Here is a 421475-nt window from a genome sequence, read left to right on the forward strand (position 1 = left end):
TCAATTCCTTGACACGTTCCGATGGAGGGCGGCGCTGGGATGTCACTGCCCCGAGTCGTCGCGGACCTGATCTGTCGTCTGTCGGGAGGACGCATGACCGTCGAGCCTGACGCCGATCTGCCGCGAATGTTGCGGATCGCCGACACGCTCGACTGGCCGACAGCGGACGGCAACGTCATCCCGCTGAGAATCTCCGCAGCAGTTGAGAACCGGAAACGCGACATCGACCAAGCCAGTCGCCTGAAGGCGCGAAGGCTGACCCTCGCCACCCTCGTCCTTCGCGACGGCCTTACCGCTGACGAGGCCGCGGACAAGCTCGGACGCAGCCGTGATGACGTGGTGACCGACGTCCGATCGTGGCTTAAAGATCACCAGCCAGTGAACGTGCCGACAAGGGGAGCGCGCAGCGCGTTGGTCGACTGTCCGATTCCCGAACCCAAGCGCGTCATTTGGGCAGCGTTGACCGGTACTGCGGAGTCCGGCACAAGCGACGAGTATCGGCAGCTCGTCATGGCCCGCTATCTCGCTGACGACATCATCCACGCCAACAGTTGGGTGCGCCGAAATCTGTCTTTCGATCGTCAGGCCCTGGCGGTCATCGCCACCCTCATCGGCCAGGGTATCGATGCCGAGCAGGGTATTCGGGCCGATGACATCGCCAACCGTCTTGGCTGCACGTCGCAGGACATCCTGTACCTGTGCACCGGTCCGAGTGAGAGATATCGAGGCGTCCTCGAGCGAACCTCGACCTCCAGCCGTCGCGTAAGGCCGCGTCGCTGCGAGCGAGGACATTGGCTGCTGCACATCCTGCCCACGATCGAGACCGAGCAGTCCAATGGCCTGCTGTGCGGCACCTGCCGTGCAACGCCGGATGGCGTCGCTCTGCCGGCTCCCTACTTCGACCTGTGGGATGGCCCGGAGGCTCGCCAGCACGACCTTCGGGACGCTCCTGGCACGGTCCTTGCCCAGGCGCCTGTCGCCGTTGCTCCCGGTGCTCGACCTCGCATCATGCTGAACATCGGGGAAGCCGCCGCGTACCTCGGGGTCAGCACCTCAGCTCTTCGTACGTGGAGCAACAACGGTCAGGTGGCCTGCGAGCAGCGGCCGCGGCGGTATGACCAGCGGGTCCTGGACAATCCCGAGACTCAGGCGCTGGCAGCCCGGTTCCACGCGACTTACGGTCAGCGCAGCGCTGCTGATGGCCGGTTGACCCTACGGCAGGTGAGCGAACGCCTCGAGGTGCCGGAGCACTACATCCGAGACTTCTTGATCACGCCCGGGAAACTGGCGTACGTGCGAGGTGGTTCGAAGGGCAACCAGTTGCTCTTCGACCCGGTCGACGTCGATGCTGTCCCGCAGGAATGGCGTGAGCGGCACGCTGCAAATCTTCTCGGCATCGGCGAGGTGGCCGAGCGGTTGCGGCTCTCTACCGGACAGGTGCGCTCAGCAGCAGCCGATGGACGCATTCCGTCCGTGGTGACAGACGGCAACACGCGGAGGTTCCGACCTGGAGTCATCGAAGCGTGCAACCCGAGCGCCGCATGAACTGCGCCGCCCCGGAAGGTCACTGACCTTCTGGGGCGGCGGTGGGCGGGGCCGGCTTGAGCTCGTGCCCGCAGGCGGAGTCGGCCAGAGTGCCCAACGGCACCGACACCGCGTGGGCGATGGCGTGCAGAGTCTTGACCGTGCACGACTTTCGGCCCTGCTCGATATCGACGATCATCCGCCGCGATATTCCGGAACGCTGCGCCAGCCCATCGAGAGTCAAGCCAGCTGCTTGCCTCGCGGCGGCGACCCCCTGCCCGAGGCCGGTCGCGTTGTAGGGGAACGACTCACTCACCGGCGTTTCGTCCAGCTCATGCAAGACACAGCTCCATACGACCGGGTGCACGGTGAAGTCTGCCCGCCATCGTACGGGGTTCTTGAACGACGTCGCCTAACCTGCGGTTGGCCCGCTCTCGCCGTTGTCCTTCTGCGCGCTATCGCGCTGCGCAGCGGCCCGTCGACGTTCGAGGTTGACCGATCTTTCGAAGGTGTAGCCGATCCAAGTCTCGGTGGACACGAACTCGGATTCCGCCCTCCTACGTGCCAGGTCGTAGATCTCGTCGCTCAGATCCAGGGTGACGATCACTCGACTCACCTTCCCGCTCCTTGGCCTCAAGACTCTCGAAGGTGCCAGCGATGCATCTGGCACCAGTGATGCACTTTAGTGCACTGTGGGTTCGTGCCGCTGTCAGATGAACAAGTCGAGCCTGCCGGCGAACCGGCGCCGTTCGAGCTCACTCTGCTCGGGCGAGCCGTCGCCTCGGCGCGTGGAGCCGCTCGCCTGACAATCCGAGACCTGGCCGCACGAAGTGGTGTAGAGCCCTCCGTTCTCCGCGATATCGAGCAGGCCCGCGTGGATTGCGACCTCAAGGATCTCCACGCCATCGCTCATGCGCTAGGAATCCGGTTCAGCCAGCTCATCGCCTCGGGGGAAACCGGATCGGCGGGTGGCTCGGGCCGGGCGTGAACCCGACCCGAGCCACCCGCCTCACTTGCCTGTGCGGCGACCGGGAAGCCTGCGCATCGTCGCTCTCAGGTGCTCGTCATCGTCGCTGGACTTGTGTACGTAGGTGTCGAGCGTGGTGCTCAGCTGTCCGTGTCCGAGCCACTTCTGTACCCGTGCCGGTGCGATTTCGTAGCCGCCCTCCGCCGCCGGCGCGAGACTTCAGGACGCGTAGCCGTGTCTCAACCAGTGGAAGGTCCAGATCCAATCGCACTCTTTCCGTGCGGCGCCGGCGAGCTTGCCGGCCTGATCCGCCCACTTCGTGCGAGAGCGATGCCGCGGAAAGAGCCATCCCCGCTCCGGTCCCTTCCGGCTGCGGGAGTCCTCGATCAGAGTCTCGGCGACCTCGGCGTAGCAGGACCACAGTCGGGTAATGCGGGTCTTACCGCCCTTCGGGAGGGCGAGGTCCGGCCATGACCCGTAGCGATCGAGCTGCCAATCCACCTGGATGTCCAGCGTCTTGAGATCGATCGAGTCGTCTCGCAGCGCAAGCGCCTCGCAGATCCTCAGCCCCGATCCGAAGGTTAGCCAGGTCAAGCGTTTCCCGTAGCCCGGGTATTGGGTCTCCAGTGCCGCCGCGTACTCGTCGACATCTGCCACTTCCGGACACAGGTCCAGCGTGATCTTCTCTCCCTTACCTTTGACTGCCGCACGGGTGCGGTACGCCTTCACGACGCCTCGACGCTGCTCATAGGTCCCGAACGGGTTTCCTTTGAAGTAGCTGTTGTTAACTCCGAACTGAATGAAGTGCCCAACCGTGCGCGCGACGTTTTTGACGACCTGTTCAGAGGCTTTGGCAGCAATCAATCCGCTGAAGATGTCCGTGAAGTGGTACATCTCGGTGTCCCGACACCGTACGGCGCCCACCTCTGGCGGGACGTGGACATTCCAGTCGGACTTGTACTGCCGGATCGTTCCCTCGGGAGCCCTCTCCTTCCGCAGTTTGTCGAGGGCGGCTTGCGCCAACTCGTCCAGAGTCACCTCCGTCCGGGGCGCGACTCCCTTGAGCCCTTCCCGGAGGCGTGCGCGTAGCTCCTCAGCCCGTTCTTCAGCGTTCTCCCGGCTGCCGCAGCGCTCCTGCTTGCGATCTCCTTCACCCGGCCTGCCGCCGGTCCAGTAGCTGACGCGCCCGTCGGCGTAGACCCGGACCGGATCGTTGTCCCGACGGCGGGTCACCTTTCGCTTAGCGGACACGTTCGACCCCCCGCTTCCGCGGCTTCGGCTCCGACTTCGCCGGCGCTGCGGGCTCGGCGGCCGCCAGCCAGTCTTCGACCGTCTTGGGATGCCAGCGAGGAAGACTCCCCAGCATGCGGGGAGTCGGAAAGGTTGGATCTTCGGTGCGGATGTCGCCCAGGTGACGCGTACTGATCTTGAGGTACGCGGCGACGTCTTCGGTGTCCCATGCTGTGCCGATGGAAGAGCGTTGCTCCTCGGGTGCTGATGTCATGACTCGGTCCGTCCGGCCCGAGCCGAGTTGCGCATTGACCTCCCGCGCAAAGTTGCGCAGCGGCGCGTACTCCAGCACCCCTTGTGTGACACCTGTGTGACGCCAGCTTGCAAAGTCCCTGTTCAGGGGCTTGATGATCTCCTTTCTCGAAGACCACCCAGATCTACGAGGGCACCAACCAGGTCCAGCGCATCGTCATGGCCCGCCAGATGCTCAAGGGCTGACAGCGGGTTCTTGCAGATCAGAGCGGAGTCGACCTGTCCTGCCCGATCCACCGATAGCTACGCTTCGGGCTCCGAACGGGTCCGACGACCTCGATTTTTTGCTGTTCGGCCAGAGCCCGCAGATGGTTCAGGACGGTATTCCTGGATAGCCCGGTCATTTCAGCAAGATCACTGGCTGTCGCTTCTCCGCGTGTCTTGAGCGCTTCTTCTACGTCAGGCGGGGATTGTTGAGAAAGCGCCGAGAAGAGGTCAGGAGTCTCCGGTCGGCCGGAGACCTCGGGGTCCAGGACATACCGTGCGTAGCGTCTGCCGCCTTCCTTGACGGCGAGTCCCTGGTCTACAAGGTCTCGCAGTACCTGGCCGGCGGTGACGCGGTCCACGCCCCATTGCCGGAGCATCTCGTTTGTCAGGTAGTCGTCGCGCAGCATGGCGAGGGCGAGCTGATGTGCCTGTGTAGGGAGGCGGGCTCCGAGGTGTGCGATCCAGGCGCGCGTTTCGGGGCTGAGAAGCTCAGAGCGTGCCATGGTGACGATGAAGCTGGCTATGGAGCTCCGGAAGCTCGGCCGAGGCAGTCCTCGGCGTCGGGCGACGGCCAACATCGCGGGAATTCCCGAAGACCGGTTCTCGGCCACGAGTTCGTTCGACGATGGGAGGTAGGTGTCCGCGAGGAGGCTGGCCATTACCGCATTCCGAGAGGATGAGATGCCTTCCTCGCCGAGTTCGTCAACGATGACTCCGCCGTAGAGTCCACCGGGGCTGCGAACGACGAGACGGTCGGGGAAGAGTTCGACCTGCACTTGAGTGCCCCTGGTGACCGGGCTGTAGTCCCGGTGCATCAGTGCGTTGACGACCGCTTCGCGTACTGCTTCGAGGGGGTACTCGACCTCGTCCACGCGTGAACCACGATCAGTGATGACTGCTCGAACTGCAAGGTTGCGACGAATCATGGACAGCGTCGTCTCGATCATCTCAGGGATGGAACCGCGAACCGTCTGGTTGTCCAGGAACCTGGTCCCCGAGCTCGAGTCGGGGCTGTGCACCACGACCGAGACCATCAGCTGGGGAAAGAACTGCTGCGGAAACTGGCCGTAGGCCAACAGCCCCGCCAACGTCAAAGGGGAATTTGCGGCTCTTTCGGCGGTGATGCCGAGGCGAAAGAGGACCGTTGCGTCGTCGGACTGTGCGAGCTTGGGAAATCCGGACCGGATTCGTCGCAGAGTGCGCCGTAGCGCCTCATCGTCCAAGTCCTCTATTGAGGTCCCATCGACGAGCTCCCGGTCGTACACGGGTTGAGTCCGGGCGGCTATGACGAGGGCTATCTCGGCCTCGGTCATGTGGCGGTCGCCATCTCCTCCGCGTAGATAGGAACCGCCGGAGACTCCTTGTGTGGTGACGTAGACGGGGCGCCGATCCGCTGACATCGGCGGAACTTCGGCCACGACCAGCCGATGGCCCTCAACTTCGACGATCTCGGTGCTGATCTGAAGCGGAGGAGTGATGTCGTCCCGCGACATCTGCACCAATGCATCGCGGAGCGCGCTCGGATCCTTGAGCTCGGCCAGACCGAAGCCGGTCGCCTCATCCACGCCAAGGAGGATCATCCCGCCATCCGTGTTCGAGAAGGCCGACAGCGTCTCCCGGACAGCTTTGGGCAGCCCTCCGGCGGCGCGCTTCGCCTCAATCCGTGTCGGCTCGCCGCCTATCCGGCGCAACGTAGCGAGGGCTTCTCTGACGCTTTGAGCGCTCATGAGCACCATCTCATCACCCAGCTTCACAGCGAGCAAGCAATATGTGAAGAGGGTGTGAAGCTATGTGAAGTCCTGTGAAGTCATTGTCTGCGGGCGACGCGGGAATGTCCACGCTCGGCGATTTACCCGACCGGTGCTACGGCGCGTCGTATTTTGGCAGTCGCTGCGTGATTCCGTCGAAAAGTGACCCGAGTTGGGCGCCGACGTCGCGGCCGAAATCGGTCAGACCGTAGGTGACCTGGGGTGGGGTTGTGGGCTCGACCTTTCGCCAGATCAGGCCGTCCTGGAGCAGGGTGCGCAACGTCTGGGTGAGCATCTTCTCGCTCATGCCGCTGATGCTTTCGCGCAGCTCGTAGAACCGCAGGTCGCCGTGGCGCAGGGAGATCAGCACCCAGATCCCCCACCGGCTGGTCACGTGGTCGACCACGTCGCGCGCCGGGCAGTCGGTGTTGAGCACCTCATAGCGGGTGCCCTCGACGGCCGGTTTGAACTGCCAGCCTCCCGCCATGGCAGGAGCTTACCCCGAGGTATGTACTTACCGATGGTGAGCAGCGCTCCCTAACGTCGTGATCAGCAAGCGACGCGAAGGAGCTGAACATGATCGTGGTGACCGGAGCTACCGGGAACATCGGCCGGCCGTTGACGCGGGCCCTCATCGACGCCGGCGAGCAGGTGACGACGCTGTCACGGCACGCGGTGCAGGAATCTGACGGCGTACGTCACGTGGTGGCTGATCTTGCCGATCCCGCCGGCCTCGAGCCCGTACTGGCCGGAGCGAAGGCGATGTTCCTGCTGCTCTCCGGCGCTCTGCACGGCGCCGAAGCCCGTCCCGTCGAGGTGATCGCCCGGGCAGCGGCCAGCGGTGTCCGTAAGGTCGTCCTGCTTTCCACGCTCGGCGTCGTGACCAGGCCGTTCGGGACGACGCGGATCAAGATGCGCGAACTGGAAGACACTCTGCGTACGTCCGGTATGGACTGGACCGTGCTCCGGCCGGGCGGTTTCGACTCCAACGCGCTGTGGTGGGCCGGGACCGTACGCGAGCAGCAAACCGTTTCGGCGCCCTTCGGCGACGTCGGGGTGCCGATCGTCGACCCGGCCGACATCGCCGAGGTTGCGGCGGCCTGCCTGACCGACGACCGGCACAGCGGCGGCGTCTACGAGCTGACCGGCCCGGCCGTCATCACGCCGCGCCAGCAGACCGGGGCGATCGCCGCCGCCCTCGGTCTGCCGGTACGGTTCCACGAGCTCACCCGGGCCGAGGCCCTGGCCGCGATGTCCCAAGCGATGCCGGCCGAACTGGCCAACGACACCCTGGACATCCTCGGCTCACCCACCCCGGCCGAGCTGCGCGTCAGCCCGGACATCCAACGCATCCTCGGGCGGGCACCGCGTACGTTCGCCGACTGGACCGCCCGCAACATCGCCGCGTTCCGACCCTGATCGCCCGGCGATCTGCAGCTCGTCCTCAGCAGAGGAATCAGACGACAGTCGCGCAGATCGCGAACGCCGTCACCGTTCCCAGGCCGGAGTTGGACGCGGTCCAGGCGGTCTGGGACGAGGGGTAACTCGCACTGAGCTGGCCGCCGCCGGCCACGCTGCCGCCGCCGCCCAGGACCTTCTTGCCCGCCGGGCAGGAGGCAACGGAGCTGCTGTTGCTGGCGGTCCCCGTCACCAGCGAGTAGCCGCTCACCCCATCGGCGCCGGCGGGACCCCGGGCGCCCGTCGCGCCGGTGTCACCCTGGGGGCCCGCCGCGCCGGTATCACCTTTGGCGCCGGTTGTGCCCTGCGGTCCTGTGGCGCCGGTCGATCCGGCCGGGCCCTGAGGCCCCGCTACGCCGGTGGTGCCGGTCGCGCCTTGGGGGCCGGTGGCACCGGTTGTCCCGGTCGCGCCTTGGGGGCCGGTGGCACCGGTTGTCCCGGTCGCGCCTTGGGGGCCGGTGGCACCGGTTGTCCCGGTCGCGCCTTGAGGGCCGGTTGCTCCGGTCGTTCCGGTTGCGCCTTGGGCGCCGGTCGGACCTTGCGGGCCTGTCGCGCCGACGTCACCCGCGAGGCCGGTCGCACCCTGGGGGCCTGTTGTCCCGGTCGCGCCGGTCGCACCCTGGGGACCTGTCGCTCCCTCCGGTCCGATCACGCCCTGCGGACCCGTCGCGCCGGTGTCACCCTTAGCGCCGGTGTCTCCGGGCAAGCCCTGTTGGCCCTGCGGCCCCATCGGACCCTGCGGGCCGATCGCGCCCTGCGCACCGACCAGGCTTGCGAGGAACTCGGTCACGGTGCCACTGGCATTGCCGTTCAACGACCGCCACGTATCAAAGGCCGAGTCGCCGGTTGCGCCCTGCGCGCCCGTTGCTCCCTGCGCGCCGATGAGTGATGTCAGGAAGTCGTCGAGAGTGCCGGTGTTGGTGTCACTCCACAGGTCGTACGCGGACCTGCCGTCGAAACCCCGCGGACCGACCAACGAGTCGAGGAACTCGTCCACGGTGCCGGCGTGCCCGTTCGCCAGCCATAGTTGGTAGGCCGAGAATCCTTGAGCTCCCTGTGCGCCGATCAGGGAGGTGAGGAAATCGCCGACCGTGCCGCTGTTGCCCTCCTGCAGCCACAACGCGAACGCCGACAGCCCATCGGCCCCGGTCGCCCCGGCCACTCCGGCCACTCCGGTCGCACCCTGAGCCCCGGTCGCCCCGTCAGCTCCCGCAGCGCCTATTGCGCCGTCAGCTCCCGCAGCGCCGGTCGAGCCTGTTGCGCCGACCGCTCCTGGTGCGCCGACCGCGCCGGTCGCACCGGCTGCGCCCGTTGCGCCAACCGCGCCTGTCGCGCCAACCGCGCCAACCGCGCCAACCGCGCCCGTCGCCCCGACTGCACCTGTTGCACCGGTCGCACCCGTTGAGCCAACTCCGCCAGTTGCGCCAGTTGCGCCCGTCAAACCGGTAGCTCCGGTAGCACCCTTGACTCCGGCCGGCCCGATCGGACCGATGAATCCCTGCGCACCGGTCAGTCCGGTCAAGCCCCTGGCCCCTGGCAGCCCCGGAGTACCCGGCAGACCGACAAGCCCCTGCGGACCGAGGGGCCCGACCGCGCCCCTGGGCCCTGCCGGACCTACCGGACCCATCGGCCCGGTGGCGCCTCGCGGACCCATCGGCCCAGCCGGCCCAGTGGTACCGAGGAGGCCTTGAATGCCGGCGACGCCCCGCAGCCCGCGCGCGACGTCGCCATCGTTCGGATCGGATTGCGTCTGCGGGCTGATCCGATACCAGGAGATCAGCGTCCCGTCCGTGCATCGGCGCCCATGGGCGTAGTCGATGACGCTCACGACGCCGGTCGACTTTTTGGCGCACGCATAGATCACCGTCGTCGCCGCGGAGGTTGTCCCGGCCTCGGCGGAGCCGGGCGAACTGAGCACCAGCGCCGCAGCCGTGGCGGCGCCGAACCCGGTGCGCATTATGGAGATGTTCATCGAGATCCAGCCTTTGATCGGGGGGTAGGCTAGGGATAGTTATTTCAAGTTATTTGCCCCGACTTGCGACCTGGTCATCCTTCGGTAGTCATCAGGTTGCCGAGCGTGAATCCATCAGGCGCGCCGCACTGGGTCCGGTCGCCCTTGAGCGGCCGGCGGGCCACGACGATTCGCTGGGCCCACCGACAGCGACAACCGGCGGCGGGGGCGCGCAGCTCGGCGTGACCGTCCTCGACCCGGCGTCAAGAAGAGCGTGTAGTGCAAAGAACGATCAAGGCCCCACGAAGAGCTGGGCCTGGACGTCCCGGGGGACCCGCACGCCGCGCGACCGTACGTTGGGATGAGCCGGGCGGCGAGTGGGTCGGAGCAGGCGGGCGTTACCGCGACCAACTGCCTGGTCCGTCGGGGTGAGAAGGAGCGGGCGGCGCCGGGGAAGCCCGCGCTGACCGCGCTGACCGGGGTGACGGCGATGTCGAGGTCGGCCGCGGCGAGCTGTGCGCCGCGCTGATCCTCTATCTGGGTGTGGCCGCGTGGGGCTTCGTGTTCGGCGTCGTCTCCATCGCGTGGACCGCCGTCGTGATCATGTTCCCCGCAGCGATCGCGACCATCGCCGGCAAGCGGCACGCATTTCCGCAGTGGCCCGCAACTCCCCTTCGCAAGAGTTCGACGAACCCGACGCCCAGCGGCCGAGTCGAAAGCTCAAGACTAGATATCTTCACGTTTGCCCCTAATTGTGGGCCTCGCTCCGCGACGATGCAGAGGTCTAATCGTCTTGAGGGGTCCGGGGGCAGACGTGCGTGGCGTTCGTTTTCTGCTGAGCGGTGGTATCGCCGGAGCGGTTCTGGCGGCTTCTTTCCTCGTCCCGGGGGCGGCCGCGGCCGAACCCAAGGGGCCGCCGAGTGACACGCCACCGCCGGCGGTGACCCTGAATGACCCCGCTCAGCAGTTCGCGGCGCGGACGCCGCTGAAGAGTCTGGCATCGATCGCGAGCGTCTCGGCCGAAGCCGGCCTAGCGTCTCTGGGTGTCACCTCGTCGGGCAGCGTCTCGGCCCTCGCGCCGGGCTTCTCGCCGGCCAACCACTACTACCAGGCCATCACCGACAGCCCCGCGCTCACGGTGACCCCGGTCGCCGCGGACCTGGGGGCCACGGTGGAAGTGCGGCTCGAGGGCGCGCTGCAGACACCGGCCAACAACGGCTCGGTGGCGCTGTCGCTGAGCCGCGGCCGGAACGAGGTGACGATCAAGGTCACGGCTTCGAACAGCAGCACCACCGACACCTATCACCTCGCGGCCTGGTTCAACGTCGCCCCGCAGGCCAAGATCGTCGGCATCACCGGCACCACCACCACGGTGTACGGCGGAACCCGCTCCACCGTCACGTTGCGGGACGGCACCTTCCCCGGCTACCCGTGGTGTTACCGGGTGGGGGCGGAGGTGGCCAGCGGGTCGGCGAGTGTCATCGGCAGCACGCTCGACCCGGACACCGGGCTGACGCAGGTCGTGCTCGAACTACCCGAGGCGGTCGACCACAAGCCGGGGATATCGGACCTCAAGCTCAGCACGTACTGCAGCATCGGCAACTTCTACGGCATGGAGAGCCGGACGACGCTCTCCAACGCGTACACCTTCACCGATGACTTTCAGATCACCAGCGCGGACATCCCGGACCCGGTCACCTCGGGGTCGGTGATCGTTCTGCGCGGGCACGGCGTGGTCAGCCCGGCCGATGTCGTGTACTGGATCAAGGACGCGCAGGGCCGGATCCTCGACGACGTCTACTGGTGGGGCTGGACCGGGGACGACAACGCGACCATCTACGTCGAATACCCCGACGGTGAGGCGTTCGGGGGCAGCGGCCCGCGCACCTTGTACGCGGGTGCCTGCCCGACCCGGTCGTACCGCTACAACAGTGACTGCGTGCCGATCTGGTCCCGGAGCATCAACTGGCGGGCCCCGGCCCCGCTGGATCTGTCGTTCACCCCGTCGGCGGGCCCGGTCGCCGGTGGTACCAAGATCCGTCTGAAGGGCCGTTTCCTGGTCTCGGGCGAGGACGAGGCCACCATCAAGGTCGGCGGCGTCGACGTCCCGGACTACGACGTGGTGCACGAGGGGTGGGACGGCGACACCTTCGAGCAGTACACCCAGGATTACGACACCATCGAGTTCCCCGCGCCGCCCGCCGCCGCAGCCGGGCCAGTCAAGATCACTGCGACCAATCCTTACGGTTCTGCGACCACGGCGGCCAGTTTCACGTACGCCGCCCGGCCCGGAATCACGTCGATCAGCCCCACCACGGTGGCCACGTCGGGTGGCTCGGTCATCACGGTGCAGGGTACGGACTTCGGCACGACCGGCCGCCCCACGGTCATCATCGGCGGGATCAAGTCGCCGCTGGTCACCCGCGTGAGCAACACGAAGCTGACCGCTGTCGTGCCCGCGGCCCAGACGCCCGGCCCGGTCGCGGTGCAGGTTTCCTCGGCTCAGGGCGGCGGGATCTCCGAATCCGCGTCGCTGACCCTGGCAGCGCCCGGTGCCGCGCCGGTCATCTCGCAGGTGAGCCCCGCAAGCGCGAAGGCCGGTGACGAGGTCACGGTCACCGGCACCGGCTTCGGGGCCACCGGAACGGCCGGCGTCAGCGTCGACGGCGTGTGGGCGCGGGTGACCGCGTCCAGCGCCACGTCGCTGACCTTCGAGGTGCCCGCGGTTGACACCGTCGGCGCAAAGGACCTGGTGGTTGGGGCCGTCACCGGTGCCGTGACCCGGGCCGGGGGCATCACCGTCCTGCCCGAGAACGGGATCAGCTCCGTTTCGCCGGCTGTCCTGCCGTCGTACAACACGGGCAGTGCCGCGAAGATCACCATCACCGGCGCGGGGTTCGGCACCGCGGGCACCGTCAAGGTCGGCACGGCGGCGGCCGTCTCCTACACCGCGACCAGCGGTGGCACGGTGATCAGCGGGGTCTCCGTGCCGACGGGTGCGGCGGGTTCGCTGCCGGTTGTCGTGACCCCCAGCGGCAGTTCGACCGCGCTCCGCAGCTCGGTCCGGGTCACCGGCCCGGCCATCACCTATGTCGGACCGGAACCGTACAACGCCTTCTTCCTGCCACCGAGCCAGGATGAGTACGACAGCGGCCTGGTCCTGCAGGGCCCCACCACCGGCGGCATGAAGGTCAGGATCCAGGGCAGCGGCTTCGGCCCGGCCGGGACCCTGCGCGTCGGCTCCACGACGGTCACGGCGCTGTCCTGGTCGGACACCGCGATCACGTTCCTCGCCCCGGCCATGCCGGTCGGATCGGCCTCCGTCACCGTCGCCCCCACGGGCAGTTCGCTGTCCGCGACGCAGGCGGTGGCCCTGCTCTACACGGCGAGCCTGGGACTGCCGACGATCGACCGCATCTCCTCGACCACCGATCTCAGCCATTCCTTCCGCAACGAGTTCGACCCGGTCGGCGATCTCAACGACGCGTTCACCCTGACCGGGACCAACCTGACCGGTACGGCGGCGGCGAGCACCCGCGTCATCGTCGAGGATCAGGGCGGCGGTAACGACGTGACGCTCGCCCCGTCCGCCGTCACCGAGACGTCGCTGACGTTCCCGGCGCCGCGAGGGTTCTCGAACGGTGGCTGGAAGCGGGTCACGGTGGTCACCGATGTCGGCCGGGCGTACACGACGACCGGTGTCCTTTATCTGAACGCCGGTGTCACCCTGACGCGGACGCCGGACTTCGGCAGCTGCCTTCGGACCGCGCAACCGGCCACGGGCAACGTCACCCAGTCACCCGCGGTCGTGACGATCACCAATTCTGGCGGTCTCTTCGGGTCGGCCGGCACTGTGACGATCGACGGTGTGACCATCGTCCCGACCAGCTACGCGGACGGGCAGATCGTCGTCGACCTGGCCGCGCTGCCCACCGATCTCAGCAACCCCTGGGGCGCCAAGACCTTCGTCATCACACCGTCGGACAGCGGCAAGGCGGTCCAGCGGGTCGGTTTCGTCTGCGGGCTCGCATCGTCGGTGACGACCACCGCGAACGGGTCGGCGAACCAGCTGACGATCCCCGCGGGACAGTCGTACACGCTCGGCAACACCACGTCGGGCTTCATCGGCGCCAACCCGTTCGTCGTGACAGCCCCGTCCGGGTACGAGTACGTGACCGCCGCGACGTACGGTCTGCACGGTTTCACCACCGGGGCCACCGCCGGTGCCCCGGTAGCCGCGGGTGACTACTACGTGCGGGTGGCGCGCAACCGGGCGACCTATGCCGCGGAACGCTACGTGTGGCTCAACGACCCGGCTCCGGTCCAGGTGACCATCACGGGTACGCCCATCACGCTCACGCCGATGTCCGCCACCGGTGCCTCGTTCACCTACCGCGGTCAGCTCAATGACGGCACCGACTTCACCGTCACACCCAGCTCCACCACCGACCCGATCACCAAGGTCGTCTGGGAGTACCGCAACTCGACGTGTGACCAGAGGCCCCTGACCGACGGCTGGACCGAGGGCCTGCCCGGCAACGTGGCACTCGCCGACCCGAACTGTGGCGGCGACGGGGTCTCGACGGCGGCGTGGGACGTCCGGGTCAAGTCGTTCGAGATGAAGACGTCCGGGACCGACCGCGGCATCTACTACGTCGCCGACAAGCCGGTCACCCGGATCACCATCACCCCGCGCGACCTGACCATCGGCGCGGTCCGCGCGGACAAGGTCTACGACGGCACCGAGGCGGTGACGCTGGGCGAGCTGACGTTCACCGGCGCGGTGGACGGCGACTCGATCTCCCTCGTGGGCAACTCTGGCTCGGGGACGTTCGCGGACGCCACCCCGGGGGTCAACAAGCCGGTCACCCTGGCGGACGACGTGGCGCTCGCCGGGTCGGCGAAGACGAATTACGTCCTCACCAACCCCCGGCCGACCGTCACCGGCACCATCGCCAAGGCTGACGCGGTCCTCGCCCTGTCGGTCAGCCCCAAGTCGGTGCTGCTGACCGAGAACACCCCGGTGGAGGTCACCGCGACCGTCACGGACAAGCGCACGAACGCCGCGCCGAACCCCGGCGCCGCTCTCGCCCAGGTGGTCCTGACCTCGCAGACCCCGGCCATCTGCACGATCGCGGGTACGACTGTCACCGCCAGCAGCGCCGGCACCTGCGTGATCACGGGCCGGCAGGCATCGTCGGTGAACTACAACGTCGCGACCGCGGCCTCCGACCCGGCCGAGACGGTGGAGACGATCGAGGTCAGCGTGTTCGGCGCACCGCAGACGATCGCGGTCGTCGCCGACGACCTCACCGTCCCGGTGGGCGACGACATCGCACCGACCGCGCAGATCACCGGCCTGTTCGACGGTGACGAGGTCTCCGGTGTCGACTACGACTACTACCAGGGCAACCAGGTGCTCAACGGCGCGCCCACCGATCCCGGCACCTACAAGATCGTGCCGCGCGGTGGTTCCCTGAACGCCGCCAACGACTCGGCGTACAGCAACCCGACCAGCTTCCAGTACGTCGCGGGCTCGCTGGTCATCACGCCCGTACCGCCGGAGATCACCCGCATCTCCCCGGCGATCGGCGTCGTCTCCGGTGGCACCACGGTCACCATCACCGGCAACCGCCTCGACACCGTGCGCTCCGTCCGGATCGGTGACACCGTGCTGCGGATCCCGGACTTCCAGGTGAACGGCGACGGCACGAGCCTGACGTTCCGGACCCCGGCGGTGTCGGCGCCGGACGTCGTCACGGTCACCCTCGTCGCGGGAACGGCGGAGGCGAGCGCGACCTACAGCTACATCGCCGACCCGACGCCGATCCCCGACCCGCCCGCGCCGCCGGTCACGCCCACGCCCGCGCCGCCGTCGGCGCTGACCGCGGCACCGGTGGCCAGGGCCGGAACGTCGTCCATCAGCGTTTCGTGGCAGGCCGTCACGGGACAGGTGACCGGCTACACGGCGTACGCGTCACCCGGGCAGGCCACCTGCACGACAACGGCCCCGGCCACCTCGTGTGTCATCGGAGGCGTCGCGGGAACGAGCTACACCGTGACCGTCGTGGCATCCGGCCCGGGTGGTGCTTCGGGACCGTCGCTCGCGTCGAACGCTGTCGTGCCGACCGAGCCCGAGACGCCGGCGACCGTACCGACCGATGTGCCGCTGACCCTGACGACCGACAAGGGCAAGCTGTCCCTCGCGGTGCCGTCCCAGCAGATCATCGTCATCGGCACCGGTTTCGCGCCGTTCTCGACGGCCACCGTGACGATCTACTCGACCCCGATCGAGCTCGGCCAGGTGACCACCGACAGCAACGGTGACTTCGCGGCACCGGTGACGGTGCCGGCAGGGCTCGCCGCCGGTGAGCACACGTTCCTGGCCGTCGGTGTCGACCCGGCGGGTGCTCCACGCAAGATGGCCCTGCCGGTCACCGTGGCACCGACCAGCCCCGGCAGCAGTGGCACGGGCGACACTACGCAGAAGACCGTGCTGCCGGTGCCCTCCGGTGGTGGCATCACGCTCCTGGACGCGTCCGGAAACCCGGCCACCACCGTCACCGTCGCCGGGCAGGGAACCTACGCACTGGACGCCACCACCGGAACGATCTCGTTCGTGCCGGTCAAGGGCTTCAGTGGCAAGGCCGACCCGGTCAGCTATCGCATCACCGATGCGATCGGCACGATGATCACGGGTACGTACACCGCGGTGGTCACCAAGAGCAGCACCGACAACCCGGGCCCGGGGCCGTCGACGGGCACGGTGAAGGTGAACGTCGCCAAACTGACCGTCACCCGGGGTCAACCGGCCAAGGCGACGTTCCCGGTCGTCGTCTCGTTCTCGACCGCGGTCAAGGGTCGCAACAGCGTCGTGCTGTGGAGCACGGTCTCCGGCAAACGGGTCGTCGTCGGCGCCGGCCGGAGCACCATGGCCAAGGCGACCCGGCGGGCGGCTGTGCCGATCACGCTGAACGCGCTCGGGCGGGCCCTGGCGGCCAGGCTCGGTGGCTACCCCGTCGCCGTTGCGGTGACGACGACGCCCACCACGGGCCGTACGTTGCGGGCCAGCAGCCGTACCAATCTGGTCCTCAACGCATTCACCGCGGCCCGGCCGGTGTACTTCACCACGTCGTCCTCGGTGGTCAGCGCCGCCCAGCGCCGCTACCTCACGGGTCTGCGGGCCAAACTGACCGGCGTCGCCTCGATCACCTGCGTCGGGCACACCGACGACCGGGGCAACGCCAAGGCCAGCCGGAAACTCGGCGAGCGCCGTGCCGCCGAGGTCTGCCGCCTCCTCACCGCCCGACTGAAGATCAAGACCTCAGTCATCACCCGGGGTGAGGCCAACCCGTCGGCCAGTAACAAGACCCCGGCCGGTATGGCCCGCAACCGCCGGGCCGACATCACCATCCGCTACTAGAACCGGGCGTCCGGCGGGCCGTCACCCCACGGGTGGCGGCCCGCCGCTTTTCCTCAGGATTCAGGACAGCGGCGTACGCGGCCCGCACCGACCACGGCTGGCGCGAGGTCTGCGACGTTTCTCGGGAATTCATCAAACGCTGAAGCTGACTTACGCGGGCAGCTTCCAGCGGGCATTCGCGCCCGTGGTGCAGGGCAGAACGGCGAGGGCCGGGCCACCGTCGTCGTCGGGGCGGATCGTGAGGCAGCGGTCGTTGAGAGGGCTGTAGAGCGTACCGTCCGATTTGTGGGTGTAGATCTGCGCTCCGCCGAGATTGCAGTCCCAGAGCTGGATCTGGTAGTTGATGTCGGCCCCGCCGTTGCCGCCGAAGTCGAGACACTTGCCGGACGCCTCGTTCTTGAAAACGTTCTGCGTGACAATCCACTTCTGTCCGGCCGAGCCGTCACACTTCGCGGCCGAAACCTTCGCCCCGTTGATCGTCGACGAAGGCAACTGGATGCAACGCCCGTCAGCCGAGGTCGGCGTCTTGGTAGCCGCCACGGTCTTCGTCGGCGACGGGGTCGCCTTGGGCGTAGGCGACTTCGTGGTGTGCTTCGGTTTTGGCGATTTTGTCTTCGCATGTTTCGAGGGCGACGGGCTGGGAGTCGCCGCCGAACCACTGACAAAGACGGTGATGGTCGAAGCCGGAACGGGCGCCGTGGACGCATCCGCCGCAAGCGCGACAGTGGTCGTCGCTTTGTCGCCAGGTTTGTTCACCAGCATCACCACGGTCGCAACGACAAGTATCAAACCAAGCGTGACCAGGCCCGCCGCAACGGCAAACCACTGGTTCTTCTTCAATGACACCGGGGACCTTCACTTCGCACATCGACGGTCAGAGAATCGGCGACAGGCCGGTGGAACGCCGACACCTTACGCCATGGTCACCCACCCCCGATCATCGCCGAATATGTAAACAATCCTTTGAGGACTGTCCGTATTTGTTACGCGACGGTAGTGGCCCAATGGGTGAGGGTGGGGTGGGTCAGGGAGGGGAAGATCGTGTCGGCGGCGAGGGTTACGCCGGGTAGGGAGGGGACTCCGACCACGTGCATGGCGGCGGCGCGGGCGGCGGCGACGCCGGTGGGGGAGTCCTCGAAGGCGATGCTCCGGGTGGGGTCGGCGTTCAGGGCTGCGCAGGCGGTGAGGTGCAGGTCGGGGGCGGGTTTGGGGTTGGTGACGTCCTCGGCGGCGTACATGTGGGTGAAGAAGTTGTCTAGGCCGGCTGAGACCAGGGCCGTGGTGACGAAGGCGCGGGGGTTGTTGCTGGCCACCGCGATCGGCACCCGGCCGTGCAGACTCCGGGCCAGGTCACGCGCGCCGAGGAGCGCCTGCGCGCCCGCGTTCAGCCGAAGCTGTGCCCGTTCTCGGCGAAGATCACGGTCTCCGCGCGGGTCCAGCAGGTCTCGGTATCAACGAGCAGACCGTCGCAGTCGAAGACCGCGGCATCAACCTCGAGCGGCAGCGACATGCACCCGATCTTCGCAGGTGGCCGCTCAGGGAGCGGCCCGACGGATCAGGGAGGCGTAGTCGTCCAGGACGTCCAGGATGCCGGTGTGTTGCCAGACCCGGTTTCTCTTCAGTCCGGTGCATTCGACCAGGACACCCCGTTCGACCAGAATTTCGAGGGCGCGCATTGCGGTGACGTCGTTCATTGCCAGCTCGGCGGTCAGGTATTTGGAGTTGACCACCGGTTGTCCTATCAATCTGGGCAGCACCGCCCATGCGGTGGCGTGGGTCCGGACTCCGGCGAGTTTGTCGCGGGCATCCGCCAACTGTGCGGCGAGGTTGTCCACCAGGGTTCGGCCTGAGGCGGCGGCGAAGCGTGCAGCATCGGCGAAACGATGCACGATCGGCCCGGCGTCACCTTCCCGGAAGGCATTGAGGGCATCGAAGTACGTATCGGTGTTGGTCAGCAGGCCCGCAGAGATCGGCACGGTGACATGTGTGACGAGCCCTTTGCTTCTCAGCATGGCCTGGGCGAGAGCGCGCCCGGTGCGGCCGTTGCCGTCGACGAAAGGGTGGATCGTCTCGAACTGGGCATGCGCGGTCGCTACCTGAACCAGCACCGGTAGGTCGTCGCGATCCGCGAAGTCGACGATGTCCTGGATGGCTTCGGGGATCCGCTCATACCGGGGAGCGACGAAGTCGGCACCGATCGGTCCGGCGTTGTCCTTCCCGATCCAGACGGCTTCTTGCCGGAATCGCCCGGCATGATGCTCGAAGCCGCGCTGGTGCCGCAGCAGCTCGAGATGCATGGTCAAGATGGATTCGGACTCGATGTGATCGGAGAGCCTCAGGGCAGCTTCCATGGCCCGGACGTTGCCGATGACCGTCTGGGCGTTTGCTTTTTCGGTCTGGCCGATTTCCGCGAGCGCCAATTGACGAGCACTGGTGGTGAGATTCTCGATCTGAGAACTGGACGTGCTCTCGGTGCGCAACAGAATCGCGGACATCGGGACCAGGGCGGGGCTCTCTGCGCCCAGGACCTGCAGAGCATGCCGATCGAAGTCGGCCAGCGCACGGGTGCCGTCTTCAACGTCGGCGGTGACGCCATTCGTCAAGTTCGGTTGCCATCCGGCCAGCGGTGCCGTGACGATGGAGTGGTAGGTCCCACGTTGGCGGCGCAGCTCCGCCCGGGAGTAATAGCCCTGGTCAGCAGGTATCCATGTCTGGGCTTCGTAGGTGGCTGCCGGCACCGGGACGGAGTCGGGTGCTGTCGGCTCATGTGTAACCACGATGCCAGCTTACTTACACTTTACTGAGAAAGTGTAAGTAAGGCGCGTTCTTACTAACACTTTCGCGCTAGATCAGGGTGAGGGCTTCGGCGTAGTGGCAGGCGGTCTGGTGGCCCTGGCCGCGGTCGGTGAGGGTGGGGGTTTCCTCGGCGCATCGGCGGCGTTCCGGGTCGGTCAGCTGGGTGGCGTACTTGGGGCAGCGGGTGCGGAAACGGCAGCCCGTCGGTGGGGTGATGGGGCTGGGGACGTCGCCGCTCAGGATGATTCGCCGGCGGGTTCGTTCCTTGCGGGGGTCGGGGACGGGGATGGCGGAGATCAGGGCCTGGGTGTAGGGGTGGGCGGCCTCGCGGAAGAGTTGGTCGGCCGGGGCGGTTTCGACGATGCGGCCGAGGTACATGACGGCGACTCGGTCGGCGATGTGGCGTACGACGGACAGGTCGTGGGAGATGAAGAGGTAGGAGAGGCCGAGTTCGTCCTGGAGGTCTTCGAGGAGGTTGACCACGCCGGCCTGGACGGAGACGTCGAGGGCTGACAGGGGTTCGTCGAGGACCAGGACCTTGGGGCGCAGGGCCAGCGCGCGGGCCACTCCGATGCGCTGGCGTTGGCCGCCGGAGAATTCGTGGGCGTACCTGTTGCCGTGTTCGGCGTCGAGGCCGACGGTCCGGAGCAGGTCGTGGATCTGGGTTCGATCGTGGAACGTGCCGTGGATGCGCAGGGGTTCGGCGATGAGTTCGGTGACGGTCATTCTCGGGTCGAGGGAGGCGTACGGATCCTGGAAGACGATCTGCAGTTCCTTGCGCAGCGGGCGCATCTGGGCGCGGGATAGCGGGACCAGGTCGCGGCCCCGGTAGTGGACCGAGCCCGCGGTTGCCGGTTCGAGGTTGAGCAGGACGCGACCGGTGGTGGTCTTGCCGCAGCCGGATTCGCCGACCAGGCCCAGGGTTTCGTGGGCGAAGATGTCGAAGGAGACGTCGCAGACCGCGTGCACGTCGCCGGTGCGGCGCCGCAGGACGCCCCGCGAGCGGACCGGGAAGTGCTTGACCAGGTTCCGTACCGAGACGATGGGTTCGGTCATCAGAACACGTCCTCCGCTTTCGCCTCGGCGAGCTCGGTGTGGAAGTGGCAGGCCGCGCGGTGGTCAGGGCCGGTCGTTGCGGTGAGTACGGGCTCCACGTCGTCGCACCGGTCGCGGGTCATCGGGCAGCGCGGCGAGAACGGGCAGCCCGGTGGCAGGTTCAGCAGTGACGGTGGTGCACCGGTGATCGGGGTGAGCCGCTGCCGGCCCGACTCGTCGATGCGCGGGAGGCTGCCCAGCAGGCCGAGGGTGTAGGGCATCCGCGGGCCGTAGAAGATCTCGTCAACGGTGCCGGTCTCGACGAGTTTGCCGGCGTACATCACGCAGACCCGGTCGGTGTGGCCCGCGATGACGCCGAGGTCGTGCGTGATGAGGACCAGCGCCGCGCCGGTCTCCGCGCGGGCGGCTTCGAGTGCTTCGAGCACCTGGGCCTGCACGGTCACGTCGAGGGCGGTGGTCGGCTCGTCCGCGATGATCAGGTCGGGGTTGTTCGCCATGGCGATCGCGATGACGATCCGTTGCCGCATGCCGCCGGACATCTCGTGCGGATAGTTGCGGGCGCGCAGCTTCGGGTTGGGGATGCCGACGATGTCGAGCAGGTCCGTCGCCCGGCGCAACGCGTCGTGCTTCGACACGCCGTGGTGCGCGCGGACCGCCTCGGCGATCTGGTCACCGACGGTGTAGACGGGGTTCAGCGAGGTGAGCGGGTCCTGGAAGATCATCGCTATCCTGCGGCCGCGGATCTGCGAGAGGTCTTTGTCGGTACGCCCGACAAGCTCCTCCCCGAGCAGCTTCACCGACCCCGTGACCTGCGCGTTGCGGGGCAGCAGCCCCATGATCGCGAGCGACGTCACGGATTTGCCCGAGCCGGATTCGCCCACGATCCCGACGGACTCGCCGCGATTCACCTCGTACGAGACCCCGCGTACCGCCCGCAACTGACCGTCCTCGGTGGGAAAGCCGACGGTGAGGTTCTCTACGGACAGCAACGTCATCGGCGCACTCTCGTCTGCTTGGGGTCGAACGCGTCACGCAGGCCGTCGCCGATGAAGTTGATGGTCAGCGCGATGGCGATGATGAACAGGCCGGGGAAGTAGAACAGCCACGGCCGGGTGTTGACCGCGTCCTTGTTGATCGACACGAGCAACCCCAGCGACGTGTCCGGGGCCTGGACGCCGACCCCGAGGAAGGACAGGGCCGCTTCGCCGAGAATGCCGGTGGCGATGGCGAGCGTGGCCGACACGATGATCGCGCCGAGCGCGTTGGGGAGCAGGTGCCGCAGGATTATCCGTACGTTGCCCGCGCCGAGCGCCCGTGCCGCCTCGATGAACTCCTGCTCGCGCAGGGAGAGCACGACGCTGCGGACCACACGGGAGACGTACGGCCAGGTGAGCGCACCCAGCACGACGGCGATGGCCCACCACTGGCTCTGACCCACGCCCTGGGCGGCGACGGCCGCGGCGACGGCGATCAACGGCAGGGTGAGCACGATGTCGACGAGCCGCATCATGAGGAAGTCGAGCTTGCCCCGGTAGAGGCCCGCGATCGCGCCCCAGAGCGTGCCGAAGACCGTACCGATCAGCGCGATGGCCAGGGCGATCTTGATCGACTGCTGGGTGCCCCGCATGACCTGGGCGAACGTGTCGTGTCCGATCAGGTCGGTGCCGAACGGGTGCCCCGGCGACGGGGGCAGGGACAGATCGTCGGTGATGTCGGTGTAGCTGTACTGCCACAGCAGCGGGCCGGCGAACGCGAACAGCGTCACCATCACGAGCAGGATCAGGCTGGTCACCGCCGCCCGGTGCCGGAAGAACCGGCGCAGCACCAACTGGGTCTGCGTCCGTTCCGTGTCACTCATGGCGGATCCTCGGGTCCAGGACGGCGTAGAGGGCGTCGGCGATGACCGAGAACGCGACGACGATGAGCCCGGCGAGCAGCAGCCAGCTGGCCACCGCGTCGGTGTCACCGCGGGCGACGCCGGTCAGCAGCATCCGGCCCAGGCCGTTCCAGTTGAAGACGGTCTCGGTGATCACCGCACCGCCCAGGATCCCGGCGACGTCCAGGGCGGTGACGGTGACCAGCGGGATGAGAGCCGTACGCAACACGTGCCGGACCAGGACCTTGCGCCACGACAGGCCCTTGGCGCGGGCGAGGCGTACGTAGTCGGAGTTCAGCACTTCGAGCACGGCGGCGCGCTGGTAGCGGCTCCATGCGGCGTACGAGATGAGGGCCAACGCGATCGTCGGTAGCACCAGATGCCCCGCGAGATCCGCCACCTTCGCGCCGGCGGAGAGCTCGTCGTAGCCCTGCGACTTCTCGCCGATCGTGTAGAACACCGTCGTACCCGTCGCCTTGTTGTAACGGACGGCCAGGTCCTTGAGCACGATCGCGACCCAGAACAACGGCATGGCGAGGAAGACGAAGCCCGTGAACGTCAGCACGTAGTCCGACTTCGAATACTGCCGGACCGCGCCGAGCACCCCGGTGAACACGGCCAGGACCAGGGCGAGCAGCATCGCGACCAGGACGAGCCGCAGCGTGACCGCGGTCGAACGGGTCAGGTTGGCGCCGATGTCGTACGTGCTCTGCACCGATTCGCCGAAGTCGCCGTGCAGCACGCCCCAGAGCCAGTGCCCGTACCGGACGACGATGGAGTCGTCCAGACCGAGCCGCGCTGTCTCCAGGTCGATGGTCCGCTGCGGCGCGGGTGGGTTCCGCAACTTCAGCGGTTCGAGCGGGTCACCCGATAGAGCCACCAGCGCATAGGACAAAAAGGACGCGATGATGAGTACGGGCACAGCGGCGAGCAGGCGTCTGATGAGGTACGCGAACATGTGCTCTCCCCGTACTTAATTCGCGGTTGCCTTCAGTCCCCACTCCTCGGAGTTGAACACTGGTCCGGTGGACGTGGCGTTCGGCCGGATGTTCACGTAGCTCGACTGGGCCGCCAGGAAGTTCGCCCGCTGGAAGAGCGGCAGGACGTAGTAGTCCTTGGCCATCAACGCGTCGGCCTGGTTGAGCAGCGCGGCACCCTTGGCCTCGTCGAGACCCTCCTGGATGCCCTGCTTGAGCAGCGTGTCCGCCTGGTCGTTGACCCAGTGGCCGTAGTTCGACTCGGCGCCCTTGGCCCAGAGGCTCTGCGCGGTCGTGAAGAAGAACGGCGTGCTGACCCAGGCGTACACGATGATGTCGAAGTCGCCCGAGGTCAGCGTGTCGGACAGGTTGTTCGTGGGCTGGATGGTCACCGGGATGCCCAGCTGCTTGAGCGTCGCCTGGGTGAGCTCGCCGGTGGCGGCCCGGTTGACGTTGCCCTCGGTGTGCCGGAACCGCAGCGTGACCGGCTCGCCGCCCGGCGTCTTGAGCTGCGTGCCGACACCCGTGTAGCCGGCGTCGGTCAGCGTCTTCTTCGCCGCTTCGAGGTCGCCCGCGCCCGCACCGCTCGCGGTCACCACGTCCTGGTAGTACGGGCTCTCCGGGATGAAGTTGTGGTTCTTGAGCGGCTTGGCGTCCTTCCAGAACGTGCCCACCGTACGGTTGATGATGCTCTGCACATCGATGGCCTGGAAGACGGCCTGTCGCAGGGCCTTGTCCTTCAGGAACTTGTTCTGCAGGTTGAGGTCGATGTGCTCCCAGGAGAGCCCGCCACTGATCCGGTAGTTGACGTCCTGCAGGTTCTGCACCTGGGTCACCATGTCCAGGTTGGGCTGCGGGTCACCGGCGTTGATCTCGCCGTTCTGCAGCGCCGGCACGAACGACGACTGGTCCGTCACGATCTTGAAGATCAGCTTGTCCAGGGCCGGCTTCGTGCCCCACCACTTCGGGTTCGGCACCTCGACCAGCTGCTGACCCTCGGCATAGCTCTCGATCAGGTACGGGCCGCCGGACCAGGTCGGCTGCGTCTTCTTGAACCACTCCCAGGACTTGGCCAGACCGGCGGGCGTTCCGTCATCGCCGTTCTGCTTCGCCAGATGCGCCGGATAGATGTCGTTGAACAGCGACTTCCAATCCGGGAAAGCCTTGCCGTCCTGGAACGTCGCGGTCACCGTCTTGCCGTTGTCCGTGCCGACCACGCTCGCCAGCAGGTCGAATCCGGCGCTGCTCGACGTCGCGCACGCGGGGCAGTCGCGGGTGTTACGAGCCCGGAACTGGTAGGCGAAGTCGTCGGCGGTGATCGGCGTACCGTCGCTCCACACCGCCTCCGGCTTGATCTTGTAGACCACCTGCTGCGGGTCGGTCCCGACGAGCTTGGGTTCCTCGGCCATCAGGTTGCCGTTCAGCGCGGCCTTGTAGTCCGGCGCCCCGTAATAGACGAACGGCAACAGCTGCCGCATCATCATCGACGTGACGTAGTGCGCGCCGTCCTCGCTGACCGTGTTCCAGGTGGTGCGGTCCTGCTCCTCGTAGTACACCATCGTGCCGCCGGCTTTCGTCTTGCCGGTGTTGCAGGTCAGCGGTGTTTTCGCGCAGGAATCGAAGCCGAGTTCGCCCTGCGTCGAGTCGGAGTCACCACCACTGCATGCGGTGAGCGCGAGCAGGGCGGCGATCGCGATCGCCGCCGGCCCGCGGGCCACCTGGAAACGGACAGTCATCTCTTTGCCTCCGGGCGCTACCGAGACGGAGTTGCAGCCTGAACACATACGACTGCATAGAGTCCCGGCGCGCCTAGATCATGGCATCGACTTGTGACTATCTCGTTACTGGATTGCCATTGATCAACATCAATCAACCGCGCCGATCGCCCCGGCCGCAGCACCTTGCGTCTCGGGCTCGGCTTCGTCGGGCTTCGCCTCTTCTTCTGCTGCCGCCTCTGCCGCGGGGCCTACCGCGGAGGCCATCAACGCCGAGTTCGGGATGTTCAGCGGGCCGTCGTCGGTCTCCAGCATCGTGTAGAGCAGCCCTGCGGAGATCACGGTGCCGGTGAGCGGGCCGTTCAGCGCACCGGACATCACCCGCACCCGCTCGCCCGTCACATACGGCCGGGAGAACAACAGGACCAGGCCGGCGAAGAGGTTGCTCAGCACCGGCTGCGCCGCCAGCCCCAGGATCACACCGGTGACCGCGCTGCCGACCAGCAGATGCTGCAGCCCCACCCCGATCAGATCGAACACCGAGAACGCGACGATCAGATAACCACCCAGCTGCACCAGCAACCGCAACATGGCCGCAGCCGCGGTGCCCGCACGCGCAGCCGCCACGCGATGCACCTCACTCGCCGCGGTCCGGCTCGCCACCACCCCGAAAACAGCGGTCAACAACGCACACCCGTACGCGATGAGCCCCCGCCGCAGCCCGTCTCGAACCTCGCCCAGCTCAGACCCGACAATCAGCGCAGCGAGCGCCAAAATCCCAAAGGTCACCGCCTTACGAAAATCCGGCCGAATACGCTGCTCCAACAACCGCAACGAATCCAACGGCATCGCCCGCCCCCTTCCCCGAAGATCACCTGCGGGCGACCCTATCGGCTGCGGTTTTAAGCGTTCGTGTCACGCCGGGTGCGAGGCGGCGGCGCGCGGGGTGCGCATGGCGTTGCCGCTCAGGGCGACGAAGACGGCAAGCAGAACCGGGATCCACAATGCGGTCGGCAGGCCGACGACGCTGGCTGCGGTGCCGATCAGGATGGGCCCCAGGAGGAAGCCGAGATAGCCGATGCTGACCACCATCGAAAGGGCTCGGCCGGAGCGTTGGGGGTCGAGGTTGCCGGCGGCGGAGAAGACCTGGGGTGCGATTCCGGACAGGCCTATGCCGAGCAGGCCGAAACCGATGACGCCGGCGATCGGGTGGTTGATGACGAGGGCCGCGCCGAGGCCGGCGGCGGCGATGAGGCCGCCGAGGCGGACCAATCCGACCGGGCCGAGGATGCGGACCAGGCGGTCGCCGAAGATGCGGCCGACCGTCATCATGATGGAGAAAGCGGCATATCCGTACGCGGCGAAGCCCGGTTCACTGTCCAGATTGTCCCGGAGGTAGACGGCGCTCCAGTCGGCCGCCGCGCCCTCGCCCACCAGGGTGCAGAGGACGAGGATGCCGAAGAAGACCAGGAGCGAGCTTCCGGCCGTACGTGTATCGCCTGGCTCGGGTCTTTCGGCCGGAACGCCGGGCACGGGCAGCACCCAGACGGCGGCCCACCCGGCGAGCACGAGAACGACGGCGCCGACGGCCAGGAGCGTCGGGCCGACCCCCACGCCGTGGTGCGCGAACACGCTTCCGGCGATGGCGCCCAGGAAACCGCCGATGCTGTAGATCGCGTGGAACGACGACATGATCGGGCTGCCCCAGGCGCGCTGCACCTCGACGGCGTTCGCGTTCATGGCGATGTTCAGCGTTCCGTGCACGGCGCCGAAGCAGAACACTGCGATCGAGAGCGTCACCAGGCTCGTGCTGTAGCCGGGCGGGACGAGGAGCAGCCCTTCCAGCAACGCCGTGACTACGAGGACCCGGGAACTTCCGAAGCGATCGGTCAGCCGGCCGAGCAGGGCCATGCCGAGGATGCAGCCCGCGGCGAAGGCCAGCAGGGCGAGGCTCAGCCGCCCGTCGCTCAGCTCGAGTCTCTCCTTGACCGCGGGGATCCGGGCGGTCCAGACCCCGAGCGACGTGCCGAAGAGCAGGAAGGCCAAGGAGGTAGCGATGCGGGCGCGGAGCACGCGACCCCTTACCCGGTGGAGCCGTGAGGCGCGGGCGGGCGTGTGGGCTCCGGCAGCGTACGGATGCGGGCCCTGAGCAGGACGGCCAGCAGGTGGTAGTCCGGGACGTCCTCGTCGTCGACGATGTCGGACGACGGCTCGGGATCGCCGTCCTCCAGGTCGTGCACCTCGCGGGCGTCGAGAGCACGCTCGACCTGCCAGCGGAGCTCGGCCGGATCCAGCACCTCCGAGGTCACGGTCAGCCCGGCATGCCGGGCATCGGACTGGATCTCCTCGAGAACCTCGTCCAGAACCTCGGTCGGGAAGAGCGCGATCTCCGCCGCCGCGTCGCAGTCGGTGTGATCGGCGTGCACGACGAACCCGTGCCCGCGCCCGGCCCGCTCGAACGTGCAGACCAGCATCGACGCCTCACCGTCGGAATCAGCGAACCGCAACGACTGACCGAGCCGAACCGGCTCCCGCAACTCGCCCGCCCACGACGGCAACGCCAGCCCCGCACCCTCGAGACTCAGGGCAGCACCGCCGGCCACCGGCCCGGCCCCGACCGCGTCGAGCGCGAGCAGCACGGCCAGCGCTTCGGGGCTCTCATGCCGGGCAACGGCCGGCAGAATGTCCTCCTGCAGCGCCTCGTCGAAGGTCTCCCCGGCCATCGCCCCGATTGCCAGGAACCCCGCGGCGAAGAACTCCGCATCCAGCGGATCCTCGACCTTGAGCAACTCCCCGGCCCCGCCGACGAGCGTATTGGCGAGATCCTCGAGATCCAGCTCCACACCCGAACAATTAGGGCAGTCGCACGGCTCTTCCGGCGCTGCCGGCTGCACGGTGCGCAGAACCCGCTGACCGCTCTGACTGGGCTTGGCACCCTTACGGCGCCGGCTCACTGGACTCACCGCCCCATGGTGCCCGAAACCCGCCGATCCCTCCACCCTGGTGTACTTCGTGGGTGGGATCAGAGCGGCCTATGACTGGTCCGTGGGTGGGCGACGGTTCGTGCGCGGGCGTTCGTGCGCGGGCGTTCGTGCGCGGGCGTTCGTGCGCGGGCTGGGAGCGCCGAGGCCCTGACCGTTGTTCGGGCGGCGAGTCGGGTGGCGGGAGTTTGATCACCGTGGGTGGTGGCAGCATGCTGGGGTGATGGTGGCTACGGCGAGGGCGCGGCGGGGTGAGGCGCGGTTGCCCTCCGCGCTTGTGGTTGTGGTGGCGATTGCGCTTTATGCGTTGTTGCCCGAGCAGCTGGTCATCGGGCCTCGGCTGGTTATTCCGGGGCTCGAGGTCGCGCTTCTCGTGGCCCTCGTCTGTGTCAATCCGTATCGGATGACGCGGGATACGCCGTGGTCGCGGATTGCGGCGTTGACGCTCGTGTGTCTCATTGCTGTGGCTAATGCGGTGGCTCTGGTGCTGTTGCTGCGGCAGTTGGTCACCACCGGCAGTGACGAGGCTGTGGAGCTGCTGATCGCCGCGGGTCAGGTCTGGCTCACCAATGTCATCGTGTACGGCATCGCGTACTGGGAATTGGATCGGGGTGGACCGGTCGCGCGCACGCACCTGCCCCGCGTTCGGCTGCCGCCGGCGGATTTCCGGTTTCCGCAGGACGAGGACGCCGATGCCATTGTCGAAGTGCGGATCAGGTCGAGCAGGGCCAGCGACTGGGTGCCGACCGTGGTCGACTATCTCTACATGTCGCTGACCAATTCGTCGGCGTTCAGCCCGACCGACACGATGCCGCTGTCCACCCGCGCGAAGGTCCTGATGGGCATCGAATCCACGTCTGCGCTGTTCATCTCGGTCCTGGTGATCGCGAAGGGCGTCGGGAGCCTGGGGCAGTAACCCGCGCGTCACGCCCTTCGAGGAGATGGACCGCGTCGGGTACCGGATCTGATCGTCAGATCCGCTGGGTGGCATCCGACGCGTGCGGCGTCGCCGGGTTGATGACCTGGGTGCGCAGGGCCTGCGTCCTGTCGGCGTCGACGACCGACATCGGGATCGCGACGGTTCCGTCAGCGCCCGGCCTTGGGATCGCGATGGTCGCGTCGGCGGCCGGCCTTGGGATCGTGATGGTCGCGTCGGCGGCTGGCCTCGGGTGGGGCGGGAGGGCCGTCGTGAGCTCCGATGCGATGGGCGGGCCGTAGGGGCGGGCGGCGCCCCGGGCCCGGCCGATGGTGCCGAGGAAGACGATCTGCGGCGGTTCGTAGGCTGCCCAGCGGCGGGAGCTCAGTGCCGTGCAGATCAGGGGGACGGCGAGCAGCATGACCAGGCCGTAACCGGGTGTGCTCAGGTTGAAGCCGTCCTTGGCGATGTCCGCCGGCCACAGACCTGCGTACGCGTCGGGGGCGCTGCGGGCCCAGAAGCCGACGCCGAGAAACGCCAGACCCGCCAGCAGTGGTCCGGCGGGGGAGATCGGCGCGAGCAGCAGGATCGCGTACGCCGCGCCGGCCAGCAACAGCAGCAGCGGGCCACCCACCGACTCCGGGCCTCCGCCGTTGTCGAGCGCCCGGCCGGTGAGATCGTGGTCGAAGCCGACGCCGCACAGGATCCAGGCGGCGGGGGCGAGCACGAGTGCGTACAGAACTGATCGGAGATGCCTCACGGCGGGAACCGTAGCCGGGGTGTTCAACCCGGGGATCGCTACCGTGAGGGGCATGAGCGACCAGCCCCAGGGGCGGCCCACCTCGCGTTCGCGCGTCACCTTGAGCCGGATCATGACCGCGATCGATGTCAACCTGTACGGCACGGTGCACGGCGGGGTGCTGATGAAATTCGTCGATGACGTCGCAGGGGCGGCGGCCGCGCGGCACAGCGGGGGCACGGCCGTCACCGCCGCGATCGACGAGATCGTTTTCGTCGAGCCGGTGCGGGTGGGGGACCTCGTCCACGCGTACGCGCAGGTGAACTGGGCCGGCAGCACCTCGATGGAGGTTGGCGTGCGGGTGACCGCGGAGCGGTGGGACACTGCCGATGGGGAGCCGCTCACCGTGGCCACCGCCTACCTGGTCTTTGTCGGGGTGGACGTTTCCGGTCAACCGCGGCCGGTGCCGCCCGTGTTGCCGGAGTCGCCGGACGACGAGCGCCGGTTCCGGGAGGCGCTCATCCGGCGCGAGCACAGGCTCGCCCGCCGCAAAGCCATTCAGGATGCCCGGGCCACCCCCGCTGAATGACCGTTAAGGTGGCGGTATGACGACGGGCACAGTGTTGTGGACGCCACCGGCCGACGTTCTCGAGACCTCCCGAATGGGGCAATTCCTCTCCTGGGTACGCGATGAGCGCGGCGTCGACGTGCACGACTACGCCGGTTTGTGGGAGTGGTCCGTCACCGATCTCGCCGGATTCTGGCGGGCGATCTGGGACCACTTCGGGGTGGTCGCACACGCGCAGCCGACCGCCACGCTCGGCGACACCACGATGCCCGGTGCCGAATGGTTTCCGGGGGCGACGCTGAACTACGCCGAGAACGTGTTGCGGATGCCGGGGCTGGGTGACGACGATGCTGTTGTCTTCGCGTACTCACAGGCTCGGGAAGCTGTCACGCTCACGGCCCGGCAGCTGCGCGATGAGGTCCGCCGGGTCGCAGCCGGGCTTCGTGGTCTGGGTGTCGGGGAGGGTGACCGGGTCGCGGCCTATGCGCCGAACATTCCGGAGACATTCGTGCTGCTGCTCGCGACCGCGAGTCTCGGGGCGGTCTTTTCCTCGTGCGCGCCGGAGTTCGGTTCCCGCAGCGTCATCGACCGCTGGTCACAGATCGAGCCGAAGGTCCTGGTCGCGGTCGACGGATATCGCTACGGAGACAAGGATATCGACCGGCGTGACGAGGTCGCCGCCATTCGCGCCGCCCTGCCGAGCGTCGAAAAGCTGATCACGATCCCCTATCTCGGCACCGACGGGGACTGGGCCACGCTCGACGGTCCCGAGCCGCTGACCTTCGCGGCCGTGCCGTTCGCCCACCCGCTCTACGTGCTCTACTCCTCGGGCACCACCGGGCTGCCGAAACCGATCGTGCACGGTCACGGCGGCATCCTGCTCGAGCATCTCAAAATGCTCGCCCTGCACCACGATCTCGGCCCCGGCGACCGTTTCCTGTGGTTCACCACGACCGGCTGGATGATGTGGAATTTCCTGGTCTCCGGCCCGGCGGTCGGCGCCGCGATCGTCCTTTTCGACGGCAACCCCGGACACCCCGATCTGGGTACGCTCTGGCAGCTCGCCGCCGACGCCGGAGTCACCTATTTCGGGACGTCCGCGCCGTTCATTCTCGCCTGCCGTAAGGCCGGGGTGCAGCCACCGCCGAACGTCATCCGCGGCGTCGGGTCGACCGGCGCGCCACTTCCGCCGGAGGGCTTCCGCTGGATCTATGCGGCGCTCGGCCCCGATCCGCAACTGCAGTCGTTGTCCGGCGGCACCGATGTCTGCACCGGATTCGTCGGCGGCGCACCCCTGCTGCCCGTGACCGAGGGGGTCATTTCCTGCCGGGCGCTCGGGGCGAAGGTCGAGGCCTACGACCCGGAAGGCAAACCGCTGATCGGCCGGCTCGGCGAATTGGTCGTCACGGCGCCGATGCCGAGCATGCCGGTCGGATTCTGGAACGATTCCGACGGGCGACGCTATTTCGAGGCGTATTTCGATGTCTTCCCCGGGGTGTGGCGGCACGGGGACTGGATCACCATCGGCGAGGACGGCACCTGCGTGATCACCGGCCGCTCCGACGCGACCCTCAACCGTGGCGGCGTACGGCTGGGCACCGCCGAGTTCTACTCCGTCGTCGAGGGGCTCCCCGAGGTCGCCGACTCGCTCGTCATCCATCTCGACGAGAGCGACCGGCTCCTGCTCTTCGTGGTGCTCGCCGACGGCGTCGACCTCGACGACAGGGTCCGCGGCCGGATCAGGACGGAGCTGCGTGCGGCGCTCTCACCCAGGCACGTCCCGGATGAGATCCATCGGGTACGCGCGGTGCCGCGCACCTTGTCCGGCAAGAAGCTCGAGGTGCCGGTGAAGCGGATCCTGACTGGCACACCCGCTGACCGAGCTGCGGCGATGGGCGCCCTGGCGAACCCCGAGTCGCTGGCCGCGTTCGAAAGTGTCGTACCCGGTTCCTAGAGTCCGGGGGCGTGACAGTCGTTCAGGCGTACCGATATCTCGGGTCTTCCGGGCTTGGTGAGGCCGGCCTCGCGCTGCAGACCAGCGGTGGCCCGGCAGCCAACCCGCGCTTCTTCACGGGTTTCCTGACCACCCCGCAGGCGGCCGCGGCCGGGCTGCTCGCGGTGGCCGAGGTCGCCCGCACGCGATATTTCCAGCCGGTGCGCGCGGCGAGCCTCGACCCGGTGGTCACGGCGGGCTCCGACCGCCTGCGCTTCGAGTCCTTCTCCGGCTGCTGCGGGGTGTATGCCCGGCTGGACGCGCTGCCCGACGGCCTGGACGGCGAGATCGTGGCACACGGCACCACCAACGTCGATGTCAACGATCCGCTGCGCGCGTCGCTGGCGCGGATCTCCGGGCTCGACCCGCTGCGCCTGTCGGTCGGGCCCGACGACCTGACCGTGTCCACGATGGACGCCACGATCGTCGAGAAGAAGGTGCCGCTGCCACCGCGCTGGCTCCGCGGCTTCGCCGAGGTGCAGGTGCTGTCCGCCGGCTTCGAGCAGCGTGGCGTGGCAACCGCCGACTTCCTGCGCCGCCTGCCCAAGGGTGTGCTCTGGGCGATCCCCGCGGGCCGCGGGCTGCGGCTGACCTCCCGCCCGGTGCCGGGCGCGATCTGCGTCCCCGACGGCTCCCGGCTGGCCGCCCTGCGGGGAATGCTGCGTTTCGCCCGCTCCCTGAAGGTGTACGGGCCGCCGGTCACCACCGGCTCGGGACCCCTGCCGAGCACCTGGGAGCTGGACACCGGAGTGCTGCGGCTGTCGCTGACCCTCAGCCCCGAGCCCTACCGCGGGTTCTCGGGCGAGGGCGCCGCGCTCACCGCGCTGTCCGGAGACGAGGTCGTCGACGACGCCGAGCTGATCTCGGCCCTGCTCTCCTGGGATCCGGCGATCGACGTCGCCGGTCTCGCCGCCTCCGCGGGGCTCACTGCCGAGCGCGTCCTCGGCGCGCTGGCCCAGCTCGGCACGGCCGGGCGGGTCGGCTACGACGTCCACGAAGGCGCGTATTTCCACCGCGTCATGCCCTACGACGCAGGCCGGGCCGAGCGTGACAACCCCCGCCTGATCGGTGCCCGCGCGCTCGTCTCGTCCGGCCTGGTCAAACTCGACGAGGACGGCCGCGCGGCGACGGTCGGTGACCATCGGGTCCGCGTCGCCGAGTCCTCCTGCTCCTGCCCCTGGTACGCCAAGCACCGCGGCCAACGCGGCCCGTGCAAACACGTCCTCGCCGTCCAACTGGAGCTCCGCCCATGAGCCATCCTCAGACTGCCGGGCCTTCGGCCGTCACCCGTGCTCAGGCCTCCGAGCCTTCGGCCGTGACCCGTGCTCAGGCTTCTGGGCCTTCGGCCGTGACCCGTGCTCAGGCTGTTCGGCCCTCGGCCGTGAACTTTCTCAAGTTGATCGACGGTGGGCAGACCGATGCGGTGGTCGAGGCCGTGCTCGCCGCGTCGCCGACGCTGACCCGTGAGCAGTTCGACCGCTGGTGGAACTCTGGCGAGGCGCCCCTGGCCGTCCTGGCAGCGGTCGGGTTGCTGCCCACCGCCGCGAAGACCGCCCAGGTCCTGCGCCGCCGAGACATCGCACTCGACGCCGCAGCGGTCGGCCCGGTGGTCACCGTCGCACGTGCGCGCGGCATTCCCTGGCTAACCGACCTGGCCCACCGCCTCGGCGACTCGGCGGAACGCTGGGACTTCGTCGCGGGCCTGCTCCACGCCGAGAACGCCGCGCCACCCACGAGCGAGGCCTTCGTCCAGGGCTGGCTGTGGGAGCTCGACTTCCCGCACATCCCCCGGCAGCGCAGCGTCCCACTGGTCGACCGGCTACGCACCGACCCGTTCCTGCCCGCGCTGCTGCCCAGGATCTTCGAGATCGACGGGCTCGGCACCCGCCTGCTCTTCGAGTCGCGCCGCTCCGGCATCAAACACGTCCTCCTCGACGCCCTCGCCCAGCTCTGCGCGGACGGCACGCTCGACCGGGCAACCGTCCTGGACGGCACTCTTGATCGCCTGGTCCGGGGCGACCGGCCGGGGGCGTTACGCGCGTTCGTGGTCCTGCACGACCACCTCGCCCCGACCCGTGAGGAAGTCACTGCTCGCGCCGGTGACTATCTGCGCCTGCTCACCGACGCTCCGGGAAACGTCGCGGCTATGGCGCAGAAAGCGTTGCTCGGCGCCGATGTCGAGGAGTTCGCGCTGCTCGACGCGTCCCGGGTGGTGCTGACCCGCCCCGAGAAGACCCTGGTCAAGAAACAGCTCACCTGGCTGGGAAAACTCGCCCGATCACCGGAGGTCGCCGAGGTGATCGCCGTCGCCGCGGATCACCCCGCGCCCGAGATCCGCGACCGGGCCCGCGCCCTCACCGGGGCCCTGCCTGCCCCGGCGGTCGCGGTGGTGACGGCGCGCGGTGACGACCTGCCTGCGCCCACCCGGCCGGCAGACGCCCCGCCGCCCATCTCCGATGTGGACGAGCTGCGCGAGGAGGTGGCGCTGCTGCTCCGCGATCTCAGCGCCGGCCCGCTCGAACGAGTCCTCGACGGCATCGTCCGCTTGTCCGCCACGACCTCCGTCCCGGGCGCGGCACGGTCGACCTCCGTCCCGAGCGCGGCACAGTCGACCTCCGTCCCGGGCGCGGCACGGTCGACCTCTGTCCCGAGCGCGGCACAGTCGACCTCTCTCGCGGGCGCGGTTCAGCCGACGTTTCTTGCCGGCGTGCTGCTGCCGATGTTGGAGACCGGCAACTTCGGGCGGGACGGTTGGGACGCGCTGTGTCTGTGTCCGGCGATCGGGGGAGTCCTGTGGGCCGCGGCCGCTCCGTCCGCCGGTGCCCGCGCCACCTGGCTCGGCAAGCTCGGGGAAATCCTCCGCGCCCATGAGCATCCGCTGCAGGGCCGTGGCAGCGTTCCGCCCCTGCACCGGCTCCTCGCGTTACGGCTCGCTGAGATTTCTGCCCTGCTCACCTATGGCGGATCCCGGCCTCTCGACAGAGCCGGCCTGACCCTGCCCGCGGGGGGAGGCCCGGTCGGCTATCACGGCCTCCTCGCCACCCCGACCTCGTCGACGGGCGCGATCGACGCGACCGCCCTCTACGAACGCGTTGCCGCGCTCGGTGATCGGGCGCCGTGGCGGTGGGACCTGTTCCAGGCGTTCCTGCGGATCGCGCCGGGCATTGACGAACCGCTAGCCACCCGCGCGGCGGCCCTCGGCACACCGGCGGGTGACGCGCTTGCAGCCCGGCTGCGGGCCGGTGGTCTGCCGCAGCCGGTGCAGGAGGAAGTCCTCGTCGAACGCCGTCCGAACAAGACCGGTCGCTTCTGGCAGGACGAAGCTTGGGAGAGGCTGCCACCTTGGCGGTTGCTGACCCGCACAACCGCGCCGCCCGGCACCGATCCCGACAGTGAGGTCCTGCTCACGGGCATCGTCGGCACCGTGGAGACCAGCTACCACCGGAGCTGGACGAGCTACTGGCCGGCGTTGCTGCCCCACCATCGCGGCCTGATCGCCGCGGCGGCCCTCCCACAGGTGGCCTCGGCAGCGGACAGCGACCTCCGCGACGGCGCCGCGATCCTGCCGCTCCTGGCCGAATGCGCCGGGGACGGCGGGGTCGCGCTGCCGACGGCTGTCGCGTATGGCCTCGCCGCCCGTCATCCCCAGGACCGGGTCGCGGCACTCGATGCGTTCCTCACCCTCGCCGCGGCCGGCACCCTCGACCCGGCCGCCGTCGGCTCCAGCCTCGGCCGCCTCGCCGCCCGCGACGCACTGAAACCGAGCCGCTTCCTCGAACCCCTCCGCGACGCCGCCGCTGCCGGAGCCCCACTCTCGGTCTGGCGCGTACTGGCTGCGGCCCTGCCCTCGATGCTCCAGGCCCCCAAACCACCCCGCGGCACCCCCGACCTGCTCACCCTGGCAACCGAGACGGCCACAACCACCGGCGTACGCCTGGACGTCGACGGCCTTGCCGCAGCCGCCGCCCGTCCCGGTGGCGGCCGTCTCGTGACCGAGGCCCGCCGACTGGCCGGGGCGAACACATGAGTCTCCGGATCGCGATCGAGGGGGGCGACGTGGCCTCGGTGGTCACAGCCGTCCGCAGCCTCGACGAGCCGGGTCGCCGCAAGGCCCGCACGGCACTCGCGGCGATGACACGCGACCGTGAGGTCTGGTGGGACGGCACCCGGGGCGCCGCACTGAGCGTCGCCGTCGTCGGATGCCAGCCCACCGCCGCGAAGGCCGCGCAGATCCTCGGCCGGCCATCGGTGGGCCTTGCGGAAGAGGCCGTCGCGCCGGTGCTCGAAGTGGCCCGTGCGCTCGGCGTTCCCTGGCTTGTTGAACTCGCCAACAGACTGGCCACCGTCCCCGAGCCGGACTGGCGGTTCGTCGCCGGGCTCATCCGCGCGGAAGGAGCCCCACCGCCCACGGGGGATCGCTTCGTCGAGGGCTGGGCGACCGACCTGGGGATGCGCGAGCTCGACCGGCCTCTCGCCGAACGGTTACGGGACGACCCGTTCCTGCGGGTCCTGCTGCCGAGGCTCTTCGAGGTCGATGCCGTCGGTCTGCGACTGCACTTCCCCGACCTGTGTACCGGCCGGGAGAACGGGTTCGCCGATGCAGTCGCCCAGTTGAGCAGGGAAGGGGTGCTCGATCGTGCGTACCTGATCGGTGCGACGCTCGACCGGCTGCTGCGGGGGGACCGGCCGAAGGCGCTGCGGGCGTTCATCGTGCTGCACGAGACGCTTGCGCCGACCGCCGCCGAAGTCGTCGCACGATCCGGGGACTATCTGCGGCTGCTGACCGACGGGCCGGTGAGCGTCGCGTCCATGGCTCAGCGGGTTCTGTGTACGGTCGACCTGCCTGATCGGGATGCCTTGCTGGACGCGTCGCGGGTGGTGCTCGCGCGCCCCGAGAAGGCGTTGGTGAAGGCGCAGGTCGCCTGGCTCGGCGTCGCGGGACCGGCTGCCCCGGTGGTGTTTTCGTCGCCTCGAGGTGATGATCTGCCTGCGCTTGCGTTGCCGCAACCCGCGCCTCCTCCCATAACCGACGTTGACACCCTGGTCGAGGAAGTCGCGCTCCTTCTGCGGCGCAGGATTCCCGACGGGCCGGTGGAGCGGGTGCTCGACGGCCTCGTCCGGCTCGCCGCGGTGGATGGCGGACGGCTGGCGGGCGCACTGCGACCCCTCCTGCGGGATGCGCGCGGGTGGGTCTTCCGGAGACATCGCAACGAGCCGCACTGCCTCTGCGAATCGATGGGTGACCTGCTCCGGGCTGCGGCGGGTCTGGAACGCGAACGGGAGCCGGAGGACTGGTCCAGCGAGAACGAGCCGGATCCGGCACGGGCCGCACCCGCGGTCCTGGTGCGTCGTCGTCTCGAGGAAGCCGCCGCCCGGCTCGGCAGCACCCCGAGTCTGCTCTGCGCGCCGACCTCGATGACGGGTTCGCTGGACGGTTCGGTGTTGCTCGAACGCATCGCCGCGCTCGGGGACCGCGAACCGTGGCCCGTGGACCTGACGCAGGCGCTGCTCCGGCTGCCGCTGGCCCCTGACAGCGGGTTGGCAGCCCGGGCGGACGCACTGGGGAGCAGAGCTGGGAAGGCGCTTGCTGCGCGGCTCCGCTCTGGCGGGCTGCCGCAGCCGGGCCAGTACACGGTGTCGGTCGAGTTCAGCCGGAAGCTCGACGACGCGGACGTTCGGGAGTCCTTCGGCCTGTGGCCCCGGCGTCTTCTGGTCGAGACGGCACCGCCCGCCGGCCTCGAATTCGAGCTGGTGGAGCTGCTCGACGTGACCGCCGGCGAGTACTACTCGACGCGTGCCGAGGAGGACTGGTCGCGGCACTGGGCGCTGGCCATGCCGCACCATCGGGGCGTTGTCGCCGCGGCGGCGCTGCCACTCCTGGCCGCGGCTGCGGATCGGGACATCGACGACGGCAGCACCGCCGTCCTGCCTCTGCTGGCCGACTGCGACGGGGACGGGGGAGTGGCGCTCGACCTGGGACTGGCATACGCGGTGAGCGCCCGGCGGCCTGCCGATCGGATCGCCGCGCTGGACGCCTTCCTGACGATGGCCGCCACCGGAACGCTCAACCCGGAGGGCGTCGGCGAGCTGATCGGCATCCTTTCGACGTCAGGGCCGCTCAAGCCGACCCGCATCGTCGAGGTCCTTCGCGATGCCGCGTCCGCCGGTGCACCGCTCTCGGTCTGGCGCCTGCTGGCGGCGGCGCTGCCCCACCTGCTGCGTGGCGCTCCGCCCGAGACACCACCGCCCGGAATTACCCTGCCCCGGTCGTTGGGAGTCGCGCCGAAGGTGCCGCGGGGCACGCCCGAGCTGCTTGCCCTCGCGATGGAGACGGTGGTGGCGACGGGGGTTCGGCTGCCGGTCCACGGTTTGGACGCGGTGGCTGCCCGGTCCGGGTCCAGCCGCGTCGTGGTGGAAGCGCGGCGGCTCGCCGAAGCGTTGTGTTCAGCGGGGGCCACGGGTGGAAGCGAGGCGGTTCGCTGAGGCGTTGTGTTCAGTGAGGCCACGGGGGATGGCCGGCATTGATCCCGCCTATGGAGGCGGCCGACAGCCGGTGGGATAACCGAAATTCGGGGCCGACCTCATCACGTTGACGGGTGGCGGGGAGGTGCGGAGGCTGGGCGGGTGGGAACCCATCGTCGCTCGTCTGCGGGGCTTGTCTGGACCGCAGGCGGGGCTGCTGTCGCTGTTGCTGCTGTGATCGGTTTTGTCGTGCTGCGGGGTGGCGGTGACGGGGTGGCCGACCCGGTGGCCGTGGCGGGGAGTCCCACGGGGTCGGTGGCGGCCGGTGCGGCTCCGTCAGCGGGCGCGGCGCCCGGCGGCGCGCAGCCGTCAGGAGGCGCGGCATCCAGCAGCGCATGGCCGTCAGCGGGCGCGGCATCGGGGAGCGCGCAGCCATCGGCGAGCGTAGCGGGATCCGGCAGCGCACGGCCCACGGTGAGCAAAAAGGCGGCCGGCAGCGGGGCCTTCTGGGATGCGAGCGGGATTCCGAAGGCCAGGAATGTGCTCACCGTGAAGGTGCTGAACCGGACCAACGGGAAGTTCCCCGACAGCAAGGTCTACTGGAGTTTCAACGGGCAGACCCATTCGATCGCGGAGCAGCCGTTCCTGGACATGCCCGCGAATTCGGCCGGGCGGATGTATTTCCACCTGGGCTCGCCGGATGCCGCGCTGAACGACTTCGTGGAGTTCACGGTGGGGGCCGATCAGTTCAACGGGAACACCACGCGGGTTGATGCGTTTGTGCTCAAGCTGGCGATGCGGTTGCACTCCAGCAGTGGTGCGGACCTCACAGTCGGGGAGGACCAGGCGACGTTCGCGGAGTCGCGGGCGGCTACGTTCCGGCGCTTCAGGGACGCTGTGCCCGCGGAGTTCGATCACCTGGCTGAGGGGACCACGCGGATTCTTTCGCCCGGTGGCGATCCGCAATTCCGGGCCGGGGGCAAATACGCCGGCTATTTTCCGGGTGACATTGCGACCTCGGACATTTTCGGCTGCGCCGGGTCGCTCTCCGGCAAGCCCGATAAGTGTGCGCAGCTCAACCGGAACTCTACGAGCACGAGCCCGAGCGCGTTCTACCAGAAATCACCGGCCAACTACTACGCCAAGTTCTGGCATGACAACGCTATCGGACACAAGGCTTACGGCTTCGCGTACGACGACGTAGCGGCCCAATCGACCTACATCTCGCACACCGACCCGGAGTACCTGCTGGTCGCCGTCGGCTATTGAAGAATCAGCGTGACGTTCTCGGAGGCTGCGCGCTTGTCCACGACAGCCGGGTCGAGGTTGGCGCAGAGGACGATGCTGGCGCCGGCGAAGAGCGGGGCGAGGAGCCAGTCGAGTGGGTCAGGGTGGGCCGTGGCGTCGATCAGGACCCGGGCGCCGGGCGTGATGGCGAGGGACGACGCGCGCGCTGATGCCGTACCTGAGAGGGAAGCGTGGGTGATGTCGCCCAGAGCCTGGTCCGACGGGGTTACCGGCTGGGAGGCGACGAAGCGGTCGCCGAAGCCTCGTACCTCGATCGTGTAGTCCACGTAGCCGTCAGGGAGCGGGCGCAGCGGCATCGCGAGCGGCAGGAGGCCCGTCGCGTAGCGGTCGCCGGCCGACCAGGCGGCGGCTGAGGCCAGCTCGGCGGGGCTGGTGAAGAGCACGTCCGCCGGGCCGGGTTGGGCGGTCGGGGCGGCGGTGAGGCCCGCTGACCAGGCGCCCAGCAGGATCGCGGCGGTCTGCCAGTGCGGGGGCAGGAGCACGGCCGCCGTGTCGCCCTGGCCCAGGCCGGCGCCGTCGGCGAGGAGGTTGGCCGTCTTGGAGACCCAGTTGTCCATGGTTGCGCCGGACAGTTCCGTGCGGTCGCCGGAGGCGTCGTCGTACCAGGTCAGCAGGGGGACCGTCGGGTCGCGGCGGACTGCTTGCGCGAATGCGGCGGGGATGGTCTCGTTCATCACGAAAGACGATAGTCGCATCACGGAGAGTGCATGTGGGCGGCGCGCACCGGAAGTACACGTAACGGCAAGATGACGTGGGGCGTCGCAGTTCACACGGGATGCATCGAGCGGCGTACCCTTGGCCGTGGTCTGGCCCACAGCTTTGAGGAGTTGCAAGTGACCGCCGGTCGTCCGCCCCGAGTCCTCGTCGACGCCACTAGCGTCCCCGCCGACCGAGGCGGTGTCGGCAGATACGTCGACGGGCTGCTCGGCGCGCTGGGAAGCATCGATCCCGACCGCCTGGACCTCGCCGTGGTGGCGCAGCGTTCAGATGCGGAGCGTTACTCCCGGATGCTCACCAACGCCGAGGTCATCGCCGGCCCGTCCGCGGTGGCCCATCGTCCCGCCCGGCTCGCCTGGGAGCAGACCGGTCTGCCGCTGCTCGCCCAGCAGGTCGGCGCCAAGGTGCTGCATTCGCCGTTCTACACGTGCCCGTTGCGCGCGGGTTGCCCGGTCACGGTCACCGTGCACGACGCGACCTTCTTCACCGAGCCGGAGCATTACGACAACACCAAGCGCACGTTCTTCCGCAGCGCCATCAAGACCTCGCTGCGCCGGGCCGCCCGCGTCATCGTGCCGAGCAAGGCCACCCGCGACGAGCTGATCAGGCTCCTCGACGCCGACCCGACGCGCATCGACGTGGCCTACCACGGGGTCGACCAGACGGCGTTCCACGCGCCCAGCGACGAGGAGAAGGCGCGGGTCCGGGCCCGGCTCGGCCTGGGTTCCTCGGGCTACGTCGCGTTCCTCGGCGCCAAGGAGCCCCGCAAGAACGTGCCCAACCTGATCCGGGGCTGGGCCCGCGCGGTCGCCGACTGGCCGCACCCGCCCGCACTGGTCGTCGCCGGTGGCCAGGGCCACGACGACGAGATCGACCGTGCGGTGGCCGAGGTCCCGTCGCACCTGCGGCTGCTGCGTCCCGGCTATCTTCGGTACGCCGACCTGCCCGGTTTCCTCGGCGGCGCCCTCGTGGCCTGCTACCCGTCCTTCGGTGAGGGTTTCGGGCTCCCGATCCTGGAGGCGATGGCCTGCGCCACGCCGGTCCTCACCACCCCGCGCCTGTCACTTCCCGAGGTCGGCGGGGACGCCGTCGCCTACACCACGGAAGACCCGGACCGGATCGCCGAGGACCTCGCCGACCTCCTGCACGACGAGCCCCGGCGGCTCACTCTGGCCAAGGCAGGCTTCGATCGGGCCAAGGAGTTCACGTGGGCGACAAGCGCGGAGGTTCATGTAACGACATGGAACCGCGTGGCGTCGTAATTATTCGCTACACTCCGTGCGCATGAGTGACAACCAGGGTGGGCTCTACGCCGTCATCCCAGCAGGTGGCAGTGGCACTCGTCTATGGCCCTTGTCCAGGGCGGGTCACCCGAAGTTCCTGCACCCCTTGACCGGAACGGACGCGTCGCTGCTGCAGGCGACCGTCGATCGGCTGCTGCCCATGACAGAAACCGACCATATTTTCGTCGTGACAGGCGTGGCGCACGCCGCCGCCGTGGCACGCCAGCTCACTGCCGTGCCGGAAGAGAACATCCTCGTCGAGCCCTCGCCGCGCGACTCCTGCGCGGCGATCGCCCTCGCCGCGGCGGTCATCGCCCGGCGCGAGCCCGAGGCGATCATGGGTGCGTTCGCCGCCGACCACCTCATCGCCAACGGCGAGCACTTCATCGACGTCATCAGGCAGGCGATGAACGGCGCCGAGCAGGGTCTGCTGATGACCCTCGGTATCACGCCGACACGCCCCGAGACCGGCTACGGCTACGTCCAGTGCGGCAACCCGGTCGGCGACGGCCCGGTGCTCGCGGTGGAGGAGTTCAAGGAGAAACCCTCCTACGAAGTCGCCGAGAGCTACGTCAAGTCCGGCAACTACCTGTGGAACGCCGGCATGTTCGTGTGGCGGGTGGACGTCTTCCTCAACGAACTCGCTCGCCAGCAACCCCAGCTGCACGCCGGCATCGCCCGGATCGCGCAGGCCTGGGATTCCCCGACCCGCGAGGACGTCCTCGGCGAGGTCTGGCCCACGCTGCCCCGCATCTCGGTCGACTACGCCGTCATGGAAGGCGCAGCCGCCGTCGGCAGGGTCGGCACGGTGCCCGGCGACTTCGGCTGGAACGACGTCGGCGACTTCCACACCCTCGGCGAGGTCCTCGCCGCCGACCAGTCCGGCAACGTCGTCGTCGGCCAGGACCCCTCAGCCGGCGTCGGCGTCATGCTGCGAGAGTCGGAAAACCTCGTCGTCGTCCCGACCTCGGGCCGCCTCGTCGCCGCACTCGGCGTCCGCGACCTCATCATCGTCGACACCCCCGACGCCGTGCTGGTCTGCCCGCGAGACCGCGCCCAGGAGGTCAAATCCATCGTGGACGAGCTCAAGGAAACCGGCCGCCTCAGCTACATCTAGGCCGGCCCGGCATCAAACGGTGCAAACTACACCCAGCCCCCGGCTTTGGCCGGGGGCTGGTGTTTGTCCCGGCCCCCGCCGGATGCCGGAAGGCCCAGCGATCCGACCAGCACCCGGGCCGGGGGTCCCACGGTTCGGTCGGCGTCCGGGCCGGATCAGTTGTTCGGAAGGGGCAGCCGTGACGGGATTCGACACAGCAGCGGAGTTGAGGGCGTGGCTCGGTGACGCGGCGGGAGCGTGGGAATTTCTGCGTCGGTTCGCACGAGCCTGGGAGCTGGGGGAAAGTGGCAACCCGGCTCGGTTTGCGGCTCGACTCGATGGGGCGCTGCCGGTGGCGTTGCGGGAGGCGTATGCGGTCGGCGGCGTCCTGGACCCCGGAGCGCTGGAGTTGCAGGACAACGTCCTGGTCTTCCACTACGCCGACCCGATGATCACAGAGACGATGTGGGGTATCCCGCTCGATGTCGCCGGTCGGCCGGACCCGCCAGTGGTGATCAACACGGGTGATGGCAACTGGCAGCCGTACCTTGAGCAGGTGTCGCTGGCCTGTGTCGATCTGGCCCTGACCGCGGTGATTCAGGACCACGACGAACGGTTGTGCAACGCGTGTGAACTGCCGGCGGCAATGGTCGGACCAGCCATGGCCGCTTTCGATCGCGTGCCGCTGCCGGACCTGCCCATGTGGATCGACGTTGAAGAGTCGCCGGTGCGCTGGTGGTCGGGGCCGGGACAGTTGCTTCGCACCAACGGCGACGGCGACGGCGGCGTGTGGCTGTGGGTCAGCGCCCAGACCCAAGACGATCTGAACGCGGTGTACGCCGCCGTCCCCTACGCGGAATGGAATACCTGACCTTGGCGAGCGCAGCCGCTCAGCGGTCCATGCGGGCGAAAGCGGGTGCCAGTTGCTGGACCACGCCGTTGGCCAGGGGTGACGGGAGGGCGTCGGCGGGGAACCAGGCCAGATCGGCTGACTCGTCGCTGATCTGCTCGATGGCGCCGGCTGGGCAGATTGCCAGGTAGCGGACGTCGTAGTGCCAGGATTCGGCGGCCGGTTGGCCGTCGGCGGGGGCGCAGCGGACGGCGTGGATGTCGATGTCGATCGGGGTGGGGTCGAGGCGCAGGGTGGTGATGCCGGATTCTTCGGTGGCCTCGCGCAGGGCGGCTGCGGCGAGCGTCTCGTCGGTGGGTTCGCAGTGGCCTCCGAGCTGCATCCACAGGCCAAGGCGACCGTGGAGGCAGAGCAGGACGCGGCTGTTCTCGTCGACGATCAGGGTGCTGGCCGTGACATGGCCCGGGCGGTGGGCGCGGGTTGTCGTGGCCGGCCCTGCGGTCAGGAGCTCCAGCGTGCGCTTGCGGCCCAGCTCCGCGGCGTCGGAGGTGGCGTTCCAGCCGTTGAGGGTGCTGACGGCGTCGTCGTAGAGGGTCACGCGGCGGCTCCGGAGACGGCGATGGTCGCGCCCGACTCGTCGTAGGCGATCGTCGACGCCAGGCCCTCGGAGGCCAGCGCCGCACGCAGCCGGTGCACGTCGGCGCCGAAGCGCATGAGAGCTGAGGGCGACGACGAGGGCGCGGTGCAGCGCAGGGTTTGCGGGGATTGGACGTCCACGGCGTCGGACATTCCCGCGACCTCGATCGCCCGCTGGACGGACTCCTCGGACGCGGGACGGTCGGTGGCGGTGTCGGTGAGTGCTGCCGCGTCGCGCAATCCCGCGGCACGGGCCTCCGCGGTGCCGAGGGAGAACATGTCGCTGGCTGCGTCGCGGAGCAGGACAGCGGCGCCGGGGCCGGGGTCGTCCCGGGTGCCCGCGCCGGGGTAGCCGCGCACGACCGCGACCGGCACCTGGTCGCACTTGCCCTTGACGAGCTCGCCTGCGGCGGCCAGCTCGTCGATGACGGCGATCTGGGTGAGCTGGAGCTCGTTGCCGTATGGGTCGATCTCGCCGCGGTGGTCGCGGATGGGGTCGATGCCCGCCGCGCCGAGCGCCACGTCGGTCAGGCCGTTGCGCCAGGCCCGGCCCATGGTGTCGGAGACGATCACGCCGACGTGCAGGCCACGGGTCGCGAGGTCGGCTCGCAGGCGGCGGGCCGAGTCGTCGGGGGCGGCCGGCAGGAGGACGAGGTGGGTCTTGTCGACGTTGGAGGCGTCGATGCCCGCGGCGGCCATCACGAAGCCGTGGTGGGTCTGCACGATCGAGGTCGGGCCGCGGCGGGCGACCACGCGGCGGGTCTCGGAGTCGAGCACGCGGACCCGGGCGGCCTCGCGCTCCGGTCCGTCGGCGGGGACCTCGACCAGGCGGCCCTCCGCCTTGGAGACGATCTTGCTGGTCACGACGAGCACGTCGCCGTCACGCAGCCAGGGGGCGTTGCGGGTGATCAGCTCGGCGAGGTCGTCACCGGCCGTCACGTCGCCGATGCCCCGCACCGGCAGAACCTCGAGCCCCTCCATCAGGCAACCCCCGCAAGATCCAGAGCGGCGGCGACCATCGAGGCCGTCGCCTCCTCACTCTTCATCCACAACGGAACTGCTTTTACACGTACGCCGGGAACGTCGGTCCCGTCATCCGTGGTGTCGACCAGCCAGCCGTCCAGCAGGCCCTCACCGGACCGGGCGCCGTAGAGCCCGCCCACGCCGGCCGCGCTGACCTCGACGCCCAGGGTGTCGAGGCACCGATCGGCCATGCCGCGCACGGGCGAGCCACCGATGATCGGCGAAACCCCGACAACGGGTGCCGGACCGTTCTTCACGGCGTCCCTGAGCTCCTGCACGGCGAGAATCGGCGCGACGGAAACCACAGGATTGCTGGGCGCCACGAGCACCACGTCGGCGGCGGCGATGGCCTCCAGCACCCCGGCGGCGGGCTTCGCGGCGTCCGCGCCCACGAAGACGAACCGGTGTGTCGGCACGTTCCCGCGGTAACGCACCCACCACTCCTGGAAGTGGATCGCCTTGCGCTCGTCCTCGACGTCGACGACCACGTGGGTCTCGAGCCGGTCGTCGGTCGCCGGGATCATCGTGATCCCCGGCTGCCACCGCTCGCAGAGGGCGGCGGTGACCTGCGACAGGGGATAGCCGGCGCTGAGCATCGTGGTGCGTACGAGATGAGTGGCCGTGTCCTTGTCGCCGAGGCCGAACCACGTCGGCTCGGCACCGTATTTCGCGAGCTCCTCCTTGACCACCCAGGTCTCACCGACGCGGCCCCAGCCGCGCTCGGGGTCCGCCGCGCCGCCCAGCGTGTACATCACACTGTCGAGGTCCGGACATATTTGCAGGCCGTGCATGCGAACGTCGTCACCGACGTTCACCACCGCCGTGACTTCGGCACCGATGCTCCGCGCATAAGCGCGCACGCCCACCAGGAAACGGGCGCCACCGATGCCCCCGGTCAGGACCACGATCCGCATTCGTCCATCCTTGCGCACCGGAGCCCGGTTCGTGGCCCGTGGGTGGCGGGTGTGATGTGGCTATCGGGACTACGCTGAGTGCCCCTGCCCCGAATCCCCCATCCAGGAGAGCAGCTGTGACCAGTACGCCACAGCCCGGTTCGGCCCAGCCCGGCTCCGGCCCGGCCCAGCCCAGCCCGGGTCCGGAACAGCCCGGCTCGCCGCCCGCGCCGTCGGGTGCGGGCGCCCGGCCCGGCCGCCCGGTCAGCGAGCTGCTCCGCCCCCTGCGCGACCTCGCCGTGTACGCGCTGGTCGGCGCGCCCGCGGTCTGGCTCTTCGTAGCGATCATCCGGCTCATCCCCTCGGACGTGGGGCTGACCTTCCTCACCCGGGCGCAGAACAGCTTCTACAGCTTCGTCAACATCGAGCTGATCGTGATGCCGCTCGCAGCTGTCCTGCTCGCGCACCTGTTCCAGCCCCGGCACCCGCAGGCCCGGCTGGTGACGATCGTCGCCCTCGTCGAGTACGCCGTCGCCGGCTTCTTCGCCGTGGTCTTCGGCTTCCTGATCGCCATCGTGTCGATCGCGGGCAGCGCCATCCGGATCGCCTTCGAGGAGTTCCTGGTCCGGGCTGCGTGGCTCGCGGTGTTCGCGCTCGCGGCCTACGCGGTCTTCCTGATCTGGCGCAGTTTCTACTACGCGCCGCGCCCCAAGCCGGTCACCGGTCCGGGTCAGTACGGCAACCCGCAGCAGGCGTGGGGTCTCCCGCCGCAGGGCCAGTCGCCGCAGGGCCAGCCGCCCTACGGCCCGCATGGTCAGCAGGGCTTCCCGTCCGGCCAGCCGGGCTACCCGCCCGCTCAGCCGGGTCAGCCCGGCTTCCCCCCGGACCCGCAGGGCTACCCAGGTCAGCAGGGCCACCCAGGTCAGCAGGGCCCGCAGGGTCACCCAGGTCAGCAGGGCCAGCCGGGCTACCCGGGTCAGCAGGGCCAGGCACCGTACGGTCAGGCACCCTACGGGCAGGCGCCTTATGGCCAAGCGCCCTACGGCCAGCCGGCCGCGTCCCCGCCGGACACGTGGGGTCAGCCGCAGCAGCCCGCCTGGGGTGGCCCGACCGGCCAGCAGCCCGTCGTCGCCCAGCCCCCGACATCAGGCCCGCCGGCCCAGCAGCATTCCGCGCCGCCGGCCCCTCCCGGCCCGTTCGCACCTCACCCGGGCCAGCCCCAGTCGGGTCAGCCCCAGTCGGGCCAGCCCCAGTCGGGCCAGGCCCAGTCGGGTCAGGCTCAGCAGGGCCAGCCGCAGCCGGGCGCTTTCTCTGAGCCGACCGAGGCATTCCGTACCCGCGCGCCCGAGCAGGACGAGCGCACCCAGATCGTCGGCGACGAGCCCCCGCGAAGCTGAACGATGACCGCGGGCGCCGGGCTCACTCCCCGGCGTCCGCGGTGTCGGCCCTGAGGCGCAGCTCCTCGGCGTCCAGCACCGACTCGATCCTGCGCAGCACGATGTCGTCGATCCTGCGTTCGTCGCGCAGGAGCACCACGACCCGGCGTTTTTCGCTGATCAGGGCGAGCCGGAGCGCGCGGTACTGCCCGCGGCGGTTGAGGCCGTCCGGCGCCGGGCCCGCCTCGGTCAGTTCGGTGCGGCGCTCCTCGACCTCGGAGCGGACGAGCGCGGTGATCTCCGGGTCGACGTCGAGCCGCTCGGCTTCGCCCGGGAGCAGTTGGAGTGCGGCTTCGACGGCGCGGCTTTCGGCGTACGCCATCTCGGTCTCGGAATTGTCTGTCGGTAGGTGTGCCCAGCGCAGCACAGCGGGCAACGTCAGGCCCTGCACGACGAGGGTGACCAGGATGACGCCGAACGTGACCACGATGATCAGGTCGCGCCCCGGAAACCGGCCCAGGCGTTCGGCTGACGGCCCCGGAAACCGATCCGGCGGGCCCGTTGCTGCGGGCGGCGGTCCAGCGCCCTGATCAGGCACGGCGTGGTGTTGAGCCAGACCAGCCGGGTGCCGATCACCGCGGCGGCGACGAGCAGGGCATCAACAACGGCAGTCCCCAACGGGTACGAGGTCAGGTCGTTGACGGCGCTGCGCAGCTCGAGCCCCACGAGGACGAACAGGGTGCCGTCGAGCAGGAACGTCGCGAGCTGCCAGAAAGCGCGTACCCGGATCCGCTCCTGCGCGGCGATCAGCAGCGTGCCGGCCTGGCTGATGTAGAGCCCGGCGACGACCACCGCGAGACCACAACCTGTAGCGCCGACGTCTCCATAGCGTCAGTTGACCTTATTTCGGCCTAGGCTGCACGGGTGGTAGCCGTGGAAACAACGCCGACCGAAGCAAGCATCCGCCGAGCGCTCAAGCGTGCCGCCGAGGGTAAGGCGATCGATCCCGAGGAGGCGGGTGCGCTGCTCGCGGCGCAGGGAGCCCAGTTCGACGAGCTGCTGACGATCGCCGGGGGCATCCGGGACGCGGGTCTGCGGGAGGCGGGACGGCCGGGCGTTGTCACGTACTCCAAGAAGGTCTTCATTCCGCTGACGCGGCTCTGCCGTGACCGATGCCACTACTGCACGTTCGCGACGGTCCCGCACAAGCTGCCCGCCGCTTTCCTGGAGCGCGACGAGGTGCTCGCCATCGCCCGCGAGGGTGCCGCGCAGGGCTGCAAGGAAGCGCTGTTCACGCTTGGTGACCGCCCCGAGGACCGCTGGCCCGCCGCGCGGCAGTGGCTCGACGAGCGCGGCTACGACTCCACCCTCGACTACGTGCGTGCCTGCGCCATCGCGGTGCTGGAGGAGACCGGCCTGCTGCCGCACCTCAACCCCGGCGTGCTGAGCTGGGACGATCTGCAACGGCTCAAGCCGGTCGCGCCGAGCATGGGCATGATGCTGGAGACCACCGCGACGCGGCTGTGGTCCGAGCCGGGTCAGCCGCACTACGCCTCGCCCGACAAGGAGCCCGCAGTCCGGCTCCGGGTCCTCGCCGACGCCGGCCGGGTCGGCGTCCCGTTCACCACCGGCATCCTGATCGGCATCGGGGAGAACAGGGCCGAGCGGGCCGACGCCATCTTCGCGATGCGTCGCGCCGCCCGCGAATACGGCCACATCCAGGAAGTCATCATCCAGAATTTCCGCGCCAAGCCGGACACGGCGATGCGTGGCATGCCCGACGCCGAGCTGCGCGAGCTCGCGGCGACCGTGGCGGTCTCCCGGATCATCATGGGCCCCCGCGCCCGGGTCCAGGCGCCGCCGAACCTCATCGACTCCGAGTACGACCTGCTGCTGCGCGCCGGCATCGACGACTGGGGCGGCGTCTCACCGGTGACCCCCGACCACGTCAACCCCGAGCGCCCCTGGCCGCAGATCGAGCAGCTCCGCGAGATGTCCGCCCGCTCGGGCTTCGAGCTCCGGGAACGCCTCACGATCTATCCCGAGTACGTTCGCCGCGGCGCCGAGGGCTGGCTCGATCCCCGCCTCGCCGCGCACGTGGCCGCGCTCGCCGACCCGTCCGGCCTGGCCCGCGAGGACGCCGTCCCGGTGGGTCTGCCCTGGCAGGAGCCCGACGACGCGTACGCGACGGGCCGCACCGACCTCTTCGCCACGATCGACACCACGGGCCGCACCGAGGACCGCCGCGGCGACTTCGACTCGGTCTACGGCGACTGGTCGTCAGTGGCGTCCCACGTCAGCGTGGACACCGCCGGCCCCTCGCTTCCGACGGATGTCCTGGCCGGCCTGCGACTCGCCGCGTCGAACCCGGCGCAACTGCTGCTGCCGGAGCACGAGGACAAGGCGATGGCCCTGTTCAATGCGGACGGCTCCGCCCTCGACGAGATCGCCCGCATCGCCGACGACCTGCGCCGGGACGTGAACGGCGACGACATCACGTACGTCGTCAACCGCAACATCAACTTCTCGAACGTCTGCTACGTCGGCTGCCGCTTCTGCGCCTTCGCCCAGCGCGAGAAGGATGCGGACGCCTACCGCCTGTCGGTCTCGCAGGTCGCCGACCGGGCCCAGGAGGCCTGGCGGGACGGCGCCACCGAGGTCTGCATGCAGGGCGGGATCGACCCCAAACTGCCCATCACCGCGTACGCCGACCTGGTCCGCGCCGTGAAGGAGCGGGTGCCGGGGATGCACGTCCACGCGTACTCCCCGATGGAGATCGTCACGGGCGCCTCCAAGGCGGGTGTCTCCGTCCGCGACTGGCTCACCGAGCTGCGCGAGGCCGGCCTCGACACCATCCCCGGCACCGCCGCCGAGATCCTCGACGACGACGTCCGCTGGGTCCTCACCAAGGGCAAGCTCCCGGCGTCGACCTGGATCGACGTCGTCACGACGGCCCACCAGGTAGGAATCCGGTCGAGTTCCACCATGATGTACGGCCACGTCGACCACCCTCGCCAATGGCTGAACCACTTCCGCGTCCTCGCCGGGATCCAGGACGTGACCGGCGGCTTCACCGAGTTCGTGGCTCTGCCGTTCATCCACACCAACGCCCCGATCTACCTGGCGGGGATCGCGCGCCCGGGTCCCACCTGGCGCGAGAACAGGGTGGTCCACGCGATGGCCCGGATCCTGCTCCACGGCCGCATCGACAACATCCAGTGCTCGTGGGTGAAACTCGGCGACGAGGGCACCATCGCGATGCTGAACTCCGGCTGCAACGACCTGGGCGGCACCCTGATGGAGGAGACGATCTCCCGGATGGCCGGATCCGAGAACGGCTCGGCCCGGACGGTCGCGGAGCTGAAGGAGCTCGCTGCCCGGGCCGGTCGTCCCTCGGCGGAACGGACCACTGTCTACAGCCGTCGCTGAGCCGTGGTGCGCGCCGCTCCCGGGTCTGCTCGATCCCGGTGATCCACAAATCCCTGCCGTGATTCGGCGTGTCGGCAGGGTGGTCCGCGGGGGAGCGGACGCGAGTGGGTGTCGGATTTTGGCGCGGCTGCGGGTGTGCCTTACCACGGGTGGTCTCGGGAGGAGTGGTGGGTACATTACAAATTGGGGTAATTTGGACTAGACGCGCCGACTGAGCGTTACCTCGCGACCGCCCGGAGAGATAGGGCAGGAACGGGACCGTGAGGTGATGGCGGCGCCTCGTGGAAACGGGCCTATTTATCAGGTTCGGCTTGACGACGCACGTCTTACACGCGTGTAATTTCGGTGGGGTTGCAGGAAAGGGGCGTCGCGAACCGCTCATTTCCTGCAAGAAACACGCCGCGTGCGTGGGGGGTCAGCGCTGGCATCGCTGCCGGCGCGGAAAAGGAGGCACGCCGATGGAAGCGCAGGTAGAAGGGGTAGACCTGCTCGGGGACGCGCCCGAGTGGCAGGAGCGGGCGCTGTGTTCGCAGACGGATCCGGAAGCTTTCTTCCCGGAAAAAGGCGGCTCGACCCGCGAGGCGAAGCGAATCTGCGGCCGCTGTGACGTCAAGGCCGAATGCCTTGAGTATGCACTCGGTCACGATGAGCGATTTGGAATCTGGGGCGGCCTCTCCGAACGGGAACGCCGCAAGCTCAAGCGCCGGGTTGCCTGACCGATCTGGAAAACTCTCGTCCTGACGCTGGGGGGCCCATCGACGAGAGGCCGACAAGGCGAAAACAGCGCTGCTGCCGCGATCCGGCAGGGCAATCAGTACGTTTTTCCCACGATCGCCAGCTAGGCACGGCCGGAATCAGAAAGTCGCGAGCCCACGAGGTGGGGGCCTCATGGGCCGGGCCGCGCGGTGCGGGCGACCTCAGGTAACAGCACGCCCGCCCCGAAATGCCGCTCTCCACTCGCGGCCCGGCGCGAAACCGAGTTCGCGCGGAATCGCCCGGGCCTCGCGAGTCACCCCGCCATGCCACCCCGTCATGTCACCCAGCCATGCCACCCAGCCATGTCATGGCGCCGCGGTCCTCACCGAGCCGAGTGGCCCGCGGGATCAGGACAGTGGCCCGCGGGATCAGGACAGTGGCCCGCGGGATCAGGACAGTGGCCCGCTGGATCAGGACAGCTCGTCGGGATCCATGCCGAGCAGGTTGGCGACCTGCTCGATGATCACGTCGTGGACGAGGTCGGCCAGGTCTTCGCGGTCCATGGCCCGGAATTCGAGGGGCCGGCGGTAGAGGACGATCCGTGGCGGCAGCTCTTGGCGGCCGGGACGGCCGGGGAGCAGGCGGGCGAGGGGGACCTCGCCGTCCTCCAGGACATCCGAGTCGTAGACGTTGAGGTCCGGTGGGACGTCCTCGACGGCGAACTCGACGCCGGCCAGCTCCTTCGCGTAGCGGCGTTCGAGGCTTTCGACCGTGTCGAGGACGAGGTCGTCGAAGATCTCTGCCTTGGTGCGGGCGAGCGGGACGGTGGCCGGGACGAGCCGCCCACGCAGCCCGCGCCCGTGCCTGTCACGGCGGGCGGGACGGCCCGGTCCGGCTGCGCGCGCCGTGCGCCCCGGCTCGGAGCCGGACCGTTGGCGGTCGGGACTGGTAGTCACGCCGCCAGCCTAGCCCGCAAACGCCGCCGCCCGTGGTCAGGCTGTGTCGAGCGCGTTTCGAGTGCGGTAATTCGTCCCATTGGGGCGGCGTGTCGGGGCATCATGTCAAAATCGTGATGCATCGTTGGTCGGCGTGTCGCGGCTGCATCGGGCCCCGTGCGAGCGTGCTTAGAGATAACGTGCCGCCGTGAGGTCCCCACGGCGCTGCTCCCGTAACGGCTGTCCCCGACAGGCGGTCGCCACCCTGACCTACGTCTACAACGATTCGACGGCCGTGGTCGGCCCGCTGGCCGCTTTCGCGGAGCCGCACACGTACGACCTCTGCGAACCCCACGCCCGCAGCCTCACCGCCCCCCGAGGCTGGGATCTGGTCCGCCACGACGGTGACTTCGCCCCGCCGCCGCCCACCACGGACGACCTCGTGGCCCTCGCCGACGCCGTCCGCGAGGCAGCCCGCCCGGCCCCGCCGCCCCGCCCGGAGGAGCACGACAACCTCCCGGGCCACCAGACCGGCCGCCGCGGCCACCTCCGCGTCATTCCGCCTTCCCACTGAAACGGGTCGGCCCCGGCCGTCATGGCCGGGGCGACGAACCCGATGTGGGTCAGAGAGCGTTGTCGACGGGCAGCGCGATCAGCGTGAAGCGGGTCTTCAACCAGGGGATCAGCGTCCGGTAGGCCTTGATGGTGTCCGGCTGGCCGTAGTCGTGGGACAGGATGATCGCGCCCTTGGTGGTGTGCTTCTTCACCGTGCTGATCACCCGGGCCGTGTGGGTGGCGTCCGTCTCGCCGGCCGGGTGGTCCCAGTCGCGGGGGTCGAGGTCCCAGTAGATCGAGGTCATGCCCAGGTCCGAGGCCGCCTTGACGAGGGCCGGCGTGAAGTTGCCGCCCGGGGCCCGCATGTACTTGATCTCGGCGTCGGGGACCGCGGCGTGGATGGCGTCGTTGGTCTTCTGCAGGTCCTTGCGGATCGCTGCCGGGCTGCCCTTGCCGAGGGTCAGGCTGTGGTTCCAGCTGTGGTTGCAGAGCGTGTGACCCTCCTCGACGATCCGGCGCACCAGGTCGGGGTGCGCTGCCGCCTGCTGGCCGACCAGGCAGAACGTCGCCTTGATGCCCTGCTCGCCGAGCAGGTCCAGCAGCGCCGGCGTCTGCACGGGGTCCGGGCCGTCGTCGAAGGTCAGCGCCACATCCTTCGTACCCGTCTTCATCAGGCTGTTCGCCGGCCCGCCGTGATGCGCTGCGGCAGGCGACGATGACGGAGCCTCAGAGGAAGGAGTGGGCGCCTCGGAGGAAGGAGCGGCGGGCGCCTCGGAGGAAGGAGCGGCGGGCGCCTCGGGCGAAGGCGCTTCGGAGGAGGGCGAGGCGGGAACGGAGGTCTCGGCGGAGGTCGCGGCGGACGTCGCGGTGGGGGAGGACGAGGGCGCGACCCACGACGCGGACGGCGAGGCAGCCGCGTAGGCCGTGCCGCAGCCGGCCAGTCCGGCCAGCGCGAGGCCGGTCACCATCAGCTTGAGGTTGCGCATTTCTCTATCTCCGTCCGCGGAAGCAGCACTAAGGACGAAGAGAAATATGCTCGGGTACGTTGCCTGATGGCGCCGGCCCGCACAGGCCTGGCACAGATGGGGGAGATGATCTCTAGAGATCGACTCCGGTGAGGACCATGACGCGCGGCTCGGTGTAGTCCTCCATGGCGCTGGCGACGCCCTCGCGACCCACGCCGCTGCCCTTCACGCCGCCGTAGGGCATCTGATCCGCGCGGTAACTGGGGACGTCGCCGACGATGACGCCGCCCACCTCGAGGGTGCGGTGGGCTGTGAACGCCGTCTGGAGGTTGTGGGTGAAGACGCCGGCCTGCAGCCCGTACGCCGAGTTGTTGATCGCGGCGAAGCCGGCCTCGTCGCTGGGGACCTCCGAGACGACCAGGACCGGGCCGAAGATCTCCTCGGCGACGACCTTGGCATCGGCGGGGACGCCGGTGAGGATCGTCGGGGCGTAGGTCGCGCCGTCGCGTTTGCCGCCGGTCACCACGGAAGCACCCGCCGCCACGGCTTCATCGACCCAGGACTCGACCCGCTTGGCCGCGTCCTCGCTGATCATCGGGCCGACGTCGACCTTCGGGTCGGACGGGTCGCCGGTGACCAGGGCGTTGACCGCGGCGGTCAGACGCGGGAGCAGGTCATGGCCGGCGTGCACAAAGACCCGCTGGACGGCGATACAGCTCTGACCCGCCTGGTACGTCCCGAACGTCGCGATGCGGGAGGCGGCCCAGTCGAGGTCGGCGTAGTCGGAGCAGACCAGCACCGCGGCGTTCCCGCCCAGCTCCAGCGTCACGTGCTTGTCGGGGGCGGCCCGCCGGATCGACGCGCCGACCGGGCCCGAGCCGGTGAACGAGACGATCGGCAGACGGGGGTCGGTGACGAGAGCCGAAGCGCGGTCGTTCGGGATCGGCAGCACGGAGAACATGCCCGCCGGCAGGTCGGTCTCGGCCAGGATCGAGCCGAGCAGCAGCGCCGTCAGCGGGGTGGCCGGAGCGGGTTTGAGCACGATCGGCGCGCCCACGGCGATGGCCGGTGCGATCTTGTGGGCGACCAGGTTGAGCGGGAAGTTGAACGGCGAGATGCCCAGGACCGGGCCGCGCGGCACGCGTTTGACCACCGCGATGCGCCCGGTACCACCGGGGTCGGTGTCGAGGCGTTGCAGGCTTCCGGAGAACCGGCGGGCCTCCTCGGCGGCCCAGCGGAACACCGAGACGGCCCGGTCGGCCTCCAGCAGCGCCCACTTGAGCGGCTTGCCGTTCTCCGCCGTGATCAGCTCGCCGATCTCCTGACGGCGTTCGGCGATTCGCCGGGAGACGTGGTCCAGCGCGGTTGCGCGGACGTGCGCGGGCAGGGCCGCGGCCTCGGCGGCGACCGCTGCGGCTGCGGCGACCGCGGCTTCGACCTGGTCATCTTTTGCCCAGGTCGTACGCCCGACAGCGCGCCCGTCGTACGGATGAGTGACCGCTACCTCGTCGTCGCCATGAGCCGCAGAACCCGCCACATAGAAGTCCACCTCCCAAACATATGCTCTGCCGCTACCCAAGCCTGGACCATCAGTCGGCGGAGTTGGGTCCTGACCCGAGCCGGGGGCTATCAAACGCAGACGTCACAGTTGTTGTCGTGGGACGTGACGTGGGTCACGATGGGGGTCTGGAGGTACCGCATGCCCAATCCCTGGCTCGCCCTCGACCTTGGCGCTGACCCCGCCGAACGCATGAGTCAGGTGGGCCGCGCCCATGAGCGGTTCCTCACCGGGGGGACCGCGGAGGTGCGATCGGTGGTCGCCGACTCGTGGCGGCGCTCGGCGGGTGCGCGGGTCAGCCCCGATGGCACAGCACCTATCGACCTCACCGATGGCGACCTGGACGCGTACCGTGCCGCCCATCCGCTCGCCCGGGTCCTGCCGATCTTCCGGGACCTGCTCGGCGGGCTGGCGGAGGACGGCGCGCACCTGATGGCGATCTGCGACGCGCACGGCCGGATGCTGTGGGTCGAGGGCCACCCGTCGGTGCTGCGCGGTGCGGAGTCGATGAACTTCGTGCCGGGGGCACGCTGGGACGAGGCGCACGCGGGGACGAACGCCCCGGGTACGGCGCTCGCGCTCGACCACTCGGTGCAGATCTTCGCCACCGAGCATTTCACCCGGGGTGTGCAGCGCTGGACCTGCGCGGCGGCACCGATCCACGACCCGGCGACCGGGCTGCTGCTCGGGGCGGTCGACGTGACCGGCGGCGATCATCTCGCTCATCCGCACAGCCTCGCCCTGGTGCGCGCGACCGCCCTGGCAGCGGAGGCGTACCTGCGATCGCAGGGTCCCGAGGCCGCCACCGTTTGCGTGCTGGGGCGCGAGGATGCCGTCCTCTCGGTCAGGGGAAAGCGGATCCGGCTCGGGCGCCGGCACTCGGAGCTGCTGTGCCTGCTGCTGTTGCACCCGTCCGGGCGTACAGGTGACCAATTGGGTTTTGATCTCTATGCGGATGACCTGAGCCCGGTGACGGTCCGGGCCGAGCTCTCGCGGCTGCGTCGGATCCTGGGCCCCGAGCTGCTGGACTCGCGTCCCTACCGGCTGCGCACCGAGGTGGTCGCGGATTTTGTGACCGTGACCCGGCTGCTGGAGCGCGGGCTGGTCGCGGAGGCGCTGGAGTCCTATGCCGGGCCGCTGCTGCCGTCGTCGGACGCGCCCGGTGTGGTCGCCCTGCGGCATCAGATCCATTCCCGGCTGCGATCCGCCGTGCTGGCTTCCGCCGACTCCGCACTGTTGTCCACCTGGGTGAATGCGGCCTGGGGCGCGGATGATCTCCAGATGTGGGAGGCGCTCCCCGGGTCCGGGGAACAAATCGCCCGCCTGCGCGCGGAGTACGGGCTTGCAACGTCTGTGCAACGTTCCCGTAACTAACGTCCGCGGGCATGACCGTTTACGCCCCGCCCGGGACCGAGGGCTCGATCGTCAAATACGAGACCCGCTACGACCACTGGATCGGCGGCGAGTACGTACCGCCCGCCAAGGGCCAGTACTTCGACAACCCGTCCCCGGTCACGGGGCAGACCTTCTGCGAGATCGCCCGCGGCACCGCCGACGACGTCGAACGGGCGCTGGACGCGGCCCACGGCGCGGCACCCGGCTGGGCCCGCACCTCGGTCGCCGAGCGCGCGAACATCCTGAACCGCATCGCCGACCGGATGGAGGCGAACCTCGAAAAGCTCGCGGTCGCCGAGAGCTGGGAGAACGGCAAGCCGGTCCGGGAGACGCTCGCCGCCGACCTGCCGCTCGCGGTCGACCATTTCCGCTACTTCGCCGGCGCCCTGCGCGCCCAGGAGGGCAGCCTCGGGGAGATCGACGACGACACCGTCGCGTACCACTTCCATGAGCCGCTGGGTGTGGTCGCCCAGATCATCCCGTGGAACTTCCCCATCCTGATGGCCGTGTGGAAGCTCGCCCCCGCGCTGGCCGCCGGCAACGCCGTGGTGCTCAAGCCCGCCGAGCAGACCCCGGCCTCGATCCACTACCTGATCTCGCTGGTCGGCGATCTGCTGCCGCCGGGCGTACTGAACATCGTCAACGGTTTCGGCGTGGAGGCGGGCAAGCCGCTCGCGTCGTCGAAACGGGTCGCCAAGGTGGCTTTCACCGGCGAGACCACCACCGGGCGCCTGATCATGCAGTACGCCTCCGAGAACATCATCCCGGTGACGCTCGAGCTCGGTGGCAAGAGCCCGAACCTGTTCTTCGACGACGTGAGCCGCGCCGACGACGACTTCATGGACAAGGCCCTCGAGGGCTTCGCGATGTTCGCGCTGAACCAGGGCGAGGTCTGCACCTGCCCGTCGCGCGCGCTGATCCAGCGGGGCCACTACTCGGACTTCCTGGCCGCGGGCGTCAAGCGCGTGGAGAACATGAAGCAGGGCAACCCGCTCGACACCGACACCCAGGTCGGCGCGCAGGCCTCCAACGACCAGCTCGAGAAGATCCTGTCCTACTTCGACATCGGCAAGCAGGAGGGCGCCAAGATCCTCATCGGCGGTTCTCGCAGCGAGCTCGGTGGCGACCTCGCCGGTGGCTACTACGTGCAGCCGACGGTCTTCGAGGGCTCGAACTCGATGCGGATCTTCCAGGAGGAGATCTTCGGCCCGGTGGTCTCGGTGACCTCGTTCACCGACTACGCGGACGCCATCAAGATCGCGAACGACACCCTCTACGGGCTCGGGGCCGGCGTCTGGACCCGGGACATCAACCAGGCCTACCGCGCGGGTCGCGAGATCCAGGCCGGACGGGTGTGGACCAACTGCTACCACCAGTACCCCGCGCACGCCGCGTTCGGCGGGTACAAGCAGTCGGGCATCGGCCGCGAGAACCACAAGATGATGCTCGACCACTACCAGCAGACCAAGAACCTGCTGGTCAGTTACTCACCCAAGGCCATGGGCTTCTTCTGATGGGTACGGGTACGCGTGTCGAGGTCACTCCCGCGGCGGCCGATGTTCTCCGGTCGCTGCGGGGGCGGCACGGTCCGCTGATGTTCCACCAGTCCGGCGGATGCTGCGACGGCAGCGCCCCCATGTGCTACCTCGAAGGGGAGTTCCGGACCGGCGCCAGCGACATCCTGCTGGAGGAGCTGCACATCGACGGCTTCGACGAGCCGGTCTCCTTCTGGATGAGCACCGCACAGTACGAAACGTGGAAGCACACGCATCTGACCGTCGACGTCGTCCCGGGCCGGGGCAGCGGGTTCAGCCTCGAAGCCCCGGACGGCGTCCGCTTCCTCATCCGCAGCCGCCTGCTCACGCCATCCGACGGCCAACCGCAAAACGGAAGTGATTGACCAGCAGGTAACCCCCACCATCATTTCGGTACGCCCGCGCGGCCCCGATCACCTCGGGGGTGAGTCCGGGGTCCTCGCCGAGGAGAATGCCGCGGACCAGGGTGGCCTCATCGGGCACCCGCCACGGCACCTCGGCGAGCCCGGCGGCGATCACGGTGAGCCCGCCGTCCTCGAGCAGCTCCTCGAGGCCGCCGGGCACCCGCAGGTCGCCGTCCGGGGCCGGCGGGCCGTCCGCGAGCGCCTGCTCCACCGCGTCGAGGTCGTTGAGCGCGCGTTCGGCCCAGTTGGCGACCGCCACGTGCCCGCCCGGCGCGGTCACCCGGATCAGCTCGGCGAGCCCGTCGTCGGTGTCCTCGGCGAACTGCAGCGAGTTGAACGCCGTCACCAGGTCGAAACTCGCGTCGGGCCAGGGGAGATCCTCGGCGCCGGCCTCACGCAGGTCGGCCACCCGGGCCGCGGCGAGTGCGAGCATGCCGGGTGCGGGATCGGCACCGGCCGTCGACAGTCCGCGGCTCTGGGCGTACGCGAGGAATTCGCCCCCGCCGCACCCCACGTCGAGCACCCGAGCCCCAGGCCCCGCGCCACTCGCGTCGAGGACGGCGCGCCACGCGGGCTCGGCCGTCGCGCCCCACACCTCGCTCCAGATGCCGGCGATCCCGGACCAGTGATCTTCGCTCACGGGACCACTTTTCACCCTGAGCAATTTTCACGTTGAAGAGGGGTCATTTCGACATCCATTGAGCCAGATGGGCTTTTCGGGTAATGTACGTCGGCCATTTGGGGCAATCGATGAATTTCTCGAACGATGCTCCGCCCGGCTCCGTGCTGCTCGTTGGACACCCGAGTCTCAATAAGGAGCACCACCATGCGGACCCACCTCCGTACCGCGATCCTCGGCGGCGCTGCAGTCGCAGTCGTCGGCGCGCTCACCGCCGTGACCTTCAACGCCTCCGCCGCCGAGACGACGGCCCGGCCGCGTCCGGTCATCACCTCCGCCGCTCCCTCGGCCTCCGCCTCCACCGCTCCCGTGGGCATCAACCCGCCGGCCGGCCTGCGGAAGATCGGCACCTACAAGGTCGTCAAGGGCACCCAGACCTACACCTGCGCCGCGGGCTCCTTCGCGGGCGCTTCGGTCCCCGAGGCCCAGCTGGTCGGCACCGGCGGCTGGATCCACCACTTCAAGGGCCCGAGCTGGCAGTCCGCGCGTGACTCGTCGCTCGTCACCGCCACGAAGGTCGCCGAGAAGCCGAAGACCGGCACCATCGCCGAGCTGCTGCTCCAGGTGAACAGCCACACCGGCACCGGCATCCTCTCCAGGGCCGCCTACATCCAGCGCCTCAACACCTCCGGTGGCGCTGCCCCGGCCGGTGAGTGCACCGACGGTTCCACCACTGCTGTCGCTTACAACGCCACGTACGTCTTCTGGGGCTGATCTTCGGATTTTGTTCAGGGCGGCCCGGAGTATTCCGGGCCGCCTTCCTTTTTGTCCGCTGAGAAAGCTCGTTGTAACAACACCGACCCGGTGGTGGCACGCAGTTGCCACCTTGTCGCTATCAGTGCTCCGTTAGTCTCTGCGGGACAGTAAATCGCCCAAGGAGTGTGCGTTGACTGACCTGTCCCAGCTCGTGAAGGCTTACGACGTCCGTGGCGTCGTGCCCGAGCAGCTCAACGAGACCGTAGCCCGTGCACTGGGCACCGCGTTCGTCGAGATGCTGCGGGAGTCCGGTGACGATGCCGAGAAGATCGTCATCGCCCATGACATGCGTGAGACCGGCCCGGCCCTGGCCGCCGCCTTCGCCGCGGGAGCCAATTCCGCCGGTGCGGCGGTCGTGCACATCGGCCTGGGCTCCACCGATGAGCTCTACTACGCGTCCGGCGTGCTCGGCCTGCCCGGGGCGATGTTCACCGCGAGCCACAACCCCGCGCAGTACAACGGGATCAAGCTCTGCCGCGCCGGCGCCAAGCCGGTCGGGCAGGACAGCGGCCTGGTGATCGTGCGTCAGCGCGCCGAGCAGCTGCTCAGCGATCTCGACTCGGTCGGCGAGATGCCGGACGCGATCGAGCACCGCGACCTGCTCTCCGGATATGCCGAGCACCTGCGCAAGCTGGTCGACCTCAGCGGCATCCGCCCGCTCAAGGTCGTGGTCGACGCGGGCAACGGCATGGGCGGCTACACCGTCCCCGCGGTGCTCGGCGACCAGATCCTCCCGGGCCTGCCCCTGGAGATCGTGCCGATGTACTTCGAGCTCGACGGCTCGTTCCCCAATCACGAGGCCAACCCGCTCGACCCGAAGAACCTGGTAGACCTGCAGGCCGGCGTGGTCGAGCACGGCGCCGACCTCGGGCTCGCGTTCGACGGCGACGCCGACCGCTGTTTCGTCATCGACGAGAAGGGCAACCCGGTCTCGCCGTCCGCGGTCACCGCGCTGGTCGCGAAGCGTGAGCTGGCGAAGTCCCCGGGCGCCACGGTCATCCACAACCTGATCACCTCGGCCGCCGTGCCGGAGATCATCAAGGAGAACGGCGGCACCCCGGTGCGCAGCCGGGTCGGCCACTCCTTCATCAAGGCCGAGATGGCCCGCACCAACGCCATCTTCGGCGGCGAGCACTCCGCGCACTACTACTTCCGCGACTTCTGGTTCGCCGACACCGGCATGCTGGCCGCCATGCACGTGCTCGCCGCGCTCGGTGGCCAGGACGAGCCGCTCTCGGCCTTCGCCGCCGAGTTCGAGCGCTACAGCGCCTCCGGTGAGATCAACTCCACGGTCGCCGACGCCAAGGCCACGACTGAGAAGGTGCGGGCCGCCTTCCCGGACGCCGAGATCGACACCCTCGACGGTCTGACGTTCCAGCTCAAGGACGGCTCGTGGTTCAACCTGCGCGCCTCCAACACCGAGCCGCTGCTGCGCCTGAACGTCGAGGCGCCGAAGCCGGACCGGATGGCAGCCCTGCGGGACGAAGTGCTCAGCATCGTGCGCGGTTAGGATCACCTGGTCCTAGTAGGGGGAAACTGCCCCTAGTCCCGCGTCACGAAGGAGCCGTTCGGTGGCCCTCGACCCGCAGTTGCTGGAGATTCTGGCCTGCCCGGACACGCACCACGCACCGCTGGAGTTCGACGCCGCCGCGTCGACCCTGACCTGCACCGAGTGCGGGCGGGTCTTCCCGGTGCGCGACGACATCCCGGTGCTGCTGCTGGACGAAGCGCTACCCGGCTCCGGCCCGCACAGTGAGGTGGCCTGACCATGGCGAGTCCCAGGGAGAACGGCGTCGGTCTGACCGGCAGCCGGATCGCCGACGAGTCGCGGCTCGAGGACGAGAAGGCGATGCTGGCCCAGGATCCGGGCGGCATGCTCCGGGCCACCGCCTCGGCGGGCGCGCAGGTCCGCGAGTCGGCCGCGCTGGCCGCCGAGGCCAACCTGCAGGTCCTGGCCGACGAGGGCCGCCCCCGGGCGGTCGTCGTCGCCGGCATCGGCACGGCCGGCCTGACCGGCAGCATCCTGGCCACGGTCGCCGGCCCGCGCTGCCCGGTCCCGGTGATCGGGCACCGCAGCGCGGGCGTGCCGGGCTGGGTCGGCGCGGCTGACGTGGTCATCGCCGTGTCCGCCTCCGGGCGCAGCCCCGAGGCGCTCGCCGCTGCCGACGCCGCGGCCCGCCGTGGCGCGCGCCTGGTGGCGATCGGCAACCCCGACTCCGAACTGCAGGCCATGGCCGAGCGGGCCCGGGCGCCGTTCATCCCGGTGCCCCGCCGCGCGCCCGCCCGGGCCAGCCTGTGGGGCCTCGCCGTGCCGGTGCTGCTCGCGGCCCGCGCGCTCGGCCTGGTCAAGGTCAACGAGGCCGACCTGGCCGAGACCGCCGCCCGGCTCGACGCGGACGCCGAGCGCTGCCGCCCCGGCGCCGAGGCCTTCGTCAACCCGGCCAAGTCGCTCGCGCTCGGCCTCGCCGGCTCGGTGCCGATCGTCTGGGGCTCGTCCCCGCTCGCCACGGTCGCCGCCCGCCGTTTCGCCGACACGCTCGCCGCGAACGCCCGCTACCCGGTCATGGCCGGTGCGCTGGGCGAGGCCGGCCGGGGCCGGGTCGGTCTGCTCGACGGACCGTTCGGCGGGCTCGCCGAGTCGGGCCGCGACATCTTCGCCGACCCGGGCGACGAGGTGGAGAGCACCAGGTTGCGCCTGGTCGTGCTCCGCGACGGTGGCCTCAACCCCGAGGACGACGCGGACGAGCCGGTCGCCGTCGAGGAGCGTCGCGCGGAAGCCGTCCAGGTCCTCGCCGAGCGCCGTGGCGTACGCTGCGACGTCCTCACGGCGGAGGGCGGCTCCGCGCTGGAGCGGCTGGCGTCGCTCACCGCGGTGCCCGACTTCGCCTCGATCTACCTTGCCCTGGCGCACGGCCTCGACCCCATGGCCGTGCCCGCCATCAACGAGATGAAGGAACTGTCGAACCCCATGCCCGAGGCACTTCAGTGAGCGCAGGCGGCGGAACGAAGGCGATTCTCGCCGCGCTGGGGGCCAACCTCGGCATCGCGGTCACCAAGTTCATCGCCTGGCTGCTCACCGGGTCGTCGTCGATGCTGGCCGAGGCCATCCACTCGGTGGCCGACTCCGGCAACCAGGCCCTGCTCCTGCTCGGCGGCAAGCGCTCCACCCGCAAAGCCACCCCCGAACACCCCTTCGGGTACGGCCGGGAGCGCTACATCTACGCGTTCATCGTCTCCATCGTGCTGTTCAGCGTCGGTGGCCTCTTCGCGGTCTACGAGGGCTACCACAAGGTCCGGCACCCCGAAGCGATCGACGCGTGGCAGTGGGTGCCGCTCGCGGTCCTGGTCATCGCGATCTGCCTCGAGGGATATTCCTTCCGGACGGCGATCAAGGAGTCCAACCACACCCGCGGCAAGCAGACCTGGGTCAACTTCGTGCGCCGCGCCAAGGCCCCCGAGCTGCCCGTGGTCCTGCTCGAGGACGCCGGCGCGCTGGTCGGCCTCGTGCTCGCGCTGATCGGCGTGGGCCTGACCCTGATCACCGGCAACGGCGTCTGGGACGGCCTCGGCACGCTCGCCATCGGCCTGCTGCTGGTGACCATCGCGATCGTCCTGGCGATCGAGACCAAGAGCCTGCTGCTGGGCGAGGGCGCCAACCCCGAGGACGTCAAGAAGCTGGAACAGGCCATCGTCGCCGGCCCCGGCGTCGAGCGCATCATCCACATGAAGACGCTCTACCTCGGCCCGGAAGAGCTCCTGGTGGCGGCGAAGATCGCGGTCCCGCCGACCGAGAGCGCCGAGGAGGTGGCCCGGCACATCAACGAGACCGAGATCCGCATCCGCGAGGCGCTGCCCGTCGCCCGGGTGATCTACCTCGAGCCGGACATCTACAGCCCCAAGAAGGCTCCGAACCCGACGGCCTCCGACGCGGCCGTCGCCAACTGACGAAACGGGGGCGGCCACGGTGGCTGCGGTATTTCCCTTGACCGGAGTCATCCGGCCCTACGCCTGGGGATCGCGCACAGCGCTCGCCGAGCTGCAGGGCCGGCCGTCGCCGAGCGACACCCCGGAGGCGGAGCTCTGGCTCGGTGCCCACCCGGGAGACCCGTCCACGATTGACGGTGTCTCGCTGGCGACCCTCATCGAGAACGATCCGAAGGGCCAGCTGGGTACGGAGGTCGCCGACGAATTCGGCGTACGCCTGCCGTATCTCATGAAGGTCCTGGCCGCCGCCGCCCCGCTGTCCCTGCAGGCCCACCCGGACGCCGACTACGCGAAGATCGCGTGGGCGGCTCAGGAAGCCGACCCGGACGCCCCGAAGAACTACACCGACGCGTTCCACAAGCCGGAGATGCTGGTCGCGCTCACGCCGTTCGAGGCGCTCTGCGGCTTCCGTGACCCGGTCGAGTCGGCTGCTGTGCTGGAATCCTTCGGCATCGAACGGCTAGGCCCGGTCGTGGCCGCCCTGCGCACGGGCGTCACCGGGTTGTCCACGGCGGTCAGGACGCTGCTGACCTGGCCCGCCGATGATCGCGCCGCACTGGTCGAGGAGGTCGTCGCTGCCGGCACCTCACCGCTGGCGACCAGCATCGCGGGCTTCTACCCGGGAGACCCGGGCGTTCTGGTCGCGCTTCTCCTCAACCACGTACGCCTGGAGCCCGGCGAAGCAATCTGGATGCCCGCCGGCAACCTCCACGCCTACCTCTCAGGGCTGGGCGTCGAGATCATGGCGGCCAGCGACAACGTGCTCCGGGGCGGTTTGACGCCCAAGCGCGTGGACGTCGACGAGCTGCTGCGGGTCCTGCGTTTCGAGGTTCTCGAGGATCCGATCCTGCCGGCAACCCCGGTCAGCCCCGCTGTGGTCACCTGGAAGGTGCCGGTGCGGGAGTTCGCCCTCTTCAAGTACGAGCTGGGAACATCCACGCCGCCGCTGAGCCTGCCGCCGACCGGGCCACGGATCGTGCTGGGCACGGCAGGGGACGTGTATGTCGCCGAGGCCGTGGACGGCACGCCGGTCGAGGTCACGCCGGGCATGGCGGCCTACATCCCGGCCGAGACCGGAGCTGCCACCGCAGCCGGTCTCGGGGAGATCTTCGTGGCGGCCGTCGCTTCCTGACGGCGCAACTCGGCTGGCTCGCTCCGCCGGCGCAAATCGGCCGGTCGGCAGGGTCGGGGTCGGCCGGGTCGGGTCGGGTGGGTCGGCTAGGGCGGGTCGGTCGGGCGGGTCGGCTCGGGCGGACGGGTTTGGGGCTTTGAAGGGCGCGTAACCCCCTGCGGGTGCGCGTCCTTTGGCTTTCTTGGGGTTACGTAAGACGAAATTTCCGGATTTGCTTGACATGAGGGTTGCGGAGTGTGAATCTATAAACACGCAGCGTCAATGGTGATCGGGGGGTCCCACGACGCGCGCGGTACCAAACCGGGGGGATGAACGGGGCGGCGGGTCTTTGACCCGTCGTCCCGTTCGCTATTTGGCCGGCGTCGTTACGGTGACGCCCGTGGCTGTTGAATCTTCGGGGTCGTTGCCCGAGCCGATCACCCTCGCCGAGATCGTGGATGCGGGCCGGGATGCGCTGCGCGATCTGCTCGGCGTCGACTGCGTGCCCACGCTGGATGTCCTGCACCGGAGCCGGGGCAGCGACGGACGGCTGGCCGAGGGCGGCGAGCGCCGGCTCGGGCGTGGTGAGCTCGAGGCGGTCCGGCTCGGGGGGCCCGGGGTTCTGGCGGGCGAGGACGAGCATTACGAGGCCGCAGTCGACGGGTTCGAGTGTCGGATCTGGCTGTGGATCTTCCGCGCCGACGAGGATTACGCCGATGACCTGACCGAGCTCGAGGGGCGGCACATCGCGTGGCTCGAGTGCGTTCCGGCGCGTACCCCGGTAATGGTCGTGACCTCGATCGGTCTCGCGCTGGGGGCGGCGCGCAGCCGGGGCGGCTACTTCGACACGCAGCTCCGGCTCGCTCCGGAGCTGGGCGTCGGGGTCGCGGTTCCGGCGGAGCGGGCGCTGGCGTTGACCCGGCTCGAGGAAGTGCGCGGTGAAACGTACGAGCAAGCATGTGAACGGTTCTTGGATGTGTATTCCGCCGCTCGGCCCGGTGGGGCCCGCTGAGCTGGGCCTGCTGAGCTGGGGCCTGTGGGGTTGGGGAACATGGAAAAGCGAACCGGTGGTTGCCGCCGCCGGTTCGCTTTCCGGTTCTGCGCGCCGCCCCCGCAGGCGATGCGCAGGGTGCAGAGCCTCCCGCCTGGCGACCTGCACCTGTAGCTCCCGGCAGCCCCCGTGAGGGCTGGGGCGCTTGTCCAGCTCATCCCATTAGCACATGCTCCGCGCCGATCTGCAAGTGCAGATAGTGGTCTGCAAGTTGCATGTCGTGGCCGGTACGGTGAGTGGTATGGCGGGATCGACGTCGATGGCTGCCCGTCGTGAGCTGGCCGACGAGTTGCGCCGGCTGCGCGGCGGGCGGCGAGGTGCTGTTGTGGCCGCGGATCTGGGCTGGTCGGAGTCCAAGCTGAGCAGGATCGAGACCGCGCGGACCGGGATCAGCGACGCCGATCTGGAGCGGCTGCTCGACGCGCTCGCGGCGCCGGTGGGGGAGCGGATCCGGCTGCGTGATCTTGCCGATCGGGGGCGGGCGCGCGTGTGGTGGGCGCCCTACCGGTCGTCGGTGGCCGACCCCTACGACGAATATGTCGCCTTCGAGGCCGAGGCAGTGCTCATGTGCGAGTGGGAGGCGCAGCTCGTGCCCGGCCTGTTGCAGACCGATGAGTACGCGCACGCCATCATCCAGACCGGCGCCGATGTGCACGACCCCGAGACGGTGCAGCGGCGGACCGCCCTGCGGATGGCGCGTCAGAGCGTGCTTACCCGAGATCCTGCACCGCGGCTCTGCGTCGTGCTGGACGAGGCGGTGCTCAGGCGGGAGGTCGGCGGGCGGGAGGTGCTCCGGCGGCAGTTGCAGCGGCTTTTCGACGCCAGCCGGCGTCCCGGGGTCGAGCTGCAGGTCATGCCGTTCGCCACAGGGGCACACGCGGCGCTCGGGGAGGCGTTCGTCATCTTCGAGTTCGAGGACCGGCCCGCGGTGGTGCACAGCGAGGCGCTGACCGGTGGGCAGTTACGGACTAAGGACACCGAGGTGCTGGTGTATCGCAAGGCCTTCGCGGACCTGCGGCGACGGTCGCTTTCGGTGGATGAGACGCGAGAAGTCATCGCTCGAACGGGCGAACGGCTTGACTGAGTGTCGCCGCTGTCCGTTATGTCAGCGGGTATCCATTCGCTGAAGGGTATGACATTGCAGAAGAACGCGTTGACCTGGCGAAAGAGCACGCGTAGCGGGGCAGCCGGGCACTGTGTCGAAGTGGCGTCCGCCGCGGCGGCGGTTTTTGTCCGCGACTCCAAGAACGTCGAGGGGCCGGTGCTCGAATTCGGTCAAGCAGGCTGGGCCGAGTTCGTCGCCGGGGTGCGTGCGGGCGAGTTCGACCGCTGAAGAATGCCGCACGGGCGGCCTCTCAAGTCGCCCGTGTTCCAAGTAATGCCTGCTTGACTCGGTAGGCAGGGCCGTGCCTAAGGTATGCCGAACCTAAGTTAGGGAACCCTTAGCAACGGAGTGCCATGCTCGCCACGTACCTCATCGGACTCCGTGAGGGGCTGGAAGCCACGCTCGTGGTCAGCATCCTGATCGCGTTCCTGGTGAAGTCGCAGCGCAAGGACCGGCTGGTGCAGGTCTGGGCCGGTGTCGCCCTGGCCGTGGCGCTCTCCGTCTTCTTCGGCTGGCTGCTCAGCTACACCGAGACCACGCTGCTGCAGAAATACGAGCAGCGCGAGCTCTTCGAGGCGGTCACCTCGGTCCTCGCCGTCGGCTTCGTCACCTGGATGATCTTCTGGATGCGCCGGGCCGCCCGGTCCATCGCCGGTGAGCTGCGCACCAAGCTGCACGACGCGCTCGCCGTCGGCTCGGTCGCGGTCGGCGTGATGGCGTTTCTCGCGGTGGTCCGCGAGGGCCTCGAAACGTCGCTGATCTTCTACTCCGCGGTCCAGGGCGCATCGTCGAACACCAAGCCGCTGCTGGCGCTGATCGCCGGAATCCTGTCGGCCGTCGTCATTGGCTGGCTGATGTATGCGACAGCCATCCGGATCAACCTCGCCGTGTTCTTCTCCTGGACCGGGGCGCTGCTCATCCTGGTCGCCGCCGGGATCTTCAAGTACGCGGTGCACGACTTCCAGGAGTCCAACGTGCTCCCGGGGCTCAACAACCTGGCGTACGACATCAGCGGTGCGCTCGACCCCGGCGCCTGGTACACCGCGCTGCTCACCGGGATGTTCAACGTCACCCCGACGGCGTCCGTGCTGGAGACCATCGCGTGGGCGGCGTACGGAATCCCGGTCCTTGTCATTTTTCTCTGGCCCACCCCCCAACCGGCGCCCGCGCCTCAGCCGTAGGAGAGACATGCGTACCACCCAATTTGTTGCTTTGGCCGCGGTCGGCCTCCTCGGAGGCTCGCTCGCTGCGTGCGGCGGCGATGACTCCTCCTCCTCGGACAGCGCCTCGGGTGGCCCGATCGTGGTCAAGGCCAACGACACCGCCTGCGAGGTGGCGGCGACCTCGGCCAACGCGGGCACCAGCGTTTTCACCATCACCAACGGCGGAAACAAGATCACCGAGTTCTACGTGTACGCAGCCGGCGACCGCATCATGGGTGAGGTCGAGAACATCGCCCCCGGGCTCTCGCGTGACCTGCACGTCGAGCTGCCCGCAGGCTCCTACGAGACGGCCTGCAAGCCGGGCATGATCGGCAAGGGCCTCCGCGCGGCGTTCACCGTCTCCGGTTCGGCTGCCCCGCTCACGGACGACGCCAAGCTCGCCGACGCGACCGCCAGCTACTCGCGCTACGTCAAGAGTCAGACCGAGGCGCTGCTGCCGAAGACCGAGGAGTTCGTCACCGCGGTCAAGGGCGGCGACGTGGAGAAGGCCAAGGCGCTCTTCCCGGTCGCGCGTACGTACTGGGAGCGCATCGAGCCCGTGGCCGAGATCTTCGGCGACCTCGACCCGAAGATCGACGGGCGCGAGGAGGTCACCGAGGAGGGCATGGCGTTCACCGGCTTCCACCGCATCGAGAAGGACCTCTGGGCGGCCACGCCGGACATCAGCAAGGACGGCCCGATCGCCGACGAGCTGCTGACCAACGTCAAGGAGATCGTCGCCAAGGCCAACGCCGAGAAGCTCTCCCCGCTACAGCTCGCCAACGGCGCCAAGGGCCTGCTCGACGAGGTCGCCACCGGCAAGATCACCGGCGAGGAGGACCGCTACTCGCACACCGACCTGTGGGACTTCAACGCCAACGTCGAGGGCTCCAAGGCCGCGATCGCCTCGCTGCGCCCGGTCCTCGAGGAGCGGGACGCCGCCCTGGTCAAGACGCTGGACACCGAGTTCGCCAACGTCGACACCACGCTCGCCAAATACCGCGACGGCGACGGCTGGAAGCTGCACAACCAGCTCACCCAGGCCGACCTGAAGAGCCTCTCGGACGCGATCAACGCGCTCGCCGAGCCGATCTCCAAGGTCGCCGCGGTGGTCTCGCAGAAATAGGTTCTGATGTCCTTCTCCTGGAATGTGTCGCGCCGGCGGGCCATCGGGCTCGCCGGTATCGGCGTTGTCGGAGCCGCCTCCGTCGGTGCCGGTGTGGTGCAGGCGTTCGCGTCCGAAACGGATAACTCGGTCGCGTTCGCGGGCGAGCATCAGGCGGGGATCGTCACCCCGGCGCAGGACCGGCTGCACTTCGTGGCGTTCGACGTCATCACCAAGGACCGGGCGCGGTTGATCTCCCTGCTCAGGGACTGGGCGGCGGCCGCCGCTCGGATGACCGCAGGGCGGGACGCGGGGGAGATCGGGGCGGTCAACGGCGTACCCGAGGCACCCCCGGACGACACCGGCGAGGCGCTCGGGCTGCCCCCGGCCAACCTGACCATCACCGTCGGGTTCGGCAGGACGCTGTTCCGCGACGCCGACGGGAAGGACCGGTTCGGGATCGCCGCGCAGCTTCCGCCGGCCCTCGACGAGCTGCCGCACTTCCCGGGTGACGTGCTCGACGCCGCGCTGTCCGGGGGCGATCTGTGCGTGCAGGCCTGCGCGGACGATCCGCAGGTGGCCGTGCACGCGATCCGGAACCTCGCGCGGATCGGCATGGGTGTCGTCAGCGTGCGGTGGTCGCAGCTGGGATTCGGGCGTACGTCCTCCACGTCCACGGCGCAGGCGACACCGCGCAACCTCTTCGGGTTCAAGGACGGCACCGCCAACCTGAAGCTCGAGGAGACCAGCCTGCTCAAGGAGCATCTCTGGGTGCAGCCGCAGGACGGTCCGGCGTGGATGACGGGCGGGGCGTACCTGGTCACCCGGAAGATCCGCATGATCATCGAGACCTGGGACCGGTCGTCGCTGGCGGAGCAGGAATCCATCGTCGGACGGCACAAGGGGACGGGCGCGCCACTCGGGCGTACCGCGGAATTCGACGAACCCGACCCTGCCGCGCTGCCTGAGGGCTCGCATGTACGGCTGGCCCATCCCTCGCTCAACGGCGGCGCGCGGTTGTTGCGGCGGGGATACAACTTCGTCGACGGGTCCGACGGGTTGGGGCGGTTGGACGCCGGGCTGTTCTTCATGGCGTACCAGCGGGATCCGCGTAAGCAGTTTGTCCCGATTCAGCGCAACCTTGCCCGGCACGACGAGATGAACGAATACCTCAAAGCGGTATCACTCGGTCTCTTCGCCTGTCCGCCGGGAGTCTCGGATGCTGGGGACTTCTGGGGGAGCGCATTACTTGCCTGAGGCGGTATTTTTGTTCCGGCCCGGACCATGATCGACGGGCGGTCACACCGGCCGGAAGGGGACAGTGCAATATTGGATCGCATGAGAGCCCGCGTACTCGTCGTCGATGACGACCCCGCGCTGGCGGAGATGCTCGGCATCGTCCTGCGCAGCGAGGGCTTCCTGCCTTCCTTCGTGGCCGACGGTGAACGTGCCCTCGCCGCGTTCCGGGAGAACAGGCCCGACATCGTCCTGCTCGACCTCATGCTGCCCGGCATGAGTGGCATCGACGTCGCGCGGGCCATCCGCACGGAGTCGGGCATCCCGATCGTCATGCTCACCGCCAAGAGCGACACCGTCGACGTCGTGCTGGGCCTCGAGTCCGGCGCCGACGACTACGTGGTCAAGCCGTTCAAGCCCAAGGAGCTCGTGGCGCGCATGCGTGCCCGGCTGCGCAGGGGCGAGGACGCCGCGCCGGAGATGCTCACCATCGGGCCGCCCGGTAACCAGATCACCATCGACGTGCCGGCGCACACCGTCTCCCGCGACAGCGAGGAGGTGAAGCTGACACCGCTCGAGTTCGACCTGCTGGTCGCGCTCGCCCGCAAGCCGCGCCAGGTCTTCACCCGCGAGGTGCTGCTGGAGCAGGTCTGGGGCTACCGCCACGCGGCCGACACGCGGCTGGTCAACGTGCACGTCCAGCGGCTGCGCGCCAAGATCGAGCCCGACCCGGAGCGGCCGGAGATCATCCTTACGGTGCGTGGTGTCGGCTACAAGGCCGGGACCGGCTGATCCTCGGACTGATCTGTCGGGTTTCGTCCACAGGCGGGGCGGGCGCCGGGGTTGAGAAGGGCTAACCTTGGCCCCGATGCGCGCTCCTGCCTGGCTTCCGATGCCCATCCGCCGCACCCTGAGGGTGGTGCGGCGGCAGTGGCGCATAGTCGTGCGCCGGGCCCGCAAGGTGTCCGCACCCGCCCGCCGGGCCTGGCGCCGCTCGCTGCACCTGCGCGTCGTCACCCTCACGCTCGTCGCGTCCAGCCTGCTGGTCGGCGGCTTCGGCTGGTTCATCGCCGACCGCAGCACCCAGATCCTGCTCGACCGGGCCCGCGACGAGGTGAGCTCGCAGATGTCCGGCAAGGTCGACTACGCCGTCTCGCAGCTCACCGTGCACCGCACCGAGCGTGACCCCAAGCTCCCGACGACGATCAGCAACACGGTGACCCGGCTCAGCGACGGCGACCCGACCGAGAGCGGCGGCGCGCTCCTCGAGCTGCGCGCCGACAACTACCCCGATCTCAAACCGGTGATCTCCGACGAGCGGATCGACGCCAGCGCGCTGCTCACGCGGGAGATGCGCCACTCGGTCGCCAACGAGAGCCAGGTCGCCCGTCAGATCCGCACCATCGACGTGCGCGGCGAGCCGGTCAAATACCTGGTCTGGGGCTCGCCGGTGCCGACCAGCTTCGGTCACGTCGAGCTCTACTACATGGTCCCGCTGACCACCGAGGACAAGGCCGCCAACGAGATCCGTGCCACGGTGGCCGTCACCGGCCTGGCCCTGGTCCTGCTCCTGGGACTGCTGGCCGGCCTGGTCACCCGCATGGTGGTGACACCGGTCCGGGTCGCCGCCCGCACCGCCCAGCGGCTCTCCGCGGGCCTGCTCGACCAGCGGATGAAGGTCGACGGCGAGGACGACCTGGCCCTGCTGGCGGCCTCCTTCAACCAGATGGCGGCCAACCTGCAGCGCCAGATCGTGCGCCTGGAGGAGATGTCCCGCCTGCAACGGCGATTCACCTCGGACGTCTCCCACGAGCTGCGCACCCCGCTGACCACCGTGCGGATGGCCGCCGACCTCATCTTCTCCGAGCGTGACGAGTTCGAGCCGGCGGTGGCCCGCAGCGCGGAGCTGCTCCAGGCCGAGCTGGACCGCTTCGAGAGCCTGCTCACCGACCTGCTCGAGATCAGCCGCTTCGACGCGGGCTTCGCGGCCCTCGACGCCGAGCACTCCGATCTCGTCCCGATCATCGAGCGCGTCGCCGAGCGCCTCGCCGGCCTCGCCGAACGGGTCGGTGTGACGATCGAGCTGCGCCTGCCCGACACCCCGGTCATCGCCGAGGTCGACCCCCGCCGCGTCGAGCGCATCCTGCGCAACCTCGTCGGCAACGCGGTCGAGCACGGCGAGCGCAGACCGGTCGAGGTCACCCTCGCCACCGACGACGCGGCCGTCGCAGTCACGGTCCGCGACCACGGCGTGGGCCTGAAACCGGGCGAGGAGCGCCTGGTCTTCAACCGCTTCTGGCGCGCCGACCCGTCCCGCGCCCGCCAGACCGGCGGCACCGGCCTCGGCCTCTCCATCTCCGTCGAGGACGCCCGCCTGCACGGCGGCTGGCTCGAAGCCTGGGGCGAGCCGGGCGGCGGCGCCCAGTTCCGTCTCACCGTCCCGGTCCGCTCGGGCGATCGACTGGTCGCAGCGCCCCTCCCGCTGATCCCCCGCGACCGCGACAGAGCCATCGAGGCTGCTCCGGCCGTGGACTCCTCAGCGCCGCAGACTTCCCCCGCTGCCCCCTCGGCACTGGGCGACGAGCCCGCGGAGGTGCTGTGATGAAACGCGGACTGCTCGCCACCGTGCTGGCCGGTGCCATGCTGCTCGCCGGCTGCGGCATCCCGGAGAACACCGAGGTCTCCAAGGTCAGCGACGGCCCGCGCACCGGCGCCTCGTTCGGCCAGGACGACCCGCCGGACAAATCCACCCGCGAGGAAGCCGGCGACGACACCGCCCTGCTGGTGAAGTTCTATTTGCAGGCAGCCGCGGCGAGCGACCCCGACACCTCCCTCAAGCAGGTGCAGTCCTTCCTGTCCCCGTCGTTCGCCGCCACCACCCTCAAGGCGCCGACCGACGTCAAGGTCATCCACCTCATCGGCACACCCCTGGTCAACCCGGGCAGCGACGAGGTCAAGGTCACCGCGCTCACGGTCGGCGTGCTCTCCCACAACGGAGTCCTGGAAGCCTCGGAGGACAAGGGCGTCCAGACGTATTCGATGACGGTCTCGAGCATCACCGGCAAGGACGGCCTGTTCGTCACCAAGGCGCCCCCGGTCCTGCTCCTGACCGACGAGGGCCTCGAGGACTACTACCACCAGCACACGATCTACTTCTGGAACCGTGACCACACCGCGCTGGTCCCCGACGTGCGCTACCTCTCCGCCGACGTCCCCTCCGAGCAGGTCCCGCAGGAGATCGTCAAGTGGATGATCGAGGGCCCCGCCTCCTGGCTCGCCGGCGCCGCCGAACCTTTGCCGGACGGCACAGCGCTGATCGGTAACGTGCCCGCGGTCACCAACAACAAGCTCCAGATCAACCTGAGCGGTGGGTCCGCCCAGCAGCCGGACGCCCAGGCCGCCCTCGACCGGCTGCGCCGCCAACTGATGTGGTCGCTGCGCCAGTTCCTGCCCCGGGTGCTCGAGCTCAAGGTCGGCAACGGCCCCCAGACCGACTACGAGAGCAACGACTACTACACGAGCAACGCTTCGTACCGGCTCGCGGCCACCCCCGAACGCTTCGTGATCTACAACGAGCAGATCCGGCGCGTGTCGCAGTCGGCGGCCTCGACCGACCCCATCCCGGTGATCCGCCCCGAGAACAACCGCAAGGTCCGCGCGGCCGCCCTGGCCCGCAGCTTCAGCGATCGAGGTTACGCCGCCCTGGTGACCAGCGACGCCGGCAAACAGTCGCTCCAGGTCGGCTCGGCCCCGCGAGGCGAGCAGGCAAAACTGCACGCGGTGCCGCTGCCCGGCGGCTCGACCGGCCAGCCGGTGTGGGCGATCACCTCCGACGACGCCCAGACCGGAGCCATCGGCCTCATCACGGTCGGCGGCCGCCTCTACAGCTTCTCGCCCGACGACTCCACCCTGAAACGCGTCAACTGGCCCGGCCCGTCCGGCCTGATCTCAGCGGTCTCCGTCGCCCCCGACGGCCGTCGCCTGGCCCTGGTCGTCAACGGCGAGCTCTACGTCGCCGCCATGACCGCCGACGGCTCCGGCCCCGCCCTCTCCACCCCCCGCCGCGTCGAGATCTACCGCCTCGCCGACGTCACCGCAGCCGACTGGGGCACCGAAAGCTCCCTCATCGTCGCCGGCACCCGAAGCGACGGCGACCGGGTCGCCATCATCGAAACCGAACTGGACGGCGCCCGCTCCTCCGAAGTCCTCGCCGACATCGGCAACGAACACGTCAGCTACCTCGCCGCCTACCCCGTCAACCCCATCACCCAGAAATCCCTCCCCGACGTCATGGAATACATGGCCAACGGAGCCACCTTCGACATCCAAACCCAACCCTTCCGCATCAACGTCACCGACCTCGCCGACCCCGTCACCAACCCCCCACCCGGCGTCATCCCCGTCTCCCCCTTCTTCCTGCGCTGACCCCCATGCCCACCGGCCACTCCGACCCCCCAACGCCCAGCGGCGTTCACCCGCTCGGATCGGGCAGGTCGCCTTGGCCGGGCGGCTCGCTTGAGCCGGGCGGCTCGCTTGGGGCGGGCGGTCCGCTTGAGCTGGGCGGTTCGCGTTCGGCTGGGCTGGGCGGTTCGCGTTCGGCTGGCCCTGGCGGTTCGCTTGAGGCGGGCGGTTCGCTTGGGCGGAGCGGCTCGCGGTCGGCTGGGCTGGGTGGCTCGCTTGGGGCGGGCGGCTCGCGTTCGGCTGGGTCGGCTGATTCGCTCCTTCATGGGCCGGGCGGTCCGCTTGAGCGGGGCAGTTCGCGTTCGGCTGGGTCGAGCGGCTCGCTTGGGGCGGGAAATTTGCCTCATGTTGGGTCGGGCAGATCGCTCGGACCCGACAGCTCGGCTTCGCCCGGACCGGTTAGGTCGCATTCGGACAGGTCGGGCGGCTCGCTTGGGCAGGGCACTCCGCTTCCGCGTGGGTCGGGTCGTTCCGTTCCGGCTGCGTCGGGCAGATCGCCTTCGGCAGGGCAGGGGCGTTCGCTTCCGGCTGGCTCCGGCGGTTCGCCATTGGCTGGGGTGGGTCATTCGCCTTCGCCTGCGCGCGGCGGGCAATATCCGCGGCCACCAGGCCACTCGCGTTCGCCTGCTCCGGGCAGCTTTCCTCTGCCCACGCCCAGCCGCTTGAGCAAGCCGGCCGGCTCTGCCCGAAACCGTCCGGGCGTTCTGCCGCGTGCTGAAGCCCCAGCTCCAGCTCTCGCCCCTACGCCGGCCTCAGCCCGGGCCTCAGCTCCAGGCCGGGCCTCAGCTCCAGCTCCAGGCCGGGCCTCAGCTCCAGCTCCAGGCCGGGCCTCAGCTCCAGCTGCAGGCCGGGCCTCAGCTCCAGCTGCAGGCCGGGCCTCAGCTCCAGCTCCAGGCCGGGCCTCAGCTCCAGCTGCAGGCCGGGCCTCAGCTCCAGCTCCAGGCCGGGCCTCAGCTCCAGCTCCAGGCCGGGCCTCAGCTCCAGCCCCAGCCCCAGACCGGGCCCCAGCCCTGGCGCTTGCCCCAGCTCCGCTACCGGCCCAAGCCCCGGTCCCAGCTCCAGCTCCAGCTCCAGCTGTCGGGTTGGTTGGGCGGGTTGTTGCGGAGGCGCGGGGATGGGTGGGTGGGGTTGGTGGGGATTTGGCTGATCTGGTTCTGCCTGGGGTTTGTGCTGGGTGTGGGGCTGAGCGGGTTCCGTTGCGGTGTGCGGTCTGTTGGGAGTGCGCTGCTGAGTGGGAGGTGCTGCGGCCCTATGCCACGAGGCCGACGCCGGCGCCTCGGGGGATGCCGGTGTGTTTTGCGGCGGGGGTTTACGCGGGGGCGTTGCGGGGGGCTCTGCTGGCGTACAAGGAACGGGGGCGGTATCGGTTGAAGCGGCCTCTGGGGGTGTTGCTCGGGGCGGCGGTGGCTGAGGCTGCTGTGCGTGGGGGCGGGGGTCCGGGCGTACCCCTGAGGGTGGTTCCTGTGCCTTCGACCGCGGGGGCGGTGCGGGCTCGGAACGGTGACCATATGGGGCGGTTGGCCGGGGAAGCGGTCCGGTGGTTGCGGACGGCCGGGTGGGACGTTGAGGTTGCGCACATGTTGCGGGCGTTACCTCGGGCTGACTCCGTGTTGCTGGATGTGAACGGGCGTTTGGCTGCGGCTGAGAGTTCGCTGCGAATCAAGGGGGTTCGGATCCGCATTCCGCGGCGGCGGCCGACGATCAGAGGCACCCTGATAGTGGTTGACGACATCGTCACGACGGGGGCCACGCTGGCAGCGGTGACGGGTCGGCTCCGGGAGGTGGATATGCAGGTCACGGGGGCTGCGGTGGTGGCGGCGACGCGGCTGCGCAGGGGCCGGGCCGAGCGGGGTGCCGGCGGTGGTCCGCCGGGTGTGCCAGGGTCGGAAGTCCCGCTAACGGGTTCCCGAACGAGGGGTGACGAGCAGGCCTCGGCAGGTTAGCGTTCTGGTGACGAGGGTAAGCGCGTCTGTCTTACCCGCCACCGGAGCGAAGTCGATCATCAGACCCGCCGCACCGGAAAGGAGCGTCCTCGTAAGCCGATTCGGTCACGTGCGTGGGATTGCTCAGCTGTAGGGGTTCCCGCCGTCGCCGACACCCGCACACCGCGATCAAGTGCAACGTTGGGGGAGGTCACGAGTGGACATTGTCGTCAAGGGCCGCAACGTAGAGGTTCCCGCGCACTATCGGGAACACGTCGCCGAAAAACTGGCAAAAGTCGAGCGGTACGACCAGAAGCTGATCAGAGTCGACGTGGAGTTGTTCCACGAGCGCAACCCGCGGCAGTCGGACAACTGCCAGCGTGTGGAGATCACCGTCGTTACCAGAGGCCCCGTGGTACGGGCCGAGGCATGTGCCAAAGATTTCTACGCAGCGCTGGACGCCGCGTTCAACAAACTCGACGGGCGCCTCCGCCGCGCCGCCGACCGCCGCCGCGTCCATCGCGGCCGCCACGCGCCGGTCTCCGTGGCCGCCGCGACCGCAGGGCTCCCGACCGACCTGCCGAGCCTGTCACCGCCCGACGGTGGCTCATCGGTCGGCACGGACCTGCTGGAGCACGACGAGGACCAGCCTTGGCGCATCGTGCGCGAGAAGGAACACCCCGCGGATCCGATGACCGTTGACGACGCTCTCTTCCAGATGGAGCTCGTCGGTCACGACTTCTACCTCTTCCAGGACAAGGAGAGCGGCCGCCCGAGCGTCGTCTATCGGCGCCGCGGCTACGACTACGGCATCCTCAGCCTGGAAACAACGGGCTGACCGCCGCACGCCCACGGCTCGGCGGGCACAACCCGCCGAGCCGACAGAGGGCTCAGCTGTCGACGCTGACCAGACCGTCCAGCATGTCCTCCGCGAGCAGGGCGTACTGAACATCGTCGGTGCGGCGCCCGTCCGCGCCGGGCAGGCGGGAGCGCAGATAGGCCTCCCGTTTGAAGCCCGCCTTCTCGAGCACCCGCTGTGAGCCCAGGTTTGTGGGCAGGGCACCCGCGATGAGCCGGGCGATCCCCGTCTCGGCGAAGACCCACAGCGCGAGGAGCTGGGCCGCACGCGTCGGGAAACCCCGTCCCCGCCAGGCCGGCATCATGCTGTAACCGATCATGGCCTGGGCGGTGCGGGGTTCCTGGTAGTAGAGGCCGATCTCGCCGGCGGGCGTTCCGGTCTCGGCGTCGACGATGATCAGGTCGGCGCGGTCGCCGGCCAGCCAGTGCGATTGGGTACGGTCGCAGCGCCGTTCCATCTCGGTGCGGCTCGGCGGGATCGGCGGGACACTGGTCGCCACGACATCCGGCAGTGTGTGCAGCTCGGCGTAGAAGTCGAGGTCGTCCGGGGTCAGCGGGCGAAGTGTCACGACGCCGTCGCTCAGTTCTCCGCCGGGCAGGTCGGGCAGGAGACGTTCGATCGGGTCGGGCGGGTCACCGACCAGCTTCGCGTACGCGATCAGGTCGTCCCGTCCGCCGTCACGGTCGGGCAGCGCTCCCCGGCGTACCCCCTCCCGGGTGAAACCGGCGGCAAGGGCAACCCGCTGGCTCGCGGCGTTCTCCCAGTGCGTGAGCAGCTCGATCCGGGCCAGCCCGCTCTCAAAGGCATGCTCGGTCAGCGCCCGCACCGAGGCAGTCGCCACGCCGCGTCCCCGTGCACCCGGTGCCGTCCAGTAGCCGATTTCCGCCTGCCCGCGTTCGAGCGTGACCCGGTCGATGCCGATGCCGCCGAGCAGCGCGTCGGTCTGCGGGTCGGCGATCGCCCAGAACCCGCCGCCGACCTCGAACATCCGGGGCACGACGTCGTGCAGGTACTCCTCGGCGAGCGTGCGGGTGAACGGGATCGGCAGGGCGGGCAGGAACCGCCGCAGCTCCCAGTCGTTGTAGGCGACCAGGAGGTCGTCCAGGTCACCCCGGGCGAGCGCGCGCAGCCGTACGCCCTCGCCAGTGATCGTGGGCACCCTCACACAGCCTCTTCTCTCAAGCGCGACGCCACCCAGCAGTCCCGCCGTGTTCCGTTGATCTTCAAAGCTTGCCGCAGCGACCCCTCGGTCGTGAAGCCCGCCCCGGCCGCGACCTTGCCGGACAGTTCGTTGCCGGCCTCCCAGCGCAGCTCGATGCGCTGCAGACCGAGCTCCTCGAAACCCCACCGGCTGATCGCCCTGGTCGCCGCGACCGCATAGCCACGCCCGCGCGCCCAGGGCGCCACGAAATAACCCACCTCGCCCACCGCCGGGTCGTTGTCGCTCACTCTCAGATCAATCGATCCCGTGTACGCGTCCAAGTGGTCAACGATCGCGAAAACCGCTTCCGCGCCGCTGTCCCACCACTCGTTCACCCTGACAGTGACATAACGGCGTCCGTGTGACTCGTGATAGGGCTGGGGCGGCGCGAACCAGCGGACAACCTCCGGATCGTTGAACGCTTGAGTGACGCTGAGGATGTCTTTCTCCTCCGGCTTACGGAGGGTGACAGGGCCTGCCTCGAGAACCGGGTGGCCGGCGTAGAAGGCGCGCGCTGTCCTGCGTACCGACGAAGCGACGTCCGTGCCCGGAGGCGTGAGGCCCGTCTCCGTGAGCGCGCCCACCCACTGGGCCGGGCATTTCTTGTCGCCGGGCCGGGTCCCGATGATCGTGAATCCCAGTCGCAGCGCGGTCAGGCGCGAGGCGTGATTTCCGATCCGGGCCTTCCAGTCAATCCTGGCCAAACCCTCCTCGAACGCCCAGCGAAGCAACGCCCGCCCGGCGCGCTCGGTGACTCTGCGTCCGCGCGCCCATGGTGCCGACCAGTAACCGATCTCCGCGGTACCGGCGTCCTCGTTGATCGAGTGCAGCGCGACGCTGCCCACCAGATCGTGTTCGTCGAAGACGGCGAGGTGCAGCCCGTCGTGCTCGCGGATGAACCCCTCGGCATGCTCCCTGCCGTAGGGCCAGGGCAATTCTGGCGACCAGCGGTGCCGCACCGGGTCCTGACACGCCCGGACCATCGCATCGGCGTCATCGAGGTGCCAGGGGCGGATGCGGAGCTCGTCCACACGAAGATCGGGCGTCTGCACGCGGCCATCCTGCCCCGGGGACGCACGGGGGCGCCAACGGGTTGCGCGCTCCGCTCTCAGCGAACTAACTGCCGGGTTTTATGCCCTTTGCGAGGTTAACCCGAGGCTCGGCTCACCGGTGCGCAGAGAAGACGCCTACGATGGTTCGGCAGACCGTCTAGGGGAGCGTTGACCCGTGTCGATTTTCGAAAAAGTCCTCCGCGCAGGCGAAGGCCGCATGGTACGCCGCCTCAAGGCGATCGCCGAAGCGGTCAACTCGGTTGAGGACGAATACACCGACCTCACCGACGACGAGTTGCGGGAGTGGACCGAACAGTTCAAGCAGCGTTACGCCGACGGTGAGAAACTCGACGACATGCTCGTCGAGGCGTTCGCCGTGGCTCGTGAGGGTGCCCGCCGGGTGCTCGGACAGCGGGCGTACGACGTCCAGCTGATGGGCGGCGCCGCGCTGCACTTCGGCAACATCCCGGAGATGAAGACCGGTGAGGGCAAGACCCTGACCGGCGTGTTCCCCGCCTATCTCAACGCGCTCAGCGGTGAAGGCGTACACATCATCACGGTCAACGACTACCTCGCCCAGCGCGACGCCGAGTGGGTGGGCCGGGTGCACTCGTTCCTCGGCCTGACCGTGGGCGTGATCCTGCCCAACCGGCCCGCGGCCGAGCACCGCGCCGCGTACGCGTGCGACATCACCTACGGCACCAACAACGAGTTCGGCTTCGACTTCCTGCGCGACAACATGGCGTGGTCGGCGTCCGAGCTGGTCCAGCGGGGCCACAACTTCTGCATCGTCGACGAGGTCGACTCGATCCTCATCGACGAGGCCCGCACCCCGCTGATCATCTCCGGCCCGGGCGAGCACTCCCAGCGGTGGTACGGCGAGTTCGCCGCCATCGTGAACCGCCTGCAGAAGGGCAAGGAGGGTGAGCTCGACTACGAGGTCGACGAGGCCAAGCGCACCGTCGCCATCACCGAGCGCGGCGTGTCCCGCGTCGAGGACCGGCTCGGCATCGACAACCTCTACGAGTCGGTCAACACGCCGCTGGTGGGCTACCTGAACAACGCCATCAAGGCGAAGGAGCTCTACAAGCGCGACAAGGACTACATCGTCGACGACAACGGCGAGGTCCTGATCGTCGACGAGTTCACCGGCCGCATCCTGCACGGGCGCCGCTACAACGAGGGCATGCACCAGGCCATCGAGGCGAAGGAGGGCGTGGAGGTCAAGCAGGAGAACCAGACCCTGGCGACCATCACGCTGCAGAACTACTTCCGCCTCTACAGCAAGCTCGGCGGCATGACCGGTACGGCGCAGACCGAGGCCGGCGAGTTCAACCAGGTCTACAAGGTCGGTGTCGTGAGCATCCCGACGCACCGCCCGATGATCCGCCTCGACCACCCGGACGTCATCTACAAGACCGAGAAGGCCAAGTTCAACGCGGTCATCGAGGACATCGCCGAGCGGCACGCCACCGGCCAGCCGGTGCTCGTCGGCACGGTCTCGGTCGAGAATTCCGAGATCCTCTCGACCCTGCTGCGCCGCCGCGGCATCCCGCACAGTGTGCTGAACGCCAAGTTCCACGCGCAGGAGGCGACGATCATCGCCCAGGCCGGCCGCAAGGGCGGCGTCACGGTCGCCACCAACATGGCCGGCCGTGGCACGGACATCCTGCTCGGCGGCAACCCCGAGTTCCTGGCCGCGGCCGAGCTGCACCAGCGTGGCCTCGACCCCGTCGAGAGCCCCGAGGAATACGCCAAGGCCCTCGAAGAGGTCATGCCCTCGGTCAAGGAGGCCTGCGAGACCGAGGCCGCCGAGGTCATCGGCGCCGGCGGTCTCTACGTCCTGGGCACCGAGCGCCACGACTCCCGCCGCATCGACAACCAGCTCCGCGGCCGCTCCGGCCGTCAGGGCGACCCGGGCGAGTCCCGGTTCTACCTGTCGCTGCAGGACGACCTGATGAAGCGGTTCCGCGCCGGTGCTGTCGAGGCGGTCATGGACCGCTTCAACATCCCGGAGGACGTCCCCATCGAGTCGAAGATGGTGACCCGCCAGATCCGCAGCGCCCAGACCCAGATCGAGGCCCAGAACGCCGAGATCCGCAAGAACGTCCTGAAGTACGACGAGGTCCTCAACAAGCAGCGCCAGGTCATCTATGCCGAGCGCAAGCGCGTCCTCGACGGCGAGGACATGCACGACCAGGCCCAGCACATGATCGATGACACGGCCGCCGAGTACGTCCGCGCCGCCACCTCCGACGGCTACGCGGAGGACTGGGACCTCGACCAGCTCTGGACCAACCTCAAGCGCCTCTTCCCGCTGAGCCTCACCATCGAGGACGTCGTCGAGCAGTCCGGCGGCGAACGTTCCGCCATCGACCAGGAATGGCTCATCGAGCGCATCAAGGAAGAAGCCCAAGCGGCCTACCAGGCCCGCGAGGACGAACTCGGCGAGGAAGCCGTCCGCGAGCTCGAACGCCAGGTCCTCCTCGCGGTCATCGACCGCAAGTGGCGCGAACACCTCTACGAGATGGACTACCTGCAGGAAGGCATCAGCCTGCGGGCCTACGCCCAGCGCGACCCGGTCGTCGAGTACCAGCGCGAGGGCTTCGACATGTTCAACCAGATGATGGAGGGCATCAAGGAAGAAGCGGTCGGTTTCCTCTTCAACCTCGAAGTCCAGGTCGAAGAATCCCCCACGGTCACCCTCGACCCGAGCCAGGCAGTCGCCATGCCCCGAGCCAACGAGCCGGAGCAGCACGTCGAGGTCCGAGCCAAGGGCCTGGGCGGCCCCGCCCGCCGCCCCCAGCAACTCCAGTACACAGCCCCCACCATCGACGGCGAAGCCGGCGCCGGCGCCCCCCAGATCCAGCAGGAGCCCGAACAACAGGCCCCAGCCCTGGGCATCGGCACAGCCCCGGTCATCCCGGCCAGCCCCGCCCACACCGGCGCCCACCGCCAAACCCAGAACCGCACCTCAGGCCAGGCAGAGGCCGGCAACGGCCCCTCCCGCAACGCCCCCTGCTACTGCGGCTCCGGCAAAAAGTACAAGCGCTGCCACGGAGCCCCGAGCTAACCCTCAGCCAGCTCCCCGACCGGCCCTCACGCCCGCTCTACGCGGCGCGTGGGGGCCGTTTCGCGTAATTGGGGTCGGGCTTCTGTCTCGCGTGGATAGGGCGCTGTGGGCCTGGCTTTGTGGTCGGGCTCTTGGGCCGGGCTCTATGGGTAGGGCTTCGTTCCGTGGATGACCAGCGTCGGGATTTTGATTTCCTCGTCCGGGGCCATCCATAGGTCACTGCCGTCGGCGTCCGGCTGGGCTTTGCGGGAGCCCGGGCTGCGTCGGTTGGGCTTCCGGTGCCGGGCCCTGGACCGTGGGCCGGGTGCCGCGGGTTGGGGCCGTTTAGTTCGGGGGTCGGTGGGCCGCGGCCGTCGGGGTTCGAGGGGCTGGGTTCCCCGGGCTGGGTTCGCTGGGCGGGGGCTTTCTGGGCTGGGGGTTCCCTGGCTGGGGTCCGGGGGCTTTGTAGGCGGGTTCCGTGGGCTTGGGATCCTTCGGCTGAGGGCTGAGGGCTGAGGGCTGAGGGCTGAGGGCTGAGGGCTGAGGGCTGAGGGCTGAGGGCTGAGGCCGTGGGTTGGGTCTTGTGGGGCGGGCTCCGTGGGCCGGGTTTCCTGGACCGGGTTTCCTGGGTTGGGTCTCTCTGGTGATGGCCTAGCCTTCGGGCTGTGGTGCGCGGAGTGGTCTTCTTTGATGTCGATGGGACGCTGGTGCCGCATACCAGCAGTGGGCAGCATCTGGCCGAGTCGTTCGGTCACGCCGGCGTTGTGCGGGAGGCCGAGGCCCGTTATGCGGCCGGGAGCCTGAGCAACCAGGAGGTCTCCGTCCTGGACGCCCGCGGTTGGGCGACGCGAACTCCGGCCGAGGTGCGCGCCATCCTGGATTCACTGCCGCTCGTCGACGGCATCGCGGAGACCGTCGACTGGTGCCGGCAGCACGACTTTGCTCCGGTGTTGGCCACGTTGGCGTGGGATGCCGTGGGTGCCTATCTGTGTAGGCGTTTCGGCTTCGACCGTGCGAGCGGTCCGCGGCTGGAGGTCATCGGTGGCCGCTACACCGGTGAGGTAGCCGAGCACTTCGATGAGCTGGACAAGCGTGACTTCGCGATGAGTGCCGCCGCCGAACTGAGCGTGAAGCCGGCGCAGTGTGCTGCCATCGGTGACAGCCGTTCGGACCTGCCTCTCTTCGCCGAGGTGGGAATGGCGATCGCCTTCAACGCAAGTCCAACAGCACGCGCCGCCGCCCACGCGGCAACGGACGGCACCGACCTCCGAGCCGTGTTGCCCCTCCTAACCACCTGGCTGACCACTTTTCAACCCCCTCGCTGACCTTGCCCATGCCCGGGTGGGGCTGAGCACGCCCAGACCCCGGGTGGGGTTGAGCACGCCCAGACCCGCGTGGAGCTGAACGCGCCACGCCCACGCGGGTATGGATGTGCCACGCCCCGCGCGGGGATGGACGCGCCACGCCCACGCGGGTATGGATGTGCCACGCCCCGCGCGGGGATGGACGCACCGCGCCCATGTAGGGCTGGGTGTGCACACGCCCGCGCGGGTTGGTCGGGCATACGGGGTGAGGCCCAGGACGGCCGCCGCCTGTGGTGCTCAGCGGACGCCCCGGGGGATGACGGCGTTGGGTCGTCAGACGAGGCGCATGGTGGTTGCCAGCCAGCGGTTGGAGATGTGTTCGAGGCGGAAGGCCAGGGCCCAGGTTCGTTCGGGGGAGACCAGGACCACTGCTGCTTCTATGGCTGACGGGTGGGGTTCGCAGGTGGTCATGTGGACCAGTGCGACCGGGGACGGGGGCCGGCGGCGTGGGGACTGGTGGGCGTCCTGGCGGTCTGCTGCCACTCGCTGGGCTGCGATCAGGGCCTGGGCTATCACCGTCGGGGCTTCTCGGGGCTGGGCGAGCTTCTGCAGGTGCGCCGCGGGGCGGTAGCCGTTGACCACTTCGACGCAGGAATTCGCGAAGTGGTGGACCGCTGCTTCGGCTTCTGTCGGGGTGGAGGGGAGGGGCAGCCGCCGTGCCGGGACCGTTGTGGAGGGTTGCTGGCGGGTGGCGAGGGTGAGCGGGGCGGCACCGAGGCGCGTCGGGGCGGGCTCCAGCGCGGGCGGATCGAAGTCAGCCTCGAGCTCAGCAGCACCGAGGCCGCGAGAGAAGCCAGACCTGAGACCGGAAGTGAGCCGCGGGCTGAGGCCGGAAGTGCGCGGGCTGGGGCCGGAGGTGCGCGGGCTGGGGCCGGAGGTGCGCGGGCTGGGGCCGGAGGTGCGCGGGCTGAGGCCAGGAGAAAAACCAGGGCTGACGCCAGGAGAAGGATCAGGGCGAAGGTCCGCAGGAGAAAAATTGGGCCTGGGCTCCTCAAGGGAAAGATCAGGCGCAAGTTCCCCCGGAAAGGGGTCACGCCGGTCATCTCCGGAAGCAAGGCCACGGCTGCGGTCCCCAGAAGGAAGCCCACGGCTGGAATCCCCAGGAGTGCCGGCCGGAAAGTGGTCGAAGGGCGGGTCGACGACGTAAGCCCGGCGCAGGTTGATTCCCGGCTTTGGTCCTGTTTGTGCCAGCTCAGCGATCGACACGTTGCACCCCGATCCTTCGGTTTGCCTTCGTTTGCCTACGACTACGAGTGTCGAGGTGCGCGCGGCGACCGGTCAATGCCACTTCCAGAACCTGTGGATAACCCCGTGGATAACTTCGCGCGGAGGCGGCAGGGCGGGGGTGTGAGCTCAGTCGGTGAGCGGGTTGTCCTGCACCCACTCGGCCGTCTCGGCGTACTTCTGCTCGATGTATTCCTCGAGCTTGGCGCGTTCCACGCGCCACTGACCGCGGCCACCGACCTTGATCGCGGGGAGTTCACCGCTGCGGACCATGTGGTAGACCTGCGAGTCCGAGACGTTCAGCTCGGTGGCGACGTCCGAGAGCAGCAGGAACCTCGGCTCCGTACGCTTCTCCTCGGGCCCTTCGCTCATGAGCATTAGTTTGCCACCGTTTGACTCAGGTGAGGTCCCCTGAGGAAAGGGCGCGTCCCGGCAGCGGGCTGGAGTAGACGACGCTCGTCGTCACGGCGCCGAGGCCCGCGATCCGGCCTGTGACCTCTTCGAGGTGGCGCATCGAGCGGGTAAGGACCTTCAGGATGAAACAGTCGTCGCCCGTCACGTGGTGGGCCTCGACGATCTCGGGTGTGGTGTCCAGCAGGGCGTGGAACGGCTTGTAGTTGCCGGTCGGGTAGCGCAGCCGGACGAAGGCCATCACGTCGAAGCCGATCCGCGAAGGGTCCAGCGAAGCCCGGTAGCCGGCGATCACTCCGGTCTCCTCGAGGCGGCGGACCCGTTCGGCTACGGCGCTGGGTGACATCGCCACGGCGCGGGCGAGTTCCGCAAACGTGGCTCGGCCGTCGCGTTGCAGTTCGGCGAGCAGGCGCCAGTCCGTACGGTCAAGTGCGGTTTCAACGGTCACTCGCGGAAACTACCGTGGATGCGGGTGCAAAAGCAGCTCAGCGCCGTGGAGTCGGGATGTTGATCACACGGCGGCGAAAATAGCGTTGTGGGCATGAGAACAGCAGCGGAGATCTTCGCCGAACGCCTTGCCACGCAGACCGACGTGGCCGATGTCCGCAACGCCGAGCCGGGCAGCTTCGTGCTGGTCGACTCACGCTCGAAGCAGGCCTGGGACCAGGGGCATCTGCCCGGTGCGGTGCACATGCCGACCGCGGAGATCGCAGGCCGGGCACATGAGATCGAAGGGGCGGTCGTCACGTACTGCTGGGGGCCGGGGTGCAACGGTGCCACCCGGGCCGCGCTGGAGTTCGCCAAGCTCGGCTATGAGGTCCGCGAGATGCTCGGTGGTGTCGAGTACTGGATCCGGGAGGGCTTTGCGCTGCGTACGCCCACCGGCGACGTCACCCGAATTCCGGACCCGCTGACAGCCCCTGCCACGGACGCCTGCGGTTGCTGATGAGATAAAGGGGAGCAACCACGACGTCGGGGAGACAAAAGTGCCGATCACCGAGCAGGTCCGGGTCTACGTGCCGGCCACTGTGCCCCTGCTGGCCATGCTCAAGGAGTCCGGCCAGCTGCCCGTCACGGAGGGCCACACGGTCACCCCGGGGCTGCGCGAGTGGTACGCGGAGGGCGACGAGGAAGAGCTCGAGTACGTCGCGTTCACCCGCGCCGCCCAGGCCGCCCTGCAGCTGTTGCGCCACGACCCGAAGGCTCCGAGCCGGCGGGTCGTGGTCTCCGCCGACGTCCCGGCGAGCGCCCTCGTGCGGGAGGACAACGAGCTGGGGTCGAGCATGGTGACGCTGCCGCAGCCGCTCTCCATCAAGTCCGTTGCCGCGATCCACGTGGACAGTGCCGACGCCGCCGAACAGGTCGCCGCCGCGGCTGAGGTGGTGCTGGAGGCGCTGGCCGGTGACCCCGACGCCCAGTTCACAGTCGACGGCGCCGAGGATCACGAGCTCGAGTGGTACGCCGTGACGGAGCTCGACGAGCTCCTCTGATGCACTACTCCGCGCGGGCGGCTTCCTCGATCTGGTCAGCGTCAGTGGTCGAGGAGGCGGGCGCCGTGACGGGAGCGGCCCGCCGGGACGGCTTGGGGGCAGGCTCGACGTCGGCGGGGGAGCTGAGGGTGCGCCCGACGGCCACGATGGCCGTGAACGCGCCGACGAAGAGCACCATCAGAGCGTTGTTGAGCCGGGTCCCGCTCAGCATGGTCTGGATCGTCGAGTCCAGCACGCTCACCCGTCCAGCGAGATCGAACACCCGCGCACCTGCCGTGCGTACGAGAATCTCTCCCAGAACCAGGAGCAGGCCCGGCCCGGCGCCCGCCAGACCGAAGAGCGGCCACCGCAGGCCTTTGTCCTTGCGCAGCAGGCGGTAGGTGATGAGGCCGGCGGCCAGGCCACCGAGAATGCCCTGCGCGTAACCCCAGTAGCTGGCCGCGTTGGCCTGTGACGCCGAGCTGCTGCCCGCGCCGAACACCGGCAGCAGGTCGTCCTGCAGGAACGCGAGCACCATGCCGACCAGGAAGACCGCGATCGCTGCCCAGCTGACCGCCGCGGTGATCCGCTGGCGGGGGAGTCCGGCCAGCGCGCCACCGATGGTCGCTGCCGCTGCGATCGTGCCGCCGGTGACCGCGTAGATCCAGCCCTCGGTGTTGATCGTGATGATGGCGAGCGCGCCGAGGCCGCCGATGATCACGCCGCTGCCGGTGGAGATCACGAAGCGCACGGTGGTGCCGACCTCACGGCCGCGGCGCGAGACCAGGGCCAGGACGGCCAGGCCGACCGCCGCGCCGGCGACGAGCATCGCGGAGACCGTGCCGGGCATCGCGTACGCCGTGGAGGTGACCTCGATTTCGGCGTCTGTCTGACCGGTGATCGAGACCCGGGCCGACCAGAGCATCCCGGCCGCCCACAGCAACCCCGTGAACGCCAGAGAGAGCGCGGAGAGGATGCCCCGCGAAGGAGAAGGCATGGCCAAAGGGTACGCGGGCCGCCGCCGCGAGCTCGGTGGAGGCGGCGGCGAGTCCTAGATGGGCTGATTGTCCCGAAAGTCGTTTCTTCAGAAATTTCGCGTCACATCGGACCCGGCGATCCGCCAGTTTTGAAGCGGTTCCGGACTTCGAGCGCCGTCTGACCGATTTCGCGCTCCATTTTACCCCCCGAGACTCGTTCACAACGGCAAAACGCCCGGTCACGACCCTCGTGGTCGGACTGTCTGTGCGGGACAGTCGTATGTGGAGACGCAAATTGGACGGATCGGGCGAAATCCTGGACGCCGCAGCGACAAAGTGGCAGCTTAGAAGGCATGCCCGACTCTCAAATCAACCCTACGGCTGCCGCTCTGCTCGGTCTGCTCCACGACGGGCCGATGACCGGCGGACAGCTCATGGCGGCTGCCGAACGCCGCCTCGGGCCTTACTGGTCGATGACGCGGAGCCAGGTCTACCGCGAATTGCCGGTCCTGGCCGAGATGGGATACGTCCGCCTCGGCAAGCCAGGACCGCGGTCCAGCCAGCCCTATGCCATCACCGCCCCCGGCAAACGTGCTTTCAGCCGGTGGCTCGCCGAATCTCCCGGCCGTGACGCGATCCGTAACCCGGTCGCGTTGCGCGTCGCATTCGGTCAGCAGCACGCGGGCGGCCAGCTGAAGACGCTCTACACCGGTGCCAACGAGTATCACTCCGAGGCCCTGGCGATGGCGCGCGAGCAGGCCAAGGAGGCCAAAAAGGCCGGCGATCAGTACGGTGCCGCGGCGCTCGAGTTCGCGGTCGCGTACCACAAGGCGGCTCTGACCTGGCTCAAGGCCGCACCTGCGGAGTGATGACGGAATTACGCAGCATGGGCCGCCCGGCCGCAACAGCGGCCGGGCGGCGTATTCTTAACAGTCGTGAGTGCAGCCGACTTTCCTGACCAGCTCAAGGCGCTCGACGCCACCCTCCGCAATATCGAGAACGTGCTCGACCTCGACAGGCTGCGGCGGGAGCGTGCTGAGCTCGAGGAGCAGGCCTCCGCCCCCGACCTGTGGGACGACCAGGCCCGTGCCCAGGAGGTCAACTCCAAGCTTTCGTACGCCGCCAGCGAGATCTCGAAGATGGAATCGCTGCGCAGTCGTCTCGACGACGCCGCCCTGCTGCTCGAGATGGCCCAGGCCGAGGGCGACGAGGGTTCCGTCAACGAGGTCGGCACCGAGATCCTGAGCCTGCAGAAGGCCATCGACGCGCAGGAGGTCCGCACCCTGCTGTCCGGGGAGTACGACTCCCGCGAGGCAGTGGTCGCCATCCGCGCCGGTGCCGGCGGTGTCGACGCAGCCGACTTCGCCGAGATGCTCCTGCGGATGTATCTGCGGTGGGCTGAGCGCCACGGTTACCCCACCGAGGTCTACGACACCTCCTACGCCGAGGAGGCGGGCCTCAAGTCCGCCACCTTCGCGGTCAAGGTGCCCTACGCGTTCGGCACGCTCAGCGTCGAATCCGGCACCCACCGCCTGGTCCGGATCAGCCCGTTCGACAATCAGGGCCGCCGCCAGACGAGCTTCGCCGGTGTCGAGGTGATGCCTGTTGTGGCACAGACCGACCACATCGACATTCCGGAGAACGAAATCCGGACCGACGTCTACCGTTCGTCGGGGCCTGGTGGACAGAGCGTTAACACCACGGACTCCGCCGTGCGTCTCACGCACATTCCGACGGGCATCGTCGTGACGTGTCAGAACGAGAAGTCGCAGCTTCAGAACAAGGCTTCGGCGATGCGGGTCCTGCAGGCCCGGCTGCTCGAGCGCAAGCGCCAGGAGGAGGAGGCCAAGATGGCCGGCCTCAAGCAGGACACCACCGGATCGTGGGGTGACCAGATGCGTTCGTACGTCCTGCACCCCTACCAGATGGTCAAGGATCTGCGCACTGAGCAGGAGACCGGCAACCCGCCGTCGGTTTTTGACGGCCACATCGACGAATTCATCGAGGCGGGCATCCGGTGGCGTAAGCAGACCCAGATCGCCGGCTGAGCGCGTCAGTGCCCGGTCGTCCGATAGGGGCGACACGCCGTCTAAACGAAGAGTCAGACGGCGCTCACGCCGCGTGCGGATCTTGCCGGTAGATGTGCAAAAGATGGTGACCGCTGGGCTTGGAGTTTTCGTTACACCGCGTAGACTCTCGACCCGTGATTCAGCTCGAGAACGTGACGAAGACGTATCCAAAGGCGTCGCGGCCGTCGTTGGACGACGTCAGCGTCGGTATCGACAAGGGTGAGTTCGTCTTCTTCATCGGTCCCTCCGGGTCCGGGAAGTCGACGATCATCAAGCTGCTGCTGCACGAGGTGGCTCCCACCAGGGGCAAGGTCGTGGTGAACGCCAAGGACGTCACCACGCTGCGGTCGTGGAAGGTCCCGCACTTCCGTCGCTCGATCGGCTGCGTGTTCCAGGACTTCCGGCTCCTGCCGAACCGCACCGCGTACGAGAATGTCGCTTTCGCCCTGGAAGTGATCGGTAAGACCAAGGCTGTCGCCCGGCGGGTCGTTCCCGAGGTGCTCGAGCTCGTCGGTCTCGGCGGCAAGGAGCACCGCTACCCGCACGAGCTCTCCGGCGGTGAGCAGCAGCGTGTCGCCGTGGCCCGGGCCTTCGTGAACCGGCCGCTGATCCTGTTGGCGGACGAGCCCACGGGCAACCTGGACCCCGACACGTCCATCGAGATCATGCGGCTGCTGGACCGGATCAACCGGACCGGCACGACGGTCGTGATGGTCACCCACGACTCCAACATCGTCAACCAGATGCGCCGGCGGGTCATCGAGATCGAGAGTGGTCGCATCGTCCGCGACCAGGCCCGCGGCGTCTACGGCTGAGTCCGGGCCCCGCGCCCTACCCTGCACACCTGATCGAAGAACGCGGAGTCCCGGAAGGAACCCCCGATGCAGCGCGCCAAATACATCCTCAACGAGGTGCTGGTCGGCCTCTGGCGAAACGTCACCATGACGGTTGCCATGATCATCACTCTCTCGGTGTCGCTCACGATGCTCGGCGCCAGCGTGCTGATGTACATGCAGGTCGACCAGATGAAGAGCTTCTACTACGGCGAGATCGAGGTCTCGATCTTCCTCCGTGACGACGTCACCGAGGCGCAGCGCGCGGCGATCGACCAGTCGATCGACAGCAACCCGCTCGTGCAGTCGAAGACCTACGAGAGCCGTGAAGACGCCCTGGCCAAGTTCAAGGTCCTCTGGCGCGACTCGCCCGACTTCGTGAAGTCGGTCGGCCCGGACAGCCTCCCCGAGTCGTTCCGGGTGAAGCTCAAGGACCCCGAGCAGTACTCCACGTTCGCCGACCAGATCAAGGGTCAGCAGGGCATCCAGGACATCGTCGACCAGCGTGAGCTGCTGGAGAAGGTCTTCAAGATCTTCAACGCGATCCAGGTGATGGCGTTGATCGTGGCCGGCTTCATGGCGCTGGCGGCGTTGCTCCTGGTGGGTAACACCATCCAGGTCGCGGCGTACAGCAAGCGCCGGGAAGTCGCGGTCATGAAACTCGTCGGCGCGTCCAACTGGTTCATCCAGGCGCCGTTCGTGCTCGAGGCGGTGGTCGCCGGTCTGATCGGCGCGATCCTGGGCTTCGTGTTCATCTTCGTCGGCAAGGTCACGCTCCTCGACGGCCGATTGCAGGCCCTGACGAACGTGCTCACCCCGATCCCCGACGGCAACGTGTGGCTGATGCTGCCGCTGCTCGCGGGCGTCGGAGCCCTGGTCAGCGCGATCACAGCGTGGGTCACCCTGCGCTTCTACCTCAAGGTCTAAGGCTCCCAGGGCCGAATCACAGTCAAGATCGCCGCGCATTCCGTACGCAGGATGCGCGGCGATTACTGTTTGGGCGGTTTTGACTGATAGTTACGAAGAGTCGTAGTACGGTGACTTTTCGTGGGGTCCAAACAGCGACATAGCCGGCTGCGTGCCACGCTGGTTCTCTGTCTCAGCGTGCTCTGCCTCGCCGCACCGGCCGTGGCCGCACCCGGCGCCGCGTGGGCCGACCCGTCGGACGACGCGAAACGAGCGTCGAAGGCCGTGGACCGGGCGGAGGCCATCCTCGAGGACGCCACCGTGACCGCCCGCAACGCCGCCCGCCGCCTCGAGGCCGCCACAGCAGCGCTGCCCGCAGCCCAGGAGAAGGTGGCCACCTCCCGAGGGGTTGTGGTCGCCGCCTCCGTGCAGGCCGCTACAGCCCGGCGCAAGGCGGACGCTGCCCAGGCGGCGTTCGAGATCACCGCCGCGAGCTTCCAGGCCGCGCAGGATCAGGTCGACCAGGCCCGCGAACGCGTCGACGAGATCGCCTCGGCCACGTACATGGGTGGCAACTTCGCCGCCATCAACGTCCTCGTCGACGCCACCGGACCCCGGGACGCCATGGACCGGCTCGACCTCGTCGGTCAGGTCATGCAGAAACAGCAGGAAGGCGTCGACCAGTTCATGGCGGCGCGGCGCTCCGCGCGTATCGAACAGGACAAGGCCGGACTCGCCAAGCGCACCGCCGAGGACGCCGAGCGTGAGGCAACCGCGAAGCTGAACGCCGCACGGGCCGCCCAGAAGGCTGCGGAGCAGGCCCGGGCCGCAGTGATCCACCTGACCCAGAGCCGCAAGGACGCCCTGCACGTCGCACGCTCACAGCGCTCCGCGGTCCTCGCGAAATACGAACAGGCCAAGGCCGAGGAAGCCCGGATCCAGAACGCGCTCCGTGGCTGGGACGACCGCAACGGCGGCGGCGCGGCCTACTCCGGTGGCGCCCTGCTCATGCCCGTGCACGGCTGGAAGACCAGCGACTTCGGCTCCCGCTACGACCCGTACTACCACGTCTACCAGTTACACGCGGGCACGGACATAGCGGCGCCAGGCGGCACACCCATCCACGCGGCAGCGAGCGGAACAGTCATCCGGGCCGGCTGGAACGGCGGCTACGGCAACTACACGTGCCTCAGCCACGGCAAGGGCTTCTCCACCTGTTACGGCCACCAATCCAAAATCATGGTCTACCCCGGAGAGTACGTCCGCCGCGGCGAGGTCATCGGCAAGGTGGGCACCACAGGGGCGTCCACGGGGTACCACCTGCACTTCGAGACGCGCTTCTACGGCGTACCGAAGAATCCGCTCAAATATCTGCCGAGCTGTTTCTGTTAGCGCAACGGTAAGATTGCGGGGCCTGGCCGGACGGTCAGGCCCTTTTCTTGTATTGGGAGTGACACCATGCCGCGCGAACAGGGGCGCAAGGTCGTGGCCTCGAACCGTAAGGCGCGGCACGACTACTCGATCCTCGACACCTACGAGGCGGGTATGCAGCTGACCGGCACCGAGGTCAAGTCGCTGCGCGCTGGCCGCGCGTCGCTCGTCGACGCGTTCGGCCACGAGAACAACGGCGAGATCTTCCTGCACGGGATGCACATCCCCGAGTACACGCAGGGCACCTGGACCAACCACGAGCCACGCCGCGTCCGCAAACTCCTCCTGCACCGCGAGGAGATAGCCAAGATGATGGGCAAGCTCCGCGACGACGGCGTCACCCTCGTCCCGCTCCAGGTCTACTTCGACAATGGGTACGCCAAAGTCGAACTCGGCCTCGCCAAGGGCAAGAAGTCCTACGACAAGCGCCAGGACCTCGCCAGCCGAGACGCCCAGAAAGAGATCAACAAGGCCATGGGCCGCCGTAGCAAAGGCATGGACTGACAGGTAACCTCCCCGCGGCATCGATCAACCGCGCGAAGGGACCGCCGTTGCCCGGCAAGCACCAAGTCCGAGTTCTTCGCCTCCCCCGCTACTCCCTGACCACAGCCGCCGCACTCCTGCTGGTGCTGCTGGTCGGGTGGGTAGCGGTCCGGGCGGCAGGCCCCACCCACCACAGCGGCCCCCGCCTCGTGGTGCCCTCCACCTCGGTCGTCCCCGCAGCGTTGGTGGTGCCGTCGCCCTCACCTTCCGCTTCCCCCTCTCCCTCCGCTTCGCCCTCCAGGTCGTCCTCACCATCCGCTTCCTCCTCCCCGTCGACGTCTCCGTCGCCGTCACCTTCCCGATCCCGGTCTGCGGCGGTCTCGTCATCGCCCACGCCGGCCGTGACCACAACCACCACCCCGCCGCCAGCCGTTGTGCTGAGCGCCCGTTACCAGACCTCCGCGAGCTGGGACACAGGCTTCATCGCCTACCTCCAGGTCACCAACAACGGTGCCGCCTCCACCGACTGGAGTGTCAATGTGACATACGCCGCAACCGCCGGCGTCCACATCACCAACGCCTGGAACGCCCAGCTCACCGGCACCACCTTCACCGGCGGATCCCTCGCCCCCGGCGCCACAGCCACCTTCGGCTTCTCGGCAAACAAGCAGGTCAAGGACAAGATCACCCCCACCAGCTGCACCGCCCGAGGGACATCCTGCAAGATCGGCTGAATACCGGAATGAAGTCCTGGGCGGGACGCGTTAGTCTTGTGTGGCTGCCGCTGTTCGCGGTGGCCCTACAAGGGGGTGACTGGTTTCGACTTCGTACGTGGAGACAGGGGAAGCGAGCCGAGGAAGCCGACGTCGTCTCGAGAATCGGTCGTCGGAAAACAACAAGCGCCAATTCAAAGCGCACCGAGTTCGCCCTCGCCGCCTGAGCGAGTGCTAACTCTGTCGGACTGAGCACACCTCCGGCTCAGAACTCCGGCATCAGCTAGGAGGTTGGCCAACAGGTCCCGGTCGCGGGGACCTTGCGGCGAGATTAATCAGCGACTGGGCCCGTCACACCAACTTGCTCACGTGAGCGGTGGGGCCGAGTAGAGGCATAGTGAGCTGCGCTCGGAGAAGCCCTGACAAAACAACGAAGGACCCGGGTTCGATTCCCGGCACCTCCACTGCAAGATCACCGAAGGCGTCACCTCTCACAGGTGGCGCCTTCGGCCGTATCGGGCCGTGCCCGATCACGCACCACCGTCCCGCCCGGTGTGCCAACTGTCATGGTGTGCCGCCAGGCGGAATCGGTGGGGGATCGCCGAGGTTTCCGATGACATGACGACGATCGGACTCATCGGCAGTGGCAACATCGGCAGCACAGTGGCGCGGCTGGCGGTCGCCGCTGGCCACGACGTGGTGCTGAGCAACTCACGGGGTCCGCAGACCCTTGGGGACCTGGTGTCCGAGCTGGGGCCGAAGGCGCGCGCCGCTACCCCTGCGGAGGCGGCCGCGGCTGGCGACGTGGTGGTGGTGACCGTGCCGCTGCGGGCGTACCGGGACGTTCCGGTGGAACCCTTGGCGGGCAAGGTGGTCATCGACACCAACAACTACTACCCGGAGCGCGACGGTGTCTTCGACGAGTTGGAGGACGGCTCCAGCACTACCGGTGAGCTGCTGCAGAAGCACCTCCCGGAAAGCCGCGTGGTGAAGGGATTCAACAACATCTGGTTCGGGCATCTGGGGTCCCTGGCGCGGCCGGCAGATAGTGCGGACCGGTCGGCACTGCCGATTGCCGGTGACGACGCCGCCGCCAAGCAGGCGGTCAGCGAACTCCTCGACAGCCTCGGCTTCGACACCGTGGACGCCGGCCCGCTCGCCGAGAACTGGCGCGCCCAGCGGGACACCCCGGTCTACGTGACTCCCTACGGTGCCTACGGAGAGCTTCCCGGTACGCCGGCGAGCACGCAGGTCGTCCGCGAGGCGCTGGCTGCGGCGAAGCGCACCGCCGCCTGACGCCTTCCTCCAGCTCAGGGACCGTGCTTCGAGACACCTCCACGAGTCGTCCTAGCGGCCCCCTACTCGCAGAAAGCGCGAGTGGGGGGTCGTCTCGTTATGTCTGCTACCGGGGGCCGAGCCCTGGACGCCTCGCAGTGCGGGGGTCGGGTGAGTGGGACGGGTGCGCTTGGGGTGGGGCCGCGCGTCGGCGCTGGCGCGGAGGTCGGCGTTTTATCAGTGAAGCCTCGCCGCAGCCTTGGACCCCTTGATGGAGGCTGGCCATCCGGAATGTGCCCATCCTGTCGACCACCCGCTTGCAGAAGCGCGAGGGCGTGCGTCTTGGGCTCTGAGCCGGGTGGTGGCAGAGCCCGCACGTGATAAAAGTTCAGCGTGCAGCCATTGCTGAATCGGTTCGTCGGCTCCGGCGCGGGTACGAGCATCTCTTAGAAAGAAACACGCCGTGACGCTGCCCTTTGCTCGTGGGTGAGCGTGGCCGCTGTTAGCTGGTCAGTAGTTGTTGTGGGCCTGGAAGTAGGACCAGGCGCCGCAGGGGGTGCTGTAGCGGCCCTTGACGTAGCCCAGGCCCCACTTGATCTGGGTGGCCGGGCTTGTTTTCCAGTCGGAGCCGGCGGAGGCCATCTTGCTGCCCGGCAACGCCTGGGGGATGCCGTAGGCGCCCGACGGGTTGGCGGCCTTGTAGTTCCAGCCGCTTTCCTTGGTCCAGAGCTTTTCGAGGCAGGGGAACTGGTCCAGGCCGAAGCCGGCCGACAACGTCAGGGTGCAGCCGATGGCGCGGCTGCCGCTGTATTCGGAGCAGGAGGAGGGGATGGGGCCGTCGTAGGGGACGGGGCCGCCGTTTTCGATGGCTTTCTTGCGGGCTTCGTCGGCCTTCTTGGCGGCGATGACCTGGGTTTCGATTTTCTTGGCCTTGCTGGCGGCGGCTTTTGCCTCGGTGGCGGCTCTGGTGGCGGCCTGGCCTTCTGCCTGGCGCTGCCAGGAGCGGGCGGCGGCGTGTTCGTTCTGGCGTTGTTTGAGCAGCTGCATGTCGGCTGCGTAGGACTCGGCCATGTCCAGGTTGGTGATCGAGGCGGCTTGGCTCAGTTCTTCCTGGTCCTGGCGGTTCTGCCCGACGTAGACGCCGGTGATCGTGCCTGCTACCAGCAGGGCGACCGAGGCGGCTCGGATCCCGTAACGGCTCATCTGCCGAGTCACGAGGGTGCCTTTCGTCGGGGGAGTGGCGCAAGGACGTCCGGACACCTTAAACGGCGGGCGGCGGATTGTCTCTCAAGGGGTTGGGTGGACGAGGGCGGCGTTGTAGGCGGCGATCACCAGTTGGGCGCGGTCTCGGGCGTACGTTTTGGATAGAAGGTGTGTGATATGTGCTTTGACCGTCTTGACCGCGATGTTGAGTTGATCAGCGATTTCCTGGTTGGAGTGGCCTCGGCCGATCAGGGTCAGAACCTCGGTCTCGCGACTGGTCAGGCCGCGCACGGAGACAGGTTGCGGCAGGCGTGGCGCTGTTACGTAGTGGGCGATCAGGCGGGTGAGAATTGAGGGGGCGAAAAGGGATTCGCCCTGGTGGGTGCGGTGGATCGCGTCGATGAGGTCCTGGGGGCGGGTGTCTTTCAGCAGGAAGCCCGAGGCGCCGGCGAGCAGGGCCTGATAGACGTAGTCGTCGAGCTCGAACATGCTGAGGACGAGGACCCGGGTCGGCGCTAGTAACGGTTCGGCGCAGATGTCGCGGGTGGCGGCGAGGCCGTCCCGGTGGGGCATCCGGATGTCCATGAGAATGACGTCGGGGCGGATTGTGCGGGCAATTGTCACCGCGTCCAGGCCGTTGTCGGTTTCGGCCACCACTTCGAGGCCGGGTGCGTCGTTGATGATCATTGCCAGGCTGCGGCGCAGCAGTGGCTGATCATCGACCAGCATGACGCGTACGCCCGGAGCAGTCACCTGACCACCTCATCCGGTATACGCGCGACCACCCGGAAACCGTGTCCCGCGGGTCCCGTGGTGAAACTGCCACCGAGTCCGGTGATGCGTTCCCGTAGGGCGGCGAGTCCGTGACCCGCGCCCGGTGCCGGTTTCCAGGCATCGCCGGGGCCGTGGTCCTGAATGGTCACGAGAACCGCGCCCGCGTCCTGTGCGATCCGGATGTCGACGGATGTCGGCCCGGCGTGCCGCGCCGCGTTGTTCAATGCCTCCCGGACGGTTTTACAGACCGCTACCTGCACGCCGGGTGAGACCGTCCCGGCCGTTTCCATCTCCAATTGGGTACGCAGACCCGCGACCTCCGCACCGGCGACCATTTCCGGCAAGCGGGCCAGCGTCTCCAGAGGCAGCAACGGACCCAGGTCGTCCGGTGCGCGGAGCACGGCCAGCATTCGCCGTAACTCCGCGGTCGCCTGCCTGCCTGCGTCCTCGATGTCCGCGAGGGCCGCTCGCATCTCGGCGTCGTCGCCGGGGCCGCCGCGCGCGAGGTGCCGGGTCGCGGCCGCCCGTACGGTGATCAGCCCGAGCCCGTGCGACACGATGTCGTGCAGGTCGTGGGCGATGCGTAACCGTTCCGCGAGGGTGGCCTCCGTGGCGGCCCAAGCGGCCAGCCGGTCCTGGTAGTTCAGCCGGTTGCGGCGCACGTGCAGGACCGACCACGACGCCATGGCTGTGGTCAGGACGGCGACCGACGCGAGCATCAGCACTGCGAACGGGCCGCTGCCCCCGACCGCGCACGTGGAGCCTGCCAGCACCATCGTGGCCAGGCCCGCGAGTGGCATGAACTCGAGTGGTGAAACGGGTCGCGGAGTCGCGCTCATCACCAGGAGCGTAGACGTAAGACCAGGGTCTTACGGGCCGTGGTCCGATGTGCGGCAAGGCCTGATCCGGTTGCATTGCGGTGTGATCGAGATCGAGAACGTCAGTAAGCGGCGGGGCCGGGTGACCGTCCTCGATGGCGTCAGCTTCGTGGCGCGGCCCGGGCGGGTGACGGGATTCATCGGCCCCAACGGCGCAGGCAAGTCCTCTACCTTGCGTATCCTGCTCGGCCTGGATCACGCGCAGGAGGGTCGCGCGCTCGTCGATGGCAGCCCGTTCACCGCGCTGCGCAGACCGCTGACATGTGTCGGTGCGGTGCTCGACGGGAGCGGCGCGCACCGGTCACGCACCGGGCGCGCCCATCTGCGGTGGGTTGCCGCGAGCAACGGGTTGTCGCGGCGGCGGGTCGAAGAGGTGATCGAGCTGGCCGGTCTGGAGTCCGCGGCGGGTAAACATGTACGGGGGTATTCGCTGGGCATGGGTCGTCGGCTCGGGCTCGCCGCGGCGCTGCTCGGGGATCCCGGTGTGCTGGTGCTCGACGAGCCGTTCAACGGGCTGGACGCGGGTGGTGTCCGCTGGGTGCGCGACCTGGTTCGGACGCGGGCGCGCGCAGGCGGGACGGTGTTGTTGTCGAGCCACTTGATGAGTGAGCTGGCCGAGATCGTGGACGACGTCGTGGTGATCAGTGGTGGGCGGATCGCCGCTCGCGGGACGCTGGACGACGTCACCGGCGGGCACGGCTCGCTTGAGGACGCGTACTTCGCGTTGACGTCGTCATGAGGCTCGTGTGGGTGGAGCTGTGCAAGCTTCTGCGGCTCCCGTCGGCGCGGGCCGGGGTGGCGCTCGGGCTTCTCTGCGCTCCGGCGATCGCGGCGGTGAGTGCGCCGAGCGAGCGCAGTGCTGCCGTCGACGTGGCGTTCCTCGAGCTCATGTTCGGGGTCATCGGTGCGATCCTGCTCGGCGTGGTGGCGGTGAGCAGCGAGTATCGCGACGACGGCGAGGAGGCGGCGTCGACCCGGCAGATCGTGGCGAGCTTGACCGCCGTGCCGTCCCGGATGCGGTTCCTGGCGGCGAAGGCCGTGGCGTTGGCGCTGACCGTGGGCACGACGGCTCTGCTCGCGACCGCGATCATGTTGACGCTGCTGGCCGGCACGGGAGAGAACCTCGGGCCCGGGGTGGTCGGGCGGGGCGTCGGGTTGATCGTCTACTGGGTGCTGACGGCGCTGATCGCTTACGGGATGACGTTGCTGACTCGAAACGGCATCGTGCCGCTGGTGGTGCTGCTGCTCAACTCATCGGTCGTCTCTTTCACCTATCTGCTCTCGCGTGTGGTGCCCGCCGCCAACTACTTCCCCGACCTGGCCGGACCGCACATGTTCCTGCGCGACTCACCGTCGGGAGTGGAGATCGGCCCGGTGACCGGCGGTCTGGTCATGCTCGGTTGGACCATTGCATTCCTCGCGGTGGGTGCGTACCGATTCCAGCGGAGCGACGCGTGACGCTGCGTGCCGAGATCCTCAAGATGGGTACGCTGCCCGCGGCTTGGCTGAGCCTCCTGAGCCTCGCCGCGCTGATCGCCGTGGCCAGGGGCGACGTGCAGTACTCGCAGGCCGGGTTCTTGGTGCTGGCAGTTGTCACGGTCGCGTCGGAGTATGCGGGTGGTCAGATGCGGACCAGCCTTGTCGCTGTGCCGCGCCGAGGGAAGGTCCTGGCCGCAAAGGTGACGGTGCTGGGTGTGATGGGCGGTGTCGCCGGTGTCGTGGCCGGGCACGCCTGGTATCTAACCCTCGTCACGCTGCTGGCGGCAGCGGTGGCGTTGCTGATGCGTGGTGGCGTTCCTGCCCTGACGGTTCTGCTCGGATGGTTCTTCGTGGCGGCGCCATTGCTGCGCGGGGGTGCTCGGTGGGTGACCTATGTGCCGGATGCCGGTCGGGCTGCTGAGGGCGTACGAGGAATAGTCGTGACAGGGCTCTGGACCTTGATCCTGCTCGCCGCTGCGACCGTCACATTTTTCCGTCGCGATGCATAAGGCGGGCCGGTGGGTGGGCTGGTCGGTGCCATCGGACTGGGCGGTGCCGTCAGGGTGGGCGGTGCCATCAGGGTGGGCGGTGCCATCGGGGTGGTGCCGGTTGCGGCCGGGGTGATGGCGGATGCGGTTCGCGGCTCGGCCCTGGTGGGCGGCGTGGGGCCATAACGGCGTTGCGGCGTTTTCCATAGCATCGGCGCGAAAGGGGTGGGCGGCTGCGTACAAATAGGATTGACCGGGCGTACAAAGGCGCACAATGGCGCGGTCATTTTAGGCGTTGACTGCTCTTCCGTTACCTGAGTGAGAAAGGAACGTCATCCAATGTGTTTACGATCCGGCGGATACCAGTCCTCGGAGGAAAAATCTCTATGCGTCGATATATGCGCAAAGCGGGTGCCGCTGCGGTAGCCACCGCGCTGGGCCTCAGCTTCACCGGTTCCCCCGCGCGCGCTGCGGAAGCCGGGACCACGCCGTTCATCAGTGAGATCCACTACGACAACGCGGGCACCGACAGTGGCGAGTCGATCGAGGTCGAGGCGCCCGTGGGCTTCGATCTGACCGGCTGGCAGATCGTGCTGTACAACGGCAACGGTGGAGCGGCCTACGACACCAAGGCGCTGAGCGGGGTCGTTCCCGCCGCGGGTGTGAAGGTCCAGACCTACGGCGTGGACGGGATTCAGAACGGCGCGCCCGACGGTGTGGCCCTGGTCGCCGCCGACGGGACGGTCGCGGAATTCCTCACCTACGAGGGCACGTTCACCGCGGTCGGGGGGCCGGCTGCGGGCAAGACCGGCGTCGACATCGGGGTGAGCGAGACCAGTGCCCCGGTCGGCCAGTCGCTGCAGAAGATCAACGGCGTGTGGCAGGGCCCGCTGACCAGCACGTTCGGTGCGCTCAACACGGCGGGGACACCCGGCGATCCCGATCCCGAGGAGCCGGCCGACTGCACCGTGACGCCGGATCACACGATCGCTGAGGTGCAGGGCACCGGTGCGGACACCCCGCTCGCCGGGACCCGCGTCACCGTCGAGGGCGTCGTGACCGCTGACCACCGCACCGGTGGCTACAACGGCTTCTACATCCAGACCGCGGGCTCCGGTGGGAACCGGCCGGTTGCCGCGGGCACCGCCTCCGACGGTCTCTTCGTGTACGCGGTCGCGGCGAACCTGCCGGCCGTGGCGATCGGTGACGTCGTCCGGGTCAGCGGTACGCCGAGTGAGTACAACGCCTTCACGGAGCTGACCCTCGCCGCGAAGACCGACACCCAGGTCTGCTCGCACGACGCGACGCTGCCGACGCCCGTCGCGCTGAAGCTCCCGCTCGACGACGCGGCGCGCGAGTCCGCCGAGTCGATGCTGGTGGCGCCGTCCGGGGCGTACGCCGTCTCCGATGTCTACAACACCAACCGTTACGGCGAGATCGTGCTCGCCGGTGGCGACAAGCCGGCGAAGGTTCCGACCGACGTGGCGCGGCCCGGCACCGACGCCGCGGCGAAGGTGAAGGCCGACAACAAGCTCGACCGGATCCTGCTCGACGACGGCAAGACCACGAACCTCTCGACCGCCGGTCTCGCCCCGCCGTACCTGGCGAAGGACGACCCGCTGCGCGTCGGTGACACGGTCGCCGCGTTCGGTCCGGTCGTTCTGTCGTACGGGTTCGCCGAGTGGCGTCTGCAGCCGGCCACCCCGGTCGACGCGACCACCCCGGCGGCCCAGCGGACGACGTTCGCGGACACCAACGCTCGCACGGCCAACCCGGTCGACGTCGGCGGTGACATCCGCCTCGCGAGCTTCAACGTCCTGAACTACTTCGTCCACTTCGGTGGCGAGGCCCGGGGCGCGACCGACGCGGCCGCGCTCGCGAAGCAGCAGGCGAAGATCGTCTCGGCGATCTCCGCGCTGGATGCCGACGTCGTCGCGCTGATGGAGATCGAGAATTCCGTCCGGTTCGAGGCGAACGACCCGCAGCTGGCGCTCAAGACCCTGGTCGGTGCGCTGAACGCGAAGGACGGCGCGGGCACCTGGGACTACGTGCGCTCACCGGCCGAGCTGCCGGGCGCCGCGCAGCAGGACTACATCACCACCGCGATCATCTTCAAGCCGGCGAAGGTCACCCCGAAGGGTGCCTCGCGTTCGGTCAACGACGAGACCGTGTGGGCGAACGCGCGCGAGCCGATCGCGCAGACGTTCACCTCCGGGACGATCGACTTCACGGTCGTCGCCAACCACCTCAAGTCGAAGAGCGCCTCGGTCGCCCCGACCGGCGACAACGTCGACACCGGTGACGGGCAGGGCCCGTACAACGGCGACCGCAAGCGTCAGGCCGCCGCGCTCGCGACGTTCGTGGACGGCGTGAAGGCCGACAGCAAGACCGACAAGGTGCTGCTGCTGGGTGATTTCAACGCCTACACGCAGGAGGACCCGGTACAGGTCCTGTACGACAAGGGCTACACCGATCTGCACAGTACGTTCGCGCCGGGCAAGAACTCGTACGTCTTCGGCGGCGAGTCCGGCTCGCTCGACCACGCGTTCGCCACGCCGTCGCTCGCCGACCGGGTCACCGGCGTCGACATCTGGAACATCAACTCCGTCGAGTCGTTCGCGTACGAGTACGACGGCTACGCACCGTTCTACGAGGACGGCCCGTACCGCGCCAGCGACCACGACCCGGTCGTCATCGGCCTGAACACCAAGGCGGCCGGCCCGGTCGACCTGCAGCTGCTGAGCATCAACGACTTCCACGGCCGGCTCGAGTCGCCGACCGCCGGGGTCGGCGGTGCCGCCCAGCTCGTGGGTGCGGTCAACCAGCTGCGTGCGCAGAACCCGAACACCGCGTGGGTCTCGGCCGGCGACAACATCGGCGCGTCCACGTTCATCTCGGCGATCGACGGTGACAACCCGACGATCGACGCGCTCAACTCCGGTGGCCTGGCCGTCTCCGCCGTCGGTAACCACGAGTTCGACAAGGGCCTCGCCGACCTGACCGGCCGGGTCTCGGACCGCGCGGACTTCCCGTACCTCGCGGCCAACGTCTACAAGGACGGCCAGCGCGTTCTGCCCGGCTACTCGGTGCAGACGCTCGGCGGCGTACGGGTGGGCTACATCGGCGTCGTCACCGAGCAGACCGGTTCGCTGGTCAGCCCGGACGGCATCAAGGGCGTGGAGTTCCGCGACCCGGTGGCCGAGGCGAACAAGCTCGCGACGGAGCTCTCCGACGGCAACGAGGCGAACGGCGAGGCCGACGTGCTCGTGCTGCTCGCCCACGAGGGCGCGGCGACCGAGAACATCAGCACCGCGGAAGCCCTGCAGGCCGACCCAGTCTTCGGGGACTTCACCCGGGTCAGCGCCGACATCGACGCGATTCTGAGCGGGCACACGCACCAGCCGTACGCGTTCGAGGTCCCGGTCCCCGGTACCGACCGTAAGCGCCCGGTCATCCAGGCCGAGGACTACGGCGTCCGGCTCGGCAAGGCGGTCCTCACGTACGACCCGGCCACCAAGTCGGTGACCGCGTCCACCGCCGAGCTGCTCAACGTCACGGGCTACACGCCGGACCCGGCCGTCGCGGACATCGTGGCGAAGGCGAAGGCGACCGCGACCGAGCTCGGTAAGCAGCCGCTCGGCAAGATCACGGCCGACATCAACCGGGCGTACACCGCTGCCGGTGCCGAGGACCGTGGCGCCGAATCGGTGATGGGCAACTTCATCGCCGACGTCCAGCTCGACCAGACCAGCGCCGCGGGTCGCGGTGGTGCGCAGATCGCCCTCATGAACCCGGGCGGCCTGCGGGCGGACCTCAAGTACGGCACCGACGGCACCGTCACGTATTCCGACGCGTTCGCCGTGCAGCCGTTCGCCAACGACGTGGTGACCCAGACGCTCACCGGTGCCCAGATCAAGCAGGTACTGGAAGAGCAGTGGCAGCCGGACGGGGCCTCCCGGCCGGTGCTTCACCTGGGCTCGTCGAAGGGGCTCACCTACTCCTACGACGTCGCCAAGGCACGCGGTGAGCGCATCATCGCGTCGTCGCTGAAGCTCAACGGCGTGACGCTGAACCCGGCCGGCACCTACCGGGTCACGTCGAACTCGTTCCTCGCCGCGGGTGGCGACAACTTCCTCACCCTCGGCAAGGGCACCGATCGGATCACGACCGGCGACAACGACCTCACCATGCTGGTGAACTACTTCGCCGCGCACACCCCGATCACCGCCGACCCGGCACCGCGCTCCGCCGCCGGGGTTCTCGACATCACCGCCCCGACCGGCACGTACACGCTGAGCGCCGCGGCGCTCTGGGCCGGCCAGACGGTGAAGCTCACGCAGGTCAAGGTCGCCGACGACACCACCGCGGCGGCGAACATCAAGCGGGTCATCACGTGGGGCGACGGCAGCGCGCCGCAGACGCTTGCGGTGGGTGCCACGAGCGCGACCCACGCGTACACCAAGGCCGGCAGTTTTGCGGTCTCGGTCGCGCTGACCGACGAGGCCGGCAACACGGGCGTCGTCAAGGCCGCCACGGTCAAGGTGACGGCCCAGCCGGGTCAGTTCAAGCTGAGCACCACCTCGATCTGGGCCACCCAGTCGGTCTCCGTCGGGATCAAGGGCGTGACCGGCGCCAGCAAGATCGTGGTTGCCTGGGGCGACGGCGCGACGTCGACGTTCTCGCCGAACACCTCCGCGGTGGCGCACAAGTACGTCAAGGCCGGCACGTTCAAGGTGACGGCTACGCCGTACAACGCCGTCGGAGCCGGTAAGGCAGTCGCCGTCGGCTCGGTGAAGGTCACCAAGGACACCTACAAGCCGACCGTGAGCGTCAAGGCGCCCGCCAAGGCGAGCCACGTGTCGTCGTGGAAGAAGGTCACCGGCACGACGGCGGACAAGGGCCTGGGCGTCGCCAAGGTTCAGGTCAAGCTCGTCGAGCAGCGCTCGGGCAAGTGGTACTACTACACCGGTTCGAAGTGGGTGAAGACGACGTCGTACAGCAAGGCGCTCGCCAAGGCCAAGCTGATCAGCGTCACCCCGAACACCAAGGGTGCGTGGAGCACGGGCCTGAAGGGTGTCGCGAAGGGCACCCTGAAGATCTCCTACCGCGCTCAGGACAAGGCCGGTAACACCTCGGCCTACAAGGTCTACACGGTGAAAATCACCAAGTAGTCCCGTCATGAACGAAGGCCCTCACCGATGCGGTGGGGGCCTTCTTCGTGCGGTCAGAGCCAGCCGAGCTGAACGGCGCGGACGCCGGCCTGGAAACGGCTCTCGGCCTCCAGTCGGGTCATCAGGTCGGCGACGATGCGGGCCACGGTGCGCAGGGAAACTCCCAGGCTGCGGGCTATCTTCTCGTCCTTGACGCCGGAGGCCAGCATGCGCAGGACGGCCTGCTCCTCCACGGACATGTCGACGCTGAGCTGGCTCTTCGAGATCTCGTCGAAACTGGAAGAACTGTCCCAGAAATAATTGAAGATGCGCACCAGGGAACGTACGAAAAGGGTTCCTGAAATGAGAATCCCACCGGCCCGGCCATTTTCGGGATCCACCGGGATGATGGCCTGGCGGCCGTCGGAGATGATGAGCCGGACCGGCAGCAGCGAGGCGATACGGATCTCGTACTTGAGGTCAGCCAGCTGGCGCAGATTGTCGAGGACGTAGCTCGCCGAGATGAGCCGTTGCAGATAGATGCTGCGCATGCGCAGGCCCCGCTCGGCGAGCATCTGGCTGCGGGGCAGCGCGTCCTCGACCATGGCCTTCGACGGCAGCGGCCCGGGGTGCATGGAGAGGATCTCGCGCTGGGTGTGCTCGGTGAAGTCGTCCAGGATGACGGCCAGCCGGTGCGGATCGGTGATCACCTGGATGGTGGTGTCGCTGGGGTCCTGGACTGACAGTGGCATGAAGTCGTCGACCAGACGCCGCACCAGCGCGAAGTTGTCACTCAGCTGACTCTGCAGCTCGCCGTAGACGGTCTCGCTCTCGTGGGCCACCCGCAGCAGGGCCGCCTCGGGGCGGACGAGGACGAGCTCGCCGGTCTGCTGGCGCTCGGTGAGCAGGCTCAACTGTTTGAGGACGGTAACCGCGTCGGACTCCTCGCCCTCGGTGAGGTCCAAGGAGGAGAGAACCGCCGCGACACCCTCGTCCTCGCGCAGGCGCAGCGTGCGGTAGATGTCCAGGGTCTGCTGCGGGACGGATTCGGATGCCCTCTTTGCGTCCACTGATGCCCTTTCTAGCGGAGCGTCACCCCCCGGTGGGACCTGTCGTATCTTAACCGCTGATGGGGCTTGTGGTCTGACCCCGCATTCGGTAAAGGTCTAGGTAGGACCAGCCGTTCCGTCCATTGACTTTCCGGGGTTGCGTTTTACCGCACCCCGTGCGTGGCGATGATTGGTCCGTTTCCTCCTGGCTCGGGCACCCGGCCGGCTGCACATGTGTGACAGGGACGTGTCATGGCGTGTCCGTGCAAGGCCTAAACCCTTCCGGCATGCCATTGCGGGGACCAGTATTGGTTCCAGAAGCGAGACGCCGAAACGGAAAACGGGAACTCGCAGCATTCACGGGGGTAATTCAGATGTCGAAGGTAGCTCTGTCGCGCTCAAAAACGGTCGCCATCGTCTCCGCGCTGATCGCGGCACTGGTCTTCTCCGGTGCTCAGGCGCCGGTTAACCCGCAGGTCAAGCCGGTTGTCTCGGCCACGGGGGAGGGCGAGGTCTGGTGCTGCTGACGACATCACAAAGATCCGCGAACGGCATCGGAAAGGAGGAATGACATGGATCTCAGATATGAATCTTATGCAGTATCCGATAAGCGCTTCTATGAGCCTCTGGCCCGCTGCAACGACCATTCGACGCGGCTGCCGGCGGTAACCCGGGCCGTGCCGGACGGGTGGCGGCGCGAGCAGCAGGGCGTCTGGACGGTGATGCTGCCCAGTGACGGGGTACCGGTGCCCGACCAGGGCTGGAAGGTGCACCTGAGCGCCACCCCGGACGGGGCGGGTGAGCTGGTCGACGCCGTCTGGGCGATCTGTCAGCGCCTCTCGGTGCCGTGGAAGTTCCTCCGGAGCCGGTTCGTGGTGACGGTGACCAACAGCAAGTACGCGCCGCGGGCTTCGAGCGGCAAGGTCGTCACCGTCTATCCCCGCACCGCCGCGGAACTGCACGACGTTGTCGCGGCGCTCGACACCGAGCTCGGTGGCACGCCGGGCCCGTACGTCCTCTCGGATCTGCGGTTCCGGGAAGGCCCGGTCTATCTGCGGTACGGCGCCTTCGTACCGATGTGGTGCGAGCAACCGGACGGCTCGAAGGTCGCGGCGCTCCGCGATGCCGCCGGCACGCTCGTCCCCGACCGGCGGACCCCCGGGTTCACCCTGCCCGACGGTGTGACGCTGCCCGAGTTCTGGCCACCGCTGGACGAGACGCCGGCCGAGGCGCGGGTGGGTGACTACGTGGTCACCAAGGCCCTGCACTTCTCCAACGCCGGGGGTGTCTACCTGGCCGAGGGGCCGGACGGGCGCACCGTCGTCCTGAAGGAGGCCCGGCCGCACGCCGGGCTCGACGCCCGGGGCCGCGACGCGGTGCACCGGCTGCGCAACGAGCACCGGACCCTCGAACGGCTCGGGCATCTCGACTTCGTTCCCGAGGTGTACGGCTACTTCACCGCCTGGGAACACGAATACCTGGTCATCGAGTACATCGAGGGGCGTACGGTCGCCGCCTGGCTCGGAGCTGAACTGCCGCTGCTGCGGCACCGGCCCGGCCCGGAAGCCCTGCGCACCCATGCCGCCAGGGTGACCACCATCTTCGACGAGGTCGAGCGATGTCTGCTGGAACTGCACGCCACCGGTGTCGCCTACGGTGACCTGCACAGTCAGAACATCGTCCTGCGACCGGACGGCAGGGTGGTGCTGCTCGACTTCGAGCTCGCCGCCGACATCGACGGACCCCATCACGGCGCGCTCGGTGCGCCGGGATTCAGCCATCCATCTCTCACCAGTGCCCGCGACGCCGACCTGTTCGCGCTGGCCTGCTGCCGGCTCACCTCGTACGGTCACATGACCGCGCTGATGGCCCAGCAGCCTGCGATCGCCGGCTCGCTGCTGACACTGGCGGCCCGGACGTACGGGTTGAGCGCGGGCACCGTCCAGCAGATGACGGACGGGTTGCGCCGCGCCCCGGCACTACAGGACACCGCTGCAGTCGGCGGCCCGCCGGATCCACCGGCGGCGGCCGACCTGATCGAGGGCATCCGCGCCGCGGCCACCCTCGGCCGGCCGGACCGGCTGTATCCGGGTGACATCGGACTGGACCGGCCCGGTGGTGCGGTAGGACTGGCCTACGGGGCGTCGGGTGTGCTGCTCGCGCTGCAGGCGGCCCAGGTACGCGTACCCGACAATCATCTCGACTGGCTGGCGGAAGCCTGCCGCAGAGCCGGACCCGACACACCGTCCGGGCTCTACGACGGCCTCGCCGGCGGCGCCCTGGTGCTGCACCGGCTCGGGGCGACCTACGAGGCCGGGGCGCTCATCGACCGGATCCTGGACCGCCCGCCACCGCGATCCGCCAGCCTCTACGACGGCCGCACCGGCCTCGCCCAGCTGCTGCTGGACGTCGGCCGGGAGAGCGACGGGCTACGCCTGGCGCAGACCGTCGCGGACCAGGCCGGCGATCCGGACGCACTGCGCCGACCGGGGCTGATGCGAGGCTGGTCGGGACCGGCGGTGCTGTTCGCCCGCTGCGCGCTGCTCACCGGTGATCCTCGGTGGACGGAGCTCGCGGAGCAGGCGCTGCTGACCGACCTGAGACATGGCCGGCGAGCCGAGGGCACGCTGCAGCTGCTGACGGACGGCAAGCTGCTTCCGTACCTCAATGAGGGTTCGGCAGGAGTGGCACTGGCCGCTCTCGCCCTCCCACCCGAGACCCGCGTGCCGGTGACGGAAATCGTCCTGGCCGCTGCCCGGGCCGGCGCCGTCGAGGCGATGGCGCAAGGCGGGCTCTTCAACGGACGTGCCGGAATCGTCTACCTGCTCGCCCACGTGGCGACGCGGTGGCCGGACTGGCACGAGGCTCTGGCGGACCAACGCCGGCTGCTGTCCCTGCACGCCGCCCCGGTCGGTAACGGCCGAGTGTTGCACGGAGACCAGCTGATCCGGCTCTCCACCGATCTGGCCACCGGCTCGGCCGGCGCCCTGTTGGCGCTGACCGTAGCTGACGAGCCCGACAGGGCCGCCCTTCCCGGTGCGCTCGCCCCCGTGGCGCACCACCCGGTCGAGCCGGTGGCCTGACCGGCCGGCACCACCCCATGACACCGAGAGGAGGTGAAACACATGACCAGCATCCTCAAGCTGCAGGAGACCCCGGACGACACCCGCCCGGAGGACGCCCCGTGGAGCTCGATCAGCCTCTTCAACTGCTCGTGAGCCCACCGGCCCACATCGCTTCGAGACACCGGAGGAGGTGACACAGATGACCAGCATCCTGAAGCTGCAGGAGACCCCGGACGACACCCGTCCCGAGGACGCCCCGTGGAGCTCGATCAGCCTCTTCAACTGCTCCTAGGCCGGCCGGCCCGAGCCGCGTCGAGATCCGCGAGGAGGTGAAACACATGACCAGCATTCTCAAGCTGCAGGAGACCAACGAGGACACCCGTCCCGAGGACGCTCCGTGGAGCTCGCTCTCCATCTTCAACTGCTCCTGATCACCCGTTCACCCAACGATTCGCTCTCTACCTGGAGGTACTGACATGACCGCGATCCTGAAGCTGCAGGAGACCCCCGAGGACACCCGTCCCGAGGACGCCCCGTGGAGCTCGCTCTCCGTCTTCAACTGCCACTGAGCAACCCCTTCACCCACCGTTCCACTTTCTACCTGGAGGTACTGACATGACCGCGATCCTGAAGCTGCAGGAGACCCCCGAGGACACCCGTCCCGAGGACGCCCCGTGGAGCTCGCTCTCCGTCTTCAACTGCCACTGATCCGACAGAGCCGTGACGGATTTATCCGGCAAGGGGGGTGAAAGATGAACGCCGTCCTGTCGCTGCAGGAGACCACGGAGGACACCCGTCCCGAGGACGCTCCGTGGAGCTCATTCAGCTTCTTCAACTGCTCCTGATCATCTGAACAGCCGGTGTGTTTATCCCCGGGGGTGCGGACTTTCGAGCCCGCACCCCCGGGGAAACGCGCGAAAAGACCAAGAAAACCCGGGAGAGGAAACATGTCTCAGACCCTCGTCGAAGCCCCACCCGCGCTGCGGTTGCGGGATGTCACCAAACGGTACGGACGCGCGGCGGACGCCACCGCTGTCCTCAGTGGTGTGTCGGCGGCCTTCCCGGCCGGCACCTTCACCGCCCTCATGGGACCGTCGGGCTCCGGCAAGACGACCATGCTGATGTGCGCGGCCGGTCTCACCCGGCCCACCACCGGCACCGTCGAAGTCGCCGGTCAGCGCATCGACAACCTCTCCGACAAGCAGCTGACCCGATTGCGCCGAGACCGCGTCGGGTTCGTCTTCCAGCACTTCAACCTCATCGACTCGCTGACCGCGGTGGAGAACGTCTACCTGCCCGCGCGTCTCGCCGGCCGGCCCGCGTTGCGGGGGCGTGCCGTCGAGCTGCTCAACCTCGTCGGCCTCGGCGAGCGACTCAAGCACCGCCCGGCCCAGCTTTCCGGCGGCCAGCGCCAGCGGGTCGCCATCGCCCGCGCGCTGCTCACCGAGCCCGTCGTGCTCTTCGCCGACGAGCCGACCGGTGCGCTCGACCAGGAGGCCGGTCGCGAGGTTCTGGACCTGCTGCGCCGCCTCGCCACCGAGCAGGGCACCACGATCGTCATGGTGACCCACGACGCCGCCGCGGCGGCCGCTGCCGACCGGGTCCTGCTGCTGTTCGACGGGGTCCTGAGCGCGGAACTGCACGGCGCCTCCGCCGAGGAGATCGCGCACCGGGTGGTGTCGCACCGATGAGCGCACGCCTCCGGCTCTTCGTCAGCGACGCCCGGCACAGTCCCGGGCGCGTCCTCGGCGTCGCGATCACCTGTCTCGTCACGGCAGTCGTGGTCGGGGTGGCCGCACTGCTCTTCACCACGCTCGCGGGCTGGGAGCAGCCCGAGCGGGCCGGCCTCGGCTCGGTCTCCGCGGTTGTCGTCGCCACCACACCGGACGATCAGGTGGCGGGAGCGCTGCCCGCGGATGCCCTCGCGCGGGTCAGGGCCGTCTCCGGCGCACAGCAGGCGGTCGAATACCGCGACCGTACGGTGTCGATCGTGCGCGGTGACGCGCTGCTGCCCGACGTCGACGGGCGTACCACCCGGGCCTGGAATTTCTCCGCCGCCGTGGCTGACGGCTATCAGCTCGACCGGGGTGCCGCCCCGGCCGGCAACGAACTGGTCGTGGACGGGGCGACCGCCGCCGAGGCCGGGATCGACGTCGGGGCGAGCGTGCCGACCGTGAGCGCGGCAGGCGTCGTCAGCCGCCGGGTCTCCGGCATCCTGCGCGCATCCGAAGGTACGGCAGCGGGCGGCCCGGTGCTGCTGCTCGCCGACCCGGAGCTCGCCACGATGGCCGGCAGCACGCTGCCCCACGCGATCCTCGTCCCCGGTGCCGCCGGGCAGGACGCGGCCGAGTTGCGGGCCGCACTCGGCGCCGGGCTCCCGGGCCTGCGGGTTCTCGCCCCCGAGGACTACAGGACCGGCGACACCGGCGTCACCGAGAACAAGATCGGTGGCGGCATCAACCTGCTGTCGTTGCTGCTGTTCGCGCTGATCACGTCGGCGGCGACGGTGCTCGGAACGACGATGTCGCTCTGGACCAGCCAGCGGACGCCGCAGCTGACCGTGCTGCGCGCGCTGGGCGTGTCCAGCGGGCGGCTGCGCCGGATGGTACTGGGCGACGCGGCGCTGATCGCGGTGCCCGTGGCCCTGCTCGGCGCGTTGCTGGGAGCACTCCCGGGGGCGAAACTGGCCCGCGCGGCACTCGTCGACGCGGACATCCTGCCCACCGACACCCCGGCGGTGTCGCTCGGCGGTGCCGCGGTGGGCGCGCTCGCCCTCGCGGTGCTGCTGACCGTGTCGCTGACCCTGGTGGCGAGCCTCAGCGGTGCCCGGCAGGCCGGCCGGCTCGACGCGGCAGCCGCGCTCAACAGCGGCTCCGGCGCGGTGAAGCTGCGGCGGCGGTTCTCGCGGCTGCTCATCGGCCTGATCCTGCTCGCTCTCGGCGCCGCACCGATGCTGGTCAACGGTGGCGGTGGTGCCCTCGTCATGGGCGCTGCGGCGACCGTGTCCGTCCTGATCCTGGTTCCCGCGCTGACGGTGCTGAGCCCGTGGCTGACTCCGCTGCTCACGCCGCTGGCCGGGCTCGTCGCCCGCCTCGACCGGGGCGTCGGGCACCTGATCGCGTCCAACCTGCGAATGTCCACGCTGCGGACGGCCGGTCTGGCCGGTCCGGCACTGCTCGCCGTCGGGCTCAGCACCGCGCTGCTCAGCGCGCCGCGGACGCTGGACGCCGGTGTGGTCGAGCAGACCACCCAGCGCGTACAGGCCGGTCATCTCGTCGTGCCCGCCGGGTCGGCCGGCCTGCCGCTCGCCCTTCCCGCCGGATACACCGGCACGGCGGCCCGGCTCCTGGACACCACGATTCAGCCGGCAGCCGAGACGTCGCAGGGCGGTCCGACCGGCATCGCCGCGGCCGGGGCGGACGGCGCAGCGCTGGCCGGGCTGCTGGATCTCGGGTCTGCTGCCGGTGGGCTCACCGCGCTGACCGGCGACACGTTCGCGGCCAGCAAGGACATCGCCAAGCAGCACAAGTGGGACATCGGTGAGCAGGTTCCGCTGCTGCTCGACGACGGCACCCGGCACGACCTCCGGCTCGTCACGACGTACGGAAACGATCTCGGGTTTGCCGGGGTTCTGCTGCCGATGGAGCTGGCGGTTGCCCACAGCCCCGACCCGATGCTCGCCATGATCCTGCTCGGTGGTGATCCGGCCGCCTGGCCGGCCACGCCCGGAGCGGCGGTCATCGATCGTGACACCTATCTGGACGCCCTGGATCCCCGGGAGAGCGCCGACAGCCTCGCCCCGCTGATCATCGCGCTCGTGCTCGCCGGCTACGCCGTGCTCTCGCTGGCCAACAGCGCCGGTCTCGCTCAGGCGGACAGAGGACCGGAGAACCGTACGTTGCGCCTGCTCGGCGGTCGCAAGGACCAACTCCTGCGCCTGGTGGCCGGTGAAGCGCTCGCCGCGGCGGCCATCGGCATCGTGCTGGGGCTGCTCGTCGGCATCGGCGGCCTGCTGCCCCTGGCCCGGGCCACGGGACGCGCACTGCCGGTACTCGACGTCATGGGCGTCGTGATCATCCCACTGATCTGCGGTCTTGCCGCGGTGATTCCCGCCGTCCTGGCCGCCCGCCCCCTCCGTCCCGTGACGGAGCGAGCCGAAGGAGGAACGCCGTGAACGACCGAACTGGAGGAACACCATGACCGACGCACGACTCGACCGCAGATTCTGGCTGCTGTTCGGCGGGGAGACCGCGTCCGCCATCGGCACCGCCGCCTCGGTGGTCGCCATGCCCGTCCTCGCCTTCCAACTCAGTGGCAACCTGTCCCACACCGGGATCGTGGGCTTCGCCATGGCCGCCGCGGCGGTCGCCACCCGGCTGCCGGGCGGCGTGCTCGTCGACCGGGTCGACCGGCGCAAGCTGATGGTGATCGCCAACCTCATCGCGGGTACGGCCGTCGCGCTGCTCGCCGTCGCGCTGGCAGCCGGTGCGGCCAGCCTGCTCGTCCTCGTCCTCGCCTCCGTGGTGGTCGGCGCGGTCGGCAGCTGCCTCGCGCCGGCCGAGAGCGCGGCGGTTCGCGGCGTCGTCCCCGAACCGCTGCTGCCCAAGGCGCTCGCGTTCATCCAGAGCCGGGCGGCGGTCGCGATGGTGGCGGGCCCGGTGCTCGGCGGCGCGCTGGTGGCCTTCGACGCCACCACGGTGTTCGTGATCGACGCGTTCACTTACCTGTTCGCGGCGGTGTGCATGGCGGCGCTCCGTCTCGCCCTGCCCGCCGACAGCGAACCGCAGCCGGTGCTGAAAGCCGCGGGTGAGGGACTGCGGTTCGTGTTGAAGTCCCCGTTCCTGCGCTATGTGGCCATCAACGCCACCCTGCTCAACCTCGTGTTCAACTCGCTGCTCGTCATCCTCGTCGCCGCCGCGCACAACAACGGCAAGGGCGGCCTGGCCGTCGGCGTGCAGATGGCCGCGATCGGGGTCGGCGCCCTTGCCGGCGCCATCGCCGCGGCACCGATCGCGAGCCGGTTCACGCCGGCCATCGGCGTCGCGGGTGGCACCGCCCTGGTCGCCGTCGGACTGCTGCTGCTCCTGGTCGTCCCCACCGGATGGCCCTCCGCCGTCGTGCTGGGGCTCGCCGCCGCGGCCGGCCCGGTGGTCAACGTGGTGGTCAGCACCGAACAGATCCGGCTCACCCCGGCCGGTCTGCAGGGGCGGGTGAACAGCTCGATCGGGCTGCTCGCCATGGCAGCGGGCCCGCTGGGGCCGATCATCGCCGGGTTCACCGTCGCCGCCTGGGGCGTCGCGCCGACGATGTTCGGTGCCGCTGCGATCGTCCTCATCCTCGCTCTCGTCGGTGCCGCCGTGATCCTCCGGGCGACCTCGCAGACGTCCCCGGCCGAACTGCCGGAACAGATCCCCGAGCTCGCCGTGGCGGTGTCCCGTGACTGACGACCCGTTCCGGTGGCTCGAGGACCCCGACCACCCCCGGACGCAGGAATGGCTGGCCGACCAGCAGAACGAGCTGTGGAAGGAGATGACCGGGACCGACCGGGACGGCTGGGCCGATGCTCTGGGGGAGACCCAGCGGCGCACCGCGGGCCTCCCGGTCCGGCCCCCGGTCGAACGCGGACCCCGGACCTTCCGGCAGGAACGTACGCAACACACCGACCACGTGATCACGGTTGAGCTCGCCGGCGTCCGCAAGGTGCTCGTCGACCCGACCCGGGCCGGCGCCCGCGGCAAGCTCGCGGGGTGGAACGTCGACCCCACGGGCATCCTGGTCGCCGTCCAGATCCACGAGGCCGGGCGGGAGGGCGGCGGGCTCTGGCTGTACGACTCGATCACCGGCGATCCCGTGCGGTTCCTGCCCGACGCGGCGCCGTACGCAGCGGTCACGTGGCTGGGGGACTGGCTGGCGTACACCGGCGGCACCCGCGCCGACCACCGCCTGCGGGCCCTGCGGGTTCCCGACGGCGACATCACTGAACTGCGGCTGCCGATCCCCGGCCCGGTGCGTGCCGGGCTGTCCGCCACCCCGGACGGTACGCGCCTGCTGCTGCAGGTCCGTGCCGCCGCGGGACGGCCGGCCGCGTACTGGCTGGCCCGGTGGCGCGACGGCGCCCAGCTCGACTGGATCGCCGTACCGGTGCCCCTGACCGGGATCGCCGACACCGGCATGGACAACGGGCGGCTCTACCTGGCGGGAACGGACGTCATCGGCATCGAGCTCGCCGCCCTGGAAGCCGGCCGCCCGGTACTGCCCGAGCAGGTGCTCGGCCCGCAGGACGGCAGCACGATCGGACTCGTACGGCTGCTGCGCGGCCCCGACGGCCGCACCGCCCTGCTGCTCCTGCGCAGGGAGAGCACCAGCCGGGTCGTCCAGCTCTGGGACCCCGGACCGCCGCCCCGGCTCACCGGCTCGTTCCGGTGGCCGGCCGCCGTACAGCTCGGTGACGTCGCCCCCAGTCCCGGCCGGCTCGGTGACGCCGCGTGGATGCTCGCCGAGGACCCCCGATACGGTGCGTGGCTGCACCGCATCACCGCCGGTGACCCGCTCACCATGCCCGGTGTCGAACACTCGACGCTGCGTGAATTCGTGTCGGTCAGCGCCGACGGCACCCAGGTGCCGATCACCGTCGCCGAACCCGACGCCGGTGCGATCAGGACCAGACCCACCCTCATGACCGTGTACGGCGGCTTCGGCATCAGCCTCGAACCCGGCTTCGACCTGATGCTCGCCACCTGGCTGGACGCCGGCGGACGGGTCGCCTGGGTGCACGCCCGGGGCGGCAGCGAACGCGGCGAACCGTGGGCCGCGGCCGGCCGGGGCGCGGGCAAGCACAACACCGTCGCCGACTTCCGTGCGGCCGCCCGGCACCTCGCCGACCAGGGTTACGTCCGGGCCGGTCAGCTCACCGCCATGGGAGTCAGCAACGGCGGCCTGGTGGTGGCGTCCGCGATGACCAGCGAACCGGAGCTGTTCTCCGCCGTCGTAGGCGTGGCACCGCTGGCCGACATGCTCCGCTACCACCTCGGCGGCCTGGGCGGCACCTGGCTGCGCGAATACGGCGACCCCGACGACCCGGCCGCGGCCGGCTGGCTCGTCACCTACTCACCGCTGCACCAGGTACGCCCGAACCGGCGATACCCGTCCGTCCTGCTCGCCACCGGCGCCAACGACGACCGGGTGCCGCCGTGGCACGCCTGGAAACTGTCGATGGCGTTGCAGCAGGCCAACACGGCCGACACCAAAGTGCTGCTCGACCACGACCTGACCAGTGGACACCGCGGGCGCGACGGACTACCGGGTCACCTGCTCGCCGTACACGTCCTCACCCTGCTGAGCCGCGCCACCGGCCTGCACGCACCCGCCCTGCCGGCATCCGTGGACGCTCTGTCATGGCCGTGACACGGTGCCACCCGCTCCGGGCGCCGCCGCCGGCGATACCCCGATGGCGTCGATCTCCACCCCCGGAGCCGCTCGTTCACCCGCAGCCCTTATCGCTGGCCGGACTGCAAGCTAATGTCCAAGCATGGCGCGAAGGCGAGGCTGTTGTGTTCAGTGAAGAGCAGCGCATCGGAGGTCGGTCAGTGGAGTCGATGACCGGTCAGCTCCTGGTCGCGACTCCCACACTGAAAGACCCCAACTTCGACCGTACGGTCGTGCTGCTCGTGGCCCACGAAACGGGCGGTGCCCTCGGCGTCGTGCTCAACCGGGCCACCGAGGTCCCGGTCTCCGACGTCCTCGGCGGCTGGGGCGAACTCGCCGGCGACCCCGCGGTCCTCTTCGAAGGCGGCCCCGTCCAGCCCGAATCCGCGATCTGCCTCGCCCGCACCCGCCCCGAGGTCAAAAAACGCATCTCCGGCTTCCACCAGGTCGCCGGCGCCCTCGGCACGGTCGACCTCTCCGCCGACCCCGACCGCATCCGCGACAGCATCGCCGGCATCCGGGTCTTCGCCGGCTACTCCGGCTGGTCCCCCGGCCAGCTCGAAGAAGAAGTCGCCTCCGGCTCCTGGTTCGTCTTCGACGCCCTCCCCGGCGACCCCTTCGTCCACCGCCCCGACGACCTCTGGGCCATGGTCCTCCGCCGCCAGGGCGACATCCTCGCCGCGGTCGCCCACTTCCCGCCCGACGTCTCCCTGAACTGAGCGGGGGCCGGTACTCCGGGTTTGGTTGGTGGGGGTGGTGGCTACCGGAGGGACCCCCTGCGGCGGGCCCTCCGGGGGTGTGTACTATTTCTTCCTGTGCCCGGGTGAACCGGAAACACAAGGCAAGGGGCTGTGGCGCAGCTGGTAGCGCACCACACTGGCAGTGTGGGGGTCAGGGGTTCGAGTCCCCTCAGCTCCACCCGAAATTGGGTGATCCCCGTCCGCGGATAGCGTGGACGGGGATTTTTTGTTATGTCGGCTTCCGGGGGCCGAGCCTCCCGGACCCCCACGGTGCGGTGGTTGCGCTTCGAGTGGCGGTGGGTGCGCCTGGGGGCGTGGGCGGTGTTTCAGGCGTTGTGGTGCGGCAGGTGGTTTTGTTCACGGGGCCGGGCGCCAGATGTTCGCGACTTTCAGCACGACCGAGATCTCACCTATTTCGATGTTCGCGAGTTTTGGGCCCCACCTCGACCAAGAACCCGCTCAGGGGTCGTCAGTCAGCCCCATCGTTCACGCACGGTGACGAGTTACTGAGACAGGGCACGCCTTGCCTGCGGCGGGCCTCGTGAATAAGACGCGTAGGATTTCCTCCGTTCCGCAGGAATTCCTGCTTGCGTCCGGCTAGTACGCGTAAAGCCGTCACTTCGCCCACGTCGCTCCCATTCCTGCCGGACTCGCCGCCGGTCGTGGACTTTGAGTTTCCTGCTTTCAAGTGCGCGCGTTGATTGTCGTGTCAAGGCCCGGGTTTGACGCAGAGTCCGGTGTTCGTGGGTCAGTAGTCGGCGGCGTACTTCACCAGCCAGCGGTGGGTGAACCGGGCCCAGTCGAACAGGTCACCGGCGGCACGCCTGCGGTCGCGCTCAAACTCGGCGACGGCCTGCGCCCGGTAGGAGTTCGCCTCACGGAACAGTGCTCGTGCGGCTTCGATCCATATCAGCTTGCCGTCCGGTGTCCGGGCTTCGGGAGAGTCGCGCCGTAGCCGGGTGGTGTGGCCGAGAGCTTTTCCAAAAGCCCGCCGAACCTTGTGCTCACGCCGGAACTCTTCGGTTGCCGCAGCGTAGTTCCGGCGTCGTGCCGGGTCACGCATCCACGCCAGTTCAACGGTCGTGAAAATCTCCAGCTGAACGTATTTCATTCCTTGATTCTTCTCAGGGACTCCCATGATCGGAAGGGCGGGTGTGCCATTGTCGGGTTGAGCGGGATCACACAAATGCGAATAGCAGATAGTGAGTATTCGGATAGCCGTAAGTGGTGGCGAATGGATCCCGGGAGGGTGATCCTCGTGCTCACCGACCATGAGCTTGTTGGCCATCTTGTTGTCATCGGCAGATCCGTGCATCCGCGCCCCAAGTAGCTTCATGATCGCCTCTGCGAGGCCCGGTTGGATTGGGGCTGGCGGCTGTTTGGGGGCGGGAGGGGTCCTGGGAAGCTGGGGGTATGACCCCCGAAGAGCATGCCGGGCAGGCTGAAGAGTTGTTGGCCGCCGCGACCAAGCAGCTGCGCATCTGGAGCGGGGCGGTGATTCCTTCCGATATTTCGCCCGAGCAGGTGGCCAGGGCGCATGCGCTTGCCGCGCTGGCTCAGGTGCATGCCACGTTGGCGCTGGTGCAGGGGGATTCGGGGATCGTGAGCGGGGCGGGGTCGGCGCCTGGGAGTTGAGGGGCGGTTTTTCGACGTGCTGGCGTCCAACGCCATGGCGCGGGCGTTGGCCGGCATGGTCGCCGGGTTCCGGGTTCCGGGCTTCGGTGGGTACGGCGATCGATGACCCCAGGTGCGTACAACTCGTCGGTGAAAGGTCCGTGAGGGTGGTCCGCAGGTGTTCCATCACCCGGAAGTGGGTGATCTGACCCTGCGCCGGGAGAAGCTCGAGATCGGCGGCAGCGACGGGCAGCTTCTGGTGCTCTATCACGCCGAGGCAGGGTCCGAGAGCGCTGTTTCGCTCGGGTCGCTCGCCGCTACCAGGTAGGTCGCTCGCCGCTACGCGGACGGGCGTTCGTCAGGAGCGGAAACAGGAGCGGAAAGCGGTACGCGGGACAGCGGGGCGGGGCGCTGGTCCGGAGAATCGGGGAATGGCTGAGTTCTCGGTTCAGGCGGATCCGGAAGATGCTGCGGGCTGGCTCGGCACCGCGCGCCGGGCCGAAGGGGCGGGATTTTCGGCGTTGCTGGTCGCGGATCATCCGGGGTCTTGTGCGTCGCCGTTCGTGGCGCTTGCCGCGGCGGCCGCCGTGACGTCGACGATCAGGCTCGGGTCGTACGTGGTGAATGCCGGGGTGCGGGAGCCGATTCTGCTCGCGGCTGATGTTGCCACCCTGGATGTGGTTTCGGGTGGGCGGGCCGTGCTCGGGTTGGGGGCCGGGCACACGCCCGCGGAGTGGGATGCGGTCGGGCAGGTGCGGCCGGATGTGCGGGGTCGGGTTGATCGGGCGATCGCGGTGGCTGAGGCGACCGTGCGGTTGCTTGCCGGGGAGAAGGTCACCGTGGCGACGCCTGAGCTGACCATGCTGGGTGCCGAGCTGAGCGAGCCGCGGCCGGTGCAGGAGCGGATTCCGCTGCTGGTCGGCACCGCGAATTCGCGGCTGCTGCGCTGGGCGAGCGGGCACGCCGACATCATCGGGCTGACCGGGCTGGGGCGGACCAGGGCCGACGGGCATCAGCACGAGGCGCGGTGGCGGCTCGATGACATCGATGCGCAGGTGGCCCTGGCCCGCGCGGACGGTGAGCCGGTGCTGGAAGCGCTGGTGCAACAGGTCGAGATCACCGACGATCCCGCAGCCGCGCTGGCGGAGACCGCCGACCGGCTCGGGATGGGTGTGCGCGACCTGCGGGAGGTGCCGTTTCTCCTCGTCGGCACCCCGGACGAGATCGTCGGGGCGGTGCGCCGGAATCGCGAGCGGTGGGGGATCACGCGCTATGCCGTACGCGGAAATGCCCTTGATCTGCTCGCGCCCCTGCTGCCGGAGCTGGCAACGGCCTGATTCATTCGTCGAAGAGGTGGCTCTCCGCCTTGGCCCGGTATTCGGTGTAGATCTGTTTGTAGCGGGTCGTCGCACCGGTCCTGTCGCCGCGTTCGAGCAGCTCCAGGATCTCCTGGTGGCCGTCGATCCAGACCTGCCAGATGTCGCTCTCCGGGGTCATCAGCAGGATCCGGTTGGTGCGGGCGACCACCAGGTCGACCATGGACTGCAGTTCGCGGTTGCCGCTGGCGAGGATGACGATGGTGCTGAAATCGGCGCCGGCGGCGGCTGCGCCCAGGACGTTGCCGGTGCGCAGGCCCTCGACGAATTCCTTCTGGCGCTGGTGCATCAGGTCGAGGTGGGTGTCGGTCAGGTTCTCGACGCCCCATTCGAAGCCGGCGCACGCGAGCACGCTCATGACGTCGATCAACTCGAGGGCGTTCTTCTGGGTCATCTTGGTGACGTGGCGCGTGCGGTTCGGCGCGATGTCGATCAGGCCCTCGACGGAGAGCTGGGCGATCGCCTCGCGGACCGGCGTGATGCTGACACCGAGGCGGGCAGCGAGCTCCGCGTCCTTGATGAGCGTGCCGGGCGGGAGCTCCCCGGTGACGATCTCGTTGCGGAGCTGACGCACCACGGCAGCCGTGCGGGTCGGCGGGACCGTGTAGGACATACCGGCAGCCTACCCACAGTCACCACGCGGTGGTTAGGCGTACCCATGGACGCCCGGAGCGGGCATGCTTGCAAGCGTGCCGGACACCGTGCCGTTGATCGATCTCGATGCACCGCCGCCGCCCGAGCCGCCGGTGGCGCGATTCCCGCGCCCGCGTCTGCGACCGGTGCTGGTGGGTGGGTTCCTGGCTGCCGCCCTGCTCAGCCTGACCGCGTCGGCGCCACAGCGAGGAGAGCTGCGCGAGGTGCTCGCCGCCGGCACCGACGCTGCCGCGGCCTACAAACTGTCGTCGGACGCGCTCTTCACCGCCACATTCGGCCGCAACCCCTCCGTCGAAGCGGGCATCCATCGGTACGCCCTGAGCGATGGGAGTCAGGGCGCCGGCACGGAACTCTGGGCCACCACGGTTCCCCAGCTCGTGCAGGTGCTGACCCTGGACGACACCGGCACTCTGCTGCTCGCGCGGTCCGCCTCGGACCCCCGGATAACCCTCCTGGACGCCGCCACCGGCACGATCCTCTGGCGCGTGACCGGTGCGAACACCTCGGTGGTCACGACGGCCGCCGGCAAGGTGCTGCTGCGGACCGAGCTCACCCAGACCACTGCGGAGCTCAGGCTCGCCGACGGCCGCACCGGCACGACCATCTGGCGGCGCTCCATCGACGCTCTCTCGGACCCGCACGACTTCAGAGCCGCCGGCCGGATCGTGGTGCTGGGTCTCGACGGGCACGTCACCACCCTGCGGTTCGCTGACGGGTCCGTGCTGGGAGAGGGAGATCTGGGCGTACGCCGTAAGCCCGACACGACCGACGTCATCGTCGACGCCGCCGGGGAGCGGGTGTACGTGACGGAGACGGGGGCGCTCACGGCGTACCGGCTGCCCGGTCTGGTCCTGGAATGGCAGGCGCGCAAGATCCCCTACGGAGCCGTCACCACCTGCGGCCCGATGCTCTGCGTTGCCGGCAACAACGAGGTCAGCGGCCTGGACCCGGCGGACGGCTCGGTGCGCTGGACGGCCCCGGGCTGGTCCGGCGTGTCCCCACTGGCGGATGGCACGGTCGTTCTGAACCGCCCTACGCCGGTGATCAACGCGGGGGTCGGCTCCGGAATAGACGATCACGAACGCCGAGTGGTGCGGCCACCCGAATACGCCGCGATCGACGCGCGGACCGGCAGGGTGTTGCGGCTGCTGGCTGAGGTCGACTGGACGGCGCAGGGGTTGCAGCTTCGCGCTGACCTGCGGATCGCGGGCAAAACGTGGGTGCAGTTGCTGGATTCGGACGGAGTGCCGCACACGGTGGGATCGCTGGATACCGCGCGGTCCTATGGGTGCCAGGTCGCGCTGCCCTATCTCGCCTGTCCCACTGTGACCGGGCCCACCACGGTTTGGCACTTGCCCCTCCCGTAAGGGGAGGTCGTACGGTCGATTCATGGGAGCTGAAGAGCCCACCTGGAGCGTGGGCGAGCTGGCCGCCGCGACGGGTTTGACCGTGCGTGCGCTGCACCATTACGACGAGATCGGGCTGGTGCGGCCTTCGCGGAGGAATGCTGCCGGGCATCGGCGATATACGGCCGGCGATGTTCGGCTGCTGCATCGGGTGGTCGCGCTGCGGGGTTTCGGCTTTCCGCTGGCGGAGATCGCCGGCCTGCTCACCGGCGACGGTGGGGGCGGCGACGGTGGGGGCGGCGACGGTGGGGGCGGCGACGGTGGGGGCGGCAACGGTGGGCTGGAGGCGCGGGAGTTGTTGTTGCGGCAGCTCGATCAGGTGGTTGATCGGATCACCCGGGCGAGTGAGTTGCGGGGGCGGCTCGAGGTGGTGCTGGCCCAGTTCGATGCTGCGGGCGATCCGTCCGCGGCGGTGTTGGTGCGGTTGATCGAAGGGATGACGGCGGTGGAGCACACGTATACGCCTGAGGAGCTGGAGCGGATGGCCGCGCACCGGCGGGAGTTGAGCGAGCGGTTGTCGCCTGAGGAGCTTGCGGCGATGTCCGCGCGCAGACAGACGGCCTGGGACGGCATGACCGAGGAGCAGCGAGCCGAGCTGGTGCTCAGCCGGCCGGCCCTCCCGCGTTAGGTGGCGCCGGCGCTCTCGCGGTGGTGGCGCTCTCGCGATGGTGGCGTTCGTGCGGTGGTGGCGTTCGTGCGGTGGTGGCGTTCGTGCGGTGGGTGCACCTTGCGGAGCAGAGTCGTCTGATGGGGACGGGCTCTGCTCCGCGAGAGGGGGCCGGGTGCGCTACTTCTCCTGGGTGTTGGTGACGGCCAGGGGCTGGTTGAAGTTGGCCGGGGCGTTCCACTTCTGGAGTTCGGAGCTGGTGCAGGGGGCGACCTTGACCTTGGCGGTGCCGTCGGAGTGGGTGTCCGGGTTGGCGACGGTGAGGTCGGTGGGGGTGAGGCAGTAGCCGTTGGCGTCGACGATGCGGTAGCTCGTGGCGTAGTTGCCGGTGTCGCCGTAGACCTTCCAGCCGAGGTTGGGGTCGGTGAGGACGCCGGTGAGGGTGCAGGCGGCCATGGTGACGTAGCCGGCTGTCGTGGTGGGGGTTTTGAGGCAGTAGCCGGCGGGGGTGCGGATGCGGCCGGTTACGGCGGTGGCGAGGTCGAGGGAGATGGCGGGGAGGACCCATTGCTGGTTGATCGGGACGTTGCCGTCGGGGGCCTGCTTGCAGTACCAGACGATCTCGTAGCCGACGTTCTTGTTGGTGTAGTCGAAGTTGGTGACGTCGAGGCAGCGGCTGAACTGCTTGTAGTTGACCAGCTGCTTGGTGGTCGCCGAGGCCATGCCGGCGCCGACGCCTGCCTGGGAGCGGAAGACGTTCTTGTTCGTGGTGCCGCTGCAGCTGCCCAGGACGATCGGGCCGGCGCTGCCGGCGGTCTTCGCGTTGAGGCAGAAGCTGTCGAGGCTGACGCCGTTGCCGGTGCCCCGGAAGTTCGAGTTGTCGTCGAGGCTCCATTGTTGCTTCGCTACCCGGCCGGCGCAGGGCTGGAAGGTGACGGCGCCGTCGGTGGCGTGCGGGACCGGGGCTTCCAGGCACATGCCGGTCGGTGCGGCGCTGGTTTCCGAGCCGATGAGCTTGATCGCGAGGTCCGTGGTGTAGGCGAAGCGCTGGTCGCTGCTGCCGCCGGTCTTGCAGAGCGCGACGGTGGCCGGGGCGCCTGCGGCGGGGGAGGCGGTGGGGCCGGCGTCCATGCACAGCGGGTTCGTGGTGGGGGCGGCGAGCTGGATGGCACCGCCGGTGATGTTCTCGTTGTTGACCTTGAAGGTGTAGGTCGCCTGGATGGTGCGGGTGTTGGTGCTGCCCTGGTCGAGCGAGCCGGTGGGGGAGCTCGAGCCCGTCGAGGTGAGGACGGCGGTCGAGGGCACGGTGGTCAGCGGGAGCAGTGCCGTGGGGCAGCTGAGGAGCGTGGGGGTCTCGTCCGTGGCGGCGTCAGGGACGCCGTAGTAGGCGATTTTGACGTTGTAGCGCAGGACGGCGACGCTGGAGGTGATGCCCGCGATCGGGTCCGCGGTGCCGGAGACCAGGCACGGCGGCAGGCTCAGGAGGCTGCCGACGAGCTTGGTGGTGCCGTCGGTGAGGGTGGTCAGCGAGGTGGAACCGCGCAGCTGGCCGACGGCGGCGTCGATGCCGGCCTGGGCCGCGTCGAGCGAAACCGTGCGGGCGTCGACGGAACGGGTGGTGTTGAGCTGGTTCAGCACCAGCGGGACGAGACCGGCCGTCAAGGTCATGGCGACGAGGGTGACCATCATGGCCATCGCCATCGAGCCCTCGTCGGAGTCGGTGCGCTGATCGAAGCGCCGGCGCAAGCCCTTACCGAAGCGTCGGGTGATGATCATGTGGTGGGTCTCCCCTCGCTGCATCCGTTCGTGGCCAGCGTCTGGTTCGAGGTGTTCAGGGCGGTGAACGTCGTGTCGATCTGGGCGTCGCCCGCGGCGACCTTGGTGGTCAGCTGGACCCGCAGGCGCTGGAAGACGCTGGTGAAGTCGCCGCCGACGATGGCGCCGCCAGGGCTGGCGCTGGCCGATGCGTACGGCTTCGCGCCGTAACCCTGCTTGGTGAACGGGGCGACGCCGGTGGTCAGGTCGATCTGGGACGCGATTGTCTGCCCGGTGGCGGAGGCCGCCGGTGGGGTGCCCAGCGTCCAGGTGACCATCTGCAGCACGCCCAGGCCGTCCGTGCCCGGCTTCAGGCGCAGCTGGTAGCACGTGGTGGGGACCGGGCCGGCGAACTCCACGTACTGCCGGTTGCCGACGGTGCCCGGGTCGCCGATCCATGAGGCGTAACGCAGCTCGCGATCGAAGCGCTGGAACGCGTTCGAGAGCTCCCGCTGGGCTTCGCTGAGCGCGTCAGCCGCCGACGTCGTCTTGAACACCTGCAGGATCGCGCCGGTGAACAACACCATCAGGACACTCATGATCCCGAGGGTCGTCATGATCTCGATCATGGAAACCCCGGCGTCACCGGGAGTATCGGCGTCATCGTGCGGAGCTGTCGGCGAGGCCGGAGCTGTCGGAGCAGCCGGGCCAGCCGACCGTAGTGAGCGGGTCATCACGCCACCGTCCAGACGAACATCAGGTTGCTCTGGGTAGTACCGGCGCTCTTGACCGTGAGCAGGACGGTGTAGGTGCCCTTGGTGGTCGGCTTGCCGCTGATCAGTCCGGAAGAGCTGATCGTCAGGCCGGCGGGCAGACCCGTCGCGGTCCACACGTATGAGGCGGGTGTCGCACCCGACGCCGCTGCCTGCAGCGAAACCGCGGCGAGGGCGGTGGTCGACTGGTTCGGTGAGGCCGGCGCCGGTGCGGTCACCCGCAGGTCGGTGGCGGCGGGGTTGGGGTTCACCACGACGGGGACGACCATCGAGGCGGATCCGCCGGCGGCGTCGGTGACCGTGACGGTTGTCAGGTACCGCGTGCCGTGGGTGATCGTGCCGGTGATGGCGCCGCTCGACGTGTTCAGGACGAGGCCGTCGGGCAGGTTTGTGGTCGCCCAGCTGTACGGGGTGAGCCCGCCCGAGGCGAGCGCCGTGAACGAGCCGATGTTGGTGCCGTTGTTGACCGTCTGCGTGCCCGGGTTGATCAACGCCACGGGGGTGAGGATCCGCCACGAGAACGTGGCGGTCACCGTCTTCGGGATCGTGCCCGAGTCCGTCGCGGTCAGGACGACGGCGGTCGTCTGCGTGATCGTCGACGTCGTCCCGGTGATCAGGCCGGTCGTCGCGTTGATGCTGAGGCCGGTCGGCAGGCCGGTGGCGGTCCACTTGAGCGGGGCGCTGCCCCCGGTCACGACCGGCTGGAAGCTCACCGCCGTGCTGGTCCGGGTGACCTGGGCGCCGGGGTTGGTGATCGCCGGGGCGGCCGCGACAGTCCAGGCGAACGTCGAGTCGTCGGTGCGGTTCTGCGCGTCGGTCACCGTGACGGTCACCGAGTACGAGCCGGCCGTGGTGGGCGTACCGCTGATCAGGGCAGCGCTCGTCATCGTCAGGCCCGGCGGGAGCCCGGTCGCCGTCCAGGTCAGCGGCAGCTTTCCGCCGCTGGACAGGACCTGCAGGCCGGCCAGTTCGCCGACGTACGACTTCTGCGCGGCCGGGTCGGTGACCGTGGGCGCCGCCGTCTTGGTGTCGAAGACCGGGTCGTTGCCGATGCTGACGAGCGTGGTGGCGACGTAGACGCAGGTGCCGCCGGTGCAGAACTTGTCCGGCCAGGTCACTGAGACCACGACCTTGAAGAAGGGCAGACCGACGGAGAGCAGCCCCGCGGACTTGCAGGAGCTGACGATCGGTAGCGCGATGGTCGCCTGGCTCTGGTTGCATTTACCGACGTACCACTGCTGCTGGAACGTCGTGCCGTTCGAGATGATCGGGACGGCCTCGGTGGGCAGCGGTGCGGTGATGCCGGCCGTCGAGATGCTCGGCAGCATCGGGTCCGCCGCGAGGTCCATGGTGTTCAGGTAGGCGAGCACCTTGGCGGGGGCTGCGGCCTTCTGCGCGGCGATCGCGGTGGCGCTGCGGCCGGTCGACAGCGACGACGGGTCGAGGGCGCGGACCCGTTCGAGCGCGTCGTTCGCTACCTGGACCGCGATCTGCGTGACCCGCTGCTGGTTGACGACGGCGAGCGATTTTGTCAGGAACGGCGCGGCGCCGGCCATGACCGTGCCGATGACGGCCATGGCGACCAGCACCTCGACGAGGGTGAACCCGTCTTCCCCCGACGGGGGTCTGCGGCGGAACGGCATCGGGCCCCACTCCTCGTGCGGTCGGCGGTCGTTACCACACCATCGATCGCTGCGTGCCGAATCTGAGGACTACTGCTCAACTTCGATCAAGAGGTGCCGGTCGACGCCGGCTTCGTCGAGGACGCGTTCGACGCCGGCGATGGAGAGGCGGTCGTAGACCTCGTCGCCGTGCACGATGCGGTACCAGCGGGTGCGGCGGCGTACGACCGCTTCGACCCGCCACTGCCCGTCGCGTGTCTGCATCGCGCCCTCGACGCCGTCCACGGCTCAGTCGGTGGTGACGGTGGGGGCGTCGGCGCCGACCGGCGGGGCCACGAATGCCTTGAGCTGCAGGTCGACGCTCTGCTGCGGTGCCGACTCGGTGCCGTCAGTCGAATCCTCGCTCTGGGTGGAACTCCAGGTCGCGGTCGTGATCAGGACCGCCCGCTTCTGGCCGCCGCCCTGGAGCTGGTCGAGGAAGCTGTTCAGCTCGGCCGCCGTACCCGTGACGGTGAGCTGGATCGGCAGTTCCTTGACGCCGCTGGTGGCGGTGGAGTCGGCGGGCGCGCCCACCGTGATGCCGCTGACGGAGACGCCGATGTCGACGCCGGCCGCCTGCAACTGACGCAGGAACGCCGGTACGCCCGAATCCGACGGCAGCGCGTCCTGGTAAGTGGACAGCGTCGCCTTGAGCTTCGCCAGGTTCGCCTTGTCCTTCTGCAGTGCGACGATCCGTTTGCGGAGCTGGCTCGCCTGCGACCGGGCCGTGTCGGTCTGCGAGCGCAGGTCGCCCGCCTCCGCGTACTGCGGGCTGATCAGCAGGAACCAGGCGACGACGGCCATCACCACGATGACGACCGCGCCGGCGATCATCCAGAGCCGGTCCGCGTGTCGGGCGCCCATTACTTACTCCCGCACTTCGTGCCGAAACGACCGCAGAGCGCCGCCGCGACGAAGTCAACACTGGCGTTGAAGGTCACCGTGCCGTCCTTGTCGGTGTTGACCGCGGTGACATACGGGTTGGCGAGCACCGACTGCTTCGTGAGCGCGTCGATGTAGGCGGCCACGGCCTCCTTGTCCGGTCCGCTGCCCGTGACCGTCAGGGTGCCGACGACGGCGGAGGTGCTCGTGCTCGGCAGTGCGTCGGTGGTGGTCCCGGAGCCGGCCGCGTTGAGGGCGCCGTTGACGCTGTCGAGGCTCAGACCCGAAGCCGCGGCGGTCTCGCTGAGGGTGGTGTAGAGCGCGGCCCAGTCGAGATCGTCCTTCATCACGGCCTTGAGCTGCTTGGAGAGGGTGTCCGTGGAGTTCTGCACGTCGACCACCTCCTTGTACGCGCGCTGGCTGCGCTGCAGGTCGGTCACCTCGGTGGTGGCCGTGGACAGTTCGTCGTCGGCGGCCCGGGTCTCCTGGTTGGCGACGAAGAACCAGCCGCCGAGCAGGCAGGCGACGATGATCACGGCGACGATCGCCCAGCCGCGGGTACGCCGGGCCCGGCGGGCGCTGATGATCTCCTCGGGCAGCAGACTCGCCGAGATGTGGAGCACTCGGGTCGCCCGTTGCGGGGACATCGCCGGGTCGACCGGCATCAGGGTCGTGGCCATCAGGCTGCCGCTCCCAGGGTCAGGCCGATCGACACCGCTGCCGACGGGACGAAACTGTCGAAGCCGCGGGTACGCGCTTTGCGAGTGTCGCGCAGGCGGGCGGCGCTGTCGGCGTACATGACAGCCACGCCGAGCTGTTGCTGCACGTGCTCGGCGAGGCCGGGCATCAGCGCGCCGCCGCCGCAGAGCGCCACCCGGGTGACCTGCTTCTGCCGCTCACCCGAGGCGAGGTAGGTGAAGGAGCTGCGCAGCTCGTTGACGAGCGGGCGGATCGCGTCCGCGGCGGCCGAGTCGGTGTCCGGCTGGCCGTCGCCGTGCAGCCCGAAGCGGCACTTCAGGGCCTCGGCCTCGGCCGGCGTGATGCCCAGCCGGGTGGCGATGCTCTCGGTGATCTCGACACCCCCGCGCGGCACCGTACGCACGATCAGCGGCTCGCCGTCGGCATGCACGACGACGCTGGTGACCTCGGCGCCGATGTCCACGATCGCCTCGACCTGGGCGTCCAGCCGGGAGGCGGCGCGCAGCAGGGCGAACGAGGCCAGGTCGACGTCGACGACGTGCAGCCCGGCCTTCTCGACGGCTTGGACGAGCTCGGTCACCGCGTCCTTGGGCATGGCGATCAGCAGCCCGCGCACGGTCGGGTTGGTGCCCGGTTCCTCGAGGGGCCGGAAGTCGAGCAGCGAGCGTTCCACGGCGAGCGGCAGCATGTCGCGTACCTGGAACGGCAGCGACCGATGCATCTCCTTGGGCGGCAGGTTGGAGACCGACATCTCGCGGACCACCAGCTGCGGGTTGGTCACGCCGAGCATGACCTGTTTGGTGTTGAACTTGCACGCCGCCCAGAGCTGCTTGAGCGCCGATGTCACCGCTACCGGGTCGGAGAGGATGCCGCCCTGTACGGTGCCGTGCGGCAGCGGGACCTGCCCGAAGTTGGTCAGGGTGTACTCGTCCTTCACGCGCTTCACCTCTACCGCGCGGATGGACGACGAGCCGATGTCCAGCCCGATCGGGTTGACGCCCGCCATCTGTTCTCCTCTTCTTCAGACCACGAGCAGGGACGAGTACCAGCCGGCGATCGGGGCCGCGGCGAAGACCGCCACGAACGCGCCGGTGAGCATGTAGGGGCCGAACGGGATGCGGCTCTTGCGCTTGACCACGCGCAGGGCCAGCAGCAGGGAGCCGGCGACCCCGCCGAGCAGGAACGCCGCGAACAGTCCGACCGCGACCCAGCTCCAGCCGAGCCAGCCGAGGTAGAGCCCGAGCAGCGGCGCGAGTTTGATGTCGCCTCCGCCCATGCCGAAGAAGCCGATGACCCGGAACAGCAGCCACATCACGCCCGCCGCGATCAGTGCCCGGGTCGCGGCGTCCCAGCCGTCACCGGCGATCATCGCGGGGACGAGCAGCAGCAGCGCGACGCTGTAGGACGGGAGCACGATCTGGTCGGGCAGGCGGTAGACGTCCAGGTCGATGGCGGCCAGGGCGATGGAGATCGCGGCGAGATACAGGTACGCCGGGAGCTCCCACGACCAGCCGAACTTGGCCGCCACGGCTACGAACAGCGCCGCGGTACCCGCCTCGACGAGGGGGTACCGGGCGCTGATGTGGGTCTTGCAGTCGGCACATCTTCCGCGCAGCATCAGCCAGCCGAAGACGGGGATGTTGTGCCGGTTGCGGACCTCGTTGCCGCAGTTCGGGCAGTGGGAGCCCGGCCGGACGAGGGACTCGCCGCGGGGCACCCGGTAGATCACCACGTTCAGGAACGAGCCGACCGCGAGACCGAGCAGGCCGGCGACGCCGAGCAGCAGAGGCTCTGGCATCTCCGGACCTCCTCGGTCTCGCGGTATCGGCGGCGAACGGCGCCGGCGGGGAGCCGGCGCCGCCCGATGACGGATCAGGAGCAGGCGGTCATGAATGAGGTCGAGGCGCTGGTGACGCCCTTGACGGAGCCGCCGACCGAGCTGTCGTAGACGTAGTACTTGTTGGTCGAGCCGCCGGTGTTCTTGGCGCAGATCATGTACGTGGTCGCGGTGGCGCTGGCCAGGTACAGGGTCAGGACCGTCTTGTCCGACAGCGTGATCTTCTGGTTTCCGATGACGATCGGGGAGGCGCTCTGGCTGACCAGCCCGGCACCCGGTGCCGGGTAGCTGTTGCCGTTGTCGGTGTAGTACTGCTCCACCGCGCTGATGGCGCCGCGGACGTCGGACTGGGCCGACTTGTCAGCGGCACCCTGGCGGTAGTTCAGGTAGACCGGGACGGCGATGGCGACCAGGACGCCGATGATGACCACGACCACGAGGAGCTCGATGAGGGTGAAGCCCTCGTCGTCCTTCTTGGCGCGCATCCGGGTGATGATGTCCTGCATTGGGGGTGCCTCCGTAGGGCGTCAGGGGTGAAGCGGGGATGGGGTTGTCCGGGCTCGGGTGCCCGACGTCGACCGGAGACCGGTCGCATACTGCTCCAGGGCTTTAGTTGCTCTGGATGTTCTGGTAGATGGTGAACATCGGTAGGTACAGACAGATCACCATTCCGCCGACCACGGTGCCCATGACGAGGACCATGATCGGTTCGATCGAGGCGGTCAGTGACTCGGCGGCGGAGTCGACTTCCCTGTCATAGAAATCGGCAACCTTGTCGAGCATCTGACTGATCTGACCGCTTTCTTCGCCCACTTCGATCATCTGTGTGACCATCTCGGGGAAGACCTTGTGCAGCCGCATGGCCGAGGACATGGGCTGGCCGTCGCGCACGGCGGACTGCACGTCCTTCATGGCCGCGTTGATGACCTCGTTGCCGGTGGTCTCGCCGACGACGGCGAGCGCCTGCATCACGGGCACGCCGACGTTGAGCAGCAGGCCGAGGTTGCGGGAGAAGCGGCTGATCGCGAGCTTCTGCAGCAGGGAGCCGAAGACCGGCAGGCGCAACTTGATCTTGTCGACCTTGAGCCGGAAGTCGGCGCTGGCGCGCTGTTGTCGCTTGTAGGCGATCGTGCCGCCGATCGTGACACCGAGGAACGTCGGCCCGATCCAGTACATGTTGTGACTGGTGTCGACCAGGAACTGGGTGATGGCCGGCAGCTGGCCGCCCAGGTTCTTGAACATGTTCTCGAAGATCGGCACGATGAACTTCAGCACCGCCGCGATCATCACGAACGTGAAGCTCAGCACGATGGCGGGATAGGTGAGCGCGCCTTTGATCTTTCCGCGCAGCGCGGTGTCCTTCTCCAGGCTGTCCGCGATCTGTTCCAGCGCCTTGTCGATCATACCGCCGGCCTCACCGGCGCGGACCATGGCGACCATCAGCCGGGGGAAGATCTTGTCGTGCTTCACCATGGAGCCGGAGAGCGAGAGACCGCCGGACACGTCGCCGCGTACCTCGCTGATCGCCTTTTTCAGCGACAGCGCGGTCGTCTGCTCCTCCAGGATGGCCAGTGAGCGCAGCAGCGACATGCCCGACGCGGTCATCGTGGCGAACTGGCGGGCGAAGACGGCCAGATCCTTGAGCTTGGTACGCCCGCCCAGCCCCGGAATCTTGATGTCCATCTGCAGGCCCTGGCCCGCGGCGACCATCTCGAGCGGCACCTCGCCGCGCTGACGCAGCATGTGCGTCGCCGCGGTCTCGTTCGCCGCCTCGACCGTGCCCTTGGTCTTGCGCCCGGTCGCGTCGATGCTGTTGTAGTGGAACGTTTTGGTCGCCGGCATGTCAGACCCGTCCGATCAGGCGCTTGAGCTCGTCGCTGGAGTGGCAGATCTCGAGGGCGGCCTGCATGTTGATGACGCCTTCGCGGACGCGGTCGGCCAGGTGCTGGTCGAACGAGAGCATGCCGTCGTTACCGCCGGCCTGCATGAAGGACGGGATCTGGTGCGACTTGCCCTCGCGGATCAGGCTTCGGATGGCCGGGGTGGCGGTGAGGATCTCGCAGATCACCGCGCGGCCCTTGCCGTCGGCACGCGGCGCGAGGGCCTGCGTGACGACGCCCTGCAGACTCGCCGCCAGCTGCGCGCGGATCTGCAGCTGCTGGTGCGGCGGGAAGATGTCGATGACCCGGTCGATGGTCTGGGTGGCGCTCTGGGTGTGCAGGGTCGCCAGCACCAGGTGACCGGTCTCCGCGGCGGTCAGCGCCGTCGCGGTGGTCTCCAGGTCACGCAGCTCGCCGACCAGGATGACGTCCGGGTCCTGGCGCAGCGCGTGCTTGAGGGCCTGCGCGAACGTCTCGGTGTCCGAGCCGACCTCGCGCTGGTTCACCACGCTGCGCTTGTGCGGGTGCAGGAACTCGATCGGGTCCTCGATGGTGATGATGTGGCTGGCCCGCGAGCGGTTGCAGAGGTCCAGCACCGAGGCGAGCGTGGTGGTCTTGCCGGAACCGGTCGGACCGGTCACCAGGACCAGGCCGCGGGGCAGGTGGGCGAAGCGGGCCACCGAGTCGGGCATGCCGAGCTCGTCCAGCGGCTTGATCTTGTGGGGGATTGCCCGGAAGACCGCGCCGCACGAGTTGCGCTGGATGTAGAGGTTGCCGCGGAAGCGGGAGACGCCGACGATGCTGTGCGCGAAGTCCAGCTCCTGCACCTGCTGAAAGGTCGTCCACTGGGCACCGGAGACAGCCGCGCGGGCCAGCATGGCGGTGTCTGCGGAGTTGAGCTTGCCGTAGCCGGGAAGGGCGCGCAGCCCGCCGTCGACGCGGATCATCGGCGGGGAGCCGACGGTCAGGTGCAGGTCCGAGCCTCGGGCCTCGACGAGCGAGACCAGCATCTGGTCGAGCACGGCCAGGTCGCCGGCACCCGGCTCGGCGGGGCCCGCCTGGTGCGGCACTTCCTGTTCGACGGCATACATCCGTGGCACCGACAATCTCGTGGACTTCTCTGACGCCTCCCTCATTCGGCACGGTCCCGGGTGGCTTTAGGACCTCTTCCGCCGGAAATGCGCGTACGGGTTGCGAAACGGGTACGCTGCCCGGCCCTCGATCAGATCGCGACCCGGGACACCTCGCGTACGGACGTCAGCCCCCCGGAAGCCTTGGCCAGGCCGTCGGCGCGCAGGTCGTACATGCCCTGGTCGATGGCCACCTCGCGAATCTCGTTGGAGGAGGCGCGCCGGATCGTCAGCGACTCGATCTCCGGGGAGACGGGCATGACCTCGTGCAGCGCGATCCGGCCGCGATAACCGGTATTGGCGCAGTTGCGGCATCCGATCGGCTGGTACAGGACCTCGGGGATCTTCAGGTCCTGGTGCGGCCATTTCGCCCCTTCCAGCTCCTCCTCGCTCGGCGCGTACGCCTCCTTGCACCAGTCGCAGAGCCGGCGCGCGAGCCGCTGGGCGAGCACGCAGTCCAGCGACGAGCCCACGAGGAACGGCTCGATGCCCATCTCGGTGAGCCGGGTGACCGCACCGGGCGCGTCGTTGGTGTGCAGCGTGGAGAGCACGAGGTGACCGGTGAGCGACGCCTCGACGGCGATCTGGGCGGTGCTGCTGTCCCGGATCTCGCCGATCAGCACGACGTCCGGGTCGGAGCGCAGGATCGCCGGCAGCACGGCCGCGAACGTCAGCCCGGCCTTCGCGTTGACCTGCACCTGGTTGACGCCTCTGAGCCGGTACTCGACGGGGTCCTCGACGGTGATCACGTTGATCTCGGGCTTGCTGATCCGGCCCAGGGTCGCGTACAGCGTGGTGGATTTGCCGGAACCGGTGGGGCCGGTGACCAGAACCATCCCGTGCGGCTTGGTGAACGACTCCGCGAAGCGGTCGAGATTGTGCTGGGTGAAGCCCAGCTTGGTCATCTCCAGGTCGATGCCGCCGGTGTCCAGCACCCGCAGGACGATCTTCTCGCCCCACACCGTGGGCAGCGTGGCGGTACGCAGGTCGACCGTCCGGTCCCGGATGAGCGCGGTGATGCGCCCGTTCTGCGGGATCCGTTTCTCGGTGATGTCGACGCCCGACATGATCTTCAGGCGGGAGGTGAGCGCCGCCATGACGCCGCGGGGCACGGTGTCCAGCTCGTGCAGCACGCCGTCGATGCGGTAGCGCACCCGCATGTCGTCCTCGGTCGGCTCGAGGTGCAGGTCGGAGGCGCGGTTCTGGACGGCCTGCTCGATCAGGTTGTTGACGTACCGCACGATCGGGGCGTCGTCGGCGCCGTTGACCTGGGTGGCCATCGCCGAGTCCTCGAGCGAGGTGTCGACCAGGTCGCCGAGGTCGCTGTCCTCGCGCTGGAGGCGCTCGATGATCCGGCGTACCTCGCTGCGGGCCACCACGACGGGCCGCACGGTCATGCCGGTGGAGGCCCGGACATCGTCGAGGGCCACGACGTCGCCCGGGTCGGTCACGCCGACGACGAGCTCGCCGTCGTTGATCGCCAGGCCGAGCACACGGTGGCGGAGTACGACGGCCATCGGGATGCGCTTGAGCGCGGCCGGGTCGGGGCTGTACCCGACCAGGTCGAGGGTGTTGATGCCGAACGCCGCCGCGGCCGCCGAGGTCAGCTGCTCCTCGGTGACGACCTGGTCGTTGATCAGGACCGCGCGGACCGACCGGCCGCTGCGCTGCGCCTCGTCCGCCGCCGCGTCCACCGCCACGGCGTCGACGCCGATCTGTTTCAGGGCGTCGAGCAGTGGGCGGAAGGTCTGATCCATGTCATCCTCAGGAAACGGTACGTTCGGGGTACGCCTGTCCCATCGGCCACTTCTGCCCGTATCTGAGGCTGTTGTTACAACCCCTAAAGGCCGCGGAACGTACGCCGGTACGCGCTGGGGGCCACGCCGACCGTCTGCTGGAAGTGCTGGCGCAGAGCTGTGGCACTGCCCAGGCCGGAGCGGCGGGCGACCAGGTCCACGCTGAGGTCGGTCTGTTCGAGCAGGAGGCGGGCGTGGGCGACGCGCTGCTGGAGGAGCCATTTCTGCGGGCTCAGGCCGGTCTCGTCGCGGAACCGGCGGGTGAAGGTGCGGATGCTCATCCGGGCGTGGGTTGCCATCTCGTCGAGGCTGACCGGGTCGGCGAGCCGGTCCAAGGCCCACGACTGGGTGGCCTTCGTGCCGCCGATGCCGCCCTGTGGGACCGGTCGTTCGATGTACTGGGCCTGGCCGCCCTCGCGGAACGGCGGGACCACGCAGCGCCGGGCCGCCTGGTTGGCGACCAGGCTGCCGTGGTCGCTGCGGACCACGTGCAGGCACAGGTCGATGCCGGCACCCACGCCGGCCGAGGTCAGGACGTCGCCGTCGTCGACGAACAGCACGTCGAAGTCCCACTCCACGGCGGGCCAGAAGCGGCGCAGGCGCCCGGCCCAGTCCCAGTGGCTGGCGGCCCGGCGGCCGTCGAGCAGGCCCACGGCGGCCAGCACCGAGGCACCCGTGCAGGTGGAGATGATCCGGGCGCCACGGTCGTGGGCGGCCCGCAGCGCCTCGGCGACGACCGGTTCGACGGTGCCGCTCCTGAGTGCGGCGTATGTGCCGGGCACCAGCACGGTGTCCGCGGTGGCCAGCGGCTCGAGGTCATGGTCGGGCAGGATCTGGAAGCCGCCCCGGGACGCGCGGATCGGCAGGCCGCCGACGCCGCAGGTGAAGGTCTCGTAGAACGGCGTCTCGTCGGGCGCTCGGGCGGCGCCGAACACCTGGGCAGGGGCGCTCAGGTCAAAGCCGACCACCTCGTTCAGGCCGAGCAGCGCGATGCGATGGGCCATGGCCTGATTCTTGCGCATGATGGCCGCCCGGCCACTCGTCCGGACGGCCGGTGTCTGGCGAGACTGTTCACGTGACAACTCGACGTCTTCATCCGGCCTGGCTCGTCGCCGCCGTGGCGTTCATCGCGCTGATCGGTGCCGCCGGCTTCCGTGCCACCCCGTCGGTGTTCCTGCAGCCGCTGCATGCCGAGTTCGGCTGGTCGCTCGGCACCATCTCCGCGGCGGTCTCGGTCAACCTGCTGCTCTACGGCCTGACCGCGCCGTTCGCCGCGGCGCTCATGGAGAAGTTCGGGATGCGCCGGGTGGTGGCCGCGGCGCTGGTGCTGGTCTCGCTCGGTAGCGGTCTGACCGTGTTCATGCGGGCCAGCTGGCAGCTCATCCTCTGCTGGGGCGTGCTGGTCGGGCTGGGTACAGGGTCGATGGCGCTGGGCTTCGTGGCGATCGTGGCCAACCGCTGGTTCGTGCGCCGGCGGGGCCTGGTGACCGGGGTGCTCACCGCGGGCGGCGCGACCGGGCAGCTGATCTTCCTGCCGCTGCTGGCGCGGCTGACCGGGGAGCACGGCTGGCGCACTGCGGCGCTGGTCGTCGCGTCCGCGGCGCTCGCCGTGGTGCCGCTCGTGTGGTGGCGGCTGCGGGACCGGCCGTCCGATCTGCGCGTGACGGCCTACGGCGCCGGGCCTGACGATGTCGCGTCGCTGCCCGTGGTCAATCCCGGGAACGCGGTGCGGACGGCGTTGGGGGCGTTGCGGCAGGCGGCCAGGACCAGGGCGTTCTGGCTGCTGGCGTGTGGGTTCGCTATCTGCGGTGCAACGACCAACGGTCTGGTCGGTACGCATTTCATCCCGGCCGCCCACGATCACGGCATGGCGGAGACCACGGCGGCGAGCCTGCTCGCGCTCGTCGGGCTCTTCGACATCGCCGGGACGATCGCGTCGGGCTGGCTCACCGACCGCGTCGACAGCCGGGTGCTGCTCGGCGGCTACTACGCGCTGCGTGGGCTGTCGCTGCTGTTCCTGCCGTCGCTGTTCGCCGCGACCGCGCACCCCAGCATGGTGATCTTCATTCTCTTCTACGGGCTGGACTGGGTGGCGACCGTGCCGCCGACGGTCGCGCTGTGCCGCGAGTACTTCGGGACGAGCGGCGCTGTCGTCTTCGGCTGGGTGTTCGCCTCGCACCAGTTCGGGGCGGCCATCGCGGCGAGCGCGGCCGGTCTGGTCCGTGACCGGCTCGGCGACTACGACTGGGCCTGGTACGGCGCCGGCGCGCTCGCGTTGCTCGCCTCGCTCATGTCGCTGATGCTGATCGCCGGACGCCGCCTGGGCCGCGAGGGCCCGGCCGGACCGGGCATCGGCCTCGCCTTCCCCGCCTCGACCCCGGCGTCGGCGTCCGCCGAGACCGCGCTGGCCGAGACCGCGCTGGTCGAGACTGCGCTGGCCGAGAGCGGGCCGGCCGCTACGGCGTCGGCTGGGACGACATCGCCGGCCACCGGACCGATCGGAGGGGCAGCGGCGGACGCGCCGGTATCACGTAGCTGATATGTATAGATAGAGTTCAATGAGTGACACGGTGGTGGGACCTACTAAGGGAGGTCCCACCATGGTGCTCAGGAGATTCGCCGCGGCGCTGGTAGCGGTGCTGGCGCTGGCCGGGGTGCAGGTCGTCGGTGCCGAACCGGCGGCTGCGGCGGCGCGCATTCTCTATTACGACGCGAGTCAGGCGCAGGAGTTCGTCGCGGTGGTCAATCAGGGTGCGCAGATCTGGAACAGCCGGGTGACCAACGTCCAGCTCCTGCCGGTTCCGGCCGGGCGGACCCCCAACATCCGGGTGTACGCGGACAATGGCTGGCCCCGCACCTATACGTCCTCGCTCGGCAACGGCTACTGGTACATGGGCCGCGAAGCCGTCAACGACGGTTACTACCCGCCGCGTATCGCCGCCCACGAGTTCGGTCACATTCTCGGGCTGCCGGACCGTCGCACCGGATTGTGCGCCGATCTGATGTCGGGCAGCAGCGCCCCGGTCTCCTGCACGAACCCCAACCCGAACGCCACCGAGATCGCCTCGGTCAACCGCCTCTTCGCGACGTCGGCAGCGGTACCGGCCCGGGAGTTCGTGTTCTCGGGGTTCTGAACCGGGCTCTTGAAAAGGGTGACCACTCACGCAGAATGAAGGGCTCGGCCGGTTGTCCTGACGCGTCAGCGTCTTGACCGGTCGAGCCCGGCCTCGACGGGAGTTGCGGTCAGCACCATGCACCCAGGCACGACATCTGCCTTCTATTCTTTGACCTCGACTATCTCGACCACCTCGAGCAATCCGCTCAGGACGAGAATCTGGTGTACGCCACGGCTCGGATGGGCGAGCTGGAAGCCGATCCCCTCGTCGCGGGCGCGCTGAAATCCGAAAATAATCGCGCCGAGCCCGGTCGAGTCGATGAAGGACAGATCGGCGAGGTCGACCACGACCGAGCGGGGCCGGGTCTCCAGGGCCTCCACCAGCGCAACTCGCACCTGGTCCACGTTCAGCACGTCGACCTCGCCGTGCAGTGCGACCGTTGCCACGTCGGCTTGACGGTCCAGACTCGTCACTGGTTCCTCGGTCACCGGGCGCCTTCCGTTGGGACAAACTTCCGCAGTGGCGATGGTTCCACGTACGGTAATCGCGAACATGACAGTAACCGGGCCGGTCACTATCCGGCGGAGCAGTCACGATCAGGGGAGAGCGGCGTGCCGATCCGGGGTGGCCTGCCGCCGCGTAATCCGCGGTTCGTGGGGCGAGAGGAATTGCTCGCCCATATGCGCGGACTGCTCGGCAACGGACCGGTGGTGTTGCTGCCTTCCGCCGATCACCAGCTCGGTGGTACGGGACGTACCCAGTTGGCCGTGGAATACGCCTACCGTTACGCGGACACCTATGACCTGGTGTGGTGGATTCCCGCCGAGCAGACCGCGGGGATGCGGGCCGCGCTGGTCGGGCTCGCGCAGGAATTGAAGCTGCCCGAGGCGCGTGACATCAACCGCACGCTGGGCGCGGTGCGTGACGCGCTGAGCCGGGGTGAGCCGTTCCGCAACTGGCTGGTCGTTTTCGAGAATGCCAACCGGCCCGAGGACATCAAGCCCTATCTGCCGAGCGGCGCCGGGCACGTGCTGGTCACTTCGCGCAATCCGCGGTGGACCTCGGAGGTCGCCCAGGCGATGCCGGTCCCCGTTTTCGACCGTACGGACAGCGTGGACTTTCTGCGCCGCCGGGCCCCCGAGCTGGTGGCGACCGATGCCGAGCGGCTCGCCGTGCACCTCGACGACGTGCCGATGGCGCTCGACCAGGCCGCCGCTGTCCGGGCCGCCGCCGGGTGGAGCATCGACGAATATCTGCGCCGCTACGACGAGCGCGCCGCCGAGCTGGCGTTCCCCACCCCGATCCGGGTGGCGTGGGGGCTGGCCGCGGATGCGCTCGCCGAGGCGTCCCCGGCCGCCTTCGAGTTGTTGCAGCTCAGTGCGTTCCTGGCCAGCGCACCCGTGTCGTGGGAGCTGCTCTGGGCGGCCCGTGGGCTGGCCTCGCCGGAGCTGGCCCGGACGTTGCGCATCGAGCGGCGGCTCAAGGCCGCGATCCGGCTCATCGGCCGTTACGGGCTGGCCGACCTCGATCCGCCCGGCGCCGGGCTGATCGTGCATCCGCTGGTCCGGGGCATGCTCGGCCAGCAGCTCACGTCGGAGCGGCATGCCGCGATGCTGCGCACCGTCCGCGCCATGCTCGCTGCCGCCGACCCCGGCGACCCGGACAACCCCGCGCACTGGCCGAGATATGCGGCCATCGTCCCGCACCTGGTCCACTCCGATGCGCTCGGCGGCGACTCGGAGGAGATCCGTCAGCTGGTCATCAACTGCGTGCGCTTTCTCTACGCCCGCGGCGACTACGACTCCAGCCGCGACCTGGCCGCGCAGGCGGCGGCCCGCTGGACGGACAGCCTCGGCGAGACCGACGAGCAGACCATGCTGGTGTCGTTCCACCTCGCGAACGCGCTGCGCGCCGTGGGCCGCACGGCGGACGCCCGCGCGCTGAACGCCCAGACCCTGCGCTCCCAGCGTGACGTGCTCGGCGGTGACGACGAGACCACGCTCGCCACCGCGAACAGCGTCGGCGCCGACCTGCGGATGCAGGGTCATTTCAACCAGGCCCGGCAGCTCGACGCGGACAACCTCGTGCGTTACCGGCGGCTGTTCGGCGAGAGTTTCCCGACGGCGCTGCGCTGCGCCAACAACCTCGCCGCCGACCTGCGCCTGCTCGGCGACTTCCGGGGTGCCCGGGCACTGGACGAGCAGGTGCTGCGGCAGCGGCAGATGATTTTTGTCGAGGGGCATCCGGAGACGCTGTCGTCGCGTGCCGGGCTCGCGTTCGACCTGTTCGGGCTGGGCGACTATGCGGGTGCGTCAGCGCTGCTCGCCGGTTCCGGGCACTTCGACGCGCTCGGCGCCGACCATCCGATGGCGTTGTGGGCAGGGCGGTTCGCGGCGATGGCGGCCCGCCGTGCCGGGAAGGCCGACGCGCGGGAACGGGCGGCGGTCAATGTGGAGCTCTACCGGCAGAAGTTCGGCGACCTGAGCGTGGACACGCTGGCCGCGGTGGTGTCGCTGGCCAACTGTGCCCGCGATGCCGGCGACTACGACGAGGCGCACCGGCTGCTGGAACGGGCCGTCGCGCGCTATCACGCCGTGCTCGGCGACGAGCATCCGTTCACGCTGGCCGCGGCGTGCGACCTGGCCGGGGTCGTGCGTGCCACCGGCCGGTTCGTGGAGGCCCGGACGATCGACGACGAGGCGCTGCGCGGGCTGCGGCGCAGCGTGGGCCGGGACCATCCGTTCACGCTCAGCTGTGCCAACGGGTTCGCCGCCGACCTCATCGCGGTGGGGGAGGCGCAGCCGGCCCGGGAGATCGCGCTGGACACGCTGAACCGGTCACGGAGCCTTCGCGGCGCCGACCACCCGGACACGCTCGCCTGCGCGTTCAATGTGGCGCTGGACGACGGCGACGAGTCGTCGATGCGGGCTGCGATCGAAGAGCTGGCGAAGGTGTACGGCGATGGGCATCCGGTGCCGGAGCGTGCCCTGGCCGGACGGCGACTGGAGACAGAGATCGAGCTGCCGCCGCTGTAAAAGCCCTCCGAAAAGTCCGATTTGACTGGAACCTGACACTTGACGGGGATTTCACCCGACGGTCCCTACTCTCGGTGAACGTCAGCGCCACTTTCCGTGGCGAACGACGACAACGGGGGAACGGTCATGAACAGCACGTCAAGCAAGTTCCTGCAGGTGGTCGCGGCAGTGGTGGTAGCTGCGGGCGGAGTCGCGGTGGCCGGCTCGCCGGCTGCGGCGTACACACCGGGTTACAGCTTCGCCGGGGTCGCGGACTGGGACGCCGACGGTCATCAGGACGTCATCGCCCGGGACAGCAGCGGCCGGCTGTGGTTGTACCCGGGTGAGTCCCGGCGGGGTTACAGCTCGCAGTCCCGGGTCCAGATCGGCAACGGCTGGAACGGATTCACCCTGGCCGGGATCGCCGACTGGGACCACGACGGTCATCAGGACATCGTCACCCGGGACAGCTCGGGGAGGTTGTGGCTCTACCTCGGCGAGTCGAAGCGGGGTTACAGCGGTGCCGGGCGGGTGCAGATCGGCAACGGCTGGACCGACTACACGGTGGCCGGGGTCGAGGACTGGGACACCGACGGCAACCAGGACATCGTCGCCCGGGACAAGGCCGGCAGGTTGTGGCTCTACCCGGGGCAGTCGCACCGTGGCTACAGCAGCATCCCGCGCGCGCAGATCGGCAACGGCTGGAGCTCGTACACGTTCGCGGACGTCGCCGACTGGGACGGCGACCACCATCCCGACATCGTCACGCGCGACAAGGCCGGACGGCTGTGGCTCTACCCGGGCGAGTCGAAGCGCGGTTACAGCAGCGCCGCGCGCGTCCAGATCGGCAACGGGTGGAACGCCTACACGTTCGCGGACATCGCCGACTGGGACGCCGACCACCACCAGGACATTCTGACCCGCGACAACACCGGACGGCTGTGGGTCTACCTCGGTGAGTCGAAGCGCGGCTACAGCGCGGCCGGCCGGGCACAGATCGGCAACGGCTGGTGAGACCCCCTGCGGTGGGTCGCCGGGCCTGGTGAACCGGCGACCCGCCGCAGGACCTGCCTGCTCGGCGGGTTCTCAGTTGGACAGCGCGGACTGGCGGTGCAGCAGGGCCGTGAGGTCGCCGGCCGGCATCGGCTTGGCGAAGTGGTAGCCCTGGGCCTGGGCGCAGTTCAGCTCGCGCAGCCGGGATGCCTGCTCCGCGTCCTCGACGCCCTCGGCGACCGGGGCCAGGTTGAACGTACGCGCGATCTGCAGCACGGCCTCGGCCACCGACGCGCCGTTGCTCTCCTGCATGGCCTGGACGAACGACTTGTCGATCTTCACGACGTCGACCGGGAGCGCGCCGAGGTGGCTCAGCGACGAGAAGCCGGTGCCGAAGTCGTCGAGCGCGATCCGCACCCCGAGGCTCTTCAGGGCGCCCAGGACCCGCGCCGACTCGATCAGGTCGACCAGCGCGACCGACTCGGTCAGCTCCAGGACCAGCAGCGACGGCGGCAGACCGGTGCGGTCCAGGATGTCGCGGACCTCGTCGATCAGGTCCGGGTTGCCGAGCTGGCTGGCCGACAGGTTGACGTTGAGCTCGAAGCCGGGCTCCTGCGCCTGCCAGACCGCCGCCTGCCGGCACGCTTGTTCGAGGACCCAGCCGCCGAGCCGGGGCAGCAGACCCAGCGCCTCCGCCAGATCCAGGAACGCCGCCGGCGGCAGGAGACCCCGTTCGGGGTGGTTCCAGCGCACGAGGGCCTCGACGCCGACCGTACGCTCGCCGTTGAGGTGCACGATGGGCTGGTAGTGGACCTCGAACTCGCCCGCGTCCAGCGCGCGGCGCAGGTCGTTCTCCTCGCGCCGGCGAGCCTCCGCCTCGGCGAACTGGGCCGGGTCGAAGCGCCGCGCCACCCCCTTGCCGTCGGCCTTCGCCTGGTAGAGAGCCAGGTCCGCCTCGCGCATGAGGTCGTCGAGGTGCATGCCGCTGCCACGGGTGATCGCGATGCCGCCGCTGGCCGGGATGGTCAGCACGGTCTCGCCGATCACGAGGGGCTGGGCCAGGTCGCGCAGGATCCGGTTCGCCACGGTGTCCGCGATCGTGTCGTCGGTCAGCCGGGGGAGCAGCACGATGAACTCGTCGCCGCCGAGGCGGGAGACGGTGTCGTTGCCGCGGACGTTCGCGTTGAGCCGCTCGGCCGCCGTGCGCAGCATCTCGTCGCCGGTGGCGTGCCCGTAGGTGTCGTTGACCTCTTTGAACCCGTCCAGGTCGAACAGGAGAACGGCGGTCATCGTGTCGTCGGCGTCCGCGAGGGCGTCGGTCGCGTGGTCCATGAAGAGCTTGCGGTTGCCGAGCTCGGTGAGCGGGTCCCGGAACGCCTGCCGCGCGAGCTGGGCCCGCTGCCGGGTGAGATCCCGGACCAGACCGTCGTTCGTGCGCTGGCCGAGGAACTGCCGGATCAGGATGACCGCGGCGACGGCGATGGTGAGCCAGGTCAGCGCGGGGCTGATCGAACCGTGCCGCCCGAACCAGAAGCCCGCCATGATCACGGCGGACGCGGCGGGTGCGTAGCCGAGCATCGGCCAGCGCCTCGCGAGGACGATCACGCCGATGCCGAGCACCACCACGGTGGCCACGCCGATGATCAGACCTCGCGCCCCCGATGTCCCGGCGACCACGTCCTCGAAGATCGCAGGCCACGACAGCAGCAGCAGCGAAGTGAAGATCATGGTCACGTCGACACAGCGACGTACCTGATCCATGGCACCGCTCCGGCTCATGCCTCACCTCCAACGGGTGCCAACATCGACCCGCCGGCGCCGGACCTTAGGAAAGCCACCCGAGGATCGCGAGCCTGTCGGGCTCGTCACTGAGGACCGCCGCGAGCTCCGGGGCGACATCAAAACCCCCGGCCAGGATCAACCCCACCCAATCATCCGGGTACGCCCGGAGCGCCGCAGCCGCGTCCCCCCGCACGTAGGCCACATCGCCGTCCGACCCGGTCAGTGGCTCGCCCCTCGGCCCGGTCAGCGGGTCGCCGCGCAGGAATCGGTGGGTCAGGTCGAGGCGGGCGCTCGCCTCCAGGGCCCGTTTCGGTGCCGGCCGCAGCTCGGAGGTGACGTTCGGCCTCGCCTCTCCCGCGTGCCATGCCCGCCGCAGCTCCCGCGCGCCGGCCGGGTCGACGTGGCGGTTGCGCAGCCGCCAGCGCAGGTAGTGGTCCCTGTTCGCGCTCCCGGCCAGCCGCAGCACCCCGGGATCCACCGGTTCGTCGAGCCAGGGACGCACCTCGGCGGTCAGCGCGGCGACGAACCGCGCGCCGGCCGGGGTCAGGTCCCGCAGCCCGCCCGCCGCGTCGCTGACCGCCGCCCGCCACCGCGCGAACTCGAACTGGGCCAGCGGGTCGGTGCTGCGCGTACGCCAGAACCTGGTGACGGTGAGATACGCGTACGCACCGTGCAGGATTCCGGAGGCCGGTCGCGGATCGTCACGCCAGGGGGAGTAACCGAGCGTCGCCGGCTTGTCGAGCAGGTCGAAGAGGTACTGGACCGCGTTCAGGATGCTGTGCTGGGTCTCGTGCAGCAGCCCCACGGCGAGCGCTGTGGCGTCGGCCGGTTCGGAGATCGCCACCGCCCCGAACGCGTCGGCTGACGTGGCGCTGATGCCGCGCGCCGCGGGGTCGGGCAGCACCGGGACGACGCAGTCGAGCACGGTGGCGAGGACCTCGGCGTCGGCGGGGACGCTGGTCACCAGGAGTCGCCAGGCTTCGGTGAAGGTGCGCTGCCAGCGGGCCAGTTGCTCGGCGTCGAGGGGCGGGGCGGGGGGCAGGCCGAGCTTCTCGCGGAGGGGGTTGCTGTCGTCTACGCGTACGGTGATGGAATGGCCGTTGTGGTTTGCTCTGAGGCTTTTGTCGGGTTGTTGACGCGGGATTCGAGCTGCGCGTGCGATGTCTGTCAGGTGCGATACATCCGGATTTCTGCCTGCTTGTAGGTCTCGAAGGCAGCTGGCGGCCCACACGCCGAACAGGGGGCGGGCGATGAGTTCACGGACCCGGGCGGGGTTGGCGCGTTCGGCCTCGGCCAGGTCGGTCAGCGGTCCCGGGCCGACCACCGCGGCGATCTCGTGCAGCAGCAGAAGATTGCGGCTGAGCTGGGATTTCTTCAGCTCGGCGATCGTCGACCGGTCCGGGCGGCCCGCGCCGAGCGAGGCCAGGGCCGCATCGCTGAGCCGGTGCGGACGGGCGTCGGCGAGTGCGGCGGTGCTCATGGGCTCAGAGGGCCGAGTTGAAGCCGGCGATCGGCTCGCCCGGGTTCGCCAGGTCGTCGGCCAGCCGGCGCAGGCAGTGCGCCAGGGCGTTACCGTTCGTGGCCCCGTCGGTGTCATCGGCTGCGTCACCACCGGGAACGGAGGTAACCTTCGAGGTCAGGTCGCCGATCGACAGCCCGGAGACGTCGATCATCGCGGAGCGCCATTCCGGCGTCGCACCCGTGGTGTTCACGGCCCCGTCCACGCCCGCCCTACCTTCTTCGGTGTCCTCGTCGCTCGCAGGCACTGTCGCACTGCCCTGCTTCTCGACTTCTCGCACAGTCCTATTTGCCTGCCAGCAACGATCAATGTATTGCCGCCACATTACGGCGGTCGCCGGGTCGGGTGATGTCCGGGCGTGTCCCAGGGTGGGGTCGCCGTCACCGTCGCGCCGTGATCTCATAGGACGCCAATACCAAAAAGTCGGCAACGGAGGACAAACTGTGCTGGGCCGAGACGGGAAGACCGGAGAGCAGGTGCGCCATTCCCCCGAGGTTGAGGGAGACGAGCCTGCCGACGACCCCACCGCCACCCCGGTGATGCCCGCGCCGCCGTTCCCCGCGTTCCAGAGCGTGCCGACGCTGCCTCAGCAGGCGCCGGGTGTGGGGTTCGAGAGCGGGCGCGACAGCCGTGCCCGCTGAGGACCCCCGGCCGCGGCTGCCCCGGCGCGGGCCGGCCCCGGCCGTCGACCAGATGGACAACGCCGAGCTGGCGCGCATGATCGAGGCGGAGCACCCCTACCGGGGCAAGGCTTTGTTCGAGCTCTCCGACCGGATCGCCCACGACGACGACGCGGCGACCAAGGTGGCCATGCTCAGCCGGCTGACGTCGCTGCGCCACGCCCGGCTCTTCGACCGGGTCTCACTGGCCTGGTCGGCGATCATCGCACTGCTGGCGGCGGAGACGCCGCACGCCCGTTCCTGCGCCTACGAGGCGTTCGGGGCGCTGGACGACGCGGAGCGCAAGGACATGCTCGACTATCTCGAGGTGGACGCCATCGAGGACGCGCACCCGCGCATCGGCTAGCCGGCGCGGGCTGAGAAGGACCCGCGCCGGGCTCTGTCGGTGGATCAGGCTTCTACTTTGACGTCTTTCCAGAAGGCGACCCGGTCGATGACGGCCTTCGCGTCCGGCTTCGGCTCCGGGTAGTACCAGACGGCGTCCTCGCTGACGTGTCCGTTGGCTTCGAGGGTGTAGTAGGAGGCCTTGCCCTTCCATACGCAGACGGAATGCGTATCCGACGGGCGCAGCACGTCCTCGCGCAGGGACGACCGAGGGAAGTAGATGTTCCCCTCGATAACCACGGTGTCGTCGCTCTCGGCGATGATCTCGTCGTTCCAGATGGCCTTCGGCATACCCCGAACGTAGCGCGCCCGGCAGCGTCAGTCCGATATGCGGGGGTTTTTCGCCTCCCGTGGGTGAAACGTGGTGCGTCATCCCGCCATTGCCACGTCGTTGTAAGAGGATCTAAGGTCGATCCGCCAACGAGACCCCCCATTGGAAGCCGCTGCCGATGAGCACTCTTCGTACCCTGCCGGGCACCCGCGAGCAGGCACACCACGCTCTTGTACTGCTGGGCGCCCCGGCGACCACCCGGCTCGTCGTGGAGGTCCACCGCGCGCTGTTCGACGGGGATCTCGCGGTTGCCGATCTCGCCGCCGATCTGCGGGACGAGGAGCGTAACTACGATCCCGACGTGTGCACGGCGTACCGGATCGTCCCCGCTCTGCATCACGACCTGTCGGCGGCCCGCGGCCTGATCACGCTCTCCGGCTGGTCGGTGGCCCGCCGGCTGGTGTCGCCCCGGCAGGCGCGCGCCGACGCCCTGGCTGCGGTGGCCCGGATCGCCGAGTTCGTGATCATCCGGGCGAGTGCCGGCATCGCCGCCATGGCACTGCTGCGCCGGCTCGCCGAGAACGTGCCGGGCGGTGCAGAGGCGTTCCTCGTGCACGACCCCCGGGCGCTCGCCGACGCCGCCCGCGCCGCGCTGGCCGAGCTCACCCCCTCGCCCGCCCCCGACGCGCTCGTCTCCCGCTGGGAACTGCTCCCCGAGCGGCAGCGGCTCTTCGGCATCCACAGCCTGCCCCATCAGCGGGGCGGCGCGTGACTGCTGGCTCTTCCACCGCCGGCTTCTCCACTGCTGGCTTGGACCGGCTGCGGGGCGATTCTCCCGCCAAGCGGCACAACGCCCGGACGATCGCCGCGCTGACCGGAAACCCCGGCTGTTCGCGGCGGGCCGTGCTCGACGCGGCCGGGGTGGACAAGCCCCGGCTGGCCCAGCACATCGGGTTCCCGATGGGGTTCGGGCAGTCACGCTTCGCGCTGGCCCGCGGTAACGGGTTCGAGGCGATGCTCAAGGCCGACAACTGTGCGCTGTTGCTGTCGGTGCTACGCGACGTGCTCGGCCTGGATACGCCCTCGGTCAGTTACGACGACCTCGGTGACGATGACGATGCGACGCTGGGTGCGCGCCATGGGCGTACGCGTAAATTGCTCGCGGCCGCAGCCAATGCCGCCCTGGTCGACCACCCGCTGCTGACCCTCGACGTCGCCGGACGGCAGGTCTTCCTGGAACCCGACCTGATCGCGTTCCAGGTCGAGGGCAAACTCCACGTCGTGGAGATCAAGTCCTTCGCGATCGTCGACGGCCAGGCCGACAGCGCCAAGGTCTCGGCGGCTGCGGTGCAGGCGGCGGTGTACGTGCTGGCGCTGCGCCGGCTGCTCGCCGAACTCGGCCACGACCCGGCCCTGGTCAGCCATGACGTCGTGCTGGTCTGCCCGAAGGACTTCTCGCTGACGCCCGCGGCCGAGGTGATCGACGTCCGCAAACAGCTCGCCACGCTGACCCGCCAGCTCACCCGGCTCGCGTCCGTCTCCGACCTGGCCGCCGCGCTGCCGCCGGGGGTCAGCTTTGACATGGCGATGCCGCCCGCCGACCTTGTCGCGTCGCTGCACGCCGTCGAGGCCCGTTACGCGCCGGAATGCCTCTCGACCTGCGAGCTCGCGGTCTTCTGCCGGCACGAGTCGGCCGGGCACACCGCGGCGCTGGGCCGGCCGGTCCGCGACGCGCTCGGCGGCGTCGAAACCATCGCGGAAGTGCTCGAGCTGGCAGCCGGCACCCGCACACCCACCGAGGAGCAGGTCGAGGCCGCGGCGTTGCTCCAGGCAGCTGCCCGCCTGCGCGCCGAGATCCTATGAGTACGCTCACCGCGCTCGCCCGCGCGCAGGCGTTCGCCGAGGCCCGCGCCCAGCCCCTGGCCACCGTGCGCCACCTGCACCTGCACGAGCGCCCACTGATCCTCATCCCGTACGCCATGGCCGGCGAGGCGAACGCCCCGCTCGCCGCGATGGTCGGCACCGACCGCGACAACCCCCGGCTGCTCGTCGTCGCCCAGCCCCGCAACCGCGACGACCGGTTCGCCTTCGCCGCCGAGCTCGCCGCGATCCTGATCGGCTATGTGGACTCGTTCACCGGCCAGACCGAGGCCGTCGCGGTCGACCGCGGGCGCGACGTGCGATACCGGTTCACGGACGCGCCGCAGCTCTGGGTGCCGAACCCGGGCGGCGTCGACTTCCTGAAACTCTTCGGTCGTTCCACGCGGTTCCGCACCACCGAAGGCGAGTACGCCGTCCCCGCCTCGGTGCCGCTGCTCGGGCGGTGGCTCACGTTCTTCGCCTCGTCGGCGGAGATGGCGGGGTCGTCGTTGCTGCTCAACGGCGTACAGGCGCTGTCGTCACACTGGGCGACCGGGCAGAGCGGTGCCGAGGACGCCCAGCTCGCGGCCCTGATGGGGTGGCTCGCACCCCCGCCGGGGATGACCGTTTTCGAGGCCGCAGCCGCGGCGGAGGATCCGTCGCTCACCCCGCCCGCGGGCCCGGCGACCGACCCGTCGTTCGACAACCACATCCTCGCGCCGTTGCTGTCCTCCGCGTCGCCTGCCGTCTCTGAGCTTTCCGCCGCGCTTCGCGGCCAGCTCCTGCCGACGTGGGATCTGCTGTGGCGGGCGCTCGATCTGCTGCGGACACTCCCGGTCGCCGGTCGGGTCGCCGGGCGATGGGACAGCGACCGCGATGCCTACTCGGCCTTCGTGCAGCACCTCGAGGAGGGCGGTCCGCCGCAGCCTCGGCGGGACGGCGCGGTCGCTGCCGCGGCCCGGCTTTCCCGGCTCGAAAACGCAGCCACCAGGTACGCCGTCCAGCGCGCGTTCGACGATCCCCTCGTCATGGCCGAATACCGGCTGTCGGGAGCGGCGTTCGCGGGCGAGGTCACGCTCGCCAAGGCCGACCGGATCGACGACACGGGAAAACGACCGGTCCTACGCCCCCGGATCATGGTGGTCACCACGGAGCCGGTCGGCGTCGCCGCTGGGGCCGTCCTGACCTCCCCGTCCCGGCCCAGCCAGAAAGCCAAGGTCATCTCGGTCACGCGGCTTGACGCCTCCGCCGCCTCGAAGTCGGAAGTCCTGCTGGAGCTGTCCGGCGGGATGGGCCGGAAAATGGTCGCCGAGCCCGGCAGCGTGCCCGAGGTGGGGGAGCGGCTGCTGCTTACCACCTTGAGCGAGGCTTACCGGCCCGGCGGCGCCTTCCCCGAACCCGACCAGACCCCGTGGACGCACGGCGGTCCGCCCGTTCCCTTCTCGGTTTCAGACCTGCCGGACGCTTCCTTGCCGGACCCTTCCCTGCCGGGTCCTTCCCTGCCGGACCCTTCCCCGCCGGGCGCTTTCTTACAGGACCCGGATCAGTAGCAGGGCGGTGTCGTCGGCGCGGCGGGCGGCCGCTCCGATCAGGAGATTGCAGAGCTCCTCGCCGGGCAGGTCGGCGTTGTCCCGCAGGCACTGCTCGATACGCTCGATGCCGTCGTCGAGAATCCTCGCGGGATCCTCGATCAGCCCGTCGGTGTAGAGCACCAGCGTCGAACCGGCCGGAACCGTGCGCCGGTGTGTGCTGCGATTACCGAGCGGCGCGAGCCCGAGCAGCGGTTCCGGTTTCTCCCACCACACGTCGACGGTGCCGTCCGGGCGCAGAAGCAGCGGCGGCGGATGGCCCGCGTTCGCGAACTCCACCTCGTAGCCTCTGACCCGGGCCAGAATCGCGGTGGCCGCCGTGCGGACGTTCAGCCCCCGCATCGCCCGGTCCAGTTGGGACAGCAGATGACCAGGGCTGTCCTCCCGGCCGTACGCGTCACCGCGCACCAGGTTGCGAAGCTGCCCCATCCCTGCTGCGGCCTCGATGTCATGCCCGGAGACATCGCCCACGGCGAGCATCACGGTCCCATCGGGCTGGGCGAACGCGTCGTACCAGTCACCACCGACCGCGGCGCCGTCCTGCGCCGGCAGGTAACGGGCGTGCAGCTCCATCCCCGCAATCGTCGGCAGCTCGGTCAGCAGGCTGTGCTGCAGAACCTCGGCCACATGCCGCTGCTGCCGGTAGAGCCGGTTGTTGTCGATCGAAAGCCCGGCCCGCCGCGCGATGTCGAGCGCCGTCCGCTCCTCGGCCTCGGTGAATTCCGGCCGCCCCGGCCCGTTCACGAACGTGATGGACCCGAGCATCTCGCCACTGACCGGAGCGGTCACGGGAACAACGACGAAGGACGCATACCCGAGCCGCTCGGCGATCGTGGCCATCGCCGGATCGTTGGCCCGGGAGAGCAACGCTTCGGAGGTCTCGGCACTGCGGCGGATGGACATCCCGGACCGCTGCACGGTGAGCACCGCCGACCCCGGCAGTAGCTGGGACACCATGAGCTCGGCGAACCGATCTATGTCAGCCTGCGCCTCCGCGTCCCGATGCGCCCCGGCCACATGCCGAACGCCACCGTCAGGACTCACCAGAGCGACCAGGCACCAATCGGCAAGCCGTGGCACAACCCCCTCAGCGAGCTGCCGCATCCCCTCATCGATGTCCAGCGTCCGCGCAAAAGCCTCGGTCAGCTCCGCCTGCATCGCCAACTGAGCATGAGCGGTCTCCGCATGACGCCGCGCCTCGTCGGCCACCTCCCGGGCGATCCGCAACCGCAGCTCGGAAGCGCAGGCCTCAGCGAGGTCGGTCAGAATCGACAACTCAGCCTTGGTCCACGCCCGAGGCTTGGTATCAATGGCACACAGCGACCCGAGCGTGCGACCCTCGGCATCGTTCAGCGGAATCCCCGCATACGCCACAACCCCGAGATCCGGGATCGCCAGATTGTCCCGCACCTGCGCATAGATCCGAGCATCCGGAAAAACCTTCGCCACGCCCTCGGTCACCACATGCTGGCAGAACGAATGGCTGAGCGGAGTCTCCCGCTTCCCCGCCCAAGGCTCCGGCAACCCGACCTGCCCCGGGAAGAACTGGCGAAGGTCATCCACCAGCGACACCAGAGCTACCGGCACCCCCAGCATCCGCTGCACCAAAGACGCGAACCGGTCAAAAGCAGCGTCAGGCTCAGGCCCCGCAGAAACCTGCCGAAGCGACCGAAGCCTCGCAGGGTCAGAAAGCCCCCCAACCCCCCGCACCCCACCGTCGCCGACCTCGGCCATGCTCCCTCCCCAAGTCGCCCCCCGGCGCCCATCCGATCAACCAGGCTACCCGCCCACCCCATACCCCACGCCCGCCACGATGACACGAATCAGCCACGCCACCGCAGGTCCCCGCCCTGCCCCCACCGCAACAAGCGCCCCGCCAGTCTGTCACCCACCCAGCCTCCCCGCCCCTGCTGACCTCACTGATCCTCTTCCGCCCAGACCGCGCCGGACCCTCCGCGGCCGGACCCTCCGCGGTCTCACATTTCGCCGGCTCACCCCCAGCGGCCTCTCCGTTTTGTCGCCTACCCGGCTGCTCCCGGGGCGCACCTTCTCTACCGGGCCGCATGCAGGCCGCAGGCCGCGGCGCTGCGATTGCGCCGACGACGACCGCGCACCCTCTGTGGCCTGCTCGACCCCCACCAGGCCGTACGCCCCCACCAGGCCGTACGCCCCCACAGGCCGCACGCCCTTCCGATGCCTCATGTCCCCATCGAGCCGGACGCCTCGATGGGGCCGCACGTCTCCATCGAGCCGCACGTCTCCATCGGGCCGGACACCGCGGCGTGCGTCAGCGTTAACCCGCTCGGCTCTGCTGCCCGCTCGGCTCTGCGGTGCGCTCGGCTCTGCGGTGCGCTCGGCTCTTCCAGGCCGCACACCGCGGCGATTCGCCGACGTCGACCCGCTCACCTTCTGTGGCGACGCCTATCTGTGGCGACGCCCTCTGCGGCCTCGCCCTCCTCATCCTCTGCCCCACATCGGCCCGGGCCAGGGATTCGGCCGTCGACCGGTCCCGTGTCGGTCCGGGGTGGGCGGTGATGGGCGGTGTTCCGGGTACCGGCCGGTGTTTCGGGTAGCGGCCGGTGTTTCGGTACTGGTCAGGGGGCGGGGGTGTCCGCGGTGGTGACCTGGGCGTTGCGGGCCAGGGGTGTCCAGCGCTCGGCCCAGCGTTTGCGGGTCAGCTCGAAGGCGGCGTCGTCCAGGCCGTAGGTGGAGATTGTTATCTCCATCCGCCCGGCGCCACGGCTGGTACGCGGCTCCCGGCCGCTGATCACCACGAGGTGACCGTCCGCGTCGGTCAGAGTTGTCAACCGGCTGCCCTGGTTTGCGGGTTGTCCGCCGGCTGTGGCCAGCACCTGACGCCAGGTGCTCGCGCCGGTCAGGTAGATGGTTCGCCGCGCCCCCTTCGGTCGTTCGATCAGTAGGTATCGCAACTGCTGCAGGAAGGCTCGCCATCCCTCCTCAACCGCGTCGTACCGCTCGGGCTCGGCGGAAGACCCCTCCCGCACTGCCCGCACCAGGGTGTTGTCGTCGTCGCCGATCACCTCCAGATAGGAACCGTCGGCCCAGCCCATGCGCTCGGGGGCCCGGAGCGTCGCCTCGTTCACAAAGATGTGCTGGATCTCGGCGTCCAACTCGTCGTAGTCCCACCCGAACCATTGCCGCAGCACGCCGGGCTGCGTAACGGCGTCCCAGACCTCGTCGCGTCCGACGGGCAGGCTCATCTCCACGTGGTAAGACTTCGGCGTCTCTCGATCGGTCACGTCCCTATCCTGGCGGTAACGCACGAACTACGCCACGCGATCCTGCCCGCTTTCTGAGTGCTTTCCCCACCTTTCCCGGGAGGCCCTGCGGAGTTGTTGTCCGTGCGGGCCGGGTCGTTCCTGCGATGGCTGGGTGAGCCGGCCATCGGCGCGTATCTGCGGTGGCCGGGTGTGCTGGCCGTCGGCAATGGCGGGTGCGACAACGGGAGCCCGATCGGCTAGAGGTGTGCGGCGGCCCGCGGTCAGTCCGGAGCGGATCGTCCGGATGGTCTCCGCTCGTCCCAGGCCCGACCATGCCGCTGCCGCGGTCAGATCTCGCACGACCGTGGCGGCGTCGAGCAGGCCGGCACCGACCAGGCGCCCCAGCGCGAACGCCGCCCGGTTCAGGGTGTCGTTCCTCGTGCCCACCGGTGCTCGGGCGACCCGATCGGTCTCGGCTGCGACGGCGACCGCCGCATATCTGTCGGGGTGCGCAATCGTCAACCGGCCGGCTGCCTCGTCGATGCCTGGCCGGTGCTCTCGATCGCGTCTGCCGTCACGGCGGGCAGCGGTGTCGGTGTCGTGATCCCCCTTCCAATTGTCGCGGCCCACATCTGTCCCGCGCTCGGCCACCTTTGCTGAGTCGCCCTGCGCTGGAGGCCGGTGGTGGATGAGTGGGCCTCGGGATGGGGGCTCGGGGCCCGCGATCAGCTTCTCCAGCGCTGTCGGCGTGGCGGGCAGCTCGACATTCGGGCGCACCACCCAGTGGTAGGTGGCGCCCGACGCGTGGCGAGAAGGTGGAGCCACCACATAGCCTCCGGCGCCGCGCCAGTCGACTCCGGGGAGAAGGCGGACGCGGTTACCGTGCCCAAGGGGTGGGAACCAGAAGTGCCAGCCGCCCCCCGTGCGGACCTGCGGTCCCGGGGGCATCGCGCCGCCGAGGAGGTGGCGCAGGCCGTGCCAGCCGAGCGCGGAGTCGACGTCGGCGACGTCCATCGCGAATCCCGTGCGGAGGCCGACATTCGCATCGGGCCAGCGCAGCCACCACATCTCTATCCGGTGGGGGTCGATGCTGGCGTCGATCAGGCCGTGCCGCAGGCGGGGATGCTTGCCGGGGCGGTCGCACTCCGGCCGCTCGCAGGAGCAGGTGCCGCCCGGGCCGGGCGAGTGCACCGGCAGGACGGGGATGCCGTGCCGGGCGTAGGCGAGAGCGGCGCTGAGGGCGGGTGCGTAATTGACCTTCATTCGAACAAGTGTACGAGTGTTTGAAGGTTTCTGCGGAAGTTATCCACAGGCTGGCACGCCGGTTCGCGTTGTCCACAGGCGGGTCGCGAAGGTTTCTCAATCCCGCTTATGCTGCCCTCTCATCAGCCGCTGAAGCCGCTGAAGCCGCTGAAGCTGCCGCACCCGCACCCCGCCACCCCGCACCGACCGAGGAGGACAGTCGCCGTGACGAAGAAGCCGCACGACGTTGCCACGCCCCGGGATGCCCAGCCCCGGAATGCCCATCCCAGGGACGCCCAGCCCAGGGATGTCCAGCCCAAGGGTGCCCAGCCCGGCGTTGCCCACCCGGTGGTCGACCAACTCCGGGACGCCCAGCCTGGGGATGCCTCGTCGGGGGAGGGCACCGAGTCCGTCCAGCCGCTCGACGACACGCAGCCGGCGCGGGCCGACGGTGCCGCGGAAGCCGCGGATGAGGCCAGGAACGAGGCAGCGGCAGCCGACCCCTGGGCCGGGGCTGAAGTCGCAACATCCGGCGAGCGGTCCGATGTGGGCCGCGCCGATGCCGAGCGCCCCGACCCGGCCCTGGGCAACCCTGCTGATCTGCAGCTCGACGATTCGGCGGCGCCCGCTCCCGCGCCGTCGTTCCCCAGGGCCGCGGTGACGGATTGGCTGACGCCGCGCCTGGACCCGGGCCAGGGCGGGCCCGGCGAGTTGACGACGGCTCCGGTCCCAGCGGTAGCGAACAAGCCCGTCCGGATCGGCCGCGGACCGCGCAAGCTGGGAAAGGGTTGGGTCACGGCGTACTTCGCCGGCGGAATTGTGCTGCTTCTGCTCGGGGTCGCGGCGGTTGTCGTGCTCAGCGTCCGGACCTACGGGCAGGACGTGTCCGAGGACGCCACGGTCGCCATCTCCCGCGGCAACGGCCCTACGGTGTCGCGGTCGCAGCCTCCCAAGACGCCGTCCGCGTCTCCAGATCCGGCCCGGGCGCGGTTCGGGCCGCAGCGGCTCGCGAACGGACAGGGCTTCGTGATGACGGGTGAGGACAACTCGAAGTTCGAGATCACGGTCAAGGCCGGGAAGTTCCGCAAGACCGCCTGCGACGCGTATTCGCCCAAGCCCGAGCGCGGTGGGTTCCTGATGGTCCAGCTGAAACTCAAGGTGCTCGAGGGCGAGCCGGACGTCAGCGAGTTCGCTTTCCGGTTCCAGGAGCCGGATGGTTCCTGGCTGCCTTCGGCCTACGGCGGGTCCTGCATACCCCCCGACGAATACAGCGCGTTCTTCCGGCGGCTCTCGGCCGGGCGCACGTACACGTCGTCCATCCTGTTCGACGTGCCGAGCAAGAAGGGAGACATCGTCTTCGTCTACCCGCTCAAGGACGCGGCCGCTTCCTGGAAGATGGGCTGACTCAGGCGAGGCCCCGCAGGACGTGAGCGATGTGGTGGGACGTTCCCCATGCCACCCAGCTGGCCGAGCTGCCGGCGCCCCGTGCGCTTCTGGCCTGGCGCGCTATCTGGGCGTCACCCCACGAGAAGTGCGAGCCTGTCGCGGGCCAGTGCGGCGAGTCGACCAGCGTCCGGCACAGGTCGTAGCAGCGGTCGTCGCTCCGGCTGCCGCGGCGTGCCCAGCGATAGATCCACCAGTCCCGGTCCGCCGTGTAGCGCAGAGTCGGCAGTTGGCGATGGTGAGAGCCGTTTCGGCGTACGGGGGAGGTCACGCCGTAGTCCGAATAGCCGACGCCCGGCTCGCAGAGCCGGGCCCACACCTGGGCGTCCAGACGACCGACCGTGACCGCCTCGTCGGTCGGCAGGTCGTCGAGATTGGCCGGCATCGCCCCCGCAGCGACCGTGACCGAACGCCATGGCTGGTCACGCGCCCACCGCAGCACGTGGCGGGCGCGCTCCTCGAAGCGGTCCGCATGCGCGGCACAGGCCGTTTCGGCGAGGTCGATCACCAGGTCGACATGTTCGGGGTCGAGCCCGGAACCGGTGAGCAGGCGGTCGGTCGTGCTGGTGGCTCCGGCCGGGTTGCGGGCGTCCACATGCGGCTGAAGCCGCAGGACCGCACGCTTGAGGTGCATGCGCGCGGCCAGGCCGTGTTCCACCAGGCGGCGAGGACTGTCGTACGCCCGGAGCACCGGCAGCATCGCCACCCCGAGCCCGGCCAGTTCCTCGGCGAGGTCGAGCGGCGGCGACGTGAGCGGGTCGGCGGGGTCCGGGATCGCGCCCAGGTCCACGCCGATCGCCCCGGTCCGGGGCGGCACCTGCTTGATGAGCTGCGGCAGCCGGTCACCGCTGCCGAGTTCGATGATCGGCATGACCCGGCGCGCGTCGGCGGCGTCGAGGTGGTGCAGGGCGGTGAGCTCGCCCCGGCGGGAACGGAGGATGGGCCGGTAGACACCGTCGTCCGAAGCCTCGGTCGCCGTGAATACGGTCATTCACTCAAAGTAGCCGGGCGCTGCCGATCATGGACGATGCGCGCGCGTTGTCTCACTCCAGGTGAACCAAAAAATGTCAGAGGACACGGATACGGTGGTCCCGTGACGCAGACGATGGAGAGCCCCGGCACCGAGGCGACGCGGATCGTCGACGCCGTGCTCGATGATCTGGCGACATCGGGGCATCGGGGCATCGTGGTCGACTCGCCGCCGGGTGCGGGCAAGAGCACCCTGGTCGTGCGTGCGGCCGGCGTGCTCGCCGCCACCGGCACGCCGCTGATGATCGTGGCGCAGACCAACGAGCAGGTCGACGATCTCATCGAACGGCTCGGCGACAAGCATCCCGGGCTCGGCGTCGGCCGGCTCTCCGCGGTCGACTACGCCGCGACCGAGCGGGTCCGGGCCCACCCGTCCTGCAGGGTCGGCGCCAAGGTGCCCGACCTGGGCGGCGCCCCCGTGACGATCGGCACAGCCGCGAAATGGGCGACGGTCACCGACGGCACCTGGCCCTGGGCGATCGTCGACGAGGCATACCAGATGCGTTCCGACGCCCTGCTCCGCGTGGCACCCCGCTTCGAGCGGGCGTTGTTCGTCGGCGATCCGGGTCAGCTCGACCCGTTCTCGACCGTCGAGGTCGACCGCTGGACAGGCCTGTCCTGGGACCCCATGCAGAGCGCCGTCGCCGTCCTGCTGCGCCACAATCCCGAGCTCCCGGTCCACCGCCTCCCGGTCTCCTGGCGCCTCCCGGCCTCCGCGGCCCCGGTGGTGGCCAAGGCCTTCTACCCTTTCACCGGCTTCCGGTCCGGCACCGGTCCGTCCGACAGATCTCTCTCTTTCAGTACGGTCGCAGCGTCCGCGATCGACGAAGTGCTCGACACCGCAGCCGCCTCGGGCTGGGGCCTGCACGAACTCCCCGCCCGCTTCACCGTGCGCACCGACGCCGAAGCCGCCGCGGCCTGCGCCCTGATCGCCACCCGGGCCCTCGCCCGCGACGGCGTCTCGCACTCCGAAGCGGGCACCCGCCCCCTGACCGCCGACCGCATCGCCATCGGCGCCGCCCACCGCGACCAGGTCGCCGCCATCCGGGCCTTTCTACCCCCGCAAGCCCAGGACATCACCGTCGACACGGCCAACCGCCTCCAAGGCCGCGAGTACGACCTGACCGTCGTCCTGCATCCCCTGTCCGGCCGCCGCGACGCCACCGCGTTCCACCTCGAGTCGGGCCGCCTCTGTGTCCTGACCTCCCGCCACCGCCACGCCTGCGTGGTGGTGGCCCGCGAAGGAATCGCCGACCTCCTCGACGCCCACCCGTCAACGGAACCGGTCCATCTGGGAGTCCCGGTGAAGTTCCCGGACGGCTGGGAAGCCAACCAGGCAATGCTCGCCCACCTGGCCGCCCTCCCCAGGTCAGGGTAGGTCGCTGTCGCCGCCCAGGTTGTCGATCATGCGGCGGAGCACGTTCAGCGCCGCGGCATATTCGGCGGTAGTGACGCCCCGATGGGTCTGCGCATGCACGCGAGCGCTGCGTTCCCGCGCGCGTGCCAGCCCGGCCATGCCGTCCTCGGTCAGGGTGAGAGTGCCATCCACGTCGACCATCCAGCCGCGACCCGCGAGGTCGTCGAACATGTCGTCGAAGCTGACGCCGAGGTCGTCGAAACGCCGCAACCGTTCGGCGAGCGCCGCTCGCCCCCACTGACCGGGCGCACCGGACACGTGGTTCAACGTCCACCAGTGCGGCTGGGTGAGCTGCTCTTCCGCCAAGGCGGCCCGGATCTGCCCGACAACGACGCGATACGCCTCGCCGCTCCAGTATCCGATGGGCTGACGGGCGAGTTCGGCCTCGGAGTAATCCTTCATCACGCCGACACCGTAGAAAGTGAACAGCGGTTGAGGTCAATGCGCCGCCGCAGTTGTCATGGGTGAGATCCGCGGCCGGATCGCTCAGTCACGCGGACACGGCATGGCATCTCTCGGGTGTGAGCGTCCAGGTGAATCCGCATGCCCGGACACCGCAACGCCGTACGCGCGTGAGGTCCGACTTGTGCCCTCCTGCGGGATCGGCACTTTTCGACGTTTCGGCGGTGCGTGGTGGGGGCGCGGTAGTTCTGGCAGGTCAGGGTCCTGGGTGGACAGAGCGGTTGCGCGAGCGGCCGGAGACCGGGTTGGTGGTTTGTGCGGTTGTGGGCCAGTTCGGGCGTACCTATAAAAGATCTTGTGTCCGGGAAAGTGTCGTACCGGGGGGTTAGCGTGGCGGGGTGGTCGATGAGGGAGGCCTTGATGCGGTCGAGGGGCGGATTGACGGGTGGCAGGCAGGGTTTGAGCAGCGGGCGGCCCAGGCGCGGGAGTTGGGTGCGCGGCTGGCCGGGCTGACGGTGACCGCCGAGAGCGACGACGGGCTCGTGGCGGTCACGGTGGGGCAGGGCGGGCGGCTGACGGGAGTTCGGCTGGAGGAGGGCATCCGGGGCAGGCCGGCTGGCGAGACCGCGCGGGAGATTCTGGCCGCGCTCGAGGTGGCGCAGGCAGCGTTCGCCGACAGGGCCGCTTCCGCAACGGCCGAGACGATCGGCGCCGACTCCGCGACAGGCCAGGCCGTCATCGCCTCGTTCTTCCGGCCACCGACATGACAGGCCCTTATCCGGTACGCCAAGACGGCGCGACCGGCGACTCCTCGCTGAGCGTGACCGGCGACTCTTCGCTGAGCGCGACCGGCGACTCTTCGCTGAGCGCGGCTGGCCACTTTTCGGTGCGCGCTGACGACGTGGCCGCCCACGCCGTGCATGTCGAGGCGCTGGCAGGGAGCGTCGCGTCGGCGGCCGATGCTGCAGCAAGCGTCCAAGCCGGAGCCGACGCGTACGGCGAACTGTGCGCGATGATCCCGGCAGCCCTCGGCGACCTGCACGCGACCCTGACCGGCACCCTGCGCACCGCATCCACGACCCTGCACGACATCGCGACCCACCTGCACGCGACCGCCGACGACTACGACGCCACCGACCGTGCCCGTGAGCAGGTGTTCCGCACCATCAGGAACCTCCTGTGACCACCGATCCCCTGATCGCTACCGCCGACGAGAGCGTGACCCCGTGGGCCGGCATCTGGATCGCCGATGACATCGAACAGATCGCCCACGCAGTCGAAAGCGGCAGCTGGATCGACGGCACCCTCGGCGCGGTCGGCATAGGCCTCGACGGCCTGGCCCTGATCTCCGACCCGCTCGGCGGCCTCCTCCAGTACGGCATCGCCTGGCTGATCGAACACGTCAAGCCTCTCTCCGAAACCCTCGACTGGCTCGCCGGCAACCCCGCCCAGATCACAGCCAACGCCACCACCTGGCGAAACACAGCCGCATCCCTCCACCAGGACGCCGCCACCCTGCGCGCCTCCCTCGAGGCAGACCTCCCCGACTGGTCCGGCCCCGCAGCAACCGCCTACGCGACCAAAGCCACCCACCAGGCAAACCTCCTGGAAACCGTCGCCACCGCAGCCACCACCACAGCCTCCATCACCGAAGTCGCAGGAGCCCTGGTCGGCGCAGTCCGCCTGATGATCCGCGACGCGGTGGCAACGGTGGTCTCACGCTTGATCGCCTACGCGGCAGAACTGGCCGCAACCCTGGGCGTCGCCACCCCGCTGGTAGTCGAACAGGTCACCACGCTGTGCGCCTCCTGGGCAGCCAAGATCGCCGGCTGGCTCAAAAGCCTGATCACCAGCCTCCGCCGCCTCCTGAAATCCTCTGCCCGCCTCACCCACAACGTCGACGACCTGAACGGCATGCAGCGAACTGGGGGCGGAGACGGACCGTCGCGGTCACCCGATGAGGGAGGCACTCCAGGTCCGGACGGGCCACCGCCTGAGCCGGAACCGCCGGATTTTTCGACGGCAGAGCCGGATCCACGGAAGATCACCGACTATGCGATGAATCCTGATCACCCGGTTGGCAAGAACAAATACCGCGTCATACATTCGGCCACCGGTCTCGACGTGGGCGACGCGGGTTCGATTGAGCAGCAGATTCGCGAAGGCGTGCGATCGGGGACGCCTATTCTCGGCAAACTGGACCAACATGGACAACGGTGGTCCGTGGACGTTCCTCTGTCCGGCCCGACCGGCACGATAACCGTCCGGACGGCGTGGATAGTCGATGCGGGGGCGACCGAGCCACGGATGGTCACCATCTCATTCCCGAAGTAGGAGACCATGGAGTTCGATGAACTGGATGTTGTCGCCCTCGCGGCCGACCTGCCCGCGGAAGGGCTGAAAGCCGGCGCCGTGGGCACGATTGTGGACATTTTTCGTGACCCGGAACTCGCCTACGAGGTGGAGTTCACCGATGACGACGGCGCGACGCTCTCCCTGACAACCTTGACTCCGGAGCAGGTCAGGCCCGCGTAACGCGACTGGCTCGTCGCCATTGCCACCGCAGAGCCGGCGCGCCCTCCACAAGCGCGCCGGCCTGATGCGCTACCTCTCGGTCCACCGGTTCTCGTGGAGGGCCTTGGAGAGGGGGCGGCGGGTTCGCCAGCCGTGCCTTTCCAGGTCGGGGGTCTCTTCGAGGTGGGTGACCGGGCCTAGGCAGAGCCAGGCGACCGGTCTGATGCCGGTGGGGATGTTCAGCAACTGGGTGAGGAAGTCTTCGCGGTAGAAGGAGACCCAGCCGATGCCGAGGTTTTCGGCGGTGGCGGCCAGCCAGAGGTTTTGGATGGCGAGGCAGACGGAGTAGAGGCCGGCGTCGGCTATGGCGTGGCGGCCCAGGACTGCGGGGCTTCCTCGGGTGGGGTCGTAGGTGACGGCGAGGGAGAGGGTTGATTCGAGGATGCCGTCGATTTTGATGGTGGCGAAGCGGTTGGCGGTGGGGGCGTCGAGGGTGGATTCGAAGGTTTTTCTTTCCTGCTGGACGTGGGTGTGGAAGGCGTTCTTGACTCCTTCATCGTTGATGAGGATGAAGTCCCAGGGTTGGGTGAGGCCGACGCTGGGGGCGGCGTGGGCGGCCGTGAGGATTCTGGTGAGGGTTTCTGCCGGGATGGGGGCTCCGGTGAATTGGCCTCGGACGTCGCGGCGGCGGTGGATGGTTTCGTAGAGGTCCATGGGCAGGCTCCCGCTGCGCTGATGGCCCCGGCGTGCGGCCGGGGCGTGCGTCTGCGAGGCCGGTCTTCGGACTTCCGGATCGTCACCTCACCGCCCGCCTTCCCAGCTGTGGGGCCAGTGGCTGCGCGTGTGCGCGTGGGCGGCAGCTTCCCGGTTACCGCGGCGGGCCCGTGCCGGAATTGCGCCGGCTTCCCGATTCTCCCCGCTGTGGAGCGGGGCACCTCGCAACAAAGTTGTGCCGTGGCAAACCCTAATGCAGCGCGGACCCTCAACGCAGCGGGAGCCTCAACGCAGCACCGAGCCTCAACGCAGCACCGAATCTCAACGCAGCCCGAACCTCAACGCAGCCCGAACCTCAATGCAGCCCGAACCTCAATGCAGGGCGAGCCAGGAGCGGATTTTCGGGGCGCAGGTGGATTGGATGTCGGGCCAGGGGGCGCCCAGGGTTGGCGGGGCAGCCTCCGTCGGGGTGCGGCCTTCGCGGACCACGGTGGCGAAGAAGGCCAGGAGTTTTCTGTCGCCGTAGGTGGCGCCGAGGCAGCGAAATGCCAGGTAGGCCATCGCGTAGAAACCCACGCGGTCGGTGGGGTCCGTGGACCAGTCGAGGTCGAGGCGGCCCTTCCAGCCCGTACGCGTGATGTGGTTGCGGGCTGCCGACGTCAGGCGGTAGGCGGTCATCGGGGTTTGTTCCCAGGCGATGTATTCCGCCATGCCTTCGATCGCCCAGTCGGCGTGGCCGCCCAGGGTGCCGAGCAGGGTGGCGACGTGGCCCAACTCGTGGCGCAGGAGGCGTTCGTCGGGGGGTTCGGCGGCGTCGACGACGGTGAACGCGGTTTCTTTGCTGGTGCGGTCGACGAAGGCTTCGGCTTCGCGGTCGTCGCCGATGGCTGTCGCCCATTCGCCGGACGCGGCGAGGTAGATCAGGTACTTGCCGGGGCGGGGGGAGGAGAGTGCGTAACGGTCGGCTGCCTGGGCTGCGCGGTCCGCTGCTGCCAGCCAGGTTGACGGTCGCACCGAGTCGTCCGAGGCGGCGACGATCACGCGGGTGCCTGTGGCGAAGGTGAGGGCCGCTGATTTCCAGGGGACGGCGGCCGGCATCGCCGGGGTGAATTGCTGGGCGAACGCGGTCAGGGTCGCGTGGCCGGCGGTGATGCGCCAGGTGGTCGACGCGGTGAGCACGTCGCCGAGGGGAACGTACGAGTCGGGGTCGCGGCGGCAATGTGCGCCCGCGAAACAGACGCGGGCCTGCACCGACGCGTGCCACACGGATCCGTTGCCGGACACACTGGTGGTACGCGGGATCCAGCTGGACAACTCAAAACCGCGCAGGTTGGCGTACAGACGGATCATTTCCGGCCAGAGTGAGGCGTCCACCTCGCGCAACCAACCGCTGCGGTCGCCGCGCAGCAGGGCAGACCCCTGATTGTCCAGGGCCGTGCGGATTGTGTCTTCGGCATCGCGTACGCGTAGGGCGCTTGCCCGCACGATCAGCACCCCGCCGCACACGAGCGCCGCGAGGGCGAGTGCGACCGGCAAGAGGCGCCGGAACCGTGTCACGCCGGGACCTTATCAACAAGGGCTGTGCCGACCGGCGGGTCCGGATCAGTCGATCACTGTCCGTTGATGTTTGCAGGTCGGTCACCATCTCGAAATATGGATACGGTTCACTGTCAAATAGAGGACTGATTCGTGAGCCGGCGTGCAACTTGCGGGAGCGGTTCGCCCTGCAAGTTGCACGTTTCGCGAGTCACGGACCTGCTGCTCCAACGTCGCCGCAACGGTTTGCCCGTCCTGCCGGTTTTCATTCATGGACGTTTTTGAGATCTCGCCAGAAGACCCTTCCTGTCGATCTCCGATGGTGGAACTCTTCTAGCCAGACGTAGCGCCAGCGACACGGACGGTGGTGGTGGAATGCGTCCCGACGTTCTGGTCGGTCCTAGCGACTGGGTTGTCGAGCAGTTCGGCGACAAGGTCGCCGCCGAGATCTGGACCCGGGTTCCCGAGGCGTTGAGCACGGCGATCGAGCGTGAGGTCAACGCCCATCCTTCGATGACCCAAACCACGGAGCGAGTGCTGGCCAACCCCCGGTGGCCGCTCCCGTACGAGGAGCTCGTGCTCTTCCTGGGCACGCTGCCCGGAGCCGAGATCATCAGCATCCCGCGGTCGGTCTACCAGCTCGTGGTCATCAACGGCCACGTGGTGGTGCCGTGGTGCTACGGCCAGTCCGCCCGCGACTCCATGCGCGACGCCGCGGTGGACCGCTCGTTCGGCCGGCTCGCCCGCGAGCTGCTCCGCCGTTTCGGCCCGCCCTGGCGGCGGTCGCAGGCGGAGATGCCGCTGCCGCTGGACGCCGTCGACGAACGGGAGGTAGCCAAGATCTGTGCCGCGATCGCCGGCATCGATCCGGCACCGGAGGTGGTGATCGCCGGATATGCGGGGGCGCCGCACCTGGGTCTGCTCCGCGCCTGCCTCGGCGAGATCAAGTCCACGGACAACGGCGCGCTCAACTGGAGCCATCTGGACGACCTGCCGCTGCCGCCCCCGGTCATCCCGAGGCCGAGGCGGCTGCAGTTTCCGTGAGCAGCTTTCGTGAGCAGCGAGTAACACGGCGATAACGCGACGGGAATATCGTCGGACATGGGTTCTTCCTTGGGAGGGTTCATGCCCAACCCGCGCGTTCGATCCGTGTTGCTGTCCCGGCTGAGTGTCCGGCCGGAGGGCTCCTCGCAGACCGAGATCCTCAACGAGCTGCGCCGCTGCATCCTCGACGGTGAGGTGCCTCCGGGTTCCCCCATCCCCGTGGACGGCGTCGCGGCTTCGTTCGGGGTGAGCCGCATACCCGTACGGGAAGCCCTGATGACGTTGATCGGGGAAGGTCTGGTCGACCATCGCGCGCACACCGGGTATCGGGTCGCCATGATGACGCCGGGCGAGTTCGGCGAGATCTACCTGGTCCGTGAGGCGCTGGAAACCGCGGCGATGCGTGTTGCGGTCGGGCTGGCGGGTGCGCGCGACGACGATGCCGCCCGGGCAGCGCATGCCGCGCTGAGCGAGGCGGTCGTCGCCGGCGACGGTCGCGCGCATCACCGGGAGAGCCGGCGTTTTCACCTGGCGCTGATCCAACCGTGCGCGATGCACCGGCTGCTGCACATGCTGAGCACCGCCTGGAACATGACCGAGCCGCTGCAACCCATGTCGCACCTCGATGCCGCCGAACGCGCATTGCTGCACGGCGACCACGACGTGATGCTCGCGGCCTTCATCTCCCGGGACGCCGATGCGCTCATCGAGGTGTGCGGCGCGCACCACCGGCGGCTGCAGTCCTACATCTCCCGTCTGCCCCAGGACACCGGCCTGTTCCACCGAATCTCGTAGATATATATCTCCGCTCATCGAATCGAAACAGGCCATTCCTAGGTTGAGCGGCAACTCAGCCGCTCGACCCCAGGAGTGGGCATGACCAACAACGATCTCGTCGAGGCCGCCGGAATGCCGGTCGGCGCCGGCCTCATCAAGCCCGGATACGACCCACGGTTGACCAACGAGGATCTCGCGCCGCTGAAGAAGCAGACGTGGGGCTCGTACAACATCTTCGCGTTCTGGATGTCCGATGTGCACAGCGTCGGCGGGTACGTGACCGCGGGCTCGCTGTTCGCGCTCGGGCTGTCGAGCTGGCAGGTGCTGGTCTCGCTGCTCGTCGGCATCACCATCGTCTACTTCTTCTGCAACCTGGTCGCGAAGCCGAGCCAGCAGGCCGGGGTGCCCTATCCGGTCATCTGCCGCACGGTCTTCGGGGTGCTCGGCGCCAACGTGCCGGCCATCATCCGCGGCGCGATCGCCGTCGCCTGGTACGGCATCCAGACCTACCTTGCCAGCGCCGCACTCGACGTCGTGGTGCTGAAGCTGATCCCGGACCTGGCGCCGTACGCGGACGTCAACCAGTACGGCTTCCTCGGGCTTCCGCTGCTCGGCTGGTGTTCCTACGCGGTGCTCTGGGTCCTGCAGGCCGCGGTCTTCTGGACCGGCATGGAGACGATCCGCCGGTTCATCGACTTCTGCGGGCCGGCCGTCTACGTCGTGATGATCGCGCTCGCCGGATACCTCATCTACAAGGCCGGGTGGGGGCACATCAACCTCAACCTCGGCGAGGTGAAGTACAAGGGCGTCGACGCCATCCCGATCATGCTCGGCGCGATCGCGCTGGTCGTGTCGTACTTCTCCGGCCCGATGCTGAACTTTGGGGACTTCTCCCGATACGGTAAGTCGTTCAAGGCGGTGAAGACCGGCAACGTGCTCGGCCTGCCGGTGAACTTCCTGGCGTTCTCGCTCCTGGTGGTCATCACGTCCTCGCTGACCATCCCGGTCTTCGGCGAGCTCATCACCGACCCGGTCGCCACGGTGGCCCGCATCGACAGCACGTTCGCGATCGTCCTCGGTGCGCTCACCTTCAGCATCGCCACGATCGGCATCAACATCGTCGCGAACTTCATCTCGCCCGCGTTCGACTTCTCGAACGTCAGCCCGCAGAAAATCAGCTGGCGCGCCGGCGGCATGATCGCGGCGGTCGGATCGGTGCTGATCACCCCGTGGAACCTCTACAACAACCCGGACGTCATCCACTACACGCTGGAGACGCTCGGCGCGTTCATCGGGCCGCTGTTCGGGGTGCTGATCGCCGACTACTACCTGGTCAAGAAGCAGCAGGTGGTGGTGGACGACCTGTTCACCATGGCGCCCGAGGGCCGCTACTGGTACCGCAAGGGCTACAACCCGCCGGCCATCATCGCCACGGCGATCGGCGCGGTCGTCGCTATGGTGCCGGTGCTCTGGAGCGGCGGGCCGGGCATGCACACCACCGCCCAGTACAGCTGGTTCATCGGTATGGGCCTCGGCTTTGTCAGCTACCTGCTGATGACCGCGAACCAGTGGCGGACCTCGACCCCGGCTGAGCCGGCCGCCGACACGGTCGCTGTTTGATGTTTCTCCGGGTCATCAACCCCAACACCACGGCGGCGATGACCGCGAAGATCGAGGAGAGTGCCCGGGCCGTCGCCGGTCCGGGCACCCGCCTCGACGCGGTCAACCCGAGCATGGGACCGGCCTCCATCGAGAGTCACTACGACGAGGCGCTCAGCGTTCCCGGCATCCTCACCGAGATCGCCCGCGGCGAGACCGAGGGGGTCGACGCGTACGTGATCGCCTGCTTCGGCGACCCCGGCCTGGATGCGGCCCGCGAGCTTGCGCGTGGTCCGGTCGTCGGCATCGCAGAAGCGGCGATGCACGCCGCGGCGTTGCTCGGTCGCGGTTTCAGCGTGGTCACCACTCTTGACCGTACGCGCGGACGAGCGCACGAACTCGCCACGCGCTACGGCTCCCCGTGCCGTGGCGTCCACGCCTGCGACATTCCGGTGCTCGAGCTGGACAAGGACCCCGATGTGCTGGACCGGGTCGTCGCCCTCGGCCGCACCGCCCTGCACGACGACGACTCCGACGTGCTCGTGCTCGGCTGCGCGGGCATGGCGGACCTCGCGGAGAAGGTGTCGGCGGCGCTCGGCGTCCCGGTCGTCGACGGCGTCGCCGCCGCGACCCTCTTCGCGCAGTCGCTTGTCACACTGGGCCTGCGCACCTCCGCACGTTCCGAGTACGCGCAGCCGCCGCCCAAGGCGTACACGGGCATCCTGCGTAGATTCACGGTATGAGCTGGTATGTCGTCACAGGTGGCGGGCGTGGGATCGGGCGGGCAATCGTGGAACGGCTCGTGGCGGGCGGCGGTCATGTCGCGGTCATCGAGTTCGACGCGTCGGCGCTGGAATGGGCATCCGGTCAGGACCGGATCGTTCCCGTGATCGGCGACGCGTCGGATCCCGCGGTCGCCGCCCGGGCTGCCGCGGTGGGCGAGCCGTTGACCGGGTGGGTCAACAACGCGGCCATCTTCGAGGACGCGTGGCTGCATGAGGACCCGCTGCGCGTCGCCTCGCTGATCGGGCGCAACCTCAACCCGGTCATCGTGGGCAGCGCGGCGGCGATCGGGGCGGGGTGCCCGGCGATCGTCAACGTCTCCTCGCACCAGGGGCAGCGGCCGGTGCGCGGAGCGCTTGCTTACGCAACCGCGAAGGCGGCTGTGGAAGGGCTCACACGGGCGCTTGCGGTTGATTACGGACCTCGTGGCGTACGCGTAAATGCGGTTGCTCTGGGTTCCATCGCCACGTCGCGGTCCGACGCGCACGGTGAGGAATTCGCCCGGGAGATCGCGTTGCTGCAGCCGCTCGGACGGCTCGGGCGGGCGACCGAGGTTGCGGACGCGGTGGCGTTTTTGCTTTCCGACGCGGCGAGCTTCATCAACGGCGCGGTCATCCCCGTCGACGGCGGCAGGTCCGCTCAGGGCCGTGACCCCGAAGAACGCTGACCAGGCAGCTCGGCGGGCGCGCAGGTCGGCGTATGTGGTGAGCAGGAGCGGGGTCAGGACGATGCCGGCCGCGAACCAGAAGATGCCCTGCATGATGGCCGCGGTCATCGCGTAGCCGGTGCTGGTCATGCCGGAGAAGACTGATGTGGCGAGCTCGGTGGCCAGGACCACGGCGATCGAGAAGAGCGAGCCGATGAGGTAGAGCAGGCAGGTGACCGGGATCAGGGCGAAGACCGCGCCGAAACCGGAAAGGTACGGCTGGAGGTCGATGTCCGCGCCGGGCTAGCGGTTTCCAGGTCGCGGGCAGAAGGGCGAACTGCGCCGCCACCAGTCGCCGAAGTCGGTGCTGACCAGCGGATCGTTCGGGTCGGCGTACATTTTTCCCCCGTCGGACAGACGGGTGGGGCAGACATTAACGCTCGCGGTGTGTGCGGCGCTGCCCCGGACGAGACGGCAAGGGATAACCTGCGAAGAATGCCCGAGCCGCAGCTGGAGTCACCCACCGTCATCCGGGACAGGGCTGTCTCCGTCGCTGACTACCTGCTCGCCGTGCGCGCCCACATGGAGCGCCCTGCCCGCACGGTGCCCGGCGATGCGCACTGGCTGGACAAACTACCCGCGCACCCGGAGTGCGAGGTCGGTCCGGCCGCCGACGGCACGACCTGGCTGCGGGTCGGATTGCCCGATCTGCCGGGCTCGCCTCCGGTCCCCGCCGAGCTCCGCCGCCGTCTCAACGAACTCCCTCCCGTTGACAAACCCAATCGGCCAAATGGAACCGATATAGCCGATGGGCCCGATGAGGAAAATAGGAGTTGGGACACCGAGCAGGGCCAGTCGGGGCCGGCCCAGGCGGGCCAGGCTCAGGGCGGCCAGGCTCAGGGCGGCCAGGCTCAGGCGGGGGAGCAGGGCGACGGGTTCGAGGTGTGGCGGGAGGAGGTGTGGCGGCCGTGGGTGGGGCTGAGCCGGGCAGCGGAGCAGACGCGGACCGTGCATCGGCAGCTGTTCGATCGGATGCATCAGGTCGACATGGCCGCGGCGACCACCGAGCTGGTCTGGGGGCACGGCATCCTGGAGACCGTCATCGACGGGGAACGGGTGCGGTATCCGCTGGTCGCGACGCCGGTGCTGATCGAGTACGAGCCGGACCGCTCGCTGATCACCGTGTCGCCGCAGGGGCCGTCGCGGTTGCAGACCGATGCGCTGGCGGGGCTCGACGAACGGTATCTCGGTCAACTGCTCGCGCTGGCCGGCCCCGCCGGGACCGTGGAGGTCGACCTGTGGAGCGACCTCGACCGGCGTGAGTTCTTCGAGCGCGCGCTGGGCCGGCTCGGCTACGACAAGCTGATCGTGGACCCGGGCGAGAGCAGCACGAGGCCGCACATCGTCGACACGAGTGTGCTGTTCGCCCGGCCGAAGCAGCGGCTGCTGCGCGGTTTCCTCGAGAGCCTCCGCGATCGGCTGCTGGCCGGGGACACGGCGAGCATCGGGGCGCTGTCCGCGATCGTGGCGCACGAGCCGAGCAAGTTGCGGATGCCGGACGATCGGCCCGGGGACTGGGAGCGGGTCGGGGAGCGGCTGCTCATGCCTTTGCCCACGAACGAGGCGCAGGAGTCGATCGCGCGGCGGCTGGCGCAGCATCGCAATGTTGCGGTGCAGGGGCCGCCCGGGACGGGGAAGACGCACACGATCCGCAACCTGATCTGTCATCTGATGGCGAACGGGAAGCGCGTGCTGGTCGTCGCGCAGAAAGAGGACCCGTTGCGGGTGCTCCGCGACGGGCTGCCGGAGGAGGTGCGGGCGTTGTGTCTTGCCGTGCTCGGGCGTACGACGGATCAGCTTGTGCAGTTGCAGCTCGCCGCGCGGGAGCTTTCCGACCGGGCTGCCACTCTCGACAAGGCCGCGGAGGCCCGCAGGGTCGAGCGGTTGACGCATCGCCTGGAGGAAGCCGAGGGCGATCTGGCTCAGGCGCTCGGCGGTCTGCGTGCGATCGCCGAGAACGAGTCGGCGACCTACCGCATCGACGACGCGGCCCTGTCACCCGCGGAGGCCGGGGCCTGGCTCCGCGAACATGCGGCGACCAACGGCGGGATCCCGGACGCGGTCGGTCAGGGTGTTCCGCCGCTGGCCGAGGCGGAGTTCGGCGAGTTGCTCGAGCTCGCGGGCCGGCTCACTCCCGCGGATCGTGCGGCGTCGGTGCGGCACCTGCCGGACGTCTCGGCGCTGCCCGATGCGGCGCGGGCAAAACAGGACCGAGCCGATCGGGCGGCGGCCTCGCAGCGGGTGTCGCGCCTGGCGTCGGCGGGCGTTGACCCTGATTCGGTACGCACCCTGGGCCCCGAATCCCTGACCGCTCTCCTCGACGGACTCCGGGACGCGGTCGCCTGGCTGAACCGTCGCGCGGGCACCTGGACCGACCGGCTCGGACGCCTGCTCGCCGATCCGCACTGGGCGACGGTCTGGACCGATCACGTGACCGCCACCGAGTCGCTGCAGCAGTCGCTCGCTGACCTGACGCGCACACTCGCGGGTCACCGCGTCGTCGTCCCGAGGCAGCTCGCCGCCGAACCCAAACGGCTGATGACCGGTCTCGGTGAGCTGCGATCCCGGTTCGCCGCCGGCAAGGGCGTCAACCGTCTGCTCCAGGCCGCACTCTTCAAGCTCGCCGAGGACGTACGCGTCGACGACGAGCCGCTGCGAACCGTGGCCGACGTCGACGTTGCCCTCGCGTGGGTGCGGCGGCAGCAGGCTCAACGCCGGCTGGGCGAGCACTGGGCGGAATGGGTGCAGCGGCTCGGCATCCCGCCGCGCGAGGGCGATCCGGAGGTGTGGGCCGGTGGCCTGCTCGCCGAGGCGGCTCAGTCGCTCGGATGGGATGCGCGGGAATGGCCTGAGCTGTCCGGTCGCTTGGCTTCGCTCGTACCCCAGGAAGAACTTGATCTCGATCCTGCCCGGCTCGCGGAGATCGAAGCCCTGCTGGACGACGCGCCGGTGGTCTTCGAGCTCGACCGGCTGGACGACGCCGACCGTGCGGTGGCCGACGGCCTCGCGCCGTGGCCACAGCTCGCCGCGGCCTGGCGCACCCTCGACGGCTGGGACGAAGCGCTGGCCGAAACCCGGCGGCTGCTCGCCCTGCGGGCTGAGGTGAACCGGTATCTGGCTTTGCATGCCCGGCTTGCTGAAATGGCGCCAATGTGGGCCGGGCAGGTGGACGCCGGACTGGTACCGGCCGTCTCCGGTGCCGCGTGCCTGCGGGCCTGGCGGTGGCGGCAGGTGCAGACATGGTTCGACCAGGTGGTCGGCGCGGTCGATCCGGCCGTCCTGAACCGCCGCGTCGAACAGGGGCGCGACAAGATCCGCAGGCTCACCGGCGACCTGGTGGTGGCATCGGCGTGGCTGGAGGTCGCGCGGGCGCTCGACGATCGGCGCCGGGCCGCGCTCGCCGACTGGACCACCGCGCTGCGCAAGATCGGCAAGGGGACCGGGCGCAGCGCCGCGGCCTGGCAGGTGCACGCGCAACGGGCGATGGAGTCCGCGGTCGAAGCCGTACCCGTCTGGGTCATGTCCGTGGACCGGGCGATCGAACAGTTCGCGGGCGGCGCGCACTTCGACGTGGTGATCGTGGACGAGGCGTCGCAGGCGGACCTCTTCTCGCTGCCCGTGCTGTCGCTCGCCGAACGGGCCGTCGTGGTCGGCGACGACCAGCAGATCGGCCCGCAACTCGGCTTTGTCGGCGCGGTCACCGGCCTGATCCACAGCCACCTGCGCGACGTCCCGTCGGCCGAGCACTTCGACCCGGAGTCGTCGCTCTACGACCACGCGGTGCGGCGCTCGCCGGAACGCATCCTGCTCACCGAACACTTCCGCTGCGTCCCGCAGATCATCAGCTTCTCCTCACGCCACTACTACGATGGGAAGATCCAGCCGCTGCGTGCGGACCGTCCAGCCCTTGATCCCGTACGCACGCAGTTCATCCCGGACGGCGTACGCCAACCGCTTCCTCCCTTCGGCGACGTCAACGTGCCCGAGGCGGACGCGCTGGCCGATCGGATCTCGCGCATCGTCGCGGACCCTGCCTACGCCGGTCGCACGCTCGGCGTGATCAGCCTGCTCAGCACGAGCGGCCAGGCGAACTACCTGCTCGCCAAGCTCCGCGAGACCATCGGCGAGGACGAGATGGAGGCCCGCCGCCTGCGCGTGGGCGACGCGTACACGTTCCAGGGCGACGAACGCGACGTGGTCCTCGTGTCCATGGTGGTCTCCGACAACGACGGCCGGCTCGCGGCCTTCACCAAGCGCGAATACCACCGCCGCGTCAACGTCGCCGCCTCCCGCGCCCGCGACCAACTATGGATCTTCCACTCGGTACGCGCCGCCTCCCTGAACGCCGACGACGCCCGCGCACTGCTGCTCAACTACGCGCAGAACCTCGGCACATCGTCATCGCCGGCCGGAAAACCCGAGAACGACTTCGAAGCCGAGGTGCTGCGCCGCCTGGCCCAACGAGGCTTCGACCCGATCGTCCAGTACGCCATCGGCGGCTACCGGATCGACTTCGTCCTCAACTCCCCGGACGGCCGGCGTCTGGCGATCGAATGCGACGGGGACGCGTACCAGGGCCCGGAGCAGTGGGAACGCGACATGCGCAGGCAGGCCGTCCTGGAGCGGGTGGGCAACTGCGTCTTCGTCAGAATCCGCGGCAGCATCTTCAACCGCGAACCCGAAGCCGCCCTACGCCCCCTCTGGCAACGTATCGAGGAACTGGCCATCACACCGGTCCCACACTGACCTGCTCGGCGACGGCGATGACCTGGTCCAGGGTCAGCTGAGCCGGCGCCTGCAGGCGGAACCCCCGGCCGTCCACGAGCTCCACCTGCAGGATCCAGCCGTCGGGAGTCCGGACGATCTCACCGCGGCGACCGCCGACGGTGACCTGTTGCGGGCCGGACAGGTAGGCGAGGTGGGGCACGAGACTGACGCTGAGCGTGGCGGCGGATGCCGGGTCGGCGAGGGTGAGGATCGTGTTGTCCTTGAAGGCCCGCAGGCGCCAACCTGCCGGGGCGAGGCGCACCTGCAGCGGCACCGGCTGCGGATCGTCCGCCACGGTCCTGGCCAGCGACAACACGGCCTTCTCAGTGCCGAATCGGCCGTGCCCGCTGAGGGTGACCCACTGGCCGTCCCTGCGTTGCCAGCTCAGTACGGCTGTCTTCGGCCCGGTTCCGGCCAGGTACGCCGTCCCGCCGTCGAGGTCGATCGTCCTGATCTGCGTGAGTGTTCCCTGCGGGGTGTACCGGTCGTCGACGGCGAGATAGACGTCGCTGGTCGCGTCGGATGACAGGTACACCGCCGTCATTGCCGGCGTGGTGCGCCCCTGGCTGTCGTCGCCGAACCCGCCGCTGATCCCCGGCGCCTTCAACCCCGCGGGACGCGGCCGCAATGCCAGCGGGAACACCGGAGTCTCGAACGCGACGAGCTTGACCGCGGACGGCTGCACGACGGCGGTGCGCTCAGGCACCATCGTGTAGCCGGTGCCGGCCGCGACGGCGAGGGCGGCGGTCACCGAGATTCCCCAGACGAGGCGGCTTCGGCGCAGCCCGTGGCCCTCGATCTCGTTCATCACCCGGACCCTGGCCCGGGTCAGCGCGACGCCGGAGACCTCGGGTGCGTCCGGACCGTGATCCCGCAGTAGGGCCAGCTCGTTCATGACATCTCCTCAGCGATCCGAAGGGGTGCGAGCGCATCGCGGGTCACCCGGCGCGCCCGGTGCAGACGCGAGCGGACGGTGCCGACCGGGATGCCGAGCACCTCCGCGATCTCGATGTACGACAGGTCGGCCCAGGCTGTCAGCAGCAGCACGTCCCGGTCGCCGCGGTTCAACCCGGCGAGAGCCTCGGCGAGTTGCCGGCGCAGGGCCTCGGCGTCGGCCCGGTCGATCGCCGCGTCCTCGCCGGTCAGCGGGGCCGCGGTGTCGGGCAGCCGGGCGAGCGCGCGGTACCGCCGTACCTCCTGTCGCACGTGCCGGCGCAGGACATTCGTGGCTATCCCGTAGAGCCAGGGGAGCACGCCGACCCCATCGGCTCGATAGGAACTACGGCGGCGGAAGGCGACGAGGAACGTCTCGGCCAGCAGGTCATCGGCCATGCCGCCGACCCGCCGCGCCAGGTAGCGGTGCACGGCCGGTGCGTGCCGGTCGAACAGCGGCGCGAACTGCTCGGGCCGCTCGATCGACCGGCCGACGAGATCGTCATCGGGAATGCTCACACCTGCTTTTGCCCGCGGCTCGCGATCGGGTTCACGCCGGCTCTCGGCCAGGGGCAGATAGCGGCGCACCGGGGGCAGCGGGCAGCGCTCTGCGGGCAGCGAGCGGGTTTGTGCCGAAGCGGAGGCGGTACTGGGTCGGGGTGAGGCCGGTCTCCTTGCGCATCAGGGATCGCAGGTTGGTCGCGGTGCCCAGGCCGCTGCGGCGGGCGACGACGTCGAGGCGGGCTTCGCCGCGTTCGATCAGGCGGCGGGCCAGGGTGAGGCGTTCGCCGGTCAGCCAGGCCAGGGGAGTGGTGCCGAGTTCTGTGCGGAAGCGGCGGTGCAGGGTCGCCTGGCTGGTCGCGGCCTGGTCGGCGAGGTCCCGGATGGTGAGGGGCCGGTCCAGGTTCTGCTGGGCCCAGGCCAGCAGCGGTGCCAGGGAGTGGTCCGGGATGTCGGGGATCGGGCGTTCGATGAACTGGCGCTGGCCGCCGTCGCGGTGGGCGGCGAAGACGAGGCGGCGGCTCACCGCGCTGGCGATCTCGGCGCCGTGGTCGCGGCGGACCACGTGCAGGCCAAGATCCAGGGCCGCCGCGCTGCCGGCCGCGGTGAGGATGTCGCCGTCATCGACGAAAAGGACGTCCTGCTCCAGCTCGACCTGCGGGAACCGGTCCCGGAAGGCGTCCGCCCACTGCCAGTGGGCGGTGGCGCGGCGGCCGTCGAGTACGCCGGCCTCGGCCAGGGTGAAGGCGCCGCTGCAGAAGCCGATCAGGCGGGCGCCGCGGGCGTGGGCCCGGCGGATCGCGTCCAGGACCTGGGGGCGGCGCGGAACCTCGACATCCGGGCGGTTCGGGACGATCACCGTGTCGGCGTGGTCGACCTCGGTCAGCGGGGCGACGCCGGTCAGGGTGAAGAAGCCGTCGCGCATGCGGGTCAGGGGACCGGCCGCGCAGAGGCGGAAGTCGTAGAGGTCGCGGCCCAGCTCGGGGCGGTGCAGACCGAAGACCTCGGTCGCGCAGCCCAGCTCGAACGGGTTCGAGTTCTCGTCGACCAGGACGACGACGCGGTGCAAGGATTCTTGCGGCATACGCGATTTCTAGCACTCACGGCGTACTGATGAAGGGGTCAGGCTCGAAGCATGAGCGAACCGATCTCCCTGACCGCCGCCCTGGCGACCTTTGACACGCTGTGGAGCCCGCGCATCGTGACCAGCGTCAACGACTACGACGTGCGGGTGGCGAAGGTGCGGGGCGAGCACGTCTGGCACGCCCACGACCACACCGACGAGTTTTTTCTGGTGTTGGACGGCGAACTGGAGATCGAGCTGCGGGACCGCACGGTCGTCCTGCGCACGGGCGACGTCTTCACGGTCCCGCGCGGCACCGAGCACAAGCCTGCCTCACCCGGCGGCGCGGCCATCCTGATGTTCGAGCCGACCGGGACCGTGACGGTCGGCGACCGCCACGACGAGGTGCCCGCGCACGTTGACGCTACGAGCGGTCATCCGATTCGATCCGCGCCTTGATGCCGGCGTGCTCGGCGAGCAGGTTGAGCAGGGCCGGCCCGTCGAGCAACTCGATCGGGCGACCGGTCAGCTCGTCCTGGATCGCCGGGTGGAAGCCGTCCGTGGCGACCAGGATGCCCTTGGTCGCCCCCGCCTCGATGACCTCGGCGGCGACTGCGGAAGCCGTCGCGACGTCGACCTGACCCCGTACGGCGTGGATGACCACCGGTCCGCCGAAGAGCGGGCGCGGGTCGGAGGCCAGCCAGCGCCCGTCCTTGGCCGTGCCCATCGACAGGCCCATGGCGCAGAAGAGGTCGGCGATCGTCTGCTCCCATTCCGCTGCCGGCATGGAGACCAGGTTGGGGCGCTCGTCGATGTCGCGCAGGACGTTGAACTCCTGGGTGAAGTCGTTGTCCGACTCGCGGTCGAATTCGAGGACGGGGCGTACGCCGTCGAGCTGATCGGGCGTACCCGAGAGATCGCCCTGCAGGTGTTTGAGACAGGCGACCGGGTCGACCCGGCGCAGCTTGATCGCGGCGAAGGTGTCCCGATCGGTGGCGACGGAGACCAGGCACGGGCGCACGAATTGCCCCGTTCTCCTGTCGATCGTGTCGACGATACCGTTGAACAGGACTTTCCCCACGAGACCACCGCGGTCCGCCTCGACGACCTCGTGCACGGTGCGCAGCGCGACCATCGCGATGATCTCGGCGTAGCGGCGGCGGATCTCGTTCTCGTCGCGGGGCGTGGCGAGCAGGTCGTCGCGGACCCGGTCGTAGCGGTAGTCCTTGATCACCGGGACGACCTCGACCGGCGGCAGGTGGTACTCGATGAGCAGGTGCTGCTGCTTCGGGAGGTACGCGAGCCGGAAGTGCTGCGGGAAGTCATCCGGGTAGACGGAGTTGCCGAGCACCATCGCGAAGTATTCGACCACCGACTCGGGGTCGGCGCTCGCGAACGCCTTGGCGAACCGGTCGACCTCCGCGTTGTACGCGAGCAGTTTCGCCTCGTGCCGCTGCTTGTGGTCCTCATACTGCGCGAGGCGCGCGGCGAGCTGGCGTTCACGCCGCTGCTCGCGCTCCGCCCACTGCGCCTTGGCCTGCTCGAACGCGCGCCGGGCCGCGGTGACCTGCTGCGCGTGCAGCCGCTCCCCGCCGAGGATTTTCCCGACGCCGCGGGGCTCCGGCGGCTCGTAGCTCGGCCATGACGGCTCCGGCACGGGCCGGCCCAGCGGGCCGGGGTCGAAGGGCTGCACCTTGATCGGCTTCTTGAACCGGTCGAGATCGATGTGGTCGTCGACATCCAGTGTGGACAGCAACAGCGTGTCGAGATCGGTGAGCCTGGCGCGCAGGTCGGCGTTCGCGGCGGCGGCGTCGGCCGTGCGTGCCTCCGCGTAGAGCCGGCGGTGCTCGCGCCGGCGGTCCGCGTCGGCGGCGGCCTGCTGGGCGGCGGCGATCGCCAGGTCGGCGTTGCGCCGAATCAGCTGGCGCTGCTGCGCGGCGGCGGTGTTGCCGCGCTGGTCAGCGGCGGCCTGCGTCGCTTGCGCGCGCTGCATGTCCCGAATGATGCCCATGCGTCGTCCTCGCTGACGTCTGTTCTGTCATCGACTCTGTGCCCGGACCGCCACCATATCCACCGCTTACCGATCACGACCGCGGAGGCCCTCCGCAAGATCACGAGTGCGGCGGTTGCTCTTGGTTTCACTGCCACCACACGCAGTAACTGTCTGTCATGGATCTCTCGGTAAGCACACGGTTGCTCAGTGCAGCAAGACCGTCATCCGATCGGCTAAATTCACGCTCTGATCGGCGGAGAACAGCCTGTTCTTTGTGTTCTGGGGCCAGGTGCGAAAACATTGGGGCGAAAGCCCCCTGTTACATCGACCGGTGACGGGTCGTAATAGGGCGGGGGCATCGTTCACTCGGGAGGGGAGGTGGCGGCGACGTATGACGGCACCCGACGAGCGTTTTCCGCGTCCGCGCGCCCTGCGCGACCGCCTCTCCCGGCGTCCGAGGCTGAGCCCCAACTCGGGTCCGACGCCCGCCCATCTGCCCGAGGCGCGCACACCCGTGGACGATGAGGTCTGGTTCCTCTATATGGCCGATGGGGATCGGGTGGCCTGGTCCGACGGCCTGGCGGCCCTGCTCGGCCGCACGCCCGCCGACAGCTCCCAGGTCACCCGGGAGCTCCTGGCCCGCTATGTGCACCGCGACGACCACGCCAAGGCGCTCGGCTCGATCACCCGCGCGTGGACGGCCCGCGAGACGGCCAGCACTACGGTGCGGCTGCTGCGCGCCGACGGCGGCTGGTTCGATGTCGACTGCCGGCTCGAGCCGATCGCCGGTCGCGACGGGGCCATCAGCGGCATCCGCGGCGCGCTGCGTGACGTCTCCGTGCGCGAGCGGGCCCGCCGCGAGGTCGCCCGGCTCTCCCGCCGCGGCGAGACGGTGCAGTCGTCGATCATCGACCCCGACCCCGACACGGGCCTGCTCACCCGTGCGCGCTTCGCCGACGCGGTCGACAAGGCGCAGAGCAAGGGTGGTGGCGCCGTCCTGGTCGTGCGGGTCGAGCCCGACCGCACCGACGGCGTGCGCAGGGACGATGCCGAGCTGTTGCACCGGGCTGCGCGCGTACTCGAAGGCATTGCCCAGCCCGACAACCTCCTGGGCCGCGCCGGTCCGAACGAGATCGCGATCCTGCTACCCGGGGCGTCCTGGGCCATGGCCCGCCGCCAGGCGGATCTTTTCGTCGAGGCGATCCGCACCCAGCCGTTCGTGCTGCCCGAGGCGTGGGTGCACGCGCGTGCCTGGGCCGGTCTTGTCCGATTTCGGCCAGAGAGCGAAGCGGGCAGTCACGACCTGCTGATCGACGCCGAGCATGCGTGGCGGCAGGCCCGCGAGTCGGACCGCCCCGTCACCCTCGTGCCCGACCCGGTGCCGGCCAAGGACCGTCAGGGTTCCTACCGCAACCGGGTCGCCGCGGCCGTCGGCACCGACCGGTTCACCCTCTACGCGCAGCCGATCCTCGAGCTCCAGACCAACCGCGTGCTGCGCCACGAGCTGCTGTTACGCGTGATCGACGAGAACGGCACGCCCCAGTCGCCGATCCAGGTGCTCGACACCGCCGAACGTCTCGACGCCGTCTACGACATCGACCTGTGGGTGGTCGAGCACGCGCTCGATCTCGCGGTCTCCCTGCCCACGCACGCGTTCCAGATCAACCTCTCCGGGCGTACGGTCGGGGATCCGCGCCTGACCGCGGAGGTCGAGGCCCTTTTTGATCGGTACGCCGTGAACGCCGAGCAGTTGACGTTCGAGATCACGGAGACCGCGCTGATCGGCAACCTGAGCGAAGCGCGCATCTTCGCCGACCGCATCCGCGACCTCGGCTGCCAGCTCGCGCTCGACGACTTCGGCTCCGGCTACGCGTCGTTCCGCTACCTGCGGCTCTTCCCGATCGACCTGGTCAAGATCGACGGGGAGTACGTGCGCGACCTGGTCAACAACCCCCAGGACCAGGTGCTCGTGCAGGCGCTGGTCCAGGTCTGCCAGGCGTACGGCATCCACACGGTCGCCGAGTACGTCCAGGACGAGCCCACCCTGCGGATGCTGCGCGAGTTTGGCGTCGACTTCGTCCAGGGTTATCTGATCGGCAAGCCGGCACCGGTCGCGTCACTCGGCGCGGGCACCCGGCTGCGATCCCGCAATCCCTGATTGTGCCGGCCCGCTCACGGGTATGAGTTGGGCATGGAGCACTACACGATCGCCACGATTGCCGAGAAGAATCCCGACTTCCGCCAGGTGCTGTGGACGGGTAAACACACCCAGCTCGTCGTCATGACGATCCCGCCGGGTGGCGAGATCGGCGAGGAGGTCCACGAGGTGGACCAGATCCTCACGTTCGTGAGCGGCGTCGGCGAGGCCAAGGTCAGCGGCCAGACCCGCAAGGTCGCCCAGGGTGACCTCGTGGTGGTGCCCGCCGGCCACAAGCACAACTTCGTGAACGACGGCCCCAACCCGCTGGTCCTCTACACGGTCTACGGGCCGCCGGAGCACGCTGAGGGTGCCGTTCACAAGACCAAGGAAGAGGCCGACAAGCTCGAAGAAGCCGGCAAGGACGAGCCGCCGGCGAGCTGATCACGCCCGAGCGTCACGGTGCCGGGGCCGGCTGTGGCCCCCCAGCCAGCCGGCCCCAGCGCCGTGACGAGGGGTTGAGCCGGGCCGAACCTTACTCTTGACGCTTCAAGAAAGTCGATCGACGGGATCCGTTGTTTACCCGTTGTTTGCCTGAGGCGTGGGAGCCCCGTGCAACACGGCGTGCCGGGCGCTTACTAACCTGCTGCCATGGACGAGCCGCGGTGGTTGACCGACGAGCAGCAACAGGCGTGGCGCAAACTGGTCGAGGTGCTCGTCAAGGTCCCGGCCGCACTCGAGGGCCAGCTCCAGCGGGACGCCGGTCTCACCCACATGGGCTACCTCGTCCTGTCGACCCTCTCGGAACGCGACGACCGCCGCCTCCCGATGAGCCGCCTCGCCAAGAAGGCCAGCGCCTCCCTCTCCCGCCTCTCCCACGTGGTCGCCCGCCTGGAAGCCCAGGGCTGGGTCCGCCGCGAACGGGACCCGGAGGACGGTCGCGTCCAGATCGCCGTCCTCACCGAGGACGGTTACGCCAAGGTCGTCGAGGCCGCACCCGGCCACGCCGACTCGGTCCAGCAGCTGGTCTTCGACCGCCTGACCACTCCACAGGTACGCCAGCTGACCAAACTCTGCGAAGCCCTCCTCGACGCCCCCGACGAACCCCGCTAGTCGTCGACCATCAGCCAGTCACCCGGCAGAGCCCGGCGCACCGCGGTGACGGCCTCGGCGTTGTCCGCCCGGACCCAGAGCCAGTGGCCCGCGTCCTCGCGAAGGATCGCGCCCAGCCCGCTGAACCACCGCATCGGCTTCCCGTCAGGATCGGCCCAGAGAACGTAGTCCGGCATCGGCAGCCGCCGGAACCGCTGCTCCAACGTCACGACGGCCTCGTCGTCGAGCTCCCGGTTGTCGACCGGACCGTCATCGCCGGCCAGCATCCACTCCGACAAAACCATCTCCACGCAGGCCAGCGAGACGCGGTCGAGGTAGGGCCGCCAGCCCGACTCCAGCCGCAGCAGCACAGGCGGGTCAGGCTCCGCGATCGCCGAAAGCGGGATGCCCCACTGCACGACATTTTGGTTCTCGACCCGGAAGACCAGCACCTCGCCGCTGTAATCGAGGTAGACCCGATCGGGGCTGAGCAGGACATCCTGGCTCCGGGTCAGATCAAAACGCCTGCCGATCCGACGGTACGCCGTCAGCAGCGCCTCCGGAAACCCGAAGCCCAGCGCCGCCTCGGCAGAACGGAGCTCAGCATCGCCGTAACCGTCCTTCTCGAGCAGCGGAGTCGCATACCGCTCAGCGAACATCTCCACGAAACGCCACGCCCCGGCAGCATCCCGCACCGCCAACTCGAGCGCCGCGTGCAACTCAGCTTCCTCGTCCACGCCCACACGATATCGACGCCCGGTCACCCCGTCGCCTCTCGGAACCCGCCCACTGAAGCGCGCGCCGAGGGCCGAGAAAATCGTTCCCGGGTTCCGGCGAATGGTGATAGACATCCCGGGTGCCCGAGATCCTGGACTTCCCCGAGCTGCTGCGCCTGATCGACGAACGGTCCGACGCCTTCCGCGCCACGATCGCCGCCGCGCCCAGCCTCGACGTCGTCGTACCCACCTGCCCCGAGTGGACGCTGTTCGACCTGGCCGAGCACATCGGAACCGGCCGCCGATCCTGGGCCGCCACCGTCGCCGCCGGACCCGCCGAGACAAAGGCCGACCTGCCGCCCGACACACCCGAGGCGCCCCGCGACGACCGCGAAGCCCTGCTCACCTGGCTGGCCGACTCCACTCAGGAACTGGTCGACGCCCTGCGGAAGGCGGGCCCGGACAGCACCTGCTGGAACTGGTGGGCCGACTCCCAGTCCCCGCCGACCACCGGCGCCGTCGCCCGCCACCAACTGCAACAATTCGTGGTTCACACGTACGACGCCCAGCTCACCATCGGCACCCCGCAACCCCTCCCAACCGCCGCAGCCTTCGACGGCGTCGACGAGTTCAACCTCACCTGCGTCGCCACCACCACCCCCTGGCCCCACGCCCCCGCCACCCTCGACTTCCACGCCACCGAAGGCCGCACCTGGCGAGTACACCTCTCCACCGCCGGCGCCCGCATCTCCACCCCCGACGAAACCCCAGCCGACGTCACCATCACCGCCACCGCCAGCAACCTGGTCCTGAACTTCTACGACCGCATCCCCCTCGACACCCTGTCGATCGAGGGCGACCGCCGCAGCCTCGACCAGCTGGTCGCCTGGGACCGCAGCTAACGACTGCCCGGTGAACTGCTCATCCTGACGGGCTCAGACAGCGGTTCCGGCCAGGGCAACGGTCTCCTGCCACGGGCGCGCAGCGACGGCCGGGTCCTGACCGACCGTGTCTTGCCCGGCTCGGCTCGGCCCGGCTCGGCTCGGCTCGGCCCGGCCCTGCCCCGAGCGATCCGGGCTGGCCCTGCCCGGACAAGCCTGGCCTGACCGATCCGGCCCCAACCGGCCCCAACTGGTCCGATCCAGCCAACCGGCCCGGCTTGGCCCGGCTTACGGGCGGGCGAGCCATTGGTTCGTTCCAGGCCCTCTACCAGCCTGAACACGTCTCGCCTGCTTACCGCAGTTGCGGCATCAGAAGCGGCCGCCACCACCCCGACGTCCACCGCCGCCGCCACCACCCCCGCCGCTTCCACCGGTGCGACGGCCGCGGGTGGAGCTGCCGCCGAAGCCGCCGCCGGACCAGCCGCCGCCGTGCGAGCGCCCGCCGCCCCCGCCGCCCGAGAGAATGCCGCCGAGAACCGCGCCCGCGAACGCGCCCGCGTCGAAGCCGCCCCGCTGGCCGCCGTAGCCAGATCCGCCACCGCTGAACCCACCGCCGCTGAACCCACCGCCGCCGAAGCCGCCGCCGCCGCCGGACCAGGACTGCACGTCGGCGTGGGCGGATCGGCCGGCGGAAGAGGCGAGACTCTGGGCCTGCTGGGCGTGGTTCAGGGCGGCTGCGGGGTCGGAGGAGGCGAGGGACTCTGCGAGGGCCAGGTGGCGTTCGGCCTCCGACAAGGATCCGCGGGCGCCTGCGTTGACCGCCCCGCGCCGGGTGGAGATGAAGTCGGCTGCCGCGGCCACCTCGGCGCGGGCCACCGGTAGGGCCTGGTTGAGCTGGGTCTGGATGCGGGCGGACCGTTCGGCTGCGTCCTGCGCGTTGGCGAGTGCGCGGTCGAGGATGGCGTCGGCGGACTGCAGCGTGGCGACCGCCTGCACGGGGTCCGTCCTGGTGGCGGAAAGTTGTCCCCGCACGGAGGAGAGCGCCGTCTCTGCCCCAGCAACCGCGGCGGAAAGGTCAGCCTGTGCGGACAGGGCGTGTGCTGCGGCGATCTCCGATTCCAGTTCGGCGATGAGGGCGTCCGCGGCGCTACGGGCCGTCACCACGTCGCCGGCCGCCCGGTGCACGGCTGCGACAAGTTTTTCAGCCTGCGATACAGCCTGTTCTGCCGCCCGCACAGCCAGCGCGGCCTCCGCCCGATTGCCGCCCGGCACCATCGAAGACCCATGCCCGGCCGGAGATGCCGGCTCGGCTGGAGATACCGGCTCGGCCGGAGATGCCGATCCGGCTGGAGATACCGGCTCGGTAGGAGATAGCGGCTCGGTAGGGGATGTGGGCGTGGACGCCAGCGCGGCGCGGGCCTGGTCGATCGCTGTGGCGGTGAAGTGGAGGCGTTCTCGGGCCTGTTCGATGTTGCTGGAGACGGCGTTGACGGTCTGTCCCGCGTACTGATCAATGAGGTTTTGAAGTGCTGTGACCGCTGCGGGAAGCGTGCCCTCCACGGCCAGCTTGCGGGCCTGGACCTCGGTGGCAGCCTGATCGGCCCGGCCCTCCAGATCGCGGAGCTGGTCGAAGGCTTCCGATTCGGCGTCGAGGCGCTCGTCGGCTGCCTTGCACCGGGCAATGATCTCGCCCAGGATGCGCCGCCGCGCCGGTTCGTCGGGTGCGGGGGTGTCCTCCAGCGTCATCCGCAGCCGGAACGCTTCCGCGACGTCCTTGCGCGAGGCCTCCAGCGCTGTCCGGAACCGGGCAGTCTCACCGGTGCCGTATTGCGCGGCCGCCAGGGAGAGCTCGCTCTCGCTCTCGCGCAGATCGTCGTCCAGCTCGATGAGCAGCGCATTCGCCTCAGCCGTCAACGCCTCGGTCGAGGGCCCAGAAGGCACAGAAGGCCCGGAACCCCCAGAGGCCCCAGAACCCCCAGAACCCCCAGAACCCCCAGAAGACCCAGAAGGCCCAGAAGACCCAGGGGCCCAGGCGGCCCCGCCTGGCTGCCCCGAACGACCGGCAGGGGACGAAGCCCGGCGACGACGCCGCAGAAAGACCCAGATCAGGGCGCCAATGATGATCACGGCGAGAAGCACGACGATCCAGACGCCGGAGCCGCTGCCCGCACCGGCAGCGTCCTGGTAGCCCGACGCGGCGGCCACGACAGCGCCCGACCAGTCGCTCTTGGCCAAAGCGGGCTCGATGTCCTGCGACGCGACGTCGGCGAGTTCATCGTCGGTGATGCGGGAGTCGCCAGGGAACGAATACGCGTACGCCCGGTCACCGGTGGCGACCGCGAGGAGCGCATCCCGGTCTCCCAGATCGCTGAGCTGGGCGGTCTGGTCCGTCCAGGTCTGGGCGGCGGTGCCGTCGAAGGAGTCGACGAAGACGACGAAGAGCTGGATGCCGGTCGATTTCTGCAGCGAGGCCAGCGCGGAGTCCACCGAGCCGCGCCCGCTGCCGAGTGCGCCCGTCGCGTCGGTCACCTGGGTGGCGAGGCGCGTCGGTGGGTCGGCGAACGCGGGTGCGGGCACGAGGAGCAGTGCCAGGACCAGCAGGAGTACGCGTCGGGCGAAGGTCACCCGCCCACCCTAGATCCCAGGTTCGGATGGCAAGGTTGTGCATATGAGCCAGCGAGTCAACGGAGTCATCTCCCGCGCCAAGGGTGCCCCCGTCGAGGTCACCACGATCATCGTGCCGGACCCGGGTCCCGGCGAAGCCGTCGTGAAGGTGCAGGCCTGCGGGGTCTGTCACACCGACCTGCATTACCGCGAGGGCGGGATCAACGACGACTACCCGTTCCTGCTCGGCCACGAGGCCGCCGGGATCGTGGAGTCGGTCGGTGCCGGGGTGACCGAGGTCGCCCCGGGCGATTTTGTCGTCCTGAACTGGCGGGCGGTCTGCGGTGACTGCCGCGCCTGCCGCAAGGGCAAGCCGTGGTACTGCTTCAACACCCACAACGCGACCCAGAAGATGACGCTGGAGGACGGCACCGAGCTGTCGCCCGCGCTCGGCATCGGGGCGTTCGTGGAGAAGACTCTGGTCGCGGCGGGGCAGTGCACGAAGGTCGACCCGGAGGCCCGGCCCGCAGCCGTGGGGCTGCTGGGTTGCGGCGTCATGGCGGGGATCGGCGCGTCGATCAACACCGGTGGGGTGACCCGCGGAGACTCGGTCGCGGTCATCGGCTGTGGCGGGGTCGGCGACGGTGCCGTCGCGGGTGCGGCGCTGGCCGGCGCCACGACGATCATCGCGATCGACACCGATGACCAGAAGCTGGAGTGGGCCCGCAAGTTCGGCGCCACCCACACGATCAACGCGCGGGGCAAGGATGTCGTCGCCGAGGTGCAGGCGCTGACCGGTGGCAACGGCGCGGACGTCGTCATCGAGGCGGTCGGCCGCCCGGAGACGTACAAGCAGGCGTTCTACGCCCGTGACCTGGCCGGCACGGTGGTGCTGGTCGGCGTGCCGACCCCGGACATGACGATCGAGTTGCCGCTGGCTGACATCTTCGGCCGCGGTGGTGCGCTGAAGAGCAGCTGGTACGGCGACTGCCTGCCGACCCGGGACTTCCCGATGCTGACCGAGCTCTACAAGCAGGGCCGGCTCGACCTCGACGCGTTCGTCACCGAGGAGATCCGCCTGGACCAGGTCGAGGAGGCCTTCGCCAAGATGCACGGCGGCGGCGTGCTGCGCTCGGTCGTGATCTTCTGATGGCGGCCCGGGTCGATCACGCGGTCACCAGCGGCACGTTCTCTCTCGACGGCGAGACCTTCGACGTCGACAACAACGTGTGGGTGGTCGGGGACGACGCCGAGTGCGTGGTCATCGACGCGCCACACTCGGTGGACGCGATCCTCGAGGTGGTGGCGGGTCGCAAGGTCACCGCCATCGTGCTCACCCACGCGCACGACGATCACGTCCGCGTCGCGCCCGAGCTCGCCGAGCGCACCGGGGCGCCGTTGATGCTGCACCCCGCCGAGGAGGTGCTGTGGAAGCCGACGCACCCCGGCCTGCCGATGCCCGCTGCGCTCAGCGACGGTCAGGAGATTCCGGCCGGCGGTGCGACACTCACGGTTCTGCACACCCCGGGTCACAGCCCAGGAGCAATTTGTCTGTACGCCGCTGAGCTCGGCGCCGTGTTCACCGGCGACACCCTGTTCCAGGGCGGTCCGGGGGCGACCGGTCGTTCGTACAGCGACCGGCCGACCATCGAGAAGTCGATCCGCGAGCGGCTGTTCGCGCTGCCGCCGACCACGGTGGTGCACACCGGCCACGGCTCCGACACGACGCTCGAAGCCGAAGCCGAAGCCTTCTAGCGTCCTGCGCCGGGCCGTGTAGAAACGGCCCGGCGGGATCGGCTACGCGGCTCGCGCGTACGCGGGGACGGACCGGTCGGCCAGCAGGTCGAGCGACAGAGCCGCTGTCCAGCTGAACGTCGGCGCACCGATGCCCTCGCCGGTGACCGGGTGGAAGTACTCGTAGTGCCCGGAGCGGTGGATGAGCCTGATCATCGCCATGCGCAGGTCCTCGGCCTCGCCGCGGTACCCGTGGACGAGCATGCCCCGGCGCAGCAGCCAGTTGATGTTGATCCAGATCGGTCCACGCCAGTAGCGCAGCGTGTCGAAGTCCGTCGCCGTCCGGTCGTAGCTCGGCACCGGCAGGCCGGTGGCCTCGGGCAGGCCGAACCGCTCCGACGCGGCCTCCGCCATGATGGCGGCGGCCTGGTGGTCGGGCAGGTCGGGCAGGATCAGCGGCACGAGGCCGTTGACGCACCGGGCCGGGCTCAACATCCTGGTACGCACGTCACGCGACCGGAACGTACGCGTCGCCGGATCCCACAGGTGCTTGGAGATCGCCGCCGTGATCCGCTGTGCCCGCTCGCGGTGCACCTCCGCGTCCGCGCCGACGACCTCCGCGATGTGCACCAGCGCCAGCTCGGCGGCGGCCAGGATCGCGTTGAACGACGGGCACTCGACCACGAAGTCGTGCCGCTGAACGAGGGCGGTGTCGGAGTAACCGCCGTCCCGGTAGTTCAGGACCAACCCCAGGTAGCGGGCGTAGTCGATGTCCAGCGGCCGGTGCGAGGCGTCAGCGACCTCGAGGTCGCGGCGTGTGTACCGGGTGAGGAGCCCCATGTCGGCGGGGACAGCTGCCATCGCGGTGTCCCAGGACGGGCTGTTGTCCAGTCCCGACTCCCAGGGGTGCACGATGCTGGCGAGACCCTCGCCTGCTGCGTCCCGGCGCCGGCTGAGGTATTCCTGCTGGGCGACCAGCCGGGGGTAGAGCCACCTGAGCTCGTCGCCGGCCTCGTGGGCGGCGGCCGCGCCGTGCGCTGCGGCGCGCCGGTAGACCTCCCACGCGGCGATCGCGTGCAGTGGCGGCTGGACGAGCCCGGTGCTGCCACGGGCGGCGCGCCCGTTGTAGGCAGGGACGTTCCAGAAGCCGGGACCCGGGAAGTAGTCGCCCTCCGCGGTGCGGGGGTCGAACACGATGTGCGGCACGCGGCCGTCGGGCCACTGTGCCTCGAAGAGGCTGCGCAGGTCACGCCAGGCTCGCGACGGGTTCACATAGGCGAGACCGATGGCGATGAAGGCGGCGTCCCAGCTCCATTGATGTGGGTAGAGGCGGCGAGACGGGACCATGTGGTCGTCTGACCAGTTGACGTCGAGGACGGACGAGGCGGAATTCCAAAGATCTGCAGACATGTCCGGAATCACTGGAGCGGGCGGATAAGGCATCGGGCTGCGCATCTACTTATAGACCTTTCCGCCGCGGGATCGGGCAAACACCCTTGATCGGGTGACGCACGCCTCGCATGAGGAATATGAGCCGTTCGGAGACCCGGATCAGGAATTTGTACGCGAGTCACGACCGACCGGGGATCTTGCGGAGCGGTCCAGCTCAGGGCATACGTCTTCCCGTTCCCGCCCAGGTCAGAAGCGATCTTGGCCGGGGCCGTGTTTCACCCGCCGGGGATCGGCTGAAAACAGCCATGTTCGACTGAACGGCCTATCGGTGGGGACCCATTCAGTCGATCAGCATCCAGAGACGGCTGCGCCGGCCGGGCAGGTACGGCGAATCCATCCGCTTCGCGACAACGCCGCCGAGACCCTGGGCGGCAGCTGCTTCCAGGGCGAACTCTCCGCCGCCCGGGAAATAGGGTGGGGTCTGCCAGTTCGCCCCGGTCAGATTCAGCCCCTCCAGCAACTCGCGGCGCTGTGCGTACCGGAGGAACTCGACTGTGGAGTGCCCCTCCAGCCAGAGCAGGTCATAGACCAGGAAGTGGATCGGCGTACGTTCGACAGCGCGCCTCGCCGCCCCGGAGTCACGCGGCTCCCGGCGCAGAGCCAGGCGGTCCGCGGACACGGTGGCGCCGTCGAAGGCGACGATCTCCCCGTCGAGCACGGCCTCGGTCGGGGCCAGCGCTGCCCCGAGCGGGCGGAGCTCCGGATACCACGAGGTCACGTCCGCGCCGTCCGCGTCGGTGAGCCGCACCCGGCCGCCCGACACGTAGGCGAGCGTGCGGCGACCGGCCCAGCTCAGCTCGTACCCCCAGTCCTCGTCGTCTGGCGGTAAGCCGGCGGCTGCCGTCGCGAGCATGGGTTCGACGGCCTCGGGCATGGTCTGCCAACCCGGCTCGGCGGGGTCCATCCGGCGGACCATCCAGTTGGCGTCGTCGGTCTGGAAGAAGACGTAGCGGCCCGAGGTACGTCCGCCGTGGAACGTGACGCTGATCTCGTCGTCGCGCCACTTGTCGAGCTCGTAGGTGCCCCGATCGTGGATGGTCATCCGGCCGCCGCCGTACTCACCGGCCGGGATCTCACCGGCGAAGTCGAGGTATTCCAGCGGGTGATCCTCGGTCCTTTTGGCCAGGTTGTTGCGGGCCCGATCGCGGGGGAGCCCGCGCGGGACGGCGAACGAGGCCAGCACGCCGTCGTGCTCGAGGCGCACGTCCCAATGCAGGCTGCGGGCGTGATGCTGCTGGATGACGAACCTGTTCCCGGTGGTCTTCTCCCCAGCGGTTGCGGGTATCGGCTCCGGCGTCCGCCGGGCATCGCGCCGGCGCCGGTACTCCTCGAGCTGGTCGACCATCCATCGATTGTCCGCCCGAACTACACGGATGTCATTCGCGCGAATGTCGTACCCGCGTGCCAGGGTCGATCCATGTACCGCGAACGGCCCTCAGCCCTTCCGCACGTGATCGCCTGGCGCAGCGTGGTGCCACCGGGCACCCCGCCCGGCCGGATCCTGCCGGACGGCTGTCTCGACGTGATCTGGCAGGACGGCACGGTCTACGTCGCGGGTCCCGACACGACGGCCCAGGTCGTGCCCACCGCGGCGGGCAGTCGCTTCTTCGCTCTGCGCTTCGCCGACGGGGTGGGCCCTGGCATTCTCGGGGTCCCGGCCGACGAGCTGACCGACCGTCAGGTGCCCCTCGCCAACCTGTTGCCGGCCGCCGAGGTGCGCGCGCTGGCCGAGGCGCCCGACCCGCCGGCCGCGCTGGAGGAGTTCGCGCGTCGCCGCTGGCAGGCTCCCGACCGGGCGATGGTCGGGGTCGCTGCCGGGGCGCGGGCCGGGCTGCCGGTCCCCGCGATCGCCGATTCCTGCGGCCTCAGCCCGCGACACCTGCAAAGACGCACCAGGACATCCTTTGGGTACGCGACCAAGACGCTGGTCCGGATCATGCGGCTGCAACGGGCGGTGGCGCTGGCCCGGGGCGGGAGCCCGTTCGCCGACGTCGCGGTGACGGCGGGCTATGCCGACCAGGCCCACCTGTCACGTGATGTGAAAGCGCTGGCCGGTGTGCCGCTGGGGGAGCTGGTCATGAGGTAGAAGGTGCGTACAGGTCCACGCCGTTGCCGTCCGGGTCGAGCACGACGGCATACCGCTGTCCCCACGGGGCGTCCCACGGCTCCTGTTGAGACTCGTAACCCGCCTTGACCAGGGCGGCGTGGGTGTCGTCCACCTCGGCCGGGTCCGCGCAGGCGAAGGCCAGATTGATCTTGCTTTTTTCGTCCTGGTCCCACATCAGCCGGTTGCCGCCCGGCAGGGGAGCCTCGGCGTGGGGTGCGTTGTCCGCTCCGGCCGGGAGGTCCAGGCCGAGCAGGCGATAGAAGGCGAGCGACTTGCCGATGTCGGCGACAGTGAGGCCGACCGCATTGAAAGTAAGTGCCATGCCGGTGACGCTACGAGGGCTGGGCGGCGTCCGTCTTGAACAAATCGGACGGGTCCGGCGTCACGGGTTCCCCGCCTCCGTGGCGGCCGGTAGTGTCTTGGCTCCGGCGCGTATCGAAGACCCTCGGAGGCGTTGCTGCGATGACCTTGCGGATCCTTGTCGTCGGCGCCGGAATCAGTGGTCTCGCGGCGGCAAGAGGCCTGCGGATCGCGGGATTCCGGCCCGACGTGGTGGAAGAACTCCCGGCGACCATGGTCCCCGGAGCCGGCATCTACCTGCCCGGCAATGCGGCTCGTGCGCTGCGCCTGCTCGGTCTCGACGCGCCGCTGCGGCCGCTCGGTGACCTGATCTTCCGGCAGGTGTTCCAGGACGCCCAGGGCCAGGAACTGTTCGAGATGGACGTCGCCGCGCTCTGGGCCGGAGTCGGCGAATCGCGCGCACTGTCCCGCGCCGACCTGCAGCAGGTGCTGCTCACCAGCGTCGGCGGCGCGGTGCGCTACGACACCGCCGTGCGTGATCTGGACCTCATCGACGGCGCGGTCAAGGTCGAGTTCGGTGACGGGTCCGTAGCCGAGTATGACCTGGTCGTCGGTGCCGACGGGCGGAAATCGATGATCCGCGGCAAGGTCGGGCTCGGCGGTGCCGCGGCGCCGACCGGCCAGATCGTCTACCGCAGCGTGGTCAGCGGCGGGCCGCCGCTCAGCGACTGGACGGCCCTGCTCGGACAGCGCTCCCAGTTCGTGGCGATGCCAATGGGTGGCCGTCGCCTCTACTGCTACGCCGACGAGACGGTTGAAGCCGGCGTCGAGAACCCCGCCGACCCGCGGGCCCGGCTGCGGGAGCTGTTCGGCGACTTCGGAGGATGCGTTCCGGCCATCCTCGCCGCTGTCGAGAAGGTCCAGGTCGCCCGGACCGACGAGGTCGTGATGGACAGCTACGCCAAGGGCTCGGTGCTGCTCGTCGGTGACGCTGCACACGCCACCGCGCCGACGCTCGCCCAGGGCGCGGCGATGGCGCTCGAGGACGCGGTCGTGCTCGGCGAGGTGCTGAAGCAGTCGGGCGGGGATGTGCGCTCGGCGCTCAGTGCTTTCGAAGATCGCCGGCGGCAACGCTGTGACCTGGTGCGGGAGCGGACCCACGAGCGGGATCGCACCCGGGACGTGCCGCCCTCCGAGCGCGACCCTATGCTGCGGGGGCGGGGCCAAAGGATCTTCTCGGATCACTACCGGGCGCTGGTGGAGCCCTTCTAGACCAAGGGTGCTCTTTGGTCACCCCGCGCCCGCCGGGGGTCGGCGGGGGACTATTCTGCCTGCGAGGTACGCCTTTCACTCGGGTGTACGCAGTGGGACGAACGAGACACCGGAGGCTATCCGTGACGACCGTTGCGCCTAAGCCGATCGTGACGCGGCCGTGGCCGGTCAGGCAGCAGGTCAAGGGCTCGGCCCTCGCGCGGATCCTGCGGACCACGGACGCGAAGCAGATCGGGATCATGTACATGATCACCGCGTTCGTGTTCTACATGCTGGGCGGCCTGATGGCCCTGCTCATGCGTACGGAGCTGGCCCGCCCGGGCATGCAGTTCCTGTCGCCCGAGCAGTACAACCAGCTGTTCACGATGCACGGCACGATCATGCTGTTGTTCTTCGCCACACCGATCGTGTTCGCCTTCGCGAACTTCCTGGTGCCGATCCAGATCGGCGCGCCCGACGTGTCGTTCCCTCGGCTCAACGCGTTCGCGTACTGGCTCTACCTGTTCGGCGGCACGATCACCATCAGCGGGTTCCTGACGCCGGGCGGTGCGGCTGACTTCGGTTGGTTCGCCTACACGCCGCTCAGCGACTCGCTGCACTCCCCGGGCGTCGGCGGCAACATGTGGGTCGTCGGCCTCGCCATCTCGGGCCTCGGCACGATCCTCGGTGGCGTCAACATCATCACCACCGTGATCACGCTCCGGGCGCCCGGCATGACGATGTTCCGGATGCCGATCTTCACCTGGAACATCCTGGTGACGATGCTCCTCGTGATCATGGTCTTCCCGTTCTTCGCGGCGGCCCTGTTCGCGCTCGCCGCCGACCGCGTGCTCGGCGCCCACGTCTTCGACGTGGAAACCGGCGGCCCGATGCTGTGGCAGCACCTCTTCTGGTTCTTCGGCCACCCCGAGGTCTACATCGTCGCGCTGCCGTTCTTCGGCATCATCACCGAGGTCATCCCGGTCTTCAGCCGCAAGCCCGTCTTCGGCTACAAGGGCCTGGTCGGCGCGACCCTGGCGATCGCGGCCCTGTCGATGAGCGTGTGGGCACACCACATGTTCGTCACCGGCCAGGTGCTGCTGCCGTTCTTCAGCTTCCTGAGCTTCCTCATCGCGGTCCCGACCGGCATGAAGTTCTTCGTGTGGATCGGCACGATGTGGCGCGGCCAGATCAGCTTCGAGACGCCGATGATGTTCGCGATCGGCTTCCTGGTCACGTTCCTCTTCGGTGGTCTCTCCGGCGTCCTGCTGGCTGCCCCGCCGATCGACTTCCACGTGTCCGACTCGTACTTCGTCATCGCGCACTTCCACTACGTGCTCTTCGGCACAATCGTGTTCGCGGTGTTCTCGGGCATCTACTTCTGGTTCCCGAAGATGTTCGGCAGGATGCTCGACGAGCGCCTCGGCAAGATTCACTTCTGGCTGACGTTCATCGGCTTCCACGCGACGTTCCTGGTGCAGCACTGGCTCGGCGCGGAGGGCATGCCCCGCCGCTACGCCGACTACCTGCCCAGCGACGGCTTCACGTTCCTCAACACGTTCTCGACGATCGGTTCGTTCGTCCTGGGCGCGTCGACGCTGCCGTTCATCTACAACGTCTGGAAGTCCTACAAGGTCGGCCAGCTCGTCACGGTCGACGACCCCTGGGGCGCCGGCAACTCGCTCGAGTGGGCCACGTCCTCCCCGCCGCCGCTGCGCAACTTCGACAAGATGCCCCGCATCCGCTCGGAGCGCCCGGCCTTCGACGCCAAGTTCCCTGAGCTCGCAGCGGGCGAACAGTCGATCGCCGGCCCCCCGGAAGGCGGCGCCCGCCCGCTCACCGCGGAATCGGACGGCGGCGCGACGTACAAGGAAGACCTGAGCGACCGCAAGAAGAAGTAACCTCGCTGTCCTGAGCCCGGCCCGGTCCCTGCGACCGGGCCGGGCTTTTTTGCTGCCCGTTGGTGGTCCCGCCTGCGGTTTTGTCGTACCCCTGCGGCAGACTGTCGAGCGGAGGTGAGGACCGCTCATGATGTTGACGCCTTACCGCGAAACGTTGGCGTTGCGCGGGATCAAGTCGTTGCTGGCAGTGGCGACGCTGGCACGGATACCGATCACGGCCGGCTCGGTCACGCTCACGCTGCACGTCACCCAGGATCTCGGTCTGGGCTACGGTGCGGCCGGGCTGGTCGGTGCCGCGTTCACCGTCGGTAGTTCGTTCGGTGCGCCGTTCATGGGCCGCATCACCGACCGGCGCGGGCTGCGGCCCGTCCTGGTGCTCACCACCGTCGCGGAGGTCACGTTCTGGACGTCCGCGCAGGTTTTCCCCTACTGGGCCCTGCTCATCGCGGCGCTGGTGGGCGGCTTCCTGACGCTGCCCGCGTTCTCCATCGCCCGGCAGTCCATCGCGGCCCTGACACCCCCGTCACACCGGCTGCCCGCGTTCGCGCTGGATTCGATCACGACCGAGCTCTCCTTCATGACCGGCCCGGCACTCGGCGTCCTCGTCTCCACGACAGCCGGCCCCCGCGTGGCGATGCTCGCGGTCGGCGCCGGCATCCTGCTCTCCGGCATCGGCCTCTTTTTGCTGAACCCACCCATCCGCGGCCACGACGAGGCACCGATCTCGATCGGTGAGCGGGTCACCCGCCGCTCCTGGCTGCGCCCCGAGCTGATCGCCGTCTTCGCCATCAGCAGCGCGGCCACCCTCGTCCTCAGCGGTACCGACGTCGCCGTCGTCGCAGTCCTGCAGCACTCCGGCGAGGTCACCTGGACGGGCGCGGTCCTCACGATGTGGGCGGTCTTCTCGCTGCTCGGCGGCTTCGCCTACGGCACCGTCCGCCGCGGCCTGCCACCCCTGCTCCTGCTGGCCCCCATGGCCCTGCTGACCATCCCGGTCGGCCTCGCCGGCGGCCACTGGTGGCTCCTCGGGCTGCTCCTCCTCCCCGCCGGAGCCCTCTGCGCCCCCACCATCACCGCGACCGCCGCGGCGGTGAGCCGCCTGACCCCGGCAGCCGCCCGCGGCGAAGCCATGGGCTGGCACAACTCCTCGCTGACCGTGGGCGTGGCCCTCGGCGCACCCCTGTCCGGCATCGTCATGGACACGTTCTCCCCGGCCTGGGGCTTCGCCGCCGTGGGAGGCGTGGGCCTCCTGGTCGCGATCGTGGTCCTGCCCATCGAGATCTCCCGCCGCCGCACCACACCCCCCGCTGCCCCGGCCCCCGAAAGGTCCGAGCTCTCCGAGGAGGCCGCGGTCTAAGACCGGCCGGAGTTGGTGAGCCGGACGCTGAGCTGCGAGCCCCACTCCTGGAAGCCGAGCGCCCGGGCGACGCGGCGGGACGGCTCCGGGCGCGCCCGCCACTGAGGCAGGAGCCCGGCGTCCAGGGCGTGCGACACCGCTGCTGAGGCGACGAGCCGGGCGAGCCCTCGCCGCCGGTGCTCCGGTGCTGTGAGCACGCTGAGGTGCGCGGTTTCGCAAGGCCACAGCCGGTAACCGGCGGCTGCCACGATGTCGTTTCCGGCGTGAAGGACGAAGGCCGGCGAGGTGATGTCCTCCAGGCCTGCCTCGGCGTCGTCGTCTGCCGGCACCCCGGCGAGAAGAGCTCCCAGGAGGTCCGCGGGGATGGACTCGACGCCGCCGTCCACTGCGGGACGGAAGCTCGCCGGGCCGCAGTAGGCCAAGGTCGCCGGGCCGAGTGTGTCGAGCACCGGCAGCACGGACGGGTCGGTCGTGGCTGTGGCCGGGAGCCCGTCGAGTGCTTGCCGCACGATCCGTGCGGAGTCCTCGTCGGGGGTGGTGGCGATCGCGGCTTCTCCCAGGCTGACGATGCCGGCCCAGCCGGGCGGGCACAGCGCGGACGTCGGGGAGACGACCACTTCGACGCCCGAGCCGCCGAAGGTCACCGGGACCCGGGCCAGTTCCTGCCAGAGCTGCTTGGCGCGTTCCATCGGTGCATCCTCGCAAAGGGTGTGACCGATCCGGTAGCCCGACCGGTCTTAGAGAGAGGAAGCTGCCGGAGACCAGGAGCGAAGCTGTGGAACAGAACCTCAAGGAATTGTTCGACCGGGCACTCGAGGGCGAACCGTTGCCACCACCCGGTGATCTGACGCTGACGGCGATGGGTGCCGGGCGGCGGATCCGGCGTCGGCGGCAGTTCCTGGTCGGCGGGTCGGCTGCGGCGGCGCTGGTAGGGGCATTGGTCCTGGTGAATGTCGTGCCGGGTCCCGAAAGCGGGGAAGTGCCCTTGACGGTGCCGGCTGCCGCCGCGGCTATGGCGAAGGCCCGTCCTGAATGTGACTGGACGACGCGACAGAACGTCACTGACGTTTCCATTTTCCTCACATACGAAGTCACCGATGCTCAGCGCGCTGCCATCGAGTCGGGACTCCAGGCCGATCCGACGGTGCGGAACCTCGATTTCGAAAGCCGCGAGGCCGCGTACGTCAAGTTCAAGGAGTTGTGGAAGGACAGCCCCGATTTTGTGCAGTCGGTGGGCCCCGAGTCACTGCCCGAGTCGTTCCGGTTGACGATGACACGGGCCTCGCGTTATCCCGATTTCCTGGCCACTTACCAGCACCAGCCCGGTGTCCAGGACATTGTCGGCGGGTTGTGCCCGGGGACGAGCAAGTGAAGGAGCGGGACGCCGAGTTCGCCGCGTTCGTGGGGGCTGCGACGCCGCGTCTGCGGCGGACGGCGTACCTCATGTGCCGTGATTGGCATCTGGCCCAGGATCTCACTCAGCTGACGCTGGCGAAGATGTACGCGTCCTGGGCCCGGATCTGGCGCACGGCGAACCTGGAGGCCTACAGCCGCCGCGTGCTCATGAACGCCGTCTTTGATCAGAAGAAGCGGCGCAGTGACTCCGAGGTGGTGCTCGCCGAGCTCCCGGACCGTCCCGGGGAGGGGACGCCCACCGCCGAGCTGCACGTCACGCTGATGCGGGCGCTGGCCACGCTGCCGGTCCGGGACCAGGCCATCGTGGTGCTGCGGCACTGGGAGGATCAGAGCGTCGACGCGGTCGCCGAGATCCTCGGTGTCTCGGCGTCCGTCGTGAAGATGCAGAGCATGCGCTCCCTCGCCCGGTTGCGCGAACTGCTGGGCGAGGAATTCATCCTGCAGTAGTGGTCTCCACCCCGGCCCGGGCGAGTTGGTCGAGCGCGGCCGCCGTGGTCGCTTCCGCGACGCCGGCGGTCATGCCGAGCAGCACTGTCGTCTCGAAGCCCGCGGCCTTCGCATCCAGCGCCGTCGCGCGCACGCAATGGTCCGTGGCGATGCCGACGACCTCGACCGTCGTCACGCCGTGGGTCTTGAGCCAGTCGGTCAAGCCGAGGCCCGCGTCGGTGTGACCCTCGAAGCCGGAGTAGGCGGCCTCGTATTCGCCCTTGTGGAACACGGCCTCGACCCGGGACGTCTCCAGGGCGGGGTGGAAGTCTGATCCGGGTGTGCCGGCCACGCAGTGCACGGGCCACGAATCGACATAGTCTGGGGTCGTGCTGAAGTGCGCGCCCGGATCGATGTGGAAGTCCTTCGTCGCCACGACGTGGTCCCAGCCGCGGTCCGGGTCGGTCAGCGCCTGCGAGATCGCCGAGGCGACGCTGGCACCGCCCTGGACCGCCAGGGAACCGCCCTCACAGAAGTCGTTCTGGACGTCGACGATGATCAGAGCCTTGGACATGCTCGGTAACCCTCTCAGGCAGTGGGGACCACGGTTACGGGGATGGCCGGGTCGCCGGCCGAGAGCTTCAGGCCCTCCCACGGGATGGAGATCAGGCACTGGCGCAGGTGCTCGCGGGACTCGGCCAGCGTCGCGAGCGGGGCCGGCTCGCCACCAGCGATGAACGAGCGCTGCAGCAGGCGGTCGTTGGCGTGGTGATCCGGCACGCCCTGGGAGACCACGATCTCCTCGGTGGCGGTGCCGGTCGGCTTGTGCCGGCGGATCGCGGTCTTGCGGCCACCGACGGTCGCCTTGTTCTCGGAGCGCTTGACGACCGCGCGCCCCTCGACCTCGACCAGCTTGTAGACCAGGCCGGCGGTCGGCGCGCCAGAGCCGGTGACCACCGCGGTGCCCGCGCCGTACATGTCGACCGGTTCGGCGGCGAGCGAGGAGATCGCGTACTCGTCCATGTCGCCGGAGACCACGATCTTGGTCTCGGTGGCGCCGAGCGAGTCGAGCAGCTCGCGGGAGTGCTGGGCGAGCACCGACAGATCGCCCGAGTCGATGCGGATCGCGCGCAGATCGGGGCCGGCGACGGCGATGGCGTTGCGGATGCCCTGGGCGATGTCGTACGTGTCGACCAGCAGTGTCGTGTTCTTGCCGAGCGCCGCGACCTGCGAGGCGAACGCGGCCGGCTCGTCGTCGTGCAGCAGCGTGAACGCGTGGGCGGACGTGCCCGTGGTCGGGATGCCGTAACGACCACCGGCGGCGAGGTTCGAGGTCGAGGCGAAACCCGCGAGATAGGAGGCGCGGGCGGCTGCCACTGCGGCCTCCTCATGCGTACGCCGGGAGCCCATCTCTATGATCGGCCGTCCCCGGGCCGCCGTGACCATCCGTGCGGCCGCCGAAGCGATCGCGCTGTCATGGTTGAGCACCGACAGGATCAGCGTCTCGAGCACCACGCACTCGGCGAAGCCCCCGGACACCGTCAGGATCGGCGAGCCGGGGAAGAACAGTTCGCCCTCGGCGTACCCGTCGATGTCGCCTGTGAAGCGGTAGTCCGTGAGCCAGGCCGCCGTGGTCTCGTCGACGATGCCTGCCTTGCGCAGGAACTCCACGTCGCGTTCGTGGAAGCGGAACTCGCGGATCAGCTCGATCAACCGGCCCTGCCCCGCCGCGACGCCGTAGCGGCGGCCGGTGGGCAGGCGCCGCGCGAACACCTCGAAGACGCTGCGGCGATCGGCCGTGCCGTCCTGGAGGGCAGCGCTGACCATGGTCAGCTCGTACTGGTCGGTCAGCATGGCGGGGGCGAAGTCGTTCACCCACCCACCCTATTGCGGGAGCAGACGCAATGCTGGCGCGAGTTCATTCCTGCCGTTCACACCGAGCTTCGTATAGACGCGCTGTAGATGGTTCTCGACCGTGCGTGGTGACAGGAACAGGCGGTCGGCGATCTCCCGGCTCCGGACGCCGCCTGCCGCGAGCTCCGCGACCTGCCGTTCGCGCACGGTGAGTGCCGGCTGGACCGCCACCAGGGCGGGAGTGCGTATTGCGTCACAGCGGCCCAGCACATCGGCGAGCAGGGTGCTCGCCGCCAGGGCGCGTGGATCCCGCGCCGCCCGGAAGATCCGCACCGCGCCGGCGGCTGCCTCCGCGGCGAAGACCTGATAACCCAGAACGGCGAACTCCCGCGCCAGAGTGAGATGCGCCTCCCCGTCCTCGCCGGCCCGCGTGTGCCGCACCAGCAGCGGGGCCGCCCGCCCGCCGACCGTCGCGCCCAGCTCGGCCATGCGCTGCCCGGCCAGCTCCGGGCGGCCCAGCCGGACCAGGTCGTAGCGGGCCAGCAACTCGTGACCGTGGAACCCGTCGGAGCGCAGCCGATCGGCCACGGCGAGCAGGACCCGCACGGCTGCGTCGATCTCACCCGCACAGGCCAGCGTCGCCGCCCGCGCCTGCTCCCGCCAGTGGTAATAGAGCCCGACCGTGCCGTCCGCGGCGTGGTCGGCGTCGCGCAACTCGGCCTCGGCCAGCATGACGTCACCGCGGATCGCTGCGATGTTCGCGCGGGCGTAGTGGGCGCTGCCGTCGTAGACACGGGTCGGCGCGAGCGCGGCGCACGCCCGCTCGGTCGCGCTCAACGCCTCGTCCGTGCGCCCGCGCAGCCACGCCGCCTGGGCCTGCAGCAGCGAGACCCAGCCCGAGCCGAAGCCGAAGCCCCCGGCCTGGGCCAGCCCGGCGAACTCCGCGGTGAGGACCCGGTCGATCGCCGGCAGGTCCAGCGCGACGCTGATCAGCGTGCCCTCGGCCATCTGGAGGGCGTACTGCACGGTCGGGTCCTCGCGCCGCCATTCGGCGGTCCGCTCGACGACCGTGCCGATCAGCTCCCGGGCTCTGCCGAAATTGCCGGCCGCCCCCGCGAGGAACGCGAGCACGCAATGCGCGAGCGCGTGGGCCGCGCCGCACGCTGCCGGCTCGGCGAGCACGCCGAGGGCCAGCTCACGGGCCCGCTCCAGCTCATTGAGCTGAAGCCGAACGAACGACTCGAAAGCTCGCAGGCGGGCCGCGCCACCCGGATCCGCGGGCCTGGCCGCGGCGAGCGTGTCAGCGGCCTGCGGGCGCCCCAGCCCGAAGAACTCCACAGCGGCACGGGCGTGGATCCAGCGGACGCCGGCATCCGGGGTCGCGTCGAGCACGGCGAGGGCCCGCTCCGGCTGGTCGGCGAAGAGCAGGGCGGTGGCCAGCAGCTCCGCGGCCGGATAGCCCGCCCCCGCGTCGTGCGCGGCCGTGGAGAGCCGGCGGGCGAGGTCGATGTCGAAACCCGCGAACGCCTGCGCCGCCGCGTCGAGCAGCAGCGCGCCGTCCTGGGCCGTGCCCGAGTCGAGCCGCAGCACCGCCACCCGCAGCAGGTCGTTGCGGCGCCGCGAACCCGAACTCTCGATCAGATCGGCCAGCGTCGCCTGCAATCGCCGCGCCCGCGTGACGGGGCACCGCCGCCGCACCACCTCGCCGTAGAGCGGATGGGCCAGCCGCACCCCGTGGCGTCGCTCGTCCTCGACAACTCGGATCAGCCCCCGCTCCTCCGCCGCTTCGACATCCGCGGGGGCCGCTGCCCGGAGCAACAGCGCCAGCCCGATCGGTTCGCCGAAAGCCACAAGCTCAAGGACGTCGCGTACGCCCGGAGTCAACCCACCGATCCGCGCGTCCACCAGCTCCGCCAGGCTCGGCGCGAGCGAGAGCCGGCCCGTCCAGCGCCAGAAACCGTACGCCTGCTCGAGCTCACCGCCACCCATCGCGGCCATGACCAGCTCACGCAGCAGCAGTGGATTGCCGCCGCCCAGACGGCCGAGGCGTTGCGCCGACCCGCCCTCGACCGCGCCCCCGACCAGCGCGGTGAGCAGCGCGTGCGAATCCGCGTCGGTCAGCGGCGCCAGCTCGGCATGCGCCACCAGCCCCTCGGTCCACAATGCGCTGATCGGCGAGGGCACGGGCTCCGACATGCGCAACGTGCCGAGCAGGGTCGCACCCTCCCGGACCAGCAGATGGGTCAGCGCGGCCGACGGGGCGTCGAGCAGGTGGGCGTCGTCGACGGCGAGCACGATCGGCCGGCCCGCGGCGTCCTGCTGGAGACGGTCGACCGCCCAGCGCAACAGCCCGGCGGGGGACAACCCGGCCGGCGGGTCGGCGGGCAAAATCTGGGCCAGCCCGCCGAACGGCAGCCCCGAGCTCGCGATATTGGCGGAGGCACGGTGAACCGCCCACCGGCTCGCCGGCAGGGCCGCGACCGCCTCGTGCAGAAGACGGCTCTTGCCGATGCCGGCCGCGCCGCTGAGGATCAGGCCGCGCTCGGCGGGGCTCGCCGCGACCGTCCGCAGGCGGGACAACTCGTCGGCGCGGCCGACGAAGTCCCAGTGCTCCACGGCGACATGATATCGAGATGTATCACCTTTGGAGCCCTCCCAGCGCGCCGATGGGGAATGAGTAAAGAAGTCGACAGCAGTGAGTAAAACTCCCCCTGTCTGAGCCCGTGAGCGGCCATTACTTTTTGCAGTGCCGGTGCGGACGTGCCCGGGCCGCGCCTGGCGGGGCCGGCCCGGGCTCCGGCCTTACACCCTTTCTCCGGCCCCGTCATCGCTCGGCGGTCGGTTCTTCTTCCCGGCGGGCGTGGCACGATGGGTGCATGGCGTTGCCTCAGGTCGCTCCCGTCGAGACGCCGGACATCGAGGAGGTACCGGCCGATGATCGGCCGTGGGTGACCATCGTCTGGGACGATCCGGTCAACCTCATGTCTTACGTGACGTGGGTGTTTCAGAAACTCTTCGGTTACAGCCGGGACCAAGCCGAGCTGTTGATGCTGGATGTCCACCACAAGGGCAAAGCGGTCGTGTCGACCGGTGCCCGTGAGCGCATGGAGATGGACGCTTCGCAGCTTCATGGCTACGGTCTGTGGGCAACGGTGGACAAGGCGTGATGATTCTTGTGACGGATACGGGGCGGGTGATCGACTGATGTTCCGGCGCAATGGCAACCAATGTGTGGCCACCTTCGCCGTGGACGAGGTACGGGTGTTGCGCAAGGTGGCCGGCGAGGTCGTCGGGCTGCTGATGGACGGCTTCGACCACACCGACCCCGTGGTCGGCAGGCTCTTCCCCGACATCTACCCGGACCGCCCGGACGACTCCGCCGAGTTCCGCCTATACACCGAGGGTGACCTCAAGACCGGCAAAATCGACACTGCGGGCGCCATCCTGGCCGCCCTGCCCGACGACGGCCCCGGCGAGGTTCGCCTGGACGGCGAGGAGGCGGAAGCCTGGCTCCGCGCGATCAACGACGCGCGGCTCGCCATGGGCACCCGCCTCGACATCAAGCCCGACACGGACCTGGGCGAGGAGCTGGACGCGGCTGTGGTCGACGATCCGGCCTCCAGCCGCGTGTTCCAGCTGTCCGTTTATGCGTACCTGGGCTATCTGCAGGAATCCCTGCTGAACTCCCTGCCTGAGCTCCCTTAGGCCGCGTTGAGTGCCGCTACTTCCTCATCCGAGAGGGTGATTTCGGGGGCCTGCGCCGAGTCGGTGATCGACTCGGGGCGGCTCGCCCCCGGGATCGGGATCACCACGGGGCTCTTCGCGAGCATCCAGGCGAGCGTGAGCTGCTGCGGGCTGACCCCGTGCAACCGGGCGATCCGGGCGAACTCGCTCTGGTCGCCGCTCTCGCCCAGCTTGCCGGCCTTACCGATGCCACCCAGCGGTGACCAGGGCAGGAAGGCGATCCCGAGCTCGTCGCAGAGATCCAGCTCCGGCTCCGAGGACCGGAACGCGGGCGAGAACTGATTCTGCACCGAGACCAGGCGCCCGCCGAGGATCTCCTGCGCCTGCCGGATCTGCTGCGGGTCGGCGTTCGAGATGCCGGCCATCTGGATCTTGCCCTCGTCGAGCAGCTCGCCGATCGCGGCGACCGACTCCGCGTAGGGCGTCTTCGGGTCGGGCCGGTGGAACTGGTAGAGGCCGATCGCCTCGACGCCGAGGCGCTTGAGCGAGCCTTCGACCGCCTCGCGCAGGTGAGCACGGGAGCCGTCAACGGTCCACGACCCATCTCCCGGCCGCAGGTGCCCACCCTTTGTCGCCACGAGTACGCCCGAAGTGTCCCCGCCGTAGCTCGCGATCGCCTGCGCGATCAGCGACTCGTTGTGCCCGACCTCGTCAGCGCCGAGGTGGTAGGCGTCGGCGGTGTCGATCAGGGTCACGCCGGCGTCGAGGGCGGCGTGGATGGTCCGCACGGACCGGTCGGTGTCGGGCCGCCCTTCGATGGACATCGGCATGCCACCGAGTCCGATGGCGCCGACCTGGACATTTCCGATGCTGCGTTGCTTCATGCATGAAGGTCTACCCCCGCGCCCGGTCCTTACGCCGGGCTCTTTCCTCCTTCGTCGGGTTTTCGAGCGTGAGGACTGCCACCCCCAGTGATGCGCGTTGTCACGGTAATGTGAACAGCGTGCTGACCATCGACAGCGCGATCGTCGACGCGATCGTCGCCCACGCCCGCCGGGACCACCCCGACGAGGCCTGTGGCGTGGTGGCCGGAGCGATCGGCAGTGACCTCCCCACGAGGCACATCGCCATGGACAACGCGGCACGTTCGATGACGTTCTACGAGTTCGACTCGATGGAGCACCTGCGCGTCTGGCGCGAGATGGACGACAACGACGAAGAGCCGGTCGTCATCTACCACTCGCACACCGCCACCGAGGCCTATCCGTCCCGCACGGACGTCTCGTTCGCCGGCGAGCCGGGCGCGCACTACCTGCTGGTCTCGACCCGTGAGCCCGACGCCGAGGAAATCCGCTCGTTCCGCATCGTGGACGGCGTGGTGACCGAGGAAAAGGTCAACATCGTGGATGCGACGGTAGACGCGTGAGCGCGAGTGCGGACGGGGACGCCGTCCAGTCGTACATGTTCGGGCAGAGCCCGGCATCGGTCTATTACGAGTGTCGCTGAGCGACTCGTCCCCGACCGATATCCGAACATCTTTCGACTCACTCTTTCGCTAGGAGCATCACAGCCATGGCTATCGAAGTTCGCGTTCCGACGATCCTGCGCAGCTACACCGGCGGCTCGAAGATCGTCGAAGGCGCCGGCGACACCCTGTCCGGCCTGCTCGACGACCTGGACGCCAAGCACTCCGGCCTCAAGGGGCGGCTCATCACCCCCGAGGGCGGCCTGCACCGCTTCGTCAACATCTACGTCAACGACGAGGACGTCCGCTTCCTCGGCGCCCTCGACGCCAAGCTGAACGACGGCGACTCGATCACCATCCTCCCGGCCGTGGCCGGTGGCGCGCTCGGCTTCGCCGCCGCAGCCGCGTTCTTCGGACGGTAATCGCCATGGCTCGCTACGAGAGCCTGCTGGATGCCTGCGGGGGCACGCCGCTCGTCGGCCTGCCCCGGCTGTCGCCGACGGTGCCCGAGGGGGCGCCGCCGGTGCGGCTCTGGGCCAAACTCGAGGACCGCAACCCGACCGGCAGCATCAAGGACCGCCCGGCGCTCTACATGGTCCGCGATGCGGAGGAGTCGGGCCGTCTGCGCCCCGGCGACACCATCCTCGAGCCGACCAGCGGGAACACCGGCATCGCCCTGGCCATGGTCGCCAAACTCCGCGGCTACCGCCTGGTCTGCGTCATGCCCGAGAACGTCTCCTCGGAACGCATCCAGCTCCTCCGCATGTACGGCGCCGAGATCATCTTCTCCCCGGCCGCCGGCGGCTCCAACCAGGCCGTCGCAGTCGCCAAGCAGATCTCCGCGGAACACCCCGACTGGGTCATGCTCTTCCAGTACGGCAATGCCGCCAACGCCCGAGCCCACTACGAGACAACCGGCCCCGAACTCCTGCACGACCTCCCCACGATCACCCACTTCGTGGCAGGCCTCGGAACCACCGGCACCCTCATGGGCACAGGCCGCTACCTCCGCGAAAAAGTAGAGGACATCCAAATCGTCGCCGCGGAACCCCGCTACGGCGAACTCGTCTACGGCCTCCGAAACATCGACGAAGGCTACGTCCCCGAACTCTACGACGCCACGGTCCTCAACCGCCGCTTCTCCGTAAGCACCCGAGACGCGGTCCTCCGCACCCGCCAACTCGTAGAGGTAGAAGGCATCTTCGCCGGCTTCTCCAGCGGCGCCATCCTGCACGCAGCCCTCGCAGTCGCCCACGAAGCGGTCAAAGCCGGAAAACGCGCCGACGTCGCCTTCGTCATCTGCGACGGCGGCTGGAAATATCTCTCAACAGGCGCCTACGGCGGCACCCTCACCGACGCCGAAGAAGCCCTCGAAGGCCAACTCTGGGCGTAGCACCCCGAGCTGCACAGCGGGGCGGCCTGTCAAAGGTCGCCCCGCTTTCTCGGGCCTGCTGGCTTTCTCGGGCCTGCCCGCCTCCCCGCGTCTGATTCCCCGCGCCTGCCCGGCCCCGGCCCTGGTCGCCTGCCCTGCCCCTGCCCCGGCCCCGGCCCTGGTCGCCTACCCTGCCCCTGCCCCTGCCCCTGCCCCTGCCCCTGCCCCGGCCCCGGCCCCGGCCCCGGCCCCGGTCGCCTGCCGGCCCGGTCCCGGTTGCGTGGTCTGCCCGGTCGGCTGCATGTCCGCCTGGCCGTCTGTCTGGCAGCCTGTCTGCTTGCCCCAGGCCGTCAGTCTGCTTGCTCCGGTCGTCTGCGTGTCTGCCTGGCCGTCTGTCCGCCTCCCGGCTGCATGTCCGCTTTTCATCCGCTCGGCCGGCTGTTCGTCCGTCCCCGGCAACGGCTGGCCCGTGCAGGCAGGATTTTCAGCAGCAGCCGGGTCCGGTGCCGGACAGGTTCCCAGCAGCGTCCGTCCCGTGTGCGTACGTGGCTGACGACTGGCCGCTCCGGCCGATTGATTTCTTACAGAACGGCAGTTCACGACGCGCTAATTCAGGGTCCCCAAGCAGAGGGGAGGCCATGTGAGCACGGTGGTCATGTGCGGCTCGGTCTCGGTGGACGGCTTCGTCGCGGACGAGAATGACCAGCCCGGTCCGCTGTTCGACTGGTTGACCAGCGGTGGTGTCCCGTTGGACGAGTGCGGCGTGTTGAAGGTGTCGCAGACGTCCTACGACTACATCCGGCCGTACTGGGACCAGATCGGGGTGACAGTCGTCGGCCACCGCGTTTCGACCCGACGGACGGCTAGGAAGGGAAGCCGCCTGGCGGGACGCCCTACATGGTCGTCGTGACGCTCCGGCCCGCGCCCGGAAGCTGGGACCCCGAGGCGCCGTTCCACTTCGTGGCGCCAGGCACGTCGAGATCCACCCAGCCCGGGCGGCGTAGGAACTCCGTCCTCGGAAGACCTGGACACGTACGTTCAGGTTGACCGCCAACTTGATCAACCACCTCGGGGGCCGACGAGCCAGCCGCCTTCCAGTAAGCGACTGAACCCTCAACTGTGAGGCGCCGCCAATTCGCATGCGTGAGCGATTCCTGAAAGTGCCGCATCCCATGCGCGTGCTGCCCGGAAAGTGTTTGTTACCCGGAGCCCGGTAGCCCCGCTTCAGTCGTTCCCGGCGTCTTGGCGTAGTGCTCGACATCCATCGATGGAACGCGTTGTATGAGGTTGACTCTCATTTCCTTTGAGGACTGCTGCTCGCGGCGAGTGCGTACACGTGTGCGGGTTCTGTAGCGGCTTCGTTTTACTCCGCCTCGGATCATGTGCGCCTTTGATTATTCTGCTGCGAACTTGCTGGGCGACTGTTTCCGCAGGCGTCGTGAAATGTTCAGTAGGCGACGGCCAGCATGACGTCGGCGGCCAGTGGCAGGGCTGCGGCGACCAGGAGGACCCATGGGAGCCAGCGGCGGTGGATGGAGAGGAATGCGCCGACCGCGAGGGCGACGCTGACCATTCCCAGGACGGCCAGCACCCACGTGTACCAGCCGGGGACCCCGCCGCCGAACTGCGAAACCAGCCCTCGGACACCCACTCCTACGCCGCCCAGGCCGAGCATCGACGCGTAGAGGGACATGCTCAGCAGGCGGCGGGTGCCCGGGGTCGGGTCGTCGGCCGCCGGGAACCGGAACCGGGCCTCGTCGTCGCCGAACTCCCGGGCGACCTGCCGGGTGGCCTCCCACCCGAACGGAACCACTTCCGGGGCGGTCACCTCCCGAGTCGCTGTCGTTTTGTCCACGTCCGTAGCCGTCACGATTTGCCCCTCCCTTTTGTCCGCCTGTTGTCCCCTTACCGTGTGCAACGGATGCGACTCACGAGGCGTAACGCGACCGAAAATGACCCAGCTCACGGTGCTTGTGACATAGGTTGTCGATTTAGCGACAAATCGATCAGACGTTTACGTGACGTGCTGGTCCCGGCGTAGGCTGCGCAGCGTGATTGACTGGTCCGCGCACTTCGTCAGGGATCGGTCGGCGGGCTCGTGGACGACCCAGCGTGAACCAGAGGGACCCGCATGCGACTGACCGTTCTCGGCTGTGCCGGCAGTTTTCCCGGTCCCGAGTCGGCCTGTTCCGCCTACCTCGTTGAGGCCGAGGGTTTCCGGCTCCTCATCGACTTCGGTTCGGGCTCACTTTCGGCGCTTCAGCGCTATGCCGGCATCGACGCGATCGACGCCATCCTCATCACTCACCTCCACTGCGATCACATGCTCGATGCGTGCACCTATGTAGTGGTTCGCCGTTACGACCCCGCAGGGCCGTTGCCGCCGCTGCCCGTCTACGCACCGATGGGAGCGGCGGAGCGGATCTCCGCGGCCTACAGCTCCGATGCGGAGCCCGTCGACGACGTCTACACGTTCTACGGACTGCAGCCCGGAACCTTTCCGATCGGCCCTTTCACCGTCACCGCCGACCGGGTCAACCATCCGATCGAGACCTACGGTGTGCGCGTGGAGCACAACGGCAGCGTCCTTGCTTACTCCTCGGACACAGCCCCATGCGATCCGTTGCTGCGCCTCGCACAGGGGGCAGATCTGTTTCTCTGTGAGGCGAGTTACCTTGATGGCCGCCCCAACCCTCCCGACCTGCACCTGACCGGCGGAGAGGCCGGTGAGGCCGCGACCAAGGCCGACGTGGGCCGCCTACTCTTGACCCATTTGGTACCCGCCTGGGGCTCCGAGGCATCTACTGTGGAGGCCGCGTGTGCGGCGTACGCGGGTCCGGTGGAGGTAGTCCGTCCGGGTGCCCGCTACGATCTGTGAACTTGCCGAGGGGACGGCACGAGCGCACCATCGGAATCGATTGTGACCTTGGAGTGCCCTGCATGACCGGTCGATCAGTAGGCGGGCGTGGACTGCGCATCGTCCGACTGGCGAACTTCGTCTCACCCCGTTCCGGCGGCCTGCGGACAGCCTTACGCCACCTCGGCGAGGGTTATCTCCGCGCCGGTCACGAGCCGATTCTGATCGTGCCGGGACGCGAACGTTCCGACGAGATCACCGAGCAGGGCCGTGTGATCACTTTGCCCGGTCACCGGGTTCCTCGCACCGGGGGCTACCGGGTACTGGCAAGCCGGCGCGAGCTGACCAAGGTGCTGGAAGACCTGGCACCGGACCGCCTCGAGGTCTCTGACCGCTCCACGCTGCGCTGGACCGGCCGGTGGGCCCGTGAGGCCGGCGTCGGCTCGATGATGGTCTCCCACGAGAGCCTTGCCGGGCTGCTCGGAGTCTGGGGCATGCCCCAGCGCGAGACCCTCGCGGACCGGCTGAACAGGCGCACGGCCGAGACCTTTGACCAGATCGTCTGCACCACCGCGTTTGCCGCCGCGGAGTTTCGCCGTCTTGGGGTGCCCAACCTGACGGAGATCCCGCTCGGGGTCAACCTTCGGCAGTTTCACCCGAGCCGTCGTGACCCCGCCGTTCGTGACCGATACGCCCGCCCCGACGAGTTGCTGATTGTTTTTTGCAGCCGCCTCTCTGCTGACAAACGTCCCGAGCTCGCGGTCGACACGATTGCCGCGCTGCGTGCGAGCAAGGCCCCGGCCGTGCTCGTGATCGCTGGTGACGGCTCCCGTCGTGCGGCGCTTGCTTACCGGTCGGCGCGGCTTCCGGTGCGGTTCGCCGGGCACATCTCTGACCGTGACGACGTCGCGGCCCTCCTTGCCAGCGCTGACGTTGCGGTTGCGCCTGGGCCGGTCGAGACGTTCGGCCTGGCCGCCCTCGAGGCGCTCGCCTGCGGCACGCCCGTCGTCGTCAACGACGCCAGCGCTCTTCCCGAGGTCGTCGGTCAGGCCGGTCTTGCGGTGCGTGGAACCCCCGAAGCGTTCGCGGAGGGCGTCCGCAAGCTCATGGAGCGTCCGGAAGGCGAACGCCGCGCAGCCGCTCGCGCCCGTGCGGAGCTTTTCGGATGGCCGCAGGCCGTCGACGGGTTCCTGCGCGCCCACGGCGCCCAGACAACGTCGCTGCCATCGGCGAAGGTGACCCGCCAGACGGTTCGCCATCTGCGTCCAGCCGTTCCCGCTGTGGTCGCTGCCGCCACCGACGTCTGGGCGACGGCTGCCAGCGAGTGATCCGAGCAGTCCCACCAGCGTTGATCTGATCATCCTTGCCCGCCTCTCAAAGGTTGGGTCAGGTCTATCAGCGGTCGATGATCGAACCCGAGGTTGTCCACAGGCGGGGTCATCCGGTCGTGGCGAGTTATCCACAGGGCTGGCACCCGGCGACGCGAAGTGCTCCCGTTCCGCCTAGGCTCTTGGCCATGTCGCGTCCCGACGGCCGAGAGCCGGACCAACTCCGTCCCGTGACCCTCACGCGCCGGTGGAGCATCCATCCCGAGGGATCGGTGCTGGTCGAGTTCGGCAACACCCGCGTGCTCTGCACCGCCAGCGTCACCGAGGGTGTGCCGCGCTGGCGTAAAGGCTCCGGACTGGGCTGGCTCACCGCTGAATACGCCATGCTCCCGCGGGCGACCAACACCCGTGGCGACCGCGAGAGCGTCAAGGGCAAGGTCGGCGGCCGCACCCAGGAGATCTCCCGCCTCATCGGGCGCAGCCTGCGGGCCTGCATCGACCTCAAGGCACTCGGCGAGAATTCCATCGTCCTCGACTGTGACGTGCTGCAGGCTGACGGCGGCACCCGCACCGCTGCCATCACCGGCGCCTACGTGGCCCTGCACGACGCGGTCGGCTGGCTCGCGGACCGCAAGGCCCTGGCCGGCAAGCCCGCCAATGTGCTGCACCGCTCCATCCAGGCGGTCAGTGTCGGCATCATCGACGGCCAGGCCCGTCTCGACCTGATGTATGACGAGGACGTCGCCGCCGAGGTCGACATGAACGTGGTCTGCACCGGCGAGGGGGACTTCGTCGAGGTCCAGGGCACCGGCGAGGCCAACGTGTTCCGCCGCGACCAGCTGGATGCCCTGCTCGACCTCGGCGTCCTCGGCTGCAACGAGCTCGCCGCAGCCCAGCAGAAGGCACTGGCGTCATGACGGCCCGCCTGCTGCTCGCCACGGCGAACAAGAAGAAGCTGGTCGAGCTCCAGCGCATCCTCGACCTCGCGCTCGGCACCGGCGGTATCGAGCTGGTCGGCCTCGGCGAGTTCCCGGACTACCCGGACGTGCCGGAGACGGGCCTGACGTTCGGGGAGAACGCCCTCATCAAGGCCCGCGAGGGGGCGTCACGCACCGGGCTGCCCACGGTGGCCGACGACTCCGGCCTCGCCGTCGACGCCCTCAACGGCATGCCCGGCGTCTTCAGCGCACGCTGGTCCGGCGCCCACGGCGACGACCAGGCCAACCTCGACCTGGTCCTGGCGCAGATCGGCGACGTTCCCGACGAGCACCGCGGCGGCTCGTTCGTCTGCGCGGCAGCCCTCGTCCTACCCAACGGCCGCGAACACCTCGTCGAAGGCAAGCAGCCCGGCCGCATCCTGCGCTCCCGCCGGGGCATAGGCGGCTTCGGCTACGACCCGATCTTCCTGGGTGACGGCCAGGACCGCACCAACGCGGAGCTGAGCCCCGCCGAAAAGGACGCGATCAGCCACCGGGGCAAAGCGTTCCGCGAGCTCTCCAAGGTGATCGCCAAGGAACTCCCACGCTGACCGAGCGTCCCTAATCGTCCCCGGCCGGGCTCGACCCGGCGTGGCCCGAGCGTCCCGGTGGGCCCGAGCGTCCCGGTGGGCCCGAGCGGGCTGGTGTGGCCCCGGCATTCCCGATGGGGCTGAGCGGTGCGGTCCGGGCGTTCCCGGTGGGCTGAGTGCGGGCCAATGTGGCCCGAGCGGTCCGGCGGGCTGAGTGCGGGCCAGTGTGGCCTGAGCGTTCCCGGTGTGGCTGAGCGGCCGGGGGTCCAGGCATTCCTTGTGGGGCTGAGCGCGGGCCGGTGCGGCCCGGGCGTTCCCGATGGGGTCGAGCATTGGTCTGGCGCGGCCCAGGGCATCCCTCACTGAGGCATGGCCCGGTACGGCCGGGACATCCGTGATTTGGGCCCGGTGAGAACCAACCTGCACCGAGCATCGCCCATTGGAATCGGCGTGGGCCGCCGCGAGGGCCAGCGCGGGCGCGGGCGAGCGGGTGGGAGCGCGCGAAGGCAGGCGCGAGCGGAGCGGCTGCGGTGCCGGGTGCCGGGTGCCCGATGGCGGGTGCCCGATGGCGGGCGCTGTTGGTCGATGGCCGGTGGCCGATGGGAAGTCTGGGCTGCGGTAGCGGCCGGGTGGTTGACGTTCGGGCTGAAGCGGTGCCTGGTCAGGGATGGCGCATGCGGTGCGGGGCGGGAAGAAGGCCCCGGGGGCTGGAATGAGCGGCTGTTCGGGGCTGTGGCTGGGGTGCGCGGGGAGCCTACGATTCCGGGCGTGAGACTACGGGGGATCGGGGCGGTGGCGACTTTGCTGCTGGCCGTGGGCGGGTGTGATTTTCCGGATGATGCGCAGTTCGTGGAAGTTGTTGCCGGTGGTGGCGAGGCGGACGGCGGGGTCGCCGCGGATGCCGCGATCGATGGGCGGCTCGTTGACATGGTCATGGGTGGCGGTGGGGTGCTGCACGTTCTCACCGTGGAGGATCTCGAGCTGACGATGTGGACGGTTGCGGACGGCCGGCTCAGCCATGTCGCGGTGCCCGGTCTCGTGCCTGAGCAGATCAGCCAGGTGACAACCGGGCCGGACGGCGAGGTGCTGGTCGGGCTGTGGGACGGTGCCGGTGGGGTCTGGGAGATCCGGTCCGACGGGTCGGCCCGGCGGACGCTGGGTGCGGGCACGGCCAGGGCGAAGCTCGCCGCTGATGGGGTGACACGGGACAAGGCCGAGATTCGTGCTGTCCGGGGTGTCGCGGTCGATCCGGATGGGGATGTCTACTTCGCTGAGCAGCGCACCGAGCCGGTCACGCACGACCTCGTTCGCACGTTCGACAACGGTAAGCTCAAGACCGTTTTCGGCCGGGACCTGGCGGGTCTCAAGGAAGCTGAGTGGGCGCAGGCCCGCACCCTGACGGGCTTCCCGGACGGTACGCCGGGGACGAAGGTTGCCGCAGCCGACAACGTCCGGACCATGCCTTTGGCGGTCGCGTCGGACGGAAATGTCTACGTGGCGGCGACCGAGCGCAGTGTTGTCGTCGTTCGCCGCGACGGCACCACGCACAAGTTCCTCGGTGCGGACCTGGACCAGTTGTCGCCGCCCGAGTGGCCGTTCCAGGATCGCGGGCCCGCGACCGAAGCGAGTTTCGACGTGGTCGGTGCCGGCCTGGTCACCGACAACGCCGACAATGTCTACCTGGTCGGTAGAAGCGATCGGTACACCTCCCTGCCCGAGTCGTTCGACTGGACCGGGAACGTGACCGACAATCAGCGCGAGCTGCTGGTCCGTTCGAAGGAGCAGCGCGAACAGGAGACCGAGGTACTGCGGGTCCGCCCCGATGGCGAGCTGGCGACCGTCGCCGGGCACGCCGACGCGGTCGCCGTCGACCAGGGCTGGATCTACCTGGCGCGCTCGTTCAAGGACAAGGAACTCGCCGACCGCGTCATCGTGGTGCGGACCGCCGAGGACTTTTAGCTCAGCGTCCCGATCGAGGACTCGATCCGGGCGCGCAGGTCGGGTCCGCTCACCACGGTCCGGGCCTGTTCCATCACCGGGGCGAGGAAGACGTCCGGTCCCGGAGCGCCGGCGAATGCCGAGACGAGCGAAACCGCCGCAAGGCCTGCGGGGGAGGGCAACAGCGGGGCGCGCAGCTGGATTCCGCGTACGCCCGACAGCAGCTCAACCGCAAGCAGGCTGGTCAGGTTGTCGAGCACGGTCCGCAGCTTCTTCGCCGCGGCCCAGCCCATGGACACGTGGTCCTCCTGCATGCCGCTGGTCGGCAACGAGTCCACCGACGCGGGCGAGGCGAGCCGCCGGTTCTCCGCGACGATGCCCGCGGCGGTGTACTGCGCGATCATCAGCCCCGAGTTGACGCCGGCGTCGGGGGAGAGGAACGGCGGCAGGGAGCGGGACCGGGTCACGTCGAGCAGACGGTCGACGCGGCGTTCCGAGATGGCGCCGACCTCGGCTGCGGCGATGGCCAGGAAGTCGGCGGCGAAGCCGAGCGGTGCCCCGTGGAAGTTGCCCGTCGATTCGACCCGTCCGTCGCGGAGCACCACCGGGTTGTCGACCACCGAGACGAGTTCCCGTGCGGCGGTGACGCGTACGAACTCGAGGGTGTCGCGGGCTGCCCCGGCGACCTGCGGCGCACACCGCATCGAGTAGGCGTCCTGCACGGCGTGGGCGAGGTCGTCGCGGTGGGAGTCCATGATGGACGAGTTCTGCAGGAGCCGGTGGATGTTCGCCGCAGACGCCGCCTGTCCGGGGTGCGGGCGGATCTCGTGCAGCTCCGGGAGGAACGGCCGTTCGGAGCCGAGCATCGCCTCGATGGCGAGCGCCGCGGTCACGTCGGCCATCGCGAAGAGGTGCTCCGCGTCCGCGATCGCGAGCAGCAGCATGCCGAGCATGCCGTCGGTGCCGTTGATGAGCGCGAGCCCCTCCTTGGAGGCGAGCTCGAGCGGGGCGAGACCGGCGGTGTGCAGGGCCTGGGCGGCGTCGGCGCGGGAGCCGTCCTTGCCGAGCACCCAGCCCTCGCCGAGCAGCACCAGCGCGCAGTGCGCCAGCGGGGCGAGGTCACCGGACGCACCCAGCGAGCCGTGTTCCGGCACCCACGGCGTGATGTCGTGGTTGAGTAGGTCGACGAGGCCCTGCGCGAGCTTCGGGCGTACCCCGGAAAGACCTAATGCCAGCGACCGTACGCGCAGCAGCATCATCGCCCGCACCACCTCGCGCGGCATGGGTGCACCCACTCCGGCAGCGTGTGAACGGATCAGCGCGTGCTGCAACTCGGCACGGCGCTCGGGGGCGATGGACGTGTTCGCCAGAGCGCCGAAGCCGGTGGACACGCCGTAGACCGGGCGCCCGGACGCCTCGATCCCGTCGACGATGTCCCGGCTGCGTGTCATGGCGGCGACGGCTGCCTCGGCGATCTCGACCCGCGCGTCGTGGCGTGCGACCGCGATGACGTCGGCGGCGGTGACTCCGGTGGACTGGACTATGACCTTCATAACGGCACTCCGTCGTGCAGAACTGTGCTGATCAGGGGAACTCCGGGCCGGTAGGCCAGGTGCAGGTAGGAGGGAGCGTTGAGCAGGACCAGATCGGCCCGCGCCCCGGGGCGGATCACCCCGAGGTCGTCGCGGCGCAGGGCCCGGGCACCACCTGCGGTCGCTGCCCACAACGCTTCAGCAGGAGACAGACCCATCTCGCGTACGCCCAGAGCCAAGCAGAACGGCATCGACGACGTGAACGACGACCCGGGATTGCAGTCGGTGGCGAGTGCGACAACTACGCCTGCGTCGAGCAACCGCCGCGCATCCGGGTACGGCGACCGCGTCGAGAACTCAGCACCGGGCAGCAACGTGGCGACGGTGTCCGAGCCGGCGAGCGCGTCCACGTCGGCGTCACTGAGATGCGTGCAGTGGTCGGCGCTCGCGGCACCCAGCTCGACCGCGATCCGCACACCCGGCCCGGCGCTCAGCTGGTTGGCGTGGATCCGCAACCCGAGCCCGGCCCGCGCGCCGGCCTGGAGAATTTCGCGCGCCTGGTCGCCGTCGAAGGCACCGCGTTCGCAGAAGACGTCGATCCAGCGGGCGTGGGGTGCGGCGGCCTCGAGCATCGGCCCGGCCACCAGCGCCACGTAGTCGTCGGGCCGGTCCTGATATTCGACGGGTACGACGTGGGCGCCCAGGAACGTCGTCTCAGTGGTCAGCCGCCGGGCGATCCGCAGGCTGCGGGCTTCCTCGTCGACGCTGAGCCCGTACCCACTCTTGATCTCGATTGTGGTGGTGCCCTGCCGCCGCATCTCGCGCACGAGCCGGTCGGCCCCGGCGTGCAGGACGTCGTCACCGGCGGACCGGGTGGCGGCGACCGTGGTCCGGATGCCGCCGCCGGTGTAGGACTCGCCGGCCATGCGTGCGGCGAACTCCGCCGCCCGGTCCCCGGCGAAGACGAGATGGGCGTGGCTGTCGACGAACCCGGGAATCACCGCGCGCCCGGCGGCGTCGATCCGCTCATCAGCGGCCGGTGCCGCTGCCGCCGGCCCGACCCAGGCGATCCGCTCACCGTCGAGGACAACGGCCGCGTCGTGGATGATCCCGACCGCGTCGTCCTGCGTAACCAGCTCACCGATGTTCGTGAGAAGCAAGGTCATGAGAGGACCGCCCGGAGTGCGGGGGCGACGTCGAAGTTCGTGTGGTGCCGATCGGTGACGACGGCGCGCCCGTCGACGATCACGTCGGTGACATCGGCGTTGGTGGCGGCGTAGACGAGGCCGGTGGGGTCGCTGCCCGCTGTGCGTACGGAATTGAGGGAGACCGCGACCAGATCCGCCCGCTTGCCCACCGCGATCTCACCGGCGTCCTGCCAGCCCAGCGCGGCATGCGCGGTCGCGGCGCGGATGAGCTCGGCGGGAGTGAAGTGCCCGCGGCGTTCGGTGGCGAGGCGTTCGTCGAGTTCGAGTCCGCGGGCCTCCTCGAACGGGTCGATGACCGCATGGCTGTCGCTGCCGAGGCTGAGCGGCGAACCCGCGTCGGCCAGGGCGCGGGCCGGGCCGATACCGTCCGCCAGGTCGCGTTCGGTCGTGGGGCAGACGCAGACGCCGGTGCCCGAGTTGCCGAGCAGTCGGATGTCGCCGTCGGTGAGATGAGTGGCGTGCACGGCGGTGGTGCCCGGGCCGAGCAAGCCGTGCCGGTCCAGCAGTTCGGTCGGTGTGCAGCCGTGAACCGCGTGGCACTGGTCGTTCTCCGCGCGTTGCTCGGAGAGGTGAATGTGCAGTGGTGCGATCCCCGTGCACGAGGCGAGCGCGGACGTCGGAACGGCCCGCACGGAATGCAGGGCAGCGCCGACGATCGCGTGCGAAGCCTGAGTAGCCAGCGCCGATCTCCGGGAATGCCACTGGTCGGCATCGCCGTCGCCGAACCGCCGCTGCACTCCCTCCAGCGGTCGTCCATCCACACTGGATGTCAGATAGAGCGTGTCCAGCAGAGTGATGCGGATGCCGGCGTCCTCTGCAGCCGCGATCAGCGCGTTTCCCATGGCGTTGGGGTCGGCGTAGGGCGTGCCGTCCGGCCCGTGGTGCAAGTAGTGGAATTCGCCCACGGAGGTGATCCCGGCCAGCGCCATCTCGCCGTAGACGGCCCGCGCCAGCGCGTAGTAACTGTCGGGGTCGAGCCGGGCGGCGACCGCGTACATCCGCTCGCGCCACGTCCAGAAACTGCCGCGATCGTCGTGTGTCCGGCCGCGCAGTGCCCGGTGGAAAGCGTGCGAGTGCGCGTTCGCGAATCCCGGCAGGACGAGGCCGTGCAACCGGGTCCCGGCCGGCGCGGCCCCAGCCGTCACCGACGTGAAACGCCCGTCGCTGACCTCGATGGCGACATTGCGTTCCACCCGGCCGCCGACCCACGCGAAGTCGGCGAAACACCTCACCGCGAATCCTTGCGGGAGAGGTGATCGAGCACGGTGGCCAGGGCCGTGACGCCGGCCGCGCAGTCGCTGTCGGGTGCGTGCTCGGCGGGGGAGTGGGAGACCCCGGTCGGGTTGCGGACGAAGAGCATCGCGGTCGGGACGTGCGCCGACAACACGCCCGCGTCGTGGCCCGCGCCCGTCGGCAGGATCGGGGCATCGCCGAGGATGCCGGACAGCCGCGAGGCGAGCGTGGTGTCAAAGGTGACCTGCGGGGAGTTCGACTCGGGCTCGACGACCACCGTCGTGCCGTCGCGCTCCGCGCGGTCGTGTGCGCGTTTGAGGACCGCCTCGACCAGCCGGTCCAGCGTCGCGGTGTCCTCGGCGCGGGCGTCGAGCCAGCCCCGGACCAGCGACGGGATCGCGTTGGTGGCGTTGGGCTCCACGAGGACCCGGGCGATGGTGGCGTGGGCGCCGGAGAGCCGCGCCTCCTTGTTCGCCGCGAGCACCGTGTAGGCGAAGGTGAGCATCGGATCGTGGCGATCGGCCATCCGGGTCGTGCCCGCGTGGTCACCCGAGCCGGTGAAGTCCATCCGCCACCGTCCGTGCGGCCAGATCGCGCTCGCGACTCCGACGGGTGCGTCGAGGTCGGCCAGTGCACGGCCCTGTTCGATGTGCAGCTCGACAACCGCTGACATCCGGCCCATCAAATCCGGGAGGGCACCGGCAGGGCGTACGCCGAGCGCCTCCCCGAACGTCACCCCGTCGGCATCGCGCAGCTTCGCCGCCTTCTTGGGGGTGATCGCACCGGTGATGAGCCGCGAACCGAGGCACGGCACGCCGAACCGGCCACCCTCCTCCTCGACGAACGCCGCGATCCCGATCGGCTTGTCCGGCGTGACACCGCGTTCGCGGAGGGCGTCGACGGCGAGGAACGCGCTGACGATCCCGAGGGGCCCGTCGTAGCCCCCGCCGTGCGGCACCGAGTCGAAGTGCGATCCCGTGATGACCGCGTCGTGTCCCCAGGACTGTCCCCACCAGGCGAACAAGTTGCCGTTGCCGTCCTCGGAGACGTCCATGTCGCGGCGTGCCGCCTGGTTACGGAACCAGTCACGCAACACGAGTTCGGGGGTGCTCAACGCGTACCGTAAATAGCCGCCCTTGGGGTCGCGGCCGATCGGCGCGATCTCCTGCCAGAGCTGTTCGAAGGCCGCGGTCATTTGCCCGCCATCGGGATGTGGACGCCGCTCGCGGCAGCGGATTCGTAGCCCGCGTCGACGTGGCGCAGGACGCCGGTGGCCGGGTCGTTGGTGAGCACGCGCTCGATCTTCTGGCCGGCCAGGGCGGTGCCGTCCGCGACGCAGACCTGCCCGGCGTGGATGGACCGGCCGATGCCGACGCCGCCGCCGTGGTGGATCGACACCCAGCTCGCGCCGCTCGCGGTGTTGACCATCGCGTTCAGCAGCGGCCAGTCGGCGATCGCGTCCGAACCGTCGAGCATCGCCTCGGTCTCCCGGTAGGGCGACGCCACCGAGCCGGAGTCGAGGTGGTCGCGGCCGATCACGATCGGCGCCGACAGCTCACCGCTGGCCACCATGTCGTTGAAGCGGACGCCGGCCTTGTCGCGCTCGCCGTAGCCGAGCCAGCAGATGCGCGCGGGCAGCCCCTGGAACGCGACGCGCTCCCCGGCCAGTTTGATCCAGCGGGCGAGCGGCTCGTTCTCCGGGAACAGGTCGAGGACCGCACGGTCGGTCTTGGCGATGTCGGCCGGGTCGCCGGACAGCGCGGCCCAGCGGAACGGGCCCTTGCCCTCGGCGAACAACGGCCGGATGTACGCGGGCACGAAGCCGGGAAAGTCGAAAGCGCGGGTGTAACCGGCCAGCTGCGCCTCACCGCGGATCGAGTTGCCGTAGTCGAACACCTCGGCACCCGCGTCCAGGAAGCCGACCATCGCCGCGACGTGCTTGGCCATGCTCCCGCGTGCCCGGTCTGTGAACTCCTCCGGCTTGGTGCGCGCGAGCTCGGCGGCATCGGCGAGCTCCACGCCGACGGGGATGTAGGAGAGCGGGTCGTGCGCGCTGGTCTGGTCGGTCACGATGTCGATGTCGACGCCGCGGATCAGCAGCTCGGGGAAGACAAGGGCTGCATTGCCCACCACTCCTACCGACAATGCGCGGCGTTCGCGCTTCGCGGTCTCCGCGATCCGCACGGCCTCGTCCAGGTCGCCGGCGACGACGTCGAGGTAGCGCTGCTCCACCCGTCGCCGCAGCCGCGTCTCGTCGATGTCGACGATCAGGCAGACACCGCCGTTCATCGTCACCGCGAGCGGCTGCGCGCCACCCATCCCGCCGCAGCCCGCGGTCAGCGTCAGGGTGCCGGCCAGGTCACCGCCGTAACGCTTCGCGGCGATCGCGGCGAACGTCTCGTAGGTGCCCTGCAGGATGCCCTGGGTGCCGATGTAGATCCACGAACCGGCGGTCATCTGCCCGTACATCGTCAGGCCGAGCTTCTCCAGCCGGCGAAACTCGGGCCACGTCGCCCAGTCACCCACCAGGTTCGAGTTGGCGATCAAAACCCGGGGAGCCCATTCATGGGTACGCAGGACGCCGACCGGCTTGCCCGACTGCACGAGCAGCGTCTCGTCGTCGCGCAGCTCGTCCAGCTCCCGGACGATCGCATGGAACGACGGCCAGTCGCGGGCCGCACGCCCGGTGCCGCCGTAGACCACGAGATCCTCGGGACGCTCGGCCACTGCCGGGTCGAGGTTGTTCATGAGCATCCGCTTGGCGGCCTCTTGCGGCCACCCCTTGGCGGTGTACGCAGTGCCGCGCGGCGCGACTACCCCTGGCATCCCGGCTCCTTCAGGCTTCGAAAATGTGACGGCGGGCGGCCGTCGCCTCGAACTCTTCCAACCGGCGCTGCGCCTGCTCGGGCGCGGCGTCGCAGACCGCCTGCAGCAGCACCATGGCCATCGCCATCGGCGCGGTGTGCAGGTCGAACACGAGCTGGGTGCCGACCGGCGCGGCGAGCACCACGTCGGCGTGCTCTGCTGCCGGGCTGACCGCCGAGTCGGTCAGCGCGACCACACCGAGCCCCAGCGTCCTCGCTTCACGCAGTGCGTCGAGTGTCTCGCGCGGATACCGGGGCAGCGCGATCACCAGTATCGCGCTCGCGCCGGCCGCACATGCCTGATCGAGCCGGTCGAGCAGCGCGGTCCCACCGTCGTCGAGCACCCGCACATCGGGAAGGACCTTCGAAGCGAAATACCCGAAGTACGCGGCGAGCGGTGCGGCGGCTCGCAGACCCAGCACCGGCAGCGGACTCGTCGCGGCAAGGAGTGCGGCTGCTCTGCGTACGGTAGAGAGCTGCTCCAGATCGTCGGCGACCCGATCGAGGTGTCCGGTTTCCGCGCGCAGCGCCCGTTGCATCGGATTCTCCCCGGTGACGGGCGGGGCGGCCGGCACGGCGACCAGCGCGCGCAGCTCCCGCCGCAGCGCGGGGTAACCCGCATATCCCAGCGCCATCGCGAAGCGGGTCACCGACGGCTGACTCACCCCGGCCAGCTCGGCGACCTCAGCCGCCGAGAGATACGCAGCGGACGGTCCGTGCTGCACCAGGCTGTGCGCGATCCGCCGCTGCGTCGGCGTGAGCCGGGCGCCCTGGAAGAGGTCGAGCACCCGCTCAACCGTCCTGACCGCACCGTCATTCACGTAAGCAGACTATGCATAAAAACTTTCAGCGCGCTAGGGGTGCCACCAGGAAAACGGACCAGGACCCGGACAGAAACGCCGCGAACTCGATCTACGCTGATTCGTGGACCGGAGGCGCTCGTGACCCAGCTCATAGGAACTCGGGAAGTCGTGCCGGACAGAACCATCACATGACGACAGATCTGCGCGCCCTCGTCCGGGCCGGCGATCGTGACGCGTTCGCCCAGCTGTTCGACCGGTACGCCCGGGCGGTCTACAACCACGGGTTCCGGCTGACCGCCGACTGGGCGCTGGCCGACGACGTGGTCTCGGCGACCTTCCTGCAGGCTTGGAACCTGCGCGGGCGGGTCGACCCCGAGGGTGGCTCGCTGCGGCCGTGGCTGCTCGGCATCGCCACCAACATCACCCGCAACCTGCGCCGCGGTGACCGCCGCTACCGGGCCGCGGCACTCGCCTGCACGCGCCTCGAGCAGGTCGTTCCCGATCACGCGGGCGCGACCGACAGCAGGATCGACGACGGCCGCCGCCTCGCTGCCGCGATGGCCATCCTCGCCGCCCTGCCCCGGGCCGACCGCGAGGTCTTCACCCTCTGCGTGTGGGAGGAACTCGACTACGCGTCCGCGGCCGAGGCGCTCGGCATCCCGATCGGGACCGTCCGCTCCCGGCTCTCCCGGGCCCGCGACAAAATTCGCAGGGAACTCCCCAGCCCCGATCGACAGGTAAAAGGCGACCACCTCACCACGGCCCGGCACGCGGAAGGAACCCGATGAGCGAGCACCCCGTACCTCCCTCGTTCGATCTGCCGCCCGGCCGTCACGAGTTCCACAAGGAGCGCCTGATGACCCAGATCGACACCAGCACCCGGACCAGCCGCGGTACGCGTACGCCGCGGCGGTCGTTCTTCCTCCGTCCCGCCTTCGCGTTGCCCGCGCTGGCCCTGCTGGCCGCCGGCATCACCGGCGTCGTCGTGACCCAGCGCAGCGATGACTCCGCGCCCGCGGCCATCACCGAACCGGCACAGTTCGCCGACCCGGACGCGGGCTCGCCGAGCGGCGTGAACCAGCTCGTCAACCGGATGGTGCTGGTGGCCGCGACCCGCAAGGAAGGCGCGACCCCGACCGGCGACTGGGTCTACATCAACAGCAAGAGCACCAACATCTTCATCCGCGGCAACGCCGACAACGGCGAGGAGAAGCAGGTCTCGACGGTGTCGAACCGCGAGACGTGGAACTCCCTCGACGGCACGAAGGGCTGGCTCATCCAGAGCGGCGTCGACCAGAAGGCCGGCGGGGAAACCCTCGACGGTCCCGGCGGCGGGACGCTGAACGGGCCGTCCTACGCCTTCCTCGCCGCACTCACCACCGACCCGGACGCGCTGCTCGCCCGGATCTACGCGGAGACCAAGGGCATGGGCAACGGCCCCGACAGCGAAGCGTTCACCACGATCGGCGACCTGCTCGGCGAGAGCTATCCGCCGGCCGCCCTCTACCCGGCCCTCTACCGCGCCGCCGCGAAGATCCCGGGCGTGCTGGTCGTCGATGACGCCGTCGACGCGTCCGGCCGGCACGGCATCGCGCTGGCCCGCGTCGACGAGCTCGGCAGCCGCGAGGAGCTGATCTTCGACAAGAAGGACTACACGTTCCTGGGTCAGCGTTCGGTCCGCACGACCGACGACGCGGACGGCATCAAGGCGGGCACGGTCACGTTCTCGTCGGCCATCCTTGCGCGCGCCCTCGTCGGCGAGATGAAGCAGGTCCCGGCCAACTGACCTGCGCAACCGGCCGGCCTTTTCGTGACCGCGAGAAGGCCGGCCGCTTGCTGACCGCGACGGGGCCGGCCGCGCATAAATCGGATGGCAACCGCGCTCATCTGCTCTATCGTCGTGGCCATGACGTACTGATGAACCACTCCGTGTCCGCACCCCGTTCGAGGGGTGTTGTGCCCGCGCGTGCCCTGATGGCCGCGCCGGAATCCCAGAGGAACGTCACCGTCATGCCCTACCCCATGCCATCCCCCGGTGGTGCCACCGTCACGGTGTTCGCGTCGCCGGGTAGCTGGATCGAATCGTCCGCCCTCGAGCAGTGCCGGCAGGTCGCCGCGCTCGACGGCATGCTCCATGTAGCAGGTATGCCCGATCTGCATCCCGGTAAAGGGGCACCCATCGGCGGCGCCATGCTGTCGACCGTGCTCTATCCCCATCTGGTCGGCTCCGACATCGGGTGCGGCATCGCCGTCTACCCGTTCGGGCTGCGCAAGGTGGTGCCGGAACGGCTCGCGCGCAAGTTCCCCAACCTCGACGCGGAAGCGGATCCGAGCGAATACAACGCCGAAGAACTCGCCGGTTACACCGATGGCTTCGGTACGGTCGGCCGCGGCAACCACTTCGTGGAGCTGGCCCGGATCGGGGACATCCTCGAGCCGGTGCACGCCGAACGGCTCGGGATCGCCGCGGACGACCTCGTTCTCATCGTGCACAGCGGATCCCGCGGGCTCGGTGAACGCATCCTGCGCTCGCACACCGAGGTGCACGGTGCCGGACCCGCCGCTGACCCGGGTGCCTACCTCGCCGCGCACGACGCGGCCGTGCGGTGGGGATCGCTCAACCGGCGCATGATCGCCGAACGGGTGGCTGACGCGCTCGGTGCTCAGCTCGGTGCCGCGCTCGTCGACGAATGCCACAACCTCGTCGTCGAGAACGACGGCGAATACCTGCACCGCAAAGGGGCGGCGCGGGGAGACGGCCGGGACGTCCTGATCGCCGGGACGCGCGGCACCCGCTCCTACCTCGTCGCCGGTCACGCCGGCGCGGACGCCAACTACTCGGTCGCCCACGGGGCGGGGCGCAAGATGTCCCGCGCCGACGCGCTCAAGCGTGGGCTCGCCAAGCACACCGTCGAGGAGCTCCGGCGTACGCCGCTGGGCTCGCACGTGGTCTGCGGCGACCGGCAGCTGCTGTTCGAGGAGGCGCCGACCGCGTACAAGCGGATCGAACAGGTCATCGGCGACCTCGTCGACCACGACCTCGCGACGCCGATCTGCACCACCGTCCCGCTGGTCACCTACAAGACGCCGCACACCCGCGATGGCCGGGAGAAGCGGCGATGACCGAGGTCGGTGTGCTGTTGTTGTCAGCGGGGCGCGGCCCGGCGGAGTGCGCGTGGGCGGTGACCGAGCTGCTCCGGCGGCTCGAGAGCGAGGCAGCTTCGGGTGCGGTGAGCGTACGGAGGCTGGAGTCGGTGCCCGGTCCGAAGCCGGGCACGCATCTCTCGGTCCTGCTCGAAATCTCGGGCCGCGGGGCTGTCGCCTTCACCGAGTCGTGGACCGGGACGCTGTGCTGGCAGGCGCCCAGCCCTTACCGCCCCGGCCACGGCCGGAAGAACTGGTACGTCGTCGCGGAACGGCAAGGGGAAACGGCACCCGCCACGACGTTCGACGAGGGTGACGTCGACGTGGTGCCCGTGCGCACCGGCGGCCCCGGTGGCCAGCACCGCAACAAGGCCAGCACCGCTGTCCGGGCCACCCACCGCCCGACCGGGTTCGTGGTGGTCGCCGACGAGGAACGCTACTTCACCGCCAACCGCCGGCTCGCCCTGCAACGCCTGCGCACCCGCATCGAGGACGGCAACGAGGCGGTGGAACGGTCCGCCGTCGCTGCCCGTCGGGGCACCCATGACCAGCTGATCAGGGGCAATCCGGCCAGGGTCGAGCGGCCGGGCACCGGGAGCGGCGCGCGCATGCGAGGCTGAACGGATGCGGATCGCGTCGCTGCACACGTACCCCGTCAAGGGTTGTCACCGCCTCGACCACGACGAAGCCGTGATCGAGCCGTGGGGTCTGGCCGGTGACCGGCGCTGGATGATCATCGACACCGACAGCGTCGGCGTCACCCAGCGCCAGGCACCGCTCCTCACCCAGCTGCGGGCCGTCCCGCGACCCGGGGGAGTGGAGCTCAACGGTCACTTCGCGGCGGAACCCGCCGACGGCCCGAAGGTCACGCTGCGGGTCTTCAGCTCCAAGCCCGCGGTCACCGCGCGCCTCGCCTCCGCGGAATCCGCCGCGTTCCTGAGCGACTTCCTCGGCCGCCCCGTGCAGCTCGCGTGGCTGTCCGACCCCACTGCCCGGCCGATCCAGAACAACGCCCTGCCGAGCGACCGGGTCAATTTCGCCGACGGCTTCCCCGTGCTGCTCACCAACGACGCCTCCCTCGCGGCCCTGGACGTCGGCGTGCCCATGACCCGGTTCCGGGCGAACCTCGTCCTGACCGGAGCACCCGCCTGGATCGAGGACGAATGGCTCGGCGGCCGGGTCCGCATCGGCGACGTCACGTTCCGCGCGGCCGAAGCCTCCGGCCGCTGCATGGTCACCACCATCGACCAGGAGACCGGGGTGAAAGGCGGCGAACCTCTGCGTACGCTCGGCCGGCTGCGCCGCGTCAACGGCCGGCTCCTCTTCGGCCTGAACCTCATCCCCGACATCACTCCAGGTGAGACGAAAGTCATCCGACTGGGGGACGCAGTCTTAAGCTCCGCTTAGAGGAGTTGCCCGGCGGTGAATGGCCGCGAAGGATGACTCATCGTGACCTCTGCTCATCGCTACCCCCGCCCTCGCTGGCTCCCCAGCTCCCGCTGGCTCGCGACGGGTGGTGCGGTCCTGCTGGCCGGGGTGCTCGGTGTCGCCCTGCTGTTGCAGAACGGTGGCGGTGCGTGTGCGGCCCCGCCGACCACCGCCAAGCAGTCGGGCAAAGCGACGTTCTACGACCTCGCGGGCTCGCAGGGCAACTGCTCGCTCGACCCGCCGGCCGACGACCTCTACGTCGCCCTCGGCAACGACGAATACTCGGGCGCGGCCTCCTGCGGCAGCTACCTCGACGTCACCGGCCCCAAGGGCAAGGTCCGGGTCAAGGTCTTCGACCGGTGCCCGGAGTGCGAGCCCGGACATCTCGACCTGAGCCGCACCGCGTTCAAGAAGATCGGCGACGAGGTGCAGGGCATCATCCCGATCACCTACAAAGCCGTCCCGAACGCCGCCACCCCCGGCCCGCTGAACATCGAGTTCAAGGACGGCTCGTCGCAGTACTGGTTCGCGATCTTCATCGACAACCACGCGAACCCAATCAAGTCCGTGCAGGTCAAGGGGTCGGGCGGCAGCTTCACGAGCGCCGACCACCAGGACTACAACGCGTGGGAGATCGCCAGCGGCGCCGGCAGCGGCCCGTTCCAGATCAAGATGACCGACATCTACGGCAACACCGCCACGGCCACGGGCATCAAACTCGAGCCAGGCGTCAAACAGGAGACATCCGTACGCTTCGCCGGCGGCTCGACAACCGTCGCCAAGTCCGCGAAGACCGCCGCGAAGACCAAGAAGTCCGCGTCACCGTCCGCCTCGGTCTCGCCGTCCGCCTCGGCCTCATCCTCGGCCACGCCGTCCGCCGGCGTGTCATCGGCAGCTCCGGCCTCGCCGACCTCTCCGGCCGGTGAACCGACCACGGACGCCGCCATCGAGCAGGACCTCGCCCTCGCCGCCGCGAATCACTGCTGACCTTCTGCTGAACCGATGAGCCCCGGTGCTTTCCGCGCCGGGGCTCACTCGTCTATTCACCAGCCAGTTCACTCGCCAGCCGGTTCACTCGCCTGCCAGTTCACTCGCCTACCAGGAAGTGGTACTCGGTGACCGGCCCCAGCGCGCCGTCGGTGAACTCCCGCTGCACGTACAGCGTGAACGGCCCGCTGCGATCCGGAACCCACATCACATCGGTGGTGTACGTATCCGTCGCCTGCGCCAGCTCCTGCACCGGACCGTCCCCGACCCGCCACAGATAGTTGGCGGTGACGTCGTTCAGCCAGCTCGTGCTCCCGGAGAACGAGAACCAGCCGGACTGCCCCGGCCCCCCGCTCGGCGACCAGTCGTCCCACGTGGCCCAGACCTCGACCTTCGGGTCCTCCACCCGGAAGACCAGGCGGCGCGGCTGCGAAACCGTGCCGTCGGTCCGGACACTGGTCACGTTGAGCGTCAGCACTCCCGGCTCGGCGGGCTGCCAGGTGATGCTCGCCGAACCGTCAGCCGCCGCGTCGACGCTCTGCACGCTGCCGCTGTCATCACCCCAGAAGTACCTGTACTCGGCCACCCCGGGCGATGCCGGCGTGAACGTCGCCGTGGTCTCACGCCCCGCAACCGGAACCGGACCGTACGGCCCGCGCACCGTCACCACCGGCGAATCCGGCAGCACGATCTCGATGGTCGTCGCCGGTGACAACGAGCCGTCGGCCCGCTTCGCCCGCACGACGAGACTGCTCGCCCCGCCATGCTGCGGAACCACCCGCACAGAGCTGTAACTGCCTTCGTTCACGCCCTGCTCAGCGCCGCCGTCGAAGCTGTAGACAAAGCCGGTGACACCCGGCACGTCACTCCACATCTCGACGACCACCGGAACCCCGACCCCGGAATCCGCGTCCGCCCACGAGATCACCGTCGGCCGGGCATCGATGACCTGGAACGACAGCACGGACTCCTGCGACTCGGAGCCGTCCGCGACAATCGACCGCACCGTCAGCGTGAAATACCCGCCCCGCTCCGGCGTCCACGGCAACGCCACGTTGCCGCCCGACCCCGCCCCGACGCGGCCCTCGTCAACCACACCCTCGCCGTCCTCGATCACGTAGTGGTACGCCTCAACACCCACCGACCGGGGCGAGAACGTGAAGCCACCCTGATTCCCCGACACCGGACTCGTGCCGGGCCCGAACTCGGCGGACACGATGCCCGGCCCGTCAGAAACGCTGAGGGACAACGTGTTCGTCCCCGCCGGCTTCGTGCCCACATACGAATGCGACACGATGCTGTGCACGCCCACACTGGTGAAGGTCAGCGAACCCTGCGCCACACCGGCCGTCGCCGTCAGCCGCGTCACCGGACCCCCGTCAACCGCGTAGTCGTAGGACGTCACGTCCGCGGACCCCGACCGCAACACGATCTGACTCGGCAACCCCACACCGCCCACGGTCACCGCGGCGAACGGCGCGGAGTTGCGCACCCAGAACTTGTAGACCTGCTCGGCACCCGGATTGCCGGCCGCGTCGAGAGCACGGACGTGCAGCTCGTCAGGACCCCACGAGCCCGGCGTGTAACTGATCTTCGCCCGGCCGCCAGGATGATCGATAGCAGCCGCTCGCCACGCGCTCGAATCACGGTTGTGCCACTGGAAACCGGTGACGTCCAGGTCGCCGCGCGAATCAGCCGCGAACGTGCCCGCCACGCCCTGCCCACCCGAACCCGGATACTCCGCCACGCTGTACGTCTTCGAGAAGACAACGGGCGCGGGCGGCGGGGTGGTGTCGACGGTCAGATAGCAAGGTTCGCTCCACGGCCCCGCATCGTCGGCGTCCCGGGCCTGCGCGGTCCAGGCAACAACCGTGCCATCAGCGAAACCGTTCAGATAAAGAACCTCGGACCCCGTCTCGGAACGCTGCTCCGGATGCTCGACCGGCCAGAACGCGAACGTGACCCGCGGAGTCGCACCACCATCGGCATCGAAAGGCGTGGCACGAACCTTCGTGGACCTCCCCGCCGACGGATGCTCCTCGAGCGTCCCGCAGGGTCGATCCGGATCCACCATCTGCAGGTTGCTGACCGTCGGCAAATGATTGGCCCACACGCTCAAACTGAACTGCCGGAACGCGCGGCGCACCCCGGGATCGGCCTCCGAACCGGCGGCAACGCGAACCTCGAACGTGATGCTCGGATCCTGGCGCCCGACCGCCGCCACGATCTGCGCGAGCACATCAACCCCGAGATAGGCACCCGGGCACGCGATCGCACCCTTGCCCAGACTGGTCTGATTGACCAGATCCACCTCGGCCGGAGGATTCTGCCAGCTCGTCGCGGTGGTAACCGGCCCAGTGCGCCAAACCTCGACCGGAGCCGTACGCGAACAGTCCGCCACCGACCGCTCGGTGCTGTAGAAATTCGCCTGCGACAGCACCGCGCCCTGGAACGGCCGCAGGTCATAGGTGAAGTACGCCCGCTGCGTGTGCCGCACCCCCGCAGCATCGTTAACGGAACCGATCGGAGCGTCACCGGACGGGTTGACCGCCGTGGCGCCGGGCTGAGCGGAATCGGTGTAGGTCCACGCGGTCAGCGCGGCCCCGGTGGAATTCACCGCCAAGGCTGGATCAGCAACCCCGGCGACAACGACGGCAGAGCCCAACGCGGTCACCACCGCGGTGAATAGGGCCCTTCTGGCATGGTTCATCGTCACTCCCCGAAACCCGACCGGCACAGACGGCCGATGAGTGCGGCGAGATTACCAAAGTGGATCGATGTCTTGCGGCCGGTTATCCACAGGGGAGAAAGCGGTCAACGCAGGTCGAGCCACATGAACAACTCATCCCGATCATCACCCGGCCCGATCCGCAGCGCCCCCGGCACGCGCCCCACCTCGCGATACCCCACCTTGCGATAGAAGCCGTCCAGCCCGTGCCCGTCCCGCACGGTCACCTGCAACCCGTCCAACCCCAGCGCCCGCCCCACATCCGCGGCCTGCCGCATCAGGGCGGCCCCATACCCGAGCCCCTGACTCCCGGGCAGGACCATCACCCGCTTGAGCACCCGCCAATGCGCCTTCAACCCGAACCGGTTGTCAACAACGAACAGAAGCGCCACCACCCGCCCGTCGTCCAGCCCCACAACCAGCCGATCAATCCCGGACTCAACCCCGGCAAACGCAGCCTCCGCCACCGGCCGAACCTCATCAACGGTGACCGGGCCCACAAACCCCACAGCCCCGCCGGCGTTGGTGACATCCACCCACAGCTGAACAACCTCATCCCGCAGAGCCGAGCTCAACACAGGATCAACCACGAACGACAGCGCCATGCGCCCATCGTTGCGAGCCACCCCTCACCCTCGTCGAGTAAGGGGCCCAAAGGTGACCTGAGTTGCAAGGAGCCCCCAACCACCGCGACGCACTCCACCTGCCTACCGCCTCGCGGTCACTTCCAGGAGCGACGCACCCAACCCCCCACCGCCCCGCGGAGCCTCCGAGGGCGACGCACCCAACTCCCCACCGCACCGCGGGGCCTCCGAGGGGTGACGCACCCAAGTGCCCAACGCACCGCGGTGCTTCTCGAGGGGTGACGCACCCAAGTGCCCAACGCACGGCGTGCTTCCGAGCCGACTCACTCACCGTGCCCACCGCACCGCGGGGCTTCCGGGGGCTCGGCCCCCGGAGCAGACATAACGAGCATCCCCCGGTCCGCGCAGTTCAGCGGACAGGGGGATGCCAGGATGCTCGTGCGGAAGGCGGGACTCGAACCCGCACGCTTTTGCAAGCACAGGTTCCTAAGACCTGGGCGTCTACCTATTCCGCCACTTCCGCCCGATTTGACCGTGGGCAAATCGCTGAGGTCATTCTAGACCGCTGGTGGGGAAGCTGTGGTCCCGGCCGAGCCGTTTATGGCTGCTCGGGTGATCGAGCCGGCGTCGGTGGTAGGCCGTACGCCTCGTTTGCGCGGCGGCGGTTTCAGGCCGCCAGTCTCCGTGAGCCGGTCTCGGTACTGCCGGATCGTCCAGGGCGCGCATTTGAGCAACCGGGACGCGGCGGCCGCAGAGATCTCGCCACGGTTGACGCGGGTGATCACGTCGATCCGGATCTCGTCGGTGATCGGTCCTTCCACGACATAGGTGCACTCGAAGCGGTTGCGGCCTGCGAAGGTGCGGGTCTGGCTGTGGCAGTTGGGGCAGAGGAATCTGAGATTGTCCGCCCGGCAGTCCCAGTGCATCCCGTTGATGTGGTCGACCTGCAGGGTCATGGGCCGGCCCTGCCATTCGCCGCCGTTGCCGCAATCGGCGCATCGGCAAGGGCGTCCGGACTCTGTCAGTGCCCGGCGCAGGACGTGGGGCGCTTCCCGTTTCCTGGTGGTCGGCCGCTCGATCATGACCTCTTCCGGCCGGCGACGCCTTGAGGACGGCCGATTGTGAGCGTGTGACTGACCGGTGAAGTGGGAGGAGTCGATGCCGAGCTGATCGATGCGGCGGCGCAGGTGGGCGTGGGTGCCGCCGGCGGGGCGCAGGCCGAGGTGACGCATGACTCCGGCCATGGAGGTTGAGGCGATGACGGCTTCCTTGAGGACTTCCTGGGTGTAGCGGGCTTTCGCCATGAGTCCAACGTACCTACATGGGGACGCATCTGCAATGCCAAAAAGCGGCACGGCGGCCGCCTCGCGGATCCAGGCCGCGTGACGGCCGCCGTGGGTCGGTGGCCCTTACCGGGAGGGGGTGGTCAGTAGCGGAATCCCGCCAGGCTCTGCTGGAGTTCGTGGGCTACGCGGGCCAGGTCGTCAGCGGCGGCGGCGGTGCCGGCGGCGGCCTGGGTGGTTTCCGCGGCGGCTTCGGCGACCTCGGCGACGTTGGCGGTGATGTCGGTGGAGCCGGCGGCGACTTCGCCGACGTTGCGGCCCATTTCGTTGGTGGTGGCTGTCTGTTCTTCGACGGCGGCGGCGATGGCGCTCTGGGTGGCGTTGATCTGGTCGATGACGGCGCCGATTTCGGAGATCGCTGACACGGCTGCTGAGGAGTCGGTCTGGATGGCGCTGACGCGCGTACGGATATCTTCGGTGGCTCTTGCTGTTTCCTGGGCCAGTTCTTTGACCTCGCCGGCGACGACCGCGAAGCCCTTGCCCGCGTCGCCGGCGCGGGCGGCTTCGATGGTGGCGTTGAGGGCGAGCAGATTGGTCTGTTCGGCGATGCCGGTGATGATTTTGATGACGGAGACGATTTCGGCGGAGGATTCGCCGAGCTTGCGGAGAATGGCGCCTGCCTCGCCGGAGATGCGGACGGCCTGGCCGGCCACTTCGGCGGCGCTGGAGGTGCTGCGGGCGATCTCGGTGATGGAGCTGCCGATTTCGTCGGCGCCGGCGGAGACCGTGCTGATGTTGCGGCTGATCTCCTCGGAGGCGTTGGTGACGGCCTGGGCGCGGCTGGCGGAGCGGGCCGCGGAGGAGTTCATCTGGCCGGCGACCGCGGTGAGTTCCTCGGAGGAGGTGGCGAGGGTGGTCACGTTGGTGCCGATGTTGCGCATGGTGGCGGTGAGTCGGTCGAGGGCGGTGTTGAGGGCTTCGGCCATGCGGCCCACCTCGTCGCGACCGCGGACGGTGAGGCGCTGGTCGAGGCGGCCTTCGGCGAGGCCTTCGAGCACGGTGACGGTCTGGCGCAGCGGGCGGGAGATGGCGCGGCTGACCACGATGGCGATGATGATGGCGAAGGCCAGCGCGGCGGCGACCAGGGCCGCGGTGATGAGCATGGCGACCATGGCGTTGTTGCTCGCGCGGGTCTGCTGACGGGCGGCGGCTTTGTCCTCGATGCCGGCGAGGTTGTTGAGCGCGACCGTGATTTTGCTGGTCAGCGGGTCGATGAAGTTGTTCATGACACCGAGGAACGTGCTCAGGCTGTTCTGTTTCGCGGCGGGGACGAGCTGCTCGTCGCGCACCTTGCGATAGTTGGCGAGACCCGCGGCGAAGGCGGCCCGGTCCGCGTCGGTGCCCGCGGCGGGTTTCGCCAGGTACGCCTTCCACGTGCTGTCGATCTGGTCGTCGAGCCGTTTGATGGTGGTCTGCACGTCGCTGACGTCGGTCAGCGGGGAGCGCACGATCAGTTTGTCGGCGAGCGACGTGGCCTGCTGGACGTCGGCGCGGACCTCGCCGAGGCGGGCCGTGGACTGCAGGTTGCGTTCGTACATGGTGTCGAGCTGGGCGTTGGCGCTGCGCAGCTCGATCAGGCCGGTGCTGCCGACACCGACGACCAGCAGGCTCAGGATTCCGAAGCTGGCGAACAGCTTCTGGGAAACGGTGAGCCCGCCCAAACGGAGCCCGCCCGGACGGAGCCCGCCCGGACGGAGCCCACTCGAACGGAGCTTGGCGGCAGTCGGCATCGGCGGTCTCCCGGGAAGCTGGGGGTCACCGCTCTTATCGGCACCCGCGTTCAGAATCCGCGGGAACTACCGGAAAAATCAGACGGGAATCAGTCGATACCGAGATCCCGGCGCAGTTTGGCGACGTGGCCTGTCGCTTTGACGTTGTAGAGCGCCTTCTCGATCGCGCCGTTCTCGTCGATGACGAAGGTGGAGCGGATGACTCCGGTGACCGTCTTTCCGTAGAGCTGCTTCTCCCCGAACGCGCCGTAGGCCGTGAGCACGCTCTTGTCCTCGTCGCTGACCAGCGGGAACGTGATCGCGTCGTTCTCGCGGAATTTCGCCAGCTTGGCGGGCTTGTCGGGGGAGATGCCGACGACCTCGTACCCGGCGGACTGCAGCGAGGCGAGGTTGTCGCGGAAATCGCACGCCTGGGTGGTGCAGCCGGGGGTCATCGCGGCCGGGTAGACGTACAGGATGACCTTGCGGCCGCGGAGGTCCTTCAGCGTCAGGGTGTCGCCGTTGTCGGTGGGCAGGGTGAATTCGGGGGCCGGATCACCCGGCGAGAGACGCTCAGTCATGCGTCCGAAGATATCCGGGCCGTCGGTGCCGGTGCTGGTGGGGCGGCTCGCAGCCGTAGCACCCCGGCGGCGGTCAGGCCCGTTCCGGTGCCGATCGCGATCAGCACGGCCGCCCGGGACAGCCAGCCCGGCCCGGGGAAGTTGACCACTGCCTGGTTGAAGACCCCGACGTCCCCCAGGCCGCCGAAGATGGCGACGGCTGCACCACCGAGCAATACCAGGAAGGGGGTACGCCCGGAGAGCGCGAACACGCCCGCCACGATCGCGATCGCCGACGCCACGATCGCCGGTGCCTGTCCGCTGACGCCGAGAGTTGCGCGCGTCACGGCGTACGCGAAGCCGATGGTGCCGGTGAGGAGCGCGACGGGCCCCACCCAGCGTGCCGACCGCAGTGCGAGCGCCGTGATCCCGGCAGCCAGGGCGACCGCAGCCGCCCACCAGAGCCACGCAGCGGGCGGTGGTTCCCAGGTGAGGGTGCCGTTGACGGTGAAAGTGTGCGCGCCCTGACGCAGCGGCACGGTCCAGTCCCGCAGCTTGTGCGCCCGGGACGGATCGGCCTGCGCCTGCGGCGGCAGACCGGGGGAGAGCCAGTGGGTGCGCTGGTCGTGCCACCGCACGGTGGGTTCGCCGGAGACTTTCTGCCACTGCGGGGGCGCGGTGGGATCGGCATTCGACGGTACGGGTGAGTCGCCGTCCAACGTCGCGTTGGTGTACGTCGCCGGGGAGTTGACGTTCTGGTAGACGCCGTCCGGGCGTACCTCCAGATATGGCTCGTCCTGGTAACCGAGGATCTCGACGGTCTTGCCGGTGTTGTTGACGAGCTCGAGCCGTGCGCCCGCCTCGACCGCTCGCACGGTCAGGGCCGGAATCCTCTCGCTCAGACCTGACACATCTGTTCGATAGGAGGTGGCGTCCGGCGCGTCGCCGCCGTGGGCGAAGGCGGGGCCGGCCGGTGCGAGCAACGCACCGGCCAGCACCACGAGAAAAAGGGCAGTACGCCTCACGCCGCGGCCGCCTCCACCGCGGCGGTCAATGCCTGCGCCGACGGGTTGTCCAGCTTCTTGCCGGCGACGAGCACGGTCGGAGTGCCCGTGACGCCGCTCCCGGAGGCCGTGTCGGTCACCTTGGTCGCCCATCCCGTGTACGTCTTGTTGTTGACCGCGTCGGCGAACGTCTGGCTGGTCAGTCCCACGCCCTTGCCCAGCTCGATCAGCTTGGCGTTGTCGAGCCCGGCGCTGCCCTCCTCGGGCTGGTTCGCGAACAGCGTCTCGTGATACTCGTAGAACTTCCCGCCCTGCGCCGCCGCTGCGGCCGCACCCGCCGCGCGGGTCGAATACTCGGTCGTCGAGTAGCGGTCGAGGATCGCGATCGGGTGATAGTTGACCGTCACCTTCTTCGCGTCGACGAGCTGCGTGATCGTCGGGCCCGCCGCGTCCTCGAACTCGTGGCAGATCGGGCACATGAAGTCCTCGTAGATGTCGATCGTCACGGGTCCCTCGCCACGGGCGAAGGCGGTACCCCCGTCAACCGCGGTCGGTGGTGTCGTCACACTTCCCGCATTGTCCTTCTCCTGGCCGGCGAAGATCCCCCAGCCGACCAGGCCCGCAATGACCAGCACCGCTACGACGGCGACGGAGGTCCAGAGCGTCACTACCCGGCGCCGCTCCCTCGCCTTCTGCTCCGCGACGATGCGTTTCGCCTGCGCGGCCCGGTCCTTCGTGGCTTTGCTCACTGCTCGTCCCCCATCAGAACGCCGTCCATGGAATAGCGGGTCCGCGGCCTCCACAGCAGGAACCCGGCGAGCACGAGGAAACCGGCGTCGCGGGCGATGTCCCAGCCGTAGACCGGGCTGGCCCCGGCTCCCAGCTCACCACCGGAGCTGAAACAGCCGCAGTCGATCGCCAGCCCGCGCGACCATGCCGACACGATTCCCGCGATGAAGATCAGCAGGAACGCCGCCGAGATGCCCGCGCTCAGCCGCACGGCCAGCCCCACCAGCAGCAGCAACCCGAGGGCTATCTCCAGGAACGGCTGGGCCGCCCCGATGACCTTCGCGACGTCGTACGGGAAGATCTGGTACGCGTTCACAGCCCGGCCGGAAGCCGCCAGGTCACCGATCTTGAGGCCGCCCGCGATCAGCCACACGGCCGCGAGGCCGAGGCGTGCGACGGTCGAGATCCACGGCAGCACCGTGGTCCTGCGGGCCTGCTGCCCGGTCTCCATGCTCACGCCCCCTTAGTCGGCGCCCGGCGCCGCAAGGTTCCGTCATATCGCCTGGGGGTTTGCTGTACTTTTCGAAGGCTCAGCCTGGGGGTTTGCTGTGCTTTCCGGAGGCTCAGCTCGCCTGAGCCTGTGCGACCGCCGTGACCAGCTCTTCCCTGGCCCGCGCGACCCGGGAGCGGATCGTCCCGACGGGCACGTCCTCGACCTCGGCGGCCTCCGCATATGACAGGCCGAGCACCTGGGTGAGCACGAACGCGGTCCGCCGCTCGTCGGAGAGCCGGCCGAGCAGATCGGCCGCCCCGAGCCGGTATGCCGGATCGGGATGGTGGGGATTGTCGGTCCAGACCTGGGCGGCGAGACGCGCGTCCAGCCGCCGCCGGCGGACCACCGCACGCAGGTGGTCGGCGCAGGTGCGCCGGGCGATGCCGAGCAGCCAGGTACGGATGCCCGCGCGCGCCTCGAACCCGGGCAGCGACCGGAACGCCCGCAGGAACGTCTCCTGGGTCAGGTCGTCGGCGGCGCCGGGGTCGACCAGCGCGGCGGTGAAGCGCCACACCTCGGCCTGGGTCCCCCGCACGAGGGCAGCCTGCGCGGCGGTGTCGCCTTCCCGCGCCCGGAGGGCGAGCGCGGTGAGTGGGTCGCTCGCTGTCACACCGGCAGATGGTACGCGGCCTGCGTTTTGACCCGCGAGTGCGACCACTTTTTTGCGGTATGGAGCGCATCGGGGAGCATTGCCTGCATGACCGTTGATCGACGCCGGGCAGCCGCAGCCCTCGCCGGGCTGCTCTTCGGGCTCGTCTGCGCACTCCTGGGACCAGCAGCACCGGCCAGCGCGCACGCCGCCCTGGTCGCCAGCGACCCGGGAAACGGGACGATCGTCCCCGACGCGCCCAACAAGATCACGCTCACCTTCAGCGAATCGGTGCAGCTGATCTCCGGCAAGATCCAGGTCCTGGCCCCCGACAGCACCCGTGCCGACCAGGGCGAACCCCAATCCAGCGGCAGCACCGTGACCATTGCGCTGCGCTCCGGCGGCGGTCGCGGCACCTATCTGGTGAGCTACCGGGTCGTCTCCGCCGACAGTCACCCGGTCGCGGGGAGCATCACCTACTCGGTCGGCGCGGCGTCCACCCCACCGTCGGAACAGGCCGGCGCCGAGTCGGTCGATCCGGTCGTCCGCGCCCTGATCCCGGTCGGCAAATACCTCGGGTACGCCGGCCTGGTCCTGCTCGTCGGACCGGTCCTCGTCCTGGCGCTGCTCTGGCCGCACCGCCTCTCCCGCGTCGGCCCGGCCCGGCTCGTCTGGACCGGCCTCGGCCTCGTCCTGGGCAGCACCGTCCTCGCGATCTGGCTGCAGGCGCCGTACACAACCGGCACCGGACTGTTCGGCGCCACCCTCACCGACCTGCAGGACGTCCTCGGCAGCACGTTCGGCGCGGTCATGCTCGTCCGTCTCGGCGTGGTCATCGCCTCGGCGTTCCTGCTGCGCTCCCTGCTGCGAGGTGCGGGCGGCGAGTCCAAGGCCGACCTGGCCCTGCTCGGCGTTCTCGGCGTCGGTGCCCTGGCCACCTGGCCACTGACCGGCCACCCGACGGCGTCCCCGGTCGCCGGCGTCTCCGTGGTCGTCGACGCGATCCACCTGGCCTCGATGTCGGTGTGGCTCGGCGGCCTGGTGATGCTGGCCGGCTTCCTGCTGCGCAACGCCAACGAACGCGAGCTCGGCGCCATCCTCCCGATCTGGTCCCGCTGGGCGGCAACCGCGGTCGCCACGCTGATCGTGGCCGGCTCGGTGCAGGCGCTCATCGAGGTCGCGTCGTTCAAGGGCCTCTACGACAGCACGTACGGCCGGCTCATCCTCGTGAAGATCGCGCTGGCGGCGGTGGTGATCGGCGTGGCGGCGTACTCCCGGAAGCTTGTCCGCAACCGCTCTGCCGAAACCGGCCCCCGCACCCTGCGCCGCGTTGTCCTCGCCGAACTCGCCGTGACCGCCGTCGTGCTGGGCGTCACGGCAGCCCTGGTCCAGATCCCCCCGCCGCGCACGGCCGCCGCCGCGGAGACAGCGGCAACGACCACGACGGTCACCCAGACCGTCGCGGACGCCAACGTGTCCCTCCAGGTCGACGTCTTCCCGGCCACGGTCGGCAACAATTCCCTGCATCTGTACGCCTACACGCTGGACAACAAGCCGCTGCCCGTCGTCGAGTGGACCGCCACGGCCGCCCTGCCCGCCAAGGGCATCGAACCGATCGAGGTCCCGCTCCTGCGCATCACGGACTTCCACGCCGTGGGCGACATCGCCCTCCCGGCCGCGGGCGACTGGACGTTCAAGTTCACCGTCCGCACCAGCGACATCGACCAGTCGACGCTGACCATGACGGTGAAGATCGCCTGACGCCCTCCGCTTTCCGCGGGGCCGGCCCACTCGGGCCGGCCCCGTTTTTTTTTGCTCTCTTCCCGCGCTAACCCCGGCGGCTTCCGTGGCATAACCCCCTCCGCGACCCCATTAGCGGGCTAAATAGCGGTTTATCCATTTTGGTGTTAATTGCTCTGTATGGTCTGCCCAGTACCGTCGAGAAGGGGGAGATCGCGATGCGGGTATTCCGCACGATCCTCGGCATGCTGTTGCTCACCGCTGGACTTCCGGCGCTGCTCGCAGGCGGTGCCCTCTGGGCCGCCATGCAGCACCGCGACGCGGGCGGTGCGTTCAGCGCAGGAATGCAGCGGGTGGCGACCTCCGGGTACGCCGTGGTGATCGATGACGTCGACACCCTGCTCGGCAACGACGCCCCGTTCGCCCGCTTCGGCGACTCGAACCTGCGCATCACCGCCACCTCCTCGGACGCCCCGGCCTTCATCGGCCTCGCACCCCGGGCGACGGCGGCCACCTACCTGGCGGACATCCCCCGCATCACGGTCTCGTCGATCGACCTCGGCACCGGCGCCCTCCCCGTGACCAGCAGCCTGGTCCCGGGCACCCGAGCCCCGGAAACCCTGCCGACCCGCGAAACCTTCTGGCTCGCCGCCGGCACGGGAGCCCTCGACTGGAACCCGGCCGACTTCCGCGACAAGTCCTACAGCCTGATCATCATGAACACCGCGGCCCAGCCCGGCGTACGCCTGCAGACGACGGCCGCCATCAGCCCCGGCTGGCTCAACCAGACCACCTGGGCCCTGCTCATCCTCGGCACCCTCCTGGTCATGTCCGGCATGATCACCCTCGGCTGGCCGGCCCGCCGCCGCGAAGTGGTCTACGTCGTCGAACCCAGCCAGGTCCCCGACCTCATGCAGGCCATCGGAGCCCCCCTTCCCCTGAGCCGCACCGGCGGCGGCCGCCACTCGGCCACCCACCGCCCCCGAACCCTCGCCGACACCCAGTCCCGGACCCGCCCCCCGGCCCTGACCTGGCCCCCCGCCCACCAAGCTCCAAGCCAGGCCGCGGCCCTCCCCACTCCGGCCCCGACCACCCCCGCCCCGACCACCACGGTCACCGTCGCTGCCCCCGCCGTCGCGCCTGCTCAGTCCTCAGGCCCCACCCACCTGCAGCCTTCCGGGACACCCTCGGCCACGGCTCCCCTCTCGACGCCACCAACCCAGCCCTCCGGCCCGGACCAGTCCACCCCCGCCACCGCCCCCGGCGAACCCATCAAACTCGTCCCGACCCGCCCCACCCCCGAACCCACCGAACCCTTCTTCGGCCGCGCCACCACCACCCGCCGCCGCACATCCCCCCAACCAACCGACCTCCCCATCTTCGAAGCCTCCGCCGTCGGAGCCTGGGTCGCCGAAACCGCCGCCGCCCGCTCCCGCGAAACCCAGGCCCGAGCAGCCGCAGCCATCGCCGCCGCCCAAAAACCCAAAGACCCGCCCCCCGCCACCCCCACCGAAACCAAGCCCGGCCCGGCGTCCGGTCCCGCGGCTGTTCCGCCTGCGGGGGTCACGCCTGGCCCGGCCACCGGTTCTGGGCCGGTTCCGGTTGCCGGGGCCAAGGCTGGCTCGGCCGCCGGTTCTGGGCCGGTTCCGGTTGCCGGGGCCAAGGCTGGCTCGATCGCCGGATCCGGGACGGTTTCGGCTGCTGGGTCCAAGACCGGCGCGGCTGCCGATTCTGCAGTCGGCTCCGGGACCGTTCCGGCAACGGCGTCTGCGGTCACACCGCCCTCGTCACCTTCGGCTGGATCCGTCGTCAGCCCGGTTCCTGCGTCCGCGGCCAAGGCTGTTCCCGCGCCTGCAACGAGCCGGTCTGCCGAAGCCGTATCCCAGGCAACGGCCCCGTCCGACGCGACCTCGGCCTCTAATCCAGTGGCAAAGCCGTCCATCACCTCGGCCAAGGCTGCACCCGAGGTACCGGAGGGCTACGACGTAGTGGTGGTAGGCCTGAACGTTCCGGCCAGCCCCGCCCCGATCCATCACCAGCCCGCGACCACCCCGCCCCTGACCGCCACTTCCAAGACGACGCTCACCCAGCCGACAACGCCGGACTCAAAGCCCGCAAAAGTCTCCACATCGAGCTCCGCAGAGACCTCGGCGTCTCCGGCATCCCGGCCCGCGGCAATCCCACCGACGTCCGAGCGCGCGGCGGCTTCGGCGGCCCCCAAGCCCGTGGTGGCTTCGGCGGCGTCCCAGCCCCCGATAGCTTCGGTGGCATCCCAGCCCGCAGCGGTCCCGGCGGTGTCGAAGTCGTCAGTTGCCCCGGCTGTTCCGACTGCAGCGAAGCCGGCGAGCGTCGAGACCAAGCCTTCGAACGCGCCGGCCGCAGCGGAAAAGCACCCGGAATCCTCCAGCATTCCGGTAGGTCATACCGAACATGCAGCGCCGAAATCCGAGATCGAACCGACGGGCCATACCGGCAATCCCGCCGCAACACCGGCCTCGACGCCGGCCCCGACCAGCGGCACACCGGTCACCAAGACTCCACGCCCGTCCGGCGTGACGGCTCGCAACGCCCTGTTCGGAGGCCCACCCTCGAACGCCTGGGCAGCGAACGGCCTGACCCGTGCCGACTCACCCCGCGTCGGTCTCACCCCCGACGCCCTGAACCCACAACCAGCCCCCGACGCACTCAAGCCGACCGCATCCACCCCCAACCCAGCCGAGCCGAAGCCAGGCGCGCCGCGCTCCCTCAAGGCGGCGACGTCATCGCCCACTCGGCCCGCGCCTCCAACCCCCGCCACGCCGGCGAAGGACACGACCAAGAACGGTCCGGGCTCGCCCGCCTCCGCGCCCGCGACTCCCGCACCTACGTCCAAGGGCCCAGCGCCAACCAGCCCCACGCCCGCGACATCCACACCTGCCGGTCCGGCATCTGCAAGCCTGACAACTACCGGTCCCGCCCCAGCGACTCCCGTACCTGCCGGTCCGGCATCTGCAGGCCCGACGACGACTACCGGTCCCGCCCCAGCGACTCCCGTACCTGCCGGTCCGGCATCTGCAGGCCCGACGACGACTACCGGTCCCGCCCCGGCGACCTCCGCACCGTCTAGCCCTGCACCGTCAGCCCCGGCTCCCTTAGCGCCCGCAGCCGTAGCCGCGCCCGCAGCGCCCGTTCCCGCACCCGCTGGACCCGCGCCCGCAACGCCAGCGCCCGCCGGACCCGCGCCCGCAGCGCCCGCGCCCGCAGCGCCCACGCCTGCGGGACCCACGCCTGCGGGACCCACGCCTGCTGGACCCGCGCCCGCAGCGCCTGTGACCTCGCCGGCCAGGCCTGCGGTGCCCGGGCCTGCCCGTCCCGCGGAACCTCAGCGTCAGCCCGTTCCGGCCGGCCAGAATTCGCAGGGCCGCACGATCGGGGCTGCCAGAGGTGAGGGGAGTCCGGCCGGCTCGGCTGAGAAGGGTGAGCAGGCCGCGAAGGTGGAGACTCGTATCGCGGGGCAGCGGACCCAGCCCGGGACCGTGGACGGCGGGATGAACTCGGAAGTCAAGACCGAGACCGCCGTCGAAGCCTCCTCCGAAACACCTGCGCCCCGGGGCGCGGATGAGGCAGGGGAGCGGTCGGGCGAGAAGGCTCCGGAGGCTCGCCGGGCGGGGTCGCTGCTGGGCAACTACAAGGCTGAGGTGGCCGAGTTGCTGGGTGGTGGGGCGGCGCGGCGGCGGCGCAAGGGGATGACTGCTGCGGGGCTTCCGTTGCCTGAGGGTGATGTGGAGGAGTCGCAGATCAAGATGACGCGCCCGCCTCGGCGTGGGCGGGGTACTGAGAAGGACTGACGGTGGGATCTGGGGGTGGCCGCGGACCGGTTTTCCGGTGCGCGGCCATTTTTCTTTTCGCTGCGCAGCCGGTTTTGTACGCCGAAGGGCCCCTCGCGCTGCCGACGCGAAGGGCCCTTTACCGGGGGAACGGAGTTACCGAAGGGGGCTTCGTCCGTTAAGACCAGTTTAGGCCCTGGGCTGCAAAGTAGGTAGTCATAGTCTTAATCCGGACAATTCAGGGCTATTGGCGCCGAGTGGGGTGTGGATCCCGATCAGGTGTGTACGCGTGGACGGCTCGGCGCCGTGTTCGGTCAGCGCGTAGGCTGGGAACGTGGCTGATCTTCTGGTGTGGATCGACTGTGAGATGACCGGTCTCGATCTTGGTAAGGACGCGCTGATCGAGGTCGCCGCTCTGGTGACCGATCCTGATCTCAATGTGCTCGGTGACGGCGTCGACCTCGTCATCCACGCTGACGATGCCGCGCTGGACGGGATGCCGGAGATCGTGCGCAACATGCACGCGAAGTCCGGCCTCACCGAAGAGGTGCGGCGTTCCACCGTGACGATGGCGGAGGCGGAGGCGGCTGTCCTCGCGTACGTGAAGGAATATGTCCCCAACCCGCGGACCGCGCCCCTCTGCGGCAACAGCATCGCCACCGACCGGGGTTTCCTGGCGCGCGACATGCCTGTGCTGGACGACTTCCTGCACTACCGGATGATCGATGTCTCCTCGATCAAGGAGCTGGCCCGCCGCTGGTACCCGCGGGTGTATTTCGGGCAGCCGCAGAAGGGCCTCGCCCACCGGGCTCTCGCCGACATCCGCGAGAGCATCCGCGAGCTCGAGTATTACCGGCGCACGGTCTTCGTGCCCCTGCCAGGCCCCGATGTCGACCAGGCCCGCGCCATCGCCGCGGAGCTGTGAGACCAGTCGGCCGGTAGGACCCACCAGCCGGCCGGAGCCGGGGGCGGGGTAACCCGCTCGACGGGGTGCCGGGGTGTGCCGCTATGCTTATCCGGCGCACGCTGCGGAGGTAACTTCGCGGTGGTGACATGGTGGTCGTAGCTCAGCTGGTAGAGCACCGGGTTGTGGTCCCGGGGGTCGCGGGTTCAAGTCCCGTCGGTCACCCCAAAGTAAGTCAAGGTCAGAAGGCTCAGCCGCCAAGCGGTTGGGCCTTCTGCCGTTTAGCTGGAGCGAACCTGGAGCGCAAGCCCGCCCGGCACACTGGCGAAATGGGCGCTAAGGCCCGCCGGCATAAGCGGCGCATCTGGCCAGGGCGAGCGGCACATCCGGCCAGGGCGAGCGGCATGCCAGCCGGGGCGAGCGGTAAAGCCAGCAGCAGTAGATCGGTCCGGGTGATCGCTGGTCCAGGTGATCGCCGGTCTACCTGAGCGCCAGTCCAGGCGTATCCGCAGCGAAAGCAAGCCGCGACCCTGGACAGCCAGCCCTGGACAGCCAGCCCCGGACATAAGGACGCCGTTGCGAATTCCACGGGGGAAGAACTCGCAACGGCGTCGGTGATGACAATAATCGATGGAGTGTCAATCGTCTATCCCGGTCTTCGGGCCGGGCCCAACGGGCAGGCAGGGACCGGTACGCACGGGCGGTGACGTGATGTTCATGACGGGCGTGAGTCTGCCGATGAGGGATCCGTGAGGGTTACCAAGGGCACCTGGGCGCTGGGTGTTGTCCTGCTGTTCGGTCTCCTGGTGTCGAGTGCCCGGGTTGTCACGCAGCCGCAGGGGGCTGAGGCGAACGAGGATTTCTTTCGCTCGTTCCTGGTGACGTCGCTGATCGCCACCGTGATGACGTGGATCGCCGCGTGCAAGGGCCCTGCGGCCGCGCGACGCCCCTGGCGGTGGATCGCGATTGCTTTCACCGTGCTGCTCGTGCCGCAGCCGCTGGCCGTCGTTGTTGCCGTCATTCATGGCAGTCTTCCGCTCTGGGCGGTCATGGTGGTGCTGATCTGCCGGCTGCTGTGGGGTGCGCTGCTGCTGGTGGGGATTCTGATGTTCCCGATGCGGCCACTGTCCGGGCAGCAGCGGACCCGGTTCGCCGCCGACATCGCCACGGTGATCGGTGGTGGGTTCGTCATTTCGTGGTACTTCCAGCTCGGGCCGGCTGTGACGACGCGGCAGGCGGGGCTGGACGCGCTGACCGTGATCGGGTTCCCCATCGCGGACCTGGTGCTGATTTTCGGGCTGTGTGCGCTGCTGATGCGCAACGGGGTGGCGTCGTGGCGCGGGCCGCTTCCGCTTTTCCTGGCCGGGCTTGCGACGTTCCTCGTCAGCGATGTGATCTACGCCCACGACATCCTGATGCAGGGTCCGATGGCGTGGTCCACCCCGTTGTCGCTGGTTCTCAACGCCGGTGACCTGATCATGGCGCTCGCGGCCGGCGTACACGTCAGGAATCCCGATGCCGGCAGCGAGGTCCCGGCGGAGGAGTCCCGGACCGGGGTTGCCTATTTGCCCTATGCGGCACTGCTTGCCGGCTACACCATGCTGCTTGTAGCGGCCTGGCGTGAGGGCGAGATCTACCCGTGGGGCGGGCTGGCCGCGGGCGTGATCGTGATGACCGGTGCGGTGGTGCTCCGGCAGGTCATCGCGTTGCGGGAGAACCATCGGCTTGTCGTGCACGACCATCTGACCGGGCTCGCGAACCGCATTTCCGCCGATGCCGCGCTTGCTGCCGCGTGCCGCCGGCAGCAGCAGGAAGGGGCGGCGTCCGCGATCCTGCTGATCGATCTGGACGGCTTCAAGAAGATCAACGACACCCGCGGCCATGAGGCCGGTGACGCCCTGCTCGCGGCCTTCGCTGCAATCCTCAAGCGGACCGTACGCGCAACCGACGTCGCCGCCCGCGTCGGCGGCGACGAGTTCGTCATCGTCCTCGACCGGCCCGGAAGCACCGACCAGGCCATCGCCGTGGCACGACGCATCCTCGACGCCGCCGCGGAACCGACCCGGATCGGTGACGTCGACATCCGGATCAACGCCAGCGTGGGCGTGGCCATGACGGAGGCGGGCGTCGACGCCACCACCGTCCGCCACCGCGCCGACATGGCGATGTACGTCGCCAAACGCGGCGGCCGCAACGGTATCCAGCTGTGGCACGCCGAGCTCGAGGAGGTCGCCGCCGCAGACGACGTGTTCGAGACCGACCTCGCCGCCGCGGTCACCGCCGGCCAGTTGCGCGTGTACTACCAGCCGCTGATCGAGCTCGCCACCGGTGAGATCAGCGGCGTCGAGGCACTGGTCCGCTGGGAGCACCCGGTGCTCGGCATGATTCCGCCCGACCGTTTCATCGCGATCGCCGAACGTACCGGCTCCATCGAGCAGATCGGCCTGTGGGTGATCGACCAGGCGGCCGCCCAGGTTCGCGGCTGGCAGCGCGACCTCGGCCGGCACCTGCATCTGAGCGTCAACCTGTCGCCCCGGCAGCTCGTCCAGCCCGACCTGGTCGACCAGATCCGCACCCGGGTCGCCGCCACCGGCCTGAACCCGCGCGATCTCGTCCTGGAACTGACGGAGAGCGCGCTGGTCCACGGCACCGAAGCCGTGACGGTGCTCGAGGACATCCGTTCGCTGGGTATCCGCATCGCGGTGGACGACTTCGGCACCGGCTACTCCTCGCTGCGGTACCTCACCCGGCTGCCGGTCGACATCCTCAAACTCGACCGCTGTTTCGTCGCCGAGCTCAACGGCGAACCGGAGGGCTCCGCGGTCGCCGAGGCGGTGCTGCGCCTCGCCCGGGCCCTGCACATGGTGACGGTCGCGGAAGGCATCGAGACGGCAGCGCAGGCCAACGAACTCACCCTGCTCGGCTATGACGCCGGCCAGGGTTACCACTACTCTCGCCCGCTGCCCGCCGACGCGATGGAGAGCCTGCTGATCCAGCGGTCCAAGGTCAGACCGGCGTCATAGACAGCGTTAGGTTGTGTGCAATTTAGTTGTGCACAACTAAATTGCACACAACCTGACGCGACGCCCGGCACGGCGGCCCGGACCTGCGAAGGTCCGGACCGCACGCTCCCCGGGCGGAGGGTCAGGTCCGGCAGGTGACGTCGGGCCGGGTGAGGTTGCCGCCGTGCTGGATGGTGAAGCCGAAGGTGTTGCCGTTCCCGTTCGGCTTGGCGGTCATCACGTTGCCGCTGCTGTCCCAGCTGACCGTGGCGTTCCAGGTCGCGATGATCTTCTGGGGTGAGTGCACGGTGACGGTGGCCGTCCAGTTGGTCGCGCCCGTCACCGTCACCTGGCCGTTGAAGCGGTCCGTCCAGCTCTGACCGTCGGCGTAGGTCGCGGTGCAGGAGCCGGCCGGCGGCGGGGACGTGGTCGGGTTGGTGGCGCCGTCCGGTGCCACGGCGCGGCCCGTCGTGGGGGAGATCATGCCGGCGCAGAGACCGCGGTTGGCCAGGCCGGACACGATCTGCGGGATGGCGGCGATCGTCGTGGCGTACTGGTCGTGCATCAGGATGAGCTGACCGTTGGTGAGGGTGCTCGCCGCCTGCACGATCTGGGCGGTGCTCGCGCCGTTCCAGTCCTGCGAGTCCACGTCCCAGGTGACCGTACGCAGGCCGAGCGCAGAAGCCGCCGATTGGAGGGTCGCGTTCGTCTCGCCGTACGGCGGGCGGAACAGCTTGGGCGTGCCGCCGCCTGCGTTTTGGATCGCGGACTGCGTACGCGAAAGCTCGGAAGTCATCTGTGCCGCGCTGAGGGTGAGCATGTGCGGGTGGGTGTAGCTGTGGTTGGCGACCCACATGCCCGCTGCGGCCTCGGCGGCGACCAGGGACGGGTTCGCCGCGGCGTTCTGACCGATGTTGAAGAGCGTCGCGCGCACGTTGTTCGACCGCAGCGTGTTGAGCAACGTGGTGGTGTTGCTCGCGTTCGGACCGTCGTCGTACGTGAGCCCCACATATCCGCTGGAGCATGCGGCGGCGGCGCCGGCCGTCGGTGCCAGGAGCACGACCCCGGCGGCTGCCAGCAGCCCCGCGGCGCCGGCGGCCAGCGCACCGCGGAGAACGGATCTGGTCATGGGGATTCACCTTCCGTCAGATGCATCGACAAGCATCGCTGCCTTCATGGTGGTGGTGAATGTGACGAACGTCAATGGCTGAATTCCGGGAGATTTCCGATAGTTTCGGAGCGATATCTAGCAGCCTGTCTCTCAAACGAAGTCGATCATTTTGCGGCTACCAGGGTGGGCTCGGGCACCGAAACTTTCACCGCCGGTCGAGGCAGGAAAGCAGTCAGGAGTACCGCGACGGCGGTGAAGCCGATGGCCCACCGGAACGCCACATCGAACGCGTCGGGCGCGCTCCCCGAAGCCAGTGACTGCTGCAGGATCACCGCGAGCAGCGCGACACCGAACGAGCCGCCGACCTGTTGCGCGATGCGGGTGATGATGCTGGCGTGCGGCACCTCCGCGCGTTCGAGTCCCTGGAAGGCGACGCTCATCAGGGGGATCGACGCGGCACCCATGCCGAGGCCCTGCACGAACAACGCTCCCAGCAGGACCGCTTGATGCGTGCTCGCCGACGCGGTTGCGAACGGGACGAGGGCGACGCCGATGACGACGAAACCGGTCATCGCCACCCATCGGCCGCCGAGACGATCGGTGAGCCGGCCGGCGAGGGTGCGGCTCAGCAGCGTGCCGATTCCCTGCGGGACGAGCATGAGCCCGGCGCCGAGCGCGTCGGTGCCGTGCACCTGCTGCCAGTACAGCGGCAACAACAGCATCGTGCCGTAGAGCGAGGCGCCGGAGAGGAAGAGCAGCGAGGATGCCGAGGTCAGTGCGCGGTGGCGGAAGAGCCGCACGTCGACCAGGGGCGCGTCGTCACGGCGTACGGCGTGAATTGTGAAACCGGCGACCAGCAGGAGCCCGGCGATGAGCGGGACCACGACGTCGCCCCGGCTCCATCCGCCCGGGTGGCTGACGTTGGACAGCCCGTAGATCAGCGAGACCACACCCGGTGACAGGAGCAGCAGACCGAGACCATCCAGCCTGGTGCGCCGTCCGGGCTCGCCCGCCGGCAAAAGCAGAACCGCGCACGCGATCCCGACCGCGCCGAGCGGGACGTTGATCAGGAAGAGCCACCGCCAGTCGGCGTACCCGAGCACCAGGCCGCCGATCACCGGCCCGAGGATCGGGCCCAGCGCCGCGGGCAGACTGACCAGTGACATGACCCGCCCGAGGTTGCGCCCGTGTGCGGCCTGCATGAGCAGCGTCGACATCAGTGGCAACATGATGCCGCCGCCGATGCCCTGCACGACCCGGAACCCGATCAGGCTGGCGGCGTCCCAGGCGAACGCGCAGGCCACCGAGCCCGCGAGGAAGACCGACAGGGCGATGAGCCAGAGCCGTCTGCCGCCGAGCCGGGTCTGTGCCCAGCCGGCGACCGGGATCGTGACGAACAGGGCCAGCAGGTACGCCGTGCTCACCCACTGGATCGTGCCGAGCGGAACGTGCAGATCGGCCGCGAGATCGTGCAGGGCGACGCTGACGATTGTGGTGTCGAAGATGACGGCCAGCCCGCCCGCGATCACGGCGATCGCGGTGCGGGTGAGGCCCGGGTTCTCGGCCATGAACCACTCCTTAAGATGCGGCAGTGCATCCTAAGTAAAGCACGGTAAGATGCAGTTGTGCATCCTCAGGATCCCCAGGTACCGAGCCGGCGTCGCGGCGCCGAGCTCGAAGCGGCCCTGCTCGACGCGGCGTGGCAGGAACTGGTCGAGAACGGGTACGCGGGATTCACCTTCGAAGCGGTCGCCGCCCGCGCCGGCACGAGCAGGCCGGTGCTGAACCGCCGCTGGACGACCAAGCACGAGCTCCTGCGCGCCGCGGTCACCCACGCGAGCACCCGCGTGCCCCGCCCCACGCCGGACACGGGCAGCCTGCGCGGCGACGTGATCGCCCTGCTCAGGACCGCCAACGAGACCCGGGTGGACTTCGCCACGGTGCTCGGCGTCCAGCTCGGCGGCTACTACCAGGAGACCGGGAGCAGCCTCGCCGACCTGCGCGACGTGATCGTCAGCGGCGCCCGCACGGCGCTCGACAGCGCGTACGACCGCGCGGTTGAACGCGGCGAGGCGGACCCGGCAAAACTCACGGCACGCGTCAGATCACTGCCGTTCGACCTGCTGCGCCACCACGTCCTGATGACGCTGTCCCCACTCCCGGACGACGCCATCGAGGAGATCGTCGACACGATCCTCCTGCCGCTGGTCCGGCCCGGCGCCTGAGCGTTCAGCGATCCCAGCCGTCGCAGTAATCCTCGGGTTCCGCGTCGAGCATGTCGAGCAGATCGGGGCCCACGTGCCCGATGTCCACCGACCTGCCGACCAGGCCGAGCTGCACGGCGCAGTCGCGGCCGAAGCCCTTCACCATCCGGTCGGCCCGGGTCGGGTGACCGCACCGCGGGCACCGCTTCATCTTCGCTTCCACACCATGCCCCTCAGACGGTCAGCACCACTCGGCCCACGGGCTCGCCGGACATCAGGTATTCCATCGCAGCCTCGGCTTCGGCGAGCGGAAACGCCCGGCCGACGACGGGCGTGAGTCGCCCCGACTCCAGGAGATCACGCAGCACTGCCATCGCCTCCTTCTTCCCAAGGCTGGCTCGGGTGGGCCGGGGCAATTGCGGGTTCCGCAAGGACCGCACGGCCAGCTTCCCGAAGCGTGGCAGACTTCCCAGCCATCGGCGCCCGGCACGACCGAAATCATCGTGCCCGATCAGCACGTAGAGCCCGTCCGGGGCGAGCACCCGGCGGATCGCGGCGAACGGATGATTGCCGGGAACGTCGACAATCAGGTCGTACCTACAGGTTCCCTGGGTGAAGTCTTCCATCGCGTAATCGATGACCCGGTCGGCGCCGAGCCCATGCAGCAGCTCCGACTTGCGGCCCTGATCGACGGCGGTCACGTGCGCTCCACTTGCCTTGGCGAGCTGCACGGCGATGCTGCCGACACCCCCACCCGCGCCGTTGACCAGCACCCGGGCGCCGGGCCGCAGCCGTTCGGCGGGAACGTTCACCAGCGTGATGTATCCGGTTGTCGGCACGGTCGCGGCCTGCTCGAAACTCACGCCGACCGGCTTACGCGCCAGCGAATCGCGCGCCACGGAGGCGTACTCGGCGAAAGCGCCCCCGTTACGCCACGAGAAGCCACGCAGGCTCTCCCCGAAAACCTCATCCCCGACCGCCAGATCGGTGACGCCGTCCCCCACTTCGGCCACGACCCCGGCAAGATCAGTGCCGGGAACGCGGTCCTTCGGCCGCCGGACCCCACTGCCCATCACCCGCAGCACATAAGGTCGCCCACTGATCACATGCCAAACATCCGGATGTACGCAAGCCGCGCGCACCCGTACCAAAACGTCGCCCTCACCCACCGCGGGCCGCCCGACCTCCCGAACCCGCAACGTGCCCGGAAACCCATAACGGTCCTGCACCACTGCCCGCATAGGTAGCCACGGTAGGACCCTCTGTCACCGCCCCCCGTTTCGCCAGTTCAGGGGCAACGCGGACATAGGTTGTCCTGATATCGTCTCGCCGACTTGAAGATCATGGCGGGCGGGTGGTTGTCGATGAGCGATTTCTTCCAGGTTGAGATGGGCGTTCTGTCGAAGTACGTCACAACACTCCGCGACGCCCACCAGCAACTCGCCGACCTGCCAAAACTGCTGTCCGGCAACGACACACAACTCGGCAACGACAAACTGAACTCGGCCGCCGAGGACTTCCAGACAAGCTGGGAACAGGGCTCGAAGGAACTCGGCAAAGCCGTCGACGAAACCACCACCGCCGTCCAGCAGGTCCAGGGCCTCTACTCAGGGGCGGACCAGGCCATCGGAGACGCGGTGGACAAACTCAAGGAACCCCTGGTACTGATCAACCAGTTCTCCAGCGGCTTCACCCCCGCCGGCCACTGATATGACACCACCCGACCCCATCCGGCCCGGTTCCGCCCTCGCTGACGTCAATCTGAGTTCCGCGCTGGCGCGACAGCTGCCCGCCCTGGAGGCCGCGGCAGCTGCGGGTGGGAGCAGGCCGAAGCTGGCACTGCAGAATGCCCTCGACATCTGGTCATTGCTGGCCGCCTATCCCTGGCAGCGATTGAATTACCGCTTCGGGCGATGGCAGGCCGAACAGACGCTCTGGAAAGGGTTTGTCACCTTCGGCGCCTGGGAGACGTATCACTGGGAGTCGACGGTGGAGAGCTTCCAGCTGCTCGATCCCTACACCGGGGCCAAACTGGGTGAGATGTACAGCCAGAAGCGGCTGCAATTCTTCAAAGGATCGGCGTACGCAGAACCTGACGTGTTGACCCCGCCCGCTGGTGCCGTTGAGGTGGCGGGTGATCCGAGGTCGATCGCCGCATACCGGCCGGCCGGCGGCGCGGCGGACACCATCAGGATTTCGTGGGACCCGTATCTCAACAACGTGGTTCTCCGCGAGGGGATTCAGGCGTTGAGGACAGGTCAGTCCGACACGCTTCCGCCGGCGTATCTCTTCGTCGACCTCGACCTGCTCGACAAATACCGGGCATGGTTCGTCGACGAGCCTGACAAGCCCGCGCGGAAAGCGCCTTGGGCCAACGACGTACGCACTTACCGGCCAGGCGGCCCGCCCCGGTTCGGCCGGTCGCGATAGCCATCTCACGGGGGAGAGAAAATGGGAGCCACCACGGCGTACCCGAATCTGGGGTTTGATCCGGCCCCGGGTTCAACCGAGAGCGTCTCGGTGATGCAGCAGCGGATCTCGCGAGCCTCCACCTCCATGCTGCAGGCCAATGACCTGATGAACGGCCTGCGCAACGATAATTCCGGGGTATGGCAGGGCGCCGCGGGCGACGCGTTCCGATCGCACCTGGACTCGACGCTCATCGAGGATCTGGCAAAAGCCAACCAGTCGCTGAACACCGCAGTCACCGCTTTGAAAGGCTGGAGCAGCAGCCTCACCCGCTACCAGGAGCGAGCGGCCGACCTCGAGCGGCAGGCAGCCGATGCCCAGGCGGACGTGACCACTGCGCAAGGCAAACAGCAGTCGGCGGCGGCCAGCCCCGATCTGAACCTTGCCGGGCAGTACTTCGACAACGAGACAGACCTGCAGAACGCGCAGCGCCGGCTGGATCGCGCCACCATGGTGCTCCGTGATGCCAATACAGAGTTGGACGCCGCCGCCGATGCGCTCGCCCACCTTCGAAAGCTGGCCCAGGAACTGCACGACGAGTGGGATGCGGCTTCCGGGAAGGTCGCCGAAGCGCTGAAGGAAGCGGCGAGGTTCGCACCTCAGAAAGGCTTGCTCAGCCGTATCGGCAACGGCATCGCTGACGGGGTTTCCGCGGTCGGTGACTGGGTGAAGGATCATCTCGACGACATCCACTCCGTGCTCAGCACGGTGTCCGCGGTCGCCGGCCTGATCGCGCTCTGCACACCACCGCCCATTGACGTCGTCGCCTTGGCCGTGTCCCTGGTCGCGGGAGCCGGGGCGCTGGCTACCACGCTGGCGGATTCCAAGGTTCGCGGCGACATCGGCGAAATGTTCCACGGCGACTTTAAAGGCAACTGGGGATCGGCGATTCAGTTGGGTGGCGACGTCGTCGGACTGATTCCCGGGGTCGGGGTCGCGTCAAAGGCAGCCAAGGGCACCGAACTTCTCGCCGAGGGCGCCAGGGGATTCCCGAAGATCGTGGACATCGTCAGCGAGGTCGCGCACGACCCGGGTTTCCTGATGAAGGGCGTGACGAAATACGTTCCGTACGTCGGTGAGACTCTCGAGAAGGTCAAGCTTCTCGAACCGGGTGCGGCTGAGTCCGCCGCGAAAACCGCCGACATGTTGAATTTCCTGAACAAGTCGGTGGGATCGGCGAAGAAGACGGTTACTACGACATGGGATCAGGTGACCGGCGGAGATGACTGAGCCCGAAGACGCAGGCGTGTGGTTCGCCGTCCCGCCGGGATACGCGTCGCTGCCGCTGGAGAACATCCCGGAGACGATCGAGATCACCGGCAAGCTGCTCGGCGAGCTCGGCACGCCGCAACTGCGGGAGTCGGGCGACTTCGTGCTGGAGGCGTTGCGCACGTTTCTGCGTACCCTGGCCGATCGCCGAGCCGTTTATTGTGGCGTCGGCCGGCACCGTTCGGCCATCAACGATCAGTTGATCAGCTCGTCGTTGGTCGTGACGCTGCTCGAGTTCCCGGACGAGAGCAATCCCCGGCTCGTTCTGGCGAACCTGCTCGAAGCCAAGGCCGATGCGGACGATGTAGGTCAGCCTGATCTGGTGGATCTGGTCAACGGGCCGGCCATGTTCTTCGAGCGCACCGTGATGATGCCGGCGCCGGCGATTCCGGGGCAGCATGTGCTGGCCGAGGGTGTGGAGTCGCCGGTGTGGCAGCTGGAGGCGTTTGTGCCGTCGCCGCAGGGGGACAAGCTTGCGACGATTGAGGTCTCCACGTCGTTTGCGGAGCATGGGCCGCAGTACAGGGCGATGCTCGTGGCCATGGCGAGTGGGGTTGTCTTCGAGGAGCCGGTTGATTCGGATCCGTTGGCGGCGCTTCTCGGTTAGGGGCTGGTGCCTGCCGCGTTGAGGTGGGTGAGGACGGCGAGGACTCGGCGGTGGCCGCTGTCGGTGATGGCGAGGCCGAGTTTGGCGAAGATGTTGCCGATGTGTTTGTGGACCGCGTTGTCGGTGATGTGCAGGCGGTGGCCGATGGTGGTGTTGTCGTGGCCCTGCGCCATCAGGGCGAGCACCTCGCGTTCGCGGGCGGTGAGGGTGGCGATCGGGTCGCCGGCACGCTGGACCAGCTGGGCGATGACCTCGGCGTCCATCGCTGTGCCACCGGCGGCGACGCGGTGCAGGGCGTCGACGAATTCCTCGACCCGGCTGACGCGGTCCTTGAGGAGGTAGCCGATGCCGCCGCCGGTGGTGGCGAGCAGTTCGGCGGCGTACTGCTGCTCGACGTACTGAGACAGCACCAGGATCGGCAGGCCGGGGTGTTCGCGACGGGCCCGGAGGGCGGCTCGGATGCCCTCGTCCCGAAATGACGGCGGCAGCCGGACGTCGACGATGGTGACGTCGGGCTGATGGTCCCGCACCGCGGTGAGGAAGTCCGCCGCGTTGTCGACGACGGCGGCCACCTGGCAGTCGTAGCGGCCGAGGAGCAGTTCCAGGCCGGTGGACAGCAGCACGTTGTCCTCGGCGATCACAACCCGCATGGCAGCTCCATCGTGATGGTCGTGGGCCCGCCGGGTGGGCTGTCGATGGTGATGGTGCCGTCGAGGGCGAGGACCCGGCGCCGGATGCCGGCCAGTCCGGTGCCCCGCCGCTGATCGGCGCCGCCGATGCCGTTGTCGGTGACCACCACGGACAAGCGGTCTGCCGTACGGCTCACCCGTGCACCCGCCGTGGTTGCCCCGCTGTGTCTGGCGGCATTGGTGAGCGACTCGGCGACGGCGAAGTAGACGACGGCCTCCACGGCAGCCGGCACGCGTCCGAGATCGCCGATGTCCAGCCGGGTCGGCACGCCGCAGCGGGTCGTCACCGCGGTCAGTGCACCGTCGAGTCCCCGGTCCGCGAGGATCGGGGGATAGACGCTGCGGATCACATCGCGGAGTTCGGTCATGGCCTCCTCGGTTCCTTCGTGGGCGTCGCGAAGAAGTTCTCCCAGGAACTGTTCGTCACGGGGATCGTCGGACAGCACCTGTCTGGCGACGGCCAGCCGCATCGCGATCGACACCAGCCGGGCCTGGGTGCCGTCGTGCAGGTCGCGCTCGATGCGGCGCAGTTCCGCGCCGTGGGCGTCGAGCACGTCCGCCCGGGTGCGGGTCAGCACGGCGACCCGTTCGGCGAGCTCCCCGGCCGTCGAGTGCGACAGCACGACCAGGCAGATCCGCGCGTGCGCACGAGCGATCGGTGGGAAGCCGAGGAAGGTGAGCGCGGCCAGCAGGACGATCTGCAGCGGGCCGAGGGTGAGCGCGGTCGTCCAGCCGGTCACCGCGATGTCGATGAACAGCCGTGGCCTTTCCTCGAAGGTGAACGCCCACCACAACGGCGTGGCGATCGTGGCGACGACGACGTTGCCCACGCACAGCAGCGCGAGCAGTCCGAGGGCCATCCCGGTTACGGCGTTCACCGGAAGCCAGAGCAGGGCGCGGCGCGTGGTGGGATCCGTGCGTGACGCCGGTGGCGTACCGAGCAGACGGCCGGCCCGGTCGCGGTGCCTGTCCGCCCACAGAAGAGCGAACCGCGGAGCGCACAGCAGCGGCAGTGCGAGCACCGTGACGATCCCGGACACCAGCGATCCCAGCAGGTAGATCCCGCTGCGCCGCACCTGAGACCACCGCCCGCGTGACATGGCGTCGAGTCTGCCCCGGCGGTGACCACCGTGGCACTACAGCCAGCTGTATCGTCTGCCGCCGCCGTACCTCATAGCGTCGGACGGCATGGGATTGAACAGCGTATTAGCGATGGCCGTGATCGTGGCCCTCACCGGCGCCGGGGTGGAACGGGACGCCGACGCCCTCCACGCACTCGGGGTGACCGGCGTGCAGGCCCGGGTCACCACCTCCGACGGACGGCACCACACAGCAACCAGCGGGGTCGCCGACCTCGCCACCGGCCGGCCGATGATGCCCGATGGACGTTTCCGGATCGCGAGCACCCACAAGGCGTTCGAGGCCGTCATCGCGCTGCAGCTCGTCGGGGAGCGCAGGCTGTCCCTCGACGACACCGTCGAGCGGTGGCTACCCGGCGTCGTGCGCGGCAACGGTTACGACGGGAGCGGGATCACCGTGCGCCAGCTCCTGCAGAACACCAGCGGCATCACCGATGACCTGCCCGGATACACGACGCCAGCGGAATACCTCGAGCAGCGCTACGACGTCTACACCCGCGAGCAACTCGTGGCGCGGGCGATGAAGCACCCCTTGGCATCGGGATGGCATTACTCCAACACCGGCTTCATCCTGGTCGCGATGATCATCGAACGGGTCACCGGCCGCTCCCTGCGCGAGGAGACCGAAGATCGGATAGTCCGGCCACTCGGCCTGCACGACACGACGTTCCCGGGGACGTCGGCGGGCCTGCCGGGGCCGCACGCGCAGGCGTACCAGCTCTTCGGGACCGGCGAGCTGACGGATGTCACCGAACAGGTCTCCGGCGACCCGGACTCCGTCATTTCCAGCACCAAAGATCTGGACCGATTTTTCCGTACGCTGCTGAGCGGCGGACTTCTGCGACCGGCACAACTGGCCGACATGAAAAGAACCGTGCCGGTCAGCGCCGACATCGAACAGATCTGGCCCCACGGACAGTACGGGCTCGGCCTTGCCCGCCGCCCGCTGCCGTGCGGCGGTTTCTACTGGGGTCACGACGGCGGCGACGCCGGTTTCATCACGGGCACCGGCGTCACCGACGACGGCCGGCGTAGTGCGGTGGTGTCCATGTCGGCCGCGCTCGGAGACACGCTGGAGCACCAGCTCCAGCAGCAACACGCGGCCGACACCCTGATCGAGAACGCCCTGTGCGGCCGCGCCTGACGGTGGTCAGCGGGCCCGGCCGGCGGTCAGCCAGCTGCGCACCCGGCCCACCCCGAAGCCCGCCGGGAGCAGGTCACGCCGGCGGACCTCGGCCAGGATCCAGGCCGGGCAGCGGCCCCGGTACGAGCGGAAGGACTCCGCGGGCAGTGGCATCGGGTTCAGCGCGAGCCAGCTGTCCTTGGTCAGGATCGCCCGGCACCGGTTGCGGGGCAGTGGCAGGTAGTCGGCGAAGCGGCTCTTGTCCTGGCTCGTGATCTTCAGGATCGTGGCCTGATCGCCACCGCCGCGCAGCACCAGTACCGGCCGGTCCTTGCCCTCGTCGTCGCCGTCGAACGTCACGAAGGCGTTCCAGATCTCTCCCGCCGTCGGCCTCCGCCTGCTGTCGGGCAGCAGGGCGGGCGCCAAGTGGCGGACCACCGCGATCGCCAGCAGGAGAATGGCGAGGGCGCCCAGCGGCTCGACGAGCAGCATCACCCAGAGCGTCCGCGGCGAGGCTGTACGCGGATCCGCGTACACCGGGACGTGGTTCGTTATCGCCCAGGCCGCCACCAGACCGGTCGCCGACAGCAGCACGAACGCCCGCACGACGAGGTGCAGGACCCCCGGCCGGCGGATGAACTCGAACGCGGCGACGGTCAACATCAGCGCGGCCAAGGAGACCGCGGCCGCCGTCCAGAACGCGTCGACCGGGAAACCCACGAGACGGGCAAGGTATCTCGCACCCGAGCAGCAGACCAGCAGGATCAGCGCCCGGCCCGCGACGGCGAGTAGGGGTTCCCGGCTGTGCGAGCGGAAACGGCGTGCCAGCAAAAGGGCCACTGCCAGCGCGATCAGCAGGGTCGTCCAGACCGCGCCGCTGCTGCCGGGGTTGCCGGTGAGCAGGTCAGCCGGAGCCGCCAGGAGCAGCGCCGCGCAGCCGTAGATCGCTACCACGCCCGCGGCGATCACCGGCCCGGTCAGGCGCAGGAAAGCATCCACGCGATCCCCGGCGATCACGCACAGCAGCACGCTGACGATCAGCGTGGTGATCACCACGAGTGCACCGGTCCCACTCAGCAGATCCATCTCCGCACCCCCCGTCGTTCACCTCACCCTGCCATGACGGGGATCCTGAGTGGACTGTCCGAATGGTGGACGTCAGTTCACACCGGAGGTGAGCTCGGCGAAGAGCCGGTTCGCGGCGGGCGAGGCGAATTGGCGCTGCAGTTCCGCCCGGGCGATCTTCTTGCGGAATTCTCCCGCGTAGGTTGTGTCGCCGGCGTCGTGCATCGTGTCCGTGATCCAGGCGGCGAAGGCCTGGTAGTTCCAGATGTGGCCCAGGCAGTCGTCGGAGTAGCTGTCGAGCAGGGCATCGTCGTTGTTCCTGACCTGCTGGATGACGGCGCGCGCGAACGTCTCGGCATCGTTGAGGGCGAGGTTGATGCCTTTCGCGCTCATCGGCGGCACGATGTGCGCGGCGTCGCCGAGCAGGTAGAGCCGGCCGTACCGCATGGGTTCGTAGACCACGCTGCGCAGGGGCACGATCCGCTTGTCGATGATCGGTCCGGTCTGCCGGGCGGAGCCGTACCGGGCTTCGAGTTCGCTCCAGATCCGCTCGTCCGGCCACTGCGCCACAGTGGATTCGAGGGGGATCTGGAGGTAGATGCGGCTGGCGTTCGCCCCGCGGGGGATCAGGCCGGCGAGGCCACGCGAGTGGATGGCCATGCCCGAGGAGGTTCCCGGCACCGCGGCGAGGACGCTGAGCCACGCGTAGCCGTACTCGTGGGAGTAGCGGGTCAGGATCCCGTCGGGGATAGATGCCCGGCTGACGCCCCTGTCGCCGTCGCAACCGGCGACGAAGCTGGCGCGGATGACCTCTTCCGAGCCGTCGGTGCCGCGGTACCGCGCGAGGGGGACGTCGGTCGTGAGGTCGGCCAGGGTGACGTCGGAGGCCTGGAAGCGGAGGTCTCCGCCGTCGCGCAGGAAGGCGTCGGTGAGGTTGCGGACGAGGACCTGCTGGGGGCAGAGGATGCTGTCGTTGTTGTCCTCGTCGTCGAACTCGATCGGCAACTCTTCGCCGTCGATCCAGAAGCCGCCCGCGACCTCGGGCAGTGGGTCGCCGTTCAGCACCTCGCCAAGACCCCAGGCTCGATACATGCGTACGCCGCGCGCGTCGACCGTCCCGGCACGCTGGCGCTGTTCGACGTATTCGCGGGTGTTCTTCTCCAGGACGATGCAGCTGACATCGTTGCGGAGCAGGAAGTTGCCGAGCGTGAGCCCGGCGACCCCGGCTCCGACGATGACGACGGTGGTTTCGATCATCAGGTCCAGCCTCCATGACGTGGTGCGATGCGGTGATCACCACTCTGCTCGCCGCCCCGATCGCCGACCACCGTTAACTGGACGGCATTTACCGGGAACCCGCCAAGCCGTGCTGCGCTTGATAGCGACCCGGCGTCTGACCGACCACCTCGGTGAACGCCTCGATGAAGCTGGTCGGGTTCAGCCATCCGCACAGCGCCGCGGTCTCGGTGACGGAGCGGCCGTCGGTGAGGTGGATCAGGCCGTGCTGGACGCGCAGGACGGTGCGCCACCGGTGGAAGCTCATGCTCAGCTCGGCGTGGAAGAGCCGGCTCAGGGTGCGCTCGCTCGCCCCGGCGATGCGGCCCAGCTCGTGCAGCGTTGACGAGCGGGCGGGGTTCTCGTGCAGCAGATCGGTCACCTTCTGCAGCCGGTCGTCGCGAGGCTCCGGCAGGTGCAGGGACTCCTCGGGGATCTTGGTGAGTTCGTCGATGATGACGGCACACAACCGGTCGTGGGCGCCCGGGCGCGTCTCGGGCCGGTCGGTCAGAGCCAGCAGGACCTCGCGCAACAGGGGATCGACCGCGAAGACGCTCGGGTGCGCCACCAGGTCGCCGCAGCGTTCGGCCGGAATCGCGATGAGCCGGACATCGGTCTCGCCGTAGAAGCGATGCGAATGCCGGAATCCCGGCGGCGTCCACGTCACCCGGTTGGCCGGTGCCACCCAGGTGCCCCGGTCGGTGGTCGTGGCCAGGGCGCCCGCGGCGGCGTACACCAATTGGCCCTCGGGGTGTGAATGGGGCGCGAGCTGAAACCCGTGCGGAAGCCATCCCGCGCCGCTCGGGGTGTCCCCGTGCAGATCGTCCGACGGCGGGAAGGTGTGGCGGGCTTCCGGCATAGGACGGCAGCTTACCGGTGATCGCATCCCTTCGGCCGGCCAAGGATGAGCCGATGGACAGCCTTGATGAGCTGACGAGACAGGGCAGGGCGGGCCTCGGCTGACCGGATGTCTACAACTGCGGCTTGTTGTCGGCGGTGATCAGGGCCAGCAGGGCCAGCGCCTCGGCCGACGGCGAGCCTGCCGGCGCCGTGCAGGTGACGAGGATCTGGTCCGGGCTGCTCAGGGAGCGCAGCGACTGCTGGGTCGTGGTCAGCCGTCCCACCAGGGGATGGTGCAGGTCGTAGTCCGTGGTGGCGCACGGCTGCACGCTGTGGTCGGCCCACAGCTCGGCGAACTCGGCACTTCTCATGGACAGCGTGCCGATCAGCGTGGCAAGGACCGTGTCGTGCGGATGCAGGCCGACGACGAGGCGCAGGTTGCCGACGACGGCCCGCGCCTTCGCTGCCCAGTCGACGTACAGATCCTGTTGGTAGCCGTCGAGGAAGACAAGTTCGGCCATGTTCGGCCGGTTGCCGGGATCGGCCGGCGCTTCGCGGGCGAGGTCGAGACCGAGGAGCGCATGCCCGGCCGCATTCCAGGCGAGCACATCGGTACGCCGCCCGAGCACGACGGCCGGCACGTCGCCGAGCACCGCCAGGAGATCGGCGAGGGCCGGATCCACCTGCTCGACGGGCGGCGGCTGGGCTCCCTGCCTGGTGTGCCCGGCAGCGGCAAGCGCGTGCAGGTGTGCCCGCTCGGTCTCGTTCAGCCGCAGCGCCCGCGCGATCGCGTCGAGGATCTCCGCCGAGGCGTTGCGGGACTGCCCCTGTTCGAGCCGGGTGTAGTACGACGCACTCACGCCCGCCAGCAGGCCCAGCTCCTCCCTGCGCAGCCCGGCGACCCGGCGCCGGTCGCCATAGGTGGCCAGTCCCACGTCCTCCGGGGTCACCCGGGCGCGCCATGCCTGCAGGGCCTCACCCAACGGCCATTCGATCGTGCTCATATTCCGAGTATGCGGGGCCGGTGCGGCCGCAGCCTGACCCTGCGAGGGGTAGGCACAAGGCGGGCTGGTTCCCGGCATCGGATCGGGCGTTACCTGTGATCCGTCAGCGGACAACAACCGCACCGGAATCCTCCGGACCAGGAGAAATCTCGTGAACAACATCTTCAGCCGTCGGCTCGTCATCGCCGCGGCCCTCGCCGGCCTCCTGAGCGGCTCCGTCGTGTCCGGCGTGCCCGCCGTCGCCGGCGTACCCGCCGTCGGGTCGGTCAGCTCCGCTTCGGTTACCGGCGCGCGGGTCGCCGTACATTTCAATCTTGCCGCCGGGCAGATGCCGGAGAACATCGTCCTGGACCACCACGGCAGTGTCGATGTGACCTTCGCCGGCAGCCGTCAGGTCGCCCGCGTCGATGCCCGCGGCGCCATCACCGTGCTCGCCACCCTGCCCGCACCGGCAGACCCGGCTGCGGTGACCCCCGTGCTCGGGTTCCCGCTGGTCACCGGTCTGGTCCGCGACGGCCGGACCTTCTACGTCGCCTACGCCACCGGCTCCGCCGCCGAGACCGGCATCTGGAAGTTCACCGAGGGTGGTACGCCCCGGCGCATCGCCGCGCTCCCCGCCGACGGACTGCCCAACGGCATGGCGCAGGACCCCGCCACCGGCACGCTGTACGTGAGCGACTCGGTCCTCGGAGCCGTCTACGCCGTCTCACCGGCGGGCCGGGTGCGCACGGTCAGTTCCGACCCCGCGCTGGCCGCCGACGGCCTGCTCGGCGTGAACGGCGTCAAAGTGCGCGACAACGAGGTGTACGTCTCCAACCTCGACAGGGGCACCGTCCTGCGCTTCCCGATCGGCGGCGGCCCGGTCCGCGTCGTGGCCTCCGGCCTGGCCGGGATCGACGACTTCGAGTTCACCGGTCGCGGCCACGAGATCGTCGCGGCACTCAACACGGGCAGCGAAGTCGTCCTCGTCGATCACGGGCACGCGCAGGTGCTGCTCACCGCCGCCGACGGACTGTCCAACCCCACCTCGGTCGCCGTACGTGGCCGCACGATCCTCGTGCCCAGCGCCGCCTACGTCACCCAGCAGGACCCGAACCTGGTGATCGGAACGTTGCACGAATGACTTCTTCGGCGCGCTCAACCCTCGCTGCGGACCCAGCCGTACACGACGGCGATCAACGCCAGGGCGATGATCGCGGTGAACCGGACGAACTCGAACGTCTTGCCGTACGCCTTCTTCCGGGCGCCCGGTAGCCCGCCCTTGGCCTTCTGGTGGTCGGCTCGGGCGGAGCGACTGCCGTCCAGGAGACGCGCGAACTTCATCCCGATGAACAGTGCCGCGATCGCGCCGAGAATGAACAGGCCCATGGCAACCCCTTTGCCGACGGCGACCTGACTCTGATCACCGTATTGAAGGTCCATCGCGGTAACCAGGCGCTGTTCAGTCGACCGATTCCGGCTGTCGCGTCGAACCGAGGGTGGCGAGGCCGGCGCGGACCGCGTCGGCCTCGGGGCGGCCGATGTCGTCGAGGATGGCCAGCGCGTCCTCCCAAGCGTCCCGGGCGGCGTCAAGGTCACCTGTCGCGCGGTGGGTCTCGCCCAGCTTGATCAGAGGGTCGGGCTCGTAGTAGCGGTCGCCGACCTCCCGGTACAGCGTGTGCGCGCGCCGGTAGCACGCGATGGCTTCGGCGTGCCGGCCGAGGAGATGGTGGGCGTAGCCGAGGTTCTCCCACGTCCCGGCCTGCCCGGCGAGGTCGCCGATCTGCTGCTGGAGCTCCAGGGCCTGCTCGCAGACGGTCAGTGCCTGCTGATGGTCGCCGAGCAGCAGGCGGAATTCTCCGACCGAGTTGAGGGCACGGGCCTGCCCACCCGTATGACCGGCCTTCTCGAACAGCTCGACGGCCTGGAGGGCGTGCTCCAGGGCTTGCCGGAAGTCGCCCCGCCGGTTCCACAACAGGATCAGGCCACGCTGGGCGTGGCCCTGTCCCACCGGGTCGGCGGCCTCGGTGGCGAGTTCCAGGACCGTCCGGAGCTCGGACTCGGCGTCCTCGACACGGTCCAGATGGGTGTAGGCGTGCGCGAGGACGCGGTGGGCGCGCAACTGTGCCGTCGGATCTGCCAGCCGGACAGCGGCGGCCACCGCGGCCCGACCGGCCACCGCACAGTCCTGGTGGTGGCCCTGGCGGTAGAGGAAGGACCACATGCTCCAGGTCAGCTGCCAGGTGTGGGTGTCGTGGCCGGTGGTCCCGGCGAGTTCGACGACGGCGATCAGCGCTGCCCGTTCGGTGGTGAACCACTCCAGGGCCTGCGACTCGTCGGTCAACTGCCACGGTGAGACGCCGGGCCGCGCCGGGGCGAGGTCGATCACGTCCTTGGTCGGGTCGAACAGCCGGGCGGCCGCGTGAGCGGTGTGCAGGTAGTGGTCGAGCAGCCTGGTGGTGGCGTCGCTGCGTTGCTGGTCGGTGTCCAGGGCTCGGGTCTGCTCGGAGGCGTACGCGCGGAGCAGATCGTGGAAGCCGTACCGGCCGGAGGCATGTTCGGTGAGCAGATTGCCGCGGGTCAGTTCGCCCAGGAGCCGCCGGGTTTCCGGGACGGGCCGGCCGGTGAGGGAGGCCGCCGCGGACACGTCGACGTCGGGGCCGGGGTGGAGTCCGAGCAGGCGGAACAGCCGGGCCGCGGCGGGGGAGAGGGTGGCGATGGACCAGGAGAACACCGTACGGATCTGACTGGCGGGGTCGCCGGTGTCGAGTGCGTCCAGGCGATGCCCGGCGTCGCGAACTCCGGCGGCCAGCGTGGCCAGCGAGAAGCCGGTCTGCTGGGCACGGGCGGCGGCGATGGCCAGGGCCAGCGGCAGCCGGGCACAGGCGGTGATCAGCTCGTCGACCGCGTCCGGCTCGGCCGCGATCCGGGCCGCGCCGAGCCGCCGGGTGAGCAGGTCGCGGGCCTGGGACCGGGTCAGCAGGTCGAGGGTCAGCGGATGGGCGCCATGGGTGGCCTGCAGACCGGTGAGAACGTTGCGGCTGGTGATGACGACCAGGCAGTCGGCGGTGCCGGGCAGCAGCGGGCGGACCTGGTCGCTGTCGCGGGCGTTGTCCAGCACGATGAGCAGCCGCCGGCCCACCACCACGGACCTGTACAACGCTGCCTGGTCCTCGAGGTCGGCGGGAATGCGGTGGGCCTCGACGTCCAGGGCCCCCAGAAATCCGCGGAGCGCGTCGCCCGGTGCCAGTGCCGAGCCGTCGTGGTGGAAGCCGCGCAGGTTGACGTACAACTGACCGTCGGGGAACCGGCCGGCGACCCGGTGAGCCCAGTGCACGGCCAGGGCGGTCTTGCCGATCCCGGCCGTGCCGTCGATCGCGGAGATCACCACCGCCGAAGGAGCCTCAGCCGCGGTGAGGAGCTCGTCCAAATCGGCCAACTGCTCGGTCCGGCCGGTGAACGCCGGCACGTCGGAGGGCAACTGAGCCGGCACCGCCCAGCGGTTGCGCCGCGCGGCCGGCGCAACTGTTCCCGGCCTGCGCCGGTCCGACGCGTCCTGCATGGTCCGGTATTCCTCGTGCCACCGCTGCAGATTGAGAAGCCGGGAGGGTACGACGATCCGATGTGCTCGTGCGTGCCCGGCGCAGGCGCTGACGAACGCCTCGACGGTCTCCCAGCGTGGGGTGCGGGGCCCGTTCAGCAGATCACCGATGGTCGAGACACGAAGTACCAGGCCGGCCCGCTTGGCATGCCCGGCCAACCCCCGATACGTCGGTCGGCGCACCTGCTCGAAAAGGTTCTGCAGCTCGGCCCGTAACACCTGCACGGAATCGGTCACGCCGTATACCTGATCACACAATCAGGGCGGCCGGAACCATCGGCGGTCCACTTTGTCCGTTGTCCGATCGCGTCCGATTCGGGGCCGTACCGGACGCCCCCTACGGCATTGTTGATCCGTTGCCATCGGGGGGTGGCGGCGCCCCTGCACGAGCAGGGTGCGCCGTCACTGGCTTGGATCGGATTCTCCCGCAGGGCTCAACCGGGGCGATGGAAGATGATGACGCCACTGGTTCGCAGTGCGACCTGGTAGCCGTACCCCGGTAAGCGGTCGAGGGCGGCTGCCATCGTCACGGGTGTCGCCATGGTGGTGTCCGGCGGGTCGGTGACGGCGACCCACTCGGGTCGGACGTCGGCCCGCGGGTACACGGGGAAGAAGTAGACGGTGCGGCGGGAGGTGAGCTGCGGCGCCAGCCGGTTGTCCGCGGCTACCTGGGCGTTGTCCGGTATGCGGGCCAACGCCAGGCGTACCTGCCGAGTCTCGGCGCTGGTGGCCCAGACGTCAGGGCTCAGGAGGCCGCGCAGCGGTAGGGGAGTCAGCATCGTCGCGGCAACGGCGATCACGCAGGTGGCGTGGACCGCTGCCCGCGCACGGCGTCCGGTCCCCGTCGTGTTGAGCGCGTCGAGGAACGCCACGAACACGATCGGCATCAGGACGGCGCTGTACTGGAAGCCGGTGCCCCAGTAGAGCGGGTTCGTCGACCAGAACCGCCATGCCAGCGTCGGCACCGCGGCGAGCAGCAGCGGTGAGCGCAGCGCGAAGAACAGCGTAGGCGCGACGAGCCACAGCAGGGTGCGCAGCTTGGCGGCGGGAAGGAGCAGGCGGTGCAGCGGGTCCTGGCCGTCGAGGGCCGCACTTTCGGCGTACGGGTAGACGTGCGCGAAATTCAACGCCGGCAGGATCGCGCCGACGATGACGAGACCGGAGCAGAGCGCGATCAGGATCGTCGCAGCGCCGAGAGACCGCCGCCCGCGCAGCGCCACCAGCAGGCCGATCACCGCCACCGTCGCGGGCAGGTCCTCCTTCACCGCGATCAGCGGCAGCGTCCACGCGACTGCGGCGACGAAGCGCCGCTCGACGAGCGCGGTCAGGCCGAACGCCAGCAGCGGAACGCCAAAGGCGACCTCGTGAAAGTCGAAGTCAACGGCCGACTGCAAACCCCACGACATCCCGTACGCCAGTCCGGCGCTCACCGCGGCCCCTCGGCCCGCGATGCGGATGGCGAGCCGGGTGATCGGTATCGACGACGCGGCGATCAGGGCGGCCTGCGCGCACAGGAGGGTGATCGGGCTCGGAAACAGCCGGTACAGCGGGGCGAGCACGGCGAGGATCGGATGAAAGTGGTCGCCCAGCAGGTTGAAGCCGGGCGCCTTGATCGTCGCCTCAGGGACGCCGAAGTGGGCGTACCCGCGTACCGCCTGTTCGAAGATGCCCAGGTCGTAACCGCTGGTCTCCAGCCGCAGATGCCGGTGTACCGACCAGGACGCGTAGGTGAAGAAAAGCGCGGCGGCCAGCAGATACGGTGCCGCGGTGGCCTGCGCGGTGGCAGCCGGGGCACGGACAGCGGTTGCGGACATGCGGGGAGAGTCGAGCACGGCGGCTGAACCGCCACTGAAGCAACCTTAAAATGCTTCAGGTACGCGGTGCTTGCGGCAGCTCCGCGACGAGGCGCGCGCCGTCGGTGGTGTCGGCCGCGTACAGGCGGCCACCGTGGCGTACGGCGATGTCCCGGGCGATCGCCAGACCCAGTCCGGCACCGCCGTGACTCCGGTCGCGAGCCTCGTCGACCCGGGCGAACCGTTCGAAGACCCGTTCCCGATCGGCTTGCGGGATGCCGGGTCCGTCGTCCTGGACCTCCACGCGAACGACGCCGGGCTCGGGTTCCGCGACGGTCACGGTGATGCGGTCGCGTGCGTACCGGGAGGCGTTCTCCAGAAGGTTTCCCAGCATCCTGGCCAGTTCTCCCTCACGCCCGATCACCAGCGCGGGCCCACCGGCCACCACGACGAACCGCTCGTCCGGCGGCACCCGGTAGCGTCGCTCGCCGACCAGTTCCTCCGCTGTCGCGGCGATGTCGACCGGCCTCCCGCGAGCCGGCGCCGTCCGCTCCAGGCGCGCGAGCAACAGCAGGTCGTCGGTGAGCCGCTGCAACCGCTCGGTGCCGGTGCGCAGGACCTCCGGGTCGACAGCGCCGCCGTGCGTGACGGCGACGTCGGCGATGTTGCGCAAGCCGGCGAGGGGGCTGCGCAGCTCGTGCGCCGCGTCGGCGACGAATCGGCGCTGCCGCTCGGCCGCGTCGGTGAGCCGGTCGAGGGTCTCGTTCATGGTGACGGCCAGCCGGGCGATCTCGTCGCCGGTCCGCGGCTGGGGCACCCGGCTGCTCATGTCCGCGGCGGTGATGCGTGCCAGCTCGTCGCGCATCCGCTCGACCGGTCGCAGCGCGCGTCCTGCGGCCCACCAGGCGACCGCGGCGACGAACAGTACGGCGAGGGGGAGACCACGGCGGAGCCAGCGGTCGACCGGAGCCACGGCGGCCTCCGCGTCGAGCGGAGACAGGAGCATGTAGACGGTCGCACCCGACGGGCTGACGTTGTAGGTCACCAGGGTGACCGCACGACCGTCGAACTGCCCTTGTGCGCCGCTGCGGGCAGGTCGCAGGAGAACGTCGACGCGGCCGTAGTCATCGTCCGGCTCGGGTGGGATGGCGGGGAACGTCAGACCGCTTTCCCGTACGTAATAAGCCAGCTGATTCTGAGCAAGCAGCAGCTTGCCGCGCTCGTCGACCACCGCGAAGCTGATGCCCAAGCCGAAATAGGGAAATTCATACCACCTGTCGTACGCACAGCGCTCAGGATCCTTCTCAACATCGCAGTCTCCCGGGCTGTTCGCCAAAGCACCCCCGTCCGCGTTGATCCTCGCCGCAGGCGTGTCATAGGTCGCCGCGATGGCCCGGGCCTGTGACTGCGCGGTCGCGAGAGACCCCGCCACGCTGTTCGCGTAGATCACATGGCGCAGCCAGAGCGCCCCGCCCCCGAGACACAACGCAGCCGCCAGCGCCGCCGCGGCCGCCGCACGGACCCGTACCGGCAGCTGAGGCCTAGGCACGCGCGTCGACCAGCCGGTAGCCGGCCCCGCGGATCGTCTCGATGCTCACCAGGCCGAACGGCACGTCGATGCTGCGCCGCAGCGCCCGGATGTAGACCTCGACGATGTTCAGGTCGCCCTCGTAGGCCGCATCCCACACCTCGTCGAGAATCTCCCCCTTGCTCACCACCGTGTTGGCCCGGCGCGCCAGGCAGGCCAGGACCGAGAACTGCTTGGCGGTCAGCGTGATCGGCGTCGGCCCGCGCGAACAGACCCGCCGCGCCTGGTCGACGACCAGATCCCCAACCTTCAGCAGCGCCGGCCTGGGCTCGCCACCCCGGCGCAGCAGCGCCCGCACGCGAGCCAGCAGAACGACGTACGAGAAGGGCTTCGTCAGATAGTCGTCCGCCCCGGTGTCCAGCGCCTCCGCCTCGTCGTACTCACCGTCCTTGGCGGTCAGAACCAGCACCGGCGTGCCCACCCGCGCATCCCGCAGCCGAGCGCACACCTGATAGCCGTTCAGCTGCGGCAGCATCAGATCCAGGATGATCGCCTGATAGCCCTCGCTCAGGGCCAGCTCGAGCCCGGCGTTCCCGTCATGAGCCACATCGACTGTGTAACCCTCCGCGGTCAGGCCACGCCGCAGGGACTCGGCCAGCTCGCGCTCATCTTCCACAATCAGCAGCCGCACCAGGCCATACTGCCAGCCCCCGGCCCCGCAATCCTGAAGCTCACTTCAGCCTGCGGCGGCCGCCCGGTCGGTTGCTGTGCTCAGCGTTGACGACGCCCCACAAAGACTCAGGGCGTATAGCTCGAAAGCTATACGCCCTGGTGATGCTTGGTGCGCCGCGTAGGACTTGAACCTACAACCCGCGGATTAAGAGTCCGCTGCTCTGCCAGTTGAGCTAGCGGCGCTCGTTGGCAACGGAGAAACATTAACACGGTCATCGCGGGGCTCAAAAACGGGCCTCGGGTCGATCGGCGCGAGCAACCCGACGGTCGGTTGACCCCGTCTCTTGCATCGGTAGGGCAGGATGGCCGCGCGGAACGTGAGATCGGGGCAGATGATGGTCAGCATGAGGCGCTCGCTACTTGCGGTCGTGGCTTTGGTGGTGGTGGCGCCCATGGCGCTGGCAGCGTGTGGGGACGATGCCAAGGAGGCGGGGGCTGTGGGTGGGGCGGGTAGTTCGTCCGCTCCTGCCCCGGTTTCGTCGGCGGTGCCCGAATCGGGTGTTGTGGCGGCGGACGGGCCGTTGACGCTGAGTGTGACGCCGGCTGCGGGCAAGAAGGGCGTACCCCTCAGCACTGAGATCGGGGTCGACGTCTCCGGCGGCAAAGTGACGACCGTCGCACTCAAGGACGCCAAGGGTAAGGCCGTTGCGGGAGAGCTGCGCGAGGATGGCTCGTCCTGGGTGCCGGCCAAGGCCCTCACGGCAAGTAAGACGTACGAGGCGAGCGTCACCGCCGTGGACAGCGCGGGGGTCTCCAAGACGGAGAAGACGACGTTCACCACGATGGCGAAACCGGCCAAGAAGACCGGAACCGGGCTCTACCTCTTCGACGACCACACGTACGGCGTCGCGATGCCGATCGTGGTCGAGTTCAACCCGGGTATCAAGAAGAAGGACCGGGCCGCCGTACAGAAGCGACTCTTCGTGAAGAGCGAGCCGGCACAGCCCGGTGCCTGGTCCTGGACCTCGACCGGCACTCAGGTCTACTACCGTCCGCCGAAGTTCTGGGAGCCGGGCACCAAGCTCACCGTGCGCGCCGCAGTGGGCGGCCTGCCGACCGGCGGTGGCCGCTACGGCGACCAGGACCGGGGTGCGAGCGCCAAGATCGGTCGCAGCCTGGTGATGAAGGTCGACAACAAGACCAAGAAGATGACGGTCGTCGAGAGCGGCAAAACGGTGCGTACGCTGCCCGTCAGCCTCGGCGCCCCGAAGCACCCCTCATCGAGTGGCACCATGGTTGTCATGGAGAAGATGGCAGCGACGGTCTTCGACACCATGGATGAGGCTCCGCCCGGCGAGGGCTACGTCACAGACATCGAGTACGCCCAGCGTCTGACCTGGTCAGGGCAGTACATCCACTCGGCCCCGTGGTCGGTGGGCGCCCAGGGCAGCCGGAATGTGTCACACGGCTGTGTCAACGTGTCCCCGTCGAACGCCAAATGGCTCTTCGACAAGACGCTGATCGGCGACCCGGTCACGGTCAAGGGGACAGGCGACAAGCTGGCCTACGGGAACGGCTGGACGCCCTGGGACCTGAGCTGGAAAGAGTTCGTGAAGGGCAGTGCCATCGCGGTGCCGGCGGAGCTGGCGAACCAGGATGGCCAGTCCTGATTGTTGAAGCGTAAAGTCCCGACGGGGTGTGGCACGAATTCGGGATGGGGGGTCCGGCATCCATGACAGATGATTGGCGCCGGACCGAGGTGCGGTGAGAGGGATCATGAAGCTTCGTGGATTTACCGGCAAAGCCGGGGGGCGGCAGTGGCGAACTGCCGCGGCTGCGCTGGTGGCCGCGACCGTGCTGTTGAGCGCGGGCTGCAGCAGTGACGACAAGTCGGCGACGCCGGCATGGCAGGGCGGCAGCGCGGGCGCCTCCGGGGAGCCTGCGCCGCAGCCGACGCTGAGCACCGTGGCGGTCACCTCACCGGCGGCCGACGCGACCGATGTGAAGGCGATCACGGAGGTCAAGTACGACTCCGAGGATCCGCAGAACACCACCGTCACGGTCGCGGATGCCGACGGCAAGGAGATCCAGGGCACGCTCGACAAGGACGACAAGGTCTTCAAGCCGGCGGTCGCGCTCGGCTGGGGCAAGACCTACACGGTGACGGTCACCGGCACCGCGTCCGGTGACAAGGGCGGCTCCGCCACCAGCAAGTTCACGGTCATGAAGAAGCCCTCGCAGCTGGTCCGGGTGACGAGCTTCCTCGGCGACGGCCAGAAGGTCGGTGTGGGCATGCCGGTCATCATCAAGTTCGGCCGCACCGTGCCCAAGAGCTACCGCGCCGAGGTCGAGCGTCGCATGACGGTCACTGCCCAGCCAGCCCAGGAAGGCTCCTGGTACTGGATCAGCGGCACCGAGATGCACTACCGCCCCAAGGTCTACTGGAAGGCCAACTCCAAGGTCTCCTACAAGATCGCGCTGGGCGGCGTCGAGATGGACAAGGGCTGGTACGGCCGCTCCGACCTCACCGTCGACTTCAACGTGGGCCGCTCCTTCATCATGACGGCGGACAGCAAGAACAAGCAGATGACCGTCACCCAGGACGGCCAGGTCATCAAGAAGCTCCCGATCAGCCTCGGCAAGGCCAGCACCCCCTCGTCGAGCGGCACCGCGGTCATCATCGAGAAGAAGGAACACACCGTCTTCGACACGATGGACGAGCTGCCCGCCGGTGAGGGCTACCGCACGAAGATCGACTACGCCCAGCGCTACACCTGGGGCGGCGAGTTCGTCCACGCCGCCTCCTGGTCCGAAGGCGTCCAGGGAAAGCAGAACGTCTCCCACGGCTGCGTGAACGTCTCCGAGGCCATGGGCAAATGGCTCTTCGACCGCACCCTCATGGGCGACGTCGTCACGGTCAAGGGCACCGGCCGCAAGCTCCAGTGGCAGAACGGCTGGACCGACTGGAGCATCAGCTGGGACGAATACAAGAAGGGCAGCGCCCTCTGAGCGCAACACCCTGAAGCACCCCGCACCATGAGACATCCCCGGGCCGGTCGTTCCCACGACCGGCCCGGCCCCATTCCCCCGGCCCGTTTTCCCACGCCGGCTCTTGGCGGCCTGCTTGACGCGGAGGCGGCCTTGACTGCGCGGCGGCCTTGACCGCGCGGCGGCCAGCGTCGCCCGCTGCCGCTTGCCGGCCGACGTCCCTTTCCGCCGCGCACTGACCCCCCATGGCGAAACAGGTCCTGGTCAGGGCGCGCGGACCGTACCCTCAGGCAGTGGTTCGATCATTGAGCGCAGGAGCCCTGGCCGCGCTCCTGGGGCTGCTCGGGGCGTGCACCGCCGACACCGCGAGGACAACCGCCCCGGCCCCTGCGCCGTCGCCGAGCGTCTCCCCGGCCGTCGATGAACCGCCCGGCTCCCTCGCCTGCGCCAAGGTGATCGCCGCGGTCCGCGACGCGACAGTCATGATGCCCGGCGTAGCCGACACGATCCTGCAGGCCACCGGCACCGCCGATGCACCCGTGGCCGACGCCGCCCAACGTCTCGCGGAAGCCTTCACCGCGGCCGTCCAGGCCCAGGGCGCCGAGGACGAACCCGACAAGATCGCCGCAGTCAGCGCCGCCGCAGCCGAAATGGTCGAGATCTGCCGCGACTCCGGCCTCGAGTCGGCCGGTTGAACCCACTGACGGCCGGGCGGCGGCGGGTGTGGTGGACAGGGGCCGATACGGTCGCGGCGGTGGGTGCGGACCTTGATGATGATGTTGCGGGGACGTGTGCGGAGTATCTGGCGCTGGCGGATTCCTATGAGCCCGGTCTGGTGCGGGGGCTCTATCTGCAGGGTTCCCTCGCTCTGGGCGACTACCACCCCGGCACGAGCGACATAGATTTCGTAGCGGTCGTCTCCCGGCCACCGCAACTGCGGGCGCTGGAGGCCATTCATGCAGACCTTCGGCGTACGCGCGGAGCCACGTTCTTCGACGGGCTCTATGTGAACGAAGGGGATCTGGCCCGGGACCCGGACGGACTCCCGGACGGGCCGGCGGTGCACGAGTGGCGCGTCGATCCCGCGTCCCGCTTCGAGCGCAACCTTGTCACCTGGCACGTGCTGCATCAGGGCGGGACAGCTGTGCGGGGACCCGCCGATCTCGACATCCACACCGACTGGCCCGCCCTCGCCGAGCAGACCCGTGCAAACCTGGCCGGCTACTGGACCGGCTGGCGGGCCAGGACGGCGCTGGGGCTGGCCGGCGTGGGGGAGTGGAACACCTGTTGGAGTGTGCTCGGTGTGGCCCGGCTGCGGCACACGCTGGCGGCCGGCCGGGTTACCTCGAAGTCGGAAGCCGCGGGCTTCGCCCTGGAGACATATGAGGAACGCTGGCATCGCGTCATCAGGGAGGCGCTGCGCATCCGGCGTGGCGAGGGGCGGTCGCTCTATCGCAACCCGGTGCGCAGGCACGCCGACGTGGTGGGTTTCATGACTCGGGTGCTGCGGTCAGAAGAAGCAGCGGGCACCGCAGCGGAACAGTGATCGGCTTCGTTTACGTACTACGCAAGCGCGACACGGAAATGCACGCTGCATCGAAGGGTCGGACATGGATGTAGAGGAACACCGCATTCTGGAGGCGGCGGACGGGCTGTTCTATGCCCGCGGTTTTCACGCTGTTGCGATGGCTGAGATCAGGACCGCCGCGGCCGTTTCGCTCAAGCGGCTCTACCAGCTGTTTCCGGCGAAGAATGAGCTGCTCCTGGCCGTCCTCGACCATCATGACGCGGCGTGGCGGGGCCGGCTCAGTGCCTTCGTCGAGGCCGGCGACGGCGGGCCGCTCGCGATCTTCCAATGGCTCGAGCTCCGGGTGGGCGAGCCCGGCTTCCGGGGCTGTTTCCGGCTCAATGTGTACGCGGAACTGGGCGCCCGTTCGCCCCGCGTCGCCGAGCGCGTGCGCAGTCACAAGGCGGACTTTCGCGCGTACCTGGAAAGTCTGACCTTCGACGGTGACCTGGCCGATCACCTGATGCTGCTGTTCGAAGGCGCGACGGTGACGGCGGCAGCGACCGGCACCACCGCCCCGGCCCGCCAAGCCCGCGAGGCAGCGGCGCAAGCCCTGTCCAGAAAGCGACGTGAGCCCTACTTGGGCTGAATGAGCCAGTTCCAGGCGCGCCGCAACCCGTCGCCGAGCGAGGAATCGGTGGCGTCCGCACTCGGTTCGGGGAGGTCACCGGCCGTCTGCGAGATGATCACGCCGTGCTCGAAGATGCCGTCGATCACGGACGCGGCGGCGTAGCGGTGGCCTTCGGAGGTCTTGACGACCACGCCGTGGAAGATGTCTTCCTGGTCGTCCGAGAGCACGTGCTCAACCGTGCCGACCCGCTCGCCGGCCCGGTCGTAGACCGCGGTGCCGTCGTTGAGAACGAGGAATGACTGCGGCGCCCCAAGGTCCTCGGGCGCGGTATCGGTGTCCGCCATACCCTGGACGTACCCCGGAAACGGGCTGGTTACTCGCCCGGGGGCAGGATCGCGACCTCGCGGTAGAAGCGGTCGATCGTGCGGACCGTCGACTCGAACTCGTCGAGGCCGAACGGCTTGGTGACGTAGGCGTTGGCGCGGTGCTGGTAGCTCGCCGCGATGTCCGGGGCCGCACCCGAGGTAGTCAGTATCACGACCGGGATCGTCTTCAGCTTCTCGTCGGTCTTGATCGCGGCGAGGGTCTCCCGGCCGTCCATGCGGGGCATGTTCAGGTCGAGCAGGATCAGGTCGGGGCGTTGCGCGTTCTCGAACGGCGTGTTGCGGCGCAGATAATCGAGGGCTTCGCGGCCGTCGGCGACCCGGTTGACCGTTGTCAGGCGTTCCGTGCCCTCGAGCGCCGTGCCCTCGAGCGCCTCCGAGATCATGAAGGCGTCGGCGTCATCATCGTCGACGACGAGGATCTCGAGAGTTCGCACCAGTGCCCCCTTGATTGCAGTGGCGCAAGCATAGGTGTGGCAGGGTCCGGCCACCACACACGGGCGGTATGAATTCCGTCAAGAGGAGATGTGTCTCATAGTGGTTTCTTGCAACCTGCAGGAAACACCAGCTCACGCCGCGTCGATCAAACGTGTTTGAACCCCAACGCAAAGTAGTTGGGGATCGAACGCCACGGATTGATGGTCGTCATCCGTCATCGATTTGTGACCACGAATGACGTTTCGACGGAAGGCGCCCAGAAACCGGGCCCGGCGGGAAAAGGGCAAAGGTCCCGCTTCTGGCGGCGACTGGTAATCCGGCTGATGGTGATCGTCGTCTTCTACTGCGCGACGGGCGCTGCGGCGGCCGAGGCCTACGTCGAATCGGTCCCGCTTCCCGACGCGCCGATCGAGCCGCAGGCGTCGACGCTGTACTTCCGGGACGGCAGCACGATCCTCGCCCGGGTGGGCACCGTCGACCACAGCGACGTGCCGCTCTCCGTCGTCCCGAAACCGGTCCGCGACGCGATCCTCGCCGCCGAGGACCGCAGTTTCTACGACCACGGCGGGTTCTCGGTGCGGGGTCTGGCCCGCGCGCTGGTCGCCGATGTCAGCGGTGGTCAGCAGGGCGCCTCGACGATCACCCAGCAGTACGCCCGCAACGCCTTCCTGACCCAGGACGTCTCGGTCGGGCGTAAGGCGAAGGAGCTCGCGCTCTCCGTCCAGCTCGAGCGCAAGTACACGAAAAATCAGATCTTCGAGCGCTACCTGAACACCATCTACTACGGCCGCGGCGCGCAGGGCATCGCCGCCGCCGCGCACGCGTACTTCGGCATCACGCCGGACCAGCTGACCGCCGCCCAGGGTGCGGTGCTCGCCTCGGTCATCAAGGACCCGTGGGGGTTCGACCCGGCGAACGACGCGCATGCCGCGCAGGTGCGCTGGAAATGGGTGGTCAAGTCGGAGCAGACGCTCGGCTGGCTCAAGGACGATCTGGTTTACCCGAAGGTCGACGCGGCCAACGCGAAGAACCCCGGCGCCGACGGCATCATCATCGACCGGGTGGAGCGCGAGCTGGCCGCGCACGGTGTCACGTCGCAGATGCTGCACACCCGCGGCCTCAAGGTGATCACGACCCTGGACGCCACCGCTCAGCGCGCCGCGGTGAAGCAGGTGAAGAAGAAACTCGACGCTCAGCCGGATGACCTGCGCGCCGCGTTGGTCGCTCTCGATCCCAAGACCGGAGGGGTACGCGCCTACTACGGCGGCGCGGAGCGGGGCTACTTCGACGACGCGTCCGCCTCGCACCCGGCCGCGTCCACGTTCAAGCCGATCGTGCTCGCCGCCGCGCTGGAGAAGAACATCGGCGTGAACTCGCGCTGGGACGGCAGCTCGCCCCGCATCTTCCCGGGCCGGCTCGGCGTGCCGCTGAAGAACCACCTCGACCTGCAGTGCCCCGACTGCACGCTGAAATCGGCGATGGTCGACTCGCTGAACACGCCGTTCTACGCGGTCACCGAGCAGATCGGCACCGAAGCGGTCCGGGACATGGCGTGGGCGCTGGGCATCTCGAAGAAGTACGGGACCTCGCCGACCCTGGTCGACGTCAAGGGCGACCCCAAACCCGGCAAGACCAGAGCGGACATCGCGATCGGACGGTACGCCGTGACGCCCGGCGACCTCGCCACCGTCTACGCGACGTTCGCCTCGGGCGGCGTACGCCACGATCGCTTTTTTGTGCAGACGGCCGACGCCGCCAACGGTGAACGGCTCTACACCGCCGTCCCGAAGTCGACGCCCGTGCTCGACAAGGCCGCCGCGTCGGACATCTCGTCGGTGCTCAGCGCCGTCGTGACGAGCGACAAGGTGGTCCCGGGGCGGCCCGCCGCCGGTAAGACGGGCACCCAGCAGTGGGGCAACACCAAGGACAACCAGGACGCCTGGATGGCCGGATACACCCCGGATCTGGCGTCCGTGGTCTGGATCGGCAAGGCCAAGCCCGGCCCGATCCGCGAGAAGTCCGGCAAGGCGATCGAGGGCGACACCGTCCCGGCGAAGCTGTGGAGCGACTTCACCCGTGACGCTCTGAGCGGTTCCCCGGTCCAGGCGCTGCCCAAGGCGACGCATATCGGCCGCACGGACGTCGGTGACGCGGGCAAGACGCACACCGGCACCAAGGGCGGCGAGAGCAGCGACCAGAGCCAGCAGAACCAGGACGGCAAGCTCGGTTTCGGTACGCCCGTCGTACGCACCGCCGGCACCGGCAAGCGGCTCGCGCTGACGTTCGACGACGGCCCGTCCTCCTACACCCCGGAGATCCTCGACCTGCTCGCGCAGAACGGCGTGAAGGCCACGTTCTGCATGGTCGGCGAGGAGGTCGAGCGTTACCCGGAGCTGGTGCGCAGGGTCATCGCCGAGGGCCACACGTTGTGCAACCACTCGTGGAAGCACGACGACCTCGGCCAGATGTCCGCTGCTGATGCCCGCGCCGACATCGAGCGCACCGACGCGGCCATCTCGGTGGCGGCCCCGGGCGCGACCGTCCCGTTCTTCCGGGCGCCGTACGGCTCGTGGGGCACGTCGAACAAGGAGGGCGCGAAGCTGGGCCACACCCCGCTGGGCTGGGTCGTCGACCCGGACGACTGGCTGCTGCCCGGCGCGGACGTGATCGCCGACCGGATCGAGACGCAGCTGACGCCGCGCGCGGTGGTGCTGGTGCACGACGGCGGTGGTGAGCGCGAGCAGACCATCGAGGCGCTGACGAAGCTCATCCCGAAGCTGAAGGCCGACGGCTGGAAGTTCGACCTGCCCGAGAAGACGGTCGCATCGCATCCGTTGCCGCAGCAGAGCACCGAGCCCGAGTCGCCGGCACCGAGCGAGAGTTCGAGCGCCCCGCCGCAGTCCGGGGACGACGACCCGGGCAGCGGCGACGACCCGGGCGACAGTGACGACCCGGGCAACGGCGACGATCCGAGCGACGGCGACACCCCGAGCGAGGAGCCCGGGAGTGACGCGCCCGACCAGGGGGATGGCACCCCGGAGACCGGCAGCCCGGCGCCGGCGACAACAACCGGGGCTCCGGCGGGCCGGTAGGGCTCAGCGGCCCAGGGTGTCCAGCAGGCGCAGGACGCCCGGGCCGAGGATGACGACGAAGATGACCGGGAACAGGCAGAACAGCACCGGGAAGAGCAGCTTGATCGGCACCTTCTGGGCCTGTTCCTCGGCCCGCTGACGACGTTTGGTCCGCTGGTCGCGGGCGTGTTCACGCAGCACGCCCGCGATCGGCACACCCAGCTCGCCGGCCTGGATCACCGAGGTCACGAACGACTTCAGCTCGCGCACCGTCGTGCGTGCGGACAATGAGCGCAGGGCCTCCGTACGCGAGATGCCGATCTTCATCTCCTGCAGCACCCGGTGCACCTCGGCGGGCATCGGGCCGGCCAGGTTCGCCGAGACCTGGGCCATCGCGGCATCCAGGCCGAGCCCCGCCTCCACCCCGATGACCAGCGCGTCGAGCACGTCCGGCAGCGACTGGGCCAGCTCGCGCTGCCGCTTGGTGCCCAGGTCGTTGACGATGATGTCGGGCAGGAACAACCCGAGGATCGCCGCGGCGGGCCCGGCGAGCACCGCGCCCCGGGCTCCGGCGAGGGCCGCGCCACCGAGAGCGCCCGCCAGCCCCATCCCGACCAGCAACTGACCCCGGCGGCGGACCACCGTGTCGATCAGCCGGTCCTCGGGGTTGCCCGCATAGTCGAGCAGCCGCACGAGGCGCCCCCGCGCGGCGGCCGGGGTGACCATCCGCCCGAGCCGGTCGAACGCGCCGACGGTCGCCGCCCGCAGCTGCTGGTCCAGCGTCGGCCCGCGATCGTCCCGCAGCTTGCCGCGCCCCGCGCCGAACATGCTCAGCGTGCGCATCATCCGATCGCCCCGCGTCGGCGGCAGCGCCACGGCCAGCAGGAACAGCCCGACCGACGCGGCTCCGGTCAGAATCGCCACGACCTCGATGATCAGCAGCCCCATCAGCCGGCCATCACACTTCCACCCGCACGACGCGGCGGAGCCAGAGACCTCCGACGACGAGGAGCCCGGCGGCGACGGCGAGCATCACGAGGCCGCGCGGGTCGGTGTAGAGCGGGCGGATGTACTCCCGGCGGAACAGGAGCATCCAGGCGCCCATGATGATCGGCATCGCGAAGAGAATGCCCGCGGACAGCCGCCCCTCGGCGGACAGTGCGCGCACGCTGCGCCGAAGGTAGTCACGTTCGCGCATGGTGTCCGCGGTTGTCTGCAGCACCTCGGAGAGGCTGCCGCCGACTTCCCGCTGCAGCCGGATCGCCATGACCAGCCACTTCATGTCGTGGTTCTCGGTGCGCCGCCCGACCCCGTCCAGCGCGTCCTCCAGCTCGGCGCCGAGCCGGGTCTCGGACAGGGCCCGTCGTAGTTCCCCCGCGACCGGCCCGTCGCTGTCGCGGACCGCGTTGGAGATGCCGTGCTGCAGCGTGAATCCCGACCGGAGCGAGCTGACGATCATCTGCAGGGTCTCCGGCAACTCCTCGGCGAAGCGGGCCTTGCGCCGTTCGACCCGGCCCTGCAGCAGCGCGTTCGGGATCAGGAAACCGGCGACCAGCCCGGCCGGGATGCCCAGGAACCACGGCAGGATCAGGCCGAGCACCAGCGCGAGGGCCAGCGCCGCACCGGCCTGGATCACCAGCCACTCGCCGGGCCGGATCGGCACCGCGGCCGCTTCGAGCAGCGCGTGGTTGTCGAGCCGGACGAGCCGCCCGATCCGCTCACCGGTCCGGGCGATCCCGGCGCGGATCGCCGCGACCACGAGCCCCTTCGTCACCGGTGTCCGCACGGCGAAACGCCGCAGGGACTCCAGGCGCCGCTGGAAGAAGGTCTTGCCGAAGAGGGCCTCGAGGATCAGGTACGCGACGAGAAACACCGCAGCTGCCATCGCCACAGCGGCGAGGACGAGCCACATCATCGGCGCCCCTTGGCGGGTGCACCGGTGAACAGTGCCGGCGGCATCGTCACGCCGTAGACCGCGAGGTCGTCGGCGAACCGCGGGCGCAGACCGGTCGGTTCCAGAGCGCCCTTGAACCGGCCGGCGCTGTCCATGCCGGCCTTGAAGTCGAACAGGAACAGGTCCTGCAGGCTGACCACGTCGGCTTCCATGCCGACCACCTCGGAGATGTGGGTGACCCGGCGGCTGCCGTCCTTGAGCCGGCTGACCTGCAGGATGACGTCGACGGCCGCGGCGATCTGATCGCGGATCGCGCGGATCGGCAGGTCCATGCCGCCCATCAGCACCATCGTCTCCATCCGGGCGATGGCGTCGCGCGGCGCGTTGGCATGCAGCGTGGTCAGCGAGCCGTCGTGGCCGGTGTTCATCGCCTGCAGCATGTCGAGTGCGGCGGCGTCGCGGACCTCGCCGACGACGATCCGGTCGGGGCGCATGCGCAGGGCGTTGCGGACCAGGTCGCGGGTGCTGATCGTGCCGGCGCCCTCGGAGTTCTTCGGGCGCGACTCCAGGCGTACGACATGGTCCTGGCGCAGTTGCAGTTCCGCCGCGTCCTCGATGGTGACGATCCGCTCGTCGTGCGGCACGTACGAGGAGAGCACGTTGAGCATCGTGGTCTTGCCGGAGCCCGTACCCCCGCTGACCACGATGTTGCGGCGCCCGCGCACACAGTTCTCCAGGAACGTGGCGGTCTTGGCGCTGAGCGTGCCGAAGCGGATCAGGTCGTCGACGGTCAGCGGCGACACGGAGAACTTGCGGATCGTCAGCGAGGAGCCGTCCAGCGAGACCGGCGGCACCACGGCGTTGACCCGGCTGCCGTCGGGCAGTCGCGCGTCGACCATCGGGCTGGCCTCGTCGACGCGGCGCCCGACCCGCGAGCAGATCCGGTCGATGATGCGCCGCAGGTGCGCCTCGTCGTCGAACTCGACGTCGGCGCGTTCGAGCCGGCCGAAGCGTTCCACGTAGATGAGGTCGAAGCCGTTCACCATGACCTCGCTGACCGTCGGGTCGCGCAGCAGCGACTCGATCGGCCCGTGCCCGAGCACGTCGTCGGTGACGTCCTGGATGATGCGGGCCTTGTCGGCACCGGCGAGCGGGGTCTGTTCCCGCGCGATGAGCTCGGTCAGCGTCTGCTTGACCCGGGAGTCGAGGTCGTCGCCCTGAGCACCGTCCGAATAGAGGGTCGGCCCGAGCTCGTCGGCGAGCTGCCGCTGGATCCGCAGCCGTACCTCGGTGACGGCATCCCCGACCTGCACGCCGGCGGCCCGGTACCGCTGTTCCGTCGCGGAGACCGGACCCTCGTCGACCGGTTCGGCAACAACAGGCGCGGCGGAGGGGGACAGCGCGGCGATGCGCGCGGAAAGACTCATCGCCGTTTCCCGAAGGCGAAGATGCGCCGTCGCGACTCCTGCGCGCTCGTCACCCCGGAGCAGCGGTCGGCGAGTTTGCGCAGGGCCAGGCTCACCGGGTGGGTCGGGTCCTGCAGCACGATCGGCAGGCCGCGGTTGACCGACACGGGCACGTCCCGCGACGACGGCACGTGCACCGACAGGTGGGCGCCGACCGCCTCCTCGACGTCCTCGGTGGTCAGCCCGACCTCGGTGTTGGCGCGGTTGAAGACCACGAGCCGCCGGTCGCGCGGGTACTGCAGCAGGTCGAACATCTCGATCGTGAGCCGCACACTCTTGAGCGTCGGCAGGTCGGGCGTCACGATCGGCACGAACCAGTCGGTCAGGTCCAGCGCCGAGAGCACCTGATCGGTGACCGCGGGCGGGGTGTCGAGGACGATGAAGTCGTACATGCCGCGGGCCACCTCGAGGATCTCGGTGACCAGTTCCCGGCCGACGTGTTCGCCCTCGGCCGGGCTCGACGGCGCGAGCAGCGCGTCCCAGCCGGGCCGGTAGGGCGTGATGACCGAGCGCAGCCCGGCCTCGTCGACCTTGCCGCCCATCGAGATCGCGTCGGAGATGCTCCGGTTCGGTGGCAGCTGCAGCATGATCGCGACATCGCCGAACTGCAGAGCGAGATCGACGAGCAGCACCCGGCGGCTGCCGTCGGCGGAGAGCGCGGCGGCCAGGTTCGTGGCGACGACGCTCTTGCCACAGCCGCCCTTGCCCGCGAAAACGGTGATGATCTTCGCGCTCTGATCCTGGTCGCTCGCGCTGCGCAGGCTGGTGCTCAACGCCTTCGACAGGTCGATCGACCGGGCCGCCGCGAGTCGGATCCCCTCGGCGTCCAGCTCCTCGAGCACCTCACGGATCCCGGCGCGCATCGCCCGCCCGAGCACGTCCGGCTCCAAGGTCCGGCGCAACAGCAGAACCCCGATCAAAGGCCTCTGCACCCTCTGGTACGCCGTGAAGGTCAGCACCTCCTCCAGGTCCACGGTCGCGCCGACCATCACCAGCAGCGTCTCGGGATTGCGCGGCAGATGCGTCTCCAGCTCCGCCAGCTCGCCGACGATCGCGAAGCCGTACTCGCGGTAGACGGCCCCGACCGAGTTGCGCCGCTCGGCATCCGGCTCGACATACACGTAGTACGTCACGAGTTCCCCTTCGGCCAGAGTGAGCCGTAGTCGACGGCGGCCGACGGCGTGACCTCGGTGCCCTCGCCGAGCAGCCCGAGGTACAACTCGGCGGTCTGCGCGGCGTGCACGAGCCGGGTCGCGTCGGCCTGGTTGACCGCGAGCGTGGCCGGATACGACTGGGCGGCCCGGCTGCTCGCCGCCCGCGACGTGGACGTCGGCGCCGGCGTGACATCGCTCGGCTGGCCGCTCGTGATGCTGATGACCGTCGCGGCCGGCAGCAGCACCCGGGTCTTCTGCGAGTCGGGTGAGCCGCCCTTCGGATACGTCACGAACACGGTGACCCGGTCGCCCTCGGCGACCTTCTCGGCGACACCGGGCGCCATGCTGACCTCGACGCTGATCCCGAGCTGCCCGTCGGGTACGCCCACGGTGGCCGCCGATGTCGTGCCGGCGACGCCGAAGAGCCCGCGCATGACCAGCTGCTGCGGCGCGAGATCGGCGCTCAGCTCCAACCGGTCCAGGTCGGCGCCGAGTGCGTTGAGCGTCCCCTCGGGAACGGTCTCGGCGGGCATCACGACCGTGCGGACGAGTTTCTGCTTGCGGATCTCGGCGCCCGTCGTGCCCGCCTTGATCTTCTTGGTGGCGAGCAGCACGGAGATCGCCTGCCGCCCGTCCACGGCCCGCTGGTCGACGCCGCGGGCGTACAGGGTCATGGCGACCCCGCTGATCCCTGCGAGGACCAGCGCGGCCAGTGCGATCAGAACCCGGCGTCGCATGATTCCCCCGTCATCCGGTACGTCCGATAGCCGTTACGCCGTAGTCGGCGGCTCCCTCGACGGAGAACCTCGGCTGCGAGCGCGGTGCGAGCATCTGGGTGAAGTAGCCGGCCACGCACGGCGTGCCCGGGTCGGTGCAGAGCGCGCCGTCCGGCTGCCCGGTGTAGCCGGTGACGACGTACGCCGCGTAGCCGGTGACGTGGATCTGGTCGGCCGCGCGGCTGTCGTAGACAGGGACGAGCATCGGCAGGTGCTCGTCGCGCGACTCGGCGAGAGCGTCGGGGCAGCCGGTCGCGGTGGCGGTGACGTCGACCGGCGGCGTCGGCGTGACGAAACAGGTGCCGGCGCTGTCGAGCCAGGCGAAGCCGCAATCCGTACCCGTCCCGGGGTCCTCCGGAAGAGCGGTGGAAGCATCCGCGGGTGGGTCGGGAAGGTGTCGTGGCATCGCGCCGATGGTCTGCTGCGTGTCGTCCGGGATATCGGGTACGCCGTAGAACTCCGCCGGGATGCACGCGGCGGAGATGCCCAGCGGCCGCAGCCGCATCGACTCGGCGGCGCCCCAGGAGACCCGGGAACACGCGCCGACCTTCGCGCCCTTGGACTCGCCGGAGAACGCCCCGGCCAGCGGTGCCGGCATGACGAGGTCGTCGCCGTCCCGGTAGTAGCTGCGCACCTCGGCGTACGGCCCGAACGTCAACCGCAGCGACGGGCACTCCACGCCGGTGTTCCAGTCCGCGCAGTTGATGCCCTCGACGCACACCTGCGCCGCGACCGCCGCGCTCAGGTTGTTGTTCGGCTGCGGGCCGTAGACCTGCGCGGCGACGAGCTGGTCCACGGCGGGTTGCTGCGCTTCGTTCGTACACGAGGCGGGGTCTTCGATGCAGGACTGGGCAACCGCCCAGGCCGCGGCATCCGCGCCGGACTGCAGCTGCTCGCGCTTGGCATAGAGGTTGCCCACGTCGAGCACCAGGGCGGTGGCACCGATCAGCACCCCGCCGGTGAGCAGCACCGCGACGATGACCGCGATCGCGCCGTCATCGTCGGTTTTCGAGATGTTCAGCCGACGCATGGCATCACGCCGGTCGCATGCAGCTCGAAGCTCGTGACGTTGCGCCCGCCGAAGCTCGCCATCAGGCTGCCGAGGCCGGTGGGGGAGTCGTAGAAGAGCGTGAGGTCGACTGTCGCGTTGTCGTCGGTGCCGTCGAGCGCGCATGCGGACACGGACATGTCGACCTGGGTGTTGTCGGCGCTGACGCCGAGGATGCGGTTCACGGTCTGCGCCACCGCGGCTTGGTCGCCGTTCAGCGCGGCGACGCGGGCGCCCTCGTGCGCGGCCTCGGTGAGGTTCAGCTGACGGTTCCAGCCGATCCCGAACTCGATGATGCCCAGAACAATCAGGAGAAGCAGCGGCAGGACGATTGCCATCTCGACAGCGGCCGCTCCGTGATCGTCACGCAGCGGCCGCCGTACCGAGAAGTCAGGACCTAGCTGCCGCTGTCCGAGCCGCCGCCGAGCTGGTTGGCCACGTCGTCGAACATCGCGTCGATGTTGCCGCCCAGCAGCGTCACGCTGGAGATGATGATGACCGCGATGAGACCGACGAGCAGGGCGTACTCGACCGCGGTCGCACCCTCGTCGTCGTCGGAGGGCCAGCGACGCGCCATCTCGCGCAGCAGGGTGATCAGCATCGTGGTTCTCCTTCTGGGGTGCCGCGACTACTTGCGCCGGCATGGTCAGCCTGTCGCAATGTGTATCGGTCCCCGCGGGAATCACTAAAGGTTTTGAAGCGGTCATGGCAGCTCTTCGAACCACCCTGCTACCTGAGCCGGAGTCAGGTCGAATCCGGTGGCGTGCGGGCCGGCCCAGTTCACGCCGACGAGCAGGTCGTCACGCCGCAGGCCGGGAAGCCAGCTGTCCAGCCAGTCCGAAACGGGTATCTCGACGACCTCGAAGCCCTGATAGGCCTCGACGGCGCCGACGATCCGCTTGGCGCGTGACTGCTTCGACCAGAACGGGAGAGCGCCACCGGGGGCGGGGAAACCGTGGGAATCCCGGATCGACCAGACCCGGCCTTCCTGGGGTACCTCGCGGCGGAACGCCGCCTTATGGGCTGCACTGAGCGACATGGCCGTCCCCCTCCTGATCCGACGCTGCCCCTATCGTCGCTTGTCGGAGGGTTCTTGGTGATTTGAAACCCTAAATCAGGCCAGCAGCGCCAGGCCCTTCACCAGCTTGTCGATCCGGTTCCGCGGCCCGACCAGGCTGACCGCGTGGTACGCGAGGGTCTCGCTGTCCGTTTCGCCGAGCTGTCGCAGGTATTCGTCGTAGACCCGGGTGCTCTGCCCGTTCGCCGGCATGTCGGCGACGAAGACGCCGAGCGACCCGACCGCCTTCGCCCGCAACCCGGGGAGCTTGTCGGCCCCGGCGCCGAGCACCGTGCATCCCGCCCAGGGCAGGCCGGGGTGCACCGAACCGGTGCCGTCCTTGGCGTCCGGCCCGAGCAGCCCGGTGACCGAGGCGGTCGTCGCGGCGGCGACGCAGACGGCCGCGTTGACGGCCCGCCCGGCGGGCATGTTCTCGTCCACCACGATCACCCACTTGAGCCGCGCGGAGCGGGTGGGCTCGTCGGTACGAATCTCCTCGGGTTCAAAACCCACCTGATTAACAGCGTCCATAAGTCGAAACGGTAGGCACTTCGACGGGTGCGCGGCAAGGAAACCGTACTTAATTCGGCTAGCCTGCCAAGATGGCTGACCTGGACGAACTTGATACGGCGATCCTGCGGGAATTGCAGGTGGACGCACGGCGCACCAACCGCGACATCGCCGCCGCGGTGGGCGTCTCGCCGACCACCGCGCTGGATCGCACCCGGGCTCTGCGCGAGCGCGGAGTCATCCGGGGCGCCGGCCTGACGCTCGACCTCGCAGCGATCGGGCGGCCGGTGCAGGCGCTGATCGCGGTCCGGATCAGGCCCCCGTCGCGCCGCAACATCGAGGCGTTCCGCAACTGGGTGACCGCGCTGCCCGACACGCTCAGCGTCTTCGTCACGACCGGCTCCGAGGACTTCCTCATCCACGTCGCGGTGCCGGACAACGACAGCTTGTACGCGTTTGTCATCGACCGCCTCACCGAGCACGCCCATGTGGCCGATGTGCGAACGTCCGTCGTCTACGAGCACCTGCGCAACGACAGCATCACGCCCGCCTAGCTATTCTTCCGAAAATGGAGATCAGGGAAGCGACCCCGCAGGACTGGCCGGCCATCTACCCGTTCTGGTCGCAGATCGTGGAGGCGCGGGAGTCGTACGTCTACCCGCTCGGCGCGAGCAGCGACGAGGCCCGCGCGATCTGGATGCAGGCGCCGCCCGCGCACGTCGTGGTGGCCGTCGACGGCGATGGCGTTCTCGGCTCGGCGACGATGGGCCCGAACAAGGCGGGCCCCGGGTCGCATGTCGCGACGGGCAGCTTCATGGTCGGCCCGGAGGCTCAGGGTCGCGGGGTGGGCCGTGCGCTGGGCGAGTACCTCATCGACTGGTCGCGGCGCTCGGGGTTCAGGGGCATCCAGTTCAACGCTGTTGTGGAGACGAACGCTCCGGCCGTACACCTCTGGAAGTCTCTGGGTTTCGCGGTCATCGGCACGGTGCCGGAAGCCTTCGATTCGGCCTCGCACGGTCTCGTAGGACTGCATGTTATGTACCAAAAACTGTAAGTCTGCCCGCGGAGTCCGATATCCGCCCTAGCCTCGGTTCTGATCAACCGAAGCTTTGGGAGGTAGTTCGCATGAGCAAGACTCGGCGCGTCGCGGCGATGATGACAGCGGCGCTGGCGGCCGTGGGGCTGGCGACGACGGTGGCGGTAACGCCGGCCGCCGCGGCGGTCAAGGGCCCGCACCTGATCACGAACTGGACCCGGCCCGTAGCCCCGGACGAGGGCACGTGGGTCGACCTCTACTGGAAGACCGGCAAGCCGGTGTGCGACGCCGAGGTGACGATCGACGGCAGGAACGTCTCCCTCACCTACCCGTCGAACACCGAGACCTACACGTCGTTCTCCAAGAGCGCGAACCTCAAGGCCGGAAAGGTGGACCGGACGGCGTTCTACGTCATCGCCTACTACGACGCGACAATGGTCGTGAAGCTCAAGGCGACAATCGTCTACAACACCTGCGGCGACGACGCGGTCGAGAAGACCAAGAAGTTCGACGTGAAGCTGCCTGTCATGGCGGACACCGCGCTCTGACGGCGGCGGACTTGCGTGCGGCCGACGGGGGCTGCCGGCCGCACGCAAGCCTTTCCAGCGGGCCGCCACTCTCGCGGCGACCGTGCCTATTGGGCCTACCGGGCCGCCATGATCACGGCTGCCGGGTCGGTGCAGACCAGTTCGAGGGCCCGGGCCACGACGGCCGGGTCGTACGTCGAGGTGTGGAACGTCGCCTCGAGGTGCAGCACCCCGTTCATCTCCGAGGTGGTGAGCGTGATGCCCTCGGGGCTGTTGGCGGTCGGGACGCTCTGGTTGACCCGTCCCGCGGGCTCGACGGCCCACGGCAGATCGCCGAGCATGTCGTGCCGTCCCTGGTTGCTGAAGGTCAGCGCGGGCCTGGGCACGGCGGGGGCCTGCGACGGGTACGGCTCCGGCATCCCGGGCGCCCCGGTGACCAGCATCTTGCCCTCGCGCAGCACCATCATCGTCAGGATCCGGCCGGTGGCGAGCTCCGCCTTCAGCGTGGTGTGGATCGACTTCGGGTCGGTCAGATCCTCCGGCGACAGGTACGGGCCCATCACGAAGTTGCTGTCGATGCTGACGCCCTTGTCGACATAGCGCCGGGCGTCCGCGAGGAACGTGCCGCCCCGCAGATCAGGGTCGAGCCCGAGGTCGCGCAGGGCCGCGGTGAACGCCGCGAAGGTGATCGCCGAGGTGGTCACGCCGGGGGCGTACTGGTCGCGCCACGCCCGCATCTCACCGAGTACGGTCGCCGACCGGGCGGTCACCACGGTCAGGCTCGCCGTCCACGGCTGCACCGGGCCGTCGAGGTGCTCCGGCGGCCGGGCGAAGCTCATTCCCTGCTTCCATCGGCCCGGCTTGGTGCCGAACTGCTTCCACCAGGCCACGGGCAGCGCCCAGCGGTGCCGCACCGAGGGGGCGATGGCGGCGGCACGCTCCTCGCCGGCCGCCCGGATCAGCTCGCGCAGGAGCACGTTCACCGGGCCCGCGTCGCCGTACGCGTGCGACACCTTCATCGCGACGTACCCGCCGCCGACGAGGATCCGCAGCGGGTGGTGGGCCCGCGGCTCGGCCTGCAGCTCCAGGCTCATCGCGTCGAAGTCGGCCGGGCCGTCACCGAGGTCGCTCACCGCGTCCTGCACGTACCTGGCGAACGCGGGCGCGTCCATGTGCAGCCAGCGCGCGCCGCTGCGGTCGAGACGCGACACCGCCCGGTGCTCCGGGTCGGCGGCGTGCAGGCCGATCAGCGCGTTACGCAGCCGTTCGGCGTTCACGCCGGTGAGCGGGCCGACGGTGCGGATGTACTCGAGCGGTAGCCAGGCGCGCTCGCGCAGCGTCAGGCTGGTGGTGGACACGATGTTCTCTCCTTCGGGAGCTGCTTTGGCGAAAACCACGCGCAGCACGGTGGGCGCCACCAGGACCGTCTCGACGGCCATCACCACGGCCACCCAGGCGACCAGGTCGGTCAGGCTGCCGCGGCTGCCGCCGTACCAGGCCGCGACGAGCTCGGCGGCCCCGGCGAAGACCGAGAAGTAGCCGGCGCCGCGGACGGTGCCCTGCACCCGGGAGATCGCCAGGAAGAAGTGGTGGAAGACGAACGGGATGTAGGTGAACGCGAGGATGGTGAGCGCGGTGCTCGCGGACGCGGCGTAGCTGGCACCGAAGATCAACATGATCCAGTGCGCGCCGAACGCCACCACGAGCGACGCGGGCAGCCCGACGGCGAGACAGATGCCGAGGCCGACCCGGACCTTCGAGCGCAGCGCCGCCTTGTCGCCGCTGGCCACCGCGAAGAGGGTCAGCGCCACGTTGCCGGGGACCATGGCAAGGAACGAGGTCACCATGAACGCGGTGTAGAAGGCCGCGTTGGCCTCGGTGGAGAGGACCGCGGTGACGACCAGGGGCAGCGCCGCCCGGGGCAGGTAGGTCGCCAGGTTGAGCAGGTTGTGGTCGAACGTCGAGCGGCCGCGGCCGCGCAGCAGGGCCACCCGGGGACGCACCGAATCGACCATCGCGCGGCTGCGCAGCGCCCGGCCCAGGATCGCGACCGACGCGACCATGCCGGCGATCCAGGTCAGCAGCAGCTCGCTGCCGGTGAGCGTGATCGGCAGAACCGCCAGCACGCCGAGCAGCACCAGCTTGATCACGGAGAACCAGGCGTTGCGCATCAACTGCAGCGGGCCCTGCAGGAGGCCGACGAGGGCCTCGTCCAGCACCAGCGTCATCGCGTTGAGCGCGATGCCGAAGACCAGCAGCACGGTGGCGGCCGTGCTGCCGAGCGCGTCCCGCAGACCGGGGAAGGCCAGGTGGGCCAGGCCGACGTAGATCACGCCGCCCACGGTGGCCGCGGAACCGGCGACGAGCAGGCAGGTGGAGATCAGCTCCCACTTACGCCCGCGCAGCGACCCCAGGTCCGAGATGAGCATCGTGCCCATGCCGAACATCCCGATCGTGCCGATCAGGGTCATCGCGGACACGGCCGCGGAGGCCTGGCCGACGGCGGCGGGCGAGGCGAACCGGGCGGCGACCCACCAGTACGCGAAGCCGAACAGCGAGGTGATCGCGGTGGTCGCCATCAGCGACCCGGCGTTCAGGAAAAGATCGAGGTGCCCGCGCATGACGGTGATGAGGCCGCCACGCCCCGGACCCTCGGGCCCGGCGTCAAGGCTTTCCGGTACGGCCTCGGTAACCGTGCTCTCCACTGACCGCCCCCAGTCGCCGTGATCGACTGCCAACGGTAGTTACTGCGCGTATTCATCTGCCACGGCGAAGTGGGGTAGTCCCGGCGTTCCGTCCGGAGTGGATCACCCGGCCGATCGGGGGAGGCCATGAGGCCCGAGTGACGGCTGTGACCTGGGACTATTCCTCCCACACCGGAATCGGGGGCAAACCGCGCCCAGCCCGCTCGGCATCGGACATCTCCTGCATCAGGGCGGCCTTACCCCGCGTGTACGCCTCGCCCGGGCCGAATCGGTCCATCAGTTCTGTTTTGCGCGCGGCGTACCTTTCCCGCTCCGCGGGGTGGGTGGTAAGGTAGTCACGGAGCAACCGCTCCGGGCGTTCCGGCCAGCTCGCCGTAGGGACCACATACAGGCAATACCCGAGACTGTCGTAGTTCTCACGACGGTAGAGAAGCATGTCGTCGACCGGCGGCACCGCGAGGCGATACGCCAGCCTGCGGAGCGCGCCGTCATCGACCTCGTCGAGATCCTCGATAGCGGCCAATAGATCGATGGTGGCCGAGGCCGGCATGCCAGGCACGGCCGTAGCACCGATGTGCTCCACCTCGTCGAAGTAATCTTCGAGCGCTTTGATCGCCGTTCGGGCGAGAGCGTCCCAGCGCGGATCCGGCTCCGCAAGCGTCACAACCAGCCCACCTTCTTCAGCCTTCGATGCAGCGCCACGGCCGAGATCACCATGACGGCCAGTGCGACCCCGTAGCCGTACTTCCAGTCCAGTCCTGGGAGATTCGCGAAGTTCATCCCGTAGACGCCGGCGATGGTGGTCTGCACGGCCGCGATGGCCGCCCAGGACGCGATCTTGCGCATGTCGTTGTTCTGATCCACGGAGACCTGGGCGAGCCGGGCCTGCAGGATCGAGTTGATCAGGTCGTCGAAGCCGGCAACCCGTTCCACGGCCCGGGTCAGGCGACTACGTACGTCCACAAGGTACGGATACAAGCCTTCGGGCACCACCCCGCGGTCGAGAAGTCGCGTCAACGGCTCCTGCAACGGCAGCACGGCCCGCTTGAATTCCACCATTTCGCGCTTGAGCTGGTACATGTGGGCGATGTCGGGGGCCAGGTCGGAGAAGGCCGTCTCCTCCAGCCGTTCCAGGTCACGCTCGACGCTACCCGCGACCTCCAGATACAGCTCGATCATCCGGTCGCACACCGCATAGGCGACAGACCACGGCCCGTGCGCCAGGATCGCGGGTCGCGCTTCGAGCTCTTCGCGTACGGGCTTGAGCGCACCCGCCGCCCCGTGCCGCACGGTGATCACGAAGTTCCGCCCGATCAGCACGGTCACGTCCCCGGTGTCGACCACCTCGGAGGTGGCGGTCAGCTCTTCGTGCTCGACGTAACGCGCGGTCCGCAGCACGAGCCGGGTGACCTCGCCGACGGTCTCCGCGGCCGGTCGGTGCCCACCGGTCAGCGCCTGGTCGGCCGTGAGCTCGTGCAGCCCGAAAACCTGGGCGATGGCGGCCATGGTCGGCTCGTCGGGCTCGTGCAGCCCCAGCCACACGAACGCGTCCCGATGCCGTGCCGCCACCCGGGCGGCCTGCGCGAAGTGCGCGTGCCCCGGACGCCGGTCGCCGCCCTGGTAGATCGCGCAGTCGACCACCGCGTCCGGATTGCGCTGCCGTTGCCGCGGAGCCTGCGGCTCGACCCGGTTCAGTCCCTCGATGAGCCGCCCCAGAGCCCGGGGAAGCGCGTAGGGCTCCCGTCGCCGCCACCCCAACATCCGCCGCGCCCCCCGCTTTGCTCGCCTGTTGTGTCCGACGTTAGCGGTCGGCTGCCGTGGTGGTTCGGGCCGGCTTCATGTGTTCCCATGCTCCAGCGGTCACTTTCTGACCGCAATATGCGGGACCCTCGTCAGATGGCGAACACGAGCGCACGGATGCTCCGGCTGCTGTCGCTGCTGCAGACACATCGTTACTGGCCGGGCACGGAGCTCGCCGACCGGCTCGAGGTGAGTCCCCGCACCCTGCGCCGGGACGTCGACCGGCTCCGCGAGCTCGGCTACCCCGTCGACGCCGCCCGTGGAGTGGCGGGCGGCTACCAGCTCCAGGCCGGAGCGGCCATGCCGCCGCTGCTGCTGGACGACGAGGAAGCGGTAGCCATCGCCGTCGGCTTGCGCACCGCCGCAGTGGTGGGCTACGAGGAAACCTCGGTCCGCGCCCTGGCCAAGGTGATCCAGCTCCTGCCACCACGGCTCCGGAAGCGCATCGACGCCCTCCGCGTGGCAACGGCGCCGGGCGTGCAGGGACCGGGACCCACCCTCGACGCCACCACCTTGACCACGCTCGCCTTGGCCTGCCGCGCCGAGGAACGCCTCCGGTTCACCTACACCCCGGCAAGCGCGCCCCCGGCGGACCGGCACGCGGAACCGCATCGCCTCGTCTCCCTCGGCCGGCGGTGGTACCTGGTCGCCTGGGATCTGGATCGGGGGGACTGGCGCAGTTTCCGGGTCGACCGCCTCACCGCCCCCGTGCCGACCGGCGACCGCTTCCGGCCCCGCGAGATCCCCGGCGGCGACCCGGTCGCGTGGCTGCAGGATCGGCTGAGCGGCGTCAGCAACCGTTACGACGTGTCGGTCCTCGTGCAGACCGACGCCGAGACCGTGCGCCGCAGTTTCGGCCAGTGGGCCAGGGCGGAGGAGACCGGGCCCGGAAGCTGCCGCCTGCGGATGAGTGTGGACGACCTGCGCTGGCCGCTGATGATCCTCGGCTCGCTGGGCGCCGGTTTCGTCATCGAGTCGCCGCCGGAACTGCACGACCACGCCCGCCGGGCGGGGGAGACCCTGCTGCGCAGCGCCGGGTCCTCCACCGCCTGACCAGGTGAATTACTATGCGCGGATCGGCGCCCCCGTGGCGTCGATCCGCGAGGAGAAACCTAGCGGGACCCTCTGACATTTTTGGGGCAGCAGCGTCCACAGTGGTGATCTAGGGTCAGGGAATGACGGTTCTACGGCTGCGCGGCCCGGCTCTGCCCGACGGCGAGATCGTGGATATTTATGCCGACGGCGATCGCTGGACCACCGACCCCGTGCCGGGCGCCGAGCTGATCGAGGGCTGGCTGCTGCCCGGTCTGGTCGACGCGCACACCCATCCAGGTGCGGCGCAGCTCGGCGATCCACTCGACGACGAGGTCCTCCGCGACGACCTCCACCGGCACGTCGACAGTGGAGTGACCCTGATCCGGGCGCCCGGTCTCGCGGGTGATCCACCCGGGTGGTTCGGCCGGGATCCCGATGTGCCGCGGGCGCTGCACGCCGGGCCGTGGATCGCGCAGTTCGGCCAGTTCTTCGACGGCTGGGGACGCCGCGCCGACCACGACAAGCTGCCGGGGATCGCCGCCGAGCAGGCCGCGCGCACGGGCTGGGCGAAAATCATCATGGACTGGCGCGTCGGCGACGAGCCCGTCCCGCTCGCGGTCATCAGCGAGATCGTCACGCGGGTCCATGCGGTGGGTGGCCGGGTCGCCGTGCATTCCCAGCACACCGCGGGCGGGTTGCTCGCGGTCCGGGCCGGGGTCGACTCGATCGAGCACGGCATGTGCCTCGACCCGGAGCTGCTGCCCGAGATGGCCGACCGGGGCATCGCCCTGACACCCACGCTCGCCGCGCTGCAGGCCAGCATCCCGGCTCAGCACGCCCGGGAGGACAGCCCGACGAAGCGCTGGCAGCTGGGCGGGCGGCTCGGTCACGCCGCGCTGACCGCTGCCGCCGTCGAAGCCGGTGTGACGGTTCTGGCCGGCACCGACTCACGCCCCATGGGTGGCATCGTGGCCGAGGTCCGGGCGATGGTCGAGGCCGGTGTGCCACCCCACGACGCGGTGGGTGCGGCGTCGTGGTCGGCGCGGGCCTACCTGGGGCTGGCCGGGCTCGTGCCCGGAGCGCCTGCCGATGCGGTTGTCTACGCCGCTGATCCGCGTACTGAAACAACACAGCTGGACCACCCGCGAGCGGTGATCCTCCGCGGGGTTCGCGTGCGGTAGCAAGGTGTTCGCGTGCGGTGGCATAGGGTTCGCGTGCGGTGGCACAGGGTTCGCGTGCGATAAACGGGGCGAGAAATGTCAGAGGGCGGCGGCATAATCCCCGGCATGGACGAGATCCCCAGCACCGTGGCCGATGTGGTCGCGCTGACCAGCAAGGGCCGGCGGGTCAAATACCTGTTCTTCTGGGGCCACCAGCCGCAGCGTGACGGGAGTGTCGGCGCGGGGTGCCTGAGTCAGTGGTTCCCGGCGCCGTTCACGGTCGACGGGGTCACGTTCCGCACCGCCGAGCACTACATGATGTGGCGCAAGGCGATGCTCTTCGGTGACGAGGAGTCGGCCCGGCGCATCGTCACCGCCGGCCACCCGCGTCAGGCCAAGATGCTCGGGCGCCGGGTCCTGGGCTTCGCCGACGACATCTGGGACAGGGAGCGGTTCGCCATCGTGACGCGGGCGAGCGTCGAGAAGTTCGGGCAGCGCCCCGAGCTGCGGGAGTTCCTCGCCGGCACGAATACCCGGGTCCTGGTCGAGGCCAGCCCGACCGACCGGGTGTGGGGCATCGGCCTCGCCGCGACCGACGACCGCGCCGCCGACCCGTCGCGGTGGCGGGGCCTCAACCTGCTCGGCTTCGCCCTGATGCAGGCCCGCGCCGAGCTGGCACTCACCTGAGCTGCTTACGCATTCTGATGGACCAGGCCTCGGCATCATCGATCGTCGCGGCCCGCACGGTGGCAGCGCCCATGACAACGCACGCTACCGCCCGGGAATCACCACCGGCGCCGGTTGCCGTGCCGCTCGCGGATCGTGGCCCACACCATCTTCCCGCCGGTGGTCCGCATGGCGCCCCACGCCGTCGAGTCAGCGTGGACCACCTGCAGCCCCCGCCCCCGTTCGTCGAGCGGGCGGCCGGGCAGGACCGCCGCCGGCCGACGGATGTGGGGAAGCTTCGGATTGCGGTCCCGCACCGCGATGTGCAGGCCGAGGCCGCGCCGCGAAACCGAGATATCCATTTCGGTACGCGCATGCTCGACCGCGTTCGCCACCAGTTCTGACATCACGGCGCGTCCCGGCATCAGCAGCCGGGGCATGTTCCATTCGTGGCAGGCGCCGCCGACCAGGTTGCGGGCCACGCTGATCGACTGGAGCGAGGGCGGCAGGCGGAGGCGGATGACGTCGGCGAGCACCCGGCGGGCGGCTATCGCAACGCGGGCCTGCGCCGGTGTCTCGAAGATCGCCAGAAACCGGTTGCTCCCCACCCGGAGCAACCGCTTCTCCAATGGTGTGCCGGGCGACATGCAGAGAGCTATCTGCGTGGGTGGCTCGGTGGCATCGGCCATCTGCGCCGCGGCCACCCAGGTCGCTACGCTCTCCGCTCCGTGATCGTCGATCCCGCTGAGATCGACGACGATTCCTGCCGGGCATTCGGTCAGGCATTTCTGTATTACCCGGTCGACGGTCGCCGCGACGCTGCGCTGCCATGGCCCGGAGACGCAGATGTCGACGACCGCGCCGTCGATGTCGGTCGTCACCGTGACCCCGGGGTCGTGGAGGTCGAAGAGATAAGGAGGTTCTTCCTCCATGGCGCGGCCTCCCGCCTTTGCGTACCCCGGAGTCTTCGGGGCCTGCCAGGGCGTAGTCAACCGGCCTGTCACCTCCCCAGGTTCGTCCGTTCAGCGCCACTTGACATGCAGGCGTTCGCCTGCATAACTTTTCCTATGGACGAGGTCTTCCGGGCGCTCGCGGATCCCACCCGGCGCTATCTGCTCGACCTGCTCCATGGGCGCGATGGGCAAACCCTCGGCGAGCTCTGTGAGCCCCTCGCGATGACCCGGCAGTCGGCGACCCAGCATCTGGAGCTGCTCGAGGGAGCCAACCTGATCAGCGTGGCCCGCCGCGGTCGCGCGAAGCTCCACTACCTCAACCCGGTGCCGCTGCACGCGATGCAGGAGCGCTGGATCGACAAGTTCGAGCGGCCCCGGTTACGGGCGCTCAGCGGCGTCAAACTTCGAGCGGAGAAAGCTATGAGCGACCGGCCCGCCTACGTCTACGTCACCTATATCGAGAGCACCCCCGAGCAGGCCTGGCACGCCCTGACCGACGCGGATCTGACCGCTGCCTACTGGGGGCACGCCAACGTTTCGGACTGGCAGCCCGGCTCGACATGGGAGCACCGGCGCGTCGACGGGTCCGGGATCGCCGACGTGGTGGGCACGGTCGTCGAGGCATCCGCGCCGCGCCGGCTCGTCACGACGTGGGCCGATCCGGCCCGGCCGGAAGCCGGTTCTGAGCAGGTCACCTTCGAGATCGAGCCGTTCCACGAGATCGTCCGGCTCACCGTCACCCACGAGAACCTGGCGAGTGAGCAGGCGCACACCGACGTGGCAAGCGGCTGGCCCGCGGTGCTGTCGAACCTCAAGACGCTGCTCGAGACCGGCCAGGTTTTGTCACAGGCACCGTGGACCATGGGCAGGTGACGAATCTCGGCGCCATCTACCTGCCCATGAATCCTCCCGAGCGGCTGCCGGAGGTCGCCCGCATCGCCGACCGGGCGGGCCTCGAACAGCTCTGGTTGTGGGAGGACTGCTTCCTCAACAGCGGCATCGCGGCGGCTTCCGCGGCGCTCGCCTGCACCGAGCGACTGCGGGTCGGCATCGGGCTCATGCCGGCCCCGTTCCGCAACGTCGCGCTCGCGGCGATGGAGATCGCCACGCTGCACCGGCTCTTCGGTGACCGGCCGATCGCGGGCATCGGCCACGGCGTCCAGGAATGGATGGCCCAGGTCGGCGCACGAGCGGAATCGCCGATGACCCTGCTGCGCGAATACACCACCGCACTCAGGTCGCTGCTGCACGGCGAGGAGGTCACCACCGACGGCCGCTACGTGCACCTCGACGCGGTCAAGCTCGACTGGCCACCGTCCTCGCCGCCCAGCCTGCTGATCGGTGCGACGGGTCCGAAGACCCTGCAGCTGGCCGGCGAGCTGGCCGACGGCACTATCCTCACCGCGGGCACGTCCCCCGAGGGCGTGCGCACCGCGGTGACCAACATCCGCCCCGACGCGCGGCACGACGTGGTCGTCTTCATGATGGTCGAGACCGGCCCGGGCGCGGCCGAGCGGCTCGCCGCGCAGCAGGAGAAGAGCGGCGGCTGGGGCGTGGCAGGTGACGCCGCCGCGATCGCCGAAGGTGTCGAGAGCATCGCCGCGGCCGGAGCGACCACCGTCGTCCTGCAACCGACCGAGTCCAACACGCCGCCGCCCGGGGAGTTCGTGCGCTTCGTCGCCGAGGAGGTGCGCCCCCTGGTCGGGTGACACGCATTTGCCCCGGCGGCGGAGCGCTGGTGGAGTGGGATCATGGCCATCTCCGAGTATCTGAAAAGCCTCCGCTCCGTCGTCGGGACCAGGCTGTTGTTCCTGCCGGGGGTGACCGCAGTGGTCTTCGACGACGCCGGCCGGGTGCTGCTCGGCCGGCGCTCGGACGACGGCTCCTGGGGGCTGATCGCCGGCGTCATGGACCCGGGGGAGCAGCCCGCCGAGACCGTGGTCCGCGAGGTGTTCGAGGAGACCGCCGTCCACGTCGTCCCCGAGCGCATCACCGGCGTCTTCACCCAGCCCCCGAACACCTACCCCAACGGCGACCGCACCGAATACGTGGACATCTCGTTCCGCTGCCGTGCGGTGGGCGGCGAGGCGCGGGTCAACGACGACGAGTCGCTGGAGGTCGGCTGGTTCGCCCTGGACGAGCTTCCACCGATCGGCGACCTGACCCGCCGCCGCATCGAGTGGGCCCAGCTCCCCGGTCCCGCCGCGTCCTTCCTCAGCTGACCTCCCGGCCCTTTTTCCTCAGTTGACCTGCAGCACCCGGCCGCGGACGTGGTCGTCGTGCCGGGCGTTGCCCACCCGGAAGTGCTTGGTGCCGATCACGTCGAAACCCTGCTTGGTGTAGAACTTCGCCGCGCGTTCGTTCTGCTGGTTGACGCCCAGCCAGCAGTGCGTCGCACCGGTCTCCACGGCTGCCGCCAGCGTCGCCGCCATCAGCGTCGATGCCACACCGGACCCATGGGCTTCAGGAGCAAGGTAGAACTTGCTCAGCTCGATGCTGACGCCGTCACCCGCGAACTTCGCCACCGTCCCCGCGAGCGACGGGTCCGCGATCGGGCCGCCGACCAGCATCGAATACCCGATGGGCTGGTCATGCTCGGAGGCGATCAGCAGGATCCGCAGCGGGTCCGCCAGGTAGCCCTCGAAGCTGGCAACCGAGAGGTGGAGCGCGATGAAGGCGTCGATGTCGCTCTGCGCGGAGCCCGGCGGATTCGCGAGGCCGAAGGTGCGTGCTGCCAGTTCGTGCAGTTCGCCCGCATCGCGCAGGGTCGCTCGTCGTGTGGAGATGACCATGCTCAGAACATTAGGACCTTCCTTACCGTGGGAGCGGTCCCGGGAACTGGAAAGAGGGTTTAGAGTTTCCGGCGGGTCGAAAGGCGGCCCCTACGATGAAGGGCGTAGCGGTGACTAGAGGACTGGGCGACGTCATACCCGCCCCGGGTGAGGTGCGGCCCGATACGGCCGCCGATTTCACCATCGATTCCGGCACGAGGATCAGCGCGGCAGCCGGCACGGAAGACGTGGCGGAGCATCTCGCCGCGGCGCTGCGCCCGGCAACCGGCTACGGCCTTCCCATCGGTGGTGCCGGCCTTGACGCCGGCGCGGTGACCTCGGGCGTTATCGCGCTGGTGGTTGACGCGGCGCTGGGCTCCGAGGCGTACCGGATGGAGATCTCACCGGGCGGAATCCTGCTGACCGGCGGTGACCCGGCAGGGGTTTTCTATGGTGTGCAGACGCTGCGGCAGCTGCTGCCCGCGGAGATCTACGCAGGCGTTCCGCAGCAGGTCACCTGGACGGTGCCCGGCGGGACCATCTCCGACCGGCCTCGATTCTCCTATCGAAGCGGCATGCTCGATGTGGCCCGGCACTTCTTCACGGTCGCCGAGGCCAAGTCCTATCTCGACACCCTGGTCCAGTTCAAGATCAATCACCTGCACCTGCATCTCACCGATGACCAGGGCTGGCGCATCGAGATCGACAGCTGGCCCAAGCTCACCGCGATCAGCGGCGGCGAGGGCACGGGTGTCGACGGCGTGGGCCCCGGCTTCTACACCAAAGCCGATTACTCCGAGCTGGTCGCGTACGCCGCGGCCCGCTTCGTGACGATCGTGCCGGAGATCGACATGCCCGGGCACGTCAACGCGGCGCAGGTGGCATACCCGGAACTCACCACGGACGGCATCGCCCCCGAACCGCGTACCGATGTCGAGGTCGGCTACTCGTCCCTGGTCGCCGCCAAGAAGGAGACGTACACGTTCGCCGACGACGTGCTGCGCGAGATCGCGGCGCTGACCCCGGGCCCGTACATCCACATCGGCGGCGACGAGGCGCTGGTCACGACGGCCGAGGACTACCGTACGTTCATCGAGCGCCTCCTGCCCCTGGTCGTGAAGCACGGCAAACGCCCCCTGGGCTGGCACGAGATGGCATCGGCCGACCTGCCACCCACCACGATCGTCCAATACTGGCGGATCGAGGCCACCGACGACGGCACCGCCCGCGCCGCCGCAGCCGGCCACAAGGTCATCATGTCGCCGGCCGACCGCACCTACCTCGACATGAAGTACGCCGCGGACACCACTCCCGGCCTGGACTGGGCCGGCCTCGTCAGCATCGAGCAGGCATACGGCTGGGACCCCGCCGACCGCCTGCCCGGAGTAACCGAGGACTCCCTGCTCGGTGTCGAAGCCCCACTCTGGTCGGAAACCCTCCGCACCCTCGCCGACGCCCAGACGATGACCTTCCCGAGACTCCCGGCGATCGCCGAGATCGGCTGGTCACCCAGGGAAACCCACAACTGGGAATCCTTTCGCACCCGCCTCGCCGCCTGCGCCCCCCGCTGGCGAGCCCAGGGCGTCGCCTTCCACCCCGCCCCGGAAATCAACTGGCCGCACTAACCTCCGGCCCAGCCCACAACGGTCGCGGGCAGGCCTCCCGGCCTTCGGCAGCCCTGCCCGCACCCGCCCCGGCGGACCGTGCACAACCTTCGCCGGCAGCGGTGCGAAAGCAGTCGTGCCCCATGCCCGCGGGCTGCGGTGCGAAAGCAGCCGTGCCCCGTGCCCGCGGGCTGCGGTGCGAAAGCAGCTGTGCCCCATGTCCGCGGGCTGCGCGACAAAGTCCCGCCCACAACCTCACCCGCCGCAGGCACCGAACGTTAGGTTGTGGGCAATTAAGTTGTGCACAATTAAATTGCACACAACCTAATCACCCGTCCGTGGCCGCCCCGCCGAAAATCTTCCTTAAATCTTGGCCACGGCCCGGGTGGCCGTCCGCCCAGCTCAGCCCGGCATCGACTGGATCACGGACCGGACCGCGCCGGTGGAGCGCGGCGAACCCACCCCTACTCTTGCCGAGTGCAGAAGCTGGTGTGGACTTCGGCCACCGCGTTGGCCGGTTTTCTGGCGGTAGCGGTGCTGCAGCTGGCGCTGGTCGTCGTGCCGGTCCTGCTCGTGCTCTCGACGCTGCCCGATTCGGCGATCACGCGGATCGGGGTGCCCGTGTGCACGGCGACGGTGGGCGTGATGGCGTACGCGACCTGGCGTGCCCTGCACACCCGGCGTCCCGAGCCGGTCGGCATCCCCGTGACCAGGCAGGACGCCCCGGAGCTGTGGGCTCTGCTCGACGCCGCGGCGGCGGCTGCGGGCACTCGCGCGCCGGACCGCCTGACCATCGTGGCGGACGCGGTCGCGAAGCTGATCGAACGAACCCGCTTCCTGGGCCTCGGCGGCGGCCCCCGCGACTTCTACCTCGGCCTGCCGCTGCTGCAGGCCTGGGACATCGAGCATCTGCAGGCGGTCACCGCCCACGAGCTCGGGCACTTCTCACCCCGCCTCGGCCGCCTGGCGCCGCTGGCCTGGCGAGGCCGCACGGCGGTCGCCCGGGTGGTGCCCCGCATCCCGCGTCGTAACCCGGCGGGCCCGCTCCTGCGGACGTACGCAAAGCTCTACCGTCGTCTGGACGCCCCGTTCAGCCGGGCCCAGGAGCTCCAGGCCGACCGCATCGCCGCGGAGTTCGCCGGGCCGGCCGCGGCAGCCGCTGTCCTGCGCGACCTGCCCGCGCTCGATGCGGTCCACCGTGTCTTCCACGCGGAATACCTCGGCCCCGGCTGGCAGGCCGGCCACGTCCCGGACGACGTCTTCGGCGGCTTCCTGCGGGTGTTGTCGGCCCGGGCGGACGAGATCGCGGTCCTGCGCAACCGCGAACCGTCCGCGCCATCCACATGGGACAGCCATCCGCCCCGCCAGGAACGCCTCGCCGCACTGGCCCTGCTCGCCACGCCGCCGGCTCAGCCCGGGTCCGCGCCGGTGGCAGACACAGGCTCCGCGGAATCCAGCGTGGCGGCCCCGGTCGGCGCCGAGACGGCAGCAGCCGGTGTGGGTGCGTCTGTCGGCGACCGGTCGGAGGGCTCGACGGAGTCATCCGCGACAGCTGCCGCCCAGCCGGTCGAATCGGCGGCTGGTTCCGTTGCCGTCGCCGACCGCGCCGAGGCATCCTCCGACACCGGCGAAGCACCCGCACCCGCCACCGAAGAGAAGCCCACGACGGTCCCTGCCCCGGATGCGGGCCGTTCGGCCGGCCCGGCGCTTACTCTCGTTCCCGATCTCCCCGGACTGGGCCGCGCGCTGCAGCAGGTCGCGTACCCGCCGCAGGGCCGCACCCGTGTCGGCTGGGACGAGTTCTTCGGCGCGGCGCGTACGGGCGAGATGCAGCGGGAGGCCGATGCCGCGCTGGCGACCCTCACCCGGGTTGCGGAAAGCCCGGTGACCAACGCCGCCGACGTCCTGGATCTCGCCGCTGACGGCCGGCTGCGCAAGATCGCCGAGTCCGTGTTCGCCGGTCTCACCCCTGATGAGACCACCCTTCGAGTGAACGAGCTGGTCAACCTTCTGATCGCCCTGGCTGCGCTGCGCAGTGGGGCGGCTCGCTGGAGGCACAGCTGGACGGGTACGGCTGAACTGGTCTCCGTCGACGGATCGCATCTCGATCTCGGGGCGCTGGCCGCGCTCGCCATCGACCCGGCGACCGTGGGCAGTGCGCGCGAGCGGCTGACCCAGCTCGGCATCGATGTCTCGGCGGGCCCGTCCGCGGATGCGCTGCCCGCCCGGCCCGAAGTTGTCGGCGGGGTCGTCAACCTGGTCGTCGACGGTTCGCGGACCGATGTGCTGATCGTCGACACCGGGCTGTTGCTCGTGCCGGGGTTGCCGCGTTCGCAGAACGGGTCGGCAAAACGGCGGCTCGCCCGGATCGCCGCCGAGGACCCGGCGCGGCGGGAGTCCGACACGCGGTTCGTCGCGTACGCCGATGTGGTGAATGCGACCCAGGTGAAGCGCCGGAGCTGGGCCTTGAACCTGCGTGACGGGGCCGCGTTGAATGTCCGCAGTGCCCTGGATTCTGATGAGTTGCCAGGCGGTTGGGCAGCGCTGGACAACGCCGTGGAGTTCCTGTCGCGTACCAGGTAGTCATGATCCTAGTGAACTGTTGTGCTCCCTCGTCCGTGGTGCTGCGTAGACGGGTCGTGTCGCCGACTATTTAGTAGTCGATGCGTCACGTCACGTCACAATGGCAGCAGGCGAGATTCGCTTTACGTTCGCGGAATATGGGTAGAAGTACCCCCGCGTGTGAAGCGATGATTGTCGTAACACGGGGGGAGGGGGCGTCGTGGAACGGGGACCCTTGGCGCTCTTCGGAGCATTGGTCGCAGTCGGTCTGGGGCCGGCTATGTGGCTGGGCGCGCAGTTCGGCGAGTCGACGCTGACGCCGCAGCGCCCACCGGCGGTGACCAGAGTTCAGCAGAACGAGATTGTGCCGCCGGGGCAGGGCGGCGAGGGCGCGGGCATCACGCCGAGCGACCCGGCCGAAATCATCCACACCGACCCCGCGGCCGACCCGGCGCCGCAGAAGCACAAGCCCCGGGTGACGATTCCGTCCACCGAGGACAACAACGACGAGTACACCGGCGCAGGCGGCGGGGACGACCCGACGACCACGCCCGCGACGCCGTCGTCGTCTCCTTCCGCCGACCCGGAACCGAGCGAGACCTCCGACGACCCGGACACCCCGCCGACCGACGAGCCCACCGACCCCGAGACCGACCCGACCGATGAGACCTCCGACCCGCCCAGCGGCCCGGAAGTCCCGACCACGAACGTGACCACCCAGTCCGTGGTCAACGACTGAGATATATGGCGCCGAGGCCCTCGGCGGTTGCCGCGAAGAGTGAACGCAGCTCGGGCGGTGCCAGCACTTCGGCCTCGGCGCCGAGTTTGAGCAGTTCGATGTGCCCGTGCCGCATCGACTCGATGGGCACCGTCGTCGTGAGCCAGCCGTTCTCATCGGGCTCCGACGCCGATGTCTGCGCCACCCGGGTCATCTCCGGCGGAAACACGAACGGCATCCGGGCGAGCGCGGACGACGTCATCCGTACGGTCGTGACTCCTGTGTAGACACCCCGCTCGTACCTGTCGGTCCACTCCTGCCAGAAACCCGCCAGATCGAAACCCGCGGGCCGCAGGGCCGGTTCGTCGCGCACGCTCGCATCAAGGATGTTCACCACTCGGTACGCCGTGACGCGCTCGCCTGACAACGCGACCAGATACCAGCGCCCCGCCTTGAGAACCACCCCCAGGGGCGAGAGTGTCCGGGTCACCTCCCGGGGCGCCTTCCACCGGCGGTACCTGACATCGAGTTGCCGTTCCCGCCACACCGCGTCCGCCACAGCGGCCAGGTGCGGGGTCGACTCACCGACGCGGAACCAGCCGGGGGCGTCGAGGTGGAAGCGGTCGCGGACCCGATCCGCACGGTCGGCCAGTTCACCCGGCAGCGACGCGCGAAGTTTGAGCTCCGCGGCGGCCAGCATCGAACCCAGGCCGAGTTCGGCGGCCGGGCCCGGCACCCCGGAGAGGAAGAGTGTGCTCGCCTCACCCTCGGTGAGCCCGGTCAGCCGGGTGTGATAGCCGTCCAGGAGCTGATAACCACCGGCAGGGCCGCGGTCGGCGTAGACCGGAACCCCGGAAGCGCCGAGTGACTCGACGTCGCGGTAGACCGTCCGGATGGAGACCTCGAGCTCGTCGGCCAGCGCGCGGGCCGTCATCCGGCCGCGGGTCTGCAGCAGAAGCAGAAGGGAGACCAGGCGGGATGCGCGCACCCACCCAGTCTCCCAGTGCCAGCTTGTTCAGCGAACCTTCAGAGGCCCAGGATCCGGTTGAGGATGTCCCGGTATCCGCGGAGCTGCACGCGCAGCGCCTCGGTGTCATCGCTCTCGCCGGCGAGGCCGTCCTTGCGGGCTTTCAGGCTCGCGGTCAGCTTCTCGACGGCCTCTTCGACCATCTTGGCGGCGTCCTCGGTAGCTTCCTTCGGGCTGTCGACGAAGCGCAGTTGCACGTCGCGCCACCGCTCCTTGAGCCCGGCCGCGTCCTCGGCCTTGAAGAACGTGTCAGGCTCCCCGGCGGAAGCGGAAGTGGAAGCGGCCGCCGGCGTAGCCGTCGAGGCGCCGACCGGAACCGGCACCACCGCGGGCGTCTCGACGGCCTCGTCGTTGACGGGGGTGGTGTCGTCGGCTGCGGTACCGACGTGCGCGGGCTCGGCCACGATCGGCTCGTCGAGGCCCGGGTTCTCGTCGGTGGGGTTCTCGTCGGTCTTGTTCCGCAGATCGGTCACGCCGGCCACCTCATCGCTCTTGTCGGTCTCGTCGGCCACAACAGCCGTCCCGGTGACATCCTCGTCGGCCTTGCCGTCCCCGTCGATGTCGTGCGCGCCGACCGACGCGGTATCGGTGGCGTGCACGCCATCAACGTCGTGCGTGCCGGCGGTGTCATGCACGCCGTCGACGTCGGTGTCGTCCTCGTCGGCCGCGTGGTGCTTGCCGTCGGCGAGGTCGGTCGTGCCGTCATAGTCGGAGTCGGAGTCGGAGTCGCTGACAGCGTCGTACTTGTTGTCAGGGGTGGAGCCGAACGCCTCATCGGTGGGCGACGTGAGCGCGTCGCCGGTCGGGGCGAGCGGCTCGTCGGTGACCGGGTCGACGGCCTCCGGGTCCTTGAACGTGCCCTCGTCCTTGAGGTCTGCGTCGGTGTCGAACTTCGCGGTCGGCTCGTCGGGCTCGTCCAGCGGCACGTCCACGACCTCGTCGTCGTGCGTCTTGTCGCGGGTGTCGTCCCCGGCATACCCGGTGGGCAGGGCGGTGGTGGCGTCCGGGTCGTCGGCGGTTGCTGAGCTTCCGGCGTACGTCGTGGTGTTGCTCTCGGAAGGCTGCTCGACCACGACGGCCCTGTCGGTCGTCTCCGGGGTCTCCCACCGCTCGGTCGGGGAATCGGAACCGACCGTGCCCCACGGGGTCTGGTGGGTGCCCGTCTCGTGCGCCTGGGTGCGGTCCGGGTCGTCGTCCAGGCCGGTCTCGTCGCGACTGTCGGTACGGGTGCCGTTGTCAGCGTCGGCGGCGTTGTCGGCGGGGGTGGACCAGGGAGACGGCGGCCGCTGGCCCGGCACGGCTACGGGCTCGGACTGGACCCGGGCGGACTGCTCATCCGCCGCCCGCTCATCTGCGGCGCGGTCCTCGGTGGCTTGATCGTCGCTCGCCTCGCGGGCGTCGTTGGAGAAGAAACGCATCGTCGGACTCCTCAGCGGCTCGTGGCGTCGGGACGGGAGCCCGCGACGTCGGTGTCGTGGTCGTTGATCTTCGGGGACGGGACCTTCGGTTCGCTGTCGGGGGCAACGGCGCCCTCGGAGCGGACGGGGTTCTCACCGAGCAGGTCGGCGAAGAGCGCGCGGTAGTGCACGAGCGCCTGGCGAAGGTCCTCGGTCTCGATCTCGCCGGTCTTGCTGCGTTCGCTGATCGCGTGGGCGTCGCGGTAGTGCTCGAGCGTCGTGGCGTGCTGCACCGAGAGGTTGGCGAGCTGGTCGTCGTAGTCGCCGACCGGGTAACCACGCTCGGCGATCAGGCGGGTGACGAGCTCGTCGGCGGTCGAGACGGCCTCCGCCGGGGAGTCCACGAAGTCGATCTGGACTTCTTCCCAGGCCACGGAGTAGCGCGCCTTCGACTCCGCCGAGAGCGCCTTGAGCTCGAACTGGGCGACGCGCTTCTGCCGCTCCACCAGCTCACGCTCGCCGGCCGCCCGGCTGTCGGAGTCGCCGACGACCCGGTCGTACTCGGGGCCGAACTTGTTCTGCAGTTGCTTGCGGCGCGACGCGCGCACACCGAACACGATGGCGGCGATCACCAGCAGCACCACGACAATGAGAATGACAACGAGTGTGGGGGACATCGGCCTCCTCCTTCTTCACCCGCTGTTATGCCCACCCAACCAGGGTCATCAATCCGATTCGAGCCTGTGAGGTGAAATCCCTCCGACCGAGGCTCGTAAACTTGACTCATTCCAGAAATCTCCGTTGGCTCGGGACATGACGAACCCGGAATCCAAGCCGGTACTGACCACCCGTCAGGGCACCCGGTCCACGACAACGCCCAGCAGCGCACGGTCGGGACCCGAGGCCAAGCTTTCCAGATCAAATGGCCGGTACGCCCGGTCGATGCACATGCTGACGCCGTCGGCGAGGCCATGCTGATCAAGAGGGGCGTCGCCGTCTGATCAACGGTCAGTCAGCTTGGCGTCACCGCAGCCCCCGGGTTTTGAGGTCGGGGGCTGTTTGTCGTGCCTTTGTCCACAGGGGCGGTGGCTGCGGTCGCCGCGATTACGTATCCTCGCCAGGGCGTGCGCTCCTCATAGACATATGTTGACGCGTGCGTTGTCCTGCACCCCCTCGGGCGGAGTCTGATGAGAACCCGCAGTTGGTCGATCCGTTCGAAGATCATCGCGCTGGCCGCGGTGCCGTTGACGGCACTGCTGGCGCTCTGGGCCTTCGCCACGGCTATCACCGCCGGTCCGGCGCTCAACCTGCTGACGACGCAGTCGTTGCTCGACGACGTCGGCGACCCGGGCTCCGTCCTCGTGGGCGAGCTCCAGCGGGAGCGCCGGCTCTCCGTGGAGTTCCTCTCGAACGCCAAGACGAATCCCGGGAGTCTCGACACTCAGCGCGCCACCACCGACCGTGCCGCCGCGGAGTTCCGGCGCACAGCGGTCTCCGCGGTCAGCAGCCAGGCCGAGCGGGTCTCCAGCGGGACACTCTCCGCGCGCATCAAGCAGCTCATCAACGACCTCGACGGGCTGCCCGCGGCCCGCGGCTACATCGACGATCGCGACGTCGACGTGGTGGGCGCACAGAACCTCTACAGCAACATCGTCGACACCAGCTTCCAGATGTTCGCCGCCACGGCCACGTTCGGTGACGAGCGCGTCGACCGGGAGATCCGTGGCCTGAGCAACGTCGGCCGCGGCCGCGAATACCTCAGCCGGGTCGACTCCCTGCTCGCCGGCGCGCGCGTCGCCGGAAAGCTCAGCGCGGGCAGCCGCGCCGAGATCGTGCAGGCGATCGGCACCGCCCGGTTCCTGATCGCCCAGGGTGTCAGCGACCTGCCCGTGCAGGACCGCACGGCATATCAGACGCTCAGCGCCGGAACCGCCTTCAACCGCCTCGGCGAGCTGCAGAACGAGCTGCTCACGAGCAGCCGGGCCGGGGTCGCCGTCCCCGTGCCGGCCGACGCCTGGCAGCCCGCCTACGACACCACGATCGAGCAGCTGCGAGTCTTCGAGACCAACGCGTCCGATTCGCTCTCCGACGACGCCCGGCCCGTCGCGGTCAACGTGCTGCTGCGGCTCGGGCTCGCCGGCCTGCTCGGCTTGGTCGCGCTCGTCCTGTCGGTGCTGGTCTCGATCCGGGTCGGCCGCTCCATTGTCGGCCGGCTGATCCGGCTGCGCGGCGAGGCCCTCGAGATGGCCGACGAGCGGCTGCCCGCCGTCGTGCGGCGGCTGCAACGCGGCGAGGCCGTCGACGTCGAGGTGGAGACCCCGCCGCTGGAGTACGGCCGCGACGAGATCGGCCAGCTCGGCCACGCGTTCAACGAGGTCCAGCGCACCGCCGTGCAGTCCGCGGTCGAGGAGGCCAGCGTCCGCCGCGGCATCAACGAGGTGTTCCTCAACATCGCCCGGCGCAGCCAGACCCTGCTCCACCGCCAGCTGGCCCTGCTCGACAAGATGGAGCGCCGCGAGACCGAGCCGGACGAGCTCGAAGACCTCTACCGCGTCGACCATCTCGCCACCCGCATGCGCCGCCACGCCGAGGACCTCGTCATCCTCGCCGGTGCGGCCCCCGGCCGGGGCTGGCGCAACCCGGTCCCGCTGATCGACGTCATCCGCGGCGCGATCAGTGAGGTGGAGGACTACAAGCGCGTCGACATCCAGTCCATCCAGCCGTCCGCGGTCCTCGGCCGCGCGGTCGGCGACGTGATCCACCTCCTCGCCGAGCTGCTCGAGAACGCCGCGTCCTTCTCACCCCCGACGACCCGCGTCCAGGTGGTCGGGCAGATCCTCCCCAACGGGTACGCCGTGGAGATCGAGGACCGTGGCCTGGGCATGTCCGCCGAGGCGATCACGGAAGCCAACCGCAAGCTCCTCGAACCCCCGGACTTCGACCCCACCGACAGCGCCCGCCTCGGCCTCTTCGTGGTGGCCCAGCTCGCCGCCCGCCAGGGCATCCGCGTTTCCCTGCGCCCCAGCGCCTACGGCGGCGTGACAGCGATCGTCCTGATCCCCGGCGAGCTGATCACCGCCGCCCCACCCGGCCCCGGCTCGCTCACCATCGGCCCCGGCCCGGCACCCAGCACCCCCGCCGAGGCCGGCCTCGACCGCCCCCTGAACGGCACGGGCACCGACGACCGCAGCTCACTCGCCGCCCTGCAGTGGCAAGGCACCGAGGAGCTCCGCTCGATCACCACCCCCACCCGCCCGGCCCCGGCCAACGGCAAAGCCGTCGACGGCCTGCCCACCGCCCTCAGCACCTCGCCCGGCACACTCGACCGCCCCGGCACGGCGAGCGAGCCCGCCGCCGAGGGAGCCGACCTGGTGACCGGGCCCACGCCGTCCGCGGTGGTCGACGGACTGACCCCGGACGGCCTGGTCCAGCGGCGACGTGGAGCCCCACGCAAGAGGAACGACGGTCGCACGGAGCCGTTGGCCCAGCTCACGCCCAACCTCGACACTCCGGATGCTCTGACCGCACCCACCGGGCCCACACCCGCTGTGCTTCCCCCCGCGGCCCCCGCGGCCCCCGATTCGCCAGGGCCGGTCGTCGGTGACGGCCTCGACGTGGAGTGGCCATCAGGCAACGACCCGATGGAGCTGTCCACCCCGACCCTGCCGTCCCGGGCCCGGCGCACCCCGGCTCCGCGCACTCCGGATGAGCGCACCCCGGCCGAGCCCACTCCAGCCCCGCGCATTCCGGCTACCCGCATTCCGGCCCAGCGCACTCCTGCGGAGTCGATCCCACCGGCTGCTCCCTCGGTCCTGCCCGGCTCCGTTCCGCCGTCCGAGGCGGCCTCTCCGGCGTTGCCCGGCGCGGGAAACCGGGAGCGGAGTGCGGCGGCCGTCGAGGATGCGAGTAGGTTGCGGGCGGCTTTCGCCGGTTCTGTAGATTCTTCGATGGATTCGCCCCTTGAGTCCTCGATGGAGGAGCCGGGGGAGGCTCCTGCGGACGAGCGCCTGCTGCCCCGGCGGGTGCGGCAGTCTCATCTGGCTCCGCAGCTGCGGGGTCCGGTGGTCGAGCGTGCGGAGGCGACCACAACGCGTTCCCCGGAGAAGGTGCGCAGTCTGATGAGCGCGTTGCAGCAGGGCACCACCCGGGGCCGCCGGGACGCTGCCGCGCTCACCCAGCCGCCGCAGCCCGACCCGGGGTCGGTAACAGCCGCAAGTGACCGCGCGGCAGCGGGTAGTGAGCGAAACGCCGGAGAGGGTGACGAACAAGCCCGAGTTACTGACAAACAGCAGACGACAGGGCAGCCGACGTGGTCGGAGGCAGCTACCGTCACCTTCCCGGCCGTAAGGATTAGCGAGGCGGACGGGACCGACGGGGGCACGGACGGGCCGCCCGGGGATGTACACCAGATCCATCGGCCGGAGAAGGACGCATAAGTGGCACAGATGACCAACCAGAGCGCTCACCTCACCTGGCTCCTCGACGACCTCGTCGAGCGGGTTCCGTCCGCGCAGCAGGCGGTGGTGCTCTCGGCCGACGGGCTCCTGATGGGAGCGTCGGCCGGCATGGGCCGCGAGGACGCCGAGCACCTGTCGGCGATGGCCGCCGGTTTCCAGAGCCTCGCCAAGGGGGCCAGCCGGCACTTCCGGGCCGGGCCCGTGCGCCAGACCGTGGTGGAGATGGAGGACGCTTTCCTCTTCGTCACCGCGGCCGGGCTGGGTGCCTGTCTCGCCGTCGTCGCACGCAGCGACGCGGATCTCGGCCTGATCGCGTACGAGATGGCCATGCTCGTCACCCGGGTCGGCCAGAAGATGGACGCACCTGACCGGCTTCCCGGATCCGATGCCCGCTGATCCTCGGCGTGCGCCGCACGACTGGCTGGACCACGACGCAGGTCCGGTGGTCCGGCCGTACGCGATGACCCAGGGCCGGGTCGCACCCTCCGGCGGCGAGTTCGACCTGCTCGCCTTCGTGGTGGCGGCCGCTTCCGACGCGCCCCTGCCGGCATCGATGCAACCTGAGCATCACGCAATCGTCGGCGCGGCGTGGGAGCCAACGTCCGTTGTCGAACTAGCCTCCAAACTGGACCTCGCGATCGGGGTCGTCCGGGTTTTCCTGGGTGATCTACGCTCTGCAGGCTTCATTTCGCTTTACGAGCCCCCCGCGGCCTCCCAGCCGCATGACGTCGACGTACTCAAGGCGGTTGTCAATGGACTCCGTGCGCTCTGACCGTGAAGGCGCCCGATCGCGCATCCCGGTTGCGCTCAAGATCCTCATCGCCGGCGGGTTCGGTGCGGGCAAGACCACTCTGGTCGGCTCAGTCAGCGAGATCCGGCCGTTGCAGACCGAGGAAGTGCTCACCGGCGTCGACGGCGCCGACGACACCTCCGGGGTCGAGGGCAAACACACCACCACGGTGACGATGGACTTCGGTCGCATCACCATCACCGACGACCTGCAGCTCTACCTGTTCGGCACCCCCGGCCAGGACCGCTTCTGGTTCCTCTGGGACGAGCTCTCCCAGGGCGCCCTGGGCGCGGTGGTCCTCGCGGACACCCGCCGCCTGGCCGACTGCTTCCCGTCCATCGACTACTTCGAGCAACGAGGCACCCCCTTCATCGTCGCAGTCAACTGCTTCGACGAACGCCGCTTCGGCGCCGACGCCATCGGCCGGGCCCTCGACCTCGACCCCGATGTCCCCGTGGTCGAATTCGACGCCCGCGACAAGACGGCAGCCCGCAACGTCCTCATCGAACTCGTCGAGTACGTAGCCCGCCGCCAGCTCGCCGCCGCCGGCTCCCGCTGACCACTCCCGCAGCGCCGCACCGACCCCATCGGCCCGGCGCTGCGGGCGGACCCCGGTTACGGCGGCCCGAGCCGTCCGAAGGGCCGAGCGGCCCATGTCGCCCGTGCGGCCCGTGCTTCCGGCTCGGTGGCCACACCACACCGACCGGAGCGGTCCGGGAAACCACACCGACCGGAGCAATCCGGGGGAGAGGACTTAGGCCGTGACCAGCGCTGCTTCCTTCTCCAGAGAGTTCGTCCTCTCCCTGGCGATCGCGACCCGGGTCACGTCGTTGCTGGCGATCTTCCTCGGCCGGCTGGACGACCCCTTCGCGAGCGACACCTTCGACCCGAAGCAGGGCGTCGAGTCGGGGTGGCGTGAGCTGGCGGGCATGGGCCGATCCGACGAGCTCGACAGCCTCCTGAAAGACCGGCTGCCCGTCGTGAAAGAGCGCATCCGCGCCTCAGGACGACCGGGTTCCGCCGCTGCGGCAGCGGCGATCGACGTCATCACAGCGCTCATGACGAACGTGCACGACGACGCGGAGCGATGCTCAAGCGTTGCCGGCCTGGCGTTGCGGGTCGCTATCGAGATGGACCGGGCGGCAGCCGACCTGCCCGCGGAGGGGCTGTCCTGGGTGGCGTTCGAGCTGCGCGGGCAGGCCGCCCTGTTCGACCTGGTCACCGGGGCTGCCGGTGACTTCTCCGATGAGTTCATCGACGAGGTCCGCACCGAGGCCGGGGTGGGGTCGATGGCTTACCGCAACGCCATGCGGCGGCTGCCGGTTCAGTAGGCCGGTGGGTAGGCGTGTCCCCACGGGGGAGTCGCCGGTGCCGGGATGGTCGTCGGGATGCAGACCAGCCAGGACGACACCCGGTTCAGCCGTCGCGCCGTGAGCAGGCCCCGCAACGCCAGTTCTTCCGGTCGGGCGTACGGCCGGTCGGAGCGGCCCGTGATGATGCGGTGGGCGAGGTGGGTGGAGATGCCGGGGAGGGCGGCGAGGACGTGGGGTGGGGCGTGGTTGATGTCGACCAGGCCGCCGTCGTCGTAGAGGCGGATGAGGTCCGGTCGGCCCACGGCGAATTGGAGGGCCTGGCCCGGGTTGTAGGCGGCGAAGGTCTGGGCCTGGGTGCGCAGGGTGCGGGCTCGAGGGCTGTCGCCCGGGTGGGAGGCGAGCACGCCGCCGTGTATCGCCGCGATGACCGCGATCGCGAGGAACATGGCGATGCCGACGTCCTCGGCGTCGCTGGTGTAGTCGGCATCGATGGGGGTCGGGTCGATCTCCATGACGACGCAGGCGGTGATGAACAGGGCCAGGTAGCCGGCCGAGACCGCGAACTGGCGCCAGTCACGCCGGTAGAAGCCCGCGTAGAAGAAGTAGAGCCAGCTGCCGACCGAGCAGATGATGATCGGGATCAGGGATGCGGCGATTACTTCGAAGATCGGGAACGAGCGGGGCACCCGGAGCGGCAGCGGTGGGATCTGTCCCCAGCCGGGCCCGGAGGTGGTCCAGGTCGGCGGGGACAGGTCCGGCGGCACGTACGGCGGCGGATAGTAACCCGGCGCAGTGGGTTCCCCGGCGCCGGGATAGGGCGGCCCGGACGGCTGGTTGTAAGGAGAGCCGGATGACGGCCCGGACGGCGGCGGGGCGAATCCGGCCGGTGGCGAATACTGGCCCGGGTGCTCGCTCCCGTCGGACCACGGGTCGACGGCTTCGGAGTAGAAGTGTTCGCCGCGGAGGATGCGGCGGTGGGTTTCCTGGAGTTTGTCGCCGGGTTCGACGCCGAACTCGTCGAGGAAGTATTCGCGGGCCTCGCGGAAGGCGGCCAGCGCCTCCGCCTGCCGTCCGCCCTGGTGCAGCGCGATCATCAGGCTTGACCGCAGGCCCTCACGGAGCGGGAACTGCTCGACCAGGCGTACGAGATCGGGCATCACGCCGGTGTGGTTTCCCCGCGCGAGCTCAATTTCCGACCATTTCTCCCAGGCTGTTGCTTTTGCCTCGGTGAGGCGGGTGCGGGCGGCCTCGAAAACGGCTCCGCTCAGGCCCGCGAGCGCTTCGCCTTTCCAGAGATCCAGCGCGGTGCGCAGCGTCGCTGCGGCTTCCGGGAAATGCCCGCTCTTGCGCTGCACCGACGCCTGCGCCACGCCCGCCTCGAACCGGACCGAATCCAGGTCGTCGGGGGAGATCTGCAGCGCATAGCCCGCGCTGGTCAGGGGGAGCAATTCTCCGGGGGTACGCGGTGGGCGATCCGGATCCAGGAGGCGTCGCAGCCCGGCAACATATTTCTGTACGACGTTGGCGCCGTTCTCCGGTGGATCCTCGCCCCACACCGCGTCGACGATCTGGGTGACGGGCACCGGGCGGCCGGCGTTCAGCAGCAGGATGGCCAGCACCGCGCGTTGTTTTGCGGGGCCGAGTTCGAGGGGCGTTTGTGCGCGCAGTGCGCGTACCTCACCCAGAAGCTCGAAGCGCAAGTCTGAGTCAGACATAGCGCACCCCCATTTACCTGCGGAAACGTGAAACGGCAGCGAAGCGGCAGCCGGCAGCAGCATAGCGGCAGCGCGACGGCAGCACTGCCCGCCAGTCTTCGGTGCATCGACCCCGGTGGTGTGCAGGGCCGGGACCCCCATCGCATTCGGAGACAAGACTGATGAACGTACGTGTGGGAGTGGGCGCCGTGGTCGCCCTCGGCATTCTCGCCACCGGCGGCTGCGGTGCCGTGCAGGCGGCCAAGGACGAGGTCGCGGAGGCGGTGGTGCCGACGCCGAAGGAGAAGCTCATCGACTCGCTGCCGGATTCGGGCGCCGGGCCGTTCCACTTCGCGATGAAGGGTGGCGAGCAGCCGATGGACGGGGTGCTCGACGCCTCGAAGAAGAGCTACCAGCTGGGGTTCAGCAACACCGACCCGGATCTGGGGTTCACCATGACGATGAAGTTCCTGGTCGTGGGGGAGAAGTCCTGGATCAAGATCGGATTCACGGGTACGGAGGGGCTCACCGGGCTGCCGAAGTTGCCGAAGAAGTGGATGCTCGTCGACCCGGCGAAGATCAAGGACGCCGATGGGCCGCTGACGTATGACGACGAGACCGATCCGGGCGCGTTGACGCCGATCCTGGACGCGATCGTCGAGGTGCACGAGACCGGTGCCGGGAAGTTCGCGGGCACCACCGACCTCACGAAGCAGGGTGAGGCCGAGCTCGTGGACCAGAAGACCCTCGACGCGCTGGGCGCCAAGGCGAACGCGGTGCCGTTCGAGGCCGAGTTGGACGGCAAGGGCCGGTTCACCAAGGCGGTCATCAAGGTCCCCGGGGCCGGCAAGATCAAGGCGGAGACGTACGAGGTGGTCTACGACAAGTACGGCACCGCGAAGTCCCCCGCGGAGCCCGCCACGGGTGAGCAGCAGAAGGCGACCGCCGCGGCGTACGAGTTGCTGAACTCCTGATCCTGGTTCCACCGCATCGGCGGTCGCGCGGGTCTGACGGGGGTCCGCGCGGTCGCCGCTGTCGTGTGGTGGGATCGGGGTATGGCTACGAACGAGGACTTCGTCTATCTCGGGTGTTACACCGATGAGCGCGGCGGCGAGGGCGAGGGCATCGCGTTGCTGCGACGCGACCGGGCGACCGGGGCGCTGACGCCGGCGGGGGTTGTCGCGCGTACGCCCGCTCCCTCGTTTGTGGGCCAGCACCCCACCCTGCCGGTCGTGTACGCGGTCAACGAGCTCACCGAAGGTGCGGTCAGCGCGTTCGCCGTGGAGCCGGACGCGACGCTGACCCTGCTCGCCGTACGCCAGACCGGCGGTAAGGAGCCCTGTCACCTCGCGGTCTCGTCGGACGCCTCGCACCTGCTCGTCGCCAACTACACCAGCGGTGATGTGGCTGTCTTCCCGCTGGACGCCGACGGGGTGCCGGGGGAGCGTTCCGATCTGCTCGACCTGCAGGGGTCCGGCCCGGTCGAGGACCGCCAGGAGGGCCCGCACGCGCACATGGTCAATCCCGATCCGAACGGCCCGGACGTCCTCGTCTGCGACCTCGGCTCGGACCGGGTCTGGCACACCCGGCTCGACGCGGTCTCCGGGCGGCTGACCCTTGTCGGTCCCGCGATCGTCGCAGAGCCCGGCACCGGTCCGCGGCACCTTCTGCGCGTCCCGGGCGGCGACATTCTGCTGGTCGGCGAGCTCTCCGGGGATCTGGGCCGTTTCCGGCCGGGCCCGTCGGGGGCGTACGTCCAGGCTGCCGTCGAGGTCACCAGTGCGGCGAAGCCGAATCAGCCGTCCGAGCTCACCACGGGCCGGAACGGTCGTTTCGTATATGTCGCCAATCGCGGGCCGGACACCATTTCGGTCTTCGACGGCGATCGGCTGATCGCGGAAGTGGCGACCGGTGGCGAGTGGCCCCGGCACATCGCACTGGTCGGTGATCACCTGTACGTAGCCAATGAGAGGTCACACAACGTCACTATCTTCCGGATCGACCCCGATTCGGGCATCCCGGTGATTCAGGGTGAGCCCGTTCATCAGGGCAGTCCTACCTGCATCTTGCAGTACCGCACACCCATTGGAATGGGATAACTACTCTGAGTGAATTAAGTATACGATAATGCCAATACGAGTAACTTTCGTCCGAACGTACATGGCATTCGCGTCTCGGGATGCGCAGTATGGAGCGCGTGTCAGGCCGCCATCGCAGAAACTTCAGTCTCAAGGGAGCGGGCGTCGTCGCATCCGCGATGGCGATCGTTGTCGTTCTCGCGGGGTCCTGGTTCGGTTATCAGCAGCTCGCTGACAAGGGATGTTCCGGCGGAATAGCCCTCAGCGTCGCCGCCGCGCCCGAGATGGTCCCCGCCGTCCAGCAGGCCGCCAAGCGGTGGAGCGACGCCGGTGCCGAGGTCAATGGGACGTGCGTCAACGTCAATGTCAGTGGCGTCAGCCCGGCCTCAATGGCGTCCACTATCGCGCTCAAGCACCGGGTGACGCTGTCGGGTCTGGGTGCGGTGAGCAAGGACGGCACGGTGCCCGACGTCTGGATCCCCGACTCGACCACCTGGCTGCTGCGCCTGCGCTCGGAGGCCTCCGGCTTCCAGCCGACCGACGGCAAGTCGCTCGCGCAGAGCCCGGTCGTGATCGCGATGCCGCAGCCGGTCGCCGAGAAGATCGGCTGGCCCGACCGCAAGCTCGGCTGGGCCGACCTGGTCAAGCAGATGACCACCGGAAACTCGCTGCGGACCGGCATCGTGGACCCCAACCGGGACGCCGCGGGTCTCGCGGGCCTGCTCGCGCTGGGTGGCGCGGCAGGCACCAGCGCGCAGGCGAAGGCCCAGCAGGTCGGCGCGCTGCGCTCGCTCGCCCTGGGCAGCTCGTCGTTGCGTGAGGATCTCCTGGAGAAGTTCCCCCGCTCGGAGGACGCGGCAGACCTGACCACCGCGATCAGCGCGGCGCCGCTCTCCGAGGAAGACGTCATCAGCTACAACGCCGACAAGCCGGTCGTCCCGCTCGCGGCGCTCTATCTCGACCCGAAGCCACCGGCGCTCGACTACCCCTATGCCGTCATGCCCGAGGTCGGCATCGACCTGAACAAGTCCGCGGCGGCGACCGGCCTGCGCCAGGCGATGGAGCAGCCGGCCTTCCGCGACGAGCTGGCCCGGGTCGGCCTGCGCGGCCCCGACGGCGTGGCGGGCGCCGGTTTCGCCAACCCGACCGGTGGGCCCAAGCCCAGCGCGGCCCCCGCCGCCGCCACCGGCACCGAGGGTGCTGCCGCCGCGGGTCTCGACGCCGGCTCGATCAACCAGGTTCTGGGCAGCTGGGCTGCCATCACGCAGCCCGGCCGCGTCCTCGCGGTCTTCGACGTGTCGGGCTCGATGGCCGACAAGGTCCCGACCGCCGACAACCAGAGCCGCGCGGCGGTGACCCGGACGGCGGCGACCCAGGGCCTCAAGCTCTTCGACAACGAATGGGCCGTCGGCACCTGGATCTTCTCCACCGAGATGAACGGCAAGCTCCCCTACAAGGAGATCGTGCCGATCAGCCCGCTGACCTCGGCCCGCTCCGAGCTGGAAGCCTCCATCTCGAAGATCACCCCGAAGGCGGGCGGCGCCACCGGCCTCTACGACACGGCGCTCGCGGCGTACAAGAAGGTCCAGGAGGACTGGCAGCCGGGCCGGGTCAACTCCGTCATCCTCTTCACCGACGGCAAGAACAGCAACGACGACGGCCTCAAGCTGCCCGCCCTCGTCACCGAGTTGAAGAAGGCCAACGACGCCAAGCGCCCGGTCCGCATGGTGATCATCGGAATCGGCAACGAGGTCGACGCCAACGAGCTGGAGACCATCACCAACGCGACCAGCTCCGGCGGCGTCTTCATCGCCGAGGACCCCGCGAAGATCTCCGACATCTTCCTCGAAGCCATCGCCTCCCGCTCCGGCGCCGCGCGCTAGGCGCCTCCCGCTCCGGCGCCGCGCGCTAGGCGCCTCCCGCTCCGGCGCCGCGCGCTGATCACGCCGAAGAGGGGTTCCAGTCGAGGCAGACGGCCACGGCGTCGTCCTCCAGGTCCGAGCTCACGAACGCGCGGAGATCGCCCAGCAGGGAACGAACCGCCTGGAGCGGGGCGAGCGGGCCGGTCCGGCGGATGAAGCGGCGCAGTGCCGCCTCGCCGTACTGACCGGCTGCCCCCGGAGCCGCGAAGACGCCGTCGCTGACGATGAACAGCCGGTCACCGGGCTGCATCCGGAAGCTCTGCGTCGAATAGTCGCTGGTCTCGAACATGCCGAACGGGAACTCGGCGTCCAGCTCCTGGTCGTGGACCTCGCCGTCGCGCAGCACCAGGAGCCGGGGCGAACCGGCGTCGACCGCGAGGACCTCGCCGGTGGTCACGTCCAGTTCCAGCATCAGGGCGGATACGTGCGAGTCGCCGCGATGCTGCGCGAAGAGGGCCTGATCGGCGAGGCTCGCCTGGTCGGCCAGCGGGAGGCCGGCGCGGCGGGCGTTGCGGAGGGCCTGGGTGGCCAGGGAGGTCAGCAGGGACGCCGTTATGCCGTCGCCCATGCCGTTGAGCACGGTGACGAAGATCCGGCCCTCCTGCTCGGCCCAGTCGAAGCTGTCGCCGCGGACGGCGTACGCCGGCTCGAGCTGGCCGGCCAGGCTGAAGCCCGGACCCACCCGGCAACGCCCGGGCAGCAACTCCCACTGCAGCTCGGCGGCGAGCGTGAGCCGCTGGGAGCGGGCCGCGACGGTGTAGCGGTCGGTGCCGACGCCGGCAGCCTGCAACTCGTGCGCGAGCAGCGTCCCGATCTCCAGGAGCTCGTCGCGCTCGGTGCCCGGCTCCGGGAAGGGGGAGATTCGCAGAACACCGAGGCGTTCCCCGCGCACGGTCACGGGCAGATACCCGACGTGACCCGCGACCACCTCGTTCTGGTGGTCGAACGCCCGCCACGCCGGATCGCCGGGGTGGGTCACCGCCGGCCCGCTGAGCAGCGGGAGCAGGGCTGACAGGCGGTAGTCGACCAGCAGCAGATCGGTGCCGGTGATCGCATACTCCTTGGCCAGCACGTCGGCCACGCACTCCACCACCAGCCTCGCCGGCGCCTCGGCCAGCGCCCGCCGCACCGCTGTTACTCGCTCGGACACGGTTTGCACCCCTTCGACACCGTCGCCTCTCCGGGTAGTCTCTGCTGCACCATGGGCGAACACCATGGGCCGGATGGGCCACAGGACGCCGCGGCAGTCGACGACGCCGCGGGTACGTTGCTGGCCGTTTGGGACGCTGCCCGGGAGCAGGCCACGCCCCGCCTCTCCGGCCCGCAACTCAACGCGCTCCTCGTCGTCGAGCGCGAGGAGGGCATCAACCTGCGAGGTCTCGCCGGGGAGCTGAGGATGATTCTCTCCTCCGCGAGCCGCCTCTGTGACCGCCTTGTCGCCTCCGGCATGGTCGAGCGGGTGCCGGGCCGGGTCGACCGCCGCGAGATCGCGCTGTATCTCACACCCTCGTCGCACGCCCTGCTGGCCAACCTGCGCAATACGCGCCGGGAGATCCTCGCCGACGTGCTGGGCCGGATGAGCCCGGCCGGCCGGGCGTCGCTGGTGCGCGGGCTTGCCGAGTTCAGCGCGGCAACCGCGGAGGAGTCCCGGTCCGACGCCCGCACGGCCTGATCAGCGCGCCAGATAGGCGGCGGGGTCGTCCAGCACGCCACGCAGCACCGCTCCGGCGGCACCGCGCACGGCGGCGTCGGGGCCCAGGGTCGCGGCCCGCAACCGCACCGGGGACCAGTCGGCGGTCAGCACCCGCCGCGCGATCTCAGCGTCGATGGCGTCGTGCAACCCGGGCAGCAGCGGCGCGTAGATCCCCCCGAGCACGACGGTGTCCACGTCCAGCAGGTTGACCACGGTGGCGATCGCGGTGCCGAGCGCGGTCCCGGCCACGGTCAGGTCGGCCCCCGCCAGGGACTCGACCGAGGTGACGCCGGCGGCGCTCAGCATCGCTTCCTGGCCTGCGTACTGCTCGAGGCAGCCGCGGGCGCCGCATCGGCAGCGCGGCCCGGCCGAGTCGATCGGGATGTGCCCGATCTCGCCGCTCCAGCCGCGCACGCCCCGGTAGAGCGCGCCGTTCAGCACGATGCCGGCGCCGATGCCGATCTCGCCGGAGATGTAGACGAAGCTGGGTGGCAGGTCACCCGTGCCCAGCTCGCTCAGCGCGGCCAGGTTGGCCTCGTTGTCGACCATCAGCGGCAGGCCGTGCAGCTGCGAACCGACGGCGACGTCCTGCCAGCCGAGGTTGGGGGCGACCCGGACCACGCCACCGGCGGACACGAGGCCGGGTACGGCGAGCGCCGCCCCCGCGACGGTCAGCCCCTCGGCCCGGGCCAGGCGTAAGGCCCGCGCGGCCAGCCTGGTGAGGCCGTCCAGGGAGCCGGGGCCGCGTTGGTCGCCCGCCTCGACGAGGTGGTGCCGGACGGTGCCGGTGAGGTCGACGACGCAGGCGGCCCGGTAGTCGACGTTGATCTCCAGGCCGAGCCCGGCCGGACCGTCCGCCGCTGGTCGCAGCCCCGCCGCGGGGCGTCCAGCACCGCTGCGGGGGGCGGGGTCGACCTCGGCGAGCAGGGCGCCGGCGATGAGGTCGTCGACGAGCGCGGAGACCGTGGCCCGGGTGAGGCCCGTCGCGCCTGCCACCGAAGCCCGACTTATCGGATCTGGGCTGTTCGCCACGGTTTGCAGCACAAGCGCGAGATTATGAGCCCGCACGCTGCTCTGCCGGACGGGGGCATTGGAAGCAGTCATCATCCGGCCCGGCACCCCTTGACAATGCCATACGGCACTCAAATAATTCAACCAATAAACAAATCAGACCCGTTACGTGGAGGTAACCGTGTCGGTCCAACCCACCAAGGCAGACAAGTTCAGCTTCGGTCTCTGGACCGTGGGCTGGACCGCCCGCGACCCGTTCGGTGACGCCACCCGCGCGGCGCTCGACCCGATCGAGGCGGTGCACAAGCTCAACGAGTTCGGCGCGTACGGCATCACCTTCCACGACGACGACCTCGTGCCGTTCGGCTCCGACGCGCAGACCCGCGACGGCATCATCGCCGGCTTCAAGAAGGCCCTCGACGAGACCGGCATGGTCGTCCCGATGGTGACCACCAACCTCTTCACCCACCCGGTGTTCAAGGACGGCGGCTTCACCAGCAACGACCGTGGCGTACGCCGCTATGCGCTGCGCAAGGTCCTCCGCAACATGGACCTCGCCGCTGAGCTCGGCGCGCAGACGCTCGTCCTCTGGGGTGGTCGTGAAGGCGCGGAGTACGACGAGGCCAAGGACGTACAGGCCGCACTCGACCGGTACGCCGAGGGCCTCAACCTGCTCGCCCAGTACTCCGAGGACAAGGGCTACGGCCTGCGCTTCGCGATCGAGCCCAAGCCCAACGAGCCCCGCGGCGACATCCTGCTCCCGACGGCCGGCCACGCCATCGCGTTCGTCCAGGAGCTCGAGCGCTCCGAGCTGTTCGGGATCAACCCCGAGGTCGGCCACGAGCAGATGTCGAACCTCAACTTCACCCAGGGCATCGCCCAGGCGCTGTGGCACAAGAAGCTGTTCCACATCGACCTCAACGGCCAGCACGGCCCGAAGTTCGACCAGGACCTGGTCTTCGGCCACGCCGACCTGCTGAACGCGTTCTCCCTGGTCGACCTGCTCGAAAACGGCGCACCCGGCGGCGGCCCCGGCTACGACGGTCCCCGGCACTTCGACTACAAGCCCTCCCGCACCGAGAACTACGAGGGTGTCTGGGAGTCCGCCAAGGCCAACATGCGGATGTATTTGCTGCTCAAGGAGCGGGCTGCGGCGTTCCGCGCGGATCCTGAGGTGCAGGCCGCGCTTGAGGCGTCGAAGGTGCTGGAGCTGGCGAAGCCGACCCTTAATGAGGGCGAGAGCTACCAGGACCTGCTCAACGACAAGAGCGCGTTCGAGGAGTACGACGTCGACGCTGCTGGGGAGCAGGGGTATCACTTTGTGAAGCTGCACCAGTTGGCTATTGATCACGTATTGCGTGCGCGCTGAGCTGTGGCTGTGTTACTGGCCTCGCTTCGCTCGGCGGGCACTGCGCCCCTTTGAGTCGTTGTCGGCGGCACCGGTTTCCGGGCGGGGAAGGGCGCCCGTCCGGAAACCGGCACCGCCGACAACGACGGGCGCAGTGCGGTTCGGGGTGGGGCGCCATTGGATAGGCCGTGGGGCGCGACAACGGCCGGCGTGGGGCGCGATAACGGCGGGCGTGGGGCGCGATAACGGCAGGCGTGGGGCGCGGCTGCGGTGGGTGTGGGGCGCGGCTGCGGTGGGCGTGGGGCTGGATGAGGATTTTCGAGGAGAATACGAAGCATGACTCTTGTCGCCGGGATCGACAGTTCTACTCAGTCCTGCAAGGTGGTTGTTCGGGATGCTGAGACCGGGAAGCTGGTCAGGCAGGGGCGGGCTGGGCATCCCGACGGCACGGAGGTTCATCCGCACGCCTGGTGGGATGCGCTGCAGCGGGCGATCGAGGAGGCCGGCGGGCTCGATGATGTTGCCGCTGTCTCCGTGGCTGGGCAGCAGCACGGGATGGTTGTGCTGGATGAGGACGGTGAGGTTGTCCGGCCGGCGTTGTTGTGGAATGACACGCGTAGTGCTGGGGCGGCCGCTGACCTGATCGAGGAGCTCGGCGGTGGGGACAAGGGGCGCCGGGCGTGGGCTGACGCGGTCGGGATTGTGCCGGTGGCCAGTTTTACGCTCACCAAGCTGCGGTGGCTGGCTCGGAATGAGCCGGAGAACGCCGCGCGGGTGGCGGCGGTTTGTCTGCCGCACGACTGGCTGACCTGGAAGTTGTCCGGGGCGAAGGGGCTCGACACGCTGCGTACGGATCGCAGTGATGCCAGTGGGACGCTCTACTGGTCGGCCAAGACCGGCGAGTATCGCCATGATCTGCTCGAGCTGGGCTTCGGGCGGCGGATCATCACGCCTGAGGTGCTCGGGCCGGTCGGCATCGCGGGACACCTGCCCAACGGGGCTCCGCTCGGGCCCGGCGCCGGTGACAACGCGGCTGCGGGGCTCGGTGCCGGGGCGCTTCCGGGTGATGTGGTGATCTCGATCGGGACGTCCGGGACGGTGTTCGTGTCCTCGGATGTGGCGCCGGACGACCCGAGTGGGGCTGTTTCCGGGTTCGCCGACGTCACCGGGCGGTTCCTGCCGATCGTGGTGACGCTGAACGCGGCCCGGGTTCTGGATGCGGCGGGCAAGCTGCTCGGCGTGGACCACGAGGAGCTGTCACGGCTCGCGCTGTCGGCACCGGCCGGTGCCGACGGGCTGGTGCTGGTGCCGTACCTGGAGGGGGAGCGCACGCCGAACCGGCCCGACGCGACCGGGGCCATTCACGGGCTGACGTTGAAGACCTCCGACCCGGCGCACCTGGCCCGGGCGGCCGTCGAGGGCATGCTCTGCGCGCTCGCGGACGGGCTGGACGCGCTGGTCGCGCAGGGTGCGGCCGCCAACCGCATCGTGCTGGTCGGTGGCGGTGCGCGCAGTCTGGCCGTACGCAAAATCGCTCCTGCGCTCTTCGGTCTTCCGGTCCTTGTCCCGCCGCCCGGCGAGTATGTCGCGGACGGTGCGGCACGGCAGGCCGCGTGGGTCACGGTGGGTGGCGATCTCCCGCCGCAGTGGTCCGCCGAAACCCCCGAGGTGTACGAGGACACGAGCGTCCCCCTCATCCGCGAGCAGTACGCCGCGGCCCGTGACAAGGTCGTCGACAGAATCGACCGCTAACCTTTCGGCGTGACCACGGGCAGCGGCGGTTCGGCGCATCGCGCGTACAGCGTGGTGGTGTTCGTGGTGCTCGCCTCGCTCGACAACGTGGCGATCGGCCTCGTCCCACCCCTGTACGGCAGCATCGGCGACGATTTCGGGGTGGGCGAGGGCCACATCGCGCTCGCCACGACGATCATGTTCCTGATCAGCGCGGTTGCGGCGATCGGCTGGGCGTACGCCGGGGACCGCACCAACCGCAAACCGGTCCTCATCGCCGGCACCGCGATCTGGGTCCTCGGCACCGCCTGGTCCGGGCTGGCCGGCAGCTACCCGTCGTTCCTGATGTCGCAGGTGCTCGCCGCGATCGGCCTGGGCGGCGTGGCCAGTGTCAGCTTCGCCGTGGTCAGCGATCTGATCTCACCGAGACGCCGCGGCCTGGTGATGAGCTTCTGGGGCCTTTCGCAGGGCATCGGCACGCTCGCCGGCACGCTGGTCGGCGGTCTGCTCGGCGCGGGGGACTGGCGGCGCCCGTTCCTGGTGGTGTCGGTGGCCGGGGTGATCGGGGCGATCGCCTACGTGTTCACCTACAACGTCCCGCGCGGTGACAGCCAGCCTGAGCTGCGCGGCGTCGAGTACGACGAGCGCATCCACTCGGGGGACCTGCCGAAGATCCTCGCCCGGCGTACCAACGTCTGGCTGATCCTGCAGGGCTTCTCGGCGCAGGTGGCGTTCGGGTCGCTGGTGTGGCTGCCCGTGCTGTTCCGGGCGCGTGCGGAGGACCAGGGCTATTCGACGGCGACGGCGATCGTCGTGGGCAGCGTCTTCGCCACGCTGTTCCAGCTCGGCGGGGCCCTGTCGATCCTCGGCGGGCTCATCGGCGATCGGCTGCAGCGGCGTACGCCGAGGGGCCGCGCCCTGGTCGCAGCGGTCGGCATCCTCGCCGCCGTGCCGTTCTACGTGGTGCTGTACTTCGTGCCGTTCCACATCGACGTCCCGGACGGCGGTGGCACGGGCGCCATCATCGGCGCCGTGCTGCGCAACGTCTGGACCGAGCCGACGGTCGGGCTCAGCCTCGCCGTCGCCATCTTCGCGCTCGCGCTGACGTCGGCGAACTCCCCCAACTGGTTCGCGATGATCGCTGACGTTAACCCGCCCGAGCACCGCGGCACGGTCTACAGCCTCGGCAACCTGTTCAACGGCGCCGGGCGGGCCGGTGGCAACGCGCTGGTCGGGGTGGCGTTCCGGGGTCTCGCCGGGGCGTTCCCGCCGCCGCTGAACTACGCCGTCGGGCTGGCCGTCTTCCAGTTCTTCTTCATCCCGACCGGCGTCATGTACTGGCTGGCCAGCCGCACCGTGGCCAGGGACATGGCGGAAACCCATGCGCACCTGGCCACGTACACCTCGAAGGCGGAACCTATGCGCGAGCCCACACCGTGACGTCCTGCGGCACCTTGCCGTCCTCGGTGAGCGGCTCGCTGCTCAGCAGCACCCTCGACCCCAGCGGCAGCTCCGCGGGGGCGTCACCGAAGTTCGTCAGCACCAGGATGTCGCCGTTGCGGAAGGCGAGCACGTCGGCCGGGGTGTCCAGCCAGCTCAGCGTGCCGTTGCCGAGGTCGTGCTCCTTACGCAGGCGCAGCGTCGAACGGTAGAGCTCGTACGTCGAGCCCGGCACGTCACGCTGGCGGTCCAGGGCGTATTCCGCCCACGCGGCCGGCTGCGGCAGCCAGCTCGCGTCGGCCGGGCCGAACCCGAACGACGGCGAGTCGGCCTCCCACGGGATCGGCACCCGGCACCCGTCGCGTCCCGGCTCGGTGTGCCCGGAGCGCTCCCAGGTCGGGTCCTCGCGGAAGTCGTCGGGCAGCGTGGTGTGCTCCGGCAGCCCCAGCTCCTCGCCCTGGTAGAGGTAAGCGGAACCGGGCAGCCCCAGCATCTGCAGCGACGCGGCCCGTGCCCGGCGCAGGCCCAGCGCGGCGTCCGGCTGCGGGTCGTCCACCCCGATGCCGTTGCGGTGGTCCTTGCCGTCGGAGAAACCCAGCCGGGAGGCGTGCCGCACCACGTCGTGGTTGGAGAGCACCCAGGTGGTCGGCGCTCCGACGGCGGCGTTGGCGCTGCTCGTCCGGTCGACGACCTTGCGGATCGCGTCGGCACCCCACAGCGTGACCAGGTATTCGAAGTTGAACGCCTGATGCATCTCGTCGGGGCGCACATAGCGCGCGAGCCGGTCGGCCGGCTGCACCCACGCCTCGGCGACGAGGATGCGCGCGGGCTCGTAGGAATTCAAGAGCTCACGCCACTGCCGATAGATTTCGTGTACGCCGTCCTGGTCCCACATCGGCGGCGGCGGAGCGCCCTCCGGGGTGAGCCCGCCCAGGATCTCACCGGCGTACTCCCAGTCGGCGAGCGTGGCCTCCTTGATCAGGCCGTGCGCGACGTCCACGCGGAAACCGTCGACGCCCTTGTCGAGCCAGAACCGCAGGATCGACAGGAACTCCTCGCGGACCTCCGGGTTGCCCCAGTTGAGGTCGGGCTGGGAGACGTCGAACAGGTGCAGGTACCACTGGCCGTCGTCGAGGCGCTCCCAGGCGGGGCCGCCGAAGACGCTCGTCCACGAGTTCGGCGGCTCGCTGCCGTCGGCGCCACGGCCGTCCCGGAAGATGTACCGCTCGCGTTCCGGGCTGCCCGGGGCGGCGGCCAGCGCCTCCTGGAACCACACGTGCTCGCTGGAGGTGTGGTTGGGCACGAGGTCGACGATGACCTTCAGGCCGAGCTGTTTCGCCTCGGCGAGCATCTTGTCGGCGTCGCCGAGGTCGCCGAAGCGCGGGTCGACGGAGCGGTAGTCCGCCACGTCGTACCCGGCGTCGTGCTGAGGTGACTTGTAGAAGGGCGACAACCAGACGGCGTCCACACCGAGGTCACGAAGATCGGTGAGCCGCGCCGTGATGCCGGGCAGGTCGCCCATGCCGTCGCCGTCGTTGTCGGCGAAGGAGCGCGGATAGATCTGGTAGATGACGTCGCTGCGCCACCAGTCACGAGGGGAGGACATCCCCCCACGTTAGCCGTCGAGGATGGCGGCGAAGCGCTCCTCGGCCAGGTCCAGTTGATCAAGAATGTGATCCTTGGCGGCGATCGAGAGCGGGGTGTCCGGGCGGCCGATCAGTTCCCTGAGCTTGGGGACCAGCGGGCGGTACTTGATCGCCGAGCTGTGCGCCTTGTCGTACGTGGTGTGGATGACACCCACGCCGTTGTCGGTGAAGTCACTCACCTTGATGACCCGGGCCCAGGGGTCGCGGTCGAGGCTGTCGGCCACGTGCGTGCGGTACTGCTCGTGCTTGTCGCGGGCGGGATCGTACTCGGGGTTGGTGACCGAGCGGACCAGTTCGGCGACCCTGGGGCCGAACCGGCGGGCGAGCTCGGCGATCGCCGCCTCCGTCAGCACCGTGTGACCGAGGTCGGCGCTCAGCCCGGCGAGCTCGGCGGGATGGTCCTCGACCGCGTCGTGCAGCAGGGCCGCGGTCAGCACGTCGACGTCTCGGATCCCGTAGTAGCGGATGATCCGGATGGCGACCCGCAGCAGGTGGTTGAGGTAGGGCTCGCGGACCCGCCGGTCGTCGGCGTGCAGCTCGGAGGCGAGCGCCAGCGCTTCCTCGAGCCGTTCGCGGTCCGCCGCCGGCAGCTCCTGCAGCTCGAGGGCGAACCTGTCCCGCAACCCGGGCTCGCCGTAGACCTCGGTGATCGCGTGCAACGGCATCGTCAGCAGCATCCTGGGCGCCATCTGAGGACGGTATACCAGCTCGCTCAGGATTGGACGTCGAGCAGTGGTTCTTCCTCGGCGGGGACGGTTACCGCCTGGCGCAGGGGGAGCGGTTGGGGGGAGGGGCGGGCTCCGGGCGTACGTTTCAGGGCGGTCAGGGAAGTCTGCTTGAGTGACCAGGAGTTGGTGACCGGCCCCTCGTGGCGCCGGATTCCGCCGCCGTCGGTGAATTCCTCCTCGGTCATCGCCTGCAGCGCGCTCAGGGCGACCGCAAGAATGGTGCCCGCACTGACCAGCGTGATCGGCACGATCATCAGCAACGGCCGGATGCCGCTCACGTTCGTGGAGACGATGTGGCTCAGCTCGACGCTGGTCGCGGCCATGCCGGTGTAGTGCATGCCGCAGACCCCGAGCGCCATGATCGCGGCGGCACCCAGCGTCGGCAGCAGACCCCGGACGGAGACGGCGAACCATAGCGCGGCGGTGGCGGCGGTCACCGCGATGACGGCGGCGGCGACCACGAGGGCCGGCTGATAGTGGATGACGCCGGAGACGTGCACGCCGGCCATCCCGGTGAAGTGCATGGCGAGGATGCCGGCCCCGGTGAGCACACCGGCCACCATGATGCGCGGGACGCTGCGGGGGCCGTGGCCGACAAGGATCAGTCCGAAGCCGACGGCGACAACCGCGAGTCCGAGACTGAGCATCGTCAGCAGCGGGCTGTAACGCACCGGGCTCTCGGGGACGTCGAAGCCGAGCATCGCGGTGAAGTGCATGAGCCAGATGGCGGCGCCGCCGATGGCGAACGCGGCGATGATCAGCCAGCGGGTTCGCCGCCCGCGGGTGCGGGCCTGGCGGGCGCGTGCGGTGCAGAGCAGTCCGAGGAAGGATCCCAGGACCGCCACCAGGTAGGCGCCGATCGGATTGAAAGCTCCATAGGTGAAGTGATGGACCTCGGCCACGGCCGGTACCTCGCGAACGTCGGGGGGATCGATTCGCTGAGAAGTACGCCATGAGTCCGATCTAGGACATCGCACGACGTGTGCGTGTCACTACATAGTGGTGGGTGGGCACATAGAGAACCGGGGCCACCGTATAGCTGCCTGCGAGAGGTAGCCATACGGCAGCCCCGGTGCGGTCGGCTTGCGTCGACCGGTCAGGAAACTGCCGGGGGGAGTAGGGCCGGTTAACTGAAGATGCTGACGCCGCCGGGGCCGACGAGCAGGCCGACGATGATGAGGACGACGCCCCAGAGGATCTGCCGGCGGAACAGCGCGAGGATGCCGGCGACGACGAGGATGACTGCGAGGATCCAGAGCAACAGGTTCATGCTCAGACGAATACCCGGGCCTCCGAAATCGAAAACCTGTTATGAGACCGCCCACCATCACGTTTCGGTCTACGAACGACGGAGGCCCCGCAGTAGCGGGGCCTCCGTCGTCTGGACCGTTTAAATACTGACAAGTCCGGCATCTACCTCGTCGGTCAGCAGCTGATACACGTTGTACGCCTGCTTGATGACCGGATGCGCCACGTTGCGGACCGGCACACCACCGGGAGTGCGCCCCCGCTCACTGCCGTGATGAGCGTGCCCGTGCAGCGCCAGCGCCGTCGGGGCGGAGTCGATCGCCTGACCCAGCAGGTACGACCCCAGGAACGGATAGATCTCCAACGGCTCCCCGGTCAGCGTCTCCGGCACCGGGGCGTAATGCGTCAGCGCCACGAGCGCGTCACAATCCAGCCCGCGCAACGCGGCACCGAGCCGTTCCGCGATCGCCTCGGTGGTGCCGACGAAGTTCTTCATCTCCCGCTCGCCGAACTTGCTGGCGCACGCCCCGGCGAACCCGCCGCCGAACCCCTTCGCGCCGGCGATCCCGAGCGTGTGCCCGTTGAGCTCGAGGACCGTGCCCTCGCCCTCCAGCACCACCAGCCCGGCGTCCCGCAGCACGTCGGTGACGGCGTCCTGCTGGTCGCTCTGGTGGTCATGGTTGCCGAGCACGACGACGACCGGCACACCCAGCCCGCCGAACTCCCCCGCCATGCATCTGGCCTCCTCGACCGTGCCGTGCCGGGTGAGATCCCCGGCGATCAGCAACGCGTCGGCGACGCCGGGTAACTGTTCCAGGGCGGGCCGGTAACGACCCACCACGTCCTTGTCCACGTGGACGTCGCCGACGGCGGCGATCCGGATCATGAGATCTCCTCCACCTCGGTGGGCGCCTGGGCGCGGACGATGCCGATGTCACAGGCGATCTCCACGTCCGGGAAGTGCTGGTTGATCTGGCGGCAGATCTCGTCGCGGCGCTGGGCGCTCTCGACCTCCCCGCCGAGCACGATCAGGTGCTCGCGGCGAGCGATCGTGATGCCCTGCTCGGCGACCGAACCGGTCTCGGCGAGCAGCCGCTGGATCTCGGCCTCCACGTATTCGTCGAGCTGTGGTGTCATCTCATCCCCCCACGGTGAGTCGGGCGCTCTCCGGATCCGGGACCACGTCGAGACGGTCGAGCAGGATCAGGAACGCTTCCGCGTACGGCGACTTCTCCGTTTCCTTGCGGACCCGGTCCCAGTCGATCTGCTCACGCAGCGAGCGGGCGACCGGGAGCCCGGTGGCGAAGTCGCAGTGGTGCTGGCTGTAGCTCAGCAACTTGTGCACCATCAGCTGGGTCGCCGACAGCACGGGCATGTTGATCGCCTCGACGGACAGCATCGAGGTATCGCGCAGCGTCTCGTCGGTCACCGGCAGATCGACCGGGCGGTAGATCAGGTCCACCATCCGGCCCTCGTCGAAGACCTTGACGAGCCAGTCCTCCGGCGGCTGCTCCACCTCGAAGCCGGTCGAGGAGAGCTCTTCGAGGGCGCGTTCCCTGTCCTGCTCGCGGATCACGAAGTCCACGTCGTGGTCGCTGGAGTGGCCGCCGTGGGCGTACACCGCGAAGCTGCCGCCCAGCGCGAAGGGGATCTCCGACTGCTTGAGCACCGCAGCGACCCTCTTGAGCGTGTTTACCAGGCCCTCGTCCACCCGGTGCGGCATGGTGATCTCCCTAGCTGTGAGGTCCGTTTACCGACCCGACGAGTACCCCGCACCGTGATCGACATAACGTTCATGCCCATTTTGTACGCCCGCCGCGCCCCGCACAGCGGAACTCAACGTGACAACCCGCGCTACCGTAAGTGGGTATGACCAGGCCTCGTACCATCGCGCTCGTCGGGATCGATGGCTCCGGCAAGACCACCGCGGCCCACCTGCTCGCCGAGGCGCTGGCCGATCGGGGGCTTCCGGCCGTCTACCGCCGCAACGCGGGAGGCCGCCGCTGGTTCGGCCGTCTGGCCACCCGCTTCGGCAAGGTCGACGGTGAAGATCTTCTCGGCCGCCGGACCATGCTCTTCATCGAGGCCGTCCTGCGCTGGCTCGCGATCCTGCGCACCCTGGTGCGCCGGTGGTTCACGGGCGAGACGGCCGTGATGGATCGCTACGCGGTGTGCCAGTTCGCGAGCATCGAGTCGCACCACGGCCGGTCGATCTTCTGGGCCCGGCTCGCGTACCGGATCTTCCCGGCGCCGGACGTCACGTTCTTCCTGGCAGTGGACCCGGCGATCGCCTACGACCGGATCGAGCGCCGCGGCTACGACCACGAGGACATGTCGTACCTGCGCGATGCCACCGCCGCCTACCGGGCGCTCCCCGAATTCCCCGCGTTCGTGGTGATCGACGCGAACGAAACCCCGGAGCAGGTCCAGGCCGCGATGCTCACCCACCTGCCTTCGGCGATATCGGTACGCAGACCCGCGCCGCTGTTGTCCTATGCGCGTACCCTGATCGTGGCCGCCGCGACCCTCGCAGCCGCGGCGACCGCGCTCACCTACCAGCTCGCCGACGGCTTCTAGGACTGCCCGTAGACCGGGATCCGCGCGCCGCTCGTGGGCGCTGACCCGTCCCCTGCCAGGAACTCGATCACCGTGGCGATCTCGTCCGGGGTGACCCACCGGGACGTGTCGGCCCCCGGCTGCTCGTCCCGGTTCAGCGGGGTGTCGATCACACTGGGCAGCACGGTGTTCACCCGCACGCCCTGCTTCTTGTACTCGACGGCGACCGCGTCGGCGAACGCCAGCACCGCGGCCTTGGCGGTCACATAGCCGGCCGCTCCCGGGAACGCAGCGAGCGCCGCCCGCGACGACACACAGACGATCGACCCGCCGCCCGCCTCGACGAGATGCGGCAGGGCGGCCGCGGTCACCAGATAGGTGGGGCGCAGGTTGAGCCGCAGCATCGCCTCGAAATCCTCAACCGGCGTCTCGTGCACCTTGCCACCCATCGCGAACCCGCCGACCAGGTTGATCACGGCACGCAGCGGCGCTCCGGGCTCACCCGCGGCGACCGCGACGGCCGCCTCGACGTCCGTCTTCACTGTGAGGTCCGCCTCAACAGGGGTCACGCCGTCGGGGAGCCGGCCGGTCGATCCGGGTCGAACGGGGGCGATCACCCGCCACCCGGAATCCCGCAGCGCCCGCACGACGGCACCACCCAGACCGCCTGCCCCACCCGTCACGATCACGCTTCGCTCGGCCATACGGCCACGGTAGTGCTGTGTTATCCGTCACTGTCTGTGCGGTCCGTCAGGGAACAGCAGGTCGCTCGGTGCCCCGTCCGGGTGTCACCCGCAGGGGCTAGTGAACTGCGGCGCGATGTGCCGCATCGTGGCAGATGGCTCCGAGCCGGGTACGGGTCTCGAGCATTTGCCGCGGGGTTTTGTTTCAGGCCCGGCGGCAACCTGTCGATGCAGCACGTGAACCCGAGCGGCCGGCTGGCCGTACTGGTGAGTGACGAGCATCGCAGGGACAGCCGTGACGCCCGTCGCTGTGACGAAGAGGGGCTGATGGTGTCATGTAAGGACCACGGGGTATGCGAGTGTCCGAGGCATCCAACCCCGGGTGCGGCTCCGAATGACTCCGGGAGCTCTCTCCTCAGAATTTACGCAACCGGCTCTCAGGTGGCACTCAGACAATCGTGACACTTTCAAGTCACGAAAAGGAATCAGTACAGGGTGTCACGTGTTGTGTAGGTGTCAGCACCGCAATGCACGAACTGCGGACGTTACGGGGAGAGCTGATGGACGCAGGTATTGCCCGTAACAGGGTTAGTGAAGGCAATGAGGGGACCGTGGGCAACGTGGAGAAGAACACCGTGATGCGTACCGACCAGGTAGCCGAAGAGCGCGACCTCGTCGGAGTCTACCTGCACGAGATCTCCCGGACGCCGCTTCTGGACGCCGCCAGGGAGGTTGAGCTTTCCAAGGCGATCGAGGCAGGCCTCTACGCCGAGCACCTGCTCGACACCGGCGAGGTCCGTCGCGGTGTGAGCCGGGAAGAGCTTGAGCGGCTGGTGGCCGACGGCCAGAAGTCGAAGGACCTGTTCATCCGGGCCAACCTGCGACTCGTCGTCTCCATCGCCCGCCGCTACGTGCGGTCGGGGATGCCGATGCTCGACCTAATCCAGGAGGGCAACACCGGCCTGGTCCGCGCCGTCGAGAAGTTCGACTACGAGCGCGGCTACAAATTCTCGACGTACGCGACGTGGTGGGTCCGCCAGGCGATCAGCCGGGCGATCGCGCAGCAGGAGCGCACCGTGCGCCTGCCCGTGCACCTCGTCGAGGACGTCAACCGGATGCGCAACGTCACCCGCCAGCTCGTCCGCGAGCTCGGCGCCGACCCGGAGCCGGCGCAGGTCGCCGCCGCCCTGGGCGTGACGGTCGAGCGCGTCACCGAGCTCACCCGCTGGGCCCAGGACACCGTGTCCCTGGACACCCCGGTCGGCGACGACGGCGACACCAACCTCGGTGACCTGGTCGCCGACAGCGATGCCCCGTCGCCCGAGGAGATCGTGCTGACGGCGCTGGAACGCCAGCGCATCGAGGGTCTGCTCAACCACCTCGACGACCGTTCGGCCGGCATCATGCGCGCCCGCTACGGTCTCGAGGACGGTCGCGAGCACTCGCTGACCGAGGTGGCGTCGCGGTTCTCGCTCTCCCGCGAGCGCATCCGCCAGCTCGAGATCCAGGCGCTCGGCCGGCTCCGCGAGCTGGCCCGCGCCGAGGGCCTGCAGGCCGCCTGATCCGCTGTTCGTAAGGCACAAAAAGGCCGGGGCAAGCGCCCCGGCCTTTTGCTGTGCTGACTTCGATCAGGTCACTCGCCCGTAGCCGTACGGGGTCATGATGTTGATCGAGCGTTTCTTCACCGGAGCACCCGCGTGCGAGGCGTCGATGATCATGCCGCCGCCCACGTAGATGCCCACGTGGCCGAGACTTCGGTAGAACACCAGGTCACCGGCCGCGAGATCGGACCGGGAGACCCGCTTGGTGGCGCTGTACTGCGCTGCCGCGTTGTGCGGCAGGGACTTGCCCGCGGCAGCCCAGGCCGCCGAGGTGAGACCCGAGCAGTCGTACGTGTTCGGGCCGCCGGAGCCGTACTCGTACATCAGGCCGATCGCGCCGTAGGCGAAGGAGACCGCCTTGCCGGCGGAACCGGCGATGTTCGGAACCGTGCCCGTGTAGCTGGACCCGGTCTCGGTCTCCTTGCCGTATGCCGTCTTGCGCATGGCATACAGATCCTTGAGGTCGCCCTCGATCTTCTTCTTGCGCGCCGACAGCTCCTTGACCTCAGCTGCCTGCTTGTCCTGGGTCACCTTCAACGCGGCCTGGCGGGCGTCGTAGTCCTTCGCCGTGGCCGAGAAGGTGTCGATGTCCCGTTGCTGGGTGCGCGAGATCTGCTCCAGGATGGACATCCGGTCGATCAGACCTTCGTTCCCCTCGAGCAGCACGTTCATCGTGCCGACCTTGCCGGACTTGTACGCCGACGCCGCGATGACCTTCATCTGCGAGCTGGCGACCACGAGGGCAGCCTTCGCGGGCCCGAGCGACTCGGCGAGCTTCTTCTCGTCCGCCTTGGTCTTGTCCAGGCTGATCTTCATCTTGTTGAACGACTCGACGACGTCCTCGAGGTCGTTCGACGCCTTCTCGATCTTCTTGGTGAGTTCACCGGAGGTGGGTGCCGCGTGTGCCGCGGGCGCGAACGAGCCGGTGATGGCGATCGCCAGTCCGGCGACCACCAGGGTGCGTAGCCTCATGCGAGCGTGTCGCAACGGTGCATGGCCTCTCTTCCGCTTGAGCCACCTACCGGGTTAGCTGACGGATTCGGGCGGGAAGAAGGCCCTACCGCTTGCGCGGATTCACCCCATTGCTGCGTCGGTGGGTCCCCGGTTCACTGCAGGACGGCGCGGACCCCGGGGGATTGGGGTGGCCGTGGCGTCCTGAGCGATTCGGCGGCGCTGGCCGGTGCCACCGGAGACGTGGCTGCGGACCGGACCAACCGCATCAACTTATCGGCGATCCGCATTAACACAAGAGTCGCGTCAGTGATTTAGGCCAATTATCACATTTATGCGAATGATCCAGATAACGGAGTGCAATTCGGCCGACTCGAAGCGTTACCTGTTCTATTTCTCCGCCATCGCGGGCGAGTTGTCCATAGCCTCCGGCGCCCACTTGTGAGTGACGACCCGCTCGGCCCAGAACGAGAAGAACGGAATGGTGCCGGCGAGCATCACCAGCAGCATCCGGCCGAGCGGCCAGCCGGCCCGGCGGCTCAGATCCCAGGTGGCGACGAGGTAGACCATGTAGAGGAAGCCGTGGATCGGGCCGACGGCGGCGACCACGAAGTCGTTGTCACCGATGTACTTGAGCGGCATGCCGACCAGCACGAGCACGATGAGGACCACGCCGACGATCCAGGCGATGGTCCGGTAACGGGTGAGGGCTCCCTGCACGATCCACGTCCTTATTTACTGGGTGCTGCGTTCTTGTAACCGGGGTAGTCGCCGGGGCGTGCGCCGGGATGGGCGGACAACCAGGCCAGATAGTCGTTGTAGGCGGCCAGCTCCGGGTCCTCGCCGGCCGGGCTCTGCGATTTCACGGGTACGCGGACAGGTCTGCGCACGGTGATCGGAGCGTCCTCGGCGGGCTCCTCGGCCGGCACGTCCTCCTCCGCCGGCGTTTCGCCGATCTTGCGCTCCTGCTGGACCTCGCGGAACCAGATGAAGACGACGAAGGCGGCGAAGACCGGCCACTCGAAGGTATAGCCCCAGCTCAGCGTGTTACCGCCGGTGGCGCGGCTGAACTGCCACCAGCCGAGCCCGAGGAAGCCCGCGATCAGCACGAGCGCGGCCACGTGACGCGCGATCCACGCCGGGGTCCACAGCCCTTTCATGCGGTCGAGCGTACCGGCGCGGGTTTGGCGTTTGACCGCGCGGGCAACCGTGAGCCATGAGTGACTCCGTTGATGACCTCGTCGGCGTGGATCCGGCGGACCTCTCCGACGAAGACCTGCTCCGCGAGATGGGCAGCCTGCACCGGACCCGCCTGGACACCCTCCGCCACGGACCCGATGCCGCGCTCGCCACCCACCTGCGACGCACGGCCGAGCTGGAGACCGAATACCTGGCTCGGCACCCGGGCCGGGAGGTCGACCCCCACCGGCTCACCCAGGCGTTCTGACCTTTGTGAAAGGACCACCCCCACAATGCCCCCCTTGGTACGCGGCCGGCTCGACCGGTTGCGGCGGCAGTACGCGCCGCACGAGCATCGCCCCCTGGATGGTTACGTCGTCACCATGGGAGCCTTCGGGGCGCTCGCGGCCAGCGCAGCGGTCGCCGCGAAGGTGACCGGCCGCCCGATCCCGGACCGCCCGGCGACCGCGGACATCGTGCTCATCTCGATCGCGACCCACAAGCTCAGCCGTCTGATCGCCAAGGACTCGATCACCAGCCCGCTACGCGCACCCTTCACCCGATACAGCGAGCCGGGTGGCAGCGGCGAGGTCAACGAGGAGGTACGCGATCAGGGCAGCTCCCTGCGCCACTCGATCGGTGAGCTGGTCAGCTGCCCGTTCTGCCTCGCGGTCTGGGTCGCCACCGGGCTCACCGCCGGCCTGGTCTTCGCCCCGAAACTGACCCGGCTGACGGCCACGGTCTTCACCGCGACGGCCGTGTCGGACTTCCTGCAGATGGCGTACTCGATCTCCAAGGAGACCGCGGAGGGCTGACCCCTATTGTGTGGTACGGGTCACATTTCCTCCCGGAATGGCCGGACCCGACCGACAGTTGATGACAGATGTCGGTGTGCCCAGTGTCCCCGGGCCTCACCCTAAGCCTTCGCGGAATACCGTTCGGCTGGAGCCGCGTTGAGCCACTCGCCGCGAGGCGACCTGCACACCGGCATCTATGTGGGCGACGCCCCCTGGGATTCCCAGGGGGCGCCGTTCGTTTCCGGTCGTCGTAGGTTCCTCGTGAGTCGTCGTTGGGTTCCTCGTGAGTCGCCGTCGGTCCTTCTGGGGCTTCGTCCGTTTCTCGATGGGCGGTCCCGGGTAATTCGCCCACTTATGAGTGACGATCGGGTGGAGCAGCGGGCCGCAGAACTGCTGCCCGAAGAGGAAACCGCAGGCAGCGCCGACCCCCGTGCCCAGGCAGAGGCCATCCTCGCGGAGTCCGACGAGCGCGAATACGCCCCGGGCACCGCCGAGACGGTTACGCCCGCGGACGGTACCCGATAGAGGACACCACTTTCGTGTTCACGGATACCCATGGCAAACTCGGGCAAATGTCTGCCCCGCAAAGGAGCACCGGCCGACGCCTGACGTCGCGGCGCATCCCTCCCGCGACCGACACGCCCCCACCCACCCGGCTCGGCGTCCGCAGCCGCATATCGGTCGCACCCCTACCGCCGCCCGGTGCCATCACCTCTGGTTCACAGCCGCCTCTTGCCGTTGCTGTCGGTTCCGGTTCGCAGTCGGCTGTCGGGGTCGGCTCTGCTTCGCAGTCTGCTGTCGGGGTCGGCTCTGTTTCGCTGCCGGCTGTCGGTGTCGGCTCTGTTTCGCTGCCGGCCGTTGGCGGTGGCTCTGTTTCGCTGCCGGGCGTGGGTGTCGGTGCGGTGGACCGGCCGCATCCCGTTGAGGTGGCCGGGCTGCTGCACGAGCTGACGGTGCGGTTGCTGGGCGCGGAGGACGTACCCCAGGCATTGGACCGGCTTGCGGCTTTCGGTGTGCAGGCGCTTCCTGGGACGCTGCGCTGCTCGGTCGCCCTGATCGGGGAAGGCGGCCCGCCGACGCTGGCGGCTTCCGGCCCGCAGGCCCAGCGGCTGGACGACCTTCAGTACGCATCCGGCGAAGGCCCGGCCCTGGAAGCAGCCCGGACCCGGGCCGTCATCACCGCCCAGGACCTCCCCACCGACGACCGCTGGCCAGAGCTCGGCGAATGCGCCCTGGCCGAAGGCGTGCGGGGAGTGGCAGCGATCCCGCTGGACGTCCCCCGCTCGGCGGTCGGCTCGGTCAGCTTCTTCGTCCAGCACCCCGGAGGAATGGACCCGGAGCAACTCCTGACCGCAATGGCCCTGGTCAACCAGGCCGAAGTCCTCCTGGCCGAACTCCAGCGCCGCCAGGGTCTACGCGAAGGCGCCGCAGTCGACCGCGCAGCAGGCGTCATAATCGCCCAGCGCGGCTGCGGCGTCCAGGAGGCCTACAACGTCCTCCGCGACACCTCCCAGCGCCTCGGCCTCCCCCGCGAAGAAGTAGCCGAACGCCTCATCGGCGCAGCCGCCCGCAACGCCTGACCCCTGAGCGCGGCCCGGACCTGACCACGGTCCGGGCCGTCTGCTTTTGCGGTACTACTTCGCGACCTGCTGGACGACCTCGAACTCCAGAAGGCTGGCACCACCCGCGACGGGCTTGGCCCGCTCACCCGCGTGCGCCGCCCGCCCGGACCCGGCCGACCAGGCCTGGAACGCCTCCTCCGACTCCCACTTCGTGTAGACGAAGTACCGCGTCTCACCCGACACCGGCCGGAGCAGCTCGAACCCCAGGAACCCCTCGGCGTTCTCCACAGCACCCTGCCGGGCAGCGAACCGCTTCTCCAGCTCGGGCCCCGCACCCTCGGGCACATCAATCGCATTGATCTTCACAACAGCCATACGACCCAGCCTACGAGCGCCCCCGCCGAGTTTCCCCCGAGCGCCCACCCAACTGCCGCCGAACGGACCTCGCCGATCTCACCCTGAGTGCCCACCGACCCGCCCCTGAGCGGTCCCCGCCGACCTGCCGCCGAGTGGGCCCTCGCCGACTTTGCCCTGAGTGCCTGCCGATTTGCCGCAGGGCGCCTTCGCCGACCTTGCCCTGAGTGCTCAACCGCTTGCCGCTGAGTGCCCATTCGCTTGCCGCCGAACGGCCCCGCCGGCCTCGCGGAGCGCCCTCCCCGGCTCTCGCTGAGTGGCCTCGCCCGCACGCGCGAACGCCCCGGAGGCCAGGCCGCGGTGGGCTTGGGCTTCGGGGCGTTCGGGGTGGTGCGGGTGGTTAGTGGGCGGGGCTGGCTGGGTGCGGGGCCGGGCCGGCGCCCACCTCGCCGGGGACGCCGTCGCTGTCGGCTGCGGCGGCTGCGTCGTCGGCTCGTTGCTGCTGGGCGGAGCGCTGGGAGAGCGGGATCTCCGGGAGGAAGAGGACCACGATCAGGCCGATGATCATGACGGCGAAGGCCAGGAGGAAGACGACCTGGATGCCATCGGAGAAGCCGACCTTGAAGGGGTGGGCGAGTGCCTCGGGGAGCTTGTTGATGAAGGAGGTGTCGCTCAGGTCGCCGCCTGCGGAGGTGCCGCCCGGGAACTGGACCTTGGCGTCCGCGTAGGCGTGGGAGATCTTGCTGGGGAGCACGTTGAAGAGCACCGACAGGAAGATCGCCGTGCCCAGCGTGCCGCCCATGGAGCGGAAGAAGGTCACCGAGCTGGTGGCCACGCCGATCTCACGGGGCGACACGGCGTTCTGCACCGCGGTGATCATCGGCTGCATGTTGCCACCCAGGCCGAGACCCATCACGACCATGATCAGCATGGTCTGCCAGAGCGGGGTGTCCGCGCCGATCAGCGCGAAGAGGCCGAGCGCCACGAGCATCAGGGTGCTGCCGATGATCGGGAAGATGCGGTAGCGGCCGGTACGGGCGATGAGCTGACCCGCGGTGATCGAGCCGGCCATGATGCCGAACACGAACGGGATCATCTGCAGGCCGGCGACCGTCGGCGAGCTGCCCTTGACGATCTGCAGGTACAGCGGGACGGTCATGAGGCCGCCGAACATCGCCATGCCGAGGATCGTGCTGGACGTGGCGCCGACCGCGACCGTGCGGTTGCGGAAGAGCCGCAGCGGCAGCAGCGCCTCGTCCTTGTATGCCCGCTCGGCGAGCACGAAGCCGACCAGGCCGAGGACGCCGATCACGTAGCAGGCGATCGCGCGGCCGGAGCCCCAGCCCCAGTCGCGACCCTGCTCGGCCACGGTGAGCAGCGGCACCAGACCGATGACCAGGGTGAGCGCTCCGGGCCAGTCGATGCGGTGGTCGTTACGGGTGTGCGGGAGGTGCAGGACCCGGGCGACGACGACCATGGCCGCGATGCCGATCGGGACGTTGATGTAGAAGACCCAGCGCCAGCCGTCGACGCCCAGGATGTTGTCGGCGCCGGCGAAGAAGCCGCCGAGGATCGGGCCGATGACGCTGGCCGTGCCGAAGACCGCGAGGAAGTAGCCCTGGTACTTGGCGCGCTCGCGGGGCGGCACGATGTCACCGATGATGACGAGCGCGAGCGACATCAGGCCACCGGCGCCCAGACCCTGGATGGCCCGGAACGCTGCCAGCTCGTACATGTTCTGCGAGAGCCCGCAGAGGAACGAGCCGGCGATGAAGATGCCGATCGCGGAGAGGAAGAACGGCCGCCGCCCGTAGATGTCGGACAGCTTGCCGTAGAGCGGGGTGGAGATCGTCGACGTGATGAGGAACGCCGTCGTCGCCCAGGCCTGCAGGTTGAAGCCGTTGAGGTCGTCGGCGATGGTCCGGGTCGCCGTCGCCATGATCGTCTGGTCCAGGGCGGCCAGGAACATGCCCATCATCAGGCCGACCAGCACCGTGATGACCTGACGGTGGGTGAATTCCGCCGATGGCGGGGCCGGCCGGGCGCCGGGCCCGGCTGCCGCCGGTGCGGTTTCGGTGGAGTTACTCACGCTTTCTCCCGTGCTGGTACGGCTGGGTCGTTGCGCATCAGCGCTTCGACGGAGCTGTTGAATTCTTGGAAAAGGTCGGTGAACGCGTGGACGCGCTCCGCCGGCCAGTCGTTCAGTGCCCGGCACAACATGACCTGCCGGGCCTCGTGCAGGCGCGTGCAGGCAGCCATGCCGGACTCCGTCACGGCGAGCCGCGACGCGCGACCGTCAGCCGGATCCGCCTCTCGGCGGGCGAGGCCGGCCTTGACGAGCTGGGCCGCCTGCCGGCTGATCGTGGACGGGTCAGCGCCCTTGAGATCGGCCAGGTCGGTGACCCGCAGCGGTCCGTGATGACGCAGAGGGAACAGGAGCATCAGCGCGGAGAATTCAGCACCGAGATCCGCCGTGTTGAGCATGCTCTTGGCACGCGCACCCAGGCGGACGAACCGCAGAACTTCGTCTGCGAGGCGTCCGATGGAATCCCCGGTGTCCGGCATCGTCACGTGCTGCACCTCCATTCAGATGTGTGCAGCGTACAACTTGTTGTTTGGTGAAAGCATCTCCCATACCCCTGTGACGAGGGTCTCTGTATCCTCCAGCGCCGCGGGCACGGGCACCTTGTACTCCGCTTTACGCGTGAAGAGCCGTCCGGGGAAGTACCCCCGACCTGGGTCGCCAACCAGAACGAGAGCCTCCGGTCCGAGCCGGCGCAGGGCCGTCGTCATCCGGTCGGCGACGCTGCGGGTGTAGAAGACGTCACCGGCCAGGACCACGTCGACACCACCCTCGATCTCGGCGATGTCGGCGGCGCGGGCCCGGACGGTGACGTTGTTGGCTGCGGCATTGCGCGTGACCGCCTCGGCCGCGGCGGGATCGAGGTCAATGGCATCCACGGTCGCGGCGCCGGCCAGGGCAGCCGCGATCGCCGCCACTCCGGAGCCGGTGGCGACGTCGAGCACCCGTCTGCCCCGGACCGTCTCGGGATTGTCCAGCACGTAGCGCGCGAGGGCCTGGCCGCCGGCCCACACGAAAGCCCAGAACGGCGGGGCGATGTCGCTGCTGAACTCCCCGCCGTTCGCGTCGAACAACCCCATGCGGGCGCCGGCGAGGTGCAGGGAGATCTCAGGGGTCATGGGTACGGGGAGCAGTGACGTTCGCACCCGATGATTCTGGGCCGCCGGGGCGATTCCCCGCGCGCCAATTCGCTGTCCTGTGGATAACTCGACGAGGTTCGGTGGATAACTCGGTTCGGCTGCTCCGGGCGTACTCATGCTGTCTTGATGTGACCGAAGGGTGACCCACCGCTGCGCGCGAGTATCCATCGTGGTCTGACGGTGTTTTCGTAAGCCCCCGTGATGGTGAACGCGGACCCCGAAAGCGAGGGGTGGGCTCCACCGAAGATACGAGTTGCGCAGTCCGCTCGGCCTCATCCGTACGGCAGGTGGTCAGAGCGTTCGGCGTGCCTCGTGCATGCTGTCAGACTGTTGGTACGCCTTGGCTTTGCGCGATGGACACATAGACTTCCAGCGCTGGCGGATCAGGAGGCGTGAATGGTGGGCGAGGCGATCACGGTGCTCGTGGTGGACGGGCATCAGACGTTCGCCGAGTTGCTCGGTGTGGCGCTGACCGGGCAACCGGAGCTGCATTACGTCGGTCATGCCGGCTCGGGCGAGCAGGCTATCCGGATGGTGCAGGAGATACGCCCTGACGTGGTACTGCTCGATCCGGACCTTCCGGACGCCGACGGCATCGCGATCGCGGAGCTGTTGCGGCACCGGCAGCCCGGCACCCGGTTCGTGATATTGACCGCGAACAACGAATCCGCCCTGGTCGGTCGTGCCACCGCAGCCGGGGCCTCGGGCTTCCTGTCGAAGAACGGCCCGCTCGGCGACGTGATGAACGCGATCCGCACCGCACACGGCGGCGGCATGACGGTCTCGACGGACATCCTCGCCCGGCTCCTGCGCAGTACGGCCCCCGTCGTGGGCCCCCGAGCAGGCGGTCTCACTGCGCGTGAGCATGAAGTGCTCGTTCTCATGGGTTCCGGGCTCGATCCGCGCGCAATCGCGCGCCGGCTCGGCATCAGCGTGCACACCTGCCGCGGCTATGTGAAGGCTGTGCTGGGAAAACTCGGCGCGCACAGCCAACTGGAAGCGGTCGCGGTGGCGACCCGGCGAGGCCTGCTCCGCCCCGAAGGTCATAACGCAGAGTAATTCCCGCAGATACTCATCCGCGGGGGCCCGGGCTACGTACCTCTCGTTGGAGCGCCCTGAAAAGACAGTAGGGCGCCGGCGCGAGCTGGAGGACTTCGCGTGGAACGAGGATTTGCCGATTCGTCCGATGTGTCCGTCGCGCTCGCGGACCTGCCGTCGGACGTCGCAACCGACCACGAAGCGCTCTACCGCCGACCCGGAGCAGACCCCCTGCCCCGCCGCCGTACGCCCGGCACGACTCCGCCCGGGGGAGGCCCGGGCTCGTCCGGGGGAGGCCCGGGCGAGGAACCCCGAGGCGAGCTGACCGACACCGGTAGCTGGAACGCGTTCACACCCCGCCGTCAGATCGAGGACACCCCGATGCGGGAAGACCGCACCCAGGCAGGCAACGGCCCGGCCCGGCCCGACGCTCAGGATCGTCGCCCAGCCGCGGCACGACGAACCACAGCGGACGGTCGCCCAGCCGCCACACCCCGCGACGCACCGGCCGTGGACCCGTGGGCCGCCGCCGACGGCCAGGAAAACAGCGACCGATGGGGCGCCGCCGACGGCTGGCAGGCCACGGACATCCCGGACGACAGCAACAGCGCACGCACCACGACGGTGTGGGCAACCGGCTCCAACCCCCAGGTCACCCGGGGTCGCACCACCGAGTGGGGGACGGGTGCCAACCCGCAGGTCCGCGGGAACGCCGCCAGCGACTGGGGGACGGGTGCCAACCCGCAGGTCGCTCGGGGTGGCGCGGCTGAGTGGGGCACGGGCGCCAATGCGCAGGTCTCTTCGCCGCGGGATGGTGGGTCGCGTGCGGAGGTGTGGGAGTCCGGGGAGGTCGTGCCGGCGACGGAGGGCTGGGACGCTGAGGACGACTGGGAGGCTCAGGCTCGACGGGAGCCGAAGCCGGAGCCCAAGTTCGGTCCCGCGCCGCCGGCTACCAACGGGCGTACCTCGTTCGGTTTCACCGCAGGCCCGATCAGTGGCAACTGGCGTGATGATGCGCCCATCTCGGTCGCGCCCGGCAAAAAGCCCGCCAAGCCTGCCAAGGCTTCCAAAGCTCCGAAATCCGCCAGGCCCGCCGCGGCCGATGCCGGCCAGAGAGACGCAGACTTCGGTGGGAGCCATCGAGGTGGGGAACACGCCGCGACCGGACTGGCACATCACGCCGCCTCCGAACTGGCCCACCCGGTCCGCCGCCCGCAGCTCGACCCGCCGCGGCGCAACCGCCCGCAACTCGAGTCCACCCCCAGCCGCCCCCAGCCCGACGATTTCGCCCACCTTGCCCGTCCCGAGCCTGACGATTTCGCCCACCTGAGCCGTCCCGAGCCTGACGATTTCGCTCACCTCGGCCGGCAGCAACCCGATGATTTTGCCCATCTCAGCCGTCAGCAGCCGGACGAGTTCGGCTACCTCAGCCGCCAGTCCGACGACGCGATCCAGATCAGCCGCCAGCCCGAGGACTCGACCCAGGTCAGCCGCCAGTCCGGCGACTTGCCCCGGACCAGTCGGCAGCCGGAAAACTCGACCCGGACCAGTCGGCAGTCTGACGACTTCGCGCAGCTTGGCCGACAGCGGCAGGGGGCTTTGTCAGATCGTTCTGATGAGGCGGATTTTTCCGTTCGGCAGTATCAGGCGGAGGCGGGGCGACCGGTTCGGGAGCGGTCGGCCGAGGATCCGTATGCGTCGCTCGGGTCGGATCTGCGGGGGCCGGGGCGTTCTCGGGGTGTTACGGCGGGGCTCGACGAGGACCATATCGGCGACCTGGTCGGGGACAATGCGCATGAGATCCGGGCGCATCGGGCGGGGGCTGTGGGTGCGCCGGCGACGGTGAAGCGTAGTCCGGGCGTACTTTTTGCTGGGTTGGCTTTGACTGTTGCCGTGGTTGTCGGGGGGACGGTTGCGGGGGTCACGTATTTCTCGGGGGACGACAAGGCCCTCACGTCGGTGCTCGAGCTGGGTGCGAAGGAGAAGCCCACTACTGACCGTACGGCCACCGCGCTCATCGAAGGCCGGACTGCCGCGGAGTTCGAGCTGGTCAGCGCCGTGACGAAGGTGACTGTGCGCAGCGAGGACCTCGGCGACAGTCTCTATCGGATGACCACTGCTGACGGGTCGGGGCTGGTGCCGAAGCCTGACCTGTCGCGCGACAAGGTGCAGCTGCAGCTCGCGCCGGGTGGTGCCGCGGGGGAGAACGTGAGTGACACCGGTGAGGTCGAGGTGGTGCTTTCGTCCAAGATTATGTGGACGTTGCGGTTCTCCGGGGCGGCGGACGAGCAGCTGCTCAATCTGCAGGGCGGGAAGGTCGGCGGGATCAGCCTGATCGGCGGATCACGTCGGACGACGATTCAGCTGCCCGGGGCCGCGGGGACGGTGCCGCTCAAGGTGACCGGGTCAGTGGATGAGCTTGCTATGACGTCGCCGAGCGGAAATCCTGTGCGGGTCGAGATGAAGGGTGGCGCGAAGACCGTCGCTGCCGGTGCCAAGACGTTGCGCGATGTTGCCCCTGGTTCGACGTTGACGCCGAAGGACTGGGCGACGGACAACCGCTATGACGTCGACACCGAAGCCCCGGTGACCCTCCTGTCCGTGGAGACGCGGGACTAGGAGGGCCACTCCGGGCGTACGGTCAGGAAAGAACCCGGAGCCGGACCGTCTGGCTCATGCCCCGCAGTTTGTCGAGAACGTCGTCGCTGAAGGCGCCGCCGATGTCGGTGATCAGGTACCCGTATTCGCCTCGGGTGCTGAGCAGCTGGCCCTCGACGTTCACGTGGTGCTCGGCGAGGATGCTGTTGACCTGTGCGAGCACGCCCGGCATGTTGACGTGGACGTGGACGATGCGGCTCGTCCCGGACTGGGCGGGCAGGGCGACGCTGGGCAGGTTCACGCTGAGCGTGGTGTTGCCCTCCTGCACGAAGTGGTTGAGCTTGTTCGCGACGAAGTCACCGATGTCGGCCTGCGCCTCCTCCGTCGACCCGCCGATGTGCGGCGTGAGGATGACGTTCGGCAGGCCGCGAAGCTCGGAGACGAACTCGTCGCCGCGACCCTTCGGCTCTGTGGGGAACACGTCGACCGCAGCACCGGAGAGGCGTCCGCTGGTCAGCGCGTCGCGCAGGTCGCCGTGATCGACCACGATGCCCCGGGAGAGGTTCAGGAAGATCGCGCCCTGCTTCATCTTGGCGAACTGCTCGGCGCCGAAGAACCCGGCGTTGCCCGGCCGGCCGTCGACGTGCATCGTCACGACGTCCGACAGCTCGAGCAGCTCGTCGAGCGAGGAGCAGCGCTGGGCGTTACCGAGTGCGAGCTTGTCGGCGGTGTCGTAGAAGAACACGTGCATGCCGAGGTTCTCGGCGAGCACTGACAGCTGGGTGCCGATGTTGCCGTACCCGATGATGCCGAGATTGCGACCGCGGACCTCGTGGCTGCCGACGGCGGCCTTGTCCCACACGCCCTCGTGCATGAGGTTGTTCTTCTCGGTCAGTCGCCGGGTCATCGCGATGATCTCCGCGAGCGCCAGCTCCACCACCGAGCGGGTGTTGGAGAACGGCGCGTTGAACACGGCGACACCCGCCTTGGAGGCGGTCCCGAGGTCGATCTGGTCGGTGCCGATGCAGAACGCGCCGATGGCGACGAGGCTGTCGGCGGCCTCGAGCACCTTCGCGGTGACCTGCGTCTTGGAACGGATGCCGAGCAGGTGCACGCCCGGGATGCGCTCGATGAGCTCGACCTCGTCGAGGGCGTTGCGGAGGGACTCGACCTGGTAACCCTCTGCCTCGAGCCGGGACACCGCGTCGGGGTGGATGCTCTCGAGCAGCAGAACTCGTACCTTGGCTTGGTCGATCATCACTTTCCGTTTCATATGAGGGAATCGATCGTCCGGGCCGCCACGCCGAAGCCCAGTCATAGGCGTCCCAGACTAATGCCCCGGATTGCCCATACCTTGCCCGGTGTGCCGGAGGTCCCACCTTACGGTCAGGCCGTAACCTCACCGCGTTCTACGGAACCGGAACCTTGAACGGATCAATGCTGCAACACGTGGGAAACGCCCCGGGTCCGTCACGAACGAAATGTCACACCCTCGCGCGACGATGCAGGCATGTCTTTCGCAGTGGAAACCACCGGTCTCGTGAAGATCTTCGGAGACAACCGCGCGGTCGACGGCGTTGATCTCCAGGTGCCGCGAGGCGCGGTCTACGGATTACTCGGCCCCAACGGCGCAGGCAAGACCACCGTCGTGCGGATGCTCGCCACCCTGCTGAGACCCGACGGCGGCACCGCCCTGGTGTTCGGCCACGACGTCGCCAGGGAACCCGACGCGGTGCGGAGCCGCGTCAGCCTCACGGGGCAGTACGCCTCCGTCGACGAGGACCTCACCGGCACGGAAAACCTCGTGCTGCTGGCGCGCCTGCTCGGCCACCGCCGACCCGCCGCCCGGGCCCGGGCCGCCCAGTTGCTGGAGGCGTTCGGCCTGAGCGAGGCCGCCACCCGTCAGGTGAAGAAGTACTCGGGTGGCATGCGCCGGCGCATCGACATCGCCGCCAGCATCCTCAACACCCCTGACCTGCTCTTCCTCGACGAGCCGACCACGGGCCTCGACCCCCGCAGCCGCAACCAGGTCTGGGACATCATCCGGGAGGTCGTCGCCCACGGCACCACGGTCCTGCTCACCACGCAGTACCTGGACGAGGCGGACCGGCTCGCCGGCCGGATCGCGGTCATCGACCTCGGCAAGGTCATCGCGGAGGGCACCCCCGGTTCCCTCAAGGCATCCATCGGCGCCGGCACCGTCCACGTACGACTCCGCGACCCCGCCCGCCGCCCCGAAGCGGTCTCGCTGATCACAGCGACCCTCGACACCCCCGTGCAGCTGGACAGCGATCCGGTGGCACTCACCGCCCCCGCCGCCTCCGCCGAGCGGGCCGCCCTCGCCCTGGGCGCCCTCGCCGGCGCGGGCATCCTGGTCGATGACTTCTCCCTCGGCCAGCCCAGCCTCGACGAGGTCTTCCTCGCCCTCACCGCTCAGGGAGCCCCGGCATGACAACCCTCGCCACCGTCCTGACCCGCGAAGAACGCCCTCGCCGCCCCTCAGCCCTCGCCGCCTCCCTGACCTTCGGCTGGCGCGCCATCCTGAAAATCAAGCACGTCCCCGAACAGCTCTTCGACGTCACGGCCTTCCCGATCATCATGACGCTGATGTTCACGTATCTCTTCGGCGGAGCCCTGGCCGGCTCCACCAAGGAATACCTGCAATACCTGCTCCCCGGCATCATGGTCACCTCGGTAGTGATGATCACGATGTACACCGGCGTAGGCCTCAACACCGACATCGAAAAGGGCGTCTTCGACCGCTTCCGTACCCTCCCCATCTGGCGCCCAGCAGCCCTCGTCGGAATGATCATCGGCGACGTCCTCCGCTACGTCCTCGCCGCCACCACGATCATGCTGGTCGGCCTCATCCTCGGCTTCCGCCCCGCAGGGGGAGTGGTCGGAGTCCTCGCGGGAGTCGGCCTCCTCGTAGTCTTTTCCTTCGCCTTCTCGTGGATCTGGACAATGTTCGGCCTACTGCTCCGCTCCGAGAAATCGGTCATGGGAGTGAGCATGCTCGTCCTCTTCCCCCTGACGTTCCTGAGCAACGTCTTCGTCAACCCGGCAACAATGCCCGGCTGGCTCCAGGCCTTCGTAAAACTAAACCCCATCACCCACCTTGTCGCCGCCGTCCGATCCCTCATGGCCGGCACCCCCGACGCCACAGAAACAATGTGGACCCTTGTCGCTTCCGCCGTTCTGCTGGCCGTTTTCGGAGCTTTGACAATGCGCCTCTACAACCGGAAGTAGTCCGCTGTCCTTGGGTCGGCGCTCGTCGGCTGCTGTTTCTCGGTCGTGGCTCGGCTTGGTCCGGTTCGGGCCGGTTTGGTTCGGGCCGTGCGGGTCGGCTTTTGTGGCTCGGGGTTTGGCCTGGCTGGTCGGGTTGGGCCCGACCGGTTCCATACCTCGACCGTCCTCGGCCTCTGCCCTCGACTCCGGCTCGGTGGCCTGGGCTGTTTGGCCCGCCCGTGCAGGCCGGTCTGTGGGGCCGGGCTTTTGTGGCCTGCGCCTGAGAGCTTTTAGTCTGGTCCTGAGGGCTTGTGACCTGGTGTGGACCTGAGGGCTTGGGTCGGGGCCTGAGTCCGTGGGCTTGGGCTCGTAGCCGAGGCTGCGGCTGTGGCCGGAGCTGTGGCCGGGGCTGTGGCTGTGGCTGTGGGTCTTGGGATATTCGGTCTTTTCTGGTCTGGCCGGGTTTGCCTGTGGACCCTCGCCCGGTCGTTGCCGGCAGCCCTGATCCGTCGCCGACCACCGTCGCCGATCTCAATGGTTGCCCTTTCAGTGTGTCGGCTTCAGTTGACAGCCCGGCCAACGCTCGTCTCCATATCGGCGCCGGCAGGCTGTACCTTTTCGCACTGTCAGCAAAGGCTGGCATAAGCCCCCGCCGAGCTTGCAAGCAGTTATCAAATCCCGCGCCGCATCGCCAAAAACTGTCGTACCCCCGCGAGAAAATATCCCCATGACCGACGCAGAGATCTTTTGCAAAGCCGAGCGCGACCAATGGCGCGATCGCCTCGAATCCCGAGTCCAGGAAGCCGCCCGCAAGAAAGCAGCAGCCGCAGCAGCAGAACGAGCCCGCAAAGCCCGCCGAAACCACGGATTGATCGCCCGCCACGCCGCCCGTATGGCCCGCATCAAGCGTGACGACTACCCGTTCCCTCCAGACCCGGAGTGCTCGGAATAACGCCACCCGTCAACAGCTGGCCGTGGCATGCCTCCAGCACATCACGGCCGCCCCACCCCGAGTGCCTGGCGCCCTGGATCCGCCCTGAGCCGCCGTCCAATGGTGGTGCCGCTGCCTAGCGCCTGCTCTGCCGCGAGCCGCTGTCTGGCAGTGCGGCGTTCGGCGTGTTTCGGGTGCTCTGCCGCGAGCCGCCGTCCGGGAATGCTGCAACCCGTGCCCTGGGCGCGACCTGCGTCAGCCGCCGGACACCACGCCCCATTGACCGAAGCGTCACGCCAAGCGACCCTAACCCCAGGTCATAGCGCCGATCAGGGCTCGTCGGCAGGAATGGCACAACCGTCGTCACCGCGACAGCCAGCAGGAACCGGATGTTGCTCCATACCGGAGGTCCGAGCGCGGTGACCGGCAGCAGCATCACCGCCAGGACCAGCGCAACCCAATATCCCCGGATCCGTCCACGGAGAGGAAGCAGTGCGGCAAACACCAGCCACACCTGATGGTGCGTCCAGGAAACCGGCGACAGAATCACGCTGGCAGAACCCGTGATCGCCACCGCCGAGAGCCAGTCACCGCGCCGAGCAACCCGTCCGGCCTGTACCAGCGCAAGCAACGCAATGCCGCCACCGACAACAATGACCAGGAGTGACCGGTCCGTGGCAGAGATGTCGAAGCGCATCAGAACGCCGTTCAGTGACTGGTTCCCCACGCTCGTGATGTACCCGAGCCGGCTCACGTGCGATATCTCGGTCGTCCAGAATCGCCACGAGTCACCAGGCAGCGCCAGTGCGGCGACAGCGCCACACGTGGTGAAGGTCGCTGCGGCGGTGACGGCCGCCCGGCGGCGGCCCGCCAGCCAGAGCATCGGAATGAAGATCAACGGCGTGAGTTTGATGGCCGCGGCCACCCCGATAAGTACGCCGTGAGCGCGCCTCCCCCGCATCAGCAGCACATCCGCCGTGACCATCGCGGCGAGAAAGACACTGACCTGCCCGTACTTGAAGTTCGAGGAGATCGGCGCGGAGAGAATGAGCACGAACGCCAACGCGGGTGCGGGCAGGGCGGTCTCCCGAGCCACCATCTGCGCCACGAGCACAACCGTGACCAGGGTCCCGAGGGTCCAGAGGCATTGCAGCAGCGGCACCGACACATCCGCGAGCGGCAAAAACATCAGACCCGCGAACGGTGGATACGTGAAAGGTGCATTTCCGGCGCTGACAAAGTCATAGAGACTCGCGCCGTGCCGCAGTCCCTCCACCGCGCCGACGTATACGCCCAGGTCGGTGAGCCGAAGCGCACCCGGCCGTCCCAGCGTGGCCCAAGCTGCTACCGCCGCCGCAACAGCTGCCGGAACCCAGTAGAAAGCCCGTCTAGCTCTACCCATAGTTGGAACCCTACATAGGGTTCGCAAGTAACGCCGAGCCTGAGACGTCGCACCGTCAGCCGTGCGGGACTGAAACGTGGAATGGGCCGGCCAGCTCCCACCATCGGCTCTCGGTGAGGTTCGCTACCACGCGGTGAGGCGAGCCTGGCGGGGCGAAGGGGCGCCTGTGCCGCCGTCGGTTCGGCGGGCCGGCTACCTGCGGTTCAGGAGTGGCGCCCCGACAGGTGAGTGGTAGGCGGCAGCCAGGGCGACCACCAGCGCGGTGACGGCAACTCCGGCAGGCAATGAGAGGAACCCGAACCCGAAAGCTGTGTCGATCGCCCGCGGTGTGCGGCGCAGGAACTCGCCGATCGCGACGCTGACCAGCGCCGCGGTCACACCTGCCGGGATCGCGCGGGCCCGGGGAAGGCGGGCAGGCTTACTGCGGATGAGACCCATCAGCACGTACGCCGAAACGAGCGCGAGCGCCCCCGTCATAGCCGCCGCATTCCCGATGAGCACCGGATCACCAGAGCCCGGCACCAGGATCTGTAGCAGCCACAACGGCGCGGAGCTGAGCGGAACACCGAGCGCCAGCGCGGCATGGGCTGACCCGGCGGCGACCGCGAGGTCGAGCGCGATCAGTGTCCCGGCGACAGCGATGGTCCTGGAACGGGTGCGGACCAGCAGTGCGGTGGCCACCGTCCAGGTGACGACAGCGGGGCCGGCGTCGCGCCAGCCCATGAACGGCATCACGGCGACGGGGTTTCCGGCGAGCAGGAAGGCGTACAGGCAGGCGCCGAGCAGGATCACCCCGCCGGAGCTCGTGCGTCGCCCCGCCCAGCCCATGGTCGCCAGGGCGAAGACCAGCGCCGTCCCCGCGGCGAGCTGCCCACCGTGTACCCCGGCCAGCCGTACGCCGTTGAACAGCGCTGCGGCGAGCAGCGTCAGCACCACCGGTGTGGTGACCGCGCGGGCCCGGTCCTGCCAGGTCGGTCCGTCGATCGCGGGGGAGATCGCGAGGCTTCCGGCGAAAGTGAGCTGGCGCAGTGGCTTAGCGCGCATGGCGTCGAGCTCGGCCAGCCATTCGCGCTCGAGGTCCGCGGCGAGCTCCGCCGGCCACCGCCTCACTGCGATGCGGGTCAGCAAAACCGCGAGCCAGGAGAGCAAGGCCGCGAGCCGGACCGAGGGAACAGGAGGCCCGCTCATGTCGAAAGCCCGGGAGCGCCGATGGCCCGGGACATCTGCTGCTGCATGGCGTTCACTTCGCGTCGAGCCTCGGACGCGCCCGTCGCGGTCAAGCGGTAATAACGTCGCGTCGGACGCCCCTCGGCCGCGGGGTCGACGTCTTCCCAGCGTGCCTCGACCCATCCAGCGCGCTCCAGGCGTACCAAAATGGGGTAGAGCGTGCCGCTCGGCAGTGAGGTGGCATGCATGATCTTGAGGCCGTAGTGCTCGCCCTCGGGATCGGCGAGCAGGGCGGCGACCACCTTGAGCACCGACGACGTCATCCGCACAGCCATGTCCAGATCCTACATAGGGCTCGCTGGGTTCGAGCCGATCAGCATTACACTGCATCGATGCCCGCACTGCCCGTCTGGCCGCTCTATCTGATGTTCGGCATGGTGCCGTTCTGGTGGGTGCTGGGCGGCCTCAACCTGATCTGGCCTGTTTTCTCGGTCGTGCTCGGTGTGGTGCTGCTCAGTCGCGGGAAGGTCCGGATGCCGACCGGCTGGTCGCTGTGGCTCGTTCTGATCGGGTTGATCGTGGTGAGCGGCACCCGGCTCGAGAAGGTCACCTCCGTTTTCATGTACGGCCTCCGCCTCGGTTTTGTGGTGGTGGCCTTTGTCGTTTATCTCTACGTCTACAACGCCGCTCGCAACGGCATCAGTTGGAAGCTGCTGTTCCAGCCCCTGATGGTTTTCTGGCTGTCAATGGTGGTGCTCGGCTGGATCGGCGTATTCGCGCCCCGGTTCGCGCTCACCACTCCGGTAGAAATGCTGCTGCCGAAAAGCATCTCGAGCGACCGCATCGTGCAGGCACTCACCCACGTGCACGCCACCGAATACAGTGCGACCAGCCAGAATCCGTACTACCGGACCGCTGCGCCCTACCCCTACACCAACAACTGGGGCACGGGCTTCGCGATTCTCATCCCCTGCGTCGTCGCCTATCTGTCTTCGGTACGCGAAGGCCTCCTTCGCAGAGCAGTGATCGTCTCTCTGCCGTTGTCCCTGGTCCCGGCGTTCCTGACGCTGAACCGCGGCATGTTCGTCGGGCTCGGCGCCGGCATGCTCTATCTCGGCCTGCGTGCACTGATGCGTGGCGACGTGCGGGTCATCGCCTCGATCGTCGGCGTCTCGGTGCTGGCCTGGGTGGTCACCCTCGTCATCCCGGTCATGGACCTCATCAACAACCGGGTGGAGAACACCGAATCCACTCGCGACCGCGCCGACCTCTACTGGCAGACCATCAGCGCGGTCCTGCACTCGCCAGTTCTGGGATTCGGCGCGCCCCGCACGGTGGACACCACAACCGGAGCAGAGCCTTTGGGTACGCAGGGACAGCTCTGGCTGCTGATGTACAGCCATGGCATCCCTGCGCTCATCGTCTTCCTGCTTCTTTTCCTGGTCATCGCCCGGCGTCTGTCCGCGGCAGTGTCCACGCCGGGCAAATGGTTGAGCGTCATTCCGGTCATCGCGCTCATCCTCACGCCGTTCTACGGTTTTACCGACGTGAACCTTTCCGTCATGTTCTTCGGGATCGCCCTGGCGATGGCGGCGGTGGACGGCCCCGTCAACCGTCCCGGCGTACCCATGGCCATTCCTGTGTCGGTAAGGGCCGGGACGGTCTAATAGCGGAAGCGCGAGACCAGGCTGCTCAGTTCGGTCGACAGTCTGGTCAGTTCGGTCGTGGCGGCGCGTGACTGCGCCACACCCTCGCTGGTCTGGGCGGCCGCGGTGGCGACCCCGGTGATGTTCTGGGCGATCTCGCTGGTGCCACCGGCGGCCTGGCCGACGCTGCGGCTCATTTCCCCGGTGGTCGCGGTCTGTTCCTCGACCGCGCTGGCGATGGTGGTCTGGAAATCGCTGATCCGCTCGATGACCAGGGAGATCTCTCCAATCGCGGTGACCGCTCCGGCGGTGTCGGCCTGAATGGCCTCGACCCGGCGGGAGATGTCCTCGGTCGCGCGGGCGGTCTCCTGAGCGAGATCCTTGACCTCGGAGGCGACGACGGCGAAGCCCTTCCCGGCCTCGCCGGCCCGGGCGGCCTCGATGGTCGCGTTCAGGGCGAGCAGGTTCGTCTGCTCGGCGATCGAGGTGATGACCTTGATGACGTTGCCGATCTCGGCGGAGGAGTCGCCCAGCTTGTTCATGGTCTCCGATGTGGCCGAGGTGATCGTGACAGCCTCGGCGGCCACCCGCGCGGCCTCGGTCGCGTTCTGCGAGATCTCCCGGATCGACGTGCCCATCTCCTCGCTTCCGGCCGACACCGTGTCGACGCTGCGGGAGATCTCCTTGGCGGCGGCTGACACAGCTTGTGCCTGCACCGAGGTGATCTCCGCCGAGGAGGCGATCTGAGACGAGGTCGCAGACATCTCCTCCGCTGCCCCGGCCAGCGAGGAAGCCGACTCGTCGATGGTGGAGACCGTGCTGCGCAGCTGGGCCAGGGCGGAGTCGAGGGCCTGCCCCATCTGCCCGGGCTCGTCGCGGGAGGTCAGGCCACTGCTGCGGGTCAGGTCACCGGTCGCGAGGGCGTCACAGACCGCCTTGACACGAGCCAGCGACCGTACGATCGCCTGCGCGACCAGGAAGCCCAGCGCGAGCACCAGGATCGCGCCGATCGTGATGACCAGGATGATCACCAGTCGTCCGGTGGAATAGGTGCTCTTGGCCGCGGTGTCCGATTGTTTGGCCTGCGCGGCCTCGGCGTCCGTCAACTCCTGCACGCCGGCGCTGATCTTGGTGAACAGCGGCGCCGCGGAATCCTCGTTCACCTTCTGGAACGCGGCGTAGTCGTTGTCCTGCCCGGCCTGGAACTGATCACCCTGGGCAACCGTCTTGTACGCCGCCCAGTTCGACTGGAGATCGGCCACGGTCGCCGCGGCACCGGCCGGCCCGCTGGCGATGTAGGCCGTGATCGCCTCGTCGGTGGCCTTGATGTCAGCGGTGAACAACTTGTTGTACTTCTCGCTGGTGGCGTCGTCCTGGGCGATGGCAGCGGTCGCCAGGTCGAGCCGGGTCTGCGCCATGTCCCCCTCGACCGTGGCGATGGCCTGGGAGCTGCTGAGATTCTCGCTGTAGATCGCATGAGCCGCGTCACTCGCCCGTTCGAGCGCGACCAGTCCGACGATCGCCACACCGATGGCCATGACCACGGCCAGGCAGATCACAGCGATGAATTTCGTACGCACACTCAGGTCGGCGAACGAGAGCCGTGCTGATGTTCCCGGTGCAGTTGTCACTGACGCTCCTAGACGCGATCCCAGCTTCCACTAGCCGATTCGGTCGTTCTGCGGAGCAGTTGAGGATCTGGCGGGTTTCCAGCTCCTCCCCACCCGCTCCGGCATCCTTGTGACCATGACTTTGACCTGCCGCCTCGCCAGCCGCGAGGACATACCCGCCCTCCTGCCGATGATCGACGCGGCAATCATCGAACTGCAGCGGGGCTTCCTCGACGCCGACCAGATCCGCTCGAGCCGAGCCATCATGGGCCTGGACACCCAACTCATCGACGACGGCACGTACTTCGTGGTCGAATCCGACGGCGAACTCGCAGGCTGCGGAGGCTGGAGCCGCCGAGCGACCCTATACGGCGGTAACCATTCGGCGGGCCGGGACGCGGCCCTGCTCAACCCGGACACCGAACCAGCCCGGATCCGGGCGATGTACACCCACCCCGCCTTCACCCGCCGGGGCGTCGGCAGCCTGGTCCTGGCCCGCTGCGAGCAAGCAGCAGCGGCGGAAGGCTTCACCGCCCTGGAACTGATGGGCACCCTGGCCGGAGCGCCGCTCTACCAGGCAGCAGGCTTCGAACCGATCGAAGAAGTAGCCGACGACTCAGGCGGTGCACCGGTCCCACTGATCCGCATGCACAAGAAGATCTGATCTTCTGGATTGCGCGAGAAACAGCTCGAACCTACGACAACGTAGGTCCGAGCTATTCCGATGTCCCGAGACATCACAAAGCGCGCCCGGCAGGATTCGAACCTGCGACCGACGGATTAGAAGTCCGTTGCTCTATCCGCTGAGCTACGAGCGCCCGGCCTGCACATCTTAGAGTCCCGTCGGCTTCGTGGCGAGCCGGTTGTCAGGCGGTCGTGGTGTCCGCTTTGTTGCTGGGCGGCGCGTCCTCGGGGGCAGGCGGGATCCCGGGCTCGGGCGTGCCCACGGGTGGGACGAAGGCGTCCGTCCAGCGGGCCAGTTCGCGGAACAGCTCTGTGCGTACTTCTTTGCCGGAAAGGGTGAGGTCGTGCATGCCGCCGTCGAATCGGGCGATCGTCACTCGGGTGCCGAGGCGCGGGGCCCATCTGACGATGTGGTCCACGTCGAGGACCGCGTCGGTCATGTGGACGTCGTCGGTCCAGGTCTTGCCGCGGAAGGTCCTGGTGGAACAGGCGACCATCACAGGTGCGCCGATGGCGAGGCCGGCGCGCAGGCGGGCCTGGCCGCGACGGATCGCCTCGAGCCATCCCGTACGCACGGGGAAGCCCATCACGGGTTTCCAGGCGAGGTCGTACGTCCACTCGCCTCGGTGTTCACTGTGCAGACTCTGCCCGTAGAGGCCCAGGGAGTTCATGGGTAGCACTCGGTACGGGTTGCGCCCGCTCGTGCGCCCGACGATGTTCATCAGGGGCCTGCGTAGCAGCCAGGGCACGTTGAAGTCGAAGAACGGGCTGTTGAGGAACAGGCCGTCGACGATTTTGCTGCTGCTCCGCGCGTGGGACCACAGCGAGGTGATCAGGCCGCCGGTCGAATGACCCGCCACCAGCAACTGGTCGTGGCCGTCGTCGTCGCGGATGATGCGGGCGGCCTCGTCGAGTTCGGGGAAGTACTCGGTGAGGCTGCGGACGAAGTTCGGGGTCTGGTGCGGAAGCAGGCTGCGACCGTACTTGCGCAGGTCGAGTGCGTAGAAGTCCCAGCCGCGTTCGACGAAGAAGTCCGCCAGATGGGTCTGGAAGAAGTAGTCGACGAAGCCGTGCACGTAGAGCACTGCCCGCCGGGACGGGGTGTCACCGCGGCGCCGCACCAGCGTCGCCACCACCGCGCCTTCGTCATCGCTGCCCAGGTCGATGGTGTGCCGCTCGTAGGGCGGGCCTAGAACGTCCGTCTCCACCCCGTCAGGTTACCCACCCGCGGGCGGCTGCGCGCCATAGCAGATCAAACCGCGCCGGAGCGGTTTTCCCCAACGTCTCGCTGTCCACAGGCTCCGGCGGCTTTTTCAGCGGAGGACTTGGCACTCGCGGCAATCTGCTCTCACGAACTTCGACCGATTGAGGAGAACCGATGTTCGATACCAGCATTGTCGTGATCGGCAACGTGCTCAACGCTCCGGAATGGCGCCGGACCAGTAACAAGAACCTGCTCGTCACGACCTTCCGGGTCGCGTCGACCGCGCGCTGGCAGGATCGCGAGACGGGCCAGTGGAGGGACGGCAATCAGCTGCGCGTCCGGGTGTCCTGCTGGCGCCGGCTCGCGGAGGGGGTGGCCTCGTCCGTCACGGTCGGCGACCCCGTCGTGGTGTCGGGACGCCTTTACACCCGGGACTGGACCGACACGGCAGGCAACCTGCGCACCTCGTACGAGATGGAGGCCTACGCGGTCGGGCACGACCTGTCTCGTGGCCGGGCCAAGTTCTTCCGCAACAAGAACGTCCAGACGGACGAGGTGGAGACCCCGGAGAGGGCAGAAAGGGTCCGTGGGCAGGCCGCGGTGGTGGTCGCCGAGGACGAGGTGCCCATGGCGTACGGCGAAGGGGTGCCCGAGGTGGATGAGCCGACGTTCGACGAGACACCGGCGCTCGGAGCCGTACCCGTCATGGCAGCGCTGCGTGGCGGGGGCTTCGAGCCGTTCGACACCACCCTGGCACTGCCGGCGGGCTCCGCCGACGGTGAGGACTCCCCGGAGTCCGAGGAGTCCACCGAGACCGAGGACGAGCCGGACGAGGAGACTTCGCCGGATTCGGCGCAGGAGCCGGAAGGCGCGCCCGGCAAGGAGACCGGCACCGTTCTCGAGCCGGTGGAGATCATCACTCCCTCGCCGAAGCGGGTGCGCAACCGGGTTCCGCGTCGTCAGCCGGTGGCGGCCTGACGTCCCCAAGCAGCCGGCGTCAGGGCTTACGTCCTGACTCCGGTGCCCGACCCGGTTCCCTGCCTTCCCAGCCCACTCCCGGCGTAAGCCGGCGCGCCGCCGAACCTTCGCGGCCGCCGCGCCGGTGAGCCGGGTTCCATCCGGGAATGCCGGGGACCGGTAGCCGGGGACCCGTCCCGATTTTCCGTGCAGGTGGCTGCTTCCGCACCGGCTCTCCTCTCCGGGCCGGTGGGGCTGCACGACAGTCGCCGTTGTTCGGAAGGCATCACGTCGGGACATGTGGGTCAGCCGGCTCGAACCGGGTGGGTGCTCGTCACCCGTCCGGACGTTATAGCCGTTTCGTCGCTCCATCGCAGTGGACGCGAGCGAACGGCAAAGCCCGGTCGTCGTTCCGCCGGCGACCGGGCCCCCAAGACATTCCGACTGCCGATGGGCTCGCTGGGGGTGAGCTCGCAGCCCATCGGCTGGTGGACGGGTGCTCGGTGGTCGGCGCCCGTCCGCCCCGCTGTTCCTTCTACCGCGCTCCCGGCCCGGACGCGATTCCCGCTCCTCGGCGGACCCGTTTTCGGCGGCGGGTCTGCTTCCACGGGGCTCGTATCCGGGTGCGGCACACCCCCGGCGTACACCGGCATGCGCCGGCTGCCATCACGCACGACACGGTGCGTGGCGGATGGAGGTGTGTGGCACGGGAGCCGCCGGCTCGTAACGCGCAGGGCACTGTGCGCGGCGGGCCGGGCGACTCGGACACCCACCGCATCGCGCTCAGCACCGCGCGAGGCGGCGAGGTGCCACCGCGAGGCGCCGGTCCGTTCCGCGCACGGCAATGCGCGTGGTGGGCGTGAAGGAGGGACAGCGACAGCCGGCCGCCGCCGGACAACCGGGCCTCCGGCGGCGGCCGGTCCCCAGTGGGTTCACGGGGACCGGAGGCAGGTAACAGGACCACACCGCTGAACCCGGTGGCATGGGGATCCCCGTCTCCCACTGCCACCGGCCGCGGCGGCCGGCGCCTCAGCAGAGGTGCCGGGCCGCGCGGCGCGGCGGGTGGGCGCTCAGGTGGTCGGCGTCCACCCGCTTGCGCCCTGCCGTTCCCGTCGGGTCCGCAGCCCGGGGGAGCAGCAGGGGCAGGTCCGTCCGGCAAGAGAGGCTGTGCAGCCGGACGGGCAGGAAACCCGCCGGCTGCCGGTCCCCGAGCGGGGCCGGCGGCCGGCAAGCGGGCCCGGTGCGCGGCGTTGACCACGCACCGGGATCGCCTGCGGCGCGGGTGGGACATCACGGGGAACGGCATCGCGGTACGGCCTGACCGACAGCTCACTAGGGTGGTGCGAATGGGAAAGAGTGGGGTGGTCGCGGATGCTGCCGGGATCGTCGCCGGGTACGCCTTGGACGCGGTTCTCGGCGATCCCCGGCGGTTTCACCCGGTGGCCGGGTTCGGGCGGGCCGCCGGAGCTCTCGAACGGCGGATCTACAGGCCCGGGAGGCTGGCCGGAGCGGTGTTCACGGGAGTCGCGGTGGGGGTTCCGGTCATCGCCGGCGTTGCGCTCGCGGTGGGGACGCGGCGGTGGCCGATCGCCCGGGGTGTTCTGATGGCCGGTGCTACCTGGACCGTGCTGGGCGGGCGGACTCTGCGCCGGGAATCCGTGATCATGGCGGGGCACCTCGAGCGGGCGGATCTCGCTGAGGCCCGGGGGAGGCTCAACCATCTGTGCGGGCGTGATCCGTCGCAACTCGACGAGGCCGAGCTGGCTCGGGCGACCGTGGAGTCCGTCGCCGAGAACACCTCGGACGCCGTGGTGGCACCGCTGTTCTGGGGCGGGATCGCCGGGTTGCCGGGGCTGCTCGGATATCGGGCCGTGAACACCCTCGACGCCATGGTCGGGCATCGATCGCCGCGCTACGAGCGGTTCGGGACGGCGTCCGCCCGGCTCGACGACGCGCTGAACCTCGTACCTTCGAGGCTTACGGGGTTGCTCACCATCGCTGCCGCGCCGCTGGCCGGTGGTAGCCAGGGGGAGGCACTCCGGGTGTGGCGTCGGGACCGCAACGATCATCCGAGCCCGAATTCGGGGCAGTGTGAGTCCGCTATGGCGGGGGCGCTCGGGGTGCGGCTCGGGGGGCGGAATGTCTACTTCGGGCGTACGGAGACCAGGCCCTTCCTGGGCGACGGACCCCGGCCTTCCGTGCCGCATCTGCGTAGCGCGGCCCGGCTGTCCGGCGCCGTCGGGCTCGCAGCCGCGGTGATCGGCGCAGGCCTGGCCCTGGCTCGCGCAGCCGGATCGCAGCGCTTCCGCGGAGCCCGTGCCGCGCTGACCCGCGTCGGTGGGCCGGCGCGATCGAGGAGGAGCGCATGAGCGGGGGACTGCTGGTCGCGGGGACCACTTCCGATGCCGGGAAGAGTGTGCTCACCGCGGGGATCTGTCGCTGGCTGTATCGCCGGGGTGTCAAGGTCGCGCCGTTCAAGGCGCAGAACATGTCGAACAACTCCGTCGTCGTTGTCGGTCCGGACGGGCGTGGCGGCGAGATCGGACGGGCGCAGGCGATGCAGGCGGCCGCGTGCGGCATCGCACCGGACATCCGGTTCAACCCGGTGCTGCTCAAGCCCGGAAGCGACTACTCCAGCCAGGTTGTGCTGCTGGGCGAGGCCATCGACACGGTCACGGCGGGTAACTACCGTTCGTTGCGGCCGCGGCTCGCCGAGACGGCGTTCGCGACGCTGGCCGAGCTACGGGGCGAGTACGACGCCGTGATCTGTGAGGGAGCGGGTAGTCCCGCGGAGATCAATCTGCGCGACGGGGACTTCGTCAACATGGGGCTCGCGCGGAATGCGGGGCTGCCCGCGATCGTCGTCGGTGACATCGATCGCGGTGGGGTCTTCGCGGCGCTGTTCGGGACGGTCGCCCTGCTCAGCCCCGAGGACCAGGCGCTGGTCAGCGGTTTTGTCATCAACAAGTTCCGCGGGGACCTGGGACTGCTCCGGCCCGGGCTGGACATGATCACCGGCGCTACCGGGCGGCCGGTGCACGGTGTTCTTCCGTTCAATGCCGACGTTCAGGTGGACGGGGAGGACTCCCTCGCGTACGGGCAGCTGCTCGGGCGTCCGGGGTCGCCGCGGGGCACGGAATGGCTGCGGGTCGCCGTGATCCGGCTGCCCCGGATCTCGAACGCCACCGACGCCGAGGCACTCGCGTCGGAGCCCGGCGTGCAGGTGCGGCTCACGATCGAGCCGGCCGAGGTCGCCGATGCCGACCTGGTCGTCCTTCCCGGCTCCAAAGCCACCGTCAGCGACCTGGCCTGGCTGCGCGAGACCGGCCTCGCCGACGCGATCCGCGTGCACGCCGCGGCGGGGAAACCGCTGGTCGGCATCTGCGGCGGCTTCCAGATGCTCGCCGAAACGATCAACGACGAGGTGGAGAGCCGGCGCGGCGTCGTACCCGGGCTGGGTCTCCTGCCCGTCGAGGTCACCTTTGGTGCGCGCAAGACGCTCGCCCGGTCGCAGGGTGCGGCATGGGGGCAGGTCCCGGTCAGCGGATACGAGATCCATCACGGGTACGTCTCCGGCGGCGCCCCGGAGCCGATGCTGCGCTACTCCGACGGCACTCCCGAGGGGGCGGTGGTCGGGGCCGTCTGTGGCACGCACTGGCACGGCGCCTTCGAGTCGGACGAGTTCCGGCGCAGGTTCCTCACCGACGCCGCGCGGCAGGCGGGCCGGGCCGGGTTCGTGGTCGCGCCGGACACCCGGTTCGCCGCGGTTCGGGAGCTGGCCCTCGACACACTCGGCGACCTGGTCGAGGAGCACCTGGACACCGACGCGCTGTGGCGGCTCATCGAGTCCGGCCCCACCCCGGGCCTCCCATTCATCCCGCCCGGAGCGCCGGGTGCAGTTGCACCGACGACCAGCGCGCCGGGTGCAGCTGCACCGACGACCAGCGGGTCCGGAGGCCAGGGTGCCGACGTTCGCTGATCTTGCCGCGCGGGTTCTGGGCACGGAGCCACGGCTGGGGCCCGTGCGCCTGATCGCGATCGACGGGCCGAGTGGCGCGGGTAAGAGCAGCTTCGCGGGTCGGCTCGCCAAGGCTGCCGGCCTGCCCGTGGTCCATACCGACGATCTGCTCGACGGCTGGGATGACCAGTTCACCTTCTGGTCGCGGCTCGAGGCGCAGGTGCTCGGCCCCCTTCGCCGCGGGCAGCCCGGGACCTATCAGAGGTATTTGTGGCACCGGGGGAGGTTCGGGGGCGTGCCGGTGACCGTTGAGCCTGCTGTGGGCGTACTTCTGGAAGGGTCTACTTCTGCGCGGCGCGTGATCAGGCCGGAGCTTTCGTTTTCGATCTTTGTTGATGCGCCGGGTGACGTTCGGTGGCGACGGGTCGTGGAACGCGATGGCGGAGGCGATGTTGCCTTCCAGCAGTACCTTGAGCGCTGGCACGCCGCCGAGCAGGAGCACTTCGCCCTGGAGGCGACTGCGGCGCACGTTGATCTGATGGTCGACGGTGCTGCGGAAAACTCCGGCGAGGAGTACGAAAGGTTGTAGGCGACGGGCCTGCCATGGGCCACGATCAGCTGTGTGAGCAGCGGGAACGGGGACGGACGATGACGACCGACGACGACACCCGGCCGGCGCGGCGACGCGTCACGTTGACCGGCATCAGCTCGCGGGCCTGGGAGCATCCCGCCGACCGGGGTGCGCTGACCGCGCTCCGGGAGCTGCGCGGCTTCGATGACGTGGTGAAAGCGTTCTTCGGCATGTGGAATGAGCGGGGGTTCCGCCTGCAGTACCTTGCCGGCTCGATCCGCGTTGATCACCGGCAGTATCCGCGGGTCTACCAGCGCTTCACCGAGGCGGCTGCGACGCTGGACGTGGCCGAGCTGCCCGAGCTCTATGTGACCCAGAGCCCAGTTATCAACGGGCAGGCGATCGGGCTCGACAAGCCGTTCATCGTGGTGACAACCGCTGCCGTGGAGAAGCTCGAGGATGACGAGCTGCGCGCGCTGCTCGGCCACGAGATCGGGCATGTGCGCAGCGGGCACGCCGTCTACAAGACGATCATGATGATTCTCACCCGGTGGGCCACGAACCTGAGCTGGCTGCCGGTCGGGGCGATCGCGCTGCGCGGGATCATCGGCGCGATGCTGGAGTGGTGGCGCAAGGCCGAGCTGTCCGCCGACCGCGCCGGGCTGCTCGCCGGTCAGGATCCGGCGGCCTCGACCCGGCTGCTCATGAAGCTGGCCGGTGGTGGCGACCTCTCGCAGATCGACACGGCCGCGTTCCTCGAGCAGGCCGCCGAGTACGAGAGCGGCGGTGACCTTCGTGACAGCATCCACAAGTTCGGCATGACCGCGTGGAGCACCCACCCGGTGCCCGTCGCCCGCGCCTCCGAGCTGCGCAAATGGGTCGACTCGGGGGAGTATGCCAGGATTCTCGGCGGCGACTACCCGCGGCGTGACTCCGACGGCGACGCGTCGGTGACCGAGGACGTCAAGGCGGCTGCCGACTCCTACCGTGAGACGTTCAACAGCTCGCAGGACCCGCTCGTCGGGCTGCTGCGCAAGCTCGGCGACGGTGCCAACGACCTGGCCGGATCGGCAGCGCGCGGGGCTCGTGACTGGGCTTCCAACGCGGGCCGGCGTCGCGATCAGGATCCTCCCGCCTGAGTTGTCCACAGGCCTTGAACTGACTCGATCCTAGGCCTGGCGAGAGGCCTAGGATCGGCTCATGACCCTCACAGAAGACGAACTGCGCTCCGCCGTCGAGCGGGAACTGCCCGGCGTCCGCGCCGACCTCGAACGACTCGTCCGCATCCCGGGGATCGCGTTCGAGGGCTTCGACCACTCCCACGTGGAGCGGTCCGCGGAGGCGGTGGCGGAGCTGTTGCGCGGCTGCGGGCTCGAGGTGCAGATCGTCCGGGGTTCGGGCCAGCCGGCGGTCATCGGTCACAAGCCGGCACCCGCCGGAGCACCCACCGTTCTTCTCTACGCGCACCACGACGTTCAGCCCGCCGGTGACCCCTCGCTCTGGGAGGGCGACCCGTTCGAGCCTGTCGAGCGTGACGGGCGGCTCTACGCCCGTGGCGCCGCTGACGACAAAGCCGGTGTGATGGCGCACGTCGCCGCGCTGCGCGCTTTCGGTGACGCGCTGCCCGTCGGGGTCGTGGTGTTCGTCGAGGGCGAGGAGGAGTATGGCTCCGAGTCCCTCGACGAGCTGCTCGCCACGCACAAGGAGCTGCTGCGCTCCGACGTGATCGTGATCGCGGACTCCGGCAACTGGGACATCGGGGTGCCGGCCCTCACCACATCGCTGCGGGGCCTGGTCAACTGCTTCGTCGAGGTCAGCACTCTGAAGAGCGCCGTGCACAGCGGCATGTTCGGCGGTGCGGTGCCCGATGCCCTGACTGTGCTCGCCCGCCTCATCACCACGCTGCACGACGACAGCGGGGACGTGGCCATCGACGGTCTGGTCGGTCGCGAGGGCGCCTCGGTCGACTACCCGGAAGACCGCTTCCGGCACGAGGCCGGCGTGCTCGACGGGGTCAAGCTCATCGGCGGGGGCCGGCTCACCGACCGTATCTGGACCAAGCCGTCCGTCTCGGTGCTCGGCATCGACGCCCCGGCGACCGGCGGGGCGCCCAACGCGCTCGTCCCCAAGGCGAAAGCCAAACTCAGCGTGCGGCTCGCGCCCGGTGACGATCCCGACTCGGCCTACGCGGCGATCCGCGCACACCTGGAGAAATACGTGCCGTGGGGCGCCGCGGTCGAGGTGACGCTGGAGAGCCTCGGGGCGCCCTGCGTGATCGACGCGACCGGCCCGGCATACGACGCGGCCCGCTCGGCGTTCGCGACGGCCTGGGACGGAACGGCCCCGGTCGACATGGGAGTGGGCGGCTCGATCCCGTTCATCGCGACGTTCCAGGAGATGTTCCCGCAGGCGGCGATCCTCGTGACCGGCGTGGAAGACCCGTTCTCCGCCGCCCACGGGCCCAACGAGAGCCTGCACCTCGGCGAGTTCGCCCGGGTCTGCCTCGCCGAGGCACTGCTCCTGCGCAACGTGGCCGGGCTGGGCGAGTGACATGACCGACACGGACCTCGACTGCGACGTTCTGGTCACCGGCGCCGGCCCCACCGGGCTGATGCTGGCCAACTGGCTGCTCAAACTCGGGGTCCGGGTCGTCATCGCGGACGGCAAGCCGGGCCCGACCCGTGAGTCCCGCGCGCTGATCGTGCAGGCTCGCAGCATCGAGATCTACGACCAGCTCGGTATCGCCGACCGGGTGCTCGGCGCCGCACACCGTGCCGAGGCGCTGGCACCGGGCTTCGGCAGCCGGGTCTTCGGGCGGATCCCGCTGGGCGCGCTGGGGGAGGGGCTCACCGCGTACCCATGGATCGAGGTCCTGGAGCAGAGCCGCAACGAAGAGATCCTGCACGACAATCTCCTGGCCCTCGGCGGTTCCGTCCGATGGGGTGAGGAGGTCACCTCGATCTCCCCGGCGGACGGCGGAGTCACCGCGGTTGTCGGCGGCCGGACGGTCACGGCCCGGTTCTGCGTCGGCGCGGACGGCGCCAACTCGATCGTCCGCAGATCGCGCGACATCGCCTTCGAAGGCGTCACCAACCCGCACCTGTTCTACGTCATCGACGCGACCGGCGTGGCCGGCCTGGTCAACGACGCGATCAACGTCCGCCCCGGCACCGATGACTTCCTGCTCGGCTTCCCGATGAACGGCCCCGGCAACTGGCGCCTCATCGGCCTGGTCCGCGACAACGACGGCGACGGCAAGGTCACCGAGGACGACGCCCGCGCCCGCATCCGCCGCGACTTCGCCGTCACCTACTCGGCCACCCGCTGGTTCGCGACCTACCGCGTCCACCACCGGGTGGCGGCGGCCTTCCGCGACGGCCCGTTCTTCCTCGCCGGCGACGCCGCCCACGTCCACTCCCCGGTCGGCGGCCAGGGCATGAACACCGGCCTCCAGGACGCCCACAACCTCGCCTGCAAACTCGCCGACGTCATCCACGGCCGCGCCGCCGACGCCTGGCTCGACCGCTACGAAGCCGAGCGCCGCCCCGTCGCCCGCACCCTGGTATCCACCACGGACCGCATCTTCGGCCTGATCACCTCCCAGCGCCGTCCCGTCCGCATCCTGCGCCGCGCCCTCGTCCCGCTGCTCGCCCCACTCGGCGTGCGCATCCTGCCGGGCACAGCGGGCGGCCCGCGCCTCTTCCAGTACGTCGCCCAGATCCGCATCCGATACCCGATGCTCCCCGGCGAACCCCGCGACCCGGTAGTCGGCCGTCGCCTGCCCTGGACCGGCGACAATTTCACCGCACTCCGCGCAACGCACTGGCAGATCCATGCTTACGGACCGGCCAGCCCACCGCCTGACCTCACCCTGCCGTTCCACACTTTCCCCGCGGCGCCGCACACGCCATTGCGTCCTGACCTGCTCTATCTCGTACGCCCCGACGGGTTCGTCGCCTCCGCGGCGTCACCGGCGGAGGCTTCAGACACCTTCCGGCGCGCTCTCCCACCTGGCTGGCGAGAGCCGGGCCGCTATGAACCGGGCGCGGAGGCCATTTGAATCGCGCCGGGGGAGCGGGGTTCGCCTGACGACAAAGGAACGCGCGAGGCGCTCGACATGACCGACGACGACGTGGGCCGGGGCCGGCCGGCTTCATCACCCGGCGTGGGGCGTGCTGGCTTTGTCGCTTGCATGGGGCGTGCGCTGCATTGCGGTGCATGTGGGCGTGCTGGCTTACTGCGGCGATGGGGGCGTGCCGGCTGCATTGCGGTGCATGTGGGCGTGCTGACTTGCTGCCGTGCATGGGGGCGGGCCGGCTTTGCTGCCATGCGTGAGGGCGGGCCGGCTTTACTGCCGTGCGTGAGGCGCTGGGGGAGTCGACCACGGACCTGTTCGGGAGTGGTCGCTGTGGTGAAGTTCGCAGGTGCGGTCTTGATTTCTGCGGCGAGTCGGGGGCTGCAACCGGTGGTGGATCCTGTTAGGATTCGAACATGAGTTCGAATGAGGGCATTGCAGCGCTTCGCGCCGCCGGCATCGCTCTGGGGGACGTCGACGTCTCCGGGTGGGAAGACTCCGCCCTTACCGACCATCTTGCCGAACTGTCCGCCGCGCTCTGCGAGCTCGACGCCCAACTGACCAGGGTTGCGGAGGCTGTCCGGGCTCGCGGTTATCGCATCGCTGAGCCTGTTCCCGCCTGAGGTCGAGGCGGCAGCCTGGCGCCGACTTGTTCGCGGCCGGGCCACCTCTCCCTCGCCCATGGGGAAGCCGACGAGGGTGACGCCGGTGAGATCGAGCTGCCACTGCCGCCGTGGGCTGCCTGTAGCGGGGGGTTTGAAGGCAGTCGTTCGTCGCCCGCGCGCCCGTTCGTCGCCCGCTCGCCCGCCCGTCGCCGTCGACGGGTGCGCGGGCGCGGGCGTGAGGGCGCGGGCGTGAGGGCGCGGGATGGGTGAGAGCTGAGAGTGACCTTGGCAATGGTGGTCATGATCAAATGTGACGGCGGCGTGCAAAGGATTCACTTGGGTGTTGGGGCGTGGTGATGGAGCGCGCTGAGGGTTGGCAACGCGGAGTGGGCGGGACCTCCGGGTTTGCTGTGGTTGCTGTCGCTGATCTTCTGGATGTGGCTGTGGTCTCCTAGCATGGCCGCATGACCGCTGCTGACGTACCGGAATCCGCGGTCGAATCCGCCCAAAATTCGAAGCTCTCAGCCCAGCCGAATCCCGCAGCCCAGCCGAATCCCGCAACTGAGCTGAGCCCCGAAACTGAGTCGAAGCCCACAACTGAGTCGAAGCCCGAAACTGAGTCGAGCCCCGCAACTGAGTCGAAGCCCTTGCGGGAGTCTGCGGGCCCGCAGGAGTCCGCGGCCTTGAAGGAACCGGCGGCGTTGCGAGAACCTGCAGCTCTGCAGGCGTCCGCAGCTTCGCGGGAATCCGCAGCCGCGCCGGAACGCGCAGCTGCACCTGAACCCGCAGCTTCGCCAGAAAGCGCGGTCACACAGGGGTCGGCAGGCCCGCAAGAATCGGCAGCCTTGCGGGCACCGTCGAACTTGCAGGAAAGTGTGCCTCCGCCGGGGAAAACGCGCCGGAATTGGGCGCGGGAGCTGGTGGCGTTGTGGATTTTGGTGCCGCCTTTTGTTGTCACGTTGATTGTTACGCAGATTGGGATTGCGAACAGGGAACTGTGGCGCGATGAGACGGCGACGTGGTTTGCGGCTTCGCTTAGTTTGTCTGATCTGAGCAAGTTTGTTCGCATCATTGATATGGTGCTGTGGCCGTATTACGCGTTCATGCACGAGTGGGTTGTCATGTTCGGCGACAGCCCTACCGCTTTGCGGACGCCGGCGTCTATCGGGATGGCTTTGGCGTCCTCGATGATTGTGCTCGTGGGGCGGCGGTTGTTCGGGGCGCCTGCGGGGCTGGCGGCTGGGTTGTTGTTTGCGGCGGTGCCGGCGATTTCGCGGTACGGGCAGGAGGTTCGGCCTTACGGGATCGTGATGCTGGCTACCGTGTCCGCGATTCTGTTGTTGCTGCGGGCGGTGGAGCGGCCGTCGGTGTGGCGGTTCCTTGCGTACGGGCTGGCCGTTGCCTGGATCGGGTGCAGCCACGTTATTGCCTTGTTGTCGTTGGCCTCGCATGTGGTGATCGCGCTCAGTGCGTACCGGAGGAACAAGCTCTGGACTTTGATCGGGTGGCCTGTTGCTCTGGTGATGGGGCTTGCGATTGCGTCGCCGGTGATCATCGGCGGGCAGCGGCAGGGTGGGACGATCGGATGGATTCCTGACGCCACGTGGGCTCGGGTGGAAACGTTCCCCGGGGATCTGTTCGACAGTCCCGCGGTGGCCGGGTTCTTCCTGGTGGCGGGGATCGGTGCACTGGTCGCACTTGCTTTCGGGAGGCGGGCCTGGACGGCTGTTTTCCTTGCGACGTGGGCGCTGTTCCCGCCGATCTTCGGGTATTACACCTTCCACGAGTTCTACTTTTTCCTGCCGCGCTATTCACTCTTCACGGTGCCGGCGTGGGCATTGCTCGCAGGGTTCGCCGTTCGTCAGATAATTGGTGCCAGTTCGGGAGCGGCAACGGCTGGTGCGATAGGCCGTGGAATTGCCAACGCGGGTTCCTTTGCGAGGGTGCTGACCGCCACCGTGCTCGCGGGCGCGATGCTGACGTTCCTGGCATGGGAGAGTCACGTGGCGGTGCGTGACCCGGCAGGTGGCGGGGAGTTCGCCTTCCGTGACGGTGCGGCATATATCGAGGCCCGCGAGAAGCCCGGCGACGGGGTCATCTTCACCGGGTATCCGAATACGCACCGTGGCTTCCGGTACTACTGGCGTGACCGGCCGCTGTCGGAGCAGCCCCGGGAAGTGCTGGTCGACCAGGCGAAGGTGATCCCGTACTCGTGGGATCGCCCGGCGTGCGCGGACCCCGTCCCGTGTCTCGGCGACACCGAGCGGATCTGGCTCGTCTCCACGGACCCGAGTGGCATCGCGACCAGCCCGTTGAACGCTGTCGACCAGAAGGCTGTCGAAGCGCGGTACACAGTGACGGAGCATGTGGAATTCACGCGGCTGTGGGTCAGCCTGCTCGTACGCAAGCCCGCGAAATGATCGCAAAAATGTCGTAGGTGGCTGCCAGGATGGGACCCGTGCAGTTCCTCGACCTGGCAGCCACGTCAGCGGCGGTCGCAGCGGTCTCCGGCCGGAAGGCCAAGATCGACCTGTTGGCCGCCGCTCTCCGGCGTCTCGATCCCGACGAGATCGCCCCCGGTTCCGCCTACCTCGCTGGTGAGCTGCGCCAACGCCAGACGGGGGTCGGCTACGCGGCCCTCAGGGACCGGCCCGCCCCCGCAGCCGAGGCTTCTCTCACCGTCCGCGAGGTTGACGAGCGGATCGCCGAGATCTCCGTGGTTGCCGGTGCCGGGTCGCAGGCCCGCCGCCGTGAACTTCTCGGATCGCTGTTCACTAAGGCCACCGGGGACGAGCAGCGGTTGCTCATCGGCCTGTTCGGCGGCGAGTTGCGGCAGGGCGCTCAGGCCGGTCTGCTCGCCGACGCCATCGCCCGGGCCGCCGAGGTTCCGGTTACTGCTGTGCGCCGGGCGCTTCTGCTGTCCGGTGACCTCAAGAAGGTGGCGGTTGCCGCGCTGACCGGGGGTGCGCCGGCGCTTTCCGAGATCAGCCTGCAGGTGGGTACGCCTCTCACGCCGATGCTGGCCGCGAGTGCCCCCGATGTCGGTGCCGCCCTGCTGAGCACCGGTGCGCCTGCTACCGCTGACGTCAAGCTCGATGGCATCCGGATTCAGGTCCACCGTTCCGGCGACGAGATCGCCGTGTTCACCCGCAGCCTCGACGACATCACGTCCAGGCTTCCCGGGGTGGTCGCCGCGGTCAGGGCTCTTTCCGTCAATGAAATCGTGCTCGACGGCGAGGCGATGGCCCTCGACGCCAATGGCCGCCCGCGCCCCTTCCAGGAGACATCCAGCCGAGCCGCGACCCGAGCGCCGGCGGGAAACGGGGAGCTCAGGCCGTACTTCTTCGATTTGTTGCATCTTGGTGGGACTGATCTTCTGGACGAGCCGGGCCGGGTTCGCTGGTCGGCTCTGGCCGAGGCGGTTCCGGCTGGGTTGATCGTGGGGCGCCGGACGGTGGAGACCGAGGAGCAGGCGGCCGAGGCCTTCGCGGCGGCGATCGCGGCCGGGCAGGAGGGGCTGGTGATCAAGGCACCGGAGGCTCCGTACGACGTGGGCCGGCGGGGGTCGGCGTGGGTGAAGGTCAAGCCGCGGCACACGCTCGACCTCGTGGTGCTGGCCGTGGAGTGGGGGCATGGGCGGCGTAAGGGGTGGCTGTCCAATCTGCACCTGGGCGCGCGCGATCCGCGTACCGGTGGATTTGTCATGCTGGGGAAGACTTTCAAAGGTCTCACCGACGAACTTTTGCGGTGGCAGACCGAGCGTTTCCAGGAGCTGGCCGTCGACGACAACGGCTGGGTCGTCACCGTACGCCCCGAGCAGGTCGTCGAGATCGCGTTCGACGGCGTGCAGACGTCACCGAGGTATCCGGGCGGCGTGGCTCTGAGGTTCGCGCGGGTTCTGCGTTACCGGGATGACAAGCCCGCTGACCAGGCGGACACCATCGACATGGTCATCGCGATCGGCAACGGCGGGGGTGATCAGAGCGCGGCGAGCGACCGCACATAGTTGACCTGCTGATTGATGGCCGTGACCTGCGCCTGATCGGTGACCGCGATGCGCGACACGTACTGCCGGGTGCCGTTGGTGACGGTGACCTGGACCGTCCCGCGCGGAATCGTCACCTTGACCAGCAGGAACAGCAGGCTGAACACCGTCAGTACGCAGAACCCGGCGATCGACGCCACGATCGCCCACGTCGGGATCTTCGTCTCGTTGTGCCAGTAGTCGTGGACCATCCACGTCGACCCGGGCAGCGGAATGTCACCGGCGGGGGTGTGCACCACCGCCGACGTCACACCCATGTCCCCGATGTGCATGATCACGGGCCCGGGGCCCTGCGGCGCCACCGGCGGTTGAGCGGGCACCCCGGGCACACTCCACGGGTCGCTCGGCGGCGGGCTCTGCGGATACGTCACCCGCAAAACCCTATCCGCGCCCCACCCCGCCCGAAAGCGTCACCCGGCCCGAAAGCGTCACCCGGCCCGAAAGCGTCACCCGGCCCGAAAGCCCTACCAGCCCGAGAGCGTGGCTCACTCAGGAAGCCGCGCGGAAGGCGCAGCAGCAGCCCCCGCAGGCTCACCCAGCCGATCATCGGCCGCCGTAACCCGGTCAACCCGAGCCTTGGGCGCGTCGCCATGGGCTTCTTTACGTGCCTGCCACCCAAAAGCGAACAACGCCATCACCGAGAACAGCCACCACTGAATCGCATATCCACCGTTCTGCCACGAATCCTCGTGATCGATCGGGACGGCGGAAAACCCGGACTCCGGCGAACTGACCAGCACATACGCCCCATAGAGCGGGTACGGGATCCGATCCACCAGATGCGGCAGCGAGATGCGCCGGGTATCGATGCGTCCGTCCCGTTCGGCGATGCCTGAGGGCCGGCTCTCGGACAGATGGACCTGCCCGACAACCGTCACCTCACCGGAAGGCGGCGGCGTGGCGACCGGTGGGGAGATGGCGTCACCGTCGCGGGACGGAACCCAGCCCCGGTCGACGAGCACCGCTGTCCCATCAGACAGGACGAGCGGGGTAACGATCTCGAATCCGACGTTGCCGTCGACGGTGCGGCCGCGGGCCTGGATCTCGTGGGCGGCGTCGTACTTGCCACTGACAGTGATCTTTGTCCAGGCCTTGTCCTTGCCGGGCATGCTGCCCAGCGCACCCGCCGCGGTGGGTTTGACCAGCACGGACGTGAGTGGGACCGCGGTGGCGGAGTCGGCGGCGTCGATGCGGGTGTTGATCGCGCTGCGCTCCTGGTACCGGTGGAGCTGCCAGTTGCCGAGAAGGACCATCACGGCCGAAGCCACCAGCGTGAGGGCCGCCGCGCCCAGCCAGCGAGGGGTGAGAAGGAACCGGTACACGATCCGAGGCTACCCGGGTGCCGACAGGCGGCTGCGGCTGGCAGGTAGGGTGCGACTTTCGGCGGTCATTACCACGATGCCGCCGTTTTCCGTATCCGCGAGGGAGCCACTGATGTCCAGCCAACCACGCCTGGTGGTGAGCGCGCCCTCCTCGGGGCACGGCAAGACCGCCATCGCGGTGGGACTGCTGGCCGCCGCCGCAGGCCGGGGCGTACCCGCGGCGGGGTTCAAGGTCGGACCGGACCACACCGACGCCGCGTACCTCGGGCTGGCCGCGGGACGTCCGGGCCGCAACCTCGACCCGCGGCTGGTGGGTTCGCAGCGCATCGCCCCGCTCTTCGCGCACGGCGCGGCCGGCAGCCACTTCGCGGTTGTCGAGGGCGCGATGGGCCTGTTCGACAGCCTGACCGGGCAGCCCGAGATCGACGGCACGGCGGCGGTGGCGGCTGCCCTGCGCGCGCCCGTCCTGCTCGTCGTCGACGTGGCAGCGATGGGTCACTCGCTGGCGGCGCTGGTCCACGGCTTCCGCATGTTCGACGAGATGGTCCACCTCGGCGGCGTCATCCTGAACCGGGTCGCCTCACCGCGGCACGAGGAGATGCTCCGGACCGCCCTCGACGACATCGGGATGCCGGTCCTCGGTGCCCTGCGCCGCGGTGACCTGCCCGCTGTCCTCCCGGCGCGCGCCCAGGGCCCGGTCCCGGTCGCGCATCGCACGGTCGAGGCGGTCCGGGCCGTACGCCGCCTGGGCGAAGCCGTCGGCAGCGCACTGGATCTCGACCGCATCATGGCGCTCGCGAACACCGCCCCGGCCCTGCCCAGCCCCGCCTGGTCACCCGCCGACGGACTGGACCCGGCGGAGATCCCGGTGCAACGCCCGGTGATCGCGCTGGCAGGCGGTCCGGGCGCGCCCTACACGTACGTCGAAACGGCCGAGCTCCTCACCGCAGCCGGAGCCGACGTGGTGGTGGTCGATCCGCTCCGCGACGAAGCGCTCCCGCCCGGCACGCGCGCCCTGATGATCGGCGCGGGCCTCCCGGAGGGTTACGCGGAGGAACTCTCCGCCAACCGCCGCCTCTGCGCAGCGGTAGCCCAGTTGGCCCACGAGGGCGCCCCCATCGTCGCGGAAGGCATCGGCCTGCCCTGGCTCACCCGCGACTTCGACGGCCGTCCCATGTGCGGCGTCCTGGACGCGACAGCCACCACCGGAACGCAGACGGTAGCCGGATACCGCGAGGCCACAGCCCCGTCGACCTCCCCCCTCGCCCCGGCCGGAGCCCGCATCACCGGCTACAAGCAACACCGCGCCATAGTCGCTCCCCGCGCGGGCCAGATCCCGGCCTGGACGTGGTCGGGCGGCAACCCGGAGGGCTTCGTCTGGCGCCAGGTCCACGCCTCCCAGCTCGGCCTGCACTGGGCCGGGGCCCCGGAGATCGCCCGCCGCCTGGTCGCCGCCGCACTTCCCGGTCACCCCCAGCAACCCCCGGCAGCCCAGGCCCCGACCGTCCCCATCACCCCGCCCGCGCCGTCTCCGCTCCCGGCCCAGCAGCAGAGCCCACCCCCCACCGGAGATCCGAACGAGGCCACACTCTCCCTCTCGGCCGTAGACCTCCAGAACCAATGACATAAGTACGCCCGGCCATGTCCTCCACTGCAAAATCTTGCTCGCCGCAGGGCTGACCACCGTCACGCTCGGCGCGCCTGTCCACCTCGGCGTGCCAGAAGTCCATCTGGGCGTGTGTACGTCCATGTCGGCGTGTCGAAACGCGACACGCCGACCGGGCAAATGTCGGAGGACAGCCTTACGGTGAGGATGTGTGTGAGAAGGGAGAAGAACCATGGCCGACCGTCTGCCCCTGGATTTCGACCCGCCGGTCCGGCAGGTCCGTAACCTGCTGCTGGGCATCACCGACGATCACCTGACCGCTCCCACGCCGTGTCCCGGCTGGTCGGTCGGCGACCTCCTTGACCACCTCCTCGGCCTGGGCTGGGCCTTCACCCAGGCAGCCAACAAGAAAACCGACGCCTCCGGCACCACGGCCCCGCCACCCGCACCGGCCGCGGCCCACCTGACCCCCCATTGGCGCATCCGCCTCCCCGTGGTCCTGGACGACCTCTCCCGGGCCTGGAAACAACCCGCAGCCTGGGAGGGAACATCCCAGGCAGGCGGCGTGACGATGCCGGCCGCCGTAACCGGAGCCGTAGCGGTCAACGAGCTCACCATGCACGGCTGGGACCTCGCCCGAGCCACCGGCCAGGAATACGCCGCCGACCCCCGCATCCTCGACCACCTCCTCGAATTCCTGGCCCAATACCCGCCGGAAGGCACCCCCGGCCTTTTCGGCCCCCACCACCCCCTCCCCGACGATCCCACCCAGCTCGACCACGCCCTCGCCCTCACCGGCCGAAACCCCCACTGGCGCCCCACCACAGCCGCCCACTGACCCCCACGCCTGCCCGGGCCGTGCGCTCTCGCCTGGGCTGTGCGCTCTCGCCTGGGCCGCTCATGTCCGGGCCGCTCATGTCCGGGCCGCTCACGCTTCCGAGGCTGCGCCCGCACGCCTGCCGAGCCGCCGCGTCCACTTGCCCGTTCGGACGCCGCCCTCGGGCTCGTGCCCCGCTCGCTGATCGCCGTCGGCCCTGGCAGCGGCCGGTCGTCGGGCGGAGGCTTATCGATTCTTTATGCCGTGGCTGAGAAAGTTGCGGACCATGGCATGAGGGGGTAGTCGGGGTGCGGGTGCTGGTGGCGGATGACGAGCGGGTTCTGGCCGACACGGTGGCCGAGGGGTTGCGGGACTTTGCGATGGCGGTGGACGTCGTCTATGAGGGGAATGCGGCCAGGGAGCGGGTGATCGTCAACCGCTATGACGTGGCGGTGCTGGATCGGGACATGCCGGGTGCGACGGGTGACGAGTTGTGCCGGGAGATGATCGAAGCGGGCCTGGACACCCGGGTGCTGCTGCTCACAGCGGCGGCGGGGATTCGTGACCGGGTCGAGGGCCTCGGTCTCGGGGCGGATGACTATCTGACCAAGCCGTTCGCGTTCGCCGAGCTGGTGGCCCGGGTGCAGGCGCTCGGGCGGCGCGCCAACTCAGCGCGTAAGCCTGTTCTGGAGCGGGACGGGATCGTGCTGGACGTGCCGCGGCACACCGCGTCGCGGGACGGGCTGACGCTGCGCCTGTCGCCGAAGGAGTTCGCCGTGCTGCATGTGCTGCTGCGGGCGGACGGCGCGGTGGTGAGCGCCGAGGATCTGCTCGAACAGGCGTGGGACGAGCACGCGGACCCGTTCACCAACGCCGTGCGGGTCACCGTGATGACGTTGCGCAAGAAGCTCGGCGACCCGCCGATCATTCACACCGTTCCGCGTACGGGATACCGGCTGGGCACATGATGCTGCGCTCCCCGCGCTGGCGGGCCGTGCTGATCTGCGCCGCGGTGCTGTTCGCGGGAATGCTGATCGTGGGTGCCTCGGAGCAGGCGGCGGCGCTGTGGCAGAGCCTGCTGGACCCCGGCTGCATCCTGCCGTCGGGCCGGATCTCGACCACGCTGATCTGCCGGAAGATGTACCTGCCGCAGGACACGACCGGCACCTTCCTGATCGTTCTCCCGCTGGTCGTGCTGGCGATCGCCCCGGCCGTACTCAACTGGGCGGTCCGGCCGATTCGTGATCTCGCGGGTCAGATCGACGCTCTCGGCCCGCAGAATTTCGCCTACCGGGTCCGTAGCCCGCGTCGCGGCGGGGAGATGACCCAGCTGGCCGAGGCGGTCAATGCCATGATCGCCCGGGTGGCGGTCGGCTACGAGTCGCAGCGCCGCTTTGCCGCCGACGCGTCGCACGAGTTGCGCACCCCGCTGGCGGTGCAGCGCACGCTCATCGAGGTCAGCCTGGCCCGCAATCCCAGCCCCGACAAGCTGCGCGTGGTGGCCGAGCAACTGCTGGAGACCAACGAGCGCAACGTACGCCTGATCGAGGCACTCCTGGTCCTGAGCGAGAGCGATCGCGGGCTGGCCTCCCGCAGCGCCCTGCGACTGGACGTCATCGTGGCCGCCGTCGTGGCCGAGCACCGCACCCGGGCTGCCGAGGCAGCGGTGACCATCACCACGCAGCTCGCGGCGCGGGTCGTGATCGGCGAGCAGGTGCTGCTGGAGCGTCTGGTCATCAACCTCGTGCAGAACGCGATCAAGTACAACCGGCCCGGTGGCACCGTGCACGTCCTAGTGGGCGCGGATCCGGCGCTGGTCGTGGCGAACACCGGCGACGACGTCCCGGCCGAGTCCGTGGCGGGATTGTTCGAGCCGTTCCGCCGGCTGAACGGCGTACGCATCGACCACAGCGGCGGTGTCGGTCTTGGCCTGACCATCGCCCGTTCGATCGTGCACGCGCACGACGGCACCATCGCAGCGACCTCGACCGGGCACGACGGCCTGCAGATCGCGGTGATGCTGCCCGCCGGAGACAGCATAAAGAAGATGTAAGGACGGCGCTTACGGCCGCGGAATGCCGCGAATCCGATAGTTGCGGCATGCGACGACGTATGTGGATCCCCCTGGCAGTGCTGACGACCGGACTGCTGCTCACCGGCTGCGGCTCCTCGGCTGACGAGGCTGCCGAGAGCACCGCCTCGGACCGGGCCGGCGCGAGCACGACGGATGAGGTTACCAATCGCCAGAACGCGGAGAAGGAGATCGCGGACTGCATGAAGGCGAAGGGTTTCCAGTACGAGGTCCCGCCGCCCCTGACGACCAATGCCCCGTCCGCGGACTACTCCGGGACCGCGAGCCTGCTCAAGAGCGACGACGAGCTGCGGGACTTCCGCAAGAAGTACGGCTTCGGCATCTACGCCCAGCTCGTATGGCCGGACGACCCGGAGGTCAGGGAGCCCACGTCGGCCCCGAACCCCAACGACGCGATCCGGTCCGCGCTCGACCCGACCCGGCAGAAGGCGTACGACGCGGCCCTGGGCAGCGAGTCCAAGGGTGGTTCCGATGCCGACGGGTGTGCTACCGCCGCCGCCAAGAAGTACTTAGGCACCACCGACCTCGACTCGGCCGAGACCAGGGAGGCCAAGCGTGCCTACGAGAAATACCGGACCGACGCGAAGGTCGTGCGGGCCGCCCGGAAGTACGCCGACTGCCTGACCGGCAAGGGTTACAAGGTCCCCTCGGCCGAGCCGGGCCAGGTCGAGAACGGCGTGTACGACTCGATCGTCGACCCGCTGCAGGACGGCGACGACGTCACCGCGGCGCAGGCGAAGAATGAGCTGCCCCGCGAGGTCAAGGCAGCGCTGGCCGATCTGGACTGCCGCGGTGACTACGCCGAGATCACCCGTACGCAGTACGCCGCGGTCGCCGTCCGGGGCGGCGGGGAAGGCTGAGCATGCGTACCCCCTTCCGCATGGTGGCCGTCATCGCGGCAATCGCCCTGACCACCGGCGCGGGCGGCTGGATGGCGGCGAGCCGGCTCCGCTCACCTGCCGACGCCGCGGCCGCCCGCCGGGCCCCCGAGGCCTCGCTGGTCACGGTCCCGGTCGAGCGGCGGCTGCTCACCTCCCAGGTGGTCACGCAGGGCTCGGTGACCTACGGCAAGGCGCGGCAGATCACGCTGACCGGCACGGTCGCGGCCGCCGACGGTGGGTCCGGTTCGCAGCTGGTCACCAAGGCATCCGCATCCGGGCGCACCCTGCGGGAGGGGGATGTCCTGCTGGAGATCAACGGGCGGCCGGTGTTCGTGCTGAAGGGGACGGTGCCGATGTACCGGACGCTGACCCTGGGCAGCGAGGGCGACGACGTTCGCCAGGTGCGTGCCGCGTTGCGCCGGCTGCTACCGGACCGTGGGCTTGCGAGGTCGGGGGCGGTGAACGACAGCATGCTCGACGCGGTCCGCGCCCTCTACCAGGGCGCCGGTTACGCGGCTGTCGAGCCGACGACTGAGCAGCGCAACCGGCTGCGGGAACTCGAACGGGCGGTGACCGGCGCCGAGGGGCAGCCGCTGAAGGACGCGCGGAACGACCTGGCGGACTTCCGCAAGACGTACGGGGTGAGCATCGCCAGCGGTGAGATCGTCTTCCTGCCGCGGCTGCCCTTGCGGGTCACCTCGGTCAGCGCCAAGGCCGGCAACCCGGTGTCCGGCGCGGTGGCCACCGTGGCCGATCCGGCGCTGGTGGTGAACGCGACGGTCGCGACCGAGGATGCCGAGCTCCTCAGGACGGGACTCCCCGCGACTCTGCAGGACGAGGACGGCGGCGAGTCGGCGGCCACGGTGACCGCGATCGGCGCCGCCGGGGGCGAGGGGACGCCGATCATCCTGACGCCCAGGGACAGGAGCGGGGCCGGGAGGTCGGTGAAGGTGTCGATCGAGGTCGGCCGGACCAGTGGTGAGGTGCTCGCCGTACCCGTGGCCGCGGTTTTCACCGCCTCCGACGGCCAGGCCCGGGTGACCGTGGCCGACTCCGCCGGCATCCGCCGCGACGTGCCGGTCGAGCCGGGGCTGGCCGCCGGGGGCGACGTCGAGGTCACCCCGGTCGGCGGTGCCACCCTCACAGCGGGGGAGCGGGTCGTGGTGAGCGGCTCATGACGTACGTCCTCGAGCTCATCGCGGTGAACCGGGTCTTCCCCGCAGACCCGCCGGTGACCGCGCTGGCGGGCGTGGACCTGCGCGTCCGCCGCGGTGAATACCTGGCAATCGTCGGGCCGTCCGGTTCGGGCAAGTCGACGCTGCTCAACGTGCTCGGCCTGCTCGACGTGCCGAGCTCGGGGAACTACCTGTTCGAGGGCGCGGAGACGACCACGATGGCCGATCGGCGCCGCACCGAACTGCGTGGCTCCCGGATCGGGTTCGTGTTCCAGTCCTTCCATCTGCTCATGTATCGCAGCGTGCTGGAGAACGTGATGCTCGGCGGGCTCTACACCGGCGTCCCGGCAGCCGTCCGCCGTACTCGGGCGGTCGCCGCACTCGACCGGGTCGGCCTGGGGCACCGGCACCGGTTCCTGCCCAGCCGGCTCTCCGGTGGCGAACGGCAGAGGGTGGCGATCGCCCGCGCGCTGGTCGGCGATCCGGCCCTGCTGCTGTGCGACGAGCCGACCGGCAACCTGGACGGCGCGAACACCGCCTCGGTGCTCGACCTCTTCGACGACCTGCGGGCCGCCGGCGCCACCCTGCTCGTGATCACCCACGACGCGACGGTGGCGGAGCGCGCGGACCGGCGGGTACGCATCACCGACGGGCGGATCTCATGAAGGTGCGGGACCTGATCACCGAGGCGGTCAGCGGGGTGGGTGCACGCCCGGCCCGTACGGTGCTCACGATCGCCGGTGTGGTGGTCGGTATCGGCACGCTGGTCACCACGCTGGGCGTGTCGGCCACGGCGGGCAACCAGATCGCCGGCCGGTTCGACGCGGCGACGGCCACCGGGATCACCGTGCACGTTCCGGTGCCTACCGGCAAGGACGCACCGCCGGCCGTGTCGTGGAGCGCTCCGGGCAACGTCGCTCGGCTGAACGGTGTCACGGCGATCGCGGCCTGGTCGCGTACCCCCGAAGGTCGTGATCTTCCGGTCCGGGCCAACGCCGTGCGCGACCCGACCCGCATCCTGGACCGGCTGCTGCCCGTCCTCGGCTCGACCGAGACGCTGCCGGCGGCGACCCGTGCCTCGCTCGCCGCCGGCCGGTTCTTCGACGCGGGGCACGTGCGCCGCCGCGACCGGGTGGCGGTGCTCGGTGCGCTGGCCGCCGAGCAACTGGGCCTGACCCGGATCGACAATCAGCCGGCCGTGCTCGTCGACGGGACGGCCTTCACGGTGATCGGGATTCTCGGCACGGTCGGCCGGCAGGACCAGCAGGTGCTCGGCACCGCGGTGATCCTGCCGTGGACCGCGGCCGACGACGGTCTGGACCTGGGCCCGATCAGCACGGTGGCGATCACCACCGCGCTGGGCGCTGCGCAGCTGATCGCCCGGCAGGCGCCCGTCGCGCTCGACCCGAACGACCCCGAGGGCCTGGAAGTGGACGCGCCACCCGATCCGGCGTCCCTGCGCGGCGGCGTCGCCCGCGACGTCAGCGGCCTGCTGCTGATCCTCGGTCTGGTCTCGCTGATCGTGGGCGCTCTCGGCATTGCCAACGTCACCCTCGTTACGGTCCTGGAACGCACCGCCGAGATCGGCCTGCGCCGCGCGATGGGCGCCCGCCGCCGCGACATCGCGATCCAGTTTCTTCTCGAATCCACGGTCATCGGGCTGCTCGGCGGCATCGTGGGCGCGAGCGCGGGCATCCTGGCGGTGGTCGCGATCAGCGTCGTCAAGCAGTGGACCCCGGTTGTCGACGGTACTCTCGCGGCGGCGTCCCCCCTGGTCGGCGCGCTGGTAGGGCTGCTCGCCGGCCTCTACCCGGCGATGCGGGCCGCCCGCATGCAACCCGTGGAGGCGCTGCGAGGGCCGAGTTAGTCGCCGTAGGCGATCTCCGCCGACGGGGGCGTGAACTTCATCTTGGGCTGGCCCTTCAGCGCGTCCTTCAACGTCTGCGCGACCGTGAACTTCGAGATCGTTCCCCGGCTGGTTCCCACGGTGTTCTCCGGGTTGTCCGGGTCGGCGACGAAGGCCGCGGCGGCCAGCTGCGGGGTGAAGCCGCAGAACCACGCGCTGCGGTTACTGTCCGTGGTCCCGCTCTTGCCCGCAACCGGACGGTTGAGGATGGCGTGCACCATGGGTGAGGTCTCCCAGGTGCCACAGTTGCCCTTAGCCGATCCGTAGCCGGTCACGCAGCGTGCCGCGTCCGTGGCGGCCAGGGCCACCTCCTTGCGCAGCTCCTGGTGGCAACGAGGGCCGGCGACCTTCTTGCCCTTGTACTCGAGCGACGCGCCGTCCCGGGTGTTGATCACTCGCACCGGGATGGGCTCGCAGTAGTTCCCTTCCGCCGCGAGGGTGGCGAAGACGTTGGCCATCTCCAGGGGCGTCGCGTCGCTCACGCCGAGGGTGAACGCACCCCAGCCGTCCGCGTGGTCCGGGCCGGCCAGGGTCTGGTCGACCTCGGTACGCCATTTCAGGCCGAGCCGTTCCGCCATCCTGACCGCCTTCTCGGACCCCACCTTCTGCTCTAGCTGCACGAAGTAGGTGTTCACCGATTTGCCGAAACCGCTCCACATCGTCTGGTTACCCGTCATCGAGGCGGTGGAGTTCTTCGGGCACCAGTGGGTTCCGCAGGTCGCCGGGCCCGGCGCGGTGATGTATTTGGAGACGAACCGCTGCGGGGCGTAGAAGCTCGTGTTCAGCGGCATGCCGTCGTCCAGCGCGGCCAGCATCGTGAAGATCTTGAACGTCGAGCCCGCCTGGTAGCCGGCCATGTCGCCACCGCCGAGCAGCGGGTTGACGGTGTTGGGGTAGTTGCCGCGGACCGCTTCCCGGCGCCGTCCGTCGCTGTGCTCGCCGTTGTGGCTCTGGTCCAGCGAATAGCGCCGGTTGACCGCCATGGCCTTGATGCGGCCGGTGCCCGGTTCGATCACGACCTCGCCGTGGGCGTACACACTCTTCTTCTTCTCCTTGTCCAGAATGTGTTCCATTGCCGAGGCCTGGATGTCGGGGTCGATCGTCGTCACGATTTTGTAGCCACCGCGGCGAAGGTTTTCGAGGCGTTCCTGGGCGTTCGACCCGAAGGCCGGTTGCTCCATCCACCAATTGCGCAGGTAATCGCAGAAGAAGCCCCAGTCGTTGTGCTTCTTCGGGACCGAGGGGCAGCCGTTCGGCGGTGTTGTCAGCTTGAGTTTGATCTTCGATTTCTGCGCCGCGCGGGCCTGGCCGGCGGTGATCGAACCCATCTTGACCATCTGGTCGATCACGTAGTTGCGGCGTTCGGTGGCCTCGCGCTGGTTGTTGGTCGCCGGGTCGTACGCGGAGGGTGCCTTGACCAGGCCGGCGAGCAACGCCGCCTCGGTCAGAGTGAGCTTCTTGGGGGTTTTTGAGAAGAAGACCTCGGCGGCGGCGAAGATGCCGTACGCCCGGTGCCCGAAGTAGGCGGAGTTCAGATAACGCTGGAGGATTTCCTGCTTCGAGACGCGCTTCTCGAGTTCGATCGCCAGCCGCATCTCGCGCAATTTGCGGGCGGTGGTCTGCTCGGTCGCCTCGAGTGCTTCCTTGGGGGTTTTCGCGCCGTCGCGCAGGGCCATGCGGACGTATTGCATGGTCAGCGTCGAGGCGCCCTGGGAAACGCCACCGGCCTGCTGGTTGGCGACGAATGCGCGGGCCACGCCCTTCGCGTCGACGCCGTTGTGCTCGTAGAAGCGGGTGTCTTCCGAGGCCACGATCGCCTGCGTGATGTACGGCGACATGTCCTCGATCTTCGTCGGCTTGCGATGCTCCTCGTAGAACATCGTGAGCAGCGTCTTGCCGTCGTTCGCGTACACGTAGGTGGTCTGGGCCGAAGGCACTACCGTGAGTTCCTCGGGCATGCTCTGCAGGGCGTCCGCGCCTTCCTTGGCACCGACCCCGGCGAGCGCGACCAGCGGGAAGATCAGACCCGCGATCACGACGCCCGCGATGAGGCCCGCTCGGATGAGCGGGGAGATCCGTCCGGCTTTGGCGAGTCTCGTCTGCTTCACCCTTTGAAGGTATGACAAATCGCCTCATGTCCCGTCGGAACGGCCGAAGTATTGCGCTCGTTTCCCGTCCGTCATGCTGACGTGGTGGATGTGAAAAAGGGCCCGGATCTGCACCACCACGGGGACGCGGAGGTAGCCCCGGGGCTGGTCGACCTCGCCGTGAACGTCCGGCACCAGGCGATGCCGTCCTGGCTCGCCGGTCCTCTCACCACGGCGATGAGCGAGCTCGCCGCGTACCCCGATGAGACCCGGGCGACCAGGGCGACCGCCGCGAAGCACGGCCGTGCGCCGGAGGAGGTCCTGCTCACCGCCGGTGCGGCGCAGGCCTTCGTGCTGATCGCCCAGGCGTTGAAGCCACGCCGGGCGGTCGTGGTGCACCCGCAGTTCACCGAGCCCGAGGCGGCGCTGCTCAATGCCGGTCACGAGGTGCACCGCGTGCTGCTGCGCGAGGAGGACGGCTTCCGGCTCGACCCGGCGCTGGTCCCGGAGGACGCCGACCTGGTGGTCATCGGCAACCCGACCAACCCGACCTCGGTGCTGCACCCGGCCGGCGACATCGCGACGTTGATCAGGCCCGGACGGACCGTGGTCGTCGACGAGGCCTTCGCCGACACGACCTTCGACCGGGAGTCGCTCGCGGGGGACACCACCGCGGGACTGATCGTCCTGCGCAGCCTGACCAAGACCTGGGGCCTGGCCGGCCTGCGGATCGGGTACGCCCTGGCCGAACCGGAACTGATCACCACCCTCGCCCGGGCGCGCCCCCTCTGGGCGGTCTCGACTCCCGCTCTCGCCGCGGCCGAGGCCTGCGCGTCGCCCGCCGCGGTCGCCGCCGAGAAGGAGATCGCCACGGCCATGGCACGGGAGCGGGACCACCTGGTTGCCGGGCTGCGCGGCGTGCCGACCGTCACTGTTGCCGGGGTCCCGGCCTCCGCGTTTGTCGCGCTGCGCGTCCCGGATGCGGCTGAGGTGCGCCTTGAGCTGCGCAGACGTGGGTACGCCGTACGGCGCGGCGACACGTTTCCGGGGCTGGGCGCCGATTGGCTACGAGTGGCGGTGCGCGACACTGCCACTACCGACGCGTTCCTCGCGACGCTGAACGATGTGCTGAAGGAGCGACAGTGACCCTGGAGACGACCCTCGCCGCGATCGGTCCCGCCGATGAGCAGGCCATGGCCGCCGCTCGCGAGCTGCAGGGCCGCCTGACCAAGCCGGCCGGCTCGCTGGGCGTCCTCGAGGAGCTGTCCGTACGCCTCGCCGGGCTGGCCGGCACGTGCCCGCCGCCGATGCCCGAGCCGGCCGCGATCGCGGTCTTCGCCGGTGACCACGGCGTGCACGCGCAGGGCGTGACGCCGTGGCCGCAGGAGGTCACCGCGCAGATGGTCGCGAACTTCATCGCCGGCGGCGCGACGATCAACGCGTTCGCCCGGCAGGTCGACGCCTCGATCATGGTGGTCGACGTCGGCGTGAAGATCCCGCTGCACGGCGGCGAGAACCTGCTCGAGGCCAACATCCGCCGGGGCACCCACGACCTGGCCGTCACCACCGCGATGAGCGAGGACGAGGCGCTGACCGCGATCCAGGTCGGGCTCTCGGTCGCCGGCGCGCTCGTCGAGGGCGGGGCGAAATGCCTGCTCACCGGCGACATGGGAATCGCGAACACCACTCCGGCTGCGGCGTTGATCGCGGCGTTCACCGGGGCGTCGCCCGCCGATGTCACCGGGCGGGGCACGGGCGTCGACGACGAGACGTACGCACGGAAGATCGACGTCATCACCAGGGCCCTCGCGCTGCACGAGCCCGACCCGGCCCAGCCGATCACGACGCTCGCCGCCGTCGGCGGTCTGGAGCACGCCGCCCTGGCCGGCTTCATCCTCGGCGCCGCGTCCTACCGCGTCCCGGTGATCATCGACGGCGTCATCGCCGCGTCGGCCGCGCTCGTGGCGGCCGCCCTGGCACCCAACTCCGTCGCCGCTATGGTCGCCGGGCACCGCTCCGCCGAGCCGGGCGCCTCCGTGGCCCTTGCCAACCTCGGCCTGACCCCGCTGCTCGACCTGGGCCTGCGGCTGGGCGAGGGCACCGGGGCCGCCCTGGCGTTGCCGCTGGTGGCGGCCGCGGTGCGGGTCCTGCGTGAGGTTGCGACGTTTGATTCGGCGGGAGTCTCCGAAAAGTGAATCTCTACCCCTTGGCGCTCAAGCTCGACGGCCGCCGGGTGCTCGTGGTGGGCGGCGGCGCGGTGGCGACCCGCCGGGTCCCCGCGCTGCTCGCTGCGGGTGCGCTGGTGGACATCGTGTCGCCGGTGCTCACCCCCGCGCTGCTGGCACACGCCGACGCCGGCCGGCTCACCTGGCAGGAGCGGCGTTTCGAGCCGTCCGACGTGGACGGTGCCTGGCTCGTGCACGTCGCCGTCGACGACCCGGAGGCCGCCGGGCAGGTCACCCTCGCTGCCGAGCAGCGCCGGGTCTTCTGTGTACGAGCGGACGACCGCACCGCCGCGACGGCCTGGACCCCCGCGGTCGCCAGGCAGGGTGAGGTGACCGTGGCGGTGACCGACAGTGGTGACCGGCAACGGGCCATGGCTGTGCGTGATCTGGTCGCCGCTGCGATTCAGGACATCCCCGAGGCCGGGCCGCACGCCGCGCAACCGGGCCAGGTGGTGCTCGTCGGCAGTGGCCCCGGTGATGCCGAGCTGATCACGGTGAAGGGCCGCCGCCTGCTGAACCGCGCCGACGTCGTGGTCACCGACCGGCTCGTGCCCGGGATGCTCCTCGACGAGCTGCGCCCCGAGGTGGAGCTGGTCGACGCGGCCAAGATCCCCTACGGCCCGTCCGCCGCGCAGGAGGAGATCAACCGGATCCTCGTCGAGCGGGCGAAGGCCGGGAAGTTCGTCGTGCGGCTCAAGGGCGGCGACTCGTTCGTCTTCGGGCGCGGGGGCGAGGAGGTGCTGGCTTGTGCCGAGGCCGGCGTACCCGTCACCGTGGTGCCCGGGGTGACCAGTTCCATCGCCGCGCCCGAGCTGGCCGGCATCCCGGTGACCCACCGCGGGGTCGCCCACGAGTTCACCGTGGTCTCCGGCCACGTGCCGCCGGAGAGCGAGCTGTCCCTCGTGGACTGGGCGGCGCTGGCCCGGCTGCGGGGGACCCTGGTGATCATGATGGGGCTCAAGAACCTGCCGAGAATCGCCGAACGGCTGATCGCCGAGGGCCGTGGCGAGAAGACCCCGGCCGCCGTCGTCCAGGAGGGCTCGACCTCGTCCCAGCGGGTGCTGCGCAGCACGCTCGGAGAAGTCGCCGCGGCGACCGCGGCTGCGGGGCTGCGTCCACCGGCCGTCGTGGTCGTCGGCGATGTCGTCAACGTATTGGGGTAGTCACCGTACGAAGTGGGTATGGCGCACCGTATGAGCGAGCGACCGCAGATGATTCTCGCCGGGGTGGTTCTCGATTCCCCCGACGCGCAGGAACTCGCGGCGTTCTACCAGCGCCTGCTGGGCTGGAACGTCGTGCAGGACGAGCCGGACTGGGTGAAGCTGGGCGCCCCGGACGCCGGGCCGGGGCTGTCGTTCCAGACCGAGCCGCGCTACGAACGCCCGGTCTGGCCGGCCGGCCCCGATGACCCCCAGATGAGCGTGCACCTCGACATCCACGTCACCGACCTCGACGAGGCAGGCGCGCACGCCGAGAAATCCGGGGCCATCAGGGCCGACTACCAGCCGCAGGAGGACGTCTGGGTCTATCTCGACCCGGCCGGCCATCCGTTCTGCCTATTCCTCTGACGTCTCCACGGGCTTCGCCTCGAGGCTCTCCGAGCCGTCGGTGACACCCAGTTCCTTCAGGAAGGCGCGGGCCCATTCCGCCACATCATGGGTACGCAGATGGCGCTGCATGACGCGGATCCGCCGCTTGAGCTCGGCCGGCTCGGCGGCGACCGCGCGCAGCAGCGCATCCTTCACGCCGTCGGGATCGTGCGGGTTGCACAGGAACGCCTGACGCAGCTCGGTGGCCGCACCCGCGAACTCGCTGAGCACCAGCGCGCCGCCCTTGTCCGAGCGGCAGGCGACGTACTCCTTCGCGACGAGGTTCATGCCGTCGCGAAGGGGCGTCACCATCATCACGTCCGCGGCGACGTACAGCGCGGCGAGCTCCTGCTTGCTCATCGACTGGTGCAGGTAGTGCACCGCCGGCATGCCGACCTTGCCGAACTCGCCGTTGATCCGGCCGACCTCGCGCTCGACCTTCACCCGCAGGGTCTGGTAGTGCTCGACGCGCTCCCGGCTCGGCGTCGCCACCTGCACCATCACGGCGTCCGGCACCTTGAGCTTGCCGTCGGAGAGCAGCTCGCGGAACGCCTTGAGGCGCAGCTCGATGCCCTTGGTGTAGTCGAGCCGGTCGACACCCAGGATGATCGTCTCCGGGTCGCCCAGCTCGGCACGGATCTCCTTGGCCCGGGCCTGGACCCTCGGGTCCGCGGCGAGCCGCTCCATGTCCTTGGTGTCGATGCTGATCGGGAAGGCACCGGCCTTGACCTGGCGCCCGTCGACCTGGATCGACTGCCCCACGTAGCGCAGACCGAGCAGGTGCCGCGCCAGGCGCACGAAGTTCTGCGCGGCGAGCCGCTGCTGGAACCCCACCAGGTCGGCGCCGAGCAGCCCGCGCAGGATCTCGGCGCGGAACGGCATCTGCATGAACAGCTCGATCGGCGGGAACGGGATGTGCAGGAAGAAACCGATGCGCAGGTCGGGACGCATGTCGCGGAGCATCGCCGGCACCAGCTGCAACTGGTAGTCCTGCACCCAGACCGTGGCGCCCTCCTCGGCGACCTCCGCGGCGGCCTTCGCGAACCGTTCGTTGACGATCCGGTACGCCTCACGCCAGCGGCGCTTGTACACGGGTGTCTCGACGGCGTCGTGGTACAGCGGCCAGATCGTCGCGTTGGACTGGCCCTCGTAGTAGCGCTCGAGCTCCTCGGCGCTCAGCGGCACCGGATGGATGTTGATGCCCTCGAGCTCGAACGGATCGGGTGCCTCCCCGTCGCCGCCGGCCCACCCGATCCACGTGCCTCGATGCTCCTTGAGCACCGGATGCAGGGCGGTGACGAGACCGCCGGGGCTCGGGCGCCACTGCCGCTCGCCGTCGACGATGACCTCGTCCACGGGCAGGCGGTTGGCTACTACGACGAAGGAACTTCGTTCGGCCACGCTGAGTGCACCTCCGGGTCAATCTTGGTTCCCCGCTGACGAGCCTACTGTGCGTAGCCAGCCGGGGCCTGTCGAGGGACCATCCGGCCGTGCTGGATGACGGGTGGCACAGAAATGCCATCCTTGGCCGGTGAGCCTGTCCGACGATCTTTCCCCGCCACGGCGGCCGCTGTTCTTCCCTGTGGTCATTGCCACCGTGTTTCTGGCGATCATCGGGATCTCCGCCGGCTTCGCGCTGGGCACCGAGCACAGCCGCTACGACCGCGCCGCGCAGCAGTCGCCGGTCGATCCGGGCGGGGTACCGGAGGACGGCGGCCCGACCGAGAACGCTCCCGCCGGGGTCGAATGCCCACCCGAGATGCAGGCGACCGCGCGCAGGCTCGGCTTCACCGGTACCCTTACCCAGGTCCTGCGGGTACGCGCGGAGGCGACCGGTACCTCGGTCTGGATCTGCCAGGACCCGGCGGGCAGCCTGTATTACCAGGCCAACAAGGGCGGCCAGGACGCCAAGTGGATCGAGGGTGAGACCGCCCTGTTCCTCAGCGACGTGAGTCAGGACGGCGACACCTACACCGCCACCGCCAAGGACGGCGCGACCTTCGTGGTCAACGACGAAGAGCTGCGCGTACGCACAAAGACCGGTCAGAAGTACGAGTACGCGGTCCACCCCGAGTAACCCCCTGGGTCAACGCGGTCGGGGAATCCTTGTGCGCTGCCCGGGGTTGATGTAGAAGGCCGTGGAGCGACCTGGAAAGATTGGGCCTCCGTTCCGGCACCGGAAATCACGATCACGGAGGTAGGCCGCACTGTGGCCCAGTTCATCTACACCCTGGAGAAGGCGCGCAAGGCGCACGGCGACAAGGTCGTGCTCGACAATGTGACGCTGAACTTCCTGCCCGGGGTCAAGATCGGTGTCGTCGGTCCGAACGGCGCCGGTAAGTCTTCCCTGCTCAAGATCATGGCGGGCATCGACACCGTCAGCAACGGCGATGCCCGGCTGATGCCCGGCAACACCGTCGGCATGCTCGCCCAGGAGCCTCCGCTCAACGACTCGAAGACGGTCCTCGGCAACATCGAGGAAGCGGTCACCGAGGTGAAGGCGAAACTCGCGCGGTTCAACGCGATCGCCGAGGAGATGGCGACCGACTACACCGACGAGCTCATGGAAGAGATGGGCAAGCTCCAGGAGGAGCTCGACAACGCGAACGCGTGGGACCTCGACTCCCAGCTCGAGCTCGCCATGGACGCGCTGCGCTGCCCGCCGCCGGACGCCGACGTCACCCAGCTCTCCGGTGGTGAGCGCCGCCGGGTGGCCCTGTGCAAGCTGCTGCTCGAGGCGCCCGACCTGCTGCTGCTCGACGAGCCCACCAACCACCTCGACGCCGAGAGCGTGTCGTGGCTGGAACAGCACCTCGCCAAGTACGCCGGCACCGTCATCGCCATCACGCACGACCGGTACTTCCTCGACAACGTGGCGACGTGGATCCTCGAGCTCGACCGCGGCCGGACGTACCCGTACGAGGGCAACTACTCCACCTACCTCGACAAGAAGGCCCAGCGCCTCGCGGTCGAGGGTCGCAAGGACGCCAAGCTCAAGAAGCGCCTCGCGGACGAGCTCGAGTGGGTCCGGTCCAACGCCAAAGCGCGCCAGACCAAGAGCAAGTCCCGGCTCGACCGCTACGACGAGATGGCGAACGAGGCGGAGAAGACCCGCAAGCTGGACTTCGAGGAGATCCAGATCCCGCCGGGCCCGCGGCTGGGCAACACGGTCATCGAATCCAAGGACCTGGTCAAGGGCTTCGATGGGCGTACGCTCATCGACCACCTGTCGTTCTCGCTGCCGCGCAACGGCATCGTCGGCATCATCGGCCCGAACGGCGTCGGCAAGACCACGCTGTTCAAGACCATCGTCGGGCTCGAGGCGCCGGACGAGGGTGCGGTGCGGGTCGGCGAGACCGTCAAGCTGTCCTACGTGGACCAGAGCCGCAGCGGCCTGGACGGTACGAAGACGGTCTGGGAGGTCGTCTCGGACGGCCTGGACCACATGATGGTCGGCAAGGTCGAGATGCCGTCGCGCGCCTACGTGGCCGCGTTCGGTTTCAAGGGCCCGGACCAGCAGAAGCCCGTCAAGGTCCTCTCCGGCGGTGAGCGCAACCGGCTCAACCTGGCGATGACGCTGAAGATCGGCGGCAACGTCCTGCTCCTCGACGAACCCACGAACGACCTGGACGTCGAGACCCTGGGCAGCCTCGAGAACGCGCTGCTCGAGTTCCCGGGCTGCGCCGTGGTCATCTCCCACGACCGGATGTTCCTCGACCGGGTCACCACGCACATGCTCGCGTGGGAGGGCACCGACGAGAACCCCGACAAGTGGTTCTGGTTCGAGGGCAACTTCGACGCGTACGAGAAGAACAAGATCGACCGGCTCGGCGCCGACGCGGCCCGTCCGCACCGGGTCACGTACCGCAAGCTGACCCGTGACTGAGCCCATCCGCAGCGGAAAACCCAGGTCAAACCGTGACTGAGCCCATCCGCAGCGGAAATCCCAGGCCGAACCGTGAGTGACAGGTTCATCTACGACGTGGCTGTCCGCTGGTCCGACATGGACGCGTACGGCCACGTCAACAACGCGCGCTTCCTCACGCTGTACGAGGAGGCGCGCGTTGCGCTCTTCTTCACCGCCGCGCGGGCGCTGGGCGTGACCTCGTTCGAGGAGGGCATCGTCATCTCCCGGCACGAGGTCGACTATCTGCGACCGGTCGACTACGGCGAAGCGGTCCGGATCGAGCTGTGGGTCTCGCAGCTTCGAGCGGCGTCGTTCACGGTGTCGTACGAGCTCTTCGACGAGGACGTGCTCGCCAGCCGCGCCAAGTCGGTCTGCGTGCCGTACAACCTGAAGGCGGGTTTTCCGCGCAGGCTGAGCGAGCCGGAACGGGAATTCCTCAAGCCGTACCTGGAAGTGTGAGCATGACCGACCACGGGATTCTCGGGGTCCCGGACGCCGGCGCGTTCCTGGTCCGGCTGGCCCGCCTCGATCGCGCGCTGCCCGTCCGCCTGCGCTCCGGCAAGGGCCGCACCGCGTTGTGGGCACGACTGCCCTGGGGTGTCCTGGTGACCCGCGACGTGGCCGGTCCGGGCCCGGGTGACGCCACCGTCGCCGCCGCCGAACTGCTCGCGACTCTCGCCTCCGGCGGCACCACGCTCCCGGCGCGCAGGGACGCCGAGTGGCGGTGGCCGTTGCCGCCCGCGAACGGCCAGGTTGTCGAGTCGGTCGCGGGCGCCGAGATCCTCCGGCTCGCCGAGGCCGCAGCCGGAACGCTGCGCGAGGTCACCGAGACCGGTCTGACGGGTGGCCGGGCGGTGGGCCAGCGCCAGGTCCGCGACGCGTTGCTCGATCACGTTGCGTTGGTCGTCACGCCACCTGACGGCGTACCCGTCGAAGTGCCGCAGCGACTCGTCCAAGCCATCTCCCGGATGGGTTTTCTCGGTCCTGAAGGGACGGACGTCCCCGGTACCCGGGTGTGTGTCGCGGGGCGCTGGGTGGGACTTTCTGCACCATATGGAGTCGCCTGGCTACAGCCCGTCCAAGAATTGACTGTTATGCCTATAGGTGGTCATCCGAAAGGGTGATGCTGCATCGGACATCCGGTCGCGCCCTCCCTTTGAGGGGATGACCTCCACGGTCTGTACGGGTACCGTCGCCCCCGGGTCCACCGCTACGTCCGGCGGTTTGACCTGCTGGGGAGTGAGGTGCACAACGATGCCGTGGTGGTCATGGCGTCCCGGAACGTCCGGAGACAGCGAGTCCGAAGGCGGCGGCGAGGTCGCCCTGCAGAGCGGTATCCGTGTCGGCGTACCGACGCAGCGTGAGCCCGAGCGTGCTCCGAAGCCGTCCGCCGACCTTTCCGCGATCGACGAACCCGACCAGGTCGCCCCGGTCGATCTCACCCGGATCGGCAAGGGCCTCGACCTGCTCGACATCCGATTCCTCGCCGACGGCGGCGGAAGCCTGCTCGCCATGTGGGAACGGCACGCCGTGCTGGTCACCCTCGAGGGCCCCGACGACGAGATCCTCGTGATGCGGGCCCGCCCGCACGCGACCGTCCCGCCCGACTGGGCCGACCGCGCCTACCGCGTCGTCAACGAGTGGAACCACACGCGGCGGTTCTGCAAGGCCTACATCGGCGATCCGACCGAGCGCGGGCAGCTTCCTATCTACGCTGAGCTGCAGATTCCGTTGGCCTCGGGCGCGCATGACGCTCTGCTGGTCGAGATGCTCGACTGCGGGGCCGCGGTAGCTACGTCGTTTGTGGACTGGTTGCACGATGAGGGTGCTCTGCTCTGAGTCTCTGAATGGGGGGAGCCTCGGCTCCCCCCATTTTTCAGAGCGGGAACATGCCCAGGCTGCCGTGATACTCCCCGCCGAGGTGGTCGGTGTCGGAGCCGACGATGAGGCCGTTGGGGACGACCTGGAAGACGCGGACGCCCTCGCCGCGTTCGCGACCCGGGTTCCAGGAGAGGGTCTTGCCGGTGGTGGGGTTGATGGCGCCGATGCCTTCTCGTTTCACGGCGCCTTTGCCGGGGCCGGTGTCGTCGGTGCCGTAGGGGTTGTCCATGTAGCGCTGGTGGCCGCCGACGTAGATCGCGGAGCCGGTGACCGCGACGCCGTAGAGGGAGTCGCCGCCGGTGCGCTGGATCCAGACCGGGTTGTGCCTGCCGCCGCCGGCGGTGTTGAAGCGGGCCGCCGCGTCGCAGGGCAGGGTCGGGGAGGCGGCCTGGCCGGTCGACGTCACCACGAAGTACGAGCCGTCGGGGGAGAACTTCACCTGACGCAGGTACGTGTCGAAGACGTCCTTGCATTCCGCCTTGTACAAGTCGGTGTACCAGCTCATCAGCGCCGCGCTCGCCCCCGACGTGTTGAACATGGCGATCTGCGTACGCGTGGCCGTGCCGACCTTGAGGAGCGCGCCGATCGCGACCAGCCGCGTGCCGTCCGGGGACACGTCGAAGTGCTCGACCCGCGTGCGGCTGAGTCCCGGTGCGGAGAGTTTCGCGTCGAATCCGCTGTCGACCGCGCCGGACGTCGTGTTCAGCCGGGCCAGCCCGACCCGGGTCACGCCGTTGACCGCGGAGAACGTGCCGCCGGCGTAGAGCCGGGAGCCGCGGACGGCCAGTGCGCGTACGTCGCCCCAGTTGATTTTCGCGGTGAAGCCGGAGACCCGGGAGCTGTCGGAGAGCCGGAGCCGGGCCAGGCCGCGCTGGGCCACCCCGTTGACCGTACGGAACGAGCCACCGGTGTAGACCGTGCCGTCCGCGCCGGCGGAGAGCGCGTACACGGCTCCGTCCACAGTGGGGGCGAACGAGCGGATGGCGCCGTCGCGGAGCCCGTACGCGAAGATGTTCTTGCGGTTGTAGGTCGTCTTCCGCGCGTGATCCTGGATCTTGTCGAAGCTGCCGCCGACCACCACGGTGTCACCGACAACCGCCAGCGCCCACACCGTTCCCTCGACCACGTGCGGGGTGAAATCGACCGGGTTCGCCGAGACGACCCCGGGCTGCGCCATGTCGGCCGCAGCCGGCGGCGCGCCCAGTAGCGTGGCGCAGAGCAGAGCGGCGCTGGTCAGCGCGGCGGCGAACGGACGGCGTCGCATGGGGGCGGCTCCTGGGATCGGCAAAAGGTCATCCGATCAACGAAGGGTGATGCCCCGAAGATGCGCGCGTTACGCGTTGACCATGAAGTGGGCGGCCCGTTCGAGGTAGTCCCAGAGCGTGGTCCGCTGCTCCTCGGGCAGCTCCAGCGAGTCGACCGCCTCGCGCATGTGCAGCAGCCAGGCGTCACGCGCGGCCTCGTCGACGGTGAACGGCGCGTGCCGCATCCGCAGCCGGGGGTGGCCGCGGGTTTCCTGGTAGGTGCCGGGCCCGCCCCAATACTGGATCAGGAAGAGGGTGAGGCGGTCGGCGGCCGGGCCGAGATCCTCCTCGGGATACATCGGGCGCAGCAGCGGGTCCTTCGCGACACCCTCGTAGAACTTGTCGACGAGCCGGCGGAAGGTCGGCTCGCCACCGACCGACTCGAAGAAGCTGATGTCGCTCACCCGTCCAGTCTGCCAGCCGGGGTGTGCCGTTCCGGGCCGGGTGTGACGTCGGTTGCTGTGGGCGCCCCCGGGGTCGGCCCGGGCAACGCCCCCGGCCCGTCACCCTGCAACGGCTGCTCCTGAACCCCGGGGTCCGGGGTGCGCTGAGCGGGGGCGGGAGCGGGAGGGGTGGCCTGGCCGCTACCCGGCCAGCGGGTCGCCAGGGTCACCATCAGGATCAGGCCGCCGGCACTCCACAGGCCGACCACCAGGGGGATCGAGGAGTGTTGCGCCAGCGTGCCGGTCGCCATGACCGCGAAACCCTGGCTGAGCTGCAGACCGCTCTGCATGACGCCGTACGCCCGAGCGCGGTAACCGTGCGGCAGCGCCAGCACGAAAGTGCCGTTGAGAGTGGGCACCAGCACGCCCTGGGCGACCCCGGAGACGGCGACGAGCGCGGACACGGTGATCGCGTTGGGGGCGAGGCTGGTCAGTGCCAGGGCCAGCGGGGCGATCGCGGCGAACGGGCGGACGAGCCGGTGTTTTCGCTCCTGGGAGGCGATCCGGCCGACCGCCAGGCCCCCGATCACATAGCCGACCGGCCCCGCGGCCATGATCAGCCCCTGGTCGAAGCCGCGGCCGCCGGGGTTGTCGCTGAAGACCGCCGCCCATCCGGCGGCCAGGCCCTCGGGCAGGATCGTGAACGTCGTGAGCGCGAAGACCATGATCGCGATGGAGCGCAGCAACGGGGTGCGGAAGACCAGCTGGAAGCCCTCGCCGGTCTCGTGCAGCAGGTGCCGGCGCTGCCCTGCGGTGACCGCGGCCGGCCGGGCCCGGACACCCGCCGCGATGATCGCCGCCGAGAGCAGGAAGGTCACCGCATCGATGAGCAGCCCGATCCGGGCGCTGAACCCGGCGGCGAGGGCCGCTCCGGCCAGGTAGCCGAAGACCTGCGCGGCCTGGGACGTGGAGGCGTTGAGCGCCAGGCCGGTGACGACCAGTCGGCGCTCGAGGATGAGCGGGATCAGGGCGGAACGGGCGGCCTGCGTGGGTGGCGCGCCGAGCGTCGCCAGAAACAGCAGGACAAGGGTCACCGGCACGGGAATCCCCGGCAGCGCGATCAGGGCGATCGGCACGGCGCGTGCGACATCAGCGATGATCAGGACTCGGCGGTACGGATACCGCTCGGCGAGGGCGGCAAGCAGCGGGCCGCCGATCACCCAGGGCAGGTAGCTGATCGCGAACGATGCGGCGGAGAGCATGACCGACTGGGTCTGCTGGTAGACCAGGACGATGATCGCCGCGCGCGCCAGGTAGTCGCCGACCCAGTTGACGACGAGCGAGATGTAGATCGCGCGGAACTCGCGGACCGCGAAGACGTCCCGATAGCCGACCCTGCGCTCCGGCTCCGTCGCGCTACCGTGAGTGCCCGGCTGCGCGGCGGGTCGGTCCTCGGACACCCAGGTCCTCCATGATCGCGACGGCCGGCGGGATCGCCAACGGCGGTCGGTCACGTCCCCGATCCGGGCACCACATGATCAAAGTAGACATCTTGATCAACCGGACACCGGAGGATGAACCGGATGGTTCCGGCCCCGCGAACGTGACGCTGCAAGTGCATATGCCTCTTGCAGGATTCTGCCCGATCGTCCGAGTCCTGGCTAGGGCATACGGGGGGATTGTCGGCCGATCGGTCGAGACCGGGCATCCCCCATCACGGTGTCTTTGCAGGTCAGGTCGCTCCTCCTGGCATGCTGGGGCCGTCTGGCGAGTTGTAGATCGGTGGCACCGCGGAGCGCGGGAGCATCCGCGAGACAGCGATACGCTCCGATATCCCGGAGGTCTCGAGCGCCTCGGTGAGTCGCCGGCGCAGCTCCCGCTGCACGATGGGCTGTCCATCGGCGGTGGTCTTGGCGATGGTCCGGATGACCGCGCCGTCGACCGTCAGCTGCTCCACGCCGATCACATCCGGCGGCTCGAGGAATTCCGTCGCGTGTGCGGGCTCCTCCGCGAGGGCCAGTGCCGCTGTCCGCAGCACCGCGCTCGCCTCCTCCGAGTTGACGAAGCCGATCGGGATGTCGATGACCACCATCGCCCAGCCCTGGCTCTTGTTGCCGACCCGGACGATCTCGCCGTTGCGGATGTACCAGAGGACCCCGCGCCCGTCGCGCACGGTCGTCACCCGCAGGCCCACCGTCTCCACCACGCCGATCGCGTCACCCAGGTCCACGGAGTCGCCGACGCCGTACTGGTCCTCCAGAAGCATGAAGAGCCCGGCGATCAGGTCCTTGACCAGACTCTGCGCGCCGAAGCCCAGGGCCACGCCGACGATCCCGGCGCTGGCCAGCAGCGGGGCCAGGTTGAAGCCGAGCTCACCCATCACCAGCAGGGTCGCCATCGTGAAGACGACCGCCGTCACGAAGCTGCGCAGCACCGAGCCGATCGCCTCGGCCCGCTGCCGGCGCCGCTCGGGGATGAACGTGTTCTCCGCGGCTTCGGCCTGCTTGTCGGTGCGCTCCCGCAGGGGCTTGAGCAGCGCGGGCATCGCGGCGCGCGAGGTGGTCTGGGTGAGCCGGGTGATACCGCGGTTGAGCAGCCAGCGGATCAGCGCCGCGATGAGGATGATCGCGAGGATGCGCAGCGGTTTCGTAATGAAGAGATAGCCGCTGTTGGCCAGCCACTGGTTATCCGTGTTGTGCAGGATCCAGGTGCAGAAGACGTCGCTCTTGCAGCGGTCCGTGATGGGCGTCGTGTCGATGTAGACCTCGGTCGAGCCCGACGGGGACGGGGTGGGGGCTAGCAGGATCACGGGACATGACCGTACCGGCCGCCGTACCCCCGGCGGGAACCGGACATCTGTGGCGGAGACCTCAGACGTTTACGTCCCGGCCACAGATTGTGCTCGCAAATTCGCGCTTCATCAGGGACTATTGGCCCACGAGCATCGGTGGAACCGGAGCTCGGATGAGACCTCACGCACAACGGGAGCGGTTACTAGCACTCACACCGAAGGGTGATCGCGATGCCTGGCATACGACCCACAGTTGGCTCTTCCGCGTTGGTTCTGAACGCTACCTACGAGCCGCTGTGCGTCGTATCGGTGCGTCGGGCGACGATCCTGGTGCTGACCGACAAGGCCGAGCCCGTGTCCGACGGCGACGGCATCCTGCACAGTGCACACCACAATCTCCCCGTTCCGTCGGTGGTTCGCCTCACCCGCTACGTGAAGGTTCCCTACCGGACCCACGTCGGCCTCTCCCGGCGGGCGATCTTCGCCCGCGACGGCGGCCGCTGCGCCTACTGCCGGGGCTCCGCCGAGACCATCGACCACGTGTTCCCCCGCAGCCGCGGTGGCCTGCACGCCTGGGACAACGTCGTGGCGGCCTGCGCGAAGTGCAACCACAGCAAGGGCGACAAGACACCCGGGGAGCTGGGGTGGCGGCTGCACACACCGCCTGCTGCGCCCCGCGGTGTCGCCTGGCGGGTGCTGGGACACCGCACACCCGATCCCCGCTGGTCGGACTGGCTCGATCTGCCGTCCACCGTCGATGTCGCCGAGGCCGCCTAGCGCCCTCGGTTTTTTTTTATTGATCTTTCGTCCCCACCAGCGACGCGAAGACGATGACGTTGTCGGAATAGCCGCGAGATCCGCCCAGCCAGGTGCCGCCGCACGTCACCAGTCGCAACGCGGGCCTGCTGTAGTCGCCGTAGACGCGCTGGATCGGCAGCTTCTCCTTCCCGTAGTGCTCCACCGAATTCACCTGGAACACGGCCGTCTCGTGGTCCTCGCGCAGGACCTCGATCATCTGCCCCGGCTTGAGCCGGCCCAGCTGGTGGAAGACCGACGGGCCGCTGCGGGTGTCGGCGTGCCCGACGATGAGCGCGGGGCCGAACTGGCCGGGCGTCGGGCCCTCGTCGAACCAGCCCGCCTCGTTGTGGCGATCGAGGGGCGGCACTGCCACCGAGCCGTCCTTCGCCAGCCCGACATCCAGGATCGGGGCCTCCACCTTGATGGCCGGGATGGTCAGGCGCATGGGGCGGCTGGGCTCCAGGACCGGGAATTCCCGAGGGGGTGGCTTGTCCGGGCCCTTGAAGAGGTCGCGGACGTCGAAGCCGGTAGCGGCACCCAGGCCCGCGCCCACCGCGAAGAGTCCCACGAAGACCAGAACCACGGCGAACAGTCCCAACGGGACAGGCCTCCCCGGGCGTGCCACCGGCCGCCGCCTCAGCCCAGCCGGCGGCGGCGCAGGGCCACCACACCCAGGAACACGCCGGCCACGACCGCGGTGGCGCCCCCGCCGATCAGCATGGGCACCGATCTGCCCGGTGCCGTGCCGCCGCCACCGGTGGCCGGGCCGCGGGCCGGTTCGACCTTCGCCACCACGTGCAGGGTGCTCGTGGCGGTCTCGCCGCCCGCGCAGGTCAGGTCGACGTCGTACGTGCCGGCCTTGGTTTTCGCCGGGACCTTGGTCGTGGCGGTCAGGAAGCCGTAGCGCGGCGAGACGGTCACCGTGCCGAGCGGGCCGGTCCTCACCGTCGCCGCCTCGAGGTTGTCGTCGCAGCTGGCGCGCAGGCTCACCTCGTCGCCGGCGCGCACGGTGTCGGGGTTGACCTCGACGAAGACCGCCGCCGCACCGGCCGGGGAATCCGTGAGCAGGACGATCGGCAGGGCCAGAACGAGCGCCGCGAGGGCGGCGGGGACAGAAGTACGCATGACCTCCCCCTCCTGCCGCCCGGGCGGAAACGTCGCGGACGGCGCGTGAGGGTGATTTTCGCACCTCCGGGCGGTTTTCGCGGTACGGCTGCGGTCCCACTTGTGGGTCTTGACACCCGAGGGTCCGTGGCAGCTCTCACTCCGCTACCGTGATTGACGTTCGGATCACTGGGAAAACAGTGACATGCCCGGTTCCTTTTGACGCCTGGGGGCGTTGAGGTTGTCGATATTCGAAACTGTTCTTGTCTACGCGGTGATTCCGTTCGCGGTCATCGCGGTGGTCGCCGCGCTGGTCTTCGCGGGCGGCAAGCGTAATCTGCCCGACCGCCGATACCGGCCCGGGCGCCCGTACGACTTCAAGCCGATCTGGTTCCTGGCCTCGCCCAGGCAGGTGGGGCATCCCGCGACGGTGACGGCTCCCGCCCTGCCGGCGGGTGTCCTGGAGGACTCTTCGGGCCAGCCGTCGCGGCCCGCTCCGGTGGGAGGCGCAAGTGACCGTTGGTGAGACCCAGGCCCTGACACGCGAGGAGAACGAGCAGCCGATGACGGTGCTCGACCACGCGGGTGGCCCGACCCTGGCCGAGGCACCCGAGCTCGGCCTGTCCCAGGAGGGCATCGACGCCCTCGACGGACCGTTCACCACCAAGCAGCTGCTGCGGCTCGACCACGCGCTGCGCATCGCCAACCAGACGACCGGGCTGACGTTCAGCGTCTACCTCGGTGAGCTCGCGGAGCCGCTGCGGGAGAGCGCCGAGCAGCTGCACCGCCAGCTGGACGGCGCGGCCAAGGCGGTCCTCATCGCGGCGTCGCCCAACCAGCGGGTCCTCGAGATCATCACGGGCGCCGACGCGCGCAAGCGCATCTCCGACCGCGACGCGAAACTGGCCGCGCTCTCGATGGCCGCGGCCTTCGCGGGCGGCGACCTGGCCGGCGGAGTCCTCGCCGGCATCGATCAGCTCGCCTCACACGCGGGCAAGAGCTAGACCCAGCTCCCCGGGGCGACCCGGACCGGGAACGGGGCGTCGACCTTCACGAGGTCGGCGCCCCTGACCGTTTCCCGGGGCTCGTAACCGCCGTTGCCCAGCGCATAGGTGTGCAGCGCGGGGCCGTGCTCGACGCGCCAGAACGAGCCGATCCGCGCCTCGGCGTAGAGAGCGGGCTTGAGTAGCCGGTCGTAGCTGCGGCTCGCGGGCGCCTCCACCTCGATCACCAGCGCCACGTCGCCGGGGTCTGCCCAGCTGGCGCCGGACGAGCGCGGGCGCAGCACGGTCACGTCGGGGATCAGGTTGCTGTCACCCAGGGCGATCCCGAGCCGGTCGCACACCCACCAGCCTGCCGGCGCCGCTGCCCGCAGGGCGTTGACCAGGGTGGCGACGATGGCGTCGTGCGGGCCGGGGGCCGGGGGAGTCACGTGCAGGCCGCCGCCGACGATCTCGTAACGGTGCCCGTCCTGGGGGAAGAGATGCAGGTCGGGTTCGGTCCAGGGCCCGTCGGGGGCGGTCCATCGCGGCAATGCGCTCTGACCGATCACCACCACCGGACCACCTCCGCCGCGACGCGCTGGAAGTGACAGCGTACTCACAGAGGGTTGCAAAAGGGCCGGGTCCGATCGACGGACCCGGCCCCGCAAACGAACTCAGGCGTCCTTGGCCCGGGCCTTCAGCGCCCGCAGGACGCCGTCGCGACCCTCGGCCACGAGCCGGCGCAGCGACGCCGGGTGGCCCTCGGCGGCGAGCCAGGTGTCGGTCAGCGCGACCGTCTCCTCGCTGATCTGGTACGCCGGGTAGGCCAGCATCACGAACTCCTGGGCCGGCTCGCTGTCCGAGCGGTTCCACACCTCGTCGACGACCTCGAAGAACTTCGCGGCGTACGGCGCGGTCAGCTCCACCTGGGTGGACGACTGGAAGCCCTGCAGCAGCGATCGGTGCAGCCAGTTGGGCAGTTTCTCCGAGCCGGTCAGCCGGGCCCACACGGCGGCCTTGTTCTCGGCCGTCGGCAGCAGCGCCCGCGCCAGGGCGGCCTCACGCTCGCCGCTGGCCGTCCGGTCCGACTCGAGCTCCGTGCCGATCTCCGCGTCGGTCGCGGCACCCCGGGCGGCCAGCGCCTCCAGCAGCGACCAGCGCAGCTCGGTGTCGATGGTGAGCCCCTGCGGCACCCCGGTGCCCTCGAGCCAGCCCCGCAGGACCGCGAGGTCAGCCTCGGAGCGGGCGGCGCCGAGGTACGCGCGGGCCCAGGCGAGCTGGAAGCCGCTGCCGGGCTCGGCCGCCGCGAGCGCGTCGCGGGCGGTCTCGGCGAGCTGCGCCCAACCCGTCGGCGCCCACTGCGGGTCCGCGAACATGGTCAGCGTCGTCGTCGCCTGCCGCAGCGTCGCCGTGGTCAGGTTGATGTCGCGTTCCTCGGGCAGGCCGGTGCGGACCAGCGCGATGTAGTCACGCGCGGCGAGCTCGGCGTCGCGAACCATGTCCCACGCAGCGGCCCAGCACAGCGCCCGCGCCAGCGACGAGTCGAAGCCGTCGATGTGCCGCACGATCGTGGCCATCGAGTCGGCGTCGAGCCGCAGCTTCGCGTACGTCAGGTCGTCGTCGTTGATCAGGAGCACGTCAGCGGCCCGCTCACCGACCAGCGACGGGATGACGGTCTCCTCGCCGCTCACGTCGATCTCGAGGCTGTCGCGGCGCACCAGCCGGTCGCCCTGCAGGTCGTAAAGGCCGACACCGATCCGGTGCGTACGCAGCGTCGGGTAGTCGGCCGGCGCTTCCTGCTGGACGACCACACGGTCGTACGTGCCGTCGGCGCCCACCGTCACGACCGGCCGCAGGATGTTGACCTGTGCGGTCTCGAGCCACTGCGCGGCGAACTTGCGCAGCTCCCGGCCGGACGCCGTCTCCAGCTCGGTCAGCAGGTCGTCGAACGTGGCGTTGCCCCAGGCGTGCCGCTGGAAGTACGCGCGCAGCCCGGCCAGGAACGAGTCCAGCCCGACGTACGCCACGAGCTGCTTGATGACGCTGGCGCCCTTGGCGTACGTGATGCCGTCGAAGTTGACCTCGACGGCCTCCAGGTCGGGCATCTCGCAGTACACGGGGTGGGTCGACGAGAGCTGGTCCTGCCGGTAACCCCACGTCTTGCGGATCGACAGGAACGTCGTCCACGCGTCGGTGAAGCGCGTCGCCGTGGTGTTGCACCAGTGGCTCGCCCACTCGGCGAACGACTCGTTCAGCCACAGGTCGTTCCACCAGCGCATGGTCACGAGGTCGCCGAACCACATGTGGGCCAGCTCGTGCAGGATCGTGTTGGCGCGCTGCTCGTACTCGTAGTCGGTGACCTGCGAGCGGAAGATGTAGTGCGCCTCGGCGTGCGTGACGCAGCCGAAGTTCTCCATCGCGCCGGCGTTGAAGTCGGGCACCCACAGCTGGTCGTACTTCGGCAGCGGGTAGCGCACGCCGAACTGCTCGTGGAAGAAGTCGAAGCCCTGCTTGGTGACGAGGAACAGGTCCTCGGGGTCGAGATACTGCGCCATCGAGGCCCGGCAGAAGACGCCCAGCTCGATGCCGTCGTGACTGTCCCGCACCTCGTGGTACGGCCCCGCGCACAGCGCCGTGATGTACGTGCTCATCCGTGGCGACGTCGCGAAGTGCACCGTCTTGGCGTCACCGTCGGCGGGCTCGGTGCCCTCCGCCGGCATGTTCGAGATGACCTTCCAGTGCGCCGGCACCGTGGCGTGCCACGTGAAGACGCTCTTGAGGTCGGGTTGGTCGAACGCGGCGTAGACCCGCTGCGCGTCGGCCGTCTCGAACTGGCTGTAGAGGTAGACCTCGTTGTCGACGGGGTCCTCGCTGCGCTGCATGCCCTGGCCGCTGGCCGAGTAGTGATAATCGGCGTCGACGACCAGCTTGTTCTCCGCGGCGAGCCCGGTCAGGGCCAGCCCGCGTTCGGCCGACCACCCGGAGAGATCCACGGGTGCGTCGTTGAGCACCGCGGAGCGCACCGATGCGGCAGCGACCTCGATGAAGGTCTGCGCGCCCGGCTCACTGCAGCGGAACGTGACTTCGGTGACCGTACGGAAGGTGCCGTCGCCCGGATTACCGGCCCCGTCGGTCAGGTCCAAGGCGATGTCGTACCCCGTCACCTCGAGCAGGCGGGCCCGCTCGGCGGCCTCTACCTGGGTCAGGTTACGAACTCCGGCCACGATCACTCTCCTCCATGGTGGCAGGGGCAACACCGCCCCGGCTAGAGCCTTCCACGCCACCCTATGTGCTCGCCCCACGTCCCACCCTGGGAGGATCGGCGAATGAGCGAACACACTCCCGTGCGTGGAGCCCGAGTCGCGGAATAGGGCCAAATTTCGCCTGAAATCATCACGACGAGCGTTTGCCGGTCGTTGTATGGGGTGAGAACAGTCACCCAACCGGAGGTTTCCGATGACTGAAATCGACACCCTTGCCACGAGTACGTTCGCCGTGCACCGAGGCGCGTGGGAGCGCACCTGCCCCACCCTGACGGCCGACCTCGCCGCGATGGTAGCTCCGCCCATCACCGTCTCCGCCTTCCCGGTGACCTCCGCACCCGCGGCCACCCGTGCGCGGGTCAAGGAGGCCCGGATGCGGCAGAACCTGCCGTTCGGCACGGCCTGATCGGTGAGATACCAGCGGGGCACCTGGTACGCCCTGGGGCCCGCTGGGTAGGTTCGCGGTCATGACGGTCGTGCACCCGATCAGCCGGGCCTGGATCACCACTGGCGGCACCGGCGCCCAGAACTACGACGAGTTCGCCGACGACGCCGAGATCACGGCCATCATCGAGGCCAACCCGCGCAGCGCGCTGGCCATCGAAATGCCGCACCGCGCACCCGATTCCGTCGGCCGCGCGTTCCTCGACTGTCTGCCGGCCGCCGCCGCGCGTCTCGCCGGGGAGAAGGCCGACGGCAGCTACACGCCCGCCGAGCAGGTCGTTGTCCTCTACCGGATCAGCGCGCCGGGGGAGCCCTCCGCGTACGGTCTCTGGGCCATGGTCGACACCGACCAGATCTCCACCAGCGCCGACGAGCCCGGCCTGGTCATCCGTAACGAGGACGTCTTCATCGCCAAGGTCCGCGAGCGGGTGGCGCTGGCGGAGTCGCTCCGGACCCTGCTCTCTCCGGTCCTGCTGCTGCAGACTGCCAAGGGCGCTGAGTTGCACGCCGCGCTCGCCGCCGCCACCGATGCCGCGGGAGCGCCGGCTGCCACCGATCTCGACCCGAGCGGCCGCACCCACGCCATCTGGACCGTGCCCGCCGGCCCGCTGCAGGACGAGCTGACCGCCCTGGCCGGCGGGGGAGAGCTGGTCGTCGCCGACGGTAACCACCGCAGCCTCGCCGCGCAGACCGGCGGCCTGCCCCGCTTCCTGGCCGTCGTGACCACGCCCGATTCGGTCGCGATCCAGCCCTACAACCGCCTGCTGACCGATCTGGCTCCCGGCGATCTGGTCGCGGCGCTGACCGCGGCCGGAGCGCGGGTCGAGGAGCTGCAGCGCCCCGCGGCCGTCCCCGCCAAGGGCCCCATCGAGGTGTACGCCCACGGCAGGTCGTATTCGGTGACGCTGCCCCGCGAGGACGACCTGCCCGCGGTGGAGAACCTCGACCACGCCCTCGTCGAACGCGTCCTGCTCCGCGGCGCACTCGGCCTCGACCCCGGCGACAAGCGCATCTCGTACGTCGGCGGCGACTACCCCGCCGAATGGCTGCGCGCCGAGGTGGACGCCGGCCGCGCCGACCTGGCCGTGCTCATCGCCCCGGTCACCGTGGAGGACTTCGTCGCGGTGAATCTCGAACGCCAGAAACTGCCCCGCAAGAGCACCTGGTTCACCCCCAAGGCCCGGGGCGGCCTGGTGCTGGCGGATCTCGCCTGATGCTGCACCCCCAGGTCACCGCGTCCCTCGCAGTCCGGCAGCGGCCCCCGGCCGACGTGCTGGCCGCCGACCCCGAGGCCCAGCTCGCCTTCGCCCGCCAGGCGATGGAGGACACCGTCGAGGCCGAGTGCGGCCCGGCGATCCCCCTGCCGGTGGTGGTCGACGTGGATGCGGACGGCGTCCCCTGCCGCCTGTACGCCTCCCGCACCGCCTCACCCGTCCTCGTCTACCTCCACGGCGGCGGCTGGTGCTACGGCAGCATCGAGACCCACGACCGCCTCTGCCGCCGCATCGCCGACCGCTCGGGCTGCGCGGTCCTGTCGGTGGACTACCGCCTCGCCCCCGAGCACTCCCACCCCGCCGCCCTGCTCGACGTGGAGACCGTGCTCGGCTGGATCCGCAAGGAAGGCACCGGCCTCGGCGTCGACCCGTCCCGCCTGGCGATCGGCGGCGACAGTGCGGGCGCCCAGCTCGCCACGGTCGCCGCGCGCCGCCAGCGCGACGCGGCCACCCCGCTCGACTACCAGGTCCTGCTCTACCCGGCGATCGACCCGATGACAGCCTCCGAGTCCTACGACGAGGTCGCCGGCAACGGCCTCGACCGCGCCTCGATGAAACTGGCCTGGGAGACCTTCGTCCCAAACCCGGCCGACCGGTTCAGCCCCGACGTCGCCCCGCTCGCGGTCGAAAACCTCGCCGGCCTGCCCCCGGCCCTGATCATCACCGCCGAGTACGACGTCCTGCGCGACGAGGGCGCCGACTACGCGGATGCCCTGCTCAGCGCGGGTGTCCCGGTGGTGCACACCCGCTACATGGGCATGAACCACGGCTTCGCCCGCAAACTCGCCTTCTTCGACGCCGCCCGCTCGGCAGCCGACCAGATCGCGGTCAGTCTGCGGGCCGCGCTGACGTTCTGATCCAGGTTTGACAGACTGCGGTCATGCGCGTCTACCTCGGTTCCGATCACGCCGGCTACGAGCTGAAGAGCCACCTCGTCAACCACCTCGCCAAGCAGGGGTACGAAGTCGTCGACGTCGGCCCGCACGTCTACGACCCGGAGGACGACTACCCGGCCTTCTGCCTCAACACCGGCGCCCAGGTCGTGGCCGACCAGGGCACCCTGGGCATCGTCATCGGCGGCTCCGGCAACGGCGAACAGATCGCCGCCAACAAGATCCCCGGCGTCCGCTCCGCCCTCGCCTGGAAAGTCGAGATCGCCCAGCTGGCCCGCCAGCACAACGACTCCAACGTCCTCAGCATCGGCGCCCGCGAACACACCCTCGACGAAGCCACCGCCATGGCCGAAGCGTTCCTCACCACCCCCTTCTCCGGCAACGAACGCCACGCCCGCCGCATCGCCCAGCTCGCCGAATACGAAACCACCCGCGAGCTCCCCGCCCTCCCGGCGAGCTGACCCACCCTTCCGGCCGCCGGCTCCCGCGGGGCCGGCGGCTCAGCGCTGCTCTTTGAAGCAGACGAGAGCGAAAATGGCAGAGGAAGCGACCACGGGAGCCTGAGACAGCAGGTAGCTCGCGCCGACCGGCAAAGAGACGGCGAGGCACCAGCGACTGCTGGGGGTCTCTTCCGCCGAGAACGGATCTTGGGAAATGCCCCCGTTTTGCCGGTCGCACTCGGTCCGGTGTCCGCTCAGCGGCCGCGGGGGAGGTCCTCGCGGGGCATCCAGTTGCGGCGGACGATCGTGAGGTTGGCCTCGGCCTCGGCGTAGTGCTCGTCGGTCGGTCGGGCGGCGTCGCGGGCCCGGAGGGCGGCGGTCACGCTGACCTGCGACGATCCCGAGCCGACCAGACCGCGCAGGCCTCGCTCGGAGTGTTCCTCCCCGCCCGCCCCGGCTCCTGATGTCGGGCGGCTTCCCCGGGCGTCATTCCGCGGGCCCCCGTTGCCACTCCCGTTTCCGTTGCCCGAGGCGCGGGGCTTTCCCGGCGAGCCCCCGGGAACATTGCTCAAAGGCGGCATCGCACCTGGCCCAGGCACAGGACCGGGACTCGGCGGGGCCGTAGAACCCAGCGCGGCCGGAGAACCCGGCGCGGGAGACTGCCCAGGCGTAGGCGACGGCCCGCCGACTGGAGTCGGCCCGGCAGAGTGAGTCGGCCCGCTAGAGGGAGTCGGCCCGGAAGAGTGAGTCGGCCCGCTAGAGGGAGTCGGCCCGGAAGAGTGAGTCGGCCGGGCAGAGTGAGTCGGCCTGGCAGAGGGAGTCGGGATCGCTGCGGGAGACGGGCTCGCAGCGGTGGACAAGCCGGGTGCAACCGATGCGCCGACAGCGGGAGTCGGGCCTGGCGTAGCGGGCACATCGGGCGGGCTGGGCGCAGCAGGCGGGCTGGGCGCGGGAGCAGGGCCTGGTGCGCCAGGGGGCGTCGGGATCGGTGTCGGTGGCGCGGTGTTCTGTTCCGGGTCGAAGACGGGTGGCGTCTCGACCGCGATTCCGTCCTGGGCGGCAAGGAGCGGGACAGGCCCAGCAGGCCCAGCAGGCCCAGCAGAAGGCGCGGCAGCAGCGATCTCACCAAGTCCTGGCGAAGAGAGCTCGGGCGAGGCGATCCCGGGCGAGGGCACCCCGGGCGAGGACGGCTGAGGCGAGGGCACCTCGGACGAGGACGGCTCCGGTGGGGGCGGCGCCTCAGGTGAGGACTGCCCGGGGGGAGACGGCTCCGGGGTGGCCTGTTGCGCGGCTGCGGCGGCCTTGGCTGCGGCGGTGGGGCGCAGGCGGCGGCGTCGACGTTCGGGTTCATCGCCCATGGTGCGAACCTACCGCTGGATGGTTCATTCAGAACAAGTCGGTCGGTTGCGGCATGCGGTGCCAGCGGAAGGCGGTTGTGGCTCGGTGGACGGCTCCGGGGGTGAGTTCGTGGACTGTGCCGGCGGCCTGGAGGGCTGCGAGCGGGACAGCGCCGAGGTAGACCGTTCCGAGCTCCAGCACCGTGCACGACAGGTCGGCGGGGTCAGCTGTGGGCGTACATGTGGCGTTGCCTGTGGGGTCGGCGGTGAGGCGCCACCTGCCTGAGTTGGCCGGGAGGAGGGGGTCTGTCACCTCCAGGACGACGTCCAGCGGTGCCGCATAGCGGCGGGCGGTCAGGGCGCGGGGGAGGTCGACGATGCGGATCCAGAGGCCGTCGGCGAGGGCTGCGCCCAGGCGGCGGGGCTCGTCGACCAGGTACTGCAGGGGTTCGTCGAGGGCCGCCACGTGCATCGAGGCGCTGCGGGTGAGGTCGATCGTGAGCAGGAAGTGCCAGAGCGCCAGGTAGGCCTCCGGGTTCGCGGCCACGAGCTCGCGGATCTGGACCTCGCAGTTGGGCCCGAGGTTGTTCCAGTCATCTTTGGTACGCCAGGTCGCGTATCCGTCAGTGCCCTCGGGGGTCTCGTGCACCACGCCGTAGAGCTGCGTGGCGCCCCCGCGCTGGGACTCGACGTCGGCGAGGGTGAACTTCCACCATGCGTCGTCGCGGGTCGACCAGCCGACCCGGTCGGCTCGCAGGTCGTCGTAGAGCCTCGAGAACACCGGTATCGCTTCGACGGGGTCGACCTGGCGCAGGCGTCCCCGAGGATTCGTGTCGGGAAGGCGTACCTCCCGGGTGGAAATGTCCAGGCGCAGGCGCTGCGACGCCGGGCCGTACCCGAACCGGGGGTAGATCTTGGTCTCGCTCGCCCAGAGCACCGCGACGGGTTCCTCACCTGCGGCGACGTCACGCAGCTGCCGGTGCATCATCCGGGTGAGCAGGCCCCGGCGGCGGTGGGTCGGCGCCACCCCCACCCCGGAGATGTGCGCGGCAGGCACGACCGCACCAGGCACAGTCAGATCCCTCGTGTACGCGGCCACGTGCCCGACGAGCGCCCCGGCGTCCTCGGCCACCAGGGACCGGGCGGGCTCGAACACCGCCCCTTCCAGCGCCTTGGCCTCGTCCGAGGGCGGGGTGTGGAAGAGCTGACCCAGCAGGTTCCAGATGGCGTCCCAGTCGCCCGGGGCGCCTACTCTGATCGGGATGTCCGCGGCGTCCATCCTGTTTGTGTAACGGACGGCGCGCGCTACGGCGAGCTATTTGTTCGCTGGTTACTCTCGTTGCAGGGCGGCACACGGCCGTACCGGGGAGGGGAACGATGCCAGAGCAACCGCAGTGGCCCGAGCGGACGCTCGACATGCCGCCGCAGGATCCCTGGGCCGATCCGCCGACGACGGACATGCCACCACGCCCGAGCGGCCAGGCTCATGGCGGCCAGGCTCAGGGCGGCCAGGCTCAGGGCGGCCAGACCCAGGGCGCCCAGGGCGCCCAGGGTGCCCAGGGTGCCCAGGGTGCCCGCCCGCAGGTTGACCGCACGCGGCAGTGGAACGATCAAGCTCCTGCGCAGGGAAACCAGCCCGCGAGCGCCCCGCCCGCGGGATCGCCGGCGTGGAGCGGTCGCGCGGCCGTCAACCCGCGGCCGCAGTCGCAGCAGTTCGCGGCCGAGCACGAGCCCACCGGCACCGGCTGGCCCGGCGCCGAGGCCCCGCGTGAGCGCCGCCCGCTCGACTGGCACCTGCGTCAGCTGCGCCTGGGCGGCGAGTGGAGCTTCGCCGGCCTGCTCTTCGCGTTCGTCTGCTGGGGCATCTGGGCGCTGTCGGCAGGTGGCGACCTGACCACGTCGGTCATCGTCTTCGTCGTGTCACTGTTCGTGGCGGTCGGCGTCTTCGCCCTGTCCCGGCTCATCGGCCGCGTCATGCTCGAGCGCCAGTTCGGCCGGGAACGCCACACGGCCAAGGGCTCCCACATCGTCGCCGGAATCTTCCTGGTCGGCGTCGGCATCGCCCACCTGCAGCAGACCGGCTGGGTCATGAACGCCGTCCACTGGGTCACGGGCCTCTTCACCAACTGAGAAAGCCGTCGGCTCGCGGTAAGCGAGCCGACGGCCTCTTCCTTCTCAGCTGTTGCCGGCCATGGTCGTGCCGGTCTCGAGGAGCGACTTGAGGTCGCTGAGCACCCAGGCCCAGCCGCCACCGCCGGCCTCGTCGAGCGGCGAGCCCGCGACCATCGTCGACGTGGCCGGCGCCCCGGTCAGCTCGTGCGTGAGCGTCAGCCGGCAGACACCGGGCTGCGACTTCAACTCCTCGATCAGGTACGTGATCGTCGTGAACGGCTCCGCCGCGGTCGTCGGGTCCATGAGCATCCGCCAGGTCTGCTTGAGCAGCCGCGGCGGGTCCGCCTCGATGACCTCGCCGTCGATGATCGTGTCCGGCAGGGGCCAGCCCTGCTCCTTGGAGTACGAGCGCATCTCGTCCGACGGGATCGACTTGAACTCGCCGCCGGGCTTGAGATCGTAGAACTGTGGCGCTGCGTAGCCGTACTTCTGGTTCCATTCGGGGTCGGTGATCGCGGTCCAGATCTTCTCCGGCGTCGTGCGGATCCACACCCGGAACACCTGAGTCGTCAGCGGCTCGGTCATGTCTCGTCCTCCAGCGCATATTTGAGATCGACGAGCGCCGTCACGTGACGCTCGGTGTACTTGTCGATCCACCGGTCGTGGATCAGCCGGATCGGCACGGGATTGAGGAAGTGCAACTTCTCCCGCCCGGACCGGTGCACGACGACTAACCCCGCCTCCTCCAGCACTTTCAGGTGCTTGGCGACGCCGAATCGCGTCATCTCGACCTCGGCCTCGAGCTCGCTGAGAGACCGCCCCTCGCGAGCGAACAGCAGGTCGAGCAGGAGACGACGGGTGGGATCGGCCAGCGCCTTGAACACCCTGTCGTCGTCCGTCATAACGCTAAGTTAGGTGACCAAAAGGTCACATGTCAAGCCTGAAAAAGCCCGCCCACCCGTACGAGTGAGCGGGTCCTGGTCTTTTCAGTGCCCTCTGCGCACCAGGCGCCGCAGCTGGATGATCCTCGCGGCGGCGACAGCCATGGCAACAGCCGCCCCCGCGACCCCCGCGATCAGCAACGCCACCGCGATCGGGATCTGCCCCTGCATCCACAGGAAACTGATCTGCACCCCGCCGGTGTTCTGCGCGACAAAAATGATCAGCACGATCAGCGCCGCGACCCCGGCCCAAACCCCGAACCAGACAGCACTGGTACGCGTCCGCGGCACCCGTGCAGCCGTCCGAACCGGCGGCGCCTCCCCGGCCGGCTCCAGCCCGGCAAGCGTCAATGCCAGCTCATCAGGCAACGGCGGCGCTTCCGGCTCCAACGCCGGATCATGCTCACGAAGCGGCTCATGCTCGGGATAACCCATAACTCTCAGTCTTCCCCATCAGCCCGTTCCGTTAACCCTGCACACGCGGGCCCCACCCCGATTCCCTCTAGCCCCACCGCACCGCAAGAGTCCGAACCTCACCACGGCGAGGCGCCGGGCCGCCCGCGTACCTACCGTCACGCGTCATGGGCGTGCCAGTTGGCCCAAGTGGCGATCTTGACCCCCATGACCCCCACTTCGCGATGTATACGAACCCAGCCGAAACCGACTTGGCGACCGAGGCTGCTGTGAGCGCGAAGGCATCCAAAAGGCTGTGACCGATGTCACGCTCCTGTCGACCCATTGCCACTCTTGCCCAGGCCTTCGCGCTCAAGGAAGCCGGGCCACCCGGTTCTCAACCCTGCTCGTCGTCCAGTCTCCAGCCGTGCCGAGCCCACGCTGCGCCGCCGAGACGGCAACCTCAGAACCGGACAGATCCGGGCCCCCGCAAGCTCTCCGCGCTGAAACCCGACCAAGGCACACACTCCAAGCCCCAAGCCGCCGTCTCGGAGGTCGAAGAGCGACTGCTGCCAGGCCTCGAACTCCGGGCCGGACGGGAGGAAGTCCGGCTTTGCCTTCACCACGGCGGAAGCACTCATGCCCGCACCCGGCCGAGTTCGCCACGACAAACCGAACGCCCCGATCCCCAAGGCAAGAGGGAAGAAAGGGCCAGACCGCGGAAGATCACCGCGCACCGCGGGTCTGAGGGCTCGGCCCCAACAACGACAACCCGCCCGGCGCGACCCCGCACCACGGGGTTCGGCCCTCACAGCGACAAACCCGCCCGGCGCGACCCCCGCACCGCGGGGGTTTGGGGGCTCGGCCCCCATCGCAAAAATGGCGAAACTCCCAGGTCAGCGCACTTCGCTGACAAGGGAGTCCCAGAGTTGAGCGGGCGACGAGAATCGAACTCGCGTAGTCAGTTTGGAAGACTGAAGCTCTACCATTGAGCTACGCCCGCGTGGCGTCATTGAGTGCCTGATGCCCGGGGATAGCGTACTGAATCATCTCGCGGATCGCGAACCGGTTCCCCCGCGTGGCGCACCGGAGTGACGCCGCGGCACACGGCGTGGGGCCGACCGCATACACTTGCCAGCGGCCTCGGGGTGTAGCGCAGCTTGGTAGCGCACTCGCTTTGGGAGCGAGGGGCCGTGGGTTCGAATCCCGCCACCCCGACTTACATCAAATACGAAGAGATCCATCAAGGAGTACGCCTGTGAAGAGCACCGTCGAGACTCTGAGTCCGACTCGGGTGCGGCTCGCCATCGAGGTGCCGTTCGACGAGCTGAAGTCGAGTCTGCAGAAGGCGTACCGCGAGATCGGTTCTCAGGTCCAGATCCCGGGCTTCCGCAAGGGCAAGATCCCGGCGGCTGTGATCGATCAGCGGGTCGGCCGGGGCGCGGTGCTCAACGAGGCCGTGCAGGAGGCGATCCCGGAGCAGATCCTGGCCGCCGTGCGGGAGCACGACGTCAAGACGCTGGGCCGTCCCGAGGTGGAGATCACCGAGTTCGCCGACAACGAGCCGCTGAAGTTCACGGCCGAGGTCGACGTGCGTCCCGAGATCACCATCCCCGACCTGAGCACCATCAAGGTCGAGGTGCCGGCCGTCGAGATCGGCGACAACGAGATCGACGAGCAGATCACCGGGCTGCGTGAGCGGTTCGCGACGTTGAAGACCGTGGACCGTCCGGCTGAGGAGGGCGACTACGTGACGCTCGACCTCAAGGCCACGGTCGACGGCGAGGAGGTGCCGGGTGGTTCGGCCACCAACATCTCCCACGAGGTCGGCAGCAAGCAGCTGCTCCCGGGTCTCGACGAGGTGCTGGTCGGGCTCGTCGCCGACGCTGACGCCAATTTCACCACCCAGCTCGTGGGCGGCGATTTCGCCGGTCGTGACGCCGAGGTGTCGGTGACCGTGCGTTCGGTCAAGGACAAGCAGCTTCCCGAGATCGATGACGAGTTCGCGCAGATGGCGAGCGAGTTCGACACCCTTGACGAGCTGAAGGGCGACCTCAAGGAGCGCCTCGGCAAGGTCAAGAAGGTCGAGCAGATCTACGCCGCCCGTGACGAGGCGCTGAAGCAGCTCGTCGAGGCCGCTGACATCCCGGCGCCCGAGGGCATCGTCAAGGACGAGGTCGAGGGTCGCAAGCAGGCCATGACCGACCAGCTGGAGCGCATCGGCGCGAGCCTCGAGGACTACCTCGCCTCCGAGGAGAAGACCGAGGAGCAGATCGACACCGAGCTGGCCGAGGCGGCCACCGAGGGCGTCAAGATCCAGCTGTTGCTCGACACCATCGCCGACGCCGAGGACATCCAGGTGTCCGACGACGAGTTCGGGCACGAGATCGTGCACCGGGCCCAGCGCGCCCAGATGCAGCCCCAGCAGTACTACGACCAGCTCGTGCAGTCGGGTGCGGCCGCGGCCGTGTTCGGCGACGTGCGCCGTGGCAAGGCCCTGGCCAACGTCATGGAGCAGGTTGAGATGAAGGACACCGAGGGCAACGTCCTCACGCTCGACGACCTGCGGGCCGCGAGCGAGGACGAGCACGCCGGCCACAATCACTGAGGTCAGCTGAACAGGGGCCGCCGCGACACGTGGCGGCCCCTTTCGCCTATTCACCCCGCGCCTGATGCGCTGTCAGCGAACACCTGCCCGAGCGGGAAGCTGATGCGCATTCAACCGGTTAGGTTGGTCGTACGACGAACACCCCGCCGGCCGGATCTTCGGCCGACACAGTCAGCTGTGAAGGGCTGCCATGACCGATCTGCACATCCCAGCGAGTCCCGTGCTGCGTGGTGACTCACTCAGTGGCAACCTCGACGACTCGGTCTACAACCGCCTTCTGCGCGAGCGGATCATCTTCCTCGGCAGCGAGGTCACCGACCAGGTTGCCAACCGCATCTGCGCGCAGCTGCTGCTGCTCTCGGCGGAAGACCCGGAGCGCGACATCAACCTCTGGATCAACTCTCCGGGTGGCTCCGTCTACTCCGGCATGGCGATCTACGACACGATGCAGTTCATCGACAACGATGTCTCCACCGTGGCCATGGGCATGGCCGCGTCGATGGGGCAGTTGCTTCTCTGCGCCGGCGCCGAGGGCAAGCGATACGCCCTCCCGCACGCGCGGATCATGATGCACCAGCCGTCCGGTGGCATGGGTGGCACCGCCGCCGACATCGCCATCCAGGCCGAGCAGATGCTCTACACCAAGCGCATGTTCCAGGAGCGGGTGGCATTCCACACCGGTCAGGACCAGGCGACGATCGAGGCCGACTCCGACCGTGACCGCTGGTTCACGGCTGAAGAGGCAAAGAACTACGGCTTCATCGACAAGGTGATCACGGGGGCCACTCAGGTCCCCGAGGGCGCCGGAACGCTGAACTGAGGAGAGCGACTATGACTGACCTGACCATGCCCTCCGGCTTCGCTCCGGTGCACAACCGCTACGTCCTGCCCTCGTTCGTCGAGCGCACGTCGTATGGCGTGAAGGAGTCGAACCCGTACAACAAGATGTTCGAGGACCGGATCATCTTCCTCGGCGTCCAGGTGGACGACGCGTCGGCCAACGACGTGATGGCCCAGCTGCTGACGCTGGAGAGCGCCGACCCGGACCGCGACATCCTGATGTACATCAACTCGCCCGGTGGCTCGTTCACGGCGATGACGGCCATCTACGACACCATGCAGTATGTCCGTCCCGACATCAGCACGGTCTGTCTCGGCCAGGCGGCCAGCGCCGCCGCGGTGCTGCTCGCCGGTGGCACCCCCGGTAAGCGGATGGCGCTCCCGCACTCGCGGATCATCATCCACCAGCCGGCCACCGAGGGTGGCTACGGCCAGGGCTCGGATATCGAGATCCAGGCCCGCGAGATCCTGCGGATGCGCAGCCAGATGGAGGAGCTGATCTCGCGTCACTCCGGCCGTCCGGAGGAGCAGGTCCGCAAGGACGTCGACCGCGACAAGATCATGACGGCTGACGAGGCCAAGGAGTACGGCATCGTCGACACCGTCCTGGCGACCCGTAAGAAGAGCCTCCAGGCCGCCAACGCCTGAGGCTGACCCGGCGATGTCGGGGGCAGGTCAGCGCACGCTAGACTGACCAGCCCCTGACACGCCCGTTTTGGGGGGTCGGAGATCTGCCCCTTTGCGGGTAACGTCGACCGTGCAACCTCGGTTATGGGCAACCTCAGTTATTGGGTGATCCAGTTATTGGGTGACCCCAGTTTCGGGTGATCCGGTTACGGGTGACCCAGCTTCGGGTGATCCGAGTACGGGTGACGCAGTCACGGGCAAACCGGTTTCTGGCAACGCCGGTGCTGGGTAACCCTGGTGCTGGGTAACCCCGGGTTACGGGCAACCTCAGCGGTGGGCATCCTCAGTATCGGATGCCGGCAGTCGATGAACTGTGCAAGACGATGTTCTGGCATTGAGGGTGATCGTCCTCAGGCCGCGAGGGCCGGCGATCGCCGGCCGATGAGCGCAGGGAGAACGTAGGTGGCACGGATCGGTGACGGTGGCGACCTACTGAAGTGCTCCTTCTGTGGGAAGTCGCAGAAGCAGGTCAAAAAGCTCATCGCGGGCCCTGGGGTCTACATCTGCGACGAGTGCATCGACCTCTGCAATGAGATCATCGAGGAGGAGCTGGCCGAAACCGGCGAGGTGAAGTGGGAAGAGCTTCCCAAGCCGATGGAGATCTGCCAGTTCCTCGACAACTACGTGGTGGGCCAGGAACAGGCCAAGAAGGCTCTGTCCGTCGCCGTCTACAACCACTACAAGCGGATTCAGGCCGAGTCGAGCGGCGCGCCCGGTGGGGGTAGCGACGTCGAGGTGGCCAAGTCCAACATCATGCTCATCGGCCCCACGGGCTGCGGTAAGACGCACCTGGCGCAGACGCTGGCCCGGATGCTCAACGTCCCGTTCGCCATCGCGGACGCCACGGCGCTGACCGAGGCGGGTTACGTCGGCGAAGACGTCGAGAACATCCTGCTGAAGCTGATCCAGGCCGCGGACTACGACGTGAAGCGTGCCGAGCAGGGCATCATCTACATCGACGAGGTCGACAAGATCGCCCGCAAGAGCGAGAACCCGTCGATCACCCGGGATGTCTCCGGCGAGGGTGTGCAGCAGGCGCTGCTGAAGATCCTCGAGGGCACGGTGGCGAACGTCCCGCCGCAGGGCGGCCGTAAGCACCCGCACCAGGAGTTCATCCAGATCGACACCACCAACGTGCTGTTCATCGTCGGTGGCGCCTTCGCGGGGCTGGACCGGATCATCGAGTCGCGGATCGGGCAGGGCGGGGTCGGCTTCGGAGCCCACCTGCGTTCGGTCTCGGACCGCAACACCGATGACATCTTCAGCAAGGTCATGCCCGAGGACATGCTGAAGTTCGGCCTGATCCCCGAGTTCATCGGCCGGCTCCCGGTGATCACCACGGTGCGCAACCTCGACCGTGAGGCGCTCATCAAGATCCTCACCGAGCCCCGCAACGCCTACGTGAAGCAGTACCAGCGGCTCTTCGAGCTGGACGGCGTCGAGCTCGAGTTCGACACCGGAGCCCTCGAGGCGATCGCCGACCAGGCGATGCTCCGTGGCACCGGCGCCCGTGGCCTCCGCGCGATCATGGAGGAAGTCCTCCAGAACGTGATGTTCGAGGTTCCGAGCAACCCCGACGCCGCCCGGGTCCTCATCACCCGTGAGGTCGTCGTCGAGAACGTCATCCCGACCATCGTCCCGCGCGAGTTCGGGGGCCGTCGCCCCCAACGCAACCGCGAGGAGAAATCGGCCTGAGCCAGCCGCTCGAGCTGTCAGAGGCGATCGCCCGGGTCGAGTCCGGGGAACACCTCCCGACGGCTCCCTGGTTGTCCCTGGTGCCACCGCCGTCGCCTCACAGCGCGGCGGTGGTGTCGTTTCCGGGGCACATCATCGTGTCGGCCGGCGTGGACCGGTTCTGGCTCGATTCGTGGATGGGCGACGACGATCTCTCCGCACCCATGTCCCCGGCGTTCCTGTCGGCGCTCGAGGAACGGCTGCGACTGCACTCCGACAGCCTCGACGCGCTCCTGCTCGGCGCTCCACTGCCCGGCGACCCACCTGGGGAGCTGACTCTTTTCGAGGACGCCACACATCGTCGCGTCGTCCGGGCACTCCACCGTCGCAGTGAAGTGCTCGTCTGGGCGTACGGTAAATCTGTCCTGACTATCGGTCGTGGTCTCACCGGCCGGTGGGAGGCGGGGGTCGAAGTCGCCGAGGAGGATCGCAACCGGGGGATCGGCCGCTTCCTCGCCCTCGCGGCCCGGCATCTCGTCCCCGAGGACCGTCCGGTCTGGGCACAGGTGTCACCCGGCAATGCGTCAAGCCTGCGCGCGTTCCTGGCCGCCGGCTATCTCCCCGTGGGTGCGGAGGTTCTGCTCACCCCGTTCGGCATCTGAAGGCTGCGCGCGGGTCGTTCCAGGCGGGCTTCGCCGACCGTACGCTTGCCACATGCGCGTTGCCGTATGTCAGCTGAACGCTCGTGACGACCGTACCGAAAATCTCGCCGTGGCCCGTGATCTCCTGGGCCGCGCCGCCGCAGCGGGCGCGACCCTCGCCGTCCTGCCCGAATACGTCGACTATCTCGGACCCGGCGCCGGACTCCCCAAGCCCGAGCCGGTCGACGGTGAATTCGCGGCGTTCTTCGCCTCGGCCGCCCGCGAGTTCGGCATCTGGGTGCACGCCGGTTCGTTCCACGAGGCCGGTCCGGACGACCGGACCTGGAACACCTCGCTGATCTTCAATCCGGCGGGGGAGCTGACGGCGACCTACCGCAAGATTCATCTGTACGACGTGGAGATCCCCGGACGTGTCTCCTACCAGGAGTCCCGGACGGTGGCGCCGGGGGAGCAGACCGTCGTCACGGAGATCGACGGCGTACCGACCGGTCTCTCGATCTGCTACGACCTGCGTTTCCCCGAGCTGTACAGGGAGCTGGCCATCGACGGTGCGCGGGTGCTGGTGGTGCCCGCGGCGTTCATGATGCACACGGGGAGGGATCACTGGGAGGTGCTGTTGCGCGCCCGGGCGATCGAGAACCAGTGCTATGTGGTGGCCGCGGGCCAGATCGGGGACCACGAGCCGAGCCGTACGTGCTTCGGCCGCAGCATGATCGTTGACCCGTGGGGGACGGTGATCTCCCAGGCGCCCGACACCGTGGGCGTGACGACCGCGGAGCTCGACCTCGCTCGGCTCGAGGAGATCCGGAGCACGGTGCCCAGCCTCGCCAATCGCCGGCTCCGGTCTTCTCAGAACGTCTGGACCAGATAGCTGACCACTGCGAGGCAGACCACTGCGCCGCCCGCGATCAGCATCGCTCCGCCCATCCGCGACGGTCCGCGCTGGACGAGGCGGTGCACCGACACCACGACCGCGACCAGCACGAGGATGCCGATGACCAGCTGGGACACCGGCATCAGCATGTCGAGGAGGACATCGGCGGCGAGCGCCGGTTCACGATGCATGTCTGCCACTGTGGCACGACGCAGCCCGGGTCGACGGGAGTGGGACCGGTGTCGATTTGCGTTTCGGATGCGAGGTCGCGTAACTTTCTCTCTGCCCGAGGGGAACCCGGACGGAACGGTACGAAAGTCACCGATCTGACGGCTCACCGGAGGCGGAGCTCCTGCAGCGTTAAGCTGGGGGAGCACCGGGCGAGGTTGGCAGCGGGAAACCGGATTTGCGCCAACGAGAACGACCGGGTAATGTAGTCCAGGTCTGCGGGGAACCGAGCGGATGGATCGCCTAGTAACACTGCGATCTCCGGTTGGCCTGCTGGACCATCCGACAGGCGCACACCTTCCAAGGTGAGCGTGAGCGCGGGAAAAACGATCTCCGGATCCACCAAGATCTAGGTCTTGCGCTGGCGAAGTTGATCGGGTAAGTTTGAGCGGTTGCCCCGAACGGGTTTCCTGGTTACCGGGAGATTTCGAGCGGTGTGTGGTTGTTCTTTGA

General features: G+C 69.2%; 388 protein-coding genes, 7 tRNA genes, 1 other RNA gene, 3 pseudogenes and 2 riboswitches. Of the genes and pseudogenes, 219 read left to right on the top strand and 180 right to left on the bottom strand.

All coding sequences use genetic code 11. The features are described from left to right. The first annotated feature begins 93 nt into the window (after nt 1-93). Nucleotides 94-1545, top strand: coding sequence for a MerR family transcriptional regulator (locus Aco04nite_RS12390; RefSeq protein WP_212997397.1), 1452 nt, complete (start codon nt 94-96; stop codon nt 1543-1545). 19 nt (nt 1546-1564) lie between these two features. Here Aco04nite_RS12390 and Aco04nite_RS12395 read toward each other — a convergent pair whose 3' ends face one another. Then, nucleotides 1565-1864 carry a helix-turn-helix domain-containing protein gene (locus Aco04nite_RS12395; protein ID WP_212997398.1) on the bottom strand — a complete coding sequence of 100 codons (300 nt, stop codon included), beginning with the start codon at nt 1862-1864 and terminating at the stop codon, nt 1565-1567. Between the two features lie 72 nt (nt 1865-1936). Beyond that, a complete protein-coding gene (locus Aco04nite_RS12400) occupies nt 1937-2131 on the bottom strand; it encodes a hypothetical protein (protein ID WP_212997399.1) in 195 nt (64 codons plus the stop codon). Between the two features lie 93 nt (nt 2132-2224). On the opposite strand from Aco04nite_RS12400, the gene Aco04nite_RS50005 reads away from it, so the two are divergent. After that, nucleotides 2225-2512 (top strand): helix-turn-helix domain-containing protein, encoded by a 288-nt coding sequence (locus Aco04nite_RS50005; protein ID WP_212997400.1) that lies wholly within the window; start codon nt 2225-2227, stop codon nt 2510-2512. Between the two features lie 198 nt (nt 2513-2710). Here the strand turns inward: Aco04nite_RS50005 and Aco04nite_RS12410 are convergent, their stop codons facing one another. The 4 genes from Aco04nite_RS12410 to Aco04nite_RS12425 form a co-directional block, all read right to left on the bottom strand. Beyond that, on the bottom strand, nt 2711-3742 hold the full coding sequence (locus Aco04nite_RS12410; RefSeq protein WP_212997401.1) for a tyrosine-type recombinase/integrase: 1032 nt from the start codon (nt 3740-3742) through the stop codon (nt 2711-2713). Continuing rightward, nucleotides 3732-4073 carry a hypothetical protein gene (locus Aco04nite_RS12415; RefSeq protein ID WP_212997402.1) on the bottom strand — a complete coding sequence of 114 codons (342 nt, stop codon included), beginning with the start codon at nt 4071-4073 and terminating at the stop codon, nt 3732-3734. The genes Aco04nite_RS12410 and Aco04nite_RS12415 overlap by 11 nt, the downstream gene beginning before the upstream one ends. Before the next feature lie 163 nt (nt 4074-4236). Further along, complete coding sequence (locus tag Aco04nite_RS12420) at nt 4237-5994, bottom strand: ATP-binding protein (protein WP_244875987.1); 1758 nt, start codon at nt 5992-5994, stop codon at nt 4237-4239. 109 nt (nt 5995-6103) lie between these two features. Further along, nucleotides 6104-6475, bottom strand: a complete 372-nt coding sequence (locus tag Aco04nite_RS12425; RefSeq protein WP_212997404.1) for a winged helix-turn-helix transcriptional regulator — start codon at nt 6473-6475, stop codon at nt 6104-6106. Nucleotides 6476-6564: 89 nt separating this feature from the next. On the opposite strand from Aco04nite_RS12425, the gene Aco04nite_RS12430 reads away from it, so the two are divergent. Further along, complete coding sequence (locus Aco04nite_RS12430) at nt 6565-7407, top strand: SDR family oxidoreductase (protein ID WP_212997405.1); 843 nt, start codon at nt 6565-6567, stop codon at nt 7405-7407. A gap of 37 nt (nt 7408-7444) precedes the next feature. On the opposite strand, the gene Aco04nite_RS49580 is transcribed toward Aco04nite_RS12430, so the two are convergent. After that, nucleotides 7445-8617 carry a collagen-like domain-containing protein gene (locus Aco04nite_RS49580; protein ID WP_280519336.1) on the bottom strand — a complete coding sequence of 391 codons (1173 nt, stop codon included), beginning with the start codon at nt 8615-8617 and terminating at the stop codon, nt 7445-7447. 1141 nt (nt 8618-9758) lie between these two features. Between Aco04nite_RS49580 and Aco04nite_RS12450 the strand changes: the two genes are divergently transcribed. Continuing rightward, nucleotides 9759-9926, top strand: coding sequence for a hypothetical protein (locus Aco04nite_RS12450; RefSeq protein ID WP_212997406.1), 168 nt, complete (start codon nt 9759-9761; stop codon nt 9924-9926). 411 nt (nt 9927-10337) lie between these two features. Next, on the top strand, nt 10338-16820 hold the full coding sequence (locus Aco04nite_RS12455; protein WP_212997407.1) for an IPT/TIG domain-containing protein: 6483 nt from the start codon (nt 10338-10340) through the stop codon (nt 16818-16820). Between the two features lie 150 nt (nt 16821-16970). Here the strand turns inward: Aco04nite_RS12455 and Aco04nite_RS12460 are convergent, their stop codons facing one another. The 12 genes from Aco04nite_RS12460 to Aco04nite_RS12510 form a co-directional block, all read right to left on the bottom strand. Next, nucleotides 16971-17666, bottom strand: coding sequence for an RICIN domain-containing protein (locus tag Aco04nite_RS12460; RefSeq protein WP_212997408.1), 696 nt, complete (start codon nt 17664-17666; stop codon nt 16971-16973). Between the two features lie 137 nt (nt 17667-17803). Then, entirely contained in the window at nt 17804-18262 is a 459-nt protein-coding gene (locus tag Aco04nite_RS12465; protein WP_308161639.1) for an HAD family hydrolase, read from the bottom strand. Continuing rightward, a complete protein-coding gene (locus Aco04nite_RS49585; RefSeq protein WP_280519337.1) occupies nt 18205-18330 on the bottom strand; it encodes a hypothetical protein in 126 nt (41 codons plus the stop codon). Before Aco04nite_RS49585 ends, Aco04nite_RS12465 begins: the two co-directional genes overlap by 58 nt. Nucleotides 18331-18355: 25 nt before the next feature. Beyond that, nucleotides 18356-19597 (bottom strand): Fic family protein, encoded by a 1242-nt coding sequence (locus tag Aco04nite_RS12470; protein WP_212997409.1) that lies wholly within the window; start codon nt 19595-19597, stop codon nt 18356-18358. A 67-nt stretch (nt 19598-19664) separates the two neighbouring features. Further along, nucleotides 19665-20672 (bottom strand): ABC transporter ATP-binding protein, encoded by a 1008-nt coding sequence (locus tag Aco04nite_RS12475; RefSeq protein ID WP_212997410.1) that lies wholly within the window; start codon nt 20670-20672, stop codon nt 19665-19667. Further along, nucleotides 20672-21667, bottom strand: coding sequence for an ABC transporter ATP-binding protein (locus Aco04nite_RS12480; RefSeq protein WP_212997411.1), 996 nt, complete (start codon nt 21665-21667; stop codon nt 20672-20674). Before Aco04nite_RS12480 ends, Aco04nite_RS12475 begins: the two co-directional genes overlap by 1 nt. Then, the gene (locus Aco04nite_RS12485; protein WP_212997412.1) at nt 21664-22530 is read right to left on the bottom strand and encodes an ABC transporter permease; all 867 of its coding nucleotides are present in this window, start codon (nt 22528-22530) and stop codon (nt 21664-21666) included. Before Aco04nite_RS12485 ends, Aco04nite_RS12480 begins: the two co-directional genes overlap by 4 nt. After that, nucleotides 22523-23506, bottom strand: a complete 984-nt coding sequence (locus Aco04nite_RS12490) for an ABC transporter permease (RefSeq protein WP_212997413.1) — start codon at nt 23504-23506, stop codon at nt 22523-22525. The genes Aco04nite_RS12485 and Aco04nite_RS12490 overlap by 8 nt, the downstream gene beginning before the upstream one ends. 15 nt (nt 23507-23521) lie before the next feature. Continuing rightward, nucleotides 23522-25261, bottom strand: a complete 1740-nt coding sequence (locus Aco04nite_RS12495) for an ABC transporter family substrate-binding protein (RefSeq protein WP_212997414.1) — start codon at nt 25259-25261, stop codon at nt 23522-23524. 129 nt (nt 25262-25390) lie between these two features. Further along, nucleotides 25391-26083, bottom strand: coding sequence for a mechanosensitive ion channel domain-containing protein (locus tag Aco04nite_RS12500; protein ID WP_244875939.1), 693 nt, complete (start codon nt 26081-26083; stop codon nt 25391-25393). A gap of 72 nt (nt 26084-26155) precedes the next feature. Further along, the gene (locus Aco04nite_RS12505; RefSeq protein WP_212997415.1) at nt 26156-27313 is read right to left on the bottom strand and encodes an MFS transporter; all 1158 of its coding nucleotides are present in this window, start codon (nt 27311-27313) and stop codon (nt 26156-26158) included. Nucleotides 27314-27321: 8 nt separating this feature from the next. After that, nucleotides 27322-28083: a hypothetical protein gene (locus Aco04nite_RS12510; protein WP_212997416.1), complete on the bottom strand. Its 762-nt coding sequence runs from the start codon at nt 28081-28083 to the stop codon at nt 27322-27324. Nucleotides 28084-28444: 361 nt separating this feature from the next. Between Aco04nite_RS12510 and Aco04nite_RS12515 the strand changes: the two genes are divergently transcribed. Continuing rightward, nucleotides 28445-29137, top strand: coding sequence for a hypothetical protein (locus tag Aco04nite_RS12515; RefSeq protein ID WP_212997417.1), 693 nt, complete (start codon nt 28445-28447; stop codon nt 29135-29137). A 55-nt stretch (nt 29138-29192) separates the two neighbouring features. Here the strand turns inward: Aco04nite_RS12515 and Aco04nite_RS12520 are convergent, their stop codons facing one another. Then, nucleotides 29193-29897 carry a hypothetical protein gene (locus Aco04nite_RS12520; protein ID WP_212997418.1) on the bottom strand — a complete coding sequence of 235 codons (705 nt, stop codon included), beginning with the start codon at nt 29895-29897 and terminating at the stop codon, nt 29193-29195. Between the two features lie 52 nt (nt 29898-29949). Between Aco04nite_RS12520 and Aco04nite_RS12525 the strand changes: the two genes are divergently transcribed. The 6 genes from Aco04nite_RS12525 to Aco04nite_RS12550 all read left to right on the top strand — a co-directional run bounded on the left by Aco04nite_RS12525 (nt 29950) and on the right by Aco04nite_RS12550 (nt 40168). Further along, on the top strand, nt 29950-30465 hold the full coding sequence (locus Aco04nite_RS12525; RefSeq protein WP_212997419.1) for an acyl-CoA thioesterase: 516 nt from the start codon (nt 29950-29952) through the stop codon (nt 30463-30465). Between the two features lie 16 nt (nt 30466-30481). Further along, nucleotides 30482-32398, top strand: coding sequence for an acetoacetate--CoA ligase (locus Aco04nite_RS12530; RefSeq protein ID WP_212997420.1), 1917 nt, complete (start codon nt 30482-30484; stop codon nt 32396-32398). 11 nt (nt 32399-32409) lie between these two features. Beyond that, nucleotides 32410-33690 carry an SWIM zinc finger family protein gene (locus Aco04nite_RS12535; RefSeq protein ID WP_212997421.1) on the top strand — a complete coding sequence of 427 codons (1281 nt, stop codon included), beginning with the start codon at nt 32410-32412 and terminating at the stop codon, nt 33688-33690. A gap of 128 nt (nt 33691-33818) precedes the next feature. Continuing rightward, the gene (locus Aco04nite_RS12540) at nt 33819-36464 is read left to right on the top strand and encodes a hypothetical protein (protein ID WP_212997422.1); all 2646 of its coding nucleotides are present in this window, start codon (nt 33819-33821) and stop codon (nt 36462-36464) included. After that, nucleotides 36461-38920, top strand: coding sequence for a hypothetical protein (locus Aco04nite_RS12545; RefSeq protein WP_212997423.1), 2460 nt, complete (start codon nt 36461-36463; stop codon nt 38918-38920). The genes Aco04nite_RS12540 and Aco04nite_RS12545 overlap by 4 nt, the downstream gene beginning before the upstream one ends. Nucleotides 38921-39172: 252 nt before the next feature. After that, complete coding sequence (locus Aco04nite_RS12550; protein ID WP_244875940.1) at nt 39173-40168, top strand: glycoside hydrolase family 64 protein; 996 nt, start codon at nt 39173-39175, stop codon at nt 40166-40168. On the opposite strand, the gene Aco04nite_RS12555 is transcribed toward Aco04nite_RS12550, so the two are convergent. Next, nucleotides 40162-40881: a TIGR03089 family protein gene (locus Aco04nite_RS12555; protein WP_212997425.1), complete on the bottom strand. Its 720-nt coding sequence runs from the start codon at nt 40879-40881 to the stop codon at nt 40162-40164. The two genes, Aco04nite_RS12550 and Aco04nite_RS12555, sit on opposite strands and share 7 nt — an antisense overlap. Before the next feature lie 159 nt (nt 40882-41040). Here Aco04nite_RS12555 and Aco04nite_RS12560 point away from each other — a divergent pair, with 159 nt between their 5' ends. The 3 genes from Aco04nite_RS12560 (at nt 41041) to Aco04nite_RS12570 (ending at nt 44174) form a co-directional block, all read left to right on the top strand. Continuing rightward, a complete protein-coding gene (locus Aco04nite_RS12560) occupies nt 41041-42186 on the top strand; it encodes a glycosyltransferase family 4 protein (RefSeq protein ID WP_203842664.1) in 1146 nt (381 codons plus the stop codon). Between the two features lie 22 nt (nt 42187-42208). Next, a complete protein-coding gene (locus tag Aco04nite_RS12565) occupies nt 42209-43324 on the top strand; it encodes a mannose-1-phosphate guanylyltransferase (protein WP_212997426.1) in 1116 nt (371 codons plus the stop codon). Nucleotides 43325-43502: 178 nt separating this feature from the next. Further along, entirely contained in the window at nt 43503-44174 is a 672-nt protein-coding gene (locus tag Aco04nite_RS12570) for a hypothetical protein (RefSeq protein WP_212997427.1), read from the top strand. A 19-nt stretch (nt 44175-44193) separates the two neighbouring features. On the opposite strand, the gene Aco04nite_RS12575 is transcribed toward Aco04nite_RS12570, so the two are convergent. The 3 genes from Aco04nite_RS12575 to cofD are packed head-to-tail and all read right to left on the bottom strand — an operon-like array spanning nt 44194 to nt 46726. Further along, the gene (locus Aco04nite_RS12575) at nt 44194-44751 is read right to left on the bottom strand and encodes an NUDIX hydrolase (RefSeq protein WP_212997428.1); all 558 of its coding nucleotides are present in this window, start codon (nt 44749-44751) and stop codon (nt 44194-44196) included. Beyond that, on the bottom strand, nt 44748-45770 hold the full coding sequence (locus Aco04nite_RS12580; protein WP_212997429.1) for a coenzyme F420-0:L-glutamate ligase: 1023 nt from the start codon (nt 45768-45770) through the stop codon (nt 44748-44750). The genes Aco04nite_RS12575 and Aco04nite_RS12580 overlap by 4 nt, the downstream gene beginning before the upstream one ends. Then, complete coding sequence (gene cofD, locus Aco04nite_RS12585) at nt 45770-46726, bottom strand: 2-phospho-L-lactate transferase (protein WP_212997430.1); 957 nt, start codon at nt 46724-46726, stop codon at nt 45770-45772. The genes Aco04nite_RS12580 and cofD overlap by 1 nt, the downstream gene beginning before the upstream one ends. A 116-nt stretch (nt 46727-46842) precedes the next feature. Between cofD and Aco04nite_RS12590 the strand changes: the two genes are divergently transcribed. Further along, complete coding sequence (locus tag Aco04nite_RS12590) at nt 46843-48102, top strand: hypothetical protein (protein WP_212997431.1); 1260 nt, start codon at nt 46843-46845, stop codon at nt 48100-48102. Nucleotides 48103-48124: 22 nt separating this feature from the next. Here Aco04nite_RS12590 and Aco04nite_RS12595 read toward each other — a convergent pair whose 3' ends face one another. Both Aco04nite_RS12595 and Aco04nite_RS12600 read right to left on the bottom strand, forming a co-directional pair. After that, nucleotides 48125-48568 (bottom strand): cation:proton antiporter family protein, encoded by a 444-nt coding sequence (locus tag Aco04nite_RS12595; protein WP_212997432.1) that lies wholly within the window; start codon nt 48566-48568, stop codon nt 48125-48127. A gap of 5 nt (nt 48569-48573) precedes the next feature. Continuing rightward, nucleotides 48574-48933, bottom strand: a complete 360-nt coding sequence (locus Aco04nite_RS12600; RefSeq protein ID WP_212997433.1) for a cation:proton antiporter family protein — start codon at nt 48931-48933, stop codon at nt 48574-48576. Nucleotides 48934-49014: 81 nt separating this feature from the next. On the opposite strand from Aco04nite_RS12600, the gene Aco04nite_RS12605 reads away from it, so the two are divergent. Both Aco04nite_RS12605 and Aco04nite_RS12610 read left to right on the top strand, forming a co-directional pair. Further along, nucleotides 49015-51510 carry a bifunctional FO biosynthesis protein CofGH gene (locus Aco04nite_RS12605; RefSeq protein ID WP_212997434.1) on the top strand — a complete coding sequence of 832 codons (2496 nt, stop codon included), beginning with the start codon at nt 49015-49017 and terminating at the stop codon, nt 51508-51510. Between the two features lie 458 nt (nt 51511-51968). Further along, complete coding sequence (locus tag Aco04nite_RS12610) at nt 51969-52226, top strand: WhiB family transcriptional regulator (RefSeq protein WP_015619224.1); 258 nt, start codon at nt 51969-51971, stop codon at nt 52224-52226. A 450-nt stretch (nt 52227-52676) separates the two neighbouring features. On the opposite strand, the gene Aco04nite_RS12615 is transcribed toward Aco04nite_RS12610, so the two are convergent. After that, nucleotides 52677-53057, bottom strand: coding sequence for a metallopeptidase family protein (locus Aco04nite_RS12615; RefSeq protein WP_203842698.1), 381 nt, complete (start codon nt 53055-53057; stop codon nt 52677-52679). A gap of 292 nt (nt 53058-53349) precedes the next feature. On the opposite strand from Aco04nite_RS12615, the gene Aco04nite_RS12620 reads away from it, so the two are divergent. After that, entirely contained in the window at nt 53350-53715 is a 366-nt protein-coding gene (locus Aco04nite_RS12620; RefSeq protein WP_203842655.1) for a DUF3499 domain-containing protein, read from the top strand. A 49-nt stretch (nt 53716-53764) separates the two neighbouring features. Here the strand turns inward: Aco04nite_RS12620 and Aco04nite_RS12625 are convergent, their stop codons facing one another. Then, nucleotides 53765-54682, bottom strand: coding sequence for a polysaccharide deacetylase family protein (locus Aco04nite_RS12625; RefSeq protein ID WP_244875942.1), 918 nt, complete (start codon nt 54680-54682; stop codon nt 53765-53767). Between the two features lie 112 nt (nt 54683-54794). After that, on the bottom strand, nt 54795-56210 hold the full coding sequence (locus Aco04nite_RS12630; RefSeq protein ID WP_212997435.1) for an aldehyde dehydrogenase family protein: 1416 nt from the start codon (nt 56208-56210) through the stop codon (nt 54795-54797). Between the two features lie 150 nt (nt 56211-56360). Between Aco04nite_RS12630 and Aco04nite_RS12635 the strand changes: the two genes are divergently transcribed. From Aco04nite_RS12635 to Aco04nite_RS12645, 3 genes are read left to right on the top strand one after another with little or no spacing between them, the layout of a single operon-like run. Then, nucleotides 56361-57593 (top strand): sigma-54-dependent transcriptional regulator family protein, encoded by a 1233-nt coding sequence (locus Aco04nite_RS12635; RefSeq protein WP_212997436.1) that lies wholly within the window; start codon nt 56361-56363, stop codon nt 57591-57593. Between the two features lie 11 nt (nt 57594-57604). Then, nucleotides 57605-59128 carry an acetaldehyde dehydrogenase ExaC gene (exaC, locus tag Aco04nite_RS12640; protein WP_212997437.1) on the top strand — a complete coding sequence of 508 codons (1524 nt, stop codon included), beginning with the start codon at nt 57605-57607 and terminating at the stop codon, nt 59126-59128. Continuing rightward, complete coding sequence (locus Aco04nite_RS12645) at nt 59128-59514, top strand: DUF779 domain-containing protein (protein ID WP_212997438.1); 387 nt, start codon at nt 59128-59130, stop codon at nt 59512-59514. Before exaC ends, Aco04nite_RS12645 begins: the two co-directional genes overlap by 1 nt. Here the strand turns inward: Aco04nite_RS12645 and Aco04nite_RS12650 are convergent. Continuing rightward, nucleotides 59474-60193 (bottom strand): class I SAM-dependent methyltransferase, encoded by a 720-nt coding sequence (locus tag Aco04nite_RS12650; protein ID WP_244875943.1) that lies wholly within the window; start codon nt 60191-60193, stop codon nt 59474-59476. The genes Aco04nite_RS12645 and Aco04nite_RS12650 overlap by 41 nt on opposite strands. Nucleotides 60194-60379: 186 nt before the next feature. Between Aco04nite_RS12650 and Aco04nite_RS12655 the strand changes: the two genes are divergently transcribed. The 17 genes from Aco04nite_RS12655 (at nt 60380) to hpf (ending at nt 79003) form a co-directional block, all read left to right on the top strand. Continuing rightward, nucleotides 60380-60946 carry a DUF3455 domain-containing protein gene (locus tag Aco04nite_RS12655; protein WP_212997440.1) on the top strand — a complete coding sequence of 189 codons (567 nt, stop codon included), beginning with the start codon at nt 60380-60382 and terminating at the stop codon, nt 60944-60946. 172 nt (nt 60947-61118) lie between these two features. After that, a complete protein-coding gene (locus Aco04nite_RS12660) occupies nt 61119-62498 on the top strand; it encodes a phosphomannomutase/phosphoglucomutase (RefSeq protein WP_212997441.1) in 1380 nt (459 codons plus the stop codon). Between the two features lie 61 nt (nt 62499-62559). Beyond that, a complete protein-coding gene (locus tag Aco04nite_RS12665) occupies nt 62560-62754 on the top strand; it encodes a Trm112 family protein (protein WP_212997442.1) in 195 nt (64 codons plus the stop codon). Between the two features lie 2 nt (nt 62755-62756). Then, entirely contained in the window at nt 62757-63977 is a 1221-nt protein-coding gene (locus tag Aco04nite_RS12670) for an SIS domain-containing protein (RefSeq protein ID WP_212997443.1), read from the top strand. Further along, nucleotides 63974-64933, top strand: a complete 960-nt coding sequence (locus Aco04nite_RS12675; RefSeq protein ID WP_212997444.1) for a cation diffusion facilitator family transporter — start codon at nt 63974-63976, stop codon at nt 64931-64933. Before Aco04nite_RS12670 ends, Aco04nite_RS12675 begins: the two co-directional genes overlap by 4 nt. A 37-nt stretch (nt 64934-64970) precedes the next feature. Next, the gene (manA, locus tag Aco04nite_RS12680; RefSeq protein WP_438874910.1) at nt 64971-66104 is read left to right on the top strand and encodes a mannose-6-phosphate isomerase, class I; all 1134 of its coding nucleotides are present in this window, start codon (nt 64971-64973) and stop codon (nt 66102-66104) included. Nucleotides 66105-66483: 379 nt separating this feature from the next. Further along, the gene (locus tag Aco04nite_RS12685) at nt 66484-67095 is read left to right on the top strand and encodes a hypothetical protein (RefSeq protein WP_212997446.1); all 612 of its coding nucleotides are present in this window, start codon (nt 66484-66486) and stop codon (nt 67093-67095) included. 208 nt (nt 67096-67303) lie between these two features. After that, nucleotides 67304-68218, top strand: coding sequence for a helix-turn-helix domain-containing protein (locus Aco04nite_RS12690; RefSeq protein WP_244875944.1), 915 nt, complete (start codon nt 67304-67306; stop codon nt 68216-68218). A 48-nt stretch (nt 68219-68266) separates the two neighbouring features. Continuing rightward, entirely contained in the window at nt 68267-68467 is a 201-nt protein-coding gene (locus Aco04nite_RS12695) for a DUF397 domain-containing protein (RefSeq protein WP_212997447.1), read from the top strand. Between the two features lie 125 nt (nt 68468-68592). Then, a complete protein-coding gene (gene efeU / locus Aco04nite_RS12700) occupies nt 68593-69420 on the top strand; it encodes an iron uptake transporter permease EfeU (protein ID WP_212997448.1) in 828 nt (275 codons plus the stop codon). A 7-nt stretch (nt 69421-69427) separates the two neighbouring features. Further along, a complete protein-coding gene (gene efeO, locus Aco04nite_RS12705; RefSeq protein WP_212997449.1) occupies nt 69428-70567 on the top strand; it encodes an iron uptake system protein EfeO in 1140 nt (379 codons plus the stop codon). 6 nt (nt 70568-70573) lie between these two features. Then, nucleotides 70574-71803 carry an iron uptake transporter deferrochelatase/peroxidase subunit gene (gene efeB / locus Aco04nite_RS12710; protein WP_212997450.1) on the top strand — a complete coding sequence of 410 codons (1230 nt, stop codon included), beginning with the start codon at nt 70574-70576 and terminating at the stop codon, nt 71801-71803. Between the two features lie 81 nt (nt 71804-71884). Continuing rightward, nucleotides 71885-72574, top strand: a complete 690-nt coding sequence (gene mtrA, locus Aco04nite_RS12715; RefSeq protein ID WP_203842638.1) for an MtrAB system response regulator MtrA — start codon at nt 71885-71887, stop codon at nt 72572-72574. Nucleotides 72575-72674: 100 nt separating this feature from the next. Beyond that, a complete protein-coding gene (mtrB, locus tag Aco04nite_RS12720; RefSeq protein WP_212997714.1) occupies nt 72675-74384 on the top strand; it encodes an MtrAB system histidine kinase MtrB in 1710 nt (569 codons plus the stop codon). After that, on the top strand, nt 74384-76207 hold the full coding sequence (locus Aco04nite_RS12725; protein WP_212997451.1) for an LpqB family beta-propeller domain-containing protein: 1824 nt from the start codon (nt 74384-74386) through the stop codon (nt 76205-76207). Before mtrB ends, Aco04nite_RS12725 begins: the two co-directional genes overlap by 1 nt. Before the next feature lie 1154 nt (nt 76208-77361). Then, a complete protein-coding gene (locus tag Aco04nite_RS48795) occupies nt 77362-78186 on the top strand; it encodes a ComF family protein (RefSeq protein WP_244875945.1) in 825 nt (274 codons plus the stop codon). 196 nt (nt 78187-78382) lie between these two features. Further along, the gene (hpf, locus tag Aco04nite_RS12735) at nt 78383-79003 is read left to right on the top strand and encodes a ribosome hibernation-promoting factor, HPF/YfiA family (RefSeq protein WP_212997452.1); all 621 of its coding nucleotides are present in this window, start codon (nt 78383-78385) and stop codon (nt 79001-79003) included. Nucleotides 79004-79055: 52 nt separating this feature from the next. On the opposite strand, the gene Aco04nite_RS12740 is transcribed toward hpf, so the two are convergent. Both Aco04nite_RS12740 and Aco04nite_RS12745 read right to left on the bottom strand, forming a co-directional pair. Then, entirely contained in the window at nt 79056-80189 is a 1134-nt protein-coding gene (locus Aco04nite_RS12740; RefSeq protein WP_212997453.1) for a GNAT family N-acetyltransferase, read from the bottom strand. After that, nucleotides 80186-81277 (bottom strand): GNAT family N-acetyltransferase, encoded by a 1092-nt coding sequence (locus tag Aco04nite_RS12745; RefSeq protein ID WP_212997454.1) that lies wholly within the window; start codon nt 81275-81277, stop codon nt 80186-80188. The genes Aco04nite_RS12740 and Aco04nite_RS12745 overlap by 4 nt, the downstream gene beginning before the upstream one ends. Before the next feature lie 175 nt (nt 81278-81452). On the opposite strand from Aco04nite_RS12745, the gene secA reads away from it, so the two are divergent. Continuing rightward, nucleotides 81453-84350 carry a preprotein translocase subunit SecA gene (gene secA / locus Aco04nite_RS12750; protein WP_212997455.1) on the top strand — a complete coding sequence of 966 codons (2898 nt, stop codon included), beginning with the start codon at nt 81453-81455 and terminating at the stop codon, nt 84348-84350. Nucleotides 84351-84994: 644 nt separating this feature from the next. Continuing rightward, nucleotides 84995-85654, top strand: coding sequence for an HAD family hydrolase (locus tag Aco04nite_RS12755; protein WP_212997456.1), 660 nt, complete (start codon nt 84995-84997; stop codon nt 85652-85654). Nucleotides 85655-85966: 312 nt separating this feature from the next. Here the strand turns inward: Aco04nite_RS12755 and Aco04nite_RS48800 are convergent, their stop codons facing one another. From Aco04nite_RS48800 to Aco04nite_RS12770, 3 genes are all read right to left on the bottom strand, one after another. Beyond that, the gene (locus Aco04nite_RS48800; protein WP_244875946.1) at nt 85967-86899 is read right to left on the bottom strand and encodes an Rv3235 family protein; all 933 of its coding nucleotides are present in this window, start codon (nt 86897-86899) and stop codon (nt 85967-85969) included. Nucleotides 86900-87046: 147 nt separating this feature from the next. Beyond that, on the bottom strand, nt 87047-87289 hold the full coding sequence (locus Aco04nite_RS12765; RefSeq protein ID WP_212997458.1) for a helix-turn-helix transcriptional regulator: 243 nt from the start codon (nt 87287-87289) through the stop codon (nt 87047-87049). Nucleotides 87290-87314: 25 nt separating this feature from the next. Beyond that, nucleotides 87315-87776: an Lrp/AsnC family transcriptional regulator gene (locus tag Aco04nite_RS12770; RefSeq protein WP_212997459.1), complete on the bottom strand. Its 462-nt coding sequence runs from the start codon at nt 87774-87776 to the stop codon at nt 87315-87317. Nucleotides 87777-87869: 93 nt separating this feature from the next. Between Aco04nite_RS12770 and Aco04nite_RS12775 the strand changes: the two genes are divergently transcribed. Both Aco04nite_RS12775 and Aco04nite_RS12780 read left to right on the top strand, forming a co-directional pair. Then, complete coding sequence (locus Aco04nite_RS12775; RefSeq protein ID WP_212997460.1) at nt 87870-88274, top strand: rhodanese-like domain-containing protein; 405 nt, start codon at nt 87870-87872, stop codon at nt 88272-88274. Nucleotides 88275-88314: 40 nt separating this feature from the next. Beyond that, a complete protein-coding gene (locus Aco04nite_RS12780; RefSeq protein WP_438874911.1) occupies nt 88315-88818 on the top strand; it encodes a DUF6912 family protein in 504 nt (167 codons plus the stop codon). Between the two features lie 4 nt (nt 88819-88822). Here Aco04nite_RS12780 and Aco04nite_RS12785 read toward each other — a convergent pair whose 3' ends face one another. After that, complete coding sequence (locus Aco04nite_RS12785) at nt 88823-89794, bottom strand: hypothetical protein (RefSeq protein ID WP_244875947.1); 972 nt, start codon at nt 89792-89794, stop codon at nt 88823-88825. A 333-nt stretch (nt 89795-90127) separates the two neighbouring features. On the opposite strand from Aco04nite_RS12785, the gene Aco04nite_RS12790 reads away from it, so the two are divergent. From Aco04nite_RS12790 to smpB, 6 genes are all read left to right on the top strand, one after another. After that, nucleotides 90128-90643, top strand: a complete 516-nt coding sequence (locus tag Aco04nite_RS12790; protein ID WP_203842628.1) for a PadR family transcriptional regulator — start codon at nt 90128-90130, stop codon at nt 90641-90643. A 66-nt stretch (nt 90644-90709) separates the two neighbouring features. Further along, entirely contained in the window at nt 90710-91822 is a 1113-nt protein-coding gene (gene prfB, locus Aco04nite_RS12795) for a peptide chain release factor 2 (RefSeq protein WP_212997461.1), read from the top strand. A 155-nt stretch (nt 91823-91977) separates the two neighbouring features. Next, entirely contained in the window at nt 91978-92658 is a 681-nt protein-coding gene (gene ftsE / locus Aco04nite_RS12800; RefSeq protein ID WP_015619257.1) for a cell division ATP-binding protein FtsE, read from the top strand. 66 nt (nt 92659-92724) lie between these two features. Next, nucleotides 92725-93603 (top strand): permease-like cell division protein FtsX, encoded by an 879-nt coding sequence (gene ftsX, locus Aco04nite_RS12805; protein ID WP_203842626.1) that lies wholly within the window; start codon nt 92725-92727, stop codon nt 93601-93603. Nucleotides 93604-93723: 120 nt separating this feature from the next. Next, nucleotides 93724-94974, top strand: coding sequence for a M23 family metallopeptidase (locus tag Aco04nite_RS12810; RefSeq protein WP_244875948.1), 1251 nt, complete (start codon nt 93724-93726; stop codon nt 94972-94974). A 66-nt stretch (nt 94975-95040) separates the two neighbouring features. Beyond that, nucleotides 95041-95517, top strand: a complete 477-nt coding sequence (gene smpB, locus Aco04nite_RS12815) for an SsrA-binding protein SmpB (protein WP_203842625.1) — start codon at nt 95041-95043, stop codon at nt 95515-95517. 88 nt (nt 95518-95605) lie between these two features. Here the strand turns inward: smpB and Aco04nite_RS12820 are convergent, their stop codons facing one another. Further along, on the bottom strand, nt 95606-95905 hold the full coding sequence (locus tag Aco04nite_RS12820) for a hypothetical protein (RefSeq protein WP_212997462.1): 300 nt from the start codon (nt 95903-95905) through the stop codon (nt 95606-95608). Here Aco04nite_RS12820 and Aco04nite_RS12825 point away from each other — a divergent pair. The 3 genes from Aco04nite_RS12825 (at nt 95898) to Aco04nite_RS12835 (ending at nt 97505) form a co-directional block, all read left to right on the top strand. After that, nucleotides 95898-96230: a cellulose binding domain-containing protein gene (locus Aco04nite_RS12825; protein ID WP_212997463.1), complete on the top strand. Its 333-nt coding sequence runs from the start codon at nt 95898-95900 to the stop codon at nt 96228-96230. The genes Aco04nite_RS12820 and Aco04nite_RS12825 overlap by 8 nt on opposite strands. Nucleotides 96231-96301: 71 nt before the next feature. After that, nucleotides 96302-96676: a transfer-messenger RNA gene (ssrA, locus tag Aco04nite_RS12830) on the top strand. A gap of 151 nt (nt 96677-96827) precedes the next feature. After that, nucleotides 96828-97505: an NADPH-dependent F420 reductase gene (locus Aco04nite_RS12835; RefSeq protein ID WP_212997464.1), complete on the top strand. Its 678-nt coding sequence runs from the start codon at nt 96828-96830 to the stop codon at nt 97503-97505. 489 nt (nt 97506-97994) lie between these two features. Here Aco04nite_RS12835 and Aco04nite_RS12840 read toward each other — a convergent pair whose 3' ends face one another. The 3 genes from Aco04nite_RS12840 to Aco04nite_RS12850 all read right to left on the bottom strand — a co-directional run bounded on the left by Aco04nite_RS12840 (nt 97995) and on the right by Aco04nite_RS12850 (nt 100300). Beyond that, nucleotides 97995-98699, bottom strand: coding sequence for an aggregation-promoting factor C-terminal-like domain-containing protein (locus tag Aco04nite_RS12840; RefSeq protein WP_212997465.1), 705 nt, complete (start codon nt 98697-98699; stop codon nt 97995-97997). A 72-nt stretch (nt 98700-98771) separates the two neighbouring features. Beyond that, a complete protein-coding gene (locus Aco04nite_RS12845; RefSeq protein WP_212997718.1) occupies nt 98772-99416 on the bottom strand; it encodes a response regulator in 645 nt (214 codons plus the stop codon). 20 nt (nt 99417-99436) lie between these two features. Continuing rightward, a complete protein-coding gene (locus Aco04nite_RS12850) occupies nt 99437-100300 on the bottom strand; it encodes a sensor histidine kinase (RefSeq protein WP_212997466.1) in 864 nt (287 codons plus the stop codon). An 82-nt stretch (nt 100301-100382) separates the two neighbouring features. On the opposite strand from Aco04nite_RS12850, the gene Aco04nite_RS12855 reads away from it, so the two are divergent. From Aco04nite_RS12855 to Aco04nite_RS12870, 4 genes are all read left to right on the top strand, one after another. Continuing rightward, on the top strand, nt 100383-101078 hold the full coding sequence (locus Aco04nite_RS12855) for an ABC transporter ATP-binding protein (RefSeq protein ID WP_212997467.1): 696 nt from the start codon (nt 100383-100385) through the stop codon (nt 101076-101078). Next, nucleotides 101075-101797, top strand: coding sequence for a hypothetical protein (locus Aco04nite_RS12860; protein ID WP_212997468.1), 723 nt, complete (start codon nt 101075-101077; stop codon nt 101795-101797). The genes Aco04nite_RS12855 and Aco04nite_RS12860 overlap by 4 nt, the downstream gene beginning before the upstream one ends. Next, nucleotides 101794-102327 (top strand): hypothetical protein, encoded by a 534-nt coding sequence (locus Aco04nite_RS12865; RefSeq protein ID WP_212997469.1) that lies wholly within the window; start codon nt 101794-101796, stop codon nt 102325-102327. Before Aco04nite_RS12860 ends, Aco04nite_RS12865 begins: the two co-directional genes overlap by 4 nt. A gap of 377 nt (nt 102328-102704) precedes the next feature. Further along, the gene (locus Aco04nite_RS12870; protein ID WP_244875950.1) at nt 102705-107477 is read left to right on the top strand and encodes an ExeM/NucH family extracellular endonuclease; all 4773 of its coding nucleotides are present in this window, start codon (nt 102705-102707) and stop codon (nt 107475-107477) included. 53 nt (nt 107478-107530) lie between these two features. Here Aco04nite_RS12870 and Aco04nite_RS12875 read toward each other — a convergent pair whose 3' ends face one another. Then, nucleotides 107531-108526 (bottom strand): helix-turn-helix transcriptional regulator, encoded by a 996-nt coding sequence (locus tag Aco04nite_RS12875; RefSeq protein WP_212997471.1) that lies wholly within the window; start codon nt 108524-108526, stop codon nt 107531-107533. 353 nt (nt 108527-108879) lie between these two features. On the opposite strand from Aco04nite_RS12875, the gene Aco04nite_RS12880 reads away from it, so the two are divergent. From Aco04nite_RS12880 to Aco04nite_RS12925, 10 genes are all read left to right on the top strand, one after another. Then, nucleotides 108880-109032, top strand: coding sequence for a hypothetical protein (locus tag Aco04nite_RS12880; protein WP_203843780.1), 153 nt, complete (start codon nt 108880-108882; stop codon nt 109030-109032). A 45-nt stretch (nt 109033-109077) separates the two neighbouring features. Further along, entirely contained in the window at nt 109078-111588 is a 2511-nt protein-coding gene (gene lanKC / locus Aco04nite_RS12885) for a class III lanthionine synthetase LanKC (protein WP_212997472.1), read from the top strand. Between the two features lie 320 nt (nt 111589-111908). Next, on the top strand, nt 111909-112001 hold the full coding sequence (locus tag Aco04nite_RS12890) for a class III lanthipeptide (protein ID WP_212997473.1): 93 nt from the start codon (nt 111909-111911) through the stop codon (nt 111999-112001). A gap of 321 nt (nt 112002-112322) precedes the next feature. After that, nucleotides 112323-112415 carry a class III lanthipeptide gene (locus Aco04nite_RS12895; RefSeq protein WP_203843783.1) on the top strand — a complete coding sequence of 31 codons (93 nt, stop codon included), beginning with the start codon at nt 112323-112325 and terminating at the stop codon, nt 112413-112415. A 102-nt stretch (nt 112416-112517) separates the two neighbouring features. Next, nucleotides 112518-113261, top strand: a complete 744-nt coding sequence (locus Aco04nite_RS12900) for an ABC transporter ATP-binding protein (protein WP_203843784.1) — start codon at nt 112518-112520, stop codon at nt 113259-113261. Next, nucleotides 113258-115744: an FtsX-like permease family protein gene (locus Aco04nite_RS12905; protein ID WP_212997474.1), complete on the top strand. Its 2487-nt coding sequence runs from the start codon at nt 113258-113260 to the stop codon at nt 115742-115744. Before Aco04nite_RS12900 ends, Aco04nite_RS12905 begins: the two co-directional genes overlap by 4 nt. 22 nt (nt 115745-115766) lie before the next feature. Beyond that, complete coding sequence (locus Aco04nite_RS12910) at nt 115767-117014, top strand: MFS transporter (protein WP_212997475.1); 1248 nt, start codon at nt 115767-115769, stop codon at nt 117012-117014. After that, complete coding sequence (locus tag Aco04nite_RS12915) at nt 117007-118974, top strand: prolyl oligopeptidase family serine peptidase (protein WP_212997476.1); 1968 nt, start codon at nt 117007-117009, stop codon at nt 118972-118974. Before Aco04nite_RS12910 ends, Aco04nite_RS12915 begins: the two co-directional genes overlap by 8 nt. A 191-nt stretch (nt 118975-119165) precedes the next feature. After that, nucleotides 119166-119714: a YqgE/AlgH family protein gene (locus Aco04nite_RS12920; protein WP_212997477.1), complete on the top strand. Its 549-nt coding sequence runs from the start codon at nt 119166-119168 to the stop codon at nt 119712-119714. A gap of 126 nt (nt 119715-119840) precedes the next feature. Further along, nucleotides 119841-119913 (top strand) — tRNA-Ala (locus Aco04nite_RS12925). Between the two features lie 570 nt (nt 119914-120483). Here Aco04nite_RS12925 and Aco04nite_RS12930 read toward each other — a convergent pair. After that, the gene (locus Aco04nite_RS12930; RefSeq protein WP_212997478.1) at nt 120484-121071 is read right to left on the bottom strand and encodes a hypothetical protein; all 588 of its coding nucleotides are present in this window, start codon (nt 121069-121071) and stop codon (nt 120484-120486) included. Nucleotides 121072-121148: 77 nt separating this feature from the next. Between Aco04nite_RS12930 and Aco04nite_RS12935 the strand changes: the two genes are divergently transcribed. The 3 genes and pseudogenes from Aco04nite_RS12935 to Aco04nite_RS12945 all read left to right on the top strand — a co-directional run bounded on the left by Aco04nite_RS12935 (nt 121149) and on the right by Aco04nite_RS12945 (nt 122686). Next, nucleotides 121149-121370 (top strand): hypothetical protein, encoded by a 222-nt coding sequence (locus Aco04nite_RS12935; RefSeq protein ID WP_212997479.1) that lies wholly within the window; start codon nt 121149-121151, stop codon nt 121368-121370. Nucleotides 121371-121521: 151 nt separating this feature from the next. Continuing rightward, a pseudogene (locus tag Aco04nite_RS12940) lies at nt 121522-121677 on the top strand (MmyB family transcriptional regulator); the annotation flags it as partial. A 103-nt stretch (nt 121678-121780) separates the two neighbouring features. Further along, a complete protein-coding gene (locus Aco04nite_RS12945; RefSeq protein WP_212997481.1) occupies nt 121781-122686 on the top strand; it encodes an LLM class flavin-dependent oxidoreductase in 906 nt (301 codons plus the stop codon). Between the two features lies 1 nt (nt 122687). Here the strand turns inward: Aco04nite_RS12945 and Aco04nite_RS12950 are convergent, their stop codons facing one another. Continuing rightward, on the bottom strand, nt 122688-123338 hold the full coding sequence (locus Aco04nite_RS12950; RefSeq protein WP_212997482.1) for a GntR family transcriptional regulator: 651 nt from the start codon (nt 123336-123338) through the stop codon (nt 122688-122690). 76 nt (nt 123339-123414) lie between these two features. On the opposite strand from Aco04nite_RS12950, the gene Aco04nite_RS12955 reads away from it, so the two are divergent. Together Aco04nite_RS12955 and Aco04nite_RS12960 are read left to right on the top strand one after the other, a co-directional pair. Then, nucleotides 123415-124746, top strand: coding sequence for an outer membrane protein assembly factor BamB family protein (locus tag Aco04nite_RS12955; protein ID WP_212997483.1), 1332 nt, complete (start codon nt 123415-123417; stop codon nt 124744-124746). A 22-nt stretch (nt 124747-124768) separates the two neighbouring features. Further along, nucleotides 124769-124990 (top strand): annotated as a pseudogene (locus Aco04nite_RS12960) (MerR family transcriptional regulator); the annotation flags it as partial. Nucleotides 124991-125572: 582 nt separating this feature from the next. Here Aco04nite_RS12960 and Aco04nite_RS12970 read toward each other — a convergent pair. From Aco04nite_RS12970 to Aco04nite_RS13030, 13 genes are all read right to left on the bottom strand, one after another. Further along, nucleotides 125573-127168 carry a ricin-type beta-trefoil lectin domain protein gene (locus tag Aco04nite_RS12970; RefSeq protein ID WP_212997485.1) on the bottom strand — a complete coding sequence of 532 codons (1596 nt, stop codon included), beginning with the start codon at nt 127166-127168 and terminating at the stop codon, nt 125573-125575. Then, nucleotides 127165-127764: a hypothetical protein gene (locus tag Aco04nite_RS12975; protein WP_212997486.1), complete on the bottom strand. Its 600-nt coding sequence runs from the start codon at nt 127762-127764 to the stop codon at nt 127165-127167. The genes Aco04nite_RS12970 and Aco04nite_RS12975 overlap by 4 nt, the downstream gene beginning before the upstream one ends. A gap of 116 nt (nt 127765-127880) precedes the next feature. Continuing rightward, nucleotides 127881-129563, bottom strand: a complete 1683-nt coding sequence (locus Aco04nite_RS12980; RefSeq protein ID WP_212997487.1) for a type II secretion system protein — start codon at nt 129561-129563, stop codon at nt 127881-127883. Between the two features lie 69 nt (nt 129564-129632). After that, complete coding sequence (locus Aco04nite_RS12985) at nt 129633-129806, bottom strand: hypothetical protein (RefSeq protein ID WP_212997488.1); 174 nt, start codon at nt 129804-129806, stop codon at nt 129633-129635. Between the two features lie 24 nt (nt 129807-129830). After that, nucleotides 129831-130445: a type IV pilus inner membrane component PilO gene (locus Aco04nite_RS12990; protein ID WP_212997489.1), complete on the bottom strand. Its 615-nt coding sequence runs from the start codon at nt 130443-130445 to the stop codon at nt 129831-129833. Continuing rightward, nucleotides 130445-131143, bottom strand: coding sequence for a hypothetical protein (locus Aco04nite_RS12995; protein WP_212997490.1), 699 nt, complete (start codon nt 131141-131143; stop codon nt 130445-130447). The genes Aco04nite_RS12990 and Aco04nite_RS12995 overlap by 1 nt, the downstream gene beginning before the upstream one ends. Beyond that, nucleotides 131143-132168 carry a type IV pilus assembly protein PilM gene (gene pilM / locus Aco04nite_RS13000; RefSeq protein ID WP_212997491.1) on the bottom strand — a complete coding sequence of 342 codons (1026 nt, stop codon included), beginning with the start codon at nt 132166-132168 and terminating at the stop codon, nt 131143-131145. The genes Aco04nite_RS12995 and pilM overlap by 1 nt, the downstream gene beginning before the upstream one ends. 15 nt (nt 132169-132183) lie before the next feature. After that, the gene (locus Aco04nite_RS13005; RefSeq protein WP_212997492.1) at nt 132184-132960 is read right to left on the bottom strand and encodes a prepilin peptidase; all 777 of its coding nucleotides are present in this window, start codon (nt 132958-132960) and stop codon (nt 132184-132186) included. A 74-nt stretch (nt 132961-133034) separates the two neighbouring features. Then, the gene (locus Aco04nite_RS13010) at nt 133035-133505 is read right to left on the bottom strand and encodes a type II secretion system protein (RefSeq protein WP_280519338.1); all 471 of its coding nucleotides are present in this window, start codon (nt 133503-133505) and stop codon (nt 133035-133037) included. Between the two features lie 103 nt (nt 133506-133608). Continuing rightward, nucleotides 133609-134841, bottom strand: coding sequence for a type II secretion system F family protein (locus Aco04nite_RS13015; protein WP_212997493.1), 1233 nt, complete (start codon nt 134839-134841; stop codon nt 133609-133611). A 1-nt stretch (nt 134842) separates the two neighbouring features. Further along, nucleotides 134843-135970: a type IV pilus twitching motility protein PilT gene (locus tag Aco04nite_RS13020; RefSeq protein ID WP_239159551.1), complete on the bottom strand. Its 1128-nt coding sequence runs from the start codon at nt 135968-135970 to the stop codon at nt 134843-134845. Between the two features lie 131 nt (nt 135971-136101). After that, nucleotides 136102-137766 (bottom strand): GspE/PulE family protein, encoded by a 1665-nt coding sequence (locus Aco04nite_RS13025; RefSeq protein ID WP_203842213.1) that lies wholly within the window; start codon nt 137764-137766, stop codon nt 136102-136104. An 83-nt stretch (nt 137767-137849) separates the two neighbouring features. After that, nucleotides 137850-138809, bottom strand: a complete 960-nt coding sequence (locus tag Aco04nite_RS13030; protein WP_244875951.1) for a GlxA family transcriptional regulator — start codon at nt 138807-138809, stop codon at nt 137850-137852. Between the two features lie 71 nt (nt 138810-138880). Between Aco04nite_RS13030 and Aco04nite_RS13035 the strand changes: the two genes are divergently transcribed. Together Aco04nite_RS13035 and Aco04nite_RS13040 are read left to right on the top strand one after the other, a co-directional pair. Continuing rightward, on the top strand, nt 138881-140344 hold the full coding sequence (locus Aco04nite_RS13035) for an MFS transporter (RefSeq protein WP_212997495.1): 1464 nt from the start codon (nt 138881-138883) through the stop codon (nt 140342-140344). 61 nt (nt 140345-140405) lie between these two features. After that, nucleotides 140406-140939 carry a snapalysin family zinc-dependent metalloprotease gene (locus Aco04nite_RS13040; protein WP_212997496.1) on the top strand — a complete coding sequence of 178 codons (534 nt, stop codon included), beginning with the start codon at nt 140406-140408 and terminating at the stop codon, nt 140937-140939. 143 nt (nt 140940-141082) lie between these two features. On the opposite strand, the gene Aco04nite_RS13045 is transcribed toward Aco04nite_RS13040, so the two are convergent. Further along, nucleotides 141083-141409 carry an STAS domain-containing protein gene (locus Aco04nite_RS13045; RefSeq protein WP_244875952.1) on the bottom strand — a complete coding sequence of 109 codons (327 nt, stop codon included), beginning with the start codon at nt 141407-141409 and terminating at the stop codon, nt 141083-141085. 123 nt (nt 141410-141532) lie between these two features. On the opposite strand from Aco04nite_RS13045, the gene fxsT reads away from it, so the two are divergent. Further along, on the top strand, nt 141533-143956 hold the full coding sequence (gene fxsT / locus Aco04nite_RS13050) for an FxSxx-COOH system tetratricopeptide repeat protein (protein ID WP_212997498.1): 2424 nt from the start codon (nt 141533-141535) through the stop codon (nt 143954-143956). A gap of 126 nt (nt 143957-144082) precedes the next feature. Beyond that, nucleotides 144083-144949 carry an FG-GAP repeat domain-containing protein gene (locus Aco04nite_RS13055; RefSeq protein ID WP_212997499.1) on the top strand — a complete coding sequence of 289 codons (867 nt, stop codon included), beginning with the start codon at nt 144083-144085 and terminating at the stop codon, nt 144947-144949. Nucleotides 144950-145021: 72 nt separating this feature from the next. Here Aco04nite_RS13055 and Aco04nite_RS13060 read toward each other — a convergent pair whose 3' ends face one another. The 3 genes from Aco04nite_RS13060 to fxsA form a co-directional block, all read right to left on the bottom strand. Next, nucleotides 145022-146689 carry a putative bifunctional diguanylate cyclase/phosphodiesterase gene (locus Aco04nite_RS13060; RefSeq protein ID WP_244875953.1) on the bottom strand — a complete coding sequence of 556 codons (1668 nt, stop codon included), beginning with the start codon at nt 146687-146689 and terminating at the stop codon, nt 145022-145024. Nucleotides 146690-146753: 64 nt separating this feature from the next. Further along, on the bottom strand, nt 146754-148190 hold the full coding sequence (locus Aco04nite_RS13065; RefSeq protein WP_212997501.1) for an aKG-HExxH-type peptide beta-hydroxylase: 1437 nt from the start codon (nt 148188-148190) through the stop codon (nt 146754-146756). Between the two features lie 4 nt (nt 148191-148194). Further along, nucleotides 148195-148434, bottom strand: coding sequence for an FxSxx-COOH cyclophane-containing RiPP peptide (gene fxsA / locus Aco04nite_RS13070; protein ID WP_244875954.1), 240 nt, complete (start codon nt 148432-148434; stop codon nt 148195-148197). Nucleotides 148435-148672: 238 nt separating this feature from the next. Here fxsA and Aco04nite_RS13075 point away from each other — a divergent pair, with 238 nt between their 5' ends. After that, complete coding sequence (locus Aco04nite_RS13075) at nt 148673-148870, top strand: hypothetical protein (protein WP_212997502.1); 198 nt, start codon at nt 148673-148675, stop codon at nt 148868-148870. After that, nucleotides 148860-149255, top strand: a complete 396-nt coding sequence (locus tag Aco04nite_RS13080; RefSeq protein WP_244875955.1) for a hypothetical protein — start codon at nt 148860-148862, stop codon at nt 149253-149255. The genes Aco04nite_RS13075 and Aco04nite_RS13080 overlap by 11 nt, the downstream gene beginning before the upstream one ends. A 44-nt stretch (nt 149256-149299) precedes the next feature. Here Aco04nite_RS13080 and Aco04nite_RS13085 read toward each other — a convergent pair whose 3' ends face one another. Further along, nucleotides 149300-149584, bottom strand: coding sequence for a DUF427 domain-containing protein (locus tag Aco04nite_RS13085; RefSeq protein ID WP_212997503.1), 285 nt, complete (start codon nt 149582-149584; stop codon nt 149300-149302). A 158-nt stretch (nt 149585-149742) separates the two neighbouring features. Between Aco04nite_RS13085 and Aco04nite_RS13090 the strand changes: the two genes are divergently transcribed. From Aco04nite_RS13090 to Aco04nite_RS13100, 3 genes are read left to right on the top strand one after another with little or no spacing between them, the layout of a single operon-like run. Next, a complete protein-coding gene (locus Aco04nite_RS13090) occupies nt 149743-150336 on the top strand; it encodes a hypothetical protein (protein WP_212997504.1) in 594 nt (197 codons plus the stop codon). A 38-nt stretch (nt 150337-150374) separates the two neighbouring features. Then, nucleotides 150375-151427, top strand: a complete 1053-nt coding sequence (locus tag Aco04nite_RS13095; protein ID WP_212997505.1) for a hypothetical protein — start codon at nt 150375-150377, stop codon at nt 151425-151427. Continuing rightward, on the top strand, nt 151424-152974 hold the full coding sequence (locus Aco04nite_RS13100; RefSeq protein WP_244875956.1) for a hypothetical protein: 1551 nt from the start codon (nt 151424-151426) through the stop codon (nt 152972-152974). The genes Aco04nite_RS13095 and Aco04nite_RS13100 overlap by 4 nt, the downstream gene beginning before the upstream one ends. On the opposite strand, the gene Aco04nite_RS13105 is transcribed toward Aco04nite_RS13100, so the two are convergent. The 3 genes from Aco04nite_RS13105 to Aco04nite_RS13115 all read right to left on the bottom strand — a co-directional run bounded on the left by Aco04nite_RS13105 (nt 152954) and on the right by Aco04nite_RS13115 (nt 157497). Beyond that, nucleotides 152954-154747 (bottom strand): SpoIIE family protein phosphatase, encoded by a 1794-nt coding sequence (locus Aco04nite_RS13105; RefSeq protein WP_212997506.1) that lies wholly within the window; start codon nt 154745-154747, stop codon nt 152954-152956. The two genes, Aco04nite_RS13100 and Aco04nite_RS13105, sit on opposite strands and share 21 nt — an antisense overlap. Nucleotides 154748-155607: 860 nt before the next feature. Beyond that, complete coding sequence (locus tag Aco04nite_RS13110) at nt 155608-156273, bottom strand: SRPBCC family protein (protein WP_212997507.1); 666 nt, start codon at nt 156271-156273, stop codon at nt 155608-155610. Between the two features lie 27 nt (nt 156274-156300). Further along, a complete protein-coding gene (locus Aco04nite_RS13115; RefSeq protein ID WP_212997508.1) occupies nt 156301-157497 on the bottom strand; it encodes a bifunctional DNA primase/polymerase in 1197 nt (398 codons plus the stop codon). A gap of 204 nt (nt 157498-157701) precedes the next feature. Here Aco04nite_RS13115 and Aco04nite_RS13120 point away from each other — a divergent pair, with 204 nt between their 5' ends. Then, complete coding sequence (locus tag Aco04nite_RS13120) at nt 157702-158880, top strand: hypothetical protein (RefSeq protein ID WP_212997509.1); 1179 nt, start codon at nt 157702-157704, stop codon at nt 158878-158880. 1 nt (nt 158881) lies between these two features. Here the strand turns inward: Aco04nite_RS13120 and Aco04nite_RS13125 are convergent, their stop codons facing one another. Continuing rightward, nucleotides 158882-159910 carry a beta family protein gene (locus Aco04nite_RS13125; RefSeq protein WP_212997510.1) on the bottom strand — a complete coding sequence of 343 codons (1029 nt, stop codon included), beginning with the start codon at nt 159908-159910 and terminating at the stop codon, nt 158882-158884. A 114-nt stretch (nt 159911-160024) separates the two neighbouring features. On the opposite strand from Aco04nite_RS13125, the gene Aco04nite_RS13130 reads away from it, so the two are divergent. Continuing rightward, entirely contained in the window at nt 160025-161326 is a 1302-nt protein-coding gene (locus tag Aco04nite_RS13130) for an AAA family ATPase (protein WP_212997722.1), read from the top strand. On the opposite strand, the gene Aco04nite_RS13135 is transcribed toward Aco04nite_RS13130, so the two are convergent. Beyond that, a complete protein-coding gene (locus Aco04nite_RS13135) occupies nt 161318-161770 on the bottom strand; it encodes a winged helix DNA-binding protein (protein WP_212997511.1) in 453 nt (150 codons plus the stop codon). The two genes, Aco04nite_RS13130 and Aco04nite_RS13135, sit on opposite strands and share 9 nt — an antisense overlap. Before the next feature lie 395 nt (nt 161771-162165). Between Aco04nite_RS13135 and Aco04nite_RS13140 the strand changes: the two genes are divergently transcribed. Genes Aco04nite_RS13140 through Aco04nite_RS13155 form a run of 4 tightly spaced genes read left to right on the top strand, consistent with a single transcriptional unit; the run spans nt 162166 to nt 164302 of the window. After that, nucleotides 162166-162534, top strand: a complete 369-nt coding sequence (locus Aco04nite_RS13140; protein WP_212997512.1) for a YbaB/EbfC family nucleoid-associated protein — start codon at nt 162166-162168, stop codon at nt 162532-162534. Further along, nucleotides 162531-162950: a type VII secretion target gene (locus Aco04nite_RS13145; RefSeq protein ID WP_212997513.1), complete on the top strand. Its 420-nt coding sequence runs from the start codon at nt 162531-162533 to the stop codon at nt 162948-162950. Before Aco04nite_RS13140 ends, Aco04nite_RS13145 begins: the two co-directional genes overlap by 4 nt. After that, nucleotides 162947-164101: a DUF6883 domain-containing protein gene (locus tag Aco04nite_RS13150; protein WP_212997514.1), complete on the top strand. Its 1155-nt coding sequence runs from the start codon at nt 162947-162949 to the stop codon at nt 164099-164101. Before Aco04nite_RS13145 ends, Aco04nite_RS13150 begins: the two co-directional genes overlap by 4 nt. 6 nt (nt 164102-164107) lie before the next feature. After that, nucleotides 164108-164302, top strand: coding sequence for a DUF4926 domain-containing protein (locus Aco04nite_RS13155; RefSeq protein ID WP_212997515.1), 195 nt, complete (start codon nt 164108-164110; stop codon nt 164300-164302). Nucleotides 164303-164371: 69 nt separating this feature from the next. Here Aco04nite_RS13155 and bluB read toward each other — a convergent pair whose 3' ends face one another. Continuing rightward, a complete protein-coding gene (gene bluB / locus Aco04nite_RS13160; RefSeq protein WP_212997516.1) occupies nt 164372-164995 on the bottom strand; it encodes a 5,6-dimethylbenzimidazole synthase in 624 nt (207 codons plus the stop codon). A 42-nt stretch (nt 164996-165037) separates the two neighbouring features. Further along, nucleotides 165038-165232, bottom strand: a riboswitch (cobalamin riboswitch). Nucleotides 165233-165367: 135 nt separating this feature from the next. Next, complete coding sequence (locus tag Aco04nite_RS13165; RefSeq protein WP_212997517.1) at nt 165368-166552, bottom strand: hypothetical protein; 1185 nt, start codon at nt 166550-166552, stop codon at nt 165368-165370. Between the two features lie 354 nt (nt 166553-166906). On the opposite strand from Aco04nite_RS13165, the gene Aco04nite_RS13170 reads away from it, so the two are divergent. From Aco04nite_RS13170 to Aco04nite_RS13195, 6 genes are all read left to right on the top strand, one after another. After that, a complete protein-coding gene (locus tag Aco04nite_RS13170; RefSeq protein ID WP_212997518.1) occupies nt 166907-167575 on the top strand; it encodes a hypothetical protein in 669 nt (222 codons plus the stop codon). An 81-nt stretch (nt 167576-167656) separates the two neighbouring features. Continuing rightward, nucleotides 167657-168370: a GntR family transcriptional regulator gene (locus tag Aco04nite_RS13175; RefSeq protein ID WP_212997519.1), complete on the top strand. Its 714-nt coding sequence runs from the start codon at nt 167657-167659 to the stop codon at nt 168368-168370. 81 nt (nt 168371-168451) lie between these two features. Continuing rightward, nucleotides 168452-169972: an NCS1 family nucleobase:cation symporter-1 gene (locus Aco04nite_RS13180; RefSeq protein ID WP_244875957.1), complete on the top strand. Its 1521-nt coding sequence runs from the start codon at nt 168452-168454 to the stop codon at nt 169970-169972. Continuing rightward, entirely contained in the window at nt 169972-170694 is a 723-nt protein-coding gene (locus tag Aco04nite_RS13185) for an aspartate/glutamate racemase family protein (RefSeq protein ID WP_212997520.1), read from the top strand. Before Aco04nite_RS13180 ends, Aco04nite_RS13185 begins: the two co-directional genes overlap by 1 nt. After that, nucleotides 170691-171401, top strand: a complete 711-nt coding sequence (locus Aco04nite_RS13190; RefSeq protein ID WP_212997521.1) for an SDR family NAD(P)-dependent oxidoreductase — start codon at nt 170691-170693, stop codon at nt 171399-171401. Before Aco04nite_RS13185 ends, Aco04nite_RS13190 begins: the two co-directional genes overlap by 4 nt. Nucleotides 171402-171875: 474 nt before the next feature. Next, nucleotides 171876-176186, top strand: coding sequence for a PDDEXK-like endonuclease domain-containing protein (locus Aco04nite_RS13195; RefSeq protein ID WP_212997522.1), 4311 nt, complete (start codon nt 171876-171878; stop codon nt 176184-176186). Here Aco04nite_RS13195 and Aco04nite_RS13200 read toward each other — a convergent pair. From Aco04nite_RS13200 to Aco04nite_RS13210, 3 genes are read right to left on the bottom strand one after another with little or no spacing between them, the layout of a single operon-like run. Further along, complete coding sequence (locus Aco04nite_RS13200; RefSeq protein WP_212997523.1) at nt 176167-177102, bottom strand: hypothetical protein; 936 nt, start codon at nt 177100-177102, stop codon at nt 176167-176169. The genes Aco04nite_RS13195 and Aco04nite_RS13200 overlap by 20 nt on opposite strands. Next, on the bottom strand, nt 177099-177659 hold the full coding sequence (locus Aco04nite_RS13205) for an RNA polymerase sigma factor (protein ID WP_212997524.1): 561 nt from the start codon (nt 177657-177659) through the stop codon (nt 177099-177101). Before Aco04nite_RS13205 ends, Aco04nite_RS13200 begins: the two co-directional genes overlap by 4 nt. 31 nt (nt 177660-177690) lie before the next feature. Next, nucleotides 177691-178725, bottom strand: coding sequence for a GlxA family transcriptional regulator (locus Aco04nite_RS13210; protein WP_212997525.1), 1035 nt, complete (start codon nt 178723-178725; stop codon nt 177691-177693). 51 nt (nt 178726-178776) lie between these two features. Here Aco04nite_RS13210 and Aco04nite_RS13215 point away from each other — a divergent pair, with 51 nt between their 5' ends. Then, a complete protein-coding gene (locus Aco04nite_RS13215) occupies nt 178777-179163 on the top strand; it encodes a cupin domain-containing protein (protein WP_212997526.1) in 387 nt (128 codons plus the stop codon). Here the strand turns inward: Aco04nite_RS13215 and Aco04nite_RS13220 are convergent. After that, nucleotides 179129-180715 (bottom strand): restriction endonuclease, encoded by a 1587-nt coding sequence (locus Aco04nite_RS13220; protein WP_212997527.1) that lies wholly within the window; start codon nt 180713-180715, stop codon nt 179129-179131. The two genes, Aco04nite_RS13215 and Aco04nite_RS13220, sit on opposite strands and share 35 nt — an antisense overlap. Before the next feature lie 373 nt (nt 180716-181088). Between Aco04nite_RS13220 and Aco04nite_RS13225 the strand changes: the two genes are divergently transcribed. The 3 genes from Aco04nite_RS13225 (at nt 181089) to Aco04nite_RS13235 (ending at nt 183947) form a co-directional block, all read left to right on the top strand. Further along, on the top strand, nt 181089-182855 hold the full coding sequence (locus Aco04nite_RS13225; RefSeq protein WP_212997528.1) for an EAL domain-containing protein: 1767 nt from the start codon (nt 181089-181091) through the stop codon (nt 182853-182855). A gap of 33 nt (nt 182856-182888) precedes the next feature. After that, on the top strand, nt 182889-183278 hold the full coding sequence (locus tag Aco04nite_RS13230) for a cupin domain-containing protein (RefSeq protein ID WP_212997529.1): 390 nt from the start codon (nt 182889-182891) through the stop codon (nt 183276-183278). A 207-nt stretch (nt 183279-183485) separates the two neighbouring features. Next, nucleotides 183486-183947: a MarR family winged helix-turn-helix transcriptional regulator gene (locus Aco04nite_RS13235; RefSeq protein ID WP_212997530.1), complete on the top strand. Its 462-nt coding sequence runs from the start codon at nt 183486-183488 to the stop codon at nt 183945-183947. Here Aco04nite_RS13235 and Aco04nite_RS13240 read toward each other — a convergent pair. Further along, nucleotides 183944-184663, bottom strand: coding sequence for a hypothetical protein (locus Aco04nite_RS13240; protein ID WP_212997531.1), 720 nt, complete (start codon nt 184661-184663; stop codon nt 183944-183946). The genes Aco04nite_RS13235 and Aco04nite_RS13240 overlap by 4 nt on opposite strands. A gap of 119 nt (nt 184664-184782) precedes the next feature. Here Aco04nite_RS13240 and Aco04nite_RS13245 point away from each other — a divergent pair, with 119 nt between their 5' ends. Continuing rightward, nucleotides 184783-185544: a maleylpyruvate isomerase N-terminal domain-containing protein gene (locus Aco04nite_RS13245; RefSeq protein ID WP_212997532.1), complete on the top strand. Its 762-nt coding sequence runs from the start codon at nt 184783-184785 to the stop codon at nt 185542-185544. Nucleotides 185545-185892: 348 nt separating this feature from the next. Here Aco04nite_RS13245 and Aco04nite_RS49590 read toward each other — a convergent pair whose 3' ends face one another. Continuing rightward, nucleotides 185893-188148: a TPM domain-containing protein gene (locus Aco04nite_RS49590; RefSeq protein ID WP_212997533.1), complete on the bottom strand. Its 2256-nt coding sequence runs from the start codon at nt 188146-188148 to the stop codon at nt 185893-185895. 43 nt (nt 188149-188191) lie between these two features. Here Aco04nite_RS49590 and Aco04nite_RS13255 point away from each other — a divergent pair, with 43 nt between their 5' ends. Together Aco04nite_RS13255 and Aco04nite_RS13260 are read left to right on the top strand one after the other, a co-directional pair. Further along, nucleotides 188192-189277 carry an S-(hydroxymethyl)mycothiol dehydrogenase gene (locus Aco04nite_RS13255; protein WP_212997534.1) on the top strand — a complete coding sequence of 362 codons (1086 nt, stop codon included), beginning with the start codon at nt 188192-188194 and terminating at the stop codon, nt 189275-189277. Further along, entirely contained in the window at nt 189277-189882 is a 606-nt protein-coding gene (locus Aco04nite_RS13260; RefSeq protein WP_212997535.1) for an MBL fold metallo-hydrolase, read from the top strand. The genes Aco04nite_RS13255 and Aco04nite_RS13260 overlap by 1 nt, the downstream gene beginning before the upstream one ends. A 42-nt stretch (nt 189883-189924) precedes the next feature. Here the strand turns inward: Aco04nite_RS13260 and Aco04nite_RS13265 are convergent, their stop codons facing one another. Next, the gene (locus tag Aco04nite_RS13265) at nt 189925-191271 is read right to left on the bottom strand and encodes an MGH1-like glycoside hydrolase domain-containing protein (protein ID WP_212997536.1); all 1347 of its coding nucleotides are present in this window, start codon (nt 191269-191271) and stop codon (nt 189925-189927) included. A 322-nt stretch (nt 191272-191593) separates the two neighbouring features. Next, nucleotides 191594-192658 carry a DNA polymerase ligase N-terminal domain-containing protein gene (locus Aco04nite_RS13270; RefSeq protein ID WP_212997537.1) on the bottom strand — a complete coding sequence of 355 codons (1065 nt, stop codon included), beginning with the start codon at nt 192656-192658 and terminating at the stop codon, nt 191594-191596. 72 nt (nt 192659-192730) lie between these two features. On the opposite strand from Aco04nite_RS13270, the gene Aco04nite_RS13275 reads away from it, so the two are divergent. Beyond that, nucleotides 192731-193399 (top strand): helix-turn-helix domain-containing protein, encoded by a 669-nt coding sequence (locus tag Aco04nite_RS13275; protein ID WP_212997538.1) that lies wholly within the window; start codon nt 192731-192733, stop codon nt 193397-193399. Here the strand turns inward: Aco04nite_RS13275 and Aco04nite_RS13280 are convergent. Continuing rightward, nucleotides 193389-193742 carry a VOC family protein gene (locus Aco04nite_RS13280; protein ID WP_212997539.1) on the bottom strand — a complete coding sequence of 118 codons (354 nt, stop codon included), beginning with the start codon at nt 193740-193742 and terminating at the stop codon, nt 193389-193391. The two genes, Aco04nite_RS13275 and Aco04nite_RS13280, sit on opposite strands and share 11 nt — an antisense overlap. Before the next feature lie 140 nt (nt 193743-193882). On the opposite strand from Aco04nite_RS13280, the gene Aco04nite_RS13285 reads away from it, so the two are divergent. The 3 genes from Aco04nite_RS13285 (at nt 193883) to Aco04nite_RS13295 (ending at nt 198229) form a co-directional block, all read left to right on the top strand. Beyond that, entirely contained in the window at nt 193883-194992 is a 1110-nt protein-coding gene (locus Aco04nite_RS13285) for an FAD-dependent monooxygenase (RefSeq protein WP_212997540.1), read from the top strand. Nucleotides 194993-195114: 122 nt separating this feature from the next. Further along, entirely contained in the window at nt 195115-196872 is a 1758-nt protein-coding gene (gene ctaD / locus Aco04nite_RS13290; protein ID WP_203842173.1) for an aa3-type cytochrome oxidase subunit I, read from the top strand. Between the two features lie 127 nt (nt 196873-196999). Then, on the top strand, nt 197000-198229 hold the full coding sequence (locus tag Aco04nite_RS13295) for an MFS transporter (RefSeq protein WP_212997541.1): 1230 nt from the start codon (nt 197000-197002) through the stop codon (nt 198227-198229). Here the strand turns inward: Aco04nite_RS13295 and Aco04nite_RS13300 are convergent. Further along, entirely contained in the window at nt 198226-198918 is a 693-nt protein-coding gene (locus tag Aco04nite_RS13300) for a GNAT family N-acetyltransferase (protein ID WP_212997542.1), read from the bottom strand. The genes Aco04nite_RS13295 and Aco04nite_RS13300 overlap by 4 nt on opposite strands. An 86-nt stretch (nt 198919-199004) precedes the next feature. On the opposite strand from Aco04nite_RS13300, the gene Aco04nite_RS13305 reads away from it, so the two are divergent. Continuing rightward, nucleotides 199005-199601, top strand: coding sequence for a permease-like cell division protein FtsX (locus Aco04nite_RS13305; protein ID WP_212997543.1), 597 nt, complete (start codon nt 199005-199007; stop codon nt 199599-199601). Then, nucleotides 199598-200092 (top strand): SigE family RNA polymerase sigma factor, encoded by a 495-nt coding sequence (locus Aco04nite_RS13310; RefSeq protein WP_244875958.1) that lies wholly within the window; start codon nt 199598-199600, stop codon nt 200090-200092. Before Aco04nite_RS13305 ends, Aco04nite_RS13310 begins: the two co-directional genes overlap by 4 nt. On the opposite strand, the gene Aco04nite_RS13315 is transcribed toward Aco04nite_RS13310, so the two are convergent. From Aco04nite_RS13315 to Aco04nite_RS13325, 3 genes are read right to left on the bottom strand one after another with little or no spacing between them, the layout of a single operon-like run. Further along, nucleotides 200079-200645, bottom strand: coding sequence for an isochorismatase family protein (locus tag Aco04nite_RS13315; RefSeq protein WP_212997545.1), 567 nt, complete (start codon nt 200643-200645; stop codon nt 200079-200081). The two genes, Aco04nite_RS13310 and Aco04nite_RS13315, sit on opposite strands and share 14 nt — an antisense overlap. 14 nt (nt 200646-200659) lie before the next feature. Next, the gene (locus tag Aco04nite_RS13320) at nt 200660-201925 is read right to left on the bottom strand and encodes a nicotinate phosphoribosyltransferase (protein ID WP_438874913.1); all 1266 of its coding nucleotides are present in this window, start codon (nt 201923-201925) and stop codon (nt 200660-200662) included. 30 nt (nt 201926-201955) lie between these two features. Beyond that, complete coding sequence (locus tag Aco04nite_RS13325; protein WP_212997547.1) at nt 201956-204541, bottom strand: helix-turn-helix transcriptional regulator; 2586 nt, start codon at nt 204539-204541, stop codon at nt 201956-201958. 260 nt (nt 204542-204801) lie between these two features. Here Aco04nite_RS13325 and clpS point away from each other — a divergent pair, with 260 nt between their 5' ends. Both clpS and Aco04nite_RS13335 read left to right on the top strand, forming a co-directional pair. Further along, nucleotides 204802-205092, top strand: a complete 291-nt coding sequence (clpS, locus tag Aco04nite_RS13330; RefSeq protein WP_203842166.1) for an ATP-dependent Clp protease adapter ClpS — start codon at nt 204802-204804, stop codon at nt 205090-205092. Nucleotides 205093-205129: 37 nt separating this feature from the next. Continuing rightward, complete coding sequence (locus tag Aco04nite_RS13335) at nt 205130-205630, top strand: DUF2017 domain-containing protein (RefSeq protein ID WP_203842165.1); 501 nt, start codon at nt 205130-205132, stop codon at nt 205628-205630. Here the strand turns inward: Aco04nite_RS13335 and Aco04nite_RS13340 are convergent. After that, entirely contained in the window at nt 205627-206493 is an 867-nt protein-coding gene (locus Aco04nite_RS13340) for an aldo/keto reductase (RefSeq protein ID WP_212997548.1), read from the bottom strand. The two genes, Aco04nite_RS13335 and Aco04nite_RS13340, sit on opposite strands and share 4 nt — an antisense overlap. A gap of 119 nt (nt 206494-206612) precedes the next feature. On the opposite strand from Aco04nite_RS13340, the pseudogene Aco04nite_RS13345 reads away from it, so the two are divergent. The 4 genes and pseudogenes from Aco04nite_RS13345 (at nt 206613) to Aco04nite_RS13360 (ending at nt 209356) form a co-directional block, all read left to right on the top strand. Next, nucleotides 206613-207115, top strand: a pseudogene (locus tag Aco04nite_RS13345) (M67 family metallopeptidase). A 66-nt stretch (nt 207116-207181) separates the two neighbouring features. Next, complete coding sequence (locus tag Aco04nite_RS13350; RefSeq protein ID WP_203842162.1) at nt 207182-207496, top strand: MoaD family protein; 315 nt, start codon at nt 207182-207184, stop codon at nt 207494-207496. A 5-nt stretch (nt 207497-207501) separates the two neighbouring features. Beyond that, the gene (locus Aco04nite_RS13355) at nt 207502-208467 is read left to right on the top strand and encodes a PLP-dependent cysteine synthase family protein (protein WP_212997550.1); all 966 of its coding nucleotides are present in this window, start codon (nt 207502-207504) and stop codon (nt 208465-208467) included. Between the two features lie 619 nt (nt 208468-209086). Beyond that, a complete protein-coding gene (locus Aco04nite_RS13360) occupies nt 209087-209356 on the top strand; it encodes a hypothetical protein (protein WP_244875959.1) in 270 nt (89 codons plus the stop codon). A 537-nt stretch (nt 209357-209893) separates the two neighbouring features. Here the strand turns inward: Aco04nite_RS13360 and Aco04nite_RS13365 are convergent. Next, nucleotides 209894-210316, bottom strand: coding sequence for a hypothetical protein (locus Aco04nite_RS13365; RefSeq protein ID WP_212997551.1), 423 nt, complete (start codon nt 210314-210316; stop codon nt 209894-209896). 261 nt (nt 210317-210577) lie between these two features. Here Aco04nite_RS13365 and Aco04nite_RS13370 point away from each other — a divergent pair, with 261 nt between their 5' ends. The 5 genes from Aco04nite_RS13370 to Aco04nite_RS13390 all read left to right on the top strand — a co-directional run bounded on the left by Aco04nite_RS13370 (nt 210578) and on the right by Aco04nite_RS13390 (nt 216097). Next, complete coding sequence (locus Aco04nite_RS13370) at nt 210578-211324, top strand: MBL fold metallo-hydrolase (RefSeq protein ID WP_212997552.1); 747 nt, start codon at nt 210578-210580, stop codon at nt 211322-211324. A 62-nt stretch (nt 211325-211386) separates the two neighbouring features. Further along, on the top strand, nt 211387-212631 hold the full coding sequence (locus Aco04nite_RS13375; RefSeq protein WP_212997553.1) for a glycosyltransferase: 1245 nt from the start codon (nt 211387-211389) through the stop codon (nt 212629-212631). Nucleotides 212632-212819: 188 nt separating this feature from the next. Next, a complete protein-coding gene (gene rph / locus Aco04nite_RS13380; RefSeq protein ID WP_203842157.1) occupies nt 212820-213548 on the top strand; it encodes a ribonuclease PH in 729 nt (242 codons plus the stop codon). After that, entirely contained in the window at nt 213545-214159 is a 615-nt protein-coding gene (gene rdgB / locus Aco04nite_RS13385) for an RdgB/HAM1 family non-canonical purine NTP pyrophosphatase (RefSeq protein ID WP_212997554.1), read from the top strand. Before rph ends, rdgB begins: the two co-directional genes overlap by 4 nt. 747 nt (nt 214160-214906) lie before the next feature. Further along, nucleotides 214907-216097, top strand: a complete 1191-nt coding sequence (locus Aco04nite_RS13390; RefSeq protein ID WP_212997555.1) for an NHL repeat-containing protein — start codon at nt 214907-214909, stop codon at nt 216095-216097. On the opposite strand, the gene hutH is transcribed toward Aco04nite_RS13390, so the two are convergent. From hutH to Aco04nite_RS13420, 6 genes are read right to left on the bottom strand one after another with little or no spacing between them, the layout of a single operon-like run. Further along, the gene (gene hutH, locus Aco04nite_RS13395) at nt 216094-217629 is read right to left on the bottom strand and encodes a histidine ammonia-lyase (RefSeq protein WP_212997556.1); all 1536 of its coding nucleotides are present in this window, start codon (nt 217627-217629) and stop codon (nt 216094-216096) included. The two genes, Aco04nite_RS13390 and hutH, sit on opposite strands and share 4 nt — an antisense overlap. Continuing rightward, on the bottom strand, nt 217626-218774 hold the full coding sequence (hutI, locus tag Aco04nite_RS13400) for an imidazolonepropionase (RefSeq protein WP_212997557.1): 1149 nt from the start codon (nt 218772-218774) through the stop codon (nt 217626-217628). The genes hutH and hutI overlap by 4 nt, the downstream gene beginning before the upstream one ends. Next, nucleotides 218771-220048 carry a formimidoylglutamate deiminase gene (locus Aco04nite_RS13405; RefSeq protein WP_212997558.1) on the bottom strand — a complete coding sequence of 426 codons (1278 nt, stop codon included), beginning with the start codon at nt 220046-220048 and terminating at the stop codon, nt 218771-218773. The genes hutI and Aco04nite_RS13405 overlap by 4 nt, the downstream gene beginning before the upstream one ends. Further along, entirely contained in the window at nt 220045-221244 is a 1200-nt protein-coding gene (locus Aco04nite_RS13410; protein ID WP_212997559.1) for an allantoate amidohydrolase, read from the bottom strand. The genes Aco04nite_RS13405 and Aco04nite_RS13410 overlap by 4 nt, the downstream gene beginning before the upstream one ends. Then, complete coding sequence (gene hutU, locus Aco04nite_RS13415; protein ID WP_212997560.1) at nt 221241-222875, bottom strand: urocanate hydratase; 1635 nt, start codon at nt 222873-222875, stop codon at nt 221241-221243. Before hutU ends, Aco04nite_RS13410 begins: the two co-directional genes overlap by 4 nt. Before the next feature lie 10 nt (nt 222876-222885). Continuing rightward, entirely contained in the window at nt 222886-223734 is an 849-nt protein-coding gene (locus Aco04nite_RS13420) for a MurR/RpiR family transcriptional regulator (protein WP_212997561.1), read from the bottom strand. Between the two features lie 170 nt (nt 223735-223904). Here Aco04nite_RS13420 and Aco04nite_RS13425 point away from each other — a divergent pair, with 170 nt between their 5' ends. The 6 genes from Aco04nite_RS13425 (at nt 223905) to Aco04nite_RS13450 (ending at nt 229275) form a co-directional block, all read left to right on the top strand. After that, nucleotides 223905-224504, top strand: coding sequence for an RNA polymerase sigma factor (locus Aco04nite_RS13425; protein ID WP_212997562.1), 600 nt, complete (start codon nt 223905-223907; stop codon nt 224502-224504). Beyond that, on the top strand, nt 224501-225502 hold the full coding sequence (locus Aco04nite_RS13430) for a CU044_5270 family protein (RefSeq protein WP_280519339.1): 1002 nt from the start codon (nt 224501-224503) through the stop codon (nt 225500-225502). The genes Aco04nite_RS13425 and Aco04nite_RS13430 overlap by 4 nt, the downstream gene beginning before the upstream one ends. A 224-nt stretch (nt 225503-225726) precedes the next feature. Continuing rightward, nucleotides 225727-226839, top strand: coding sequence for an RNA ligase RtcB family protein (locus Aco04nite_RS13435; protein ID WP_244875960.1), 1113 nt, complete (start codon nt 225727-225729; stop codon nt 226837-226839). Next, entirely contained in the window at nt 226836-227480 is a 645-nt protein-coding gene (gene prfH / locus Aco04nite_RS13440) for a peptide chain release factor H (RefSeq protein WP_212997564.1), read from the top strand. Before Aco04nite_RS13435 ends, prfH begins: the two co-directional genes overlap by 4 nt. Before the next feature lie 4 nt (nt 227481-227484). After that, a complete protein-coding gene (locus Aco04nite_RS13445) occupies nt 227485-228267 on the top strand; it encodes an MOSC domain-containing protein (protein ID WP_212997565.1) in 783 nt (260 codons plus the stop codon). A 42-nt stretch (nt 228268-228309) separates the two neighbouring features. Beyond that, nucleotides 228310-229275, top strand: coding sequence for an expansin EXLX1 family cellulose-binding protein (locus Aco04nite_RS13450; protein ID WP_244875961.1), 966 nt, complete (start codon nt 228310-228312; stop codon nt 229273-229275). A gap of 100 nt (nt 229276-229375) precedes the next feature. On the opposite strand, the gene Aco04nite_RS13455 is transcribed toward Aco04nite_RS13450, so the two are convergent. From Aco04nite_RS13455 to Aco04nite_RS13500, 10 genes are all read right to left on the bottom strand, one after another. Then, the gene (locus Aco04nite_RS13455) at nt 229376-231892 is read right to left on the bottom strand and encodes a hypothetical protein (RefSeq protein ID WP_212997566.1); all 2517 of its coding nucleotides are present in this window, start codon (nt 231890-231892) and stop codon (nt 229376-229378) included. A gap of 197 nt (nt 231893-232089) precedes the next feature. Next, nucleotides 232090-232608 carry a GNAT family N-acetyltransferase gene (locus Aco04nite_RS13460; protein ID WP_212997567.1) on the bottom strand — a complete coding sequence of 173 codons (519 nt, stop codon included), beginning with the start codon at nt 232606-232608 and terminating at the stop codon, nt 232090-232092. 418 nt (nt 232609-233026) lie between these two features. Further along, nucleotides 233027-233110 (bottom strand) — tRNA-Leu (locus Aco04nite_RS13465). Between the two features lie 34 nt (nt 233111-233144). Then, nucleotides 233145-233891 carry an HNH endonuclease signature motif containing protein gene (locus Aco04nite_RS13470; protein ID WP_212997568.1) on the bottom strand — a complete coding sequence of 249 codons (747 nt, stop codon included), beginning with the start codon at nt 233889-233891 and terminating at the stop codon, nt 233145-233147. Between the two features lie 122 nt (nt 233892-234013). Then, nucleotides 234014-235591, bottom strand: coding sequence for a methyl-accepting chemotaxis protein (locus tag Aco04nite_RS13475; RefSeq protein ID WP_212997569.1), 1578 nt, complete (start codon nt 235589-235591; stop codon nt 234014-234016). Nucleotides 235592-235749: 158 nt separating this feature from the next. Beyond that, nucleotides 235750-236220, bottom strand: a complete 471-nt coding sequence (gene bcp, locus Aco04nite_RS13480; RefSeq protein ID WP_212997570.1) for a thioredoxin-dependent thiol peroxidase — start codon at nt 236218-236220, stop codon at nt 235750-235752. After that, nucleotides 236217-237224, bottom strand: coding sequence for a hypothetical protein (locus Aco04nite_RS13485; RefSeq protein WP_244875962.1), 1008 nt, complete (start codon nt 237222-237224; stop codon nt 236217-236219). Before Aco04nite_RS13485 ends, bcp begins: the two co-directional genes overlap by 4 nt. Further along, nucleotides 237221-237952: a DsbA family protein gene (locus Aco04nite_RS13490; RefSeq protein ID WP_212997571.1), complete on the bottom strand. Its 732-nt coding sequence runs from the start codon at nt 237950-237952 to the stop codon at nt 237221-237223. Before Aco04nite_RS13490 ends, Aco04nite_RS13485 begins: the two co-directional genes overlap by 4 nt. Next, a complete protein-coding gene (locus tag Aco04nite_RS13495; RefSeq protein ID WP_212997726.1) occupies nt 237949-238443 on the bottom strand; it encodes a MauE/DoxX family redox-associated membrane protein in 495 nt (164 codons plus the stop codon). The genes Aco04nite_RS13490 and Aco04nite_RS13495 overlap by 4 nt, the downstream gene beginning before the upstream one ends. 112 nt (nt 238444-238555) lie before the next feature. Next, on the bottom strand, nt 238556-239095 hold the full coding sequence (locus Aco04nite_RS13500) for a sigma-70 family RNA polymerase sigma factor (RefSeq protein WP_203842132.1): 540 nt from the start codon (nt 239093-239095) through the stop codon (nt 238556-238558). Between the two features lie 87 nt (nt 239096-239182). Here Aco04nite_RS13500 and Aco04nite_RS13505 point away from each other — a divergent pair, with 87 nt between their 5' ends. Beyond that, complete coding sequence (locus Aco04nite_RS13505) at nt 239183-240835, top strand: copper resistance CopC/CopD family protein (RefSeq protein WP_212997572.1); 1653 nt, start codon at nt 239183-239185, stop codon at nt 240833-240835. A 2011-nt stretch (nt 240836-242846) separates the two neighbouring features. Here the strand turns inward: Aco04nite_RS13505 and Aco04nite_RS13510 are convergent. Continuing rightward, nucleotides 242847-243224 carry a hypothetical protein gene (locus Aco04nite_RS13510; RefSeq protein ID WP_212997573.1) on the bottom strand — a complete coding sequence of 126 codons (378 nt, stop codon included), beginning with the start codon at nt 243222-243224 and terminating at the stop codon, nt 242847-242849. Nucleotides 243225-244287: 1063 nt separating this feature from the next. On the opposite strand from Aco04nite_RS13510, the gene Aco04nite_RS13515 reads away from it, so the two are divergent. From Aco04nite_RS13515 to Aco04nite_RS13530, 4 genes are all read left to right on the top strand, one after another. After that, a complete protein-coding gene (locus tag Aco04nite_RS13515; protein ID WP_212997574.1) occupies nt 244288-244641 on the top strand; it encodes a hypothetical protein in 354 nt (117 codons plus the stop codon). A gap of 313 nt (nt 244642-244954) precedes the next feature. Further along, a complete protein-coding gene (orn, locus tag Aco04nite_RS13520; protein ID WP_203842129.1) occupies nt 244955-245545 on the top strand; it encodes an oligoribonuclease in 591 nt (196 codons plus the stop codon). A 131-nt stretch (nt 245546-245676) separates the two neighbouring features. Further along, a tRNA-His gene (locus Aco04nite_RS13525) sits at nt 245677-245752 on the top strand. Nucleotides 245753-246273: 521 nt separating this feature from the next. Further along, nucleotides 246274-248547 carry a putative bifunctional diguanylate cyclase/phosphodiesterase gene (locus tag Aco04nite_RS13530; protein WP_212997575.1) on the top strand — a complete coding sequence of 758 codons (2274 nt, stop codon included), beginning with the start codon at nt 246274-246276 and terminating at the stop codon, nt 248545-248547. Nucleotides 248548-248668: 121 nt separating this feature from the next. Here Aco04nite_RS13530 and Aco04nite_RS13535 read toward each other — a convergent pair whose 3' ends face one another. Both Aco04nite_RS13535 and Aco04nite_RS13540 read right to left on the bottom strand, forming a co-directional pair. Beyond that, nucleotides 248669-249655, bottom strand: coding sequence for a polysaccharide deacetylase family protein (locus Aco04nite_RS13535; RefSeq protein WP_212997576.1), 987 nt, complete (start codon nt 249653-249655; stop codon nt 248669-248671). A 146-nt stretch (nt 249656-249801) separates the two neighbouring features. Next, entirely contained in the window at nt 249802-251205 is a 1404-nt protein-coding gene (locus tag Aco04nite_RS13540; RefSeq protein WP_212997577.1) for an MDR family MFS transporter, read from the bottom strand. 57 nt (nt 251206-251262) lie between these two features. On the opposite strand from Aco04nite_RS13540, the gene Aco04nite_RS13545 reads away from it, so the two are divergent. Beyond that, the gene (locus tag Aco04nite_RS13545; RefSeq protein WP_212997578.1) at nt 251263-251862 is read left to right on the top strand and encodes a TetR/AcrR family transcriptional regulator; all 600 of its coding nucleotides are present in this window, start codon (nt 251263-251265) and stop codon (nt 251860-251862) included. Between the two features lie 4 nt (nt 251863-251866). Here the strand turns inward: Aco04nite_RS13545 and Aco04nite_RS13550 are convergent, their stop codons facing one another. Both Aco04nite_RS13550 and Aco04nite_RS13555 read right to left on the bottom strand, forming a co-directional pair. Beyond that, nucleotides 251867-252064, bottom strand: coding sequence for a hypothetical protein (locus Aco04nite_RS13550; RefSeq protein WP_244875963.1), 198 nt, complete (start codon nt 252062-252064; stop codon nt 251867-251869). A 10-nt stretch (nt 252065-252074) separates the two neighbouring features. After that, a complete protein-coding gene (locus Aco04nite_RS13555; RefSeq protein WP_212997579.1) occupies nt 252075-253082 on the bottom strand; it encodes an NAD(P)-dependent alcohol dehydrogenase in 1008 nt (335 codons plus the stop codon). A 123-nt stretch (nt 253083-253205) separates the two neighbouring features. Here Aco04nite_RS13555 and Aco04nite_RS13560 point away from each other — a divergent pair, with 123 nt between their 5' ends. The 4 genes from Aco04nite_RS13560 to Aco04nite_RS49595 all read left to right on the top strand — a co-directional run bounded on the left by Aco04nite_RS13560 (nt 253206) and on the right by Aco04nite_RS49595 (nt 256186). After that, nucleotides 253206-253550 carry a DUF6317 family protein gene (locus Aco04nite_RS13560; RefSeq protein ID WP_212997580.1) on the top strand — a complete coding sequence of 115 codons (345 nt, stop codon included), beginning with the start codon at nt 253206-253208 and terminating at the stop codon, nt 253548-253550. Nucleotides 253551-253707: 157 nt separating this feature from the next. After that, complete coding sequence (locus Aco04nite_RS13565; RefSeq protein ID WP_212997581.1) at nt 253708-254271, top strand: hypothetical protein; 564 nt, start codon at nt 253708-253710, stop codon at nt 254269-254271. A gap of 21 nt (nt 254272-254292) precedes the next feature. Then, nucleotides 254293-255540 carry a hypothetical protein gene (locus tag Aco04nite_RS13570; protein WP_244875965.1) on the top strand — a complete coding sequence of 416 codons (1248 nt, stop codon included), beginning with the start codon at nt 254293-254295 and terminating at the stop codon, nt 255538-255540. A gap of 16 nt (nt 255541-255556) precedes the next feature. After that, nucleotides 255557-256186, top strand: coding sequence for a hypothetical protein (locus Aco04nite_RS49595; protein WP_280519340.1), 630 nt, complete (start codon nt 255557-255559; stop codon nt 256184-256186). Here the strand turns inward: Aco04nite_RS49595 and Aco04nite_RS13580 are convergent. Further along, nucleotides 256183-256836, bottom strand: coding sequence for a response regulator (locus Aco04nite_RS13580; protein WP_212997583.1), 654 nt, complete (start codon nt 256834-256836; stop codon nt 256183-256185). The genes Aco04nite_RS49595 and Aco04nite_RS13580 overlap by 4 nt on opposite strands. Next, nucleotides 256824-257975, bottom strand: a complete 1152-nt coding sequence (locus tag Aco04nite_RS13585; protein WP_212997584.1) for a sensor histidine kinase — start codon at nt 257973-257975, stop codon at nt 256824-256826. Before Aco04nite_RS13585 ends, Aco04nite_RS13580 begins: the two co-directional genes overlap by 13 nt. A gap of 112 nt (nt 257976-258087) precedes the next feature. Here Aco04nite_RS13585 and Aco04nite_RS13590 point away from each other — a divergent pair, with 112 nt between their 5' ends. Next, complete coding sequence (locus Aco04nite_RS13590; RefSeq protein ID WP_212997585.1) at nt 258088-259158, top strand: serine hydrolase domain-containing protein; 1071 nt, start codon at nt 258088-258090, stop codon at nt 259156-259158. Between the two features lie 6 nt (nt 259159-259164). Here the strand turns inward: Aco04nite_RS13590 and Aco04nite_RS13595 are convergent, their stop codons facing one another. From Aco04nite_RS13595 to Aco04nite_RS13610, 4 genes are all read right to left on the bottom strand, one after another. Beyond that, the gene (locus tag Aco04nite_RS13595; RefSeq protein ID WP_212997586.1) at nt 259165-260223 is read right to left on the bottom strand and encodes a hypothetical protein; all 1059 of its coding nucleotides are present in this window, start codon (nt 260221-260223) and stop codon (nt 259165-259167) included. 72 nt (nt 260224-260295) lie between these two features. Then, entirely contained in the window at nt 260296-261459 is a 1164-nt protein-coding gene (locus Aco04nite_RS13600; RefSeq protein ID WP_212997587.1) for a 4-hydroxybenzoate 3-monooxygenase, read from the bottom strand. Nucleotides 261460-261547: 88 nt separating this feature from the next. Further along, entirely contained in the window at nt 261548-262336 is a 789-nt protein-coding gene (locus Aco04nite_RS13605; protein ID WP_212997588.1) for an AraC family transcriptional regulator, read from the bottom strand. Between the two features lie 112 nt (nt 262337-262448). Beyond that, nucleotides 262449-263321: a helix-turn-helix domain-containing protein gene (locus Aco04nite_RS13610; protein ID WP_212997589.1), complete on the bottom strand. Its 873-nt coding sequence runs from the start codon at nt 263319-263321 to the stop codon at nt 262449-262451. Between the two features lie 151 nt (nt 263322-263472). On the opposite strand from Aco04nite_RS13610, the gene Aco04nite_RS13615 reads away from it, so the two are divergent. Then, nucleotides 263473-264444: a hypothetical protein gene (locus tag Aco04nite_RS13615; RefSeq protein WP_244875966.1), complete on the top strand. Its 972-nt coding sequence runs from the start codon at nt 263473-263475 to the stop codon at nt 264442-264444. A 14-nt stretch (nt 264445-264458) separates the two neighbouring features. Here Aco04nite_RS13615 and Aco04nite_RS13620 read toward each other — a convergent pair whose 3' ends face one another. The 6 genes from Aco04nite_RS13620 to Aco04nite_RS13645 all read right to left on the bottom strand — a co-directional run bounded on the left by Aco04nite_RS13620 (nt 264459) and on the right by Aco04nite_RS13645 (nt 271137). Then, nucleotides 264459-264743: a hypothetical protein gene (locus tag Aco04nite_RS13620; RefSeq protein ID WP_212997590.1), complete on the bottom strand. Its 285-nt coding sequence runs from the start codon at nt 264741-264743 to the stop codon at nt 264459-264461. 19 nt (nt 264744-264762) lie between these two features. Continuing rightward, the gene (locus Aco04nite_RS13625; protein ID WP_212997591.1) at nt 264763-267138 is read right to left on the bottom strand and encodes an ATP-binding protein; all 2376 of its coding nucleotides are present in this window, start codon (nt 267136-267138) and stop codon (nt 264763-264765) included. 197 nt (nt 267139-267335) lie between these two features. Then, nucleotides 267336-268715 carry a DUF2079 domain-containing protein gene (locus tag Aco04nite_RS13630; RefSeq protein ID WP_212997592.1) on the bottom strand — a complete coding sequence of 460 codons (1380 nt, stop codon included), beginning with the start codon at nt 268713-268715 and terminating at the stop codon, nt 267336-267338. Between the two features lie 55 nt (nt 268716-268770). Beyond that, entirely contained in the window at nt 268771-270243 is a 1473-nt protein-coding gene (locus Aco04nite_RS13635) for a sensor histidine kinase (protein WP_212997593.1), read from the bottom strand. Beyond that, entirely contained in the window at nt 270236-270913 is a 678-nt protein-coding gene (locus tag Aco04nite_RS13640; RefSeq protein ID WP_212997594.1) for a response regulator transcription factor, read from the bottom strand. The genes Aco04nite_RS13635 and Aco04nite_RS13640 overlap by 8 nt, the downstream gene beginning before the upstream one ends. Nucleotides 270914-271061: 148 nt before the next feature. Further along, a tRNA-Lys gene (locus tag Aco04nite_RS13645) sits at nt 271062-271137 on the bottom strand. Between the two features lie 152 nt (nt 271138-271289). On the opposite strand from Aco04nite_RS13645, the gene Aco04nite_RS13650 reads away from it, so the two are divergent. The 5 genes from Aco04nite_RS13650 to Aco04nite_RS13670 all read left to right on the top strand — a co-directional run bounded on the left by Aco04nite_RS13650 (nt 271290) and on the right by Aco04nite_RS13670 (nt 276038). Beyond that, nucleotides 271290-272564, top strand: a complete 1275-nt coding sequence (locus tag Aco04nite_RS13650) for a L,D-transpeptidase (protein WP_212997730.1) — start codon at nt 271290-271292, stop codon at nt 272562-272564. 106 nt (nt 272565-272670) lie between these two features. Beyond that, entirely contained in the window at nt 272671-273903 is a 1233-nt protein-coding gene (locus tag Aco04nite_RS13655; RefSeq protein ID WP_212997595.1) for a L,D-transpeptidase, read from the top strand. Nucleotides 273904-274175: 272 nt separating this feature from the next. Continuing rightward, entirely contained in the window at nt 274176-274577 is a 402-nt protein-coding gene (locus Aco04nite_RS13660) for a hypothetical protein (protein WP_244875967.1), read from the top strand. A 59-nt stretch (nt 274578-274636) separates the two neighbouring features. After that, nucleotides 274637-275428, top strand: coding sequence for a nucleotidyltransferase domain-containing protein (locus Aco04nite_RS13665; RefSeq protein WP_212997596.1), 792 nt, complete (start codon nt 274637-274639; stop codon nt 275426-275428). A 64-nt stretch (nt 275429-275492) separates the two neighbouring features. Continuing rightward, nucleotides 275493-276038, top strand: a complete 546-nt coding sequence (locus Aco04nite_RS13670) for a TetR/AcrR family transcriptional regulator (RefSeq protein WP_212997597.1) — start codon at nt 275493-275495, stop codon at nt 276036-276038. On the opposite strand, the gene Aco04nite_RS13675 is transcribed toward Aco04nite_RS13670, so the two are convergent. Together Aco04nite_RS13675 and Aco04nite_RS13680 are read right to left on the bottom strand one after the other, a co-directional pair. Then, nucleotides 276026-276364, bottom strand: a complete 339-nt coding sequence (locus Aco04nite_RS13675; protein WP_212997598.1) for a PRC-barrel domain-containing protein — start codon at nt 276362-276364, stop codon at nt 276026-276028. The two genes, Aco04nite_RS13670 and Aco04nite_RS13675, sit on opposite strands and share 13 nt — an antisense overlap. Before the next feature lie 29 nt (nt 276365-276393). Then, entirely contained in the window at nt 276394-276840 is a 447-nt protein-coding gene (locus Aco04nite_RS13680; protein ID WP_212997599.1) for a response regulator, read from the bottom strand. A 324-nt stretch (nt 276841-277164) separates the two neighbouring features. On the opposite strand from Aco04nite_RS13680, the gene Aco04nite_RS13685 reads away from it, so the two are divergent. After that, nucleotides 277165-279933, top strand: coding sequence for a transglycosylase domain-containing protein (locus Aco04nite_RS13685; RefSeq protein WP_244875969.1), 2769 nt, complete (start codon nt 277165-277167; stop codon nt 279931-279933). Nucleotides 279934-279936: 3 nt separating this feature from the next. Here the strand turns inward: Aco04nite_RS13685 and Aco04nite_RS13690 are convergent, their stop codons facing one another. The 10 genes from Aco04nite_RS13690 to Aco04nite_RS13735 form a co-directional block, all read right to left on the bottom strand. Next, complete coding sequence (locus tag Aco04nite_RS13690) at nt 279937-280860, bottom strand: type II secretion system F family protein (protein WP_212997601.1); 924 nt, start codon at nt 280858-280860, stop codon at nt 279937-279939. Nucleotides 280861-280870: 10 nt separating this feature from the next. After that, nucleotides 280871-281827: a type II secretion system F family protein gene (locus Aco04nite_RS13695; protein ID WP_212997602.1), complete on the bottom strand. Its 957-nt coding sequence runs from the start codon at nt 281825-281827 to the stop codon at nt 280871-280873. Next, nucleotides 281824-283233, bottom strand: a complete 1410-nt coding sequence (locus Aco04nite_RS13700) for a TadA family conjugal transfer-associated ATPase (RefSeq protein ID WP_212997603.1) — start codon at nt 283231-283233, stop codon at nt 281824-281826. Before Aco04nite_RS13700 ends, Aco04nite_RS13695 begins: the two co-directional genes overlap by 4 nt. Further along, nucleotides 283230-284405, bottom strand: a complete 1176-nt coding sequence (locus Aco04nite_RS13705; RefSeq protein WP_203842251.1) for a CpaE/TadZ family protein — start codon at nt 284403-284405, stop codon at nt 283230-283232. Before Aco04nite_RS13705 ends, Aco04nite_RS13700 begins: the two co-directional genes overlap by 4 nt. Continuing rightward, nucleotides 284402-285163, bottom strand: coding sequence for a Flp pilus assembly protein CpaB (gene cpaB / locus Aco04nite_RS13710; RefSeq protein ID WP_212997604.1), 762 nt, complete (start codon nt 285161-285163; stop codon nt 284402-284404). Before cpaB ends, Aco04nite_RS13705 begins: the two co-directional genes overlap by 4 nt. A gap of 10 nt (nt 285164-285173) precedes the next feature. Further along, on the bottom strand, nt 285174-286232 hold the full coding sequence (locus Aco04nite_RS13715) for a pilus assembly protein TadG-related protein (protein ID WP_212997605.1): 1059 nt from the start codon (nt 286230-286232) through the stop codon (nt 285174-285176). After that, nucleotides 286220-286621: a TadE/TadG family type IV pilus assembly protein gene (locus Aco04nite_RS13720; RefSeq protein ID WP_280519342.1), complete on the bottom strand. Its 402-nt coding sequence runs from the start codon at nt 286619-286621 to the stop codon at nt 286220-286222. Before Aco04nite_RS13720 ends, Aco04nite_RS13715 begins: the two co-directional genes overlap by 13 nt. 26 nt (nt 286622-286647) lie before the next feature. Continuing rightward, a complete protein-coding gene (locus Aco04nite_RS13725) occupies nt 286648-286851 on the bottom strand; it encodes a Flp family type IVb pilin (RefSeq protein ID WP_203842255.1) in 204 nt (67 codons plus the stop codon). A gap of 102 nt (nt 286852-286953) precedes the next feature. Further along, the gene (locus Aco04nite_RS13730; protein ID WP_212997607.1) at nt 286954-287289 is read right to left on the bottom strand and encodes a DUF2750 domain-containing protein; all 336 of its coding nucleotides are present in this window, start codon (nt 287287-287289) and stop codon (nt 286954-286956) included. A gap of 75 nt (nt 287290-287364) precedes the next feature. Continuing rightward, complete coding sequence (locus Aco04nite_RS13735) at nt 287365-287838, bottom strand: DUF2000 domain-containing protein (protein ID WP_212997608.1); 474 nt, start codon at nt 287836-287838, stop codon at nt 287365-287367. A 71-nt stretch (nt 287839-287909) separates the two neighbouring features. Between Aco04nite_RS13735 and Aco04nite_RS13740 the strand changes: the two genes are divergently transcribed. The 3 genes from Aco04nite_RS13740 to Aco04nite_RS13750 all read left to right on the top strand — a co-directional run bounded on the left by Aco04nite_RS13740 (nt 287910) and on the right by Aco04nite_RS13750 (nt 289401). Further along, on the top strand, nt 287910-288371 hold the full coding sequence (locus tag Aco04nite_RS13740) for an Lrp/AsnC family transcriptional regulator (protein WP_244875970.1): 462 nt from the start codon (nt 287910-287912) through the stop codon (nt 288369-288371). Nucleotides 288372-288385: 14 nt separating this feature from the next. Then, nucleotides 288386-288871 (top strand): GNAT family N-acetyltransferase, encoded by a 486-nt coding sequence (locus Aco04nite_RS13745; protein WP_212997609.1) that lies wholly within the window; start codon nt 288386-288388, stop codon nt 288869-288871. Nucleotides 288872-288942: 71 nt separating this feature from the next. Then, entirely contained in the window at nt 288943-289401 is a 459-nt protein-coding gene (locus tag Aco04nite_RS13750) for a hypothetical protein (protein WP_212997610.1), read from the top strand. A gap of 95 nt (nt 289402-289496) precedes the next feature. Here Aco04nite_RS13750 and Aco04nite_RS13755 read toward each other — a convergent pair whose 3' ends face one another. From Aco04nite_RS13755 to Aco04nite_RS13765, 3 genes are all read right to left on the bottom strand, one after another. Then, entirely contained in the window at nt 289497-292085 is a 2589-nt protein-coding gene (locus Aco04nite_RS13755) for a lipopolysaccharide biosynthesis protein (protein WP_212997611.1), read from the bottom strand. Between the two features lie 157 nt (nt 292086-292242). Then, on the bottom strand, nt 292243-292749 hold the full coding sequence (locus Aco04nite_RS13760) for a GrpB family protein (protein WP_212997612.1): 507 nt from the start codon (nt 292747-292749) through the stop codon (nt 292243-292245). Further along, nucleotides 292746-293846, bottom strand: a complete 1101-nt coding sequence (locus tag Aco04nite_RS13765) for a magnesium and cobalt transport protein CorA (protein WP_212997613.1) — start codon at nt 293844-293846, stop codon at nt 292746-292748. The genes Aco04nite_RS13760 and Aco04nite_RS13765 overlap by 4 nt, the downstream gene beginning before the upstream one ends. 135 nt (nt 293847-293981) lie before the next feature. Between Aco04nite_RS13765 and Aco04nite_RS13770 the strand changes: the two genes are divergently transcribed. The 3 genes from Aco04nite_RS13770 to ybiA all read left to right on the top strand — a co-directional run bounded on the left by Aco04nite_RS13770 (nt 293982) and on the right by ybiA (nt 296767). Further along, nucleotides 293982-294938 (top strand): helix-turn-helix transcriptional regulator, encoded by a 957-nt coding sequence (locus tag Aco04nite_RS13770; RefSeq protein ID WP_212997614.1) that lies wholly within the window; start codon nt 293982-293984, stop codon nt 294936-294938. A 122-nt stretch (nt 294939-295060) separates the two neighbouring features. Continuing rightward, nucleotides 295061-296101 carry an amidohydrolase family protein gene (locus Aco04nite_RS13775; protein WP_212997615.1) on the top strand — a complete coding sequence of 347 codons (1041 nt, stop codon included), beginning with the start codon at nt 295061-295063 and terminating at the stop codon, nt 296099-296101. Nucleotides 296102-296197: 96 nt separating this feature from the next. Beyond that, on the top strand, nt 296198-296767 hold the full coding sequence (ybiA, locus tag Aco04nite_RS13780; RefSeq protein WP_498370758.1) for a riboflavin biosynthesis intermediates N-glycosidase: 570 nt from the start codon (nt 296198-296200) through the stop codon (nt 296765-296767). A gap of 98 nt (nt 296768-296865) precedes the next feature. On the opposite strand, the gene Aco04nite_RS13785 is transcribed toward ybiA, so the two are convergent. Beyond that, a complete protein-coding gene (locus Aco04nite_RS13785) occupies nt 296866-297678 on the bottom strand; it encodes an ATP-binding protein (protein ID WP_212997617.1) in 813 nt (270 codons plus the stop codon). 135 nt (nt 297679-297813) lie between these two features. Between Aco04nite_RS13785 and Aco04nite_RS13790 the strand changes: the two genes are divergently transcribed. From Aco04nite_RS13790 to Aco04nite_RS13800, 3 genes are read left to right on the top strand one after another with little or no spacing between them, the layout of a single operon-like run. Further along, the gene (locus Aco04nite_RS13790; protein ID WP_212997618.1) at nt 297814-298572 is read left to right on the top strand and encodes an ArsR/SmtB family transcription factor; all 759 of its coding nucleotides are present in this window, start codon (nt 297814-297816) and stop codon (nt 298570-298572) included. Beyond that, the gene (locus tag Aco04nite_RS13795) at nt 298569-299408 is read left to right on the top strand and encodes an LLM class flavin-dependent oxidoreductase (RefSeq protein ID WP_212997619.1); all 840 of its coding nucleotides are present in this window, start codon (nt 298569-298571) and stop codon (nt 299406-299408) included. The genes Aco04nite_RS13790 and Aco04nite_RS13795 overlap by 4 nt, the downstream gene beginning before the upstream one ends. Before the next feature lie 42 nt (nt 299409-299450). Then, nucleotides 299451-299921, top strand: a complete 471-nt coding sequence (locus Aco04nite_RS13800) for an NUDIX hydrolase (protein WP_212997620.1) — start codon at nt 299451-299453, stop codon at nt 299919-299921. A gap of 18 nt (nt 299922-299939) precedes the next feature. On the opposite strand, the gene Aco04nite_RS13805 is transcribed toward Aco04nite_RS13800, so the two are convergent. Beyond that, entirely contained in the window at nt 299940-300491 is a 552-nt protein-coding gene (locus Aco04nite_RS13805) for a GNAT family N-acetyltransferase (RefSeq protein WP_212997621.1), read from the bottom strand. A gap of 110 nt (nt 300492-300601) precedes the next feature. Here Aco04nite_RS13805 and Aco04nite_RS13810 point away from each other — a divergent pair, with 110 nt between their 5' ends. The 3 genes from Aco04nite_RS13810 (at nt 300602) to Aco04nite_RS13820 (ending at nt 305375) form a co-directional block, all read left to right on the top strand. Continuing rightward, nucleotides 300602-302095, top strand: coding sequence for a beta-N-acetylhexosaminidase (locus tag Aco04nite_RS13810; RefSeq protein ID WP_244875971.1), 1494 nt, complete (start codon nt 300602-300604; stop codon nt 302093-302095). 456 nt (nt 302096-302551) lie between these two features. Continuing rightward, on the top strand, nt 302552-304657 hold the full coding sequence (locus Aco04nite_RS13815) for a M48 family metallopeptidase (protein ID WP_244875972.1): 2106 nt from the start codon (nt 302552-302554) through the stop codon (nt 304655-304657). Between the two features lie 199 nt (nt 304658-304856). Further along, nucleotides 304857-305375 carry a hypothetical protein gene (locus Aco04nite_RS13820; protein ID WP_212997623.1) on the top strand — a complete coding sequence of 173 codons (519 nt, stop codon included), beginning with the start codon at nt 304857-304859 and terminating at the stop codon, nt 305373-305375. On the opposite strand, the gene Aco04nite_RS13825 is transcribed toward Aco04nite_RS13820, so the two are convergent. Genes Aco04nite_RS13825 through Aco04nite_RS13835 form a run of 3 tightly spaced genes read right to left on the bottom strand, consistent with a single transcriptional unit; the run spans nt 305365 to nt 308455 of the window. Beyond that, nucleotides 305365-306342, bottom strand: coding sequence for a helix-turn-helix transcriptional regulator (locus tag Aco04nite_RS13825; protein WP_212997624.1), 978 nt, complete (start codon nt 306340-306342; stop codon nt 305365-305367). The genes Aco04nite_RS13820 and Aco04nite_RS13825 overlap by 11 nt on opposite strands. Nucleotides 306343-306380: 38 nt before the next feature. Then, nucleotides 306381-307799 carry a midas domain-containing protein gene (locus Aco04nite_RS13830; protein ID WP_212997625.1) on the bottom strand — a complete coding sequence of 473 codons (1419 nt, stop codon included), beginning with the start codon at nt 307797-307799 and terminating at the stop codon, nt 306381-306383. 11 nt (nt 307800-307810) lie between these two features. Then, complete coding sequence (locus Aco04nite_RS13835) at nt 307811-308455, bottom strand: hypothetical protein (RefSeq protein ID WP_212997626.1); 645 nt, start codon at nt 308453-308455, stop codon at nt 307811-307813. Between the two features lie 510 nt (nt 308456-308965). Here Aco04nite_RS13835 and Aco04nite_RS13840 point away from each other — a divergent pair. From Aco04nite_RS13840 to Aco04nite_RS13860, 5 genes are all read left to right on the top strand, one after another. Further along, nucleotides 308966-312214 carry a sensor histidine kinase gene (locus Aco04nite_RS13840; RefSeq protein ID WP_244875973.1) on the top strand — a complete coding sequence of 1083 codons (3249 nt, stop codon included), beginning with the start codon at nt 308966-308968 and terminating at the stop codon, nt 312212-312214. Nucleotides 312215-312223: 9 nt separating this feature from the next. Next, nucleotides 312224-312631, top strand: coding sequence for a roadblock/LC7 domain-containing protein (locus Aco04nite_RS13845; protein ID WP_203842278.1), 408 nt, complete (start codon nt 312224-312226; stop codon nt 312629-312631). Further along, nucleotides 312621-313007 carry a DUF742 domain-containing protein gene (locus Aco04nite_RS13850; RefSeq protein WP_212997627.1) on the top strand — a complete coding sequence of 129 codons (387 nt, stop codon included), beginning with the start codon at nt 312621-312623 and terminating at the stop codon, nt 313005-313007. The genes Aco04nite_RS13845 and Aco04nite_RS13850 overlap by 11 nt, the downstream gene beginning before the upstream one ends. Continuing rightward, nucleotides 312988-313584: a GTP-binding protein gene (locus Aco04nite_RS13855; RefSeq protein WP_212997628.1), complete on the top strand. Its 597-nt coding sequence runs from the start codon at nt 312988-312990 to the stop codon at nt 313582-313584. The genes Aco04nite_RS13850 and Aco04nite_RS13855 overlap by 20 nt, the downstream gene beginning before the upstream one ends. Nucleotides 313585-313786: 202 nt before the next feature. Further along, complete coding sequence (locus Aco04nite_RS13860) at nt 313787-314356, top strand: hypothetical protein (RefSeq protein WP_212997629.1); 570 nt, start codon at nt 313787-313789, stop codon at nt 314354-314356. Here the strand turns inward: Aco04nite_RS13860 and Aco04nite_RS13865 are convergent. Then, nucleotides 314350-316053 carry an AfsR/SARP family transcriptional regulator gene (locus tag Aco04nite_RS13865; RefSeq protein ID WP_212997630.1) on the bottom strand — a complete coding sequence of 568 codons (1704 nt, stop codon included), beginning with the start codon at nt 316051-316053 and terminating at the stop codon, nt 314350-314352. The two genes, Aco04nite_RS13860 and Aco04nite_RS13865, sit on opposite strands and share 7 nt — an antisense overlap. 161 nt (nt 316054-316214) lie before the next feature. Between Aco04nite_RS13865 and Aco04nite_RS13870 the strand changes: the two genes are divergently transcribed. The 3 genes from Aco04nite_RS13870 to Aco04nite_RS13880 all read left to right on the top strand — a co-directional run bounded on the left by Aco04nite_RS13870 (nt 316215) and on the right by Aco04nite_RS13880 (nt 319993). Beyond that, nucleotides 316215-317006 (top strand): hypothetical protein, encoded by a 792-nt coding sequence (locus tag Aco04nite_RS13870; protein WP_212997631.1) that lies wholly within the window; start codon nt 316215-316217, stop codon nt 317004-317006. 81 nt (nt 317007-317087) lie between these two features. Then, complete coding sequence (locus Aco04nite_RS13875; RefSeq protein ID WP_212997632.1) at nt 317088-318131, top strand: lactonase family protein; 1044 nt, start codon at nt 317088-317090, stop codon at nt 318129-318131. 158 nt (nt 318132-318289) lie between these two features. Next, on the top strand, nt 318290-319993 hold the full coding sequence (locus Aco04nite_RS13880; RefSeq protein ID WP_212997633.1) for a substrate-binding domain-containing protein: 1704 nt from the start codon (nt 318290-318292) through the stop codon (nt 319991-319993). A gap of 58 nt (nt 319994-320051) precedes the next feature. On the opposite strand, the gene Aco04nite_RS13885 is transcribed toward Aco04nite_RS13880, so the two are convergent. Then, complete coding sequence (locus tag Aco04nite_RS13885; RefSeq protein WP_244875974.1) at nt 320052-321182, bottom strand: PP2C family protein-serine/threonine phosphatase; 1131 nt, start codon at nt 321180-321182, stop codon at nt 320052-320054. A 51-nt stretch (nt 321183-321233) separates the two neighbouring features. Here Aco04nite_RS13885 and Aco04nite_RS13890 point away from each other — a divergent pair, with 51 nt between their 5' ends. Beyond that, nucleotides 321234-321704, top strand: a complete 471-nt coding sequence (locus tag Aco04nite_RS13890) for a MarR family winged helix-turn-helix transcriptional regulator (protein ID WP_212997635.1) — start codon at nt 321234-321236, stop codon at nt 321702-321704. On the opposite strand, the gene Aco04nite_RS13895 is transcribed toward Aco04nite_RS13890, so the two are convergent. Then, nucleotides 321705-322829, bottom strand: a complete 1125-nt coding sequence (locus Aco04nite_RS13895) for an ROK family protein (protein ID WP_212997734.1) — start codon at nt 322827-322829, stop codon at nt 321705-321707. 88 nt (nt 322830-322917) lie between these two features. Here Aco04nite_RS13895 and xylA point away from each other — a divergent pair, with 88 nt between their 5' ends. The 3 genes from xylA (at nt 322918) to Aco04nite_RS13910 (ending at nt 327255) form a co-directional block, all read left to right on the top strand. Beyond that, nucleotides 322918-324105 (top strand): xylose isomerase, encoded by a 1188-nt coding sequence (gene xylA, locus Aco04nite_RS13900; protein ID WP_212997636.1) that lies wholly within the window; start codon nt 322918-322920, stop codon nt 324103-324105. A gap of 315 nt (nt 324106-324420) precedes the next feature. Beyond that, nucleotides 324421-325836: a xylulokinase gene (xylB, locus tag Aco04nite_RS13905; RefSeq protein ID WP_212997637.1), complete on the top strand. Its 1416-nt coding sequence runs from the start codon at nt 324421-324423 to the stop codon at nt 325834-325836. A 9-nt stretch (nt 325837-325845) separates the two neighbouring features. Continuing rightward, a complete protein-coding gene (locus Aco04nite_RS13910) occupies nt 325846-327255 on the top strand; it encodes an MFS transporter (protein WP_212997638.1) in 1410 nt (469 codons plus the stop codon). On the opposite strand, the gene Aco04nite_RS13915 is transcribed toward Aco04nite_RS13910, so the two are convergent. From Aco04nite_RS13915 to Aco04nite_RS13945, 7 genes are all read right to left on the bottom strand, one after another. Continuing rightward, nucleotides 327233-328861: a glycoside hydrolase family 13 protein gene (locus Aco04nite_RS13915; protein WP_212997639.1), complete on the bottom strand. Its 1629-nt coding sequence runs from the start codon at nt 328859-328861 to the stop codon at nt 327233-327235. The two genes, Aco04nite_RS13910 and Aco04nite_RS13915, sit on opposite strands and share 23 nt — an antisense overlap. A 9-nt stretch (nt 328862-328870) precedes the next feature. Beyond that, nucleotides 328871-329590 carry an HD domain-containing protein gene (locus Aco04nite_RS13920; RefSeq protein WP_212997640.1) on the bottom strand — a complete coding sequence of 240 codons (720 nt, stop codon included), beginning with the start codon at nt 329588-329590 and terminating at the stop codon, nt 328871-328873. 23 nt (nt 329591-329613) lie between these two features. Next, nucleotides 329614-330531 carry an MHYT domain-containing protein gene (locus Aco04nite_RS13925; RefSeq protein ID WP_212997641.1) on the bottom strand — a complete coding sequence of 306 codons (918 nt, stop codon included), beginning with the start codon at nt 330529-330531 and terminating at the stop codon, nt 329614-329616. A 224-nt stretch (nt 330532-330755) separates the two neighbouring features. Beyond that, nucleotides 330756-330899, bottom strand: coding sequence for a GPGG-motif small membrane protein (locus Aco04nite_RS13930; RefSeq protein ID WP_203842301.1), 144 nt, complete (start codon nt 330897-330899; stop codon nt 330756-330758). Nucleotides 330900-331019: 120 nt separating this feature from the next. Continuing rightward, entirely contained in the window at nt 331020-331763 is a 744-nt protein-coding gene (locus Aco04nite_RS13935; RefSeq protein ID WP_212997642.1) for a metallophosphoesterase family protein, read from the bottom strand. Further along, nucleotides 331760-332014 (bottom strand): hypothetical protein, encoded by a 255-nt coding sequence (locus Aco04nite_RS13940; protein WP_203842303.1) that lies wholly within the window; start codon nt 332012-332014, stop codon nt 331760-331762. The genes Aco04nite_RS13935 and Aco04nite_RS13940 overlap by 4 nt, the downstream gene beginning before the upstream one ends. A gap of 1 nt (nt 332015) precedes the next feature. Beyond that, complete coding sequence (locus Aco04nite_RS13945) at nt 332016-332600, bottom strand: nucleotidyltransferase (protein ID WP_212997643.1); 585 nt, start codon at nt 332598-332600, stop codon at nt 332016-332018. Between the two features lie 146 nt (nt 332601-332746). On the opposite strand from Aco04nite_RS13945, the gene Aco04nite_RS13950 reads away from it, so the two are divergent. Beyond that, entirely contained in the window at nt 332747-333454 is a 708-nt protein-coding gene (locus Aco04nite_RS13950) for a nucleoside/nucleotide kinase family protein (RefSeq protein WP_212997644.1), read from the top strand. Here Aco04nite_RS13950 and Aco04nite_RS13955 read toward each other — a convergent pair. Further along, complete coding sequence (locus tag Aco04nite_RS13955) at nt 333451-334137, bottom strand: SDR family NAD(P)-dependent oxidoreductase (RefSeq protein ID WP_212997645.1); 687 nt, start codon at nt 334135-334137, stop codon at nt 333451-333453. The genes Aco04nite_RS13950 and Aco04nite_RS13955 overlap by 4 nt on opposite strands. 539 nt (nt 334138-334676) lie before the next feature. Here Aco04nite_RS13955 and Aco04nite_RS13960 point away from each other — a divergent pair. After that, nucleotides 334677-335678, top strand: coding sequence for a sigma-70 family RNA polymerase sigma factor (locus Aco04nite_RS13960; RefSeq protein ID WP_203842307.1), 1002 nt, complete (start codon nt 334677-334679; stop codon nt 335676-335678). Nucleotides 335679-335744: 66 nt separating this feature from the next. On the opposite strand, the gene Aco04nite_RS13965 is transcribed toward Aco04nite_RS13960, so the two are convergent. The 3 genes from Aco04nite_RS13965 to Aco04nite_RS13975 form a co-directional block, all read right to left on the bottom strand. After that, entirely contained in the window at nt 335745-336689 is a 945-nt protein-coding gene (locus Aco04nite_RS13965; RefSeq protein ID WP_203842308.1) for a C40 family peptidase, read from the bottom strand. A 29-nt stretch (nt 336690-336718) separates the two neighbouring features. After that, nucleotides 336719-336849: riboswitch (cyclic di-AMP (ydaO/yuaA leader) on the bottom strand. Nucleotides 336850-337058: 209 nt separating this feature from the next. Continuing rightward, complete coding sequence (locus Aco04nite_RS13970) at nt 337059-337388, bottom strand: DUF3817 domain-containing protein (RefSeq protein ID WP_212997646.1); 330 nt, start codon at nt 337386-337388, stop codon at nt 337059-337061. 11 nt (nt 337389-337399) lie between these two features. After that, on the bottom strand, nt 337400-337828 hold the full coding sequence (locus tag Aco04nite_RS13975) for a hypothetical protein (protein WP_212997647.1): 429 nt from the start codon (nt 337826-337828) through the stop codon (nt 337400-337402). 56 nt (nt 337829-337884) lie between these two features. Here Aco04nite_RS13975 and Aco04nite_RS13980 point away from each other — a divergent pair, with 56 nt between their 5' ends. From Aco04nite_RS13980 to Aco04nite_RS13995, 4 genes are all read left to right on the top strand, one after another. After that, complete coding sequence (locus Aco04nite_RS13980; protein ID WP_212997648.1) at nt 337885-338115, top strand: DUF6158 family protein; 231 nt, start codon at nt 337885-337887, stop codon at nt 338113-338115. A 25-nt stretch (nt 338116-338140) separates the two neighbouring features. After that, nucleotides 338141-338662, top strand: a complete 522-nt coding sequence (locus Aco04nite_RS13985) for a DUF1360 domain-containing protein (protein WP_212997649.1) — start codon at nt 338141-338143, stop codon at nt 338660-338662. 336 nt (nt 338663-338998) lie between these two features. Then, nucleotides 338999-339169 (top strand): hypothetical protein, encoded by a 171-nt coding sequence (locus Aco04nite_RS13990; RefSeq protein WP_212997650.1) that lies wholly within the window; start codon nt 338999-339001, stop codon nt 339167-339169. A gap of 362 nt (nt 339170-339531) precedes the next feature. After that, nucleotides 339532-340224 (top strand): GAF and ANTAR domain-containing protein, encoded by a 693-nt coding sequence (locus tag Aco04nite_RS13995; protein WP_244875975.1) that lies wholly within the window; start codon nt 339532-339534, stop codon nt 340222-340224. Nucleotides 340225-340278: 54 nt separating this feature from the next. Here Aco04nite_RS13995 and Aco04nite_RS14000 read toward each other — a convergent pair whose 3' ends face one another. The 4 genes from Aco04nite_RS14000 to Aco04nite_RS14015 all read right to left on the bottom strand — a co-directional run bounded on the left by Aco04nite_RS14000 (nt 340279) and on the right by Aco04nite_RS14015 (nt 343761). Beyond that, the gene (locus tag Aco04nite_RS14000) at nt 340279-340581 is read right to left on the bottom strand and encodes an antibiotic biosynthesis monooxygenase family protein (RefSeq protein WP_203842315.1); all 303 of its coding nucleotides are present in this window, start codon (nt 340579-340581) and stop codon (nt 340279-340281) included. Nucleotides 340582-340960: 379 nt separating this feature from the next. Continuing rightward, nucleotides 340961-342649: an MDR family MFS transporter gene (locus Aco04nite_RS14005; protein ID WP_212997651.1), complete on the bottom strand. Its 1689-nt coding sequence runs from the start codon at nt 342647-342649 to the stop codon at nt 340961-340963. Beyond that, entirely contained in the window at nt 342646-343125 is a 480-nt protein-coding gene (locus tag Aco04nite_RS14010; protein ID WP_212997736.1) for a MarR family winged helix-turn-helix transcriptional regulator, read from the bottom strand. Before Aco04nite_RS14010 ends, Aco04nite_RS14005 begins: the two co-directional genes overlap by 4 nt. 21 nt (nt 343126-343146) lie before the next feature. Then, nucleotides 343147-343761 (bottom strand): class I SAM-dependent methyltransferase, encoded by a 615-nt coding sequence (locus Aco04nite_RS14015; protein ID WP_438874915.1) that lies wholly within the window; start codon nt 343759-343761, stop codon nt 343147-343149. 417 nt (nt 343762-344178) lie between these two features. On the opposite strand from Aco04nite_RS14015, the gene Aco04nite_RS14020 reads away from it, so the two are divergent. Next, nucleotides 344179-344841 carry a response regulator gene (locus Aco04nite_RS14020; RefSeq protein WP_203842318.1) on the top strand — a complete coding sequence of 221 codons (663 nt, stop codon included), beginning with the start codon at nt 344179-344181 and terminating at the stop codon, nt 344839-344841. An 831-nt stretch (nt 344842-345672) separates the two neighbouring features. Next, nucleotides 345673-347439, top strand: a complete 1767-nt coding sequence (locus Aco04nite_RS14025; RefSeq protein ID WP_212997653.1) for a hypothetical protein — start codon at nt 345673-345675, stop codon at nt 347437-347439. 22 nt (nt 347440-347461) lie between these two features. Here the strand turns inward: Aco04nite_RS14025 and serA are convergent, their stop codons facing one another. Further along, nucleotides 347462-348676: a phosphoglycerate dehydrogenase gene (serA, locus tag Aco04nite_RS14030; RefSeq protein WP_244875992.1), complete on the bottom strand. Its 1215-nt coding sequence runs from the start codon at nt 348674-348676 to the stop codon at nt 347462-347464. Nucleotides 348677-348928: 252 nt separating this feature from the next. Between serA and Aco04nite_RS14035 the strand changes: the two genes are divergently transcribed. The 3 genes from Aco04nite_RS14035 to Aco04nite_RS14045 all read left to right on the top strand — a co-directional run bounded on the left by Aco04nite_RS14035 (nt 348929) and on the right by Aco04nite_RS14045 (nt 351598). After that, nucleotides 348929-349870, top strand: a complete 942-nt coding sequence (locus Aco04nite_RS14035) for an ATP-binding cassette domain-containing protein (RefSeq protein ID WP_212997655.1) — start codon at nt 348929-348931, stop codon at nt 349868-349870. Further along, nucleotides 349867-350667, top strand: coding sequence for an ABC transporter permease (locus Aco04nite_RS14040; protein ID WP_212997656.1), 801 nt, complete (start codon nt 349867-349869; stop codon nt 350665-350667). The genes Aco04nite_RS14035 and Aco04nite_RS14040 overlap by 4 nt, the downstream gene beginning before the upstream one ends. A gap of 706 nt (nt 350668-351373) precedes the next feature. Beyond that, nucleotides 351374-351598, top strand: coding sequence for a hypothetical protein (locus Aco04nite_RS14045; RefSeq protein WP_212997657.1), 225 nt, complete (start codon nt 351374-351376; stop codon nt 351596-351598). A 115-nt stretch (nt 351599-351713) separates the two neighbouring features. Here Aco04nite_RS14045 and Aco04nite_RS14050 read toward each other — a convergent pair whose 3' ends face one another. The 3 genes from Aco04nite_RS14050 to Aco04nite_RS14060 form a co-directional block, all read right to left on the bottom strand. Then, the gene (locus Aco04nite_RS14050; RefSeq protein WP_212997658.1) at nt 351714-352853 is read right to left on the bottom strand and encodes a glycosyltransferase 87 family protein; all 1140 of its coding nucleotides are present in this window, start codon (nt 352851-352853) and stop codon (nt 351714-351716) included. 318 nt (nt 352854-353171) lie between these two features. Further along, nucleotides 353172-354167: a hypothetical protein gene (locus Aco04nite_RS14055; RefSeq protein WP_212997659.1), complete on the bottom strand. Its 996-nt coding sequence runs from the start codon at nt 354165-354167 to the stop codon at nt 353172-353174. Continuing rightward, complete coding sequence (locus Aco04nite_RS14060; RefSeq protein WP_308161637.1) at nt 354164-354481, bottom strand: PadR family transcriptional regulator; 318 nt, start codon at nt 354479-354481, stop codon at nt 354164-354166. The genes Aco04nite_RS14055 and Aco04nite_RS14060 overlap by 4 nt, the downstream gene beginning before the upstream one ends. A 57-nt stretch (nt 354482-354538) precedes the next feature. Here Aco04nite_RS14060 and Aco04nite_RS14065 point away from each other — a divergent pair, with 57 nt between their 5' ends. Next, complete coding sequence (locus tag Aco04nite_RS14065) at nt 354539-355813, top strand: O-antigen ligase family protein (protein WP_244875976.1); 1275 nt, start codon at nt 354539-354541, stop codon at nt 355811-355813. Here the strand turns inward: Aco04nite_RS14065 and Aco04nite_RS14070 are convergent. Continuing rightward, entirely contained in the window at nt 355810-357423 is a 1614-nt protein-coding gene (locus tag Aco04nite_RS14070; RefSeq protein ID WP_244875977.1) for a methyl-accepting chemotaxis protein, read from the bottom strand. The genes Aco04nite_RS14065 and Aco04nite_RS14070 overlap by 4 nt on opposite strands. A 115-nt stretch (nt 357424-357538) precedes the next feature. Here Aco04nite_RS14070 and Aco04nite_RS14075 point away from each other — a divergent pair, with 115 nt between their 5' ends. Further along, nucleotides 357539-358066 (top strand): GNAT family N-acetyltransferase, encoded by a 528-nt coding sequence (locus Aco04nite_RS14075; RefSeq protein ID WP_212997660.1) that lies wholly within the window; start codon nt 357539-357541, stop codon nt 358064-358066. Nucleotides 358067-358147: 81 nt separating this feature from the next. On the opposite strand, the gene Aco04nite_RS14080 is transcribed toward Aco04nite_RS14075, so the two are convergent. Next, nucleotides 358148-358220, bottom strand: a tRNA-Arg gene (locus Aco04nite_RS14080). A 48-nt stretch (nt 358221-358268) separates the two neighbouring features. Further along, complete coding sequence (locus tag Aco04nite_RS14085) at nt 358269-359294, bottom strand: alpha/beta hydrolase (protein WP_212997661.1); 1026 nt, start codon at nt 359292-359294, stop codon at nt 358269-358271. Between the two features lie 170 nt (nt 359295-359464). Here Aco04nite_RS14085 and ssb point away from each other — a divergent pair, with 170 nt between their 5' ends. The 10 genes from ssb (at nt 359465) to Aco04nite_RS14135 (ending at nt 373462) form a co-directional block, all read left to right on the top strand. Then, entirely contained in the window at nt 359465-360268 is an 804-nt protein-coding gene (gene ssb / locus Aco04nite_RS14090) for a single-stranded DNA-binding protein (RefSeq protein ID WP_212997662.1), read from the top strand. 1325 nt (nt 360269-361593) lie between these two features. Continuing rightward, complete coding sequence (locus tag Aco04nite_RS14095; protein ID WP_212997663.1) at nt 361594-362616, top strand: cobalamin biosynthesis protein; 1023 nt, start codon at nt 361594-361596, stop codon at nt 362614-362616. Continuing rightward, nucleotides 362613-364226 carry a cobyric acid synthase gene (locus tag Aco04nite_RS14100; protein ID WP_212997664.1) on the top strand — a complete coding sequence of 538 codons (1614 nt, stop codon included), beginning with the start codon at nt 362613-362615 and terminating at the stop codon, nt 364224-364226. The genes Aco04nite_RS14095 and Aco04nite_RS14100 overlap by 4 nt, the downstream gene beginning before the upstream one ends. Continuing rightward, a complete protein-coding gene (locus Aco04nite_RS14105; RefSeq protein WP_212997665.1) occupies nt 364210-364794 on the top strand; it encodes a uridine kinase family protein in 585 nt (194 codons plus the stop codon). Before Aco04nite_RS14100 ends, Aco04nite_RS14105 begins: the two co-directional genes overlap by 17 nt. 59 nt (nt 364795-364853) lie before the next feature. Then, the gene (locus Aco04nite_RS14110; RefSeq protein ID WP_212997666.1) at nt 364854-365915 is read left to right on the top strand and encodes a M48 family metallopeptidase; all 1062 of its coding nucleotides are present in this window, start codon (nt 364854-364856) and stop codon (nt 365913-365915) included. A 61-nt stretch (nt 365916-365976) separates the two neighbouring features. Beyond that, on the top strand, nt 365977-367326 hold the full coding sequence (locus Aco04nite_RS14115; RefSeq protein ID WP_212997667.1) for a dipeptidase: 1350 nt from the start codon (nt 365977-365979) through the stop codon (nt 367324-367326). Nucleotide 367327: 1 nt separating this feature from the next. Beyond that, nucleotides 367328-368836: an FAD-dependent monooxygenase gene (locus Aco04nite_RS14120; RefSeq protein WP_212997668.1), complete on the top strand. Its 1509-nt coding sequence runs from the start codon at nt 367328-367330 to the stop codon at nt 368834-368836. Between the two features lie 431 nt (nt 368837-369267). Beyond that, the gene (locus Aco04nite_RS14125; RefSeq protein ID WP_212997669.1) at nt 369268-369474 is read left to right on the top strand and encodes a hypothetical protein; all 207 of its coding nucleotides are present in this window, start codon (nt 369268-369270) and stop codon (nt 369472-369474) included. 446 nt (nt 369475-369920) lie between these two features. Then, the gene (locus Aco04nite_RS14130) at nt 369921-371876 is read left to right on the top strand and encodes a glycosyltransferase family 39 protein (protein ID WP_212997670.1); all 1956 of its coding nucleotides are present in this window, start codon (nt 369921-369923) and stop codon (nt 371874-371876) included. A gap of 29 nt (nt 371877-371905) precedes the next feature. Next, the gene (locus Aco04nite_RS14135; RefSeq protein WP_244875993.1) at nt 371906-373462 is read left to right on the top strand and encodes an ATP-dependent DNA ligase; all 1557 of its coding nucleotides are present in this window, start codon (nt 371906-371908) and stop codon (nt 373460-373462) included. Here the strand turns inward: Aco04nite_RS14135 and Aco04nite_RS14140 are convergent. Next, nucleotides 373435-373872, bottom strand: a complete 438-nt coding sequence (locus tag Aco04nite_RS14140) for a hypothetical protein (protein ID WP_244875978.1) — start codon at nt 373870-373872, stop codon at nt 373435-373437. The two genes, Aco04nite_RS14135 and Aco04nite_RS14140, sit on opposite strands and share 28 nt — an antisense overlap. Before the next feature lie 114 nt (nt 373873-373986). Then, on the bottom strand, nt 373987-374823 hold the full coding sequence (locus Aco04nite_RS14145; protein ID WP_212997671.1) for an SURF1 family cytochrome oxidase biogenesis protein: 837 nt from the start codon (nt 374821-374823) through the stop codon (nt 373987-373989). 112 nt (nt 374824-374935) lie between these two features. On the opposite strand from Aco04nite_RS14145, the gene Aco04nite_RS14150 reads away from it, so the two are divergent. The 8 genes from Aco04nite_RS14150 to Aco04nite_RS14185 all read left to right on the top strand — a co-directional run bounded on the left by Aco04nite_RS14150 (nt 374936) and on the right by Aco04nite_RS14185 (nt 383261). Further along, nucleotides 374936-376447 carry a cobyrinic acid a,c-diamide synthase CobB gene (locus Aco04nite_RS14150; protein WP_244875979.1) on the top strand — a complete coding sequence of 504 codons (1512 nt, stop codon included), beginning with the start codon at nt 374936-374938 and terminating at the stop codon, nt 376445-376447. 214 nt (nt 376448-376661) lie between these two features. Continuing rightward, on the top strand, nt 376662-377267 hold the full coding sequence (locus tag Aco04nite_RS14155; RefSeq protein ID WP_212997672.1) for a TIGR03086 family metal-binding protein: 606 nt from the start codon (nt 376662-376664) through the stop codon (nt 377265-377267). A 287-nt stretch (nt 377268-377554) separates the two neighbouring features. After that, complete coding sequence (locus Aco04nite_RS14160) at nt 377555-378214, top strand: response regulator transcription factor (protein ID WP_212997673.1); 660 nt, start codon at nt 377555-377557, stop codon at nt 378212-378214. Further along, nucleotides 378211-379299: a HAMP domain-containing sensor histidine kinase gene (locus Aco04nite_RS14165; RefSeq protein ID WP_212997674.1), complete on the top strand. Its 1089-nt coding sequence runs from the start codon at nt 378211-378213 to the stop codon at nt 379297-379299. The genes Aco04nite_RS14160 and Aco04nite_RS14165 overlap by 4 nt, the downstream gene beginning before the upstream one ends. 47 nt (nt 379300-379346) lie before the next feature. Further along, the gene (locus Aco04nite_RS14170; RefSeq protein ID WP_212997675.1) at nt 379347-380198 is read left to right on the top strand and encodes a hypothetical protein; all 852 of its coding nucleotides are present in this window, start codon (nt 379347-379349) and stop codon (nt 380196-380198) included. Nucleotides 380199-380200: 2 nt separating this feature from the next. Continuing rightward, on the top strand, nt 380201-381397 hold the full coding sequence (locus Aco04nite_RS14175) for an efflux RND transporter periplasmic adaptor subunit (RefSeq protein ID WP_212997676.1): 1197 nt from the start codon (nt 380201-380203) through the stop codon (nt 381395-381397). Then, complete coding sequence (locus Aco04nite_RS14180; RefSeq protein ID WP_212997677.1) at nt 381394-382059, top strand: ABC transporter ATP-binding protein; 666 nt, start codon at nt 381394-381396, stop codon at nt 382057-382059. Before Aco04nite_RS14175 ends, Aco04nite_RS14180 begins: the two co-directional genes overlap by 4 nt. Continuing rightward, entirely contained in the window at nt 382056-383261 is a 1206-nt protein-coding gene (locus Aco04nite_RS14185) for an ABC transporter permease (protein ID WP_212997678.1), read from the top strand. The genes Aco04nite_RS14180 and Aco04nite_RS14185 overlap by 4 nt, the downstream gene beginning before the upstream one ends. Here the strand turns inward: Aco04nite_RS14185 and Aco04nite_RS14190 are convergent. After that, nucleotides 383258-385408 (bottom strand): transglycosylase domain-containing protein, encoded by a 2151-nt coding sequence (locus Aco04nite_RS14190; protein WP_244875980.1) that lies wholly within the window; start codon nt 385406-385408, stop codon nt 383258-383260. The two genes, Aco04nite_RS14185 and Aco04nite_RS14190, sit on opposite strands and share 4 nt — an antisense overlap. 84 nt (nt 385409-385492) lie before the next feature. On the opposite strand from Aco04nite_RS14190, the gene cobC reads away from it, so the two are divergent. Genes cobC through Aco04nite_RS14210 form a run of 4 tightly spaced genes read left to right on the top strand, consistent with a single transcriptional unit; the run spans nt 385493 to nt 389180 of the window. After that, the gene (gene cobC, locus Aco04nite_RS14195) at nt 385493-386533 is read left to right on the top strand and encodes an Rv2231c family histidinol phosphate aminotransferase CobC (RefSeq protein ID WP_244875981.1); all 1041 of its coding nucleotides are present in this window, start codon (nt 385493-385495) and stop codon (nt 386531-386533) included. Continuing rightward, complete coding sequence (gene cobT / locus Aco04nite_RS14200) at nt 386530-387582, top strand: nicotinate-nucleotide--dimethylbenzimidazole phosphoribosyltransferase (RefSeq protein ID WP_212997681.1); 1053 nt, start codon at nt 386530-386532, stop codon at nt 387580-387582. Before cobC ends, cobT begins: the two co-directional genes overlap by 4 nt. Then, nucleotides 387579-388775, top strand: coding sequence for a uroporphyrinogen-III C-methyltransferase (cobA, locus tag Aco04nite_RS14205; protein WP_212997682.1), 1197 nt, complete (start codon nt 387579-387581; stop codon nt 388773-388775). The genes cobT and cobA overlap by 4 nt, the downstream gene beginning before the upstream one ends. 30 nt (nt 388776-388805) lie before the next feature. Next, the gene (locus Aco04nite_RS14210) at nt 388806-389180 is read left to right on the top strand and encodes a VOC family protein (protein ID WP_244875982.1); all 375 of its coding nucleotides are present in this window, start codon (nt 388806-388808) and stop codon (nt 389178-389180) included. On the opposite strand, the gene Aco04nite_RS14215 is transcribed toward Aco04nite_RS14210, so the two are convergent. Next, nucleotides 389169-390602: an alpha,alpha-trehalose-phosphate synthase (UDP-forming) gene (locus Aco04nite_RS14215; RefSeq protein ID WP_212997683.1), complete on the bottom strand. Its 1434-nt coding sequence runs from the start codon at nt 390600-390602 to the stop codon at nt 389169-389171. The genes Aco04nite_RS14210 and Aco04nite_RS14215 overlap by 12 nt on opposite strands. Before the next feature lie 130 nt (nt 390603-390732). Here Aco04nite_RS14215 and Aco04nite_RS14220 point away from each other — a divergent pair, with 130 nt between their 5' ends. From Aco04nite_RS14220 to Aco04nite_RS14240, 5 genes are all read left to right on the top strand, one after another. After that, entirely contained in the window at nt 390733-391278 is a 546-nt protein-coding gene (locus tag Aco04nite_RS14220; RefSeq protein WP_244875983.1) for a hypothetical protein, read from the top strand. Between the two features lie 132 nt (nt 391279-391410). After that, a complete protein-coding gene (gene ettA, locus Aco04nite_RS14225) occupies nt 391411-393087 on the top strand; it encodes an energy-dependent translational throttle protein EttA (RefSeq protein ID WP_212997685.1) in 1677 nt (558 codons plus the stop codon). Nucleotides 393088-393159: 72 nt separating this feature from the next. Then, entirely contained in the window at nt 393160-393567 is a 408-nt protein-coding gene (locus Aco04nite_RS14230) for an acyl-CoA thioesterase (protein ID WP_212997686.1), read from the top strand. A gap of 2 nt (nt 393568-393569) precedes the next feature. After that, nucleotides 393570-394232, top strand: a complete 663-nt coding sequence (locus tag Aco04nite_RS14235; RefSeq protein WP_212997687.1) for a DUF8185 domain-containing protein — start codon at nt 393570-393572, stop codon at nt 394230-394232. Between the two features lie 130 nt (nt 394233-394362). After that, nucleotides 394363-394947 (top strand): type III secretion system chaperone family protein, encoded by a 585-nt coding sequence (locus Aco04nite_RS14240; RefSeq protein WP_212997688.1) that lies wholly within the window; start codon nt 394363-394365, stop codon nt 394945-394947. A 37-nt stretch (nt 394948-394984) separates the two neighbouring features. Here Aco04nite_RS14240 and Aco04nite_RS14245 read toward each other — a convergent pair whose 3' ends face one another. From Aco04nite_RS14245 to Aco04nite_RS14260, 4 genes are all read right to left on the bottom strand, one after another. After that, a complete protein-coding gene (locus tag Aco04nite_RS14245; protein ID WP_212997689.1) occupies nt 394985-396253 on the bottom strand; it encodes a delta-60 repeat domain-containing protein in 1269 nt (422 codons plus the stop codon). A 69-nt stretch (nt 396254-396322) separates the two neighbouring features. Next, a complete protein-coding gene (locus Aco04nite_RS14250) occupies nt 396323-396697 on the bottom strand; it encodes a globin (RefSeq protein ID WP_212997690.1) in 375 nt (124 codons plus the stop codon). After that, complete coding sequence (locus Aco04nite_RS14255; RefSeq protein WP_212997691.1) at nt 396694-398136, bottom strand: MFS transporter; 1443 nt, start codon at nt 398134-398136, stop codon at nt 396694-396696. The genes Aco04nite_RS14250 and Aco04nite_RS14255 overlap by 4 nt, the downstream gene beginning before the upstream one ends. A 272-nt stretch (nt 398137-398408) precedes the next feature. After that, entirely contained in the window at nt 398409-399479 is a 1071-nt protein-coding gene (locus Aco04nite_RS14260) for a mechanosensitive ion channel family protein (protein WP_498370760.1), read from the bottom strand. Between the two features lie 219 nt (nt 399480-399698). On the opposite strand from Aco04nite_RS14260, the gene Aco04nite_RS14265 reads away from it, so the two are divergent. Then, nucleotides 399699-400244 (top strand): HNH endonuclease, encoded by a 546-nt coding sequence (locus tag Aco04nite_RS14265; RefSeq protein WP_212997693.1) that lies wholly within the window; start codon nt 399699-399701, stop codon nt 400242-400244. Nucleotides 400245-400260: 16 nt separating this feature from the next. Here the strand turns inward: Aco04nite_RS14265 and Aco04nite_RS14270 are convergent, their stop codons facing one another. After that, a complete protein-coding gene (locus tag Aco04nite_RS14270) occupies nt 400261-400863 on the bottom strand; it encodes a class F sortase (protein WP_244875984.1) in 603 nt (200 codons plus the stop codon). Between the two features lie 38 nt (nt 400864-400901). After that, on the bottom strand, nt 400902-401390 hold the full coding sequence (locus Aco04nite_RS14275; RefSeq protein ID WP_212997694.1) for a hypothetical protein: 489 nt from the start codon (nt 401388-401390) through the stop codon (nt 400902-400904). A gap of 220 nt (nt 401391-401610) precedes the next feature. On the opposite strand from Aco04nite_RS14275, the gene ctaJ reads away from it, so the two are divergent. Both ctaJ and Aco04nite_RS14285 read left to right on the top strand, forming a co-directional pair. Then, entirely contained in the window at nt 401611-401895 is a 285-nt protein-coding gene (gene ctaJ / locus Aco04nite_RS14280) for an aa3-type cytochrome oxidase subunit CtaJ (protein ID WP_212997695.1), read from the top strand. Beyond that, nucleotides 401882-402373, top strand: coding sequence for a DUF5130 family protein (locus Aco04nite_RS14285; protein WP_308161638.1), 492 nt, complete (start codon nt 401882-401884; stop codon nt 402371-402373). Before ctaJ ends, Aco04nite_RS14285 begins: the two co-directional genes overlap by 14 nt. On the opposite strand, the gene Aco04nite_RS14290 is transcribed toward Aco04nite_RS14285, so the two are convergent. Both Aco04nite_RS14290 and pepN read right to left on the bottom strand, forming a co-directional pair. Continuing rightward, the gene (locus Aco04nite_RS14290; protein ID WP_244875985.1) at nt 402370-402927 is read right to left on the bottom strand and encodes a Uma2 family endonuclease; all 558 of its coding nucleotides are present in this window, start codon (nt 402925-402927) and stop codon (nt 402370-402372) included. The two genes, Aco04nite_RS14285 and Aco04nite_RS14290, sit on opposite strands and share 4 nt — an antisense overlap. Nucleotides 402928-403026: 99 nt before the next feature. After that, the gene (pepN, locus tag Aco04nite_RS14295) at nt 403027-405576 is read right to left on the bottom strand and encodes an aminopeptidase N (RefSeq protein WP_212997696.1); all 2550 of its coding nucleotides are present in this window, start codon (nt 405574-405576) and stop codon (nt 403027-403029) included. Between the two features lie 232 nt (nt 405577-405808). Here pepN and Aco04nite_RS14300 point away from each other — a divergent pair, with 232 nt between their 5' ends. From Aco04nite_RS14300 to Aco04nite_RS14315, 4 genes are all read left to right on the top strand, one after another. After that, on the top strand, nt 405809-406021 hold the full coding sequence (locus Aco04nite_RS14300) for a hypothetical protein (RefSeq protein WP_212997697.1): 213 nt from the start codon (nt 405809-405811) through the stop codon (nt 406019-406021). A gap of 61 nt (nt 406022-406082) precedes the next feature. Further along, a complete protein-coding gene (locus Aco04nite_RS14305) occupies nt 406083-407273 on the top strand; it encodes a DUF1015 family protein (RefSeq protein ID WP_212997698.1) in 1191 nt (396 codons plus the stop codon). Beyond that, nucleotides 407273-408190 carry an alpha/beta hydrolase gene (locus tag Aco04nite_RS14310; RefSeq protein ID WP_212997699.1) on the top strand — a complete coding sequence of 306 codons (918 nt, stop codon included), beginning with the start codon at nt 407273-407275 and terminating at the stop codon, nt 408188-408190. The genes Aco04nite_RS14305 and Aco04nite_RS14310 overlap by 1 nt, the downstream gene beginning before the upstream one ends. A gap of 23 nt (nt 408191-408213) precedes the next feature. After that, nucleotides 408214-408687 carry a ribose-5-phosphate isomerase gene (locus Aco04nite_RS14315; RefSeq protein WP_212997700.1) on the top strand — a complete coding sequence of 158 codons (474 nt, stop codon included), beginning with the start codon at nt 408214-408216 and terminating at the stop codon, nt 408685-408687. Nucleotides 408688-408920: 233 nt separating this feature from the next. Here the strand turns inward: Aco04nite_RS14315 and Aco04nite_RS50230 are convergent, their stop codons facing one another. Then, complete coding sequence (locus Aco04nite_RS50230; protein ID WP_438874912.1) at nt 408921-409247, bottom strand: hypothetical protein; 327 nt, start codon at nt 409245-409247, stop codon at nt 408921-408923. A gap of 805 nt (nt 409248-410052) precedes the next feature. Then, a complete protein-coding gene (locus tag Aco04nite_RS14325; RefSeq protein ID WP_212997701.1) occupies nt 410053-411282 on the bottom strand; it encodes a GNAT family N-acetyltransferase in 1230 nt (409 codons plus the stop codon). 98 nt (nt 411283-411380) lie between these two features. On the opposite strand from Aco04nite_RS14325, the gene Aco04nite_RS14330 reads away from it, so the two are divergent. Then, nucleotides 411381-412133 carry a DNA-directed RNA polymerase II gene (locus Aco04nite_RS14330; RefSeq protein ID WP_212997702.1) on the top strand — a complete coding sequence of 251 codons (753 nt, stop codon included), beginning with the start codon at nt 411381-411383 and terminating at the stop codon, nt 412131-412133. Nucleotides 412134-412178: 45 nt separating this feature from the next. Here Aco04nite_RS14330 and Aco04nite_RS14335 read toward each other — a convergent pair whose 3' ends face one another. From Aco04nite_RS14335 to Aco04nite_RS14350, 4 genes are all read right to left on the bottom strand, one after another. Beyond that, a complete protein-coding gene (locus tag Aco04nite_RS14335) occupies nt 412179-412700 on the bottom strand; it encodes an SRPBCC domain-containing protein (protein ID WP_203842375.1) in 522 nt (173 codons plus the stop codon). Continuing rightward, nucleotides 412697-413017, bottom strand: a complete 321-nt coding sequence (locus Aco04nite_RS14340) for an ArsR/SmtB family transcription factor (RefSeq protein WP_212997703.1) — start codon at nt 413015-413017, stop codon at nt 412697-412699. The genes Aco04nite_RS14335 and Aco04nite_RS14340 overlap by 4 nt, the downstream gene beginning before the upstream one ends. Before the next feature lie 84 nt (nt 413018-413101). Next, nucleotides 413102-413491 carry a lipopolysaccharide assembly protein LapA domain-containing protein gene (locus Aco04nite_RS14345; RefSeq protein ID WP_212997704.1) on the bottom strand — a complete coding sequence of 130 codons (390 nt, stop codon included), beginning with the start codon at nt 413489-413491 and terminating at the stop codon, nt 413102-413104. An 890-nt stretch (nt 413492-414381) separates the two neighbouring features. Then, nucleotides 414382-414452: transfer RNA gene (locus Aco04nite_RS14350), tRNA-Gly, on the bottom strand. A gap of 141 nt (nt 414453-414593) precedes the next feature. Between Aco04nite_RS14350 and Aco04nite_RS14355 the strand changes: the two genes are divergently transcribed. The 7 genes from Aco04nite_RS14355 to Aco04nite_RS14385 all read left to right on the top strand — a co-directional run bounded on the left by Aco04nite_RS14355 (nt 414594) and on the right by Aco04nite_RS14385 (nt 420791). Continuing rightward, a tRNA-Pro gene (locus tag Aco04nite_RS14355) sits at nt 414594-414667 on the top strand. A gap of 40 nt (nt 414668-414707) precedes the next feature. Further along, on the top strand, nt 414708-416057 hold the full coding sequence (tig, locus tag Aco04nite_RS14360) for a trigger factor (protein WP_203842381.1): 1350 nt from the start codon (nt 414708-414710) through the stop codon (nt 416055-416057). A 190-nt stretch (nt 416058-416247) separates the two neighbouring features. Then, on the top strand, nt 416248-416877 hold the full coding sequence (locus Aco04nite_RS14365; RefSeq protein WP_212997705.1) for an ATP-dependent Clp protease proteolytic subunit: 630 nt from the start codon (nt 416248-416250) through the stop codon (nt 416875-416877). A gap of 11 nt (nt 416878-416888) precedes the next feature. Continuing rightward, nucleotides 416889-417545, top strand: a complete 657-nt coding sequence (locus tag Aco04nite_RS14370) for an ATP-dependent Clp protease proteolytic subunit (RefSeq protein ID WP_212997706.1) — start codon at nt 416889-416891, stop codon at nt 417543-417545. Between the two features lie 441 nt (nt 417546-417986). Next, nucleotides 417987-419279 (top strand): ATP-dependent Clp protease ATP-binding subunit ClpX, encoded by a 1293-nt coding sequence (gene clpX / locus Aco04nite_RS14375; protein WP_212997707.1) that lies wholly within the window; start codon nt 417987-417989, stop codon nt 419277-419279. A 110-nt stretch (nt 419280-419389) separates the two neighbouring features. Continuing rightward, entirely contained in the window at nt 419390-419920 is a 531-nt protein-coding gene (locus Aco04nite_RS14380; protein WP_244875986.1) for a GNAT family N-acetyltransferase, read from the top strand. Nucleotides 419921-419972: 52 nt separating this feature from the next. Continuing rightward, the gene (locus tag Aco04nite_RS14385; RefSeq protein WP_212997708.1) at nt 419973-420791 is read left to right on the top strand and encodes a carbon-nitrogen hydrolase family protein; all 819 of its coding nucleotides are present in this window, start codon (nt 419973-419975) and stop codon (nt 420789-420791) included. Here Aco04nite_RS14385 and Aco04nite_RS14390 read toward each other — a convergent pair. Continuing rightward, nucleotides 420770-420994 (bottom strand): hypothetical protein, encoded by a 225-nt coding sequence (locus Aco04nite_RS14390; protein WP_212997709.1) that lies wholly within the window; start codon nt 420992-420994, stop codon nt 420770-420772. The two genes, Aco04nite_RS14385 and Aco04nite_RS14390, sit on opposite strands and share 22 nt — an antisense overlap. Nucleotides 420995-421475: the final 481 nt, after the last annotated feature.

Source organism: Winogradskya consettensis (genome assembly GCF_018332715.1).
Classification (GTDB): domain Bacteria; phylum Actinomycetota; class Actinomycetes; order Mycobacteriales; family Micromonosporaceae; genus Actinoplanes; species Actinoplanes consettensis.

Bases quoted from the DNA above. Each gene is read 5' to 3' on its own strand.
- Aco04nite_RS12390 (WP_212997397.1), top strand. From the start codon at position 94: ATGACCGTCGAGCCTGACGCCGATCTGCCGCGAATGTTGCGGATCGCC.
- Aco04nite_RS12425 (WP_212997404.1), bottom strand. From the start codon at position 6,475: ATGGCGGGAGGCTGGCAGTTCAAACCGGCCGTCGAGGGCACCCGCTAT.
- Aco04nite_RS12430 (WP_212997405.1), top strand. From the start codon at position 6,565: ATGATCGTGGTGACCGGAGCTACCGGGAACATCGGCCGGCCGTTGACG.
- Aco04nite_RS12450 (WP_212997406.1), top strand. From the start codon at position 9,759: ATGAGCCGGGCGGCGAGTGGGTCGGAGCAGGCGGGCGTTACCGCGACC.
- Aco04nite_RS49585 (WP_280519337.1), bottom strand. From the start codon at position 18,330: ATGTCGCTGCCGCTCGAGGTTGATGCCGCGGTCTTCGACTGCGACGGT.
- Aco04nite_RS12475 (WP_212997410.1), bottom strand. From the start codon at position 20,672: ATGACCGAACCCATCGTCTCGGTACGGAACCTGGTCAAGCACTTCCCG.
- Aco04nite_RS12480 (WP_212997411.1), bottom strand. From the start codon at position 21,667: ATGACGTTGCTGTCCGTAGAGAACCTCACCGTCGGCTTTCCCACCGAG.
- Aco04nite_RS12485 (WP_212997412.1), bottom strand. From the start codon at position 22,530: ATGAGTGACACGGAACGGACGCAGACCCAGTTGGTGCTGCGCCGGTTC.
- Aco04nite_RS12490 (WP_212997413.1), bottom strand. From the start codon at position 23,506: ATGTTCGCGTACCTCATCAGACGCCTGCTCGCCGCTGTGCCCGTACTC.
- Aco04nite_RS12495 (WP_212997414.1), bottom strand. From the start codon at position 25,261: ATGACTGTCCGTTTCCAGGTGGCCCGCGGGCCGGCGGCGATCGCGATC.
- Aco04nite_RS12515 (WP_212997417.1), top strand. From the start codon at position 28,445: ATGGTGGCTACGGCGAGGGCGCGGCGGGGTGAGGCGCGGTTGCCCTCC.
- Aco04nite_RS12525 (WP_212997419.1), top strand. From the start codon at position 29,950: ATGAGCGACCAGCCCCAGGGGCGGCCCACCTCGCGTTCGCGCGTCACC.
- Aco04nite_RS12530 (WP_212997420.1), top strand. From the start codon at position 30,482: ATGACGACGGGCACAGTGTTGTGGACGCCACCGGCCGACGTTCTCGAG.
- Aco04nite_RS12545 (WP_212997423.1), top strand. From the start codon at position 36,461: ATGAGTCTCCGGATCGCGATCGAGGGGGGCGACGTGGCCTCGGTGGTC.
- Aco04nite_RS12555 (WP_212997425.1), bottom strand. From the start codon at position 40,881: ATGAACGAGACCATCCCCGCCGCATTCGCGCAAGCAGTCCGCCGCGAC.
- Aco04nite_RS12565 (WP_212997426.1), top strand. From the start codon at position 42,209: ATGAGTGACAACCAGGGTGGGCTCTACGCCGTCATCCCAGCAGGTGGC.
- Aco04nite_RS12580 (WP_212997429.1), bottom strand. From the start codon at position 45,770: ATGGAGGGGCTCGAGGTTCTGCCGGTGCGGGGCATCGGCGACGTGACG.
- cofD (WP_212997430.1), bottom strand. From the start codon at position 46,726: ATGCGGATCGTGGTCCTGACCGGGGGCATCGGTGGCGCCCGTTTCCTG.
- Aco04nite_RS12610 (WP_015619224.1), top strand. From the start codon at position 51,969: ATGGAAGCGCAGGTAGAAGGGGTAGACCTGCTCGGGGACGCGCCCGAG.
- Aco04nite_RS12625 (WP_244875942.1), bottom strand. From the start codon at position 54,682: ATGCGCAACCTCAAGCTGATGGTGACCGGCCTCGCGCTGGCCGGACTG.
- Aco04nite_RS12635 (WP_212997436.1), top strand. From the start codon at position 56,361: ATGCCCAATCCCTGGCTCGCCCTCGACCTTGGCGCTGACCCCGCCGAA.
- exaC (WP_212997437.1), top strand. From the start codon at position 57,605: ATGACCGTTTACGCCCCGCCCGGGACCGAGGGCTCGATCGTCAAATAC.
- Aco04nite_RS12645 (WP_212997438.1), top strand. From the start codon at position 59,128: ATGGGTACGGGTACGCGTGTCGAGGTCACTCCCGCGGCGGCCGATGTT.
- Aco04nite_RS12655 (WP_212997440.1), top strand. From the start codon at position 60,380: ATGCGGACCCACCTCCGTACCGCGATCCTCGGCGGCGCTGCAGTCGCA.
- Aco04nite_RS12670 (WP_212997443.1), top strand. From the start codon at position 62,757: ATGGCGAGTCCCAGGGAGAACGGCGTCGGTCTGACCGGCAGCCGGATC.
- Aco04nite_RS12690 (WP_244875944.1), top strand. From the start codon at position 67,304: ATGCTCCGCGCCGATCTGCAAGTGCAGATAGTGGTCTGCAAGTTGCAT.
- Aco04nite_RS12695 (WP_212997447.1), top strand. From the start codon at position 68,267: ATGACATTGCAGAAGAACGCGTTGACCTGGCGAAAGAGCACGCGTAGC.
- efeU (WP_212997448.1), top strand. From the start codon at position 68,593: ATGCTCGCCACGTACCTCATCGGACTCCGTGAGGGGCTGGAAGCCACG.
- efeO (WP_212997449.1), top strand. From the start codon at position 69,428: ATGCGTACCACCCAATTTGTTGCTTTGGCCGCGGTCGGCCTCCTCGGA.
- efeB (WP_212997450.1), top strand. From the start codon at position 70,574: ATGTCCTTCTCCTGGAATGTGTCGCGCCGGCGGGCCATCGGGCTCGCC.
- mtrA (WP_203842638.1), top strand. From the start codon at position 71,885: ATGAGAGCCCGCGTACTCGTCGTCGATGACGACCCCGCGCTGGCGGAG.
- mtrB (WP_212997714.1), top strand. From the start codon at position 72,675: ATGCCCATCCGCCGCACCCTGAGGGTGGTGCGGCGGCAGTGGCGCATA.
- Aco04nite_RS12725 (WP_212997451.1), top strand. From the start codon at position 74,384: ATGAAACGCGGACTGCTCGCCACCGTGCTGGCCGGTGCCATGCTGCTC.
- Aco04nite_RS12765 (WP_212997458.1), bottom strand. From the start codon at position 87,289: ATGAGCGAAGGGCCCGAGGAGAAGCGTACGGAGCCGAGGTTCCTGCTG.
- Aco04nite_RS12775 (WP_212997460.1), top strand. From the start codon at position 87,870: ATGAGAACAGCAGCGGAGATCTTCGCCGAACGCCTTGCCACGCAGACC.
- Aco04nite_RS12785 (WP_244875947.1), bottom strand. From the start codon at position 89,794: ATGCCTTCTCCTTCGCGGGGCATCCTCTCCGCGCTCTCTCTGGCGTTC.
- Aco04nite_RS12790 (WP_203842628.1), top strand. From the start codon at position 90,128: ATGCCCGACTCTCAAATCAACCCTACGGCTGCCGCTCTGCTCGGTCTG.
- ftsX (WP_203842626.1), top strand. From the start codon at position 92,725: ATGCAGCGCGCCAAATACATCCTCAACGAGGTGCTGGTCGGCCTCTGG.
- smpB (WP_203842625.1), top strand. From the start codon at position 95,041: ATGCCGCGCGAACAGGGGCGCAAGGTCGTGGCCTCGAACCGTAAGGCG.
- Aco04nite_RS12835 (WP_212997464.1), top strand. From the start codon at position 96,828: ATGACGACGATCGGACTCATCGGCAGTGGCAACATCGGCAGCACAGTG.
- Aco04nite_RS12845 (WP_212997718.1), bottom strand. From the start codon at position 99,416: ATGCTGGTCGATGATCAGCCACTGCTGCGCCGCAGCCTGGCAATGATC.
- Aco04nite_RS12850 (WP_212997466.1), bottom strand. From the start codon at position 100,300: ATGAGCGCGACTCCGCGACCCGTTTCACCACTCGAGTTCATGCCACTC.
- Aco04nite_RS12860 (WP_212997468.1), top strand. From the start codon at position 101,075: ATGAGGCTCGTGTGGGTGGAGCTGTGCAAGCTTCTGCGGCTCCCGTCG.
- Aco04nite_RS12870 (WP_244875950.1), top strand. From the start codon at position 102,705: ATGCGCAAAGCGGGTGCCGCTGCGGTAGCCACCGCGCTGGGCCTCAGC.
- Aco04nite_RS12880 (WP_203843780.1), top strand. From the start codon at position 108,880: ATGTCGAAGGTAGCTCTGTCGCGCTCAAAAACGGTCGCCATCGTCTCC.
- lanKC (WP_212997472.1), top strand. From the start codon at position 109,078: ATGGATCTCAGATATGAATCTTATGCAGTATCCGATAAGCGCTTCTAT.
- Aco04nite_RS12890 (WP_212997473.1), top strand. From the start codon at position 111,909: ATGACCAGCATTCTCAAGCTGCAGGAGACCAACGAGGACACCCGTCCC.
- Aco04nite_RS12895 (WP_203843783.1), top strand. From the start codon at position 112,323: ATGAACGCCGTCCTGTCGCTGCAGGAGACCACGGAGGACACCCGTCCC.
- Aco04nite_RS12900 (WP_203843784.1), top strand. From the start codon at position 112,518: ATGTCTCAGACCCTCGTCGAAGCCCCACCCGCGCTGCGGTTGCGGGAT.
- Aco04nite_RS12905 (WP_212997474.1), top strand. From the start codon at position 113,258: ATGAGCGCACGCCTCCGGCTCTTCGTCAGCGACGCCCGGCACAGTCCC.
- Aco04nite_RS12910 (WP_212997475.1), top strand. From the start codon at position 115,767: ATGACCGACGCACGACTCGACCGCAGATTCTGGCTGCTGTTCGGCGGG.
- Aco04nite_RS12920 (WP_212997477.1), top strand. From the start codon at position 119,166: ATGACCGGTCAGCTCCTGGTCGCGACTCCCACACTGAAAGACCCCAAC.
- Aco04nite_RS12930 (WP_212997478.1), bottom strand. From the start codon at position 121,071: ATGAAGCTACTTGGGGCGCGGATGCACGGATCTGCCGATGACAACAAG.
- Aco04nite_RS12935 (WP_212997479.1), top strand. From the start codon at position 121,149: ATGACCCCCGAAGAGCATGCCGGGCAGGCTGAAGAGTTGTTGGCCGCC.
- Aco04nite_RS12945 (WP_212997481.1), top strand. From the start codon at position 121,781: ATGGCTGAGTTCTCGGTTCAGGCGGATCCGGAAGATGCTGCGGGCTGG.
- Aco04nite_RS12950 (WP_212997482.1), bottom strand. From the start codon at position 123,338: ATGTCCTACACGGTCCCGCCGACCCGCACGGCTGCCGTGGTGCGTCAG.
- Aco04nite_RS12970 (WP_212997485.1), bottom strand. From the start codon at position 127,168: ATGATCATCACCCGACGCTTCGGTAAGGGCTTGCGCCGGCGCTTCGAT.
- Aco04nite_RS12975 (WP_212997486.1), bottom strand. From the start codon at position 127,764: ATGACGACCCTCGGGATCATGAGTGTCCTGATGGTGTTGTTCACCGGC.
- Aco04nite_RS12980 (WP_212997487.1), bottom strand. From the start codon at position 129,563: ATGCCGTTCCGCCGCAGACCCCCGTCGGGGGAAGACGGGTTCACCCTC.
- Aco04nite_RS12985 (WP_212997488.1), bottom strand. From the start codon at position 129,806: ATGCAGACACGCGACGGGCAGTGGCGGGTCGAAGCGGTCGTACGCCGC.
- Aco04nite_RS12990 (WP_212997489.1), bottom strand. From the start codon at position 130,445: ATGGGCGCCCGACACGCGGACCGGCTCTGGATGATCGCCGGCGCGGTC.
- Aco04nite_RS12995 (WP_212997490.1), bottom strand. From the start codon at position 131,143: ATGGCCACGACCCTGATGCCGGTCGACCCGGCGATGTCCCCGCAACGG.
- pilM (WP_212997491.1), bottom strand. From the start codon at position 132,168: ATGGCGGGCGTCAACCCGATCGGGCTGGACATCGGCTCGTCGTCCATC.
- Aco04nite_RS13005 (WP_212997492.1), bottom strand. From the start codon at position 132,960: ATGCCAGAGCCTCTGCTGCTCGGCGTCGCCGGCCTGCTCGGTCTCGCG.
- Aco04nite_RS13010 (WP_280519338.1), bottom strand. From the start codon at position 133,505: ATGCAGGACATCATCACCCGGATGCGCGCCAAGAAGGACGACGAGGGC.
- Aco04nite_RS13015 (WP_212997493.1), bottom strand. From the start codon at position 134,841: ATGCCGGCGACCAAAACGTTCCACTACAACAGCATCGACGCGACCGGG.
- Aco04nite_RS13020 (WP_239159551.1), bottom strand. From the start codon at position 135,970: ATGTATGCCGTCGAACAGGAAGTGCCGCACCAGGCGGGCCCCGCCGAG.
- Aco04nite_RS13025 (WP_203842213.1), bottom strand. From the start codon at position 137,766: ATGGATCAGACCTTCCGCCCACTGCTCGACGCCCTGAAACAGATCGGC.
- Aco04nite_RS13030 (WP_244875951.1), bottom strand. From the start codon at position 138,809: ATGGCCCATCGCATCGCGCTGCTCGGCCTGAACGAGGTGGTCGGCTTT.
- Aco04nite_RS13040 (WP_212997496.1), top strand. From the start codon at position 140,406: ATGGTGCTCAGGAGATTCGCCGCGGCGCTGGTAGCGGTGCTGGCGCTG.
- Aco04nite_RS13055 (WP_212997499.1), top strand. From the start codon at position 144,083: ATGAACAGCACGTCAAGCAAGTTCCTGCAGGTGGTCGCGGCAGTGGTG.
- Aco04nite_RS13060 (WP_244875953.1), bottom strand. From the start codon at position 146,689: ATGGATCAGGTACGTCGCTGTGTCGACGTGACCATGATCTTCACTTCG.
- Aco04nite_RS13065 (WP_212997501.1), bottom strand. From the start codon at position 148,190: ATGAGCACCGCCGCACTCGCCGACGCCCGTCCGCACCGGCTCAGCGAT.
- Aco04nite_RS13085 (WP_212997503.1), bottom strand. From the start codon at position 149,584: ATGCCGAAGGCCATCTGGAACGACGAGATCATCGCCGAGAGCGACGAC.
- Aco04nite_RS13090 (WP_212997504.1), top strand. From the start codon at position 149,743: ATGAGCACTCTTCGTACCCTGCCGGGCACCCGCGAGCAGGCACACCAC.
- Aco04nite_RS13100 (WP_244875956.1), top strand. From the start codon at position 151,424: ATGAGTACGCTCACCGCGCTCGCCCGCGCGCAGGCGTTCGCCGAGGCC.
- Aco04nite_RS13105 (WP_212997506.1), bottom strand. From the start codon at position 154,747: ATGGCCGAGGTCGGCGACGGTGGGGTGCGGGGGGTTGGGGGGCTTTCT.
- Aco04nite_RS13115 (WP_212997508.1), bottom strand. From the start codon at position 157,497: ATGAAGGTCAATTACGCACCCGCCCTCAGCGCCGCTCTCGCCTACGCC.
- Aco04nite_RS13125 (WP_212997510.1), bottom strand. From the start codon at position 159,910: ATGACCGTATTCACGGCGACCGAGGCTTCGGACGACGGTGTCTACCGG.
- Aco04nite_RS13130 (WP_212997722.1), top strand. From the start codon at position 160,025: ATGGAGAGCCCCGGCACCGAGGCGACGCGGATCGTCGACGCCGTGCTC.
- Aco04nite_RS13145 (WP_212997513.1), top strand. From the start codon at position 162,531: ATGACAGGCCCTTATCCGGTACGCCAAGACGGCGCGACCGGCGACTCC.
- Aco04nite_RS13155 (WP_212997515.1), top strand. From the start codon at position 164,108: ATGGAGTTCGATGAACTGGATGTTGTCGCCCTCGCGGCCGACCTGCCC.
- bluB (WP_212997516.1), bottom strand. From the start codon at position 164,995: ATGGACCTCTACGAAACCATCCACCGCCGCCGCGACGTCCGAGGCCAA.
- Aco04nite_RS13170 (WP_212997518.1), top strand. From the start codon at position 166,907: ATGCGTCCCGACGTTCTGGTCGGTCCTAGCGACTGGGTTGTCGAGCAG.
- Aco04nite_RS13175 (WP_212997519.1), top strand. From the start codon at position 167,657: ATGCCCAACCCGCGCGTTCGATCCGTGTTGCTGTCCCGGCTGAGTGTC.
- Aco04nite_RS13180 (WP_244875957.1), top strand. From the start codon at position 168,452: ATGACCAACAACGATCTCGTCGAGGCCGCCGGAATGCCGGTCGGCGCC.
- Aco04nite_RS13185 (WP_212997520.1), top strand. From the start codon at position 169,972: ATGTTTCTCCGGGTCATCAACCCCAACACCACGGCGGCGATGACCGCG.
- Aco04nite_RS13190 (WP_212997521.1), top strand. From the start codon at position 170,691: ATGAGCTGGTATGTCGTCACAGGTGGCGGGCGTGGGATCGGGCGGGCA.
- Aco04nite_RS13195 (WP_212997522.1), top strand. From the start codon at position 171,876: ATGCCCGAGCCGCAGCTGGAGTCACCCACCGTCATCCGGGACAGGGCT.
- Aco04nite_RS13200 (WP_212997523.1), bottom strand. From the start codon at position 177,102: ATGAACGAGCTGGCCCTACTGCGGGATCACGGTCCGGACGCACCCGAG.
- Aco04nite_RS13210 (WP_212997525.1), bottom strand. From the start codon at position 178,725: ATGCCGCAAGAATCCTTGCACCGCGTCGTCGTCCTGGTCGACGAGAAC.
- Aco04nite_RS13215 (WP_212997526.1), top strand. From the start codon at position 178,777: ATGAGCGAACCGATCTCCCTGACCGCCGCCCTGGCGACCTTTGACACG.
- Aco04nite_RS13220 (WP_212997527.1), bottom strand. From the start codon at position 180,715: ATGGGCATCATTCGGGACATGCAGCGCGCGCAAGCGACGCAGGCCGCC.
- Aco04nite_RS13225 (WP_212997528.1), top strand. From the start codon at position 181,089: ATGACGGCACCCGACGAGCGTTTTCCGCGTCCGCGCGCCCTGCGCGAC.
- Aco04nite_RS13230 (WP_212997529.1), top strand. From the start codon at position 182,889: ATGGAGCACTACACGATCGCCACGATTGCCGAGAAGAATCCCGACTTC.
- Aco04nite_RS13235 (WP_212997530.1), top strand. From the start codon at position 183,486: ATGGACGAGCCGCGGTGGTTGACCGACGAGCAGCAACAGGCGTGGCGC.
- Aco04nite_RS13255 (WP_212997534.1), top strand. From the start codon at position 188,192: ATGAGCCAGCGAGTCAACGGAGTCATCTCCCGCGCCAAGGGTGCCCCC.
- Aco04nite_RS13260 (WP_212997535.1), top strand. From the start codon at position 189,277: ATGGCGGCCCGGGTCGATCACGCGGTCACCAGCGGCACGTTCTCTCTC.
- Aco04nite_RS13265 (WP_212997536.1), bottom strand. From the start codon at position 191,271: ATGTCTGCAGATCTTTGGAATTCCGCCTCGTCCGTCCTCGACGTCAAC.
- Aco04nite_RS13270 (WP_212997537.1), bottom strand. From the start codon at position 192,658: ATGGTCGACCAGCTCGAGGAGTACCGGCGCCGGCGCGATGCCCGGCGG.
- Aco04nite_RS13275 (WP_212997538.1), top strand. From the start codon at position 192,731: ATGTACCGCGAACGGCCCTCAGCCCTTCCGCACGTGATCGCCTGGCGC.
- Aco04nite_RS13280 (WP_212997539.1), bottom strand. From the start codon at position 193,742: ATGGCACTTACTTTCAATGCGGTCGGCCTCACTGTCGCCGACATCGGC.
- Aco04nite_RS13285 (WP_212997540.1), top strand. From the start codon at position 193,883: ATGACCTTGCGGATCCTTGTCGTCGGCGCCGGAATCAGTGGTCTCGCG.
- Aco04nite_RS13295 (WP_212997541.1), top strand. From the start codon at position 197,000: ATGATGTTGACGCCTTACCGCGAAACGTTGGCGTTGCGCGGGATCAAG.
- Aco04nite_RS13300 (WP_212997542.1), bottom strand. From the start codon at position 198,918: ATGGAACGCGCCAAGCAGCTCTGGCAGGAACTGGCCCGGGTCCCGGTG.
- Aco04nite_RS13315 (WP_212997545.1), bottom strand. From the start codon at position 200,645: ATGTCCAAGGCTCTGATCATCGTCGACGTCCAGAACGACTTCTGTGAG.
- Aco04nite_RS13320 (WP_438874913.1), bottom strand. From the start codon at position 201,925: ATGCTGACCGACCAGTACGAGCTGACCATGGTCAGCGCTGCCCTCCAG.
- clpS (WP_203842166.1), top strand. From the start codon at position 204,802: ATGGCGTTGCCTCAGGTCGCTCCCGTCGAGACGCCGGACATCGAGGAG.
- Aco04nite_RS13335 (WP_203842165.1), top strand. From the start codon at position 205,130: ATGTTCCGGCGCAATGGCAACCAATGTGTGGCCACCTTCGCCGTGGAC.
- Aco04nite_RS13340 (WP_212997548.1), bottom strand. From the start codon at position 206,493: ATGAAGCAACGCAGCATCGGAAATGTCCAGGTCGGCGCCATCGGACTC.
- Aco04nite_RS13350 (WP_203842162.1), top strand. From the start codon at position 207,182: ATGGCTATCGAAGTTCGCGTTCCGACGATCCTGCGCAGCTACACCGGC.
- Aco04nite_RS13355 (WP_212997550.1), top strand. From the start codon at position 207,502: ATGGCTCGCTACGAGAGCCTGCTGGATGCCTGCGGGGGCACGCCGCTC.
- Aco04nite_RS13370 (WP_212997552.1), top strand. From the start codon at position 210,578: ATGCGACTGACCGTTCTCGGCTGTGCCGGCAGTTTTCCCGGTCCCGAG.
- Aco04nite_RS13375 (WP_212997553.1), top strand. From the start codon at position 211,387: ATGACCGGTCGATCAGTAGGCGGGCGTGGACTGCGCATCGTCCGACTG.
- rph (WP_203842157.1), top strand. From the start codon at position 212,820: ATGTCGCGTCCCGACGGCCGAGAGCCGGACCAACTCCGTCCCGTGACC.
- rdgB (WP_212997554.1), top strand. From the start codon at position 213,545: ATGACGGCCCGCCTGCTGCTCGCCACGGCGAACAAGAAGAAGCTGGTC.
- hutH (WP_212997556.1), bottom strand. From the start codon at position 217,629: ATGAAGGTCATAGTCCAGTCCACCGGAGTCACCGCCGCCGACGTCATC.
- hutI (WP_212997557.1), bottom strand. From the start codon at position 218,774: ATGACCTTGCTTCTCACGAACATCGGTGAGCTGGTTACGCAGGACGAC.
- Aco04nite_RS13410 (WP_212997559.1), bottom strand. From the start codon at position 221,244: ATGACCGCGGCCTTCGAACAGCTCTGGCAGGAGATCGCGCCGATCGGC.
- hutU (WP_212997560.1), bottom strand. From the start codon at position 222,875: ATGCCAGGGGTAGTCGCGCCGCGCGGCACTGCGTACACCGCCAAGGGG.
- Aco04nite_RS13425 (WP_212997562.1), top strand. From the start codon at position 223,905: ATGACGACAGATCTGCGCGCCCTCGTCCGGGCCGGCGATCGTGACGCG.
- Aco04nite_RS13430 (WP_280519339.1), top strand. From the start codon at position 224,501: ATGAGCGAGCACCCCGTACCTCCCTCGTTCGATCTGCCGCCCGGCCGT.
- Aco04nite_RS13435 (WP_244875960.1), top strand. From the start codon at position 225,727: ATGCCCTACCCCATGCCATCCCCCGGTGGTGCCACCGTCACGGTGTTC.
- prfH (WP_212997564.1), top strand. From the start codon at position 226,836: ATGACCGAGGTCGGTGTGCTGTTGTTGTCAGCGGGGCGCGGCCCGGCG.
- Aco04nite_RS13445 (WP_212997565.1), top strand. From the start codon at position 227,485: ATGCGGATCGCGTCGCTGCACACGTACCCCGTCAAGGGTTGTCACCGC.
- Aco04nite_RS13460 (WP_212997567.1), bottom strand. From the start codon at position 232,608: ATGGCGCTGTCGTTCGTGGTTGATCCTGTGTTGAGCTCGGCTCTGCGG.
- Aco04nite_RS13470 (WP_212997568.1), bottom strand. From the start codon at position 233,891: ATGGCGAAAGCCCGCTACACCCAGGAAGTCCTCAAGGAAGCCGTCATC.
- bcp (WP_212997570.1), bottom strand. From the start codon at position 236,220: ATGACTGAGCGTCTCTCGCCGGGTGATCCGGCCCCCGAATTCACCCTG.
- Aco04nite_RS13495 (WP_212997726.1), bottom strand. From the start codon at position 238,443: ATGGAGACCGGGCAGCAGGCCCGCAGGACCACGGTGCTGCCGTGGATC.
- Aco04nite_RS13505 (WP_212997572.1), top strand. From the start codon at position 239,183: ATGACCGTTGATCGACGCCGGGCAGCCGCAGCCCTCGCCGGGCTGCTC.
- Aco04nite_RS13510 (WP_212997573.1), bottom strand. From the start codon at position 243,224: ATGCTGGAGGATTCCGGGTGCTTTTCCGCTGCGGCCGGCGCGTTCGAA.
- Aco04nite_RS13535 (WP_212997576.1), bottom strand. From the start codon at position 249,655: ATGACCAGATCCGTTCTCCGCGGTGCGCTGGCCGCCGGCGCCGCGGGG.
- Aco04nite_RS13540 (WP_212997577.1), bottom strand. From the start codon at position 251,205: ATGGCCGAGAACCCGGGCCTCACCCGCACCGCGATCGCCGTGATCGCG.
- Aco04nite_RS13555 (WP_212997579.1), bottom strand. From the start codon at position 253,082: ATGCGGGCAGTGGTGCAGGACCGTTATGGGTTTCCGGGCACGTTGCGG.
- Aco04nite_RS13560 (WP_212997580.1), top strand. From the start codon at position 253,206: ATGAGCGATTTCTTCCAGGTTGAGATGGGCGTTCTGTCGAAGTACGTC.
- Aco04nite_RS13570 (WP_244875965.1), top strand. From the start codon at position 254,293: ATGGGAGCCACCACGGCGTACCCGAATCTGGGGTTTGATCCGGCCCCG.
- Aco04nite_RS13580 (WP_212997583.1), bottom strand. From the start codon at position 256,836: ATGCGGGTTGTGATCGCCGAGGACAACGTGCTGCTGTCCACCGGCCTG.
- Aco04nite_RS13585 (WP_212997584.1), bottom strand. From the start codon at position 257,975: ATGTCACGCGGGCGGTGGTCTCAGGTGCGGCGCAGCGGGATCTACCTG.
- Aco04nite_RS13590 (WP_212997585.1), top strand. From the start codon at position 258,088: ATGGCCGTGATCGTGGCCCTCACCGGCGCCGGGGTGGAACGGGACGCC.
- Aco04nite_RS13595 (WP_212997586.1), bottom strand. From the start codon at position 260,223: ATGGATCTGCTGAGTGGGACCGGTGCACTCGTGGTGATCACCACGCTG.
- Aco04nite_RS13600 (WP_212997587.1), bottom strand. From the start codon at position 261,459: ATGATCGAAACCACCGTCGTCATCGTCGGAGCCGGGGTCGCCGGGCTC.
- Aco04nite_RS13605 (WP_212997588.1), bottom strand. From the start codon at position 262,336: ATGCCGGAAGCCCGCCACACCTTCCCGCCGTCGGACGATCTGCACGGG.
- Aco04nite_RS13610 (WP_212997589.1), bottom strand. From the start codon at position 263,321: ATGAGCACGATCGAATGGCCGTTGGGTGAGGCCCTGCAGGCATGGCGC.
- Aco04nite_RS13620 (WP_212997590.1), bottom strand. From the start codon at position 264,743: ATGGACCTTCAATACGGTGATCAGAGTCAGGTCGCCGTCGGCAAAGGG.
- Aco04nite_RS13630 (WP_212997592.1), bottom strand. From the start codon at position 268,715: ATGTCCGCAACCGCTGTCCGTGCCCCGGCTGCCACCGCGCAGGCCACC.
- Aco04nite_RS13650 (WP_212997730.1), top strand. From the start codon at position 271,290: ATGGTCAGCATGAGGCGCTCGCTACTTGCGGTCGTGGCTTTGGTGGTG.
- Aco04nite_RS13655 (WP_212997595.1), top strand. From the start codon at position 272,671: ATGAAGCTTCGTGGATTTACCGGCAAAGCCGGGGGGCGGCAGTGGCGA.
- Aco04nite_RS13670 (WP_212997597.1), top strand. From the start codon at position 275,493: ATGGATGTAGAGGAACACCGCATTCTGGAGGCGGCGGACGGGCTGTTC.
- Aco04nite_RS13675 (WP_212997598.1), bottom strand. From the start codon at position 276,364: ATGGCGGACACCGATACCGCGCCCGAGGACCTTGGGGCGCCGCAGTCA.
- Aco04nite_RS13685 (WP_244875969.1), top strand. From the start codon at position 277,165: ATGGTGATCGTCGTCTTCTACTGCGCGACGGGCGCTGCGGCGGCCGAG.
- Aco04nite_RS13690 (WP_212997601.1), bottom strand. From the start codon at position 280,860: ATGGGGCTGCTGATCATCGAGGTCGTGGCGATTCTGACCGGAGCCGCG.
- Aco04nite_RS13695 (WP_212997602.1), bottom strand. From the start codon at position 281,827: ATGATGTGGCTCGTCCTCGCCGCTGTGGCGATGGCAGCTGCGGTGTTT.
- Aco04nite_RS13700 (WP_212997603.1), bottom strand. From the start codon at position 283,233: ATGAGTCTTTCCGCGCGCATCGCCGCGCTGTCCCCCTCCGCCGCGCCT.
- cpaB (WP_212997604.1), bottom strand. From the start codon at position 285,163: ATGCGACGCCGGGTTCTGATCGCACTGGCCGCGCTGGTCCTCGCAGGG.
- Aco04nite_RS13715 (WP_212997605.1), bottom strand. From the start codon at position 286,232: ATGCGTCGGCTGAACATCTCGAAAACCGACGATGACGGCGCGATCGCG.
- Aco04nite_RS13725 (WP_203842255.1), bottom strand. From the start codon at position 286,851: ATGCTGATCACCCTGCTGCGCGAGATGGCGCGTCGCTGGCCCTCCGAC.
- Aco04nite_RS13730 (WP_212997607.1), bottom strand. From the start codon at position 287,289: ATGTCGCTCAGTGCAGCCCATAAGGCGGCGTTCCGCCGCGAGGTACCC.
- Aco04nite_RS13735 (WP_212997608.1), bottom strand. From the start codon at position 287,838: ATGGACGCTGTTAATCAGGTGGGTTTTGAACCCGAGGAGATTCGTACC.
- Aco04nite_RS13740 (WP_244875970.1), top strand. From the start codon at position 287,910: ATGGCTGACCTGGACGAACTTGATACGGCGATCCTGCGGGAATTGCAG.
- Aco04nite_RS13745 (WP_212997609.1), top strand. From the start codon at position 288,386: ATGGAGATCAGGGAAGCGACCCCGCAGGACTGGCCGGCCATCTACCCG.
- Aco04nite_RS13750 (WP_212997610.1), top strand. From the start codon at position 288,943: ATGAGCAAGACTCGGCGCGTCGCGGCGATGATGACAGCGGCGCTGGCG.
- Aco04nite_RS13765 (WP_212997613.1), bottom strand. From the start codon at position 293,846: ATGTTGGGGTGGCGGCGACGGGAGCCCTACGCGCTTCCCCGGGCTCTG.
- Aco04nite_RS13770 (WP_212997614.1), top strand. From the start codon at position 293,982: ATGGCGAACACGAGCGCACGGATGCTCCGGCTGCTGTCGCTGCTGCAG.
- Aco04nite_RS13775 (WP_212997615.1), top strand. From the start codon at position 295,061: ATGACGGTTCTACGGCTGCGCGGCCCGGCTCTGCCCGACGGCGAGATC.
- Aco04nite_RS13785 (WP_212997617.1), bottom strand. From the start codon at position 297,678: ATGGAGGAAGAACCTCCTTATCTCTTCGACCTCCACGACCCCGGGGTC.
- Aco04nite_RS13790 (WP_212997618.1), top strand. From the start codon at position 297,814: ATGGACGAGGTCTTCCGGGCGCTCGCGGATCCCACCCGGCGCTATCTG.
- Aco04nite_RS13800 (WP_212997620.1), top strand. From the start codon at position 299,451: ATGGCCATCTCCGAGTATCTGAAAAGCCTCCGCTCCGTCGTCGGGACC.
- Aco04nite_RS13805 (WP_212997621.1), bottom strand. From the start codon at position 300,491: ATGGTCATCTCCACACGACGAGCGACCCTGCGCGATGCGGGCGAACTG.
- Aco04nite_RS13830 (WP_212997625.1), bottom strand. From the start codon at position 307,799: ATGCGTTTCTTCTCCAACGACGCCCGCGAGGCGAGCGACGATCAAGCC.
- Aco04nite_RS13835 (WP_212997626.1), bottom strand. From the start codon at position 308,455: ATGTCCCCCACACTCGTTGTCATTCTCATTGTCGTGGTGCTGCTGGTG.
- Aco04nite_RS13840 (WP_244875973.1), top strand. From the start codon at position 308,966: ATGAGAACCCGCAGTTGGTCGATCCGTTCGAAGATCATCGCGCTGGCC.
- Aco04nite_RS13845 (WP_203842278.1), top strand. From the start codon at position 312,224: ATGACCAACCAGAGCGCTCACCTCACCTGGCTCCTCGACGACCTCGTC.
- Aco04nite_RS13850 (WP_212997627.1), top strand. From the start codon at position 312,621: ATGCCCGCTGATCCTCGGCGTGCGCCGCACGACTGGCTGGACCACGAC.
- Aco04nite_RS13855 (WP_212997628.1), top strand. From the start codon at position 312,988: ATGGACTCCGTGCGCTCTGACCGTGAAGGCGCCCGATCGCGCATCCCG.
- Aco04nite_RS13865 (WP_212997630.1), bottom strand. From the start codon at position 316,053: ATGTCTGACTCAGACTTGCGCTTCGAGCTTCTGGGTGAGGTACGCGCA.
- Aco04nite_RS13870 (WP_212997631.1), top strand. From the start codon at position 316,215: ATGAACGTACGTGTGGGAGTGGGCGCCGTGGTCGCCCTCGGCATTCTC.
- Aco04nite_RS13875 (WP_212997632.1), top strand. From the start codon at position 317,088: ATGGCTACGAACGAGGACTTCGTCTATCTCGGGTGTTACACCGATGAG.
- Aco04nite_RS13880 (WP_212997633.1), top strand. From the start codon at position 318,290: ATGGCGATCGTTGTCGTTCTCGCGGGGTCCTGGTTCGGTTATCAGCAG.
- Aco04nite_RS13890 (WP_212997635.1), top strand. From the start codon at position 321,234: ATGGGCGAACACCATGGGCCGGATGGGCCACAGGACGCCGCGGCAGTC.
- Aco04nite_RS13895 (WP_212997734.1), bottom strand. From the start codon at position 322,829: ATGACTGCTTCCAATGCCCCCGTCCGGCAGAGCAGCGTGCGGGCTCAT.
- xylB (WP_212997637.1), top strand. From the start codon at position 324,421: ATGACTCTTGTCGCCGGGATCGACAGTTCTACTCAGTCCTGCAAGGTG.
- Aco04nite_RS13915 (WP_212997639.1), bottom strand. From the start codon at position 328,861: ATGTCCTCCCCTCGTGACTGGTGGCGCAGCGACGTCATCTACCAGATC.
- Aco04nite_RS13920 (WP_212997640.1), bottom strand. From the start codon at position 329,590: ATGGCGCCCAGGATGCTGCTGACGATGCCGTTGCACGCGATCACCGAG.
- Aco04nite_RS13930 (WP_203842301.1), bottom strand. From the start codon at position 330,899: ATGAACCTGTTGCTCTGGATCCTCGCAGTCATCCTCGTCGTCGCCGGC.
- Aco04nite_RS13935 (WP_212997642.1), bottom strand. From the start codon at position 331,763: ATGATCCGGATCGCCGCCGTCGGCGACGTCCACGTGGACAAGGACGTG.
- Aco04nite_RS13940 (WP_203842303.1), bottom strand. From the start codon at position 332,014: ATGACACCACAGCTCGACGAATACGTGGAGGCCGAGATCCAGCGGCTG.
- Aco04nite_RS13945 (WP_212997643.1), bottom strand. From the start codon at position 332,600: ATGCCGCACCGGGTGGACGAGGGCCTGGTAAACACGCTCAAGAGGGTC.
- Aco04nite_RS13950 (WP_212997644.1), top strand. From the start codon at position 332,747: ATGACCAGGCCTCGTACCATCGCGCTCGTCGGGATCGATGGCTCCGGC.
- Aco04nite_RS13955 (WP_212997645.1), bottom strand. From the start codon at position 334,137: ATGGCCGAGCGAAGCGTGATCGTGACGGGTGGGGCAGGCGGTCTGGGT.
- Aco04nite_RS13960 (WP_203842307.1), top strand. From the start codon at position 334,677: ATGGACGCAGGTATTGCCCGTAACAGGGTTAGTGAAGGCAATGAGGGG.
- Aco04nite_RS13965 (WP_203842308.1), bottom strand. From the start codon at position 336,689: ATGAGGCTACGCACCCTGGTGGTCGCCGGACTGGCGATCGCCATCACC.
- Aco04nite_RS13975 (WP_212997647.1), bottom strand. From the start codon at position 337,828: ATGAAAGGGCTGTGGACCCCGGCGTGGATCGCGCGTCACGTGGCCGCG.
- Aco04nite_RS13980 (WP_212997648.1), top strand. From the start codon at position 337,885: ATGAGTGACTCCGTTGATGACCTCGTCGGCGTGGATCCGGCGGACCTC.
- Aco04nite_RS13985 (WP_212997649.1), top strand. From the start codon at position 338,141: ATGCCCCCCTTGGTACGCGGCCGGCTCGACCGGTTGCGGCGGCAGTAC.
- Aco04nite_RS13990 (WP_212997650.1), top strand. From the start codon at position 338,999: ATGAGTGACGATCGGGTGGAGCAGCGGGCCGCAGAACTGCTGCCCGAA.
- Aco04nite_RS14000 (WP_203842315.1), bottom strand. From the start codon at position 340,581: ATGGCTGTTGTGAAGATCAATGCGATTGATGTGCCCGAGGGTGCGGGG.
- Aco04nite_RS14010 (WP_212997736.1), bottom strand. From the start codon at position 343,125: ATGCCGGACACCGGGGATTCCATCGGACGCCTCGCAGACGAAGTTCTG.
- Aco04nite_RS14015 (WP_438874915.1), bottom strand. From the start codon at position 343,761: ATGACCCCTGAGATCTCCCTGCACCTCGCCGGCGCCCGCATGGGGTTG.
- Aco04nite_RS14020 (WP_203842318.1), top strand. From the start codon at position 344,179: ATGGTGGGCGAGGCGATCACGGTGCTCGTGGTGGACGGGCATCAGACG.
- serA (WP_244875992.1), bottom strand. From the start codon at position 348,676: ATGATCGACCAAGCCAAGGTACGAGTTCTGCTGCTCGAGAGCATCCAC.
- Aco04nite_RS14035 (WP_212997655.1), top strand. From the start codon at position 348,929: ATGTCTTTCGCAGTGGAAACCACCGGTCTCGTGAAGATCTTCGGAGAC.
- Aco04nite_RS14040 (WP_212997656.1), top strand. From the start codon at position 349,867: ATGACAACCCTCGCCACCGTCCTGACCCGCGAAGAACGCCCTCGCCGC.
- Aco04nite_RS14045 (WP_212997657.1), top strand. From the start codon at position 351,374: ATGACCGACGCAGAGATCTTTTGCAAAGCCGAGCGCGACCAATGGCGC.
- Aco04nite_RS14055 (WP_212997659.1), bottom strand. From the start codon at position 354,167: ATGAGCGGGCCTCCTGTTCCCTCGGTCCGGCTCGCGGCCTTGCTCTCC.
- Aco04nite_RS14060 (WP_308161637.1), bottom strand. From the start codon at position 354,481: ATGGCTGTGCGGATGACGTCGTCGGTGCTCAAGGTGGTCGCCGCCCTG.
- Aco04nite_RS14065 (WP_244875976.1), top strand. From the start codon at position 354,539: ATGCCCGCACTGCCCGTCTGGCCGCTCTATCTGATGTTCGGCATGGTG.
- Aco04nite_RS14075 (WP_212997660.1), top strand. From the start codon at position 357,539: ATGACTTTGACCTGCCGCCTCGCCAGCCGCGAGGACATACCCGCCCTC.
- ssb (WP_212997662.1), top strand. From the start codon at position 359,465: ATGTTCGATACCAGCATTGTCGTGATCGGCAACGTGCTCAACGCTCCG.
- Aco04nite_RS14095 (WP_212997663.1), top strand. From the start codon at position 361,594: ATGGGAAAGAGTGGGGTGGTCGCGGATGCTGCCGGGATCGTCGCCGGG.
- Aco04nite_RS14100 (WP_212997664.1), top strand. From the start codon at position 362,613: ATGAGCGGGGGACTGCTGGTCGCGGGGACCACTTCCGATGCCGGGAAG.
- Aco04nite_RS14110 (WP_212997666.1), top strand. From the start codon at position 364,854: ATGACGACCGACGACGACACCCGGCCGGCGCGGCGACGCGTCACGTTG.
- Aco04nite_RS14115 (WP_212997667.1), top strand. From the start codon at position 365,977: ATGACCCTCACAGAAGACGAACTGCGCTCCGCCGTCGAGCGGGAACTG.
- Aco04nite_RS14120 (WP_212997668.1), top strand. From the start codon at position 367,328: ATGACCGACACGGACCTCGACTGCGACGTTCTGGTCACCGGCGCCGGC.
- Aco04nite_RS14125 (WP_212997669.1), top strand. From the start codon at position 369,268: ATGAGTTCGAATGAGGGCATTGCAGCGCTTCGCGCCGCCGGCATCGCT.
- Aco04nite_RS14130 (WP_212997670.1), top strand. From the start codon at position 369,921: ATGACCGCTGCTGACGTACCGGAATCCGCGGTCGAATCCGCCCAAAAT.
- Aco04nite_RS14135 (WP_244875993.1), top strand. From the start codon at position 371,906: ATGGGACCCGTGCAGTTCCTCGACCTGGCAGCCACGTCAGCGGCGGTC.
- Aco04nite_RS14150 (WP_244875979.1), top strand. From the start codon at position 374,936: ATGTCCAGCCAACCACGCCTGGTGGTGAGCGCGCCCTCCTCGGGGCAC.
- Aco04nite_RS14155 (WP_212997672.1), top strand. From the start codon at position 376,662: ATGGCCGACCGTCTGCCCCTGGATTTCGACCCGCCGGTCCGGCAGGTC.
- Aco04nite_RS14165 (WP_212997674.1), top strand. From the start codon at position 378,211: ATGATGCTGCGCTCCCCGCGCTGGCGGGCCGTGCTGATCTGCGCCGCG.
- Aco04nite_RS14170 (WP_212997675.1), top strand. From the start codon at position 379,347: ATGCGACGACGTATGTGGATCCCCCTGGCAGTGCTGACGACCGGACTG.
- Aco04nite_RS14175 (WP_212997676.1), top strand. From the start codon at position 380,201: ATGCGTACCCCCTTCCGCATGGTGGCCGTCATCGCGGCAATCGCCCTG.
- Aco04nite_RS14180 (WP_212997677.1), top strand. From the start codon at position 381,394: ATGACGTACGTCCTCGAGCTCATCGCGGTGAACCGGGTCTTCCCCGCA.
- Aco04nite_RS14185 (WP_212997678.1), top strand. From the start codon at position 382,056: ATGAAGGTGCGGGACCTGATCACCGAGGCGGTCAGCGGGGTGGGTGCA.
- Aco04nite_RS14210 (WP_244875982.1), top strand. From the start codon at position 388,806: ATGAGCGAGCGACCGCAGATGATTCTCGCCGGGGTGGTTCTCGATTCC.
- Aco04nite_RS14235 (WP_212997687.1), top strand. From the start codon at position 393,570: ATGACCGACCACGGGATTCTCGGGGTCCCGGACGCCGGCGCGTTCCTG.
- Aco04nite_RS14240 (WP_212997688.1), top strand. From the start codon at position 394,363: ATGCCGTGGTGGTCATGGCGTCCCGGAACGTCCGGAGACAGCGAGTCC.
- Aco04nite_RS14245 (WP_212997689.1), bottom strand. From the start codon at position 396,253: ATGCGACGCCGTCCGTTCGCCGCCGCGCTGACCAGCGCCGCTCTGCTC.
- Aco04nite_RS14265 (WP_212997693.1), top strand. From the start codon at position 399,699: ATGCCTGGCATACGACCCACAGTTGGCTCTTCCGCGTTGGTTCTGAAC.
- Aco04nite_RS14275 (WP_212997694.1), bottom strand. From the start codon at position 401,390: ATGCGTACTTCTGTCCCCGCCGCCCTCGCGGCGCTCGTTCTGGCCCTG.
- Aco04nite_RS14300 (WP_212997697.1), top strand. From the start codon at position 405,809: ATGACTGAAATCGACACCCTTGCCACGAGTACGTTCGCCGTGCACCGA.
- Aco04nite_RS14305 (WP_212997698.1), top strand. From the start codon at position 406,083: ATGACGGTCGTGCACCCGATCAGCCGGGCCTGGATCACCACTGGCGGC.
- Aco04nite_RS14310 (WP_212997699.1), top strand. From the start codon at position 407,273: ATGCTGCACCCCCAGGTCACCGCGTCCCTCGCAGTCCGGCAGCGGCCC.
- Aco04nite_RS14315 (WP_212997700.1), top strand. From the start codon at position 408,214: ATGCGCGTCTACCTCGGTTCCGATCACGCCGGCTACGAGCTGAAGAGC.
- Aco04nite_RS50230 (WP_438874912.1), bottom strand. From the start codon at position 409,247: ATGCCGCCTTTGAGCAATGTTCCCGGGGGCTCGCCGGGAAAGCCCCGC.
- Aco04nite_RS14325 (WP_212997701.1), bottom strand. From the start codon at position 411,282: ATGGACGCCGCGGACATCCCGATCAGAGTAGGCGCCCCGGGCGACTGG.
- Aco04nite_RS14330 (WP_212997702.1), top strand. From the start codon at position 411,381: ATGCCAGAGCAACCGCAGTGGCCCGAGCGGACGCTCGACATGCCGCCG.
- Aco04nite_RS14335 (WP_203842375.1), bottom strand. From the start codon at position 412,700: ATGACCGAGCCGCTGACGACTCAGGTGTTCCGGGTGTGGATCCGCACG.
- Aco04nite_RS14340 (WP_212997703.1), bottom strand. From the start codon at position 413,017: ATGACGGACGACGACAGGGTGTTCAAGGCGCTGGCCGATCCCACCCGT.
- Aco04nite_RS14345 (WP_212997704.1), bottom strand. From the start codon at position 413,491: ATGGGTTATCCCGAGCATGAGCCGCTTCGTGAGCATGATCCGGCGTTG.
- Aco04nite_RS14365 (WP_212997705.1), top strand. From the start codon at position 416,248: ATGACCGATCTGCACATCCCAGCGAGTCCCGTGCTGCGTGGTGACTCA.
- Aco04nite_RS14370 (WP_212997706.1), top strand. From the start codon at position 416,889: ATGACTGACCTGACCATGCCCTCCGGCTTCGCTCCGGTGCACAACCGC.
- Aco04nite_RS14385 (WP_212997708.1), top strand. From the start codon at position 419,973: ATGCGCGTTGCCGTATGTCAGCTGAACGCTCGTGACGACCGTACCGAA.